We start from the raw sequence: 440,462 nt of genomic DNA on the forward strand, positions 1-440,462 counted from the left end.
AGACGGTTTGATTTGCCGAAGGTTTGTCGTCGTTGAACGGACACCATAGGGCAACCGCCGGATGAACAGGATCATGACGATGATCAGGCCCGTGCCGGTCAGATCGTACCAGCCGGAACGGAATGTCGTAACGAAACCGATTGCCATGACGACACCAGGTACGAGATAAGGAACCATCATCAGGACGTCGATTGCGCCGGAAACCGCATTTTCCCGCCGGACAATAAGATAAGAAATCAATCCGGAGAAAATGGCGATCACGGCAACGGCGGTCAGGGAGAACCTGAAGCTGTTATAGATCGCTTCGGGAGCATCCAGCAAAACCCTCTTGTAGCTGGAAAGGCCGTATTCGCCGGTGAAGACCGGTCCGTTGGTCTCCAGAAACGACGTGTAGATGACCACGAATGTCGGCAGCATCGCGATGATGACAACGCCATAGCAGAAGGTGTGAACCCCCAGATTGCGCAGGCCGGTCAGCTGATGAATGACGGGTCGGTTCGTCAGTGCAGACGCATAGCGCCGCTTTGCAAGGAAACGGCGTTGAACGAAAAGAGCCAGAATGGAGATTGCCATCATGACCAGCGAGACCGTGACGGCCATCGTGGGCTTGCCGCCTAGTTCGGACGTATAGGCGGAGTATGCGATTGTCGACAGAGTGCGGAAGCCCCGGCCGAGGATTGCGGGCGTGCCAAAATCGGCAATCGACAGAACGAAGCAGATGATCGCACCCGTGCTGACCGCAGGAAATACCAGGGGAAGTGTCACGTAGAAGAACCGTTGCAGAGCATTGCAGCCGAGGTTTTCAGCAGCATCCTCAAACGACTTGTTGACCGACCCGAGCGCGGTCTTTGTCATCAGGAACACAAAGGGGAAGAATTTGAGCGTAAAGACCAGGATGATCCCGTGTGCGCCATAGATGGTGGGCAGATTGAGACCAAATCCCTTGAAGAAGTTTGTCACGAAGCCGTTGGCACCGAGCATCATGATCCAGGCGTAAGCCCCGATAAATGGAGGCGCGACCAGCACGAGGATTGCGAGCGTCGATATCAGCGCCTTGCCGCGGATCCGGAACCTGGCAGTGAAGAAGGCGAGGGGAACGCCGATCAGACAGGCGCCGAGCGTGCCCAAAAGGCCCACGGTAAGCGTGTTTCTCAAACCCTTCACATAGTAGTTCCGGGTGAAAACCTCCACGTAGTTCGCAAGCGTAAAGGCGCCCGTGTCCTCATCGATGAAACTGACGAGAAACACGCTGGCAATCGGCAAAATCAGGAGAACAACCAGCACCGTAACGACGAGAAGCGTCATCACGGTCCAGAAATCGAAACGTATCGGACTGAAAACGGAAAGAGGTTTCAGGGGCGGATTTGAGGAGGTGATCGTCATGACAACCTCCTGCCCGTTTCTCCGTTTTCAAACAGGATGGCCTGATCGCGGCTGAATGCGAAGGTGACCGGATCACCTTCCGAAAGGCCAAGGAGATCGGATGTCGGCCGCAAGATGGCGCGCACATCGTCACCAAGCTCAGTCTTGCCGTGCACTTCAAGTTCACGTCCTATGAAGCTGATTTGACGAATGTTTCCGTCAAAGGTGAGCATGTCGTCGCCGACGGCATCGCCATTCAGGGAGACATTCACCGCTTCGGGACGAACAGAGACCGCAATATCGGTGTCGGACGCGCTGTCGGCGATTGACCGAACCTTGAGACCGGATGTGGTCAGGATCGCATCGCCCGCGGGATCGATGCTTCCGGCGAGGAAATTGTTCGCACCCACAAAGTTGGCGACAAAACGGTTTGCCGGATTGCGATAGATCTCAAAAGGCGAGGCTGCCTGTTGAATGATGCCGCCATACATGACGCAGACAACGTCAGACATGGCGAGAGCCTCTTCCTGATCATGGGTTACATAGATCGTCGTCATGCCCATGTCTTTTTGAATGCGGCGCAATTCTCCCCTGAGGTCCACGCGAAGTTTGGCGTCAAGATTTGAAAGGGGTTCATCCATCAGGAGAACGGTAGGGTCCACCGCAATGGCTCTGGCCAGACCGACACGTTGCTGCTGCCCGCCGCTCAACTCGTGAGGCATCCGGTGCGCGAACTCTTCCAGTTGCACGATCCTGAGGGCCTCGACCACCTTCGGCTTGATTTGCGAAGACGGAAACTTCTTCCGCTTGAGGCCGAACGCGACGTTGTCGCTGACGCTCAGATGGGGGAAGACCGCATAGTCCTGGAACACCATTCCCACGCCACGCTTGTGCGCTGGCGTATTCTGTATTTCCCGGCCGTTGATCAGGATTGTACCGGAGTCCTGAAAGTGAAATCCGGCAATTGTCCGCAACAGCGTGGTCTTTCCGCAGCCACTTGGGCCGAGCAACGTAAAAAACGCTCCCGATTCAATCTGAATATCGATGTCCGACAGAGCCAGGACCGGTCCGTAAGATTTTCTGATATTGACGATATCAACGGATGCCATTTCCGTTACCCCTCCCAAATTGGCTGTCGGTTGAACGGCCGGGAAACCCGGCCGTATCGCTTGCTTACTGATGGTCGAGAACTGCTTCACCCCAGGCTTCCACCAGGCGTTTGCGCTCTTTGGCCGCCCACTGGAAGTCGTAGTCGACAGCATTGATATCGCTTAGCGGAACAAGGCTCTCATTGGAGGCAACGTCAGTGCGAACCGGACGGCGGCCCTGATCGGCAACGACCTTCTGCGCTTCAGCCGACAGGATAAAATCTATGAATTCCTTGCCGGCGTCAGCATTCGGAGCGCCCGCAACCAGTGCAATAGCATCAGGTGAAATGGCTGTTCCTTCCGCCGGGTAGACGATCTCGACGGGGCCTCCGCCTTCCTTGTAGCGCAGGGCGGCGTCCTCCAGCGTAATTCCGATCGGCAGTTCGCCATCATTTACAAACCGCGGTACCGCGCCTGAGCTGTCGGACAGGACGAAGTTTGAAAGCATGCCGTTATAGACATCCCATCCCGCTTTCTCGTCACCGAAGGCCTGCAGAACCGTGGCGAACTGAATATAGGCCGAGCCGGATTTGTCCGCGCGTGCCGATGATACCAGGTCGTCATATTCCGGTTTGGCCAGATCCGCCCAGCTTGACGGCACGGGCGTATCGCCCAAAGCGTCCTTGTTCACGGCGAATGCCATGACAACGGCGGTGAAGGGTGACCAGAGCTCGCTCTTCACCAAAGACGGATTGACGGACGCCTGTTCCGGCGACTCATAGGCCGTAAATAGATCCGGGTTGAAGTCCACCACAGTGCCGTCGACGCTCCAAAGCACATCGGCGATAGGGGAGGCGGACTCTGCAGTCAGGCGGTTCAGGAGTTCTCCGGAGCCAGCCTTGATGATCTCTACCTTGGTGCCGGATGCCTCCTCAAACATTGGCACAAGTTCATCGACAAAATTCTGGGGTGCTGCCGTATAGACAGTAACCGTGCCCTCGGCGAAGGCCAACGTGGCCGACAGCGATGCGGTCAGGGCAACACTGAGTTTCAGCAAAGTTTTTTTCGGGTTCATCTGTTCCTCCCTCACAAGGTCGTGCCCGGCGGAGACGCTGGGCAATTATTAAATTGCGCTGCGCAAATTAAAAAATCAAGGTTTATTTGCGCGGCGCAATTTATTAGGGTGCGAGCAGATCAGGAGCTTGAATTGAACACACTGCAGAAGCCGAGTGCGCGGCGCCTTATCCAGCTGCTTCGTTCCCAAGGGCCGGTTTCCCGATTGAAGTTGGCGGATCTTCTGGATGTGCAGCCATCGACCGTGACCCGGATCGTCAATCAGCTTATGGATGATGGCCTTGTGGTCGAAGAGGTCGATCCCAACCGTGCCGGCCGTCGTGGCTATCCGTCCAAATTGCTTCAACTGCGCCCGATGGGGTTGTTGTCCGTTGGCGTGTTTATTGATCCGGAGAGGTACTACACCTGTATCGTCAACGCGTTGGGCGAGGTTGTGTCGGAAGAAACATCAGCGATTACGGACCGAGGGTTCTCGCAGCTGATGGAGTGGATCGGTGCATCAGTAGACCGCCAAATCAGAGAACTCGGACTGCAGTCCGACCGTTTCATCGGGTGCGGAATTAGCTATCCGGGACAGCATACCAGCAAGCCCGGTATCGTTCGGCAGACACAATACTTCTCCGAATGGCCTGAGATCGACGCCGGCAAGGATTTTGCGCCGTATTTTGATATGCCGGTTCACCAGTTGAATGACGCAAAGTGTGCCTGTCTTGCCGAGCTTCTGTTTGGAAGCTGCCGTACAATCCGCAATTTCAGCTACGTCTGGCTGTCGCACGGTATCGGCGGAGCAGCAGTGATTGATCAATCGCTTTACCTCGGAAAGAGTGCATCAGCTGCGGAGTTCGGGGGGCTGTTTCCCAAGTCCAAGCCACGCCCCTCTGGCTCGGACCTGCTTGCGACCATGAAAGCGGCGGGACTTGGCGCCGATCATCTTGAACAGATCTGTGAAGACGATCTTCAGCACAAGTGTGTCCTGAACTGGATAGATCGGGTTGAAGAACAGCTCAGGTGGTTGAGCCTCATCATTACCCGGACAATGTCACCAGATGCGATTGTGCTGGGTGGCCGGTTGCCGGATGCGGTTTTTGCAGAGTTGATCGAGAGGCTGTCCGCGACCAGGTCTCTCGGAGAGGATCATTTCGGCCCGCACCCGACATTCATTCGCGCCGAAGCGGACAAGAAACCTCATTTGGGTGCGGCGGCATTACCGCTTTACCTGACGACCAATCCGAACGTTGGCTAAAGGGGCGGGATTGAGGCCTTACGGGCAGCGGACTTTGTAAGGGGTGCCGTATTCGTCGTGGGCAATGCAATTACGGGGAGTGGTCACCACGCCAACGAGTCCGCCGCCGATTGCGCCAAGCGCAGCACCTGCAATTGACGCGTTCACGGTTGAGCCTGCGACCGCTCCGATCGTAGCACCCGTCGCAGCGCCAAGACCTGCTCCGATCAGCATTCTGTCACGCTGGCTTTCGGTATTGGCGCAGCCGGCGAGAAACAGGCCAAGAGCTGCTGCTGCAAGGATGGGTTTCATCCGGAATTCCTTGGCGAAAGTGAATCTTCCGCCAAGGTTGGGGATCTATGGTTAACAGAACCTTACCGGGGCAAGGTTATCCAAGATCAAGATGTTACGGGCAGGCGACCCGGTAAGGGTTGCCGTAACGGTCATAGGCAACGCAATTCTTCGGTGTGGTGGCCGCGCCGACCAACGCACCACCGGCTGCACCAATGGCCGCGCCGGCAAGGGCAGGGCCGGCACCGTTACCGGCCGCGGCACCGATAATCGCACCAGTTGCAGCACCAAGGCCACCGCCGACGAGTGCACGGTCAGTCTGGCTGTCAGATTGGCAGCCAGCCAGAAAAGCAGCTGCAGCGGCAAGCAAAAGAATTTTTTTCATCATTTCCTTCCAAGCGGTCTCAGTGCCGAGCCTACGCGGTCAGATTTGCGTTACGGGCAAGCGACCCGGTACGGGTTGCCGTATCTGTCATAGGCAACACAGTTTTTCGGAGTGGTCGCTCCGCCAACGATCGCACCACCGGCACCGCCGATCGCCGCGCCGACCAGTGCGCCGCCAACATCACCAGTCGCTGCAGCACCGATTGCCGCACCGGTGGCTGCACCCAGGCCGCCGCCGACAAGGGCGCGGTCACGCTGGCTGTCAGACTGGCAACCCGCCAGAGCAATGCCAACAGCTGCAAGCAATACAAACTTCTTCATCAAAGCTATCTCCCTTCCGGGCCGTTTGAGACGGCGCGTTAAAATAAAGCGACCCAGAATCCGTTAAAAGGATTCTTGGACATTGAAAATCTCACCGAAGGTAAGCCGGATTGCGTTTTGGGGCAATCTCTCATTGTCGCAACCATCCGGTGTCGACCAAGAAACCTGTCCAGAGTTCTTCAACGATGTGAAACAGATAGCGGCCTGTAGGGCAGAAATATGGCGGAGGCGTCGAGTTTGACAAGGTTCCTGCCAGTGTTGCTTCCAGAGCGGGTGTCAACCGGTCAGCGCAACCAGCAAACCCTTGGTCGAAGCGTCCTTGCCGTCCGCCGATGCCTCACCCTTGACCATCGGCAGCAGAGCTGTCGCCAGCTCCTTGCCAAGCTCAACGCCCCATTGGTCAAATGAGTTGATTCCCCAGACGACGCCTTCCACGAAAACGCGGTGTTCATAAAGCGCGATCAACCGACCGAGGGAGTACGGTGTCAGTTGGTCATAGGCGAGTGTCAGGGAAGGGCGATTGCCGGGGAAAACTTTATGAGGGGCCAAGCGTTCGACGTCGGCTTCGTCCAATCCGGAGGCTGCCAGAAGTGCTTTTGCTTCTTCAAGCGTCCTGCCAAGCATCAAGGCTTCGGATTGCGCAAGGCAGTTGGCGATCAGGAGATCATGGTGATTCTTGAGGTCTTCCTCATGGCCTTCAGCCGCGATCAGAAACTCACATGGGATCACTGTCGTGCCCTGGTGCAGCAGCTGGTAGAAGGCGTGCTGGCCATTGGTGCCCGGTTCGCCCCAGACGAGCGGGCCGGTCTCCTGATCAACCGGGCTGCCGTCGAGTGTGACGCACTTGCCGTTTGATTCCATGTCGAGCTGCTGCAGATAGGCGGGTAGCCGGGCGAGACGCTGGTCATAAGGAAGCACGGCGCGAGCCGAGAAGCCCAGAACATCACGATTCCAGACACCGATCAGCGCCATCAGCACCGGCAGGTTTTCCTGTAAGGGGGCAATCCTGAAATGGTTGTCGAGCGCGTGCGCTCCCTCCAGGAAATCGTTGAATGCATCGGGGCCGATTGCGATCATCAGGGGAAGGCCGATTGCCGACCAGATCGAATAGCGACCTCCAACCCAGTCCCAGAAACCGAAGACACGGCTCTCATCGATGCCAAAGGCCGCGACCTTGTCGAGCGCGGTGGAAACAGCAGCGAAATGGTCTCCAACAGCCTCTTCTCCCAATGCGTCGGCGATCCACTTACGGGCCGTCTGCGCGTTGGTCATCGTTTCAATGGTGGTGAAGGTTTTGGAGGCGACGATGAACAGGGTGCTCTCGGGATCGAGCTTTTCCAGCGTGTCGGCAATATGGGCGCCGTCGACATTGGAAACGTAATGGAGTTCGGGGCCGTCATGATAAGGAGCAAGCGCCAGCGTGGTCATTACCGGGCCAAGATCCGAACCGCCGATGCCGATGTTGACGACATCGGTAAAAGGCACTCCGGTCGATGAAGTCAATTCACCGGACCGGACCGCTTCGGAAAAATCGGCCATGGCATCGAGCACTGCCAGCACATCCGGCATGACATCCTCGCCGTCGACAAAGACCGGTTCCCCAGATCTGTTCCTCAGGGCTGTGTGCAAGACCGCACGCTTTTCGGTGGCGTTTATCTTTTCTCCGGTAAACATCGCTTCACGTCTGCCTTCAACATCCGCAGCCTTGGCCAGTGCGACCAGAAGATCGAGTGTCTCTGTATCGATCCTGGACTTCGAATAGTCGAGCAGAAGATCGTCTGTGCGTGCCGTAAATCTGTCGAACCGGTTCGGATCGGTTGCAAACAGGTCGCGGAGCGTGGTGGAATTCAACTGCTCGGCCTTCTGGCTGAGAGAAACAAAGGCTGCTTCGAGAGCCATGAAGTGTCCCCTTAAATCGATTTAAGTTACCAGTTTCCGCCCCTTTGGACGCGGGTCTCAGATAGCACAGCAAAATTGCAAGTGGGAGAAAAATCTGATTGCGGGATGTCTTTGAAGTCTTGGAGCCTTTCGGTCGGTTGGGATCATATCGAGGAATAGTTGCAGATCAGCAGATTAGTTGAGGAGAAATTAGGAGTTTCGTGAGAAAATGCATAAAAATACGGCATTTCGAATGGAATTCGCCAATTTATTGGGCAGGCAAAAAATTGCTTTAAGTGAGCTTGGTCATGGGCACGGAAGACACAACACACGAATTTTCGCATCTTCAGGATCAACCGGATGCCAAAGAAGATGTTCTGGTAATTGATTTCGACAATCTGTCCGCCATCAACGCCGTTCTTTCAAACGTCAGTGAATGGGGCTGCTGTTTGACCTCGGACGACATCAAGTCGCTCTACAAAACAGTCGGAATCAAGGGACGAGACGCCAACAAGCTCGTCAAGGGTCAGGTCACTTCGGTAAAGGGCAACGACGCTGCTGTCGTTTTTGCCAAGAATGAGAAGACCGTCGCCGACAAGCGCCGGGAAAAACGCAACAGCGTCAACATCCCGGTCAAGATTGCGGATTTGGAAGGCATTACCGAGATCAGCGGAACGATTGTCGATGCTGCCAATAACGGATGCAGGGTCAAGGCTCAGGGCCTGACCGCGCTTCCGGAGGAAGTGTTGCTGACGATGAAGAAGTTTTCCAGGCCGGTCGTCGCCGAATTTGCCTGGCGCAACGAAACTTCTGCCGGAATGCGACTTCTCTGGAACAGGACCCTGGAGGAAGGATCCGATGACGATGACGGCGATGCCGCCGATCAGGTTGATCTGGAAGTTGAAGGCATCTGACACCTGGTTCGCTTCCTCGCGCGATAAATGCCAGAAATTCTTGGCTTGCGACCAAGTAAAGACGCTCGGTCGCTTCAAGTCGCTGTCATCGAATTAAACCATAGAAGCAAAAGAGGCTTGATCTGCGAGCCGGTCGGACTCATGCTTTGTCTTTGGAAATGAAAGCGACAAAGCCTGCGATAGCCCTCGGTAGAGCCTGAGAAAACGACGACAGTGACGGAGCCCGGGACCGCAGGCCGGCATACCCTTGTTAACCAGGGAGCGGCTTCATGGATCTTGCGATCATCGGTGCAACAGGTAGTTGCGGCAGGCAGCTTGCCGTCCAGCTTCTCGACGAACGTGTGATGCTGCCATCTGCGCGTTTGCAGCTGGTCGGCCATCACGGAGGGCTCAGCGAGAGCGAACTCTGGGGGTTTCGGGCGGATCTCAGGGATGCGTTCGTTGACGATGCACCCGCCATTGAACTGATAACCGACCCTGATCAGGTTGATGCGGATATTGTGGTCATGCTTGCCGGAGCCACCGTTTCCACCGATCCGGATGAAACCTTCGACCGGGCAGCTCTCGCACGTGATAATTACCGGCTTTTTTCCGTATATGCAGAAAGCCTGGCTCGCCGCGCGGAGCCGTCACCCATCGTGATCGTGCAGTCCAATCCGATCGAAGTGGGGGTACACGCCTTCGCAAAACATCTTGGTCGCCACCGTGTTCTCGGCGCGGGGGCGTGGTCGGACACCTTGAGATTTCGCGGAGAAATCGCGTCGGAGCTCGGGATCGGCCGACGGCAGGTGCATGCCTATGTGCTTGGGCAACACGGTCTTCACTTGGTGCCGACCTGGAGCCATTTGCAGGTGAAGGGGGTCGACGACAAGTTTGTCGATGCTCTTGTTGAGCGGATCCGGTCTGAACGGTCCATGTCCGATTATCCTCGAGAGCTTCAATCCGAGATGGAAAGGCTCGTGGAATTCGTTCGCAAGGGAGACGTGAAAGAAGCCTACACTTTTGTTCGATCTCTGCCGGCGGATCTGAGAATGGCGGTGAAGCCCTTCTTCATTCACTATACGTCCGGCCGCACGACGGAAGTTGCAACAGCACACGCGGTTGCCGATATCGCCGCACACCTGATCAAGGGAGAGCACCGCATCTTTCCTGCCCAAGTGGCGCTGGAGGGAGAATGGCTGGGCATTCACGGGGTGATTGCCGCACCCGTTCTTCTTGGTCTGGACGGCTGGGAAACGGTACATCCGATCGCGCTCGCTGAAGACGAAGAAGCAGCAATTCTCGACGCCGCGGAGACTGTCGCCACAATTATTGAAGGCGTTGCATAGAATTCAAAAAACAAAAACCGGGCTCCAGGCCCGGTTTTCCAAGTTGCAAATCCATCATTCCAGAGGCGAGGTGAGCAGCCCCTGCAACACGATGTCTTGTTTAATCGTTCAGGCCAGCTGCAGCACGGGCGCGTTCTTCGATGCCGCTCCAGTCTTCAGATGCAATGGCCTTGGCGTCTGCGATCCAGGAGCCGCCAACGCACAGAACATTCGGCAGTTTCAGATAGTCGGCGGCATTGTTCAGGCTCACACCGCCGGTCGGGCAGAACCTGGCAGCAGCAAGCGGCGAGGACAGGGATTTCAGATATGCTGCTCCACCGGCCTGTTCGGCGGGGAAGAACTTCAGCCGTTCATAGCCGCGTTCCAGAAGAAACATGACTTCGGAGGCCGTGGCGGCACCCGGCAGGAGCGGGACGCCGTGTTCGTCGGCGGCATCCAGAAGGTTTCTGGTCGTTCCCGGGGACACAATGAAGCGCGCACCGGCGGAGACCGCCGCATCGTATTGCCTGCCGTTCAAGACCGTACCGGCGCCGACAATGGCACCTTCCACGTGCTCATTGACAGCATCAATCGCTTCCAGTGCATGAGCGGTCCGAAGAGTGATTTCAATTGCCGGCAGACCACCGCGCACCAGCGCTTCGGCCATTGGCACAGCTTTTTTGGGGTCTTCAACAACCAGAACCGGAATGACCGGTGCGGCGCACATTACCTTTTCAATTTTTTCAATGTCCTGCGCCATGAAACTCTCCTAATTCTTCACTTCTCAATTCAAGCACCAAAAACATGGGCACCCGTGTCCGGTGTACCGACATTTGCCCGGAAGGCTGCAAAAAGATCGCGGCCGACACCGAATTGATGGCCACTCAGGTCCGCCTCGGCCAGGGGACGCCCGTTGAACTCGGCCTCGTCCACCAATACCATCAACTCACCAGTTACCGCATCGACGCGGATCATATCACCGTCTCTGATTTTGGCGATGGGGCCGCCATTGGCTGCTTCCGGAGTAACGTGGATTGCCGCCGGGACCTTGCCTGAAGCACCGGACATGCGGCCATCGGTGATCAGGGCAACCTTGTAACCGCGATCCTGCAAAATTCCGAGACAGGGCGTCAATTTGTGCAATTCCGGCATGCCGATGGCCTTCGGTCCCTGGAAGCGGACCACGGCGGCAACATCACCGGTAAATTCCTTGTTGTTGAATGCGGCCAGGAAATCGTCCTGAGAATGGAAGACCCGCGCCGGGGCTTCGATGACATGGCGTTCCTTGGCGACCGCCGAGATCTTGATGACGGCCTTGCCCATATTACCTTCGAGCATCTTCAGTCCGCCTGTCGGCTGAAATGCCTTGGACACAGGTGCGAGGACGGTTTCGTCGCCTGATTTTTCCGGGGCGGCCTCACGCCGGATGTTGCCATCGGCATCCAGTTTGGCCTCGACGGTGTAACCGAAAAGGTCCGTTCCGTAGACCGTCTTTACATCCTGATGAAGGTATCCGTCGCCCAGAAGTTCGCGAATGAGGAAGGCGAGGCCGCCGGCGGCCTGGAAATGGTTCACATCCGCCTTGCCGTTCGGATAAACGCGTGCAAGCAACGGCACGACGTCGGACAGGTCGGAAATGTCGTCCCAGGTCAACTTGATCCCGGCGGTCGCCGCCATGGCGACCAGGTGCATCGTGTGATTGGTGGATCCACCGGTGGCGTGCAGGCCGACAACGCCGTTCACGATCGCCTTCTCGTCGATGATTTCGCCGGCGGGGGTGAATTCGTTTCCGAGCGCGGAAATCGCAAGCGCGCGCTTGGCAGCCTCTTTGGTGAGAGCATCGCGTAGCGGTGTGCCCGGATTGATGAAGGAGGCACCCGGCATGTGCAGGCCCATGATCTCCATCAGCATCTGATTGGAATTGGCAGTGCCGTAGAAAGTGCATGTGCCTGGAGAGTGATAGGCCTTGGATTCGCTTTCCAGGAGTGCGTCCCGGCCAACCTTGCCTTCCGCATAGAGTTGGCGGACCTTGGCCTTCTCGTCGTTGGAAATTCCGGTGGTCATCGGGCCGGCGGGTACGAAAACGGCAGGCAGATGGCCGAAGGAAAGGGCCGCAATGGCAAGGCCGGGAACGATCTTGTCGCAGATACCCAGGAAGACCGCTGCGTCAAACATCTGGTGAGAGAGGCCAACGGCGGCGGCCATGGCGATCACGTCGCGGGAAAAGAGCGACAGTTCCATGCCGTCCTGGCCCTGGGTGACGCCGTCACACATTGCCGGGACGCCGCCGGCCACCTGGGCAACCGCGCCAACCTCATGCGCCGCATCGCGGATAAGGGCAGGGTAGGTCTCGTAGGGCTGGTGAGCGGACAACATGTCGTTGTAGGCGGTTATGATGCCCAGATTGGGCACAACATCGCCCGAAAGGGCCTGCTTGTCGGAGAGGCCGCAGGCCGCAAAACCATGGGCGAGATTGCCGCATGAGAGACGCGAACGCTGCGGTCCCTGTTCCGCTGCCTTGCCGATCCGTTCCAGATAGGTTGAACGGCTGTCATGGCTTCGTTTGACAATCCGCTCGGTGACTTCGCCGACACGATCCTGGATGGTCATACCTTCAAGTCCTTTCCTGGCCAAAACTGGCTGGGTCGCTTTTGCTTGCAGATAGGGCGATCCCACTCTGCTTCACTATTTAATCGATTTAAATGACAAAGAGCTCACAGGAACAGGCCCTGTGAGTGTTCGTCAGCCGCTATCGTCTTCGGACCAGGTGCGGCCGTCCCTTTCGACAAGCGCGATGGATGCAGAGGGACCCCAAGTTCCGGCCGTGTAGCCTTTGGGCGTGTCCTTGGAGTTTGCCCAGGCGGCGAGGATCGGATCGATCCATGCCCATGCTGCGTCCACTTCGTCACGGCGCATGAAAAGGGTCTGGTTGCCGCGGATCACGTCCATGATCAGCCTCTCATAAGCGTCCGGATTGCGAACCTTGAAAGCGTCCGCGAAACTCATGTCGAGAGGAACCTGGCGCAAACGCATGCCGCCCGGACCCGGGTCCTTAATCATCACCTGCATCTTGACGCCTTCATCCGGCTGCAGGCGGATGACCAGGCGGTTTGCGGTAATGGTTCCAGCTTCCGCATCGAAGATCGAGTGTGGGATCGGGCGGAACTGCACCACGATTTCGGAAACACGCTGAGCGAGGCGCTTGCCGGTGCGCAGGTAGAAGGGCACCCCGGCCCATCGCCAATTGGCGATTTCCGCCTTGAGGGCGACAAAGGTTTCCGTCCGGCTTTCATTGTTGCCGAGTTCTTCCAGATAGCCTGGCACGGCGCCCCCTGACGATGCTCCGGCCCGGTATTGGCCGCGTACCGTCAATTTGTCCGCACTTTGGGCGTCAATCGGAGCAAGTGCCTTTAGCACCTTCAGTTTTTCGTCCCGCACGCTATCGGCGTTCATCGACTCCGGCGGCTCCATTGCCACCAGACAGAGCAGCTGCAGCATGTGGTTCTGAACCATGTCCCGCAGGGCACCTGCAGTGTCGTAGTAGCCGGCGCGACCACCGACGCCGAGCGATTCGGCCACGGTGATCTGGACATGGTCGATATGAGCAGCGTTCCAAAGCGGCTCGAACAAGGCGTTGGCAAAACGCAGAGCCATGAGGTTCTGCACCGTTTCCTTGCCGAGATAATGGTCGATACGGAAGATCTGGTCTTCGCTGAAAACCGCACCGACGGTGTCGTTCAATGCCTTCGCGGACTTTCCGTCCTTGCCGATCGGCTTTTCCATGACAACGCGCGAACGCTCGTTGACGACGCCGATCTTGCCGAGGTTCTCGCAGATCGTGCCGAACAGGTCCGGACCGACCGCCAGATAAAAGGCGCGGGTGATATCGGGCCGTTCGTCGAGAACAGACTTGAGACCGTCAAACCCTGCACCGGAGGCAATGTCGATCTTCACGTAGCAAATGCGTTTGAGGAACTGGTCGAGAGCTTCTTGTTCAAGATCCGTTACGTGTTCCTGAAGGGCCTTGCGGGCGTAGTCGCGATAGTCGTCGTCGGAATAGTCCCGGCGAGCGCTGCAGATGATGCGCGCACTTTCCGGCATCTGACCGTCAGCCGCCCGATGATAAAGGGCTGGCAGAAGCTTGCGATGGGCAAGGTCTCCGGACGCTCCGAAAACGACCAGATCGAACTCTTCAACTTCAATGACGCGTACCGCCATAAACAAATCCCTTCCAAACAGCGTGTCTGTCCAACGGATCGCCGATGCCTTGATCGGTTTCGACGGGGTTTTAAATCGATTTAATTCCTTTGTCAGCCCCTCATTTCAAGGCTGACCATTCTTTTTCCAATTCCTGCCTGAATGGCAGATCCGCACCGCGACGCGAACAGGTGATGGCCGCTGCCCCGATGGCAAATTCAAGAAGACGGCCCATTCGTTTTTCGTCAAGAGTATCAAGCTCTTTTCTGCCCGTCACTCCAAGCTGGCGCAGACCTGCCAGCAAGGCGGCCTGAAAAGTGTCGCCAGCACCAACCGTATCTTCAACATTGACCTTCACGCCTGCGCCATGAACTTCAATCTCCGGTGCATAGGCAGACGCACCATCAGCACCTTTGGTGACAATAACCAGACCGGTACCCAGTTTCAGCCAGGATCGCGCGATGTCCCGACAGGCTTCACCCGGTGCGATAAGGGCAAGGTCTTCATCGCTCACCTTGATGACATCCGTATGGGGAACGAGGGCCTCGGTGTTGGTCCGCCACAAGGACATATCGGCAACGACCGTCGGACGGATGTTGGGATCGAAGGAGATCAGCGTGCGCTTCTTCTCCCTCTCGATCAGTGCCTTCAAAGCGGTGGCGATCGGATCGACAAGCGCCGTGTAGGAACCGACATGGATGAAGAAAGGCGGTTCGGCGAATTCCGGCAGGTCTTCGACCGTTACCATTCTGTCCGCTGCCTCCGTCCCGTAGAATGTATAGGCCGGGTGGCCATGGTCGTTCTTTTGCACCAGGCTGAGAGTTGTCAGATAGTCGGTTCTCAGAATGAAATGTTCGGACACACCTTCCTTGCGAAACTTCTGAACAAGCTTTTCGCCCAGCATGTCTTTTGAGATTCCGCCGAAAAAGCCGGCTTCTTCACCCAGGCGGGCAAGGCCCATGGCAACGTTGAAAGGGGAGCCGCCAATGCGGGCATCAAAGGAAAGACTGTCGCCCTTGCTTGCCTCGCCGAAGAGGTCAAACAGTGCTTCTCCGCAGATCAGGAACATCTGGTCTCCGATATGTCAATTTGGACGCAAGAAGGTCCGGTCTGGCCGAACCTTGAGTTAATACCGGTCAGGCAGCGAGATTTTCAGGCGGTTCCATTGCCCCCGTCATGATCGCGACGGCGTCAGACATGGAAAAGTCCGACGGCTTGATCACGCAGGCTCGGCGTCCCAGCCGGTGAATGTGGATGCGGTCGGCGACCTCAAACACATGCGGCATGTTGTGGCTGATCAGCACGATGGGCAGGCCGCGCGCCTTCACGTCCTTGATAAGGTCCAGAACCCTGCGGCTTTCCTTGACGCCGAGCGCGGCAGTCGGTTCGTCCATGATCACCACCTTGGAGCCAAAGGCCGCTGCACGCGCAACAGCAACGCCCTGACGCTGACCGCCGGACAGCGTTTCCACTGCCTGGTTGATGTTCTGGATGGTCAGAAGACCTAGTTCGCTCAGCTTGCTGCGGGCGATCTCTTCCATCTTTTTGCGATCGAGCTGTCGAAGCCACTTGCCGCGAAAGCCGGGCTTGCGCAGTTCCCGGCCCATGAACATGTTGTCTGTGATGGACAGGGCGGGGGACATGGCCAGGGTCTGGTAAACCGTTTCAATACCTGCTTCGCGGGCATCGATGGGCGAATAGAAATGCACCGGTTTGCCATCCAGCAGTATTTCTCCCTCGTCCGGCTGAACAGCTCCGCTGAGCGCCTTGATGAGAGTCGACTTTCCGGCACCGTTATCGCCGATCACCGCCAGGATCTCACCTGGATAGAGCTCGAAGTGGGCGTGGTCCATGGCGACAACGCGGCCATAGCGTTTGACCAGGTTGCTTGCTTGCAGAACAGGTTCCATCACACTGATACCTTTCTGATCCATTGATCGACTGCGACAGCCGCGATGATGAGGAGGCCGATGAGCAGGTAGGTCCACTGGGCGTCAGCTCCCAGCAGGCGCAGCCCGAGAGTGAAGACACCGACGATCAATGCCCCGAACAGGCTGCCGAGAATGGAGCCACGGCCGCCGAACAGCGAAATGCCGCCAATCACCACGGCGGTGATGGATTCAATGTTGGCAAGTTGGCCTGAAGTCGGAGACACAGAGCCGATCCGGCCGATCATGGCCCACCCGGCGAAGGCGCAGATAAGACCTGAGAGCATGTAGACAGAGATCAGCGTTTTCCTGACCTGGACACCGGAAAGCTGGGCCGCCTCCGGATCATCTCCAACCGCGTAGACATGCCGGCCCCAGGCGGTTTGCCTCAGGGCATAGGCCAGCACCAGGACCAGAAGCACCATGAAAATGACGCCATAGGTGAAGATCGCCCCGCCAATATTGACCTTGTTGCCGAAGAGTTGCAGGAGCGGCGCCGCCTTGGCGATTTCCTGCGAGCGGATGGTCTCATTGGCTGAATAGAGAAAATTGGTTGCAAGCACGATCTGCCACATGCCGAGCGTGACGATGAAGGGGGGCAGTTTCACCACTGCGACGAGGAAGCCGTTCACATATCCGCAAAGCGTTCCGCAGATCAGGCCGCACAGGATCGATATCTCGACCGGCAATCCGTAGCGGAACGTGAATTGTCCCATGACGACCGAGGACAGCACCATGATGGCCCCTACCGACAGGTCAATTCCGGCAGTCAGGATGACGACGCTCTGGGCGGCGGCAACGATCCCGACAATCTGCACCTGTTGCAGAATGAGGGTCAGGGCAAAGGGAGAGAAGAACTTCGAGCCGAGCAGAATGCCGAAGACAATGATGGAGATCACCAGAACGATCAAGGGAACCAGTGAAGGCGTCTGGTGAAGTGTGTGCTGGATTTTGTGCCCAAGTCCGTGATGATGTTCATCGAACGAGGCTACGGCCTGCGGGCTTGATGCCGCAGCGGTTTCGTACTCCGCCGGTCCGCCTGCCGTCTTGGTGTCTGAGCTCATGCCCGTATCCCTCTATGCGCCTTTCAAAAAGGGGCAAGGTTGCCCATGCCCCTTTTACATCGTTTTGGCTTGAGCCTTAGCCCCAGCAGAGATCCTTGCCCTTGGCGGTGTCGATGGATTCAACACCGTCCACCGGCTTGTCGGTAACAAGAGCCACACCGGTGTCGAAGAAATCCTTGCCAGGGGTCGGCTCCGGCTTTGCGCCGCTGTCCGCCCAGGTTTTGATCGCTTCGATGCCGAGAGAAGCCATCAGCAGCGGATATTGCTGTGAGGTTGCACCGATCACGCCGTCCTTGACGTTCTGAACACCCGGGCAACCGCCGTCGACGGAAACGATGAGCACGTCGTTTTCGCGGCCGATGGACTTCAGCGCCTCATAGGCACCAGCGGCTGACGGTTCGTTGATCGTGTAGACGACATTGACCATCGGGTCCTTGGCAAGAAGGTTTTCCATGGCGCGACGGCCGCCTTCCTCATTGCCCTGGGTCACGTCGTGACCAACGATGCGCGGATCGGTTTCGTCGCCCCATTTGTTCGGGTCGCCGAGCTCGATGCCGAAGCCCTGCAGGAAGCCCTGATCGCGCAAGACGCCAACTGTCGGCTGGCTGATTGCCAGGTCAAGCAAGGCGATCTTGGCATCTCCGGCTGCGTCACCAAGGCTGGCTGCTGCCCATTGGCCGATCAGCTCGCCAGCCTTGAAGTTATCGGTCGCAAACGTCGCATCAGCTGCATCGATCGGGTTCAACGGCGTATCAAGTGCGATGACAAGAATACCGGCATCACGCGCCTGCTGGACTGCAGGAACAATGGAAGAGGTATCGGAAGCCGTCAGCAGGATACCCTTGGCACCATCGGCGATGCAGGTTTCAATCGCTGCGACCTGGGTTTCGTGGTCTCCGTCGATCTTGCCGGCAAAGGATTTCAGCTCTATGCCGAGCTCATTTGCCTTTGCGGTCGCGCCTTCCTTCATTTTCACGAAAAACGGATTGGTGTCTGTCTTGGTGATCAGGCAAGCTGAAATATCAGCTGCGGTCGCAGGTGCGGCAGCCATGGCTGCCAGTACGGATGCCGTCGCGAGTAATTTGCGGATCATAATCGTATTTCCTCCCTGGCCTATATCAATCGGGACGGTTGGGTGTGGCCAGATGTGACCCCAACCGTGCTGCACGTGCTGGAAAACCGGCATTGTCTTCATTCCTGCCGGCGCCAGCGGTTCCCGTGTCTTTTCCTCCCGTGAGGATCGCCGCTCTCGGAGAGAAGTTGAAAAACTGAGGCAGACTGGCCGCGCCGATCGCGCCGGCGTCCTGACCGAAACTGCCAATGTCGATGTCCGGTGATTGCCGCTTTTCCGGAGCCGCCGCTTCAACGGCTGCTTGCAGAGTCTTGCGGAATTCTTCCGGAAATGGGCTGCCGAGGTCTCCATCGATGATCACAAGGGGCATGTCGAGCATCGCATAGGCGGACCGGAGGGCCAGCGCGAGAGCTTCAGCACAGTCAGTCATCCATTCCTGAAACTGCTTGTCGCTGCGCCCGACCGCATCCTGAAGGTCCTTACGCTTCAGCGTCTCGAAATTGTCAGGTGCCATATGGCGGGCAAGAGCAACCAGCGACGCGCGCGTCAACAAAAGATCCCAGGTGTGCCGGGCCTCCGGTGCCGTCGACAGACCGCTGGGCGGAACGGGCATCATGGCGACATCGGCTGCATTGCCCGATACACCGCGCACCACATCACCTTTCAGGACAAGGCCGCCACCGATCGCCGGACCAAGGAACAGATAAAGGAAGTTGTCGTTCTGACGCCCGAGTCCGTAAAAGAGCTCGGCCACAGCTGCCGCCGTACCATCGTTTTCGCTGAAGACGGGCAGTTCTGTTGCGTCCTGCAGCGCACTTGCGAGGTCATAGTCTTCCCATTTCCCGAAATCGGCTTCGGGCAGGCCGAGTTCATGCAACCAGGCTCCCAGGTTGAACGGCTGGGCCAGGCCGATACCGGTGATGCGGTCCTGCTCGTCCTGCGTCAGCTCTGCGCGCAGGTCCGCGAGGTCGTTGATCAGAATTTCAAGCGCGCGTTCGGGTGCTGGAAGGATCAGGTCGTGAAGGCGGCGGTCGATGATCTGTCCGGAGAAATCCATCAAGACCGTTTCCATGTTGGTCCGGTCCAGCCGGACGCCGAATGAAAAGGCTCCGCGTGGAGCAAGCCTCAGGATGGTGGCCGGTTGCCCTCTGCTGCCGTCGTGACGCTTGCCAGCTTCGTAGATGAATCCTTCTTCGATCAGGTCCTGGATGATGGCGCCGATGGCGGCATTGGTCAGTTGCACAGCCCGAGCGAGTTCAGCTTTGGAGGCTTCGCCCGCCCGCCGCAGGATCTGCAGAACAATGCGCTCGTTGTAACGCCGCAGCTGCGCGGAATTCGAACCGCGCCCGCTTTTGCGAGTCTCCTCCACCTTCCTCGCTCCTCCGGTATTCGTCCGTCTTTGTTTTTGACAGCTTCATAATAATTAATCTTGATGAAATTATTCTCCTCCAATCTCTCGCTGTCAATCGGATTTTGCTATTGCAGCGCGAATGCTCGGCGTTGTGCTGCGGTAAGTTGCTGGCCGGAATGAGAAATCCTGTTCGTTTTTTTGAAGGCGACATACCCGGCGGAAAGGTGCATTGCCGAGCAGAAACTACTGGCTTCCCGATCATCGGCAGCGTGAAATAAATCAGGCTTTGCCCCTCATTTGACCCCATTGGCGGGGAAAAGTTTGATGACGACGACAAGTTCCGTATTGTCGTTGTCAAAACAAGAATCGGAGAGAAGACGAATGCCGATAAAACATGATGAGGCCTTTCTGGCGCGTGCGATTGCTGCCGGAGCCGGAGAAGTCCCAGCGGATCTCGTGGTAAAAAACGTTCGTCTTTTCAGTGTCATCGACGGATCGACCGTGGAAACGGATATTGCGATCGTGGGTGACCGGATCGTTGGAACTCTTGATAGTTACACCGGCGACAGGGAGATTGACGGTACGGGCCTCACGGCGGTTCCCGGTTTCATCGACACTCATCTGCATGTTGAAAGCTCGCTGGTGACGCCATTCGAGTTTGACCGTTGCGTTCTGCCGCACGGGGTCACGACGGCCATTTGCGACCCGCATGAAATTGCCAACGTTCTGGGGGCTGAAGGGATACGGTATTTCCTCGACAGTTCTCTGGAAACGGTAATGGATCTCAGGGTCAACCTGTCGTCCTGCGTACCGGCAACGGCCTTTGAAACCGCTGGTGCCTGTCTGGAAATCGAAGACCTGTTGCCTTTTTGCGATCATCCAAAGGTCATTGGGCTGGCGGAGTTCATGAACTTCCCGGGTGTTCTGGCGCGGGATCCGAAGGCGCTTGCGAAACTGGCCGTCTTCCAGGACGGACATATCGACGGACATGCTCCGCTGCTGTCCGGACTTGGCCTCAATGGTTATCTTGCTGCAGGAATTCGCACGGATCATGAGGCAACGACCGCCGAAGAAGCGCTGGAAAAGCTTTCAAAGGGCATGACGATCCTGATGCGGGAAGGGTCTGTTTCGAAGGACCTTGAAGCACTGGCTCCGATCCTGACACCCGATGTTTCCGCGTTTGTCGCGCTTTGTACGGATGACAGAAACCCGCTGGACATTGCCGAAGAGGGGCATCTGGACAGTATGATCCGGCGTCTGATTGCCAAGGGCATCCGTCCGCTTGACGCCTATCGAGCAGCAAGCTGGTCGGCGGCCAATGCATTCGGGTTGAAGGACCGAGGTGTCATCGCCCCGGGCAAGCGGGCCGATATTGCCTTGCTGAGCGATTTTGACGACTGCCGTGTCAATCGGGTCATCTCCGGAGGTCTGGTCGCCGACGATACGGCTTATTCGAAACGCGAGATCGTCGAACCTGTAGGATTGGACAGTGTGAAAGTGGCCCCGGTTTCAGCGGACAAGTTCGCTATCCCGGCGCGCAACAGCGAAGCGGATGTCATCGGCGTTGTTCCAGGGAAAATCATTACGGAGCACCTGAAGAAAACCCTGCCGGTTGCAGGAGGAAAAACGCTGGTCGATCTGGATCAGGACGTACTCAAGGTGGCCGTTGTCGAGCGCCACAAGGGTACCGGCAACATTGGCCTTGGTTTCGTCAACGGTTTCGGCATGAAACGAGGCGCCATCGCTTCGTCGGTCGGTCACGATAGCCACAACATTTGTGTGGTCGGGGCTGACGAAGATGCCATGGCGCACGCGGTCAACAGGGTGATCGCCATGAAGGGGGGATTTGCCGTTGCGGATGCGAGCGGTGTCAAAGCCGAGCTCGCCCTGCCGCTTGCCGGCCTGATGAGCCTGGAACCGTTCGAGACAGTGAGGGAAGAACTGGAGGACTTGCGCGCATCCGCCAAGGATCTTGGCTGCACACTGGACGAACCGTTCCTTCAGGTCGCCTTTTTACCGCTACCTGTCATTCCTCACCTGAAAATCACCGACTTAGGTGTCTTCGATGTCAACAAGTTCGAGTTGGTGGATCAGGGGAGCTGAGGTCGAGAGCGGCGGCGGAAACAAAGCCAAGCCTATCCCACCACGAGTGCGAAGAAAAGAACTGTGAATTCTAAGGCATAGCAATCTTCGACAGCCACGATGGGATCGCACGTTTCGATTGAGGCTTCGCCCGAAATTTTCAGAACTTTGGAATGTACTCCGAACCTGATGAGGGGGGGTATTAGTATCTTCTCATTCGCCTGCGAAATCCAATCCACTTCTGGATCGACACCAGTCCAAGCCAAATGATGATCAGGCCTGCAACGAGTGACCAGAACATGATTTTGCTATCGAGAGCAAAATTGATCAGGTGGTCAGCGGGGTACGCTATGCGGGGGTTAACGGGGAGATACGTAATATCAAGCGTATTTGTGTCCTGTCTTCCGGTGAAGCCGACGGGCATTTTGAAGGAAAGGATCTGAAGCTGCGATTTCTCGGGTTTGAACTCAACAAGAACTGTACTTCCAGAGATGAGCGCATCAAGGTTTTTGAGTGAGTTCCTGCGGTTTTGGCGCGTGATCTTCTGTATGTCGGAGAAGCTTTCGCGACTGCTCTCCACACTCAGAATGGTTCCGGGAACTGTCTTTCCAAATCCATTCAGCAGCCAATATTTCAAGGCAGTATCGTGGTGAAAATAGATAGAAATGAGCACGGCAACGGATGCAATGAAGAGGATTGCGAGATTTAATGCATGACTGTCTTCTGCCGCTTCCCTCGGATTCAGCATGAGCCTAATTCTCTCGTTCCGACGAAGACAGTCATTATGCGCGAAAAACGCGAAAAGCTCCAATTTCAGGATGGTCTGACTTCATGATCCTCACCCTGGCCGTTTCCGGCTACCGATCCCTTCGCGACATCGTGTTGCCACTCGACCGGATTACCCTGGTGACCGGTGCCAATGGCAGCGGCAAGTCGAGTCTCTACCGGTCCATTCGACTGCTTGCGGAAGTTGCTCAGGGGCAGGCAATTGCCTCACTGGCGGCAGAAGGCGGGTTGCAGTCGACCTTGTGGGCCGGGCCTGAAGCTTTTTCGCGATCCATGAAACGTGGCGAAGTGCCTGTTCAGGGAACGCTGCGCAAGAACGTAATCAGCCTGAAGCTCGGCTTTGCCGATGAAGACTATGGCTATGCGATCGATCTGGGCCTTCCTGCTGATGCCGGAAGATCGTTTTTTTCCATGGACCCCGAGATCAAGGTTGAAGCTCTTTGGGCGGGCGAGGCCTTGTCGCGCTCGAATGAAATAGCGGGACGAAACGGTCCGACGGTCAGGGTCCTGAATGGTCAGGGGCAACGCATGCCCGTGGTTCAGAATCTCGCCCGTTTCGACAGCATGATGACACATGCGGCAGATCCGAAGGACGGGCTTGAGCTGCTTGTCATGCGTGAACGCATGAGGGCCTGGCGGTTCTACGATCATCTCAGAACCGATCGGGACGCGCCCGCGCGCTATCCGAAAATCGGAACTAGAACTCCGGTTCTGAGCGCGGATGGCGGCGATCTGGCCGCAGCACTACAGACGATCCTCGAAATTGGCGACGAAGTGGCACTTGCCGAATCCATCGATGATGCTTTTCCGGGCGCCAGCATCGAGATTACCGTCAATGATGGTTATTTCGAACTGCTGATGCAGCAAAAGGGTTTGCTGCGACCGCTGAGGGCGAGTGAACTGTCCGACGGCACGTTGCGATACCTTCTGCTGACGGCTGCTCTGCTGTCGCCGCGCCCGGCACCCTTGATCGTCCTGAACGAACCCGAGACGAGTCTGCACCCGGCCTTGCTGGAACCTCTCGCAAGGTTGATCTGCAAGGCGGCGGAAAAGACACAGGTGATTGTTGTGTCCCACGCCGACGATCTTGTTGCGTTTCTGGCGGAGCAACCTGGCTGTCTGCGCTTCGAATTGCGCAAGGAATTGGGAGAAACCGTTGTGGACGGGTCCGAACCGCCCCGTTGGGCCTGGCCAAAACGATGACAGGACACGAGCAATCAGCGGTGAGGATAAGTTTTTGATTTACTGTGGGTATTGTTAAACCTTCCGGCAAACTTATCTATTTCTTATGTTTCGCATCTGCAAAAAAATGAAGAGGTGTCGTTACGTCGCGAGTTGACGTGAACGGAAGGTTGCGTCATGTCAGAAGAGACCCAAAGAGGTGACGCTTTGATCGCGGTCCAGGCCAGGAGGGGGAGAATGTCAGGAGATTGCGTTGGGTCTTCCGGACAATTCGGGAATTTGGCGGACCGGGCATTCGAAGCGATAAATATGCGTTGGAGAACGTTATGACGACTGCGGAGGAGTGGAGCGCGGCCTTTGAGCCCCGCCCAGTACACGAGTATCTCGAAACCACTGTTGCACAATTCGGTGACCGTCCGGCTGCCGACTTCATGGGCAAGGTCTGGACCTATTCGGAATTGGGCGAGCTGGTCGACAAGGCCGCTGCCGGACTTCAGGCAATGGGTGTCGGTCCGGGTGTTCATGTCGGGTTGTGCCTGCCCAACACCCCGTTTTACACGATCTTTTACTTCGCGATCTTGAAGATCGGCGGCACGGTCGCCAACTTCAACCCGCTCTATGTCGAACGGGAAATCGCCTTCCAGGCGCGTGATGCGGATGTGCGCATCATGGTCACGATGGATCTGAAGGTCATTTACGACAAGGTCGAGGATGTTCGGAAGGAGAAGATCCTCGACAAGATCATCGTCTGTCCGATGACCTTCTGCCTGCCGACAATCAAGAAGGTCCTGTTCAGCCTCTTCAAGCGCAAGGAAATCGCCGACGTTCCGCATGATGATGCGCATGTTCGCTTCGATAGCCTTCTTGCCAGCGGCGACAGGCCGAAGCCTGTAGAAATCGACCCTGACAATGCGATCGCCGTACTGCAATATACCGGTGGCACGACAGGGGTTCCGAAAGGAGCCATGCTGACGCACAAGAACCTTTCCGCCAATATTGAGCAGATGCGCTGCGTCTTTGAGAAGGCACGGGCAGGCGAAGAGAAAATGCTGTGCGTGCTGCCGTTCTTCCACGTCTTTGCGATGACGGTGGCACAGAACCTGTCCATCATCCTGGGCGCCGAAATGGTTTTGCAGCCACGCTTTGAGCTCAAGGCCCTGTTGGATGCGATCACCCGCAAGAAGGTGACGCTGTTCCCCGGCGTGCCGACCATTTACACCGCGATCAACAACTCGCCGATGACGGCGAAGTATGACCTGTCCAGCATCAACCTGTGTCTTTCGGGCGGTGCACCGCTGCCGGTGGAGGTCAAGGAGAGCTTTGAGAAGCTGACCGGCTGTATTCTGGTGGAAGGGTACGGGTTGACCGAGTCCTCGCCCGTGGCGGCCGTCAATCCCCTTGATGAAAACCGAAGGGCCGGATCCATTGGCCGCCTCGTTCCGGGAACAAAATCCCGCTTCGTCAGCATTGAGGACAGAAAGACAGATGTCGCACCGGGCGAAAAGGGGGAGTTGCTGCTTCATGGCCCACAGGTGATGAAGGGCTATTGGAAACGTGACGATGCCACTGCAGACTCGATCACGCCTGAAGGCTATTTGCACACCGGCGACGTTGGATATCAGGATGAAGACGGGTTCATTTACCTGGTCGACCGGATCAAGGATCTGATCCTGTGTTCCGGATACAACGTCTATCCGCGGGTGATTGAAGAAGCGATCTATCAGAACGAAGCGGTCGACGAGACGATCGTCATTGCAATTCCGGACGAGTATCGCGGCCAGTCGCCGAAAGCCTTCATCAAGTTGAAGGAAGGCTATTCCAGCACCGCGGAAGACATGCAGACCTTCTTGAAGGATCACCTGTCGACCATTGAAATGCCGAGGGAGTTCGAGTTCCGTGATGAGCTGCCGAAGACCATGGTCGGCAAGCTGTCCAAGAAGGAACTGGTTGAGGAAGAGGCTCAGAAACGGGCAGCTGCCCAGGCCAAGAGCGCCTAAGACGCTGTTTCTCAGGCAACGGCAGTTGTCACACTTTTGCGAAAGCCGGGATCGTTCAATTGGAGTACCCGCGCCCATCTGCGGCGCGGGCCAGTTCCCGCCCGCGTTTAGCCTCGCGGTGGACGGTATAGAGCGAGGCGGCAATCACTACGATCGCACCTGCCAGCGTTTCCAACCGGGGCCAATGGCCGAAGATCACGGCTCCGAAAATCGTGGCATAGAGCAGTCTTGTATAATCAAGCGAAGCAATCGCGGTTGCCTCGCCTGACTTGAAGGCCTTGATATTCGAAAGCTGTCCGGCCCAGGAAATGATCCCTATCAGGATCAGCAATCCCCATTGCTCCAATGTGGGTGCCTGCCAGGTCAGGATGGCCGGAATGAGCATGATCAATCCGACACCGAAAGCCTGGTAGGTCAGGATCGTGACCGGTGGGTCGGTGCGGGTCAGGATGCGCACGACAATCATCACCATGCCGGCGCAGGCCGCACTGGCAATGGCGAGTAATGCGTAAGGGTCGATAAGCGTTTCGCCGTCAGGACGAAGCATGAGCAGAACGCCCAGGAAGCCGACGATTGTTGCACCCCAACGGTGCACGCCAACGGTTTCGCCCAGCAGCCAGATGGCGAATATCGTTATGAAAAAGGTTTTCGAGAAACTGATTGCTGTCGCATCGGCAAGTGGAAGCTCGATTACGGCTGTAAAGCCGCAGAGCATTGCGGTTGTGGCGAACAGAATACGGGTAAGTTGGAGACCCGGCCGCTTGGTCACAAGCGAATGAGGAAGGCTGCTCAGTATTTTCGGGGCGACGATCGCCAGCATGACTACCTGACGCACCACAAGGATCTGAAACACGCTGAGATCCTGTCCCAGAAACTTGATCAAGGTCACCATGATCGAAAACAGGAAAGCTGCGAGCAGGATCCAAAGTGCCCCGATTGTGTTGGCCGGCAAGTGTGCGGTTCTTGCTGCCAACTTCTGGCGGAAGCCGAGACCGGAAGCGGGATCGGTCGCAGCAGACGCCTTGTCGGGCGCTGGCTCTTTGGGTGACATATCCATGTTGTTTCCTGGACCAGACGGGAATGAGAAGCAGGGGCACGGAAGGCCGCAGCGAGAAAACGCGTGTGGTCTGAATGTCGGTGGTAACTGGAGCAAGCTTAGCGTTTTTTCACCGGAAGGGAAGTGGCAACCGCGAGGTTTGCCTTGATGCGCGAAAACGGTATATTTCAGTCCATATCGCTCTCGTCTCGAAAAAGAAGCCGGGTACCGCGTACTGGAAACGGCCGTATTCGAACGCTATGTATGAGCTAAACCGTTGCCTTCGGTCTTCTGATTCCCGGGAAGTTCTTCCCAAAAAAATACAGGTCCAAATTCATGAACCAGATGGTCACTCCGAAATTCGGTGTCGGCGCGCCTTTGCGCCGCAAGGAAGATGAACCTCTCATTACGGGGCAGGGCATATACACCGCCGACTACACGCCGGAAGGCTGTCTGCACGGCTATGTCGTTCGCTCGGCAATGGCACACGCGAAGATCAGCGTCGAAAATGCCAACGAGATCCGGGAGATGGAAGGCGTTCGCCTCGTTCTGACCGGAGCCGAGCTTGCCGGCAAGACCTTGCCGATGATGGCCAAGCTCAAGCAGATTGACGGAACACATTTCGATGTCCCACCTCATCCGGTGCTGTGTTCGGATGAAGTGCGTTTTGTAGGTGATGCAATTGCCTTCGTCGTCGCGGAGGATCTCAACACCGCCAGAAACGCTGCCGAAATGCTCGAGGTCGACTATGAGCCGCTGGACGTGGTGATCGGTATCGAAAATGCGTTGGCACCGGATGCGGTCAAGGTGTGGCCGGAGTTCGACAGCAACGTTGCCTTTACGTTCGGACAAGGGCTTCACGCCAGGACCGAAGAAGCCTTCGCATCGGCGGACAAGGTGGTTTCCATCGATGTCGTCAACAATCGCGTGGTCGCCAACTACATGGAACTGCGCGGGTGCGTGGCGGAGTTCAATGCCGGCGACGGACGCTTCAAGCTCACGCTCGGAACGCAGGGCGGCCACGGCATGCGGGACGTTCTGTGCAAGATCCTGGAGCTGGAGGAAGACAAGATCCAGGTCATCACTCCGGAAGTCGGTGGCGGGTTCGGCACGAAAATATTCTGCTATCGCGAATATCCGCTGGCCATGATTGCAGCCAGAAGCCTTGGCAAGCCGGTGCGCTGGGCGGGGGAGCGGATGGACCATTTCGTCACCGATGCTCATGGACGGGACAATCTCACACACGCGGAGCTGGCACTGGATGCAGACAGCAAGATCCTTGGTCTGAAGGTCCATGTGAAGGCGGCCATGGGCGCCTATCTGCACCAGTTCGGACCGTTCATACCCTGGGTCGGGGTTTCCATGTCCTCAGGTCTCTATGACATTCCGGCCGTGTTCGCGAAGGTCGAAGGGGTCTACATGCACACCGTTCCGACCGATGCCTTCCGTGGAGCCGGACGACCGGAGGCGGCTTATTTGATCGAGCGACTGATCGACAAGGCGGGCGAGGAGACAGGACTCGGACCCGTTGAAATTCGCAAGCGCAACTTCATTGCCAAGGAACAACTGCCTTATACGACGCAGACCGGCCGTCTCTATGATACCGGTGATTTTTCCGGACATTTGGACAAGGCCATGGAAGTCGCCGACTGGGTCGGGTTCAAGGCAAGACAGGATGAAAGTGCCAGGTCAGGCAAGTATCGCGGCATCGGCATAAGTTCCTACATCGAGTGCTGCGCGTTTCCCGGCAGCGAGGAAGCAACGCTGGAGCTGAGCGCGGAAGGCAACCTGACGCTGCTGATCGGTACGCAAACCAACGGCCAGGGACACGCGACTGCCTATAGCCAGGTTGTTGCGGAGAAATTTGGCGTTTCCATTGAGGATGTCGAGGTGATCCAGGGCGACACGGACTTGGTCCGCAAGGGCGGAGGAACCGGCGGTTCCCGTTCCATACCGCTTGGGCTGCCGTCGGTTCGCGATGCCAGCAACACGCTGGTGAAGAAGGTCAAGGAGCTGGCTGCAGACCGTCTGGAGGCCGGGGTCGAAGATCTGGAACTGGAAAGCGGAGTGGTCCGCGTGGTGGGAACAGACCAGCAGATCACCCTGGCGGAGATTGCGGCGGAAGCAGGTGAGACGCTGATGGCGCGAGAGGAGGTCAACCAGACGGAGGCGACCTATCCGAACGGAACTCATATCTGCGAAGTCGAGATCGATCCGGATACCGGTGATGTCGCGATCGAAAACTATGTCATCGTCGACGACTTCGGTGTCACTGTGAATCCGCTTCTGCTGGCAGGACAGGTTCACGGCGGAACGGCATCGGCGCTCAGTCAGGCTTTGTGCGAGCACACGGTCTACGATGAAGACGGCCAGTTGCTCACCGCTTCTCTGCTCGATTACCGGATGCTCCGGGCGGCCGATCTGCCGGATATTCATTTTGAGACGCGGAACGTGCCGTCCACCACCAACGCCATGGGCATCAAGGGGGCCGGGGAGGCTGGCACGATCGGTGGCTGCGCATCTGTGATGAACGCCATCCAGCACGCGCTGAAGGATGGGGCAGGTGTGCGAGAAATTGTCGACATGCCGGCAACACCCTTGCGGGTCTGGGAGGCGATCCAGTCCGCGAAATAGAATTGTCGGCAACGATGTTCCAAGCACGAAAAGGCGCCTGTAACAGGCGCCTTTTTTGTTCTCAGCTTATGAGAACCCAATCTGGCCTCTCGCCGCTCGCAACAGTCTGGAAATGGAAGTTCCTATTCTGCGGGCATGGGGCGTGGTTCACCGCCATTGCGCTCATATTCCCAGATATGTTCCTCGAAGGCGCGAAGCCGCTTGTAGACCGACATCAGCTCGATGATCGTTCCCCATGAGTTCACCAGGAACTGGAAGGAGTTTTCGACCTGGCTGAAAGCAGAGCTGATGCGGGTCAGAATGCCGTAGGTGATCGCGCCGCTAAGGATAGTTGGTGCAAGTACGATAAATGGAATTAGCACCGCCCCCTGCAGATAGACCCATCTCGCCACGTCGAAATAGAGATAGTGGAAGAAGAGCCGGAAATAGTTCTTTCTAACGTTGGCAAAAAGCGAATTTGCAGTATGTGGATCAGCACGCTCAGGATGGTCTTCACCATAGACGAGCTCTTTGCGGTAAGCCGCCTCGACCTTCTGGTTCTGAAACTCGAGACCTGGAAGTTTTATGCCAACCAAAGCCAGAAGAACTGTCCCGAAAGCCGCCGAAATGAGCGCTGCGAAAACAAGTGCACCGTCAACCTTCCCCAATAGTGGCAATTCGGTAATGTGTTCAGACAGTTGCCAAAGGATAGGGAGAAACGCGACGAGCGTCATGATAGAGCGCATGAAAGAAACGCCCAGGCTTTCCATAATTCTCGCAAATCGCATTGTGTCTTCTTGAACACGTTGCGCTGCACCCTCGATGTGGCGGACGGCGTGCCAGTGCGACATGTAATAGTTGTTCATGGCAGTGCGCCAGCGGAAGATGAAATGCTTGATAAAGAACTCCAGCAACACGGCAACGGTTATCAGAACCGTGGCGATTTCAGCGAAATCTAGAATGCCCTGCCAATAGTCTTTTGATTCAACGCTGCCTGGTGTTTGGAGCGCCTTTTGTATCAGGTCGAAAAAAGTGCCGTACCATTCGTTGATCCTTACCGACTGTTGAACCTTGAACCAGGTCACACTCAGGATCAACGCAGAACCCACCCAGGCCCAAAGGAACCAGCGGCGGCTTAAAAAATATGAACGGAACATTGCAAGTCGTCTCTCGAATCGGAGTTTTCCAAGATTATAAGTAGCTAGTGCACCTGAGGGAGAATACCGAGAGGTATTGAGGCAGTTGTGAAGAGATTTTAGGACCCAATCTTCCTCACGCATGTCTTCCCACATGGGTGCCATGCAAGCAAAAAACGGCAAAACTGCGCCGCGATCAATTGCAATATTCTGCACATGGCGTGATACTGGCGGCTCCAACCAATCAAACTCCCGCCCAACTCCACTCCTATTTCGGCTTGGACTTTGTATTTTTCGGCTGCTCTTTTCAGCCGCGGGTGGTCTTTCAGTGGCTCCTCTCGATCCTTCGGACCGGCGCGTCAGGGGAGTGGAACTTTGCGCCGGCCCCGGATGACATTCATGGCGTTCACCAGCCTCAAATCCCGTTTTGCCGGTCCAGCCGCACCCGCAGGTATGACACGTCAGGCTCCACTGCTCGGCATCTCTTTGAAGCTGGCCTCGACGCTCACGTTTTTCGTCATGGCAACCGCGCTGAAGATCGCTGCGGAGACCGTGCCGATCGGACAACTGGTGTTCGCGCGAAACTTCTTCGGACTGTTTCCGGTTCTCTTGATGGTCGCCTTGCGCGGCGAGCTTGGCCTGGCGTTCAAGACCCGCAACCCAAAGGGGCATCTGACACGGGCGACCGTCGGCCTTTCGGCCATGGTCTGCTCGTTCACCGCGCTTTATCTGCTGCCGCTTCCGGATGCGACCGCCATCGGCTTTGCGACGCCGCTGATCGTGGTCGTGCTTGCGTTCTTTCTTCTTGGCGAACAGGTCAGGATCTATCGCTGGAGCGCCGTTGGGGTAGGGTTCCTGGGAATTCTGGTGGTGCTGTCACCCCATCTCGGCGAAGGGCAGCTGGACAGTACCGCAACGCTCGGTGCGCTTGCTGGGGCGCTGGGAGCAGGGTTCGCGGCTCTTGCGATGATCACCGTCCGCAAATTGTGTGAAACCGAGCGTACCTCCACCATCGTGACCTGGTTTGCAGGTGCGTCCACGGTGCTTTCGCTACTCACGCTGCCGCTCGGATATGTTCTACCGGGACACACTTGGGTAGTCCCGGATCTTTCAACGGCAGGCCTGCTGGTTCTGATCGGACTTGCCGGAGGCGTCGGCCAGATTCTCTTGACACAGAGCTATCGGTTTGCCGATGCCTCTACCATCGCCCCGTTTGACTATGTCAACATGCTGTGGGCGATCCTGGTCGGCTGGCTGGTGTTTTCCGAAATCCCCGTGCCGGAAGTGGTGATCGGTGCCCTGATCGTCATCGCCGCCGGGGTGTTCGTCATCTACCGCGAACATCGGCTCGGCCTCGACCGCACCAAGGCGCGCCGTGCGTCTTCGCCGTCGAAATCATGACAATGAGAAGCTTTCGGGTCAGGAAAGGCGAAAGTGGCTTTCTAGGGCTTATAGTGGAAGGTCTCGACAGCGCTCTTGGAGCCGTCGGGAAAGACCAGCTGCACGCTGATTGAGTTTGTCGAGCCTGCGGGCAATTCAATATACGGTTTTTCCTTCAGAACCGCATTGGGGTTGTCCGGATCGCATGCGTCCAGTTCCCACATCTGGTCCAGAGGGCCATCATTCAGACCGTAAAAGACATAGTCGATCCCGCACTTCCAGGCTTCCAGATGGGTGAAGTAGATCAGCTGCTGTCCTTCCCAGTCGCGAAAGGAAACCCAGCTTGCCTTGGTCACGTCCAGTATCTGCTTGATCTGTTCAGGCGGCATGCCTTGCGCATTTGCCGTTGGAGGCGGAGCAAGTGAAAAGACACCCAGGCCGATGACAAAGGCGGAAACTTTCAAAAAATGCATGCTGACCTCCAATGGCTCCGGATGCGGGGAGAGCGTCAGGCGAAAAACTAGAAAGCCTTGAACGTAATGATCGTCTTGGTGTCCTGAATACCGTCGATCGGGTGGACCTTTTCATTGACGAAATGTCCGATATCGGCATCGTCATCGACATAAAACTTCACCAGAAGATCATAATCGCCACTGGTGGAATAGACTTCCGAGGCAATTTCCGCGTCGGCGATCGCGTTGGCAACCTGATAGGTCTTGCCCAACTGGCATTTGATCATAACGAAAAACGGGGTCATGCGATGCTCCGGAAAAGAAAACGTTGCGGAATGATGCCCATGGACATCGCCTATCTGTTGTCCGCAGTCAATCACTGATGCAGCCTGCGACCATTGTACAGTCTTGCAATGACGGGTTCGCCTTGTTAGCAGTGCAGATATCTCATGGGGGTGCCCGGCGATTCTGGATCGGGCTGAGAGGCGGAAGGCCAACTCCTTGAACCTGATCCGGGTGATGCCGGCGGAGGGATTTGAGATGCAGATTGCCAGGGCATTCACAGCTCTCCCTCTTGAACAGTATTCCGGTTTGCAGCCGGAGCCTTTCGGAGGAGATGCATGAACCTGTCCATCGCTGCTTCCACACAGAACCTGTCGGCGGAAACCGTCTTTGACCTGTTGATGAGGGTTCGGCAGAAGTCGCCCCGTATTCACGCGATCACGAATGCTGTTGCGCAAACCTTCACGGCCAACACCTTGCTGGCGCTTGGCGCCGTTCCGTCGATGACGATCGCCAAAGAGGAAGTCGCCGGTTTCGCTGAAAGCGCGGATGCTCTTCTCGTCAATCTAGGGACACTGGACGAAAGCCGCCGGGAAGCCATTCCGGTTGCCATCAAGGCTGCGAAGGCGGCGGGGCGTCCTGTCAGTATCGACCCGGTCTTCGTGAACCGGTCTCCGGTGCGTTGCGCGTTCGCAAAGGAGTTGATGGACTTCCAGCCGGACCTGTTGCGCCTGAACGAGGCGGAAATGACTGCACTTTTTCCGCAAAGGTCCGACGCCGATGCGGTGATATCGGCCGGTACCGTGCTGGCTGTGACGGGCGTTGAAGACAAGATTGAAAGCCAGGGTGAGGATTTTCGCCTGCGCAACGGTCATCCTCTCATGGCCCGCGTAACCGCCACCGGATGTGCCGGTGGCGCCGTGCTGGCAGCCTTTGCCTGTGTGGAGACGGACACCGCTCTGGCTGCGGCCTGTGGACTGTCGGTCTTCAATATAGCCGGAGAACTGGCCGCGAGCCGCGCGGGAGGTCCGGGAAGCCTGGTGCCGGAACTTCTCGACGCCCTTTACTCAATCACGGCGAACGATATCGAAATGCGGCTGAAAACGGCCTGATTTCCTTTTCTCATTCAAGAATGGAGAGACACATGACCGCCATCGCGGTGACCATAGCAGGATCCGATTCCGGTGGCGGGGCCGGGGTCCAGGCCGATCTCAAGTCGTTTTCGGCAAATGGCGTCTACGGTGCCAGTGTGCTGACCGCCCTGACGGCGCAAAACACTCTCGGGGTGAGTGCCATTCATGACGTCCCGCCCGCTTTCGTACGTGCCCAGATGGATGCGGTCTATTCGGATCTGAAAGTCAACGCTACCAAGATCGGCATGCTTTCAAGCGTCGAGATCATTGAGGCCGTTGCCGGTGGATTGGAGGCGCTCGACACCGGACCCGTGGTGCTTGACCCCGTGATGGTGGCGGCGTCCGGCGACCCGTTGCTGGTCGACAGCGCCGTATCGAGCCTGATCTCCGTCCTCGTGCCGCTCGCTGATGTCATCACACCAAACCTTCACGAAGCTGCCCGGATGCTGGAGACCGAAATTGCGGCCAATGAGACCGAGATGCTCTCGCAGGCAGAGAATCTCCTGAGGCTCGGGTGCAAGTCCGTCCTGCTCAAGGGAGGGCACGGAACAGGTGAAGAAAGCGCTGACCTGTTCTTCGATGCGGTCGGCAATGCCATCTGGTTGCATGCGGAGCGCATCCAGACGAACAACACACATGGAACCGGGTGCACGCTTTCATCGGCAATCGCAGCGGAGCTCGCCAAGGGCAGCGATCTGGAAGGCGCAACGAGAGCTGCCAAGAAATACATCCATGCTGCCATTTCGGCGGCTGACCAGCTCGAGATTGGAGCCGGTCACGGCCCCGTCCATCATTTCTATCGCTTCTGGAGCATGTGACATGTCAGAAAAATCTCACCTGTCAAAAAATATGATCAATCGGCGGTCGTTACTCGGGAGTTCTGTTGCCGTCGGTTCCGCAGCACTCGCAGCTCCGGCGATCGCCGAAGAAAAGGCCACGATAGAGTGGAAAATGGTGACATCCTGGCCAAAGAACCTGCCCGGGCCTGGAGTAACCGCTCAGCGGATTGTCGATCAGGTCGCCAGAATGTCCGGTGGCCGTTTCCAGATACGGCTTTATTCAGCCGGGGAATTGGTTCCCGCGCTTGAGGTTTTCGATACGGTTGCAGCCGGCACGGCTCAGATGGCGCACACTGCGTCCTTCTTCTGGCAAGGCAAGATACCCGCCTCGGTCTATTTCACCGCAATTCCCTTCGGTCTGCTGCCGCATGAACATATCAGCTGGATTGAGCAGGGTGGCGGGCAGGCTCTCTGGGACGAGCTTTACGCGCCCTTCGGCCTGAAGCCCGTTATGGCTGGAAACACCGGTGTTCAAATGGGTGGCTGGTACAAGAAGCACATCAATGGTCTTGATGACCTGAAAGGTCTGAAGATCCGCATGCCGGGACTTGGAGGCGAGGTCATGCGCCGGCTAGGGGCAACGCCCGTCAGCCTGCCTCCCGGCGAACTGTTCCAGGCGCTTCAAAGCGGTGTTCTGGATGCCACAGAGTTTCTGGGGCCCTGGTCGGACCGGGCCATGGGTTTTCAAAAGGTCGCCAAAAACTACTATTCTCCTGGTTTCCATGAACCCAATGGCACCGGTGAAGCGATATTCAATCAGGTTGCACTTGATGGATTGCCGGAAGAGTTGCGGGCCATTGTCCTGGAAGCCTGCAGAGCAGAAAACGGACGAGCCCTGGCGGAGAGCGATTGGGAAAATGCAGGCAGCCTGCAGCTTCTTCAGGAAGAAGATGGTGTGACCGTCAAACCTTATCCGGACGAGGTGCTGAACGCATTGCGCGAGACTACAGCTATCGTACTTGCCGAAACGGGTGAGCGGGATCCACTCAGCAAACGGATTTATGAAAGCCACATGGCTGCCAGGCAGCGCCTTGCTCCTTGGAGCGACGTTGCCATGCGCCGTTTCATGGCTGCCCGTGACGGCAGCAGCTGACAGTGTCCGCCGCGGTGCCTGTCACCGCGGCAATCGCTCAGTGCGGAAGGGCTCTTTTCCCTGATTTTTGGAAGAGCGTTGCCCACTCTGTTCGTGGAACGCCGATGAAAGGCAGTTCAGTGAGTGCCGTGAAACGACTTTACGGACCCGGAAAGTCAGCATTCGGAATGAGGTTAGTGTTTTTAAGTGTAATCTAGAGTGTAGTTTTTCATCTCTTTTCCAATGATTGCCCTTTATTCGCGATTGTCTGAAATACGGAGGAAGCGCCAGGATTTGTCCCACAATATGTCCACATTCCCTTAGGAAACGTGTGGCAAAGCCGCAACGTTGCAGGAATTAATTACGTAAACGGAAACTCGTGAGGTTTCTGCCTATTTTTTAGGCAAGTGAGCCGGAGTGTGTCAGACTGGTGACGAACAACGCTGGAACGCGAGGTTTTATTGGGTTTTGTGGAGTTGATTTCTCTGGAAATCCTAGTTTTACAAGTTATTTTGCAGTGCGGCATAGGAATTGGTCAAGCAGTTTTAGTTTTTTAGAGAGTTGAAACAAGAGGCGTTCTTCGGAAATCCTGTCAGCAGAGTTCATGATTCCTCCGGTGGGAGGGGGACGGGAGAAAACGCATGGTCTGGGCCAAGAATAAAGCACTTCTAATAACAACTTCAGCAATCGCTCTATCCATGGTTGCGGGTGCCGCGCATGCAGGCGGGTTCGCCCTGCGTGAGCAAAGTGCCTATTATCAGGGAACCTCTTTTGCGGGAAATGGTACGACCGGAGACTCGATCTCCTCGATGTTCTGGAATCCGGCTACGCTGACGGGGGCAGGGCACGGGCTGACCGTTGAATCCCACAGCGCCTTCATTGTTCCTCAATCCGATATTGACGGAACTTTCACGCCGCAGGGGCTTGTGAACACTTTGACAGGTGGTTTCGGAGGCAGCAGTGCGCCGAGTGGCGATATTGCGTCAGACGCCTGGATCCCATCGACTTACATGAGTTACGGGCTCAATGATGACTGGTATTTCGGCTTTGCAATCAACACTCCATTCGGTTTGTCGACAAAGCCTGAGCAAAGCTGGGCCGGTCAGTACTATTCGCGTTCCTCGGAAGTCTTTTCCGTGAATGCGAACCCGACTGTGGCCTATAAGTTCAACGATATGTTTTCGGCAGCGCTCGGTCTTCAGGTCGAGTATCTTCAGGTGCGCCTGAAGTCAGCCTATCCTTTTGCGGCGTCCGTGACTTCCACGGTTCCGACCTCTGAGGTGAAGGGCGGCAGCGTGGGCTTTGGTGCGACGGCCGGTGTTACCATCAAGCCAATCGAAGGGACAGAAATCGGTGTCGGCTTCCGCTCGGCTGTCTTCCATGAGCTGGAAGGTCATTTCATCAATCCGAACGCACCGGCTGTTGGTGTTACGTCCAGCCGCGCCGGGATCAAGGCGAACATCATCACGCCGGAAATGGTCACGCTTTCGGCCAAGCAGCGTATCACCGACAAGATCCGGTTGCTGGGTACGGTCGAGTGGACCAATTGGAGCCGTCTGGGAACCGTTAAGCTCAAGGGCACCGACGGGACGACAACAAATCCGACCGGATTGCCGGACCTGCATTTCAACTATGAAGATGGCTGGTTCTTCTCGGTTGGTGGTGAATACGATTGGAACGAACAGGTTACCCTGCGCGCCGGTGTCGGCTACGAGCTGTCCCCGATCGATGAAGACATTCGCTCCACCCGCCTGCCGGACAATGATCGCCTGTGGCTGTCTGCGGGCATGTCCTGGAAGCCGTCCGAAAAGCTTGCATTCGACCTTGGTTACTCGCACCTGATCCCGGCAGATACCAAGATCAACATTGGTCCGGGGCATCAGGATTACAACGCCAATATCGGAACCTACACCGCGTCGGTCGACAGCCAGGTGAACATCTTCTCTGCGTCACTTCGCTATAAGTTCTGATCACATTTCGACGTGTTGAAGAAAGGCTGGGGCGTTGTCCCGGCCTTTTGTCTTTCCAGAGTGTGGAAGCACTCAGAATGCTGCGGGATAGAGGCCGCCATCCATCAGGAGGTTCTGGCCTGTGATGTATCCGGCATGCCGGGAGCAAAGGAAGGCACAGGTCTGACCGAATTCCTCTGCGTTGCCGAAGCGCCGGGCCGGAATCTCGGCAGCTTGCGCCGCGCGGATGGCCTCAACGCTCTTTCCGGATTGCTGTGCGGAGCGCTCAAATCCACCCTTCAGTCGATCAGTGTCCATCTTGCCTGGAAGAAGATTGTTGATGGTGATGCCGTGTGGAGCAAGCTGACGGCAGACGCCGGCAAGAAACGCCGTGAGACCAGCGCGCGCACCACTGGAAAGATCCAGCCCTTCTATGGGCATCTTCACGGAAAGCGAAGTTATGTTGACAATCCTGCCGAAGCCGCGCGCCTTCATGCCCGGAACGACTGCCTGAATGAACTCAATCGGTGTGACAAAGTTCTGTATGGCTCCTTCCAACAGGGCTTCGCGATCAAGTTCGGAATAGTCGCGCCGCGGAGGGCCACCATTGTTGTTGACGAGAATGTCCGGGTCAGGGCATGCAGCGAGCAAGGCCGCCTGACCTTCCTTCGTGGAAACGTCTGCGGCAATGCTGGTGACATTGATCCCATGGGCCTCTCGCAGGGCTGCACTGGTTGTTGCAAGAACAGCTTCGTTCCGGCCGTTCAGAACAATGTCGCAACCGGCTTCCGCCAAGGCTTCGGCGCAACCCTTTCCCAGTCCACGGCTTGAGGCGCAGATGATCGCCTTCTTTCCCTGGAGTCCCAAGTCCATGTTCTTTCTCCCTAAAAGGCTGGGGCCGACATGCTGGCGCCAGAATGCTTGATATTTGGAATGACGTGATTGGAAGTATGTATCACGTAGCAAAAGGACAAGAGTAAAGTGATTTGAAAACAAGCACTTTTCAGATCCTTCCGTCAGACTTGCTGATGTCAACCAAGTGGCGGGTAAATAGATCCGGTACAGGATTGAGCGTGATCTGTCATAATAATGATACCTGAATCGCGTCTATAGCGCTCCAACGGGAATTTGGAGAAATGCTATGTCTACCGCAGAGGCATCGCGACATTACCGAGCCTTGTTTATTTCAGATGTTCATCTTGGGACGCGGGGTTGCCAGGCCGAGATGCTGCTTGATTTTCTGAAGGACAACGACGCCGAGACCATTTACCTGGTAGGCGATATTGCTGACGGCTGGCGGTTGAAACGGTCCTGGTACTGGCCGCAACTGCACAATGACGTCGTGCAGAAGATCCTGCGCAAAGGGCGCAAGGGAGCGCGTATCATCTACATCCCGGGAAATCATGATGAGTTTCTGCGCAACTTCCTGGGGACGCATTTCGGCGGTGTCGAGGTGACGGACAGCATCATTCATGAGGCAGCGAACGGCAAACGTTACCTTGTTATTCATGGCGACCAGTTCGATGTGGTTATTCGCCATGCCAAATGGCTGGCCTTCTTCGGTGACAAGGCCTACGTGACGGCACTTGCGGTCAACACCTGGCTGAACGTGTTTCGCCGGCGCTTGGGGCTCACCTACTGGTCCTTGTCCGCCTGGGCCAAGCTTAAAGTGAAAAACGCGGTGAGCTTCATCGGCCGGTTTGAAGACGCCCTGTCCGACGAAGCGCGTCGCCGGGGTGTCGACGGTGTCATCTGCGGCCATATTCACCACGCTGCAAATCGTGACATGAATGGCATACATTACATCAACACCGGTGATTGGGTGGAGAGTTGCACCGCTGTTGCGGAGCATCATGATGGTACGTTCGAGGTGATCAAATGGGTGGACCAGACCCAAGAGGGGACCGTACCGGCCAAGCCCAAGGAAACGCCGGTCGCAGCATGAGTTCAATACTGATTGTCACGGATGCCTGGCATCCACAGATCAACGGCGTCGTGCGTTCCCTGGAACGGACGGCCGAAGAACTCGAGGCCATGGGAATACGGATCGAGTTCCTGACGCCGCAGATCTTCAAGACACTTCCATGCCCGACCTATCCGGAGATCCGCCTGTCACTGACGCATCGTGGCATTGTGCGCCGGAAAATCGAAGAGTTCGGTTGCGAGCATCTTCATATTGCCACGGAAGGGCCGCTCGGGTTGCTGGCGGCAAGTGCGGCACGCAAGGCCGGGCAGCCGTTTACGACCAGCTACCACACACGGTTTCCGGAATATGTGTCGGCGCGTTTGCCCATTCCACTTTCCTGGTCCTATAGCTGGCTGCGCAGGTTCCACAATTCGGGTAACGGCTGCATGGTGGCAACGCGCTCACTGGAGCAGGATTTGCGCGAACGAGGTTTCAACAACCTGATGCGCTGGTCGCGCGGCGTTGATGAAGAGCTGTTCAAACCTTATGAAGGCAGCGTGCTGCCCGAGGATTTGCCCAGGCCCATTTTCATGTATGTCGGCAGGGTCGCGGTGGAAAAAAACATCAAGGCCTTTCTCGATCTGCAACTCCCGGGCACCAAAGTTGTTGTTGGCGGGGGGCCTCAGTTGGAGACCTTGCGGCGGGAGTATGCCGATACTCACTTCACCGGCGCGAAAGTTGGCGAAGACCTTGCGCCCCACTATTCGGACGCAGACGTCTTCGTGTTTCCATCGCTGACGGATACGTTCGGAAATGTGCTTCTGGAAGCGTTGGCTTGCGGCGTTCCGGTCGCAGCATACCCGGTCATGGGGCCTGTCGATGTCATCGGAGACACCGGGGCGGGTGTCTTGTCAGAGGATCTTAGGGAAGCCGCCGAGGCCGCTCTCGATATCCCGCGCGATCATTGCCGGAAGATCGCGATGAATTACACTTGGGCTGCGAGCGCACAGCAGTTCCTGGACAATTGCATCGCGGCAAGAGACCTTCACAATGCTCGGAATTTCGGTGCGAAAGCCGCCGAGTAGCGATTGCCACCGTCACAAGTTTGCGCGCCCGAAACATTGAGTTGGAAGCTGTTTCTCTTTAGTCATCAGTGCACAGATCAATTCTCAAGGTGTGTGTCGATGACAGGTGTAGAGATCCAGCCGGACCAGAGCGAAGCGAAAGCCTATTCGGGGAAAGTGGTTTCCATCGAAGATATCGAGGCCGCCGCAAGCCGCATTCAAGGTGAAGCCGTCGTAACACCGCTCCTTCGTCATCCTGCACTGGATGAGCGCGCCGGCACGCAGGTCTTCATCAAGCCGGAATGTCTCCAACGGAGTGGTTCTTTCAAGTTCCGTGGAGCTTTCAACTGTCTGAGCCAGATTGCCGACCCCGTGCGTCCAAACGGAGTGGTGGCCTGCTCCTCCGGCAATCATGCCCAGGGCGTGGCGGCAAGTGCGCAGCTGCTCGGCATACCGGCAACCATCGTGATGCCTGCGGACGCACCGGTCATCAAGCTGGAGCGCACACGAGCATTCGGCGCCAAGGTCGTGACCTACGATCGGGAAAACGAAGACAGGGAAGCGATTGCAGCGCGACTCTGCGCGGAAACCGGCGCCACTTTCGTGCACCCATTCAATGACCCGGCAGTCATTGCAGGGCAGGGGACCGTTGGTCTGGAAATGGCACGTCAGGCTGAAGAGCTTGGGGTGCAGTTTGACGATGTCCTGGCCTGCACCGGCGGTGGCGGCCTTTCAAGCGGGATCGCGCTGGCTCTCGCGTTCAAGTCACCCTCCACACGCTTTCACACCGTCGAGCCGGAATTGTTTGACGATTACAAGCGTTCCTTGGAAGCCGGTGCACTGCTGTCCAATGCTGCCAAGTCCGGATCGATCTGCGACGCGTTGTTGTCAGAAACTCCGGGCGAGATCGGATTTTCCATCCTGCGTCAACTCGCCGCTGAAGGTGTGACCGTTTCGGATGAGGAGGTGTTGAACGCAGTTGCGTTTGCGTTCACCGAGTTGAAGCTTGTCGTGGAGCCCGGCGGCGCTGCCGCGCTTGCGGCTGTGCTTTCGGGAAAGTTGCCTGTGAAGAACAAAACCATCGGCCTGGTGCTGACTGGGGGCAATATCGATCCACAGATGCTGCAAAAGGCGCTCGGCCGTTAACTCACCATTAGCACCACTGCGATTACTGCGGTGATCAAGACATGAAACTTCCTTTTGGAAGTCACTTTCATCTGAAAATGGTGAAATTTCTTGTCTTTGTACTTGAAGAGTAAGTTGAAGCTGTCCAAGTTCGAAATACTTGAAGACGTGTCTTTGTCGACAGTCGTATTTTTAACCGGACGTTGCGTCAAATTTGCTCCTGGGCGGCAAGTATAGTGCGGATGGCAGGTATATACGCATGCGTCTAGAAACAATAATATGTTGATGCAGGTTGTGTGCTTGTTGTTCTTCAATTGATGTGCATTTCATTGGAGTTATGGGCTGAAATGCAAAAGAACAATTTGAACGAGCGCCTGAAATTCTTACGGCTCTCAAATGACGACCGTGCCCTGGCCCGGTCATTGTGGCCGGTGATCGAGAACGAGCTGCCGGAAATCCTCAAAGCCTTTTATGCTCATGTGAACACGGTCCCGCATCTGGCGGCACTTGTCGGTGAGCAGCAGACTCGCCTGGTTGCGGCCCAGTTGGCGCACTGGAAAACACTTTTTTTCGATGGGCCCAATGAAAACTACCTTGAGCGATCGGAACGCATCGGGCTTGCTCACGTGCGGATCGGTCTGGACCCGAGTTGGTACATCGGTGGATATTCCTTTGCGCTGACGCATCTCACGCATGTGCTTATGAAGCGACGCTTCATGAGCGCGGGCAAACGTACAAATGCTGTCAACGTCGTGACCAAGCTGGTAATGCTGGACATGGATCTCGCGATCTCCACCTACCACGAGAAAATGGTTGCCGATGCCGTCGAGCGGGAAGAGCAACTGAAAGAGGCGATTGCCAACTTCGAGGGCGCACTCGGAAGTGCGGTCGGTGCTCTGGGCACGGCTTCTGAAAACCTTGAAACGTCATCGACAAGCCTGAAGCAGGAAACTGTGGCCATCGGTGAGCGTATGTACAAGATGGACGCCTCTTCTGCCGAAACGGCCAGCGGTGTTCAGTCAAGTGCAACTGCTACAGAAGAAATGTCGGCCTCCATCACTGAAATCGGGCGCCAGGCTGGGCAGTCTCGTGAAATGGCTCAAAAGGCCGTGGAGGGCGCTCAAAGCACCAACGAATCTGTGACCAAGCTGGCCGGGTTTGCCGATCAGGTCGGTTCGGTGATCGGGTTGATTTCGGACATTGCAGAACAGACCAACCTGCTGGCTCTCAACGCTACTATTGAGGCTGCGCGTGCAGGCGAGATGGGCAAGGGCTTTGCCGTTGTTGCGGCAGAGGTCAAGGAACTGGCGAGCCAGACAACCAAGGCGACCGAAGAAATCACGGACCAGATCGCCAGCATTCAGCAGGCGACCCGGGAATCGGTGCAGGATATCGAGGGCATAACCTCGACGATCAACGCGCTGTCGGAAATCGCGACAAGCATCGCCTCCGCAGTCGAACAGCAGTCTTCGGCAACGGCGGAGATTTCCTCGAACGTTCAGATAGCAGCGCAGGGAACGCAGGCCTTCACGGATGAGATCTCTGCCGTTCGTGGATCGGTGGATAGCGTTGAAGGCACGGTCGGTTCTATCCAGGACATGTCCAGTTCGCTCAAAGACCAGGCGGATCGGCTGGGTGAGGAAGCGAACCGGTTTTTCCGCAAGGTCAACGCCGCTTAAAGAGCGGCAATTTCGATTGGCATTGGAAAACATGATGAAGCGCGCCCTTTGAGGCGCGCTTTTTCATTGAGGGAGTTCTGCAGGTATCTGTTGGCGCTGGTAGAATGTTCTGAGACACAAAAAAGGCGTTACCGTCTGGCAACGCCCTTTGTCGTTTCTGGATTTGATGCAGAAGGATCAGTTGAAGAGCGCCTGCCGCTCTGCTTCGGACAGCTGCTGAAGCGGGTCCGCGCCTTCATCGACCGCCGTTTCCTCGGTCATTTCCCATGCAGCATCGGCATCTGCCTCTTCAGCAACCGCTTCAACTTCGTTGTCGAACAGTTTTTCGATCGCTGCCTCATCCAGTGTGGCTTCGGGATCCGCTGCTGCAAAGTCGTCTTCCTCGACTGGCGCAGCTTCTTCGGTGTCAAACGATGGAGAAGAGGCGAACATGTCGTCAATGGCAGCTGCGTCCATCGGTTCGTCGCCGCCGGCCATGATTGCATCCACATCAGCGTCGCTGGCCATGATGGCGTCCACATCCGATCCGCCTGCCATGATGGCATCGACGTCAACTTCGCTTGCCTGTGTGGCGGTGTCCGAAGCAGCGATCGACTCGAAGGACGTGTCGCCGCCGGTTTCTTCCATGGCAGCGTCGAACACGTCGTTGCTGACGGACATCAGTTCGTCGACACTGTTCTGGCAAACACCGCTTCCTTCAAGCTGCGGTCCGTTGAGGAGGTGAGCATCCGGGCGGCTGTCCACTGGACCCGACGTCTCGTCACCCTCCAGCTCTTCAATTCCCCAGATATTGATCATCAGATTGATGCGGCTTTCCAGATAGCGCAGTACCTGAACAACCTTGTTGGTGCGTTGACCGGTCAGATCCTGGAAGGAGCAGGCCATGAAAATTTCAGTGGCCTTGGCGTCGATGTCATCGCACGCCGCGTCATCCGCTCCGTTTTCACGAAGTACCCAGGCTTTTTCCTGGATCTGCTCTGCAGCCTCCAGGATCGACTGGGTGGCACCTTCAGTCTGAGTAACGATGGCATCGAGCTCGTGCGAGGCATCCATGAAGCGGTTGCTTTCCTCGCCTTCGGCCTTGATATTCGCAATCTCGGCCTTGGTGCGCTCAATCGCCTCGTGCATCTCGGCAATATCCAGGCGGATCTTGTCAAGATCCGGCACCTTGCGCTGCCGTGTAACGACTTTTTCCAACCGGTGAATCGCAGTCAGAATTTCCGTTGTTTCCGGAGTCTTGTGGCGATTCAGGAATTCCTTCAGAAACCGACGCCCGCGATCGGATTCCATCAGGGTCTGTTCGAGCGTCTGATATTCGACTTCGCCGATCAGTCCTGGCTCTTCCTGTACTGCTTCCGCTTTCATATGGACGCAATTCTCAACTTGCCTAAGGGTCGTTAGTTGCCGTAACACGAACAACTTCTCCTCAAGGGTAAGATCAAAATCGTTAACATTCCTTGAGGCTCATGCCTTGCCAAAGATCCAATGACAAAATTGTCTTCCAATCTCAGTTTCCGGGTCGCAGCGCTCTTTGCCTGCCACTTTTTCGGCTTTGGTCTCTTCCTGCCGTTTTTTCCCGTGGTTCTGGAAACCCGTGGATTGAGTGCCGCCGAGATCGGCTTCATTCTGGGGGCAGGGACAATTGCCCGGATCGCAGCCAGCCCGGTCTTTTCGAACATTGCCGATAGAACGGGCCAACGCAGGTTATGCATCCTGGTCTACTCGCTGATCGGAGCTGCCTTCATTGCGTTGTTTTCATTGCCGGGCGGCCTTGTCGTCGTCACGATATCGGTGATTGGTTACATGGTCATCAAGGCGCCCGTGCTGCCACTCAGCGATGCTTACGCGCTGGATGTGAACCGGAATACCGGTGCCGATTATGCCCGAATGCGGCTTTGGGGATCGGCAGGTTTCGTGGCCGCCAACCTCATCGGCGGAACTCTTGCCGCCGCAACCTCGTCCTGGATCATCCTTGTGCTGATCGCAGCAGCGGCCCTGGCAACCGGGGCGGTGGCCATGTCTTTGCCGCGTCAGAAGAGAGATGACGCGCATGCACAGTCAGCCGCCGGGGAAGCGGACGTGCCGTTCAAGAGCGTCTGGTTCTGGCCGGTTTTGGCCGTTCTCGGCCTTTTTCAGGCCACGCATGCCGCGTTTTATGGCTTCGGCACGATCTACTGGCAGGCGATGGACGTCCCGGATTTTTCCATTGGAGTGTTGTGGGCGACAGGCGTGGTCGCGGAAATCGCCCTTTTCACGATTGCCGGAAAGTTGGCGCTGCGCTTCGATCCGCCGATATTTCTGATTGTTGCAGGTCTCGCTGCCATCGTCCGATGGGGATTGTTCCCGTTCGCCGACACGTTTGTTTCCATGGCTGCGCTTCAGTTGCTGCACGGACTGACGTTCGGTGCGTCTCACCTAGGGGCCGTCGCCATATTGGCGAAAGTTGTCCCAAGTCGCTGGGCGGGAACCGGGCAGGGACTGCTTGCCACATCTATCGGCATACAGATGGCGATTGGTCTGAGCATTTCCGGCGCACTTTTCGATACCGATCCGAATGCACCGTTCTACCTGATGGCAGCGGCATCCGTTGTCGGTGTCGTTGCCATGATCGCGCTGACGCCGCTTGTGCGCCAGCGCATGGATGCCGTTGCCTGATCGACCCCTCTTCAAGGGAGCTTTCGCCTAGCCCCAGAGCGATGGTTCCGGCGGATACAAAATGCTGCCTTCGAACTTAAGCCCAGGCGTACGGTCCTCAGCCAGCAGCAAAGGGCCGTCGAGATCAACATAGTCGGCCTGCTGCGCAATCAGGACTGCCGGTGCCATCGCCAGCGAAGTTCCCAGCATGCAGCCGACCATGACCTTGAAGTCGGCAGCGCGAGCCTCGTTGAAGAGTTTCAACGCTTCCGTTAGACCGCCGGCCTTGTCCAACTTGATGTTGACGGCGTCGTATTTCTCACCGAGCCCGTCGAGGCTTTTGCCCGGATGAAGGCTTTCATCCGCGCAGATCGTTACCGGGCGCTTGATTTCCGCAAGCAGACCGTCCGCGCTGGACGGCAAGGGCTGTTCGATGAGTTCAACACCAGCTGCCTTGCAAGCTGCCATGTTCTTTTCAAAGCAGCTTTCGTCCCAGGCTTCGTTGGCGTCGATGATCAGCGTGCTGTTGGGCGCGGATTGTCTTACAGCGGTTATCCGTTCGTCATCGCCCGGGCCTGCCAGTTTGATCTTCAGGAGTGGCCGGTGAGCTGCCGCGCGTGTTTTCTCCGCCATCACCTCCGGCGTGCCGACGCTGATGGTGAAAGCTGACGTGACGGGCTTGAGCGTGCCAAGTTCGGCAATTTCCGCGGCCCGTTTTCCCGATTGCTTTGCTTCCAGGTCCCAAAGCGCGCAATCAACCGCATTGCGGGCAGCGCCCGCCGGCATGGCTTTCAGAAGCGCCTGCCGGGACAGTCCCTCTTTCAGCAGGGGGGTGATTTCCTCGATCTGGGTCTGTACGCTTTCCAGCGTTTCACCATAGCGCGGGTAGGGGACGCATTCGCCTCTGCCCCTGTGAGTGCCGTCGGAAATGGAGACGACGACGACCTGTGCGTGGGTTCGAGAGCCTCGGGAAATTGTAAATCCACCGGCGATTTCGAATCGCTCGGAGGCAATGTCGACGGTGATAGTCATGGTGCACCGAACTCCGCAGAGACTTTATCAACAATTACGTCCATCCCGTAACGGACAGGATCGGTTGCCGGCAGACCGTGCTTTTCACCGACCTTCGCCAGGTAGGCAAGCGCCTCATCATCGTCGAGCGCAGCCGTGTTTACGGCAATGCCGACACAGCGGATTTCGGGATTGGAGAGCTTGCCGCATTCGATGGTCATGTCGATGACCTGCTGGATTGTCGGCAGCGGAGTGTCTACGCCGCGCATGGCTGTGCGGGTCGGCTCATGGCAAACGATGAAGCCGTCCGGCTGAGAGCCATGCAGCAGTCCCAGAGTGACCCCGGCGAAGGACGGGTGAAACAGCGACCCCTGACCTTCGATGATCTGCCAGTGGTCTTCCTCCGTTGCCGGCGACAGCCACTCTGCGGCGCCGGAAATGAAGTCCGCAATCACCGCGTCGAGAGCGACGCCACGACCGGAGATGAAGACGCCGGTCTGGCCGGTGGCGCAGAAGGAACTCTTGTATCCGCGCTCATTCATGGACTTATCCATGGCAAGAGCGGTGTATTTCTTGCCCACGGAGCAATCTGTGCCGACAGCCAGAATGCGTTTGCCGCTGCGCTTCGTGCCCTTGCCGGTGGCAAAGGTCATGGTGTTGTGACGAACGTCGTGGAGTTGCCGGCCGTGCCTTTCGGCAGCTTCCCGGATCTCCGGAAAATCGGAAAGGCGAACATGCAGTCCGGAGGCGACATCGAGGCCCGCTTCAAGCGCCTCGACGATGGAGGCAATCCAGTGGTCCGGCAATCGGCCACCTGCATTCACCGCACCGATGATCAGCGTCTTTGCGCCGGCCGTCGCGCCTTCTGAAATTGTCATGTCGGTCGAGCCTGTGTCGGCCACGCAACCTGGAAGACGGACCTGGCCAATACACCAGTCCTTGCGCCAATCGACAATGCCAATGGCGGTTTTGGCAGCAAGGGCATCGGGAACGTCACCGAGGAACAAAAGATAAGGACGGGCTATTTCCATGGACAAAGCTTTCAAGTGGCTGCTGGACGTTAATCTTCTCCTTCAGGTATACGAGGGTTGTAGAACAAGCGGCAAGAGGGCAGCCATCCGGAATGGCATTCTTGGAAAAAAACATTGCACCGGAGATGCATCTGGAGACCGATGGTTCCAATCATCAGTTCCTCGCCCTCTCGGGAGACTGGACGGTCAGCACAATCGGCGATGCCGAAAACGAGATCGCCAATCTGAATCTCTCCAAGGAGGGACTGACCTGCATTGACGTGTCCAGGATCGAACATCTGGACACCAGCGGTGCCTGGTTGATTCACCGTACCCGCGGGCGGTTGGAATTCGAAGGGCGCAAGGTGGGACTTTCGGGCGTGTCGCCGGTTCGCCAGACACTGTTCGACGAAATCGAAAGACACCACCCTCCAAGCTGGAAACCTGAGCGAGGCGGTTTTTCCATCGTCGGGTTTCTGGAAGATACAGGCCGTCAGATGGTCGACGTCTACAAGGACGGTCTGGCGATGCTGCATATTCTCGGCTCGCTCGGGCTTGTTCTCGCGACGGTGCTGTTTAAGCCTGCGCGGCTTCGCAGCATCTCGATAGCCGTCCAGTTCGACCGCAGCTGTATAGGTGCGGTGCCGATCGTCGCCTTGATGAGTTTTCTGATCGGCGCGATCATTTCCCAGCAGGGGGGATTTTATCTCAAACAGTTCGGTGTTGATATTTATGTGGTCGATCTGGCCGGGATCCTTATCCTGCGTGAGATTGGTGTCATTCTGACAGCGATCATGGTGGCCGGCCGGTCGGGATCGGCGTTCACTGCCGAATTGGGCGCTATGCGCATGCAGGAAGAGGTGGATGCGCTCCACGTTATCGGCCTGAGTGTAACGGAAGTTTTAGTCCTGCCGCGGATCCTCGCGCTGATGATTGCCTTGCCAATTCTGACATTCATAGCGGATATGTCTGCCCTATTTGGTTCAGGCCTTGTCACCTGGATTTATCTCGATATTCCACCGACCGCCTTTCTCACTCAGCTCCAGTTGGCCATCACCAACGGAACGCTTGCCGTCGGCATCGTAAAGGCGCCTTTCATGGCCTTGATTGTCGGCCTGATTGCATGCGTGGAAGGTTTGAAAGTTGGTGGTTCTTCTGAGTCACTTGGCCGACACACCACAATGTCTGTCGTAAAAGCTATTTTCCTTGTTATTGTCGTTGACGGATTCTTTGCCGTTTTCTTTGCGGCCATCGGGATTTAATCGAGTTCATGATGCTGACAGATGCCGCAGAACAACCGACAAAGCTGGTGTCGACCGCAGAAGGAGCAGAGAATGTTCTTTCCGTTCGAGGTGTCACAGTCGGCTTCGGCAACAAGATTGTTCTGCAGGATCTCGATCTTGATGTTCGCCGGGGCGAGGTGCTCGGGTTCGTCGGCGGTTCGGGCATGGGAAAATCGGTTCTGATGAGGACCATATTGGGTCTGACACCGAAGCGGGCAGGTACCATATCGGTGTTCGGGCATGACCTGTCGACGGCAACACCCATGGAGCGAACAGCCATCGAACGTCGCTGGGGTGTTCTCTTCCAGCAGGGCGCCTTGTTTTCATCGCTTTCGGTGAAGCAAAACATCCAGGTTCCGATGCGCGAGCATTTGAAGTTGTCCCCGCAGCTGATGGACGAGCTGGCGACGCTGAAGCTCGAGCTTGTAGGCCTTCCCCAGGACGCGGCGGACAAGTTGCCGTCAGAATTGTCGGGAGGCATGGTCAAACGCGCCAGTCTGGCGCGTGCTCTTGCGCTGGACCCGGATTTAGTGTTTCTGGACGAGCCTACCTCGGGATTGGATCCGATCGGGGCGGCCGCCTTCGATTCGCTGATCGAAAATTTGAGCTCAACGCTCGGATTGACCGTCTATATGGTCACGCATGATCTCGATAGTCTGCATTCCATCTGCGATCGCATTGCAGTTCTTGGGCATAAACGTGTTCAAGCCATCGGGACACTGGACGATATGATGAAAAATGATGATCCCTGGATTAAAGAGTATTTCAGGGGTAAACGAGCGTTGCGCCGAGTATAGGTTGGACTGAATGGAAACCCGCGCGAATTACATTCTGATCGGTTCCTTTATGGTTGCCGTTTTGGCTGCTGCGTTCGGGTTCGTCTATTGGAAAGCAGCAACAGCTGAATCCCGGCAGAATGTTCCGCTCAGGATCATTTACCCAGGCCCGGTTACGGGACTGCCGGTGGGCGGCCAGGTTCTCTTCAATGGTATCAAGGTCGGAGATGTGAAATCCCTCGATTTCGCCAAGGATGACCCGACCAAGGTGGTTGCGACGGTTGGCATCAAACCGACGACGCCTATTCGCAAAGACACCAAGGCCACGCTGAATTTCACCGGCCTGACAGGTATTGCATATGTTGACCTGTCCGGCGGTACATCGTCTTCGCCGCTGCTGCTGACGCAAGACGCTGATGGCAAGGTTCCGGTTATCTACGCGGAACGGTCATTCTTTGATGACATTGTTGACGGAGCGCGCGATGTTCTGAAACGCGCGGATTCGACGATGAAGACGATTGATGACCTTTTGAAGGACAACGGTCCGGTCATCACCAAAACCATCAGCAACGTAGAGACCTTTTCCGCAGCGCTGGCTGCCAATTCCGATGGCGTGAAAGACTTCATGGCAAGCATCGGCAAGGCCTCCGAGGCGTTCTCCAGCCTGTCCGGACGTCTTGAGAAACTGGTTGACCAGGGAGAACGGTTGCTGGCTGCGGTGCCGTCGGACAAAGTCACTGCGATTGTGGATGATCTGCAGAAGTTTTCCGCCAGCCTCGGTGATGCCAGCAAGGATATCGACCTCCTGATGGCAGATGCCCAGAATGCCGCCAAGGAGCTTGAAACATTCACCAAGAAGCTGAATGAGGGGCTTGGCCACGTTCAGACCATCGTCCAGGCGGTCAAGCCGGAAGAGGTTCAGGAAGTGATGAAGGGCGCTGCTGCTCTGGGAGAAGTGCTGCAGAAGCGTACCGATGACATCAACAAGCTGATTACCGCAACCAGCGAAACGATGCAGAATGTCAACGATATCGTAGAGACCGTTCAAGAGCGGGAAGGCGCGATTTCCGATATTCTGGAAGGCGGGCGTGAAGTCGTGCTCAAGGTGGACGCCATCATGAGCCGCGGCGTTGAAATTGCCGCTGCGATCGATCCCATCCAGATCGAGCAAGTTGTTGCTTCGGTCAATGCGTTTACGCAAGGCCTGAATGTCTCGCTGCTGCGTGTGGACGAGTTCCTGGCGAGTGTCGACCCACAAACCGTCGGCGGTGCGGTCGACAATGTTGCAATCATCATCGACAACCTGAGAAATCAGCAAAGCCAGATCAACGAAATCATCGCGTCGACCAAGTCCACGGTTCAGAATTTCGAGGCCGTTTCGGCAACCGTGCGCGGACAGGATGACCGCATTGCAGCGCTGATCACGGATGTTCAGGCGGCAGCCGAACGGTTCGCGACGACGCTGGAAACAGCTGACAATCTCCTCAAGGCGGTTGATCCGGAAAAGGTCGCCAACATCGTCGGTTCTGTCGAATCGGCAGCTTCCGGTCTGGCCAATCAGCAGGACGGTATTCCGGCCATCCTGCAAAGCGCACGAAAGGCGGCCGACAACGTTCAGCAGATGACGGAAAACCTTTCCAAGCGCACGCCGGATGTCGACCAGATCATTACCGATGCCAAGCAGATGACGGCAACGCTCAATGCGACGTCTGTCAGGGTCGAAAGTCTGATCGAAAAAGTCTCGACCATGGTGGATGGCGATGGCGAAGGTCTGATCAAGGAGGCAACGCTTGCGGCACAGGCAATCCGCAAGGTGGCGGTTGCCTTCGAAAGCCGGGCAGATTCCATCGCCGGCGGTCTTTCCAAGTTCGCGACACAAGGCTCAGCTGACTTCGCCGCCGCACTTTCACAGTTCAACCGCACACTTGTATCTGTTCAACGGGCAGTGGAAAGTTTTGAACGCAGCCCGAATCGGGTGATCTTCGGTGGTGAGGACGTACCGACCTATTCCGGCGGACGGCGGCGGTGACATAGATGAGTTTCAGGGGCAGGGGCGTATGAAGAAGGCAACCACAAGCATGACCCGCAGGAGCGTCCTGAGCGCTCTCGGGCTCGGTGCGCTTGTCGCAGGTTGTGCCAGCAATACGCCCTCAGCCTATTACAGCCTGACGGCCGCGGATCTGTCCGGCGCGGCCGGGCGCTCCAGCCGGGTGCAGGTTCTGGTGGCACCACCGCGGGCGCTGAAGGCCCTCGACACGAGCTATATCGCCGTGGTCGATCAGGGACCCGTCTACAGCTATTTCCCCAAATCTGCGTGGGCAGACACGTTGCCCAACGTGGTTCAGGCCAAGCTTCAGGAGACCCTGCAGAATACCGGCCGGCTACGCGGTGTCGGCTTGCCCGGAGACGGGCTGCTGATCGACTATCAGCTGCAGACGGAAATCCGCGCATTTGAGCTGCAGGTGGGCGGGGCCAACCGCGGTGTGGTCGAGATCTCCGCGCGGATCGTCAATGACCGCAACGGGCGGACAGTGGCAACGAAAGTGTTCCGCGCCTCGACGCCCGCCGGAAGTGCTTCCGTGGACAAGGCGGTCGAGGCGATGAACGCCTCAGCCGACAGAGTGTTTGCCGAAATGGCCGCCTGGACGATCCAGAACGTCTGACGTTTCTTTTCTAGATCAGTATCAGAGACAGCGCCGGAACCGCGATCAGCAGGGCCAGACGGAAGATGTCGGCGATCCAGAAGGGCACGATGCCTGAGAACATGGTTCTGAGGGGCACGTCGGTCAGAACCGAGCGCAGAACGAAAACGTTCAGGCCGATGGGCGGGGAGATCAGGCTGATTTCCGTGACCACCACCACGACGATCCCAAACCAGATCAGAACCATGTCAGGATCGCTCAGGATACCTGTGCCGAAATCCAGAGAGGTCACCAGCGGGAAGAAGACCGGCACGGTCAGCAGGATCATCGAAAGGCTTTCCAGAACGGCGCCCAGTACGACATAGATCAGGACCAGTACCAGCATTACCACATAGGCATTGACGTCCAGGGACTGAACGAAGGTCAACAGGGCATCGGGCACACCGGCATAGCTGATGAAGTTGGAAAAGACCTCCGCGCCGATGATGATTGCGAAGATCATCGCGGTTGTCCGGGCGCAGTTGAGACCGGCTGTAAAGAGCTTTTCCCAGGACAGGCCACCGGATGCAAACGCGATCACGAGCGCCGTCGCAGCTCCGATTGCTGCAGCTTCGGTCGGGGTGAAGAAACCACCATAGATACCGATCATGATGATGGCAAACAGACCGACAACCGCCAGGACACCCCAGAGATCTTTCTTCTCCAGCGGGATATCTTCATGTTCCGACGGTGCCAGGCCGGGCTTGAGCAACACTGTTACATAGACGGCGGCAAGGTAGAACAGCACCCCGAGGAGGCCTGGAATGATACCGGCGATGAACAGCTTGCCGATGTCGGCCTCGGTCAGCAGTCCATAGATAATCAGAATGACACTTGGCGGGATCAGAATGCCAAGCGTGCCGCCGGCGGCAATCGAACCGGTCGCCAGGCTGTCGGCGTAGCCTGCCTTGCGCATGGACGGCATTGCGACCTTGGACATGGTTGCAGCGGTCGCAAGAGACGAGCCGCAGACGGCGGAAAATCCGCCACAGGCGACGATCGAGGCCATGGCAAGTCCGCCACGCATTCGGTGCAACATCCGGTGGGCAGTGGAAAACAGAGATTGGCTGACACCGGAAATAGTCAGCAGGTTGCCCATGAGGATGAAGAGCGGAATGACCGACAGCGTATAGGACAGGCCGGTGTCAAAGGCGGCGTTGCCGAGCAGGTTCAGAGCGGCGTTCCAGTTGCGCAGAGCCGCAAAGCCAACGGTGCCGATTATGATCATTGCTATTGCGATCGGAACACGCAGCAGCACAAGCGCAAAGAGCGCGACAAAACCAATCAGAGCTTCCAGCACGCGTCAGGCCTTCTTTTGGAAACGTTTGAGGGACCAGAAAATGGCCGCTACGGCCGAAATCGCGAATGAAGCAGCTCCCAGCCAGCCGATCAGATAGAGCGGGATCGACAGGGAGTCGGTTACCTGCTCGCGGCGTTGCAGCTTTTCGGCGTGTTCCATCAGCTCCAGGGAGACAATGGCGAACACGGCGACCGTGGTAACACCGGCTGCAATGGTGCCAAGTCTCTTCAGCAGGACGCTTTTCAATCCGTCGAGCAACTCAACTTCAATATGTTCGCCGGCCGCGGTTGTCAGTGGCAGAGCCAGAAAGATCAGAGATGCCAGCAGAAGCTGCGTCAGTTCGTAGGCGCCACTCACCGGGCTGTTGAAGAGGTAGCGGGCAACGACATCCACACAGGTGAGCCCGATCATTGCGGCCAGCACCAGCAGACAGGCGAGACCGAGCAGAAAGGTCGCTCCACGCCGGATCTTGGCGATCCGGCCCGGAGCTGGTGTTTGAGCGCCAGGCGTCATGATCAGTGCTTGACGCCGGTTTGTGCACGCATGTCGGAAAGGGCCGCAGCGCCGTCGAAGCCGGTCTCCTTGACCGCGTCTGCCCAGGTGCCTTCATGCTTGGCCGCAAGTTCCTTGATCTTGTCAAGAACCGGAGCAGGGGCGTCGTAGACCTCGACTTCCTTGTCGGCGATGTATTCCGCACCGCGGGCATCGGAGGCGTCCCAGACGCTGCCTGCCAGTTCGGCCAGAGCCGCGCCGGAAACTTTTTCGATTGCAGCCTGGTCTTCAGCCGAAAGGCCGTCCCAGATGTCTTCGTTCATCACCATGAACCAGGAGGTGTTGTAGATGCCGCCCGGAACTTCCATGGAGTATTTGATATAGTCTGTGAGTTTGAAGGCCTGGAGCGCTTCCATCGGGAATGTCACGCCGTCAATCACTCCGCGGGAGAGCTTTTCATACACTTCGCCCGGCCCCATGAACTGGGTGGTAATGCCGAGGTCCTGGGACAAGTCGGCAATGTAGCCGCCAGGCGTGCGGATCTTCAGGCCGGAGAAGTCTTCCGGATTTTCGATCTTGCGCTGGTTGTTGTGGAACATGCCCGGACCGTGGATCCAAAGGCCGAGGAGCTTGGTGCCCTGATGCTCGCCTTGTGCGTCCAGCTTCCCGCCATACACTTCCCAGTAAGCCTTGGAGCCATCCGTCGCATTGTCGGCAATGAAGGAGAACTGGCCAATGCGAGAGCGCAGGAAGCGGTCATCCTTGGTAAAGGAGTGAAGACCGTAAGTGATGTCGGCGACACCGTCGGCTGCAAGGTCATAGTGCGCAGGAGGTGGTCCGAGCGGCTTCGGCAGGATGCGTACGGTGACGCGGCCCTCTGTCGCCTCGGCAACCTGCTCGGCCCAAGGCTGCATGACATCGGTCACGATCGGATGCTTCGGTGGCAGCCAGGATGACAACACCAGCTCATCAGCGGTCGCGCTTGCAATCATGGTGGTCAGGGCGGTTGCCGTCAGCCCCGCGAAGATGGAAAGACGCTTCAAGGATTTCACAGTTTATTCCTCCCGTTCACCGTCTGAACGCAGATCGACGCCTGTTTCATCCGGTTCTTTGAATATTTTTACGAAAATAGTTGCATATGAAACTAAGTCAATCTTAAAATCACCATGTAACCCAAAAGAAGCAAGCTGAGATTTCATGAGTAAGCTGAACACACCGGATAACCATGTCGCTGCCAATGGGGATCGGCCGCCGGAGAATGGGGATCGCCAGAGGACAGATTTTGTGCTTGAGAAGTTTTTTCCGTATCGGGTGCGCGTGTTTTACACGGACGTCACCAACGCCTTGTCTGAAGTCTATCAACGCGATTATGGCATGATGCCTGCGGAGTGGCGGACCATGGCCATCCTCGGTGCGGCATCCGGTGGATTGCAGGCAACCGAAATCGTCGCCCGGTCCAGTATGGACAAAGTCGTGGTAAGCCGGGCAGTGAAGCGGATGGAAGAACGCGGTTTCCTCATGCGCGAGGCAAACAGCGCTGATGGGCGGAGTTTCTTGTTGCAGCTGTCGGATGAGGGCAGGGCAGTCTATGAGGACCTGGCGCCGAAATTGCTCGCTGTCGAGCGCAAGATGCTTCAAGGCCTTGGCGAGGAAGAGATTTCGGACTTCCTGGCGGTGGCTCAGAGAATTCGGAACAATCTGGCTAATTCTTCAGAAGAAAACGGTAGCTAGCACCGAAAGTGGTCTCAGCTGGCAGATTTGAATGCTTTTGGTGGGCGCTGGTCGTCGCCGAAAGTCACTGGCCTATCTCCTTCCCGGAAACAAAAAAGGCGGCCCTGAGGCCGCCTTTTGTATTCTGTTTCATACCTTAGTCCAGGCGTCCGCTGGCATGGGCAAGCATCGTGTAGACCTTGCCGGTGTCAGAGGTGAGATAGGTCTGACCCAGCATGTTGTCGCGGTCGTTACGAGAGACCTGAGCCAGAAGCTGCTCGAAGTCTGCGACATAGCGCTCGACGGCCGTGCGGAATTCAGGGTCACGGGCATATTTCTGACGGATCTCGTCAAAGGTCTGCTGGCCCTGAAGGGTGTAGAGACGGCGGGTGAACACGTGGCGTTCGCCATTCCGGTACCGGTTCCACAGGTCGATGAAGGTCTCGTGGTCGATAGCACGGGCGATGTCGACAGACAGGGAATTCAGACTTTCGACTGTCTGAAGCGGTGTCCGTGCCGGCTCCGTATCGCTGCTGGCGTCGTCATCGCTGGAGGCGCGGCGCAGCAGGTCTGCAACCCAGCCCTTGCCCCTGGAGCTGCCATTGTCAGCCTGCTGCGGCTGGGCACGGCGGGTCTCCATCGGACGGTTGACGGCCGGGCGAGGTTCTGCCGCCGGCGCCTGCTGACGGGCAGGGGCGGCGGGGGCAAAACTTGCTGCCGGAGTCGGCTGAGGCTGAGGAGCCGGAGCGACGTTGGCGGTTGCTGTTTGTGCCTGCGGGCGGGAGATGTCCAGAGAATTGGACTGCTTGGCAACAATGTCCGACAGTTCCGAAAGGGCCCGGATCTGCTCGTTCACCACCTTGCGCAGTGCCGCGGAAGATTCTTCCGCTTCGTCCGGCAGGTTGAGAACGCCTTGCTTCAGTTCGTTGCGGGTTGCCTCCAGTTCACGGTGAACATCGCGGGCAACGTCGCGCATGCGGGTTGCAGCATCATTGAAGCGGTCAGAGGCGTCGGTAACCGTGCGGCTCATTTCCGCAATGATGTCGTCCTGAGCCGACCGAATGGCGTCACGCGCCTTCTGGCCTTCCATACCCGCTGTCAGGCGCATGGATTCAAACTGCTCGGAAACCTGCTTGGACGCAGCTTCCGCCGCAGCGCTCAGCATGGTTGCCGCATCGCGGGCCTTGTCGTCGGCTGTTTCCAGCGTCTCCGACAGGGTCTGCGTGAAGGAGCGCATGAGCGTGTCGACGGCTTCCGTTTTCGCCAGAAGCGTATCGGCGACTTCCTCGATCGCCGAACGGCGTTCGGTGACCCGGCTTTCGACGGTACGGTTGGTGTCTTCCAGGTGCCGTGCCGCTCTGGTCAGTTCTTCGGATTGATCGTTGAAGCGACCGGTCAGGTTCTGAACGTCCGCTAGGGTTGTCGAAGTGACGTCCCGCAGGTTTCCGACCTGCTCGGTGATCAGCGTCGTGGTTGCGTTGGTTTCGGTAACTGCGCGGTCGACCGCCGAGCGGAACTCGCCGGCACGACGTGCCAGATTACCTTCAACCTCGGTGAGGTTTTCACCGGCCGCAGAGACGATGCCCTGAAGGTTGGCGTTGGAGTCCTCGATCTTGTTGAGGATCTCGGTAACGTCAGCCTCAAGACGGCGCTTGGTGTCGCTGAGCAGGGTGGTTGCCTGGTCGCTGCGTTCATTGATGCTTGCAACGATCCGGTCGCCTGCCTCAACAAGCGAGCGTGTCGCATCGAGGCCTGTATGAGCGAATGTCTCGGTGACATCGCGGCCCTTGACCGTGATTGCTTCCAGGATCGCCCCGTGGACCTCGGAAAGGCGTCCGGTCAGATCGTTGGCGCGTGTTTCGATGGCGCTGATTAGCTCGTTGCCATCTGTTCCAACAAGCTTTGCCAGTTCGCCGGAGCGGGCACCAAATGCTTCGTTCAGCGAGTTCGCTTTCGACAGGAGTTCGTTGGCAACCTCGTTGCCACGGCCAACCAGAAGGTCGGCTGCCTCCGTCACGGCGCTGTTGACCCGCGCACGGACCATTCCCGCTTCGCTTGACATCTGACCGCGGATTTCTTCCAGGGTCTTGGCCAGCGTCATGCGGGCCTGCTCACTTTCCGCGGACAGGTTGCCGGAAATCTCGGCGATCAGACCGGAGAGATCGTTGCGGACTTTTTCGCTTTCACCGGTCAGAGAGCCGGTGAATTCTGCAAGCGTGCCAGCGTATAGTGCGCGGGCATTTTCACTTTCGGCGGCCATGGCGCGCGCTGCATCGCCAACTGCGGACAGGACGAGATCGCGGATCTTGCCGCTTTCGTCGTTGAGCGTGCCCGTGGCCTGCTGCATTGCAGAGCTGACTGCTTCTGCCGCCTTTTGGCTTTCACCGACCAGGACGCCACGCGCCTCGCCAACAGAGCCGAGAACGATCTGGCGCATACGGTCGCCTTCACCGGAGAGTTTCTCCGTAGCCTGGCTGAGAGCGACATCGACGATTTCAACGGTTCTGGTCCGCTCGTCAGACAAGGTCTGAACGGCTGCGGTCACCGCTTCCTGAACAACGTCACGCAGACGTGTGCTTTCGCCGGAGAGCGTAGCCCCAGCCTCGGAAATGACGGCTGTCAGGATATCGCGTGCGCGTTCGCTCTCACCGGTCAGAGTGCCGGAAATGCTTTCCAGACGCTCATTGAGCAGGGTTTCGAGCTGAGTTGCGCGGCTGTCGAGTGTTTCGGCAACCTCGAACACCTTCGCGCCGAGTGAAACGTTGATTTCGGCAATGCGTTCGGACAGGGAGTCCGTCAGCTGTTCGCTTTGCTTGCCAAGAACGTTGCCGGCTTCCGCAAGGCGGTTGTCGAGGGCGGCGGTCATTTCGTCCTGACCTTCCACAAACGCCTTGGCGATTTCCTTGGTTCTGGTGATCAGTGTTTCGGAAATCTGACGGGCACGGGCATCGAGGGTTTCGTCGATGCGGTCGGTGCCGCTGGTCATGGAAGCAGACAGAAGTTCCGCTTTTTCCGCCATGGAGGTGGCCGCACCGTCGACACGGGTCGAAAGTGTCTGACCGATCTCTTCCGCACGATCCGCAAGCGTGTTGCCGGCCGCTTCGATCCGCTGGCCGAGCTGGAGGGTGATCGAGTCGGACCGGTCGGCGAGAACGTCCGTGATATTGCGGGTCTTTTCTTCCAGCGCTTCGCTGATGCCGGTGGTGCGGTTCTCGATGGCATCGGCAAGGATTTGCGTGCGTGCTTCGAGCGTTGCCTCGAAGGAGGCAGTGCGCTGATCCAGCGTTAGATCGAGAGTGTTGATGTGGCTTCCGAGCGAGGCATCCATGGTGGAAATGCGCTCGCCCATGGATGCATCCATCGAGGCAACCCTGCCTTCGAGCGTTGCATCCATGGCCGCAAAGCGGCTTTCCAGCGTGGTGTCCAGCGTGGAAACGCGCTCGCTCAACGTGGTGTCGGCGGAGGCGAGGCGGCTCTCCAGAGTGGTGTCCATGGTCGCGATGCGATCGGTCAGGGTCGCGTCGACCGTTGAGAACCGGTTCTCCAGGGACGTGTCCATCGTGGCAATGCGTTCGCTCAACGTGGCATCCATGGAGGAGAGCCTGGTTTCGAGCGAGGAATCCATGGAAGCCAGGCGGCTTTCCAGCGACGTATCCATATTGGCGATACGGTCGCTCATTGTGGCGTCGATTGCTGAGAAACGCTGCTCCAGCGAGGTATCCATCGTGCTGATGCGATCGTTCAAGGTCGCATCGATGGCCGCATATTTCTGGTCCAGGGACGTGTCCATGGTGGTAATGCGGTCGCCAAGCGAGGCGTCCATTGCATCGATCCGTGCCGCGAAGGTGGTGTCGAGCGTGGACAGGCGAGAATCGAGCGCTTCGGACAGGAGAAGCGTCTTTGTGTCGAATGCGTCGATCAGCTGGCCGCCGCGATCGGTGACGATCGTCTCCAGTTCGGTGAGGCGGGTCGACAGACCGTCCTGCAGAGCCTGACCGCGAACTTCCAGGGTCTCGGCGATCTTGCCGCTGATCTCGTTGATGTCGCCGGTGACCCGGTCGCCACGGCTGCCGATGAGCTCGGCGAGCTGTGTTCCGGTTTCGGCCAGTTTGAGCGTAAGAGCGCCCGTCTGCTCGCCAAGGCCGGCGGCAAACTGGCTGGAAACACCCTCAAGCGTGTCGCGGAAGTCGACGGTCTGCTGCTCGAGAATGGTTGCCATCTCGTTGCTGCGTGCCGCCAGACGCTCGTCAAGTTCCGCACCATTGATGGAAATGGCGTTGTAGATGCGCTCGGAGATGGAGTCGAACTTCTCAGCCAGTTCTCCACCGCGAACGGAAATGGTTTCCGTAAGAGTGCCCGCGGTTTCGTCCAGCTTGGCGGCGATTTCGCCACCGCGAAGAGACAGGTCAACCACGATGCTTTCCCCGGTGCCGCGAAGAATTTCAGCGACCTCGGTGGAGCGGTTGGAGAGGGTTTCGACGATTTCCGCGCCACGGATGGAGATGGTATCGGTAACCGTCTGACCGCGTTCGGAGATACTTTCGACGACGCGTGCACCGGTTTCCGCCAGAGACTCGTCGAGATTGTTCACGCGGCTATCAACCGTGGTAACAAGCTCTTCGGTGCGGGAGGTAATGGTATCGATCAGGCGTCCGGAGGTCAGCGACAGATTGGCGTTGATTTCTTCGCCGCGCTGGGTGATGACCTCGCCAACGCTTGCACCGGTGGTTTCCAGCGTGGAGCGGAATTCGTCAGCTTTGGTGCTGAGCGTTTCGACAACCGAAGTGCTGGAGGTTGTGAGCGTTTCGTTGATCTCGGTGCTGCGGCTAGAAAGCGTTTCAACAAAGTTGTTGGCCGTTTCGGCAAAGCGCTCGTTTACCTCGTTGCCGCGAGCCGAGAGTGTTTCCCACATGGAAGAGCCGGTTTCGGCAAGATTTTCAACAAGATCACTGCCTGTCGTGGACAGGCGGGAAACGTAGTCTTCGGCACGAACCGTGAGAGAGTCTACCAATTCATTGCCGGACGCGTTCAACGTGGCACCGAGGGACTCAATTCTGGAATCTACCGTTGATGTCAGTTCCTCAACGCGGTTGTTCACCGCGTCGATCATGCGCTGGGTCGCCTGATCGACCGTGGTGCCGAGTTCTCCGGATGTATCGGAAAGCTTCGAAGAAAACTTCTCGTGGGCGCCGGCAATCGTTTCACGCACGCGCTCGGCATTCATGACGATGGACTCACGCTGGCTGACCAGCTCATCGATCAAGGCGCGGATCTTGAGTTCATTGTCGTTGTAGGAGCGTTCGAGTGACGACACTTCGTTGTGAACCAGAACTTCCAGCTCGCTGGCGCGGGCGATCGCGCGCTCGATGCCGTCGCCCATCGCGGCAACTTCCCGGCGGATGGCTTGGCCGACACTGAGAATGGACTCCTTCGCCATGTCTTCCGGCTCAGCCAGGCGAAGGGCGACTTCGGTCATGCCGCGCGCAACGATGCGCATTTCCTGCGCGCGCCAGATCATCATCGCCATAATGAAGAAGAAGATGATCGGAACGACAATCCCGACAGCCGCCAGGATCATCTCTGGCGAACCAATCAGAGCCTGCGTATCTAGCGTGGCTACCTTGTCGGAAAATGCCGACATGAAGAGGCTAATTCCGAGTGCAGCCCAAACCGCGCTGAGGGCGAGGGCCCCCCAGAACGGAGCCGACGAGGGACGACGCTGCAAAGCGTAGATCAGATTTCCGATGTTTCGGCGATCGTCGTTTGCCGCGGGCGGGCGTCCGCCACGGCCGCGACGGCGCGATTGGCGCTGCTCCTCGCGGCTTGCCCCATTGTCCTTGTCTGCCAGCTGTTTGCGGGCCGGGCCCGCTTCTGCCGCAGCACTTGCCTCGGGAGCAGACTTGGTTTCCGCAGTCTCGGGGCCACCGAAATCGAGTTTCAGAGCCTCTTCAACCGCGGACAGAGCCGCTTCTGCCGGATCTTTCGCCTTTGTCGGGTTTGCCATTTAGGGTCGCCTCACATCCGTACTCATTACACACCGGTATCCCAGCCAGTTGCATGCGCAACTTTATACAGTATCTACCGGATGCGTCATTCTTGTCGGTGCCGGTCACGGGACAGCACCGCAAAACTTGTTTTGAGGGAGGGCCGCCGCTGACCCACCGTCGTCATTCCGATCGACGGAATACTCCCCATCTTGCCGCATCAGTAACTGTAATGGCACAATCTCTCCTAACGAACAAGAAACAGCAATGGCCTGAATCACTTAGGGGGCGGTTTAGATGCCGGAAACGAAGAAAAATGACGCAGCGGGAAGTGTGGGCGACGGTGGACAACCCGCTGCGCTCAAAGCGGGAAGTTTAACCGCGCCGCAAAAGCGTTGGTTGAAAAGAGGACTCGATCAACCGGGTGGAAAACTGCCCTTGTTTGATGATCAGGGGCGGGAGATTCCGGCTCGCACCATTCGGGCCTGCATTGAGGGAGGTTGGGCAGAGCCTTGGTTTTCCAACCCAATCAAGCCCGACTGGCTGGTCTGCAAGCTGACCCCTGCAGCCATCAAAGCCCTGTCTGCAAGTCAAAAACGCAAAAAAAGTTAACGGCGAATCATTTCATTAAAATTTTAGGCATTTAAAAAAATGGCAGAAATGCAAGGTCTTTTTGAAAGTTGTTGGTAAGTACTGCTTAATGTGCGTTAACCAAAGAATCAATTTTTTGGGGACATCGCCGGGACGGCGGTGATTTGCGCGGTCGCTTAACCGGGTGTTTGAGGCTTTTTGACCACAATTGCGGAAAGACAAGCTTGCGGCGGGGTGCCGTCAGGCATGTAAAGAGTAGTTGGAGCACCCTTATGGCCCCGTCATCCATGGCCCGCGTTTCCGGTCGTGCTGGTCCGGAGGCACCGATTGATCTGGTGCAGCTGGCTACCAACACGTTGGGAAACCGGGAACTGGAAGTTCAGGTTCTCAACCTCTTCCAGTCGCAATCGTCTTCCACTTTGGAGCGTCTTGCCATGGAAACGGACGTGTTGGTCAAGCTCGACCTGGTGCATACCTTGAAAGGGTCTGCGAGGGCGGTTGGCGCGGAACGGGTGGCCGTCGTTTGCGAGACCCTGGAGGGAAAGATGAAAACCTCCAATGATGCCGCAACCGAGGGTCTGGTTGCTGCCGTCAATGAAGCCAATAGTTACATTTCCGAATTGCTTGAAGGTTAAATCCTCAGTTCAAAACCGGCAGAATGCGATTGTGAAACGGCACAGTCCTTGACCTTTTTGTTGGAAGCTTTATGTCGGTTCAGCTGAAACCCGCAATTCAAGGCTTGGACGCGACTTATGCCGAAAATCACTTTTGTCACCGCTGATGGAAACCAAACCGAAGTTGAGGCCGCTGAAGGCTCCACGGTGATGGAAAACGCCATCAAGAACATGGTCCAGGGTATTGAAGCGGAATGCGGCGGTGCCTGCGCCTGCGCCACTTGCCATGTTTATGTCGATGATGCGTGGTCCGACAAGATCGGTTCGGCTGAGCCGATGGAAGAAGACATGCTCGACTTCGCGTACGACGTGAAGCCTACCTCACGCCTTTCATGCCAGATCAAGGTCAGCAGTGAGCTGGATGGGCTGGTTGTTCACATCCCGGAGCGGCAGGCCTGATTGCCGACTGTTCATTTCAATTGACAAAAGAACCCGCCGTCATGTGACGGCGGGTTCTTTCGTTTCTGCTTCGGTGACATGACTTTCGCTCGGCAGAGCATGATGCAGGGTTACTCGGCCGGTTGCGTGACCTGCTTGCGGAACCAGAAATCGACTTCCCGGCCATCGTCCGGGTTGCCTGGGATCAACGTGGCGAGGAACAGGCTTACCAAAGCCATGCCCGCGCCTGCCAGAAACACCGCCGCAGGCGAAATCAACCAGATGAAGCCGAACAGAACCGGAATGAAAACGGCTGCAATGTGATTGATCGTGAAGGCGACGCCTGCTGTCGGAGCGATATCGGCCGGATCCGCGATTTTCTGGAAATAGGTCTTGATCGCAATGGCAATGGCGAAAAACGCATGGTCGATCACGTAAAGGCTTGCGGCCAGCGTGGCGTTTGTAACAAAGGCATAGCAGACGAACACGCCAAACAAACCGATATACTCCAGGATAAGCGCCTTGCGTTCGCCAAAGCGGACTATCAGTTTGCCTATCTTCGGAGCCAGCACCATGTTGAACGCGCCGTTGAGGAGGAACAGCCCGGCGACTTCATGGACGTCGTAGCCAAACCGCTCGACCATGAGGAAACCTGCGAATACCGTAAAGATCTGCCGGCGTGCGCCTGCCATGAAGGTGAGGGCATAGTAGAGCCAGTACCTCTTGCGCAGGATCAGCTTCTTGTGCTGCGGCACGCCTTCCTTGAAATGCGGATAGGCAAGGACGAGGAAAACAAGAACGACCAGTGTCAGGCCGCCGGCTATGGCGAATACCACGGTGAAAGACAGGTCGAACATTTTCCAGGCGATGAAAATCACGCCATAGGCGATCAATTGCGCAAAGGCACCCACCGATATGATCTTGCCCATGCTGGCGGCTGCCGTGGCTTTTGGCAGCCATTGCAGCGACAGCGATTGAGCCATCGTTTCGTAATAGTGAAAGCCGATCGACATGACCAAGGTGGTTATGTAGAAGCCCATCGCCGTCGGGAAGTAACCGGTGACGGCTACGCCCAGGCCGAGCAGCAACAGGGAAACATAGGCGAGGGTCTGCTCTCGCATGACCAGCAGCAGATAAACTGCCAGAAAGCTCAGGAAACCGGGAATTTCGCGGATCGACTGCTGAATGCCGATTTCGCGGCCGGTAAAGTCGAGCTCCTGAACCGCGAAGTTGTTCATCAGGTTCCACCAGGCAGCGAAGGAGAGCTGCATGGCACCGGCCATAATCATGAGAAGAACCGCGGGCGAACGCCATCCGCTTCGTTCGTTCGGGTATGCGTTTTGAGTGAAGTATGTCATTCCAAAACCGGAAAAGGTCACATCCATGTAATCTGAATGAAGCTTCTAATCCCAAATTCCTGTTGCGTGTTAGCGCTGTTTTGTCATGGAATGTTTCCGAGTTGCCAAAACCAGCTTTCCGAGTAAAAGAAACTAGGGTCTCACGATCGGCAGTGCCTGCGACTTGCAGAAATTGGATGTAAAGCACGCTTTACAAAAGACAGGAGATCTGAAAATGTAAAGCAGGCTTTACATGTGGTGAGTGAGGAGAGACGACGGTGAATAGATTTGATCGACTATCCTATCGATATGTTGCCGAGACCCTGGCCGCGACGGCCTTGTTCGTGGCGACGAGTTTTCTTGCGCATCGATACCTGGAAGACAAGTCCGGTCTGGCAGTTAACGTCCTGGTGTCCTTCATCGCGACCATACCAATGCTCTTGGTTCTTTGGGCGCTGGTCCGCTATTTCCGCAAAGTCGATGAACGAGAGCGGTACATCATGGCGATTGCAGGGGCAATCACATTGCTGGTAGGCGTATTTGTTGCTTTATTTCTGGCAAAACTGGCAACAGTCCTGACCGTCGACCTCAACCTGTATGCTGCCTTTTTGCTGACCCTCTGGTCTCTTGCGACGGTTGTCGTGCGCTGGAAAACCTGATGAGGAACCACTTGAAGGAGCTTCGAAAGGACCGGGGGTGGTCTCAGGCAGAACTTGCGGAAAGGCTCGATGTCACCCGGCAAACCGTGATTGCACTGGAAAAGGGAAAATACGACCCGAGCTTGCCCTTGGCATTCCGGATTTCAAAGGTATTCGGATTGCCGATTGAAAGGCTGTTCATCCCCGACGAACAATAGGTTCGGGTCAACCGCTGGATTTGCCAGAGCGGACCAGAGAGTTACATTCGCTCTGTTCCTGAACAAACCGGATATACTGCGAAAATGAGCATACACCCCGAACTGGCCGAGTTTCCCAGCGAGGAACTGAACAGCCCGTTGATCGGCTATGCCAGAAGCGTGCCTTCCGGAATAGGTGCCAATGGCTGGCACGCTCACGACGCCGCTCAGTTGTTTCACGTCGTAAAGGGGTCAATCGCCATCGATACGGAGTTGGGAACCTTTTTCGCGCCGCCCGAGCGTGCGTTCTGGCTTCCTCCTCGGGTAAGCCACCAGACGCGTTATCTGACGGACACCGAACTTCGCTACATCTACGTTCCAAATGATTATGCGCGGGATCTGCCGCATACACCGCAGGTCATACAGGTGACCACGCTGCTGCGTGCGCTGATCCTTGAATTCATGTCCTATCCGCGATCGGAAACAGAAGACGGGCCTGCAGCACGTATAGCCGCCGTCATACTGGATCAGTTGAAAATGTTGCCGGCGGCCCCGTTGCAGTTGCCGATGCCGCAAGACGCCAGACTGAGGGACCTTTGCGAGGGGGTGGTGCGCTGCCCCGCACATATACCCTCCTTGAGCGAAGCGGCCGATCGCTGTGCCACTTCCGTTCGCTCATTTGAGCGGCGGATTAAATCCGAGACCGGTCTGAGTTACAGAACCTGGTGCAGACAGGTGAAGCTGTTTCGGGCGCTGGAACTGCTTGCATCGGGCCGCAGCGTGTCCGATGTTTCGCACAAGCTAGGTTACGAAGGTCCGAGCGCATTCGTGGCAACGTTCCGGAAGGCCTTTGGCGTGACACCCGGGCGCTATTTTGCTGGAGAAGAGCTGGATTGATCTGCCTCATGGCAGACACCTCTGTTTGAGCGCCATGTGTGGGCAACACCATCTCCTGGAGGTATGAGCCATGTTCAAGAAAATACTTGTCCCTGTAGACCCGGCGGAACCGGGATTTGCCAAAGATGCGCTCGACAAGGCGTCTCAGCTGGCACGGGACTATGGCGCCAAGATCCATCTCATGGCGGTTTGCCCTGAAGTCCAGAGTTTTGTCGCCAGCCAGTTGCCGGATGGCTGGCAGAGGCGTGAGATCGACGAAACCACGGTCATTCTCGACAAGATCGGCGCCGAGCTTGATGTTCCCGAAGGAACCGTGGACTGCCACGTCAGAATGGGCGCGGTCTACCACGAGGTGATCGAGGAAGCCGAAAAGTCGGGCTGCGACCTCGTGTTGATGACCTCGCACAAGCCCGGACTCTCCACCTATTTTATCGGTTCCAACGCGGCTCATATTGTGCGCCACGCACCTTGTTCCGTGATGGTCCTGCGGGGTAACTGAGACAGGTTGCAGGCCCGGGCGAAGCTGAGGTATCGCCCGGTGGGCGCGCACTTTTGAGTGACCTTTATCGGGAGGTCGACAAACACCAGGGTAGCCTGGAAACCTCGGTTTCCGGGCTCGTTCTGCGCTCGCTTATGTTTTGTGTTTTGCTGCATTGAGTTATCCGATCAAGGCCGGAATGAAAGTAAACATAAGGCAAATCACGCGAGGGATGATTTTGAAAAAAATAATTATTTCAATTTCTTGCCTCTTGTTCTTTAGAAATTGATTCTTTGAAATAATGCAATTTTAACGCATTGGCCCGACTCTCTACGGCACGTTGTATGGAGTATTCAATGCGTAAGCGTTCTGCGGTTCGATACACAATCACCGGAAAACTTCTGACCATCGTGGCGATTTGCGTCGCGTTCGTGGTGGCCGCATCGGGTGTCGGGATCTACCAGATCCGGAAGATCGGTCAGGAGATCGAGTTTATCGCAGAGGCGGAGGTTCCGCTGACTGAAGCGATCGGCCATGTGACGACACACAGACTGGAACAAAACGTGCTGATCGAACGCCTGATGCGTTTGAACCTGTCGCGCGGCTTAGGGCACTCGTTCGCGAGCAGCGAAATGCAGGCAGAAACAGAAGGTCGTTTTCAGTATCTGGCGGGCAAGATTTTAGATGAATTTGTCGAGGCCTCCGAGATTGCCGAGCAAGGAATTGCCATGGCTCAATCCGAGACTCAGGTTGTGGAGTTCAAGGACGTCCTGGAGATCATCACCAGAATCAGTCAGGAACACAGCGAGTATTCGACTGCTATCAACAAAGTGCTGTCTCAATCCAAATTCGGCAACGCTCTTGAGGCGGAAGAACAGCTCCAGAGGCTCAGCGACGAGCACCTGGCATTCAATATGGAACTGGAACAGTTGTTGTTCCGGGTTCAGTCGCTCGCGGAAACCGCCGCGAGAGCTGCGGCTGTTCATGAACGCAACGCCATTCGGTTCACCGTCCTCATTTCACTGGGAGCTGCTGCTTTCTCGGTTCTGCTGGCCATGTGGCTTGGCCGGCGAGCCATCGCGCTTCCCTTGCTGGATGTCGTGAACGCCTTGCGCCGTCTGTCCAGAAACGATTTCGACGCGGAATTGCCTGTCAGCAGGAATGACGAGATCGGCGACATCGGCCGCGCTTTCCGGGCCTTCAAGCGACACCTCATCAATGTTCAGGAGCAGGAACGGGTGGAGCAGCAGCGTCAATCGGCCCTGACGCGCGAGATCCGCCTGTTATCGGAGCTGAATGAATGGCTGCAATCGAGCAGTTCCCTTGATGAACTGTTCGGAATGGTCAGCCGCTTCATGACCAAGCTGCTTCCAAGCAGCGCAGGGGCGCTCTACGTTTATTCAAACTCACGCGATGTCCTGGACGGTGCCTGTGCCTGGAACGGCGGCAAGCTGGAAGCTCATATCAGGCCTACATCCTGCTGGGGACTGCGCCGGGGAAGGCCTTATGTCTTCGGCGATGGTGAGGTCAGCTTTGCCTGCGAACACGTCACGCCGGGCGAAGATGATGAGGTTTATCTCTGTCTGCCGATCCTGGCTCACGGGGAAACTGTCGGTCTGATGCATCTGACGCCGTCTGCGCAGGCCAGCAAGGAAGAATTTCTGGAGCAACGCAAGCTTGCGCAGATGGCGGCTGAGCAGGTCAGTCTTGCGATCGCCAATACGCGGATGCGTGACGAATTGCACAATCAATCCATTCGCGATCCGCTGACCGGTCTCTTTAACCGCCGTCATTTCATCGATCTGCTCAGAACAAGTCTTGAGCGGTCCCGGCACAACGGACAGCCAGTCTCATTGGTGTCAATTGACGTCGACCATTTCAAGAAGTTCAACGACAATCACGGTCACGATGCCGGTGACATGGTTCTGCGTGCCGTTGGCTCGGTTCTTGAAGAAACCTGTGAGGGCGACCAGGTTCCCTGTCGCATGGGTGGTGAGGAGTTCATGGTTCTTTTGCCTGACAGGTCAACGGTCGCCGCTACCGGGGTTGCTGAAAAACTGCGCGAGGCAGTCGAGAAGATTGTCGTTCGCTATGGCGAGAAGAACCTTCCGAAAATCACCATTTCCTGTGGCGTGGCCGGATATCCTAGCCATGGCCGTTTGCCTCAGGACCTGATGAAGTCCGCTGACGATGCGCTCTACATGTCAAAGGATGCAGGCCGAAACAGGGTAACGGTGGCCTCCAGCTCTGTTCAGGACAATCCGGCAGATCTGCAGGCGATGCTTGATGACGTGGAGGACGAGAGATCCGGTGATGCCTTCGAGATGGCCGAAAAGTCCGAAACCGACAGGAAGGAAAACGCGGCTTAACCAAGCCGCGTCAAAAGCATGGCCACCGCGACGTAGCGGAACGGATAGTCGTCCGGATTAGCTCTCAGTATTTCTTCGGCACGCCGGTAAATCCGGTCAACCAACTGGTTCCTTTCCGGCGTTTCCGGCAGGGCATTACGTAAAACCGCTTCTGTGAATGCGCGGAAAAAGTTCACGTAGTCCTTCACGTAGCGTTCGAGATTGCCGTCCTTCCGGTAGTCCTCAACGAACGGCACCGGCACTTCGTAGGACATCGACTGATCCAACGAAAACAGACCGGCGGACTTATAGGTCTTGTCCGTGACCGGAGCCGTCAATTCCTCCAGATCGCGGAGATAGACGGGTTGGTAGTATTGCTCGTATGTGTCCCTGGCGATATCGCCCGTTTCAACATGGGCCAGAACGGCATCGTTCAGCAGGTCGTATATTCCGTCGCAAGTGCGAATATCATCTTTGAACCCAAATACTTCGACGAGCAGTTTGCCTCCCGGAACCAGCTCTTTCGCGCGGACGTGAAGGTATTGTGCAACATCCTGTTTTGCCTGCTCGCTGAACGCCTGGCGATCCTGTTCCGATACATATCCATTGTTCCTGATCGCACTTGGACCGTTGGGGAAAATGTAACCGGGCATCCTGTCGACGGGCTTGCGAGACAAAAAGCCGATAGCGTTGAAGGTGGTTGCAAGGTGAACACTGCGCGATGGAAGCAGTTGGTCATACATCGAACCGCCAATGGCAGTTGAGAAAACGCGGTCACTGCCGAAAACGGAGTGACCTTCAGGGCGGAGATTGACAAACAGCTCGGAAAAGTCGTTGGTCGGCAGGTCGGAGTGAACCGTCAAGATCTGTGCGGATGTCAGCGGCAGAAGGTCTGCGAGGATATGGATCATGACATTGATCGAGTTTCGCCCTTCCGAACAGCCGAAGTCAGCCAGCGTAATCAGCTCGTCGTCGTTGAGCGGCAGGTTTGCGACTGCCTTGTCCAACATCGGGAAGTCGACCTTGATGGCGTTCCACTGGGTGGCGGAATTGGCGTCGTAAAATCCGCCACCGACCATTCCGGTGGTCGAACTATGCGCGCTGGGATCTGTCGGTTGCTGCTTTGAAGTCGGACCATCACTCATTGACGAACAGAGCCCCCTTGTGCCGGTTAAAGTTGCTTGAAATAGCGGGCGACCGGCAAGGTGCTATAGCCTGCCGCTTCGTAGGTCTTCCGCGCCGGCAGGTGACCGCTGTCTCCGGAGGTTTCTACCATGGAAATCTTCATTCCCTGCTGGCGCATCCTCTCTTCGACATGACGTATCAAGGCATCGGCGACGCCGTGTCGCTGGTGATCCGGATCGGTTGCCAGAATGTAGACTTCACCCATCTGGTCTTCCGGATGCAGGCGAAGGCCGACGAAACCTGAAATCTCTCCTGATCTCAGCGCAACGAAAGTTCGCTCGCCCTCCGCTTCCAGAAAGGCGCCAACATCCTTTGATTGACGTTCCTCCCAGCCATCCGGATAAAAGGACTCATAGATGAAGGCGGGAATTTCACGCTTCATCTTGTCAAAAACGGGAGCCCAGGCCTTGAGCGACAGAGTGATCAGCGCCTTTTTCTGAGCAGGCGAATAGGGAACGATATCAACGGTCGAATGATCAGGCATGCCGGATCACCGTGCCAGTTCCTTCATGGCGTCGGTTAGACCTTCGACGGTCATGGGGAACATCCGGTTCTCCATCAATTCATTGAGCATCTTGATGGAGTGAGTGTAGTGCCAGTGTTCTTGCCGGACCGGATTTAACCAGACCGCACTTTTGTAAAGCCCGGTGATCCGTTTCATCCAGGTTTCACCGGCCTCTTCGTTCCAGTGTTCTACTGAACCGCCTCGATAGGCAATCTCGTAGGGGCTCATGGATGCGTCACCAACGAAGATGATCTTGTAGTCGGCGGGGTATTTGTGCAGCACATCCATAGTCGGGATGCGTTCGGTATGCCGACGCCTGTTTTCCTTCCACACGAACTCATAAAGACAGTTGTGGAAGTAGAAATGCTCCATCACCTTGAATTCGGAGCGGGCGGCGGAAAAGAGCTCTTCGCACACCCGGATGTGGTCATCCATCGAGCCGCCGATATCAAAGAACAGCAGAACCTTGACCGCGTTGTGCCGTTCGGCGCGCATCTTGATATCAAGCAGACCCTTGTGTGCCGTCGAGCGTATGGTGTTGTCGAGATCCAGCTCTTCGGCGGCTCCAGTCCGGGCGAAGTTTCGCAGTCGTTTCAACGCGACCTGGATATTGCGGGTTCCGAGCAGCTGGGTGTCGTCCAGATCCTTGAATTCGCGCTTATCCCAGACCTTGACGGCGCGGCGGTGACGGCTTTCGTGCTGTCCTATACGCACACCCTCGGGGTTATAGCCATAAGCTCCGAAGGGAGAGGTTCCGGCCGTGCCGATCCACTTGTTGCCGCCCTGGTGGCGTTTCTGTTGTTCCTTCAAACGCTCGCGGAGGGTCTCCATCAGCTTTTCGAACCCGCCGAGAGCTTCGATCTGAGCCTTTTCCTCTTTGCTCAGATGTTTTTCCGCAAGCTTGCGCAGCCAGTCTTCGGGAATGTCGGTTGCCGGCACCTCGCTCATGAGGTCCAGTCCCTTGAAGACGTGAGAGAACACCCGGTCGAACTTGTCCAGGTTTCCCTCGTCCTTCACCAGGGAAAGACGAGCAAGATAGTAGAAATCCTCGACACTGCGCTCCGCAAGATCCTTGTCGAGCGCTTCCATCAGCGTCAGGTATTCACGCAGAGAGACGGGAACTCCGGCGGATTTCAGTTCAGTGAAGAAAGTGATGAACATGAGCCGAAATTAGCCTGCTGTCACGGCGCTGTCGAGATTGAACGTGGACATTCAACTTCGACGCATCCGGTTCCGGTGAGCTTGCGTGACACCAAAGCCTTCAGGAGGATATGGTGTCTCCTCTTTCCGCCTTTTCGGAAGAGGCCACCAGTTCGCCCATGAAATCCGAGATGGTTGGGCCATTGCCGCTGACAAAAGGAGCGGGCCGGCAGACGGAGATTGCGGCGATGCCGATGCGTGCGGTCAGGAGGCCGTTGACGACACCTTCGCCGAGCCGCGCCGACAAGCGGGCAGCAAGGCCGTGACCGAGGACCTGGGAAGCCAGGCTGTCGCCGGCGGCCATGCCGCCGGTTACTGCCAAATGCGTGACAACGTGTCTTGCGAGGCGCATGAAGCCGAGTGTGCCGGGACGGCCTCCATAAAGAGCGGACAGGCGGCGAATTGTGCGCAGGTTCTCGAACAGGACCGCGAGCAGATCCACGAGAGCTCGCGGGCTGACAGCCGTGACGATCGAGACCCTCTTGGCGCTGTTCATGACAATTCGGCGGGCCTCCAGATCAAGGGGGGCCAGCAGATCCCGCTCGGCCAGTTTCACGAGGTCGCGACCGTCGATGACTTCCTGCATGTGCCCGGCAAGCACTTTGCGGCCCTGGGCGGTTTCCGGGCGATCCCGATAAAGTGTCAGCAGTTCCTTCAACCCGGTTGTCGCAATCTTGGAATCGTCTTCATCGGCCGCTGTTTGAAGCTGCTCCCTGAGGTGATCGATCCGGTTGAGGCGCAGGAGGCCGGCAATTTCCCTCGCGGCAAGACCCAGCAAGCCCAGAGCCGCGATGGCAGCCAGGGCAACGCCCAGCCAGCCAAGCCAGTCGGTGCGGGTGAAAAGGTCCCGGATCAGACTGTCGACTGCAAGGCCAACCGCAAGTGAAACCAGGCCGGAAAGGCCTATCATCAGCCACTTGCCAAAACTGAACCCTGTCTTCGGGGTGCTGGCGGCACGTGGAAGGCGAGGTTCGTCTTCTTCATAAAAGGTTTGCGTAACCAGGGCTTCGCCTGCGACGGGAACCTTGTTCTCGTCATCCGTCATCCGCACCTTGTTGTCGTCCAGACGAAAGGCGGTCGGTTTGCGGCCTGAGGGGGAATTTGTTCCGGTCATGCCAGACGATCTCCAATCAGAAACTCAAGGGCACGGTCCAACCGGATATGGGGAAGGGACAACGTGAGCCCTTCCGCGGTCCTGTCGAGCTCCGGTGGGCGGAAACGCAGGAATTTCAGGTCGGATTGGGCGGATTGAAAACTCGGCCTGGCTTCCTCACAATCTGATTCATCTTTGTCGAAAAGCGATTCAGGATTTTGCGGTAAGTCTCCGGGAAACATGGCTATTTCCGTGTTGCCGTCATAAGTGTCGCCGTTCAGGCGTTCTCCCGGAAGCGGAGTTCCGAGGATAGCGGGCAGTTCCTCCGAGCGGTGCTTGACGGTCGCTTCCCGTGTGGCGCGAACCGCGGCCATGGCCAGCGCATCCACCTCAGCTCCCTTGAAACGGGCGCGTTCCTCGGCTCTGGTGACCAGACGTTTCAGGATCGCTTCCAACCGGTCATGATCGGTTCTGTGCAAATGATCCGCTTTCGTCGCCGCGAACAGGATCCTGTCGATACGTCTTGTCAGAATTGAGGACAGCCAGCTGCGTTTGCCGGGCCGGAAAGCTCCCAGAACTTCACCCAAGGCAACCTCAAGATCTGCCATCGCGTGCGGACCGGCATTCAACGCATGCAGAACGTCAACAAGCACGATTTGCCGGTCGAGCCGGGCAAAGTGATTGCGGAAGAAGGGACGGACCACATGGGTCTTATAAGCCTCGTAACGCCGCTCCATCATGGCGCGGAACGTTCCGGTACGCGCCGGACCTGCGTCTGCGGGTATATCCAGGGGCGCAAATGTCAGAGCCGGGGAGCCGTCCAGGTCTCCCGGCATCAGGAACCGACCGGGAGGCAGCATTGAAAGCGCTAACGTATCGTTCCGGCAGGCCGCCAGATAAGACTTGAAGCTGGCCGAGAGTTCTTGAGCTGAAAGTTCGTTTTCTTCCGCATCCGGAGATACTTTGGTCAGCGTCTGCAGGAACGGCTTTGCGATTTGCGCCCGGTTCTTCGCGCGTGCGCGTGACAGAGCTTCAGCTGAAAAGGTGGCATAGTCCTTGTTGAGCAGCGGCAAGTCCAGAAGCCACTCACCCGGATAGTCGATCAGATCGACATGCAGGCGACCAGGGCCAAGCTTGCGATAGAAATACGAAGCGCTTTCGTAGTCGATCGTCAGACGCAATTCCGAGACCTGACGGGTCGATTCCGGCCATATGCGCTCATTCACCAATGCCCTGACATGTGCCTCGTAATCGAAGCGAGGCACGGCGTCGTCCGGCTGAGGCTGCAGTTTCGCGCCTGTCATGCGGTGTCCTGCAGCTGCGCTGAAAACCGGAAGCCGTCCGCCATGAACCAGGTTGTGAACCATGGCCGTCAAAAAAACGGTTTTGCCCGCCCTGGCGAGGCCGGTCACACCCAACCTCAGACTGGGTACGGTCAAATCGCTTGCTGCGTCGGCAAGGTTGGCCAGGGTCAGTCGGGTTTCTTCTCTCAATGTCGTCAATGGGTTCACGAGCGCCTCCAGGGCGTTCATGTAAGGGCGGTTGGCGGGATGTGCAATCGGTTGCGCGCCGGTGACTTCTTACGCCGCAGGGATACCTACAAGTCTCTCGGTTTGACAAACCTTTCCAGATGCCCCGTTTTGGGTTTCAGGTCGGACCAGTCACTTATGTCGAAATCGATTACGGAAAGCGCGGCAGTCGGATATTTGACCTGGAGGTCATTCATTGCATCTGCATTTCCGGTCCCCGCGAGCGCAAAGGCAGTTTCTTCTGTTGCGGGATTGTGACCGATAATCATGAGATTCTGGGCCCTGCTGCCATGTTTGCGGATCAGGTCGGTGTAGTCATCTTCACTTTGCCGGTAAAGATCGGAGAGAAGCAGGATTTGGGTTTCCTGCTGCAGATAGGGCAACAGCTTCGCGAGGGTTTCGCGGGTACGCTGGGAAGTGGAACACAAAATGCGGTTGGGCAACAGCCGCTCGGTTTTCATGTATCTCGACATCTCGACAGCCGCAGACTTTCCCCGCCGATTCAAGGGCCTGTCGATATCCGCAAGGCTCGGGTCACCCCAATCGGATTTCGCGTGTCGCAATAGCAGGAGCCGCATATCTTGTTCCCGTCAGTCTTCCGCTGTCATCTTTCGGAGAAGGTGGTAAGCCTTCGAGGCCGGTTAGTTCTGCTTTGCCAGAATATCGGTAAAAGAATCCAGGGCAGGACCCACTTCGATATCCTGTGTCGGCAAAGTATAAGCCAGCCAAAGCGTATAATCCGCGTCTGTTCCGGAAAAGTACCAAAGCGTTTCACAAAGGCTGGTGGGGGTCCAGTTGCGGGTACGGAAGGAAATTCCGGAAGCCGCTGCGCCGGTCAGCGTGATCGGCTCGAAGCCGGCTGCCTTGTAGTTTCGGGAAAACTTCAGGGCCTGCCGTCGACCGCCTGACTGAAGATGCTTCCGCAGGACAGCGGTTATTCCGTTTCGACCAGTGTAGATGCAACCGGCGAGACTGTCCGCATCGCCTTCCATTGCCTTGATGCGGAAAAAGGTGCCAACGACATCGGGACAGCGCAGACCCGTGAAGTGGCGAAGGCCGCCGACGTCACTTTGCCAGCCGGCATCTTTTTCCGGAGGAACCTGGGCGGTCGCTTCAGGGAGCATCACGCCGGACAGCAGCAAGCCAATTCCAGCCAGCAAAACCAGGATCGCGGCAGCTCTCGGCAACTCAGTCTCCCGTCGTTCAGGTCCGTTCCCGGCGTGCCATGAATGCCAGCCGTTCGAACAGATGCACATCCTGCTCGTTTTTCAAAAGCGCGCCATGCAGCGGCGGGATCAGTTTGGAGCCATCTTGTTGACGAAGCGTTTCCGAGTCGACGTCTTCGTTTAGCAGCAGCTTGATCCAGTCGATCAGTTCGGAGGTGGACGGTTTCTTTTTCAAGCCGGGTACGTCGCGCACGTCGAAGAACAGGCGCAGTGCTTCGGACAGAAGGCGCTTTTTGATCCCGGGGAAATGAACTTCCACGATTTCGGTCATTGTTTCCGCGTCGGGGAACTTGATGAAATGGAAAAAGCACCGGCGCAGGAATGCGTCCGGCAGATCTTTTTCGTTGTTCGACGTGATGATCACGACTGGGCGCTGCCTGGCCTTTACGGTCTCGCCCGTTTCATAGACGTGAAATTCCATACGATCGAGCTCAAGCAGAAGATCGTTCGGAAACTCAATGTCGGCCTTGTCGATCTCGTCAATCAGCAGAACCGGTTTCACGGGAGCATCGAACGCTTCCCAGAGTTTGCCCTTGCGGATGTAGTTGTTGATGTCCTTGACCCGCTCATCGCCAAGCTGACTGTCACGCAGGCGGGAAACCGCATCATACTCATAAAGGCCCTGTTGCGCCTTGGTCGTGGATTTTACATGCCACTCGATAAGGGGCGCCCCCAACGCCTCGGCTACCTGCTCCGCCAGGACCGTCTTGCCCGTGCCCGGTTCACCTTTGACCAGCAATGGGCGCTCAAGCGCAACGGCCGCATTCACGGCAACCCGCAGGTCTTCCGTGGCGATATAGTTCTCGGTTCCTTCAAAGCGCATCGTTTTGTCCGTCTGTCTACAGTCGGGCGAAAGTGGCAGGACGCGCGCCGGTTCGCAAGCCTCAAAAGGAACAGAGGTGTTCTGGGTTGCCTATGTGGACAGTCTTGCCCATTCCGCAGGGAATATTTTGCCCGTTCCGGCGTGGCTTGCCGGGTCTGAAGTGTGACGTGAAAAGGTGGTTTTTGTTGTAAGGTGCTGAAAATAAAAAGATAATTGTCTGTCTTGAGAAGTTGGCACGCCACTTGCGGATAGGGCTGTGATAATGGGCGCAAGCCCACACAGGCAGTGCCCGATCTATCAAGAGGATGAAACATGGGTATTTATGGGGCTATTAACTCGGCGGTTTCCGGACTGACTGCGCAGGCTACGGCGCTGGAGAACATTTCCGGTAACGTCGCCAACTCGCAGACGACCGGTTACAAGCGGCTGGATACGACATTTGCCGATCTTGTGTCGGGTGGTGGCGCGACCCAGGCTACGCAGGTTTCAGGGACGACATTTGCGACATCGCGGGCAACCAACACGGTTCAGGGCGATATTTCCTCCGTTGAGGTGGACACCTACATGGCCATCAACGGCGAAGGCTATTTCGTTGTGACGCAGGCGGCTGATGTCGTTGACGGATCGACGACATTCGCGGACGAAACTTTTTACACAAGGGCAGGGGATTTTGAGCGGAACCAGGAAGGTTACCTGATCAACAGCTCAGGCTATTATCTGCAAGGTTTCCCGCTTGATCCGGATACAGGTAACGCGATTGGCGACAATCCGACCGTTATTCAGATCGACAATCAGCCGTTGGCTGCTTCGGCGACGACGACCGTCGATTATCAGGCCAACCTGCCGCGGGTCCCCAACACAACCGACTATGACGGGTCTGACGAAGCGACGGCGCTTTTGGCCGGTTCAGTCGGTGCCGGCAACGTGGCCGTTGCCAACAATCAGGATTTTCTTGATACATCGATATCCGGCGGGTCCATTACCATTTACAACCAGAATGGTACTGCGATGAACGTCGAGGTTCGTTATGCGAAAACGCAAAACGCTGATGCCGGTGTGCCTCAGAACGATATCTGGACCATGTATGTCGGTACCGGTGGCGATGCAACGAACTCCTGGTACGATGTTGCTTCAATGGAATTTGACGACACCGGAGCCCTGATCGACGTCGATGATGGTGTGATCGGCACTGCAAATGCCGCAAACACGGGGCTGACGATTGGATCGCTCGATATTGGCGGCGTCACAGCTTCCAACATTGAAATCTCGTTCGCAAACGGTTCGCTGACTCAGTATTCGGATCCGGATGGAGTGGCAAGTTCCGTGTCGCTCGATCAGGATGGTTTCCCGGCAGGCGAATTGACTGGTGTTGCGGTTGATGAATCCGGCCGCGTCATTGCAAGCTATTCCAACAACCAGCAACGCGCAGTCTACGAAATTCCTTTGGCAACGTTCGAGGCGGAGCAGAACCTGCGCCGCGTCGATGGTGCCGGATTTGCAGCAACCACTTCTTCCGGTGAGGCAGACCTTACAGGTGGGGGGCAGATCCTTGCCAAGAAGCTTGAGCTGTCCAACGCGGATATTGCCGACGAGTTTTCCAAACTCATCATCACGCAACAGGCCTATTCGGCAAACTCCCGGATCGTGACCTCTGCGGATGAGATGCTGGACAGCGCCCTGAACATGATCCGGTAACAATGACCGGCAATCCGGCGGGTATTGACCCGCCGGCTTTTCTGGTGGTCTGGCGTCGAGCGAAGGAGAATCCGCAATGGGTCTGACAAGTGCCCTCAATACCGCGGTCTTCGGAATTACCTATAACCAGCGGCAGCTGGATGTAACTGCGGCCAACATCGCGAATGCCGATACGGCGGGTTACTCGAAAAAGACCGTGTCGGCGAATGCCTATTTCGACGGTCAGGGAAATGTTGCGGGCATTTCTGCAACGGAAGTCCGTCGTGTGGTGAACGAGCAGATCCAGGCCGACTACTTCAACTCTCTCGCTGATACCAACTACGCCAAGCAGATCGCCGACTACACTGACCGGCTCGATGACATTTTCGGAACGATTGACGACAAGAGCAGCCTGTCATCGCTTGCAGGCCAGTTGTCATCCTCATTGCAGACACTTGTGAACGATCCGGGCAATTATGCGGCCCAACAGGAAGTCGTTGCCGCCGCAGATGCGTTCGCGCGTGAGCTGAATTCTTCTTATGAGCAAATCGCAGATCTGCGGCAGGAAGCGGACGACTCGCTTTCGCGTCAGACAGATGCGGTCAACGATTTGCTGTCCGGTATCGAAGACATTGATTCCGCAATTCGCGATGCCAGCCAGGCGGGTGTGTCGACGGCAGAAATGGAAGACGAGCGCGACAGGCTCGTTGAGCAGCTTTCCGGGTATCTGGATGTAACTGTCACCAAGGGAACAAACGAGACTCTGTTCATCCAGACGGCCGATGGTCAGCAACTTTATGCAGACAACCAGGCTTCGACACTGAGTTTTTCTCCATCGCACCTGCTTCAACCCGGGCAGTTGGGCAATTCGGTCATGGTCACGACGCCGGGCGGAACGACCTATGATCTGATTGCCGGCTCAAAGTCCGGCGCGATGGTCGCGACCGCCGAATTGCGGGACGATATTCTGGTTGAAGCTCAGAAACAGCTCGATACCATTGCCGCGGAAATGTCGCTGGCGTTCTCGAACGTGACCGTGGAAAGCTCTGCGGCAACTGTTGGGCCGGACACCGGTTTCGACCTGGATGTTTCAGCTCTTCAACCCGGTAATACGATCACGCTGGAATACACCGATACTCTCGGGCAAAGTCAAACCGTTACGCTTGTTGCCGTTGATGACCCGTCCCTGTTGCCGTTGGATGATGCGGCAACAGCAAACCCGAACGATACGGTGTTCGGTATCGACATTTCCAGTGGAACACCTGCCACCTACATCACCAATATTGTCGCGGCACTCGGGGCCACGGGCCTTCAAGTCAGCAACGACGGTTCGGACAATCTGCGGGTATTGGGCGACGTAGGAGCGCCGACCAGCGTTCAAAGCCTTTCTGCAAATGTCACGGTGACGGCAAACTCCGATCAGGGACTAGGCCTTGCCATATTCGTCGACAACCGCGATACGCCGGAGCTTTTCACCGACTCTTTGGAAGATGGTGGGCAGCGTCTCGGATATGCAAGTGGCATCAGTGTCAACCCTGACCTTCTTGCCGACAGTGCCCTGCTGGTGAACTACCAGACGACTCCGACGGCGAATACGACGAATGACCCGGCTCGGGCGCAATATCTCGCAAATGCGCTGAACAATGGGGCAAACTACTACGATCCGACTTCAGGAATTGGCAGTTCCTCGACGCCCTTCAAGGGATCGGTGGTCGACTTTGTCAATCAGACTGTCGCTTTCCAGGGCAACCAGGCGGAAGACGCCGCAACCTATTCGAAATCCAAGGAAGCGCTGACCTCCAATCTCGCCATCCGGTACGAGGAAAGCTACGCCGTGGATCTCGATGCCGAATTGGCCTTCATGGTTCAGCTGGAAAACGCCTATGCGGCCAATGCCCGTGTCATGCAGACGATCAACGAACTCTTCGATGAGCTTCTGAGAATAGTTTAAGGTGCGTAATGGCAATTTCTTCGATCACAACCTCCCGGACCTATCTCACGCAGCAGCTCAGTGAGCTTAACAGCCAGCTTGCGGAAAAAACGACCCAACTTGCCCGAGGCAAGGTTGGATCGACCTATGGAGATGTCGGGGACAGGCGGCTACTGGACATTCAGCTGACGCAAAAGGTCAGCATGATCGAGACGTACCAGCAGACCATTACGGTTTCCAACCTGCATCTTGAAACGTTGAACATGTCACTGGAACGGTTGGAAGACATTCGCCGGGACGCAAAATCGGCGCTCGATACCAATGACTTCGTTCTGCAGGACGATGGGCAGACCCAAACGCAGTCACGTGCGGAATTGCTGTTAAACGAAACGCTCAACATTCTGAATACGGAAGTTGCCGGTTTTTATGCATTCGGTGGTACCGATGCCGTGAATGATCCGGTTGCAACACTTGATGCGATCTTGGACGGTTCCGGCGGACTCGATGGTTTGAAAACCGTGATGTCGGAGTATGCGGAAGCCAACCTTGGAAGTTCCAACACGGGGCGTCTGAGCACCTCTGCCCTGACAACCAATTATGCAGGAGCGGTGCCGACCGATTCAACCTTCACCCTTGCTGAAGATGGCGCGCATGACTTCGGTTTCGATATTGCAAACGTCACCTCCACGCTTAGCAATGTTGCGATCACGGGCCCGGCTGCTGCCGATCCCGACAGTGTGGATGTCCAGTTCACCGGGCAGCCGACATTGGGAGAAAAAATTACGGTGGAGCTGAGCCTTCCGCCGGATCACACCGACACGATTTCGATTGAGCTGACCGCCGCTGCAACAAATGAAGCGGATGGGACCTTTGCCATAGGCACGGACCTGGAAGAGACCGCGCAAAATCTTCGCGATGCGTTGGCTGCAGAGATCGAAAATCAGGCGCAGACGACTTTACGTGCGGTGTCGGACGAATGGGCGTCCGACGAGTTCTTCAGCACCTTCAACGGTGAAGAGCCTCAACGTGTCGACGGTCCTCCCTTTGACACTGCAACGGCACTAACCGGAGGTGGCTCGACGACGGTTGCCTGGTACACGGGAAGGAACACGACAACCGATGATCCTCGTGACGACAAGAACGCCGTTGTGGATTCAAATCTGACTGTCAATTACGGGGTCAGGGCCAACGAGACACCGCTGGCTGAACTCGTGCAGTCTCTGGCAACTTTTGTTGCCGCGGACTTTTCCGGAGGTACTCAGACCGATGAAGAATACTACAACGCCCTTTCTGCGAACCTGAGGACAATCCTGCAGCCTCCGGGCGTGGACCAGTCCGGTATTGTCGATATCGCGACAGATATTGCGATCACCCACCGGACAGTTTCTCTGACGAGTGATCGCCATGTGCAGATGAAAAGCACATATGAGGGAACGATTGCCGAGATCGAAGGCGTCGACAAAGACCAGCTCGCAGCCGAAATTCTTCAGCTCCAGAACAACATCGAAGTCTCCTACCGGGCGTCATCCATCGTCTTCAATCTGAGCCTGTCCGATTATCTCTAAAGCACTTCGTGAAAAGACCTAGTCACCCTTGTCGCTGCTTGAAACCAAAGATCTCAACGCGGTAGGTAACGCGTTTTGTCTCAAGATTTTCACGAAGCGCTGAAGGTCGGACGGTGTGACTGCTGCAGGGGAGGGGAGATACTCCAGGTGCAGCACCAGGAAGCCTTCAAAACAACAAAGCCGGCTGCAATCGCGCCGGCTTTCTTATTGAATGTATTAGATAGTCATTCCTGTCGGGCTCTCAGGCCTTCCGCAATCGCACGGTTGATGCCGATGATCGAGTTCAGCTTATTCGCATCATCTGTGGTGATGACCGTCATGGTTTGCTTGAAAATAAAGACGCCCAGAGAGGCGATGTTGTTCTTGATGTCCTGGGGCAGCTCGCTTTCTTCGCTGGTCGCCGATGTTACCAGAATGCTCCATAGCTTCCGGTTGTAAACCAGAGCATCGTCTTTTTCCGCGAGCGAAGACTCTTCCCACTCATCCTTGATCAATTGAAGCCGTGCTGCGGCTTTCATCAGCAGATTCGCTTCCAGTTCCCTCGGGGATACCGCCACCTGGCTTGTTTTCTGGTAAGCCTGCGCTGCCTGTTTGTACATGACCGATCAGCGTCCCTTCATACTCGATGAGCTTTCGTGCTTCTTTAAGTGCTTTATAGAAGGCGCCGGTTATGATGGCGTTACTAATCCTGGTAACATACGGGATCGTACTCGGCGCGGCCTTCACAATGTCATTTACGAGAGTGAAGTAATTCTCCTGAATTCTCTCCAAATCCGTTGATAGATACATCAGCTGAACGGCCAAATAGACCCGTTTTGCTGGCGTATCCGCGGTGGCCGGCGTGAGAATGTCCTTTTCTCGAAGAATGGGCGCCTGGCCTTCGATAAAAAGGCGAGTCCGCTGATTATCATTGGTTATGACGCTGTCACCGATGATAATCCGTTCGCCCGGTTTCAGCTCAACCTTGAGCGCCATTCCGTGACCTCCACGCTTGAGTATCGTCATCAAACATTAACGAAATGGTTAACGCTTGCCCCCGATACTTTAATGTTTTTCGCCTACGGTGTTAACCAAACAGGCTCAAGACGCTCTGATCGGCCTGGTTTGCCAGCGACAGGGCTGTTGATGACAGCTGTTGCCGGGTTTGCAGGGCGAGCATGTTCGCGCCTTCTTCGTTCATGTCGGCAATGGTGAGTTCGCCGGCACCGATTTCAAGCGTGTTGATCAGTTCCTGGGTGAAATCCGTTCGAACTTCAACGGTTGACAGAGAAGTACCCATAGATCGCGCTGCGGAGCGCAATTCATCCAAGGCTGCGTTGATTGCCTGGAGCGTTCTGTCGATATCCGTGTCGGTCTTGAACTCCGAGGCCGAAGCCGTAAGGCCTACAGTTCCTGTCGAGCTGCCGAGCGTCATGCGGTTAAAATCGGTATTGCTGCTGGTGATGTCGAACGAAACCTCGCCGATCATGCTGATGCTGCCGCCGGAGAATGTCGCGTCCAGGCCCTTGACGTTATCAATGAAGGAAACCAGATCGCTGACCGTTGTTTCGGAATCGATCTCCAGCGATGCCGGCTCAAATCCATTGCCGTCGGTAATCGTGATTGTATCGCCTGCCTGGAAACCACCTGATGTTACGAGCGTCGAAGTTGCGCTCAGGGCGGAAACAGTCAGGGTCGATGTCGTGCCCCCGGTTGCACTACCATCTGTGGCCGTGCCACCGCCAGCGTTGTCTTTCGAAATAGCAATCGGGTTGTCGCCACCAGACGTGATGGAAATTGAGTCGGTTGCCTCATCGAATGTTGCATGTACGCCGTTGAGATTGTCCAGAGCATCGACGTAGTCCTGGACGGTGGTAATGTCCGTGCCGACAGTCAATGTGGTCGTGCCTGAACTGTCCGTGATTGTTACCTGGTCACCATTTGCCCAGTCACCCAGATCCGTCAGATTTGAGGAGGCCTGCAGTCCTGTCATTGCCAGAGTGGTGCTTCCACCGTACAGATTGAATGACGAGGTACCGGTTCCGCCCGTGTTCAAATCATCCAGATTGAGGCCGTCATCCAGGGTCGTATCGGTGAAGTCCACAGGTTCAACGGTCAGATTGGATGTGCTGTCTTCGTTGAAAATAACTTCAAGTTCATTGCCGGCGCCCGCCAGAAGGTTCTTGCCCTTATAGCTGGAATCCCGAGCCATATCCTCGATCTGTTCAAGGATATCATTGTATTGGCTTGTGAACTGCTTGCGTTCATATTCGCTCGACGTCTGCAGGGCCTGATTGGCAATTGCTTTCGCCGATTCAACCAGCTTGGTGATTGATGTGATGCCTTTGTCCGCTGCGCGAATTGTCTGGACGGCCTGTCCCATATTGTCCAGGAGATTGGACAGGTCGCTCGCCCTGTCATTCAGCGATTGTGCCGTGAAGAATGAATTCGGATTGTCGAGGGCGGTGTTCACCTTCAGGCCGGTTGCCAGACGGGTTTGTGTAACCGACTGGAGATCAGCTGTTTGCTTGAGCGACAGGAGATTGTCCCGGACCGCGCTGGAAAGAACAATATCAGGCATCAGACTTCACCGCTTTTCCTATTCATCACTCGACGCGGGTGCCTCTCAAGCGCTGCAAGAAGAGCACACACCTTTGCCGTAAATCTAAATGGAAAGTTAATCGGTGATGCACTAGTTAACGTGCTGTAAATAAAAGTTACCAAAAGCTTTCTTTTAAGCCTTTGAATCCTAACGAGAAAAAATCAAGCATTTTCAATGTCCGGTCCATCAAAACCAAAAACGGCGGACCAAAGGCCCGCCGTATCTGATTGTCAGCTTGTGAGTCGTGCGTCTGACTGATTCTAGCTGAATTAGAAGAGGGATAGCACTGTCTGGTCCGCCTGCGACGCGAAGGACAGTGAGGTGGAAGCCAGCTGCTGACGGGTCTGAAGTGCCAACAGGTTTGCACCTTCTTCGTTGGTATCGGCCAAGGTCAAAAGACCGGCACCTTCCTGTAGAGTGTTAATCATCGTCTTTGTGTAATCTTGACGGATCTCAACAGTCGAAAGGTTAGTACCGAATTCAGAAGCCTGGGATCTCAAGTTTGAAAGAGCGGTGTTCAATCGATCAACAACGCGATTGATGTCATTGTCGGTGGCGAAACCGCTGTCCGACAGAGCTGAGATCGTAACACCATTCGAATTGGCGGTGAATGCGTTGCTGGCGAAGTCACCGTTGTCGCTTGTCAAGGCGAGGTCGGTTTCGGACGTGATGTTAAACTGGCCGGAGCCAGAGTCGAAGGATGCGGACACCCCGTTGAAGTCGTTGACGAAGCTTTCCAGGTCATCCACAGTCGTGTCAGCTTCAATTTCCAGAGAGCCGAGCTCGTAACCGTTGCCGTCGGTCAGGGTGAGGGTGTCACCAATTGCGAATGAGCCGGTATCTGCAAGCACCGCAGTGGTGGTCGTCAAAGCCGTAGCGGTTACTTCGAAGGTCGACAGAGCAGCGGAGTGCGTGCTCACAGCGTCGGAGATGTGGAAGTCTTCGTCACTATAGATTGTCAGCTCACCTGACGTATCGTCGAACTCCGCGCGAACCCCTGAAAGCGAATTCAGCTCATCTACCAAATCCTGAACGGTTGCGCCGGATGAAACTGAGTTTCCGATGACGGCGTTCGGAGACCCGATCGCGTTGACGAATTCCAGTGTGGTCGTCGTCGATGCGATTACGTTGGATTCCAGCAGAGTGGAGCTGGAGTTCAGCGTGGAGCTGCCGTCGGTAAGTACAATCGTTTTCTTGCCGCCCTTCAGGTCAAAGGACGTTGCACTGCCTTGGCCTTCTGCCAGGTCCGAAAGATTCAGGCCGGTCGAAAGGGCTGTTTCGGTGTAGTCGACCGCTTCGATAGTCAACTTGGAGGTTGCATCTTCGTTGAAGATCGTCGTCAGATCGTTGCCATCGCCGGCAAGCAGGTTCTTGCCCTTATATGAGCTGTCCTTTGCAACATCTTCAATCTGCTCCAGAAGATCGTTGTACTGCTCAGCGAATGTCTTGCGTTCGTACTGGCTCTGTGTCTGAAGGGCCTGGTTGGCCTTTGCCTTTGCTGTTTCGACTAGATCGGTGATCGTTTCGATACCTTTGTCGGCTGCTTTGATCGTTTGCAGCGACTGACCCATGTCATCAAGCAAGTTGCCCAAGTCGCTGGCACGCGAGTTCAACCCGGAGGCAGTGAAGAAGGAATTCGGGTTATCCAGCGCTGAATTCACTTTGAGGCCGGTCGCCAGTTTGTTCTGGACGCCGGACATCATGTCTGCGGTGGACTGGAGAGTGAGAAGATTCTGCCGTACGGCAGCTGACAGGGTGATGTCCTGCATCTGAATATCCCTTTCCTGGGTCACATATACTTCTGCTCTTCCTGAGCAGGTTGATTAGGATCATCTTCTGTTAACCCTAACCATTGGTTAATGCATCGCATTTTAGGGTTAACGAGGTGTTAACGCGTGGGGGCCTGGCGCGAATTCACAAGGAAAGGATTAGCTTTTGATGAGGGGAGGGTAGAGTGCCGTCAAATGTAAAAAAAGGCGGGCCGAGGCCCGCCTTTTGAGATCTTGCTGAAACTTTCGTCTGGTTTAGAACAACCGCAGTACGTTCTGGTCGGCCTGAGCTGCCAGGGACAACGATGTGGAGGCGAGGGATTGCTGGGTCTGCAGGGCCAGCAAATTTGCACCTTCCTCATTGGTGTCGGCCAGGGTCAACTTGCCGGCGCCCTCTTCCAGAGTATTGATCAGGGCATTGGTGAAGTCCTGACGATTTTCCACAATGGAGAGGTTGGTACCGAAGGTGGATGCCTGCGCTCGAAGCGTATCTTGGGCCTTGGTCAGGGAATCAAGCGTTGATTCGATCTTGGCATCCGTCGAAAAGCCGTTGGTTTCAGAGTGTGACGTTGACAGCGCGGTGAAGCCGGAAGCATCGGAGTCAACCGAAACCTCGTAGTCGGCATTTACCGTGATCACGCCACTGGAAATGGACGTGCTGGTGTCAGAACTTGCACCACCGATGAAATCGGAAAGGTCCTGGATCGTGGTGGTGTCATCGATGGTCAGGGAGCCGAGTTCAGTGCCGGTGCTGTCCGTCAATGTAATGGTATCACCGGCGGTGAAATCATTGTCAGTCGTCAGCGTTGCAGTTGCAGTGGCCAGTGCAGTTGCCGTTGCAGAACCGTTCTGCAGCGTAATCGTCACTGAACCGGTGCTGCCGCTTGCCAGATCGGACAAGGCAAGTCCGGTCGAGCTGCTGCTGTCCGTGTAGTCTACTGAAGAGATCGACAGCGAGGAAGTGCCGTCTTCATTGAACGTAACGGACAGATCATTTCCAGATCCGCCAAGCAGGTTTTTGCCTTTGTAGCCAGCATCTTTTGCCAGATCCTCAATCTGAGTCAGAAGCTCATTATATTCAGCTGAGAATTGCTGACGTTCAGACTGGCTAGAGGTCTGCAGGGCCTGATTGGCTTTAGCCTTTGCGGCATCAACCAGATCTGAGATTGCGCTGATGCCTTCGTCAGCAGCCTTCAGCGTCTGGACCGACTGGCCCATGTCGTCCAGCAGTGTGGAAAGATCGCTTGCGCGGTTTTCCAGACCTTTCGCTGTAAAGAAGGAATTCGGATTGTCGAGTGCCGAATTCACTTTCTTGCCCGTTGCAAGCTTTTCCTGCACGGAGCTCATCAGTTGCGAAGTGGACTGGAGTGCATTGAGGTTCGAGCGCACGGCGCTCGAAATGGTAATATCAGCCATTTTGTTTCCCTTCTAGGAATACGAGTTACGAGAACCCTTCCTGGGTTCGAGGCTCATCAAGCGGCTCAAGGAGGAAACAAGTTGTAAAAATATATGGTTAGCGTGATTTAACCTTAATGCTTCGTAACCAAAAGAAGGAGACGGACATGTCCGTCTCCCTTGTCTGTGTTCACGTGTGAGGTGATGCGAATGTTAGAACAACCGAAGCACGTTCTGATCAGCCTGAGCTGCCAGAGACAGCGAAGTTGAGGCGAGGGTCTGCTGCGTCTGCAGAGCCAGAAGATTTGCACCTTCTTCGTTTGTATCTGCAAGTGTCAGCTTGCCGGCGCCTTCTTCCAGCGTGTTGATCAGGGCCTTGGTGAAATCCTGACGGTTTTCCACGATGGAAAGGTTGGTACCAAAGGTGGATGCCTGCGAGCGAAGCGTATCTTGGGCCTTGGTCAGGGAATCAAGCGTTGATTCGATCTTGGCATCCGTCGAAAAGCCATTGGTTTCAGAGTGTGACGTTGACAACGCGGTGAAGCCGGAGGCATCGGAGTCAACCGAAACCTCGTAGTCGGCATTTACCGTGATCACGCCACTGGAAATGGACGTGCTGGTGTCAGAACTCGCACCACCGATGAAATCGGAAAGGTCCTGGATCGTGGTGGTGTCATCAATGGTCAGGGAACCGAGTTCGGTGCCGGTGCTGTCCGACAGCGTGATGGTGTCACCCGCGGTGAAATCATTGTCAGTCGTCAGCGTTGCAGTTGCGGTAGCCAGCGCAGTTGCTGTCGCTGAGCCGTTCTGCAGTGTAATTGTCACTGAGCCGGTGCTGCCACTTGCCAGATCGGACAGGGCAAGTCCGGTCGAGCTGCTTGTGTCCGTGTAGTCAACGGAAGAGATGGACAGGGAAGAGGATCCGTCTTCGTTGAAGGTCACCGAAAGATCGTTGCCCGTACCACCAAGCAGGTTTTTGCCACCGTAACCGGCATCTCCCGCCAGATCCTCGATTTGGGTCAGCAGTTCGTTATATTCAGAGGCGTATTGCTGGCGCTCGGACTGGCTGGAGGTCTGAAGAGCCTGATTGGCTTTCGCCTTTGCGGCATCAACCAGATCAGAGATAGCCTCGATGCCCTTGTCAGCAGCCTTCAGCGTCTGGACGGACTGGCCCATGTCATCAAGTAGAGTCGAGAGATCGCCGGCGCGGTTTTCCAAACCTTGAGCGGTAAAAAAGGAGTTCGGATTATCGAGTGCCGAATTCACTTTCTTGCCCGTAGAAAGCCGTTCTTGGACGGAACTCATCAAGCTGGAAGTTGCCTGAAGAGAGTTGAGGTTAGTACGTACAGCGCTCGAAATTGTGATGTCTGCCATTACAGAGTTCCTTCTGTGTTCAATGCCATTCTTCCTGAATGACAAAGCAACTCTGTCGCTTATTCTTGTATTGTTTCCTAAGTTATTTGGTTAGCGCTATTTAACCTAAAATGTGTGTAAATTTTTATTATTAATGTATTTGGTTAACTGGTTAATTGTTGAGGTGAATGCGGATTAACTATAGAAGTTTCCCTAAAGTGGTGTGGCTGTTTTGCTTGGGGGTTTCACCGTCAAGGTGGAGGAGGGGATGCTTAACAGGCGGGAGTGGCCGGGCTGTAAGTTGTGTCCGGAGAAGAAATGAGAAGGGCGCCAAATTTGGTGAATTAGGCGGTCTTCTGGATGCTTTGTGCCGTTGCCGACGTGCTCTGCGTTTCGATTGTCTGCGTATACGCCCGCAAGCGTCGCAAAGTTTCGCTCGGAACCTGGCGGACAACTTCTCCGGTGTCAGTGTTCGTTGCGGTGTAGATAACGCTATTGCTTTCAGGGTCGACAGTGTTGCGGCGCTCTAGTTTTGGTGAGACCGTCTCAAACAGCGATTGCTCGTTGCGCTGATTGTCAGCCGCACGCTGTCCGTCGTTCGTTTCAGCTGAAGGCCTCACGGTTTCTTCAGCAGGTAAGTCCGTATTCGTTGCGGGCTGGTTTTTTTCCGGAGCCCGCGCTGCCGGCGTGATCGCCGTGTACGTCGGCGATGACGGCCGGGCTAATCCCGTATCCAACATCTTTTCCTCCGGGTTACTGAAAACTGATACCCATACAATGTTGAATATAATGCTGTGGAATGAATCTTTTGTTAACGGATTGATTAGAATTGGCGTGAGTGCGGCATTTCAATTTGAGTCGAAATTGATTCGAATTCTAACTAAATGATTAATCTCGGCATTTTGAAATGGGCTCCCGCATCCGAGAGCCCTTTGTACGATTGCAGTTTGTGCCCGGCAGCCGGTCACAGAGATTGATTGACCGCAATCCCACGCGCCGATTGCGGTCCGGTCGGCGCCGAGCCGGTGCGCCCGTATGTTGTCGGTGCTGCGGCATTCTTCGCACCGGCCACCTTGGCGACGGTCGACACGATGTTGTTTGCAACGTCCCGGGCTGTGGCAAGCACCGCCAGGTTGATCCTCAGGACCGGCTGGAACTCGCTATGCTGCCGTCGCAGGTTCTGCGTTGAGGCGGGCGAAAGATTGCCAAGGGCAACGGCGTGCTCCTTCGCGGTCATCATGCCGCGGGTATATTCATGGATCAGCCGTGCCTTGTCCGCTTGCAGTTCGCCGGCTTCCCGAAGTTTGCCGGCGCGAACAAGGTCTGTTTCCATCTCGATCACAGACAGAAGAGCTTCCATGGTTCCCGACAGAGCCGAGCAAAAGCTTTCAGCTTCCTGTTGGCTTGTGGGCCGCTCAAGGGAGAAAGGAAAGGTGTTGGTGTTGGGTTGTGCAGTCATCGGGCCCCCTCCTGCAGTGCAAGCAATTCACGTTCCACGCTGTCGGCAAGGCCGATGCCTCCGGCTTCCGAGATGGAACGTGCAAATTCATCGATCAGGAGGCTTTGCCAGGCATCCGCTCCGTGACCACTTCCCCAGGTGCCGCCGTTCTCAAGACCGGTGAACATGTTCTGGAGCATGGTGTTCAAAAACACCGCTTCAAATTCCTTGGCAGCTTCCTTCGCTGCCGTCTTGTTGCTTCCGTCGACGCCGCGGATCGTATCTAGCGGATTGGGCTGGTTCGAAGCTGGTGTGACTGGCTGTAGCATTATAGGACCTCGATATCAGCTTGCAGGGCGCCTGCTGCCTTGATCGCCTGAAGAATGGAGATCATGTCGCGCGGACCGATCCCCAAGGCGTTCAGCCCGTCGACCAATTGCTTCAACGTTACGGTTTCGGGGACGATCGCCAGCTTGGTGCCATCTTCGTCAACGGCAACTTCCGAGCGCGGGACAACGGCAGTCTGTCCGTTGGCGAAGGGGAGGGGTTGGGACACTTGCGGGGATTCTGCGATGGTCACCGTCAGATTGCCCTGCGCGACCGCCACCATGGAAACTTTCACGTCCTGCCCCATGACGATAATGCCGGAATTCTCATCAATCACGATGCGTGCTGCAAGGTCCGGCTCAACGATCAGCTGTTCGATATCGGTCAGCAAGTCGACGATATTGCCATCATATTGACGCGGCAGGTCCAGCCGAACGGTTGCCGGGTCGAGCGGCTCTGCAGTCGGCATGCCGATCAGTTCGTTGATGGACAGAGCAACGCGTCTTGCTGTCGTCAGATCCGGATTGCGCAGAGCAAGGCGAAGGGTGGTCAGCGATGCCAGCTGGAACTCAAGCTCACGCTCGACAAGACCGCCATTGGCAATCCGTCCCGCTGTCGGCACCCCACGGACGACGGAGGCCGCGTCCGCCTGGGCTGAGAATCCGCCGATGGCCACGGAGCCCTGAGCAATCGCGTAAACTTCACCATCGGCGCCGACCAGCGGTGTGACAAGCAATGTGCCGCCCTGAAGGGAATCTGCATCACCAAGGGCGCTGACGTTGACATCGATGCGTGTTCCCTGAGTGGAGAAAGGTGGCAGGTTGGCGGTGACCATAACGGCGGCAACAGTGTTGGTGTTCAGAGCGATGTTTCGCGTGTTGACGCCTAGCCGCTCCAGCATTGCCTGCAGGCTTTGCTGGGTGAAGGGTGAGTTGTTGAGCGAGTCACCCGTGCCGTTCAGGCCGACGACCAGCCCGTACCCGATCAGCTGGTTTTCGCGGATACCTTCGAAGTCGGCGATATCCTTGATGCGCGATGCCGCTTCTGCCGAAGTCAGTGCATTTCCCGCAATCAAGACAAAAACGGCTGCTGCCAGTATCAGCTTTGCAATCCGTTCCGAAACTTTGCCATCCAAATTTCGCATCGCCGCTATTCGTCCGTTGTTTCCGATCCGGCGGATGTTGCCGGTTCATATTCAGTCGAATTGCGTAATGCGAGAGCCGTGCCAGTTTGATCGAGGAGGAGAGGAATTTTCAGAAAATGGCAGAATTCTGTCGGTCTCAGCCATGTTGAAGCTGATTTTTCGGGAGTGCCTGTGGAATAGAGTTAATGAATTGCGTTTGTGGCTGGGCAAATATTGCCTCCCGTACACGGATTCAATTACCCTTCCCGGCAGATTCTGACGCTCGGCGCGGTTCCGCTCTTTGGGAACGCTTCAGGGGCGGGCATCAGGCGAACCGGAAAACAATCATGCGTATCACTGGCAACAAACCTATCAATGGAGTTCAGGGCAGGGGCGGCAAGAAGAACACGCCGTCCGGCACGGAGCAATTTGCACCTGACCTTGGAGGTGAGGTTGTCCAGTCGTCCCAGACAGCAGGCGGAGCCGCGATTCAGGGCATGGATGCGCTGCTTGCCCTTCAGGAGGTCGATGAACGAGCAGAGCGTCGTTCCAAGGCCGCGCGTTACGGCCATACGTTGCTCGACTCTCTGGAGTCCATTCGCGCAGACCTTCTCACCGGGCAGGTTTCGGAAGATCGGCTTGAGATGCTGGCTCGCCAGGTCGCCAATCGTCCTCCCAGTGGTGATTCGAAAATCGACTCGGTGCTTGAGGAAATCGAATTGCGAGTAAAAGTTGAGCTCGCAAAGCTTGGCCGATTCTCTGATCAGTAACTCGTTCACGTGATGGTTAATTGCGGCAGAAGTACTGGAAATTCCCGCAACAGTTTGAAAGTTATTAACTTTCTTTAATGGTATTTTTCGTAAATGAACCGTTGTCGGCTGGAGAAACCGGCTATATATTGCGCCCGGCCTAACGGTAATCCGGAGCTATCGATGACGGTTGAAATTGAGTCTGAATATCGACCCTCGGAAGACGAGCCGTTCATGAATGACAGGCAGCGTGAATACTTTCGAAACAAGCTGCTTGCATGGAAAGAAGAGATCCTGAAAGAGAGTGCTGAAACACTCACGAACCTTCAGGAAGAAAGCCAAAACCACCCCGACTTTGCCGACCGTGCGTCGTCTGAAACAGACCGCTCAATCGAGCTGCGCGCCCGGGACCGTCAACGGAAGCTGATTTCAAAGATCGATGACGCTTTGGAACGCATCGCCGATGGCAGTTACGGTTATTGCGAGGAGACTGGTGAACCGATCGCCTTGCGGCGTCTCGAAGCCCGTCCGATCGCAACCTTGTCGATCGAAGCCCAAGAGGCCCACGAGCGTCGGGAAAAGGTTTACCGCGACGACTGATTTCCAGAAAAACGGCCGGTTCCCCGCGTAGACGGCGATTCCGAAATCACTTTCAAACCTTCCCCGACTTCGGGGAAGGTTTTTTATTGCACGATAAAGCGACGCGATTCATCAAAGCGTGATGCGATAGCGCGCAAATCCGTCCGCGCCGTCTCCTGCCGGTTCGATTGTCACGCCTTCAACAGAGGCCGCATGGTCAGTTCCACCCGGTCCGGTTTCAAACAGGACGGTTGTTTCCGGCATGGGCACAAACGTCCAGTTTGCGTCGGCCGACGGGTTGATGGTGCCTTGCTCAACGATGTAGCGCACCAGAACATCCCTGTTGGTATCGGGGCCGACAAAAACAACGGCGTCGTCGCTGATACCGGGGAAGTTCCCGCCGCCACCGGCGCGGTAGTTGTTTGTGGCCACAACGAAGTGTGCTTCCGGATCAATCGGTTCACCGTTGAACTTCAGGTTCACGATGCGATTGGCGTCCGGGTTGAGCGGCTCACCCTTGGGGCCGAACCTTGATGGCTGACTGAGGTCAATCTCGTAGGTGACGCCGTCAATCACATCGAAATTGTAGCTTGGGAATTCCGGGTTGATCAGCGGCTGATCGGCCTTGCCAGCTTCGACCTGCTGGAAAATTCCGGCGGAGCGTTCCAGCCAGTCCTTGACGGTGCTGCCCTTGATCGCGACGGCGCGCACTGTGTTCGGATAAAGATACAAGTCCGCAACGTTCTTGATCGCAACATCACCGACAGGGACATCCGTGTAGTAGTCCGGACCTCCGCGGCCGCCCGCCTTGAAAGGTGCGGCAGCCGACAGAACCGGCAGTCCTTCCCACTCCGTTCCTTTCAGCATCTGCTTAATGTACCAGGTCTGAGCCTTGGAAACGATCTGGACGCTGGGGTCGTCGGCCACCAATGCGAAATAGGAATGCAAAGGAGCTGAGGTCTTGCCGACGGGACGGCGAACATATGCCAGAGTTGCCTCGTGGTCCTCTTTGACGGCATCGAGGACATCCTGCTGACTTTCCACCAGTGGTGTGACCTTGCGTCCTTCCTTTTCATAGATCGGTCGGGCTTCCGTCATGAAGTTCGCAACACGCCAGCCGTTGCCATCACGCTCGATCATCAGGTCGATGACACCAAGATGCGATCCCCAGAAACCTCCCATGGCTGCAGGCTTTCCGAACAGGGTTCCTTTCTGGCTGTCAACGCCGGGAAGGCCTTCATAGGCCGGACCCGGGAAAACAAGATGGTGGTGACCGGTAAAGACCGCGTCAATGCCGTCAATTGCCGACAGGTGCAGCGAGGCATTTTCCATTCCTTCGGAATAGTCGTTTGCATCGATGCCCGAGTGGGAAAGCGCGATCACCAGGTCGCAGCCCTGTTCCCGCATTTCAGGGACAAAGGCCTTGGCGGCGTCCACTATGTCACGGGCATTGGCGCTGCCTTCCAGGTGCCGCCTGTCCCAGTTCATGATCTGAGGCGGTACGAAACCGATAAAACCGATCTTGATCGGGTAGGAGTTTCCGGCTCCGTCCTGAATCTGCTTTTCAACGATCACATAAGGCTTGAGGAACAACTCGTCCTGACGGGCGTTTGCTGCGAGATTGGTGCCCTTGACCAGATTTGCGCAGACAACCGGGAAATTGGCACCAGAAAGGACTTTCATCATGAAGTCCAGGCCGTAGTTGAATTCGTGGTTTCCGAGGGTTGCCGCGTCGAAATCAAGGACATTCATGCCTTTGATGACCGGGTGGACATCACCCTCCCGCATGCCGCGTTCATAGGCGACGAAATCACCCATCGGATTGCCCTGCAGGAAATCACCATTGTCGACCAGAACCGAATTGGTTGCTTCGTTGCGGATCTGCCGGATCAGGGATGCGGTGCGTGCAAGACCTGCCGTGTCGATCGGCTTGTCGCTGTAATAATCGTAAGGAAAGACATGGACGTGCAGGTCCGTGGTTTCCATCAGGCGAATGTGTGCGGATCCTTCTTTTGCCAGGGCCGAATAGGGATGCAGCGCTGCCGTGAAGCCTGATGCCGCGACACCTGCCAGAAGAGTGCGGCGCGAGATTGAAAGGTCTTTGAAGCTGGACATGCTGAGCTCCTGATAACGGAAACGATGGAGGGACCGGCGCGCCCCTGGAACCGTTGGGAGAAGAGCACTGCCGCTTCAGATGAAGAGGGTATCGTAGTCCAATCGGAGGAACGGTGCAGTAGCAAAATTCGCTTACACAGCTTGTCCTGCGCGCGGAGTGTCAGTTGCCCGGTTCTGGAAGACCAAGTCTGCAAATCGATCCGGTTATCCCTGTCCGCTTATCTTCGAAGCCATGATGGAGATGGTCTGAACATAGACGCTGGCCTTGTTCCACTCCCTCAGAACCCGGTAGTTGGCAGTACCCGGTCCCCAGGCCTGGCCACGGCGCCAACCTTTTTTCGCCAGGTAGTTTGCGGTTGATGCCAGGACATCGGGAACCGAACGGATCAGGTCGCGCCGGCCGTCCCGGTCATAGTCAACGGCGTATCGGACATAGGAAGAAGCAAGGAACTGGGTCTGGCCAATCTCACCGGCCCAGGCGCCGCGCATTTCCGCAGGCGACATGTCTCGACGCTGCACGATGATCAAGGCGCTGACCAGTTCATTGGTGAAGAAGGCTGAGCGGCGGCAATCATAGGCAAGAGTGGCAAGTGACTGAAGCACCGGCATGTTTCCAAGATAACCGCCATAGTTTGTTTCGAGGCCCCAGATCGCAAGGATGACGGGTGCTGGAACGCCGTACTTCCGTTCGATACTGTTGAAGAGCTGCGCGTAGTTCCGGCCAAGTTTCTGACCCCTGCGGATCATCGCGTTGTTCACACGCTTGGCATAGAACTGCTTGAAACTGAGTTTGAAGGATTTCTGATTGCGGTCGAGCCTGACCACCTTCTTGCTGTATTTCACATTCTGAAGCGCTGATTGGACGATCCTGGGGTTCAAACCATACCGACCGGCATTGGCGATAAAGGCATCTCGCCAGGTGGTGAAACCTGCTGGGCCATTGCCGCAATTTGCTGCGGAAGAGGCTGTTGCTATCAGAAACTGGCTTAGGAAAACGAAAATCAAAATGCGCATGGCGACCTGCCGGATTGAGAAACCAATGCTTCATTGTATCCGAAATTGACGCAGCGTCATCAGTGATTTGAAAAGAGAACGGGTACGGCGCTCGGGGAGCGAGACACCGTACCCGTCGTCAGCCGCAGCAAACAGAGCTTCTAGAACACTCTTTCTGCTGCTGGCCGGGGGACTGTAAACCGGGTCTGGATCAGAAGGGGAGGAGGATATCCAGAACCTGGTTGCCAACGCGCGGTTGCTGAACATCAGTGATCTGGCCGCGGCCGCCATAGCCGATACGGGCCTCGGCAATCTGCTCGCTTGCGATCCTGTTGTTGGCAGTGATGTCTTCAGGCCTGACGATACCGGCGACGATCAGCTCGCGGACTTCATAATTTACGCGAACTTCCTGTCGACCTTCTATGACCATGTTGCCGTTGGGCAGTACCTGGGTCACGACAGCTGCAATATTGGTCTGAAGCGTTTCTTCCCGATCAACCTTGCCGGCACCCGCAAAGCTCGAGTTACTGTTGACGTTTGCAAGGTCGCTTGCCGCCATGCCGGCCGGAAGGAAGATCGTGTCGATGGCCGTGCCGAGGGCTCCGCCGACGCCCGATCCATTGGTTTCCGTTCTGCTGCGATCAGTGTTGTTTTCGATCTCGGCCTTGTCATCGATCGTCACGACCACGGTCAGGATGTCGCCTACGCGGCTTGCGCGCTGATCCTTGAAGAATGCGCGGCTTCCTGACTGCCAGAGAGAGTTGGGGTTGTAATGTGCCTGTTGCGGCTCCGGCATCGGCATCTGAACCGGCCTGTATCCAGGTGTCGTCGTTGGGTCCTGGATGGCATTCAGCGCGGGTTGCTGTCCGACATTGGCCAATCGTTCAGGAGTGCCGCAGCCTGCTGCGAGGGCAGCCAGAGCAATGCTTGCCAAAAGGTGCTTGGGAAAGGAGATCGGCATTAGTTGGTCTCGCTGTTCAGGCTTGCGACAAGCGGATTGGAGGTGTGAACGCGCACTTGGCCGCGGGAGAGGACGGTGGCCGGTACAATCCGCCGGGACTGAAGGTTCATGACGTCAATGACGTCCCCCTTTGCGCCTTCGTCCAGAGCCTGGGCCCGGGAGGTGAGCTTCATCCCCGGCATCAGGAACGTGACGGTAATCTTTTCACCGCGCTGGATCAGGACAGGGTGCTGGAAATCCTTGCGGGCGAGGGGGGCGTTGGCGCGCATGTTGGTCCGGGCCTGCTTGCCGACAATATTCTGCGCATCAGTTACGGCACCGGAAGGTACGTTTTTCCGTGTCAGGCGCACGGAGATCAGGTCGTCTTCCTTGAGAATGTCACCGCGGCGAAGCGGTTGAGCCAGGGCCACGACATTGACCATTTCTGTTGCAACACCCGAGAATGTCAGCGGTTTGATGCCATGTTCAGCGGCAACCGAAGCGTAGACAGTGAAACGCCCTGTCGACTGGGACCAGTCAAGGCTGTCTATCCGAATTGGGTCCTGGACTTTCGGGTCGGCAAGAATACGATCGGGAGCCTGCAGGAGCTTGACGTCAAGAAGCTTCGGGTCGATGCCGGCGTTCCTTTGCGCAATTGCAGTGCGCACAATTCCTTCCAGCTGGTCGCGTTCAATCTTTGTTGCGCCACGGTGGACAACCACGGTCCTGAGCCCGTCGGTGCTTGCCTGTTCCAGTCCGGCAGCACGGGCACGTTCCGCAACGAGGTTTGCCGGAACATTGCCCGAAGTTCCCATGTCGGGAGACCGGAACAAAGGCTTGGAGGCCAGCAGACCCGTGTTCGAATAAAAATCACCAACGGTAACGACATCGGAAAGCGTCATCACCTGAGAACGAAGTACCGGGCGCTCATCAGCTGTTGCTACGGTTCCCGCAATACCCACCAGCATCAGACTGATGATTGTCTTGAGCAGAAATCTCATCGTGTCAGCCTCCCTGTGTTAGCGAAGGTTGGTGGTGGTGGAGTACATTTCGTCGGCGGCCTGGATGATCTGGGAGTTCATCTCATAGGCGCGCTGGGCCGAGATCAGGTCGGCGATTTCCGTCACCGCATCGACATTGGCCATTTCCAGGAAGTACTGTTGAAGGCTGCCAAATCCATTGTCATTTGGATTACCGGTCTCGGCAGCGCCGCTTGCATCGGTCTCAAGGAACAGATTGTCACCAATCGCTTCCAGACCAGCCTTGTTCACGAAACGCGCCAGTTGAACCTGACCGAGTTGAACCGTATTGCCCGCCTGATCGACACCCTGGACTTCACCTGTATTGGAAATGGTGATGTCCTGCGTCGTTTCGGGAATGGTGATGCCCGGATTGACCGCGTAGCCGTCAACTGTCACCAGCTGGCCGTTTGCGTCACGCTCGAACGACCCGTCCCGGGTGTAGCCGGTGGTTCCGTCCGGCAGATCGATCTGGAAGAAACCTTCACCGCGGATTGCAACGTCCAGTTCCTTACCGGTCTGTTCAAGTGAGCCCTGGGACATGATGCGGGCGGTCGAGGCGATCTTGACGCCTGAACCGATCTGAATCCCGGTCGGCACAATCGTGCCCGTATCAGAGGTCTCGGTGCCCATGCGACGAAGGTTCTGGTAGAGGAGGTCCTGGAAGTCCGCTCGTTGTTTCTTGAAACCGGTCGTGCGCATGTTGGCGACGTTGTTCGAGATGACCTCGACATTCAGTTCCTGGGCCTTCATGCCGGTCGCGGCGATATGGAGTGCTTTCATCGTCTTAAGTCCTTAACCGGTTAGGCTTGAATTCGGCCGAGAGTCGAAATCGCCTGCTGGCGAAGTTCGTCAAGGTCTTTCACCAATTTCGAGGTGGCGTCGTAGGCACGGGTTACTTCGATGAGCCGGGTGACCTCGGAAACGCCTGAGACGTTCGAGCCTTCAACTGCGCCCTGGATAATGCGGGCATCTGCGACTTGCACAGGGTTTTCACCCTTGAACATGGTGTCGCCGACTTTCTCCAGCGTGCGGACATCGTCGAAGTTCACGACACGGATCTTTCCGCGAATGCCAAGTTCGGTCGCGATTGTTCCGTCTGCGGCGATTTCGATCAGTCCGTCTTCGCGGGCAAAAGTGATGGCGCCGGCATCGGTCAGGACAGGGCGTCCGTTTGCGGTGATAAGCTGACCGGTGGCGTCAAGCTGGAAAGCGCCGCTCCTGGTATAGGCTTCAGTGCCGTCTTCCATCTGCACAACGAAGAATCCTTCGCTGTTCAATGCCAGATCGAATTCGTTTTCCGTAAGATTTACCGTACCGGGTTCGAAATTGGTCCGCGTCGTAAACATGTCCACGTACGAAATTTCGCGATCCGCCGGCTCAAACGCGGTGCCATCGGCAACCGGCATGATGTACTCGACGAAGGACATTTCCTGAGACTTGAAACCACTCGTGTTGATGTTCGCCATGTTGTTGGCGATCACGTCGAGGTGATTCCGCAAGATCGATTGCCTGGATAAGGCGACTAACTGAGCGTTCTCCATATGAACGGTTCCTTTTGCTCCCCGAAGAGCCGGCCAGTCTCCCCAGACCTGCGAGCTCGTTAACGTTAATGCACATGGCGTGCCAGTTTTTAAATCCTTGGGAAATCTGGGTAAAAATCAAAACGGGAGGGTGCGTGCGGCAAGAGATTCCGGCAGAAGTTAACCACTTGGCAATTTTTGCCGGGTGACTCGCGTTAACGGGTTGGTAACCATTCGTTAACCATTAACTCTTTAGTAATAATTAGCGCGCGTGCGCTAACTGGAGCGGGGTGCGGAATGGCTGATGAAAACGCCGCAGCTGGTGATGAGGCCGAAGATGGAGCCGAAGAGTCTGCCGGCGGTGGCAAAAAGAAGCTGTTTCTGTTTGGTGGTATCGGTCTGGTGGTTCTGCTCGGTGCGGGCGGGGCGGCCTATTACTTTCTGATGGGGTCGGATGCGCCGATACCGTCTCCAGACGGCACCGACGCACCTGTCGAAGTTCAGAAACCGGTTGTCTTCTACGACCTGCCGGAAATGACGGTGAACTTGGCAACGGATGGGCGCACGACCTATCTCAAGGTCAGGATAGCGCTGGAAGTTGAAAACCGCTCGATGATCGAGCAGATACAACCGTTTCTGCCGCGTATTCTGGATGCGTTTCAGATCTATTTGCGTGAACTACGCCCCGCGGACCTGGAAGGGTCTGCTGGTCTGTTCCGTCTGAAGGAAGAATTGCTCAGACGGATCAATTTGTCGGTCTATCCGGCGAAGGTTGAGGGGGTCCTGTTCAAGGAAATCCTTGTACAGTGATGGAATGAATGGCTGACGTCGACGACGAAGATGACCTGTCTGAAGAGGACATGGCCGACGCCTGGGGCGCTGCTCTTGCCGAGCAGGGAGCTGGTGGCGACGACGATGAAGACCTAGCTGCTGCCTGGGGCGCAGCCCTCGAAGAGCAGGGAGCGGGAAGTTCCGACGACATGGCAGCGCAATGGGCGGCCATGATCGATGACAGTGAACCCGATCTGGAAAATGCCACCCGCGGCGCTGACCGTGTCCTGAACCAGGAAGAAATCGATAATCTCCTCGGGTTCAACATCGAGGACACGATTGCAGGTGACCAAAGCGGTATCCGGGCACTCATCAACTCGGCGATGGTTTCCTACGAGCGTCTGCCGATGCTCGAGATCGTGTTTGACCGCCTGGTTCGCCTGACAACGACTTCGCTTCGCAACTTTACGTCCGACAACGTTGAAGTGTCGTTGGATTCCATCAGCTCGGTTCGTTTCGGTGACTATCTAAATTCCATTCCGCTGCCTGCCATTCTCGGTGTTTTCAAGGCTGAGGAATGGGATGGATTCGGCCTGATCACGGTTGAATCAAGCCTGATTTACTCGATCATCGACGTGTTGCTTGGCGGTGGGCGTGGTACCTCGGCCGTGCGTGTAGAGGGCCGTCCTTATACGACGATTGAAACCGGCCTCGTGCAGCAGATGGTGTCTTTGATTCTGCAGGACGCGGAACAGGCATTTGCACCTTTGTCGCCCGTTCATTTCAATCTTGAGCGTCTTGAGACGAACCCCCGCTTTGCGGCGATTTCCCGTCCGGCGAACGCAGCCATCCTGGTCGAACTGCGCATCGATATGGAAGACCGGGGCGGCTCGGTTGAGATCATGATGCCGTATGCAACGCTGGAGCCGATCCGTGATCTGCTGCTTCAGATGTTCATGGGCGAGAAGTTCGGCCGCGACCCAATCTGGGAAGGCCATCTGGCGACCGAGATTCACGCCGCGGAGATCGAAGTCGACGCGGTTCTGCACGAAACCTATCTGCCGCTTGGCCGGGTACTCAGCCTGGATATCGGGCAAACGCTAGTGTTCGATGTCGATCCGGCCGATCCGGTGACCATCAAATGCGGCAACGTCCCTCTGACCGAAGGAACGCTCGGCAAGGTCGAGGATTCCATCGCTATCCGTGTCGCAAAGAATTTGCGTAAGCCGAAAATGACACTGGCTGCTTTCGAGCGCGCCATGCAAAACGAAATGGAGCAACCATGAGCACTTTGCCACTCGGAATGATCATTGAAGGGCTGGTTGCGGTTCTGTTGCTGATTACAATCGGTTACTGCTGGATGCTGAACAAGCGGTTGCAGCGCCTTCGTGCGGACGAGGAGGTTTTGCGGGCCACAATCTCAGAGCTGATGACCGCAACGGAAATTGCCGAGCGCGCCATCCTGGGACTGAAGACAACTGCCTCAGAAGCCGACAAGACACTCGGCTCTCGTCTCAAACAGGCAGAGGGCATGTCCCAGACGCTGGCGGAGCAAGTCGGTGAGGGAGAGAAAATCTTCACCCGGATCACGCAAATTGCCGAGGCGGCCCGCTCCGCTGCAACCCATCGCGAGGCGGCAAGCCAGAACGAAGCCAATCGAGTGCATTCACAAAGCGAAACACCCTCATACGCGCCACAGACTGCCGGCTATGCTCCTTCGGGCGAATACCCGACACAACAAGCGCAGGTCGAGCCTGAGCGGAAGCGCACAAGTCGCGCATCGGATATTCGCAGCGCGGCGGCTGAAGCAACCGCTCGGCTTGAGCAGTTCCGCAGACGCAACGGTGCCGCCGCATGAATTTGAGATTGTTGCCATTGTTGGGAGTTTCGGCGAGTGCTTTGCTCGCCTTGAAGCTGCTTGGCCTTACGCTGGGGCCGGACAGCGGCAAGCTTCCCATCAACGGTGCAGTCGCACAGGAAACACCTGCAGATGGTGAAGCGCCAGTCGAGATGGCTGCTGACGGAGGACCTCCTCCTCCAGCGGGCGGCGATCTGCCGGAGCAACCGGTCCTGCCGGACAATCTTGAGATCGGCGGTTCTGCAGCAGAGCGCGCGGTATTGGAAAGTCTTGGCAAGCGAAGAGAGTCGCTACAGGCGCAGGAAGGGCAGCTGGACCTGCGCGAGAAACTGTTACAAGCGACCGAAGAGCGCATCCAGAAACGCGTCGATGAGCTGAAGAAGCTTGAAGAGCGGATCGAGGCCGCGGTTGAAGAGAAGAAAAAGCAGGAAGACAACGAAATTGCAGGGCTGGTGACCATGTACGAAAGCATGAAACCCAAGGACGCAGCCCGCATTTTTAACCGACTGAGCCTGCCCATTCTTTTGAAGGTGGTCCGACAAATGAAACCGCGGAAAATGGCGGATGTCCTGGCCAAGATGTCTCCGGATGCAGCGGAACAATTGACAGTGGCAATCGCCAGCAACTCCTCGGCTCCTGCCGACCCGGCTCAACCCATGCAGGCGTCTGCTCCGGACATGCTGCCGAAGATCCCGTCAAACTGAGAGAAAAGGGCGGATTTTTGAGGAACGCGTAAGGGCACGTTAACGACACCCAACTAACAATAACGTGTTGTTGCCATCCGAGGACTGAACGACTTGCCGGGACCATTCCTGACCAATTGTAAAAGTTGCGGATCTGCCCTGAAAGGCAGCGGAAGCGCTTTGCTGCGCCTGATTGCAGCTTTCTGGATGAGTGTGGCCTGTCTGGTTGTGACGGACGTGCCTACCGTTCAGGCGCAAACGCTTGAGCCCGTGGATCTGGAAGTTTTGCCTGAAGAAGGCTACGGGCGTATCGTCCTGACGTTCAAGGATCGCACGCTGCTTCCAATCTATGATGCGGTCATTACGGGGGGTGTTCTGCGGATCTCCTTCGAGGAACCGGTAGATATCAACGTCGATGATGTCCCGCTTGATCTGGGTGATTATGTCACGATTGCTCGCCGCGACCCGGATGGCAGCGCAATACGTTTTGCACTTAAAAACCAGTTTCAGATCAACACGCTCGAGGCCGGAGAGAAGCTCTTCGTGGATATTCTGCCGATGAGCTGGCAGGGCCTGCCCCCGGGATTGCCCGACGATGTCGTTCGCGAATTGGCCAAGCGGGCAGAGGCTGCCATGCGCAAGGTCCGCGCGCTCGAACAGGCCCGACTCAAGGCTCAGGAGGGGCCGGAGGTTACCCTTCATGTCGGTGAGCACCCGACTTTCACCAGGCTGGTATTCGACTGGTCGATCAAATTCGATACGGCATTTGTGCGTGAAAACGATATCGTCAAGCTGACCTTCAATCATCCGGCGCAGCTGGACATTTCCCATCTCAGGGCACACCTGCCTCAGGGCGTGATCGACGCGACATCGTTCCTGGACAAGGGCAAGCTGAAGTTTCTGATGCGTGTGGAGCCTTCAGTCGATATCCGTGCCTTCCGTGAAGAACAGACCTATGTGATCGATGTAACCCCGGAAAACATGCAACCAAATGATCCGGCGAATGCGTTGATCAACAAAGAGCTGTCTGTTGCGGATAACGAAAACCGCAAGGACATGATCACGGCTCCCGGATTGCGCGATACGCGGGAGGTCAAGGACCCTCGAGGATTGCCGGCCGACAGCAGACCGGCTTCTTCAGGTGGCGGCGTTCTGAAGGAAAGCCGCGCGGATGAATCTCCCGCTTATACAGTGATGCCCCTGGGTGGGACGAAAAGCGATGAGGAAGCCAGGTCATCTTTGGTCGTTGATCCTGCAGGCGAGGAAACACGGGTTGCTGTGGTCGGAAGCGAAACGCTTTCCGACGAAACCAGTCGCGAGGCCTTGTCGATTGAGCGTGAAGTCGCAATGGTTCCGCGAACGAAGCCGGAAGTTCTGGCGCAGGCCCCTCCAGAAGCAGTGTTTGTCGCTGTAGAAGAGAACGCCATCACGACCGCTCCGGCGGTCGAAACGCTTCCTGCACCGGAGTTGCTTGTCGCTGTAGCAGGTCAGAGCGCCAATGACAGTGTTGACGACCTCATAACATCCGCGATTGCAACGGCGGGTTCTGCCGATGACGGGGCCAGCGTGAGCCTGCAGGAAAGTATTGTCGTTGCTCAGGCGAGCCCGGGTGCATTGCCGTTGACAGATGTTGATCCGGACGAAGGAGAGATTGTCCGTCGCGCACCAATGCTCGATCTTTCCAAGCAGCAAGTCGGGTCTTCACAGAAACGGACACCAAACAGGGCAGGGGATAGCAACGGTATCCCGACGCTGCAGCCTGCGCAGGGCCCGGTTACGGGCAACAGTGAAAATGTGCCGCTACAGGCAGCTCCGGTTCGGATCGAGAACAATCCATCGTTCGGCAACAGTGAAGTTCCGGCAGGTATTCAACTGCCAAGCAGACCAAATGCCGAGCCGGAAGTCTGGCGTGCAACCGGTGGACAGGATCTGGATCAACTGCCACCATCGCCCGAGCAGCCGCCGGAAAACTTCGCAGCGGAAGTTCGAAACTTCGTTTCGGCTGAAGCACGCAGAATCGGAAATACCGTTCGGGTGGTCTTCCCGTTTTCAGAACCGGTCTCCACGGCGGTATTCCGGCGCAACGACAGCATCTGGCTTGTGTTTGATACGGATGCGACGATCGATACCCGTGGTATGATCTCCGCATTGGCGGAGACTGCGGATACGATCGATGTTCAGCAATTCGACGACTATCAGATTCTTCGACTTGACCTGAATGATCCGGTTCTGGCGACCGTTGGTGTCGACGGAAATGCGTGGTCGCTGGTTATCGGCGACCTGATTTTGGAGCCGTCCATTCCGTTACAGCTTGAGCGCACCGTTCGCGGAGATGGTGAATCCGTGTTGCGGGTTCTTTATCAGGATCCGCAGAACATTCGCGAGATTACGGATCCGTTTGTCGGAGACAGGATCTCCCTGATTACCGGTTTCGGACCACCGCGCGGATTGTTGAAGCCTCAGAAGTTTGTCGACCTGGATGCGCTGAGCTCTGCCCAGGGGATCGCGGTTGCTGCGAAGTCTGATGGTGTCCAGATGAAAATTCTGGGGGATGACGTCCTGATCGAAAGGGCTGGTGGACTTTCCCTTTCGAACCGTCATTTACGCGGGGGCACCGGTGCGTTCAACACGATCGTCGATTCCGAGGAATCCAATTTCATTGAATTCGTGTCGCTGAGCACGGAAGGTCCCGGTGGATACAGGTCCCGCCTCATGGAATTGCAGGACCGTCTGTCGAATGCTCCGGAGGGAAAGCGGCGCAAGCCTTTGATTGCCTTGTCGAGGTTTTATCTGGCGCACCAGTTTGCTCAGGAAGCCCTGGGCCTGATGACCCTGGCATTGGAAGAAGAACCAGCTCTTGCTGAAGACAGTTCCTTCAATCTGATGATGGGTGCTGCACAGACAATGGCAGGGCGCCCGGAAGAAGCCTACGACCACCTGAACCGTCCGGATCTCAAGAACAGCCCGGATGCCGCTATCTGGCAGACAATCGTTGATGTGAAGCTGGGCAACTGGACACAGGCGCGCATCGTCATGCCACGGGGGCGGGCCGTGGTTGGCAATTATCCGACAGCCATTCAGACCGAGTTCAAGCTGGCGGCAGCGCAGGCAATGGTGGAGGTGAATGACTTCGGTATCGCGAATGGCATGCTTGCCGAGATCGAGCCGAGTGAAGTCACGCGAGCCCAGGCCGCACGCTACGATATTCTTCGCGGACGGGTTGCTGATGCCTCAGGACGGTCGCAGGAAGCGCTCACCGTGTTCGACCTCGTGACGCGCTCCGACGATCGTCCTCGTTCTGCGGAAGCCGAATACCGGGCGCTGCGCATTCGGTATCGGGATGGCGAATTGAGCGTCGACGAAACCATCGACCGGCTGGCGAGCCTGGCAACGTCCTGGCGCGGAGACGAAATCGAACTCAAGACCCTGCGGTTCCTGTCACAGCTTTACGCTGAGCGGGGTCAATACAGAGAAGCCTTCGAGGCGATGAAATCCGCAGTACAGGCGGATGCCGATTCAGATACGACACGCCTGCTGCAGGAAGAGATGAACGGTCTCTTCAACGCCCTGTTCCTCGATGGAAAGGCGGACGAGATGCAACCCGTCAAAGCTCTCGCGCTTTACTACGATTTTCGGGAGCTGACACCGATTGGCCGCCAGGGCGATGAAATGGTTCGTCTGCTTGCAAAGCGTCTTGTTGAGGTCGACCTGCTCGACCAGGCAACCGAATTGCTGCGTCATCAGGTGGACAACCGCCTGAAGGGAGCAGCACGGGCCCAGATCGCATCCGACCTTGCCGCAATTTATCTGATGGATCGCAAGCCTGATGAGGCTCTCCGGGTTCTGAACCGGACACGCCAGGCCAGCCTGCCATCTACGCTCGAGCGTCAACGCAACATTGTCGAAGCACGGGCACTTACCGAAAACGGCCGGCCGGACCTTGCCTTGGAACTGGTGCGCAACATGCGCGGAACCGATGTAGACCGTCTGAGGGCCGATACGTTCTGGGCTGCCGAGAGCTGGCGTGATGCAGGCGAGCAGCTGGAAGCCATGCATGGATCTCGCTGGTCCGACAACATCCCGCTGGATGACCTCGAGCGCCGGGACATCTTGCGTGCCGGAATCGCCTATTCGCTCGCAGGCGACCAGTTGAGCCTTGAACGTTTGCAGACCAAGTACACGACCAAGATGGCGGACAGTCCGGAAGCATTTGCCTTTGAGGTCGTCACCCGTCCTGTCGACGCGCAGGGCGTGGAGTTTCTTCAAGTCGCCAATCGCCTGGCTGATGTCGACTCCCTTGAAACCTTCCTGAAAGAATACCGCCGTCAATACATGTCACCGCGACGCTCTCCCGACCAGGCGGCGGTGGGGAACGGTGCCGAGGACACGGCCGGTTAAAGCGGTCAGTTAACCCGCAGCGGATTTCAGGGCAGGTTGGGGAGCTCTGGACTGTTTGGGCTTTTTCAGTTCAGCCTTGTAGCGCATCACCAGCTCCGGAATGGTTCTGGTGCTGCGGTCAAGCCATTCGCAGCGTGCCTTCAGGAAGTCCCGGTAGGTTTTCTCATGGATGCCCGTCTGCAACATGAGGCGCATGATGGCGCCATCCGCATCAGATTTCAGCGTATCTGCGACCACGTCGTCGGCAAGATTGATCTTGCGGCTGATCAGCCAGATCGCGGCGTCCAGGCGCTCTTCTTCAAAGAGGGTCCTGAGAATGGCATCAAAAGACAGTTCACCGTTTGCGATCTGAATGCTTGCTTCGTGGCGGGAATAGAAAACGCCATCCAGTTCGATGTCACCATCGCGTTCAAGATCGTCGATGGCCCGGGCCAGCCGGCTCAGGTCTCCGGATCGCAAGGCTTTCTCAAGCGGAGGAGGAATGAGCGGACAGTTGGTCTCCAACACATACATCTGAGTTTCGAGGAAGTCCTCGTCCTTCATGGCCCGCTTTGCAATTCCGGAAAGAACTTCGACTTCGGTGTTTGCGAAGATAAGAAGAGCAAGGGTGCCCTTGACGGAAAACGGTGCATCGAGATTGTCCAGAAGAGCATGAACAACATTCCGGCTGCTTCTGGCAATCAATGTATCGGTGATTTCTTCACCCAGATCGGACCGCCGGGCGACCGAAAGGCGTTTGTTGTTGCCTCCGGATTTCGCGATGCGCATTAGCGCCGCCTGACTCATCATCGGAGAACACTCGATGACGGGTTCGGACAGGTCGTAGTCTTCTTCTGCCAAGCGGTCGGCGAGTTCGGAAATGATGCGGTCAGTCTTGGCCAGACGGACGACGAGCTCATATCGAGCTGCCCGATCCAGCTGATCAAAGACAGAGAGCACAATCTTTGAAAAGAGCTCCCGCTCCAGCTCCGTCGGGTCATGGTCTTCCGACCGCGCATACTCTCCGACGAGCGTACGGATAAGCTTTGATCTCGCCTCCGGTTCCTTGAGCCTGGCGAGTTTTTCAAGTTGGTCTCTTATCACACTTTACCACTATAGGTTTTGAGGCGTGTCAGCCTCCTAAATGAAAGGGCAATTGTGCCATCGCTATCTTAATATTCTTCTACTTTTGCCGACCGCGAACGCAGGGGATTCCAACGGATTTGTAAAAATCTAGGCAAGTTCAAGCGAACGCTTCACCCTGTGGTGAGGATGAACTCTAAAGGCCCTCTGTTTGCTGCCGAAAATGTCGAGGTGAAGCGCTAAAGTGGGTGAGATTCGCATGAAAAATGAGGCTATCCGCCGCCGAAACTCTTGACCAGGGAGCCAGCCACAAGATTCCAACCGTCCACGAGGACGAAGAAGATCAGCTTGAAAGGCAGGGAAATGACAACCGGCGGCAACATCATCATGCCCATGGACATCAGAACGGAGGCAATGACCAGATCGATGATGAGAAACGGCAAATAGAGCAGGAAGCCGATTTCAAATGCCCGCCTCAACTCTGAAATCATGAATGCGGGGATGAGCGTCGCCATGGAAAGGTCATCTGGTCCTTCCGGGGCATCCTGACCGGAAAGTTCCTGAAAGAGCGCGAGGTCCTTTTCGCGAACCTGAGACAGCATGAAACCCCGGAACGGCTCGGACGCGCGCTCATAGGCCTGATTGAACTCGATGTCGCCGTCGATAAGGGGCTGAACTCCGGCATCATAAGCCGATTGCAGCGTCGGCATCATGATGAACGCCGACAGAAACAAGGCCAGACTGACCATGACCATGTTGGGTGGGGCGGTCTGCAATCCAATCGCAGACCTGAGCAGGGAAAGAACCACCACGATCCGGGTAAAGCTCGTCACCATCACGAGAATCGACGGAGCCAGCGACAGGATCGTCAAAAGAACGACGAGCTGGACTGCGCGTTCGGTCAGGCTGGCATCGTCACCGAAACCGACCGAAATTTCCTGAGCGACCGCAGGGCCGGCCGCAAAGGCCAGGAGCGCCGAGAGCGCGAACAATAAATAGGCCGGCCGAAACCAATGCGGCGAGCGAACCTCACGTGTCATCAGTTTGGCTGCCCACCCAATTCATCCAGCAGTTTTGCCATTTCATCTTCAATCGGATTTTTTTCGCTCAGGCTTTTTGCCTCAGGGGCTGCCGCCTTGGTCTGCTGTTGCTGCTGCTTTTGGGATTGAGATGCTTCCGTTTCTTTGTCCTCGGCCTTGTTGGCTTCTTCCTTGTCAGAAGCCGTTGCCGGCGTGTTTTCGCTCGTTTCCTCGATCAGGTCTTCAAGACCAAGATCCAGTTTGACCTCTGGCGCAGATTTCTCGGTAGATACGGAGATGCCTTCAGGCCGCGTGTCGTCAGATTTAGTCTCCTGCGGAGATTGGGCGGAACTGTCAGAAACAGATGCCACCTGATCTGTTGCATTGGTGCTGTCAGCTGTCTTGGTGTCTCCGGCAGCCTTTTCCGCTTCCGAGGTCTTCAGCTCCGGGGCCGTAACACTCGGAGCGGGAGACTTGATGTCAGGCGCTTTTACGGAAAACTTGGAAGATACTGACGTTGAGACTTTCTCTTCCGTTAGGTCTTGGGATGTTACTCCAGACGGTTTGCCGACGACCGGTTCAATTTTCGCATCGGAGGCGGTCGAAGAGGCCGCCTTGAACAGGGCAGTCTTTGCGCGGGCCGCCGGGCCTGACGCGGGCGGTGAAATGGAATGTCCACCGTATGATGGTCGATCCTTCGGAGAAAAGGGGCGGCCGATCGGTTTGACCGGTGCTGAAGGATTGATCTCGGGATTTACGGTCAATTCCGCTGAAGAAGGGGCGGAAGCCGGCGCGAGTTTCACAGCTGGTGCGGCGAGCGGTGCCGCAACTTTTTTCTCGGCAGGTTCTTCCTTATCGATCTTCTTGTCTGTTTCGGGCGCACTGTCCGGAGCCTTGGTTGTCGCGCGGTTGAAGCCGTTCTGCATTGCTGCGCGCAGAAGTTCCGCCGCGCGGCCGTTCCCGCCGGAACCTTCTGCCTTCTTCTCGATCTTTTCATCGCCGAAGCTCAACGAGGGTTCCCTTTTCTCAGAAGAACTTCCGTTTTCGGGGAGAGGCGTCACGCTTGGCACCGGAGCTTCCTTTTCCGCAGCAACAGGCGTGTCGTCAACGTTGGGCACGGGAGTGGAGGACAGTTGTGGCGTGAAAGGTTCGATCGGAGCAGGCGGTGTCAATGGATCTGTTTCTGCAATGCTGTCGTCCGGTCGGAGCGGAATGTTGGGACCAGGAGCCAACGGTGCCTTGATCGATGTACCGACGGGCTGCGTGGTGACGGGGATAGAGCGGTGCGTTGGGAGTGGGGCGTTGCGTACGATGTTTTGCTCCACGACCACGTCACTGGGTCCGCCGATCAGGATCAGGTGTTCAACATTGTCCCGCCGAACAAGAACGAGGCGGCGCCGGGTGTCGACGGTCGCGCTGTCCATCACCGCAATACGGGGTTGCCTGCTTCTGCTGTGTGTGACGTTGGCGCCCGTCAGCCGTTTGAGGATGAAAATAAACAGACTGAACAGAAGTAAAACGGCCCCAAGAGCCAAAATCACAGCGATTGCCTGGGTCACGCCCCCGCTCACGTTGAAGGTTGTTTCAATCCAATCGTACATTTTTTCCTCGTGCCGCCTCTGCCTGCGGTGTGAATGCGATTGCCGGTTACTTGGGTATTGGGCCTCAATTGAGGACTTTCGTGCTTATCCCCAGTAAATCGGGAAAAGTCTTTTCGCCGAATGTTTGCCCCGAAACCCTAAGTTCTTCCGCATTTCACCGTCGTTCGAATTCGAATGGCGTTTGTTGGGCTGGCTACCGCTGCTTGCTGTTTCGCTTCGAATCTCACTAGGCCTTTAAGTTAACAGAGGGCGGAAAAATTTGCCTGTCGCGGAAGGTGTTCATTTTGCGAAATGCAAAAGATTGTTGCGCTCTTCCACTGGTTTTTGAAGGGTTTGCAACGTGGCGCTGCGTAAGCGTTAACCATTCATTAACCATTTGGTCGGCAATCATTGCCTAGTGGGTTAACAAATGGTGAACTGAATGGCTTTTACGGATTTGCCGCTGTTTCAGGCGCTTAGATCCAAGATGCAGTGGCATCAGACGCGTCAGGGCGTGTTGGCGGAAAACATCGCCAATTCCGATACGCCGGGCTACCAGTCGCGCGATGTGAAAACCTATTCGTTCGAAGACCATATCGCGCGTGAAGGCTTTGGAGTGTCGACAAACGTCACCAAGGCCGGTCACATTTCAGGAAGCATTTCCAGTTCCGGCAGCGTTAAGACGGAAAGACGGGATTCCTTTGAGGTCACCCCAAGCGGCAACAGTGTCAATCTGGAAGAGCAGATGATGAAGATCACGCAGAACCAGATGGATTTCCAGGCTGCAACGAGTCTCTACACCAAGGGGCTTGGATTGATCCGAACCGCCTTGTCGAAAAATGCATAAGACGCCCAAACAGATTTGGAGGGCAGGTAGATGGACCTGATAAAATCGCTGTTCGTTTCCGCAAGCGGGTTGAAGGCGCAAAATGGACGAATGCGCGTCATCGCGGAGAATATTGCGAATGCAAATTCCACTGGCCGGACACCGGACGAAGAGCCTTACAGGCGGAAAATTCCGACCTTCGAAAATCATTTCGACAAGGAAATCGGTGCCGACCTGGTGGAGCTCGGCAAAATCGCTGAAGACAAATCGCCATTTGAAACGACCTACATGCCCGGGCATCCGGCGGCTGACGCCAACGGCTACGTGCAGTTGCCCAATGTGAACACGCTGATCGAGACAACGGACATGCGCGAGGCGCAGCGGTCTTACGAGGCAAATCTGAACGTCATTGAATCCACGCGGCGCATGCTGCAGCGGACAATCGACATCCTGCGAGCTTGAGCCGCAGCAACTGATTAAGGGAAGGGGGCAATCGCTATGTCCACAGCATCGATTGCAAACAATGCCTACCAGATGGCGGCGAAACTGCAGCAACAGGCCCGTGCCGCGGAAGATGTTGGTGCTCAGCGCGACAGTGTCGACTTCGGCCAGATGGTCCAGGAAGCGGTGGAAACCGTGGTCGACAAGGGGCGTGCGGCCGACGACAAGGCGATCGGAATGATCGAAGGCAAGACCGGTGTCGTGGATGTTGTAACCGCTGTTGCGGAAACCGAGGTCGCTCTGGAGACGATGGTAACGGTCCGTGACCGGGTCATTTCCGCCTATGAAGAAATCATGCGGATGCCGATCTAACCGGCTTTTGGGGGCGATGAATGACCGGCGGCGAAGTACTCGATCTTGCACGCGAAGCGGTGTGGACCATGATCTTGGTCGCGGGGCCGACGATGATTGTCGGGTTGCTCGTAGGTGTCGTCATCGCACTGTTCCAGGCGCTCACCCAGATCCAGGAAATGACGCTGGTTTTCGTTCCCAAGATCCTGGCCATCTTCGTCACGATCCTGATTTCCCTGCCCTTCATGAGCCAGTTGCTTGAAGCGTTCATGGGACGGGTGACGGAGATGATCCTGACAACAGGATAGGTCACGGCCCCTCATGACCATTCAGCTAGATTTTCTGCCAGATGTAGCCGCTGCATTCATGCTGATGTTCGCGCGCCTCGGCACGATGATCATGCTCCTGCCTGCCTTGGGTGAAAGCTCCATCCCAATGCGGTTTCGTCTGACGATCGCGCTGGCGGTCACATTAGTGCTTTATCCCGTCGGCGCGCCACAGTACCCGGCAAACCTGACCGATAATTTGGCCCAACTCCTGATCCTGCTTGCCGGCGAGCTGGTGATTGGTTTCGGTATCGGTCTTTGCGCTCGAATGATCACCTCTGCTCTGCAGATTGCGGGCGTCATAATGGCGAACCAGTCGGGTCTTGCCTTTGCTCTCGGAACGGATATTGCCAACGAAGGGCAGCAAGGTGCGCTTTACGGCAACTTTCTGTCGATTCTCGGTATAACGCTGGTGTTCGTCACCGACACCCACTACCTCATAATCGCGGCTCTTTACGACAGCTTTTCGATCTTTCCGCCAGGCTTTGCGCCGCCGGTGGGAGATTTTACCCAGAATGCGACGGAGACCGTCGCGCATGTGTTTTCAATCGCGGTGCGCATGAGTGCACCGTTTCTGGTCGTCGGTCTGGTCTTCTATTTTGGCCTCGGGCTTTTGAACAAGCTGATGCCGCAGATGCAGATCTTCTTCATCGCCATGCCCGTGAACATCGCGGTCGGGCTGTTTTTGCTCATGGCACTGATCGTGACCCTGATGATGTTCTATCTTGAGCATTTCCAGGAATCACTCGGCAAGTTCATCGTGGGGTAGCGCTGCAGAATGGCTGACGATACCGACGACTCGGAAAAGACAGAGGACCCCACGCAAAAGCGCTTGAAAGAAGCGCATGACAAGGGGGACGTTCCCAAATCGCAGGAAGTCAGCACCTGGTTCACATTGGCTGGTGCGACCCTGATGATTGCGATTTTTGCTCCAGGAACGGCTGCTTCACTGGGCGATCTGATGAAGGGGTATATCGAACACGCGCATCAGATCCCTGTCGACGGCTATGCGCTGAAAGCCCTTTGGCGGGATACAGGGCAATCCGTGGCGCTGATCGTCGGGCTGCCGTTGATCGTACTCGTGATCATGGCGGTAGCGGGCAATCTGGTGCAGCATCAGCCATTGCTGACTGCAGAGACCATCAAGCCGAAACTGTCGAAAGTGTCTCCCGCCTCAGGCTTCAAACGCTTGTTTTCGTCCGAGAGCCTGGTGAACTTTGCCAAGGGCATGGCGAAGATTTCAATTGTCGGCGCAATCATGGTCGCGGTGATGTGGCCTCACCGGGATGAAGCCGACATCATGATCTTTGCGGAAGTCGGCGTCATTCTGCCTGAAGCCAGGGTGCTGATCCTGCAGCTTCTGGCTGCCATACTGGCAGTGATGACCGTGGTCGCAGGGGCGGATTTTGTCTACCAGCGTCACAAATGGTTCAACAAGCAGAAGATGTCGCTGCGAGAAGTGAAGGAAGAATACAAGCAGACGGAAGGTGATCCTCAGGTCAAGGGCAAGATCCGGCAATTGCGCATGGAGCGATCGCGCAAGCGCATGATGTCGGCAGTACCGCAGGCAACCGTTGTTGTTACCAACCCGACTCACTACGCGGTTGCTCTCAAATATGAGCAAGGTATGGGGGCGCCGCTCTGTCTGGCAAAGGGAACGGATGCGGTTGCGCTGAAAATCCGTGAGATTGCCAAGGAAAACGAGGTGCCGGTTGTTGAAAATCCGCCACTCGCCCGCGCGCTGTTCGCAACGGTCGACATAGATCAGGAAGTGCCGGAAGAGCATTACAAGGCTGTCGCGGAAGTTATCGGTTTCGTCTTCCGAATGCGCAAACGGGCTTCCTGGCGTGCGAAATAAGTCGTTGGAAGGTTCTTGTTCGTCCGAACCTTGGGTAAAGGGGTGAATTTCAACAGGACATGGCCTCATATCAGTTGAAATTAGGTAATAAGCACAGAATGCTTGAGTACGGCCTTGGGTAAAGCGAATCGGGCCGGGGAGACAGGACGGATGAGTGACATGGACGGAGCGCCGAGCGGGCCGATGATCAGCCGGCCGGAGCGGTCCGGGAATATTGGCCTGCTAATAGGTCTGGCGCTACTGCTCGTCGGTGCGGCTGCTGCCTTTGCGGTTATGGACCGTGAAGTCGCGCAGCCGTTCATCCTTGCGCTGCTCGGAATCCTGGCCGTTATCGGTGTGTTCTGCCTGTTTGCCGGAGCGATTGGATTTCTACGCCTTTCAGCGCGTCCGGGTGAGGCCAATCCGCTTGCTTCCGCCTTTGTTGATACGCTGGAGGATGGCGCGCTTATCACCGACAAAGAAGGGCGGCTTGTCTATGCCAACAAGGCCTATGCCGATCTGACAGGTGCTGAGGGAGCTGCCGACATTCGCGTTGTTGAACGTGTGTTTTCTTCGGATCCAGACGCTGCTGATGCCATTTTCCGCCTTTCCCAGGCGATGCGCGACGGTCGGCGTGCCCAGGAAGAAATCCGCATGCCGGTCCCGCTTGGCCGGGCGGAAGGCACGGCCCGCTGGTACAGGGTCTCCGTTCGTCCGCTGCAGGTTTCCAAGGAGCGCGGCGGCGGCAAGCCGATGGCGGTCTGGCAACTGGCTGATATTACCCGCGACCGGGCCGAACAGGAAAACTCGTTCCAGGAACTGCAACGTGTCATCAACTTCCTTGACCACGCACCCGCCGGGTTCTTTTCCTGCGATGCCGAAGGCCGCATCGTCTATCTGAATGCAACCCTGGCCGACTGGCTTGGTTATGATCTTGCCCAGTTCGATGCAGGTGATCTGGACCTTTCCGGGATCGTTCGCGGAGACGGAACGGAACTGATCCGTTCGGTAAAAGGGCAGGCTGGTGAGGTCAAGAGCGAGACCTTCGACCTTGATTTCGTTACCAGGAATGGTCGCGGTCTCCCGGTCCGGCTGTTGCACCGCGTGCCGTTCGGCGAAAACGGCCAGCCTGGAGACAGCCGTACTCTGGTTCTGAACCGCTCTCGTGGGGAAGAGGCGTCAGAAGCACTGCGCGCGGCGGAAGTGCGCTTTGCCAGGTTCTTCAACAACACCCCGATTTCCATCGCGTCGCTGGACAAGGAAGGCCGGGTTCTGCGAACCAACGCGCCGTTCCTGAAGCTCTTCGGTGCAATCGATACCGATGATGAATCGCCGAAACTGGAAGCCTATGTGGCCGATAGCGGGCGGGAAGAACTGTCAAAGGCGCTATCCGCCGCGGCAAAGGGGATCGGCGAGATTGCGCCAATCGATATTCCGCTTGTGGAGGGCAATGACCCCCGCTCGGCGACTTTTTACGTGTCTGCGGTGCAGGACGGAGAGGGCGACGGCGAAACGGCAATCGTTTATGCGTTGGAGACGACCCAGCAACGCGCGCTGGAGGCACAGTTTGCCCAAAGTCAGAAGATGCAGGCAATCGGACAGCTTGCCGGTGGGGTTGCCCACGATTTCAACAACGTCCTGACCGCGATCATCGGTTTCTCGGATCTTCTGCTTGCCAGCCACCGTCCGACCGATCCGTCCTTCCAGGACATCATGAACATCAAGCAGAATGCGAACCGCGCTGCCGGTCTCGTGCGGCAGTTGTTGGCGTTTTCGCGCCGGCAGACATTGCGGCCTCAGCAGCTTGAACTGAACGATGTGCTGGCTGATCTTTCGATCCTTCTGGACCGTCTGCTCGGTGAGAAAGTGGAGCTGAAGGTGATACACGGGCGGGATCTATGGCCGGTGATGGCCGATCTCAACCAGCTCGAACAAGTGATCGTCAACCTTGCGGTGAATGCAGGCGATGCCATGGCTGACGGCGGCCGCCTGACGATCCGCACAAAGAACGTCCAGGAAGCTGAGTCCACCCAGTTCGAAAACACCAGGGGCATGCCGCCGGGGGAATATACTCTGGTTGAGGTGGAAGATACCGGTCACGGCATGCCGCCGGACGTGATGGAAAAAATCTTCGATCCGTTCTTCTCCACCAAGGAAGTCGGCAAGGGGACCGGGCTCGGTCTGTCGACGGTTTACGGCATCGTCAAGCAAACCGGCGGTTTCATCTTCTGCACTTCGGAAGTGGATGAAGGCACGACATTCCGATTGTTCCTACCACGTCATATCCCTGCATTCGTTGAAGAGGTGAAGCCGGAAACCAAGGAAGCCGAACCGGAGAAGGTTGCCGATCTCACCGGTTCCGCCTCGATCCTGCTGGTAGAGGACGAGGAAGCAGTCCGCGCATTTGGGGCGCGTGCGCTCGCATCGCGGGGTTACACGGTCTACGAAGCCGGTTCCGGTAACGAGGCGCTGGAAGTGATGGAAGAGACCGATGGTCAGGTCGACCTGGTGGTGTCCGACGTGGTCATGCCGGAAATGGATGGCCCGACGCTGCTGGTCGAATTGCGCAAAACCCGTCCTGACCTGAAAATCATCTTCGTCTCGGGATATGCGGAAGATGCATTTGAGGAAAATCTTCCGGAAGGTGAGCAGTTCTACTTCCTGCCGAAACCGTTCACGCTGAAACAGCTTGCGACCACCGTGAAAGAAGTTCTGGGCAGTTAAGACCGGCTGGTGCGGCATTGGGGATGCTGCAGTAAGGGGCGTTCTTTTAAAACAGAGGCACTGCTGCGGCCACTGACAGCCTTTCAAGCAATTCGACGATGGTGTGTTTTCATTTTATCTATAAAATATGGCGATCATGAAGGATGACACTGTTGCAGGGCGGATCAGTGAAGCGCTTGCTGGCCGCATAATCTCAGGTGCACTCGAGCCCGGAGCCAAGTTGCGCCAGGACCATATCGCTGAAGAATTCGGTGCCAGTCATGTGCCTGTGCGCGAGGCTTTCAGGCGGTTGGAAGCGCAGGGGCTGGCGGTCAGCGAGCCGAGGCGGGGTGTGCGAGTTGCGGGGTTCAGCGTTGAAGAAGTGCGTGAAGTTGCTGAAATGCGAGCGGCGCTTGAAGTTCTTGCTTTGCGCAATGCTGCCCCCAATCTGACAAAAGCCATTTTGGATCAAGCAGAAGTGGCTTCCAGGGCGGGTGATCATGCCGGTGATGTGCAGACCTGGGAAAACGCCAACAGAGCCTTTCACCGGACGATACTCGCACCCTGCAGGATGCCGCGCCTTCTGAAATCCATAGACGATCTTCATGCTGCAAGTGCACGCTTTCTGTTCTCCGGGTGGCGAGCGGAATGGGAAGCTCCGTCTGACCGGGATCACCAGGCCATTCTTGTGGCATTGCGCAAAGGGGATGTCGATGGGGCTGCAATCCTGCTTGGGCGGCATGTGAAGCTGGGTGGCAAGTCGCCAGCAGGCTCTACTCGAATAGCTAAATCTCAGTTTTATAGATAATTTGCAGATATTTCTTGTCTTGAATCGCTGATTGTGGATTTATCTATCTCTAGACGGTGAAAATTATCTATAAAAAGCGAGAAGCATGATCTCAACATCGAAAAGCCTGACCGATAATCTCGGGCAGGCAGCCAAAACCGTTCCACTTGTTGTTGCAGGCGCAGCGCTGATGACGCTCGCGGCGAAAGTCCAAATTCCGTTCTGGCCGGTTCCCATGACCTTGCACACACTGGCAGTCATGGGATTTGCCGCTTGCCTCGGGCCGCGAGTTGCGACCTCCATCTTCCTGACCTATCTGGCGCTGGGAGCCGCCGGCTATCCGGTCTTTTCCGGCACTCCGGAGCGAGGGATCGGGCTCGCCTATATGGTCGGCCCGACCGGCGGGTATCTGGCCGGATTTCTGATCGCTTCCTGGCTTGTCGGAACCCTGTCGGCCGGCAGAGGGTTCTTCGGAACGCTTGCATCCATGCTGGTCGGTCTCGGACTGACCTACGCAATGGGAGTAGCCTGGCTGGCGATATTCGTTCCGTTCGACAAGCTGCTGGCCTACGGCTTCACACCCTTCATTCTTGGCGATTTCGTCAAGATAGGCATTGCTGCGGCGGCCTGCACGCTGATTGCCAACTGGCGCAAGTCCCGTCGGACAGTGGCGCAATGACGGCTACCGACGGTGCTATCAGGCGCGATTGGGACCTGTCAGAAATCGTTGCCCTTCACGAACTTCCATTGCTTGAACTTGTGGGGCGGGCCAATGAGGTTCACCGGCAACACCACGATCCCAATCAGGTTCAAAAGGCGAGCCTGCTGTCCATCAAGACCGGAGGCTGTCCCGAGAACTGTGCCTATTGTCCGCAATCGGCGCATCATCGGGAAGTCGACCTCACGCGGGACCGGTTGATGGACCCGGCCAGAGTGCTGGCGTTGGCGAGCAATGCCAAGTCCGCAGGAGCGGAGCGTTTCTGCATGGGGGCAGCCTGGCGCGAAGTGCGAGACGGCAAGGAATTCGATGCCGTTCTGGAGATGGTCGCAGGTGTGCGGGCGCTTGGCATGGAGGCCTGTGTCACACTCGGCATGCTCAAACCTCATCAGGCGGAGCGTCTCGCTGCGGCGGGACTCACCGCATATAACCATAATCTCGACACCAGCCCGGAATTCTACGACAAGATCATTTCGACCAGAACCTATGGGGATCGGCTCGAAACGATCGATACTGTTCGTGAAGCCGGGATCGAGGTTTGCTGCGGCGGCATTATCGGTATGGGCGAAACCGTAGAGGACCGAGCCTCAATGCTGCAGGTGCTGGCAAGGTTCGAGCCGCACCCGGAAAGTGTTCCGATCAATGCGCTTGTTCCCGTCGCTGGCACTCCTCTGGCCGACCGCGCGGTCATCGATCCGCTGGAGCTGGTGCGCATGGTTGCAACTGCCAGGCTGGTCATGCCAGCCTCCACCGTGAGGCTTTCCGCCGGGCGGGCGGACCTTAACCGGGAGGCACAGATCCTCTGTCTTGTTGCCGGGGCAAACTCGATATTCTATGGCGACACCTTGCTGACAACACCCAACGCCGATCGTGGGCAGGATGAAGAACTGCTTGCGGCAATTGATCGACCCGATTGCCGGGGAAAGGTTTCAACGGCGGCCTGATCCTGAAATTGAACAGGCAAAAGGCGGGCAATGCTTGCCTTTTGCTGACCGGAAAGACTTAAGCACCAACCAGGAAAAGGTATCGGGAGAGGAGGCCTGACACCCATTATGCATACGCGGCGTTTCTTTGCGTGCAGCGTGCGCCGTTGCAATTTTCTGGATACTTATTGCAAAGACGTGTTCAAATGGGCGCCAGATGCAGGCTCTGTTGATGATTGCCGCCTGCCTCCTTTCAAAGGACAAATCATGCAATTGCCTGAGTTTATTCGAAAATTTCCAGCTCTCGATATCCCGTTTCCCGAAGATGTCGTGAAATGTTATGCCATTCGTTCCGATGCCGGGCTTGTCGTCTTCTTCGATTTTCAGAAAGACATGGTGCTGCCGCCGCATTCTCATCTGGCGCAATGGGGTACAGTCCTGGATGGTGAAATCGAGTTCACCATCGGCGGCGAAACCCGGACCCTTGGTCCGGGCGCGATCTACGATATCCCGAGCGGCGTCGAGCACGGTGCGGTCATCAAAGCCGGAACCAAGGCGATTGATGTCTTTGAGGAAGCTGACCGGTATCCGATCAAGGCATGAGTGGCTCTGCCCTTTGCTTGTCGCCGGGGCGCCTCTGTCATTGTTTCCGCATGTGAAAACGGTGTTCGTGCGCAAACCAGTTCCGACTGTTAGCTCACTTTTTGGTTGAAAGACTGGAAGGGTTTGCGCGCACTGGTCGTCAAAACTGCCTTCCCTTTGCCAATCATTTTTCCTAACCTCTTTTCATTGAAAAAGTGGGCGCTCCAATCGAAAACGTTTGGACTGCCGCATTGGATCCTTAATAGGATCAGGGATTTAAGGAGAATGGCATGGCACAGGGATATTGCGATGTGTGCGGCAAACGTGCGGAATACCGGGCGCAGGTGCGCCGGGGCGGACGCCGGAGTGTTGTTGAACTGTGCCAGGAGCATTACGAGCAACTCGCGATGCGCCGTCAGTCGACCTCGCCGATGGATCTTCTTTTCGGAGACGAGATGTTCGGGTCGGATCCCGGCGGTCTTTCAGACCTCGCACGTGCCATGGCAGCGCGGGAGGCTGGAGGAAGCGACGGGGTTGGTTTCGGTGATCGCGAAGCGGTTGATCTGGAGAGCTACCTGACCGACGAGGCTCGCGAGGCGCTTCAGGCCGCTGCCCAGATCGTTGATGAGCAGGGCGGTTCCGTCATTGACACGGAACACCTTCTCTACGTTCTGGCAAACACGCCATCGGTCAAGGACATTCTGCGACGTTTCAAGCTGAATGCATCGGACTTGAAACAGCATATCGAGCACAACTTCTTCAATGATGTCGAGAAGAAGCCGGAAGACGAAGACGGCGAGAAGTCGATGACTGTCTCACCGCGCGTCAAGGCGGCCTTGCAGTCGGCGTTTCGCATTTCCCGCGAATTCGGAAATACATATATCGGTCCGGTGCACATGTTCCTCGGGCTCATGGATATCGGCGAAGGGCGCGCAAACCAGGTTCTGAAGACCTATGGCCTGACACCAGAAGCCCTGCGCCAGAAAGCGGCAAAGGTGGTCGGGACCGGACCGGAAGGTGGTGCGAAACCCCAGTCCGAAACGCCGAAACTGGACGAGTTCTCCCGGGATCTCACCGAGGCAGCTGGGCGGGGAGATCTGGATCCGGTGATCGGCAGATCGAAGGAGATCGGGTCGGCCATCGAAGTGTTGGCACGGCGTACCAAGAACAATCCGGTTCTGATCGGCGAGCCTGGCGTGGGCAAGACCGCGATTATTGAAGGGCTTGCACAACGTATCGTCAATGATGACGTTCCGGAGCAATTGCGCGGAAAACGTCTTGTTGAACTCAACATCAATTCCATGGTGGCGGGTTCAAAATACCGTGGTGAGTTCGAGGAACGCCTCAAGGAAGTCATCGACGAAGTCACCGCCAACAAGGACAGTGTCATCGTCTTCATCGACGAATTGCACACCATCATGGGTGCCGGGCAGGGCGGCGGCGAAGGTGGTCTGGATGTTGCCAATGTGATCAAGCCACCGATGGCGCGCGGTGACCTCAACCTGATCGGTGCGACCACGCTCAACGAGTATCAGAAGCATATCGAAAAGGACGCCGCGCTTGAACGCCGCTTCCAGCCGGTGCTTGTGCCGGAACCGACTACCGAGCAAACGGTGATGATCCTGCAGGGTCTGCGGGACAAATATGAAGCACACCATCAGGTGACCATCACGGACGAGGCGATCTCGGCGGCTGTCGACCTGTCGAGCCGCTACATCACCAGCCGCTTCCTGCCTGACAAGGCCATTGATCTCATGGATACGGCTGCCGCGCGCGTTCGTATCGGTGCGACTGCGCGGCCTCAGGATCTTCTGGAAAAGGACGAAGAACTCCTGAAACTCGAGCGCGAACACGAGTCAGCCAAGGCCAACAAGGATTATGACCGTGCGCAGGAGCTGGACGAACAGATCGATGCCCTGCGGGATGAGATCTCCGACCAGGAGGACACCTGGAAAACCTCCATTGGGGGCGAAACGCCTGTTGTGCAACTGGCCCATGTTGCTGAAGTTGTCGCCTCGCTGACCGGTATTCCAGTGTCTGAACTGACAGAGGAAGAGCGGGACAAACTGCTAAAGCTGGAAGACCTTCTGCATGAGCGGGTGATCGGACAGGACGAGGCGGTGAAGGCCGTCAGCCTCGCGGTGCGGTTGGCACGCTCCGGCCTTCAGGCCAGCGGCAGACCGGTCGCGACGATGCTGTTCCTCGGGCCGACCGGCGTCGGCAAGACAGAGCTGGCCAAGGCTCTCGCGGCGATCGTCTATGGCGACGAAAACGCGATGATCCGGCTCGATATGTCGGAATACATGGAGCGGCACACAGTGGCACGTCTCATCGGCGCTCCTCCCGGATATGTCGGTTACGACGAAGGTGGTCAACTGACGGAAAGAGTACGCCGCCGTCCGTATTCCGTTGTGTTGCTGGACGAGATCGAGAAGGCCCATCCGGAAGTCCACAATGTCATGCTGCAGGTCTTCGATGACGGCCGACTGACGGATGGCAAGGGACGGATGATCGATTTTTCCAATACGATCATCATTGCGACCTCGAATGTCGGGGCGGAAGTCATCCAGGAAAAATTGGCAGCAAACCCGGCGACCAAGTATGACGACCTGAAACATGGCGTCATGGACAAGCTCCGCCACTATTTCCGTCCGGAACTCCTGAACCGGCTGGACGAGATCATCGTTTTCCATTCCCTGTCGAAGGACAACATTCGGGAGATCGTCAGGCTGCGACTGGAAGGGGTCGCGCAAGCCGCTCGCGGGCAGGGCATCACGCTCGGCTTTTCCGAAAGTCTGGTCGACCATGTGGCCGCGGAAGGCTATCTGCCCGAATTCGGCGCACGCGAATTGCGCAGGCAAATTCGAACCCTTATCGAGGCGCGGTTGTCGGAAGAGATCCTCAAGGGAGACATCGGAACCGGGGACACGGTGACGGCTGACTGGCCGGAAGGATCGTTCGGAGTAAAGTTCGACGTTCAAAAGCCGGCAGCGGAACAGGCTGCAGAAGAGGCCAAGGACACCGAGGCCGGGCCGGAAGCAGAAGAATCCGCAGCCGAATAGGCACGAAGCGTTGAAGTGATGCGTGGATGGCGGATTGGTTCTTTGCTGTCCATGCAGTCCGGCAAGGCAATGTCCTTGCCGTACACGAAACCGTCACCACCCGACGGCAGAGAAATAGAACGTGTAGAACACTGCCCAGAGGGCAAGGCTGATTGCCAACTTGGCAGCAGAAGGCAGTCTGTTCCCGATGAATACGGACAGTCCGCCCACAAAAAGGGCCAGCAATAGAAATCTCGGCAGCCGGGCCAGTGGTGTCAGCAGGAAAAGCACAAACGGATTGACGCCTGATTGTCCTGCTGTAAAGGCGAAGGTCTTGTAAGGAACTCCGGAAAATGCACCCTGCAGCATGCCGGTGTAGAACCCACCCTGCAGCAGCTGCTCAACTCGGGCGAAAGTTTCATCCGAGATTCCTGGGACATGTAACAGCAACTGATGCGTCTGGTCCGGAAACCAGACGGCGCCGAGCCACACCAGGGAGCCGCCGAGTGCCGCGGTGACGGATGCAATGAGGCATGCCCAGAGGGCCTTTCTCAAGGAGCGAAGCGCAAGGCTCGTCAGCAGAACATCGGGAACGATGAAGAACAAGGTTGCTTCGGCAAAGCCCCAGAGTGCAGCCAGGGTTCTACTCCCAGGGCGCAAAGTTCTTTTCCGTTGAAAGCTGGGTGAAACGATCCCTCAGGCTGTTCATGAATTGAATCCGGTTTCCCTTCCAAGTGATTGGTTCTCCGATGAAAATATCGCAGAAGAATGGGACGAGCAGAAACGAGCCTTTCGGCAGAGCCTTGCCAAGCCCGTGTGTGAAGACCGGTACGACAGGGGCACTCGGGAACCGTTCCGCGAGGTAGGAAATGCCCTTTTTTAGATCAGTCATCTGTTCCGGTTCGCCACGGGAACCTTCCGGAAACAGGATCAGGACCTTGCCGTCCTCCAATGCCTTGTAACATCCTTCCAGTGGATCTTCAGTCTTGTCGGCGCCACCGCGTTCCACCGGGATGATGCCCAGCACATGCTCCGACAGCCAGGCTTTTTTGGGTGAAGAGAAGAAGTAATCAGCCGCCGCAACCGGCTTGATGTCCTTTAGCCTGGAAAGCGGCATGAGTGCCATCAGCACCATCGTGTCCAGGTGGCTGTTGTGATTGGCAACGATGATTGCCGGTCCATCCGAAGGCAATAGTTCTTTTCGCCGAACGTTCAGCCCCAGAAGGAAAAGCACCGCGATCTTGACGAAGATATAGAACGCTTTTTGCAGCATCGATCAGCTCGCTTCGACCATCTTGGCGATCAAGGCGACAGAAGAGAGTGAAGGTTGTGCTCCGCTCAACAGTTCCGGGCTGACAGAGCTGAGCGCATATCCGTCGCGCGAGAAGGAGCCAAAGCAAGTCGGAATAACGTGGCCTCGCATTTCAGTTCACCTCAGTAGTAGAAGTAGCGCGTGAAGTGAAAGAACAGTGGCGCGGTGAAAGTCAGGCTGTCGATCCGGTCCAGGATGCCGCCATGCCCGGGAATGAGACTGCCAGTGTCCTTGACGCCGAGGTCACGCTTCAGTGCCGATACGGTCACGTCCCCGACAAACCCGGCGACGGCGATGATCAGACCGGCGGCTGCTGCACGCGGCAGATCGAGCGGTGTTACCAGGGGCGCGGTCAGGACGGCGAGAACGAATGTGGTGGCAACCCCGCCCAGAAAACCCTCCCAGGTCTTGTTTGGACTGACGCCTGGAATGATCTTGCGGCGCCCGAAAAGCTTGCCCCAGGTATACTGGGCAACATCGTTGAACTGTGTCAGGAAAATCAGGAACAACAGCAGTCCCGCGCCGCCAGCTTCATTGCCCGGTGTTGGCGGCAGAATGAGCAGGAATGCGGCATGGCTGATGGAAAAGACGCACAGCATCAAGCCCCAGTTCAGCGTGCCGACGGAGCGAAGAAATCCGTCTGTCTGTTGTGACAGCAAGCTGGCGAAGGGCAGGAAGAGGAACATGTAAACCGGGATGAAGACCGCAAACATGCCGTAATAACTGTCATAGACCCAGAAATACTGGACGGGGATCGACAGGTACGCCCAGAAGAGAACGCGACGATCCGCGCGGCGCGTCGGGATCATCGAGAAATATTCCTTGAGCGCAAGAAAACTTATCAGCGCGAAAACAATGATCGAGATCGTGTGGCTGACCAGAAAGGCAATGGTGAAGATCGCTACCATCACCCACCAGCTCTGGGTGCGTTGCACCAGTTCGGTCATCGGCTTTTTCGAACGCTTGGAAAGCGCATAGACGATGACAGAGGCAGCCGCCAGAAGCGTCCAGATGCCGATGAGTGCCCAGTGGATGGCATGCAACGTCATTGTGTATCAAGCTCCTTCAGGGCGTTGCGGGCACGATTGAAAATCGTCACTCCTGAAAGCACCAGCCCAACCGCAAACAGGATCTTGTAAAGCAGCACGCTGGTGAGACCGAGACCCATGAGAAAGCCGCAGAGGCCGAAGAGAGCCGCGCGGTCGCTTTTGCCAAAGGGGCCATCATAGCGGCGGCTGGCTCCGATCTGTACGCCGATCACCCCGGTCATTTCGCCGATGATCGCCAGAACCACAAGGCCGACAACCAGCTCACCTGACACAAAGGGCAGGGCGGCGAAGGGCAGATATAGAGCCGCGTCGGACAGCACGTCACCGAGTTCGTTCAAAACGGCTCCAAGATTGGATTTCTGGTCGTGTTCGCGTGCCAGCATGCCATCAATCGCATTCAGGCCCATGCGAATGAACAGGATCAGCGGCAGGAGCAGCAGGGGGAGCGCTGCGCCGGGAGCAAGCCACAAGGCAAAGCCTTCTATCAGGGACAGAACCAATGCAGCCAGCGTGACCTGGTTGGCCGTGACGCCATTTGCAGCAAGCTTCTTGCAGATGGGACGTAGCAGATCCTGAAATCTGGATTTGAGCTGATAGATGGTTGGCATTGACTGAAAGGTTCCGAAAATCCCGTGGAAACATACATTCAACGAAAAGAAATTGCCTCTTCGATGTAAGGATTAATCCGGAGAAAGTCGAGTGAAAGGAAATACTTGCTTAAAGCAGCCGTCTAACTGCCTGTTTCAGGGAAGCCAATTCCTGCTTGCCCGGTTTGCGTCCTGCAAAAACCGCACGCATGGCCAGTCCCTCGATCAGATCGAGTATGAATTCGGCGCAATCGCGTTCCGATATCGCTGTATCGGCAGTCGTGCCGCCTCGTGAAGCCACTATCTGTCCAGCAAGGGTGGCGACGAGACTTTCCCTGTTTTCCAGAAATCCGCCGACGATATTCGGATTGCGCACCGCTTCTGCGATGATCTCGATCGTCAGGGCCGCATATTCGGGTTGACTGCAGAGCGCCAGATAGCTCGTTACGAAATCTTCCAATGCGGCAAGTGGATCCGTCGTCTGTGTCAGTTGTTCCTGGAGCTCTGCCAACTCCTCGGCTTCAAGCGTGGCAATAGCCGCGATCAGCTCCGTCTTGCCGCTGAAGTGATTGTAGATATTGCCAAGTGAAACACCCGCACGTTTGGCGATGTCACGAATTCCGGTCTGATGAAATCCTTGCTCGATAAAGCAGATGGCAGCAGTTTCCACGATGTGTTTCCGGCGGGCGTCTGCGGTTTCCGCGCGCGACAGTTTTTCACTCATTCAGATTTCTCACCTTGCCCATTGGCAATTTTGTATTTTTCACCTATATCCGGTGAACGATCGTTCGCTCAAATTAAATTCCGGTCATTCGACTTTGATGTTGCAACGACAAATGACACGCGGTTTCGACGCTGTCAGATCCAGGTTCAGCGATACCAGAAACCACTTTTTGAGACGTGTAGAAGATGCAGTTCAAAATCGATCTTCCCTATATTCTGCGAACATTCCGGCAGCGGATTGCGCTGACCTGGGGTATCGTTCTGGTCGAAAACACTCTGATCGCCTTCATTCCTTTGCTGATTGGCATGACCATCGATGGCCTTCTGGCGGGCAGGGTGTCCGAACTCCTCTGGATGGTTGGCATTCTTGCGAGTCTCGGGCTCGTTGCAGTTGGTCGCAGGGTATACGACACGCGGGCCTATGGCACCATTCGGCTCCATCTTGGTTCCGAGCTCCAAAGAAGAACGTCAGATCTTCCAGTTTCAAAGCGAAGTGCCCGGATCGATATGTCCAGGGAACTGGTGGATTTTCTGGAGCACGATACGCCGGAGCTGATCACCGCGATCATTCAGATCGTCGTCAGTTTCGGGGTGCTGATCTACTTCGATATCCGGCTCGGAATTTCTTCCGCGATTGTCGTTCTTGGAATGATCCTGGTTTATGCGTGTTTTCACAGCCGGTTTTATACCTTCAATGCACGGCTCAACGAACAGCGCGAACAGCAGGTCGACTTGCTGTCCGCCGGAAAGCGCCTGGGTGTGTTCCGCCATCTGCGCGCTCTTCGGCGTCATGAGGTTGCAATCTCGGACACCGAAGCTGTGCTCTATGGAGGGATCTTTCTTCTGCAGATCGGCTTTATCGCTTTCAACCTGTTTCAAGGGGCAGGCATTGAAGGCGTGACAGCGGGCCAAATCTTCTCGATCGCAAGCTATTCGTGGGAATATGTGGAAGCTGCATTGTTGCTGCCAATCGCGCTTCAGAGCTGGTCGAGGTTGAGCGAAATCACAACAAGGATCAATTCTCGGCACAATGGAGTTCTGGATGCTTAACGTCACTGACAAGGGTCTTGGCGCTGCAGCTGCCGCATTCGCTGCAATCAACCTGCTCTCATCGCTACCGGCAATCGCGAAGTCGCCACCTGAGGGGTTTTGGCTGACTGAGGACAAGACCATCGCGGTTGCTCTTGGAGCGTGCGAAGAAGAAAGTTCGAAGCTGTGCGGCATCGTCTCAGGGCTTCCGGGTGCTGCGAGCGATGCGGAGCTTGCGCGCTACAAATCGCAACTGTGCGGATTACCGGTCCTCTGGAACCTGCAATGGGCGAGTGAAGGAGAGCGCTGGGAGCGAGGCAAGATCCTCGATCCGGAAACGGAAATGGTCTACGACCTGCAAGCCTCGATAAAGGGCTCTCTCCTGGTGTTGCAGATAATCGGCGAAAACGGAAAGCCGGGCGAGACCATGACCTGGCAGAAGATCACGACCTTCAAGGAAGCCTGCTGGTAAGGCGCTTCCCGTCTGGCGCCCCCCAATAAATCCGGAAGCAAAGCAGCCACCGGTCACCTGGAGAATTGAACATGAGAAAAGCGCTGTGGATTGCGCTGGCGCTGGTGATGCTTGCCGGTGTCGCCATTTATGTGAGCACGCTGGAAGACCCGGTCGAGGCCAATCAAGATGCCTCGGCAACAACCTTGCGCCCTGTGGGTTACGTGTCTGCCGAAGTTGGAGATCATGCAGGCGTTGTTTCCGTCTTCGCCGAAGTCACGCCTCGCTGGCAGGTGGAGCTTCGCTCACGGGTTTCCGGTGTTGCAGATCAGGTTGCGCCGACTGCGCTCGGAGGCTTCCGGGTTGCAAGGGACACTGTTCTTCTGACCCTTGAAGACGCGCCTTATCTTGCAAACCTCGAAGAGGCCCGCTCAACGCTGAAAACGGCAGAATTCGAGCTCCTCCAGAAGGAAAAGAAACGCGATATCGCGCTAAAGGATTGGCGTGCGGTCAACCCGAATGTCGAGCCGCCGGAAATGGCCATCCATTTGCCGGAAGTCCACGTCGCCGAGCAAAGGGTTGCAGCCGCAAAGGCCCGTGTCGGGGCAGCGGAATTCGATCTGCGTTCAACAACCATCAGGGCACCGTTTGACGCAATCATCACCAAGAGATCGGTCAGTCCGGGTCAATCCGTTAATGAGGGAGACGTTCTGTTCTCCCTGCTTGACGACAGCCAACTGGATATCAGAGTTTCACTTTCCGCCAAGCAATGGCGGCTTCTTGCGGACAATTGGGACGAAGCTCAGGCGCTCCTTTTCAGCGAAGCCGGCGAATTCGTTGGAGAGGCCAATGTAAAGCGCGGTGGTGGCTTTCTGGAACCCAAGTCGCGCCGGTATCAGCTCTTTCTGGAAGTGGAGAATTCGGACAGCACGGCGGTTTTGCCGGGACAATTCGTGCGCGTCGCCCTCCCTGGGAGAACGATCAGCTCAACCTTGCAGATTCCCGAAAGTGCTCTGACGCAAAACGGGTTCGTCTGGTATGTCGATGACAATGATCGCCTGCAACGTTTCGAAGCAACGGCGCTCTTCAGAAACAACGGTGAAGTCATCGTCGAAGCTCCGGAAAACAGTCAGCCGGAAGGCGCGTATCGGATCGTTCCCCTTCCGATGAGCGCGTATCTGCCAGGGCAGCAAATCTCACCGGTTGAAGCGGGGGCAGGCAAATGACCTGGCTCACCAACTGGTTCATCCGCAATCCCGTCGCAGCCAACCTGCTGATGATCTTCATTCTGGTGGTCGGTGTGACGTCTCTCATGACCATCCGGATCGAAGGGTTTCCGAAGATCCCGGCCGACACCGTTACGGTGACGACGTCCCTTCCGAATGCCTACACAGCGCAGGTTGATGAGCAGGTTACGCGCAAGGTCGAAAAGGCTGTCGAAGCGTTGGAAGGAGTCAAAGCGGTCCGCTCCAGCTCTGAACCAGGAATTTCCGTGGTATCCATTCAGAAGACCAATGGCTACGCGCTGCAAAAGCTCCTCGACAATGTCCGACTCAAAATCGACGGCATCTGGGATCTGCCAAAAGATGCGCGCCGACCGGTGATTGAAGCGAATAATTTCGATGTTCCGGCGCTTTACGTCCAGGTGTTCGGAGAAACGGACCTGAAAACGCTGCAACGCATTGCGCGCAATCTGCGCGCAGACCTGCTTGCAAGCCCGGAGATCTCCAGGGTCAACAACTGGGGGCTTCAGGACCAGGAAATTGCGATTGAGTTTCTGCCGGGAACACTGGAACGGCTCGATCTGACCATTGCCGATGTCATGACCCGGATCCAGGAAGCATCCCTCTATTTTCAAGGCGGGACCCTGCGTACGGAGGGCGGATACATCACGCTGAGGGCAGACAGTCAGGCCTATTCGCTCAGGGATTACCAGGAAATCCCGATTGTTCAGTGGCCTGACGGTACCACCACGCTTCTTGGAGGTATTGCGCGCATTACCGATGGATTTGAGGAAGTCGATATCGAGACCCGGTTCAACCGGATGCCTTCGGTCGGTATGGAGGTACTAATTGGGCGGAAAGACAATCTTCTTCGCGTTTCGGATGCAGCCGAAGCGATCGTTGAAGAGGCACGAAGCGGGCTTCCCGATGGCGTGGAAATCGCGATCTGGGGCAACTCCCGGGATTACATCTCCGACCGCCTGCAGCTTTTGAGCAGTTCAGCCCTGCAGGGCTTGCTGCTGGTTGCCCTGATGCTGGCGGTGTTCTTGAACGTGAAACTGGCGTTTTGGGTCGCGATGGGTATTCCGATTTCCATTGCAGGTGCTCTTGCCGTCTCAACGACCGGCTGGATTGATTATTCCCTTAACGACATCACCACCTTCGGCTTCATCATTGTGCTTGGCATTCTGGTGGACGACGCCGTTGTTGTCGGGGAGAGCGTTCATGAGCAACGCAAGAAATTCGCCGACCCGCTGAAGGGAACCGAAGTCGGGGTTGAGCGTGTTTCCATGGCGACTGTGTTCGGCGTGCTGACCACCGTGGCGGCCTTCTTTCCCATGCTGCTGATCGACAATCCGCTCGGCAAGGTTCTGGCGAGCTTTGCCGGTGTCGTGATCCTGGCGCTGCTGTTTTCGCTTCTTGAGAGCAAGTTGATCCTGCCGGCTCATCTGGCGCATATCTCGATGGGCGATACATCAAGCCGAGGCATGCTGGCGCGCGGTTGGGGCAAGGTTCAGTCAGTGGCGCAAGGCGGGTTGCTGAGTTTCAGGGACCGGATCTATGCGCCGGTTCTGGGTTGGTCACTGCGCAACCGGTACGCAGTTCTCATTCTGTTTGTTGCCGTTGCCACGCTGGTCTTCGGCCTGATGGCAACCGGGCAGATCAAGTCGACCTTCTTTCCGAATGTGCCCGGGCAAGTGATATCCGTTTCCCTGAAGATGGATCAAAGGGCTCCTGCGCATCTCACAAGGGAAAATGTCGAAATCGTCGAGAAGGCCGGACTTGAACTGAAAGACGATCCAGCCCTCAAGAACGCAATGGGTGAGGGCCCTGTCGAGCACCTGTTTGCATTCGTGAGCGGCACGACAACCGCTGAGCTTTACATGGAGCTCACACCATCGGCTGAGCGGCCCGGACTGACCACAAATGCCATTCTCGAGGCCTGGAAACAGAGGGTCGGACCGCTTGAGGGTGTTTCCGATCTGACATTCTCTGCGTTCGAGGAGTTTGGAGGTGGATTTCAGATCCGCCTGATTGGATCAAACCGGGAGCTGCTTGAGCAGGCCAGCGTTGAAGTTCGTGAAAAGCTTGCGACGTTCGAAGGTGTTTCCAACGTGCGCGATACGTTCCTGACCGGTCAGCCCGAGCTGCGCCTCAAACTGAAGCCGGAAGCGCGCTCCCTCGGTTTCACATCCGAACGCCTTGCAAGCCAGATCGGTTTTGCATTCGGTGGCGGCGAAGCGCAGCGTATCCAGCGTGGCTCGTCTGAAGTCCGTGTCGTGGTGCGCAACGTGCTTGAAGCCCGGAACCGGATTGAAGACCTGATGGCACTGCGCCTCAAGAGCCAGAATGGAGACTGGATCGCGCTTTCATCGGTTGCCGAGATCGTCCCGCGTTACGTGTCGGAGCAGATACAGCGCCGGAACGGTGACCTGATCGTCACGGTACGTGCGGACGTAAACCGCGAGATCGTAGCCCCGGAGGAAATTGCGCAGGCTTTGTTCAATGGTTTCGCGCAGGAAATTGAAGCCAGATATCCCGGTCTGACTGTCGATCAGGGTGGTGAACTGGAACAGATCGGCGAAACAAGAGGCGGGCTCCTGCGGGCCTTTATCATCGCCTGCCTGCTCATCTATATCCTGATGGCGGTGCCGCTCAAATCCTACTGGAAACCGGTGATCATCATGTCGGTCGTGCCGTTTGGTTTCGTCGGGGCAGTGATCGGTCACGGCATCATGGATCTGCCGTTTTCTCTTCTGTCCTTCTTTGGAGTTCTGGCCCTCATTGGGGTGGTCGTAAATGACTCGCTCGTGATGATGACGTTCTACGTTCAGTCGCGAGAAGAGGGCATGGCTCACGAGGAAGCAACGCTCCGATGCGGCATTGACCGGTTCCAGGCGATCTTTCTGACCACGGCAACCACGGTTGTCGGGCTTATGCCACTCATGAGCGAGACATCGGAGCAGGCCCGTTATCTCATACCGGCGGCCGTTTCCCTGGCCTATGGCGAGATATTCGCAACGCTGATCACCTTGATCCTGATACCGGTGCTGCTGGCGATTTCGGAAGATGTTCGAAAGCTGGTGTTCGGAAAACACACTTCGAAATCACTGAAGACTGCGTAACGGCTGTAGGCGCTATGTGGCAAAATGAGAGGTGGTCGAATTTGAACTGCCGGGGACCTTCTCCGGCAGTTTGCTTTTTTGGGTCAGTTGACGGGTGTCAGGTCGAGAACGTCCTGTGACTTTTCCATTTCCAATGGAATGCGGATGATCTCTTCGCCCGAGAAGTCCAGCGCCTTCAGGGATACTTTCCGCAGCCGGCGATTGTGCTGGGTATGGAAATAGAGATCCCGGTTTTCCTGGTCCCATGCCGTGATCCAGATCGTGGAGCTGCGCATACCTTTGAGATTTTCGGCGGCTTGATCCGAGCCTTCCGCAGCACCCAGCGGAACGTTGAAATTGTCGAGAATTCGCAAGAGCTCGTATGTTGCTTCGCCAGCATTTTCCGTCGGCCGCGCTGTCTGCGACCACGCAACGGCCCTGACAAAGCGCGATGGCGGCGTGAAGTCTCCCGGCAGGCCGATCATGCCGCTGCCACCGCCGAGCGGCGAGAAATTCATGTCCTCCAGGTTCTTGTCCGGAAGTGCGACGGCAGACAGGTTCAGATAGTTGCGGAGATTGGTGATGTGCCAATCAAACCCCGGAGCGTTGGTGACCACACCAAGCGGGTTGTCGAACAGGCGCAGTTCCCCGTTCTCATATTCAATCACCAGAGACTTGCCTGACGGCTCAACGACCATCCAGTGGGCCTGAACCGGGATGCCGATTGCCTCTTCAACAACGGCAACCACCCGAACGTCCTCGAGGCCTTTCCTGACCTCTTCGATGGTTGAAAACCGAGTGAGAATGTAGGCCAGCAGATCAACTGCCGTAATGGTTTCTTCGTCCTTTGCGGCGTCATACTCCGGGTAGGCCGCGAAGCCCGGGTGGTAGAACATACCACCGGCGAGGCCTGCCTCGTTCATGCCGTCGGCAAGAAAATCCTTCTCAAGCATATCGAGACCGACAACGCCGTATTTGGACGCCCAGCGCTTCCCGTTCACACCGTCGGGGGTGGTCCCGGTAAAGGTAAATCCACGCGGTATGATTGCGACGCGGGAATTGAGGTCGAACGCTCCCCATTCCATGCTTCGGCCATAAACCACCCCGCCGTCTTCGGCGATCAAACGAATGCCGGTACAAGCCTGGGCCGTGTTCAATGAGGTACTTGCCAAGAAAGTCGCAAGCCCAAGGGTCATCAGTCGTCTCAAGCGGGTAAATGCAGAATTTTTCATTACAATCTCGATGAATCTGAAAAAGGAATGCGGAAAAAATGTTCCAAACTCGAAGGGTTTTCAAGGTGTGGAGACTACGAACAAAGGCGCAGTATCTGCCGACAAGACGAAACCTGAATGCTCCAGCGCGCAAATGCAGAAAGAGCACGCCATGAACAGTCCAAATCAGGATTCGCCCAAGGCATTCGACGGACCCAATTCCGTCGCAGACGCAAGAATTGACCGGGCCCGGATACGAACCGGTTCGTCCACCATCTGACCGTCGACCGAGACTGCACCGTCGCCTGAATCCAGGACGCGCTGGGCCCATGACAGCTCTTCTTTCGTTGGAGCAAAGGCCTGCCTGACTTCGGAAACCTGGATTGGGTGAATGCAGAGCTTACCGGTCATGCCAAGGCTGCGTGCGTGCTTCGTGTCTTCCCGGAGTGTTTCAGCATCATGTAACTGTGCGGTAACTCCGTCGAGCGACGCAGCGATACCTGCCAGCCTGGAGGCAAGCACCAGCTCGGATCGGACGGGAAGCAGAACCTCTCTTTGGTGGGCACAGCCAAGATCAGCGCAGTAGTCGATCGAACCGAAGGCCAGGCGGACAACACCGTCAAGTCCCGCAATGACGCGAACATTGGCGAGGCCCTTTGCCGTTTCGATCAAGGCGATCACGGGGACGCGACGTCCGAGTGAAGTGTAAAGCGCAGAAATCTCGTGTGCGTCCTCGGATTTCGGAAGCATGACGGCGGAGATCGGAAGGTTCCCGATAGCTTCAAGATCCTGCGAATGCCAGGCTGTGCCGATGCCGTTGATCCGGACAATGACGGGCTGGTCCGTGAAACCACAGGTCAGCGCTGCTCGTGCGGCATTTTTGTCTCGCGCGGAAACTGCATCTTCGAGGTCAAGAATGACCGCGTCGGCTTGTGAGGCTGCGGCCTTTGAAAATCTATCCGGTCGATTTGCGGGAACAAACAGCGGAGCCTGAATCAGGTCTACCATCGGGCGTGGGCCTCCATGGCAATCGGGCCATCAGGACGCGCAGTCCAGAGCGTCAGGCCGTCTGGAGTGCTGGCAGCATTGATCGTGAAATCGTCGGTGTCGAAAAGTGCGGACGTGCTGCGAAAACGAAAATCTGCTGGCGCTTTGCCCTTGATATCTGCCGCAAGCTGACAGAGCAGTGTTGCCTGCAACGGCCCATGTACAATCAGACCCGGATAGTTTTCCACGTCACGCACATAGTCCTGGTCATAATGAATGCGATGCGCATTGAAGGTGATTGCAGAATACCGGAAAAGATACGCAGCCGATGGCGTTATGCGGCGCGAATGTTCTGCGACCAATGCCGGGGCAGCCGCGGTTTCTCTGACCGGGGGAGAAGCGGCTTGGGCTTCCCGATAGACAATGTCCTGCCGCTCGGTCATCGCCAGTTGCCCGGCAGATGAGATTTCATGCTCAACGGTCACGAAGCAAAGTCGGCCCGTGCGGCCCTGCTTCACCACGACATCCCTGATCGTGGATATGCGAGTGACCAGGTCTCCCACTCGAATGTCACCGTGAAACGAAAACTGTCCTCCCGCCCACATGCGCCGAGGAAGTGGAACCGGAGGAAGAAAGCTGCCGCGCGCAGCGTGTCCATCCGGCCCAAGCTCTTCGGTGAGTACGGTCGGCTGCGCAAGGCAAAAATGAATGAGAAGCGGTGCAACAGCGCCCGGCTCGACCTTGAAATCCCTGTCGAATGTTGCGTTGAACTGGCAAACAAGCGTTTCGCTCAGAACCTGCGAGGCACTGTCTTCGCGTCCGATCCAACCGCGCAGATGGTCGATATCCGGTTCCACTGTCACTTCTCCTCCGGCTTGAGGGCGGGGACAGGGCCGTATTCGCGCGGTTCGCCTTCAAAAATCGGTGCAGGTGCGGGATAGGATAGAGGACCATTCGGACTGCCAACGGTAATTCTGCGCAAATGCGGGTGGGTCGACAGGCCTTCCATGTCGTGTACGGAAGCCAGAGCAATGTTGGCCTTGGTCAGCAACGCGACGGCTTCCTCCGCCGTCTTTTCGGCAAAGGCGGCGGCGACGATGCCGTCTGTTTCCGTCCGGTTTTCAACCCGCTCGACATTGGTGGCAAATCTCGGATCGGTACCGAGTTCGGCTTTCCCGATAAAGTCGGAGCATAGTTTGATCCATTCGCGGTCACTCTGGATCGAAATCAGGATCGGAGGCCCCTCCTTGGGGTGGAAGACGCCATAAGGGGCGATGGAAGGATGGGCGAGACCTATGCGCTTTGGAGTGTGGCCGCCCTCGTGGTTCAGAAGCGGAACCGTTAACCAGTCCGCCATGACATCGAACATCGAGATAGAAATCTGTGCGCCTTTGCCCGTGATGCCTCGACGGATCAGGGCTTCAAGAATAGCGGAATAGGCGGTCGCACCGGTTGCGATATCGACGACCGAAATGCCGACCCGTGAAGGTTCGGACGGACTGCCGGTGATCGAGCAAAGCCCGGATTCCGCCTGGATCAGGAGATCATAGGCCTTGCGGTTGGCCATCGGGCCTTTTTCACCGTAACCGCTGATCGAACAAGTGATGAGACGCGGATGTTCCTGACGAAGTTGCCCGATATCGAAGCCGAGACGCGCCAGGGCTCCGGGTTTGAGATTTTGGATCAGGACATCAGCCTTCGCGATAAGCGCGCCAAGCTTTCTCTTGTCGGTGTCCGATCTCAGATCGAGCGTTACCGTGTCCTTGCCCCGGTTTAGCCAGACAAAATAGCTCGACTGTCCCTTGGCCACATCATCGTAGCCACGCGCGAAATCGCCTTCCGGTCTTTCGACCTTGATCACATGCGCGCCGGCATCAGCAAGCCTTGAAGATGCGAATGGAGCGGCAACAGCCTGTTCGATCGCGATGACTTCCAGTCCTGCAAGCGGGAGTTCCATCAAAATGACCTCGGCATGCCAAGTACATGCTCTGCTACGTAAGAAAGAATGAGATTTGTGGAGATCGGCGCCACCTGGTAGAGCCGCGTTTCCCTGAATTTGCGTTCAATATCGTATTCACAGGCAAAACCGAAACCACCGTGGCACTGGATACAGGCATTGGCAGCTTCCCAACTTGCCTTTGCAGCGAGATACTTGGCCATGTTGGCCTCCGTTCCGCAAGAGGCACCGGCGTCGTAAAGGGCGCAGGCCTTGTAACGCATCAGGTTGGCGGCCTCGATTTCGATAAAGGCCTCGGCAATTGGAAACTGGACGCCCTGGTTCTGGCCAATCGGCCGGCCGAAGACCTCGCGTTCCCTAGTGTAGGCAACTGCCTTGTCGGTGAACCAGTAACCGTCGCCGATGCATTCGGCGGCGATCAGCGTCCTTTCCGCATTGAGGCCTGTCAGAATGTACTTAAATCCCTTGCCTTCTTCACCAATCAGGTTCTCTTCGGGGATCTCGAGGTTGTCGAAGAACAGCTCATTGGTCTCGTGATTGACCATGTTCGGGATCGGTCGCATTTCCATGCCTTTTTTCAAGGCTTCCTTGATGTCGACCAGGAAAATGGACATGCCTTCGGACTTCTTTGCAACGTCCGAAAGTGGTGCCGTGCGGGCGAGGAGGATCATCAGGTCCGAATGCCGGACCCGGCTGATCCAGACCTTCTGGCCGTTGATGACATACCGGTCGCCTTTTTTGACCGCCGTCGTCTTGATCTTAGTCGTATCAGTGCCTGTCGTCGGTTCAGTCACGCCCATGGATTGAAGACGCAATTCTCCGGCGGCGATCTTTGGCAGGTATTTCCGGCGCTGTTCTTCCGAGCCGTGACGCACCAGCGTCGTCATGTTGTACATCTGCCCATGGCAGGCACCGGAGTTTCCACCCGCCCGGTTGATCTCTTCCATGATGACAGATGCTTCAGTCAACCCGAGACCCGAGCCGCCATAGACATCCGGTATCAGGGCCGCCAACCAGCCTTCACGGGTGAGGGCGGCGACGAACTCTTCGGGATAGCCGCGTTCCTCATCGACTTTGCGATGGTATTCGGCAGGAAATTGCGCACACAACGCGCGAACGCCGTCGCGTATGTCCCGGTAACTGTCTTCAAGAACGTTCATCGGCAAACCAGATCTTCTAAAATCATGTGTTTGCCGAGTTAAGCTCAAGTCCAGGCATTAAACAAATATATGTTTTGGATGAATTTCATATTAAATATGTATGGATTAAATCTGCGAGCCGAACCCTCATGGACATCAGACAGCTTCGCTATTTCCTGGAAATTGTTGAACACGGGTCTTTGACCCGGGCGTCGGCACACTTGAACGTCGCGCAACCGGCCTTGTCGCTGCACCTGAAAAATATGGAAGAGCAGCTTGGCACGCGGCTCCTCAATCGAAGCCGCGCGGGAGTGACACCGACTGAGGCAGGCAAGTTACTCGTGCTGCGTGCACGGACAATCCTGAACGATCTTGCACGCACGGAGGATGACATCCGCAACCTGGAAAGCGACCCTATGGGAACCGTTCGCATTGGCATTCCAGGCACACTCAGCGGCATGATCGCACTTCCGCTGATCATGGCGGCCCGCGAGCGTTATCCGCGGATTACCATCAATATTGCAGAAGCCATGAGTGGCTTTATTGCCGATTGGTTGTCCGAAGGCAGGGTCGATATCGCACTCCTTTACAGCCGTTCACATGAAGAAGGAGTTGTTTCGGAGCTGCTTCTTGAGGAAGAGCTGGTTGTTCTTTGGCAAGGTGAAGCCGACGCACCTGATGACTTGGATCTGTCGGAACTTGAAAACATCCCACTCGTCTTGCCGAGCCCGCCGCACGGCCTGCGCCATCTGGTTGATCGAAAGCTGGCCGCGATCGGGCTTGAACCAACAATCGCGATTGAGATCGACTCATACTCAAACATCAAACGTCTGGTTTCGGCAGGCATCGGAGCCTCAATTCTGCCGCGGTATGCCGTGCAGGACGAGCTGGAAGCGGGCCAGCTGCGCGTCAGCCGAATATCGGCCCCCGGTTTGTGGCGGGACGCTTTTCTGCTTTATCCGTCAGACAGGCCCGTAACCCGTGCGCAGGAAGCAATTCGCGATCTGTTGCGGGACGTGATTGCAGATCTATTGGCAACTGGCGCATGGGCAGCGGCACGTGCCGCTGACAACACCACCGCCGGCTGAGTTTCCCTGGTTCCGATGTTCAGCTTGCTGGTGAACCGGACCTTCAGAATTTCTCCCGAAAAGGTCCCAGCAAAGGTCTCGTCTGAAGGCGGGATGTCTCAGTAGGCAGCTCAAATGGACGGCAGCAATTGCTGTCTTCTCATTTATCGAGCGGTGCGGGATTTCCGGGTCGAGATCGCCGAGACTTCAATCAGCCTGCGAACTGATCGATGATCAAATGCTCGAAAGCGCTCTTTCAACCACTTTGGCGCAAGCCAGCAGCGCCTGATCACGACCACCGCCGGCAATCAGCATGGCGCTCAGTGTATTGCCACCATGCTGATAGGGAAGGGCGATGCCGCAAGCGTCGGTCACATTGCCAAGTGACGGATTGCGCAAGGCAAGCAGGTTCAGCCGGTTGAAGGCTTCGTCGTCCGCAAGATCCTCGATCTTCGGCGGCAGTTTGGGTGTTGTCGGCAATAGCAGCATGTCCTGCCCGAGTTCTTCCTTGAAAGCTGAAATTAGCTCGGCGCGCCGGTTGAGGGTCTGACGATACTCGACCGCAGAGATTTCCTCAGCCCTTGCCATGCGCGCATGAACGCGCGAGTCGAATTGATCAGGCGAGGCCTGGAAATGGTCTTCGTAATGCGCGCGCGATTCCACCGAAGTCATGTGCCAGGGCGGAACCTGGTCGTATTGCGCAATGCAACCAAGATCCTTCTCAATCACGTCGAATCCGGCATCACGCAGGGATTGCACCACTGTCTTGAAACCTTCGCCAACCTCCGGATCCATTTCCGTGAAGCCGAAGTTCGTGGGAACGACCAGCCGGGCTGCGGTGGGAGCGGAAGACGCTATCGGATTGCCGGACATGACCTGCCAGGCAAGCTCACATTCGGCAACAGTCTTTGCCATAGGGCCGAAACTGTCGAGGCTGTCGGAAAGTGGCTTGCCACCCTCCATGGTGACAGAAGCCTGTGTCGGCTTGAAACCCGTGATGCCGGTGAATGCCGCCGGAATTCGCAAGGAGCCGCCGGTGTCACTGCCGATTGCGATGTCGCAGATCCCGAGCGCAACGGACACCGCGCCGCCACTGGTAGACCCACCGGGGGCGCAGCCCGGATAAACCGGGTTCTGCGGTGTGCCGTAGTGTGGATTGAGACCGAGACCGGAATAGGCGAACTCCGACATGTTGGTGAGCCCGACAAAAACTCCGCCGGCAGCATCGAGCCGGGAAATTGCAGGTGCATCCTGTTCTGCGGGAGGGTCGTTTACCAGAACCTTCGTCGCCGACGTCGTCACTTCTCCGGCGACATCGAACAAGGCCTTGACGCTGATGAGGGCACCGGCGAGCGGCGTGTCGATGCCAGCTGCGGTAGAGGCCTGCTGGCGTGCCCGGTCACTCAGCAGTCTGGTGAAGACAGAAGAGGCTGCTGCTTCCCCGGAAGCTCTTTCAAGAGCTATCTCAAGTCTGCTCTCGGTGTTTTCATTGCTCCAGGGAAACGGGGTGCTCATTGCGTTCTGGTCCTTGTTCGACTGAGACAACGGATGGATATCACGAAACAACGACGAGGAAAGAGGTCTTGTAGGTCCATTCGATCGATTGGCCACTTTGCGGGTCCGTGAGTGCCATCCTGAATTCAGTTGCAGGGCGCACCCCGCCGATTGCCGGCAGAGTGCCGCAAAGCATGGCGGTGCCGTCTGTCAAACCAGCTCCGGAAATCAGGTCCTGCAACGGCAGGATCGAAGCCAGCGACCCGGACTGATAGGGCAACCATTCCCCGGCCTCACGGATCCAGGATTGAAGCTTGAGATCGTCGAGATGACCTTCAACGTCGTCGAACCGCCAAAGCGTGTCCGCAACCGGTTTGGCACAGACCTGCTTGGAGGCGGCCACGGAGTGGGCTTCGAGGGCACGGTCCGTGTGATCGGAGGCCAGCCCGATCCAGATTGTTCCTTCATGTTGCAGGAGAAAAGGTTCCGCTTCGCCGGAAGTTTCGGAACCAAGCACCTGAAAGCGGTGCTCCTGTGTGAGCAGTGAAGGCGAGCACTGGTAGTAAAGCGGGACCTTGGAGGGCGCAGGAACGCCGATGGCGGCCAGTTCCTCGATGTGGTGATCTACCGCAGAGCGGTCCCGTCCGGTCCAGCCGGCCACAATAAGCCGGGTCGGAGTGCAGGTCAGCACTCCGGTTGCCGTTTGAAACTTCATGTGAAAAGCCTCTTACAAGGTTGATGGAAGGAACAGGGCCAGCTGCGGCAGAAGGATCAGCAGGCCGACCATGGCAAGCATCGCCAGCGCATAGGGAATACAGCCGAGCATGACATCGCTGAAGCTTCCGGATTTGCGCGCGGCCTGAACGACATAAAGGTTGAGGCCCACTGGTGGTGTGATCAGCGCCATCTCGACCAGGATGATCATCAATATGCCGAACCAGATCTTGTCATAGCCGAGCTGGACGATGATCGGCACCACGATCGGGATGGTTGCCACCATCAGCGACAAGGTCTCGATGAAAAAGCCGAGAATGATGTAGATCAGGATGATGACCAACAGGGTTTCCAGCGGACCAAGACCGAGGCCGTTCAGGACATTCTGCAAAGCGCGGCTCACGCCCGCCGCGGTCAGGGCAAAATTCAGGACATAGGCGCCGATAACGACCAGCATGATCATGGCGGAGGTCTTGACCGACCCCCGCAGCGCCTTTGAGAGCATCTCCCAGTTAAGCGCCTTCTGATGCGCGGCGATCAGCAGGGCAATGGCAACTCCGACCGTTGCTGCTTCGGTCGGAGTTGCCCAGCCCGCGTAAATGGAGCCCACGATCGCGCCAAAAAGACCTAGAATTGGCAACAGATCCGTCAAACCTTCAAGCTTTTCACCAAGGGAGCTTGACTGGCGTGGGCCTCCAAGCGAGGGCTTGAACACACAGATGATCACGGTGATCACCATGAAGAGAGCCGCGAGGAACAGCCCTGGAACCAAACCGGCCAGGAACAGCTGCGGGATCGAGCTTTCGGTGAGGAAACCGTAGACGATCAGGTTGATCGATGGCGGGATCATGATCCCGAGCGTCCCGCCTGCGGCAATCGCACCGGAGAAGAGCTTCTGGTTGTAGCCGAGCGCCTTGGCCTGGGGCATGGCGACGGTTGCGACGGTCGCGGCCGTCGCGACGGAGGAGCCGCTTGTTGCCGAAAACATCGTTGATGTTGCGATATTGGCATGGATCAGCCCACCGGGCATCCAGGCTACCCACTTTTCCAGCGCCGCATAAGTGCGTCTTGCCACACCGCTGCGCACGAGGATTTCACCAAGGAGTACAAAGAGCGGGATAGCGATCAGCGTGGCACTGTTGGACGATGACCAGACAACCTGCCCAAGACCGCGCATCAGCGGAAACGGGCTGAAGAATGTGTCGATGCCGAAGGCCAGCAGAAACAGGACGATGCCGACCGGAATGGAGAGTGTCAGAAGCCCCAGAAGGCCGACGGAAGTGAAGGCGATCATGCTTCCCCCCTTGCACCGGCGATGTCATCGACGGACTGATAATCGGAAGACAGGAATTTCACCAGCACCGAGACCAGAAGAATGCTGGCCGAGACGGCGAACCAGACCCAGCCGGCCCACCACAAGGATTGCGGGATCCACAAAGGGGTCTCCAGCGGGGTGTTGGCACGTGCACCTGTTGAGAGCGTCTTTTCAAGAACGCCCCAGCCCCGCCAAGCAACCACAATGGCCGTTCCGGACAGGCAGAGCAGGGAAATGATGTCGAAGACCGCCCTTCCGAAGGGAACCAGGCGTTGGCGGAGCAGGTCAATGCGGACATGTGCCTGCTCCGTCAATGCGTAACTGATCCCCCAGCTGGTGGTAACGGCCATGACATATCCGGAAATCTCATCGACTCCCCCCAGTGAACCGCCCAAACGGCGTGTCACGATCTCCAGGAGCGTGAAGGCGACGCAGGCGAGCAGGATCAGCCCAACGCCAATTGCCAGGCGGTCGTTGATCCGCCGAATGAGGGACACCAAGGAAGTCATGAGATCGTGGCCTTAGTTCGTTTCCAGTTTCACACCGGTAACCTGACCGACGCTGTCACTCCAGCGTTTCGCCCAGTCGCCACCAGCCCGCTCGGCCCAATCCGGCAGTACTTCGGTGATCAGCACTTCCTTTGCCTTGGCGTGATCGGCTTCGCTTGCTTCCACAAGAACCAGGTTTCTGGCATCGCCGTAAGGACATTCGCCGCTGCCGGTCAGGCAGGCAATGTCATTTTCAAGCGCGTTCTGTGCGGTCTTCCAGGCCGGCGCTTCCAGATGTTCCTTCACGCCGTTTTCGAGTGTCGCCTTCTGCTCATCGGAGAGTGCGTTCCATTTGTCGAGATTGATGGCGGTGACAACCGGGTCCCATCCGCCGAGCGGGATCGGCATCAGGTGTGTGGAAACTTCCCACCACCCGGCATTGTAGCCGGAGCCAGCCCCTGTGATCGCGCAATCGACAACACCGCGCTGCAGAGCACCTGGAACTTCACCGAAGCTCACATTGACGCCTTCTGCGCCTAAGGCTTCAAGAAACTTGGCGGTCATACGGCCGGAGGCGCGGATCTTCTTGCCCTTCAGATCGTCGAGCGAGCCGATCCCTCCGTTACAGAAGACGACCTGTGGCGGGTAGGGGGCTATGCCGAGTACCTTTGCGTTGAAAACGTCGCGATAGATGTCGTTGACCATCGGTCTTGCCGCTTCCACCGCCTTTTGCGCCGTGGCTGCGTCCGTTGCGATCAGCGGAACGTCCAGGCTTTCGAGCGCAACACTGTCGGACACCGCGTAATCTGCAACGGTCATGCCGACATCGAACACACCTTGCGACAGGAGACGAAAGACATCGCCACCCGAAATGCCCATCTGGTCGTGTGTGGTCAGTGCTGCGGTGAGATCGCCGCCGGAGATTTCAGGGAGCTTTTCACTCCAGAAGGGAGCTTCGTACTGCTTGTGCAGCGGCAGGCCGCTCCAGCTGCCGACAACTGCAAGTTCTTCAGCTTGTGCTGCAGAACCGGCGGAGAGAGCGATCATTGAAATCGCTGACAGCGTCATGATCTTATTCATCGTTTGTCTATCCTCTGTTTTTTCCGAATTTTCAGTTAGTTATCGTTATAAAGATAAAGTGGTGGTGTAAGTTCATCGACGTCAGCTATCAACATGGCTCCCGGCGCATGGGTGATCGATAGCGGCAGCTTTGCCCGCATGATTGCGGCCTGGGGAGTGACGCCACAAGCCCAGAAGACGGGAACTTCATCTTCACGCACGCAAACCGCTTCACCCCAGTCGGGGCGGTTGAGGTCGGTGATCCCGATTGCCTTCGGGGCGCCGACATGGACGGGCGCGCCGTGCGCAAGCGGATACTTACGGCAAATGGCCTGAACTTCATTGACGCGTTCTATCGGGATCGGCCGCATGGAGACGACCATGCCGCCGCCGAAGGGACCGCTTGCCGTCGTTTCGATCGACGTTCGAAACATTGGGACAGTGACGTTGCAGTCTATGTGGCGCATGCCAATTCCGGCGCGGCGCAGCGCGTTTTCAAAGGTGAAAGAACACCCGATCGCAAACGCTACGAGATCTTCCCGCCACAGGTCGTTCAAATCCTGCACCTGGCTTTCCAGCGTGCCATTCCGGTAAACATTGTAAAGCGCTGCATCCGTCCTGATGTCGACATTTTCGCCCAGCCGGGCAACGAAGGGGGTTCCTGCTTCCGACACGCCTGCCAATGGACAGGCCTTCGGGTTCAATCGGCAAAAGGCGAGAAAATCATCTGCGAATTCGCCGGGCAGGATCGCCAGATTGCACTGAAGTCGGCCTTTGGCCAGACCGGCCGTATGTCCGCAATAGTGCCCGGAGCGGATAGCTTCTCGCTGCGAAAAGGTATCCATGCCGGACAGATCGGAAATATCGCCAAGTTCGCTCGTCATTTCCACCTCGAAAGTTACTGGCAAAATGCTGCGGTGGATCTATGATCAAGTCAAATCGTCATTTTTTGTTCAAAGTGATCAGCTTTTGTGATCACCTTACGAGGAAGCAGACATGACTTTCGAGCAACTGAGAACCTTTCTGGCTGTTGCCAGAATGGGAGGTGTCCGCAAGGCGGCAGAGCAACTGAATATCTCACAGCCGGCTGTTTCAGCGCGTGTTGCCAGCCTTGAATCCTATCTTGGAACCGAACTCTTCAGCCGGGTCTCCACTGGTGTCGTACTGACCAGAAAAGGAGTACTGCTGCGTGACCATGCGGATCAGATCATGGCGATTACCGAACGCATCAAGGGAGATGTGATGGCCGAGGACAGCATCAGCAGCTTGCTGAGGCTTGGTGTGGCGGAGACCGTCGCCCAGACGTGGTTGCCGGACTTTCTGACGGAACTTCATCGCAATTTTCCGAAGCTGAACATTGAAGTGTCGGTCGATATTTCGCTGAACCTGCGCGAGATGCTGCTCGACAGGTCGTTGGACCTGACCATTCTGATGGGACCGATATCCGACTACAGCACGGACAATCTCGAGTTGCCGCCGTTTCAGTTGGACTGGTATCGGCCGGTTGGTCTGGAGGACCCGGATCTCAGCGTCACCCCGGTGATAACCTATAACCGCAATTCGCGCCCGCACCGGGAACTGACCCAAGAACTCCGGGACCGGTACGGTAGTACCGCACAGATCTTTCCGACAAATTCGCTGTCAACGGGATTTGAAATGGTGGCGGCCGGAATCGGTGTCGGCATTCTGCCGCATGTGCTGGGCGGCAAATTCATCGAGGAAAACCGGATTGCCAATTTTGACCCTGGTTGGCAGCCGACACCGCTCCGGTTTACCGCGACTTACATCGGCGAACCGCGCAACGAACTGATTGCCCGAGCGGCAAGGGTGGCCCAGCAGGTTGCCAACTCACATCACGAGGCCGTCTATGGCTGACCTGGAACAGTGAAATGCAAGGTGATTTATCGTCTTGCAATCAAGCGGTTTTGGGCCTGAGGCGATATCTTCCGGTGATCTTGAAATCGAACAGCCGATCCTCCAGCCGGGTGCCGGCGCCGATATTGTGTACCAGCATCGGCCTTTTCCCGTCCGGCGACTTATGGTTGGTCACGATGGCAATGTGAGGGAGGTTGCCAGGAAGCATTTGCGAAATGATGTCACCGGGAACGTAATCTCCCGGTCGGTCGCTGATCGGGAGTGCCGCTCCCTGACGCTTGAAGTAAGTTTGCAGGTTCGGGACCCTGCGATGATCGATGTTTCTGTCAGGACGCTTGAGACCCCAGATCCTGGGATAATCCCTGAAGTGAGCTTTCATGTCCTTGTTCACTTCCAACTGCAGGTCGAAGCCGAAGGCATCCCTGTAGGCGCGGATGACGACGTCGGTACAGACACCGCGCTCCCGAGGAATGTCACCATTGGGGAAACTCAGGCCTACATAAGCAGGGTCGTAAATGATTGTTTCACCAATCTGTCGCTCGGCAGCGGCAATCAGTTTTTCCGCCCATGGCTCCGGGGCGGGGCTGGTCTGCCCTTGAAGTGCAGAGGTCAACAGTGCGGTCGGCAGCGCAAATAGGCTTGCTCCAATCAGAAAATCACGCCGGTTCATTCGCCCTCGCAAATCCATTTCGTCCACAATGGGTTAGAGCACCTGTGCGTCTGTATTGTGTCCAAGGCGATCATTCAGTCCGACAAAACGTGATTTTGACGGTTTGCTCGCTGAAATGGCGTTTCTCCAGTCTTGGTTGTAATATTTCAGCGAGGTGCCTGAAAGGAGGCGCAGGCTATCGAGGAGGTTTCAACATGACGAGCGATGGAAATTTGACAGCACTCAAACATTGCTACGAGCGTTGGCACGAAACAAAGGGCGAGAGTACGGAAGACTGGCTCGCGCTTATGGATGACCGCGTCGATTTCCGCTCGCTGGCAATGGCGCAGACCCCGGAGATTGGCTTTACCGCTCCCCGGACCGGCAAGGAGGAAGTCCGTTACTACCTGGACGGGTTGCTCGAGGACTGGTCCATGGAACATTACACCATCGACGACTATGTCGTTGACGGTGACCGGATATGCGCGGTCGGGACGACTGCCTGGGTCAACAAGTCTACGGGAGCGAGAGCATCGTCTCCCAAGCTGGACTATGTCAGGTTCAAGGACGGCAAGATCATCGCGTTCCATGAGTTCTATGACACTGCGGCTTTGATAGCAGCTGCCTGCGGGAAGTGAACTCCGCACGCTTTCGGTAGAGACATCAGCGGCGTACCATGTTTCTGAAGCTGAACGGGGTGCGACCCGTCCGGCGGGAGAACTCGCGTGCGAGATCAGCATTGTCTTCGTGGTCCGAGGCCTCCACGGTTTCAGCGATGCCGGCCTCGATGAACCTGAAGCGGGAGAAATCAGTAGGATGGCCGCAGCCGCAACCAGCAGGTGCGGTTTGTCACGGCGATCTGGCAAGAGGTGTTGGTGTTGTGCCGCAGGGGTAGATGTCTCAAACCCTCTCGACTCTTAATATTATAAATAAACTAGATAAAATTATTGTTAAGCGAGAGCTCTCAATATTCCGTAGCGTTAATTTCGGGAGGGCTTTTGACGTGTTGGGTATGACTTTACAGAAAATGGAATTTGTTGGGTTTGATCGAGAACTCTCTGACGCTTTATTGGGAAGCAAAAGCTTTATTTTGAATGCTCTGCCAGAAGTTTTGGACGGGTTTTATGAGCAAGTGCGTGGAGAACCCGATGTTGAGCGGTTTTTCAAGACCTCGAAGCATATCGAGCATGCCAAGTCGATGCAGATACGCCACTGGGACATCATAACCAACGCGACATTCGATGAAGAGTATGTCGAATCCGTAACGCGCATCGGAGAAGTTCATAACCGGCTTGGTATCGAGCCCAGATGGTATATCGGCGGTTACAATTTCATTCTTTCGGGGCTTGTCGGCAAACTGCTTGAACCGCAGTCTCGTTTGCGCATTTCTCCGAAATGGCTGAAAAGACGTGCCACGGTGATTGAAGCCATCACCAAGGCTGCGCTGATCGATATGGATTATGCGATATCCGTCTATATCGAAGCGGGGCAGCGCGACCGGCGAAACACACTGGCTGAACTGGCGGATGTCTTCGAGCAGTCGGTCGGAAGCGTGTCGGTAAAGCTGGATACGGTGGCGGGCCGGTTGAAGAACACCGCCGGTGAACTGATGACGGCCTTTACCGAGACCGACACCAATGCCACCTCGGCCGACCAGAATGCATCGCGGGTCGCATCCAACGTAAACACGGTGGCGGCGGCATCTGAAGAACTGGCCAGTTCCGTGTCGGAGATCGGCAGGCAGGTTTCGCAGTCATACGAGATCTCCGAAGAGGCGGCTTCAAACAGTTCCGTCGCCATCGAAACCATGAATTCGCTGACGATTGCCGCAAGCCGTGTCGGCGAAATCATCGGGCTTATCAACGACATCGCGGCAAAGACAAACCTCCTTGCTCTGAATGCGACCATAGAGGCAGCACGGGCCGGTTCAGCGGGAAAGGGGTTCGCGGTCGTTGCTTCCGAAGTCAAGACGCTTGCCGAACAGACTGCACTGGCAACGGCTGAGATATCTTCGCAAGTGGAGGAAATTCAGTCGGTCACAGCATCTTCTGCCTCGGCGATTGAAAATGTTCACGGGACGATCGAGCGCCTGAACGAAATTGCAGCCGTGATCGCGACGGCAGTGGAGCAGCAGGAGACTGCGACACAGGAAATCAGCAGCAACATCCAACTGGCCGCCGGCGGAGCAGGGGATGCATCAACGGCGATTTCCGGGATCAGCACAAGCGCGAAACGAACGCTGGAAGACGCAAGGCGTGTGGACCGTGGGACGGAGGACCTGTCCACGCAAGCCAGGCATCTGAAGGAAGTTTCCGCTGAATTCCTGGTCAAGATAGCGGGGATGTAACGCCATGCCGGACAATCTGGACAAGCCGCTGCAAAGTGAACTGGGTGAACTTGGCGTCATGGAGGAAGAGTTTCGTTACATCTCTCTCGCCGACGAAGAGTTCGAGCGCGAAATCAGGCGTCTGCAGCTCAAAGCCAGGGCTCTGGCCAAGAGGGACGAACAAAGCGATGACATCGACATGGTCCTGATCTGCCTGGAACGGATCGAGATCTGTCTGACAACCACGCGCCCTGAGAGTTTCGAGGGGGTTCGAGTGAGGATCAGGCTCATGCCGATCCTGCTTTACCTGCGCTCGAAACTGACCCAGATCCGTCGCGACGCCTGAGCTTCTTAGAATCTGGTCAGGCCTGGTTCAGTCGATGAAAACGACATAATAGGCGTCTGCCGCCAGCGCCATGTCGATAAAGACGAGCCGTCTGACCGACGACATCAGATCAAGCGTCCGTTCAGCGCATCGGGTGTATTTTCGGACCAATTCCTCAAAGCGATTGAGAAGCCAGCCATAGGCCAGAATGTACTGACCCATCGAAATATTGTACTTGCGGTGCGTCATGCCGATTTTTCGGACCTGATCGCGATAGGCAGAATCAATTGCGCCGGAGAACAGATTGTTCCAGTAGGCGAACTGTTTCTCGATCAATCGTTCGACATTGAAATTCCTGAACTGGCTGTGTGCCTGAACCAGATATTGTGTTTTGTAGAAATCGCCCAGAATGCTTCGCATGTTCGGCGACAGGATGCGCCAGACCTCACGAACATTCACAAGGTCCTGTTCCCGGACCTCCATGTGCTCCACATAGTCGCCCAGAACCTCCGTTCCAAACATATCCATACCTGCGCCCCTCCTCGCAAGAATCTTCTATCCTCGCGGCAAGCGCTAGCAAATTATTTCAATGATAAATATCATAAAATAAAAATATTATATCTGAGATAAAGGATGCGGTTGAGATTTTGCGGTGCTACGTAAACCGCATTCGATCCATTAGAAGTTTTAACAAGAGCTCGATTTAATATGCGTTTGACCGAACGCACAGACGCTGCACTGCGTATACTGATGTATCTCGCTGTTCATGCCGATCAGAGATGTTCCATTGATGTTGTCGTTGAACAGTGTAATTCACACCGTTCACAAGTTGTGGCTGCGGTACAAATACTGCGTAAGGCTGGGTACATTGCTTCATCCGCAGGGCGGAATGGCGGTATCTGGCTGGATGCGGAACCGGAAGACATTACGGTTTCCGAGGTCGTCCAGCTGATGGAAAACGACTTTCAACTTGCTCAGTGTTTTGCAAGCGCCGGCAATTGCGATTGCGTCATCAAGGACGTGTGTTTGCTCAGGCCAGCGTTGAAATCTGCACTGGGAGCTTTCTTCCAGGAACTTCAAAACGTCACGCTTCTGGACCTGATTTCGAACGCAGACCGGTTGAAGGAAGTGTGTGGGCCACCCGTCGATGCACTGGAGGGGACATATTCCGAGAGCAGGCCGGTTTGACGCTGTGAGCAAGCGATTGGCTGCGCTTATCGCTTCGCTTGCAGTTCAGAAGGGCGTATCCTGAACTCCTTTCTGAAAGCATGGGTAAATGCAGCTGCGCTGGCATAGCCGCATAAGGAAGCTGCCACCTTTATCGGTGTTCCCTTCGCCAGCAGTTCCATGGCCGATGCAAACCGCACTCTCCGGCGCCATTCGCCAAGACTCATGCCCAGTTGTCTGGAGCATAGACGCGCCAGCGTTTTTGAAGACGCGCCGGTATTTTCAGCCAATTGCTCGAAGGATGCGTTGAGAGACGGGTTTTCCATGATCTTTATGCAGAATTTCTGCAAGCGCGGGTCGGTCGGCAGGGGAATGCTCAGCGGCAGTGTTTCGCAACGTTCCAACTCGATCGCTATCAGTTCGGCAATGCGCTCCGCCCGATCATTGTTCGTATAATCCATCGGCTCCTGTGAGAGCGCCACGATCAGTTCCCGCAACAGGGAAGGGACGCTGAGCACCTTCATTTCGGCCTGTCTGACAGGCGAAATGTAGAGCGTTCGCATCTGCACTTCACCGTGCATCTCGACGCTGTGTTCCTGCCCGGAAGGCATCAGGAGCGCCCGGTCCGGTGGAACGATCCAGCTCGTCTCGGCCGCAGATATGCGCATGACCCCGGAAATGGCGTAAAGCAACTGATCTCGTTTGTGACTATGCGGCGGAATGACGTGCCCGTCTTCGAAAACCTTCGGCAGGACCGCCATTGGCTGAGGAAGATCCTGGTAGTCTTCGGCATTCGTGCTGCGCGGCACGTGATGATCTTTTGGTGTGTCCATTTCTCGATAGTTATTGTCCAGACATCGCCGGGTGGTCAAGGTCACAATGGTCGGGACAAGCAAGAGGCCGAGATGAACTCACGCGATACACACTATTTCCTGCTGCTGAATGCCGGGCATTTTCTGGACCACTACGTCATGCTGATCTTCGCTTCGGTGGTCGCGCTGGCACTCAGCACCGGCTGGCAGATGAGTTATTCCGATCTTCTGCTTCTGGGGACGCCGGGATTTGCCGCCTTCGCCGTCTTCTCCCTGCCGGCGGGCTGGCTGGCTGACCGCTGGAGCCGGGACGGCATGATGTGTGTGTTCTTCCTCGGTCTCGGTGTGACCTCCATCCTGACCGGATTTGCGCAATCGCCCGCGCAGATTGCCGTCGGTCTTTTTCTGATCGGCATCTTCGCCGCGATCTATCACCCTGTCGGTCTTGCCATAGTCACGGCCCGCTGGAAGAAAACAGGCATGCGGTTGGCCGTGAACGGTGTCTGGGGAAACCTGGGCGTCGGCGCAGCCGCACTGTTCACCGGAATTCTGATCGACACCGCGGGCTGGCGCGCCGCCTTCTTCGTGCCCGGACTGATTTCAATCTGTCTGGCATGGCCGTATTACCGTGTGTCACGTGATATCAGGGTATTGGAAATCAACCCCAAGGGGGGTGTCGCGAAGGAGCCGGATCGGGACCACGGATCTGCCTGGAAGATCCTGATCTGCGTCTTTCTGACAGCGGCGCTCGGGAGCGCGATTTTTCAATCGACCACGGTAGCCTTGCCCGAGATTTTCGAGGAACGTCTGACGGGTCTGGCCGACAGGATCGTGAGCGGTGCTATCGGCACTCTACAACTGCACACGGCGTCTGTTCTTGGAGCGCTGGCCTTTTCGGTTTTTGCCGCCGCCTCCATGGCGCAGCTCCTGACCGGGTATCTGCTGGATCGGGCGGGCGGGCGACCAACACTAGCGCTGGTCGCGGCAATTCAGACGGTGTTCTTTCTGCTGATGCCGGGACTGACCGGGATTGCGGGCTACGTGGTCGCGCTCGGGTTCATGCTGGGGGTGTTCGGTCAGATTCCGGTCAACGATTTTCTGATCGGAACCACTACCCGCGGCCGCAATCGCTCAAGGGCATTCGGTCTTCGTTATCTCGTGTCCTTCCTGGCAATGTCAGCTGCCTTGCCCCTGATCGCCCTTGTTCACGAAGCCTGGGGTTTCGATGGTCTGTTTCTCCTGTTGGCCTCACTGTCTGCGACGATCCTGGTTTCCAGCCAGGTCTTGCTGGCGGGGCTGACAAGCAACAAGAGCGCGCCTGAAACTGAACAGGCAAGCGATTTGCGCAAAATCGAAATGCCGGGATCTTAGGGACCGGGCGGCTGCGAAGTGCTGGAGGGCCTGCCTTGCGGATGAACGGGTTCTTGCTAACGAGCCACCGGAAGAAATGAAGCGGGCGTGAAGTGGCTGATGTTGAGCAGTTCTAAAGCTCAATTGAGAGAGAGAGGGAAACTGAAAACCAGTCAGTCCATATAGAGGAACTCGATGCCTGCTTCATCGAGGCGGGTCCAGCGAACTTCGCCATGAAACCGGAGTTTGCGGCTTTCGATTTCGATGGTGACCTTTTCCCGGTGTTTCAGATCTTTCGTGTTCACGGCAACACGGCAACCACCCACGGATATGTCTTCCACAACGCAAGGGCGGTGTGTGTTCTGGAACTTGAGAATACCCTTCCACTTGCATCGCTTGCGAGGGAAAGTTCGCATATCCTCAAGTGATATCCGCGCCGACGGCAACATCGTGGCAAAGTCCCTAAAAAACAAACAATCGGGATTTCTACTTAGAGTAGATTGGTTGTTTTAATAAGATGTTAAGAATAGATAAGTCCAGGAAAGCGTTGAGCAAATGAGAGTGCAGCGGCTGCTGGTGAATTCGTTCAGGCTTGTTTCCTGAGCCACCAGGCCTGCTCCGCAGGATAGACCCTGGCCCATTCGGCGGAAATTCCGAATTCGACACCTTCAGCAGTGTCAGGGGCGTAAAGTTCCCGGTAATTCAAGACATCAAACCCGACTTTGCGAAAAAGGTTGAACCAATCCTCGGTCCCTCGGTTGAATTCGATGCCCCCGGGATCGGATTCGGTCTGAGACCAGTCGACGTTGCGGAGGTGTCTGTAAGGCCGGTGCAAGCTGTTGCCGACCTGGTCGCCATCTTCCGACGCACAGATGATTGTCAAAGGATGGTGGCCGAGGAAAACCAGTTCACCTCCCGGACGGAGAACCCGCCACGCTTCCGGCAACCATAGCTCGGGGTCGCACCAGATGGCTGCGCCATATTCCGAAATGGCGAAGTCATAGGAAGCGTCGTCGTCTTCAAGCGTTTCGGCATTTTCATGCCGGAACCGGATCTCGGCTCCATGGAGGTGAGCAAGGCGTTTTGCCGTGGCAAGTTGTTCTTCGGAGATGTCGACACCCGTTACGCGTGCTCCCCGGCGTGACATCCAGCCGGAAACATAACCCGTCCCGCATCCCAGTTCGATTGCGTCCAGACCTTCCATTGAGTGGGGGAGTAGGCAAAGGTCAGAGTCCGGTAACCCCCATAGCCCCCAGACCGGTTCGCTTCGCGCCCATTCCCGCTCGCCTCGCATGACCCATTCGGGAGCCTGATGGTTCCAATGCGCCCGGTTGATTTGAACGTGTGGGGCAATCATCCTGTTTCTCAATCAGTTGCAAGAATTTGTCGTTTTTTGAACCTGCCTTAGAACCGTGGTGCCCCGCAAGAAGGAACTTCGCGCAAATCAATCGCAGTTCAGAAGTGCCAGAATTCCTTGTTTTTGTACCTGAAGCAGCTGACGGAGCTGAATTTCGTTTTCAGCATGGTCACGCAAGCCAAGCGATGACAGCACGATGTATTGCGCGAGCTGTTCGCTGGAGACAGGCCGTTGCTCGTCTGCCGGCAAATATTGTTCGAGAAGTTCCGCCCAGGCGGACATTTTGTCGAGCTGCGCTTTCTTCGTGGCAGCTTTCCCTACGGCGTTGTGCCCACCGATCATGTCCCGGGCATCAGGGGAGGCGGTGATGATCTGGAAAGATGCGATGATTGCTCGCTCATAAAACACGTCCAGCTTGTCGCTCAGCTTTTCAAGGTGATCCCATTCGTGCCGAATCCCGGCGAGCGACAAATCAGAATAGTGCAAAATGGACGCACTCAGGATTTCGTCCTTGTTCTTGAAAGACGCGTAAAGCGTCGGTCGTGCGATCCCTGTTTCCTGAGCAATGTCGTTCATCCGGGTCTTGCCGACACCGTAGCGCATGAACACCCGCACAGCGGCTTCCAGGATTTTCTGTCTAAGCTCCGTCATAATTACAGATTGACAAAAAATGATATTTTGTCAATAAAATCAAAATTACAAAAAATGTTATTTTGTAATTTTGGGGCTGTGAGGCGCGATCTCCTGTCTGCAGCGGGGCTGCGGAAGGAGCGGAACGAGGAAAATCGATGAAAAGACGCACGCTGGTTCAAGCCTTTGGTCTGGGACTTCTGACCAGGTTTGCACCGATTGAAGTCGCACTGGCCAGTTCAGAAACGAGCAAGGAAGGAAATCGAATGATCATCGTAACTGTCGAAGTTGAATTTGAAGACGATCAGATTCACGAAAAGCGTAGTGCCATTCAGGCCATGGACGAGGCAACTGCAAGGGAACCAGGATGTCTTGCTTACAAGTCGTCCTTCGACGCAACAAATCCGAACATTCTGAGAATTTATGAAATGTGGGAGTCGATGGATGCGTTGATGCCACATTTCGCAACGCCACATATGGCAGATTTTCAGGCAGCGCTGAGTTCGCTCAAGGCGAAAGGCATGGATGCAAGGGTCTATGAGGTAAGCCAGGAACTGCCGTTTCCCAACCAGGGATAAGGCTTCTACCGGACAGGGTTGGCCTCCTGAACATGTTACCCATCATGCTTTGAGGCTGGCATTCTGCGGAAGGGTCGGCATTTTCGCGTTCTTGCCGATACATTCGCTGTGACCCTTGTGGACGAGGGCATATTCGAAGATCGGGTTGGCACTTCCTGGGGATCGCCAAAGCCGAATGGCTTCGGCGATCGCTTCAATGCTGCAGAACAATTGACCTTGAAACCGTCAGCCAAGGCTTAAGCCTCTACGGTTACGCGTCCTGAAATCCTGCGAATGTCGCTGGACCTGCCAATGATAAACACCGCTGCCAAAAGCAGGAGCCCGTATCCGATCGACAGAAGGAAAGGATTGCGGATGCCGAATGTGAGCAATTCACCGCCGATGAAGGAGTTCAGGCCCGCGGCCAATGTCCAGATGGCGACCGAAACCCCCATGACCCAACCCTGAAGCGTGTCATCAACACTTGCGGAATACATCGCGAACAAGGCCGGAGCGCCGATGCCATGTGCAATGCCGAACGGCACGAAGGCGAGATAGGCGATCAGTGAAGTTGGAGCGGAGATCAACAGCGCGATCGATGCGATCATCGTCACGGCTGAAAAGACGATCATCGCCTTGCGGGACATTCTCTCCTGAAACGGGCCGACCAGAAAGGAGCTGGTGATGCCGAAGCTCGCCCCGAAGATCAGAACGCCGACGCTGGTACCGGCAGTGTCCATACCAAAGCGGCTTGAAAGAAAATTCGTCAGGAAGATGTAGGCGGTAATCAGCATCGCCATATAGAAAAACCAGAGGATGGTGACGCGACAGACCGTAGGATGCTTGCCGATGTCGAGGATCAGGCGCACGACATCGAGCGGGTTGATGCGAAGCGGCAAGCGGTTCGGATTGACGTCCCGAAAAAACATCAGGATCATTGCAGCCGCGATCAGATTGAGCGCCCCGCCAATATAAAACGGCAACGACAGGGACGCCGCATTGCCGAGCAGGCTCGGGTCTGAAAAAACGCCACCGATGACTGGACCTGCAACCAGGCCAATACCAGCTCCGGCTACAATGAGCCCCATGTTTCGCCCCTTGTCGGCATCATCGGTGCTGAGATCCGCCATAGCGGCTTGGGCTATGGATTGCGTGCCGGCGGTAAAGCCGGTAATTGCCCGGCTGACGAGAAGTAACCAGAAACTGCTGATGGCAATTGCTGCAACGGTCAAAAGATATCCGGTGAATGAGCCGGCGAGGCAGAGAAAAATGCCCTTTTTGCGGCCGATGCTGTCGGAAATCCGGCTGACATAGACCGCTCCCAGGAACCACGTGGTGAAGAAAACACCGATGACCAGGCCATAATCGAAACTGCGTTCGGCCCGTGTGGTTGCGGCTGGCAGGAAGCCAAGATCTGCCTGCATCATAAGGGTGTTGAAAATCGGAAACGCCAGTCCTTGACCCATGACGTCAACAAGCACGACGAGCATCAAGCTGAATTTCGCCAGGTTCATGATCGTCCCCCCAACAGTCTTCCGAAGCTTACGGTTCACACCTATGGCAAAGTGTTCAGGCAGCAATTCTGGATTATGGTTCAAACTGTAACACGCTTTTGCGTTGTGTGAAGGGCGGGAGGACTTTCGGCTCCAGCCGGACACAGCCCTTCAGTTCACGTGACCGATTTGCCGGTGAGCAGTTTTGACTTTTCTGCAATCGCCCGGGTCAGAAACTCTCTCAGGATCCTGACGCGCTTCATTCCCCTTAACGCGCCATGATGAACCACCCAGACATCGCGAGCGGGGTATGGCGTAGTCCCGGGAACACGTATTAGCTCGAGGGCGGTGTCACCGAGACCGCAAGCAAGAATAGCCAGGCCCATTCCGGCTTTGGCGGCAGAAAGCTGAAGCTGGGGACTGTTCAACGAACCGTATGTTGTCAGATGCGGGAAGGGGGACTGAAGCACCCAGTCGGGCTGCGCCTGGTCTCCGCCCCATCCGAGCCAGCGCGCCGGTGGTAACTCTGTCTTCTGATGGTCGTGAAGCGCGTGCCGCTCAAGATAGCCGGGGGTTGCGTAGATACAGAAGTGAATTTCCGCGGCCATCCTGCCAATCAGGTCCGGATCCGGCAGATCTCCGTGGGGAATGATGCGGACGGCCAGATCGGCGCTTTGGCTGTTCAGGTCAATTTTTCTCGCTGTCGTCGAAATTTCCAGATCGATATCGGGATAGCTGTCGCGAAACCGGACGAGATCCGGTGCAAGCATTTCAAAGATTTGTTCATTGGGCAGTGTCACGCGGATGCGGCCGGATAGCTGCTGATCGCGGCCGCTGGCGTTGCGCCTCATATCGGCAATCTGCGTTTCCAGCCGCGTCGCCGTTTCGAATACGGCTTGTCCCTCTTCGGTTAAGCAGAGCCGACGGCCGCGACGATCCAGCAATTTCGTGCCGAGTTCGGCTTCAAGGAGCGACATGCGCCGCGAGATAGTGGAGTGGCTGATCCCGAGTGCATCGGCGGCAGTGCGCATCGTTCCCGACCGGACAATTTTCAAAAGCACATTCAGATCGTTCCAGTCTCGCAGGCCTGGTGTCGCTCGGGAAATGTTTGTCTGGTTCATGAGTGCACCAAGTTGGTCGAAAGAGTGTAATTGTGGATTGTTCTGCACCACCCTATCTGCTGTCGCAACATTGATCGATACAAGCGGACAAATCAGATGCTGAGCCTGAGGGTAAAATCCTTTTCCAAAGACTATAACGGCGTTGAATTGCAAAAAGTGCCCGATCCAGAGCCAAAGCCAGGGGAAGTTCTGATCGAGGTGGAAGCCGGCGGGGCCTTTCCGGCTGACGATCTGCTGCTGTCGAACAGCTATATCATCGAGCCCACCTTGCCGTTTTCTGCCGGCAGGTTGGGCGTCGGCCGGGTTGTTGCCAGTGGCGGCGGGTTGATGGGGCGGCTGGTGACCGGCAAGCGTGTCTTCTTTGGAACGCAGCCGGACCGCGGTGGTTCCTGGTCCGAGAAGTCCGTTGCTTCGGCAGAATTTTGTATTCCTGTTGGCGACATGCCGCTGGCAAAGGCGCTTCAGGTCGGTAACGCCTTGACGGCCGTATCTCTTCTCAGACACGTGCGACAACACAATGCAAAGGCGATTGTGATGAATGCCGCGGCAAGCTCACTGGGGCGACTTGTAAATACCGCGGCGAAGATGCGAAATCTGCCGGTGATAAATATCGTTCGTTCCGATGAGCAAATTGATGCTCTGGTCGCGATGAAAGCCGCTCACATTCTGGATCAGCGTGACGCTGGCTACGAAGACCAGCTGAGAGATTTGTGCCTCCGATTAAGTGCCACATTGGCAATCGACAGTGTCGGCGGAAAGATGCCCGGTATCCTGCTTGACGCAATGCCTGAACATTCGACGGTGACCAATGTCGGCAATCTCTCCGGTGAACCGGTGGAGCTTGACGTCCTGCGGCAGATCACGGGACGGCGTCAGGCGCTGGAAGGGTTCGAGATTGCCGGGTGGCTTTCGGCGCAGCCCCCGACAAGAAAACTATCGATCGTTTCCGAAGCCAGAAAACTTGCTGCCAACGCGCAGACCGATGGCGAAATTCGACACAAGGTACCTCTGAAAGAGGCCGCGGAAAACCTTGATAGCCTGTTTTCCGGCACGACAAGCGGTGTCGCCGCGATCACGGTTGACCCGTTGACCTCCAAGTGAATGGAAGGGAGAGGGGCGTAGCTGGCGTCTGGCTGATTTTTCGCCGAACTGAAGGTTTGTTGACAGTCAGTTCAACGGCGTAAATCGTGCCGCCAATTGCCGGATTGTCTGAACCTCAACTGCCCCTAGACCAGTATCCCGGCCAGCAACTTTCTGGTTGCTGTCTCGTAGCCATCGCGATCCTCGCCGCTGGCAATTGCGAGTGCCGCCCGGTCGAACGCGGCAGACAAGAGGGCTGCCAAAGGCTCCAGGGGAATGTCTTTCAGAGCACCGTGACCGGCCGCATGCTGAAGCCCTTCCAGCAACGTGGCGCCACCTGTTTCCCGATCTATTTCCGCCATTTCGTCCAAACCGAGAACTGTCGGTCCTTCCAGAAGCAGGATCTTTGCCCGGCCGGGAGTGGACATGGCAGAAAAATAGGCCTTTGCCCCTGCCATGAAGGCATCGAGCGGTGTCTGGTCTGTGCTGGTTTGCGCATCGATTTCGGCGGCGATTGCGGTCGCTTCCTGTCGTACAAGTGCACGCATCAGGTCAGCCTTATCGCTGAAATGATGATACAGCGCACCGCGTGTCACGTCCGCCGCCTTGACGATCTCGGGCGTTCCGGTTTCCGCATAACCCTTTTCAATGATGAGGGTTCGAGCAGCTTCCAGAAGAGCGCGCTTCGTCTCTGCGCGTCTTTCAGCCTGCGTTCTCCGTGATCTTGCTTCTTGCATACATGCAGCCTGTATGTTAACTAGTAGATACATACAGAATGTATGTTGTTTTTATGAACTTGAAAAGCCCGGGCAACACGGAGTTCCGCTTCTATCCAAAACAGGTCATCAGGAGAAATCCCATGAAATGCACGCAATACTATCCCGTTCTCATGACGGACAAGGTGTCTGAGACAGCACGTTTCTACACGGAAAATTTCAGGTTCAAGGCAGTGTTTGAGGCAGACTGGTATGTTCACCTTCAGTCCGAAGAGGACGAGAAAGTGAACCTGGCGATCCTTGACCAGTCCCACGAGACGATCCCTGCAGAAGGGCGCGGCAACGGGGCGGGCGGAGTGCTTATCAATTTCGAGGTTGAGGATGTCGACGCGTTCTACGAGCAAGTACAGGAAAAAGGTCTGCCGATCCTGTTGCCTTTGAGAGACGAACCTTTCGGGCAACGGCACTTCATAACGAAGGACCCGAATGGGGTCCTGATCGACATCATCAAGCCTATCCCGCCGAGCCCGGAGTTTCTGGAACAGTTTTCACCCGAGGCGTTGCCGGCATAAAAAGACCAGGCCAGGGGCTCGATATCTCTCAGCCATCGGCGCATGGCCACGAGCTTCACGAAGGCTGGGAGGTTGGCGGCAGTTTCTCATAGCGTGCCGCGATGCTTCGACAGTACTTGACGCGGTTGAAGAACGTCTCGACCAGGCTTCGACTACAGTAGAGGCAGGGGCAAAAGCAGACCGGATCACGCCGGTTCCGTATGGCAGGATATTTGCCCAACCGCCGCGTGAACTCACGAGCGCCACTGTCTCTACTACGTCGTAAGCCTTGTCGGCGAGAAACATTCCACCGCTTGGCAATCCAGAAAGGAGTGCGCGCGCAGCCAATCTGTCATGCTGCTGACCACCTGTGGTGGCAGCGTGCAAAACTTCGATATCCAACGCGCCTCAAAACGCCTGAAGGCGGATGATGATGCCGGGCCCAAACGACCGGATGCTGCATGGGCAAGAAGGTCCGAGAAGCGTCTTTTTCGGCTATAGCCGCGAACAGGTTTCGGTAAGCCACGAGCGGAGAACACTAATGGGAGGAGATTGTTGATCGCCATCTCGGCAAACAAAATGCAGCGATCTATCTTGCTCAACGCAAACATCACTCAGGCAAACCAGACGCCCCGCTTTAATATCATCCGCAACGAGTATATTGCGTACCAGGATTGCCCCCTGTCCATCGATGGCAGCTGCAATCAGTACGGCGGAGTCGGGGAAGGCTGAACTTCTTGATTGAACATCCGGCTCGAGCAACCCGGCGGTTTTCGCCCATGTGTCCCAGTACGGATGGAATTGGTCGTGCAGCAGAGGGAGCTTTGTTATGGACGCGGGCGCAATAGGCCCTTCTGGCACGAGGGAGGGGGCTGCAACAAGAATTAAACGTTCGCTCACCAGGCGTTCGCAATATAACTCACTCCCTTGATTGCCGCCGTACCGCAACGCTACATCGACATCGCTGTCCGCGAAGTCGACGAGCCGGTCGTCAGTGTCCAGATAGACAGAGATGCCCGGATGCCTTTCGCGGAAGTTCTGGAGCTTCGGTACCAGCCACTTGATCGCCAACGAGGACGACAGCGATATTTTGATGGAACGTCGCTTGCGGGTTCGCCTGGTCGCCACAATCCCTTGCTCCAATATTGCAAATGCTTGCTGTGTTGCCAGGTGCAGGCGAGCACCCGCATCCGTGAGCTCGACACCGCCAGGCAGCCGTCGCAGCAATGCGACATCCAGATATTGTTCCAGTTGCTTGATCTGTCGGCTGACTGCGCCGTGTGTCACGCCGAGATCCTCAGCGGCCTTGCTCAGGTTCGACCGCGTTGCTGCCGCGTTGAACGCTTGCAAAGCTCGAAGATGTCTAACATTTGTCATAGCTGTGAGATAACCTCACATCGAAGTGCCGTAAAGTCGTTACAAACCAAACGCACGTTTCCCTATCTTCGCTGAAAGAGAGCAAGTTTTTCACAGCGAGGCAATCAAATGTCTGACCTAAAAGTCGCCCTGATGACTGGAACCGGACAGGGCATCGGCAAGGGCTGCGCGATCGAGATGGCAAAGGCGGGTTACAAAGTGTCGCTGATGTCGCCTTCGGCGCGCTCCAAGGAATTGGCCGAGGAGTTGGGCGGGATTGGCTGCCAGGGCTCGGTTCTCGATAATGATGACTTGCAGGCAATGGTCGACGCGACGATGGAGAAATACGGACGTATTGATGCCGTTGTCAGCAATATGGGCCATGGTGGCGGGGTGCCGGAGGCCATCAAGTCGGTCGGATTTGATCCCGACTTCGATGGACCGTTGCTGGAATTGCCTGATGCGCTTTGGCACGAAAGTCTCGACATGTATGTGCTCAATGTTGTCAAACTGGCGCGGATTGTTACTCCGATCATGATCGAGCAAGGCACAGGTTCGTTTGTGAACATCTCGTCCATGAATACGGTCGAGCCGCGTGCCCCTTATCCAATGAGCATGTTGAGGGGCGCTTTGCACAGTTTCTCAAAGCTGTTTGGAGACCGATACGCACGCCACAACATCAATATGAACAATCTGATGCCTGGCTTCTGCGAGAACGTGAACCTTTCCGAGTTCGCCAGGCGGTCCATTCCGGCTCAGCGTCCGGCATCTTTCGCCGAGATCGGCAAGGCATGCGTATTCCTTGCCTCAGAAGAGGCGCGCTATATCAACGGTCAGAGCATCCTGTCGGATGGAGGTATGAACCGCGCCGTGCGTTAATCGTCGGTGGCCGAGCTCCGTATTTAACGACGTCCGGGCTCGGCTGAATTCGGTAAACACGCAGGTCTGAACCTTCGGTCACAAATCATGAGCGGCAGCTCTGCTTGCGTTGCAGACGTACACTGCGGATGGATCAACCTCGACGGTCATATCGAAAACAGGCATCTGCCAGCCTTCGTTCATGCGTCAACGGCCTGATGTTCGGTTTCGTTGTCCCGTCTGATAAACGGTCAAAAGGGCCGTGCAATTGAAGCGGGGATGGGTCTTTGCAGGCTTATCCCCTTCAATGTTCTAGGCAGGCGCCTTGCCCGGTTCCCTTTGGATTTCAGGATCAAGCGCCTGAACTTCCGGGCTGCGCCAAAGCGTGAAGATGAACAACATTGAGACACAGAAGCTGGCGACCCCAATGCTGAAGGGCATATAGATGCTGACGGACATCAGTGGTCCACCGATGAGCGAAATCGATCCCGACCCCACTGTGAACCAGGCGATGGTCACACCCATGACCCAACCCTGGCGGCTTTCATCGACACTTGCGGAAAACAGGGCCAGGAGTGTCGGGTAGCCGAGGCCGAACGCCAGCAGGATTGGAACGATCAGCACATAGCTGAGATCCGGTATTGGATTGACCATGAAAAGGATGATGAAGACCGACATGACAATCGCACTTGCGACGATTGTCGGGATCTTGCGATAGCGCTTGCTGACATAGGGCACCAGAACGGTGCCGCCCAGCATCAACGCCAGGCCGAGGATGACCAGCATCATGCTGTTTTCAAACGTTGTGAATTTGAAACGCTCGATCAGGTAGTCGGCAAGATAGATGTAATAGGCGTTGAGACCCATCAGGAAAAAGAAATAGCCGAAGGAAAGCTTCTGAACGACCGGAAAGTCCTTGATGCGGTAGAGTGTCAGAAAGACTTCGGACAGGCCGAAGTCGATAGGCTTGCGCTCCGTTCGGACGTCGTAAAAGGACGTCATGATGAGAATGAGTGTCAGACCGACCAGTACGATCGCCGTGTAGAACGGGAGTTCGACAGACGCGTAGGATCCCAGGAAGGTGGGGTCGCTCAAAACGCCCGCGAGCAGCGGACCGATCATCATGCCGATTGCCGATGCGCCCACGATATAGCCGAGATTTGCGCTCTTTTCCTGCTCGCTCCCGCTGGCATCGATCAGGGCGGCCTGTGCAATGGGTTGGTTACCTGCGGTAAAGCCGGAGACAGCACGTCCGAGCACAAGCATCCAGAGACTGGAAAACTCGATGGCTAGAATGGTCAAACCATAGCCGACAATCGCACCGCCGAGACAGATTACAATCCCGACCTTGCGGCCGATATGGTCGGAAAGCTTGGATATGTAGGCGGCACCGAAGAACCAGAAGAGATAAAAGACCGCACTGACCAATCCGTAATAGAACTCACGGGTTGAGGAATGCGTTTCCTTCGGCAGGAATGTCGAGGCGGGATCGATGAGCAAGGTATTGATGATCGGAAAGATCAGCCCTTGCCCCATGAGATCGACAATAACGACCAGCAACAATGCAATTCGGGCCAGCATGAACTCCCCCTTTGCTCGCGCAATCAATTGGCGAAACGGAGGATTGTCGCAGATAGGCCGTCTGGCGTCTAGGTTGTGCGCGGGAAGGTCTTACGAGGCGACCGGCGGGCAGGAACTGTTCTGCTCCGCCCGGGATTTCAGACCCTGCAGGCTTTGCATCGTGTTCGGGTTTCCAGGAAGCACGAAGCTCTGCTCCAGTGCCGTACGCACATTGTTGATGACCGCAAGGTCCTGAACAGCCAGCGTCTGGCACGGCGTTCCGGTGAAACGGACGCGAATGCGAATGACCCTCTGACCGTTGTCCGAGGGGCCGAACTCCGCATCGAGCGCGGGATTTTCACCGGCCATAGGGCGTTCCAGAATCACCATATTGGGTTGATCCTGCAAGATCACCGTTCCACGTTCCTGTGCACTGGAAACCAATGCGGCACGTACGGTCATCGGGTCCGCGGCGATGTTGACGCTCTGTGCGCCAGCTGGAACGTCCAGTTGCGGCTGGTTCGGCAATGAAGATGTCTGCGAGCCGGACTGACAGGCAGCAAGTGTAAGAGCGCATAAGCTGGTCAAAACGATACGTCGCATCGGATATCCCGAGTTTGAAATGGTCATATTATGAATCGGTCTAAAACAGGTTCCTGTGTAGTACAACAAAACTGCTCGTGACCGCCATGCCCTCAAGGCGCACAAGTGCCAGGATACTGACACATCATGTCCTAACGAAGCCTTGTGGCGTCACATTGGCAGGCAGAACTGGGACAAGCCGACGTTAAAACTGATCGCCCGTCTTGAAACCGCCACCGCCGAAACTGCCACCGCCTTTGAACCCGCCGCCACCGAAGCCGTCCTGGCCGCGGCCGGAACCTCCGAAACCACCGAAGCCGCCCATCGACTTGGGCAGACCCGTTCCATTGGGGAAGGCAACTTTCCGGCCACGTGGCTTGCGTCTCTTGTGTGCTCTTTCCGCGCGCGCCCAGTAATCGGCGCCGGTGATCGCACCCTTGATCAACTCTCCGAGGAGCACCGTGGTGAGTTTGTCGTCTGAAAACGTCGAGTCCCAACTGCCATAGCCTTTGGAGCGGAACCGCTTGATGACGTCGGCAAGCTCGGCGCGGCGGCGGCTGATGTCGCGCTGTAGTTCGCGATCCTGCCGGATCTCCCTGGCGACCTGTTCAACCCGGTCCCTGAAGTCTTCGATCCGCTGAATGATCTTTTCGTCTTCCGGAGAAGGCGTATCCAGCGCAGCCCTCCAAAGATCGTTCAGATCGTCTGCCTGCAACGACACAGATAGATGTTCTTCGGCTTTTTGAAAATCCGCATCCTCGCCACTTGAGAACTCGGTCAGGGCTCCGGACAGTGTCTCTATTCGCCTATCCAAACCGTCCAGTTCGGCATCAATCTGGTCGATTTCCTCACTCAGGTTCTCGATCGTACCGACGAGGTCCGTGCCGGCAGCATCCGTCATGGCATTTCGGCTGAACTCAGCGAGCTTTTCCTGCTCCTGCCGGGCCAGGTCTTCGCAACGCTGTGCGTGTCTTGCCATACGCTCCGGTATCCCTGTGAGCATGGCATAGTTCGCCCGTGCGTCCTGATATCTGATCAGGCGGGCAACCCAGGTGTCCAGTGAGCGGACGAGACCGCGAAAACCGTAATCCGGTGTGCCGAATCCGCGTTGCCACAGGTAAAGAAAAAGGGGGTCAGCCTCGTAGGCCTTTCCCTTGTTCTGTCTGTCTTCTTCTGAAGTCCTGGCCTTTTGCGCTGCAGCTTCCGCCGTCGCCAGAGCCGTTGCAGCCGCTTCGCGCTGGGCAAGATAGGAGTTGTCGTTCTCCAGTCGGCCGTCCACGGCTTCCATCAGTTCATCCATCTGATTTTCAGCGGTGTCGCGGGCCGTATCCAGATCTAGGCGTTTTTTCTGCAGCTGATTTCGCTCGCTTTCGCATTCGCGCAGCTGGTCCGACAGAACCTTGTAGTCGTCGCTTCGCTTGTCCAGGAGGCGTCTTGCTTCTCTGGCGGCGCTGTCCAGCCTCGTATTCAAGGTTCCGGCTGCGTCGGTATCAAGCCGGAACCGTGCCAGATCGCGATAGGCTTCGCTCTGCCGTTCCTGCAGGTCGGTCAGGGCCCGGGTCGCACGTTCGATGCGTTTGCCGAGATCCGCTTCCTCACGGCGCAGGTCCGCAAGCGATTGCTCAATGGTTCCAAGGGTCTGGCGGCCTGTCAGCATGCGCTAGCCTCCGATGTCGCGGACGGGTGCATCATTCCTACCATTTCGTGATCGCTCCATCCTGAACACCGCTACGCCACTTGATGTCCAATTCTCCGCGGCGCTTTTGACCCAGGGTACCCTTCTGCACAATGCCGTCTTCCATCTTGTCCCGGCGAACCGCGTTATAGATGGTTTCGCTGACCCGCTGGCCCCATTTGTCGACGACTTCGGCGGTGCTGTTTTCCTCGGAGACGATACTGCGCCTCAAAATGTTTCCATCCGGATCGATTGCCTCGACGACAATATAGTAGTTTTCAGTATCGGGATTGGCTTCAGGTATCCTGGTGATTCCTGTTGGAACACCTTCGCGGGAAATGATTTTCACCTCGAAGACTTCCTGAAGTCCCGCTGCCAGTTCGCGAAGGTCTGTCTCGGCCTTGAAGGCGGCGGCGTTGTTGCTGTCCTTGAGCGCAAGGCTGCCGTCATCGGCAATGCTTTGCGCCGTTGCCATGATGTCCGTGTTTTCGGTCAGGTTGCCGATACGGTCCACCAGCTCGGTGTAGGTCGCGGGCAAGGACTGCAGGCGGGCCAGCAGCTCTTCCTCCGCACGCTGTTTTGGCAGCGAAACCAGAAAATACCACGCAGCGACGGCGATCACGAGAACCGCGAGAGCTCCGGCGAGCCATTTCGACCAGATGCTGCGGGAAATGTAGACCATCGCAAGCGTGCGCTGGAAACCGGCCGACGGCGGAGAATAGACAAACCGGTCGCGCTTGAGATCCTCAACGCCGGCCTTGAGAATGTGGTCGGGCATCTCAATACCCTGGGCGGCATAAACTTCGCGCAGTCGCTTGACCATGGCGGCGTCGCGCTCGTCTGCCTTCAGTTCCCGTGCGACCTGGCCTTCTTCGTGACGCAGCGTGTCGACCACGTCCATCGCCATCATGAGGTCGTTCAAAGGGGCGTCGGATTTGCTTGCCATCTATGCCGTCTTCTTGAATTGGACCGGCCGGGTCATCCGACCGGCCCGTTTGTTCCCAGCCGATTAAAGTCCCTGGCCCTGCGCCGTCAACTTTGCAAGCCGCCGTTTTCCGTCTTCCACCGCGTTGCGGATTTCTTCCGAGTTCCTGGTCGACATGTCACGCATTTCGGTAATGATTTCGCGGGACTGAACCTGGAAATTCACAACGGAGTCGACGAGCTTCTTGACCGATGCTGCCGCGACCGTCGGGCCGTAACCTGCCTTGAGAGCCTCTTTCTGCACCGCGTCTCCGATTTCAGCCAACGTTTCGAGGCTTTTGTTGATGCCTTCTTTCATGGCGTTCAGCGTTTCGGTGGATTCGTGCAAGCCTTGCAGACCTGTGAATGACGCGTTCAAGGCCGTCAGGACGGATTCGTTGGTCGAGAAGAAGCTGACGGATTGGGCATAAACCCTTTCCTTGGCGTTTGTGGTCTGAACCAGGCGCGCCATGATGACTTCCGAGGTGTTGTAACCGACGGTCAGGTTGTCGGAGAGGTCCTTTGCAATCTGGTAGCGCTTTTCCTCGTCCTGCATTGCGCGCAGCTTTTCGTCGCGCGCAAGCTCCAGGCGAGCCTTCTGGGCCGGGTCGTCGCCGGCATAGGTTTCCACTTCGCTTGAGGCGCTTTCCAAAGATTTCTTGGCCCCGGCCAGCCTTTCCGTTGCAATATTCAGGATCTCAAGAGCCGTCACTTCGGCTTGTTTCAAGGCTCCGCGGAAGTCCCGGTAAGCTTCCAGAATGGTCTGTTCGCGCTCAATCTGATCCTTGGTTGCGCGTGCAACATCCTTGTAAGTGTCGCGAATGTCCTTGAAACGGTCAGAGATCGTGCCGCGGCGCATGTCCCGCCATTTGTTGGAGAGGTTCTCGGTGAATGAGATCTTGCCGTCAGCCAACTGGTCAACCAGCGTCTTGGCATCGTCGCGGATGGAGTTGAAGGCGTCTGTGATTTCCTCGTAGCGCTGACCAATGTCCATCTGCTGGACCTGAGAACGGACAACTTCATTGAAGTTCGACGCCTGACCAAGTGTGCGCGTGATGATCAGGACCTTGTCGGGGGACAGGTCGGAAATCTGCTCCAGCAAGGCGTTGATCGGGGCGTCGGTTTCCGTTTCCGGGGCGATGCCAATGTCGCGGAGCGTTGTCAAAGCACGGTCCAGGTATTGCAGCGGTGAGAAGCCGCCTGCCGAGCTAGAGGAATTTTCGGAAGTTTCAGGTGTTGCCGCGTCTGTCATGTCTGACTTCCTCCTGAATGGCTGGCAGCAACTAAAGCAAAAGGCTGCCGGGAATAGGTTATTTCGTTTCGTCAGTTAGGGCAGGCGTATGCCGCGATGTCAATGGGTTACAGCGTCTTCGAAATGACATCCGACAAGAGGACTGAGGTGGATGTTACCCCCGGCACAAGCCTTAGGTGCTGAATGCGACAGAAGTGTATCGCCGGAAGGAATAGATTATGGTGATGCAGGAAAAATGGGGAGCCGGACGCTCGTCATATGAGAATTGGAAGCAGCCGTGGCGGAAAGAACAATTTCGGCAATAAGCCATCAATGAATTGCAAAGCACAAGCCGGAGCAAACGGGTCCGGCTTGTGGTTTCGCGAATGATCAGACAAGTTCGGCAGCGATCCGAGCCGCCAGCCGTGCATTGTTGCGCACGAGAGCGATATTCGTGTCGAGGCTTCTGCCTTTTGTCAGGTCGAGAATGGCTCCAAGTACGAATGGGGTAACGTCTTTGCCTTTGATACCTTCTGCATCCGCTTTCCGAATGGCTTCATCAATGTATCCGGTCATTTCGTTACGCGGAATCTGATCAGCTTCCGGTACGGGATTGGCAATCAGAACGCCGCCGTGATCGGGGAAATTTCGACGCATCTTCAGAAGAGATCCGATTTCTTCCGCCGAATTCATGGAGTAGGGAGCCGCCAGGCCACTTTCCCGGGACCAGAATGCAGGCAATTCCTGCGTTCCGAAGGCGATGACCGGCACGCCTTTGGTTTCCAGGACTTCCAGAGTTTTCGGAATATCGAGAAGCGCCTTTGCGCCTGCAGAGACAACGCAAACAGGCGTACGACCGAGTTCGTCAAGATCTGCAGAAACATCGAATGTTTCTTCAGCGCCCTTATGAACACCGCCAATGCCGCCGGTTGCGAATATCTGGATTCCGGCAAGATGCGCCGCCATCATGGTGGCCGCGACCGTTGTCGCGCCGTAGCGCCCGGTCGCGAGCGCGAATGTCAGGTCGGCGCGGGAGCATTTCATCACGTCTTCCGCCTGGGCAAGCCGGTCAAGATCAGCATCCGACAGGCCCACCATGATCTTGCCGTCCATCAGCGCAATGGTTGCAGGCACCGCACCTTCGGCGCGGATATCGGATTCGACCTGGCGCGCGGTTTCGACATTGCGGGGGAAGGGCATGCCATGAGTGATGATTGTGGATTCAAGCGCAACGACGGGTTTACCTTCAGCAAGCGCCTGGCGGACTTCGTCGTTGCAAACGATCAGATCCTTCATCGCGGAGGTGTTGGCGGGTGTGTTCACGTGTGAGCCTTTCTCTAGAGGCTGTCCTGTAGCTCAATGCCCGGACCGGATTTCGTGTTGTTATAAGTTCCCGGGAAGAGCACGCCAAGGTGCATATTTGTCCAACGGGTCAAAAATTTTCGATGGCATCCCAGGACAGGTCTTGTGCCAGAGCGCCGGTGTTCTGCAGCGTCATGGCTGCGGCGGACAATCCGTAAGGGACTGCTTCTTTCAGGGGAATTCCCTTTGCGAGAGCGGCAATCGTGCCGGCGGTCAGCGCATCTCCGGCACCGGTGACATCGACAACATCAACCGCCGGAGGAGAAAAGCGTGTGAGGGTACCGGTTTCGGAAAGAAGGACATCATCGCTTCCGCTCGTCAAAACCATGCTTTTCAAACCCATGTGGTGCAAGGCCTCGACGAGCTTTTCAGCAGCCGATTCCTCTGGCAGCCCCGTCAAGGCAATGGCTTCACCGCGGTTGAGCATGAGGCAGTCCAGCTTGTTCAGCACGGCTTTCAGACAGGGAGCCTTGGCGTTCGAAACGGCATTGGCAATGAGCCTGCCTTTGCCGATCGCATCGGTTACCCGATGAAGCATGGCTTCGGGCAGATTTGCATCCAGAAACCAGATCGTCCCGTGTGGCAGACTGGACTTCAATTCCTCGATACTCTTGTCGAACAAGCCTGGAGGCGCTTCGGAAAGAATTTTGTCATCGACGCAGGCCGCCGCCAGTTCCCCGTCCGGATTGTGCAAGGCCAGATACTGCCCGGTTGAAAACCCTTTTCTGACCACATGTGACAGCTTCACCCCTTCGGCTGCCAATTTCGTGATCAGGGTATGAGCCGGTCCATCCTCGCCAAGAACGCCGACAAGGCCGGTGTCCACACCCAGCTTGACGAGTGCTCTGGCAATGTTGGTTGCAACACCACCGGGTTTGGAGCTGTGACGGGCTGGAGTGGACGTCTCGGGCCGGATCGGCGAGCTCGCATGCGCGATCGTGTCGAAGTGAAGCGCTCCAATGGAAATGACGCGGCTCTCGGTTGAAGGAGACACTTTTCAGAACTTTCCCGTAGTCAGGCCGGGAAACCGGCTCTGAAGATTTATGAAGAGGCGGGCTAGCAGATCGTGAAGCTCGCGGCAACCGGTGTGGATGAAAGCTGAATGATTCTGTCTGTACGTAGAATCACGAGTTGTTCTCCTTTTTTGCTGACGTAGCGGTAACTTGTCGCGCCTCAGGCGGAACATATTGGAAACAAAAGCGCATTTTCATTTTAATACCAATCGGTTTTGCCGACTTGTCAAATGAGAACAAAATGTGTACAAACGCTTTCATTGAAACAACGCGTCCGTCGTGGAATAAGGAGCGTGAGCATGTCACAAAGTACACTTCGACTCGTAGAAAGCAGCCAGATGGATAAGACAAAAGCGCTGGACGCGGCGCTCAGCCAGATTGAACGTGCCTTCGGTAAAGGCTCCATCATGAAGATGGGACAAGGCCAGGCCGTTGAGGTGCAAGCCGTTTCCACAGGATCGCTCGGTCTTGATATTGCGCTTGGGATCGGCGGCCTGCCAAAGGGCCGGATCGTTGAGATTTACGGTCCTGAATCTTCGGGTAAGACCACGCTCGCGCTTCACACGGTTGCCGAAGCTCAGAAGACTGGCGGTATCTGTGCCTTTGTTGATGCCGAGCACGCCCTCGATCCGATTTATGCACGTAAGCTGGGTGTCGACATCGACAATTTGCTGATTTCCCAGCCAGATGCTGGTGAACAGGCACTCGAAATTGCAGACACGCTGGTCCGGTCCGGGGCGATCGACGTGCTGGTGATCGACTCGGTGGCCGCACTGACACCGAAAGCCGAACTTGAAGGCGAGATGGGCGACAGCCTGCCGGGAATGCAGGCTCGTTTGATGAGTCAGGCGCTGCGCAAACTGACGGCCTCCATTTCCAAGTCGAACTGCATGGTGATCTTCATCAACCAGATTCGCATGAAGATCGGTGTGATGTTCGGTTCTCCGGAAACCACGACCGGTGGTAACGCCCTGAAATTCTACGCGTCCGTGCGCCTCGATATTCGCCGTATCGGTGCGATCAAGGATAAGGATGAAGTGGTTGGCAACCAGACACGCGTCAAGGTGGTCAAGAACAAGCTCGCGCCTCCTTTCCGTCAGGTCGAGTTCGATATTGTCTATGGCGAAGGCGTCTCCAAGACCGGTGAACTGATCGACCTTGGCGTCAAGGGCAACATTGTTGAAAAATCCGGTGCCTGGTTCTCCTATAACAGCCAGCGTCTCGGTCAGGGGCGTGAGAATTCCAAGCAATTCCTGAAAGACAATCCGGAAATCGCCGATGAGATTGAATTGGCGATCCGTCAGAATGCCGGTCTGATTGCAGAAGCAATTATCGATCCGGAAGGCGGGGCGGAAGACGCGGATTAAGCGTCGGAAACCTTACCGCTTCCAACAGGCTCCGGACGCATGTCCGGCCTTCCAAGGCCTTCCCTTGATTTGCAGGGGAAGGCTTTTCTTATTGGTGCCAGAAAGAGGCAACGGCCGATCTTGCCGAATTTCTGCCGGTTTCCTTGATATTGCAGGTGTGCAACCGCTGGACAGGGTTTGAGCTCAAAGTTAAAAGGCTGTTCCGGCACGGATCCATTGAGCGATCCGAAGCCCTTAAAGAATTTCAACAGGCCCTGCTTTCCGGGCCCGGACCGATGCGAGACCCGAATGACCGGCGTAAATGAAATCCGTTCCGCGTTTCTGGACTACTTTGACAAGAACGACCACGAGGTTGTGGAGTCCGGACCGCTGGTGCCGCGCAACGATCCAACGCTGATGTTTGCAAACGCGGGCATGAACCAGTTCAAGAATGTCTTTACCGGCCTGGAAAAGCGCGACTACTCCCGTGCAGTGACATCGCAGAAATGCGTTCGCGCCGGTGGCAAGCACAACGACCTGGACAATGTCGGCTATACCGCCCGGCACCACACGTTCTTTGAAATGCTCGGGAATTTTTCCTTTGGCGACTATTTCAAGGACCGGGCGATCGAACTCGCCTGGAACCTGATCACCAAGGAATTTGGCCTCCCAAAGGACAAACTTCTGGTGACGGTTTACTCCGAAGACGATCAGGCTTTCGACCTTTGGAAGAAAATCGGCGGACTGAGCGAAGACAAGATCATTCGCATTCCGACCTCGGACAATTTCTGGTCAATGGGCGACACAGGCCCTTGCGGTCCGTGTTCTGAAATCTTCTACGATCATGGCGACCACATCTGGGGTGGCCCTCCAGGCTCTGCGGAAGAAGACGGCGACCGTTTCATCGAGATCTGGAATCTCGTCTTCATGCAGTATGAGCAGACTGCGGAGGAGCGCCTCAACCTGCCGCGGCCGTCCATCGACACCGGCATGGGGATCGAGCGTATTGCCGCCGTGATGCAGGGCGTTCACAACAACTACGAAATCGATCTCTTCAAGGCCCTGATTTCGACTTCCGAACATGCGACCGGCGTCGAGGCGCAGGGCGCTGCGCTTGGCAGTCACCGCGTGATTGCCGATCACCTGCGTTCCACCAGTTTCCTGATTGCCGATGGGGTTCTGCCGTCCAACGAGGGCAGGGGCTACGTCCTGCGCCGGATAATGAGGCGCGGCATGAGGCATGCGCATCTTCTTGGCGCCAGCGAGCCGCTGATGCACAAGCTCGTTCCTGCGCTTGTGCGTGAGATGGGCCGTGCCTATCCGGAATTGGTTCGGGCAGAAGACCTGATCACTGAAACCCTGAAGCTGGAAGAAACCCGCTTCCGCAAGACCCTTGAGCGTGGTCTCGGTCTGCTCGACAGCGCAACCGAAGACCTCACTGCCGGCGGACAGCTGGACGGTGAGACCGCCTTCAAGCTTTATGATACTTACGGCTTCCCGCTTGATCTGACGCAGGATGCGCTTCGTGCCCGGGACATCTCTGTCGACACCGATGGCTTCGACGCGGCAATGGAGCGGCAGAAGGCAGAAGCGCGTGCGGCATGGTCCGGTTCCGGTGGTGCTGCGACCGAAGCTGTCTGGTTTGCCTTGAAGGAAAAGCACGGTGCAACCGACTTCCTCGGCTATGAGACCGAGGTTGCCGAAGGTGAAGTTGTCGCCCTAGCGTCGGACGACAAGGAAATCGACAAGCTGTCAGCTGGTGAAAGTGGGTATGTCATCCTCAATCAGACCCCGTTTTACGGCGAAAGCGGCGGTCAGGTCGGTGATACCGGCCTCATGCTGGGTGCCGATCTGAAGATCAAAGTCACCAATACGCAGAAAAAAGCCGACGGTCTTTTCGTTCACAGTGTCACGGTCGAGGAAGGTGAACTGGTTCCGGGGCTGGCCCTTGAACTGCAGGTCGATCATGACCGGCGGAGTTCCGTCCGCTCCAACCACTCGGCGACCCACCTTGTCCACGAGGCCCTGCGTGAGGTGCTCGGAACGCATGTGGCACAGAAAGGGTCCCTGGTGACGCCGGAACGCCTGCGTTTCGACTTTTCCCATCCCAAGCCGATGAGTGACGAGGAGCTGGCAGTCGTTGAGACATACGCCAACGAAATCGTCCTGCAGAACGCCCCGGTCGAAACACGATTGATGGCTGTTGACGATGCGATCGAAGCCGGTGCCATGGCACTCTTCGGCGAGAAATACGGTGATGAAGTCCGCGTGGTTTCCATGGGCACCGCATTGCACGGCCCGAAGGAAGGCAAACCGTATTCGGCGGAACTTTGTGGTGGTACTCACGTTCGGCGCACTGGCGATATCGGCCTTGTGACTTTGGTGTCTGAAGGCGCTGTCGCGGCCGGGGTTCGCCGTATCGAGGCTCTGACCGGTGCCGAGGCTCGGTCTTACCTGGATGCGCAGGACAAGCGCATGCGTGAGATCGCCGGGCTTCTCAAGATCGGTGCCGATGATGTGCCGGCACGCGTCGCGCAGCTCGTTGAAGAACGCCGCAGGCTTGAAAAAGAACTGGCGGATGCCAAGAAAAAACTCGCCATGGGTGGCGGCGGCAATGGCGGGGCGCCCGTCAAGGACGCCGGAGCCTTCAAACTGATGGCACGCACTGTGGAGGGCATCAATCCGAAGGATCTGAAAGGCATGGCGGATGAGGCCAAGGCCCAGCTCGGCTCCGGCGTGATTGTGCTGATCAATGTTGCCGACGATGGCAAGGCCGCGATTGTTACCGCCGTCACGAAGGATCTGACCGAAAAGGTCAACGCAGTCGATCTGGTTCGTATCGGATCGGAAGCGCTCGGCGGGCGTGGCGGCGGCGGCCGCCCTGACATGGCTCAGGCCGGCGGACCGGACGGCTCCAAGGCGGACACCGCCATTGCGGCCATCGAGACCCACTTGACCGGCTTGTAGGTTCGGCGGCGATCCAGGTCGGATTTTCAAAAAGGGCGGGGCAACGAGACCTCGCCCTTTCAATTGAGGCCTACCGGTTGCCAAGAATGGGGCCGATTATTTCTATCTTGTTGGTCCAGACATAACCCGAGAAGTTGTCCGGAACCGATTGAAGCTGATCAAGGCTGTCAATGCCTCCGGATCCGCTGGGCGGACCTGCCAGAACAATTTCGGTGTCGTGGTCGTTCATTCTTTTCAGGAACCTGTTTGGCCATCCCCAAAGCCAGGGCGCATAGTTGGATGGCACCAGGATCTGGCGGCCGCGGCAGGTCTCTGGAACATAGCCGGACCAACCAATCGCGAGATATTCCCTGAGGCAGGTCTTGGTGTCCGCCTTCGTGAAATTGCGCATGCCCGGAACCAGACTTCCCATCTGCCGAGTCGGTGCTTCGCCGCCATAGACGCCCCAGATACGCGGCCTCCAGTCAGGATGTGCAAGAAGCAGCTTTTCCAGCTGATCAGCCTCCCGAACATCCTTGCTTTTGAAATTGATCAGAAACTGCCCATGAGGAAATGCCGCGAGAACTTCCTTCAGAGAGGGAATCCCGTTGTTCGATTTGCCTCGAAACGGAAAGGTCTTGCCGCCATCGGCGGTATATCCGTAACCAATGTCGACTGTCTTCAGGTCGTTCAGGCTGTGATTGCGGGTCACTCCGGTCTCATTGGTTCTGCAATCAAGGGTCCAGTCGTGAAAAACGGCAAATTGCCCGTCTGTCGTGGGATGGATATCAATCTCGACAATATCGGCGCCTGCTGAAAAGGCGGCTGCCATCGACGGAAGGGTGTTTTCCAGAAAGGCATGTTCAGGAGGATAGATGCGTGACGCCGTGCAGGTGTCGCGATCAAGCCCCGTGCGATCATAGGTCTGGTGAACACCGCGATGGGAGATGATCTTCAGATCACCGCCTTGCAGAGACGGGGCGAGCCAGGAGGCATTGACGAGGTAAAGAACCATCGCCATTGCCAGAAAGAACAGAAGCAGTCGTTTCATTGCTGAGCTAGACAGATTTTCCAGTGTGAAAACTTCGAGAGCCTGAGGGCGAACTGTGGCTGTGCCGTGGCCCATAGAAGGAATAGTTGCGATTTGTGCTTCTTGCACCCCTCTGGCCATGCTGAACTCTTCAGTCCAATCTCAGTTGCCGGGCGCAGGAAAATTCCGCTTGGTCAAATTCAGCTGTTGCCAAGGGTCACGTTTGCGTAAAAGGAGTGTTGTCTTGAAACGCGAGTCGGCTCATGGTCCTGCCGGTATTGGAAGGGTGGGTTGAAAGGAGCGGACACGTGGAGCTGATATTGTCAGTGCCTGCCGTGTTGCTGTGCCTTTCCACAGTCTATGTTTTCTTTCTCCTTGTTGTCAGCGCTGCGCTCCGGTCGAATTTTCAGTCGACCTATCTCAGATTTTGGGCGTTCACATTCTGGGCTCCGGCTGTCGGTGGCGTTTTGATTGTGCTGCGGCCTTACGGTCCCGACTGGATGAGCGAATATGCCGGCTGCATGCTGTTCCTGGTCGGGCTTTCGAGTGCATGGCTGGGTGTCCGCTCATTCTTCGGCCGCCGCCCCCCTTGGTTTTTCACCTTCGCGGTTGTTCTGGGTCTGCTTCCGGTCGGAGTTGCTTACGACCAGTCCGTAGAAACCATGGCTCTCAACCGACAGCTCTACATTTTTTCGGCCGCCGCCCTTTTTTACGCATTGGCTGCCGTTGAGATGTATCGGGGCAAGGCGGGAGAAGCGTTGCCCGGGCGCAGGGCCGGTGTACTCGTCTTCACCAGTTTTGCGATTTTGCATCTTGCCGTTCTGCCATTTCCCGTCTGGATGCCGATTGATTTTACGGACATGCTGCCGGTCTCCAGCTGGCTGTATGTTCTGATCGTTCTGTCTCTGCTTCATACTGTTGCAGCGGTTTTCGTTTGCCTGTTGCTGGCAAAGGAACGGGCGGAAGCCAAAGTTCAGGTAATGGCCGATACCGACGTTCTTACCGGACTGAACAATCGCAGGGCCTTTATCAGGCGTGTCGACGAGCAGCTCAAGGATCCCGAATGCGGGAAGGGCACACTGCTGCTTCTCGATCTGGACCACTTCAAACGGATCAATGATCGCCATGGTCACCAGGGTGGCGACAAGGTTCTGGTCGCTTTTGCCGATTTTCTGAAATCGTTTGCGGGCAGGAACGCCGTTCTGGGACGGATCGGTGGCGAGGAATTCGCTGTCTTTATCCGCGGGCGTGTTGGAGAGGAACTGGATCTACTGGCTCAAAAGGTCTGCCTGGGTGCTTCCATTCTCAGGATAGACCCCGGTGCGGCGGACATTGCCTTTACAACGAGTGCAGGACTTACGGACACGAAAGTGTCGGGCAAAGCGTTCGAACGACTGTACGATCACGCCGACAAGGCGCTCTACCGGGCCAAGCGAAGTGGGCGGAATCAGGCGTGCCGCTACAAGAAACCGACAAGGCATCGGGTAAGACCGACGGATCAGGAAAGTTCCGACGTTCGCCTGTCCGCCTGATGGCTGGCCGGTGTATGCGGGTAAAAATGAAAAAGCGTGCCCGGGAGGCACGCTTTTTTCACTAGGGGTCGCGGAAATTCTTAGTGAACCATTGCAGTGATTGCCAGCGCTGCTGCTGCGAGAAAGGTCGAGGTAATCAACATTTTCAGAACGATATGATGGGGTGTCGTTTCTGCAGCGCGAACCTTGTTTGTTTCAAAAGTCATTTTTCCCTCCTCAAAGAGCGGTGGTTACCCTTCTAGAGATGGGGGCTGCGACAATTTTGCCCAATCACGATCCGGCAACATGACCTCACGGCTTCGCGCGCAGGGCGTGAAACGTAGCGGCAGTTGGATTTGAATTTAACTATTGTAAGGTTATTCAAGAAGATACGGCCCGGCCAAGGGTCTTGTTTCGAAAAACGGAGTGCAGCGTGCACGGCCAGGACTTCAAGCGGGCGCTTTATGAAGTGCTCGAAGACACGGGAAAACGCAGAGTGGCCGCGCGCACCTTGCGCCATACTCTGGTGTTTCTCATTCTTGCCAATATCGTCCTGGCGGTCCTGGAAACGGTGCCCGCGATCCGGGCAACTTTCGGTCATCATCTGCGCTTTCTGCAGCTCGGCAGCGGCTTCATCTTCCTGTTTGAATATATCCTGCGTCTCTATGTGGCCGACATGCATCCGCCTTTGCGCCGCTATGGCCCTGTCTGGTCGCGTCTGCGCTACGCCATTCAACCGGATGCCATCGTCGATCTCATTGGTGCGTTGCCGCTGCTCTTCGTGCTGTTCCTGCCCAATCAGGCGGTGACGGTCGTCGTCATCCTGCGATTGCTGCGGTTCCTGAAACTCGCAAGGTATTCGCCGGCCTTGCGATCGCTCATTTCGGCAGTTGTGGCTGAGCGCAAGGCGCTGATCGGCTCCAGCATGATCATCCTTGGTGTGATCCTGCTGGCGGCGACGCTGATGTATCTGATCGAACATAGCGTGCAGCCCGAGAAATTTCGCAGCATCCTGCATGGCATTTACTGGGCGATCACGACAGTTACGACGGTCGGTTACGGGGATGTCGTGCCGGTCAGCAATCTGGGCAAGGTGGTCGGTAGCGTCGTCATGTTGATGGGGTACGGATTGATTGCGCTTCCTGTCGGTATCATCGCCTCTGCATTTGCCAGGGAGATTCACAGCAGGGATTTCGTCGTGACCTGGTCGATGGTGGCCCGTGTTCCGTTGTTTGAAGACCTCAAGGCAACCGAAATTGCGGAAGTGGCAAAGCTCCTGCAGGCGCAAAGTGTGAAAAAGGGCGGAACCATTGCCGAAAAGGGCGATGTTGCCGATCGCATGTATTTCATCTCCGACGGGGAAGTGGAGATCAAGCTTCAGCACGACACGATCTATCTTGGCGAAGGCAACTTTTTCGGAGAGCTTGCGCTCATCAACCAGACGCGCCGAACCGCAAATGTGGTTGCCTACCGGGATTGCCAGCTTCTGGTTCTGGAGGCCGATGCGCTTCAGCAGCTGATGGACCGTGACGAGGCACTGGCCAAGAAAATCATGGCTGAGGCACGCGAAAGGGTTGCTGCGGGCAAGAAAGTGCTGGGGGAGCTGGCCGAAGAAGAATTGCAACAGGCCGGGGTTTATGCCTCTGCGGAGGATGCCAGGGAAGAGCCGGAACTGTTGTTCCAGGAAGATTCGTCTCCGGAAAAAGGCCCGGCAAAGTAATCAACGAAGCCGACGCAGCGCTGGAGGGGTGGATTTTGCCGGACTCACTTCATCAGTTTTTTCTCAATCGACCTTGCAGGCTGCACCCACTCTGGGTGGATCTTTGATTTGAATGACCATCAGGACGCAAGGTTCGTTTCCAACGACACCTGATAGGTGCCCCTCACGACCATTCGCATCAGATTTTGCCAGCTGGTCTTCTCCAAAGGAAAGTTGACCGGGGCCCATTTCGACGCGGGTGCCATCCATGCTCTCAACAAACCAGGTTCCCGACAGCGGAACGATCCATTGGGGCTGCGGATTGCGGTGCCAATTGAGTGTTCCCGGTTGAAGCACAAGGATCGTGATGTCTTCCGGATCTGCTGCAAGCCGTTTTGTCCAGAGGTCCTTGGCCGGAGGAGCAAAGGTTTTGAGCTCAAGGTGCTGGAACCGGCAATGGGTTTGGTGAGTGATGCCGTCGGCGTCGCTCCAAAGATGCCAGTATCCGGCATCGGGGGAGTGGGTCTCTGTAGTGTGACTCATCGAGATCCTCCAGTACGGGCAGGGCCCTGCTGATACTGAACTTCCGCAAGGCCTTTGAAAGGGGCGCAGTTCAGTAGGGCGTCAGTCCCGGTGGCAGCTGTGCATAGAGCGGATCTCCCACCCAGAAGACATCCGTTGGGCCGACGACGAAATCGACCAGATTCCAGCGGTTGTAGCGGTATACAAGCAGGGCATATGTCGTCAGGCCATCCATGTATTCCGCCTGACTGGCATAAGAGGTGAAACGCAAGTCTATTGCACCGCCTCCGGGGCGTTGCGGGTCAACCTGAATGAACGCCCAGCCATTGCCAGAACGCATCCAGCCGACGACGAACTCAACGGGCGGGCCAACGCGGACTTCGACCATTGGACGAATAGTATCCAGTATGGCTTTGCGTTCCGCTGATCCTCGGGCCGGTTCATAAACAGATTGGGCGCCGGCGACTGAAACGAGGCAAACAAATAATGCTGCGCTCAAGGAAAACATAATAAGCCTCTGAATTCTTGCTATAATTTTTACAGCTTCAGAAAATGATTCAAGCACGGCAACCTCCATCACGGGTTGTCTTCAAACAATGATTGGAACGCTAACACGAAAATCGCAGGATTACCCGGCCTGTGGTACTTGCTGCTGCTGTAAGAGAGACGAGGACGCCAACGCTGTCGTCTTTCAACGGTTGCAAGCAACGCAACACTCGGGTTAGCGCTTGTCAGCTAGTTTTTTTGGTTGGGCTCTGTTGTCTGGAAGCTTTTCCGCACTTTGAAGGCCTGCAACCAATTCAGCAGTTTCGGTGAGCTTTCCATCAGCTCTGCCCCTTCAGGCGTTTTCTGAAACAGATTGAGCATTGGTGCTGCATGGCAGTCAGCAAGCGTCAGTTGCTCGCCCAAGAGAAACGCGCCTTGCTCAGTCAGGTCCTCCAATACGCAGATGATTGTCCGCGCCGGACCCAGGGCTGAAGCGATCTTGACTTCATCCGCCTCGGCCCCCTCGCGTGTTTTGGCAACGCGTTCAACAAAAATGTCCCAGACAAGTGTCCGATAGGCGTAGGTGTCGAGGATCGACAGGATCTGCGTCATCCGCGCGCGGGACTTCGGATCTTTCGGCTGCAGGAGCGGACCGTCAAAGGCCTCATCCACATAGCGCAGGATTGCAGCTGTCTCATAAAGTGAAAACCCATCGTGCTTCAGCGCCGGTATCTTGCCGAAAGGCTGTCGTTTGAAGTGCTCTTCCGGTGGACCTCCGGTGGCAAACACATCGACAGGTATAAGAATGTATGGAACGCCCTTTTCCTCCATCGCCAATCTGGCGGAGCGCACGTAAACCGAATAGTCGGCACCAAACAGTTCGATCATGAACGTCCTCTGCTTAACCGATCCAGGCGTAACCTGTGTCTTGTGTCTGTTAGCCGCCAGAGACTGCAAAATGTTGCCCCGAGTACGCCCAGACCGGTTGAGCCGCCCAGCAGAAACATGACCAGCAGCTGATACTTCACCGCCTCCTGAGGGTCGACGCCGGACAGGATCTGACCTGTCATCATTCCCGGCAGGGAAACGACACCGGTCGCCGCCATGGAGTTGATTATCGGGGTGAAGCCCGAGCGCAGGGACTGACGCGCGGCAGGCCGCGTTGCCTCCCATCGGGTACGCCCGAGCAGAAGTTGAGCCTCAACGTCCCGCCGGCCTTTGGCAAGGGCAGTGTGCAGAGTGTCGAGGCCGAGACTGACGCCGGTCATGGTATTGCCGAGAACCATGCCGAAAAGCGGCAAGGCGTATTGCGGCGACCAGACCGGGTCCGGACGGATTGGCCCTGCCAGACCATAAATGGTGATCAGGCCGCCAGCGACCAACATTGCACCCGTGCCAAGACCGGGACCCCACAGACCTTTCAATGGTCTGTCCTGCCGCGCCCAGATTTCACGACCTGCAAAAGTAAGCATTACGGCTGCTGCGAGCAGCGTCCACAAAAGGGACCCTGCAAAGAAAATCGCCTTCAGGATCATGCCGACAAGGAGCAGCTGCACGGACATGCGCAGTGCCGAAACAATCAAAGTTCGGGTCAGTCCCAGATTGAGGGCGATGGAGAAAAGTGCATTCAGGAGCAGAAAGACGGACGCAGCAACCAGGTCCCAATAGGTGAGCACCTGATATCCGGTCACAGTGAAGCCGCCTTGTCTTCAGAAAGCCTTCCTGCGGCCATCCGGTATCGCCGGGCGCCGAGGCGTTCGGGTTGCGCAGGATCATGGGTCACAAGCAACATGGCGCACCTTTCCGTTAGCCGGGATTTTAGAAGTGCCTCCACCAGGCTGATTGATGTGGGGTCGAGTGCCGAGGTCGGTTCGTCCAGCAACAAGACATCCGGGTCGAGCTGCAAAGCGCGGACGAGGGCGAGGCGCTGGCGTTCGCCCGTTGACAGTCTGGAAACCTCCCAGGAAAGCGCATCTTGCAGGCCAACAGCTTTCAACAGCGATTGCAGGTCGGGTGTATCGGCAAAGTGATCCTTGACCCGCTCCGACCACCAGCCGCTTTCCGCCGGAACGTAAGACACCTTTCGGCGCCATTCCGGAGCCTGAAAAGCCTCCCTGTTCTTGCCGTGCAGCGAAACGTTGCCTTCGCTTTCGTCAAGATCGGTAATCGCGCGCAGAAACAGAGATTTTCCGGCACCTGAAGGACCAGAGATCGTCTTGCAGGACCCTCGTTCAAGGGTGAAATCGATCGGGCCGATCAGCGGTGTCTTCAGCTGTTCGATCGTCAACACCGGCAATCTCCTTGTCCCAGACGATTCGAACAGTAGAGCAGTTGTTCAAACCCGGGCAAGCGGCTGGAAAATTCTTCAAGCCGGGCGGTCAATCCAGAAGAAAACGCCCCGAGGCAGGGCTTCGGAGCGCGTTGTCAACTTCGCCTTGATCTCGTGATCAGAGATCCGCCATTGCCTTTTGCAGGTTTTCATCGATCTTGTCGAGGAAGCCGGTTGTTGTCATCCAGCCCTGATCCGGTCCGACGAGCAAGGCCAGATCCTTGGTCATGTAGCCGGATTCAACGGTTTTGATGCAGACGCTTTCCAGCGTTTTGGCGAAACGGGCGAGCTTGTCATTGCCATCAAGCTTTGCCCGGTGCGCAAGGCCACGGGTCCAGGCAAAAATGGAGGCGATGGAATTGGTGGACGTGCTTTCGCCTTTCTCGTGCTGGCGGTAGTGGCGCGTGACCGTTCCGTGCGCGGCTTCCGCTTCAACGGTCTTGCCGTCCGGGGTCATCAGAACGGAGGTCATAAGGCCAAGGGATCCAAATCCTTGCGCCACGGTGTCGGACTGGACGTCGCCATCGTAGTTCTTGCAGGCCCAGACATAGCCGCCGGACCATTTCAGGGCAGAAGCAACCATATCATCGATCAGGCGGTGCTCGTACCAGATACCCGCGTCCGCGAATTTCTCCTTGAACTCGGCCTCATAGATTTCCTGGAACAGATCCTTGAAGCGGCCGTCATAGGCTTTCAGGATCGTGTTCTTGGTCGACAGGTAGCAGGGCACCTTGCGCTGCAGGGCGTAGTTCAAGGAAGCGCGGGCAAAGTCGCGAATGGAGTCATCAAGATTGTACATTGCCATTGCAACGCCGGCAGAAGGCGCATCGTAGACATCGCGTTCGATGACGGTGCCATCGTCACCCACGAACTTGATGGTCAGCTTGCCTTTGCCGGGGAAGGTGAAGTCGGTGGCGCGGTACTGATCACCGAACGCATGGCGACCCACAATGATCGGCTGTGTCCAGCCCGGTACCAGGCGAGGCACGTTCTGCATGATGATCGGTTCGCGGAAGATGACGCCACCAAGGATGTTGCGGATGGTGCCGTTGGGTGAGCGATACATGCGCTTCAGGCCGAATTCCTCGACGCGGGCTTCATCCGGTGTGATGGTCGCGCACTTGATGCCAACCCCATGTTCCTTGATTGCATTGGCAGCGTCGACAGTGATCTGGTCGTCGGTTTCGTCACGCTTCTGGATCGAGAGATCGTAGTACAGGAGGTCGATATCGAGATAGGGGTGGATCAGCTTGTCCTTGATGAACTGCCAGATGATGCGAGTCATTTCATCGCCATCGAGTTCAACTACAGGATTGTCGACTTTGATCTTTGCCATGGTGCGATCTGCCTTGCGAATTTATGGAGCTGGGAGCAGCGAGAGAATTTCACTGGTTTCAGTTGTACCGGAAATCAATTGTGTGCGCTTGTATACAATTCGTCGCAGTGAGGCAAGAACTGCTTTTGAGGAGTATGTGATGGGGGCAGGACCGCGTTGCGGCGGCGGCCGGAAAGAGACATTACCTGTCAGCCAGCGCGGCGAGAAACCGAGATTTCCTGATTTCCAGGTTTGGCAAGGCCTTGCTTAGCTTCTCCCAGGCAAGACGTTTTTTGCTCTTCTTGGAAAGGGCCAGATAGATGTTCGAAACACCCATCGGGGTTGCGAAAGGGTGAACGTCTTCGATACCCATCTTGTCGATCGTCCAGAGTGTCATGAGACGTGGGGCCACGAAGGCATCAATGCGGCCATGATGGACCGCAGTTATGAGTTGGTCGACATTGTCTCGTGGTTCAACCAATGCCTTGCCGCTTTCTTCCAGCGCGCGGAACTTCGGATGCATGCGCCCCTTTGCGATCTTGCCGATACGCAGACCGTGCAGTTCATCGGCGTTGCCGGTGAAAGAAAACTCGGGGTTCCCATTTGAGAAAATCATCATCTCGAACCGTGTGATAGGCGCGAGGGGATATTCCAGCCAGGATTCTCGTTCTGGTGTGCGGACGACCGGGAATATCAGGTCCGCACCGCCATTCCGGGTTTCAAGTTGGGCGCGAGGCCAATTCGTGACTGCAAATTTGACAGATACGCCGGATTTTCTGGAAGCCTCCTGAACCAGCTCGACCAGCAGTCCGGTCGGGTTTCCCGTTTGATCGGTGTAAAAATAGGGCGGGGCTTCAAATCCGGTGATGATGATTTGGTCAGGGGTGGCAAACGCCGCCTGACTTTGAACGAGCAGAAGCGAAAGGCAAAACAAGGCAGCCTGCACGCTGCGAAGGGCAAAGTTGAAACCTGTTGCAGTCAATTTATCGCTCGAGATTCGGAAACAAAATTTGTGACAAGCAAGAGTGAAGCCTCTGTTGCTTCAGGAAAATGTCGATTTCGTATCTTCAAGGTATCAGAAAACGACGACGTGAAACTTGCGTCTGGTCAAGCTTGTCTTCTCCGCACATTGATGCAGAGCGAATGGGTGCAACCCATTCGAAGATAGGGCAAACGAGTGATGTTAAGGACTGTTCCGCTTTTTTGTTACAGCCGGATGAGAGACGGACACTGCTTGAATTTCACCAAATCGGGCGATCCGACCCAATTCCTTCACAGAGAACCTTTGACGGCAGATTCAACGGAGGCCGCGGAATGAACGGCTCTCATACCGGATCAATGGCGCCCAGGAACAGCACTTGCGCATCTGGGCGCCCGTTCAAAGTTTACTTGGCGACCGACTGGCTGATTTCGGTAATGACCCCGAAAGCAACAGCAGCCAGTATCTTCAGGATGCCGCTATCGATTGCTTCGGCGCTTGTTGACGTTCCAAGAAACAAGCCTGGGCGCGGTTCAGAGACAAGGCCCACGGAAACACCGAAACCAATTGCGAATTGAATGCAACCGAGAACAAATACTATTCCAGCGATTAACGTTCCCAATTTCGTATAAGGCATTGCGAAGTCTCTCGAACTGTTTCAAAGTTATTTAAGATTACTATATAAGGCAAGTTGTGCAAGTGTATATCTTAAATAGCCTAAATGATGAAAATTTTAATAAAACTCGTGAATACTACAATCTCCGTTGAGTTATTGATATTGCGTTAGAATTACCTTTGGAGTCCGTTAAGATTTTCCGATTTCAATCGCCTTGAGCAAGGTTTTTTGTTCGTCATTCGGCTTCGTTTTGCTCTTGAAAGTGCTCGCTATGCGTGTCGAATGTTCAGAAAGAAATGGTCTGTTTTCTTTCGACGGAACGGTTTGTGATGAATGACACCGGTCCCCTGCAATCAGCGTGTTTTGCAAAATGCCGCCACGATCAAGTGTGCTGGTGCGTAGAAAAAGAACCCCGGTGTCGCATTCAGACGGTTTAAGGCGAAATTGTGCTTGCAGTGCTTATGCAAAAACGGCAATTTCATTCGATGCGATGGTTTCGCCAAATCAACTGAAGAGGCGGATGAAATGGGAACACGGTGAGGCGTACCCAACAGGGACCAAAACCGTGGCTGCCCCCGCAACTGTGAACGGTGAGCAAAGCCCGAAAGCCACTGATCTTGCGAGAGATCGGGAAGGCGGGCGGAGCCGGGACCCGTAAGCCAGGAAACCTGCCATCCGAAACGGCCTTATCAGCCAGTTTGTAACCTGCACGCGCACGGAGGGTGCGCAAAGGAGAAAAAATGCATATTGAACCCGGCATCGTGGACGGTGCAAAAATCGTACTCAGCTACGGCACAGCCGCGGCTTCCTTCGGTCTTCTCGGAAAAATGGCACTTGATACGGTACGCAAGAGCGGCATTGCCAGCCTTGCTGTGCGTTCCGTCATCACCTCGCTTCTGGTGTTTGCCTTCTTTGAAGTGCTGCCGCATTACCCGGTTGGCGTTTCCGAAGTACACTTCATTCTTGGCGCGACCCTGTTCCTGATGTTCGGAGCTGGTCCTGCTGCCATTGGCCTTGCTGTTGGCCTGGGTCTTCAGGGCTTTCTGTTTGCGCCGTTCGATCTGCCGCAATACGGCATCAACGTCACCACGTTGATCGTTCCGCTCTGGGCCGTCAGCTTGCTGGCCAAGAAGATCATCCCTGAAAAAACCGCTTATGTGGACGTGTCCTACAAACAGGCGCTGGCTCTGTCCACGACCTATCAGGGGGGCATCGTTGCCTGGGTGGCCTTTTGGGCCTTCTACGGCCAGGGCTTTGGCGCTGAGAACATGGCTTCCATCGGTTCCTTCGGGGCTGCCTACATGCTGGTCGTCGTGGCTGAGCCGCTTTTGGACCTTGCCGTTCTGGCTGCAGCCAAGACGATGGCTCCGTTCACCAAGACAATCGCCTTCGAAAGCCGCCTGCATGAGGCTGCTGCCTGAGTTTTTCGGGAAACGAAGTAAGGAAAGGGCGGCCATTTGGCCGCCCTTTTTGCTGGAGCAATGCATTGCGAAAGCAAATGATTTTCCGGGCGCAAACAGGCCGATCCGGAGATGGTATCCATTTCCGCCACCGGTTGGGTCGGCCCGGTTGCAACGAAGTCCATTGAACAAACCCTCCAGGCAATGGCAGCAGTTGGTCAAAGCTTGCTGGCTCGGGAAGCTTATCGGTTGCACGCTGCCAGCGTCACCCGGGAAGTTTGTTGGATTGGTGTTCGAGGTGATCTGACGTAAGTTAAGGTTTGTCGGGGGCTGGGATCGAAAATTGTTCCGGCAATTTTCACTGCAGGTCCAGAGGCCCCTTCAGTAGAAACTGATGTGCCGCAGACTGGTACAAAGGTATGGCGGCAATGGCGTCATCTGGCAGCACGCGTTTGGAAATCTCTGATTGGTTCGTCGAATGTGCATTGCTTGAACGTCCGATCGGCGAGACCGTGATCGCATTCGCAGACAGACTGCAAGATCTTGGATTTTCCGTACAAAGGATCAATTGCTCCACGTTTCAATCCCATCAGATCATGGGCGCCGTCGATTCCACGTGGGAACAGGACACCGGCCACTGCGAAACGATCTTCGTTCCCAAGTCCGTCCTGGTCAGACCGGACAACATCGAAAGACCCGTCGGCACCATGGCCCGGGGAACCTCGGTGTACGAACGCTACTGTCTTGAGGACCCCCGGGAGCGATCCAGATTTCCCGTTCTGGAAGAACTCTTTGCAAAGGGATACACCGATTACATTCTTTTGAAGCAGACCTACGGACGCCACCTGACCTGGTTGGACTTCACGCCCGATGCCGAAGGCGTCTACGGGTCATTTGCCACAAAGCGAAGCGGTGGTTTTTCCGAAACAGAGATCGAAGGTCTCAGGTCGTTCTGGCGTCCTTTTGCCCTGTTTCTCAAAACGACCACGGAAGAGATGCTTTCCGCCAAATTGCTGGAAGCCTATGTCGGAAACCTGCCCGCACAGAATATCCTGGCCGGAATGACCGAACGCGGCGACGGCAACAGGATAAAGTGCGCGCTATGGTACAGTGACCTGAGAGGGTCGACGAGACTTTCCGCCAGTTTGCCGTCCGACAAGTATCTTGAGTTGTTGAACAACTACTTCGACTGCACTGCAGGCTCCGTGATCGAGCATGGCGGAGAAGTCCTGAAACTGATCGGTGACGGCGTTATGTCCATTTTCCCGGTTGATGGCGACAACGAAACGCAAGCGTGCTCATTGGCCTTGTCGGCGGCGGTGACTTCCCTGTCCAAAGCTGCAGACCTCCACCGTGATCAGTTCGATGTCACGGCGGAATTCTACTTCGGAATTGGCTTGCACCTTGGTGAGGTGATCCTCGGAAATGTCGGGACGGAAAACCGCCTGGATATGACCGTGACCGGCCATTCGGCCAACCAGGTTACACGTATCGAGTCCCTTACCAAGCTGCTGGGTCTTTCCGTGCTCGCCTCGCCACAGTTCCACGGTGCACATCCAAAGGAACTCACTTCCGTCGGCAAGTATCCGGTGCCCGATTTTGGCGGGATGACCGAGATATTCTCACTGCTCGAGAAATGAGGCAATTCTGCTGCCGTCGGGCTCGAGCGCCGTTCATGCGATTTCCGAAAAACGCTCTCCTTTGAACACCCGGGCAGGATTGCCGCGTTCCAGCCGCTTGTGCATCCGGTTTTGCGCGGTCCGCTCCCGGGTCCGATTTTCCTGCTGCTGTAACAGAAACCTGGCGGTCAGACGTTCCAGCGCCACTTGGCGATTGCGGTGTTGGGACCGCAAGACAAAGGCGGAAGCTTTGGCTCTGGCTCTTTCAAACAAAGACGGGCGCGCAACTCGTGCGCGCCCGGTGCAGCAAGTCCGGATCAGCTCGGTTTCATTGGGGGGCGGATTGAAAAGCGAGACTGATCTTTGACTGGAAGCGTTAGAGATCCTTGGCGGCTGTGGTGCGGATCTGCTTCCAGTTCTCTGCTGCCTTTGCGATGGTACCGGCTTCATCTTTCTGGAATTCACGGAAGATCTCTTCGTTCAGGAAGAGATACAACTTGTCATCAACAATCGCCGCGTATTGCGGGTCGCCGTCAAATTTCTTGCCGACGGAAACGCCGAAGGTGCAGAAACCGCCGTTTTGGGGCAGGTACGCCGCCGGATTGGCAGTGAACTTGTCCATCGTTTCCTTGGAGGCAAAGTAGTAGGCGACACCATCGTGAACTGCCGTGTGACGAGCCGTACCGTCGATGCGGTTGCCCAGATTGACGAAGGCGACAGGATCAACCCCATGCAGGCCGAGCGGGGCACCGGCTGCAGTGAGGCCGCTTGAGGTGTTGTACTCGTCTGCAGCGAAAGCCGGACTGGACATGCTCGCCATGCTCAAGAGAGCGGCAGCTACGAGGGTTTTCGTCAGGGTCATTGAAATTCTCCATGTTCGGGTCTTGGTGAAAGCTGCTGGCTTGGTGACCAGCTGCGGATACTTTGCGTCCGAAAATCCGTTTTCTCCATGCGCGAAACTCCTCCAGAATTTGCAGATCGTCCGGATAGGTACTCAAAGAAAAACACCGGCCAGTGACCGGTGTTTTTTGAGTGCTCGCAGATGATCTACGGCGCAATAAGACTGGCTTGGCGTTGAATCAGGCTGCCTGTGCTTCTGCCATTTCCGGCTTGTGAAGCGAAACAACGGTCAGAACCGCGAGGGCGTTCACGATGTAGTAGGCAAAATCAATTCCCGAGAAACCGAGAACAAAGGGGGCAGCCAGGAAAACGACGCCGACGGCGAAGTCGACAACCAGATGAAACGAATAGGGCACCACGCGAATGAGACCTGTTTCATGATCGGTCAGCACGGTCAGGATCAAGGCAGCGATCCCGGTAGTGACCGACAGCCAGAAGGCCAGAGGGTTCGACTGACCAAGATTGAGCAGCATGGGAAGTGCGATCAGGCCCAGGGCGACGGGATAGTCCAGATAGGCATGTATGGTTTTTGTGACGAAGCGGATGTTCATTTCTTAACTCCTCAGGTTTGAGTAACAGGAGGCCGTTGCCTCTCGAGGAGAAAGATGTTCCGATCACTCCGTTTGATCTATGCACGAAAGTCCCTGAAAATTGACTGATCGTCCGGGAGGCTTGCATGTCGGGGAATTCACTTACAAAACTCTGCTATCCGCCCCGTTGATGTTGGAAGAGCATGAAACACGACGCACTAAGTCAGATCCTGGATGCGCTGAAACTGCGCGGATCGATCTATTTTCACACCAATTTCTCTCCGCCCTGGGCGGTGCAGGTGCCAGCCTTCGGCAATGTGGCCCGATTTCACATGGCCATGCGCGGTTCCTGCTGGTTGGCGGTCGAGGGACATTCCAAACCCATATTTCTCGCCACGGGTGATTTGGTTGTCATTCCACATGGCGCTGCACATGTTCTGTGTGACGAGCTTGGACGGGAGGCAACTTCCGTGGATCAGGTTCTGCAGCAGACCGGTTACAACGGCGAAGGTGCGCTCTTTTTCGGAGGCCCGGAAGAAGAACAGAGTTGCAAGCTGTTCTGTGGCCATTTCGAGTTTGAGGACGGATCCGTGCACCCGATCCTGAAGGCGCTTCCAAACGTCATTCATGTTCCGAACACCCAGACCATGAACGCGTTCTGGCTGGAGGCGGTGATGCGCTTTGTGGCCAGCGAGGTACGCGCGACCATGCCGGGATCCGATGCGATCATTCATCGGTTGACAGAGATCATCTTCATTCAGGTGGTGCGCACGTTTGTCGACCAGGAAGGCGACAAGGCCGGATGTCTGGCAGCGGTTCTCAATCCGAAGTTGGGACGCAGCATGTCTCAGATCCATTTGGCGCCGGAAAAACCCTGGACGGTGGAAACGCTCGCTCGTGAGGCAGGCATGTCCCGTACGGTCTTTGCCGAACGATTCACGGATCTCGTCGGCATGACCCCGCTTGCCTATGTCACTCATTGGCGGATGGAACAGGCGCGGAGGGAAATCAGGGATACGGATCTGCCGCTGATCGATATCGCCGAGAACATCGGCTACAACTCGGAAGCCGCCTTCAACCGGGCATTCAAGCGTCAGTTCAATCTGACACCCGGGCAGTTGAGACGTACCGGAGCGAGTTTGCCGGCTGAGCAGTGACGCATTTCGTCCTGTCAGATTTGGTGTCTGCTGAGGCTCGCTGAACGTGTGCCGACGCTCAATGCTCTTTCATTACGTTCATTGTCGCAAAAAAGGGCGGCAAATGCCGCCCTTTTCGGATCGCATGTTCGTCGGTCTTATCCGATAATACCATTCAGTGTTGCGCTTGGGCGCATGACGGCATCGACCTTGGCCTGTGGGGCATGATAGTAGCCGCCGGTATCAGCCGGAGATCCCTGAACACCGTTGAGTTCACCCACGATCTTGTCTTCGTTGGAGGACAGGGCTTCGGCGATCGGTGCGAACTGGGCTTTCAGATCCGCGTCATCATCTTGTGCCGCCAGAGCCTGTGCCCAGTAAAGGGCGATGTAGAAGTGGCTGCCGCGGTTGTCGAGACCGCCGACCTTGCGGGCCGGGGACTTGTCATTGTCGAGCAGACCTTCGATGGCCTTGTCGAGTGCGTCGGCAATAACCTGGGCCTTCTTGTTGCCCTTGACGTTGGCAAGGTGCTCCAGCGATGCGCCGAGGGCGCAGAACTCGCCGAGGGAATCCCAACGCAGGTAGTTTTCTTCCTGCAGCTGCTGCACGTGCTTCGGCGCAGAGCCACCGGCACCTGTTTCAAACAGACCACCGCCGTTCATCAGCGGCACGATGGAAAGCATTTTTGCAGAGGTACCGACTTCCAGGATCGGATAAAGATCGGTTAGGTAGTCACGCAGAACGTTGCCGGTGATGGAGATGGTGTCTTCACCACGGGCGATACGCTCGGTGGAGTATTTGGCAGCATCTGTCGGAGCCATGATCTGCAGATCGAGACCGGAGGTGTCGTGCTCCGGCAGGTAAGTCTTGACCTTTTTGATCAGTTCCGCGTCATGCGCACGGTCTTCGTTGAGCCAGAAGACGCCCGGCATGCCGGACAGGCGCGAACGGGTGACGCCGAGCTTCACCCAGTCGCGGATCGGCGCGTCCTTGGTGCGGCATGCACGCCAGATGTCGCCTTCTTCCACTTCGTGCTCAAGCAGCGTGTTGCCGGCTTCATCAACGATACGGATGGTACCGTCGGCAGGTGCCTTGAAGGTCTGCGGATGCGAGCCGTATTCCTCGGCCTTTTGAGCCATCAGGCCGACATTCGGCACGGTGCCCATCTTGGCCGGATCGAGAGCACCATATTCACGGCAGAAGTCGATAACGGCGGAGTAGACACCTGCATAGGAACTGTCCGGAATAACGCACTTTGCGTCGGCTTCATTGCCGTCCGGGCCCCAGCCCTTGCCGCCGGCACGGATCAGCGCCGGCATGGAGGCGTCGATGATGACGTCGGAAGAGACATGCAGGTTGGTGATGCCCTTGTCGGAATTCACCATGTACATGGCCGGGCCATTGTCCAGCGCTGCCCTGATGTCGGCTTCGACTTCTTCTTTCTTGCCGGCAGGCAGGGTTGCGACTTTCGCTTCAAGGTCACCGATGCCGAGATCCGGGTTGACACCCAGCTGCGCAAAAGTGGCTGCATGCTTTTCGAAGACATCCTTCAGGAAAACTCTGACGCAGTGACCGAAGATGATCGGGTCGGAGACCTTCATCATGGTCGCCTTCATATGCAGCGAAAACAGGATACCCTGATCCTTCGCGTCCTGGATTTCCTTTTCCAGGAACGCGGAAAGGGCTTTCACGCTCATGTAGGTGGCGTCGATGACGTCGCCTTCTTCCAGCGGCCAGTCAGCCTTGAGAACGGTGAGGTCACCGCCTTTGGCGTCGAATTCAATCTTGGCGGTTCCAGTGGATTCAGCCGGGACGGTCAGCGACTTCTCGTTGGAGCGGAAGTCGTTCTCGCCCATGGTGGCAACGTGGGTCTTGGAAGAAGACACCCATTCACCCATGCGGTGCGGATTCTTCTTGGCGTATTCCTTGACGGCTTTCGGCGCGCGGCGGTCTGAGTTGCCTTCGCGCAGAACCGGGTTCACCGCGGACCCCTTGATGGCGTCGTACTTTACCTTGACGGTCTTTTCTTCGTCCGTCTTCGGCTCTGCCGGATAGTCCGGAAGCTTGTAGCCCTGGGACTGCAGTTCCTTGATGGCCGCATTCAGCTGCGGTTGGGAAGCGGAAATGTTCGGCAGTTTGATGACGTTGGCATCAGGCTGCTTCACCATCTGGCCTAGTTCAGCCAGGTCGTCAGACTGCTTCTGCTCGTCAGTCAGGTATTCCGGGAAATTCGCCAGAATGCGGCCCGCGAGAGAAATGTCCCTTGTTCCGATGGTCAGCCCGGCTGCCTTGGTGAAGGAGCGGATGATCGGCAGGAACGAGGCGCTTGCCAGTTCCGGTGCTTCGTCGACCTTGGTGTAGATGATATCGGCCATAACTCTCACATTTCCTAGCGTTCGAAGTGTGGTCGGTGAGGGCAGGGAGGCGCCCCCGGACGGGATTTCGTGATGCGTATACAATTGTACGCAATCAATTGCCAGCCCTTCAAAGGACGTATCGGCAGGAAGTTGACGGCGTTTTAGCAAACGCGGGGGAAAAGGCAATTGGGGAGGGGGAGGCTCAAGTGTTGGAAACGCGCCTGGAAGGTCAGCCTGATCGAAAAGCGCAATCCCGATTGGGACGATCTCTATTCAAAGCTTTCATAACCCGGTTGTCATCCCGGACGCAGCGAAGCGGAGGTCCGGGATCCAGTATGCGGTTGAGTTCCGAACCAAGCCTATGTGCGCTGTGAGTACTGGATCCCTGCCTGCGCAGGGATGACAAGGCAGGAGTGTGGGGCATCATTCAGTTAGCTTCGCTGCTAACCTGCTCGAAAAGCTCTCCGGGGTTTGGTCTTCAGACAAGTTGTGATCATGGACGCCGCGGAGTGGAGACCCGAGTTTCAGTATGCTGCTGCGTTTCGAAATAGGTCTCCGCATTTTGTGACTATTGGATACTACCTTTGTAAGAGTGACAATCTGGAGTAGTGTTTGTCTTCTTCAGTTTCGTGTTGAAAGGCTAATGTGCATCTCGATCAGCAGTATTTCGTCTACATTCTAGCCAGCGGCCTCGGAGGGACACTCTATGTGGGTGTTACCAATAACCTGCTTAAACGTGTTTTCGAGCACCGCGATGGAAGAGGCAGTGAGTTCACCGCAAAATATGGTGTTCATCGACTGGTGTATTACGAGGTTCACGAGGAAATCGAACAGGCAATTCAACGGGAGAAACGGATCAAGCGTTGGAAACGTGCCTGGAAGGTCAGCCTGATCGAAAAGCGCAATCCCGATTGGGACGATCTCTATTCAAAGCTTTCATAACCCGGTTGTCATCCCGGACGCAGCGAAGCGGAGGTCCGGGATCCAGTATGCGGTTGAGTTTCGAACCGGGCTTCTGCGTTCTTTGAATACTGGATCCCTGCCTGAGCAGGGATGACAAGGCAGAAGTATCGGGCATCATATCGGTTGATATTGAGAGACAGATACTCTGCTCGAATAGTTCACGAAGTGCCGGTTTTCACATAGATTGTCATCCTGGACGCAGCAGAGCGGAGGTCTCTGATCCAGTTTCCAGTATGCAGTGAGTTTCGAGCCAGGCTTCTGTGTTCTGTGAGTACTGGATCCCTGCCTGCGCAGGGATGACAAGGCAGAAGTATTGGGCATCATTTCGTTGATATCGCGAGACCGAGATTTTGATTGAAATGTTCAAGAGGTGTTGGTGTTCACGTAGATTGTCATCCCGAACGCAGCGAAGCGGAGATCCGGGATCCAGTATCCCGCACCCCATCCGTTCACGTCTCTGAATTCTGTGGTTGCTCCAAGCTCACTTTCACTCGGGCAGCAAGCTTGGCTAGAATGGGTGTGAAACCCTCTGCTTGCCGGGCACGGAGATCTGACTTGATCGACACCCCAAAACTGGACGATCTGTTCTGGTGGATGCTCGACGGGGCACGGCCGAGTGCGGATGCGCGGGAGATTGTGACGGGGATCTGCGGCCGCCTGGTGGCTGCCGGTGTGCCGGTCGAGAGGTTTGCGCTTTTCATCTATACGCTTCATCCCAACCTGCAGGGCCGGCGGATACGCTGGTTGGCAGGCGAGGGCGTCGACATGTCGGACGCGGATATGGCTGCATTTGACGGTGCCGAATACCACGACAATCCGCTGCCGACGGTTCTGAAAACCGGCAAGATGCTGCGGCGCAGATTGTGCGACCCGGACTGTCCGGACGATTTCCTCATTCTCAAGCAATTCCGGGATGAGGGTGTCACGGACTATGTGGTCCAGCCGCTCTTCTTCACCACCGGAGAAACCCATCTCGTCAGTTGGGCGACCAGGGCGGATGGAGGTTTTGATGATGAGATGATGTCTGCGCTGGAGCGCATCCGGTTGCCGCTCGCCAGACTGACCGAAACCTATATGTTGCGGTTGAACGCAGCCAATTTGCTGTCGGCCTATGTCGGTCGCGACAGCGGTCATCGTATTCTATCAGGCCGGGTTCACCGCGGCGATATCGAAGAAATTTCCGCCTGTGTGGTCTTCGCGGATCTGGTTGCTTTTACACGCTTTTCCAATTCGGCAACCGCCGAACAGGTTCTTGCGCGTCTCAACAGGTTCTATGACAGCCTTGTGCCTCCCATCGTTGAAGAAGGCGGCGAGATATTGAAGTTCATGGGGGACGGTCTTCTTGCCATCTTCCCGATCACCGAAGAGATCGGCGAGAAAGCTGCCTGTAAACGCGCACTGAGGGCCTTGGCGAAGGCATCTGGCGGACAGGATGAACCGGTTTTTACCGAAAGCTCGCCGCCGTTCCGGGCGGCTGTTCATATTGGTCCTCTGCAATACGGAAACATAGGGGCATCCGATCGTCTGGACTTTACCGCGATTGGTCCGACGGTCAATCTGGCGGCCCGTTTGCTGTCCTCGGCAGTTCTGGTCAATGGTCAAACCGTCGTGTCCGGAAAGGTCGCTGATCTTGTAGGAGTATCCAGAGACAAGGGAACGCTGTTCGAACTCAAGGGGTTTGACAGAACCCAGGCCATCATTCCCGTGCGGGAAATGCCGAAGGCCTGATCGGAAGGTCTGGTGAACAAGGAAATCCACCCCAAGCAACTTTTCAATCCCGTGAGAAACAGCTACACCCCGGCTTCATGAGCAAGAATGCAAAAATCAGAGAAGAAGCCCGCGCGATCACGGCAAAGCCGCCCGCGGTGATCCTGTGCGAGCCTCAGCTTGGCGAGAATATCGGCACCGCGGCCCGGGCCATGGCCAATTTCGGTCTGGTGGACCTCAGGATCGTCAATCCGCGCGATGGCTGGCCAAGCGAAAAGGCGCGTGCGGCTGCCAGCCGGGCGGATCACGTCATCGACAAGGTGCAGGTATTCGAGAGCGTTGAAGACGCCATTGCGGACCTGCAATTCGTCTACGCGACGACCGCGCGCTCCCGAGAAGTGCCGAAGCCGGTACGCGGGCCGGACGAGGCCGCCAGAAAAGCTGTCGAACTTGGCGAGAAGGGAAGCGCGACCGGCTATCTCTTCGGACGCGAGCGCTGGGGGCTGAACAATGAAGAAGTCGCTCTTGCCGACGAGATCGTGACTTTGCCTGTCGATCCCGATTTTGCCTCACTCAACATCGCGCAGGCAGTGCTTGTCTGCTCCTACGAATGGCGCAAGACTGCCTCTTCGGGAGCCTTGCCGTTCATCTTGTCAGAGGAAGAGCATCCGCCCGCGCAGAAAGATGATCTCTTGCGTTTTTTCGAGCATCTTGAAGGTGCCCTGGACAAGGCAACATTTTTCCGGCCGCCGGAGCGGCGGCCGCATATGGTCCGGACGCTGCGCAACATTTTCCAGAAGGCGGAGCTTACCGAGCAGGAAGTGCGTGCATTGCGAGGTGTCGTGGCATCTCTGGAAAAACGTGAAACCCGGCCGCGCAAGGAGCGTGGCACACCTGACAATCAGGAGTGAGGTGACATGATGAGCCCATCACGACCGGTTCTGATATTCGATTCTGGTCTGGGTGGGCTTACGGTTCTGCGCGAGGCTCGTTATCTGCTGCCGTATGAGCCGTTGCTCTATGTTGCCGACGATGCCGCATTTCCAATCGGCCGTTGGCAGGAGAGCGAACTTAGAAACCGTCTTCTGAGGCTCTTTGAGGAACTCATCGGAACCTATCGCCCGAAGGCGGTCGTGATTGCCTGCAACACGGCTTTCACCCTGGCTGGTGAAGCTTTGCGCGCGGCTCACCCCGAGGTTCCTTTCGTCGGAACTGTTCCAGCCATTAAACCGGCCGCGGAGCAGACGTCTTCCGGATTGATTTCGGTGTTGGCGACACCTGGAACCGTTCGGCGCACCTACACACGCAGTCTCATCGACAGCTTTGCCAGCCAATGCCATGTGCGACTGGTCGGATCCGACGCGCTGGCGGAGCTTGCCGAAAAACATCTTCGTGGCGAGGCGGTCTCCGACGAGGAACTGGGGCAGGAAATTGCCGGGTGTTTTCTGGAGCAGGAGGGCAGGCGCACGGATATCGTGGTGCTAGCCTGCACCCACTATCCGTTTCTCGCCAACCGTTTTCGCAAGATTGCTCCCTGGCCGGTCGACTGGCTGGATCCGGCAGAGGCGATCGCACGACAATTGGTGCGGGTCCTGGAAAACAAAGAGGCAAGAGGTCCGGCAGAGGCTCCGGATGAAGCGTTGTTTACGTCAAATCCGCAAGATCGCGGTCTGGAAAGGCTTCTCGCAGGGTTTGGCCTGCAATTGATCAAGCGCTAGGCGGCGAGACTTTTCACCACCAGACCGTCATCTGACTTCTTCGCAGCCAACTTCAACTGCATGATCTCGTCATTGAGTTTGTCCGGATGGATGGTCATGCCCTTGGGCAGGCTCAGAATTGAAATGGAGCACTGCAAAAGCGGAAACTGCCGTGTCGTGCCGAAACGGTCCTGCGCTTCAATATAGCCACGTTCCCTGTGCTCCGGTTCGTAAAAGCTTTCCACATCCAGCCGGAAAGCCCGCTTCAGTGCCAGCATGCGGGCGGCGGCATCGGTCTGGTCCGTGTTGTGAAATCCGGCAAAAAAGTCATCGCCGCCGATATGGCCGAAAAACGTGCCGGTGCCGGAGATGTGCCGCTGCAGCAATTCGCTGAACAGAATGATCGCCCGGTCCCCCTGGCGGAAACCGTAAGTGTCGTTGAAGGGCTTGAAGTTGTCGAAGTCCAGGTAACACAAGTGGCGGTCCTGTGAGCTCCGTTTCGCCATATCCGAGATAAAGCGTGTGATCGCACCGTTGCCTGGCAGCCGCGTGAGCGGGTTCTGGTCCTGTGCTTCCTGCAACCGTTTCTCGTGAATGATCTTCAGAAGAGAAGTTGCTGACAAAAAGCCGGCGTAGCGGAAATTCTCGGTGATGATGATACCGTCCGAGTTGATCGAGGAGGCAAAGGTCACCAGCAACATGTCGGCGTTGGAGTCGATGTCTGCGATCGGGCAGGCGCGAACGAAGGACCGTAGCGGGAAATCGAGGGCTGCTTTTGCATCGGCGTCATCAGGACCGCCGGCGTAAAGATAAGCCTTCAGGTCGCGTTCATGGATCAGGCCGCGCGGTTCGCGATTGGCGTCCAGAACCGGGATGACATTGCCGTCCTGATTGTGCACGACCATGTCCAGCAGCTCGTTCATGGACGCGTCGAAACGGATGGTCGGCAGATCCATGAGTTCGTTGCGAATGCGATCCTGCTCTTCGCGTCGCTTACGGCCGGTTCCGGGTGCGCGGACATGATCGTAAAAGAGCTTGGCGCTGGTCGCTTTCTGAAATGGTTGAGCGATGAAGAAACCCTGGATCAGGTCACAGCCTGCTTCGCGGCACGCCTTGAACTCTCTCTCTGTTTCGACACCTTCTGCAACAACGCGTGCGCCAAGAACATGTGCCAGATTGGCAACCGTTGTGACGAACAGCTTGCGCCTGGGATCGCAATCGACACCGTTCAGGAAGAACCGGTCGATCTTGACGTAGTCGGGCGAAACATCATGCAAAAGCTTCAGTTCTGAAGAGCCGCGGCCAAAATCATCCAGAGCGACGAGAAAGCCGAACTGCCTGAGATCGTTGATCGCATGATGGGTGACATCCGTGAAGGTTTGCCGATGCCGTTCGGAAAATTCGAGGCAAATCTGGTTGACCTGCAATCCGGTTTCGAGAACCAGGGCGTTCAAACCCATGCGCGGGTCGTTTTCCTGGCCAAGATCCCTGCCGTCAAGCTTGAAGTAAAGCTTTGTCCCCTGGGCAATCCGCAAGTCTTTGAACCTTTGGAGCGCCTTGCGCAAAAGGCTGCATTCAAGTTCCGGCAGAAAACCGTTTTGATGAGCCGTTTCAATCAGGGTTTCAGGAGCGTGATCACCTGCTGTTTCCGTGGGGCGAATTTTCGCTTCGTACCCGTAAACAACGCCGGTCCCGATGTCGACGATCGGCTGCAGAGCGTAGTCGAGCATCTGGAGAACATGATCAGGCGAGTGCCATCGTATGTCGGTGGCGTCCGAGTCGCTCCCCAAAGCTGCAGTACAATTTGCTGACATGCCTGATCCTATTCACCGCGTGCGGCTTCCAAACGTCCGGTTTGTGATGGGGTCTCGTGATCACTGCCGTCACTGCTATTATTCGCTATGGTTGTAACGGCGATTGCATAGTGAAAACCTGCAATTAAAAATTTCTAAATGTATGCATTATTTTCTGCGCTTTGTGAACGTAAGGTCATCTAGTGCGGCGATTTGTGCAAGGAGAACGCAAGAATAGGCAAGTCCTACTCCAGGATATAGGTATTTTCCCGTATTCGAATTCGCTGTTGTTGTGATGCAGAAATCGACTAATTTGTTCGTAGATAGTCTGCAAAATCCTTCTTCAATATTTTCAATTTCCTTGAAATCCCTTGGAATTTTGGTGTGTACTTTATCGTTTTGTGCAGTTTGTACGAAAGTTAAACAATAAGCTGCTTGATCTGTGGGCTTCTCCTTGAAGTTGCTGTGGCAGTTTTTTTGGCATTCTTCTGAGCAAAAACGAATCGACATTGGGCCAAAACTGCTGCTTCACAACGCTTAGGGAGTACAGGGAACACGAATGCAGTTCCTACTGAGACAGGACGGACGTGTCCCGTCCGGTGGTCTCAGCTGACTGCATGTGAGCGGTGCGATGGGGGAACCTTCGGCGAAAGCAGGATTTTCGACGTCTCAACCACGCTCAAAGTTGACTTTTTGAGAGGCAGACGGTATGTCCGCGCGGTCCGGCGGGCATTTGTCTTCCGGATCTACGCACCCGTGGGCATTCAGCCGGCGCCGTCTAGCTGGGTCCCTGTCGATCCGATCCGTTCGTTTGCGCGAGCGGTGACGATAAAGGAGGGCGCGTTTCCTTTTTAGAAAAACAACGCGAATTCAAAGGAAACCGCGATATGTCAAAGCGCCATAGCGTTAAGTACAAAATCGACCGCCGGATGGGCGAAAACATCTGGGGTCGTCCGAAGAGCCCGGCCAACAAGCGTGAATACGGTCCTGGCCAGCACGGTCAGCGCCGTAAAGGCAAACTGTCCGACTTCGGTATTCAGCTCCGCGCAAAGCAGAAGCTGAAAGGCTACTACGGCAACATTTCCGAAAAGCAGTTCCGCAAGGTCTATGCAGAAGCTTCCCGTCTGAAAGGCGATACTTCTGAAAACCTGATCGGCCTGCTGGAGCGCCGCCTCGACGCGATCATCTACCGCGCCAAGTTTGTCCCGACCGTGTTTGCTGCTCGTCAGTTCATCAACCACGGCCACATCAAGGTCAACGGCAAGCGCGTGAACATCCCGAGCTATCAGCTGCGTCCGGGCGATGTCATCGAAGTTCGTGAAAAGTCCAAGCAGCTCGCTCTGGTTCTGGAAGCTGTCCAGTCCGCTGAGCGTGACGTTCCGGATTACGTCGACGTCGACCACGGAAAAATGACCGCAACTTACTCCCGCGTTCCGGGCTTCTCTGACGTACCGTACCCGGTACAGATGGAACCGAACCTGGTGGTCGAGTTCTATTCGCGGTAATTTGCCGTCGAATACAGTTCTCGGAAGGGCCCGCCTCTTGGCGGGCCTTTTCTTTTGGGTCAACTGCCAAGGCTTCCGAGACCAGAGAGCGATCTCACCAGTCCCGCGCCTGATTTGCTCTACCACTCGGCAACCGAGCCGTCCTCGTGCCGCCAGACCGGGTTGCGCCAGCGGTGACCTGTCTTTGCCCGCTCCTTCACATATTCCTCGTCTATCTCTACCCCCAGACCCGGGCCGTCCGGAATGCTGACAAAGCCGTCTTCATAGCCAAAGACACCCTTGTTGGAGATGTAGTCGAGGATGTCGTTGGAGGAATTGTAGTGAATGCCGAGAGACTGTTCCTGAATGAAGGCATTATGCGACACCGCGTCGACCTGAAGGCAGGCGGCAAGGGCGATCGGTCCGAGAGGGCAGTGGGGGGCAAGGGCAACGTCATAAGCCTCGGCCATGGTTGCAATCTTGCGGCACTCGGTAATGCCACCGGCATGGGACAGGTCAGGCTGGATGATGTCGACGTAACCGTCCTGCAGCACCGACTTGAAATCCCAGCGGGAATATAGGCGTTCACCGAGTGCAATCGGCGTTGCGGTGTGATTGACAATGTCCCTGAGGGCTTCCTTGTTTTCCGACAGGACCGGCTCTTCGATGAACATCAGCCGGTATTGCTCGAGTTCCTTGGCCAGAACCTTTGCCATCGGCTTTTGAACGCGGCCGTGAAAGTCAACACCGATGCCGAGCTCGTAACCGACGGCCTCGCGAATGGTTGCAATCGTGGCGACGGCCGCATCAATCTTTGTATTGCTGTCAACAATCTGCATTTCCTCGCAGCCATTCAGCTTGATGGCCTTGAAGCCGCGCTTCATGACGTCCCTGGCATTTTCGGCAACGTCGGAAGGGCGGTCGCCGCCGATCCAGGAATAGACCTTGATCTTGTCGCGGCATTTACCGCCAAGCAGCGCATGAACAGGCAAACCTGCCGCCTTGCCCTTGATGTCCCACAGAGCCTGGTCGATGCCGGAAATCGCCGACATATGGACACCGCCACCACGATAGAAACCGCCCCGGTACATGACGTTCCAGTGATCTTCGATCAGGCGCGGGTCCTTGCCGATCAGGTAATCGCTCAATTCATGTACCATTGCCTCGACAGCCAGGGCCTTGCCTTCCAGCACAGGTTCGCCCCAGCCGACAAGACCTTCGTCGGTCTCGATTTTCAGGAAACACCAGCGCGGCGGAACGATGTAGGTGGTCAGTTTGGTGATTTTCATCGCGGTTATTCCAATTTCGAATACAGGTGTCGAAGCACTAAACGGCGTCGAACATGACCGGGAACAGTCTTTCAGACCGATGTTCTAAAGCCAGAGTTCAATACGCTCGTCCGGAAACGAAACCTGTTTGTTCGAAAATGCGCTTTCAGCTGATCAGCAGGCGCAAAAGGGTTCTATCCCAGATTGGCGACGAGGGACCGATTGCTTAAATCGGACGGTTCTGGAAGGTGGACCAAGCTTGGTGACGAAGGCCCGAATTCATCGCGGACTGGCAGTTTCCTGAAAGAGCGTAGGGCGTCAATGAGTAGACCTGACAGGCTCCGCATGCAAGATCTGAAAAAGTCTTGGCAGTATCGCCGCCCATAGCACGATGGCTATCCGTTTGAGGAGGAGCGTTTCCGGCACAAAGGAGCCGCGTTGTGAACGGTCCGGTTCCTTATCGGATTCCTATCTCGTTGCCGTCTGCCAATTGCATTCGGACGGTGGCATCACCGATCGAGCCTTCTTCCGGAAGAGAAATTGTTCCGCTCAGCCTGTGCTGGAATTCAAGAACCGTATAGGGCCGCTGCCAAAGCCATTCGCGGTTCTCCACCGCATTAACGTCCGGATTCGGAGGAGTTTCTTCGGTGACGCCAAAAAAATAGAGATCAAACCCGAGATCGGAAACTGCCTGCCGGGACAGGAAACGCATTCCCAACTCGTCCCGGCAACGTGCCATATCGGTTTCGATATCGTCTGTCCGAAGCGTGATCAGGCCGATCCGGGCTCCTCCACCAAGGGGGTAATTCGCATCTCCCATAGCCGTGTGTGGCTTGCCCTCGAAACTGTGCTGTATCAGCTCGATAACGTGTCCTTCAGGGTCGGACATATGGCTCATGTAGGCAATGTCGCGAAACTGGTGCGGCGCCGTAATCGTCAGACCGAGATCCGTGAGCTGAGTATAGGCTAGGTCCAGATCCGGAACGGTGAGCGCAATCTTCCAGTAGCGGTCGTTTTGCCGGTGATTGTAGATGCCCGCCTTGTCGGAAGGCTCCAGAATAAGGTCGGCACCTGGGGCGCCGTACCCGACCGCTGTTGCACCGTCAGTCTCGGTCCGGTGCATTCCCAGAATATTGCAGTAGAAATCAGCAAGCTTGTCCGGGTCGCGGACCTTCAGGGATAGCGCAGTCAGGCGTGTGGTGGGCATGCCGATTATCCTTGAGCTTCAAACCGGTCTTCGCGCAGAAGAGCCGAGCCGTCATTCTGGAGTACCCAATGTTCCTTGGTGATAATGCCATGGGCCTTGTTCATGCTCCAGGCCGCCGAAACCACCACCTCATTTTCATTCAACTTTTCGACTTTGGCGTCCCGATAGGCCACGTCGGAAAATCCTTGCGCAATCAGGTTCGCCCAGAAGGACTGAATGGCGTCACGGCCACGGAACTCGCCGAATGGTGTCGCGACCATAAGCGCATCTTCCTCATAGCAAGCTGCGCAACCGGCGGCATCGCCTGCATTGAAGGCTGCTTTCCACTGCGACAGTTTTTCAAGGGCTGCGGTTTCGATCTTCGATGTCATGTTCAACTCGCTCTCTGAGTTTCGATGATGTCATCATTCGGGGAAACAGCATTCGGAACAAGGTAGATTGTTTAGAAATACTGTTTAGTGTTGCTGTACAATGATGCCGAACACGAACGACCTTCTGATCTTTTTGAGTGTTGCCGAAACGCGCAGCATCACGGCAGCGGCCCGGCAAAGCGGATTGACCAAATCCGCAGTCAGCCAGGCGCTGAAGCGTATCGAGGATGCCGTCGGGGCAAAGGTTCTTTTCAGGACGACCCGTTCCATGTCCCTGACCGACACGGGAGCGCGTTTGCTGCCGCACTGTAATTCCTTGCGTCAGGTACAACAGGATCTGCAGGAAACGCTGGCTCAATCGGGGAGGGACCTGCAGCGCACGCTCACCGTGACAGCTCCTCATGCGCTTTGCCAATCCTTGCTGGTACCGGTTCTTTCAAGCTTTCTCAGGGAAGGCAGAGGGAATGTAAGACTGGTCGCCGAAGATGTGCCGATCAATCTTGTAGAACATCAGATCGACCTGGCAATTCGCGTTGGAGGCTCAGCACCGCAATCAGCCCGTATTTCCCGAATTGGTTCGTTACATGAGAGCATATTTGGCAGCCGAACTTTGATCGAAAAGCGAGGGGGCGTTCCTGAAAAGTTTGAGGAACTTGAGGATTGGCCTCATGTCGCCAATGACTGGCAGGGCGACCCCGTCACCTACCGGATGGATGCCGGCTTACAGCTGCGTGTGTCACCCCGAGTGCGCAGCAACACTGTTTTGGGCGTTCGCGATTTTCTGGAGGCGGGGGCTGGGGTCGGGTTGCTTCCTGACATGCTGGCGGAGAAGAGCGATGAGCTGGTGCGGATTGCACCTGTATCCATATCACCGATCTATGCCGTACATCAGCACGGGACGAAGCCTCCCAGGCAGGTGAAGGAAGTTGTCGCGGCGCTCCGGCAGGTGCTGAAGCGGTAAGCTCGACCACCGGCCTGAGCCAAGGTAGTGACTTGCGAGCACGCACCCGGGGTAGCTTTTCGAGAGAGTGAGTATCAGCCGCCAGGCCTTGTGTCTTCCTTGAGGAGTGTTTGCAGGGAACCAAAGCCAACTTTCGGTATGTTTTGTCGCTCATTTTCGGGAAGGGTCTCCGCTGTCTGCCGCAAAGCCTTTTGCAGAACCGACATGAGTGCAGCCGCCGCCTCGCGAACTTCGGCCTGCGCCTCATCCAGGGCGGAAACGTCAAGCTCCGGAGCTGTCAGAACTTCGTGCTGATGCTCGCGTGCCTGACGCAATTGGCGGGCAGACTGCAAGATGGCGCGCCGGTCTTCTCTCAACGTCTGTCTGAAGGCCGCTTTCAACGCAGGAGATGGTTCCGTATCGCTCAACTGGGTGATCCGGTCGAAAACGCGATCGCGGACATAACTTGTGAAGACAAAAGCGCCGAGAGCGAAATTAAGGACCAATGAAACGCTCAACAGCAAAATGGCTAGGCGCAGGGGTTTCGACGTCATTGCAGACCTCCTCCCAAGGCCAGGGTCAGCAAAGCGCCGGTATTTGCACCGGCAGGCACCAGAAATGCGGCGGCCACTCCGCCGGCACCGGCAAGCGTTCCAAAACCAATCAGTTGCCCGATCGGCAGTAGCCGCAAGAGAGCGGATCCTTCGCGGCGTGTCTGCAGGTTGATCTGAGTTTTCGCCACCACGGCACTCTGGCTCATCTCGACCGCACTGGCGGTTCCAAGGATCGCATCGAAATGGGTAGCCTCCTGCCACAGCGTGCGGGCTTCCGCGTCGGTTTCGAGTAGTTGTCTTGCGGCGCTACGGGTGTCTTCTGGCCATCGATCGAGGTTTGCCCCCCATGTCAGAAGCCCTTCATCGAATTCCTGAAGCGTCATGTGAGGCTCCTATAATTTTCGCGCAGGGTTCTGCGGGCTCGTACCATGAGCTGCTCGACCGCGCCTTCCGATATGCCGAGGATCTCAGCAATCTCGAGGTTGGATTTCTCCTGCTGGGTGGAGAGGATGATTGCCATGCGCTGCCTGTCCGGTAGACGGGAGATGGCCGAGCGCATGACTTGAAGCTGTTGCCGATCGTCGAGGATCTGTTCCACCGTCGCGGCGTTGTCCTGAAAGTCCTGACCTTCTTCGATCGGTTCTTCCGGACGGCGTCCGGTGGCCCGCCGATTGTCGATGGTACGATTGACCGCCAGGCGATAAAGCCATGTGGACGCTTTTGCCGCGCCCGGTTGCCACTTGGAAGAGTGTTTCCAGGCGCGCCAGAATACGTCCTGAACGATTTCGTCGGCATCGGCGCTGGTGCAGCCATACCGCTGAGCCACGGCATGAAGACGCGGCGCATGGCGCTGCACCAGGCGATTGAAGGCAGACTGACTGCCTTCTCCCGCCGCCTTGAGCAAGGCATCGTCATCATCGGGGTCGATCCGGGCCATTGCGAGAAGCTTACCGTGGCTCTCGCATCACTGAAACTGCGCGCGCAGCTGTTTCCGGCGTTCATCGGTAATCTTTCGGTATTCCGCCATCTGGGCAGGATCCAGAATGGTGCTCAGCTGTGCTTCGGTTCTTGCTCGAGACTCGGTGATCGGACCGCGAACCTTCATCAGTTGCGAAAACGTCGGTTTCTTGCCCCGCTCAAATCCGGCGTTCTGCAGGATCTGCAGGCGCTCGCGAACACCTGCTTCAATGACAGGGCGTGCTGCCTGTTTCTGCGCTTCGGTCAGGTTGAGGCGCGCGATCGTTTCCTGCAGCTGCGCCTGGTCGAACTGCTGGGCGGAGACGGAAGGAGCAGCTGTGAAAACGAGCGTAAGGGCCAGAGCTGCGATGCCGAAGGTCTGTTTCATCTGGAAATGCCTTGGAATGGTTGCGAGGGAAATGTGCTGATGCGATTTCGGGTTTGTAGCGGATGGAGCCTTTGGACGGGCATTCCGATTATGATTACCAGGTACGTCCGCGGAAGCCGGTTCCACTGCGGCTGACACCCTGTCCTCGTTGTGCCGTAACGGTGCCGGAAGCGGTTGCGCCATTGCGCAGCGTGCGGCTCCAGTCCCGGGAACAGCCTGCGCCCTGGGTGCAGCTGCCGTTCAGCGTCGCGCTGCCGCCATATGCCCCCTGTGCACTAAACGAACGCGAGGCGTGGCCGGGTGATGTGTGGGTGCTTCCTTGCGCGTAACCGCCGTAAGGGCCATAGCGGTAATAGGAGCTGTCGGCGAACGCCGAAGCGGGAAGTGCCAGTGCCAGTGACAGGACAGTGGCGGCCAGAAGTGGGAGACGGAGCATCGTGACGGGTCTTTCTATGGTTGTTTCATTCGTCCCGGGTTGACCGGGACACACCTTTCACGATGCCGATGGCAGGACCCTACGCGGAAAGTCGAAAAAAATCTCTTCATCTGAAAACGCGCGGAATATCTGGATTTAAGGCCTTTCTTCTTGGCCTCAACCTGACAATCCGCTATGTCAGCGCGAAGATCGCACCCCCAGGAAAAATCCGAGGCCTGCTGCATGAATGATATTGCCGACAGTACCGACATCGACGTTCCGGCGCTCTTGCGCAATGCACCGTCGAGCGTCGAATTCAAGAAGCTGCGCAAGCGGCTGCTGAGGCAAGCGCGCGAGGCAATCAGCGACTTCGGCATGTTGCCGGAGGGGGCATCTCAGGAAAACAGGCCGAAATGGCTCGTCTGTCTTTCCGGCGGGAAAGACAGCTACACTTTGCTGGCTGTGCTCATCGAGCTGAAATGGCGGGGGCTTTTGCCCGTCGATCTGGTCGCCTGCAACCTGGATCAGGCGCAGCCGGGGTTTCCTGCGGATGTGCTGCCAAGGTTCTTTGAAGAAAACGGCATCGAACACCTCATTATCCGTGAGGACACCTATTCGATCGTTACTGACAAGATTCCTGAAAATCGCACCTATTGCTCGCTGTGCTCACGCCTGCGCCGGGGTATTTTGTATCGGGTTGCGCGGGAGCAGGGCTGCGAGGCGATTGTGCTGGGGCATCACCGGGACGATATCCTGGAAACCTTTTTCATGAATCTCTTCCATGGCGGGCGCCTTGCTTCCATGCCGCCAAAGCTGATCAACGATGAGGGCGACCTTTTGGTGCTGCGGCCGCTGGCCTATTCGTCTGAAATCGATATAGAGAAATTCTCCACCGGCATGCAGTTCCCGATCATTCCGTGCAACTTGTGTGGTTCGCAGGACGGTTTGCAGCGTGAAGAGGTCAAACGCATGCTGCAGGGCTGGGAAAAGGAAGCGCCCGGCCGCCTTGGCGTCATGGCCCGTGCTCTGGGCCATGCCCGGCCGTCGCATCTGCTCGACCGCTCGCTTTATGACTTTGTCAATCTGAGACCTGCGGATGGGGCAGGGAAATCCGAAGGTGGCGAAGCCGAGGAACCCTGTGGTGCCAGTCTTGCAATGACGGCGAAGCTTTTTGCCGCGGAGTAAACGGTCCGGCAATGGGCAAAGGGCAGACTGGTGAGGGCACAAATTCGTTGTCGAACTTGCAGGTTCTTCAATTCAAACGAGACTCGGCGCGCATGGTTGAGAACAGCCGTTGCCTTTCACTCGCCGCTGAACAATCCTCTTAGCCAATTCTCGACCGTTTGGGCTGCGGGGTTCTGCGAGGGCGCCTTGTCGCGATGGATGAGATAGTGGTTCTGGCCTGACGGTATTCTTGTACCGAACGGGATCGCCAGCCGTCCTGACGAAGCAAGCCGCAATGCGATGCGTTCCAGGATGAGGGCGACGCCTCCTTTTGCAGCCGCCCATTCAACGGCAGCCAGGGATGTGTCGACAGTAACACCCTTGGTGTTGTCCGGTCCTTCCTGTTTCAGGGCCTCAAAGAAATGTGGCCAGTGGTCGTCAAATCCAAGAATGTGAACGAGAGAAAGTCCGGACAGGTCGTTCGGTGATTTCAGGGTTTTCGCAATATCGGGATGACAGATCGGCACGACAAACTCGCTCCCGAACGGTTCGGCTCGGCACCCGGGCCAGTTGCCAGCGCCCAAACGAATTTCAATGTCGACACCGGTTTCCAGAACTGTGTCCGCCCAGATCGCCGACAAGAGACGGATGTCGAGATCGGGCTGAACTTTCTGAAATTCCACCAGAGCCGGTGCGATGATCAGCACAGCTTCTGAAATCGGAGCTCGAATGGTGACGGTTCCCGAGCTCTTGCTACCAAACAGGCCCTCCGTCGACACCGCCAGATCCTGAAGCGCCTTGCGAACCGGTTGCAGATAGGCCCGGCCGCTTTCTGTCAGTTCCACCTTGCGAGTGGTGCGTTCAAACAGAACATGACCGAGCCGGGTCTCCAGCGCACTGATGTGGTTGCTGACGGCTGCCTGGGTCAGCCCGAGCTCGGCTCCGGCGGCGGTGAAGCTGCCAAGGCGGCTCGCGGCTTCAAAGCTTCTGAGCCAAAGAAGGTTTGGGAGCGATTTCATGGCATCTAATTCATAAAAAAATACAGGTAATGTCCATAGATTATATCGTTTCTCTTTCGTTTATCTCGGGCGCACAGTGAAGGGACATAGCAATCCGCTTCAGGGAGGCGCTCACCATGCGTGTCGGATTTATCGGACTTGGAAATGTCGGTGGCAAACTGGCCGGCAGCATTTTACGAAACGGCTATAAGCTGACGGTCCATGACCTGGACCAGGGTCTCGTCGACAGCTTCGTTGCCAAGGGCGCGGCGCGTGGTGAAAGCCCGAAGCAGCTCGCTGAAACCTGCGATGCCGTGATCACGTGCCTGCCGAGCCCGGCCGCGTGCGCCGCAGTCGTTGAAGGACCCGACGGTATTCTGGAAGGCATCGGGCCGGGCAGGATCTGGGCGGAAATGTCGACGACCGATGCCGGTGAGACCAGACGTCTTGCGGATCTGGTCCTTGCCAAAGGGGCAGAGGCCATAGAATGCCCGGTCTCCGGCGGATGCCATCGGGCCGCGACCGGCAACATCTCGATTTTCGCCGGCTGTACCCGGGAAACATTTGACAGAGCGCTCCCTTTCCTGACTGTGCTGGGTCGAAGGGTTCTGCACACCGGAGACATCGGCTCTGCCGCGGTGCTGAAGGTGGTGACCAATTATCTGGCGACCGCAAATCTGGTGTCTCTGGCGGAAGCTCTGGTGACGTGCAAGGCCGCCGGAATGGACCTGAATACGTCCTACGAGGCAATCCGCATCTCCTCCGGCAACTCCTTTGTTCACGAGACGGAAAGCCAGGTGATCCTGAACGGATCGCGGGACATCTCCTTCACCATGGATCTAGTTGCAAAGGATATCGGGCTGTTCCAGAGTATCGCGGAAGCACACGAGGTGCCGCTCGAACTCTCGCCTTTGCTCAACCGGATCTTTGAAGATGCCGTCGAGCGCTATGGTCCGCGTGAACTCTCGCCCAACATCATCAGGCGGCTTGAGGAGGCAACCGGACTGGACGTGCGCGCTCCCGGGTTCCCGCCGGAGATGCTCGACGATGAGCCGGAAGAGCCGGGATATGAAGTTGTGCCGAAGCAGCGTTTCGAAGCGGCTGCAGAATGAAAGTGACGGGCAGATGATTGAAAAGCGCGCGTTCTACATCGGTGGTGAATGGGTCGAACCGGCAGAGGCCAGGGATCTTCCCGTCATAAATCCCGCAACCGAAAAAGCTGTTGCGGTGATATCACTTGGCAGAGCCGCCGACGTGGATCGCGCAGTTCAATCCGCGATAAAGGCGTTTGCGATATGGTCGCAGGCGTCTGTTGGTGAGCGCGCTGCGCTGCTTGAGCGGATCATCAGCATTTATGAACGCCGGTCCGGCGAAATGGACGAAGCCATCAGCATGGAAATGGGGGCGCCGATAAAATTTGCGCGGGAAGAGCAGACGCCATCGGGAACCGGTCACTTGCAGGCGACACTTGAAGCTCTGAGGGCACATGCGTTCGAACGGCCGAGCCCTCGTGGCGGCAGTCTGCTTCGGGATGAGCCGATCGGTGTCTGCGGCCTCATCACACCGTGGAACTGGCCAATCAACCAGATCGCGGCCAAGGTAGCTCCCGCGTTGGCGGCCGGTTGCACCATGGTGCTGAAGCCGAGTGAAATCGCACCACTCTCTGCTCTTCTTTTTGCTGAAATTCTTGATGAGGCCGGCTGTCCTGCGGGGGTCTTCAATCTTGTGAACGGCGACGGTCCGGGCGTCGGCGAGGCGATGTCGCAGCATCCGGGTATCGACATGATGTCGTTTACCGGGTCGACCCGTGCCGGGGTTTCGGTCAGCCGGAACGCAGCTGAAACCGTCAAGCGCGTTGCGCTGGAACTTGGCGGCAAGTCTCCGAACCTGCTTTTTGCCGATGCCGATCTGGAAACGGCAGTTCGTTTTTCCGTCGAAAGCTGCTTTTCCAATTCAGGTCAGTCCTGTGACGCGCCGACCCGTCTGCTGGTTGAGCGAGGCGTCTATGATGAAAGTGTCGACCTGGCGCGTAGAATTGCAACGGAAATCAGGGCAGGTGATCCCACGGAAGAAGGCGATCATATCGGGCCTGTGATCAGCGAACTGCAATATGAACGTATCCAGGAACATATCGAGCGCGGCATCGCTGATGGCGCCCGGCTCGTCATAGGCGGCGCCGGAAAACCGGAAGGTCTGGAAACGGGTTACTTCGTCAAGCCGACAATTTTTTCCGACGTCACCAACGACATGCATGTCGCCCGCAACGAGATCTTTGGACCGGTTCTGGCGATCATTCCGTTCGATACAGAGGAAGAGGCGGTCGCGATCGCAAACGACACGCCCTACGGTCTTGCCGCCTATATTCAGACAGGTGATCCGGACCGCGCCAGCCGCATTTCCAGAAAACTGCGCGCTGGCAGCGTCTATATCAACGGGGCAAGCCCGGACTGGGACGTTCCCTTCGGCGGCTACAAGCAATCAGGCAACGGCCGCGAATACGGACAATTCGGCCTGGAGGATTTCCTGGAGCTGAAGTCGATCACCGGGTAAGGGCGATCCCTGGTTTTGGTGGCAGCTCACTCACCGAACCATGCTGACCAGGCGTCCCATGAATCAACGAGGTCGGCGATCATCGCGTAGCCATTGCCGTCACAATGCATCCGGTCGCCGCGCGTCAGGCTGGTCATGTAGTCCTGGTCGGAAAGAAGAGGCGACTGGATGTCGAGATAGGGGACGCCGAGCGAAATGGCCGCTTCGGTGTAGCGCCGGTTGAGGGAAACGGTGGTCTCTTGAGAGAAGGCGATTTCCAGACCTTCACTGGGGCGTATCGGCGAACAGGCAACGTTCGCTGGCGGAACGCCTACCCATAGAACGGGGTAGGACTGCGCTGCTTCGCTTACCATCTGAACCGCGTTGCGGACCGAAGCCTCTTCCTCCACCCGGCGGCCTGCTTCCTTGATCTCTGCAACGTCATTGATGCCGAACTGAAAAACGATGCGATTGTCCGCGCCGGCCGGAAAGCGCGCGTGACATTCCTGTTTCCATCTTCCCCTGATCTCGTCCGTCGTCGCACCGCGAATACCAAGGTCGTAAAAGGTTAGTCTGAAATCTCTGGAGAATCGCTTTTCGCACAAGCGCCCGATCCAGCCGAGACAATGTTCGTCTCCTGACCCGTTGATGTAGCTGTCGCCAACGAAGCTGATGCGAAGGTCCCGCATAGAGTTCTCCCGTTTCAGGCACGTAACTGAGTCGTTCCGATCTGCTTCAACAAATAAAGCAGACTTGAAACCCATGCTTCCAGCCTCTTTTAGGTGGATTTGTTCAGGATATCCGGTCGCCCGGAATCTGCATTCGGCTTTGAAACTCGTCGTTGAGTGGGAAAAGGGATGGAATCGGTTTTGCTGAAATAGAAAAAATATTCTAAAACATATTTAAGTGGAAAATTGATTCCAAATTGCATGCTCGATTAACTGTGTCCCGGTGTCCGGTTGGCGTGATCTGGCCGAGGGCGCGTTGGACTTTCCCATTCGGACGAAACAGGAACTCACGAAAGGATTGCAATGTCGTCACTTGGAACGCTTCAAGAAAACGAACGCTTGGTTCAACTGTCGCCCGTCGTGTTTCTTCTCCTTTGGGCAAGCGGTTTTGTCTTCCTGAAGATTGGATTGGAATATGCAGACCCATTCACGTTCCTTGCGTTGCGTTACCTCTGTGTTGTCGGACTGTTGCTTCTGTTGATGTTGTGGCTAAGACCCAAATTTCCTTCCACAAAACGAGGCTGGTCTGGTGTGATCTGCGTTGGTCTGTTTCTGCAGACCGGATACTTCACTTTTACCTATCTGAGTTTGCGGCATGGGTTGTCGGCAGGCGTCGTTGCACTCATTACGTGTCAACAACCTATTCTCGTCGGGATGCTTGCACCTGCGGTCGCAGGGGAACGGGTGACGCCTGTCAGATGGGTTGGACTCATTCTCGGCGTAACCGGTGCATCAATCGTCATCGTAGCCAATTTCAGCACCGAAATATCATCGATAGCCGGTGTTGCGTTCGGGATTGCGGCTCTCATGTCGATCACCTGCAGCACCCTTACGGAGAAACGTTTGGCTACCAAGGCACATCCGGTGGCAACGAATATCGTGCAGTATTCGATCGGTCTGATTTTCACAGCGCCGCTGGCTTATTTTCTGGAGCCAATGCACATCACCTGGTCCTGGCAATTCACTCTTTCGCTTGCTTATCTCGTCCTTGGGGCTTCCTTGCTCGCGATTACGCTGCTGCTGGCAATGATCCGCCGGGATGAAGCCACCCGCGTCTCGGCGTTGTTCTTTCTCGTTCCTCCGACAACAGCCCTACTAGCCTATGTTTTCGTGGATGAAACATTGGCTTGGATTTCCCTACCGGGGATGGTGCTTGCCGCAGCCGGAATTTTCATTGTCTCCAGGAGCGCCTGAACTTCTTGCCGATCGGGTAACTGGCTGTTCCGATCCCGTTTCGCTCTGTAGACTTGCTCCTTTTTCAGCGAAAGACTACGCAAAGACTGCCAATTGCCGAAAAAGTCGGCACAATACCGGCATTGAAAGCCGGGCAATAAATCGTTGCCTTGCCCTGTGTTGTTTGATTGGTGAACGTTCCCCTCTGCAGAATGGGAGGTCGGCAGTGCCAGCATTTCAGACGTCGGTCCGACCTGCACAGAGCTACGCACGGGGTGTGGTTCTGGTGGCGCTCGGGATGGCTGTGTCGTCGACGATCGGTCTTGGGGTCAGGGCAATCGACCAGGCTACTCCCTGGCAAATCCTGATGTACCGGTCACTTGGTACAATCGGGTTTATTTCGATTGTTTTGGTTATCAGAAATGCTGCGGAATTCTCTGCTTCTATCAGGCAGCTCGGCCCTCCTGCCATCGTCGGCGGATTGGGATTGATGCTCGCCTCCTGTGGGGTGATTGTTGCCTTCCATCACACCACCGTCGCCAACGCCTTTTTCCTAGTTGCGACCGCACCCTTCCTTGCCGCTCTGATGGGGGCTGCGTTTCTTTTGGAGAAGGTTCGGCCGGAAGCCTGGCTTGCCATACTGTTTGGTCTCATCGGCGTGGCCATCATGGTGGGTGACGGGCTGTCTCGCGGTAACATTTGGGGAAACATTGCCGGATTGATCGCAGCATTCGGGTTGGCCTTGTTCGCCGTTGCTCTACGATGGGGACGTTTCACAAATCTGTTGGTTTTGGCGCTCGTGGGAGGGTGTCTGACTTTTGCGGTGGCAACAACAGCGACGGCTGTGAGCGGTGCGGGGTTTTCGATCTCAGTGCCCGACCTTGTCGTCAGCCTGGCCATGGGGGCGTTTCAGCTCGGTTGTGCGCTGTTGTTGATCACAGCGGGATCGCCCTCAGTGCCTGCGGCGGAAATTGCGCTGCTCGGTTTGGTCGAGATCATATTGGCACCGATCTGGGTCTGGTTGGTATTCGGAGAAAGTGTCGGGGTGCTGACGCTCATGGGAGGCGCGACGGTGTTGGGCGCAATCCTGTTCGATACGGTTTCAGGTATGAGAACGGCCCGTAAGAGGTAGAATTGGAAAGACCCATCGAACCCTCAGCTGCAGCGGAAGGTGTGGTTTCCTGAAATCGATACTCCGGAGGGCAGAACATTATCAGGAAAGCAAACATATCTGACGAACCTGCGGTCAGGCATTGCGCCGAAAATGCTTATGAGCGCTATGTGGCGGCTATTGGCCGCAAACCTGCACCCATGGTTGCCGACTTTGAAGCTCAGATCCAAGCTGGGCTGATCCATGCGGCATTTGATGCGAAGGGCGCGCTGCTCGGGTTCATCGTTTTCTTTCCGAAAGACGATCATATGTTTCTGGAAAATGTTGCCGTTGACCCGTCGGCTGCAGGCCGTGGGATCGGAAAATTGCTGATCGGGTATTGCGAAGAAGCTGCGCGTCGTGAGGGGCTTGGCAGCATCAGGCTCTACACGAACGAAAAGATGACCGAGAATCTCGCCATCTATCCGCATCTTGGCTTTGCGGAAACGGAGCGCCGGTCGGAAGATGGGTTTAACCGGGTCTATTTCGAGAAGCGCCTGGATTGAACGTCGATACGATTATCCGAACTACGGCGGATTTCGCTCCTCTTCGTTTGGTGTCCCAAGACCTTCGTTACGGGGTTGAAGTCAAACGGACCTGCGAAAGGTCCGTCGACTTCATGACGGGTAATACAGGTCGTGGAACTTTTCTCATTGTTCCCGTATATTACGTAAGGTAAATTTGTTGTTTGGTTGGCCTTTGTCCAGCGATTTCAGTTTCACCGTACAGTTTGTTTTTACGAATACCTGTCGGAAAACAGGACGGTTGGCGTCATACTTCGATGAATTATTATTTTGGCGAGTTCAGGCTGGATACGTCGCGCGAAGAGCTTTTTCGCGATACGGAGCCGGTTGATGTCGAGCCGCTTGCCCTCAGACTTCTGAAATTGCTGATTGAAAATCGAGCCAGACTTGTCACCAAGGACGAGATTTTCGAAGAGGTCTGGAACGACCGGATCGTATCCGAGAGCGCACTTTCCACCTGCATCAAGTCGGCGCGCCGTGCCGTTGAAGATACCGGCAGCAAACAGGGTGTCATCAAGACCGTTCACGGCAAGGGTTTTCGCTGGCTCGCTCCGGTACGCACTGACGCCGCTCGGACAGAGACCACGCACACCATACCCGATGATCTTGACGAGAAGGACGGAAGATGGATCGAAGCCTCCCGCCGTCCAACGGTTGCCATTCTGCCGTTTGACGTTCTTGGGAGTGACCCGGCGGCGGCCACGCTGGCGCAGGCTATTCCACACGAGTTGATTGCGGAAATATCGCGCTTGCGCTGGATTGCGGTCATTGCACGCGGCTCGACGTTCCGGTTCAACTCAGCGCAGGCCAACTTTGCCGAAATACGTGACAAACTCGGGACGCGTTATTGCCTGACGGGATGTGTCGAGATGGCAGGCCGGCGGGCCAATATCAGTGTAGAGCTGTCGGAAACCGTCGACGGTGACGTGATCTGGGCGGACTTCTACAAGGCCCCGATTGAGCGTGTGCATGAAGTGCGTGAGACCATCGTTGCGCAGGTGGTCTTTGCAATCGAGGTTCAGATACCACTCAGTGAAGCCGCAAAGGCACGCCTTCGATCCCCGGACAGCATCGATGTTTGGGCCGCCTATCATCTGGGACTGCAGTCCTTGTATCATTTCGACAAGAATGAGAATGACAGGGCGATTGCTATGTTCGACAGGGCCATCGCCCTTGAACCCGGATTTGCCCGGGCGCATGCGGCGCGTTCCTTCGCTCACTTCAAGACCGCTTTCATGAACTATTCCGCTGATAGGGAAACTGCTGTTACGGCGGCACGACGGGCGGCGGAGAGGGCGATCGAACTTGATCCAATGGATCCCTTCGCCAATTTCAGCATGGGCCGATCGCTTTGGCTGGTTGGCGACCTGAACGGAGCTCAAGGCTGGTTGAAACGTTCAACGTCCCTCAGTCCGAGTTTTGCGCAAGGGTTCTACGCCCGTGCCTGGACCGAGATGGTTTCCTGTTGCAGCGAAACAGGACGGAAGCTTTCCGATCAGGCCAGGAACCTGAGCCCTCTTGATCCTCTGCTTTACGGGATGCTCGGAACCCGCGCCCTGTGTCTGATGATGGAGGACCGGAACGAGGAAGCTGCGATGTGGGCGGACCGCGCCGCAAATGCCCCGGGTGCTCATTTCCTCATATGGCTGATTGCGGCAATCGCCAATGACCTTGCGGGAAATCGGGAGGCTGCTGCCAATTGGGCACAGCGGGTCTGGCAGCATCGCAGAGACATCTCCCAGGAACACTTCTTCCGTTCGTTTCCTTTTGCGGATGAGGGGGTCCGTGCACGATTTTCCGGCGCGTTGACCCGGCATGGGTTCTCCTGACCGGTCCTTGTCTGGGCATCGGACCACAAATCCTCAGAGTTTCCCCAGATCCTGCTCAAGACTCCGGGAACATTGGCAAGGCATTGTGGTTGGGCGAGAACGGCTGCCTGTAGTCGAGAGCCGGCGAAACCAGGTGAACCGTTCGTCAATGGCGATGGAGCAATGACATGAGCGGTGCACCTCTACGGACAACCGAAGGCAACGGACGCCTTTATGACAGCGTTCTGGACACGATCGGCAATACGCCGGTGATCCGGGTGAACAATCTGGGCCCCGATGGCGTCGATATGTTTGTGAAGTTCGAAGCTGCCAATCCGGCGGGATCGGTAAAGGATCGGCTTGCGGTCAATATCATTGAAGCGGCCGAACGAAGCGGAGCTCTCAAGCCCGGACAAACGGTCGTCGAAGCGACAAGCGGCAATACAGGGATCGGACTTGCGATGGTCTGCGCCCAGAAAGGGTATCCGCTTGTTGTGACCATGGCCGACAGTTTTTCGGTCGAAAGACGCAAGCTGATGCGGATGCTTGGCGCAAAGGTCGTTCTGACGCCACGCGTGGAAAAAGGGTTCGGCATGTACCGCAAGGCCGTTGAACTTGCTGAAACTCATGGCTGGTTGCTGGCAAGGCAGTTTGAAACAGAAGCCAATGCGGAAATCCATGAGGCGACGACCGCGCGTGAAATCATCAATGACTTTGCAGGCAGGCGGCTGGACTATTTTGTCACCGGCTATGGCACGGGTGGAACCCTCACCGGTGTGGGACGAGTGCTGCGAAAGGAAAGACCGGAGACCAGGATCGTTCTGTCGGAACCCGCAAACGCACAACTGTTGGGCAGCGGTCATGTCCAGGAGCGTATGGCTGACGGTGCGCCTGCAGCCAGTCATCCGGCTTTTGAACCACATCCCATTCAGGGCTGGACGCCGGACTTCATTCCGGCGGTGCTGCAGGAGGCTGTCGACAACAGCTACTACGACGAACTTATTCCTGTCCCAGGTCCTGTCGGGGTCGCCTGGGCGCAGAAACTGGCAAGCCAGGAAGGGATTCTGACTGGCATCTCCGGTGGCGCGAGCTTTGCGATTGCGATGCAGGTTGCTGAAAAGGCGGCTCCGGGGTCAACGATCCTGTGCATGCTGCCGGACACCGGCGAACGTTACCTGTCGACACCAATGTTCGAGGACATTCCCGAGGAGATGACCGATGAGGAAATCACCATCTCAATGTCGACGCCCGGATACCACATGGACTGACATGTCTGACCGGTTGCGAGAACTGGAGCGAGCGTATTCCGAAGCCGTTTCCTACAGGCTCGATCAGTCCGGGCGCGACTGCGCCCCGGATCGCACCTACCGGGAGATGCGTGAGATCTTTCGTGAACCCTTGCCTGAAACCGGTTGTGACGGGACTGAGGTGATCGGGAATCTCGCACAAAAGGGCGCAGGCGGACTGACCGGCATGACACATCCGCGGTTCTTTGGTTGGGTGCTCGGCGGATCCGCACCGGTCGGCGTGGCGGCCGACTGGCTGGTCAGCGCCTGGGGGCAAAATGCTGCCTTTCATGCCTCGTCGCCAACGGCTGCCGCAGTTGAGGAAGTCGCGGGCGAATGGCTTCTGGATATTCTTGATCTGCCGCGCGATGCGGCGGTCGGGTTTGTGACGGGAGGAACGGTCGGCAACTTCACCGCACTGGCCGCTGCCAGGGGCGCTGTGCTGAAAAAGCACGGGTGGAACGCTGATCGGGATGGATTGTTCGGTGCACCGCCGGTCCGGATTTTCGTTGGCGATGACGCACACACGTCGGTCTTTTCGGTTCTCGGCTATCTGGGCTTCGGTCGTGAACGGGTCTGCAGGATTGCTACGGATCGGGAAGGGCGAATGGATGCTGAAGATCTTCAATCAAAGATTTCGACGTCAGGCGGTCCCGGGATCGTCATTGCGCAAGCAGGCCAAATCAATACCGGCGCCTTCGATCCGTTCGATCAGTTGATCAAGGTGGCTCGCAATGCAGGCGCCTGGGTTCATGTCGATGGGGCGTTCGGAATGTGGTCTCGAGCTCATCCGGCCTATCGCTATCTGACCGAGGGCGCGGAAAACGCCGATTCCTGGTCTGTAGATGGTCACAAGTGGCTGCAGACACCATTCGACAGCGGTTATGCGATTGTCCGCGATAAAATCGCTCTCGAAACGGCTATGGGAATAGATGCCAGTTACCTGCCAGCTCGTCAGGAAGGAGACCGGGTACCGGCATTCCTCGTACCGGAGCTTTCGCGCCGTGCACGTGGAATTCCGACTTGGGCCATGCTCAAACATCTTGGACGGGACGGTGTGCGCGAGCTGGTTGGCCTTCATTGCAGCGTTGCGCGGCAGATCGCAAATCGTCTTGAGCGGGTGAAAGGCATCCGCGTTCTCAACGATGTGGTTCTCAATCAGGTCGTCATTGCCTTCGGCGACCCGGGGCTGCAGGCAGATTTGCGGAAGAAGGTGACGGAAGATGTCATTGCAAGACTTCGGGAAAGCGGAACGATGTTCGTTTCCGGCGGACGCTGGCGAGGCGAATGGATCATGCGGTTGTCCGTTATTTGCAATGCGACCAAACAGGCGGATGCCGATCCCGTCGCTGACGTGATAGAATCCGTTTGGGCAGACCTAGCTGAAGCCAGGGGCTTGTGACCTGAGGAGGTCACCATGACTGATGGAAAAGCTGACAGGCAACTCGTCGCCATCATGGTGGTTGATGTTGTCGGGTACTCCCGCCTCATGGGCGACAATGAAGAGCATACGCTGGACGTTCTCAAGCGGCTGCGCCGCAATATCGTCGGACCGCAACTGGCCGCCTACCGCGGGCGGATTGTCAAATTGATGGGTGATGGAGCCATTATCCTGTTTTCCAGCGTTGTCGATGCGGTCAATGCGGCAGTTTGCATCCAGGAAGCCATGGAACGCTTTGAAAGCGGAGATGCTGACCTGCCCATGCGTCTTCGGATCGGGCTGAACCTTTGTGATGTCATCCGGGAAGGCACGGACATTTACGGCGACGGCGTCAACATCACGGCACGTCTACAGGAAATCTGCCGGCCGGGAGGCATCGTGCTGAGCGCCAGTGCCTATGAGCAGGTGAGGGGCAAGATCGGCAAGGCCTTTTCGGACGAGGGACTGCGCGAGTTGAAGAACATCACTCAGCCGGTTCATGTCTACCAGTGGCCTGCGGAAGCGCAGACCGGAATGGACGCGAACGCAGTTTCTTCCGGCTTTCCGAGCTTGCCCGACAAACCGTCGATTGCCGTTCTTCCCTTTGACAACATGTCCAAAGATCCTGAGCAGGCCTATTTTGCAGATGGTGTTGTCGAGGCTCTGACCGCAGCATTGTCGCGTATTCGTTCCTTCTTCGTGATCGCCCGCAACTCAGCCTTTGAATACAAGGGCACCCCCAAGAATGTCGGTCAGATCGGTCGTGAACTCGGCGTGGCCTATCTGATTGAGGGCTCGGTTCAACGGGCGCCGGGCAAGTTGCGCATCACTGTTCAGCTGATCGAAACCCACACGGGCGCTCACTTGTGGGCGGAACGCTACGACGGCAGCGATGATGACATATTTGACCTTCAGGACAGGATCACCGAACAGGTGGCCGGTGCGATTCATCCTTCAATCCAGAAAGCGGAAATTGAGCGCATAAGCCGTAAACGTCCCGAGGATCTTGGTGCCTACGACTACACCATGCGCGCAATGCGCCATGTGTGGAAACTGGACAAGGAAGAAACCGGACGGGCGATCGAGCTGCTGAACAAGGCGATTGAAATTGACGGCGACTATCCGCTGGCATTGGCGCTGGTCGCCTGGTGCTGGGCACAGCGCTCGGTTTACAACTGGGTGGACGATATCGGTGAGGCGAAAGTACGCTCGCTTGGCTATGCGGAACGCGCTGCCAGCCTGTCCTCGGACGACCCGCTTATCCTTGCCGTCCTGGGGGCTGCCCATACTTTTTCCCGCAATTTCGGTGCTGCGCGTGTCCTTCTGGAGCGGGCGATCTCGTTGGATGAGAATGCTGCCTGGGCGCATAGCAGACTGGGGTGGCTCGAAGTCTATTCGGACCGGCCGGAACAGGCGATCCCTTATTTCGAGCGTGCCATCAGGCTCAGCCCGATGGATCCGATGAACTTCAACAATTATGTCGGCATGGGAAGTGCCAACCAGGTACTGGAAAGATATGATCGTGCTGCCGACCTTTACAGCAAGGCCGTCACCGAACGTCCAACGGCCTACTGGATCCATCGAAATCTGGCACCGGTCCTGCTGGCTGCCGGGCGTAAAACAGAGGCCGAAGCATCTGCCAAAATCCTTTTTGCCGAATATCCGGATTTCACGATTTCACAGTTCAAGCAGGCAATGGTTTTTTCCGACGAGGCCATGGAGCGGTTGGCGGTTTTCCTGCGTCAGCTGGGTATCAGGGACGAATGAAGTTTCCGCATTGATGTTCGCTTGACCACCGTGGCGGCTGGACACATTTCATGACCGAACCTATGTCTTTGCCATGACCGTGCGTGTACAGCAGACTTCAAACGACTACGGGATCGTGGTCGAACCGCTTGCCGGACTGGTGACAGCCTGGCGCGGCGAGCACCTTCTGGCGAAATCGACCAATGCCCGGGTTATGTATGAGACTCGACTTCCGCCGGTCGTCTACTTTCCGAAATCGGACATTCTGGCTGAGTTGGAGCCGGCTCCCGGTTACAATACCTTCTGTCCTTTCAAGGGGACCGCGACGTACCATCATGTGAAGACTGGTGGAGAAGAAATTCAAAACGGCGCCTGGTGCTATCTCAATGCCTTGCCCGAGGGGCAGGCGGTTGACGGCTATGTGGCCTTCATGCCCGAAGCGGTCACCCGTATCGAGCATGAGGGCGCTGCAATCGAAAGGCCGCCCATCGGCAACATAACCGGTCCGACGGTAAACTGGCTTTTGCGTGAGGCATGGCTCTCAAAGACGCCCGAAGAGCTGACAGCCTCGATGGGCCGAAAGCTGGTGGAAGATGGCATTGCGGTCAGCCGCATCAGCATCCTGATCTGGTCGCTGCATCCGATGATTGCCGGACGCAACTACATCTGGACGCGTGACGACGACGAGGTGAAAAGCTACGCACCGTCCTATGAAAATCTTGAAAGTCCGCAGTTCAGGCAAAGCCCGTTGCAGCATGTTGCCGACGGTTTGGGTGGCGTGCGGCAGAAACTAGACACCAATCCGGATGAGTTCAACTTTCCGATCATGGAGGATTTGAAGCAGCAGGGCGTGACCGATTACGTCGCGATGCCATTGCCGTTCTCGGACGGGAGGATCAACGTCATGACATTGGCGTCGGACCATCCCAAGGGCTTCACGACGGCCAATCTCGGTCTGATTTTTGAGTGCTCGGCGTTGATCAGCCGATTGTTCGAGGTCTTTGCGCTTACCTCCAACGCGACGTCTCTGCTTGAAACCTATCTCGGCAAGCGAACTGGCGCGCGTGTGCTTGGTGGCGAAATCCGGCGTGGCGACGGAGACGTGATCGATGCAGCCATCCTTTTCTGCGACCTCAGGCATTCCACGCGGTTGGAAACAGAGTTGGGCCGGGAGGCCTATGTCGGGCTGCTGAACCGGTTTTTCGAGACGACGACGGATATCGTCAATGCCCGGGACGGTGAAGTGCTGAAGTTTATCGGCGACGCCATTCTGGCCATTTTTCCCGCCAGCGCAGGTCATGACCATGCTTGCCGTCAGGCGGTGGCGGGCGCCGCGGAAATCGTTCGTGCCCTGGCGGAGCCGGACGACAAGGACGGTGGAATGGCGATGGATTGTGCCATCGGCATCGCTTATGGCGATGTGACTTACGGCAATGTCGGATCAAAGGAACGTCTGGACTTCACCGTGATTGGCAGTGCCGCAAACATCGCGGCCAGACTTGGAGACCATGGCAAGGTCACAGGTCACGCCATCGTTGCTTCCGAGGATGTCACGCAGGCGGCTGGCTATGCCTCTCTTCGGCTGGGAAGGGTCGAACTCCACAATGTTGCCGAACCCGTTGAGGCAAACGCAATTTCGTCCGGAGATGCCTGAGCGGTCATCGGACCGCATTTTCTCCGGCAAAACCACCTACGGGCTGATTTCTAACGAGGATAACGAGCCCGTTCTTGCTGGGTTCGGAATCCTTGTGGGCAACACCACCATAATTCGCGCATAGTTCTTCCGCGCTCTTGCTGTGTGCCGGGGTGAACATGGTGATGGCTTCGCAATCGACCCGGCGAAGTTCGCGATCGGTGGTCGGGCCGCTGGACAAAGAAATGCCGAGCCCGGCAATAGCCAGTGCGAAAACAGAGGTGGTAACGACTGCATACTTGTTCATAGTCCCCGGTCCCATTTCCAGGCCCATTGCTTGTCGAGGCCTTGCGATATGGTCGGAGAATGGCGGAACGCACCTGTACTCACTCTGAAATCCGCATTCACCTTGCGTTCAGTTTAGGCGATTCGGCGCATTAAATCGAATTGAGGCTCAATTGGGGCAAGGGTGTGCTGTCAGGCAAAATCATCTGTCGGTAGTGGTGTTGTCAGGTTGCCTCATTGATGCGAGACCTGAAGAATAGCGGGTTGACTGGCACCTTACCCCCTTGTAGTCCAATCTTCGGTCAGCAGATACCAGCTCTCCGCATGTGGCATCGCCAGGTGAACTCTGCACATCTTTTTTCGTCTCTGGCATTGCCGGAAGGCGGCAACGCGGAACCCGTCATCGATCCGGCATGACAACGGACGTTTCATGTCAAATCTGGACATCTTTGCATCCGAACGATTGGATGCGGAACACCTTCGCCATTCGTATGAAGAACAGGAGAGGCGGCTTACGCAATTCCTACTCAAGGTCTGGAACTCAGGCGAGCTCGACTTCATCGATCGGCTGGTAGATTCCGCCTATACCCTGCATCACGATCCAGGCGATCCGTGGGAAGGGCAGACCCTGACACGAGAAGGCTTGAAAGATCGGGTCCGCAAATCGCGAGCGCCATTTCCCGACCAGACATTCGACATTCAGGAAATGATCAGCTCCCGCGACCGAACAGCGATCGCGTGGACCTGGTGTGGCACGCACGGGAAGGATTTCGGTCACTTCAAGGCGAGCGGGCAAAGGCTCACGATGAGCGGTATGACCTTGTACTATTTTCGGGAAGGGCTTCTGTGTGGGCACTGGCAGATGGTCGACCGGTTGTCGATTTACCAGCAGCTGATGGCCAACGCTGGACACGGTACACAGTGAAAAATCAAAAAGGGGCGGAATTTCCGCCCCTTGGTGCTGAATCTTCAGAAATTGAGTCGTGATCAAGCGGACTGCTGAGCGGTCTCGATACCCTTGTTGGCCAGGAGACCCTGCAGTTCCTGATTCTGGAACATTTCGCGGATAATGTCGCAACCGCCGACGAATTCGCCCTTCACGTAGAGCTGCGGAATTGTCGGCCAGTTGGTGAACTCCTTGATGCCCTGACGCAGGTCATCGTCTTCCAGGACATTGATCCCTTTGTACGGGGCGCCGACATAGTCGAGGATCTGCACGACCTGTCCGGAAAAGCCGCATTGCGGAAAGTTCGGAGTGCCTTTCATGAACAGCACCACGTCGTTGCTGTCGACTTCGTTCTTAATCCAGTCCTGGATGCTCATGTTGTTGTGTCCTTTGTCTCGTGCCGCCTATCTGGCGAAGACGGGCGGAGGAATCAAGTGCTCGCGCGTCCTGCGCGGCAATCTGTCAAACCGGTGCGGTCCTCAGTCCGGAGCCTTGGTCTGAAGAGCGAGGGCATGAAGTTCGCCCCCCATGTTTCCCTTCAGAGCCTCGTAAACCATCTGATGCTGCTGCACGCGGCTTTTTCCCCGAAAGGATTCGGAAACAACATTTGCCGCGTAGTGGTCGCCGTCGCCAGCCAAATCCCGGATCTCGACCTGAGCATCGGGCAGAGCCTCTTTGATCAGGGTTTCGATCTCGTTTGCGTTCATCGGCATGGTACGTCTGTCCTTCGTTCTTAAGTTCCTGAGAGCAAACCGTCTTATGCGGTTGCCATGTAGTTCGGGAACCAATCTTCGTGTGCTTTTTTCAAGTTTGCAACGGATATGGTGAGGATGCCTTCAACAGTCAAATCTTCGCCGCCAGTGGTGCCGATTTGTTGAACGTCGATTCCGGCGTCCAGGATGTCTTCCAGAACAGCTTCCACACGATCCGCAGCTACCGTGAGAACGTAGCGACCCTGGTCTTCTCCGAAGAGCGCGGCATGCGCTGGGCCGGATACCTGCACGTTCGCTCCAATACCGCCTGAAATTGCCATTTCTGCAAGTGCGACACCGAGACCGCCGGATGAAACATCGTGAACGCCGGTCACCCGTTCGGAGCCGATCATCTGGCGAACGATGTTGCCACGTCGTTTTTCGGCAGCCAGGTCAACCGGTGGGGGAGCGCCTTCCTCACGACCGAGAACGTCTGCAAGGTATTGTGATGCGCCCAGATGAGTGCCGTATCCACCAATGAGGAGAATCGCGTCGCCTTCCTGCGCGAAGGCAGCTCCGGCCCGGACCGTGACGTCCGGAAGAAGACCGACGCCACCGATGGCCGGGGTCGGCAAGATGGCTTCTCCGTGGGTTTCGTTATAGAGGGAGACGTTGCCTGAAACGATCGGGAAATCCAGTTCGCGGCAGGCTTCGCCGATTCCCTTAATGCAGCCGACGAACTGACCCATGATCTCCGGTTTTTCAGGATTGCCGAAGTTGAGGTTATCGGTTGCCGCCAGCGGCTCGGAGCCGACGGCGGTCAGATTGCGCCAGACCTCCGCGACGGCCTGCTTGCCGCCCTCAAACGGATCGGCTTCGCAGTAGCGCGGCGTTACATCGACCGAGAAGGCAAGGCCCTTGCGCGTGCCTTCCACCCGGATGACACCGGCATCGCCGCCTGGGGTAGCTGCCGAATTGCCTTGAATCAGGGTGTCGTATTGCTCATAGACCCAGCGGCGGGAAGAGCCATTGGCGTTACCGACGAGCGTCTTGAGGGCGTCGGCATAGTCCGAAGGTTCCTCGATGTCGCCAGCCATAAGAAGGTCAAGTTTCTTTGGCTCGACCCAGGGGCGGTCATATTCCGGCGCTTCATCGCCGAGTTTCTTGATCGGAAGATCGGCGACCACATCGCCCTGATGCTTGACGACGAATCGCAGCGTGTCGGTGGTTACGCCGACAATCGCGAAGTCGAGGCCCCATTTTTTGAAGATGGCTTCTGCTTCGTGTTCCTTTTCAGGGCGCAGCACCATCAGCATGCGTTCCTGGCTCTCCGAAAGCATCATCTCGTACGCGCTCATCATCTCTTCGCGTACCGGCACCTTGTCGAGATCCAGTTCGATGCCGAGATCGCCCTTGGCACCCATTTCGACTGCCGAGCAGGTGAGACCCGCAGCGCCCATGTCCTGAATGGCGATAACCGCTCCGGTTTCCATCAATTCCAGGCATGCCTCCAGAAGGCATTTTTCGGTGAAGGGATCACCGACTTGGACAGTGGGCCGCTTTTCCTCGATCGTATCGTCGAATTCTGCGGAGGCCATGGTCGCGCCGCCGACACCGTCGCGTCCGGTCTTGGCTCCCAGGTAGACGACCGGAAGACCGACACCTTTCGCTTCGGACAGAAAAATCGCATCGGATTTTGCAAGACCGGCAGCAAAAGCGTTGACCAGGCAATTGCCGTTGTAACGCGCGTGGAATTCGACTTCACCGCCAACGGTTGGAACACCGAAGGAGTTGCCGTATCCGCCGACACCGGAGACCACACCGGAGACCAGATGCTTTGTGCGAGGATGATCCGGCGCACCAAAGCGCAGAGCATTCATGGCTGCGACCGGGCGAGCACCCATTGTGAAGACATCGCGCAAGATACCGCCGACACCCGTCGCCGCACCTTGATAAGGCTCGATGTAGGACGGGTGGTTGTGGCTCTCCATTTTGAAGACCACAGCCTGTCCGTCGCCAATGTCCACGACGCCGGCGTTTTCGCCCGGGCCCTGCAGAACGCGCGGTCCCTTGGTCGGCAAGGTTTTCAGCCATTTTTTGGAAGATTTGTACGAGCAGTGTTCGTTCCACATGGCGGAAAAGATGCCGAGCTCGGTGAAGGTCGGCTCCCGGCCGATCAGTTCCAGAATGCGCTCATATTCATCCGGCTTCAGGCCGTGAGAAGCAATCAGGTCGGGCGTGATCTTGATGTCGTTCGGGATCATGACGTTCCAGTATTTTAGGGCCGCTGCGGCTGGGCCGCGCGGGCGCGGGCAGGCAATGATGCCGCCGTTTAACAGATTGTCTTCGAAATGGGGAGAGTTCTGAGAAAACTTTGTGGATTGACTGATATCTTGACAGTTTGACTGTCAATTGAAATATGGCAGCCAAGCGGTCAAATGGAGCATAGATGACATCCGGGGAAGGAATGGACCACAAGGAACTGAAGGAGTTGATCGGCGAGGTACGCAAGACCTTCCGGCTGCTCGCCGGAATGTCCAATGCAATGCTGGAGGAACGGGGGCTAACGGCATCCTTGCTAGCAATCTTGGAATACATCTCCGACAACGGCTCTAGCACGGTGCCACAGATGGCTTCTGCCAAATCCATGAAGAGACAATCCATCCAGGCGATCGTGGACAAATTGCTTGCAATGGGGCTGGTCGAAACCGTTCTCAATCCTACCCACAAGAGGTCCATGCTGATCGCTTTGACCGAAAAGGGAACGGCGAGCATTCGCATGATTTTCGCCGAGGAGATGCAGGTGTTGGGGCGGGTCACTACCGGCTGGACAGGCGGGAATATCGAACAGGCCAGTCAAACGCTCAGGGAGTTCCGTCTTCAACTAACCGGTTTGGGCACAGGTGGAACAGACCTGGAAGCACGGCCCTGATCACCTGCGAACATCGCATCACTTGGAGCCGAATGCGACCTTGCAGGGCTTTGTATGGCAGTCCCGTCTAAGAAGAGAGTGTTGGGTCAGTCCTTGATGTCAGTTCATTGATTGACGTTTAGATTTTCGTTTACCCGACTTTCCGTTGCATGTCTGAGCGTTTCATTTCGTTGCAGTGGTTGAGGTTGCCGGGACCCAATTAAATTATTCAACTCAGGCAACGGCAGCGGCGATGGTCATGATTGCCAAAGTCACCGCGGGAAGGGCTGCGATTGAATAAATTGTTCCCAACATAGGTCTATCCTTTCGGGTTACGACGCAAATAATATGGTTAACGGATTGTAAATTGCGCGTGATGGATATCACAAAAGTGTGGGAGTATTTATTTTACTGTTAAAAGTAAATTCCTCTGGTTTTAAGTATTTTTCACAAATAAATGCTGTTGTGTTCCGGTCTTGCGATCCGAAGTCAATCAAATCTAAGAATAATTAACTAGACTTACGGTCTTGGAAAGAGAGGTGCCCCCCGACACCTCAGTCCCTTGTTCCGGTCATGGCGTTTCCGGTTGTATGCTCCAAAGGAAGAGCTGTGCGTCAAATGTTCCGGTGCCTGATCCAAGTCTTTTAAAGATGCGGACCCAATCACTTGGGAGATTTTTTCTGTCGATTGCTTCGGAAAATAGAGAGTTTAAGCTCCTGAAATTCTTTGCTTTCAATCAGAAAACGAGAGCCACAAGTATGACAATAATCACCAATAGGATGATCGGCAGGGCCGCGATGGAATAATAAGTTCCAAACATAGGACTTTCCTCCGGCTTTCCGCCCAACTTATATGGGTTGTAACCCGCCTAAATTGTGTGACGAAGATCACTGTTGTGTCGGAAGAATTATTTTTAGAGCTGAAGTAATGTTGGGCAATTGTTTGTTTTAACTAGAGATGATCTTGCCCATCTGTAATTTTCTGGAGGGCAGGTTTGCCCAACGGCACGACATGTGATGCGCAGCAAGGCGATCGTTGCAGACCATCGGCAATTTGGCGCTTCGACGCCCACGCAATTCCCCGCCTCCTGCCTGCGAGGCCAGGCCTGCGCCTGTTTCATTCAAAGCTGTCATAGCCGGCACCACTGTCATCGAGCAGATTGCGCAGGATCAGCAAACCTTTAGCGGTCTCTTCGCGCGTGTGAGGATTGGTGATGCCTATGCGCACACGATGGTAGACCTTGCCGGAGCGGCCGGACTTGAACTCGTCCTCGTCATCGATCAGCACATTGGAGGTTGCCGCAGCGGCCTTGAAGGTGCCCGAAAGCCAGGGTTCAGGAACTTTGAGCCAAAGGAAAGGCGCGTCTGGTGCTGAAACCAGATCAAAGTTCCGGAGATACTGCTGCACAAGTTCGTGGCGAGCGGCGATTTCCGCCAGCACATTTTCGCGGAAGGTGTCTGCGGCACCGGACAGAACAAGACGGGCTGAAAGTTCTGAAAGCAGAAAGGAAATGCCGCCGGTCAGCATCTTGTGAGCGGTATAGATGCGCTGGGCATGTGACACCGGGCTGGAAACCCAACCACCGCGAACACCGGCAGTGACGGCCTTGGAAAGAGAGCCGACATGAAATGTTCGTTCAGGCGCGAGGGCTGCAAAGGGCAATACATCCGCGTTGCGAAGGGAGCCGTAGACTTCGTCCTCGATAATCCAGAGATTGTACTGGCGGGCGATGGTGACAATCTGCTCGCGCCGGTCTGCACCCATGGTCCCGGTGGTCGGATTGTGCATGGTCGGCATCAGGAACAGAACCTTCGGGTGTTTCTGTGCGCAAATGCGGGCGAGGTCCTCGGGAAGAGGCCCCTGATCGTCGCTTGCGACCTGAACGGGTCTGCGGCCTGACAGAGAGGCGCCGCGCGCAATGGAGCTGTAAGTCAAATCCTCGAAGGCTATCTGGTCTCCGGGAGCAGTCGTCGCAGCAATTGCGGCCATGATGGCTGCCTGCGCACCGGTTGTCGGTACAATGCTGCCGGCCGAGGGCTCCCAGTTCTTTCTGGACAGCCAGGTTTTGCCGGCCTCGCGCCAGCTTTCCGGGACGGATCGTGTGTAGCTGGCAATCTCGTAAGGTGCGTCTCGAGTGATTTGCGCCGTCAGGTCACGGATTGCCTCTGCTTGACCGATTTCCGGGGCTGAGGTGCTGTCAAAACGAATGGATTCAGGCGCAGGTACAGTAATTCTGGTTCCGGAGAATGCAATGTCCTTCGGAGTTGCCATGGCTCCCTGAACCCAGGACGTCATCTGTGCCGCTGTTTGTCTTGCACCAATTCCGTCACCCGATGCCTGATCGAGATTGGGCTTCGTGTCCTCCAGGAGGGCGGGAGCAACCGGGCTGCCGAGCACATATGTGCCACGTCCGACTTCTCCACTCACCAGACCGCGCTGCCGCACAACTGCGTAGGCCCGGCCGATGGTGCCGACCGTCACACCAAGGTCATAGGCAAGATCGCGTTGCGGCGGAAGTTTTGCGCCGGCTGCCAGAGCTCCGGTGGCGATGTCTTCTGCGATTTTGTCTGCCAGACGAATGTAGAGAGGACCTTGTCCCTCGGGAATATTGGGGTGCCAATTTGTCATGGTGACAATTTTCTATATTGCATCCGTGAATGAGTCAATTCATATGATTGTAGCGCAACAATGCGTCCAATCTTGAAATTGTAACCCTTAGGAGGTGCGATGATGAGCACAATGGAGACAATTCTCCAGCATTCCGTGCCGCAATTGCGGGGCCCACGCCATGTCTTGAAGCTGCTTTGGCGGCACTTGCAGTCCTGGCTGCAGGTATCGCACACGCGCAGGCAGTTGCGTGATTTGACGAATGCGGAGTTGGAAGATCTGAATTTGACACGGGAAGCTGCGCAAGAAGAAGCACGCAGACCGTTTTGGGATACCAAGCTGACGCATCGCAGCTGGATCTGAGGTTTTTGCGGTTCGCCCGTGCACCGGGAGCGGTGAACACGGTGGCAATGCAAACCTCATAACGAGACGGGTACGGCCTGATGGCCGGAGACCTCGCCCAATATCAAAGTTCCGGGCTTCAGGTTCCGTACCCGTTTCGAGATGCCGGACACAATGCAGCCCGTGTCCGGCATCTCCTTTTGACCTCAGGACGCCGAAGGGGTGGTGTCCGGGTCAAAACATGTTTCGAGTGCAGGTCGTCAAACAGCGCCGGTATATTCGCCGCGCGCCGGGTAATCGTTCTTCTGGACGAAATCGAGAGCACCGATCATTTCCTGGAAATGCGGACGCACGAACGGCATGGTCTGGACGGAAGCGAAGTAGAGTGTGCCGTCCGGACGGACCAGGAAGACACCAGGCTCGGAGAAGAGAGCCGGTTCTTCGATGCCGATGGATGTTGTTCCGCGACTGGTCGAAATGTAGAGGCCCCATTCCTTGGCGACCGTGAGCGGCAGGCCGTAACCGAAGCGCAAACTCTCATGACCCACCTTGTCAGCCATTTGCTGAGCGCGGTCCTGGTCGTCTGAGGATATGGCAATTGTCTTGACGCCTTTTTCAGCGAAATCGGCGGTCAAGCGGCCAAGCTCTTTCAGGTAAGTGGCGCAGATCGGGCAGTGAAGGCCACGATAAAAGACGACAAGCGTCGCGAATTCCGCACCATCCTTGGCAAGGTCGAACGTACCGGAAGACAGGGTTTCTACAGTCAAACCGGGGACTGATTGACGTGGGACAAGCATCGTTTTCCTCATTCACTGGGCGCAAGGGTACATATTTCCTTGCATGTGACCTTAAGATAGTGAACGGTCAAAGAGGAAATGTACCAAAAAGATGATCAGGAGTACGGAAGTGTCTGTGCCTTATCGCGTGTCCTTCAACGGCAAACTGGACCGACTGTCCTCGCTGATCGACCGGTTGCGCGTTCAGGTGGAAAATGCCCGCTCAAAGGACACCGATCCGGACATGGCGAACCTGCATGTGCTGACCGATACATCCGGGGCAATGCGCCTGGTTTTCTGTCCGCTCGATGCCAGCCTGATCAACAAGCATGCCGATCTACATCCACGGTCCGACGAGACGGCGCTTGTCGCCGCACGCATCACGATATCAGGAGTCGGCAAGCAGCTGATCAACGCTCTGCCGGAATGCATCTCGGTTCAATTGGCCGAAGAACCCTACCTGACAGCTGTTGTCATGCCTTTGATTGAAGAAGTAACGCTGCCACGTTGCGGTGGGCAAGCGGCTTTCCAGCGGCTTTGCGAAGTGGTGGTCATCCGGCTGCTGCGCCATGCGATGGAACAGGGCAAGGCGGACACAGGTCTGCTGAACGGCCTGGCGCATCCGCGCATTGCCGCCGCACTGGTGGCAATACACGAAGCGCCTGGTGAAATCTGGACCCTGGAAAAACTTGCGGACACGGCCGGGATGTCCCGTACCCAATTCGCAGTGACATTCAAGGAACTCGTCGGCGCGACCCCCATGGGGTACTTGTCAAATTGGCGGTTGGATATCGCCCGTGCCGAGTTGGAAGCGGGCAGACAGGTCAAGTCGGTTGCCACCTTGTGCGGGTTCTCCAGCCCTGCTGCCTTTTCCAGGGCCTTTTCCAAACGGTTCGGCGCTTCACCGAGAGAGGCGCGGGCAGAACCCGTCCGCTCCGAACTCTAGAGCCTCGAAACTCTTCAGCCGGATGTTGCGGTCAAAGGGTTGACCGCAACATCCGGGCTACATGCGTTTGACTGACAACTCCGAGTTCAGCACTGCCTGGGTGCTTCAGACGTAGTCGGGAGCATCAAGCGTTTTGCCGGACATTTCGCCTTCAACCGCTGCAACATAGGCTTTGGCGGTATCTGCGGCGGACAAACCGGATGCCGGATCCATTCCCATCATCTCCATTGTCTCCTTGACGAAGACCGGGCTGACGGCATTCACGCGCTGACCACGATCGAGTTCAAGCGCAGCAGATCTGGCGAAGGACTCCAAAGCACCGTTAGCCGTGCTGATGACGACTGAACCAGGCATCGGGTCTCGGGACAGGATGCCGGCAGTCAATGTGAATGAGCCGCCGTCTGTCACATAGTCCCGACCCAGGCGAACAAGGTTGATCTGTCCCATTAATTTGTTCGTCAGCGCGAGATCATAGGCCGCGTCATCCAGTTCGTTGAAGGGGGCGAAACCTGCAAGACCGGCCGTGCTGATCACAGCGTCGACCTGGCCGATCGACTTGAACATCGCCTCAATTGACGATTTTGAGCCCAGGTCGACCTGAACGTCGCCGTCGTCGAAGCCGGCAGCTATGATCTGATGCTTCGATGAAAGAGCGTTGACGACGGCTTTGCCAATGGTGCCGGTCGCACCGACGATGAGAATTTTCATGAGGATCTCCAACTTTGTGTGCCTCGATATTTTCGAAAGACACCGTCCCGGGCCGCTTGCCTACGCTTTTTCTGTTCCATCGAACGAACTCACGAGATTGCCGGCGGCCGATCCGATTGTCGGTTCACAGATAGGGTGATAGTTTGCGCAAGTTAATTCGCGACGATTGCAAAGGAAGCTTGCATGAATGCACAGGTGTTGGAGTGGGCAGACATTCCCTTTGTCCTGGCGGTTTGTGAGCAGGGAAGCCTTTCAGGTGCCGCGCGCAAGCTCGGGGTCAATCACTCAACGGTGTTCCGGCGGATTGAGGGGGTTGAGGCAAGAGTTGGTGTGAAGCTGTTCGAGCGGCTCAGCCATGGCTACGTCATGACAGCCGCGGGAGAGCACTTTTACCGCAATGCTCTTCAGCTCAGAGACGGTATGAACACCATTCAACGCGAGCTGGGTGGTCGGGATCTGCGCCTGGAAGGTCCGCTGAGGATCACGACAACGGATTCCCTGATCTATCGATTGTCGGATGTAGTTGTCGAGTTTCAGCAGAAATACCCCGACATCGAACTGGATCTGAACTGTGACACCCGTCCGTTCGATCTCATGCAAAGAGATGCCGACGTTGCTCTCAGGCCGACAAGTCAACCGCCCGAACACTGGTTGGGACGGAATCTGCTGCCAATCGCCTTTGCTACATACGCTCACAAGGATTACTGGCACACCTTTCACGAGAAACCTGCCGAAGAACAGCGCTGGGTGATCTTGAGCGACAAACTCAATCGAACTTCCATGGGGCAGATCGTGGATAGTCAACGAGCCAAGGAGGCTCCCGTCACGACTGCGAACACGATGATGAGCGTCTTCAACCTTGTCAGCTCCGGACTCGGCCTTGCGGTCATGCCTTGCTACGTCTGCGCTTCCGGCAAGGACCTTGTTCGCGTCAGGAATGCTCCATCTGAATTCAATTCCGAACTCTGGCTGTTGGCGCATCCCGACATGCGCCGGAACGCCAAGGTTCATGCGTTTCTGGAGTTTGCAACATCGAGAATCCGGGAAAGCGAGGCGGACTTCCGCTGACCCAGGTTTGGTTGCTCGGGTGGAGGGGGGGGAGTGCGGCTGACGCAGAGGACAATTCGCCCGTGTCCCGGACATAACATAGACTTCAATTGAAGCGACGAAGTGTGCAAGCCGGCTGCCGGCCGATCTTTGCCTACAAGGGGAAGCAGGGAAATGCGACAAATCTCATGACTGCTCGCGGTTTGAAGCGCAAACAGATCCTTGCCGGAGCCATCGGCAACACGCTCGAATGGTACGACTTTGCGATCTACGGCTTTCTGGCGCCCATAATCGGAAAGGTCTTTTTTCCATCTGAAGACCACCTGGCGTCCTTGCTGGCGGCCTACGGAGCACTGGCCGTCGGGTATGCCTCCCGGCCGATCGGGAGTGTCATCTTTGGACATATCGGAGACCGGTTTGGCCGCAAACCGGCTTTGATGCTCTCTGTCGGCATTATGGGCAGCGCCACATTGGCAATCGGTGTTCTGCCGGGGCATGCGGAATTCGGAGTTGCTGCCAGTGTGCTCTTGATTGTTCTGCGCTCAGTGCAGGGACTGTCGGTTGCCGGTGAATATGCAAGTTCTGCAACTCTTCTGGTCGAGCAGGCGCCAACTGAGAGGAGAGGGGTAGTGGCAAGTTGGGTAGTCGTGGGCTGTAATCTCGGCTTTCTGATGGGCTCTGCTGTTGCCGCTCTTGTCAGCAATGTGATCGGAGACGAGGCCATGTTGGCCTGGGGGTGGCGCCTTCCTTTCCTGATTGGTGCGGCCATCGCGGTTTATGCGCTGTTGCTGCGTAGAAACATGTCCGAGTCACCGGTCATGGAAAGTACCGCAACAAAGCCGAGAATGCCCATCCTTGAAGTGTTGAAGGACCATTGGCGAACGATTGCCCACATTATCTGCCTGATCCTGCCGACCGGCGTGACCTATTTCCTGGTCTTTGTTTATGCTGTCTCTTATCTCACGGATCAGATGCACTATTCGACCGCCAAGGCCTTGAACATTACAACCCTTGCCCTTGTGGTTCTGGTTGCCGTGACACCTGTTGTCGGTCTTGTGGCAGATAGATACGGACGCCGTCCCGTGATGTTCTTTGTTTCCATCGCGAGTCTGTGTCTGACATGGCCGCTTTGGTTTGCCCTGCATCAGCCATCTTTGGCCTGGATTCTCTTTGCCCAGTTGAGTTTTGCAGTCATCAACGGTGTCGGATGGGCGATGACTGTGCCAAACATGGTGGAGCTTCTGCCCTCACGGGTGCGATGCAGCGGTGCAGGCATCAGCTACAACATCTGTCTGGGATTCTTCGGAGGAACGACGCCATGGTTCGCGACCTACCTGATCGCGCGAACCTCCGATGACTATGCTCCTGTGTACTATGTCATGGCGATTGCCGTGATAGCCTTGCTCGCGACTCTGAAGATGCCGGAAATGAAAGGCAAACCTCTAGGGTTGTAACCAGGGTTACTTCAGATGTTCCAGAACAGACCTGGCTTCAGCGTGACACGATTTGCTGACCTTGTTGGACCAGGCATAAAGGCATGCCAGAAGGCGGCCCTTGCCAGGTGGAACCCCTTTGCATCGAGACTTGATGTCGGCTGCGCAGACCTGCCTAAGTTTGGCTTCGCCGGGCGTGTTTCTCATTTTCAGGACGTCCGGGGGGATCATTTTCTCGAACATCCGGCTGGTTGTTACTTTTGTCAGCTCCGGTCGGCACGATGTCGAGATCTTGTTGTCATGGGCAAACAGGCATGCGGAAATGCGGCCGCGTCCCTCGCGAACGCCATTGCACAGCGAAGCTATATCGGCTGAGCAGGCGGTCATGAGGCCGCTGGCATAAGCCGGGCGAAGCGGAGCAGATGTGATCGGAAGCGCAAGAGTAATGGCAACCGCTGTGGCTGAAAGAAAATTGACCATTTGTTCTCACCTCATCAATGCAGCAAGCCCCCGACATCCTGTGTGTGAACCGGAGAATTTTACCGCAAAGTGGGACTTGTCGTAACCTGATGGAACGATCAGGGCAGTGTGTTGTCCTTAACCGCTTGCGATCTTCGCTGAACGTAGGCCACGTTCGCCCATCGGCGGGCCGCCTTGAACTTTGCGAGGCCGGACAAGCGTCGATATCGACAATCACGACTGCTTTCGAACGTGACCTTTCAGCTGCCGGCTGGCTGCTCGTCGCATCCCACCATCCAGTGAATGCCGAAGCGATCCGTGAGTGTCCCGAATCCGGTACTCCAGAATGTCGGGGCAAAGGCCATCGTGATCTCGCCGCCTTCGGCGAGCATTTCAAAGACGTTACGGGCTTCTGCCAGCGCAGGAAGACTGAGCGTGACCGCGCATCCGGACATCGCGACTGCGTCGCCCATGATGTTGTCCGAGGCCATCAGCAATCCGTCACCGATTTTCAGTGAGCTGTGCATTATCCAGGTCTTGCGCTCTTCGGGCACCGGAAACTCCGGTGGCATTTGCGAGGCGGGCATCAGCTCGGGCGTGCCGCCGAATATCTCGGCATATCTGGCCATGGCCTGTGCACAATTGCCGTTGAAGAAGATGTAAGGAATAGGTTGCATCGGTTTGCCTCTCTCGTTGGAGCAGCTCGGCAAATCCTAGCACACTATGGGTTGATTGGCTGTTTGGCACTGTCCGGGCAATGCGCAGCGCTCACGGATGAGCGAATGCCGGGTGAACTTCATGCGCACCCGGCAGCTACTCTGTTGGCACATTACGCTGCGGAGACTTCCTGAAGGAAATCATCGATACGCTGGTTCATCCGGGCATTGATTTCGTTTACTTCATCCGACGCTTCGTGAATGTCCTCAGCTGAGCGGCGGGCTTCGGAGGCCGTGGACAAAAGCTCGGAAACGTTGTCAGCCATCTGCTGAGTGCGGTTGGCAGCTTCGTTGATGTTGTGGCTGATTTCGTTGGTCGCCACGGTCTGTTCCTCGACGGCGCCGGCAATCATGGACGTACTGGTCTGAACATCGGTAATGATGCGCGAGATGTTGGCCATGGCGTCGACGGTTGCGCGGCTGGAAGACTGTATGGCCTTGATCTGCGTGGAAATTTCCTCAGTGGCCGTTGCTGTCTGATTGGCGAGCGATTTCACTTCACTAGCGACGACCGAGAAACCGCGGCCGTGTTCACCCGCACGCGCCGCTTCGATTGTTGCATTGAGGGCGAGCAGGTTAGTCTGTTCGGCAATTGCCTGAATGAGAGCGATGATTTCGTCGATCTTCGCGCTTGCCTTGGCCAGCTGATCGACGTCTTCATTTGTCGTGCGTGCGCTTTCACTGACCTGACTTATCTGGTCCGAGGTCATGTTCACTTGTTCGGAAATCTCGTTGATCGAGCTGCTCAGCTGTTGAGTTGCCGATGCGACGGTCTGAACGTTTTCCGATGACAGTCTGGAGGCGTCATCCGCAGAAACGGCCTGTTCCGTATTGCGATTGTTGACGTCCTGCAGCTGTTCAGCGGTACCTCTGGCTCGAGTGATTGTTCCGTCCGCGGTTTCCAGAAGACTGACTATGTCCTGACGGAAAGCTGCGATCGTTCTTTCAATGTGCTCCTGGCGCTCAACCTTGACCGTGTTTTCCGTTTCGATTTCAGATTCAAGCTTGCGTCGGGCGCGCGCATTGTCCTGAAAGATCAACAGGGCACGCGCCAGTTCACCGACTTCGGTCTTTACCTCGGTGAGCGGGATCTGATGATCGATTTCGCCACGGGCGAGATCGTTGGTTGCGCTGGTAATGGCTCCCAGATTGCGGGAAATGCTGCGAGTAATAACATAGCTGGCAATTGCGAGGACGAGGAACGTGATCAGGATGGCCGCGAGAATGAGCCCGGAAATCAGTGATTTGGTCGCAGCCAACTCGGTTCTGACCATATCCGCTTGCTCTGTTGTAGCCCGAAGTTGCGCTGTCAGGGCGGTGTCCAGCTGACCATAGCTGACATTCACGGCATCTTCGAAACCGGTCAGCGTTGTTTCTGATTGCGCCAGCGTGCCGATCCCGCCGTTCAGATCCCGCAACAGGCCGGTCAACGCTTCGGCAAAATCCGGATCGAGGTCCGGATCCTGAAGAAGCGTGGTTAGCTGGGTGAGGCCGCTGTTGATTGCAGGCAAGTAGGACGTGTCGGAAAGCGAAAGAAGTTTCTGAATATCGCGCCGCGCCGTCTCAAAGGCGAGCGCCGCCTGGAAAACTGCAGGTTGATCGTCAAATTCCAGTTCCTCGGATATACGTGAAGACGCTTTTGTAATCGCGTTGCTCACGTCAACGAGGTGACCGGAAGGACTGTCAATGCCTGCCTGACCTTCTTCACCGACTTCGACAGACAGGCGATCCCGATAACCGATTTCCTTCAAAGCTTTGCGATATCCGTCGATGGCGGTGAGATACTGATCGTAAGCAGTGGCCACCGAAGAAGCCACATCCGCCTCAGAGAGGCTGGTTTCTGTTATCGACAGCCTTTTGTCCAGTGCGGGGAGGGTGTCTGCTTCGCGATCGGCGCGCATGGTCTGCTCGGCGACACGCAGCGCAAGCATCTGTCTCTGAAAACCGGCGAGGTCGGCGTAAGTTTCGTTGATTTCCTGATATTTGGCGGTCGCCGCTTCGATCATTCTGTCGGAAACAAGATTTGCGATGCCGACGAAGGAAAGACCGGCAACAGCTCCTAGTGCCAGGACAACAACCCTAAGCTTTAGCGGTGTGCGATCGAGTACCTTCACCTTGTCCATAACTACCCCCATCGTTTGGAACAGGTCGGGTCAATTATGGTGATTTTTGACAGGAGGTATGAAGAACAGATTAAAACATATGAATTATTGTATGAATTTATTACGGTCTGTTTTAGGGCTGAAACTGAAGACTTTTTCTGTTCTTGCTGCGGTGTGTCGTTCTTGCGGGTGGGGAAGACGACTTGGCTCACTCACCCGAAACGAGCTTTTCCATGGCGGAAAGTTCGCTGTTGATGTCCTCGGCTTTGCGCTCAACCAGAATTTGCGCGTCCTGAAGGCCGAGATTGTAGCAATGATTGCCGGCAGTCTTGACGAGGAATTCCACCAGTTGTTCGGCATCCATGTTGCCGATCTCGAGATCCAGCTCGTCTTGTACGAATCTCTGGACCTGGCGTCCAAGCGCTGCACGGTCCTGATGGGAAAGTTCAATATCCGCCATTTCAACCTCTTGATCCAAAGCAGCAGCGGCGAGAAGCCGACTGCCGCAATGCTGAAAATGGCGAGAGCCTAGTCTCAGGCAGCCTGTTCGACAACGCTTTCGAAAAGGAGGCGGCCATCCAGACCTCCGTGCAGCGGTTCCACCAGGTTCTCCGGATGCGGCATCATGCCAAGGACGTTGCCCTTGTCGTTCATGATACCGGCAATGTCATTGATCGAACCGTTCGGGTTGGTTCCGTCCGCGTAACGGAAGACAACCTGGCCGTTGTCTTCGATCTGCTTCAGCGTCTCGGTATCGGCGAAGTAGTTGCCGTCGTGATGGGCAACCGGGCAACGCCAGACCTGACCTTTTTCGAATTTCGAGGAGAAGCGGGTCGCATTGTTGACCGTTTCCATCTTCACTTCCTTGCAGACAAAGTGAAGATCCGCATTTCGCATCAAGGCGCCGGGCAGAAGACCGGCCTCTGTCAGGATCTGAAATCCGTTACAGACACCCAGAACCGAGACACCGCTCTCAGCCTTGGCAACCAGGTCCTTGAGGATCGGAGAGCGAGCGGCAATCGCACCGGCACGCAGATAATCGCCATAGGAGAAACCGCCCGGGACAACAACAAGGTCTACGTCCGGCAGAGTGCTTTCCGTGTGCCAGACGCTTTGTGGACGGGCGCCGGTTATCTGTTCCAGCGCGTGGAACATGTCACGATCGCGGTTGGAGCCTGGGAAAACGATGACGGCGGTTTTCATGGGGCTGGTTCCGTTGGTTCAAAGCAGAGTAAAGACGGCAATTGCTGCCGCGAGCGCCGGCACCAGAATGAAAACCGCCGCCTTGATCGCCATGAAGGTTATGGCTTTGCGGGTATCTTCATCCATTGCCGGTGATCCGAATTAGACGATTTCGATCGCGTAGTTTTCGATAACCGTATTGGCGAGCAGCTTTTCGCACATCTGCTCCAGCTCGGCTTTCGCAGCGGCCTGATTTGAGCCATTGAGCTCGACGTCAAACACCTTGCCCTGACGGACCGAGTCGACATCGCCGAAGCCAAGGCCGCCCAGTGCACCTTCAATGGCCTTTCCCTGAGGATCGAGAACGCCGTTTTTCAGGGTGACGATCACGCGTGCTTTCATGAGTCTTGTGTCTCCATCAACGTCTGGCAGGACAATTTGGGAGCGTCCTTACACCAGCTTGTCCCGTTCTGGAAGGGAAGAAGGGGCTTGAAACGAAAAACCCCCGCTAATCTTTCAATTGCGGGGGCATTTGCTTCGAACTTACTGCACCAGCGTCGGGCCGGTTCCGGCCGGGCGCTCATTGGCGGCTATGATGCCGAGGCGCTTGGCGACTTCCTGGTAGGCTTCCAGCATGCCGCCCATATCTCGGCGGAAGCGGTCCTTGTCCATCTTGTCGTTGGTCTCGATGTCCCAAAGACGGCAGCTGTCAGGCGAGATCTCGTCCGCAACCACAATGCGCATCAGGTCGCCCTCAAACAGGCGGCCGCACTCGATCTTGAAATCGACGAGACGGATACCGACGCCGAGGAACAGGCCGGAAAGGAAGTCATTGACGCGGATGGCCAGCGCCATCATGTCATCCAGCTCCTGCGGGGTGGCCCAGCCGAAAGCGGTGACATGTTCTTCGGCGACCATCGGATCATCGAGTTCGTCATTCTTGTAGTAGAACTCGATGATGGAGCGCGGCAGCTGAGTGCCTTCTTCAAGCCCCAGACGCTTGGCAATAGAGCCGGCAGCGACGTTCCGGACCACGATTTCCAGCGGAATGATCTCAACTTCGCGGATCAGCTGTTCGCGCATGTTCATGCGGCGAATGAAGTGGGTCGGAATACCGATCGCATTCAGATTGTTGAAGATGAATTCCGAAATACGGTTGTTGAGCACACCCTTGCCGTCAACAATCTCGTGTTTCTTGTTGTTGAAGGCGGTTGCATCGTCCTTGAAGTGCTGAACCAGGGTACCCGGTTCCGGACCTTCGTAAAGAATCTTTGCTTTACCTTCATAAATGCGCCGGCGGCGGTTCATGGGCTATACCGTGTCGTTTTTTAGAGAATCCATCGAAAGGGTTCTTGCTCACCTTGTATGATTTCCACCGGGATTGTTCCATCGACCGGCGGGCGCCTTCAGGCTGCAAACCCTGTTTTGCGGCGCGGAACTTACCCGAAGACAGAGAAAAGTACAATCTTATGTTTTCGCTGTTATTTGCAGACCTGTTATGCTTTTGGAGCAAGGGAGCATGTACTGCGTTGATTTGCCGGGCCGGCGGGGATATGCAAGAGACCAAATAAGCCCCATATGGGGAGAAGTGCATTAGCGCAGTTCAGGAGACGATAAGTATGAGCACATTCGACAAGCGCGAACAGGGATTTGAAAACAAATTCGCGCATGACGAGGAGCTGCGGTTCAAGGCAACCGCACGGCGCAACAAATTGCTGGGACTTTGGGCTGCCGAACACCTGGGCTTCGAAGGGGACAAGGCTGAAGAATACGCCAAGGAAGTTGTCCGTGCCGATTTCGAAGAACCGGGTGACGAAGATGTCTTCCGCAAGATCCGCGAAGACTTCGACGCCAACAACGTTGACCAGTCCGACCATCAGATTCGCCGCACCATGGACGAACTGATGCATACAGCAATCGAGCAGCTGCAGAACGAAGGCTGATCCCACTCGTTGCAGAAAAGATCAAGCGCCCGCCGGTTCCGGCGGGCGCTTTTGTTGTTGCGTGCAGGAATCTCAGGATCCCGTCAGGCGTCACTCAAACGTATAGGAACCGAGATCGCAGAGGTCCAAGCCATAATCTTCCAGCGTTTCACCATCGGTAAATGAGGCGCGGATGTCGTAGGCGCAGGTGGACAGTCCGTCCTCAATCAGAACCTCCGTCTCATATCCGGCATCCAGATAACCACCGTCCATCAGATTGTCTTCCCAGGAATCTGAGCTGGCGGGGGAAACGAAGAAGCCGGCGATCGGGGTGTCGGTGTCATTGATCAGCGTGAATTGAAGATCTTCGGCGCTGGCCGGTGCAATCAGGAGGGTCGTGGCCAAAAGGGCTGCGGACGATAGTGTCTTAATTCTCATTTGTTTTCCTTATTTGCAGCCGCCACTGTCCCGGCTGCGTCAACTCAATATTGGATTTACCCTTGCCCAATCCGTGACGAATGTCGCCAACCTCTCTATTGGCATAATTTACGGCGTAACTTTGTCGAAGAAGCATGGCAAAGCACCTTTCAGGCGGCGCAAGCACGCTGCTGCCGGGGAGTGTCTGCAATCATCCATCAAGATCCGGACTCCGGGCTTTTGACATGAATTCGAACTAAAGAACAATGCTGTCGTCGGTGGTGCGTTCATCAACTGTCTGGCCCGGCTTGTGTGGAAACAGAATTCCGGCATCCGCATTCCCTGCAATATGTACTTGCGATTGGTTGTTGGCGCGGATTTCATAGCGGCTGAAACAAGGAGATCGCCTGTGTCAGAAAAGTCCTTCCTCGCCGAAAAACTGTGTTCCGGAAAACCGGTGGTCACAGCGTGGTCGCTGCTGTCTGCGCCCCTGGTGCCTGAGTTGCTTGCCCGCGCAGGCTACGAGGCGGTGACGCTTGATCTTCAGCATGGCATGCTGGATTTCGAAGCGGCCGTTGAAACGATGGCGCTGATCGCGCTTGGCGGGGCCCACCGAATCGCTCGCATTCCCGTTGGCGACAACGCGCTCGCCGGGAGATTGGTCGATATGGGAGCTGAGTGCATCATCGCGCCGATGATCAATTCAAAGAGGGAAGCGGAAGAATTTGCGCGTTCCATCAAGTACCCGCCGGTCGGGGAGCGCAGCTGGTCTCCCTTCAGGGCCGCTATGCTGAACGGGCAGACCAGCGACCAGTATCTGAAGAATGCCAATTCCCAGACGCTGTCCCTGGCCATGATCGAGACGCAAGACGCCATCGACGCACTGGACGATATCCTGTCGGTTTCAGAGCTCGATGGCATATTTGTCGGACCGAGCGACCTTTCTTTGTCGCTGTCGCAGGGCAGTGCCCTCGATCCGAACGGTGCCGGTACGGCTGAGGTCTGCGCTCGAATTGCCGAAAAAGCCCGGGCAGCCGGAAAACTTGCGGGTATTTTCTGTCTCAGCGGCGAGAAAGTGGAAGAGGCTGTTCAACAGGGATACCAGCTGATGTCGCACGGCATCGACACAATCTTCCTGGATCACGCGGCGCGCGCGGCCCTGAAAGAGGTGGAACAGCTGGCACAGGCAGGCGGGGGTCCCAAGGCCGGTTACTGAAGTTTCTCGGCAGACCGGGTCATTGACCGGGGTGTCCGTGGGTTTCCCAGGAAGGGCATCCCGGCCCATAGAGGGCAGCGAAATGGTCGATAAAAATCCTGACCTTCCTCGGAACCAGTTTTCTCGCGCTGTGCACTGCGTAGAGTGTCTTGGAGGCCATCTCGTGCTGCGGAAGAAGCAGCAGCAGCTTACCCGAAGCCAGGTAGGAGCCGGCGATGAAAGTCGGCAGGCGAACCACGCCGAGACCGCTCAGGGCGGCTTCGCAAAGCGCTTCGCTGTTGTTGACCTGAAAGTTGCCGGTAACTGCGACAGTCTCCTGACCAAGTTCTGATTTGAACACCCAATCGTCCTTATTGTCCGAATAGGAAAATAGGATGCAGTTGTGGTGGATCAAGTCTGCAGGAACAGCAATTGATGGTGCCTGTTCCAAGTAGGAAGGGGCTGCGCAAACGACACTGTCGAGCTGTGCCAGCTTCCGGCAGATGAGACTGGATTCCGGTAGATCCCCAACTTGAAGCGCAAGGTCGCAGCCTAGCTCGTGCGGGTTCAGCTTTCGGTCGTCCAGATGAAGGTCGACCGAAAGTCCGGGATAAGCTGACAGAAACCCCGGAACATGTGGCGCGACATGCAGTTTTCCGAAAGACATCGGCGCCAGAACCTTCAGTGTTCCAATGACTTGGTCACTGTGCAGGCGTGCGGATGCTTCCGCTTCCTTCAGTAGATCCAGTGCCTGCAAGGCATGGACCAGGTAGCGTTCACCAGCCTCGGTCACCCGCAGATGCCGGGTTGTGCGTTCCAGAAGGCGCACCGACAGATGCCGCTCAAGCGCACTGACGCGCCTGCTGACGGCAGATTTGGAAAGTCCAAGTCGGTCGGCAGCCTTGGAAAAACTGCCGGTCTCTGCAACGGCCGCAAACACTTCGGCGGCTGTGGGCGTATCCATGTTGTTGTGTTTCCTGCAACAAAGATTTGCATTTTGTCATGATTGTTGCATGTAGTGAATAGGGATACCTGATGGGATGAGGAGTTTTTCCGACAGCCAGCAGGAGCCCAATATGCAGAACCCAATACAAGAGCTTGGCCAGAGCGAACGCGGTTTTCACGCTGCCAGGGCCAGTGCGCTCACGGTCGCCATTGGAGCATTGGTTGGAGGCAATTTTGCCTTGGCGAAGTTTGTGGTTTTGAAGGGAATCCCGCCCTTTGCCGTATTCTACTGGCAGATTGCCGGTGCCGCAGTCCTCTTGACTGGGCTCGCGGTGTTTCAGTCCGGCCACCGGATCTCCGGGCAATTCTCCGCCGCTCATTGGCGTTATTACGTGATCGGCGGATTTTTGGGTATCAGCGTTCCGCAAACCCTCGGATACTTCGCTTTGCGGGAAATGCCCGCTGGCCTGTTCACAATGGCGGTGACGCTGTCTCCCTTGATGACATTTCTTGCCGCCTCCGTTTATGGGCGCCAATTGTTGCCACGCCGGCGTGTCTTAGGTCTCATCGCAGGGCTCTCGGGAGTGCTTCTTGCTACTTTGCAGGGGATCGGCAGTGCTTCGTTCTCCTTGTCGGCATGGGGACTTGCTATGAGTGTTCCGGTGTTTCTTGCGATTACGAACGTGTTCCGGGACAAGGCCTATCCGGCCGGAGGACAACCTTTGGTGCTTGCTGCCGGCACGCTGGCGTCTCAGGCCGTCATGCTGGTCCCGGTTGCCTATGGCGTAGGTGCATTTGACCTGCCATTTGATGCGATACTCTCGCTGGGTTCTTATCTCGGTGCGTTGATGGCGATTACCGCACTCAGCTACATCCTCACCTTCGAACTGTATCGCCATACCGATGGTGTCGGCTTCAGCCAGGTCGGCTATTTTGCAACTTTGTCGGGAGTAGGTGCGGGCGCGCTGTTCTTCGGTGAAAAGATCAGCGGATTGTTTGTCCTTTCCGTTGTCCTGCTATTTGCCGGAATGGCGCTTGCCAACAAGAAAGACGCGCAAGGCGACGGCACAAAATAGGATCGCAACAGTTGGCGGGGGACTGACACCATGTCCGATCAAAACTCCATCACACAGATACCCGCCGATGACGCAGAATGTTGACTTTGGTCAATGCGCCAAGTTTCAAAAAGTTGCAACTAACAAGTCATTGCAATTGCGACGGTTTTGGAGTCGGAGCGACAATTCGGCATCCGGACGGAAAGCCGCCGCGTCCTGATGGGGAACCTTATGTGGAAATTGGCGACTATCATGTTCATTATCGTCGGACCGACGCTTGCCGGAATAGGCGCTCTGGTGCCGCTCACCATGTTTGGGGTCGGTGACATCGATGCGCTTTTGCTGGTTGGCTGTGCCGCAGCCGGTGCCCTGGCTGCACTACCTGTCAGCTACTACATCGCCACCAAGGTTGGAGCCTTGATGGGGCCAAAGACGTCGGCCCAACACTGACGTCAGGTGACAGCAGGTTTACCTCAGCCGTTTCATGAAATGGGCGAAGGACATCATGCCTTCCGGCCAGGGGCCGTGCCCGCTTTCCAGGTTGATATGACCGGCTTCACCGGCATCCTGGAACGTGGCTCCCCAGGCCTTGGCAAGATGTTCCGAACGCTCATATGTGCAGTAGGGATCATTCCGGCTTGCAACAACATGGGTGGGGAAGGGCAGCGGATCCGTAGGGACCGGCTTGAAGTCACCACCGTCGAATTCCTCGACAAGGCCTTCTCTGTCCCAGTCCGATGGGGCAACGAGGTAGGCGCCCTTGACCTTGTCCTTTAGGACGTGGGCGCCATGGGCAACCAGAATGCAGCCGAGCGAGTGCGCCACCAGGACAACGGGCCGCTTTGCCGCGTCCACTTCACCGACGAGCGTCTCCAGCCATTCCTTTTTGGAAGGAGCATGCAACTCGGTCTGCTTGACCACGCGCGCGGTCGCCATCTTGTCCCGCCAGCGCAACAGCCAGTGTCCGGGCAGGATCTGACCGTAACCCGGAATGAGCAGAATGTCGGTCTCGGAAATTTTCATGCTGGAACCTTAACTTCTCTAATTCGCACGTTCAGGAGAGGGGGCCGAAAAATCCGTGTTTCAGCCCCGCCGCCCACATCGGGCGGCCATGTTTTGCAGCTTCACGGCTGGCGGCATCCCAGTCATATTCGATGATCTTGTCTTCAAATGTCCAGTTGCCGGTTGACTTGGTCATGACCGCGTAGCGGGCATGCGGACTGCCTGCTGCCATCTTCTGACGAAGGGGGTGGTTTTCATCATAGGAAGGAAAACCGACACTTCCCGGATTGAGGATTATCTGGCCCGTCGAGGGAAGCCTCACGACACGCGGGATATGAGTGTGTCCGCAGCAGATTATGGCTGCCTTTTCTCCCTTCAGTTCCGCAACCAGGGTTTCTTCGTCCGGCAGATGGCCCTTGGGGCCTTCGTTCTTTTCGGTCAGATAGCGGTCATCATTGTCCGGTGTTCCGTGACAGAGGTAGATCTCGTCACTCAAGCGGATCTCTGTCTGGCTGGTTTTGAGCCATTCATGGCTTTCCGGCGAGAGCGACCGAGCGGCAAAAGCGTCCGTCCACTTCATGTTCTCAATCGGGTCTTCGATCAGAAACCGGTCGTGGTTGCCACGAACGGTCGGCCATGCGGTTTCACGCAAGATGGCTGCCGTTTCTTCCGGCCAGAGGGGAGCAGAAACACAATCGCCCAGATTGACGACCATGTCGGGCGCTTCCCGTCGAAGGTCCTCAAGCACGGCCTCGAGCGCAAGAACATTGCCGTGAATGTCAGAAACGACAGCAACTTTCATCCGATATCTCCGGAACTTATTTGTTACCCGGGTTGATGTGCGATCTCACGAAAAGACCCAGAACGCCGAAGTATCCGGAAAACAAACTTTGAGAATAATAAACAAAGGGCCCCTGCCGAAGCAGGGGCGGCAATTTTCTTCGCGTCCGGGAGGTCTTGCGAAGGCAAAACCCCGTGATCCCGTTCAAGATCAGCTTTCGCCGAACACCCGCTGGAAAATCACATCGACATTCTTGGTGTGGTAGCCCAGATCGAAGCGGTCGCGGATCTCTTCTTCGGAGAGATACTTGCGAACGTCTTCGTCGCCCAGCAACTCGCTCAGGAAGTCGACGGATGCAGCACCCGCAACCTGATAGCTGTCCCAGACCTTCATGGCATTGCGCTGAACGAGGCGGTAGGCATCTTCTCGAGAGGAGCCTGCCTGTGTCAGAGCCAGCAGGATGCGCTGGGAATGCACCAGACCGCCGAGGCGATCCATGTTGCCGATCATCCGCTCCGGGTAAACCATCAGCTTGTCGACAACGTTTGTGAGGCGCGCAAGCGCAAAGTCGAGCGTCACTGTCGCGTCCGGCCCGATCATGCGTTCCACGGACGAGTGGGAGATATCACGCTCATGCCACAGGGCGACGTTTTCCATTGCCGGGATGGAGTAACCGCGAACGATACGGGCAAGACCGGTCAGATTTTCTGTCAGCACCGGGTTGCGCTTGTGCGGCATCGCGGAAGAACCCTTCTGGCCCTTGGAGAAGAACTCCTCGGCTTCCAGAACTTCCGTGCGCTGCAAGTGACGGACCTCGGTGGCGACCCGCTCGATTGATGACGCAATTACGCCGAGCGTTGCGAAATACATGGCATGGCGGTCACGCGGGATCACCTGGGTCGAGACGGGCTCGGCCTGAAGACCCATGGCCTTGGCGACATGTTCTTCGACACGCGGGTCGATATTGGCAAACGTGCCGACAGCGCCGGAGATGGCACAGGTTGCGATTTCCTCACGGGCTGCCAGAAGGCGCGTCTTGCAGCGATCGAACTCGGCATAGGCTTCAGCCATCTTGAGACCGAAGGTCACCGGCTCGGCGTGGATGCCGTGCGAGCGGCCGATGCAGACCGTATCCTTGTGTTCCATTGCACGGCGCTTCAGTGCGGCCAGCAGGGCGTCCATATCGGCAAGCAGGAGGTCGGTTGCCTTGACCAGCTGAACGTTGAAGCAGGTGTCAAGGACGTCCGAAGACGTCATGCCCTGGTGAACGAAGCGGGCATCGGGGCCGACGATCTCTGCCAGATGGGTCAGGAATGCGATGACATCGTGCTTGGTCTCGCGCTCGATCTCGTCGATTCGGTCGATGTCGAACGTGGCGCTGCCGCCTTTTTCCCAGATCGTCTTGGCTGCTTCTTTCGGGATGACGCCGAGTTCAGCCAGCGCGTCGCAGGCATGGGCCTCGATCTCGAACCAGATGCGGAATTTGGACTCCGGAGACCAGATGGAAACCATGTCAGGGCGGGAATAGCGCGGAATCATCGCGGACAAGACCTCGTCTTTTTAGGAAATTCTGGCTGCGGAATAGCAAAAGGGGGCGGCACCTTCAATGGAAGGACGCCGATTTTGCTTGCGAGAGAGCGCACAATGTGAATTTTACAGCTCGTTGTTCGACTATCAGCGCCTTCTGGAGACGGTAATGACAATCTGGCGACCGGCAAACACGATCACGGTGAAAGCCCTTGCTCTGATCTGGCAGGACGACGCTTTGCTGCTCTCGGAAGTTCAGGACGATGCCGGCAGGGTGACAGGAATGCGTCCACTTGGTGGTACGGTTGAATTCGGTGAGCCGTGGCGGGATGCCCTTCAGAGGGAATTCCTGGAAGAACTGGGCGCCCGGATCACGCTTCTCGACAACTTCTTTGTCATGGAAAACCTTTATGAGCACCACGGCGTTTTAGGGCATGAGGTTGTGTTCCTTTGTCACGCGCATTTTGCCGACAGCCGTTTTTACCAGAAGGACAGTTTCTCATACGACCTGAATAACGAGACAACCGGTCTGGCAACCTGGATGTCACTCGATGAGCTGGCCGCCAAGCAATTGGAACTCTATCCGGTGGGCTTGAACGAGAAACTGGCAAAAACCGTTACGATCAAATCCGGGCGCAGATACAGCTGATCCAGGGGGACGCTCCTTTGAAGGTCCTCGAATGATTTAGCCTTTGTTGAGAATTGTCGTGCTGTCCTTCGGTCAGTTTCAGACCGATTTTCAGCTGATCATTGGAGACAAGAATGTTTTTCCGGCCGATACGTGTTTCGCTTGCGCTTGCCCTGATCGGCGCATCCTCTCCTGCATTTGCAACCGATCCGGACTTCAAGGCCATTCTGTCTTCACCTTCCGGAGCATCCGGACTCGCAGCAGCCATCTCCAGTCTCGGACAATGCAATACGAAACCGGAATGGACAATCAGCTACGATCCGGACACCGATAAGGAAAATCCGAACCATGTATATGTCGGGTGTCAATACGATCCGGATTGGGAAGAAGGCAACGACCTTTACGACAAGGGGGTGCTTGCCAAGTTCATAGAGGCCGAAGGGGTGTACTATCTGGAGAGCCTGACTTCTCTTCCCTGAATGTTGCTACGGCGGGTTTCCAGACCGGTAAGCGAGATTGCTGGCAATCTTGAGAGGGTGACCTCTCGCGGTTGACCAGATGGATACTCACTTTTCTAATCTATTGCTTTAGAAAACATAAGTAACTATCTTACTTCTTTCATTAAAACTACTATATCTTGAAGTCGGTGCTTTCGACAGGAGCGTCTTCGGCTGAATCATACTCGCCAATTTCTTCCAGCTCTTCTTCGGCGAGGTAGAGGGCGAATTTGTCCTTATGCAGGCTGAGGCGAATTGCGAGTACATAAACGCAGGTTGAAAGCAGGCCGACCGCCAGAATGTCCGGGCCGACCGGAATGAGACCGGCGCCTCCGCCAAACGATCCGAGATATGACAAGGAGACCAGTCCAACCAGATAAGGCGCCAGCCAGGAGGCTTCGCGCCAGTCGAGACTGTCGAAGCCGCCTTGCGTGCTGCGAATCAACAACAGGGCGAATCCGATGGCAAGGCAGATACCGAGGTGGATCATCGTGTCCCAGCCGCTCCAGTAAATGATCAGACTGGCGACCACAAAAGCCAGGCATCCGGTAACAGGCGCGGCCGGCAGGACGAAGGCCCTCGGGGTGTTGGGCAGGAGGCGCCGGAAGGCCATCACCGCAATCGGTCCGACAACAAAAGACAGGACGATCGAGGAAGTATTGAGAGACAGGACCTGTCTGAATGGCAAGGCAATGAAGAAGATGGCCGCGACGACGAAGTTCACCAAAAGCGCAAACAGCGGCACACCACGCTCTGACAGGGTTTCCATGAATTTCGGGAAGAGACCGTTTTGAGCCATAGCAAGGCCGAGACGTGCATTCGACCCAACCGAAACAAGACCGGACGCGAAGCTGGAAATACGGGCGCTGGTATCCAGGATGCTGACGATCCAGAGCGCTCCCACTGCAGTCGCCAGTGAGGCCATGGGACCGAGTTCTCCCGCAAAATGCAGCGAATGCCAGCCTTTCTCAAGCTGGGCATGATCGAGAGCGCCCAGGAAAGCCAGCTGCAGGCCGCCATAAATCAAGAGGCAGACCACCAGGCTCAGCACCAGCGCAAGAGGAATGTTGACCTTGGGATTGCGCGCTTCTCCTGCCATATCGATCACATGCCGGAAACCGATCAGCGCGAAGATGACGCCACCCGTCGAAATGGCCGAGAGGATGCCCTTCACCCCTTCAGGTGCAAATCCTCCATAGTCGCTGAAATTGGCGTATCGAAATTCGGATGTCAGGATAACGGCCGCAAGCAGCGCGGGCACCAGGATCTTTACCCATGTGAGCGCGGTGTTGATCCGGGCGAAGAACTTGACGCCAAAGGCATTGAGGACCGTGAACACCAGAAGGAGAAGGCAGGCGACCCCAAGACCGGAGGCGGACAGTTGATTGTCGGGCGTATAGAGCCAGGGCGCGAGGCTCTTGGAGTAGCGCAGGACGGCTTCAACCTCGATCGTGGCTGTCGTGTTGTAGCCGATCCAGGCGGTCCAGCCCATGGTCATGGAGACGACCGAGCCGTGCGAAAAGTGGGGAACACGGCCGATCCCCCCGGCAACGGGAAGGATCGTCGCGATCTCGGCGAAGGTTGCCGCCAGAAGCAACATGGCAAAGCCACCGATTACCCATGCGATCATCGCTGAGGGGCCTGCGGCCTGAGCGGCCAGAAGCGGCGCAAACAGCCAGCCGGAACCCAAGATCCCGCTGATCGCCACGAAGGTCAGGCTGAGCAGCCCTATGCTGCGTTTCATATGCGCCAAGACGATTCCCTCAAATCACTTCTGATGACTGTAGCCGAGAGTGCGTCTTTGCGGGAAGCAGGTTGTGGGGGAAGTTGACGCAGCTTTTACATCGACGGACCGCCGGCGGTTAGACGAGAAGCAGGTCGCCTGTTTCGATCAGAACAGCTGCAGGCGAGAGGATCAGTTCTCCCGGGCAGAACTTTGTTTTTCGGCAGTGTTGCCGGCAAGGCTTTCAAGCTTTGCGAACTCACACGCATAACGGTCTGCACCCGGTACGTTGATCGCGGCTTCAGCGGTCCAGACCAACGCCGCGAAAGCGTTTTTTGACAGTGAAATAGGCTCCAATGTCCACCAGAGGGCGCGGTGGGATCCAGGTTGCCGGTGCGGAGGCCAGGCAATCGCGCACCAGGTCGGTGTCGGCGCCGCAGGCATAATCGGCCAGCGCATGGCCAAAAGCGGTGCCGCGGCTGACACCCGAGCCATTGTAGCCACCGGCGAAATAGATGTTCTTCGCAGTCTTGCTGAAAAAATTGGTGCTGTTGCGGCTGATGCCCTCCACACCGGACCAGGCGAATTCGAAAGGTACATGGGCGAGCTGAGGGAAGCGACGCTCAAAACTTTCACGGTGGACCGCTTGCCGTTGCTGCAGTTGGGCATCGCTCAACAGCTGGCCGCCGTTGTATTCGGCGGTGTTGCGAAGGCTGATGCGTCCATCGACCGTCAATCGAACGGTAGCACCTCCGCCGTGCAAAGAAAGAACACCCCAGTCGGAAAGTGATCCCAGGCTTGCTCGCTCATCTTCAGACAGAATGCGTGTGAAGCTGCCAGTCAACGTGGAAGCGCTAAGACGCCGAGCAAGGAAACCGAGCTTCGGCGCTTCGAAGTTTGTCGCCAGCAGCACATTATCGGCTAGCAGCGCGCCGTCGGACGTTACCAGTCGAAGAGGAGCGCCGCGTTCGATGTTTATGACGGGACTGTTTTCAGAGAGGTGTACGTTGGAGGGTAGCGTGTCGGCCAAACCGCGGACGAGGGCAGCTGGTTGAACGAGTGCACCTGCGTGGACATGAATGCCGCTGTGATAGGTTTTTGTTCCGAGGCGGTCAGCAAGTTCGGCTGTGTCGAGTGGCGTGTGCGCGATTTCCAGAGCCGACAGATATTCGAGAAAATAATGGTATTCGGCCTGGGAGCGGCTGTCTGCGGCAGTATGATAGAACCCCTGTTCACGCCACTGACAACCGATGCTATTTGCCTCGATACGTTCCCGCAGCAGCGTCAATCCGGCCTGGTTGATCCGATTGACCCGCCGGTATTCGTCTATCTTCTTTTGGGAAAAACCTCCACCGAAGTGGCTGACTGCAACGGCATAACCAGAGTTTCTTCCGGAAGCGCCCTGACCGACTGCACGCGCGTCGAGAAGAACAATTTTCTGGTCCGGTCTGTTCTCGGCGAGCCGGCGCGCCGCTGCCAAACCCGTCACACCCGCTCCGACTACTGCCCAATCAGCCCGATGCTCCCCTTTAAGAGGGGGAGTTGCCTGTCGCGGAGGCAGAAGTTCAGCCCATCCGTGACGGTCGGTTTCGAATTTGCCGTTGTTCACCGAAGTTCGTTCCTGGTTTGTCGTGTGCTGTAGATTATCCACTTAGACCGTTGGTGCCGGGAGCCACACAGTGCAATGAGCGGGATGTGCGTGAAAGGGCTGTCGAATTTCACTGGTGGGCCGAAGGCGCAACAACTGCGCCGTCGGCTTATCGGTTTCAGGCTTCCTGCGCCGACTGCCGGATTGCGGAAATGTTGGAAGCATAGCTTTCAACAGAACCGCCTTTGAACACAGCGGAACCGGCAACCAGAACGTTGGCGCCTGCAGCTGCCACCAGAGGAGCCGTCTCCGGCGTGACGCCGCCATCGATTTCCAGATCAATCGGGCGATCACCGATCATTTCTCTGATGCGCCGGGTCTTTTCGACCTGGGAATGGAGGAATTTCTGTCCGCCGTAACCGGGGTTCACGGTCATTACCAGGATGAGGTCCAGCCGGTCGAGCACGTATTCCAGCACGTTTTCCGGCGTTGCAGGGTTCAGCGAAACGCCGGCTTTCTTGCCGAGGTTGCGGATGGCCTGCAAGGAACGGTCAAGGTGGGTCGTGGCTTCGGCGTGAACGGTGATGATGTCGGAGCCGGCTTTTGCGAATGCTTCCAGATAAGGGTCGGCCGGCTCAATCATCAGATGGGTGTCGAAGACCTTGTCCGTATGCGGGCGAAGCTTGGCGATCACATCCGGACCGAAGGTTATGTTGGGAACGAAGTGACCGTCCATGACATCCAGATGGATCCAGTCCGCACCGGCTTCCACCACATCGCGGACCTCCTGGCCCAGTTTGGAAAAGTCAGAAGCAAGGATGGACGGAGCGATTTTGATGTCGCGCGGCATTTTGGGTCTCCCGGACTGGTCAATGCGGCCGGTTTCGAACCGCTCAGACTTGATGATGCCGCGCTAGCACTTCTGCACTTGCAGGGCAAGGTGCAGACAGGTTTCTCAATCGGTTTAGACGTTCAAAGCCGACCCGTTATTGCCAGATATCTGCGATCCGGTCCTTCGAAGCCGAAGCTGTCCATCTGGATCAGTACGGCGAATACAGGTGGAGCCTGTTCGGGATAGTGAGTGACTATTCGCTCAATACGATAGGCGTGCGGGCAAAGACGGCTGCCCGGGACGGATTTGTCTTCGTTCAGCGTTCGAGCGACGTCGTTGAAGGTCATCGTCAGTCGGAAACCCTTGGTCTGTGTGCCGTATCCCTCGCATTTCGCGGAAGGTATCGGGTACTCTTCCATGGTCAGTTCCAGGGGTGTTTCTTTGCGGTGGTCGGTATTCCAAAGGGAAACAATCATCTTGTGGGGATCGGACGACAGCTCCGTGCGCGGGTTGATGCCAACTGTTTTACCTTTTCCTGCAATGGCCTTGCTTTGCAGGAGGGGCTGCGCGGACGCCCTGTTTTCGGCGCGGGTTTCACTCAAAAAAGCGTCTTCGTCGTAGACATCGTGGTCATTGATGTCGTCTCGACGGCGAAATGGAGACGGCGCCACCCAGCTGTCCCCAATCACGTCGAGAACGAAAATCTCCGAATAGGGAAAACCGGAACCATCCTGGACACCGTATTGTTCGAAGGCGAAATAGCTGCCATTCTTGGAAAATCCAAGGACGTGGACTTCCGCGTCATCGCCTGCGACCGCGACCGGACCGAAAACCGAAACACCAATCGCTGTCGTCAGGGCCGGCAAGAATTTTCGCAAGCTTGCGCTCCGCAACAAATCAAAGAAAGGCACAAAAAAGCTCCTCACGTTTCATCCGTGTTTGCTGGAGCTAAGCACATAGCTTGTTGCGTTCAGGTCTGCTGCGTCACAGTTTTTGCGTTTTGGCGGCAGAAAATCCGCACGAACGGCTTCAGCATGAGTGGCAACATGTAAATGGGAAACTGCCCCACCGCGAACCAGAGCCAGGTGAACTCGGGAAGAGTTCCGCCAAAAGCTGCCACCATCAGACCCATGTTTCGGGTTCCGCAAGTGTGGGCGATCGAATAGGCATCCTCGCGAGAAGCGGGCGCAAAAATAATCAGGGACAGGCTGATCTGGATCAGCGCCAGACCAAAGGTGAGGGCGGTCAGACCAAGTGTGTAAAGCGGTTTGCTGGCAAAGCTCGCTGCGACACCGTCCATGGCGGCAATTGCAAAGAACAGGAGAAGCAGCACGTTCAGGCCGCTGATATGAAGAGAGCTGCGGGCGAGGCGCTCAGGGCCGGCAAGTTTTCTGAAAACCGCCGAAAGAACGAATGCCCCGGCGAGCAGCATTGACAGTTGAACGGCCAGTCCACCGACGCTCAAGGGCAATGACGGGCCGAGCATGAGTTCGCCGACAAACGGGGCGGTCAACGGAGTAACAATCAGGGCGGCGACAGAAAGCGCAAGGCTGAGCGTGCCGTCGAGGCCAAGCAGATAGATAAAGGCAGGGGCTGCCATGACCGGAGGGGCGGCTGTTGAAATGTAAAGCGCCAGGACCACGTCCGGACCGAGAGCGGCGAGCCCCGAAAACTCGATCGCCAGATAGGTAAGAAGCGGTGCGCCGAGCATCATCCAGATGAGTGCACCGACAAGAAGGGCGGGCCGCCGCAATCTTTGCCTGATCGCATTTTGATCAACCCGCAGGAAAGCAAGGGTCAGAAGACTGAAAACGGCAACGGGAAGGTAAGGCCGCAAATAGGCGGACAGCGCCGGAACCGCCATTCCGATGAAGATGCTCACAGCCAGAGCCGCGGTTCCGTGGCGTCCGATCCAAGCCAAACCTGCCGGGAGCATTCGAATCATCTAAACTTGTCTCCTGAAATCGCGCAGTGTGGCAGGCACCTTGCGCCTCATAAAGGATCCGGAACCTGGGCGCCAGATTAATCGAGATTTGGATTCCGCCGGAATGGGCATGACAAAACAGGCACGGCAAACCACACCCTTTGATGTCATGGTCCTTGGTGCGGGAATGGTCGGGGTATCCACGGCCATTCACCTGCACAGGCTAGGTCTCGATGTTGCCCTTGTCGACTGGAAACATCCTGGCGGCGAAGCTTCCTTCGGAAATGCCGGTATCGTTCAGCGGAACGGATTCACGCCGCACGCTGTTCCCACCAACCCCCAACAACTCCTTGGTATCTTCCTGAAGCAGTCCAGTGCGGTGTCCTATGATCTGGCGACACTGGTGCGTCTCTTTCCATGGTTGCGCCGCTACCACCTGGCCAGCAGCGGCAGCAGTGTTGAACACTACGCCAAGACGGTGGCGCCCTTGAGGGCATTGGTCGTGCAGGAGCATCTTGATCTCGCCAGATCCACAATCGCAGACAGGTTCTACCGCATGGGGGGCTGGCTTCACGTTTACCGCAGCACGGGTTCCTTCAAGGAAAGCGAGATCGAGCGGTATTACGCCAGAGTTTTTGGGGTCGACTACAAAGAACTGGCTTCAGGTGATGTGAACAAGCTCGAGCCGGGCCTCAAACTTCCTGATCTCAATGCGGTTCACTGGACCGAAAGCTGTTCCGTCTCGAACCCGGGGGCGGTGGTGGACGCATTCTGGCGCGGCTACGTTCAGGAAGGTGGGGCTTACTTTCGAGGGGATGCTCGAAAGCTGCAAAATCAGCGAGGAAGCTGGTCCCTAGAGTGCGAGCGCGGGTCCATAACAGCAAGAAACGCTGTCATCGCGCTCGGGTCGTGGTCAATGGACGTTCTGAGCAAACTCGGCGAAACCTATCCGCTGGCTGTGAAGCGCGGGTATCACATGCATTTTCAGCCACAGGCAGGTGTATCGCTGTCGCGGCCGGTGGTGGATGTGGAGAACGGTTTCGCGATGACACCCACGGACAAGGGGATCCGTCTGACAACCGGTGTGGAGCTTGCCGAAAGGGACGCTCCACCCAATCCGAATGTCATCAAGCTGGCCAGGCGCCGGGCAGAAGAACTGTTTCCGCTGGGGCGGGCTCTTCAGGACGAACCCTGGCTCGGGTCGCGGCCCTGCTTGCCGGATTCGTTGCCGATTGTGGGGGCATCTCCAAAAAACAAGGGGCTGTGGTTCAATTTCGGTCATGCCCATGACGGTTTTACATTCGGTCCGGTCACGGGCCGCATATTGGCCGAACTTATCAGCAACAGGACACCTGTCGTTGACCCTTCGGGCTTCTCTCCGACCAGATTTGCGGTCTGACTGAGCCTCGTCACATTCCTAAACCCTGCCTAAACTCCGGAGGCACGGCCATAAACCTTGGTTTATGAGCCGGTTTATAAGCTTTTCTGTTATGGCGAAATGAGATTTCCGCAGGCAATTGAAGTCAAGCCAGCGGAACATTCGTTGGCGGTCTGAACTCCAAATCAGTCAAGGATGAAATCTCATGAAAACCCCGTTCAACTCAACCGCAATTACCCTTTTGTCCGCTACGGGCCTGATCGCGAGCATGGGGACAGCTCTTGCCGCTGTTTCCATTGGTGACTCTCTGGGGACCACGGAAGCGGACATTCGCTCCGCGCTGACGGCACAGGGCTATACCGTTGAAGAATTCGAGACCGAAGATGGCAAGTTGGAAGCCGAGGTCATGAAGGATGGCCAGGAGATGGAAGTCGTTATCGATGCCAAGTCCGGTCTGGTTCTCGAACTGGAACCGGAAGATGATGATGAAGGCGACAAAGACGACGACTAACATCTGACTGAGCCTGCCCCGGCCGGACCCACACCCAGGGATGCCCCATCCTGGCGGCCGGGGCTTTCAGGCAAACCTGCCGACGAGCTTTGACGCGCATAAATCCGCAGCTTCGAAGCCGACGTGAAAACGGGTGATGCAGCGGAATTGATGGCATTGCCGAAATCGAGGAATGGAAATGTCTCCCTTCAACCACTGGAAAACCGCATGGCCCTGGCTTTTGATCGGACTGCAATCGATCTGCGTTCTGGTTCTGGTGTTCGAGGAGTTTTCCGACCTTTTGTGGGGTGAGCAGACAACCAGCCTGATCGGCAATGAAGTGCTTGAGAATCTCGTCATTGTGGTGCTTGTCGTCAGCCTGATTGCCTCTGCGTTCGAGGTTCGCCGCGTGATGACCCGGCAGAAGCGATTGGAACAGCAGGTCAAGGCGGCTTCAGGGGCTTTTGCGAACCTGCTTGAAGAACATTTCGACAGCTGGGGCCTGACGCCATCTGAAGGAGATGTGGCACTGCTTGCGTTGAAAGGGTTTTCGATAGCGGAAATGGCCTCCGTACGGAAAACGGCGGAAGGGACGGTGAAAGCGCAATGCAATGCGATCTATCGCAAAGCCGGCGTTTCGGGCCGCACGCAGCTGTTGTCGCTGTTTATCGATGAACTGCTTTATGGAGCGCTTGTTGAGCAAACCGGTGGTGAGCGCTCACGCCTTGCTGCTCCCTCGTGAAGTCCAGGGCTCCGGATCAGGCAGTGTGTACGATTGTTAATTTGTAATTGCCCGGACCAATCCCACTTCGTTTCTCAAGTTCGGCGACATGCCGATGCAACACTGGAGAAACAAAATGACCTCTGCCAGCCAATTAGCCAAAGCAGGTGTTCTCGCCTCGACCGTCTTCCTCAGTCTCAATGCAATTGCGCTGGCGGAGATCCGGCCAGGCGACAAGATCGGCCTTTCGGTATCCGAAATTGCAAAGAGCCTGGAAAACAGCGGCTACCTGATACGGGAAATCGAAGTCAAAGTGGACCGCATCGAAGCTGAGGTGACGCTGGAAGGCGAAAAGCTGGAAATCAAGATCGACCCGCATTCCGGTCAGGTGACCCGGATAGAAGACGACTGAGCTTCCGCATAAGAAGCGGATTGGTAGTCTGACGGCGGCCTTGAGACAATCCGGCCATCTGATGGCCCGGAATAATGCGGCGTCAGACTTCCTGTTTCCTGCCTGTTAGTTCTCGCGCAGCGGCAGGGCGACCGTGTCCTTGACCGTGTTGACGACAATGCGGGACTGGACGTCCGAGACAAGTGTATTGTCCAGAAGTTTCAAACGAAGAAAATTGTCATAAGTTTTGATATCATCGGTGACGACCTTGATCAGGTAGTCGACTGCGCCGGTGATGCGTTCGCATGTGACAACCTCCGGCCAGTGATGCACCAGCTTGTCAAAGGTCTCCATGTTGTCCCGGCTTGGAACGGCAAGCTTGACGAAGGAATAGGCAACAAACCCAAGACCGACCGATTCCCGGTCGATAATGGCCGTTATCTGACGAATTATTCCTTGTTCCTTCAGGCGCTTAATTCTGCGCCAACATGGTGTCTGGCTCATTCCAGCTTCCTTTGCGACCTCCGCAATGGATAGCGAAGCGTCCCTTTGCAGGACGCGGAGAACACGAATGTCAGACGGGTCGAGAAGATATTTGTCGGTCATCGTCAGATTTAGGAATTTTTATGCGGCCTCTGGGTGATTGCCCGTGACGATAGCACAGAAATTGCCCGTGAAAAGGATGATATTTATCTGAAGTGAGGTTGCCGGGGGACGCAGCCGCCCAAATCGACGGTTGAGGAGAAAGTCGGATGAATGTGCATATGCCAACCGTGACCCTGGAAGACAAATACGTCGCGACGGAAGGACGGGTCTATCTGACCGGCATACAAGCGCTTGTCCGCCTGGTTCTGGACCGGGCACGGCTGGACCATCAGGCAGGTCTGAAAACCGGCGGGTTCGTGTCCGGGTACCGTGGTTCTCCGCTTGCCGGATATGACACGGAACTGATGCGGGCAGAACGCCATCTGAAAGGCTATGACGTCATCTTCAAGCCGGGCGTGAACGAGGAGCTGGGCGCGACTGCAGTCTGGGGAAGTCAGAAACTTCGAGGCGAGGGCGGCACCGGACGGCCGACGGACTATGACGGTGTCTTCGGTGTCTGGTACGGCAAGGCCCCCGGTGTGGACCGGGCCGGAGATGTTCTGCGCCAGGCAAATGCGTCGGGAACCGACCGGAACGGTGGAGTTCTGGCCCTTGCAGGTGACGATCACCTGGCAAAATCGTCCATCCTGCCGGCGCAGAGCGAATTCTTCTTCGAGCATGCGGAGATCCCGGTGCTCAATCCTGCCGACATTCAGGACGTTCTGGACTATGGACTCCACGGTCTGGAGATGTCCCGGTTCACCAGTCTCTGGACGGCACTCATATGTATCGCCGATACAATGGACGCCTCTGCAACGATCAATGTCTCGCCGGACCGGTTGCGTTTCGTGCGGCCGCTCGATGGAGATCCTCGCAAGGATTATCGCCAGAACCGCGATCTTCTGCTCGGCAACCGGCTGGAGACCGAACGTCTGGTGCGGGATCTTCGGATACCGGCCGCACAGAACTATGTGCGCACAAACGGTCTTGACCGGGTGACCTTCGGGACACGGCGCCGGGTGAAGCTTGGCATCGTTGCGTCGGGCAAGGCATACAGGGATCTGCTCCAGGCTCTGGACCTGATGGGTATCACCGAGGAAAAAGCCAAGGCGCTGGGCCTTGCGGTTTACAAGGTTGCCATGACCTGGCCGCTGGAACCGCTCGGTCTTCGGGACTTTGCCCGCGGTGCAGAGCGTCTGCTGGTGGTAGAACACAAGCGGGCCTTCATGGAGCCGCAGATCAAGAACATATCCTATCACTGGCCGGAAATGAGCCGACCGGAGATCTGGGGCAAGCACCGTCCGAACGGAACGCCGTTCCTGTCGGATGTGCTTGAAATATCCGTCGCCGAACTCATCGAAGGCCTGATGACATGGCTGCCGGAAGAGGCGGTTTCTGAAGAAATGCGATCGGTCGCGACCCGGATGACCAAACAGGCCATGTGGGCCCAGGGGCATGCGGAGCGTGCTGCCCGTATTCCGTATTTCTGCTCCGGCTGTCCGCATTCCACATCCACCAAAACGCCGGAAGGTTCCCGGTCCATGCCGGGAATCGGTTGTCATGCCATGACCGAAATGGCTGGACGAACGACCGAAGGCCAGATCGCCATGGGTGGTGAGGGTGTCCTCTGGATTGGTCAACAGCCGTTCTCGGGCGACAGCCATGTGTTTGCCAACGTCGGAGACGGCACTTACTTCCACTCCGGAATTCTTGCGATCCGGCAGTCGCTCGCTTCGAACGTGCCGATTACCTACAAGATCCTCTTCAATGATGCGGTTGCGATGACCGGCGGGCAGAAGGTGGATGGTCAGTTGACCGTCCCGCAGATCACACGCCAGCTGGAGGCCGAGGGGGTCGAACGCATTGCGATTGTTTCCGAAAATCCGGAAAACTACGGCTCCTGGACACCGATTGCCCCGGGCACAAAGGTTCACCACCGGGACGAGCTGATGGATGTCCAAGAAGAGCTGCAGACCTTCCCCGGCGTGTCGGTAATCGTCTACGATCAGACATGTGCTGCGGAAAAACGCCGCCGCCGCAAGCGCGGTCAGTTTCCGGACCCGGACAAGCGCCTCTTTATCAACGACAGGGTCTGCGAAGGCTGCGGTGACTGCTCCGTCCAGTCGAACTGCCTGTCGGTTGAACCTTTGCAAACAGCGTTTGGCGAGAAGCGGGTTATCAATCAGTCCAGCTGTAACAAGGACTTTTCCTGTATCAAGGGGTTCTGCCCGTCCTTCGTTGAGATCGACGGGGCAGCCCTGAAGAAGCCGAAAAGAGCGGAAGTCGACATCGATGGTCTCGTGGAAGAGCTGCCGCAACCGGTGCTGCCGTCTCTCGAGCGCACACGGAATGCGCTGATCGCCGGTATTGGCGGCATGGGTGTAACCACCATCAGCGCTGTTCTGGCGATGGCCGCCCATGTGGACGGAAAGCAGGCGTCGACCCTCGACATGACCGGTCTTGCGCAAAAAGGCGGTCCGGTTACGTCTCACGTCCGGTTCGCGGCCAGCGACAAGTCCATTGAAGGTCCTCGGGTTCCGGCTGCGAGCCTTGACCTGTTGATCGCAAGCGACATGGTGGTTGCCACCAACGCTGATCAGTTGTCGTTGGCGCATCGGGGCCACACGCTGACCGTTGCAAATACCAAAGTTGCCCCGACGGCCGAATTCGTTCTGAAGCAGACCCTGTCCTTTGACGAGAAGCGCATGGACACTGCGTTGCGCGAAGCGTCCGGCACCTATCTCGCGATGAATGCCGCAGGTATTGCCGAAAAGCTTCTGGGTGATGCCATCTACGCCAATATGCTTCTGGTGGGCATGGCCTACCAGGGTGGTGCACTCCCGATTTCCGATGATGCGATCGAAACGGCTCTGGAGTTGAACGGTGCTGCCGTCGCAAACAATATCAAGGCCTTCCGTGCCGGGCGGGTTCTGGCAGCTCACCCGGAAAAGCTCCTGCAAGCGCTTCCGACGGAAGCAAAGCCGAAGTCCTTCACTTTGGATGAGAAAATCGCGTTCAATGCGAAGGAACTAACGGCATATCAGGATGCTGCCTACGCTGCCCGCTACCGGGAACTTGTGGCGAAAGTGAAATTGGCGGACCAGGCTCACGGAACAGGAACACTGCGGCTGACGCAGACCGTTGCCGATCTGCTTTACAAGGTGATGGCCTACAAGGACGAGTACGAGGTCGCACGGCTCTACTCAGATCCGGCCTTCAGGGAAAAAATCGCGCAACGTTTTGAAAATCCGAAAAAGCTCAAGGTACATCTTGCGCCGCCGTTCCTTGCGCATCGCAAGGATCCCAAGACTGGCCGTCCCGAGAAGATTGCCTTCGGCCCCTGGGTGTTCAAGGCCTTTGACCTGCTCGCGAAATTCAAGGGTGCGCGCGGCAAATGGTATGATCCGTTCGGACGGACGGCTGAACGTAAGGCAGAACGCACCTTGATCAGCCAATACGAAAGTGATGTTGCCGAAATCCTGAAAAGATTGCCAAATGGCAACTACGGGCTGTTGGTGGAACTGGCTCGGGTCCCGGATCTGATCCGTGGCTTTGGCCCGGTCAAGGAAGCCAATCTGGAAAAAGCCGCCGAAAAGCGTCAGCTTTTGCTTGAGCAACTGAACAAGACCGATGATGGCGGAAGCGACGATGCGGAGCACTCAAAAGTGTTTCTGGAAGCTGCTGAGTAAAGGCAGTATCCCTGCAGAAAAAAGAAACCGGCGCTATCGGCGCCGGTTTTTCTTTTGGGCAGTCAGTCGGAAGTATCCTTGCAATCGCTTCACTAGAATCCGGTACCGCTTATGTAGGGGGCAACGTTGCTCCGGTCGCAGGGTCTGAGATCATTGTCGGAAAGAACATCGGAAAGCAGGTGATGTGGCACGGTGCTGCGGGGGAGACGTTTTCGGACCGGACTTTGCCAACTCGCAATGGCGGTGATCGTCGTTTGAATGAGTGTGAGGGCAGGGCTTACAGATCGACGGAAAGGCACGATCGAGGGTGGGTGTATCGACATTGGCTCTCTCTAATTTAATAAGTAATCACTTATTTTATCTAGGTGTATGGTCAGGTATGTCAATAAAGAAAGAAAATATTTTTTTATTAGGGTTGAATATGTCGGTGTCCATGGGAGGGAATTGTCAGTCCCGAGCCTGCCGGATTGTGTTTTCCGGCGATTGTTCCGTTTGCCGTCAAAGGGCGTGCAACGGCTACGGACCGGCGGGTGAGAGGCGCGAAACCGGGATGAGGAAACGGAATTGCAGCCTTTAACAAAGTTTGAAAGATGAGATCAGGCCCAAGCCTGGAATGTCTAAGATCAGAGATTTTTTTCGGATTTTTTCGATGTTTTTTCGGTAGCTGAAAATCACCGCGCGTGAAGTGCTTGCTGTGAAAATATCATGTTTTTCAGTTAGTTGCCGTGTGTCTTTAAAATACGAATAGAATTCTCGGAAAGATTTAAAAAAAGACAATTACATTCGCCAAAGTTGCGTTTCTGTCTTCTTTAATTCTCGGCTTCATCTTCAGATACCACCGCCGAAAAGGCATAATTTGAGAACTGGTATCGAAGAATGACTGAAGCGTTGAAAACAGAGCTGGTGAACTTCTCGGAGCTGACCGGCGAAGCTGGAAGCGCGCGGAGGGCGGAACTGGCCCGACATGTCGCAACCCTGTTCGCACTCACTTCCGACCGTTGTTCGGACGAGCAGGTTGATATCTACGACTCGGTGCTCTTGCGTCTTGTAGACATGGTCGAGTCAGAAGTCCGGCGTTATGTGGCGGAACAAATGTCCAGCCTTCGTCGCGGGCCGGAGGAAACGATCCGCCGTCTTGCAGATGATGATATTGAAGTCGCGGAACCGATCCTCGTCAGGTCGACTGTTCTGCGGGACACGGACTTGATCGAGATTGCCGAGAAGCGCGGGAACACGCATTGCTTTGCGATCGCGCAACGGGAAATCCTGTCCGAGAACGTGACCGACATTCTGGTGCGGCAGGGTGACCTCAAGGTGAAGCGCAAGGTTGCCAGCAATGATGGCGCTTCGCTGTCCGATGCCTCTATCACGGCTTTGATCAGCGACGCGGCTTCCGACGCAACCCTTCAGCTTTCCTTGAGCGAGCGGGGTGATCTGGCAGAAACGCATATTGCAAGCCTGGTTGCCGTCGCAAGCGAGGAAGTCCGCAAGCGCCTGCACGCCAGCGGCCGCAGTGAGGAAGCTGAACAGCTGGATGAAGCAGCTGACATCGCGGCTCAGCGCATGTCCAACCAGTACTGGCTTGGGCGCTACGATTTCGAGACGGCTCGCAGCAGGGTTCTGCTGCTTGCAAAACGTGGCATGGTGAACGAAGCCGCCTTGCGCCGTTTTGCTTCTGAGGACCGTTTTGCCGAGGCCGTCGCAACCTTTGCCTGGCTGGTGCGTTGCGGTGTCGAGGAAGTCAGCCACTGGATGGTTCGTCCGAACCCGGAACCGTTTGTCATTTTGGCAAAGGCATCGGGCTTTTCCTCCATCACCATCGGATCGCTTTTGACGATCGGTCCGTGGCGACATCGATTGACCCCTGAAGTTCGCAGCAGTGCAATGGCCAGGTTCGAACGAATGACGATTGCGGAGGCCAAACGCAAGATTGCGCATTGGAACGCGAACGTTCTCAACTGACCGGTACATCTTGAGGCAATTGAGGAGCGGCTCGACAACAGGATCGGGCCGTTCCTTTTGATTCCAGCCCCACTTTCTTTCAAAAACCGCTGAACCGTGCTTAACAAAGAAGCAGTTTAACATTGCGATTCATCGTGGGGCCGATATGCGCACTCTCAATACTCTGTTGCGCCGGATTGAAGCCGGCAGGTTATCGTCATGGTTCAAGGCGAGTGTTCTGGTTGCTTTCCTGGCGCTGACCTTCTCGATGTCGGGGGCAGACGGATCGGCGCAGGCTCAAGGGATCACAGGTGTCATTTCCGGCATGACGTCCTCCGGCAACACTGAGAAGCCGGAGGGCGAAAACCAGGTCTCGGAAGACATAAAGGACGCTGACGACAATCCTGAGAGAGAAGATGGAGAGGGAGCGGGAATTCTGCAGAATGTCGATGAATTCGTCGACAAGGCCGTTGCGGCACGCGATGTTTTCAAGTCTATCCTGAAAGAAATCCCGACCATTCACGACACGATGCTGACCACGCTGCAGGCGGAGGGCGAGGAACGTGGCCTGCGCTGGATCCCGGCAGCACTGATCGATATTGTCATCGCCGTCCTGTTCGGGTTGGCTGCCTCGTCACTTCTTGCCCGCTGGGGCCGCCGACAGTTCGCCGGCATGTACCGGGCCGATGTCTTCAGCCGGTCCGACAAGATCATTTATCTTTACCTTCGTGCGCTGCTGATGATCGTCGGCGTGGTTTTGTTCTTCGCGATTGCCGTCGTCGTCTATCTTCTGATCGGAACGGGGCTGGAAGCAGCCAACGAGACTGCTCTGGTCGTTCTCGGTGTCGTCTCGGTCTTCATGGGCGTGCGCATCATTTTCCTGAACCTGCTTGCTCCGGACGCGGAAAGTCACCGTCTGTTGAAGCTTTCCAACCATGAAGCCAGAGGTCTTTACAGTGCATTGATCGTCGGGACGGGCGTGTCGCTTGTTGCCATTGCCTTCTGCCTCTGGATGGAGCGGCTCGGACTTTCGGAAGATGCCCACAAGATCGCATTGATTGCCGCTTCGGCTTTGTCGATGCTTATTCTGATCGGTATCTCGATCATCTATCGCAAAATCATCGCTCGCCTGATCAGGGGTGAAGACGGAAATGACGCACCCGTCTGGCGCAAGGTGTTGGCGAATATCTGGCACTTTATCGCGATCTTCTATTTCGTCGTCGCCTGGGGAATTTCCGCAGTCCGCATCTTGCTCGACCTGCCTGATGCGACGGGGCTTGTCGGTGCGCCGCTGCAGGTCATCCTGATGGCGGCAATCGCCTACGGTCTCTTGATCCTGATCATAGACCGGGTGCTGCTGCCACGGTTGGACACTGTCGATGCACAGGCGAAAATTGCAGAAGATATTCAGCGTGCGGAAGAAACCGAAGGTGGAGGCGAAGAAGACCCGGAAAGCGCGATGGCCCAGGCCCGTGCCGAGGCGGCTGACCTGGAAGCTCAGCGATCTCCTTTCAGAGACCTGTTTGACCGCGGTGCCGCCATTCTTGTCCTGTTCGGATCGCTCGATTTTCTCGCTGCCTGGTGGGGCCTCCCGCTTGCCGGGAGCGGATCGCTGATCGGGTCGTTTGTCGAAGTCCTGCTGGTGATGTTCCTCGGATACATGGCTTATGAGGCGGTCAAGATCGTTATCGATCGCCAGATCGCCAAGGAAACACCTGCTGAACAGGATGAGGAAATGGAAATCGGTGGCGCCGGGGAGAGCCGGATTGCGACGCTGCTGCCGATCTTCCGGAACTTTCTGCTGATTACCATCGTTGTGATCGCGACGATGGTTGTACTCTCGGAGCTGGGTGTGAACATCGCCCCGCTCTTTGCCGGTGCCGGTGTCGTCGGTCTTGCTATCGGTTTCGGTGCGCAGACCCTCATACGGGACATCTTTTCAGGAGCCTTTTACCTGATCGACGATGCCTTCCGGAAAGGGGAGTATATCGATATCGGCAGCGCAAAGGGTGTGGTTGAGAAAATTTCGATCCGGTCGATGCAGCTACGTCATCACAGGGGCGCGCTCACAACGGTTCCTTTCGGAGAGATCCAGCAGGTCGAGAACTTTTCACGAGACTGGGCTGTCATGAAGCTTGGCTTCCGTGTGACCTACGACACCGACGTGGAAAAGATGCGCAAGATCATCAAGAATTTCGGCAAGGAACTTCTCAACGACGAATATTACGGCCCGATGTTCCTGGCACCGCTGAAGTCTCAGGGCATCATGTCGATGGAAGATTCGGCAATGATCGCGCGGGTTAAGTTTACGACCAAGCCTGGCAAGCAGTTCGAGTTGCGCAAGGTGGTTTACGCCGGCTTGCGCGATCTGTTTGAGAAAAACGGTATCAAGTTCGCGCATCGTCAGGTGACTGTCCGGGTTGCCGGAGCCGATGAGGAAAACGGACAGGTGTCTCCCTCAACCGCACAGGCCGCCGCTCAGGCTGCAGTCCAGGCTGCGGCGGCCGGAGCTGCGGCGGCAGGTGTCATCAGTGAAGAGGATCTCGATCAGAACGGTGGCGGGTCTGCCGACCAGATCTAATCACATGACAAGGCAGGAGGCGCGGACCAACGCCTCCGTCTGATTTGAGTATTTCCATGGACCGCAGTGCTGAAATCCGTTATCGGTCCCGGCGAACCAAACTAGCGGTAATTGAATGCGGATCGGTTTTCAGGCTGGGGCCATCAACGAACGTGGCATGAGCGTTGCGCTCTATGACTATGCGCTCGGTACTCAGAACATACTTGGTCACGAGGCCTTCGTTTTTTTCAGCGAGAACGGCAGCAATCCTGCTGTCGTTGAAAAATTCAGGAAAACCTTGAATCTGATCCCGGTCCCCACTCCGCGCGATGCGCGGGCCGTCAGCGAGCCATATCAACTGGATTTTTGCTACTACATCCGCGACGGCAGGAAACGGCCTCTTGATATCGTTGCCAATCGTTCGGGCGTTCATGCAGTCTTCCGGCATTTTGAACCGCATGGCGATGTCTATGCTTATGTGTCCGATTGGCTGGCGAACTGGATGACCGGTGGAAAGGCGCCTGCGGTTCCGCATATCGTCGAACTTCCGGAGGCAGACGGCGATTTGCGTGACGAACTGGGTATTCCCAAGGATGCTTTCGTTGTCGGCCGCTACGGAGGTTTTGACCAGTTCAATGTTCCATTCGCGCACCAGGCCGTCAGCGAAGCGCTTGAGCGCCGTTCAGATCTGTACTTTCTGTTTGTGAATACCGAGCAGTTCATCGAGCATCCGCGCGCGCTGTTCTTGCCCCCGGTCGTCAGGCCGCAGGAAAAGGTACGCTTCATTGCCAGTTGCGATGCCGGTATCAACGCCAAAAAGATCGGCGAGAGTTTCGGCCTCGCCATTGCCGAGTTTCTGATGTTCGGAAAACCTGTTTTCAGCTGGGCAGGCGGAATGGATCAGAACCATGTCTGTATGAGTCCGAAGCCGGAGTGGGTTTATCGGACGCGGCGGGACCTGCTGCGCCTTTTAACAGACTACGTGCCGTCCGCTTCAGATGGTGAGCTGGCGCGTGCATCTGTGGAATGTTATCGCCCCGAGGCAGTGATGAAACGATTTGATGACGTCTTCCTGTCAGGTGCCTGTTCCACGCGCGAACTTGAGCTCAGTCCGGCATTCAAGCTAAAGCGCTTTGTTCAGGAAAAGGCGATGCGCGCAAAATTCCGGCTCTGGAAGAGCCTCTGAGGCAACGGTTACATGAAGCTTTTCGATTGTTTTGTCTTTCACAACGAGTTTGATCTGCTGGAAATCCGCCTGCGCGAAATGGGTGATCATGTTGACCGCTTCGTTCTGGTGGAAGCAAACCAGACCCAACGAGGCGGCACGAAACCATATTACTTCGACGAAAACCGTGAGCGATTTGCCAGGTGGTCGGACAAGATTATCGACCTGCAGATCGAGTTTCCCGACGAATTGCCACCGGCGCTGGGGGTGTACAAGAACCGGCGGAAAAAGGATTGGGAGCGGGAGAACTTTCAGCGCAACTGCATTGCGCGCGCATTGGAACATTGCGACCCGAGTGATCTGATCCTGTTATCCGATGTTGACGAAATCGTTCGCAGCTCCGTTCTTGACGAGGTGTTGACCCGCCGGCTTTACAAGGGACGATTGCTGGTTTTCGAGCAAAGCCTTCACAAACACCATCTCAACCGGGTCGTGCCGGACAAGACCTGGCTGTTGGGATCGCGGATGATCGAGAAGAAGTATCTCACCACACCGCAGCAGTTGCGCCGGACCAAGGCGCGCATGACGAAAAAATCCCATGTACCCGGTTTTGTTGCGCAACCTTTGCTGCGTATCCGGAACAACAACCTGTCTGGTATCAGCCGACCGGTCACGATCGTCCCGAACGCCGGCTGGCACTTCTCCTCCATGGGAGGGCAGGAGGCCTTCAGGACAAAGCTTCAGTCCGTGGTACATGGTCAGACGGTAGATACCAGCGATATCCTGAGGCTTTACGAGCGTGAGCTGGTTGGAACAGAGCTAGTATCGTTGAGCGGTTTGCCCGAATGCGTGAAGGCGGGCGACTTCGATCATATGCTGCAGCTGGAAACGTCATAAACCGGCGGCCGGCACCCGGTCCTGATCGGGAAAGTTCCGGTAACTCCTCCGAAAAATTTGTCTGACCTCTATCGAGGCGTCGGTCGAACCAGTGGCGGCAGGTTCATGCCGCTGCCGCAAAGATTCATGCGAAACTTTCAGCCTGCTTCAGTTCGAAGACAGATGTTTGCTTGAATTTCAGATGTCGTTCTTTGAGGTCATCGTTCTCCAAAAGACATGCGTGCGCGGAATTAAATACCACCAAATCTACCGATATCGGCGGATTTGAACCATTTCGTGTCGTAAATGAATTGAGTGCTTGCAATGATCTGGTGATCCATATAAAGATATCTTTATATCGACATCGGTGATGAAGCGCATGACTGAAGAAAAGACCCTGTCCGTTGATGATACTCTTGCCGCCCTCCGGGCGGTTGGTGAGGCAACGCGTTTGCGTTTGATTGCCCTGCTTGCAGAGAGCGAACTGACGGTGAAGGACGCCACTGCGATCCTCGGACAGAGCCAGCCGCGCATTTCCCGTCACCTGAAGCTTCTGGCCGAAGCGGATCTCATTCAACGCTTTCCGGAAGGCAGCTGGGTTTATTACCGCCTGGCGGATGGACCGGAAGGCGAGCTGGCAAAAGGGCTCGTGGCGCAGATCTCGAGGGATGATCCTGTGCTTGCGGCCGACCAGGAGCGTTTTCAGGCCATTCGCAAAGCCAAGGCCGAGGAAGCCGCAGCCTTCTTTGCAGCCCGTGCGCTGACCTGGGACCGGGAACGTTCGCTCCATGTCTCCGAGGAAGACGTCGAAGCCGCGATGCGGGCGGCATTGGGCAACAATCCGTTCCAGTCGTTTCTGGATCTTGGAACCGGGACGGGGCGGCTGTTGGAAGTCTTTGCCGAACAATATGTAACTGCGCTCGGCATCGATGCGTCGCATGACATGCTTGCCGTTGCCAGGGCCAACCTTGCGAAAGCGGGCCTGACCAATGCCCAGGTGCGGCACGGTGACGTTTATGCCCTGAATGTTCCGCCGCGCTCATTCGATGTGGTGTCGATCCATCAGGTCTTGCACTTCCTGGATGACCCGGCCCGGGCACTTGCCGAGGCCGCCCGTGCCCTACGGCCCGGCGGGCGGCTGATGATTATTGATTTCGCCCCGCATGAGCTGGAATTCCTGCGCGACAAGCATGCGCACCGCCGGCTCGGCTTCGCTCATGACCAGATGGAGCGTTGGCTGGAGGCACTCGATCTTGATCTGGAGCAGGTTACAGACCTCGTTCCGGGTGATGAAACCAATTCCAATCTAACCGTTACGCTTTGGCTTGCTCGTGACCGACGTGTCGTTACCGACTGGCCTACCCGAGACACGTCCCGAGAGGTCGCTTGACATGACAGACATTTCCTCACGCCGGTCGCACCAGGCCGCTCTCTCGCCGATCACGGCCTCCTTCGAGTTTTTTCCGCCGAAGTCCGACAAAATGGCTGAAACTCTCTGGAATACCGTGCAGCGTCTCGCTCCATTGAACCCATCCTTCGTTTCCGTGACTTATGGCGCCGGCGGCTCAACCCGCGAGCGGACCCACAAAACGGTTGAGCGGATTTTGAAAGAGACCGATCTGGCGCCCGCCGCACATCTGACCTGTGTCGGGGCTTCGCGCGAAGAGATCGATGCGATCGTCAAGGACTACTGGGACCTTGGCGTGCGCAATCTGGTCGCGCTGCGCGGCGACCCTCTGGATGGCATCGGCTCGCGCTACGTCCCGCATGAAGGTGGCTATGCCTACGCCTCCGATCTTGTTGCAGGCATCAAGAAAATCGCGAATTTCGATATCTCCGTGTCCGGCTATCCGGAGAAACACCCGGAGAGCGGCAACTGGCAGAGTGAGATCGACAACCTGAAGCGCAAGGTGGATGCCGGTGCCGACCGGATCATCACCCAGTACTTTTTCGACAACGATCTGTTTGACGCCTATCTGGATCGGATTGCGGCCGCCGGCATCAATATCCCGGTAATTCCGGGCATTCTGCCGATCCAGAATTTCGAACAGACCATGGTCTTCTCCGCCAAGTGCGGCACATCGATTCCGCAGTGGCTGGCACGGCGTTTCTCAGGTCTCACGAATGATCCTGAAACCCGCAAGCTGGTCGGCGTGTCGATTGCCTGCGAACAGGTCATGGATCTTGTCGACCGTGGTCTCAACGACTTCCACTTTTACACCATGAACCGCGCCGATCTGACCTACGCAATCTGCCACATGCTCGGTATGGGCCAGGAGGCACCGGAAAAGGCGGCGGCCTGAAAGGGAAAGCTGGATCCAGCTTCGATCGTTCTACCTTCATTCCCTCAGGCGAAAAGGTAGTGAAAATGCGCCACCAGGCAGACACGCGAGGTCTGGTGGTTCGGGCTCCAGTTTCAGAACGCGCATTGCAAAGGCGGTTCGTGCAAACGGATTGCCAGAAAAAGATAACCCGTAAAGATCATCCGGAAGGAAACACCCGTGATCAAGTCCGACGCTTTTGAGCGCCTTCGTGACCTCGCCAAGACCCGTATTCTCGTGCTTGACGGTGCGATGGGGACCGAGATCCAACTGTTGAAACTGGATGAAGCCGATTACCGGGGGGATCGGTTCGCGAACTGGCCGAGCGATGTCAAAGGCAACAATGACCTCTTGAGCCTGACACAGCCCGACGCGATCCGGAAGATCCATGTCGATTATCTGGAAGCTGGTGCCGACATAATCGAGACCAACACCTTCTCTTCCACGACCATTGCCCAGGCCGACTACGGCATGGAAGAACTGGCATATGAGCTGAACCTGGAAAGCGCCAAGCTGGCTCGAGAGGCTTGTGATCTGGTTGCGGCCAAGGATCCGTCCCGGCCGCGTTTTGTTGCCGGGGCGCTCGGACCGACCAACCGGACCGCGTCGATCTCGCCGGATGTCAACAATCCGGGATATCGTGCAGTTTCCTTCGATGATCTGCGCATTGCCTATGGCGAAGCCGTACGTGGGCTGATTGCAGGCGGTGCCGATATTCTGCTGGTCGAGACGATTTTCGACACGTTGAATGCCAAGGCGGCACTCTTTGCAATCGAGGAAGTGTTCGAAGAAACCGGCAAGATTCTGCCAATCATGATTTCCGGCACGATTACCGATCTTTCCGGCCGGACGTTGTCTGGCCAGACACCGGAAGCCTTCTGGAACTCCGTTCGCCATACCGATCCGCTCACCATCGGCTTGAACTGTGCGCTCGGTGCCAAGGAAATGCGTGCCCACGTGGATGAGTTGGGCCGCGTTGCCGATACACTCGTCTGTGCCTATCCCAATGCCGGCCTGCCGAACGAATTCGGCGAATATGACGAGAGCCCGGAGCATATGGCCGGGCTGATCGAGGAATTCGCCTCTGCGGGTCTTGTGAACGTGGTTGGCGGCTGTTGCGGCACAACGCCCGCGCATATCAAGGCGATTGCCGAAGCTGTCGCGGACAAGAAACCGCGTGAAATTCCGGAGATCGAGCGCCATATGCGTCTGTCCGGGCTCGAACCTTTCGTGGTCACTGACGAAACCAATTTCGTCAACGTTGGCGAACGCACCAACGTCACCGGGTCGGCGCGCTTCCGCAAGCTCATCAAGGAAGGCGACTACTCGACGGCGCTGGACGTTGCCCGTCAGCAGGTTGAAAACGGTGCCCAGATTATCGACGTCAACATGGACGAAGGCCTTCTGGACTCTGAAGAGGCGATGGTCACATTCCTCAATCTGGTGGCCGCGGAGCCGGATATTGCCAAGGTTCCCGTGATGATCGACAGCTCCAAATGGAGTGTCATCGAAGCGGGTCTGAAATGTATCCAGGGCAAGGGTGTCGTCAACTCGATTTCCTTGAAGGAAGGCGAGGAAGCCTTCATTGAACACGCGAAACTCGTTCGTCGCTATGGTGCGGCTGTCGTGATCATGGCTTTTGACGAAAAGGGTCAAGCGGACACTTTCGAGCGTAAAACCGAGATCTGCGCCCGCTCCTACAAAGTGTTGACGGAAAAAGTCGGTTTTCCGCCGGAAGATATCATTTTCGATCCGAACATCTTCGCGGTCGCCACCGGTATCGAGGAGCATAACAACTACGGCGTCGACTTCATCGAAGCGACGGGCTGGATCCGCGAAAACCTGCCGCATGCCCATGTTTCTGGCGGCGTTTCGAACCTGTCCTTCTCCTTCCGCGGCAATGAAGCCGTGCGAGAAGCAATGCATTCGGTGTTCCTCTATCACGCCATTCAGCGCGGGATGGACATGGGGATCGTCAATGCAGGGCAGCTGGCGGTCTACTACGATCTGAACGAAGAGCTGCGCGAGCTTTGCGAAGACGTCGTTCTGAACCGGCGGGAAGACGCGACCGACCGGATGCTGGAAGCAGCTGAACGTTGGAAGGGCGAGGGCGGCAAGAAACGCGAAGCCGATCTGACCTGGCGGACGTGGGGCGTCGCCAAGCGTCTTGAGCATGCCCTGGTTCACGGTATCTCCGATTTCGTGGAAGAAGATACGGAAGAAGCCCGCCAGGCCTACGACCGGCCGTTGCACGTGATCGAAGGTCCGTTGATGGACGGCATGAACGTGGTCGGTGACCTGTTCGGCTCCGGCCAGATGTTCCTGCCGCAGGTGGTGAAGTCCGCCCGCGTCATGAAAAAGGCCGTCGCCTATCTGATGCCGTTCATGGAGAAGGAAAAGGAAGAGCTTGGCCTGACCGGTCACTCTTCAGCAGGCAAGATCCTGATGGCAACGGTGAAGGGCGATGTCCACGATATCGGCAAGAACATTGTCGGCGTTGTGCTTCAGTGCAACAACTTCGAAGTCATCGATCTCGGAGTGATGGTGCCAGCCGCCAAGATCCTGGAAACCGCCCAGGAAGAGAAGGTGGACATGATCGGCCTGAGCGGTCTGATCACGCCTTCACTCGACGAAATGTGCCATGTCGCTGCCGAGCTTGAACGCGAAGGAATGGATGTGCCGTTGCTGATCGGCGGGGCAACGACTTCCAAGATCCATACCGCGGTGAAGATCCATCCGAACTACGAGCGCGGACAGGCGATTTACGTAACCGATGCCGGCCGGGCCGTAGGTGTTGCATCAAAGCTGATGAGCGAAGGGGGACGTGAGCCCTACTATGCGGATGTGCGCGCCGAATATGCCGATGTTGCCGAAAAGCACGCCGCTAGCCGGGGCACGCAGAAGCGGACGTCGATTGCCGCTGCCAGAGAAAACGCCTTCAAGGCAGACTTTGCCGGCAAGCCCCCGGTCGTGCCCAGAAAGCTCGGGACGACCGTGTTTGAGGATTTTCCGCTCGAAGATCTCGTGCCGGTGATCGACTGGACGCCGTTCTTTGCGACCTGGGAGATCAAGGGGCGTTATCCGGCCGTTTTGACGGACAACCGGTATGGCCCGGCGGCGAAAGCTCTTTATGACGACGCCCGCCGGATGCTGGATGAGATTGTTGAAAGAAAGCTTCTGACTGCAAAGGGTGTCGCCTGTCTCTGGCCTGCCAATGCGGTGGGGGATGACGTGCGTCTGTTTACCGACGAAAGCCGGACCGAGACCCTCGGCACCTTCCACACCTTGCGTCAGCAGATGTCACGGACGGCCGGAGGCCGCGCCAATATCGCGCTGAGCGATTTCGTTGCGCCGCTGGACAGCGGTATCAAGGACTGGGTGGGTGGCTTTGCAGTCACTGCCGGTCATGGAGAAGACGATCTCGCGGCCCGCTATGCGCGGGAAGGGGACGACTACAACAAGATCCTTTCGCAGGCTCTTGCCGACCGATTGGCTGAAGCCTTTGCAGAAAAGCTTCACGAGATCGTACGCAAGGACCTGTGGGGATACGGTGCGCACGAAAACCTCTCTCTCGATGACATCATCGGTGAGAAGTATCAGGGCATTCGTCCGGCAGCAGGATATCCGGCGCAGCCGGACCACACCGAGAAGGATACTCTTTTCAGGCTGCTCGACGCTGAAAGGCTGACGGGCATCCAGTTGACGGAAAGCAGAGCAATGATGCCGGGATCTTCGGTTTCGGGGCTCTACTTCGGTCATGCGGACAGCCACTACTTCGGCGTCGGCAAGATCGAAAAGGATCAGGTGGAAGACTATGCTGCCAGAAAGGGGTGGGACATTGCCTATGCCGAGCGCTGGCTTGCTCCAATTTTGAACTACGATGCGGCGCGCATGGAAGCTGCCGAGTAAGCTGAGCACGCGTTCAATTTGTGTAGCAATCTGACCTCCGCAGTTAACATCTGCGGAGGTCTTTTATTTTTCTGGTCAAATTAATTGACGTAGGGAAACTAAACAAAATTTAATAAAAAATGCACCAAGTGCGCTCTTGTAAAGTGCACACTGTGCGCTAATATGAGTCTCAACAGGTCGAAGCGTCAAAACTGAAACGCCCGACTGAAGGAGAACAATATGAATGTGCATACGGCCAAACTAATGCTGGTGAAGCACCGCCAGGACTACAACCGGGACCGCCTGCCGTGGTTACCGGCGCGGTTGTACAGGTCCTGGCGAGAAGCCTCCCCAACTGTTCAGGAGTCTTCAAAGACTTCCTGATGCAGGGCCAATTGTGATACGGCCCCAAAAACATAATGTAACGATGACCCCGCAAAACGTTTGAGATACCCAAACGTTTACCCACCTCCTGAAAAAACCGGCTTCGGCCGGTTTTTTTTCGTTTTGGGAGCATTACCCTCCCATCGACTGCAAGCGGTTTCTTGGATGAATGGTGCGTGCCAAGCCTTCACAGTCACACCGGCACAGGTCCGAACAGTTCTGCGATCTTCTTACGCGCTACCTCCAGACCGGCCTCCGCCTTGTCAGGCCCCATCGCCAGACCCATTGCATATACGAACTCAATTTCTGTTATTCCCATAAGACCCAGTGCCATCCTGAGGTATCCGGTCTGAAGGTCCGCCGGAGTTCCGAGGAATTCACCACCTTGGGCGATAACCAGGATGGCTCTTTTTCCCGACAGCAACCCGACAGGCCCGGTTTCCGAGAAGCGGAATGTCTCTCCAGCGCGTGCGACATTGTCGATCCAGGCTTTCAGGGTGGAGGGGATCATGAAGTTGTACATCGGTGCGCCGATCAGCAGCACGTCCGCCTGCTTGAGCTCGGAAATGAGTTTGTCGGACAATGCAAGTTCATCGGGAAAAGCGGAAACGTTTGCGGAAACGGGATTTGAAAAACTCTCAAATGTTGCCTGATCCAAGTGCGGAATGGGGTCTTCACCGAGATCCCTCTTGATGTGATTTGTTCCGGAAAACCGGTTGGAGAACGCTTCGGCAATCTCATCGGCGAGTATTGAACTCATGGACGCCGGCCCATGGATACCCGTGTTGATTTGTAGAAGAGTGAGCATTTTATTTCCTGTTTCTCGTGCGTTTCGACAAGTGTCCGGCGCAATCGCCGCCTGGTTTCTGATCTTGAGAATTCGAGAAATAATTCGATTTATCGATAGATCTAAGTTAGTTATTATTGAATCTTTCAATGAAAGAGAGGTCGTCCTGACCAGCCTGGAACAACTGAGAATGTTTGTTGCCGCGGCAGATAGTGGCAGTTTTTCTGCTGCGGGAAGAACGTTGGGCAAGGGACAGTCCGCCGTCAGCCTGGGGATATCAAACCTTGAGGTGGATTTGGGTTTTGACCTGTTCGACCGGGCGACCCGCAAGCCCAGGCTCACAAAAGAAGGTGAGCGACTGCTGGCCTTCGCAAAGGCGGCCCTGGTGCAGGTCGAGGATTTCGATGCTGCTGCCAGAAGCCTGTTCGCCGGAGAAGAAACACGTATCCGGATCGCATTGGATGACGCGATCATGTTGCCTTCGCTTGGGCGGAACCTGATCGAATTCGGGAACAAGTTTTCAGCGACCGAAATCGAGTTCCTGTCAGCGGCTAGTCCGGAAATTCCGGAAATCATCACTGGTGGCACTGCTGATATCGGTCTGATGTTTTCCGGCACAAAGGTTCAAAAAGGCCTGGAACAGGCGTTTATCGGAAACCTTCCATTTGTCTCCGTCAGCAGCCCCGACTATCCGCTGGCAAAAGTCAGCTCCATTGGAGCGAGTGAACTGCTGCCTTTTCGCCAGCTCCTGTTGCGCAGTCCGCAAGGAAGCGCTCTGGACCAGTTTCCCGCGCTGTCGGTGAACACCTGGTATGCGACCAGTTTCCACGCCATTCGTGAGTTGGTACTGCAAGGAACAGGCTGGTCCTACCTGCCTGAGCATCTGGTCAGCGATTCGATCGCGTCGGGAAGGCTAACCAGATTGAACTTGCGTTTTGAACACAGTCTCTGGAGCCCGCCTGTTGAGTGCGTGACCCTCAAGAACACTCGCCTAGGACCGGTCCGGATGTGGCTTCTGGGAAGGGTCAGAAACATTCTCCGGGCTTCCGATTGACCGCTCGACAAGTTCTGCCGATGGGTCGGGCAGATAGTCTGTTCTGGCCTTTCGGTATTAACAATGACACCCGACTTCCTTTTCACTCTTGCAAAAACATGTCTGTCGCGACGATCGATAATTCATTGCGGTCGACACCCGTGAATAAGCTGGAGCAATAGGGCGGAGCATTGGTGCCCTGCCGTCGCGTTGTGCTGTTTGCGCAAGCTGATTGTAGCCTTGCCAATTCGAGCAGTGGCCCGAATCTGTAAGCGTCAAAAATTTTTGGTCCGGAAGTCCGTCAAGCTCCCGTTTGGGAACTGTATGGGACAGCGAACTCACTTAGCTTTCGTGGAAATTGAATATCAACTTTGCGTGCCCGAAACCGCTGTTTGCTGTGCTCCATCGACCATGTTTTACCCAATGCTATCCGTTCCGGTGCAAGGCCGCCGCGACGTGGAATACCCCGGTAGTTGTCGCCCTCTGCTTGTCCGACGAAAGCTGATGTGCGTGAGCGAAGTGGCCTTGGGTATGCCCTTGGAAGCAACACTCCGTCTCGTTCACCAGCTTCAAAGGTAAGAGAATGTTGCTGGTCGACTGGATCACCTTCGTCGTGACATACCTGCTTGTTGCCGTTGTCCCGGGTCCGAGCGCCTTCTTCATAGTCGGTCAGGCGGCAACGCACGGTCGGCGCGAGGCGCTGAAATGCGTTGTTTCCGCCAAAGCCGGCGATGCCTGTCTGTTGGTTGCGGCCTGCTGTAGTATCTTCTTCGCGGTTACGCTGTCTGGCGAAGTTCTTACCTATTTGAACTGGATCGGCATAGTCCTGCTCGGCCTGTTCGGCTTCGTGCTTCTGTTCGGGCCAAAGCCGAGGGGGCGGATCTCCGCTCGCGGAGGCTCAAGAGCGGGGAAGGTGGCTTTCGTGATTGGATTGACCAACCCCAAGACGTTTACACTCTACGGTTCGCTGCTTCCTGTGTTCCTTCATCCTGAAAGAGGTCTGTTTCTGCAACTGGTCGTCATCTGCGGGACCGTGATGACAGTTGGATTGGGGTGTCTCGGTGCCTATGCCTGCCTGTCTTCAACAATGCTTGTTCAGAAGTACACGGCACGCGCCGGCAGGCTTGCCTATCCGGTCTCAGGCTTCCTAATCCTGATGGTCGCATTGTTTCTCGGCACCGGAACCTGAGGTGAGCGGCCCGTGCATGAGGGATTGTTGGTTCGTGTCGCGGTCAGTTCAGTCGAGCGGGAACAGTTTTTTCAATTCGTTGCTCCCTTGCGCTGAAATGTTCACGATGCGGCTGTTCTTTTCACGCCTCAGCCAGCCTTCCTCCTGAAACCGGTCGAGGAGGGCGGCACCAAGGCTTCCGGCAAGATGATTGCGACGCTCACTCCAGTCCAGACACGCACGGCATAGCGGACGACGACCTGCAGTCAGCCGGTCAAGGTCAACGTCAAAATCGGTGACGAAGCTTTCGCCAGCGGTGGTGAGGCCGATCCCGCCCTTGTCCGAGGAGACTTGAAGGAAACCGCGCGCTTGCAGGCTGTCGAAGATCCTCACGGCCATGTCACCGGCCAGATGATCGTAACAGACGCGGGCCGCTCGCATGGCCGGGTCTTTCGGGCCGGTTCTGGTGCGCAAATGGCCCTTGCGCGCGGCAAGCCCCATGATTGCTTCAAGCGTTGCACCGACTTCCGGTCCCGACAGAGCAAAATAGCGGTGACGTCCCTGTTTCGCCTGCGTCAGCAGGCCACCTTCCATGAGTTTCTTGAGGTGTGAACTTGCAGTTTGCCCGGTAATCCCGGCTTCCGCAGCAAGTTCGGTCGCCGTCAGGGCCTTGCCGCTCATCAGTGCAACCAGAATGTTTGCGCGCGCCGGGTCACCAATGAGCGCGCCGATCCGCGCAATGTCCGGTCCATCTTTCATGGTTCGATCCTTATCGAAGCATTGTCGTCGCGGAGCATGTCACACAGAAGGCAGCAAAGCCATACGAAAAGGAATCGGCCATGATCACATGTTTCATTCGCTACCACATCGACCCGACAAAAAGGTCGGCTTTTGAGGAGTATGCGCGAAACTGGGGGCAGGCGATCCCGCGTTGCGGAGCCGATCTCATCGGTTATTTTGCCCCCCATGAAGGATCTACGACGCTGGCATATGGTGTCTACTCGATAGAGAACCTTGCAGCCTATGAAGCTTATCGCGCGCGCCTTGCCACCGATCCTCTCGGGCAATTGAACTATGAATTTGCCCAAAAGGAAAAATTCATCTTGCGGGAAGACCGCACCTTCCTAAAACTGACGTCCGCGCCGCATGCCGAGGGAGGAAAACAAGCATGATCGCCGTCATATTCGAAGTCATCCCGCATGCGGACAAAAAGCAGGACTATCTGGGAGTCGCGGCCGAGTTGCGGCCACTCATTGATGAGATTGACGGGTTCCTGTCCGTAGAACGGTTCCAGAGCCTGACCAATCCGGAAAAGCTGCTTTCGGTTTCCTTTTTTCGCGACGAAGAAGCACTGAACGAATGGCGGCGGTTGACCCAGCATCGCAAAGCTCAAAAAGCTGGACGATCCGGTTATTTCAAGGACTATCGCCTGCGGGTTGCCCATGTGCTTCGTGACTACGGCATGGAGGATCGGGATGAGGCTCCTGAAGACAGTCGCGCCGTCAACGGTTAGCGGCCCGCAGACATGCAATCCCGTTCCGTTGAATATGCTCTTCTGGGCTGTCTCGCGCTGCTCTGGGGCTCTTCCTACATGTGGATTGGCATCGCACTGGATACCATTCCGCCCGCAACCCTGATTGCGATCAGGGTCAGCCTGGCTTCGATTATCCTGGTGTTGATCATGTCATGGCAAGGTATCCGGATGCCTCGTGATGCGCGGACGTGGCGTTTGTTTTTTGTGCAGTCGCTGATCAACAGCACAGGGCCGTGGATGCTTTTGGCCTGGGGACAGCAATACGCCGGGACGGCGGTTTCCAGTGTCCTGAACTCAACGTCCCCTTTATGGGTGTTCGCTCTGTCCTACGTGCTCTTGAACAGCGGGCAAAGGCCCGGCGCTCGGCAGCTGACCGGTGCCATGGCCGGATTTGCCGGAATCGTTCTGATCGTTGGTGTCGGTGCACTGGAAGACCTTGGCCACAATCTCTTGCCGCAGCTTGCTGTATTGTTCAGCGCAGTTCTTTACGGACTTGCGGCATTGCGCGGGCGGCTGTTTGTGGGAATGCCGCCTATTGTGCCGGCAACCGGAACTCTCATTTGCGCTTCGATCGTGCTTGTTCCGGCAAGTCTTGCGGTTGATCGGCCCTGGAACCTTTCGCCTGATGCTTCAAGTCTGGCCGCGGCGTTGATCCTCGGTGCTGCATGCACGGCGCTTGCCTTTCTGATCTATTTCCGTTTGTTGGTGTCGCTGGGAGCCATGGGAACGGCCAGCCAGGCCTATTTGCGCTCGGGTGTCGGTGTCGTACTTGGTGTCGTCTTTCTTTCGGAAACATTGGACATTGAAACCTTTGCCGGAATTTGCCTTGCCATCCTCGGCGTTGTTCTGATCAACTGGCCTGATAACCGGAAATCGCAGACCGCTGTATCTGCCGGCAAGGAGGCGTCATGAGCATTCTGACCGTTTACGAGGCTGGGTCACGGCCGACAAAACGGGCCAATCCGGACTACTTTACCGGCACCGTCTGGCAGGATCCGGTCATTGAAGCACCGGCACCGGCAAGGGTTCGGGTCATTCGGGTGACATTTGAACCAAGGTCGCGAACCAACTGGCATACACATCCACTCGGGCAGACCCTGCAAATTCTGGAAGGCGCCGGGTTCGTTCACCTTTGGGGGCAGGAGAAACTGTCGATCCTTCCAGGTGACGTCATATGGATCCCGCCGGGAGTGAAACATTGGCATGGTGCCGGACCCCACACTTCGCTTGTTCACTTGGCCATCCAGGAGGAGCTGGACGGTCAGGTTGCCGAATGGATGGAGCCGGTCGACGACGCAACGTATGCTGGCGAGATTGAAGCCCGGCGGTAATTGACTTCGTCTGATGAGCCGGATGTGTCCGACAGGTTTTCCCTTGGCGCAGTCAGTTCTGATGTATGGCGCGTGAAATGCTTCAAGAGCGAAGCGTTGTTTCAAAAATCAATAGGCTTGTATCCAGCCGATTGAGCATCCCTGGGGCTGACCTTGAAATGCTTCTTGAATTCTCGGCTGAAATGAGCGGCGTTTTCGTACCCAACCAGACGGGCGGCTTCCGCAACCGGCAGGTTTTCGGCAAGGATCAGTCCCTTGGCCCGGTGCAACCGCGTTGTCTTGAGATAACGGTGCGGCGAAGCACCGGTAATGGCCTTGAATGCCCGATGAAACACCGGTTCGCTCATGCCCGCTTCTCGGGCAAGGTCCTCCACCCGTAGGGGAGTGGAGTAGTTCTGACGAATGTCTGCAATCGTCTTGGCAATGCGCTCGAAATGCGAGTCGACCTGGGTGAGTGCTCTTAAGGCTGCACCGTGTGGTCCTTGCAGGCAGTGAAAGGCGATCTCGCGCAGAATGCCGGGTCCGAGCGCCTTGCTGGTGGCATCGGAGCACAGGGCGTCAAGCAGACGCCGGACCGCGTCTTTCATATCTGCGTCGAGAGGAGCAGGGCTGAGGCCGAGCGAAGTTGTCGTCTTGGACGGAGGCTCGATTTCCAGCAACGGCACCAGTTCGTGAAGGTCGATGCGGTTGATGTCGATGAACAGGCCGAGCATCGGATCTTCCGGCGAAGCGAAGGTCGCGCAGTCGAATGGCAAAGGGACGCTTAGGACCAGATAGTGGTCTGTATCGTAATGAAAGATGCGGTCACCGAGATAACCGGTTTTCTGCCCCTGCAAAATGAGAACCAGACCGGCATTGTAGATGAGGGGAGCTCGCTCAACTGGCTCGGTCGACCAGAAAAAACGTACCGCATCGAGATTGGTCTTCACATATCCCGCACCCGGCTGAAAGCCGTATTTTTCTTTAAGTCGCGTTAGTGCCATTTATCTCGCCTTCAACTCACCCGGCAGGAAACTGCATGAAATGCGGTCTGAAGGAAACACAACAAAGAACAAATGATAGAAACGCGCAATTCTTTGACAGAAGCTGTCATTCCCTGTTTCCACGTCTTTCACCATCTTTCCGGACAGTTTCAATCCGAATTGAAGGACGGATCAAATGACCGCGAATTCCAAACCTCTCATCGTTATCACAGGGGCCAGTTCCGGCATTGGAGCGGCGATGGCCAAGCGGTTTTCAGCCGAAGGACATCCACTGCTGCTGCTCGCACGCCGCGTTGAAAAGCTGGAAGCTCTGGACCTTCCTGATACGCTGTGCCGCAAGGTGGATGTGACCGACACGACTGAGTTGAAGGCGGCAATCGCCGAGGCCGAGACCAGGTATGGTCCGGTCGACTGCCTGATCAACAATGCCGGTGTGATGTTGCTTGGACAGATCGATAGCCAGGACCCGAGTGAGTGGCAGAAGATGTTTGATGTCAATGTCATGGCGTTGTTGAACGGCATGCAGGCAGTGCTGGAAGGTATGAAGGTTCGCAATCACGGTACGATATTGAATGTCAGCTCGATCGCAGGCAAGAAATCCTTCCCCAATCACGCAGCCTATGTCGGGACAAAGTTTGCCGTTTCCGCGATCAGCGAAAACGTCCGTGAGGAGGTCGCCGATACGGGTGTCCGCGTCATGGCTATCTGTCCGGGTGCGGTCGAGACAGAACTGCTGGGCCATACGACGCGTCAGGACATTATCGACGGTTACCAGGACTGGAAAGAGGCCATGGGAGGTGCGTTGCATGCAGACGATATCGCTCGAACGGCTGTCTTCATGTATGCCCAGCCCCAGGGGGTTAACATCCGGGACGTGGTGATCACTGCAACGCGCCAGCAGCCTTGAACCGGATTTTGGCTCGGAAGCTTGGTTCCATGTTTCCGATTTGAACCGAGCCCGCACCGGATCTGGTGCGGGCTGATTTGTGCGCACGTCTTGGCTTGTGAAAATCGCCCTTCGGATCACTTGCCAAGCGGTAATCTGATCTCGGCTTCCAGTCCGGTTTCAGCGCGGTTGCTGAGCTTGATCGTACCGCCATGGGCATGAATGATCGACCGCGTGATCGCCAGGCCGAGGCCGATGCCGCCAGTTTCCTCGTTCCGGGATTCATCGAGACGCACAAAGGGCTCGAAGACATCCTTGAGCCGGTCTTCCGGTATACCCGGGCCTTGGTCGAGAATTCGAATGACGACTTCTCCAGCGCTTCGGGCTGCCTCGATGTCGACGCTGTCGCCATAGCGGACACCGTTTTCAATGAGGTTTCGAAGCGCGCGCTTCAAGGCCACCGGGCGGCAGGACAGCGTGATTTCCTCCTGCATCCGGACGGAACATTTGTGACCCAGATCCTGCTGGTCACCGGCAAGGCTTTCCAGCATTGCGCTCAAGTCTGCTTTTTCAGCGCTTTCCGAGTGAGCTTCGTCGCGCGCGAACCGCAGGGTGGCTTCGGTCATCGCCGCCATTTCTTCCAGCGTTTCGATCATCTTTTCGCGGTTTTCATCATCCTCGATGAATTCCGCGCGAATGCGCAAGGAGGTGATCGGCGTTCTCAGGTCATGGCTGATCGCTGCCAGCATGCGGGTTCGGTCACGCACGAAGCGGGTGAGGCGATCCTGCATGTCATTGAACGACGAAGTGAGAGCCTGAACCTCGCTTGGCCCACTGGGAGTGAGTGGTTCAAGTTCTTCGCCGCGGCCGAATTTTTCCGCGGAAACCGCCAGGTCCTTCAGTGGCCGTGTCACACGGCGGACAGCAATTCCGATGATCAGGACCGTTGCCAGCGCTGTCAGCACAAGTTGCACCAAAAGGGGGATCATGTCTCCAGGTGGTGGTTTGTAACTGGTCGCGACGTTTAGCCACCTGCCGTCCGTCATCTTGATGGACAAGGCGAGATCTTCCGGCTTGTTCATGATCTTGCGCAGGTTGTGGGGACGTTCGTGCTTGGGAACAGCGCGCCAGCTCGGGCCATCGTTGTCATCGTCGTGGTCGAATTTCCGGTCACGCGGGCCACGTTTTTCGTCGGCGTGAATGTTGATGTGTGCCGTCTGACCCTTATCCAGCTGTTTGCTGAGATATCCCTGCAGACGTTGTTCGAATCTCGATGTGCCGGGTTCAGGCGCAAGCGGTGTGGTCCCGACCCAGAATACCGCGAACCGGCTGCTGCTTGCTTCCAGAATGCGGTCCTGGAGATCCTGTGGTGTATCCTCGATCAGGTCGGCGATGGAAACAGACCTTGAAAGAAGATTGTCTCTGGCGACTGCCACCATCGCAATGCGCCGCTCGTCCTGGAATATCCAGATGCTCAGGGCCTGCGCAACGACAATGGCCGCCAACAGCAGAATGATCAGCTGTGACGCCAGGGTCTTCGGCCAAAGCAGTTCATATGCCTTTCGAGAGAGAGTGGACAGTTTCATTCAACCCGGTCTTTCACATCGGCCGTGAACATATAGCCACCACCCCACACGGTCTTGATCAGTTTTGGATCCTTTGGATCCGTTTCAATTTTCCGGCGCAGCCGCGAGACCTGATTGTCGATGGACCGGTCAAACACAGTCGGCGCACGTCCTGATGTCAGATCCAGAAGCTGGTCCCGGTTCAACACCATTTTGGGCCGCTTCAGGAAAGCGCACAGCAGCTGGAATTCACCGCTCGACAGGGCAACCGCACCACCGGCCGGGTCGATCAGCTCCCGGCGGGATACATTGAGCGACCAGCCGTCGAAATGCAGTTTCTCCTGTTCAATCGGATCTCGTTCCTTTGGCGCCAAAGAGGTTCTTCTCAACACGGCTCGAATGCGTGCCAGGAGTTCCCTTGGATTGAACGGCTTCGTGACGTAGTCATCAGCACCGATTTCCAGACCGATGACCCGGTCTGTGTCGTCCGCCATTGCCGTCAGCAGGATAACCGGCATGGATCCGGTCTCCACCAGGTGACGGCATAGTGACAGGCCGTCCTCGCCCGGCATCATGATATCCAGAACCACTAGATCGATCGATGCTGCCTTGAGCGACTTGCGTGCGTGGGCGGCATTTTCGGCAGTGGTTGCGCGCAGGCCGTTCTTTACAAGATAGCGCGCGAGGGTCTCGCGAATATCGCGATGATCATCAACCACCAGAATATGAGGGCTCGGGTCGCTCACGCTCTTCTCCATTCCTTCCGGCCTTGTCAGAGTAAGGATGACGGCAGCCGCTGAACTTCTTGTTTCCAAGGTCAAAATAATCACTGATGCGCAAGAGCGCGAGCCGACTTTGTAACAAAGTGTATCGCTCCGGCCCAGCGGGACAGATGGCGACACTTAAGCCCCCTTGAGAGGGTATTCCTGCGACAATTGCCACCTACCTTCAGCTCATCAACGAACCAAGGAGTTGTTGGAATGAAACCGTTCAAGAAGATTGCAATTGCCGCTTTGGCTGCGAGCGTTGCCGGTACCGCGCTGACTGCGGGCATGAGTGCCTCTGCCCAGACTGCGGCTGCAACCGGGGACGGGGGCAAACAGATTCAACAGACGGAAGGCAAACGTCTTGCGCATATGGGTGAGCGCGGCGGACGCGGTGGCAAGTGGCATGGCCGCGGTGGCCACGAAAAACGTGCCGAACGCCTGTTCGAGCGTTTCGATGTCGATAAGGACGGCGTGATTACGCAGGCCGAAATCGATGAGGTCCGGGCACAGGACTTCGCAACTGCCGATGCAGATGGTAACGGCGAAATCAGCCTTGAAGAATTCAAGGCCGAGTTCCTGACCCGCTCCAAAGACCGGATGGTCCGGGCATTCCAGTTCCTGGATGCAGACGGTGACGGTGTAGTGACCCAGGAAGAGGTCGATGTTGCGGCGAACCGCCTGTTCAACAGGCTCGACCGTGATGGCAACGGCACCATTGAGCGTGTTCGCGGTCAACGGGGTGCGAACGCGGAAAATGATGGCAACCGCGGAGAGCGTGCCGATGCCCGCGAACATCGCGGACGCGGTGGGCCCAAGCATGGGCGTGGTGGTCCGGCCCGGATGTTCATGCAGGTGTTCGACACCAATGGTGATGGCACTGTGACCCGCGAAGACTTTGATGCCCGCAAGGCTGAACTTTTTGCGCTGGCAGATACGAATGGCAGCGGTTCGTTCACGCTTGAGGAGTTCGGTCCGCTGTGGCTGGCTGTAAACGAAAACCGCATCGTGAATATGTTTCAGCGTGCGGACGCTGACGGCAGCCTCGGCATTACCGCTGAAGAGCACGACAAGCGTCTGGATCGCCTGATGGAACGCGCCGACCGCAACAAGGATGGTGTCATTACAAAGGCCGACTTCAAGGGCGGCAAGAAAGGCAAGGGTAAAGGCAAAGGTCACGACAAGAAACATCGCGGCTGATGTTCGACACCGAGTTCCGGGACCCAATCCTCCGGAACTGTTTCCCTGGCACTTGTTCCCGCCAGAGCCGGGGAGACGCGAAGGGAGCCGTTTTCGGCTCCCTTTTGTTTTTGCGATCGCTGTTACAGGAATCTCAAGGATTTTCGCCGATGGTAGCCCCCAGGATTTTCTAGGGGGACCTAATGGCCAAACCGGGATTTGAAGACTTCGTGGCCGCCAGGATCACAGGCGGTCAGGTCAGTGACGATGATGTCATCACCCTGCGTCGATACATTTACGGTGATATGACAGTGTCACTGGAAGAAGGGGCCGCACTGTTCAGCTTGAACAATGCGGATTTGTCCTTTGCAGGGACCTGGTACGAACTCTTTCCTGAAGCCATCGGTGACATTCTGGTGCACCAGGCCCAGCCGACAGGTTATGTATCGGCGGAAAATGCTGACTGGCTTATCCGTCAGATTACGGCTGATGGCCAAATTTGCACTCGAACAGAGTTGGACGCCGTCCTGCATGTTCTTGAAAAGGCACGGGAAGCCCCTGTGCATCTTGAGCAGTTTGCTCTCAGGACCGTTGCCGACTCTGTCATAAACGGTAACGGTGCGACCCGTTCCGGATCGGAACTGAAACCGGGCGTCATCTCTGAGGGCGAAGTAGAGCTGCTGCGGCGAGTGCTTTATGCCGGCGGCGGTTGCGGCGGTATCGCCATTTCAAAGACCGAGGCTGAGGTTCTCTTTGACCTGAACGATGCGACCGCTGAAGCGGAAAACCATCCGGCCTGGTCGGAGCTGTTCTCAAAGGCGGTTGCCAATCACCTGATGGCCATGTCCGGTTTTACACCGCCTCCTCGTGAGGTTGCCCTTGCTCGAGAAAACTGGCTGGAGCAACCCGGTGGATTTGAAGGCGGGCTCGGCGGTTTCTTCAAAAGGATGATTTCCGGTGGAACAAGTGCCGTAAGGGAAGCCTATTCGGAAGGCGACAACCCGTATGCGGCTCGCCACGGCGCCATGCAGGCGGAGATTGCCGTAAATGAGGTGGTTACCGAGGATGAAGCGGGCTGGTTGGTGAACCGCATCGGCCGTGATGGCGTTCTGCATGAAAACGAAAAGGTTTTGCTGCGCTTCATCCGTGAGGAAAGCCCGAACATTCATCCAGCTCTACAGCCCTTGATGGATAGAGTGGCCTGAGCGGCGGAAACTTATTCCATTCGCATGGCTTCCGTTTCCAGGATCAGCTGAACCTCATCACCCACGAAACCGTTCTCCACGGCATAGGTCATCCCGTAGGCACTGCGTTTCACGGTGCCTCGGGCACTGATGCCGAGGGTGAAACGGCCATGCCCGAACGGGTACTTGGAAGCCTTGTTCAAGGTGACAGACAGCTTCAGCGGATGGGTTTGACCGAGCAGGTTCAATTCGCCTTCAACTGTCCCCGTCGTTTCGCCGGCAGGAGTGCCGCTCGTGGCGGTGAAGGTCATCACAGGAAATGCCTCAACGTTGAGAAAATCCTTGCTGCGTACATGTCCGTCACGCGCCTTGTTGAAACTTTCAACGCTGGCAGTCTGAACGGTGATGATCACGTCCGACAGGTTCTGTGTTTCCAAATCGTAGGTGAAACCGCCTTCGAAGGTCAGGAAAAGGCCCAGAGTGTCCGCATAACCGAGATGATCAACCATGAAGGCTATGGTGGTGTGTTCCGGATCCAGCTCGTAGCGATGGGGGTCGGCGAGAGCCGGGAACGCGACGAGTATCGTCGCTGCTGCACCTGTTAATAGTCGGATCATGATCTGCCTCACGAAGGTGGGTTGTGTCCAGTCTGAAGTGCACCCGGTTTTCACCGCTTTTGCAAGCTGAATCAGGCGCTTACGGTGAAGCTAGCGCACCACGAACACGAGACAATGGCGATTTTCATCACTCGGGAAAAACAAAGCGTGAGGATTTCGGTGTCCTCGCTCGAGACCGGCTTGCCGACAGCTTCGATCATTCATCCAGGAAAAAGTCGATATGGATGTGGTTACCGTCCGGATCCCAGACATTGATAGCGACGGTATTCGTCGCCTCGATAACGCTTTTCCGGTACTTTTCCCCCCGTTCAACCAGCTTTTCTTCAAAGGCTTTTGCACCCGTTGCCCGGAATGCGAAATGCTCCAGCTTCAGTTCAACTTCTGAACCGACGGCATCGGTGCCGTTTCTGCCGACGAGATGCACATAAGCCGTGTCACCAACGTAAAGCCATGCGCCGGGAAAGGGGAAGGGAGGCCTGAATCCCTCTTTCAGGCCAAGGACCTGCGTGTACCAGCCGATCAGCTCGTCGAGCTTGGTGGTGTGGATGTTGACGTGATCAAACTTCTGGATCTGCATGTCGTTCTGTGTCTTCAAGCTTTCCATTTGATCGAGCAACCGATTGAGGGAACCTGCTCCTGCGGTCCCCGACCGGTTTCCGCGATCAGTTTCATCGCCTCGAACAGGTCGCGGCGCAGGTCTGCCGGGCTTTCATTCATGCGCGTTGCGTCGAGACGGCCACGATACTGAAGGCCAAGATCCTTGTTGAAGCCGAAGAAATCCGGGGTGCACACGGCGTCATAGCTTCGGGCAACTTCCTGTTCCGCGTCATGCAGGTAAGGGAAGGGAAAGTCATGCTTTTCGGCCATCAGCTGCATGTTTTCAAAACTGTCCTGCGGATAGGCAACGTGATCGTTGGAGCAGATTGCCACGACTCCGATCCCAAGCGCTTTCATGTCATGGGAATCGCGGACGATCTTGTCCATGACCGCCAGAACGAACGGGCAGTGATTGCAGATAAACATCACAAGTGTGCTGTTGTCGCCGGCAACGTCCGACAGGCTGTAATGCCTGCCGTCGGTACCCGGCAGAGTGAAATGCGGGGCTTGCCGATCGAAATCGCATACGGGCGGGTTCAGGGCGACCATGAGAGAGACTTTCCTTAGAAGACGGCAAGGAACGGGCAGCCGGAAATCCGGCTGCCTGATTCAGGATCAATATCCTTCCAGGACAACTTTACCCTTTGCCGTTCCGGTTTCAATAAGTGCATGCGCCTTGCGCATGTTTTCCGCATTGATGGGGGCGAGCACGGTGTCGAGCGTCGTTCGGATGCGGCCGGCATCTATTTCTTTCGAGACATAGTTCAGCAGTTTGTGCTGCTCGATCATATCCGGCGTCTGATGCATGGCGCGAGCGAACATGAACTCCCAGTGGAGGCTGGCTGCCTTCATTTTCATCACGTCCATCGGCATCGGCTGGTCGGTGTTGTCGATGGTCACGATGCCGCCTTCCGGACGGATCAGTTCAACCGCTGTGGTCCAGTGGCGCATGTCGTTGAAGATCGCGATGTGATCGACGAACTTGTATCCGAGCGCCCGTACCTGGGCGATCATGTCTTCACGGTGGTTGACGACGTCATCGGCCCCAAGTTCGCGAACCCATGCAATGGTTTCCGGACGGGACGCCGTTGCGATGACCTTCAGTCCCGCGGCCTTGGCAAGCTGAATGCCGATGGAACCGACGCCTCCACCGGCTCCGATGATCAGGATGCTCTCGCCTGTGCTGGCGCCGTCGCGGTCGATCCCCAATCTGTCGAAAAAGGACTCATACGCAGTCAGCGTGGTCAGGGGCAGGGCGGCGGCTTCGGCGAAGCTCAAGGTCTTGGGTTTTTTTCCGACGATGCGCTCGTCGACAAGCTGGAACTCGGAATTGGAACCGGAGCGGGTGATATCGCCCGCGTAATACACCTCGTCTCCCGGCCGGAACAAGGTCACGTCCGGACCGACCGCCTCAACGATACCGGCAGCGTCCCAGCCAAGAACACGGGGGACTTCTTCAACCTGGTCCTTGGGAGCGCGAACTTTTGTGTCGACCGGATTGACCGACACCGCCTTCACGGCAACCAGAATGTCGCGACCTTGCGGTGTTGGCTTGGGCAGGTCCACATCCAGAAAGGAGTTGGGGTCGTCAATCGGTAGATAGTGGGTCAGTGCAACAGCTTTCATGGCCTTTTTGCTTCCTCTGTCGGTCTGATGCGCGGGGTGTCGGTCGTTCAGCCGATGACGGTCATTTCGTTCAGCGTGAACTCGGCAACAGCGCCTTCTGTCGCTTCCATGTAGGCTGCCAGGTGCGGTGCGTTCATGTGGGCTTGCCACAGTTCGCGGCTTTCCCAGTTTTCATGGAACATGAAATGTGCGGGATTTTCGTTGTCCTGATGCAGATCGTAGTTGATGCAACCTTCTTCGGCACGGGTAATGTCGATCAGTTTCAGCAGCTCGGACTTTACGAGCTCGATCTTGTCCGGATTGGCCTTGATGTTGGCGACGATGGTGAGTTTTGCCATTTGCTTGTTTCCTCGAATTGCGATGACACGAACCTAGTCACTTGAAAATCCCGGATAAACAGGCAAGGTACAAATGAACAATCCGGAAATTCCGTATAATGCTGCTCGATAATATTTCCCTGTTTTTACTGATCGTCGAAAAAGGCAGTCTGGTGGCCGCCGGGCGGGAGGCCGGCCTTTCGCCGACAACCGTGTCTGAGCGTTTGGCTGCGCTTGAAGCCCATTATGGCGTGGTTTTGCTCAACCGGACCACGCGGTCAATCAGCTTGACTGAAGAAGGTCGCACGCTGGTCGAAGGTGCTAAACCGGTGCTGGGAGAGGTGGAGGATCTCGATACCCGGATCCGCTTCGGGGCTGAAAAACTCTCCGGGCCGATCCGGATCAGCACTCCGAAGGATCTTGGCCGCAATATCGTTTCCCACGCAATTGCAAGCTTTCTGGAGGACCATCCCGCCATATCCATCGACCTTCATCTGTCGGACGGCTATGTCGACATCGTTGGAATGGGCATTGATCTGGCCGTCCGTTTCGGTCTGATCAACGACAGCACATTGCGGGTGCGGCAATTGCCGTCAAAGCGCCGGATCCTTTGTGCGGCACCGAGCTATCTGGAACGGTTTGGCACTCCGAAGAATCCGGCGGACCTGAAGGACCACAACTGCCTCGTGATGCGCTTTGGCCAGAACATCGACAATGTCTGGCGCTTCGGTACAACCGCCGCCAAGCAGATCGTGACAGTGCGTGGCAACCTCATTGCCAATGATGGCGCGCTTGTCCGTCAATGGTGTCTGGAGGGACGGGGGATCATTCTGAAATCGGAATTCGATGTCGGTGAAGACATCCGCACCGGACGTCTCGTCGAGATTCTGGCCGACCATGCATCGCCGCCAGTGCCGCTACAACTGCTTTTCCCGCCAAGCCGCGCCCAGCCAAGACGGGTGCGCACCTTTGCCGAACATCTGTTCAAGGTGTTCGGGGAGTTTGGATGACAAGCTGCAAAACGTGCTAGATTCTGATCGGAGTGAAGGATCAAGATGTCTAAGCAGAACGGTATCCGCAGGAACACTTTGATCGTGATTGCGGGGGCAAGCGGGGCAGGCAAATCCACTCTCGCCCGGAGAATAGAAAACGAACTCAAGGTGCCGCACTACGAACTCGACAGGGTGTTCAATCTCCTGAAACGGCCTTTTGATGGAATGGCTATAGAAAGCGATGCTCTTCGCAAGCAATATCGCCAGGACGTAACGGCGGCGCTTGTGCCTGAAATCCTGAACAGTTTTGTCGATTTGAATGTCAGTGCCGTTGTTGAGGGAGGCTGGCTGAGCCCGAAGGAGGTCAGGACCTTACAGCTCCAGTCCAAGTCAATCGTGCCTCTTTTCCTCGGATATGGAGGAACGGGCCGGAACCGCTTGGAACAGTTTCAAAGGGGCACGACGCACTGGAGTTCGGAGAAAGTTCTGTCTTCCGCAGAGCGGGAGCGGGTGGAAGAGTTCTTCGACAAGCAGGTTCGAAAATCTGTTTCTCTGAAAAGAGAATGTGAGGACAGCGGCTTGAAATATTTGGACACGACGGAAGAAAGCGGCTTCGAAGCTGCGTTTCAGTATCTCAAGACCGAAATTGAAAAGAATTGCTTGCCTGTTCGCTCGAAGCCCTGATCAACGTTGGCACCGGGTTGGGAGAGCGACAGTTCAGAAAGTATTTTGGGTCTCGTTAGAACCTAACCGCTTGCTTCGAAAAGTGCTTTGCCGGGCTTTCCAGGGTCACGAGATCGAAAGTGAACTTATCAGGCAAAACCGGATCCGGTTCATTTCGGTGTAGTGAAAATCGTGTCGATTGCCTCGAACATGGTGTTGTAGACGCCAATCTCGTCCTTTGCGAAGTCACCATGAGGCACAGCCTTTTTGGCCTCGTTGATCAGGTCCACCTTGATGGCCTCGAGATCGACGTCCGTATTGCCGGCTCGAACCGAAAGCTCCCGATGCAACCGTGCGGCAATTCCGGCGTAGGCAACGATGGCCGTTACCATATGTGTCGGTTCCTCAGGAATCTTGATCTTCATGCTTGCTGTTTCCAGTTTTGATAATGAGTGCCGCTTGAAGCTGTGTTTTCTCAGGTCGCCTACAGCATATCAAATCAAATGAGTACCAGGTGTTCTCGGGTGTGACGTGCATCTGCGATTTATGGTTGCAAATTTTGATGTGCTTTGGTGCACTTGGCTGCAATCGACATTTTTCGGCGACTGGTGGTCACCATGAGACTTGGACTTGCATGCGTAACTTTGACTTTGCTGTTGCTTGCAGCCTGCAACACCACTTCCACCAGTCCGGGTGTGGCGCCTTCACCGGGAGATCAGGATCGCCCTGTTGAGTTTGGCATCGTCGGGGAATGGAACCTCAAGGCAACCGACAGTGTCCTGTCCTGCCGAATAAAGGTCTCCGGAAACAACGATGACAAGGAGGGCAATGCCACGGACTTCGGATGCATCGGATTGGACAATTTCTTCATGATCAGACGCTGGAAGCGTGACCGCGGAACCATTGAATTTTTCCGCCTGGCGGATGACACGCCCGTGGCCAGCGTCTACCGGGTCAACCGTGATGAATTCAGAGGAGAGCTCTTGCCATCAGGACGGGAAATTGTCCTGACGAGACGATAAACGGTGGAGACCGGAGACCGGCCAAGCGAAACCTCTGATCCATTACTGCTCGCCACCTCATGAGAATTCTGAGAGCGGCCTGTTGTCCGGTAAAGAAGAGGCAATAAGCCACCACTGTTCTGACAGAAACAATCTGCTTGATTTGATGTCGGATGCTTATGACCAGCTGGCAGGAAACCGGGTTGCGACTGGTGGTATGGGAAGCAAGTAAAAAGGAAGAGCACTCGCGGAGATTAAAAAATTGTCTTATTTGAGAGGAGTTTCTGGTTTGACCAAATCTTGCACTTCATCTAGTGAACTTGCACAGATACAATTTTAAGCTGAAGGATATAAGCGTGTTCAGGAATGTTATTGCTATTTCATTTTCCGTGTTTCTAATTTCTATTTCATATGTTGATACGACGCTTGCGTCAGAGCGATCAAGGAAAGTGTGCGCAAAAAGGCTGGAAGATCAGTCTATTCGTAAGGGCTATTACGCATTTGCAATGAGTGCAGACGAAGAGCATTGCGGTTGGAGTTGGGGAAAGGAAGCGAAAAAATACGCTGAAATTTCAGCGATAAGAAGTTGTAAAAAATTCAAGGGAGCGTCTTGCAAAGTTGTACATAGCGGCTGCAAACCGTTTAGAACCAATACCTGCAAAAAATGAAGTGAAAGAGGCTGCGCGTTAGCGTTGTCTGGAAAGTCTTATTTACAAGGATGCAAACTTGGCGAGCTTGCATGATACCAACACCTTACGACAAGCAACTTGAGTGGTTGAAAAATCTATCTCGTGCAAATGGTAAGACTTGAATGAAACAACCAGGGATGCATGGAAGCTCGCCAGAAACACCTAGTGAAAGACGGTTTACGTTCGGCGGCACCATTCCAATATGGTGGAGTATTGCATGGCGAACTTGCGCGGCCTGGATTCTGATATCTTTTGTCGTCAGCGGTGCGAACATCTATTCCGCATATTCCTCTGGTTTTTGGGAACCCGATAGGGTCCTGGATCTTGTGCAGACCGTCCCACAAGTCCATGACAATTGGCTGGCAGGTTTTCTGATTAGTACCGTCATTGAGATCGTACTTGGGGTGTTGGTGTCTCTGTGGGCGATTAGGGCGAGTCTGAACAAGCACAAATTGCGCAGGCCTCAAAGAACAGCGGAAAGCTGAGAACTAGAATCGATGACCTTAAGCATCGGGAATTAGGGAAATGGACCCAAAATTCGACAGGCTTGCTTCCTTCTTCTTCTATGCCGTCATCGGGATTTTTCTAGCGGCCTTGGCCTATCGCATTCTGCCCGAGCCTTTCGATTGGTGGGGGGCTGTTGGGGTGTTCTTGGGAAGTGTGTTGCTTGCGCAGATTAAGTTTAGATTTTTTCGTTGAGCAATTGATGAGCCGAAGCATGAGTGGAAATTCAATAGCAAATCCGAATTGGCAATAGCTTTGATGAACAAAGAAACATGGCGGCGGAACTGCTTGCTATCGATAGTGGTGGTTTGCTGACCGGTTTACTTTGTTGGTTGGTTAGTTGAATCGAATTCTCGTTACTTGGACAAACTGTTGTATTGGTTGCTGCTAGGTACAGGGTGTTTGATAATTCTATTTTTGAGAAGTCGTTCGCGAAGATAAATCGAAACAGTATTATGCTGAAGACAAGTGAGCGGCGCGCGCAATTTCGTGAATTTGGAAAACAGTTGCCAGGACTTGGTTGGGGCGTTTGTTTGCCAAGATAGGAGCAAAGTTCATGAGAGTTCCAAGCGTAGTCTCATCTGTAGTTTATTGCTTGGTTGTAAGCGTAACCATTTTTTGGTTTATCGCTTTGGATTTTGGATGGAAGTTAAATTTTAGTGATATGGGAGAAATAAGCGATGTTTGTTCTTTGGTACTTCTCATCTCAGTAATTGTCATACTGTTTGCGCTAATACCTTTCGTCTTTTTGGTGCATATATTAAACGCATGTTCCTGCAAAGGAGTGCTGAACTATGTACCATCTGGTGTTCTTGCAGCTATCTTCTCACCGGTGGTCTTGGGTGTATTGCAGAGCGCCTCAGCCAAAGAAACCAGAGTGTTGATTGTGGCTGGTTGCCTTGGTGGTCTGTCATCATGGCTAGTCGCTTTGCCATTCTTGAAGAAGAATATCTGACTTTAAACGGGCTCTGTAACCCTCTTCTCGGTATTGCTCCTTCAGTCACTCATTTGCACAAAATCTGCAAAGGTCGTGACCAGATCCTGCAACTGGATGGATCAGAAAAGCTGTCATGACTTATTCGGCGCTTTTCAAAATCAGATCCGTTGCTCGGCTGTTTGCTGCCATCCTACCGACCACCGTCCTTGTCACCATGACGGTTCCTACCGCTGCAGCGCCGATTGGGGCAGAAGCGGGTCAGGCATTAGCCGCTCCCGGTGAGGTTGCCTTTGCTTCCCTTTTTCTGAATTGCTGTTCAAACCTTGGTTCGGAGGCGGCGATCGGGTTGCTTCTGCTGCTTGCGGTCGGATTGTGGGTCAGGATCCTGCCCCGGAATCTCTTCCGGAAACCGGACACCAGGCTGACAAATTCGAGATGCAAGACTGAGGTGCTTTTGGATACTTCCCTGCCGCGCAGTTTGCGGCGGGATGGCTGGTGGCTGGAAAGCTAGGCGCGGCTCGGGTATTTCTTTTGCTTCGGCAAGCGTTTGCCGGAACCATTCTTTCAGGACCGACGACATTGCAGACGAAAACCATTCTTGTTGTTGATGATGATCCCCACATTCGCGAAGTGATCTGTTTCGCGCTTCAAAAAGCGTCCTATGGCTGCGAGATCGCCACAAACGGCAAGGAGGCACTGGACAAGGTGACGCTCTGCGATCCGGCCCTGATCGTGCTGGATATCGGTCTGCCGGAAATGGACGGCCTCGAAGTATGCAAACACCTGCGAAGGACATCCGATGTGCCGGTGCTTTTCCTGTCTGCGCGCGACGACGAAATCGACCGCATCGTCGGCCTGGAAATCGGTGCCGACGATTATGTGACCAAGCCATTCAGTCCCCGCGAACTGATTGCAAGGGTGGGGGCGATCCTGAAACGCTATGGCGCACCGGTACAAGACACATCACTCAGCAACGGCGCAAGCCTGAAACATGGTGTTGTTGAATTGGTGAAAGAGCAACGGCTTGTGCAGGTTGACGAACGCCCGGTGACGCTCACCGCTATTGAGTTCGATATTCTGGCAGCGCTGCTCAGCCGGCCGAAGATCGTGTTCACACGTGAGCAGATCCTGGAAAAGGCCTACAAGGACAACATTCACGTTTCCGACCGCACGATAGACAGCCACATCCGCAACATCCGAGCCAAGCTGGGGGCGATGGGGTGTGCAAGTGCCATTGATACGGTCCATGGTGTCGGCTTCCGGTTGGGCGCCTGTCAGATCGATCCGGACGCATCGACCGGATGATGCGGCTTTCACCGTCTTTCCGGGACAGATGGCGCCCGCCGCTCAGTGTGGTCGTGGCAATGGTTCTTTGCATAATGCTGCTGGTACCACTCGGCGGCATCGTCTTTTTCAGGGTTTATGAAAACCAACTCATCCAGACCACGGAAGCCGAGCTGATTGCCCAATCTGCCGCCATAGCTGCCGCTGCGGCGGAACAGCTCAAAACGGTTGACCCGGAAACCCTTCCGCTTGGCCCGACGGCGCAGCCGCCGCAGACGCAGTATTCCTACCTGCTGACAACGATTGGCGAATGGTCGCCGCAAACCTCGATGCTGGACCTGAACAAGACGCCGATCCTGCCGGCGAGACCCGATGCGAGAGAAACGGACCAACAGGCTCATCCCGTCTTGGAGGAGGTCGGCAGGCAGCTGGCTCCCATCCTAGTAAACACCCAGAAACTGACACTGGCCGGGTTCCGTGTGCTGGATGCGAATGGCGTCGTTGTTTCCGGACGCAGTGAGATCGGTCTTTCCCTAGCGCATGTCGATGAGGTCAGGAAAGCGCTTGGCGGCAGATATGCCAGTGCGTTGCGTGAACGGATCGTCGACAATCCCCAACCGATCTACTCCATCAGCCGGGGAACGGCGGTCCGGGTGTTTACCGCCTTGCCCATTGTGGTTGACGGGCGGGTTGCCGGTGTTGTCTATGCCTCGCGTACTCCCAGCAACATTCTGAAAGAGATGTTCCTGCAGCGCGAGACAGTGCTCTGGATGCTCGCCTTCGTTCTGGGCGCGACTTTTGTCGTCGGCTTCATCTTTGTGCGTGCGATCTCGGGACCGATCAGAGCGCTGACTGCCCGTTCCCTGAAGATCGGCAGCGGTGACAGGGAGGCACTGAAGCCGCTTGCTATCCACGGCAACCGCGAAATCCACGCCCTTTCGACCAGCATGCTCGACATGTCGCGCAAGCTGTTTGACCGCAACGACTACATCAACACCTTCGCCAATCACGTCACACATGAGTTGAAGTCGCCGCTGACCTCCATTCAGGGAGCAGCTGAACTGCTTCTAGATGGCGGGGAGGAGTTGACCGAAGCCGAGCGGGCGAAGTTTCTGGAGAACATTTTAAGCGATACTGCGCGCGCATCGCTGCTGTTGAACCGGCTCAGAGCACTTGCCCGCGCCGAAAGCGTTGAAATTGGCGGGGCCTGTCACCTGGCTCCGGTGCTTGGTGAGATCAATGGCAGGATCGATGGTTTGAGTGTTTCCTGGAACAAGGACTGCGAGCTACCGCTGTCAGAGGAAAACGCGCGGATCGTGTTCCAGAACCTGATCGAAAACTCAAAGAACCACGGAGCAGGCAGGGTTGAGGTTATCGTTTCCGGCGTAGGGGAGAACCTGAAGGTTACCGTCAGCGATGACGGTGAAGGGGTTTCTCCAGGAAATGCCGAACATGTCTTCGATCTGTTTTTCACCACTCGCCGGGAAAACGGCGGCACAGGCATGGGGCTTGGCATCATTCAGGCTTTGCTTCATGCCCATGAGGCGGCCATCCGCCTGGTTCCAGGGCAGAGGAAAGGTGCCAGCTTCGAGATTGTCTTCAACAGGCAACTGGGGCGTTAACGCCAGCTTTGTCGCCGAACCTGAAAAAAATGAAGTCAGCCAAAGATTTTCTCTTGCGCCGGACCGCAAACGGGCGCATATAGCGCTCGCCCAAATTCGCACGTGCCCGAGGTCGTTCATGGGATGCATTCCAACGAACATCTCTTAAGGGGCTGCTGCCACAAACACCGCCAAGGGGCGGGCAGTAGATCCGTACGGCTTAAAGCAACGACGTAAGAGGGCTTTTTTGGTCTCTGCCGGGGTTTCCAACCTCCGGCGTCACTGAAGAGGCACTTGTTACATCCTTGCCCGACGTGCGGCTCGGTATCTCCGATCCAATCAACGGCATTCCCGACGCGGGAAAGCGTTGCGCTGTTCGTCAGCAGCAATCGCCCAACCGTCGCTGCAGTCAACCCGGCCTCCGGTTCCATCCCGGGGGAGGCCCGGTGCGTATTGCAGCACCCTGCGACGTGAACTGCAGCGCGCCAGCCAAAGGAAAGCGCGCCTGCAGCCAGATTTGAAAGGGGTGATCCCCATGAGCGAACGTATCCGCGACTTTCTGCGACGACGTGACGATGATGGTCCGTGTGTTGTTGTCGACCTCGACATCGTGCGTGACAATTTTCAGGCCTTTGCACGGTCCCTGCCGGACACATCCGTCTATTACGCCGTGAAGGCCAACCCTGCACCCGAAATACTCACCCTTCTGGAAAGCCTCGGATCGTCATTCGATTGTGCGTCCGTCGGCGAAATCGAAATGGTTCTGGCGACCGGTGCAACAGCCGACCGCATTTCCTACGGCAATACCATCAAGAAGGAGAGGGACATTGCGCGTGCCTTTGAACATGGCGTCCGGCTCTTCGCGGTCGACTGCGTCGAAGAAGTTGAAAAAATCGCCCGTGTCGCTCCCGGCTCAAAAGTCTTCTGTCGCGTCCTGTGTGACGGTGTCGGAGCAGAATGGCCGCTCTCCCGCAAGTTCGGCTGCGACCCCGCGATGGCGTCCGACGTCCTTGAGCACGCTCACCGGCTCGGCCTCGAAGCCTATGGTGTCTCTTTCCACGTCGGCTCCCAGCAAGCCAACCTGCAAGCCTGGGATCTCGCTCTCGCCATGGCGGCAGGCGTCTTCAAGGAAATGGCGCTGCGCGGCATCGACCTGAAAATGGTCAATATGGGTGGGGGCTTTCCGACTCGCTACCTGAAAGACGTGCCGGGCGTTCCCAGCTACGGCGAAGCGATCTTCCGCGCCCTGAGCAAACACTTCGGCAACCGTCTGCCATCCACGATCGTGGAGCCGGGCCGCGGCATGGTTGGCAATGCGGGTGTGATCGAGGCCGAAGTGGTTCTGATTTCCCGCAAATCGGACGAAGACGAAATCCGCTGGGTTTATCTCGACATCGGCAAGTTCCATGGCCTTGCCGAAACGATGGACGAAGCAATCCGCTACCCGATCCGCACGCCGAAAGACGGCGATACGACGACGCCCTGCGTCTTGGCCGGCCCGACCTGCGACAGTGTCGATGTGCTTTACGAAAAGACGCCTTATGAGCTGCCGGTCAGCCTGTCCATTGGTGACAAGGTCCTGATTGAGGCCTGCGGTGCCTATACGACCACTTATTCCTCTGTCGGCTTCAACGGTTTCGCGCCGCTGGCGTCCTTCGTTATCTGAGGCGAAGAGCCGTGATTACGATTGTCGATGAAGCGCCGGAGCATTTCGGCGCCCGGGAAAGGCTGCTCGACCTCTGCTTCGGGGACGAGCGGTTTGCAAAAACTTCCGAGCGGGTTCGCGAAGGCCGATTGCCGGTGTTCGCTTTCTCCGCCCTGGTCGAGACCGGCACATTGGCGGGTACGGTGCGGCTGTGGTCCGTGGCGGACCGCAACGGTTGTCACAGCCTGTTGCTCGGACCACTCGCCGTTGCCCCTTGTCATCAAGGCAGGCAGGTCGGTGACCGGCTGATACGTCATGCGTTGGGGCAGGCCGCTACCCGTGGACATGGATCGGTCATTCTGGTCGGCGACCCGGCCTATTACGAAAGATTCGGATTTGCCGGGGGCTTGCTGGGTGGGGCTTCGTTGCCGGGACCAGTTGACACAAACCGGTTTCTCGGACTGGAGCTGGTTGCGGGATCCCTTTCAGGCCTCAGCGGTGAATTGACCGGTACCGGCATCGCCGATCCGGCACATTCCCTTGCCGTTCCGGGGCGAGGTTTGTTCCTGCCAAACGCATCCAATGGCGCGCAATCTGGCAAGAAACCTCAAGTAAACACTTGAAATTCGGCGCAAAACCGGTCACAGCTAGTCGAAAGCGCAATTAGTGCGCTTCTGTGCAAAGGGCAATATCCGGCTTGCCAACCCTGACCAGGTTTGAAGTGTGGTGTCGGATTATTGCCTCCAGAACGACTGGAGTTTGGAACATGACCGACGAGAGCAACGGCGGCGAGCCAGGAAAGACGACCCGGAAGACCTCCCGCAAGCCCGCCAGCAAAACCGCTGCAAAGCCTGCTGCCGCGCGCAAACCTGCAACCAGAGCTTCGAGCGCAAAGTCGCGCGCCGCAAGTAAGCCGGCTGAGGCCAAGGCGACTGCAACAAGGTCCTCCGCTTCCAAGGCCGCGACCGCCAAGCCGTCAGCATCCAAGCCAACTTCCACGAAACAGGCCTCCAAACCGGCGGCAAGCAGAAAACCGGTGACACGGGCAAGTTCCGCCAAATCGGCTGCAGCAAAATCAACGACGCCGGCATCAGCAAAGGCAGCTTCCGGTAAGACTGTGACCAAACCAGCAGCCGCAAAACCTGCTGCAACCAAAGCCGCAGCAAAACAAGCTGCGACGAAACCAGCCGTTGCAACAAAATCAGCTGCTACGAGGTCCAGAAGCACCAAACCTGCTGCCGCAAGACCGGCGCCAGTGAAAAAAGCGTCAACCACGCCATCAAGGAGCTCAAAACCGGCTGCCGCAAAACCTGCAGCGGCAAAAGCAGCAGCTGCCAAGGCGGCGGCAAAGCCTGCTGCTACCAAGTCGAAGAGTGCTGCCAAGGCTCCGGCTGCCAAACCGGCATCGGCTAAGCCTGTTGCTGCCAAGTCGCCATCTGCAAGATCGGCAACGACAAGGTCGGGTGCGGGCAAACCGGCTGCAGCCAAACCAACCGCGGCAAAACCGGCAATGGCCAGGTCAACGGTGAGCAAACCCGCCGCAAGCAAGTCGGCCACCGCTTCACGAACCACTGCCAAAGCGGCAGCAAGAAAACCAGCAGCGCCAAAGCCCGCAGCATCGAAACCGGCAGCAACCAAACGAGCTGCTGCCAAGCCGACGGCGGCGAAAACACCGGCGCGCAAGGCTCCCGCAAGGAAACCTGCCCCGAAAGCGGCTGCACCTGCCAAATATCCGATCCATGGTACGATCTCCGGCCCTTTGGTCATGATCGGACTTGGATCGATCGGCAAGGGAACGCTGCCTCTGATCGAGCGGCATTTCAATTTCGACAAGAACCGTTTCACCGTGATCGACCCTGTCGACACGGATGCCAAGCTGGTCACGGATCGTGGCTACAAGTTTCAGAAAGTCGCGCTTACGCCGGAAAACTACAAGGACATTCTGACTTCGCTTCTCACGGAAGGTGAGGGGCAGGGGTTCGTTGTCAACCTGTCGGTCGATACGTCTTCACTCGACCTGATGAAGCATTGCCGAAAGCTCGGTGCGCTTTACATCGATACGGTCGTCGAACCATGGCCGGGGTTTTATTTTGACGACAATGCCAGCGCAGCCGACCGGACCAACTATGCGCTGCGCGAAACAGTACGCAAGGAAAAGAAGAAGAAGCCTGGCGGCACGACAGCCGTTTCCTGCTGCGGTGCCAACCCGGGCATGGTGTCCTGGTTCGTGAAAAAGGCCCTTGTCGATATCGCAACCGATACCGGCGTGGAGTTCAAGGAGCCCACAAGCCGCAAGGGCTGGGCGAAGTTGATGAAAAAGGCTGGTGTAAAAGGCATTCATATTGCCGAGCGTGATACGCAGCGCGCAAAGGAGCCGAAACCGCCCAACACTTTCTGGAACACATGGTCGGTGGAAGGGTTCCTTTCAGAAGGTTTCCAGCCTGCCGAGCTTGGGTGGGGAACGCACGAAACCTGGAAACCGAAAAACGCCAAGAGCCACAAGAAAGGCTGCAACGCCGCGATCTACCTTGAGCAGCCAGGTGCAAACACGCGGGTTCGCACCTGGTGCCCGACACCCGGACCGCAATTCGGCTTCCTGGTAACGCACAATGAATCGATCTCGATTGCGGATTACTTCACGCTCGAGAACGGCAAAAAGCTGTCCTATCGGCCAACCTGTCACTACGCCTACCATCCGGCCAATGATGCGGTCCTGTCGCTGCACGAACTGTTTGGTGCCGCCGGCAAGGTTCAGGATACGTTGCACGTACTTGAGGAAGGCGAGATCCAGGATGGTATCGATGAACTCGGCGTACTGCTCTACGGTCACTCCAAGAACGCCTACTGGTATGGTTCGCAGCTGTCAGTGGAAGAGACACGCAAATTGGCGCCTTACCAAAACGCCACTGGGTTGCAGGTAACCTCCGCCGTCATTGCCGGTATGGTCTGGGCGCTGGAGAACCCGGAAGAAGGCATCGTTGAGACTGACGAGATGGACTACAGGCGCTGTCTTGAAATCCAGATGCCGTATCTCGGTCCCGTCAAGGGGTACTACACCGACTGGACACCACTCGATGGCCGCCCGGGCTTTTACAAGGAAGACCTGGACAAGAAAGACCCGTGGCAGTTCCGGAATATTCTGGTGAAGTGATTTACCTTTGAGAAATACGATGAGGCCTCATTCAAAATGAGGCCTTTTCTTTTTGTGTTGGAGGTGGGCAAACATGTCTGATTTGATGGATGCTATGGGTCTTGGCAACTTTCTCCTCGGAGCCCATTTGCTCGTTTTTGCGATTGGCGCGCTTATCTGGCTCCTTTGGCCACCAAAGAAACCAAGGTGGCCGAACTCTCCGGTCACGGGAGGAGTTTCGATACTCGTTTCTGTCTATTTCGCGTTTCGAATGCTCAACGACATTCCGGAGCCGTCCTCAACGGGTACGGATGCGCAATGGTTTCTGATTTTTAGTGTTCTTACTCTTGGTGCTTTGCCCTTGGTTACACTGTTTTCGTTTTTCGTCTCTGGGATAATTGTCGGCAATTCGATATCTGACCGCCTGGTGAGGCGTTAGAGTGCCTCGTGCTGGAACAATCTGTGTTGGGGCTCAGATGCAAATATTGGTGTTGGTCTGGAATGTGACACAATTCATTCCTACCTAAGTCCGGCCGCTGAGCAAAACCTCTTCAAATCAGCGACGTCTGCCGTTGGCCCCGGATCATTTCCCCGGTTGCGGCGTAAATGATCTGTAACAATTAGAACGTTTCAGGATTTCTTGTGATGAGCATTCTGTTCGATGCAGGCTTGCTGCTGCTGGATGTGGCTGTGTTTTCGGGGGCCGTTTTCGGCTATTTCATCGTCTCGCGGATTTTTCAGTCGAAAAGGCGGAGCGGGCTTTTGAAAGGTGACGGTGCGGCTTTTCTTATCGCCGGAGTGCTCTTTGCCGTCTTCACAGTCAGCTATATCGAAATTTTCAGTTTGGCTTTCCGCCTGCCGTTTTCAGCCTATACCGACCTGGCAATCGGATTGACCGCGGTTGCCGCTGCGATCGCCGTGGCATTCGGGGCCTCAAAGCTGATGCTGAGGCGGAAGGCATCGCTGCCTCTGAAGGTTTCGTGACACGCTGAGCAACTGCACCGGGCACTCGATACGGGTTAAGGGTCGAGCGACCGCCGTTGAACAGGTTATCCCGGCTTGGAGCCGGGGTTGTTGCACAGGATTTCGCTAATCTCAGGGAGGCGTCATTGAGAAATGGCGCACTCCCGTCCAGAGAAGGTTTCTAGTTGCCGAGCTTGGCAACCCCAAGCGGCACATTGAACTTCCGGCACCAGATATAGATTTCGTTGTAGTCAGAAACGTTCACGCCGTTCTTGACACGATAGCTCTGCTTGCCCTTCAGGTTTTTCAGTGCCCCAAGGTCTGTTCTCGCATCATATTTGCCGTTTCGGCCCAGGCCGACCCGGGCGTCGGGGGCTCCGTCGAGGCTGAAGTCGTTGAAAAGAACCACGGAACTGGACGTCAGTTCAGCTTTTCCAGTCGTGACATGATTGCTGCGGCCGGAAAACTTGCCGGTTCGCCCCTTGCTTCCGGCCCAGGCTGAAGCGCTTCCAGCGAAGAGGGAGGCTGCTGCAAATCCAGCGGCGAGGTTCAAGATTTGTCTGCGGTTCTGCATAAATTGCTTCCTTCCTAAGAGGTGCCCGAAAATTCCTCCTGGATTTGACTCAATTGCCGGTCGGCGAGCGGGCGATAGGACTAACGTCTGCGCGCGAAGAATGGACCGGATTTTCAGAGCATGAGTAGTCACAAGTTGGCGAGAGAAAGTTGACCACCTCTTCCCTTGCCTTGGTTGACTTGCTTCCTAGCAAAAAATGTTTGCCGGAGTACTTCTCAGCTTTTCCGGTAGCAAACCTCAATTGATCCTGTGGCGGAAGACTGGTGATAGATTAGAAGTCATCGTGCAGAAACCGTTTTCCATCAGAATAGATTTGCATAATGACGAAGCGTTAAGCCGTTGGTGGTATTGAAAGTCTTGAATTCATGAGGAGCTAACTCTAGCTAGATAGTGAAACATCATTCGGCAGGGGGCAGAATGACGGTTGATCACAATAAGCTGAATGCCGCGATTGAGCAGTTCTATGAAGCGGCAGTGACACCTGAACTTTGGCAAGGCGCGATGCAGGCAGCAACGGATGCGCTGAATGCAAAAAGCTGTCACTTCTTTTCTCAGAGCTTTACGGATGAACGTGACGACCTGTTCGTGACGATCCGCATGGATCCTGATTTTCACCGTGATTACCTTGAGACCTATGCCGATCTCGACGTTCGGTTTCCAAGAATCTTGAACGGACCGGTCGGAAAGGTTCTTCATGGTGATCTGCTTTGGACTGAAGACGAGCGCCTGGCGAGCCCCGTCTACCACGAGAACTTGCTTCCATTTGGACTTTATGAAGTAGCCGGTGCCCAGCTGGCGATGCCTGGCAGGCTGAGTTGGCTCGGATTTTCTCTCTACGAAGAGGAGCCTTGGAAGCCAGCGCAGCTTGCTGCCCAGCAACATCTTTTGGGCCACGCGCGCCAGGCATTGAGAATTCACCTTGAGTTGTCCGAAGCCCGGTCCCGTGTGGATACGCTTGGCACGGTTCTTTCACGCAAAGGCATGGGGGTCATCTTGTTGACACCCAGGGGAAAAGTCCTCTTTGCCAATTCCGAGGCCGAGGAGTTGCAAAAACTCGGACTGTTCACGATGGCGAACCGGAATCTGATCTTTCGGGATTCAGGATTGAACTTCCGATTTGCAACTGCCATGACTTCGTTTGGTGCACAACCTCTTGGTCACCTCTCCATGGGGGCTCAGGAATGCGTGGCACTTGCAGACCTGACGGGACAGCAGATCGGTGTGAGATTTCTGCCTCTTCTCGGTGGGATCGATGGAAGCGGTAGCGTGCTGGCTGTTACATTCGTTCCGATGGATACCGGCCCCGGACCGGATGTTGAGGAGATCAAGAAGTTTTCCGGACTGTTCGGTTTGACCGTGAGCGAAGAGTTTGTCCTGACTGCAGTTGCATCGGGACAAGATCTTTCGGCACACAGCCGTAAACGCGGGATTGCCATCGATACCGCGCGCAAACACTTGAAAAACGTATTGGCAAAAACCAACTGTCGCTCGCAGAAAGATCTTTTGCGTCTGGTCGAACGATTTTGTTTCTTCAAGATGCGCTAGCGCGCAACCAAGCTTGGGCAAACAAAAAAGGCGCCGCCGCAAATGCGGCAGCGCCTAAGCACACTATGATTTGAATAGTTTCTTTCAGAGCTCGGGCAATCCAGCCGAAGCCGGTGTCCAAGCTCCAATAAGCATAAAGTATTCGGTCGACCGCAACGATGGGGCAATCGAATTGTCGCTCCGAGCGGATACGGGTTCTACAACCATGCACACAATCTCAAGGCGACTTTCCATGTAAAGCTAAGTTCAATCAGCCTGATGTTGCGCCCCCCATATGGGGGGTATCGCTAAGGAAGGGCGATTCTCCTGATGCGTTTAGAAGTTCTTGCAGGTGCTGAGTGAAACGGCCATCGGGAAAGAGATATTCCTTTGCTGCGGCAACTGAACGGAAAATTGTCGCGTTGAGCGCGGAGCCCGGCATGACCGGACCTGGCGCTGAGAACGGAGTGTTCAACCGGGGTGCGCATTTACCAGCCGAACTGGAAGGTTGTACCGGTCCGGCCATGTCCGTTTTGCACGACGTGCCCATTCGTGTTCCGACCAAACTGAAAGAGGCCGTATGCATTGTCGTTGCCGTTCTGCCGGATGGTTCCATTGTGGCCATTTCCATCCTGAATGACGATGCCCTGGTTGCCAAACCCGTTTTGCAGAATCCCGGCAGCATTGCCGAAACCGTTCTGCTTGATGCCACCTTGCTTGCTCATGTCATTGGCCATGGCGGCAGCGAAAAGCCCCGCGCGCATCAGTTGATGCTGTTCGGCACTCTGCGGGTTCAGGGTGAAGCTGAAGGAGCCGCCTGCCAGAGCGGGTGTCGCGGTTAGAGTGCCGATCGTGGCGGCGGCGATCATCATGCGTTTGATGGTCAGTTTCATTGCTTCTTCCTCCGGGAAATCAATTCAGGTTGGTATCGGGTTTCAGATCCGGTCGCCGATGAGCACGCTGCATTCATGGGTTTCCCCATCCAGCTCGAATTTGAGGCGGGCGTCGTAGACCCCGTCCCTGCCGAGTACGACGCGACCGGTTTCTGCCTTGCCGCTGTTGCCGATTTCAAAGACACCGCCCTGGCTTGTTGAGGTGGATCCAGCTGCGCCGCCTCCTTTCACAGTGAAGCGATACTCGCCTTTCTGCCCGGCAGCGCCGTTGGCAATTCCCGTGAGGGCGATTGATCCACGAGCGGTTTGCGACGTGATGATGCAGGCGTTTCCGGTTTCATGGGCCTGGGTGACATCGGTTGCGTAGTAGGTGACGCCGAAGGCTGCGATCAGTGCGGCGAGGCCGGCGGCTTTGATATTGGTCTTCATGGTATCCTCCTTGGGGCCCCTCGGTGGCCATTTGATCAGGCCACCGAAGTCCGGGGAGCGGGTATGAAATTAAGGACAGGTCTGGACGAAAGCGGCGACGTTGTCGGAACCTGTCTGGTTCACCGATGCATCGCAGCCGTGACCAACCTGGACGCCGGCTGCAATGTTGCCGTTGCCGTCCTGGGTCATGATTGCATTGTGGTTGGTGCCGAACTGGCCAACGCCGGCTGAATTGCCGAAGCCGTTCTGCCATGTGTCGGCAAAATGATGTGCTCCAGTCTGACCGACTGCTGTTGTGTTGTGGTTGCCGAACTGCTTGGCAATGGTTTCATTTGCATGACCATCCTGGAAAACACCGATCAGGTTGTTGAAACCTTCCTGGCTTCCGCCGGTGACGTGACCGAAACCGAACTGCTCGATGTTGATGCCGTTTGCATATGCGGGCAGGGCGGCTGCGGAAAGAAAAAGGGCTGCAGTCGTGCCAAGAACAACTTTGCGGAACATTTCTGACTTCCTCCTGTCGGTGCGGCGGCGCCGCGTTGCGATGACAGGAGCGAACTTAGTCAGCCCGTTTGGAACTCGTGCTGAATGTGGCGTTCAGCAACGGTTCATTGTGTTGTTCAAATTCGGGCAGTCGGCCTTTTCAGGAACATCTATCGGGTGTGAGCCTCTGCTGACAGACAGCTGTGAGCCCATCGGGCTGAGGGACAAGTCGAAGGATCTGCTGACAAGTCGCGTGCGAGGAGAGTGGGGAATGTTACTGCACAGTGTCTGACACGATCAGGCGAACCACTTGCAGCGCCTCTGCCTTGCCCTTCACCATTTGCGCACCGATTGTCTGCATATGGAAGTCTTCGTCGAGATTTTTGGCAACTTCCTCTGATACCAGAATGACGACTTCGGCATCGGGATCTATTTCCTTGCCGAGGCTTTCCAGTCTTGCCGCCGCATTCACGGTATCGCCGATGACCGTATAGTTGACCCGTTCCGGCGCGCCGATATCTCCAACCACCAGCGGACCGAGATGCAATCCGACCCGAATGCGAACAGGTGATTTCCCTTCAGACCTTCGCTTCTGATTGTCTGCATGGATCGCTCTGGCCATACCGACGGCCGCGCGCGCGGCATGTTCGGCCGGGTTGTCCAGATGATCGGGAGCACCCCAAAAGGCCATGACGCTGTCACCGATATACTTGTCGATCGTGCCGCCGTTCATGCGGATTTCAGCGCCGAGAAGAGACAGATGGTGGTTGACGAATGCAGCCGTTTCAGTGGCGGACATGCCCTCGGATGCGGAGGTGAAGCCGGCAATGTCGGTAAACAGCACCGCAACCTCGCGTTCCTCAGGAGGTGCGTCCGCGCGGCCTTCCTTCAACAGCTTGAGCACCAGCGCCTTTGGAACGTAGCGCCGGAAAGCATCGAGGCCGCTGACCATGGAATTGAACCCGCTGGCAAGATCATCCAACTCACGAACAGAGCTGCGCGGGAGCTCCTTGACTGCGTCCAGATCGAGTTTTGCGACCGCGCGTGCACCCGTTGCGGCTCTGCGAATTGGCTGCCCGATCCGGTGCGCCAGAAGACCGGCACCTACCAGGGAAAGGCCCAGAAGCGCGACGCCGATGACAATGGAATCGGTCAGCTGGTCCAGGGGCTGTTCCAGAATGGCTGCAGGAAAGTGAGCTCCGATGGCAACCGGCAGACCCGATAGGCCTTGCTGGTCATTGTCCAGGATCACAAAGCGCTTGTCGTTATGCTCGTCAAAGCCAAAACGCAGCTCATGACCTTCGCCAATTCCATAACCTGCAGGATCTACCTCTTCGGTCAGGTCAAAGTTTGCGAGAAAACTGTCTGGGACATTTTCAATGGCAATGAGCGGATTTACCGGAGACAGTTGGTCGAAAACCCTACCCAGCTCCGGATGTGCAATCACATCATTGCTGTCTGGATTGATCATGAAGACCGTGACCAGGTTTGTCGAAATTTCGTCAGTGATTTCCGAAAGACGCTGCACCGACATCGCCATGATCACCAGACCTTCATAGCGACCCTCGTCAAGAACAGGCTGGACATGGGCGACATAGGTATGTTGGCGGGCGCTGTAATATTGTGGTTCAGTCCAGAAGGCAGTCGTCTTTGTTGCTGAAGACTGGATCAGGTTCGCGAGCGCGTGTGTCTTGTCGGTGACGGGTACAAATTGTGGAATGAGGATACCGTCGCCCGCACCTCGATCTATCTGGATGAAGTTTCCGTTCCGGTCGGCGACGATAACGAAGGAAACGTGCTCCATCGAAGAAAGTGCTCCGAACAGGTAGTCGGCGACTTCCTGCGGATGGTCGATCAGGATACTGCCGGTATTGAGTGCGGCAACAGTAAACTTGCTGGCTTCCTCAACCGCCTCGATCTGATCTGAAAAAGCCTGATCGAGGGCGCCGAGCCCGACATTTATCAGTTCGCCCCCAAGATCGCGCACCACCTTTTCCGAGGTCGAGGCCTGAACAAGCAGCACCAGCGCGGCTGTTATCGATACAAAGGCCCCGATCACGGTGGTCAAAGTCGGGGTGATGTGGAAGCGCCGGTTGATGGATAAACTCCTGCCTGCAGATCGGAAAACTTCTCTCAATCCATATCGCGGGTGATTGATCAGGGCAAAGTAATCGCGTGCAAATTTGCTGTTCCGGTGAACTTTCTTCTTGAAAACGTGCAAATCAATCCGAACTCATGCCTCTTGCATTTCATTCCAAGCCACTCGATCTTGATCCGGTCAGAGGAAACTAGTTGGATAAAGTTTGGCAAACGTTGTTCCGTGGTGTTTCTCGACATCAAGTAATTTCAATGGAGAACTTCAATTCATGGATTTCGTGCAAGACGAACGCAGACAACGAGCTCGTTTCTTCATTCTTGCTTATCCGTTTGCATTGATCGCGATCAGCCTGGTGCTGAATGTTCTGCTTTTTGGAATTCATCCGATTGCAATCGCACTGCCAAGTAAACCGGTGATCATTGCGCTGGTGATCGCAGCCGTCTTGCTTCTGGCCAATCACACCTGGCTGATGACGACAACCGAGCTGACGCGAGTGAAATTTGGAATGTACGCAACACCTGAGGAATGGCAGGCAAGTGGCAGGAAACGCGAGGATACAGCTCCAAAAGGCCTGGAAGAGCTGGAAAGACGGCACAACGCGCATCGCAATAGTACGGAAAATACCGTCTATTTCGTGCTCCTGGTACTTGTGTTCAGCGTCACTTCACCGGCCGATACCGCTGCAGTCGTCTGGATTGCGGGTTTCGGTGCCGCGCGGCTTGGCTATTCGTTCAGCTACCTGACGGGCAGGGACGGTTTGCGCGGGCTCTTCATGAGCCTGAGCCTTTTATGTCTCTATGGCCTTGCAAGTTATGCGGCGCTGGCTGTGATTGCCTGATCGAAGCCCTTTCAAAGCTTCAAAACAGTAGTCTCACCACCTGGAGCGGTTCGACACGTCCCTTGACCATTTGCGGTCCGATACGTTCCTGGCGGATGTCGCCGCTCAGGTTGGAGGCAATTTCCTCAGACGCAAGGATCATGACTTCGGCCTCCGGGTCGATCTCCTTGCCAAGACTTTCAAGTCGAGAAGCTGCGTTCACCGTGTCGCCGATCACCGTGTAGTTGACGCGGCCCGGTGCGCCGATGTCGCCGACGACCAGCGGCCCGAGGTGAATCCCGATCCGAATGCGTACCGGTGGCTCGCCGCGAGATACGCGCTCCAGGTTGTCCGCATGGATCGCCGTTGCCATGCCCAGAGCCGCGCGGGCTGCGTGTTCTGCCGGGTTGTCCAGGCGTTCAGGTGCCCCCCAAAAAGCCATGACGCTGTCACCGATATATTTGTCGATAGTCCCGTCCTGCCTGCTGATCTCCTCACCAAGTATCGAAAGATGGTGGTTGACGAATGCAGCGGTTTCGGTTGCCGACATCCCCTCCGAAGCCGAAGTAAAGCCGGCGATATCGGTGAAGAGCACGGCGACCTCGCGTTCTTCGGGCGGTGCGTCGGCTCGGCCTTCCGACAGGAGTTTTTGCACCAGCGTCTTGGGGACATAGCGGTTGAAGGCGGTCAAGCCACCAACCATCGCATTGAAGCCCTTGGACAAATCATCCAACTCACGGATCACGCTGGAAGGAAGCGGGTCGACGGCGCTCAGGTTGAGATTCGCGACATCCTTTGCGGCGACAGCGGCTCTTTGAACCGGGCGGGCAATCCGGCGCGCCAGCACGATGGCGCCAAGCAGGGACAACAGAAGCAGACCCGTGCCGACAAAAATTGCGGTCGTCAGTTGTTGAAGAGGCTGATCCAGATATTCCGCTGGAAAATGGACGCCAATACGGGCCGGCATTCCCATGAGGTTTTCGTTGTTCTGCTCAATGATGACGAAGCGCTTGTAACCGTCGTTATCGTAGCCTGCATGGAGATCCAGACCTTCGGCAATGTCGAAGGTCGAGTTCTTGATTTTCGGCATTTCGCTGAAGTCGGACAGGAAGGTATCGGAGACCTGACTGACATGAAGGAGAGGGGTTTCCGGAGTAAGTTTGTCGAAATTTTCGAAAAGCACCGGATGGGCAATGACTTCATGCGTTCCTTCCTTCAACAGAAAGACCGTGATGTCCTCTGTCGAGATGTGCCAGGTGATGTCGGACATCCGCTCAAGAGACATGCCGGTCAACAGACTGCCGCGATATTTTCCATTCTCATAGAAGGGGTGCGTATAGACGAAATAGGTGTGTTCGCGGCTCGGCATGAATACCGCTTCGCTCCAGAACGGAGCTGTTTGCTTCGCCGCTTTTTCAGTGAGCGGTATCAGCGAAGGAATTTCCGATGCGAGCTCTACTGCTCCGGCCAGCAGATGGCCGTCCGCATCGCCACGGTCAACATCAATGCCTTCGCCGTGCTCATCTACCAGAACCAGGAAGGAGACCCGGTCCATCGGAGCCAGGGCGCCGTAGAGGTAAGCGATTATCAGCTCAGGGCTGTCGAAACTGAATTCGTTCCTGTCCCAACTGGCTTCCGTGTATTTTGCCGTCTCTACAACGGCGTGGAGCTGTTCGATGAAGGCTATTTCCGAGCTCTCCATGCCGAGATCGACCACAACGCCGCCCAACTGCCGGACGACCTTTTCAGATGTCAGTGCCTGAATGATCAGGATGGAAGCGGCGGTCAGCAGGACAAATGTTCCGATGACGGTCGCCAGGGTCGGGGTGATGAAGAGCTTGGTGCGAAACGACACAGTGTTATCCCGGTTGCATCTTTAAGCGCTGCCAGACCTTACCAGCACGAATTGTCAAAGGAATAGTGCAACTTCGAAAACGAGGCGTGAATTCGGCTCGGGGTCGACAGAACCTGACAGAGCGAAGTTGAACGTAAATCCAAAGAAAAACCCCGAAGGCAGAAGAGCCAACGGGGTTTGATGATCTTGTCCGGTTTGCTTAGACCGGCGGGCGCCCTCAGGACGCCTTTTGCGGTTCGTCGAACGTATGGCCGTAATCGACCGCGACTTCATAGTCCGGATCTTCAAGAACCGAGACTTCCACCAGGTTTCCGGCTTTGTGAAGCAGTTTCTGGCAGTCGGGCGACAGGTGGCGCAGATGCAGGCGCTTGCCGGCTGCCTCGTATTTGGAGGCAAGTGCATCGATGGCTTCCAGACCGGAATGGTCGACAACGCGGCTGTCGATAAAGTCGACGACAACGTCCTCCGGATCGTTTTTCAGGTCGAACAGATCGACGAAGCCGGTGGTGGAGCCGAAAAACAGCGGTCCGGAGAGACGATAGACCTTCCAGCCTTCCTTGCTCTTGCCGATGCGTGCGCTGATGCGGCTGGCTGCGTTCCAGGCATATGCGAGGGCGGAGATGATGACACCAACGACAACTGCCACCGCGAGGTCGGCGTAAACAGTAACGCAGGTTACAACGATCATCACCAATGCATCGGTCAACGGGATCTTGTGCATGATCTTGAGGCTGGCCCAGGCGAATGTACCGATCACGACCATGAACATCACACCGACCAGCGCGGCCACTGGGATCTGTTCAATCAGCGGAGAGGCAATCACGATGAAGGACAGCAGGAACAGGGCCGCAGCAATGCCGGAGATGCGGGTGCGGGCGCCCGACTTCACGTTGATCATCGACTGACCGATCATGGCACAGCCGCCCATGCCACCGAAGAAGCCGGTGACGATGTTCGCGGTGCCCTGAGCCAGGCATTCCTTGGAAGCGCCACCCTTGGTGTTGGTGAGATCGGCAACGAGATTGAGCGTCAGCAGCGACTCAATCAGACCGATTGCCGCCAGGATCAATGCATAGGGGAAGATGATCTGCAGGGTTTCAAGGTTCAGTGGAACCATCGGAATGTGGAACTCGGGCAGACCGCCCGCGATGGATGCCAGGTCACCGACCGAACGCGTGTCGAGGTTGAAGCCAAGCACCAGCGCTGAAACCACGAGGATACCGGCCAGAGGTGCCGGGAAAGCTGTGGTGATTTTCGGCAGGAACCAGATCACGGCCATGGTGAGAGCGATCAGGCCAAGCATCAGATAGAGCTGTGAACCGGTCATCCAGGCCAGTCCGCCGGCACCGTCCGGAACCTTGAACTGTCCGAGCTGGGCCAGGAAAATCACGATAGCGAGGCCGTTCACGAACCCGAGCATGACCGGGTGCGGCACCATGCGGATGAACTTGCCCCATTTGAGCGCGCCGACGATGATTTGCATGATGCCCATCAGCACCACCGTGGCGAAGAGGTATTCGACCCCGTGCTGGGCAACAAGCGAAACCATGACAACCGCAAGAGCGCCGGTCGCACCTGAAATCATGCCAGGGCGGCCGCCGATGCATGCGGTGATCAGACCGACGAAGAAAGCCGCATAAAGACCAACAAGCGGATTTACACCGGCAACAAAGGCAAAGGCGACGGCTTCAGGCACCAGAGCCAGTGCAACCGTCAGACCGGCGAGCAGCTCCGTTTTGATGCGGGAGGCATCAAGTTTGGTCGATTGTACAGGCGCAGGGGCCTCGGCACGTGCGGACAAGTCGAGCTCCAGTCGTTCACTTGTATGGTTGCGAAGGTCAGCCAAGTTGCCTGGGTCAGGCTTATTGACCTAAATCAATTTTGGCCCTTGTAGTTGATTTACTGCGCGGCAGCAAGGTTTCGATTGAATGGCTGCCATGCTGTTTCGATGGAACGAGTCCTTTTATCGTTTCGCGGGATTGCTCGGTCATAATGTACTGGAAGTAGTTAGTTGGAAACTTGAAGGAGAGTTTGCAACCTTCGTGTGTCCAGTAAGTTGCAAGATTTCGGCATTGATTTTGTAGAATGTTGTGAAATTTTATTCTGATCCGGTTGGTTAAAATTAACGAAGTTGATAAGTATAACTACATACTATTTGGTGATGCCACATAATGACTGTCGAAGGATGGTTGCTAGAGGTTGTAGTTTTGCTTGGTGCTCGTGTCCGGTTGATTGGGGCGTTTCTATCCGTTGCCTTGGCAATCGTCCCGGCGCGGGCATCCGACATGGTGATGGCAACAGATGATTGGCCTCCCTTTCGCATTTCCAGCGATGCCGGGCTGATCGGACTTGATCTGGAATTCATCGAAGAAGTCGCACGAAGGACAGATGCCGGTCTCAAGGTCATCAAGATGCCTTGGGGACGTGGATTGGCTTCAATGGAAAGCGGTGCCGTCGATGTCATGACCGGACTGGCCTACCGGGATGACAGAGCGAAATACATTGCTTACACCGACACGCCCTATTTCAAATGCACTACAGCGTTCTATACGGTTACCGGTCGCGGAGACCAGATCAGATCCTACGAAGACCTTTACCGGCATCAGATCGGCTATGTTCTGCATTCCGCCTATTTCGAGCGGTTCGACGCTGATCAGAACCTCGACAAGATCGGTGTGCCGCAGGAGCAGACGCTCGTCGATATGTTGGTCAAAGAGCGCTTCGCGGTCATGATCGGAACAGATTGTCAGGTCGACTATCATGTCGAACGGCTTGGTCTTTCAGGATCTATCGAGAAAACGCCCTACAATCCAGGTAACAAGGTCGATCTCTATCTGGGTGTTTCAAAACGTTCCGAATGGGCCCTCCGACTTGACGAGTTGAACCGTGTCGTCAAGGAATTGCTCGAGGAAGGTTTTGTCGACAGGATCGCTCAGGAATTTTACGGGGGACGGTCCTGATCTCGTTTAGGTCATGGGGCCATCTCGCAGCGGACCTGTCCGGGCATGCATCCGGATCATTCACGAAAACACTCGACGGAAATTTCGGGTCGGACTAGAACCGGCATAACCATTTGCCGGAGGGAACATGAAACCGACCAGCCCGGTCTTTGCCGGAATCGATACGACAGTCTTTGAAACCATGTCTCGCCTCGCCATGGCCCACGGTGCGGTGAATCTGGGGCAGGGTTTTCCGGATGTGGACGGGCCGCTCGATATTCGCGAAGTTGCGGCCAGGGCGCTTGTCGAAGGCCCGAACCAGTATCCACCCATGTTGGGCGTTGCGGAATTGCGTCAGGCAGTTGCCGAGGCGAACAGGCGATTTTACGGTCTGGAGGTCGATCCGCAAAGCGAAGTGCTGGTAACGTCCGGCGCGACGGAAGCGCTTGCCGACTGCATCTTTGCGCTGGTCTCGCCAGGTGACGAAGTGGTTCTGATCGAGCCGCTATACGACTGTTATCTTCCCCTGGTACAACAAGCTGGCGGAATCCCGGTTCGTGTTCGAGTGACACCTCCCCACTGGGACCTGGACAAAGCCGCGCTTCGGGCTGCCTTTTCTTCAAGAACCAAGGCGGTTCTGATCAACAATCCGATGAACCCGACGGCGAAGGTTTTTTCCGAGGATGAATTGCAGCTGATTGCCGATCTTTGCCTTGAACACGATGCCTACGCGATTTGCGATGAAGTCTACGAGCATCTGGTTTTCGACAATCAGAAGCACAAGCCTTTGATGGCCTTTGATGGCATGCGTCAACGAACGGTTCGTATCGGCTCAGCCGGAAAAACGTTTTCGCTGACCGGCTGGAAGGTCGGTTATGTGACCGGTCCGGCGACTTTGATGGATCCGATTTCCAAGGCCCATCAATGGGTTACCTTTACCACGCCGCCTGCTTTGCAAAAAGCGGTCGCCTTCGGCCTGCAAAAGGACGACAGCTACTATTCAGGACTGGCTACCGAGTTGAGCGGCAAACGCGACCGGATGGCAAAAGGATTGAGGGCACTCGGCTTTACAGTGTTGCCGTGTGCGGCAACCTACTTTTTGACCTGTGGAATTGACGGCCTGAACCTGGGAAGCTCCGATGTCGAGGCCTGCGAGAGACTGGTCAAGGAGGCAGGTGTTGCAGCCGTTCCGGTTTCCGCATTTTATGGGGATGACGCACCAACGGGTTTCATCCGGTTCTGTTTCTGTAAAAAGGATGAGGTGATCGATGAAGCTCTTTCGCGCCTCTCGGCATTTTTGACTGCGGCCAATCCCGAATCCGCTTAGCTTGGAACATGTAATCTGATCAGGATGAGAAACTTCATGGACAATCCGACTCTGGTAGACGTCACCCGCGGCAAGCTGACTGAAAGTCTGCATCGGGGGAGCGTCGCGATTGTTGATGCGGAAGGCAAGCTGGTTTGCGGGATAGGCGATGTCGATGCGCGCGTGTTCCCGCGTTCCGCCATCAAGGCGCTGCAGGCTTTGCCCTTGGTGGAATCCGGTGCGGCCGATGCGCTTGACCTGACCGATGCCGAATTGTCCCTTGCCTGTGCTTCCCACAATGGCGAAGAAGTTCATGCCAATTCTGCTCGTGTCATGCTCATGAAAGCAGGATTGAGCGACGATGCGCTGGAATGTGGGCCGCAATGGCCACAGCGCATGGAAGACGCCGCCAAGCTCATCCTGGCCGACGAGACGCCTTGCGGGCTTCACAACAATTGTTCCGGCAAGCATGCGGGGTTCCTTGGACTGGCCAAGGTCATGGGCGTCGAGACCAAAGGGTATGTGGAACCGGATCATCCGGTTCAGCGTGAAGTGCGCCTGGTGATGGAGCAGATGACCGGGGATACCCTGTCGGAGGATGTCTGCGGTACTGATGGCTGTTCAATACCGACCTACGCATCGCCGCTAAAGAGTTTTGCCCGGGCATTTGCCGCGTTCGGGACGGGCGAGGGGTTGGACCCCTTGCGCGCAGAGGCCGCTGAACGGATCTACGACGCCTGCATCAACGAGCCTTACATGGTCGCTGGTGCGGGTAGGTTCTGCACGCGGGTCATGGAAGGCTTTCGTGGACGCGTCTTTGTCAAAACCGGCGCAGAAGGCGTATTTTGCGCGTCAATTCCCGAATTGGGATTTGGCGTTGCCCTGAAATGCGAAGATGGTGCAACGCGGGCCTCGGAAGTCATGATGGCGACCATCCTGGAAGTCATGCTGGAGCTTAACGAAGATGAAGCCGCGCTTCTGGACAGTCTGGTCAATCCGTCGATCCTGACCCGGCGAGGTGCCGAAGCCGGTCATATCAGGCCCCGCGATGAATTCCTGTCTCTGCTGAAATCTGCCTTGCCAGGGTAAGGTTGAGATCCGTCATAACTTCTTTGCCATCAGAATCTTGTTGCCGGTTCTTGATGTTTCGTGCCAACCAAGGTGGGTGTAGAGGGAAACGTTCTCCGGCATGCCGACATGAGTGGCCAGCCTGAGTTCGGTTGCACCTTGTTGCTTTGCGAACCTCTGAACGGTTTCCATCAGTGCCTTGCCGATGCCCTTTCCCTTTTGACCCGGGTCCACGGCAATGTTTGCAAGATGGGCATTCCCGTTTTCAATGCCCAGAATTGCAACGCCTGCTATCAGACCCGAGGTTTCGGCAACAAATACGACCTTGTCGGCAATATCCTCACGAAGCCCTGCTGACACATCCGGTAAGTCAGGCAGCCGCGCTTTTGCTGATGAATAGGCACGATCGATACAATTCTTGAGAGCTTTAGCATCCCGCATGTGCGCGCGGCGGATTTCTGGCTGGTCGCTTGTCGAGTTCATTGGTGTTCCGCCATGCCGTGTCGCTCTGGTCCTTTTTCCGCTTAAGCCCGTACCCGCGCACCGAGCCCTTTGTGGGACACGTTTCATCTGGACTACGTTGGCAAACAGCGGACGATCCAAGTGGTAACAAACTTTCCTAGAACATGAGCTTTGCTTGAAAGCTCCGCAAGAGGCCCTCACGGAGATTGGAGTTTCCGTCTGATAGATAGTCACGCAGCAATCTGATTGCCGCTGACTGTCAGATTCGGGAACCTGGAGGCGTCATTGAGCTCACCCGTTGCCTTTTCCAACCAACGGTAGCCGTTGATGGCACCTGATTTCGAACCCTGAATGATGTTGTTTGTGATGATTGCGGAGCCGGCGCCGTCCACGACAGTCACGGCGATACCGGTTCCGCAATCACGGATCACGTTTTGAGAAGCTGCGATGTTGCGCAGGTAAGGCCCCCAGCCCAGCAACATGCCGAATTTGGGAGCCCCTTCAATGACGTTGCCGGTCAAGGTGGTGTCAGCTTCCGCCACGATGCCCATGCCAAAACCGTCAACTTCCGGCGGGTAGGGGCCGTCTTCGGAAATGTTGCGAACGAGGTTACCCGAACAGACCGCCATTCGGCCGCCATCCATGAAGTTGGCGATGGAAATTCCTGTCGTGCCGCCGTCAACGATGTTGTTGGAGATTACGGCTCCCTGGAAGCCGAACTCGGAATAGATGGCAACTTCTCCGGAGCGCAAACACGAATTGCCGATGATCTGCACGTTTGAACCCGTGTTGGAGCGTATGGCGGAAAAGGCGCAATCCGCGACACGATTGTTGGAAATCATCACACCGTGAGCGCGGAAAACGTTGATACCGTTGCCAAACTGACCGGTGCCGCCATAGCGTGCGCCGATACGCTCAACCCTGTTTCCTGATACGATGGTTCCGTCTTCACCTTCGCGCCAGCGATGCACCCAGATGCCACCGTTGGCGCAATCGGTTACCGTGTTGCCGGTTATGGCAAGTCCGGTCGCTTCGTTGGATCGAAGCCCGGCTTCGGCGGCGCCGGATATTCGGCAATTGTCGACACGGCCAGAGCAGCGATCGAGCACAAGGCCTGTCTTTGAAGATCCGGCGATTTCGCAATTGTCCAGCGTGACATTGCGCACACCGATGAAATGCAGGAGACCTTCGGTGAAATCACCGATGGACCGATTGGCACCATCGAAGGTAATTCCGGTCAGACCGATATTATTGACGCCCTCGGCTCTGATCAATTGGCCTCCGCCACCCTGGTAGACCAATTTTGTCCGGCCTGGAACACCGACGATGAGCGTTCCGGAAGGCAGGCGGAGATTGGCGACCGGATAAGTGCCTGCAGGCAGAAACAGCGCCCGTCCGCGTTCCACGGCCCTGTTCACCGCATTCTGGAACTGCGCGGTCTGGTCGTCGGCGGCATTCGGAATCAGGCCCAGATCCACCGAATCGATCGATCCTCTGAGATCCGCAATCTTCATCTGCGCGTTTGCTGCCGTCCCGGAAAGGAACAAGGTTGTCCCGGCAAGAAACGCGCGGCGGTTCAGTTTTGCATTTTCACGTGTCATCGGCCTTGCCAATCGCTGTCAGCGTCCCGAGTTGGGATTCGCGTTGGTTCTTGACCTGAAAACAGCAAGAGGCGTGCCGGAATGCGCAGAATTGCGCTGATCTTCGTCTGAAATAAAAAACCGGTCAGGCATGCGCCCAACCGGTTTTTGTGCTTCAGAAAGGTTCGCGAAGCTTAGAGTTCACTCGGATCGGTGTCCTTGATACCATCCCAGTTGCCGTCAGCCGTGTTGACGAAGCCCGGAATGTCCTTGTTCCAGCGTTCCTGGATGCTTTCAGACAGGTTCAGGTAAAGCTTGCCGTCAACGATCTTCCAGAGATCCGGATCGCCATCAACCTTCACGCCCATTGCGGTGCCGAATGCGCAGAAGCCGCCATATTGCGGAAGATACTTGTCCGGGTCCTGCTTGAACAGGTCGCGGTTTTCTTCAGAAACAAAACGATAGGTCGCTCCGTTGTGGACTTCGGTGATGGAAAAGTCGCCATCCTGCGGGGCGCCGTTGGTGAAGTAGGAGACGGGATCCACGCCGCGCAGGGCAAGGCCGGTGATAGTTGCGTTGACGTCGAAGCCAGCACCGAATGCGCTGGAGATGAGGCCACCGGCAACAACGAGCGCAGCGACGGAACCGCGAACCAGATTCTTGAACATAACGAAAAACTCCCAAAGGGTTGAACTTTTGCCAGCGCGGAGGAGATTGCCCTGATATTCGTTTTTAGGTACCATTTGGTTCCAAACTGAGCGGGCTACGCTCAATCCCGTGCCGGTGAACCCAAGATAGGGTTAGGAACCAATCGGTACAAAACACAACGGCGTGAGGACAAGGTGATCCGATTGTGAGGTCGGATTTCAGGTGAACGAATGGCAAGACCGCGTGAATTCGATCCTGAAGTGGCGCTGGACAAGGCGATGACGCTGTTTTGGGACCTGGGCTACGAAGAAGCCTCGTTGGCCGAGTTGCTGTCGGCTATGGAGATCACCAAGGGCTCGTTCTACAAGGCGTTTCAGGACAAGCATTCGATCTATCTGGCATCGCTTGATCACTACAACGACAAGGTTATCAGCGGCACGGTTGCCTTTCTTTCCGACCGGGAAAACGGCTCGGGAGCAGAACGTATTCTGGGGTTGTTCGGAAAAGTTGCCGAAGCCATCGATCACGATGGTGACCGGCTCGGATGTTTCCTGTGCAACGCGCTGGTCGACAAGGCGGCGGCCGGAGGTGAAGCGGAAGCCAAGCTACAGGCAATGGTCCACAGGCTGGAGAATGCCTTTTTCAAAGCTCTGATTGAAGACGCCAGCGTTGACAAGGCAACGGCTCGGGAGACCGCAAGAGGGATCCTGTCAGCTTATTTCGGATTGCGTGTGCTGGGACGGGCAGGACTTGCAAAACAGATGGCTGACGATTGCATCCGGCAGGTGGAATGGCTTTTGAAGAAGGCGAACTAGGGACTGTCAACGCATCCTTCTTGCTGTTTCCTGCAAAAGCCTGACGGCAGCTTCTTCAATTGCCGGATAGCCGGGTCTCGTGTCCCTCGGGCCTTTCGGCAGGGCAGGAACATGGACGAAGATGCTGGGAATGCCTGAGCCAACAGAGTCCCACAAGGTCGCATTGCAAAGATAGGTTCCCGCATCGGTCGACAATCTGGCGGGGGCACCGCCAGTCAGTGCCGCGTCCCGCAAGGCACGCGCAGGCAACGTAGCGCTTCTGGAGCGTTCCTGCACAGGGGCAAGCTCCGGACGGTCTGGTGATGCTCCGATTGCATCTGGGCGCACACGGATGGCTCTGTTCACGGCGCGTGTTTCGATGTTAATCGTGCGACGTGTTCCGTCCACACCGAAGTGAACAATGGCGTCCGGCCGGATTTCGTTTCGAAGCTTTTCCGAGATTTCCTGTCGACCAGCCCAGGTCGTCGGCAGGACATGGAAGATCATCTCGACATTGAACTGATGCGTTCCAAGCCGCTTCGGCAAGCGCCGCATCAGTCTTTCCGTCGGATTGATCGGTGCTCCTGGGAAGGGAGAAAAGCCTGTCACCAGGATGGTTTTTCTCGAATTGGCCATTTGAACTTTAATCCTGCAGTCCCATTAGATCGGCCAGCTCGTCAACGGCCAGGGAAACTGCAGTCGTTCCGTCCCTGACGCTGCTTTCCAGTGTTTTGAGCCGACCGGCTGTTTTCGAATTGGTTTTGAGAGCTTCCATCATGCGCTGCTGCAGCATATCCCACATCCAGGCAACCTGCTGCTGACTGCGTTTCTCCTGCCATTCACCGCTCGCCTGCATGCGCTCACGGAAAATGCCGGTCTGCTCCCATAGATGGTCCAGTCCTTCGTTTTCCAGGCCGGAAATGGTGATGACGGGTGGAGTCCAGGTCGGGCTTTTGGGAGCCAGAATGTGAAGTGCAGCGCGGTAGTCGGATGCGGCGGAGCGGGCACGCGTTGCACCTTCGCCTTCCGCTTTGTTGACCGCGATCATGTCTGCAATTTCCAGGACACCTTTCTTGATGCCCTGTAACTCATCGCCGGCGCCTGGCAGCATCAGCACCAGGAAGAAATCCACCATATCGGCAACGGTTGTTTCCGACTGGCCGATGCCGACCGTTTCCACCAGGATCACGTCGAACCCGGCTGCCTCGCACAACAGCATCGTCTCACGGGTCTTGGCAGCAACACCTCCAAGGGTTCCGGCAGACGGTGAAGGCCGGATAAAGGCGTTCGGGTCAACCGCGAGACGCGACATCCGTGTCTTGTCACCCAGAATGGAGCCGCCGGTACGGGTAGAGGAGGGGTCAACTGCGAGAACGGCCACCTTGTGTCCGGCGGCCGTAAGATTGGACCCCAATGTGTCGATCGTGGTCGACTTGCCGACACCCGGCACACCCGTGATGCCAAGCCGGAAAGCCCTGCCGGTCAGCGGCAGTACCTTCTGGATCAACTGGTGCGCCATGTGCCGGTGCTCGGACTTCTTGGATTCGACCAAGGTGATGGCGCGTGCAAGGGCGGCGCGCTTGCCTGCCGTCAGGTCCGCTGCAAGTTTCTCAGGATCGAGGGAAGGGGCCTTTTTCATCATGACAAAGCCATAAACCAGGAATCGCCAAAGGTCACCGTCCCCATTTGGCTGAGGTGCCGTGAGGCTGGCGAGAAACCGGAGACAAGTTGTACGGTGAGGCCACGTCGCTGTTACACCGGCGGGCTCAACGTGATAGAAAAACCTGTTTCAAAAATTCGTCTTTCTGGTGGTTCATGACACCCTTGTCCTATTTGAAAGCCCCAATCTGGGTTCTCGGCCTGGCCGGGACCGACAAGTCTCCTCGCAAGAATCCTCTTCTTGGCAGTGAACGACTGAACAGCTGGGGTCTTCATAGGAATAGAGTGCAGATTGCTGCGAACCAGGCAGCGATACGCAGGCGCCGCCTGGCGAAAACTCTGGATCCGGAGCAACGGGCCTTTTTTGACGAGAACGGCTATTTTCTGGTCCGGGATTTCCTGCCGGATGAAGTGTTCAGTCAACTGAAAGAAGAGGTATTCGGACAATCATTCGAGACCCGTGAAATGCGTCAGGGACAGGCCGTTACGCGCATGACGCTCCTGCCGCCCGAGATCCTGAAGAAGAACACAGCGCTTGCTAAAGCGGTGCGCGATCCACGTGCCCTGCAAATGATCCGCTATGCGGCTTCACAGGGTGGGTATCCTCTGAACTTCGTGCAGACCGTCCTTGTGGAACCGAAGAAGGTGAGCAAGAAAGATCCGCAGTCAGACGCTCATGCGGACACGTTTCATGCCACTTCGAAAGCGTGGTTGTTCCTTCAGGACGTCGGTGAAGAAGATGGACCGTTCTTTTTTGTGCCCGGCTCCCACAAACTGACCAAAGAGCGGCTTGAGTGGGAATACCAATGCTCGCTGACAGCTGCCAGGGATCCCAGGTCCCACCATGCCAGCGGTTCCTTCCGTATCAAGGCTGAAGAACTTGAGGCACTCGGCTTGCCGCAACCGGTCAAGATGTCGGTGCCTGAGAACACGCTTGTCGTTGCGGATACCTTTGCCTTTCACGGGCGTACCCCATCAGACAAACCAACCATACGTACCGAGATCCACTGGCACATGCGCCGGAACCCGTTTCTGCCGTGGACCGGACTGCATGTGAATGCGCTTCCGTTCCTTCAGGACCGGGGCATGCCTACACTGATGTCGCTCGCGGACTTTGCCGAACGAAACTTCAAGATGAGAAATGTCTGGCGGCCGGTCGGCAAGGTATTGGTGCGATCAGACGCGCATGTTTAGTGGTTATCAGGACTTGGGAGTCCACAGGATCCGCTGCAGTTCTGCATCAAACAGATCGTTGGATGCCGGCAGCTCGTTGAATGGCCCCTGGTAGCCAGGGATCGCGTAGACCAGTTCCACATTGGGGTGGCCGGTCGATTTGCAGATGGCCATGCCGCGCCACAGGTTCTTGCCCACCCGGCAATCGGCACGCGCTGTGCCGATATCGGCAAATGTCATGCCGATACGTTCTCCGTTCGGTCCTTGCAGATGGTGTGTGACGCCGTGCACGGAGCGGACTTTGCCATTCTGTCCCTTGAAGACCTGCAGCACCTGAAAACCATCGGTGTTGAACGCGGCCAGTGCCCATTCGGTATTGTTCTCAACTGCTGTTTGCACGCCTTCCGTGGTGAAGCCGGGCAATGCGGTTTCGATCGAATTCGACCCGTAACTGGTTTCTCTGGTAATTCCGCCGACGCTGTCTTCGGTGATCTGCACCAGGGTGAGATTTGAGGTCGAGACGAGCCTGTTCGAGGTGCCGTCAAAATCGGTAGTCGGAGAACAGGCGATAACGGAAACCGCAGCAAGCAGGGTCAGACCCAAATCACGAAGGCGCATAGACTAAACACACATATCAGTTGAACGTCCGCGATCTGGGCGCGGTTTCAATATGGCTTAGCAACTAACGCCTTGTTTGCAAAGTGATCCCGGAGCCCTTTACACAGTTCGCGTGCCTTACGTAGGGTTGTCCTGACCTGAAAGGCTCCTGATCTCAGGTTTCGTCCTTCTTGATCCACTTTGGGGTGTTCGGAGGAGTATAGGCCTTGAATAGATCGATCAGCGCTTCAGGTGTATCGGCGACCTGTGCCATGTCACGCATGGCCTTCTTGGTGAACCCTTCGCGTGCCTGATGGTCGAGGAAGCCGATCAGCTGATCGTAATAGCCTTCGATGTTGAGAAAGCCGCAGGGTTTTTCGTGGTAGCCGAGCTGCCCCCATGTCCAGACCTCGAATATCTCTTCCAGGGTGCCCACACCTCCCGGAAGGGCGATGAAACCGTCGGACAGTTCGGCCATCAGTGCCTTGCGTTCGTGCATGGATCCCACAAGGTACAACTCATTGAGGCCTTCGTGGCCGATTTCCTTGTCTTGCAGGGACTTCGGCAGAACACCGATTACTTCTCCGCCTGCGGCGAGAGCTGCATCCGCGACGGTTCCCATCAAACCGACTTTCGCACCACCATAAACAAGACGATAGCCATTTTCGGCGATAACCCGTCCTGTTTCCCGGGCAGCTTCACCGTAGGCTTCGAGCGCACCGTAGCTTGAGCCACAGAAGACGCATATGGATTTCATGCCATAACCCTTGAGATTGAAGGCGGGCCGAATGGTCAACCCGCCGAAGTTGTTTCCGGATCAGTCTTTCGACAATTCGTCCAGGACACGGGCCCAGGAACGAATGCCCTTGTGGAAGCTGGTGAGATTGTATTTCTCGTTTGGAGAATGGATCTGGTCGTCTTCAAGACCAAAGCCGATGAGCAGAGAATCCATACCCAGCATACGCTTGAAATCCCCCACAATCGGAATGGAGCCACCCATACCGATGAGAGCGGCTTCCTTGCCCCACTCGTCCTGGAGAGCAATCTTGCCCTTTTCCAAGGCAGGCATGTTGAAATCAAGCCTTAGCGCCGGGCTGCCTTCCTTGGCGATGAAGTCAACGGTGCAGTCGGCAGGGATCTTGGAGCGCACATAAGCGCGGAAGGCTTCCTGTACCTTTTCCGGATCTTGATCACCGACGAGGCGGAAGGTGAATTTTGCGTGAGCTTCGGCAGGGATGACCGTCTTGGAACCGGCTCCCTGGTATCCGCCCCACATGCCGTTCACTTCCACAGTCGGGCGGGACCAAAGGTGTTCCAGCGGTGTGCGGTCCTTTTCTCCGCGCGGGTATTTGAGGCCGATATCACCCAGGAAGTTCTCAACGGAAAATCCGAGTTTTTCCCACATTTTGGTGACGTTTTCCGGAATTTCGATAACGCCGTCGTAAAAGCCGGGGAGGGTGACCTTGCCGTTTTCATCGTGAAGCCCGGCAATGATGTCGGCAACAATGTGGTTCGGGTTCTGCGCCGAGCCACCATACATGCCGGAATGAAGATCGCGGCTTGCTGCCTTGACGACGATCTCGTCACCGACCATGCCGCGGAGCATGATGGAAATAGCGGGCGTTTCCGCGTCCCACATGCCGGTATCACAGACCAGCGCGAGGTCGCAGGAAAGTTCGTCCTTGTGGGCGTCCAGGAAAGGGCGCAGGGACGGGGAGCCGGATTCCTCTTCCCCCTCGAACAGTATTGTGACATCGATCGGCAAATCACCTGTCTCTTCGATGAACGCGCGGGCCGCTTCGACGAAGGTCATCAGCTGCCCCTTGTCGTCGGAAGAACCTCGGGCAACGATGATTTTGCTGCCGTCCTCACGTGTCTTGATACTGGGCTCAAACGGGTCCTGGTCCCACAGCTCCAGTGGGTCGACCGGCTGCACGTCATAGTGGCCATAGAAAAGAACATGGGGCCCCGATTTGCCGGACTTCCTGTGACCCACAACCATCGGGTGGCCCGCCGTGTCGCGCACGGACGCTTCGATACCGATCCCGGTCAGCTCCCCGGCAAGCCATTCAGCGGCTTCCCGGCACGGTGATGCGAAGGCCGGATCGGTCGAAATGCTCTTGATCTTGAGAAGGTCGAACAGGCGATCGAGACTGGAATCGAGATTGGCGTCAATACGCGCCAAGACCTTGTCGATGGAACTCATGACGGATCCTTGAATTTGAACAGATTGGATCGGGCCGCAAAGATTCTGGCCCGTTCAGAAGGCCCTAACAGGCCATATCATGGTGTGAATCGCAAACGGTAAATTGTGAAACAGCAACAAACGGCAGTCCAAAGGGAGCCTCTTTCTCCTACAGAGAAACCGGCTCCGTGCAGAGGCAACATAATCTCGTTTTAAGCTGCCCGATGTCCGGACCGATCTTGTTCCATCTTGCCTTCAAGAAGATTGGCTTCCGGCAAGCCACTGTCCTTGCCAAGATAGATCGTGGAAGAGGGGAAGGCGAAGTCGGAGCCGCAACGAATGACGATCTCGTGGACCTCAAACAGCAGGTCCTGCTGAGTTTCCAGGAACTCGTCCGTGTCGGATGCCGTGACATAGGCGAAGATATCGATGGTTTGGGCATAGTCATCGAAACTGACGAGCCGGACGCGAAGCGGTTCTGCTGCAACTTTCTCATGAAGCTCCAGATATGCTGTGATCTCCATGAGAACTGTCTTGATCGCTTCCGGCGAAGTTTCGTAGCGCAAGCCGATTTTGTGCCGGAAATGGAACTTGTCGCGATGGCTGTAGTTGACGATCTTGCGTTTTGCGAGGTCAGCATTGGAAATGGTGATCAATGTCCTGTCGAGGGCCCGAATGCGAGTAGATCTGATGCCGATCGCTTCGACAGTTCCCGACAAACCGTCGAACTCGCAATATTCACCCACGCGAACCATTCGATCGGCATATAGGATAATGCCGCCGATCAGGTTTTCTATCGTGGGCTGAGCGGCCAATGCGATGGCAAGACCACCAACACCAAGACCGGCAATCACGCCATAGATCGGGATGCCGATCTTGGTGGCGCCATACCCCAGCACCATGAGAGAGATGGCAAGAGAACCGACCCGAAATCCGGTTCGCATAAGGCTTGCATCCAGACTTGGACGGGACTGTGTGGGGGCCTGTAGGAACCAGACGAAAATGACTTCCAGGCTGCGATAGACGAGCCATGACGTGGCGGTCCAAACGATTGCGGTCGTTGCGGTGCTGACCACCTGCAGAGGTGTTCCGGTGATGTTGATCTGATCTTCACACAGGTAGCGGAATGACATGGCGCCTGCAATCAGGACAACTGGTTGAAGGATTGCCTGCAGCACTCTTGCCCGTTCGGAGACCGACACGGCCCGCCATCTCCGCCAGCGAACATAGAGACTCGCGCCAGCCAGATACATACCGATCAAAAGGATAAACGCGGCCCATTGCCAGTAGGCCTGGTCGGCAAACTGGCTGTGTAGCCAGGTCGGGCCGCCCGACAAGAGTTCGTACCAACGCGGTGCAATCAGGTTTCCCGGCGTATAGATGTAGTAAGCGAAGAGGTCTTCTCCACGGTCGGCTCGCAGTGGCAGCTCGCTGACGACCGCATAGTCATCCGGAATTCGCTTTACGGAATCATCGGAAAACAGATAGTGACCCCGGCGCTCGCCCTCTGTCTGCCGTGCCAGTTTCAGGCTGGTTCCAGGAATCGTCCAAAATTCAGGCAGGTTGTCAGCCTTGTGAGGCGTTCGAAAGGTGCCGGCCGTTTCTCCAGGTACTGCTTCAAGGTCAATCGGAGGAATTCGGTCCAGAATTTCCTGAAGTTGAAGGGCCAGCTCGATGCCGGCGCGGTTTCTGGAGGTCTCCGGAATTTCCGAAAGATCGAGAGTGCGCTCGGCTTTTTCCATGAGCGCCTCCAGCATTACGAGCTGGTCTTTCTGGTCTTCCGTCAGAAAGACGTTCGTCCCGTCTTCGTAGGATTTGCGAACGTTCAGCCAAAGAGTGGAAACTTCGCCCATGATAAAGCGAAAACTCTCCAGCGTTGCACGCGGGCTGGCGGTATCGGGAGGAGAGATCGGATTGTCTCGCAGAAAGGCGCGGGCCTGCTCCAGCCGGGTTTCGCTGAAGACCATCGTGGCCCTGTCTTTTGAAAGAGGTTCAGATCCTGTTTCTGCCACAGCAACGGGCAGGGCAGCGAAGATTGCAAGCAGGAGGCCGCACGCGCGCACCCTGGCGTGTTGAGTTCGTGTCCGGGAATTGTGCAGCCGTTTGAATAAACGAAGTACCTGTAGCATTTTCCCACCCGTGGACGGCAATCGATAGTCCGGACTTACCTAGATGAAATTCATAATTTAAAAGTTACGGTTGTATCGCTGAGTGGGATTATTTGGTGAACAGAGTAACCGCAAAATTAATTTCTGTGACCCAGATGGCTTGGGCACATTGGTGTCAATCAGTCGATCTTGGAAGAGGGGGCACGGGCGGTGATAATCACTTCAACACGGGTCGGGCCGAGCTTGTCCTCCAGTCTTGCGGAAATCGCGGCCTGAAACGCATCGATCTCCGACGCAAGGATCGGTCTTCCGGGATCGACATAGATGGCGGCGTAATGCATCCGCCCAGCCTGCAGAACCGCCACCCGGTTAACGTGAAAGTTGTTTTCGCGAGCGAGGGCGCGCGCCGTGCGCGCTACCTTGGCATATGTACTTCCCGGTGCACTGACGCCCGCAAGGTCGGCGATCGTTGTGCGGAAGGCTGCGACCGGCTGCCAGAAGAACGCCAGTACAAGCACAATTACGATGACGGCATCGCCAATCGGAACGTACGGACCCAAAACAGTGTCTTCCAGAAACGGGAGGGATAACAGAGCAGCACCGGAGCCGACGCTGAGTGCGCCGTCTATCATGGCGGCTCTTGCCTCCGTCTTGAGCAGCTCGCTTCGTCTGCCCACCTTTCGATATGCCCGGTGAAAATTGAAGGCGAGCGCCAGGCAAATCGCGACGATGACGATCGAATAGACAACAATCGGGCCGAAGATAAGCTCAGGAACCGAGCCTCCGCTGAAGAATGTCCAGATTTTCGTGCCTGAAACGACGGCGGCAAAGACCAAGATGCCGATCAGGATGAGATTGCGAAAGGTGACATACAGCACCTCGTCGAAATCATGTCCCCACGGGCGGCTGCGGGTTGGTGGCAGACCGACGCGCGCACCGATGCGGGCCGCCGCGATTGCCGAGACGAAATTGACGGCAGAATAGAGCCCGTCGACCATCATGGCATCAGATCTGGAGAGCCAGGCCGTCAGAACTCCGGCAAAGGCCATGAACAGGTTCGCCCATTTGCCGACGGCAAGAGCGTTGCGTTCGATTTTCAGGTGTTCTTCGTTGCGCCCGGCCATGTGTCGTCAGTTTCCACGCTTCAATGAACCCAGCAGTCCTCTGACAAGCGCGCGACCAAGCGACGAGCCAAGGCTTCTTGCTGCGGATTTCAGGCCTGCTTCCAGAACGGAGTCCCGTTGGCTGCGCCGGCGGGTTCGACGCTCCACACTGTCCCGGCGCGGGCGATCATCGCGTCCGAAATCCGGCAGCTGAAATCCTGACCGGGAACGTCTTGTCTCGCCATCCTTGCGGGCATAGCGCTCTTCCTTGTCCTGACGGCGTTGTTCCTGACGTTGCTCTTCTTCGGCACGTGCCATCAGCACTTCATAGGCCGAAGTCCGGTCCTTGGCCCGGTCATAAAGTCCGAAGACCGGGCTCGATTGAATGAGCGTGCGCCGTTCGGCCTGTGTGACCGGTCCCAATCGCGAGGAGGGGGGGCGGATCAATGTCCTTTGTACGATCGATGGAATGCCCTTGCCTTCAAGCGTCGATACCAGCGCTTCCCCTACACCGAGTTCGGTGATCACGCGCTCGGTATTGAGGTCCGGATTCGGCCGGAAAGTCTCTGCCGCGGCGCGAACGGCCTTCTGATCTCGCGGAGTGAAAGCCCGCAAGGCATGCTGAATGCGGTTTCCGAGCTGTGCCAGAACTGTTTCGGGAATGTCCAGCGGATTTTGCGTGACGAAGTAGACACCGACACCTTTGGACCGGATCAGGCGGACGACCTGCTCTACCTTGTCAATCAGGGCTTTCGGGGCATCGCTGAACAGAAGATGCGCTTCATCGAAAAAGAAAACCAGTTTCGGCTTTTCAGGATCGCCGACTTCGGGAAGCTCCTCGAAGAGTTCGGACAACAGCCATAGCAGAAATACACCGTAGAGACCGGGAGAAGTCATCAGCTTGTCGGCCGCAAGAATGTTGACGACACCGCGGCCATCGGGAGCGGTCCGAATGAAGTCTCTGATATCCAGGGCCGGTTCACCGAAAAAATTCTCGCCGCCTTGCCTTTCGAGCACGAGCAGGCGTCTCTGAATTGCGCCGATCGATGCCTTGGAAACATTGCCGTAGAGCGTGGACAACTCGGAAGCACGTTCGGCAACATGCGCGAGCATGGCCCGAAGATCCTTGAGGTCCAGCAGCAGCATGCCTTCGTCGTCGGCAAGCTCGAACAGAACATTGAGCACGCCTTCCTGTGTGTCATTGAGTTCCAGAAGCCGTGCCAGCAGGAGCGGTCCGATTTCCGAAACGGTTGTTCGGATGGGATGACCCTGTTCGCCCAGGAGATCCCAAAAGACCGCAGGAAATGCCTGGTATTCATAGCTCTCGCCGAGCCCGACCTCCTGAGCTCGTTTTTCCAGGAAGTCTTTCGAAACACCTTCCATTGCCAAACCCGACAAGTCGCCCTTGATGTCGGCGCAAAAGACCGGGACGCCAGCTTTCGAAAATCCTTCGGCCAGAATTTGCAGAGACACCGTTTTTCCGGTGCCTGTAGCTCCGGCGATCAGCCCGTGCCGGTTGGCTAGTTTCAGTGCAAGGGTTTCCTCCTTTGTGCTGGCACCGATGAAAATGCTGCCTTTTTTTGTCACGCTAACCCCCGAATCCCGAACCGATTAATGAACCCTAACAAAGCCATTTCAAAAAAGCGCGCCCATGGTGCGTCATAAACAGCCTGGAAAGCTATTGCCCATCGACGGATCAAATTTATGACCTTAATAGATTGAGCTGAGAATACAGCCAGGTGCTGGTACATCTGCTTTGGCAATTAGGAGAATGGTATGGAAGAGCTCATCAGCCGGATCATGACGGCAGCGGGGATCGATGAAGAGGTTGCGAAGAAAGCAGTCGCTATCATTCTCGGCTTCCTCAACAAGGAAGGCCCGGAAGACAAGATGCAGCTGATCTTCGACGCGCTGCCGGGAGCCGCAGATCTGGTTGCCGAGCGCGAGCAGGAAAAGTCCGGCGGCGGTCTGCTCGGCGGGCTCGGCAGCATGATGGGCGGCAGCATGGGGGCCATGGCCGCACTGAACGAACTTACCAGCGCCGGCCTCGACATGAACGGCGTGCAAAGTGTTGTGAAAGAACTGGTTTCCTATGCTAAGGAAAAAGCGGGGGACGACGTTGTTGATGAAGTGATTTCACAAATTCCGGGATTGAGCCAGATCGTCTAATTGCCCCAGGGTTCGGTCGCCGGTCTTATAGGAGTTCAGTGCGCATGTCTTATTCCATCGATGAAATCGAGGGCATTGGTCCAACTTACGCTGCGAAACTCGGCGAAATTGGCATCAAGACAACGGAAGCTTATCTGGAGCGCGCGAAAGATCCGAAAGGCCGCAAGGCTCTTGAGGAGGAGACAGGTATCGACGGCAAACGCATCCTGAAATGGGCCAATATGGCGGACCTGATGCGTATCAGCGGTGTCGGAGAAGAATATTCGGAGCTTCTGGAAGCTGCCGGTGTTGATACCGTGAAGGAACTGAAGCATCGCAACGCTGCAAATCTTGCGGAAAAGATGAGCGAAGTGAACGACGAAAAGAAACTGGTTCGCCAGACGCCGAGCGAGAGTCAGGTCACCAAATGGGTCGAGCAAGCAAAGGAACTGCCGCCGATGATGACCTATTGATCAGGTTGCGAACGACGGGTATCAGCTTGGAAGAGGCGCGCCGTTGGCGCGCCTTTTTTGTGTCTACGATGCCTGGAGCACGTGGTCAGCGTCAAACGCTGATCTGGCCGTAACGCAATGCTTCGACCACGGTATGCGTCTTGTTGGAAGCATTCAGTTTCACGCTGGCATTTTGCAGGTGTGCGTGAACCGTCCGTTGGGAAATGTCGAGAACATCGGCAATTTCACCGGCGGTTTTTCCATAGGCCGTCAATTCCAGGACCTTGCGCTCACGTGTCGACAGGGCGCCGGGCCGTTGGCCGGAGACGACACCAAGTTCGCGCAGCCGTGAGAAGGCCGCGGCTGAAAGAACTTCCAGATTGGCAAGATCGTACTTGTTGACCTGAAGCGAAGGACCACTGGCAAAAACGAATGCCTGGAACGGGTACAGTTCGGTTACCGGTACGACGACGATCTGACTGCCTTCACCGGCCGAAGCCAGGAGGTCGGAATGTTCCATATCGCCAGCGGTAATTGTCCAGATCCGGGCGCGGTTGGAGCCAAGCCCCAGCATCAAGGCGCTGTCGTTTGCCGAAAGAGACGTGCTTTCAATTCCGTCGTTGCGCTGATCGGGCCAGCGAAAACGCTGAACGAGATTGTCGATCGGCCGGTTCGGCATCGGCAGTCCGGTGATGAGAATATGGGTCGCGCCCATGCGCCGGAGGTTTGATTCCAAAATGTCCAGAACATGGTGAGCAGCATTCGCTTCCGAGATTGCTCTCAGCTTACTTTTCAGTTCTGCTTGATCAAGCATTGTGCACATCCTTTGCGGTTCGCGAAAAACCGCTATTTGCGGGGGCTGGCATGTGCCTCACGCCTCCGCCGATGGGTTGGTCACGCGTTCTGTTTCAACCCGCAAGATGAAGGCAGAACCCGAATGCCGCGCATTTTTTATACGGGTAGAATTTCCCATGCGTCAGCACATATACGCTACAATACAATTGTAGATCGTACCAATAGGGAAAACTGGCAAAATTGACAAATTGCGCCAGAAAATTGACATATTGCAGCCTGATTTCAACATTTGAGCCGATAGAATTTGCATATGCATTTTCTGTGAAACACCTGTTCTGATTCTCCGATACCGTTTGCAGACAGGCGATCTGGATGAAGAGCAGTCGGCCAATACTTACCCTTTGTGCTGAGTTGCCAACCTTTGCGGCCAGGGACTAAAACGAGGCTCAAGGGAGACGATTGCAATGCCGCTCAGTTTTACTGGATCCGAAAGCTTCTACTCTGCCGACGAAGAGGCATGGTGGGCGTCCGTTGACAAAGCCCTGAAGGGTGCTTCGAGACAGAGACTCTTTGGAGCAACCGACGACGGCCTGGAAATTGCGCCGCTTTACGGGCGGCGGACCGACACGCCTGCTCAGATGCTGCGCGCGGGGAAGCAGGATTGGTCCATTGTCCAGAGAATTGACATTGCCGATCCTTCCCGGGCCAACGAGCAATTGCTTGATGACCTGGAAGGTGGTGCAAGTGGTGCCGAGCTGGTGTTTTCAGGCGCAGCGCCGGCACACGGGTTCGGCGTCAGGGTGGATAACATCAACGCCCTGGAAAAACTGTTCAACGGCGTTCAGCTCAACCTGATTGATCTCAGGATCGAGGCGGGCCAGGGAACTCTCGAAGCATTGGGTCTGGTTGCGGCCTATCTGGAAAGGCAGGGGGGTGACCCGGCAACCGTCAGTCTCGTTGCGGGGGTCGATCCCTACAGCGCATCCGCGTTCTCGAAAAAGTCTTCCATTGGTGAGGTGATGAGGCTGAATGAGATCCGGGATACCGTGACGGCTTTGGAAAGTCTTGGCAGCTCCGCCAGACTTCTGCAAGCCGACGGCCGGGTATGGCACAATGCGGGAGCTACTCCGGCACAGGAGCTTGCGCTGGTTCTGGCGTCTGCCGCAGCTCATCTGCGCACACTGGAAGAAGCCGGTCTTCAGCCGGAGGACTGGGCCAGCAGAATCTCGATGTGCCTTATCGCTGACGCAGACCAGTTCGGAACAATCGCGAAGGCCAGGGCGATCAGAGCGCTATGGTCATGTGTTCTCGACGGTGCAGGGCTGGCGCAGACTCCTGCCCAATTGCACATGTCGACGTCCTACCGGATGCTGACCCGCAGGGACCCCTGGGTTAACCTGCTTCGCAATACGGTCGCAACATTTGCTGCAGGTGTCGGGGGCGCCGACAGTATCTGCGTTCTGCCGCATACGCTCGCAGTTGGTCTTCCCGACGAGTCAGCCCGCAGGCTTGCGCGCAATACCCAGTCAATTCTGCTGGAGGAAAGCAGTCTCTCGAAGGTGATGGATCCTGCTGCCGGGTCCGGGGCCATTGAGGACAGAACCGGAAAACTGTGTGATGCTGCCTGGAATTTCTTCCAGGAAATTGAAGCTGCAGGTGGCATCGCGGCGGCTTTGCGCAAGGGGCTGGTGCAAGAACGTATCAGCGATGCCAGTGCTCAGCTCGACCGGCACGTTGCGCACAGAAAACGGCCGATAACCGGCGTTAGCGAGTTTCCGGATCTGTCGGAAACAGGGGTGAAGGTCTTGAGCGGTGAGGCAAACGAAATGGTGTGCCTGCCGTCTTCTGAAAATGATCTTCCCGAGCCGGGCGACGGGCAATGGTTCAATGCCTTGCGGAGTTCGGCGTTGGATGGAAAAACACTGCTGGAGTTTTCGGGTATCGAAGGCGTGGCATCTGAAGATGGGGTCCTGCGTGGATCTACCGTCCAGCGTATTGCCGAGCCGTTCGAAAACCTGCGGTCTGCTGCGGAAAAGTTCGAGCAGGATACCGACAGCACCCCGACAGTGTTCCTCGCAACACTTGGAACTCTCGCGCAATTCACGGCCCGGGCAACCTGGACGGCGAATGCGTTCGCAGCAGGAGGGTTCAAGACCGTCGGGGCAGCGGTTTATGAAACGCATGAAGACCTGATTTCAGCGTTCAAGCAAAGCGGTGCGGTGCTTGCCTGCCTCGTTTCGACCGACGACGTTTACGAAGCGGAAGCCGAAGCCGTTGCCAGGTTGTTGAAACAAGCCGGGGCAACACATCTTTATCTCGCCGGAAAGCCCGGTGAGCGGGATGTGGCGAATGCAGAGGCGGGAGTCGACACTTTCGTGTTTGCGGGCTGTAATCTGCTTGATCTGCTGGAAGATGCCCATGTCCGTCTGAACGAGGCGCAAGCCGCCGAACAATCTGGTCAGGAGGTCCTAAAATGAGCAGGATCCCGAATTTCTCCAACAAACCTTTCCGTAATTTCCTGAGAGAGGCGGAAGCGGGCTCAGCGGCGAGCTGGCAGACACCGGAAGATATTGAGGTTCCACCGGTCTACAGGTCCGAAGATCTGGAGGGGTTGACGCACCTGGAGACGTGGCCGGGCCTGCCGCCTTTCATGCGCGGCCCGTACCCGACCATGTATGTTCAGCAGCCCTGGACTGTTCGCCAGTATGCGGGTTTTTCGACGGCCGAAGATTCCAATGCATTCTACCGCCGCAATCTTGCAGCGGGGCAAAAGGGTCTGTCCGTCGCCTTCGATCTGGCGACCCACAGAGGTTATGACGGCGATCATCCGCGTGTTGCCGGCGATGTCGGCATGGCCGGGGTCGCGATCGACTCGATCTATGACATGCGTACGCTCTTTTCCGGCATTCCGCTGGACAAGATGAGTGTCTCCATGACCATGAATGGAGCGGTGCTGCCGATCCTGGCCCTCTATATTGTGGCTGCGGAAGAGCAGGGCGTTGCCCAGAAAGACCTGTCGGGCACCATTCAGAACGACATTCTGAAGGAGTTCATGGTCCGCAACACCTATATCTACCCGCCTGAGCACTCCATGCGGATCATCTCGGATATCTTCAAATACACATCCGAGAATATGCCGCGCTTCAATTCGATCTCGATTTCCGGCTACCACATGCAGGAAGCCGGGGCGACGGCGGATCTGGAACTTGCCTACACCATCGCCGACGGCATCGAATATGCCCGCGCAGGTGTGGCTGCAGGTCTGGATATCGACCAGTTCGCGCCGCGCCTGTCGTTCTTCTGGGCGATTGGCATGAACTTCTTCATGGAAGTTGCCAAGCTGCGGGCCGCGCGCCTGATCTGGGCGACCCTGATGCAGGAGAACTTCCAACCGAAAAATCCGAAATCGCTGTCCTTGAGGACGCATTCGCAAACATCGGGCTGGTCGCTGACCGCGCAGGACGTTTTCAACAACGTCATTCGCACATGTGTCGAAGCCATGGCCGCAACGCAGGGGCATACCCAGTCGCTGCACACAAATGCGCTCGATGAAGCTCTGGCATTGCCGACCGACTTCTCAGCGCGCATTGCCCGAAACACGCAATTGTTCCTGCAACAGGAAAGCGGTACCACCAAAGTCATCGATCCTTGGGGCGGTTCCTATTATGTCGAGAAACTGACCTCGGACCTTGCCGAGAAGGCAATGGCCCATATCCGCGAAGTGGAAGAGCTTGGTGGAATGGCGAAGGCCATTGAAAAAGGCATACCGAAGCTGCGTATCGAAGAGGCTGCTGCCAAGACGCAAGCGCGGATCGATAGCGGTGCTCAGACAGTTGTCGGCGTCAACAAGTTCAAGCCGGACAGCGAAGAGGCAATCGACGTCCTGAAAGTGGACAATGCGCAGGTTCGGGCCGCGCAGATCGACAAGCTGAAGCGCCTGCGCGAAGAGCGTGATGAGAGCGAGACGCAGGCCGCGCTCGACGCCCTGACCAAGTGCGCCGAGACAGGAGATGGCAACCTGCTGGATCTTTCCGTCAAGGCGGCGCGTGCAAAAGCGACCGTCGGTGAGATATCATTGGCGATGGAAAAGGTGTTTGATCGCCACAAGGCGGAAATCAAATCGATCTCCGGGGTCTACAAACGGGAAGCAGGTGGCATGTCCGGAGCCATGGAAAAGGTTCAGAAACTGGTTGAGGCCTTTGAAGACAACGATGGCCGACGGCCGCGTATCCTCGTTGCCAAGATGGGGCAGGACGGACACGACCGCGGCCAGAAGGTGATTGCATCGGCCTTTGCCGATCTCGGTTTCGACGTCGATATCGGTCCGCTTTTTCAGACACCGGAAGAAGCTGCGCGGCAGGCGGTTGAAAACGACGTCCATGTGGTCGGTGTCTCGTCGCTGGCCGCCGGTCACCTGACGCTGGTTCCGGCCCTCAAGAAGGCGCTGGCAGATGAGGGGCGTGAGGACATTATGATCGTCGTCGGCGGAGTTGTTCCGCCGCAGGATTATGACGAGCTCTACCAATCCGGTGCAGCGGCGATCTTCCCGCCGGGAACAGTCATTGCAGAAGCCGCCATCGGCTTGATCGGCAAGTTGAACGAGCAGCTGGGCTACGGTTCTGCGGAGGCTGCTGAGTAAAGTCTTCCGATAGCATAACTACGGAGCGGAATATTGACGAATAGACTGACAGGTGGCTGCCTCTGCGAAGCCGTTCGATATGTCTGCTCCGCGCCGCCTGTCAGAACAGTCCATTGTTACTGCAAGGATTGCCGCAAGATCGGTGGAACCGGGCACGCGACGCACACGGTTTTTCCGGAAGAGGCATTTGAAGTCAGTGGAAGAGTGACGGAATTTGTGAAGAATGCCGATAGCGGCAATTCGATCGAGCGCCGTTTCTGTCCTCAATGCGGCAGTGCGATTTTTCATACGAGAGAAGGTTTGGAAGGGTTCGTCGTCGTCAGAGCATCGTCCTTGGATGATCCGGAGAGCGTCAGGCCTGAACTTGCCGTTTTTGTCTCGCGCGCTGTTTCCTGGGATCATGTCGACAGGGGACTGGTCTGTCACGAGGAAATGTTACCGCCTTCCAAGTGAGGCTTGATGCTTCCTGGTCTCTGTATGGGCGTTGGTATTGTCAGTCCCGCGACGCCTGGCTCAAGGGCACGGGCAGCTCCAGATATTCGCTGAAAAGGTAAGGCCCCATGCGCCAGCGGATCTGTGCGAGCGTATAGGTGAGGTCCTTGTCGTCCTGGATGAAAACCGTTTCCGGAACCGTCTGATCCTCGTCCTGCAGAACGATGCCGGTGTTACCGTTTTCAAGGTCGTAGAGCGTGCACTCGCAGACCGGCTTCTCCTGCAGATCCAGCAGTTTGCCGGTTCGAAAGCGGGCTCTTGAAGCGGGCGAGGGCCGTTCGTCGAAATAGGGTTTCTTGAGTGCCATGGCCGCCAGGTCGCCTGTTCTTGCTGTATCGTCCGGATTATCGGTGCAGCAGTAGATTGGCTGGCTTGCGCCGGGCTGGAGTGCCTAAGCAGAAGTCAGGGACAAAGAGCGCGTGAGTTAGCTGTCGGCATCCTTGTCCGGTTCGTAGATCAGAATGTCGCCTGGCTGGCAGTCCAGCACTTCGCAGATCTTTTCCAGCGTTTCAAAACGGACACCTTTCACCTTTCCGGATTTTAGCAGGGAGACATTTTGCTCCGTGATGCCAATTCGCTCGGCGAGTTCCTTCGACCGCATTTTGCGGCGTGCGAGCATGACGTCCAGTTCGATGATGATGGGCATGGCGGGTCGCTATATTATCTGTCGGTTTTCTTCTGCGAGCGAAGCAGCCTCGCGCATGACCCAGCCGAGCAACACCATCAGTGTCCCGAGAATCATGCAAAATATTTCCCCACCATCAGCGCTAACGTCAACAACCCTTTGGCCTTCCGGGTAGTCCATTGTGGCGATGAGTGTAGAGACGGGAACGCTGGCAAAGTCGAAAATTGCGTATGAGATGAGCCAAATTCCCAAAGACGCCATGGTGTCCAGAGTTCTTCCGGCAAAAAACTCTGCGTTCTGGATACGCTCGAATAGACACCGCAAGGCCCGCAAAGCTCCCGTCAATAGGGATAGCGAAACGATGAGCAGGACCGTCAGTGATCCACGTTGAGCCAACGAAAGCTCTGAAAGAGTTCTCTCCTGGTTGTCAATTGAAACAGGGTTGTCGCCGATAAGGGGCACAAAGGCGGGAAAAATCACGGCAAGCACCAGAAGAACCGAAAGCGGAACCAGGGCAACAAGGCAGACAGATGCCATCCATTTCATTGCCTTTGCGCTGCGCTGTATATGCTGAAGACGCTTGCCAGGGCGCAATGAGAAGTCAGCTGTCACGTATCTATCTCCGTAACCGGGGTTCATACGAATTGGCGGTTTTCGTCAGCGATCAATGCAGCTTCCCGAAGGATCCAGCCGAGCAGCAGCATCAGGGCTCCCAGAACCAGGCAGAATATCTCGGCGCCGTCCAAAGTGACCTCGACCAGTCGCTCACCGGGAGGAAAGTCGTAAGTCAGGATGACTGATCCGATAGGGTCGCTGATCAGGTCGAATATCGCGAAAACAATCAGCCAGACACCGATCGAGATGACATTGGCCAGCGTTTTGGGAGAAAAGAACTCCATGGCCTGAAACCGCTTGAACACCTGACGGATGTTCCAGACGGCCAGCGAAAGAAGGGCGACCGCAATGCCGAAAAGGGCTGCAATGCCGAGCCTCTGGAGATAAGGAACCTCGTCCAGACGACGTTCAACTTCCGCAAAATCAATCGTTTCGCCCGGTGAAAACAGAAGGTCTGTTGGCAAGGCCAGTTCGACAAGAACCAGGCCGCCAAGCAGAAGAATGATCACAAGGACCAGCGACACAACCCACTTCATGAATGCAGACAGATTGCGAATTCGGGTGAGCCGTTTTTCTCGGTTGGTCCATTCAAGTTCGCTCATGGGTTACTCCACTCATCCGTCTTCAATGGCAGCGTGTCTACTGCATCTGCATGAAGAGTGCAAACTCGAAATACTGCTATTGACAAAAAAATTATCGTGTTCATTTTTAAAATTATCGTTTAACAATAATAAATGACTGTTGTGATGCGGTAATCAAACTCAGGATGAGGTGAGAGTGTTTATGGTAAGTCCTTTTGCCAATTATGATTTTTTTGCTTCGGCAACACGCACAGGCGCCGCGAAGGCCGTCGGACGGAAGACGGTCATGCGGGGACTTCGCCGGCACTGGTTTCTAGAGCCACTGATCCTGTGCGGTGTTCTCGCCGTGCTGCTTTCGGGAGCGCATGCTGCTGACCAGAGATCATATGGAGAACCTGATTTCGTTCCCGTTGCGGCTCCTGCTTCACTTTGGGCCGGACCGTATTTAGGTTTTGAAGCAGGCCCCTCTCAGACGGTGACCGATGTGAAGGCAAACGGCAGATCGAAAGATCTGTCCCGCGTCGATGCCGCGTTTGGATTGTTTGGCGGTTACAACTGGGATGTCTCGCGTATCGTGCTTGGTGTTGAAGGAGCGGCGACCTATCTCGGTGGGCGCGAAAGGAGCAAACACCCAACGCTTGGCACCGTGGAGACCGGCGCGAAATGGACCGTCAATGCCAAGGCGCGAGCCGGACTGCCGTTGGGCAGTTTCATGCCTTATCTGAGTGTTGGAGTGGCTGCGACGGAACACAGTCTGAAGGCCAACGGCAAAGAGAAATCGTCTGTTTCTCTCGGCCCGGTTGTCGGTGGCGGTCTGGAAGTTGCCGTTCAGGAGAACTGGCGGGTTCGAGCGGACTATTCGCTGTCGGGCATCGTCGACGATAGATCGAAATTCAGCGGAACCACCATTAGCCGGAATTCGGGAAACCATCGTATCATGCTGGGTATTTCCAGAGCGTTTTAGCCGATCCGGCAGTTGCCCTTGAACGCTCTGCCAACGGATTGCCGCTGGCAGAGCATATTCATTTCTGAACCGGATTTAGCCCAATTTCGTGAGACCGGTGAGATCCGCCAACACGGCTTTGGGGGCGAGATCCGGATATTCGTCCGGCATGCCGGTTCTGTTCATCCACACGGTGCGGAAGCCGAAAGCGGCGGCTCCGGCAATGTCCCATCGGTTTGAAGACTGGAAGGAGACTTCTTCCGGGTAGATCCGGAAGTGTGTGGTCACCATCTCGTAAACCTGAGGGTCGGTCTTGAAGGTGCGCAGCTCGTCGACCGAGAAAATCTCATCGAAGAGCTCCGTCAACCCGGCTGCCTTTGCGGCTGCCTCCAGCATTTTGGGAGAGCCGTTGGAAAGGATCGCAATCTTGGCGCCCGTGGCCTTGAGCGTTGTCAGGACCTGCGGCACTTCCGGGTAACAATCCAGTGTCCAATAGGCATTCAAGAGATCATCGCGCAGGGATTTGTCCGCCGACGGGACCAGGGCAAAAGCCGTGTCGAGGCCCTGTTCCGTCAGTTCCCAGAAATCCTTGTAGCGCCCCATCAGGGCGCGGACCCAAGAATATTCCAGCTGCTTTTCGCGCCAGAGCGAGGAAAGCCTCTGGGCGTCCGGACCAAGCTTGGCTGCGTGCTTGCGTACGGCCGCGTGTACATCGAACAAGGTTCCATACGCATCAAACACAAAGGCAGCATATGCCATTTCCGGCCTCCTTAGCCTGCTCAGTGGGCAAGAGTTAAACAGTCAGGACATGTCGTTTCTGTCCATGAAACTGGGTTTGCCCGTGTATCTCTCGTGATAGAGCAACTGCACTCGATCCGATTTATCGCAAACGATACCGTCCCGATCGGAAGTCACTCTGGGGTTGCGGAAGAGAACCCCGCGGCAGACCGTGCGTCAAGCGCTGTTGACTGCGACAAAGGTCGCATCCAGCCATCTTTTTACACTATTGAGCCGGTGGCAACGTGATTGAGCCGTCTTCTTCTAAGGTCCAGAAGGGATTATGGGCAATTTCCAGGAGATGGCCGCCGGGGACCTCCACATAGGAAGAATATCCGCCCCAGAACGCTTTTTCCGGTTCTTTGACGGCAGCGGCGCCTGCCGACACCGCCTTGGCAAACATTTCGTCGACTTCCGCTTTCGATCGGGCGTTCCAGGCAAGTGTGATTGCGCCGGTCGTTTCATGCGTCACATCGCGGCCGATCTCCTTGGCAAGTGCGTCGCGGTTGTAAAGCGCGAAAACACTTCCGACGATCTGAAAGAACACCACTTCAGGTGAGGGGGAGGCATTTACGGTCCATCCAAGCCCCTCTTCAAAAAAACGTCTGGCTTCTGCAACGTCAGGCACTGCAAGCGTTGTCATTGAGATGCGCTGTTCCATATCGATTTTCCTGTATTTGAAAAGAACATATAGTGAACAAAAATGGTTGATTGTCAATCACCGCCTTGCTGGAAGGAACGTCGTTTTATTCAATCTTGTCCGCATGGCAAAGCGAATGAGAAACGGTTCGTTTTGTTTGAGGCCAAACATTACTGCAGTGTGGCCTTGAAGAAGGATTTTCCGTGCAATTGCCGTGCAAGTCCCAACTTACAAAACATCTTTGAAAGAATATTCCTGATTCTGTCGCTATTCGAACGGAACGATCTCGGAATCGGTCGTAATGGAGAAGAAAGACGGCAACTTTCCTCAAAGTTCTGGTAAGCTATTGACCCAAGGAAACAGCCGGTGTTGTGTCGGCGGAACGAACTGCCGGACAGCAGCGACGAAGAGGGACAACTTATGAGCGGATTGAGTGATACCTGGACCTGGATCGATGGAGCCTGGCACGAGGGTAATCCGCCTATCATGGGCCCGCGAACGCATGCTTCCTGGCTCGGATCGAGCGTGTTCGATGGTGGCCGTTTCTTCGAAGGCGTCATGCCCGACATCGATTTGCACTGCAAACGTGTGAACGATTCCGCCGTGGCCCTTGGCATGAAGCCGACAATGCAGGTTGGCGAGATGATCGAGCTGACCAAGGAAGGTTGTGAAAAGTTTGGCAGCCACCAGCAGATCTACATCAAGCCGATGTACTGGATCGAAGGGGATGGCCACGGCATCATAACCGGTGATCCGGAAACGACCCGCTTCTGCCTGTGCCTCTTCGATGCGCCGATGGCGCCAAAAGATACCGCGTCGAGCATCACGCTTTCTCCCTACAGGCGTCCGACCATGGAGTGCATGCCTGTCAATGCGAAGGCAGGATGCCTATACCCGAACAATGCCCGTGCCATGCTGGAAGCCAAGTCTCGAGGCTTTGACAATGCGGTCGTCAGAGACATGGTTGGAAACGTTGCCGAACTGACATCGGCCAACATCTTCATGGCCAAGGACGGTAAGGTGCATACTCCGGCTCCAAACGGCACTTTCCTGAACGGCATCACCCGTCAACGCGTCATCCAGCTGCTCGACTCAGCCGGCTACGAAGTGTTCGAACGGACAATGCACTATGACGAGTTCCTGGAGGCTGACGAGATTTTCTCAACCGGCAACTACAACAAGGTGACCCCGGTCAAGCGCATTGAAGAACGCGATCTGCAACCAGGTCCGATCGCGGCACGGGCACGCGATCTTTACTGGGACTTCTCCCACTCCTGATTTTCGAAGCGAATTTATCGCACAACCAGAGCCGCAGCGACGAGTAGTGCTGCGGCTGCGGCCAGTGACGGGGCTTCGAAGGACCCTGTCACTGCATGCAGGTTACCCGCAAACCAGGGCCCGATGACCTGTCCAAGGCCGAAGCTGGCGGTCATGACCGCCAACATCTGGCGTACTGACGCTGGCCCACCCGCATCCGCAAGACGGCGCGCCTCGATCAAACCAAGGGCGGTAATGCCCATGAATGTCAGGCCGAGCAACGCGGATCCCAGCAAAAACACCATGGGTTCGGTGCTGAGCACCGTCAGGGCGACACCGCCGGCTTCCAGGACACAGGCAATGGCAAAGGCCTTGCGCGCCCCGGCAGCGCTCGCAACCTTGTTCCAGATGTAGATAGAGGGCGCGGCGCACAGTCCGACCGCCAGCCAGACATATTGTTCCGTCGGCTGAAGGGCCGGGATGGATCTCGCGATTGCCGATACGAATGTTGCGGTGATGACGTAGCCGAAGCCGAACAGGCCATATGCAAGGATCAGGCGTATCAGGCTGCCGTTGATCAGCTTCGGCGGCTCGCTGTCGTGCCGCGAGTCGTTCTCAGCAGCGGCGGCCGCCTTGGTCAGCGGCGGAACGAGCCAGGCGGCAAATGCCATGAAGATGAATGTTGCGATGGCGCTGACGATCCAGAGAGTTTGCCAGCTTGTTGAATAAAACGCCGTGCCGCTGATCAGAAGCGCCGAAAAGGCTATGCCGCAACCAACACCGCCGAAATGGACTGCTGACAGGTTTCCGCGCCCTGCAGCATTCAGTCGCTCCAGCACCAAAGTTGTTGAAAACACGAGTACAAAGGCGCTGGCGATCCCGCTGACAAAACGAATGAGCAGAAACAAAGAAAGCGTGGAGGTGGCTGCCATCGCTGCGCTTGTGACGGCGCTGACCAGCAGACCTGCCAGGAACCAGTGACGGGGATTGCCCGGAAGAGATCTTGCAGCCCCGGCAAGCGCGCCGACGAGGTAGCCGAGAAAGTTGGCGGATGCGATCAGGCCTGCATCATCGGCGGGCAGCTTCAGCCCCTCGGTCATAAAGGGGAGGATCGGAGTGTAGACGAACCGCCCGATGCCCATGGCGGCCGCCAGCGAAAAAAGTCCGCCTAGGGCAAGTGCGATCGGGGCACGGTCCTGTGTTGGCATGCGAACCTCTTTCGGAGCGAGAATGCTGGCTGGAAAAACACCAGAACGGGGAGGGTGGCCGGTTGTTTCAACCCTGCCACGCATTGGCAGGATTGTCACCGGTAAAGCCGACGAGATGTTGAGCCAATCGAGACGGGCATTTTGCACGGCTCCTCTCGTCCTGGCAAAGGCCAAATGAACAAACCCGCCGGGAGACTGTCCCGGCGGGCAATCTCATGGGACGGGATTTCTAGAGGATGCCTTGTGCCGCGATCATCAGAATGCCCGCGCCGATTATGTAACCGGCATCGATTGTCAGAGCGGCCCTGGACTTGCCGCAGAAGGCGCCATTGGAAATCGTCAGACTGGCAGCGGCCAAAATGGCAAGAATAGCCGCGAACAGGGCATTGATGGTTGCCGTCACGCCGATCACCGTTGCCAGAAAGAACAGGCCGGCGATCTGCAGTAGCATTGCGCCCATGGGTGGACGGCTGTCGGCGGTAAGTTCGACGCCTGATCCTTCAGCCCATGCCTTGGCAAAGAGCATCGGGGAATAGACGAGCCACCCGAATAGAAAAGCCACAACTGTTCCAGCTACAACTGCAATCCAGTTCACGTTTGCAAATTCCATGTCTTGCCTCCCTTCAATCCACCAGGGCTCCGGTGCGCTTGCTATCCGACACGAAGCCTGAATGGAATTGTCATTCAACCAATTGGATGAATTATCAGTACGGTGATAAATAGTCAACTGTTTGGTTGAGTTTAATGCTCGGAGCACGACATAACGGTCGTGCATTTGCATGGTGCCGAGGGGGAGGAGAGGTTTTAGAATCAGTGGTTTATGGAGGTATGTTCGCTGATTGATTCAGTCACGTGCCGAATGTACCGACTAGCGTTCATCACAGGGCTCTCTCAAAGACAGAACCGTGCTTGGTTCGGACCACCGATATGTTGAACGACCGCGGGTTGGGAAATGCTTATGCAGGGTGAACTCGCCGAGGAGGGGGGTGGGTGAAATATTATTCATTTTCAAAGTTGTCTTCTTGTGAGTGTTGTTCAGGGTAACTATGTTGCGGTAGGTAAAGTCGAGCATCTTTTCTGATGTTTTGCTTGAAGTCATGTGTCATTTAGCCAATCCAAGATGCGTGGTTCTGCGATTTTTCCGAATTCTACAATTCCGGCTGCATCTCGTTTGCTTCTCTAGCTCTCTGTCCTTGAGGTCAGGGCTCGGGATGCCATGCTCAGGAGGCTGATTGTGTTTGAGAAGATCGAAAGGGCTTTCACTTACGCCGCCGCTAGCTGGAAGGTGTTGATGCTCGACAAGGAAATGCTGCTGTTTCCAATCATGAGCGGAGCCGCTTTAGCCGGAATTTTTGCCAGTGGCGCATGGGTGGTCTACTCGTCGCCCACGTTGCAGGGCTTGTTTCAGGCCATGCTGGAACAGACACAATCCGATCAGTCTCCGGTTCTTTGGGCGCTGGTCTTCGTGCTCTTTTTCGTCAGTTATTTCATCATGATCTTCTTCAATGCCGGTCTGCTGAGCTGCGCATTGATCCGGTTCGGCGGAGGCAATCCAACAATCAAGGATGGTCTTCGCTCCGCATTGCGCAGATTACCTCAAATTCTGGTCTGGGCGTTCGTGACGGCCACAGTCGGCTGGCTTCTGCAGATCCTGGAAAGTCGGATGCGGGGTGTTGGGAAGGTGTTTGTCGATCTGCTCGGCGCAGGTTGGGCGGTTGCCACTTACTTTGTCGTGCCGATCCTGGTGGTTGACGGGACAGGGCCGGTCGCAGCGGTCAAACGTTCGGTCGTGGCAATCCGGAAGACCTGGGGCGAGGCGTTGGTTGGCTATGTCGGACTGGGTATCCTGAATCTGGGTGCCTCCTTGCTGGCGCTTCCTTTGCTGTTTTGGGGAGTGTCCGAGTTTGATGACAACCCGGCGCTGGGCGGTGGTCTTCTGGCCTCCGGGGCTGCAATCATGTTGGTCAGCGCTCTGTTTGTAACCACGCTCAGTGCCATTCTGAGAGCCGCGCTTTTCATCTATGCGAGGGATGGTCAGGTGCCAGATTGCTTCGAAGGAAAGTTGATCCGGAGCGCTTTCAGGCCGGAGGAGATTTAAAAAAATAAGAAAAAATTTCTTTATTTTGGGTTTCGGTGCTTGCCGTCCGGGCCCGGCAATCCTATTTTGCCGCTCGACACGGCCCTTCGGGCCTTTGGTCCAGACCGCCGGTCAATGACCTTTTTGAGGAGTTTGTCATGTCTTTCGAATTGCCTGACCTGCCGTATGCATATGATGCGCTGGCCCCTTACATGTCTGCTGAAACACTTGAGTTTCACCATGACAAGCACCACCAGGCCTATGTCACCAAGGGCAACGAACTGCTTGCAGGCAGTGGCCTTGAAGGCAAGTCCCTGGAAGAGATCGTAAAGGAGAGCTACGGCAAGAACGCACCGCTCTTCAACAATGCCGGTCAGCACTACAACCACATCCATTTCTGGAAGTGGATGAAGAAGGATGGCGGCGGCACCTCCCTGCCGGGCGCAATCGCTTCTGCCATCGACAGTGACCTCGGTGGTTTCGACAAGTTCCGTGCGGACTTCATTGCTGCAGGTATCGGCCAGTTCGGCTCCGGCTGGGCATGGCTTGCCGTCAAGGACGGCAAACTGGAAATCATGAAGACACCGAACGGCGAGAATCCGCTCGTTCATGGTGCAACACCGGTCCTCGGGTGTGATGTCTGGGAACACTCCTACTACATCGACTACCGCAATGCGCGTCCGAAGTATCTGGAAGCTTTTGTCGACAACATGGTCAATTGGGACTATGTGCTTGAGCTTTACGAAGCTGCAGTAAAATAAGACATTTCATAGTCTTATGATGAAAACCCCGGTCCGGAAGGGCCGGGGTTTTTTATGTCCGGGATCTCGCCGCAACAATTGATTCCGGCGGCGTCGATCGTCGATCACGGGAGCGTGATTTTATTATCCTGCCAATTCTGGGCTGTACTCTTTCTGGTGCCTAGCGCGCCGTCTGATGCGTGAATCGAGAGGGAGAGGGTCATGCGAATTCTCGGGAGAGTTGTGTCTACTGCTCTGATTACAGGGTTGGGTCTGGCTGGAGTTGCGGCGCAGGCCGCTGAAGACCCGGTCGCAACGCGGCAGGCCATCATGTCCTCCGTTGGTGCGGCGGCAGGTCTTGGCGGCGGAATGATGAAGGGGGAAATCGACTACAACCCGGTTGCGGGCAAGTCGGTGATCGCAACGATGCGTGCAGCCTCGATTGCCTATGGTGATTACTTCCCGGCCGGATCGGATCAGGGCGAAACGGATGCGACGGCCAAGATCTGGGAGGACCCGGACGGCTTTGCCGCTGAACTTGCGAAGTTCTCGGCTGCGACCGAAAAGGCAACCGCTGCCTCCGGAAAAGATGGCCCGGCGGATGTCGATGCCTTCAAGGCAGCCATGGGGCCTGTTTTTGGCACTTGCAAATCGTGCCACGAGACTTACCGTAAGAAGAACTGACCGGTATTACACCGAACATCTGTGACGCTACATTCTGGAGAGGCCCCCATGAAAAAGGCATTGATTGTCCTTTTTGTGCTTGCTGTTGTGGCAGCCGGCACGGCATGGGGGCTATCCGCTCCAACACAAATCAGTGCCCAGGAAGCTGCCACCCTGAAAGAGGGCGATGCCGAAAAGGGCGAGCTTGTGTTCTGGGCCGGTGGCTGTGCCTCCTGTCATGCGGCGAAGGGCGCAAAAAGGGAGGATCTGCTTAAGCTCGGTGGCGGTCTCAGGCTTGAAACACCTTTCGGTGTGTTTGTAGCGCCGAATATCTCGTCAAGCGAGACAGATGGCATCGGCAGCTGGTCGCTTGTCGATTTCGCAAATGCCATGACCCACGGCACATCTCCAAGCGGTGAAAACTACTATCCGGCATTTCCGTACACCTCTTATGCCCGGATGACAGAAGGTGATTTGGGCGACCTCTATGCATTCATGAAGAGCTTGCCGAAGGTTGAGGGCAAAGCCGCCGATCATGAACTCGGATTTCCATTCAACATGCGCCGGGGCCTCGGTCTCTGGAAACGTCTGTTCCTCGATCCGGCTCCGGTAATTGCGTCTCCTGTTTCCGACGGCGAAGTCGATCAGGCGATTTGGGATCGTGGTCGTTACCTTGTAGAGGGTCCGGGACATTGCGGCGAGTGCCATACGGAACGCGATATTGCAGGTGGGCTCGTTCTGTCCAGATGGCTGGGAGGTGCCCCTGCGCCAACCGGCGACGGAAGGATCCCCGATATCACGCCGGTTGAGGGCGGGTTCGGCAGCTGGAGTGCTGCGGATATCGCCTATTACCTGGAAAGCGGTTTTACGCCGGACTACGATTCCGTTGGCGGAGAAATGGTTCATGTTCAGGAGAACATGGCACGGCTTCCGGCAAGCGACCGCGACGCGATTGCAGCCTATCTGAAGGCAATTCCCGCGATCGCACCCAGCAACTAACCGTATTCAACATCAGGCTTTTTGGTTTTCATGTCCTCTCAAACCGGATTTGTGATCGCTCCTGTTGAAACCAGCGATGAGCTTGAGATCGTCAAAACGCTGTTCCGCGCTTATGTCGACTGGCTGGACATCGACCTTTCTTATCAGGGGTTTGAAGAAGAACTGCGCGCGATGCCGGGCAAGTACTCACCTCCGGAGGGAGCTCTGTTCCTTGCGAAGGATGGCAATGGAAATGTTCTCGGCTGTGTCGGATTGCGCCGGTTTGATGAGCGCGGCACATGCGAAATGAAACGGCTCTACGTGTTGCCCGAAGGGCGGGGGCTGGGTGTTGGAGGTGCGCTGGTTGACCATATTGTCGATACGGCCATTCTTGCCGGGTATTCGTCGATGGTGCTGGACACTCTTCCGACGATGACCGGGGCCATCAAACTCTATACGGCAGCGGGGTTCGAAGAGATTGACGCTTACTACGAGACACCGGTTGAAGAGACGTTGTTCTTTCGCAAGATGCTCACCGAAGACTGAGGCCTCAACCAGACCTGAGCGAGACAAAACAAAACCACCTGTACGTCAGGTGGTTGAGTTCTGTTTATTACAGGACGTATTGTCCGAGCACAATTGTAAGCTTGTTATTTAGTGCTTGAAGTAAAATTGTACCCTATTTTTCTTACCGGGTATTTTGAGAGAATTACCTAGTTTCTAGTAGCTCGTGTCAATTCTTCTTTACCCTCTGGTGATCAGAGCGCAAATATCCCTTCGATCTCGACACGGAGCTCCGGTGAGAACAGACCGGAGATCAATACCAGGGAACTGGCGGGAATCGCATCGCCGTAGCGTGATTGGGCGGCTTCGCGGATCCCTGGAATGTCGGCAGGATCACTGACGAACACAGTCACTTTCAGAAGGTCGGTCAGGCCTTTTCCATATTGCCGGGCAATGAACTCCAGCTGATCCAATACGGCATGCGTTTGCTCGTATGCCGTGCCGTTCTGAGCGTCTGTCCCGAAGGCCGTAAAGCCCGAAGTGTATAGCGTGTTGTCATGTCTGACGGCATGGGTGTAGGGGCCGACTGGCAGGCCGAGTTGCTCAAAGTTCTGACGAGTTAAGGTCATGTCTGCTCCGGTGAAGTTTAAGGCAAGCGCCGTGAAATCAATGTGGCTGTTCTTTGCACGGCCGGACCCAGGAAGAAGGCAATGACTGCCGCAGCCGGCCAGGCGAGACGAAAGGCGGCCATCCATTGCTGCAGGAAGGTTTCGCTCCATCCAAGGTTGATGAATGTCACCCAGCAGGACATGAAGAAAGATAAGCCGAGCGACATCAGGAAAGTGGCGATCAACCGGTGTTTCATCCGGCGCTCACGCTGCCTGCTCATCGGCAGACATGCCGATCTCTCCGAGTTCCTCTATGTAATTCACGCGGGTCAGGTTTTGCGCGAGATAGGTCTTTGTGTGCTCCATCTCGAAGTGATCGCTCAAGGCCTGCCGGTCCGTCCAGCATTCCCACAGGGTGAATTTGCTCGGTTCCTTCAAATTCTGCCGGATCTCAAAAAGCAGGCAGCCGGGTTCGCCCTGTGTTTGCTCTGCAAGCAGCCGCAATCCCTTTTCTGCTTTTTGAAGATCCGCGCCGTCCTGAAGTTCGATGCAGGCACTGATGTAATGATTGGGCATTGGAAGATCCGTCCGTGGTTGATGTTGCACGGAAGGTCTATTTATTCCAGAAAATAGAATCTATATCTAATGTCGGATACTTAAATTTCGAAAATGGAATCATGTTTGACGATCTGGCCCTGTTTATCTGTATTGCTCAAAACCGGTCTCTTTCGGCGGCAGCACGCAAGTTGCAACTTCCCGCAGCGACGGTCACGCGGCGATTGCGCAAGCTGGAAGAAGAGATTGGTGCTCAGCTGATCCACCGATCTGCGCGCAAGTTTTCCCTGACTTCGGAAGGGGAGGCCTATTACGAAGCATTTGCTGATCTCATGGAGCAGGCCGAGATGGCAAGGCGCGGATTGAGCGCCGACCTGCATGAAATGCGAGGACGCCTGCGGGTTGCTGCACCAACCAACATATCGGTCGGGCTGCTGCAGCCGATGTGGTCGGCTTTTCTCAAGGACTATCCAGAAATCCAGTTGTCACTGCAGCTGAGCAATCAAAACAAGGATCTGTTGGAGAACAGAATTGATCTTGCCCTGCGGATCGGCCAGCAGACGGATCTGCATCTGTTTCAAAAACGCATTGGCTCTGTCGCAACAATGTTGGTTGCCTCACCGGACTATCTTGAGAGTGCCGGCAGTCCGTTGAAACCGGAAGATTTGAGGGACCATAGGCTGATTGGCGTATCGGTGCTGCCTAACTGGCTGCTGGAAAACTCGGAAACGGGTGCCACCGAAACGCTGCACCTTAGCGCAGATATTGCGGTGGACGATATCGGCCTTGCCCGGCAACTGACTGCAGACGGACTGGGAATATCCCTTTTACCGGTCAGTGAAACGTCTGAAGACCTGGAAAACGGAAATCTGCAGCTGGTCATGCCGCAATGGCAGGGGCCAAGCCGGGAAGCCTATATGGTTTGGCCGACGGGCCGTTTATTGAGCGCGCGGGCGAAGTGCCTGCGCGACTATGTCGAGGCTTATGTTGCGGGCTATCCGATCCTGCAGGGATCGCTGCCGGTCTGAGCTTTCCTTAGGCCACGTAGGTTTGGCAGCCGATAAAGCGTGGTACGTCAATGTAGCTGCGCATGACCGACAGCCACGCTTGGCATTCCTGTTGCGACTGGAAGCATCCAGCCTGGGAGATCACGTATCTCTTGTCGAAATCATAAACGACGCCGCCTGCAATCCCTTTGTAGCCAGATCCGGTGAAGGTCCGGCAGTCATAAGGGGTATTGTAGGTATAGGGAATGTTCTGGCGCGTTTTGCTGAAGGTGGGAGCAAAAAGAAGGTCAGAAGGTTGCTGGAACTGAGACTGACAAGCCGCTAGAGCGAAAGTTGCCGCTATTGCTGGAACGATCCGTAGTCCAGGCTTGAGCCTGCGAGCAGCTTGAACAGCGCTACGGATGGAAAGTGGCATGGCGAACTCCAGTGATTGTTTTGCGGTTGCCACTTGATCGGCAACTCAAAAGTCTGATTTGCAACATCTTTCAATTGAACTGAATGCCCCCTCAAAATCAAGACACGATAAGCTGAACCCCCCGCTCGTGTGAGCGGAGGGGCAATGCCTGGTTTCAGTGATCTTGGTTACTTGCGGCAAGCTGGTTGCCGCGATCAGGAGAACGGGTCGATACTGGGCAGGTCAAAGTCGAACGGATTGTCCAAACCCTGTCCTGCATCATCCCAAGCCTGATAGTGGCCGTCCTCGTGAAGCTGCAACAGAATAGCTTCAAGATGGTCATTGAGGTCTCCGAACGCATCCCAGGCTTCGCCCATGCCGTTGGCAAAACGGGCAATTTCGTCAAACAGGCCCTGCGGAAACTGGTCAACATTTACCTCGCTGAGGTCTGAGAACCAGGCAGTGATCTCGTCTTCGAAGAGATAGTCCCGTCCAGCTCCATTCAAGTAGACGATTTCACCTTCAAAGACGACGGATAGCGTCATCTGGTAAATTCCGCTGTCAAGCCTCTCGAGATTGACCATCATCTCGAAGCCCATGACGAATTCTTCAATTCCGTAGTCGAAAGCCTGTCCCTCAACGTTGAGCATCTGCTCGTATCCGTAGGCGGTCAGGACCGGATTGCCATTCGAGTCGAACAATTCGGTTTGGATCGTCGTGGCGACCTCGGCATCCATCGCGACATAGAGCTGTCTGAACTGCGTATCATAGAGACTGCCTTCGAAGTGATAGGCAAGACCGCTCTGATACTCCACCGGGGTCAGTTGCCCGTTGTAATTCATGGTCTTGATTTCAGTCATGCGCTGTTCACTGAGCGCAAGAACATCAAGGGTCCCGTCGTCCGTGCGGAACGTGTAGTTCTCCATATCCAGGCCAAAGCCCAGTTGCTGCTCACCCGCTCCGTTCGAAGATTGGATCTCCGAGACAATATTGCCCTGCGGTCCTTCCTGAAGTTCGCCACTTGGAAGGTTGTCCTTGCCGTCGAGCACATAGGGGTCCAGCTTCATGAATGGCAGTTCGACGGGATTTGCGTCTCCAGCCATGATGCCAGTTGCAACATCGGTCGCGGGCACAATATCCAGCTCACCCGGCGGTCCAGGAGGTTTCGGCTGATCTGCTTTTGCTGCCAAAGTATCGAGTTGAAGCTCCAGCAGATCATCCAAGCTGGTAAAGCTCGTATTAGTGAACCTTGTGTGAGTATTCATAATGTTTCCTCTCCAGAAGTCTATTGGTTGATCCTTGATATATTTTTCTAGATCAACGATTACAGATTTGGTGAAGAGTAATTCTTGTTCAATTAAAATATTTTTCATTACATTTCTGAAATAATTCGGTTTTCGCATTAATTGATTGATCCGGGAAATTTGGAATATTCGAAATGATTTAGATGAATTCCTGCCTTTACTTATTCTCTAAAGAATAAGCTGAAGATGACGGTCAGGATAAGGACTGGCGCTGGTTTGGGTGTCGAATGCTGCTTTTCGCCCCGGACAAGCGTCCGCAGAGGTACAGTGTTTTGTTACGTGACAGCTGATCAAAACCATTCAGAGAGCGTAGCTATGGCCCGGTTCTCCTGATCCAGCGCTCTCAGGCCTGGTCGATCTGAGATCACGTTTCGCAGCTAGATCGGGGAGGGCAGGGGGCAAAAGGCCGGCGTCAGGAACGCCAGCCTCTGAATGAGCTCTTGCCTGAAACGTCAGTTGACTTTGATCCAGCGTAGCATCAGGAAATTGTCCACCCTTTGGGTAAGATCGATGTCGGACCTGGGGCTCCACAGCAACGGCTGGATGTGCAGGGGGACATAGACGACATCGTTACGGCTGATGCCGGCAACCCCATCCAGCATCTCCTGGCATTTGGCGGGGTCGATTTCCTTCCGATTAGCTGCAAGAGCTTCTCAACCTGCGTGTTTGAGTAACCTTTGAAATGCCTGCCGCCGAGTTTCCTATCGTCATACTTGAATGTGACCGGAAAGCGGACAGCAAGTTCGGTATCGAAAGTATCGGGGGAGCAGTCGGGCAGGTACATGTTGAAATTGCCGCCCGCAGCTCCGGCATTTGGTTACGAAGCGATACATCGTTACAGCCACGCATGACGGGCAGTTGATCCCCCTCCGTTCCAATGAACGAAGGAGGAGTTGCTGGTTTTAGAAATTTTGATCAACCGTAGCAGGTTGGTTGCTTTGATCAGGAGAACGGGTCGATACTGGGCAAATCGAAGTCGAACGGATTGTCCAGACCCTGGCCTGCATCATCCCAAGCCTGATAGTGGCCGTCTTCCTGGAGTTGCAGCAGAATAGCTTCAAGATGGTCATTGAGGTCTCCGAACGCATCCCAGGCTTCGCCCATGCCGTTGGCAAAACGGGCAATCTCGTCAAACAGACCTTGCGGAAACTTGTCGACACTTACCTCGCTGAGGTCGGAGAACCAGGCAGTGATCTCGTCTTCGAAGAGATACTCCCGTTCCGCTCCGTTCAAGTAGACGATTTCACCTTCAAAGACGACGGATAGCGTCATCTCGTAAATTCCGCTTTCGAGCCTCTCGAGTTCGACCATCAGCTCGAATTCCATGACGAATTCTTCAATTCCGTAGTCGAATGCCTGTCCTTCAACGTTGAGCATCTGCTCGTATCCGTAGGCGGTCAGGATCGGATTGCCATTCGTGTCAAACAATTCGGTTTGAATCGTCGTGGCGACCTCGGTATCCATCTCGACATAGAGCTGTCTCAGCTGATTGTCGTAGAAATTGCCTTCGAAGTGATATGCAAGACCGCTCTGATACTCCACGGGGGTCGGTTGCCCGTTGTAGTTCATGGTCTTGATTTCAGTCATGCGCTCTTCGGTGAACCCCATGACATCAAGGGTCCCATCGTCTGTACGGAACGTGTAGTTCTCCATTTCCAGGCCAAAGCCCAGTTGCTGCTCACCCGCTCCGTTCGAAGATTGGATTTCCGAGACAATATTGCCCTGCGGTCCTTCCTGAAGTTCGCCACTTGGAAGGTTGTCCTTACCGTCGAGCACATACGGGTCAAGGTTCATGAATGGCAGGTCGACGGGATTCGAACTGTCGGCCATGGTGCCTGTCGTGGCATCGGTTACTGGCTCTATTTCCAGCACTCCTGGCGGGCGGGCTGGATTCTGCTGACTAACTTCGGATGTCAAAGCATCGAGTTGCTGCTGCAGCAGTTCATCAAGACTGGTGAAGTTGGTATTAGTGAACCTTGTGTGAGTATTCATGCTGTTTCCTCTCCAGAAGTCTGTAGCTTGATCCGATATCTATTTTAATGGATCGACGATTACAGATTTGGTGAGGAGTAATTCTTGTTCAATTAAAATATATTTCATTAAAAATTGGAAATAATTCGGTTTTCTTATTAAATGAGAATGAAGTTGGATTTGGAATTTTTGAAAAGAATTCTCGAAATTCGTCTCTTTACTTGTGTTGTAGAGAATAAATGAAAACTATACTCATAAAACAAGGGCCAGCGCTGGCCGCGCCGACCCTCATCGGTTTCAGCTTGCGTGTCAGGATCAGTTCACGTTGATCCAGCGCAGCATCAGGAAATTGTCCGCCCGTTGAGTCAGGTCGATATTCGACTTGGAGCCCCAAAGCAGTGGCTGGATGTGGAGCGGGACGTAAACCACGTCGTCTCGAATGATGGTTGCGACTTCGTCAATCATCTCCTGGCGTCTGGTTGGATCGATTTCCTTCTGGATGAGCGGCAGAAGCTCATCGACGCGCGCGTTTGAGTAGCCGCCGAAGTTCCAGCTGCCGAGCTTCTTTTCGTCGTTCTTGGTTGTGACCAGGAAACGGACCGGGTGTTCCGCGTCGAAGGTGCCCGGTGACCAGCCCAGCAGATACATGTCGAAGTTGCCGGCCCGCAGTTCCGGCCAGTAGTTGCGGACAGGCATGGCGGTAAGATCCGCTTTCATGCCAGCCTGGGTCAGCATTGCAGCCATGGCTTTGCAGAGCGCTTCGTCGTTGATGTAGCGATCGTTCGGGCACATCAGACCGAAGGAAAAGCCGTCCGCGTAGCCGGCTTCAGCCAGAAGAGCCTTTGCTCCTTCCAGATCATAACCGGTCCGGTCGCTTGCGGCTTCGCTGTAGCCCTTCATTTGCGGGCTGACCAGCTGGCTTGCCACCTCGGCGTTGCCACGCATGATCTTGTCGACCAGGGCTTCCGCGTTGATTGCCTTTTGAACGGCCTGGCGGACCTTCAAGTCCTGGAACGGGTTCTTGTCGGTCGTCTCCGAAGAGTATTTCAACGCATCCTGATTATGGCCGAAGCCGAGCATGATTACCCGGGCTTCGATGCCCTGGTGCAGGGTCAGGCCGTCCTGTCCTTCGATGCGGTTCACGTCCTGGACCGGGACCGGATTGATCAGATCAACCTGGCCACTCAGCAAGCCGGAGACTGCCGTTGCCGGATTGGCGATCGGCAGGAACGTGGCTTTGGTCAGATTGTGTTCTTTCTCATCCCACCAGCCGTCGAAAGGCTCCAAGACCGTCTGGACGCCGGGCTCGCGAGAGGCAAGCTTGAACGGACCCGTGCCGTTGGCGTTCAGTGTTGCGTGAGTTTCCGTTTCCTTGGCCGGACGGACAGCACTGTTCGCTTCGGCCCAGCCCTTGTCCATGATCATGAAATTGGCGATGGAGTCGGGAAAAATGGGATTGGGAGCGTGGGTCAGGAAATCGACAGTGTAGTCGTCGACGATCTTGACTTCCTTGACAGGGGCAAACCAGGAGCTGGTATCTGCCTCTTCAGAGGACGCGCGCTCATAGGAGAACAGGACGTCTTCGGCGGTAAAATCCGATCCGTCATGGAATTTGACGCCCTCGCGCAGCTTGAAGCGCCAGCCGTCGCCACCCAGCGGTTCCCAGCTTTCTGCAAGAGAGCCTTCGATCTGCATGTCCTTGTCGCGGCGCACGAGGCCTTCATAGACATTGTTCAAAAATCCCAGGACCGGGGCGGAATTGACCGCATGCGGGTCCATGGTCTGGGGATCGGTCGGTGAGGACCAGCGCAGTTCTGCGGCGCCTGCAAGAGAAACGGACGAGAGCAGGGCGGCAGCAAGAGTAAAACCGGCAGCGGACAGGTGGCCCCGGTGTGATGACTTCGTCATGACATCCCCTTCAACTGTTGTTGTAAATTTGGTTGAAAACAACCTAAGCCATTTGGAGGCAAAAGAAATACCGGACCCGCATGCGGGCCCGGTCTTCGTGTCAAATAAATGTGAACAATTGTGGCGTGTCAGGCCTTGCCGGTCACCATCAACGCAAAAGCCTGATTGAGAGCGACTTCCTTGAGCCGGTCGAAGCGACCCGAAGCACCGCCGTGACCGGCTTCCATATTGGTCTTGAGCATCAACTGGCTGTTGCCGGTCTTTGTCGCACGCAATTTGGCGACCCACTTGGCAGGTTCCCAATAAGTCACGCGCGGGTCGGTCAGACCAGCAACAGCAAGGATCGCCGGATAGTCCTTTGCCTCGACATTGTCGTAAGGCGAATAGGAGGCGATGTACTGGTAAGCTTCCTTGTCCGTGATCGGATTGCCCCATTCCGGCCATTCCGGAGGGGTCAACGGCAAGGTGTCGTCAAGCATGGTTGACAGGACGTCGACGAATGGAACTTCGGCAATAATGCCACCGAACTTTTCAGGTGCCAGATTTGCGACCGCTCCCATCAGCATGCCGCCGGCAGAGCCGCCCTGGGCAACAATACGGTCGTGAGAGGTAAATTTCTCGGCAACCAGGTGATCGGCAGCGGCAACAAAGTCGGTGAAGGTGTTCTTTTTCTTCTCCCGGCGTCCGTCCTTGTACCAGCGGAAACCCTTGTCCTTGCCACCCCGGATGTGAGCAATGGCATAGACGAAGCCGCGGTCCACCAAAGACAGGCAGTTGGTGTTGAAGCTCGCCGGAATGGTAATGCCGTAGGATCCGTAACCATAGAGCAGGAGCGGCGCAGAACCGTCCAGCTTGGTGTCCTTATGGTAGAGGAGAGACACCGGCACCGTTTCACCGTCTACTGCTGGAGCCATCAGTCTCCGGGTGACGTAGTCGGCCGCATCGTGCCCGGAAGGAACTTCCTGCTCTTTGCGCAACACTCTTTCGCGGGTTTCCACGTTGTAATCGAAGGTCTGCGACGGCGTCGTCATCGAGGAATAGGAGAACCGGATCGTGGTCGTGTCGAACTCGTAACCGCCACCCAGTCCGAGTGAATAGGCTTCTTCGTCAAAAGCAACGGAATGTTCGATATTGTCCGCGAGCCGGCGGATGACAATCCGGGGAAGGCCGTCTTCACGTTCCAGACGGGTCATGAAGGTCTTGTAGACGCAGTGCGAAAGGATCAGGCAACCGGGTTTGTGCGGTACCAGATCGGTCCAGAACTCCCGGCCCGGAGTGGCTTTGGGAGCTGTGACGATCTTGAAGTCTTCAGCATCACCAAGGTTGGTCAGGATGTAGAGCGTGTCGCCGTGATCCTCGATTGAATATTCAACGCCGGTATCGCGTGGGGCGATCAGAACCGGCGGAGTTTCCGGCTGGTCCGCCGGGATCATCCAGACTTCCGAGGTTTCGTGGTCGTGGATATCGATCACGATGGTCTCGCCGGACTGGGTCTTGCCAACCCCCATGAAGAAGCCGGCATCCTCTTCCTCGAATACCAGGACATCATTCGCAGGATCCGTCCCGATTTCGTGACGGAAGAGTTTGGACGGCCGGTGATTGTCATCGAGACGGACATAGAAAACGAATTTGCTATCGGCGGAAAAGACCCCGCCGCCGCCCGTATCTTCGACGCTGTAATCCAGATCATTGCCGCTAGAAACCTCACGCAGTCTCAGGGAGTAATATTCGGAACCCTTGTCGTCATACGCCCAGGCAAGCAGTTTGTGATCCGGGGATTGGCTGGCACCGCCGAGCTTGAAGTAGGCCTTGCCCTCAGCTTCGCTGTCACCGTGCAGGAGAATGGTCTCTTCACCGCCCTCACGTGGCGTGCGGAAGAAAATCGGTTGCTGGCCACCGGTTTCGTATTTCAGGCCGTAGGCATAGGGACCATCGGGAGAGGGAACGGAACTGTCATCTTCCTTGATCCGGCCACGCATCTCGGCAAAGAGCTTCTCCTGCAGCTCCCGGGTCGGTTCCATCTGTGCGTCCTGGTAGGCATTTTCCGCTTCCAGATAGGCACGAATATCGGCGTCGAGAACGGAAGGGTCCCGCATGACGTCCTGCCAATTGTCTGCGCGCAGCCAACCATAGTCGTCCTGTCGTGAAATGCCGTGGGTTTCAAGGGTCTCGGGGCGCGCTTCGGCGCGCGGGGGAAAAGCATCCTGTTTCATGATTTCCGAGGTAAGAATTTTGGCTGCTGAAGGCAAGGGTAGATCGCACGGAATTCAGCTGAAAGAACAATAAAACTACGTGAGGGCATTTTTGGTTTTACGCAGTCGGAATCGGTCGATTGCGAACCGCATTTTTGAAAATGCTGTCACGTAGAGAAATTGCTAAGTCACAAGGTTTTTCGGAATGTCGAACTGTCAGCTTACATCAGTCAGTACAAGCTGAGAAATCACCAGCAGCAAGAAGTTGAGCATCGGGACGGCTCAGACCCAACGTCCCGGCAGGACAACAAGCAGCGCGATTATTGGAAAAAAGTACAAACATGGGGGTATGGAGATGGAGGCGTGAAAGAGCACATCCAGTGCATCAGCGGATTGTAGAGTGTATCAATTTCTGTTTGAAATATTCACGAGATCCGCGGCGAAAGACAACGAACAAATTAGTCTCAAATGCCTCGGCAAGAGGACCCGGGATTGCCGGGCATCAGCTGCGGGATGCGAAGTCCGCGTCGCTCGGATCTCCCGGGGTCACGCTGTTCAAGTAGCCTTTCTTGATCCGCTTGCCGTCAAAGCGGAAGAAGGCAATCGCGCGGGTCTCGAAACGTTGACCTGACACCAGCGACTTGCCCCGTGTGTTGTGCATGCTGAAGAGCCTGTTACCATCCTCAGCCATCTCGACAAAATCCTGCTCCTCGACCTCCGCATCCTGGCGCATGCGGCCTATGCGACGTTGGAAAATGTCATGGGAGAGATGCCTGCCGTCGATCTCAGCTGAAAAATCAGGTGTGAAGTAGGTCTCCATGATCTGTTGGGCCGTGTGGTCATCTGAAAAAACCCAATCGGCCATGAAATCCTGAAAGACAGTCTGGAGCGGCCCGTTGAAGCTATATCTGTTCTGCTGACCTGGCATGTGACCCATGCTCCCCGATTGATGAGTGAGATCCCGGTTTGATTTGCTTCTCAGATGGTGCTTCCGGCGGACATGACGATCAAGTTAAAACGCGTTTAGTCAGGCGCAATCCTAAATTTCAGCATTGTCCCGGCGAATGTCGTGGCCCGGTAGATGGGTGTCGGTTTGCCGATTGACACATTCAGCAATTTGCGCCAATCAAAAAGGCATGGTTTTCGAATCCAAGTTCTGGATCGAAATTAAAAGGGAACACGGTGCGGCGTAGCCAACAGGCACCAAATCCGTGACTGCCCCCGCAACTGTGAACGGTGAGCGGACCTGAAAGCGCCACTGGGGAGACCCCGGGAAGGATCAGGCGAGCTGTGACCCGTAAGTCAGGAGACCTGCCATTTCATCTTCAACTTCAACCCGGGCGGGGTGTTCCGGAGGAGCGAGTGATATGGCTGACCAGCATCTGCTGACAAAGTTCGACATTCGGTTCTTCAGCATTCCGCGCAATCGCGGAGGGCGATATGAACCGGAAAATACAAAAAAGATCACTTCATACTCCTGTCTTTCTTGACAAGGCCAGCAGCGTCAGCGAGCGGGCTGCTCGTGCAATGTGCCCAAACGGGCGCGATACGATGGTTGCAAATCAGAGAATAGGTAATGTAATAACATTACAAGAATCGAATTTGCACGGAGATACCCCTTTGTCTGGCAAAAGCAGGGAGAGTGGAAATTTTCCAGGTCAGCGCTCACAGGTGCACAACCTCTTCTCGAAAAAAGGGGGCGCCGATGAGCATTGATCCTCACAGGATATTCGTGTGCACCTCCTGCCGTTACAGCGGGAGCGACTGCCGGCCGGGTTTTGAGTTGATCAGCAAATTGCAGGACGCCCTGAAACTGGCGGTACCGGTCGTGGGGGATGAGTTTGAAATTTCCGGCATTGCATGCATGGCCGGATGCTCACGTCCCTGTACGGTTGCGTTCCGGGCCAGCGACAAGGCGACGTATCTGTTCGGGGATATCGATCCGGATGAAGACATCGATGATCTTGTTGCCTTTGCCCGGCAATATCGTGACCTGGAAGACGGCTGGTGTTCGTCCGGTCAACGTCCGGGCAAACTGAAGCGCTCGGCATTGGCGCGCATACCGGCAGCGATGATCGTCACTGAAGCAAACAAGGCTGCTGTTTCATGAATGGTGTGTCGCTCTCGGTCCGAAAGGCGGGCTGGCAGGTGAGGCAGGGCGAAACGATCCTGCATCCGGTCAGTTTTGACCTTGAAGCCGGGAAGGTCCTCGGAATTGCCGGTGCCAATGGAGCCGGCAAATCCACGCTTTTGCGATTGCTCTACCGGTTCCACAAACCGAGTGAAGGCGCAATTTTTCTGGACGGCCACGACATCTGGAGGATGTCTTCGCGTGAAGCGGCAAGAAAGGTTGCCGCGGTCCTTCAGGAACAGCCTACGGATTTCGCCCTGTCTGTATACGAGATCGTCGCCCTCGGGCGTCGTCCGCATGGATCAGGCCTTGCAAGAAGCGGCAAAAGGGACGCGGAAATCGTAGAAACCGCAATCGAACGAATGGGGCTTTCCCCATATTCGCACCGCTCCTTTGGCACCCTGTCCGGTGGTGAACGGCAACGTGTAATGGTGGCCCGTGCGCTGGCACAGGAGCCACAGGTGCTGATCCTGGATGAACCAACCAATCATCTCGACATCCGGCATCAGCTGGAGATCGTTTCCCTGATCGGCAGTCTCAACATCACGATTGTCGCCAGCCTGCATGATCTCAATCTTGCAAGCGAGGTCTGTGACCGGGTTCTGCTTCTTCACAAGGGTCACACGGTTGGCTTCGGAACTCCCGAAACGGTTCTGACACCCGAAAACATTGCCGAAGCCTATTCGGTTCAAGCACGGCTGGTGCAATTCGCTCACAGCGAGCGTGCGCATCTGACATTCCATCTTTAGACACTGGAGAATTTCATGAAGAGTGTGGCTCTCAGCCTGACGGCGATCCTGTTTGCTGGTACGGCTCTTGCGGAAACAAAGGTTCAAAGCTGCGATCGAGAAGTTGTCTTCGAGGCACCACCCAAAGCGGCCGTTTCCAATGATGTCAACCTGACCGAGATGATGCTCGTGCTCGGACTGCGCGATCATATGGTTGGCTATACCGGTATTTCGGGCTGGAAAACGCTTGATGAGGAAATGCGCGACGGCGTTGCTGAACTGCCGGAACTTTCCGAAAAGTACCCGTCCAAGGAAGTTCTGATCGGCGCGGATGCGGACTTCTATTTTGCCGGCTGGAACTACGGCATGAAGGTGGGCGGAGAAGTGACGCCGGAAACGCTCGCCCCATTCGGCATCAATGTCTACGAGCTGACCGAGTCCTGCATCCATATCGGCGACAAGCCGAAAGTGTCGATGGACGACATGTACAACGACCTGATCAATCTCGGGAAGATTTTCGAGGTAGAGGATACGGCCTATGACCTTGTCGCGAGTTACAAGCTGGAGCTCGACAAGTTCACTTCTTCGCTGAAGACGGCTGAAGCACCGCTGCGGGTCTTCGTATACGACAGTGGTGAAGACAAGCCGTTCACTGCCGGACGCTATGCCATGCCGACCGCGCTCATCGAAGCTGCCGGCGGTGTGAATGTCCTGGATGATTTCGACAAGAGCTGGGCCAAGATTGACTGGGAAACCGTCGTCGACAAAAACCCGGAGATGATTGTCATCGTCAACTACGGCAACGTCACGGCCGAACAGAAGCGTGACTTCATGAAGAACAATCCGGCGCTTGCAGAGATTGACGCGGTCAAGAACGACAGGTTCGTGACCCTTGAATATGTCGAGGCAACGCCGGGGCCGCGCAACATCAAGGCCGTAAAGAAACTGGCCGAAGCCTTCTGGGGAGAGTGATCCTTGCTACAGCGTGTGCCGACGGACCAAACCCAGGTAGATAAGCGTCCTCTAAAGCAGGAAACGTCAAGCAGTCGTTTCGCCTTGTTATTGGCGTTCGGCGTTCTTGGGCTGATTGCGTCCGTCGTCACGGCCTTGTCTGTTGGAGCCGTTGCGGTTCCGGCCGGCACGGTGTTCGGCATCGTTGCCGATAAACTGTTTCCCGGAGTTGTGGACATAGACTGGTCCAGGGGCAGGGAGGCGATTGTCTGGGACATTCGTTTCCCACGAACTCTGTTGGCCGGTTTTGTAGGAGCTGGGCTTGCCATCGTCGGAGCCGCTCTGCAGTCGGTGACCCGCAACCCGCTCGCCGACCCGCATCTTTTGGGCATTTCTTCGGGCGGTGCGGCCGGTGCAGTCCTGGCGCTGCTTCACACGGGACTGTTTCTGGGCTTGCTGACGGTTCCCCTTATGGCTTTTGCCGGGGCGCTGGCCGCTACGCTCGTGGTTCTGGGCGTAACCCATTTTGCCGGAGCCACCAGCGCAGACCGGCTGGTGCTCGCAGGTGTTGCGGTCTCCTTTATCATCATGTCGCTCGCCAATATCCTGATCTTCCTGGGGGATCCGCGTGCGACGCATACTGTTGTCTTCTGGATGCTCGGGGGACTTGGATTGGCGCAGTGGTCCCATCTGCTGTTCCCCCTTGGTATACTTGTGCTGACCGTTCCTTATCTGCTCGCCAAGGCCGGTGATCTGAACGCCATGACGATCGGCGACGAGACCGCCTCGACGCTTGGCATTCCCGTTGCCAGGTTCCGGCTGACCGTATTTGTCGTCGGCGCCCTGATCACGGGTGTCATGGTTGCCTTTTCGGGCATCATCGGTTTTGTCGGCCTGATGATCCCGCATATTGCCCGGTTTCTGGTCGGGGGAGGCTACACGCGTGTTCTGCCGGTCAGCCTTCTGCTTGGTGCGATCTTCCTGATCTGGGCCGACATACTGGCACGTACTTTAATGGCGCCGGAAGACATGCCGATCGGTATCGTCACAGGATTGATCGGCGGCGTTTTCTTTATCTTCCTGCTCAGGTCGAAAGCCGGACGCAGCTAGAGCCGGCTTTCATTAAGCAAATTTCCACTCTCACGGGTAATCATGTCGACCGCTTGTCTCCATAAGACGTTTTGATCGCCCATGAGCAACGGTGTTTTTCTTCCAGCCCAGTTCACACATATCCGCATCATCGTCGGCATGGTCATCGGATTGGGAGTTGCGCGCCTCTTGAACGGACTTGCGAGATTCGTTCAACATCCGGGACGTGAACGCATTTACTATGTTCACATTGGATGGTCACTGTTCATGTTGCTGTCAGTGGTCCATTTCTGGTGGTTCGAGTTTTCCCTGGGAAAAATAGAAGTCTGGACCTTCCAGAACTATCTCTTCGTTATCGCTTTTGCCGCCTTGTACTTTTTTATCGCGGCAGTCTTGTACCCTGATCAGATGGACGAGTATTCCAGTTACCAAGCCTATTTTCAGGACAGAAAAAGCTGGATCTACGGTCTACTGGCCATGATGTTTGTGTTCGATCTGGTGGATTCCCAATTGAAGGGACATGAACACATGGTCGAGCTCGGCATGCTGTATCTGGTTCGTCAGGTCACCTTGATTGTACTGACCCTTGCCGCTGCAAGGGTCGAGAAACCTGTCTATCATTCCGTACTTGTGACGTTTGCGCTTGCAACACAGATTTGGTTGATTGCAAGCAACTTCGGGGTCTTGGCGTAGCGACACGACCTTGCTCGGAAATCTCTGCCGATCGGAAACACTCAGGCCGCTACTCTCGATCCTGCCCACCGGCCACGCATCAGAATAAACACCATGATTGCCATGTTGAGGACGTTCCAGGCGATCCCGTTCAGGAAGGCTGCCTCGTAGGAGCCGGTGAGATCGTAGATCAGGCCGGAGAGCCAGCCGCCTAGAGCCATGCCAAGGATGGTCGACATGATGACGAGACCCACCCGTTGACCGGCCTCTTTGGCCGGCAGGTACTCGCGCACGATGACAGCGTAGTTGGGAACGATCCCGCCTTGGGAGAGGCCGAAGATCAGAGACACCAGGTAAAGCGATGCCAGACCGTTGAACGGTATGAAAAGGAAGAGGGCAGCGCATTGCAAGACCGAGCTAATGAGCAGGGTTCTGACACCACCGATCTTGTCGGCGACAAACCCGGAGACGAGGCGGCTGATGACCCCGGCTCCTGTCATCAGGGCGATCATGTCGGCTCCGGGCGCGACACCGAAACCAAGGTCGACGCAGTAAGCCACGATGTGAACCTGGGGCATCGACATGGCGACACAACAGGCAAGGCCTGCAATGACCAGCAGGATCTGCAGCGTGGCAGGGGACAGACCGGTGGACTGGCTGCCGAAGGTGTTTTGAGACGGCGAGGCCGACAACGCCGCTTCGGGTGGCGGGCGGCGAAGCATCAACGCGAGTGGAACCATGGTCACGAGACATATGACCGCGATCAGCAAATAGGTTTCCCGCCAGTCTGAAGTAGCGAGGCTCCGCTGAATGATCGACGGCCAAAGCACACCGGCAAGATAGTTTCCGCAGGCGGCACATCCAACCGCAAGGCCACGCCGTTTCAGGAACCAGTGGGAGATATCGGCAATCAGCGGACCGAAAGTTGCAGCGGTTCCAAGCCCAACCAGCACGCCTTGTGCAAGCGTGAACATCCAGATGTCGGGGGCAATTGCGGCAAGTGCGAAACCGGCACTGAGCGAAAGGGCCGATGCGATGACTGGAGGAACAATGCCGTAACGGTCAACATAACGCCCAAGCACGTAGTTGCCGGCTGCAAAGCCGATCATTGTTGCCGTGTAAGGCAGCGATGCGCCGGCGCGGTCAATGCCGAAATCAGCTTGCACGGCTGGAAGAACGATCACCACAGCCCACATGCCTGCGCCACCCAGAGTGCTGAGTAGAATGGATATGGCAAGTCGAAACCAGGCGTAGGTTCCGTCCTGTACATAAGGATCTGTGGTGGTCAACTCGGACATTGCTGGCTTTCGGATCGTGTCGTGTTTCCTGCCTATCAGAGAGGACGTGAACCGACCAACAAATATCCTTGAAGTGATTGAACAGTTTTGGAAATGAGACGGCGTCAATGCACGGAACGTCGGTCCGCGGCTGATAACGAACCGGGGTTGTTGTCCGGGCCCTTTTTTGTTCGATCACGGAGCAGGCGGAACGGGTGGTTTCCTGTCCTTGATCGCCTGCAGCATTGTTTCAAGTGCATCCCGGGTTTTGGCTGCATCGCCCACACCCAGGCGGTTTACGTCCAGGAACAGGTGGACACCGTCACCCGAGATATTGAACGTCTGTTCCCGAGATGCCTCGGTATCTGCGTGAAAATCGTCGACGCGATAGGGAATGATGTCGCGGCTGATACCTTTCAGGCGGATCGGATCCATCGCGGTCGCGCGTACATGGTCCGAAACGAGTGCATAGGTCTCGTAGCTGACAACAATGCCGCCGGGTTCCGCAATGCTTTCAAGCCGGGCCGCAAGGTTCGCCTCGGCTCCGATGATTGTATAGTCCATCCGGTCTTCACTGCCGAAATTGCCGACATTGCAGTATCCGGTATTGATACCGATACGCGATTCAAACGGCTTTTCGATCCCGCGCCGGCGCCATTCGGCATTGAGCGTTTTCATTCGCCGCTGCATCGCGATTGCCATCTTCAGGCAGGCCAGGGCATCTTCTTTCGGGCCCTTTGTTTCCGGATCACCGAAAAATGCCAGGATGGCGTCGCCTATGAACTTGTCGACAGTTGCACCGTGTTCGGTCGCGATTTTCGACATTTCGGTGAAATACTCATTGAGCAAACGCGTCAATTCCTCAGGTTGCAAGTGCTCGGAGGACAGAGTGAAATCCTTGATGTCGGAGAAGAAGATCGTCAGCTTCTTTCGTTCCGTGGAGATGACCACGTCCCGTTCACCGGAAAAGATGCTCCTGTAGACCTGAGGTGAAAGGTATTTCGAGATCTTCAAGGAAATTGAGGCGAGGAAGGAGTTGGTTTCTTCCAGTTCCTTGTTCATGCGTCTGAAGCCGATAGCCTGCCGCAATTGCAAGAGCATAAAGGCGACACCGAAGAACCCTGCACTGGCGAAGTAGATCAGCAGATATTTGAAGGACCAGATGTTCTCTGCAATCGGCTGGGATATGCTGATTTCCTGCAGACCGCGGATGTCGCCAACCTTCCAGTCTTTTTTCGGGCTTTCTTCGTGAGAATTGTGGCAGGCAACACAGGCAGCGCCCATTACGACCGGAGCCGCAATGCGGATTTTCCTGTCAAAGAGCGAACCGGAAATTTCCGACATCACCAGGTTCGGGTTGCGGTTGGCACGAAAGGCCTCGAGTGCACCGCGTTCGAATTTGTCGAGAACGTGCGGTGCACGGTTCTGAAACACGTGGTCTGAGACAAATCGATAGCCGATGTCTTCCTCGCCATCGCCTATGACCTCCGCCATTTCGATCGAGAGGGTGGCGGGAATGGGAATGGCGCCGGGGATCGCCTGGTAGTTATGTGCCGTTCGTGTTTCGCCATCCGTTGACAAGACGCGGGAAACCACGTTGTTGGCGTAGTATGTACGAAACCCCGTTATGATCGAATTGAGACTTGCGGCCTGGGCCCGCAGTGAATTGTCGGAGAGGTTCTTCAGGTCCAGCCACACCGCCAGCGGCAAAAACACCAGCGCCGCAACCACGAGCACGGCGATCCACTGCGGCCGATTGATGAAGAACAACGCTGTCTTGTTCATAAAGCGATCGTTCATGGCGCTGTCCTGAAAAATCCATTTTCGATTGAGACCTGGCCTTTAGACGACTTTATAGCGATTCTCCAGTCAGGTGATGTTGGCTTGAGAAAGGCGTTGTTCCGCGCAGCTCGAGACAGGTTGTCGGCACGGATCTAATGCCGACAGGTGTTGATACACACGTGCCGGGGCAAACGGTGTCTGTCCCGGCACGCGCTTCGTGTGAGGTGTTGTGGAGAGGATCAGGCGACTTTTGCTGAAGAAAGCACTTCGGAAATTACCGCGCTCAGTGTTTTGGTCGGGTGACCGATCAGCTTTTCCAGGGCGGTTGAAGAACTGAAAAGTTCGCCTTCAGACGCTCCCCGGTCAGCATCTGCAATTGCCTTGGCGAAACCTCCAGGCAATCCGGCTCCTGCGAGAATACCCGCATATTCGGCTTCAGGCAGATTGTTGAACGGGATGTCCCAACCGGTCTGTCTGGATAACTCTGTGGCGAGTTCGGACAGGCTGAGAGATGGCTGTCCCGCGAGTTCAATTGCTCTGCTGGAGAGGTCCTGTCCCGCGATCGTTCTGGCGGCGGCTTGGGCGTAGTCTTCCCGGGCGGCAGCAGAATACCTGCCGTCGCCGCTTGCCCCGATCACGGCACCATGCTCCAGAGCGGCGGCAATCGTTCCGGCAAAGTTTTCCAGGTACCAGCCGTTTCGCAGAATGACGTGAGCGATGCCGCTTTGCTGTAGAATCTGTTCCGTTTCAATGTGCTCTGCCGCGAGCACGAGACTGGATTTCGGAGCATTCAGGAGACTGGTATAGGCGATGAAGGTTACGCCGGCCTCTTTGGCCGCATTGATTACAGCTGCGTGTTGCGCGGTTCGGTTTCCAATCTCAGAGCCGGAGATGAGAAGAAGTCTCTCTACCCCTTCAAGCGATCCCGGTAGGGTCGTTGGATCATTGTAATCCGCCCGCACAACGCTGATCTGGCCGGAGGCGAGATCCTGAGCTTTTTCAGGCGCGCGAACAAGCGCGCGGAGCGGTTGGTCCGTGAGTTCAACAAGGTACTTCAGGACAAGACGGCCCAGCTGACCGTTGGCACCGGTGACTGCGATCATGACATTTCTCCAGGTTTAGATCGGTGAGTTCCCATCGGGTGCAGTCCATGTAGACGCATAACTTACTTTTTGTTAGTACATACAAAAAGGTTAGTTTTGGAATTATCCTTTCAAGGCACAGGAATTTCGATTGATGAAGGAAACCGGATTGATGGCAGAGCCAGTACCAGGCGAACCGAAGGCGCTGTCGGAATGGGTGCGTCAGGGAGCACTCTTCGACAAGAAATGTCCGTCGCGGGAAATCCTGAAGCATCTGACGAGTAGATGGGGAGTTCTGGTGCTGATTGCGTTGCTGGAGCAGGATCACAGGTTTTCCGACCTGAGACGCAAAGTGGGGGGCGTCAGCGAGAAGATGCTTTCCCAAACGCTGCAAACCCTTGAGACCGACGGTTTCGTGAACCGATACTCACACCCGGTCGTTCCACCGCATGTCGACTACAGCCTGACGCCGATTGGTCGGGAAGTCGCCCTGAAGGTGCGTGATTTTGCTGACTGGATCGAGGTGAACATCAACCGAATTCTGGTAGCCAAAAACGAGAAAGCGTCGGCGCGGACGTCCTAGCGGCAAGAGTGGCAATGGTCGAACGCAGGCTCGAATCGGTTTTTGACTAAGGACGGCAGAATTCGAACATTGAACGGTTCTTGAGTTCAAAGTGAACGCAGCCGGCCTTTTGGGGCTGGTCCATGTTTGCTCGCCTTGCGACAGGAGAGGGAAGAGACACCATTTCCAATTCAGCAAGTTGCCTTCCGGAAAAGCCAAAAACACGAAGGGCTCGGCGGTCAATTGAAGGAACCACAAGATCCATGTGACCGTCGTTGTCGTAATCCATGTCGGCCGACAGGTCCTGCTCCCTCGATCCGATTTCATGATTTGACGTGCCGTAGATCGAAGCAATCGGTTGAAGTCTGTTTCCGTTCCACTCAACAAAATACAGCGTTCCACCGATGTGAGGCGTTTCAACATAGGCGATCTGCAGGGAGCCGCGCTCTGCATAATCCCGAATGCCGGCGATGTTCAGCCACCTGTTGGACCGACCGATCGCCTCTGTGCTGGCCAGTTCTACAAGTTGGTCGTTTCTGACACCGAAAATCGCAACGCTCGCCCCGGCACTTTGATAGGTTCGGATCGTGACGATCTCTGGCCTTCCGTCTCCATCGAGATCAACAATCCGCGGCGTTCTGTCTTCGAAAACCTGGCTGTTCGGGAGCCGAAACTGAAAGTGTCGCCCGCCTCGATATTCGACGTGGAGAGAACCCGCTTCGACCGCGTCGCCCAGTATGCCGTGGCGATAGCGCGTCGTAGGGGACCCGTACCAGGCAGCAACTTCCTGGCCATTGGCGGACTTCGAAACTGCGATTTTGCCGTCGGGAAGTCCGTTTTGCGGGACGGTTTCTTGTCCGTTCCAGACCTTTTCTGAAAGGGGAAGTTCGTTCGCTGAAACCGGCATGGAGTTCAAAGCGGCTACAAATGCCAGAGCGGAAAAGAAAGTTCTCAAAAACTTCATCCTGTGGTCTGCGTTGTCCGGAGTGAGGCTATTCAGCGGCGTTTGCTGCAGCTGCCGCCTTACCGGCTGCGAGCAGGCAGCTTTCGCTGGCGGCATCCATGGGCACCATCATTTCAATGGTCATGCCTTCAATAACAGCATCCTGCACGGAGGCCAGTTGACCGATCAGGGAGGTGATCCGCAGACGACTGCCGCCGGGGCCTGCAATTTCAACCGGTACGAAGACAGGCACATTTTCCCGGTCTATTTCATCCAGTCCGTCCAGGAGCCCGCTTTCGTTTGCTTTCACCAAAAGCTCCGCAAGGCCTGGATCTTCAGCCGCTTCCCTATAGAGGCGCGCTGCAAAGATGGGCGCTGCTTCCTCCCAGTTCAGAATGCCCGCACGGAAGGCGGGGGATAGAAAGACCTCGAACAGGTTCGGCGGTTCGTTCTGCTCGTCGATAAAGCCCGAGAGAAAGAGTTTTCCGGGCGAATTGCTTCTCAGGATCGTCCAGCGTTTGTCGAGTACAAAGGCGGGAAAGGGCCAATTCGCAAGAAGCCGCATCTCGATCAGGTCAAGTGCTTCCTGAACATCCGGGGAATCTTCAGCGCGGCATTTGTAAGGACTTGCAAAACCTGCCGTATCGTAAAGCACGAAACTTGACGCGACCGGCAGGGCAAGCTCACGTTCGATCCTCTGGATCATGTAACGGCTCGGTCGGGCCCGCCCTGTTTCCAGGAAGGACACATGGCGCTGTGTCGACCCTAGCCGGCCAGCGAGATCGGCCTGACTGAGACCACGCTCGCGCCGAAGCGACTTCAGGGTTTTGCCAAAGGCGGAGCTGCGCTCGTTCATTCGTCGATCACCTTATTCCTTCCGAAGGAATTGCCGAGGTTCGGTAAAGAATTAGGCTCCCGGTTCAACCCCTGCAACACACGAATTCCGGAGTAACACATGACAACCTGGATCCTGGCCGTGTTGGTTCTTTACTTCTGCCAAATCTACTTCAATGCCTTGCTTTATCTCCCGACGGAAGGATTGCTGCGTCACGCGGGCGGACGCGATGCCCAGCCGGAAAAGGGGAAATACACTGCCCGCGCGGACCGGGCGCTTGTCAATATGAAGGAGAATTTGCCGTTTTTTCTGGTGCCCGCGGTGCTTGTCTACGTCGTGCCGAACATCAACCTGGCACTGGCAATTTCGGGAGCGCAGCTGTTCTTCTGGGGGCGTCTGGCTTACGTGCCCTTGTATATGAGTGGAATTCCCGGGCCGCGTTCCATCGCCTACATGGTGGCACTGGCGGGAAACATCATGATGATCTGGGCCCTGTTTTAAATCGGACAATCTCTGCAACTGCCCATCGCGAGCCGATGAAGCCTGCGAACAGGTGCTCCTTCAGTTGGCATAGCGGTCCACAATCTCCCAATATTTTGGATCGCGCCAGACTTTTGAAACCGCAGCGGAAAGCCTGGCACGAATGTCCGGGTCCAGGTCCTTGTTTGCTGCCAGCCATTGAATGCCATGGGTCAACGGGGCTCCGACCACGAGATTGTCCGGGTCGTAGTTCATTTGCCTGAACATGTACTTTGCGCGCATGGACATCGTGTACCAGGCATCGATCCGACCGGTCTGAAGCATGGTTGTCATCTGCTCCGCAGACGAAACCTCAATGAAGTTGGTTGCGCCCATCCGTTTCAGAATGCGGCTGCGTTGACTGCCAAGATGAACACCAATGATCTTGTCCGCCTCAATTGCTTTTTCAAATGTGTCGAGCGGCTCGTCGAGGGTCACGAACGCGCTTTCCGTGTAGATCAGAGGGGCAATGTACTGGAACTTTTCACTCCTGGTTTGCGTGTAGGCAACGGTGAACAACAACGAACCGGTCGTGTTTTCGGCAAGAACCTGTGCCCGTTTCCAGGGAGCAAAGCGGATGTCGAAGTCAAGTCCTGCCTTTTCGGCAACAAGCTCCATCAACTCGACCGAAATACCTTTTTGCTCCGGGTCGATGGAAAGCGGCGGAAGAAATCCGGTAAATGCAACAATGCGATCGTCAGAATGGGCTGGCATCAGCGGAAAGAGCATCAGCCCGAGACCCAGAACGACCGACCTCAGGTGAGACCTTCGCCAAGAGAAGGAAACAGACAAGACCCACCCCCAATTTTCCTGCAATGAATATTGGCAAAAATATCAGGTGGGGGTAACCGAAACCTGAACGGTCTTCTTACGGCGTTGAAATCTTGGATGAAATTCCGCACACTCTGGTTGAGGGTTGGTCAGTTACTGCGAGATCATAACTGTTTCGTTCAGGTGGTTTCCTCGTCGTCGCCGCCGACTGCTGACGGCAGTTGGCCGCCATGAACGAAATTCATCGCGTGTCCATTCATGCAATAGCGGAGTCCTGTCGGTGGTGGTCCATCCGGAAACACATGGCCAAGATGGGCGTCACATTGCCGGCAGCGGATTTCGGTGCGGATCATGCCGTGTGAATTATCTTGAAGCTCTCGGATTGCGTCAGGATGAACGGCTTTGAAGAAACTTGGCCATCCACACCCGGCATCAAATTTCGTGTCGGACATGAAAAGCGGCGCATTACAGCACACACAATCATATCGTCCGATGAGATTGTTGTCCCAATAGGGGCCCGTGAAGGGGCGTTCGGTTCCGGATTGCCGGGTCACGTAGAACTGTTCTGCGGTCAACTGCTGCATCCATTCCGCAGTTGTTTTCCTGACCTTGGGCGTATCGTCTTTCCTGTTGTCTGTGTCGTCGCTCATTGCGAACCTTCCGCATGTGTCTGTTCGGGCAAGAAATAGGGAGAGGGGATAAACACGGCAAGACAGATGTTTGTTACCGTGTTCAGTCGGGCAGTATGTTCATTACTGTCTTGACCCGGTTGCCACCTTCCTGGCGGGCTTGAAAGACGCAGTTCTCTGCGGCGGCCAGAATAAATTCGGCGCTTTCGGATATACCGGTTTGACGCGCGACCGTGCACGCTGCTCCGACGGAAGCTGTGACGACGCCGCTTCCCGCAGTATTGTCCGGATTGGGAATGCCAAGATCCTGGATTGCCACTTGAATATAGGCGCTGATCGTTTCCGCCCCGATTTCATGAGTGCGCGGCAAAAGAAGCGAAAATTCCGAAGAGGCTGTTCTCGCCGCGATATCAGCGGGACGGCGTGCGGTTTCCTTCAAGGTCGTGGCAATCTTGGTCAGGCAGTCGTCCGCAACCTCCTGACCAAAATGTTCGCTGAAGGCGTCAAAGCGATCGATGGAAACCTTGATCAGGCTGGTATGCGATTTTTCGCGCAAGGCGATTGCCCATTCGCGCTTCAGGTTATCTTCAAACGCACGTCTGTTATAAAGGCCGGTCACAGGATCGGTCTGTGTGGCCGATTCAAGCAGACCCTCAAGTTCCTTCCGTTTGGCAATACTGCGAAAATAGACGGCGAAGGCGTAGGACTCGCCCGTCGTATCCTTCAGAAGATGAGCGTTCACTTCGGCCCAGACCAGGCGGCCGGAAGCGGATCGCAATTGCAAATCCGCGTGGGGCAGGGGAGAGAGCGGAGTTGCGCTACCTGAAAGGACCCGGTGCAATAACTCTGCATCACCATCGGGCGCGGCGACATAAACCAGGTCGCTCAAATGCCCTGCGAGCTTGTCCGCACTCCAGCCGAACATTTGCTCCGCAGCCGGTGAAATGAAGGCAGGAGTGCCGTCGAGCGCCAGCAGCACCAGGGCGTCATCGCTCAACTTCACCAGAGTTTCAAAGTCGATGCCCGACGGGTGGAGCAGGCTTGTTCCGGATGAATTTGTGTCCTTTTTGCTATCCGACGCCATTTTCGCCTCGCTCAGAATTCCGGGACCAAACATATGATCGTGCTTGGCCCTCCATGAAACTGAACGTTATCCAGACTTTGAAATCAAGTGGCTTGCCGTGCACCGGTAACCGCAACGCAGGTCTCGGGTGATTTCGGAGCAAGAGGAATTTTCAAGTGATCCGTAATGTGCCCCCCTTTCAAAAGGGCATCAGTCCGGCTGTTTCCAGCCTTTACGCAGAGGCTTGCGAATACGACCGATCTGGGGCGGGAAGCCTTAAAAAGGTCGAAAATCGACCGAGAATGCTTGAAGACGAGAATACACACACCTAAGACATGTCATAAATCTTGCGGACCGCTATTATTCGGGAATCAAATGTTGATTCGAGCGGATTGACGCCTGCCGTTTCTTGCCAAACGTGACGAAAGATCAGAATGACGCCAGCAGTGATCGACGACACCACTCTATACGCCGTTCTGGCACCCTTCGCGGCTGCTGTGGTTGCTCCTATCTTGACCCGCTGGTTCAAGCACAATGCTGCTTGGCCGCTTGCGCTGGTACCTGGTCTGATTTTCCTGCATTTCGTTGGTTTCATCGGGCCGGTCTCCGAAGGGCAAAGCTTTGTTGCGGCCAAAGCGTGGGCTCCAAGCTACGGGATCAACTTTTCGGTTTACGTGGACGGTCTTTCGACGCTTTTCGCGTTGCTCATTTCCGGCATCGGAACCTTCATCATTCTATATGCAGGCGGTTACCTTAAAGGGCATCCGCAACAAGGGCGGTTCTTTTCGTTCCTGTTCATGTTCATGGGGGCGATGCTGGGCCTCGTGCTTGGCAACAACCTGATCTCGCTGTTCATTTTCTGGGAGCTGACATCGATCACGTCGTTCCTGTTGATCGGGTTCGATCATTTGCGAGCAGCCTCAAGACGCGCTGCGATCCAGGCACTGGTTGTCACTGGTGGCGGCGGACTCGCGCTTCTGGCCGGATTTATCCTGATCATCATCACAACAGGTGAGATCGAGATGTCGGTGCTGCTCGGTTCGCCCGACATCATCAAGAACACCGGGTTTTATCTACCGATCTTTATCCTTGTGCTCGGCGGAGCCTTTACCAAGTCGGCCCAGTTTCCGTTTCACTTCTGGTTGCCAAACGCCATGGAGGCGCCGACACCCGTTTCGGCCTATCTGCACTCAGCGACCATGGTCAAGGCAGGCGTCTACATGCTGATGCGCATGCATCCGTTGCTGGGAGGCACCGAGCTTTGGACAACGGTCCTGCCGCTGTTTGGCGGATTGACCCTGCTGGTTGGAACTTTGCTGGCGATCCGCCAGACCGACCTGAAGCTGATGCTGGCGTATACGACCGTCGCCTCGCTCGGGTTGCTGGTCATGCTGACGGGAACCAGTCACGAAAAGGCTCTGGAAGGGGCCGTTCTATATCTGTTGGCGCATTCGCTCTTCAAGGGTTCGCTCTTCATGGTCGCCGGCACGATTGATCACGAAGCCGGAACCAGAGACATCACCAAGCTGGGTGGTCTTCGTTCAGTAATGCCGGTCACGTTCGTCGCAGCCTGTCTCGCGTCATTGTCGATGGCAGGATTGCCACCGTTTATCGGCTTCATTGCCAAGGAAGTTCTTTATTATGGCACGTGGGGCTGGCTTGAAATTTACGGTCTACCCATGACCATCACAGCGGTCGTCGGCAACGCCTTGATGCTGGTGATCGCAGCGGCGGTTACCATCAAACCGTTCTTCGGCCCGAAAGTTGAAACACCCAAACACGCCCATGAAGGACCTGTGCTGCTGTTCGCCGGGCCGGTGTTCCTTTCCTTTGCTGGTCTGATCCTTGCGGTTGTCGCTCATACGACCGGTGTTCTCTTTGTCGGGCCAACGCTGTCTTCGCTGACCGGGGTCTTCACTGAAGTCGATGTTCATCTATGGCCGACCAAGATCAATGCTCCGCTGATCCTGTCCCTGATCACGATCGGGTTCGGAATTGCGCTGTTCACGCAGATCGACAAGTTGCGGAGCGCGATGGCTACGACCTTGACGGCGATCGGCTGGGGACCGGACAAGGGCTTCGACCAGTTCGTTGCAGGGATCGTGAGATTTTCGAGCTGGTTCACGCGGATCGTTCAGACCGGCAAGATGCAGACCTACATGCTGCTGACCTTCGTATTCACAGCCATTGCCATCCTTTTGCCCGGTTTTCTGGTCGACAGTTTCCCGGCGATGCCGCGGCTGCCCGACTATCGTTTTTATGAATGGGGCATCTTCCTGATAGCTGTCCTGGGGCTAATCGCAGTTCTGATCGCCAAGACGCGCCTGACCGCTATCGTCTCGCTGGGTATCCAGGGGTTTGCGGTTGCGCTGATCTTCATGATGTTCGGTGCACCGGATCTTTCCTTCACTCAGTTCATGGTCGAAACGTTGTCAGTGGTGATTCTGGCGCTTGTCATGACGCGGCTTAACCTTTCGCCGCGCGATCATCGCTCAGCGCCGGACATCGTGCTGACAGGTGTTGTCGCGGTCGCGGTCGGCCTTGGGCTGACGCTGACCCTGCTGGCGGTGACGCAGCAGCCGTTTGACAGCCGTCTGTCCGACTTCTTCACCCAGTTCAGCCGCTCGATTGCCCACGGACGCAACATCGTCAACGTCATTCTCGTTGACTTCCGTGGCTTTGATACGCTTGGCGAGATAGCAGTGGTGGTTCTGGCAGGCTTGTGTGTTCTGGCCCTGATCCGGGTCAGGACCAAGCCGGACGATACCGAAGTCGCGCCGCCAAGCGAGATCGTTCAAACCAAAAGCGCGGAGGTTCGCTGATGCGTACAGTCATTTTCCGCACAATCGCGCCATATCTGGCTGCGCTGATGGTGCTGTTTTCCATCTTCGTGCTGTTGCGCGGGCACAATGAACCCGGCGGAGGCTTCATCGGCGGGCTGATCGCAGCCTCTGCCCTGGCGATATTCGGTATTGCCTGTGGTGTTGCTTCTGTCCGGCGAGCCATCGTGTTTCACCCGATGAGCATTTCCGGGTTCGGCCTCTTCATCGGAGCGCTGGCGGGGACACTGTCGTTCTTTCAGAACCAGCCGTTCATGACCAGCCAATGGCTGATTTTCGATCTCTTCGATGTGGAGATACCCCTGTCCACTCCGCTGGTATTCGACATAGGCGTTTATCTTGTTGTGGTCGGTGCCATCAGTTCGATCGCGCTTTCTCTTGAAGAAAGGGAGACAGACTGATGGAAACCGGTGTTGCCATTCTCATCGGCCTGTTTTTCTCGGTCGCCGTATACCTGATGTTGTCCAGACATCTCGTGCGTATTCTGCTCGGCATTGCGATCCTTGGTAATGCGGTCAATATGCTGATCTTCACCAACGGCCGCCTGACCCGGGAAGTGCCTCCGCTCATTCCTGCGCATCTCTATGTTCCGGAGACCGCGACGGCCAATCCGCTGCCTCAGGCTCTGGTTCTGACGGCAATCGTAATTTCATTTTCCTTCTTTGCCTTCCTTCTGGTCCTGGCTTTCAGGGCTTATCAGGAGCTCGGTACAGACGAAGTGAACAGAATGCGTGTTGCAGAACCTGAACACGACCAAACTCCGCCGCAAGGGTATTAAGCTTTATGGCCGGTTCTTCCGTTTCCGTTGATCTTGCCGAAGCCATGGCAACCGCGCCGGTCGCGGCTGGCGACTGGCTCGTTGTGGCTCCGTCGCTGATAACAATGCTTGGCGGCTCTCTGACCTTGATGCTGCGCAAGAACACCGATCTGCAGCCAAAGATCGGAATGGTATTTCTTGGTGCGCTCGTGCTGGCGAGCCTGGCATTGCTGATCCGCGTGCTGGATCACGGGGTGATCACCATGGTCATGGGAGGGTGGTTGCCGCCCTTCGGTATTGCCATTACTGCAGACGCGCTGGGCGCAACGCTTACCCTTATCGGGTCCATCGTTGCATTCTGTGCCGGCCTGTTCGCGATGGCGACCGTGGACAGCTCGGGCCGCCGGTACGGATTTTATCCGTTCCTGCTGTTGTTGATGACAGGTGTCTGCGGCGCATTTCTCACCGGCGATGTCTTCAACCTCTATGTCTGGTTCGAAGTACTGCTGATATCTTCCTATGGCCTTCTGGTACTCGGCAACGACCGGATCCAGTTGGACGGGGCAGTCAAGTATGGTGTGCTCAATCTCGTCGGCACCAATTTGTTCCTGATTGCGACCGGCTTGCTTTACGGCATATTCGGCACACTCAACATGGCAGACATTGCCATGAAGGTTGCCGCGCTCGAAAATCCGGCGTCCGGCACGCTGGCTACCGTTGCCGCACTCTACTTCCTGGCATTTGCCATGAAGGCAGCCGCGTTTCCGGTTAATTTCTGGCTTCCGGCCTCCTATCACACGCCGAATGTCGTGGTGTCTGCGGTCTTCGCAGGGTTGCTGACCAAGGTCGGTGTTTATGCGCTTATCCGCATCTTCGTCCTGATACTGCCAAAGTCGCTGGAGTATATGGCCGATGTGATCAGCCTCGTAGCGATCGTTACCCTCCTGACCGGTGCACTTGGCGCACTCGCGCAAACCGAGATACGGCGCATGCTCGGATATCTCGTGATTGCAGGGATTGGGGCAATGCTGGCTGGTGTGTCGGTTGGAACGACGCTTGCGATTTCCGGAGCGATTTTTTACGCCGTCCACTCCATTATCGTTATGACTGCACTCTATATGGCCGCAGGCATCATGAACATGATGGGCGGGTCGTACGATCTGAGGAAGCAGGGTGGCCTCTATCAGCAGAACGTTGCGTTCGCTGGGGTTTTCCTGGTGCTTGGGTTTGCCGTTTCGGGTCTGCCGCCATTTTCCGGTTTCTGGCCAAAGATCATTCTGGTCGATGCGGCGTTTCAAGCAGATCGAGCGTGGCTTGCCGCTGCTATTCTGGTCAGCGGTTTCCTGACGACACTCGCCATGGGGCGTGTCTGGATTTATGCATTCTGGCGCGGCGGTCCGGAAGGCACGCCCGACGGACAGTCAGTTGCAATCGTAGCACCAGCATCTGCCGCGCAGCTGACAGGTGGTGCCGTGTGGCTACCGCTCGGAATTCTCACGGCACTTGTCATCTACTTCGGCCTGCAGCCGGAATGGATGATTGAACTTTCAACGCAAGGAGCAGGCGGGGTTGTCGAACCGCTGGGCTATCTGCGATCGGTCTTTGGAGAGCAGGGATGACTAGTCTCTTCCTCATCAACATTCTCATGGCGCTCGCCTGGGGCGCGGTCACCGGCAGCTTTTCCGAGATCAACCTGGCTTTCGGGTTCGTCCTCGGTTTCGGTGCACTCTATCTGATCAGAGAACAGGTAGGCACTGCGGCATATTTTGACCGGATCAGAAAGGCCATCGGTCTTGCTCTGCTCTTTGTTTACGAGCTGGTGTTGTCCGCCTGGCGCGTTGCGATGATTGTTCTGAGGCCGAAAATCGAGCTGCAACCGGGAATTATTGCCTTTCCTCTCACGGTCGACCGGGACTTTGAAATCGCGATGCTCGCCAATCTGATCACCCTGACCCCGGGAACGCTTTCCGTCGACGTGTCGGAAGACCGGAAAACGCTGTATGTGCATTGCATCGACGTCCCGGATCCACAGGCGACGATCGACGACATCAAGAATGGATTTGAGCGCAAGATCCTGGAGGTGTTCAGATGAACTCGTTTGAAACCTTCGCTTCGCAGTTTCTCGATGTATCGGTCAATATTGCGCTCGGTATTCTGACGGTTTCCTTCCTTCTCATCGTATTCAGAACGGTGAGGGGACCGAGCCTTCCCGATCGAGTCGTTGCGCTGGATATGCTTGTTGCAGTCGGTATCGGATTTATCGCCGCAATCGGTGTCAAGACCGAGTTCTATCTTTACATTGATATCGCGATCACACTCGGATTGATCGGGTTTCTGGCAACTGTGGCATTCGCACGCTTTGTCCTGAACCGGGGCGTTGCGGGGGACGAGACGATCATGGAAGAGGTCGAAGAAAGCATCGAACGCAGGGAGGCAGGAAAATGATTGCCATCGTCGAGATTGTCATCGGCCTTATGCTTGTGGTTGGTGCCCTGTTTGCACTGGCTGCGTCGATAGGGCTACTGCGGCTGAAGGATGTCTATATGCGTATGCATGCAGCTTCCAAAGCCGGCACGCTCGGCTCAGGTGTGATGCTTCTGGCACTGGCCGTGCATGCGGGAGATCTGTCCATTGTGACACGCGCGCTTGCAGGAGTTGTGTTCTTCTTGCTGACAGCCCCAATTTCGGCTCATTTGTTGGCAAAAGCTGCTTACGCTGCAGGATACCGTCCGTGCGCCGACACGAAAGTGGACGCTTTGGCGGAGACAGTTCGTCCGAAAAGCTAGGAATTGCTGACATTCAGCTACGCAACAAGAGTAGTTTGAAGCTGTGTTTATACTATCGGACCATTGTCAATTGCAGTTCGTGCGAAATAGTCAATATTTATAGAATTTGATTTTTATTGCTGTTTAGTGATTTTTATTTGAATTCTGGGGTTGTCTGATCACGGAACCGCCTATATAAGGCGGTGAAGACCACCTGCAAAGTAGAATCAATTTTGATTTCTAATTCCGCAAGTAACGAATTTCCATTAAGCGCTTTCGGAACTCGCCTATTGCAGGTTAAAACCGCAGTTAATTTTGAATTCAGTAGAGAACGGGTGAAATATGACTGACAATCCGGTGGATGCAAATCTGATTGATCTTACGGCTGACATCGTCTCAGCTTATGTGAGCAACAACACTGTTGCATCAACAGATCTGCCGAGCCTGATCAACGAAGTACACAGTGCATTGCAGCGTACTGCAACGGCTTCAAACGAGCCAGAGCCGGAGCCGCTGAAGCCTGCTGTTCCGGTCAAGAAGTCGGTCATGCCGGACTACATCATCTGCTTGGAAGACGGCAAGAAGTTCAAGTCGCTCAAGCGTCACTTGCGTACCCATTACAACATGACACCGGAAGAGTACCGGGAGAAGTGGGACCTTGGTGCGGATTACCCGATGGTCGCGCCGAACTACGCTGCTGCACGTTCCGAGCTTGCCAAGAAGATGGGTCTTGGTCAGCAGCGCAAGCGCTCCAAGTAAGATCCGGACGGATCCAGTTTTGAAATTAAGAGAGCTGCCGATGGCAGCTCTTTTTTGTTTGAAAACACCGCCGATGAGCTTCCTTTCTGAATGCGCAGGCCGTCAGGTCTTTTCACAAGATAACTCCACGCAGGTTCACGTCTTCTCCTTCAGGAGTGCCTCCAAGCCAGCAAGCTGGTAGCGCCAGAAGAGGGCAAACGCGTTTTGCGTTGAATGGGCATCTTCATACTCGGTGAGAATATCAGCGATTGTTTCGACAGTCCTTGCAAAGAGCTTACCGAGAATGAACTGCATGTGCGGGTTGGAGTGGGGTGTGGTGTCCTGCCGGTGGAGAAAAGCCGTCGCCAATCGTTCCATTTCATTGATAACGAGGCTTCGAATATGGGCATATCGCGTGCCCTTGGCGCCTTGCAGGAGAATGAGAACGACCAGCCTGTTTTCGACACAGAAATCCAGGAACGCACGGGCATGTTCAGACCCTTGCGCATCTGCGTCCGGCCAATGTTCAATCCGGCCAAGTTCTCTGATGCGGGCACGCAGCAGTCTCAGGAATTGAGCTGCCAGTGCCGGGCTGACAACAGCGTTGAACAGTTCTTCCTTGTTTTCATAATACTTGTATATGTTGCTGGTTGCCGTGGCGGCTCGTTGGGCCACTTCAATCAGCTTTGCTTCCCTGTAGCCATGTTCTGCAAAAACGTCTGCAGCGGCTGCAAGGATACGTTCCCTTACTTCAGATTTCAGGCGTTGCGGCATGAAGCTTTTCCGTGAGCGCGTTCAGGCGTGGCATCCACGGTTGGGCCTGTTCGAGCCGGAATGCAAGTGAGAAAAGCAATGAGTCCTGGTTATGCGCAGCGGTGAAGTGACACCCGATCGGTAAACCGTCTTCAGTCCAGTGAAGGGGCACCGACATGGCTGGCCAACCTGCGAGTGAAGAGACGAAAGTGTAGCCCGCAAGCCTCGCAGTAAATGCGGACAGGATGTTTGCGTCCGCGGTCGGGCCATATAGACCGAGCGGGAAGGCTTGGAAGGGAACTGTCGGGCTGAGAATGATGTCGCATTGCGCTAGCGATTTTTCGACGCTTGCAGCGGCTTTCTCAAGCGCGGATTGAGACCTGGCGATATCCTCCGCGGTCAGACCAATCGCGCGTCCGGCTGTCGTCAGTGTATAGGGCTCCAGAAGATCTTCACTGAAAGCATCGCCCATCATTGTCCGCATTTGAGCGAAAAGACCCGACAATGTAAGTCCGGTTAAGTCGAAAAATGCGTTGACAGTCGGTTCCGTATCGAAACTCGGAGCTTCGATTTCAATTACATCGCAACCGAAGGATTCGCAAAGTTTCGCTGCTTCAAGCAACGCCGCCTCCGCCTCTGGAGTTGGGGATTGGCCCAAACTGTCTTTTCGATAAAATCCTATACGCGGGTATTTCGGCAGGGCGCCTTGCAATACTTTCACACCCGGTAATCTGTCCTGCACCGTCGGGCCTTCGGTTGCACTCAGCCAAAGCGCGCTGTCGCGTACAGAGCGGCTGACGCAATGATCCGCGAGAAGCGCGCTTGTCGGCATTTCGGGCGGTATCCCGTTTGACTGTGTTCTGCCGCGACTAGGTTTGAATCCGAACAAGCCGCAAAAGGAAGCAGGGCCGCGGATCGATCCGCCGCCGTCTGTGGCATGGGCTATCGGTACCATGCCGGAGGCAACGGCAGCCACGGCACCGCCGGAAGAGCCTCCCGGCGAGCGGGAAAGGTCCCAGGGGTTCGAAGTCGCACCCTTGGCGAGCGTTTCGGTCGTTCCCAGAAGACCAAATTCCGAAACCGTGCTTTTGCCCAGGACAACAAGCCCACTTCCGTCGATCGCTTCGGCATAGTCCGAGCTGGAGAGCGCCGGAGCCCCGTCAAGCAATCGAGATCCGAATCCTGCCGCATGACCGGGGTAGGGGAGCAGATCCTTGACCAGCGTGGGCACTCCCGAGAACGGTTCAACCCCTTTGATCGACTGAGCGCGCTGTCGGGCAAAGTCATAGTTGACGGAAGCTATTGCGTTGATCCTGGGATTGAGCATTTCGATCCGTTCGATCGCGGCATCCATCAATTCAAGACTGCTTGCTTCACCGCTTCTGACCAACTCTGCCTGTGCCGTTGCATCCATGAGTGCGAAATCGTCCGGGCTCGATGTGGTGCCGGTTGTCTGCGGATGGTCCATGGAAAATCTCCAATAGATGAAAAGAGAATTATTGATTCTCTTTTAGCACATGAAAGCTGCGGCGGAAAGAGGCGGTGGCTTGTCACGGAATTTGCGAGCTTCAGGACGTTGTTTCTAGTGAAACTGGAACCGGAGAATTCCGGGAAGGAATTCGGATTTTTGTCGGGCCGGAGTTTGCATGCCGCGGTCAAGTGCCTGTTTCGCCGTCAGAACGTCGTCAAAGATTGAGTGGAGAAGAGGAAGGCAAAACCTGTCTTCCTCATCTGGTTGAAGAAATATGAACCTTGATCTTGAATTCTGACTTACGCATAAGTAAGTATGACGTTATGAAAGACGAGATCATGAAGATCGCGGAAGACCAGCTTCTGCGCGGCGGGTATGCGCGCTTGAATTTTGGCACCATCGCCAAGGTGCTGGAGACGACGCGTGCCAACCTGCACTATCATTTCGGCAACAAGGAAACATTGGCGATCGAGGTCATCCGGGAGTTCAGCCTGCGGCAGATTGCTGGGCTGAAAGCCCTGCACCAGGCGTACAGGCACGACTTCCACGGGTTCATTGCGGCCCTTGATGCATCTTTCTGGCCTGAGAATCCGTCGGACGATCAGGCGCTGAACACCTGCACCATGCTTGCTCTCGACACGGACCTGCCCGAAGAGGTGCGGGACATGTCATACAACTTCTATCAGCAAGCCGAAGAGATCATTCTTGCTGCGATCTCGGAAGCCGTTGCGGACGGAGAAGTGAGGCAGGACATCGATCCGAAACGTGAAACGGTTCGCGCGCACGTGATGATGATGGGACTCATGACGAGTATCCAGCACGTGTCGGACAAGGATGTTGCCAGATCTCAAATGTCCGGACTGCTGGTGGAATGGGCGGAGGGACTTCGTTGACGCGTCTCGATTTCGAATTTGCCTTACTTTCATGTAAGGAAGCCACTTGCTTCTAACCTTTCGCGCGGGGTCTGCCAAAGTGGGGAGCGACTGTTCCCGATTTGAAGAAGGGATACATCGACGCGGCAGGAAGTCGACTGCATTGATGCTGATGACCAACGCATAACCCAGACAATTCAACGACATCATTAAAGGGCGGAGCAATCTGCGATTTCTTCGCCCGCCACGGTCATCCGAAATCAAGTCATAAACTTATACTTACTTTCATGTAAGTAAGAAAAAGAGAGAAAGATGAAGATACTCGTAGTGGGTGCCTCGGGCACCATTGGTTCAGCGGTCCGCACCGCCTTGGAAGGACAGCATGAAGTCATCACAGCAAATCGACGTTCTGGAGACACAATTGTTGATCTCGCCGAACCTGGGTCAATTCACGCGTTGTTTGAAAAGGCAGGGTCGTTGAACGCGATCATCTCAACCGCTGGCAATAGCGTCGCTGCTCCGCTGGACCGACTGACCGATGCGGAATTTTTCAATGCCGCCAATGTGCAGATGCTCGGACAAGCCAATCTTGTGCGGATCGGCTGCAGGTTTCTCTCAGACGGCGGTTCCGTCACCCTTACGACCGGACCGGCGGCACACACCGACTTTCCAGGAGCAAGTGCAATTGCAATGGCGTGTGCCGGCGTCGAACGCTTTGTGCGGGCTGCAACGACCGAATTGCCGGATACGATCCGGGTTAACGCTGTCTCGCCAATCTATGTCAAGGAAACCATGGAGAGAATGGGCATGCCGTCGGAGGGTGGCCTTTCTGCTGCCGACACCGCCAGGGCCTATCTGGCTCTTCTTAATAACAACATGCGTGGCCAGGTCGTGTCTGCGGTCGACTTCGCATAACGCACGGGAGAGTGTCATGACTGCAACGAGAACGGTGGATTTCCTGCGCACTCCCGATGAGGCGTTCAAGAACCTCAAGGATTATCCTTTCAAGGCCAACTACATCGATGTCGGTGGGCTGCGTATGCACTATGTCGATGAGGGCCAGGACAATAGTGGAGTGATTTTTCTTCTGCACGGTCAACCCTCATGGAGCTACCTTTATCGGCACATGATCCCTGTACTTGTGCGGGCTGGATATCGGGTCATCGCACCCGACCTGATCGGCTTTGGCAAGTCGGACAAGCCGGTGGCCGACAGTGAAATTTCCTATCGTGCCCAAGTGGCCTGGATGTGCAGTTTCGTTCGTGAACTCGGCATATCAAGCGCCGCCGCTTTCATGCAGGACTGGGGCGGCATGATCGGGCTGCGGGTGCTGGCAGAAAGACCGGGCTGGCTTTCGAAGGTGGTCCTCGCGAACACCGCACTGGCCGACGTCAAGGGACTGGGGCAAGTGATCATGCCGAGGATGCTCAAGGCCATGCGTTTCCTCGCGGGCAGGGCAAGCCTGGATGCCTTGGCTGCAAAACAGAGCTACGGTAACTGGGCTTCCTATTTTCATCATGATCCGTCGCCGGATATCGGCGGGATCATGCAGATCCTGACGGTGCATCGCCTCGAAGAAGAGGTGCTTGAAGCCTATCGTGCTCCGTTTCCGGGTGTCCGGTACATGGCGGCACCACGTGTCATGCCGCAAATTGTCGGCACGGATCTGAGGGAGGGCGTCGCTGCCTGGGAAGCGTTAAGGAAGGCTGATTTGCGGGTTTTGACACTCTTCAGTGACAAGGATCCATTTCTGGCAGACCGAGGAATAGACAAGCAATTTCAGGCGCTGCCGGGCGCTCAGAACCAGCCTCATCAAACCATCTCGAACGCATCTCACTTTCTGCAAGAAGATGCGAAGGCAAGTCTTGCGTACAAGATGATCGACTGGTTGGACGGATAGTCCATTGCTGAGAACCGACATGAAAAAGGTAAGCTGAAAAGCTCACCTTCTCGACCATCAATTCGAGGCTTCCGCCGTGCCGCGAGACGTTACATCCGAGATAACAGGTAGCCGATCTCAGGCCTCGGCAAGAGCTTCCTGCGCATCGCTGCGAATTCGGCCGACCATCGACCTGAGACCGTTGGAACGTTGAGGTGTCAGATGTTCCTGAAGCCCTAGCTTTGCAAACACGCCTTCAACGTCGGTATCCAGGATTTCCTGGGCGGTTTTGCCATTGAACAGCGATGTAACAATTGCCACCAGCCCCTGAACGATCAATGCGTCGCTGTCGCCCTTGAATGTCAGGACCGGTGCGCCATTTGCTCCGGCGCTGATGGACGTGATGAGCCAGACCTGTGACACACATCCGCGTACCTTGTTCGCATCGGTTCGTTCGCTGTCGGAAAGTTCCGGCAATTCCTTGCCGAGATCGATCAGATATTTGTAACGGTCTTCCCAGTCGTCCAGAAAGTCGAACGTTTCGATGATTTCGTTGAAAGTTGTCGTCATGTCACCGGTCTTTGAAGGTCTTTCCGCCTTCATATAGCCTGCGGGCAACAAAGTGCAAATGATGAGCGACCGGATATTACTGGTAAAGACACAAGTGGCTGGAAAAATACGAAAAAGAAAAAACGCCGCAGATGAAACGGGCAGCTGTCCATCTGCGGCGCAACGGAAAACTCCGCTGTAGTAAAGCTGTCTTCGCGATGTTGATCTCGAACACCGCGCCAGCGGGGCGCAATTACCGTTTTCACACTCAGGAGGTCGGTAGGTGCTGAACGGCTTTTTTACTCAGGTTTCTTAGCCTGAGCGTGGCTTGGGCCGAGGCACGGGCCCAAAAACTGTTTCGACAAGAGAAGCCGGTTTGAACACCGGGTTGTAGGAATGCGTGTCAGATGTTGCGACCAAGGTTGCACCCGGCAGGGGCGAAGGCGTGGAGCCTGTAACAAGGACGTCAGGGTCTGACTTTCCAGCAACTTGCGAGTCGAGAAATTCATAAACGATCCGAGCACCGTCGCGCGCCCTGCTGCCAATGACGGACAAGGCATCGCCGCCGGTCTCGCAGGCTTGCGGGTTGCGTTCACAAAAGCTGCCGATGTCGGTAACAGCTGCCTGTGCAGCCAGAAAAGCGGATACGGGATCCACTGCTTCATTTGGTGGGCTTTCCTGTTCCGATCCGAGCGGAATCAGCACCAGCACCAAGGTAAGCCAGAAGGCCGTCCTCAGAAGAAAGAACATGTCGCTACCCATAGTCTGTTCGATTTGCGCGCCATTTGCGTTGCCGGCTCGCTTGTTGTGGGATCAAGCTAGCAGGGACATGAGAATTCCGGGTTGAGTCGGGTGGCGTAATTTTCGTAAAATAAATCAGATATTTAAGTCGAATATTCTCATAAATTGATTCAAATTTTACGCGTCTTCCGCAAGTGGCTGAAATGAAACGGCTTTTAGATTTTTTTCGTAAAATGGATTCATCCTTTATCGTTCCTTAAGTGCTGCGGCGGACAATATCTATCCAAGAGTTGCGAACGGTTTTTTCCGTGATTGTTGTGTGGTAGAGTAGAGTGCGTAACCTTTTGAATTTATTCAATAAAAATTGGCGTAATGGACTGGATCGTGTTGATGCCATGATTCATCCGCACGCTGCTGCCGATCCTTTTTCGGCACCTCTGCACCGTTCTTTCCTGATCAGCTGCTTTGCCAGTGGCACGATAGCCTTGTTTGTGTTGCCGTTGCATCTGGCACTGGGGGGCGCTCCGCATATGGCAACGCTCCTGGTGCTGGCCTGGATGTTGAGCCAATGGCCGCTGGCACTTTACCTGTCGCAGTCGGGGGCGTTGGACCGCGCGATTGGTATGTCCTCGGGGCTCTTTGCCTGCTTTGTTGCTGCGGTCTGCTTTTTGACCGGCGGCAGCAGTTCTTTCGCGCTCCTGTGGCTTCTGATGCCACCCATTGAGGCTGCCTTTGCGACTGATCGACGAATTCCTGCAGGTGTCACTGCACTCTGCGCTGCGCTTCTTGCTGCTGTAACGTTTTTATCGCCAGTGGCCGGTCAGCTGGCTCCGATGTCCGCAGCAACCCAGTTTTGCTCTTCGATTGCAGCGATATTTTACGCAGGAATGATCGCCTACCGCATTTCCAGGGACAGAAATCTCGCGAAAACAGCCGTTTCGGCGTCTGAAGCAAAACGACGCCTGATAAGCCAGAATGTTTCCGAAGTCCTGTGCGAGTTGGATCAGGACGGACAAGTTCACGTCATGGGCGGGGCGGTCAGCAATCTTCTCGGGACGACGCCGACGGGCAGTGAAGACTGGCTGTTTCCACGCTTGCACGTTGCAGACCGGCCTCTCTACCTGACCAAGCTCTCTGAGGCACGGCACAGCGGCGTGTCGTCGGTGTTTTCGGTGCGACTGCGGGTAGGTGCCACAAAGCCGGGAGAAGTTGGCAGTTCCGAACACAGGGAGCTCGAATTCAGTCTTCGGCCTATCAGAGACGCCTCTGGTTCACTGGCAGAAGCTGGCAAATTGCTGCTTGTCATCAAAGCTCAGGATAAAACTAATTCCGGTTCCGGTGCTGCGATACCTGAAAGTCAGGATCCGAGAGTCGCGCAAGTTTCCTGGACGCTCGTTGAGAAGGCGGGAGATGAGGCAAAGAAGAGCCTCAACGAGATTCGCTCAAGCGTTTCGAGGCTTGAGTTTTCCGCTGAATCCCGGGGGAACGCCGTCCGTGACGAGATCCAACATCTGAGATCATCGTGCGATGAGGGATTGTCCGCGATGACCTCTGTCCTGGAAACCGTACCCGGCAGGGCGAAAAACCGGGACACGGATCACAGTACCGTGGAGGTGGGAACCTGCCTTGAGAATTGCAAAAAGCTGTTAGCGCCGGTGGCCATGCAGTCGGGTGTATCGATTGAGATCGATATCGATCGGGACGTGGCAAATCAGAGAGCGGATCGAAAGGTTCTGCGACAATCCTTGTGCTTCATTTTGTCTGACATGATCGAAACAGCCGGAAGCGGAGCGGCAATCCAGTTGTCGGGCGATATCTCTCAAGCCGGGTTGCAGCTGGTAATTTCAGTGAAGAACAGACACTCGAGCCTCAACTGGAACTCAGCGAATTCAGGCCCTGTACTTGAATTCGCCGGTGGAATGCTGGGTCGCATCGGAGGGAGCCTTGCTGTTCACAATTCGCTCGGTCAGGGCGAAAGCGTGATGATGTCCTTGCCGACGAGACCGACTGAACCTGCAGGCGAGTTGCTGACACTCGCGAAAACGGCATAGGTGGCAGAATGGCCAGGACCACCAAAAAGACGAGCCAGGTGAAGACACCCGAAACTTTCATGGCAAAGGCAAGCCACGTTGCGCTGGATAATCCGGTTGCGGCGGGCGGATCCGTGGTCATGGGGCTGACGGCGTGCCTGATTATCGCAAATGCGGTCGGCTTACAGCCAGGGCGGCATCCCGCGCCAATATTCGCGACCCGTGACCGTCCGGACTCGCTGCAACTTCCCGAACCCGATGGGCGTCGTGGCGGACTGCAGATCCAGGAAATCTCTAGCCTGGTTCTGGATCTGCAAATTGCGTTGAGAAGGGCCGGTCTCTATGCCGGACCTCTGGATGGTCTGAATGGACCGGCAACGGAAAGAGCCATTCGTGCTTTCGAACGCCGGGCAGGACAGGTTGAAACAGGCAAGGCTAACGAGGCCCTGCTTGCGCTGGTTCTCCTGCATGGGGACGCACCGCTGGAGGCTCAAATTCCGGTGCCAAGGGCCAAGCCGGGTCTGGCCGGAACTGTGCCTCAGGGCAATGATGTCGCGCAGGGGGGGAATGTTGTAGATGCGGACCCGCAACTCTTGCGCGTTCAAAAAGCTCTTTCGGAACTGGGATACGGCCCGCTTAAGCCGGATGGTGTCATGGGAGGCAATACAACTGCCGCAATCAAGCGATTTGAGCTGGATCGTGGCTTGCCTTTGACCGGTGAACTCGGAACGAAAATGATTGAGCGACTGGAAATGATTAGCGGACGCAAGCTGTCTGGATAATTGCGCGCCAGTTGCCCGTATCGCTGTTCTGACGTAAGTCACGCCGACTAACAGACCGATCACATAGGTTTTCATCTCGGCCCAGGAATACTCATGCGGGTTACATCAGAGTTTTTTGTCAGTGCCATGGTGCGCAAGGTATTTGGAGAAGGCGGTTTTGCTGCCGTCTCCAAAAAGGGCGCTGCAGAAGCAGGTGCTGTCTTTGTCTGCGTGGATCGACTGAATGGTGCCCTGGATCTATATGGTCCCGCACCACAGGCGATGTTCAGCGATCTTCCTCAAGGACGGCTGTTTGAGAAAATCCTGTCAGAGGTTGATCGCGAAGCGCTGAAGCAACGCATGACCAGTGAAGCTCGCATGGACCCCGATTACTGGCTGGTTGAGATTGAAGCCCGCAACGGGGAGGTTGACCTGCCTCTGGCGGATGAGGTCCCCGCGGATCCGGGCAAAGGCATCTTCCGATTCTAGAGCTGAGATCCTTCGGCGCTTTTGTCCGTCCTGTCTGCTGAACCGCTCCCGGTATCTTCCCTGTGTTGTCGCCCCTCCTGATACTGGGGCTGGAAGTGGGAAGATGAATGGTGGGTGTTCTGTTCCTGTAAGATCCACTGACCGACAAGAACTTCAGCGGCTCCCGTGCTGAGTGTCCGGTGGATACGTAGGAGATCACGCAGCTCCGTCAGCGGCAATTGCGATCCGAACAGGCGTATGAGAATTGTGGTCACGTGATGGGCCGACAGACCAAGCGCTTTCAGCGCGATGGTAAGGCCTTCGATCTGATCCCGTTGCAGCAGCAGATCACAGGTTACTTGTGAAAGACCCAGCCCCTGACCAAGAAGGTCGGCAAAACGAGGTCGGTCTTGCAGCAATGCCTGCTCGATGATTGCGTCCTGCAGTCGCAACTGCACTCCGTCCAATCGCCTTCCATCCAATTCACCCGGTGTTTGAGCCTGTTTCACCAGGTTGGTCATTTCTGCCGCCGCAATCGCTTTTGCTTTGAGCTGCTGCGGCAGATGTATGAACTGGCCCATGAGACCGTCCGGATTGAGAGCGTCCTGCCCTGCAAGTTCGAGCCCCAGCGTTGCGACGATGTCGCTTCTGCGGCTGAGTTTGGCTTGCTGGGTTCTTGTCAGCAGAATGTCGTTTCTGTCCAGAAGAATGCGAATGACGGTTGCGCCTGCGTGATCACACAAGGCGCTGATCACCGATTCGCGTAAAGACGGTCTGTTGGCGACTGCTTTTCTTAATGTGTCCGGCCCTGTTTGAGCTATCCGAAGCAGGAGATCCACAGAAAGCCTTGGACTGTATCGAAGCGCCGGATACGCGGTCAGGGCATCTTCGTCTTCTGCCAGGGTTTCCAATAGTTCGTCCGGCATTTCCGGATGAGATACCAAAAGGCTGGCGATCCGGCGCCGGTCGACTGCAGGTGTCGAGGAAAGCAGATTCCGGGCAAGTTCCAGAAAAATCTTTTTATCTTCAACGTCATGCCTGTCTCTACCCGCAAACAGCTCAGTCGCTGCGAGCAATACATTTGCCTCGGTTGGTGTTCCCTTGGAAGAATTTGAAGAAGCCGCTGAAGATGGCCGAGACTGATTGAAGCGTTGGCTTTGGCGCATGACACCCGTCTACAAAATACAAAAGACCGATCGACCGGCAAAACTAGATTGCTTCAAATTGGACCAAAAGCGTTAGCATCCTATTAACCCTGACAGCTTCTTAATGAACCTGCAGGAAGTAATGCGTCGCCCGTTTGACGGTTCCTTGCCGGTAATACGCCGGACCGGGAACTGGAACCGAAGGAGGAGACGATGGGCACCTTGTTGGATTTTGCAACAGCACAGCGGCCCACTGCTCGTGTGGGCCATCGTTCTAACCATCGACGATCAACCAGCCGGGAGACCTCGGGGGAAGTTATCCTCTTCCCAGGTGTCCGCTATGAGCGGCACGACCTTGATCTTGCCGCACGAATCACGACCATCGGAAAAGCAGCTGGACCTGCTGGTTCCGACAAGGACTGACGGTCCAAGCCTTTCCAGCCGCGTCAGCTTTTACCGCAAGCGGTTGGGGAAAAGCCCGATGGGCATTGGCAGAGCAGTTAATCCAGGTCCGGCACCTGAAAAAAGGGAGGGGTGCTGGCGCAGCACGGGAGCAGCCTATGCGGCCTGCTTTCTCCTGGCTGTCACGCTGTCTGCCTGCACCCGTCCGACCGGGGACTTCGATCGTGCAAAACCTTCAGTGATCCATGATCGTTTGATGCCGGCTGCCGGTGACGAAGCTGCGCGGCTGCGCGGAGATCCGGTCTCCAAGTTCAACTACACCGACGACGAAAAGTTGATGCGCAACCGCGGTTGGACACTGATCCGCCCACCTTGGACGAAGGACTGGATCGGGGGAACAATGGTGGAGCTGTCGCGGACACGGGTGCTGCCGGAAACCGAAGGCCGTGTGCCGCCAGATCTCTACCTGATCTTTCTGCGCTCGGACAAATTCCGATCTTCCAATGCCCGTTATGACAAGATTGCGGCAGATGCCAGCGGTGATGCGGAGCTGGTTATGCCGTTTTGTGAGGTGGCGTTGCGGGTAAGAACCGCGGATGATGAGCGGTTGCGCGTCCTGCAGAACACGCCGGTCACCACCGAAGAAACCTACGAAGGCGCCAAAGCGCGTGTTTGGGAAAACCGGGTCATGATCAAGTGGGTTGGTCAGGCACTCCGATACAGGATCATCGCTTATAAGAAGGCGTTGAAAGGACTGGAGATCGAAACGCCCAGTCAGGATCGGGTTTGGAAGGTCAACAATGCCATTCGGGAGCTGGAAGGCCAGGTCAGGCTGGCAGAGGCAAGTTGTGAAACCGGAAGCCGCTACGGACCGGAAAAGCCGGTTCTCAAGTCGAGAATCTATACAGGCTGGAGCACTGAACGCGCTCCTGTGAAGAAGTAATTCACTTCGAGCGCAGCCTCACATGGGTGTGAAATCGCCAATCACACTTTACCGTGTGTTACAAATTGCGACAATTTAGAGTGGTTTCGGCACAGTTACACGACACTTGGTAGCTATGGTGAAGGTTCGTCGAAAGACAACCAGGCAAATCCATCGTTCAAAGGCTTCAAGTTGCGCGAATGCCACTCTTTCCAAAATTGACTGACTGTCCACCCTTACAAAGTGGTTGCAATAACGTCTTCTGCGTCCTGTGCGAAGTTTCGATCGAATTCGATCGGACCGGAAATTCTCCTGGTTCACCGCCTAAAGAATCTGCAATTATGAATTGCCGATATGATTATTCGCAACTATATCGGTAAAGTGATTTGTAGTGATCGGTCATAACCGTCAAATTCACAGCATCTCGTCGCTAACGCATGGTTTAGTGGAGCTACTATGAGCTTGGAAGTTGAGAGACTCGTCCAGACAGCTCTTTCGCATCAACACGCCGGTCGGATCTCCTTGGCGTTCGAGCTTTTTGAAGAAGTGCTTCGGCTGGAGCCGCATAACCCACAGGCGAATTTTTCCCTCGGCATTGCCGCTTATCAGACTGGTGATGTCGGACTGGCCATTGCCCGACTTCAGACAGCGGCACGAAAGGCGTCAAAACATCCCCAGGTGCATCAGCTACTCGGTTTGGCCCTCATGAACGTGGGCGACCTTGACGCTGCTCATAAGTCTTTGAAAAAAGCCGTTTCCCTTGGACCGAAAGTCGCCGATTTCCATGCGCAGATCGGAGATCTTTACCGTTTGAAAAGACAGCCGGTTCTTGCCCGCCAGAGCTTTGAAAGAGCATTGAAACTCGATGCGGAGAATGGCTATGCGCTGGTTGGGATGGGGCAACTTGAAATCACGATTGGCAAAATCGAAGAAGCTGTCGAATGGTTCGAAAGAGCCGTCGCTGTCGGGAAAGAACTACCTTCAGCGCTCCAGTGCCTGACCATGACACGTACCTATCAGGATAGACCGGATGAACTCAATCTGATTGAAGATCTGCTGAAGAACGCCAGGGAGCTCGCCGCGCCTGAACAGGCCAATCTGCATTGGGCCGCCGGAAAGGTACATTATGATCTCGGTGATTCATTGCGAGCCGTTCAGCATTATCGGAGCGCAAGACGGCTTCGATATGCAGAGTTCGACAATACGGCACATGAAGAGCGCATAGCTTTCATGAAGGAGGTGTTTTCCGAGGACTTCTTTTCCAGTCGTCTGGAAGTCGGCAACGAAAGCGAGCGGCCAATTTTTATTTTTGGCATGCCGAGATCGGGAACCACTCTGGTGGAACAGATTTTCAGCCGTCATTCTAGCGTAGCGAGCGGAGCGGAAATTCCATTTTTCCGGCATCTGCAGCAGGACATCGGACTAACCCGGGCTCCTTCTTCGGCTCTGGAATTCCGATTGAAGAGCATGGACCCACGGGACTTCAAACGCATTGCCCGGAACTATCTTACAGTCCTGGACAGCAATGACAGGCGTTCTGATCGTGTGACGGACAAGATGCCTCACAATTTTGAGATGCTTTGGCTCATGGGGCTGCTCTTTCCCAAGGCGGCATTCATTCACTGTGTCAGGTGTCCTGCAGATACAAGTATCTCGCTGCTTTCGCATGCGCTTTCACCCGCGCACAATTATTGCATCTCACAAAAGTCGGTGGGACGTTATTTCAGGACCTATACCGATCTGATGGAACACTGGACCAAGGTTCTGCCGGTAGAACTCCACCGTCTCTCTTATGAGGATCTCGTTCACAGTCAGGAGACGGAAAGCCGGGACCTTTTGGCCCAGGCCGGGCTTCCGTGGGAAGAAGAGTGCCTGGAGTTCTACAAAGGAGACAGTCCGGTTACCACTTTCTCCAATCTGCAGGTTCGTAGACCAATTTTTCGTTCATCCATCGGACGTTGGCGACGGTACCGGGATTTGCTGACAGATCTTTTCGATGCCCTGGGGCCGCTGGCACCTGCGGAACTGAGAAATGAAGACGATCAGCGTCTGACTTCAGTAGCAGGGGAAATGTCGGGAAGCCCAGACAACGACGTCTTGCGGCGCAAGGAAAACGCTGCAGGCTGATCTCGTCAGTTGAGAAAGTCGTCGGCGGACAACTGGCTATCCCATCGTTCCGCAATTCGCTGCCATCAATGCCTTATCAACAGTATCGGCCTTCGACGGGTGCGGGACGAACGCCCTCAAAAGGGCGAAACCACTGATCTCATTGGTTTCGATGACAATCAGGTCTTCTAGGTTCTCAGGAGGATTTTCGCGCAGTATCGACAATTGCTCGGTCGTGATCACCAGCATGGAGAGCCTCTCTGCGCCTGCTGTACGGTTGTTGAGGCTGTAGACTGCTTCTCCGGCGGAGTTGAACAAACCGATCGACCAGAAGGAAACCGGAATGCTCGCGTCAAACAGTACCGGTCCGTCCGCAAGTTCAAAGCGGCAGGCGGCATGCTTCATCGCTGGGTCCAGGTCAGGAAGAACTTCTTGACCGGGTTTCAAGTCCGGCAACAGATTGAACTGCCTATCCGGCCCATGTTTTGCGACATTGTCAAACGCGCTGTGTTGCACGTTGTGGGGAATGCTCAACACAACGAGGATGTGAATGATTGCCGCCAGGCAGAGCGTTGCAAGAACGCCAACAGTCAGATTGAAGCGGGGGGAGAGCGTCATGGGCAGCCCTGCCTTTCAATTGCAGGCATGCTGACGCCATCCAGGGCTGCGCCGGTTGTGACCGGGGCATCGTAAAGCCGCAGGACGAAGCGCAATCCGTCGCTGGCGCTCGCGCTAGCGGCAAGGGGCAGCCAGTTTCCGGACTGAGGTTTGGTGGCCGCCGTTATGTCAAAGCTTCCATCCGGATTTCGCAGCAGGTTCTGGCTCGCCAGATGAACTCGACCCGGAAGGGTTTCGACCAAACGGCCATGACCATCAACTGCAGTCATGGTCCAAAGTCTCGCGGACGGCGTCTGTCCATAGATTCTGTAGATGCAGGTCGGGTCCAGAAGATGTCCGGTGCTGTCTTCCCGCGCGACCAGAGCGAGGCCTTCACCAGACGCAAGCGGAATGACGGCGCCGCGAGTATAGATAGCCACAGAGTAAGGATCAGCTTCTGCCGTTCCTGCGCGTGGATAGGCCTGCCAGGGACCAATAGAAACCGCATCGAGCGGCTGTTCTCGTTCTATGACAAGGTATGCTGAACTGATCCCAAGCAGCGACGCGAGGGCGACAACAAGCGTGACGGCCGTGAGAGTGCGCAGCGGATGGCTGCGGTGTGGGCGTATCGCCCGTGGAAGTCTTTCCTGATACCAGTCCGCTTCGCTGTGGGCGGGCGCCGGTGGTCGCGTGGAGGCATCTGTCATTGGGCCGCCGCATAGTCTGTCGGAGAAGAAGTGTTATCCGGGGCAGCCTTTGCACTGGAGCGTTCAATCAATTGTCGCAGATCCTTGCCGATCCTGAGCAACAGGTCCTGTGTGCGCCGTTTCAGGACTCGAGGCTGAGACTTGATCGCCTGGGCTTCAGAGAGTTTTGTCGGTTCCGTGCTGGCAAGACGGGGAAGGCTTTCGGCCTCGACACCTGGCATCCTGGCAAGTTCGATCCCCCTATGGGCATAATCCATGTACAGCTGCCAGGTCATGGCCGGCAGACTGCCACCGGTGACGCGGCGCGTGGAGGTGAAATCGTCATTTCCAAACCAGACAGCGGTTGAAAAATTACCCGTGTAGCCGACAAACCATGCATCTCTGTACGCGTTGGTCGTACCGGTCTTGCCACCAGCGACGACACCGTCGATCCGGGCTCTTCGGGCGGTGCCTGCCTCGACCACGTTGACCAGGATGTCATTGATCTGGTGCACCTTGTCTTCAGGTAGAACCCGTTGGCGCTCCGGCTGCTCCTGCTCACGGCGATAGAGAACCTTCCCATCGCTGTTCTTGACTTCCAGAATGGCGTAGGCAGGCGCTCTGTAACCACCGTTTGCAAAGGATGCGTAAGAGGACGCCATGTCGATCACGGAGACTTCCGAAGAGCCGATGGGCAGGGAAATCGAGTTTTCGAGCTCGTGTGTCAGGCCCATCGCATAGGCCGTTTCTATGATCTTTTCCCGGCCGAAATCGAGAGAAAGCCGGACGGGAATGGTGTTGATCGATTTCGTCAGGGCTGTTTTCAGTGTGACAGGGCCGCGATAGCGCCGGGAGTAGTTTTTCGGTGACCAGTTGCCGATCCAAACAGGCCTGTCGGGAACGATACTATCGGGTGCGTAGCCGTTCATGAAGGCGGTCATGTAAACGAACGGCTTAAAAGAGGAACCAGGCTGGCGCAATGCGTCGACCGCGCGATTGAACTGGCTTTCGCCGTAAGAGCTGCCACCGACCATGGCAACGACAGCGCCATCGGGGATCATGGAGACCAGTGCGGCCTCGCTTGCTTCGCGCAGTTTGCCGTTTTCACGCAGTATGGTTTCTACCGCTAGGTCAGCCTGTCGCTGAAGGGCTGGGTCCAGGGTTGTGCGAACGGTCACGATGCGATCCCGGGCAAGCGCGGGATTGCGTCTTGCGAGTTTCTTGACCTCGTCGAGCGCCCAGTCGAGGAAGTATTCCGGAAGTTGTTCCTGGGAACGGTCGACCGCAAGCGCGGGGTTGCGCCTTGCGCCGATCACCTGGCCCTCTGTCAGCAGATCCGCCTGGACCATGTTTGTCAGGACTTCGTTGGCGCGGGCCCTGGCTGCAGGCAGGTTGATGTGTGGGGCATATTTTGTCGGCGCCTTGTATAGGCCTGCGAGCATGGCACTTTCAGCAAGTGTCAGTTCCCTGACATTCTTGTTGAAGTAGAATTCGGCGGCGGCGGTCACACCGAAGACACCGCCACCCATGTAGGCGCGGTCGAGATAGAGTTTCAGGATCTCCTGTTTCGACAGGTTCGCCTCCAGCCAAAGCGCCAGATAAGCCTCCTTGATCTTGCGGCTCAGACTGCGCTCATTGGTCAGGAACAGGTTCTTGGCGAGCTGTTGTGTGAGGGTGGAGCCACCCTGGACAACGCCTCCGGCACGGGCATTTTCCACCATGGCACGGAAGGTTCCCATGAAGTCGATGCCGAAATGATAAAAGAAGCGACGGTCTTCAGTAGAAAGAGTTGCCTTGACCAGGGAATCGGGAATTTCCTCCAGGGGGACGCTGTCATTCAACACAATTCCCCGGCGGCCGATTTCCTTGCCGAACCTGTCGAGAAACGTAACTGCGAAATCGTCAGTTGTTTTCCAATCCGCGTATCGAGTTGCCTCAAAGGCCGGCTGCGCGAATGCCAGAACCACAACGAAACCGATCAGCCCGAAGGTGAGTCCGTCGGAGGAAAGTTCTGCCAGACCACGCCAGATACCTTTTGCACGAAACCGGCGCAAATAGGCGTCATATCCCTCAAGAACACGGCGGATCGCGGCGCCGCTGCGCCAGAGAGCCGTGTCGACTATTGCATCAATCGCAAGGAAGAACCGGCGAATGCGGTCGCGCTTGCGAGGCTTCGGAGCGCCTTTCATGTCACTTGATTGTCGCTGGTCTTCCACGCGAACTTGATCTCCGGATCAGTACAGATTTCTTCAAATTACCGGTTTTTTCCGTATGTGAAAACCGGGCCGGGCGGGTGACGCAATTTGCTCCCAGTTTATTGATCTTTCTTGCGAAAATACCATGGGCGATTTCGGAGCGTTTCTCCTGACTTGCCGTGCGGAATATAGCATGATAGGCGCAGGCGCTTCGGACCGTTCCGGAACACTTGGAATGTTCCGCCATATCCGCCTTCGGCATGGGCAAAGCATAAGAATGATATCTGATAAGGAAAGCGGTGTTTTGCCGTTCTGGAAGACCAAGACTCTTGACGAGATGACGTCGGAGGAATGGGAGTCGCTTTGTGACGGATGCGCCCGGTGTTGTCTGAACAAACTGGAAGACTGGGACACGGGGGAGATCGTCTGGACGGATGTTGCCTGCACGCTTCTCGACAGTGGCTCCTGCCGGTGCAAGGACTATGAAAATCGGGCTGCAACCGTTCCCGATTGCATCCAACTGACGCCGGATGAAGTGCGCACTCTTTCATGGCTTCCACCTACCTGCGCCTACAGGCTGGTGCGCGAGCAGAAGGATCTTTACTGGTGGCATCCACTTGTTTCCGGTGACCGGGAAACTGTTCATGCTGCCGGGATTTCTGTTCGCAACCGGACGGTGTCTGAAGACGGAATGCAGTTGGAAGACTATGAAAACCATGTGGTTTCCTGGCCCGGTGAGCTTCCGGTGGAAGCGTGAAGCCGGATTTTGTTGATTTCAATTTTCCGCGCAATCGCAAATCCCAAACGTGCAGATCTGCGGCTCCCGTGTTTGACGACAGGGACAGCTATTGAGCAAGAACGAACGCTTCGACATGCCGCCGAAGACGATGTTCCAATTCCGTAGTGTCCGTCATTTGATGGCTTTTGAGCAGAATTGCTCCATGGATCATGAAGGCGATCAATCCGTCCGTCATTTCTTCCGGCGAACGGTCCTTGCGGAGCAGGGGGGTGAATGCATCTGAGCCTTGCCAGCGCCCCAGAAAAGCAGTCAATTCAGTATCAAGGGCGTCGAGTGCTTCGACGAATTCTGCAGCGCAAGTCGGTTTTGTGACGCCTATATTGTCCAAAAACAATCTCAGGACTGTCGGACTGTCGGTGATAACTCCAATCAGCGCCATCATCCTGTGCATCAGCAGTCCGACAGGATCCGTCAGGGCTTCCGGTGGATTGTCGGATCCGTCCGAATTTGAACGCAGAGAGTTCAATCGGTCGAGCAGAACATGGGTCAACAGCCCGTTCATGTCGCCGAAATGGGAAAAAACCGTTCCCTTGGCGACACCGGCTTCCTGTGCAATTGCTTCGGCAGTGACCTGTTCCAGTCCATTTAAACGACTCAAGTCTTTGGCTGCCTGAAGCACCCGGGCCCGGGTGGCGATGCTGCGTTGTTGCGGCTTGCGTGTCATGAAACCTCTTAAAATTGACCGCGGTCAAATAATTCTTGACATCAGAGCATATCGATGTCAAAAAATGACCGTGGTCAATTTTATGGTTTGACCTTCATTCGAAAAAATGGATGTGAACATGACTCGGATCTTGATCCTCGACGGACATCCGGCGAAGGGCTCCTTTTGCGGTGCGTTGGCCGGTGAATATGCTGAAAACGCATTGAAGAAGGGCCATGAGGTGCGCGTTCTGCATTTGTCTGAGATGAAATTCGACCCGGATTTCGGCACTTCCGATTTCAAGAACGCTCCCGAACTTGAACCGGATCTTCAGGCGCTATGGAACGACATCACCTGGTGTGACCATGTCGTGATTGCCTATCCACTGTGGTGGGGCGGTCATCCGGCAAAACTGAAAGGCCTCTTTGATCGCGTCCTGCTGCCGGGCAAAGCTTTCAAATATGTTTCAGGCAAGGCTCTTCCGGAGAAGCTGCTGGAGGGGAGGACCGCCGAGGTGCTGGTGACTGCCGATACTCCAGGCTGGATTTTCCGCTGGCTTTACGGCGCAGGCTCGCGCAAGCAAACGGAAAAGCAGATCCTGTCGTTCTGCGGTCTCAAGCCGAAAGGGTATCATATCTTCTCGCCCATTAGCGGTTCGAACGACAGCGCAAGGGCCAAGATGCTGAGCCGGGCAGGTCATCTCGGCAGGAAGGCCGCCTGAGGGAGTTCCCAAGCCAACCGTCCGGTTTTATTCCTGTGCCGCTGCCTGCTTGGCGGCGGCATCGGCTTCGGTTCGTTTGATCTGATTGTGAAAGACCACGTAATACTGGTAGATATTGCCGACATAATCGATTGGTTGCCTGCCGATTTCAGAGGCAACAATCCATTCGACATTCCCAAACCATTCGTCCGGATCGTATCCCTGCTTCTTTGCCTTTTCGCGCATTCTGGCAAAACGACTGGGGCCGGCGTTGTAGGCCGCAAGCGCAAAGAAGGTCTGGTTCGCTTCCCGTGAAGACAGTTCTGGAAAGTACTGGTCGGCCAGGAAACGCAGATACTTTACGCCCGCGTGGACATTTTTCTCCGTGTCCTTGGTAACGCCACGGATATTGATAGGCGAACCCTCTGCCGTTGAAGGTTTGATCTGCATGAGCCCAACGGCACCCGCACGGCTTCGGGCTTTCGGATCAAATCGCGACTCCTGGAAACTCTGGGCCGCAATCAGAAGCCAGTCGAACTTGTATTCTTCCGCATATTTCTTGAACAGGTTCTTATACTCTTCGAGTTCTATTCCATAGCTGTCGTCCCGAAGATTGCGAAGGTAGTTGGCTTCCCTGAGGTACTTCTTGAAAATGATGTTGCCGAGGAGGGTGCCTTTTTTAACGGTTGCGGCAAATCCGTTGATTTCCTCCAGCAATTTTGGAGCTGTCTTTCGTACGGCGATCGCAATTTCGCCGTCGGTTCGAACCGCTGCCTTGGGGTGTATCTTGAGGCCGTCCAGCACTTCCAGCCACAAGTCCGCCTTGTGCTGGTCTACGATAACGGTCGATATGCCTCCGGCGGCAACCATTTCCATGAGATCCTCGTCTTCGAGACGTTCATCCGCCAGTACGAGGTCCATGGGTGTCTTGCCTTCCAGCTCAAACTGTTTGTTTAGAGCGTCCAGGCTTTCGTAGTAGGACGCGGAATTTCGCACGTAAATTGTCAGACCGGAGAGGTCTGACGGCGAAGAGTACTCGCCAACGTCGGTGCCCGTGACCGGGACTTCGTGTACGTCCTTGAGCAGCGGAAGTGAAAAGTCCGCCAACTTCTGGCGCTCCTCCGTGATCGTCAGATTGCCGAGGGAGACATCGCCGCGTCCTTCGTCAAGATCGGAGAACAGCTTGTTTCTGGGGGTGGGGATCAGGACGATTTTGAGGTCTTTCGTTTTCTTGCCGTAGTTCTTGTCCAGGAATTTTCCGAACTCGCGCATGATATCGACAGTGCTGCCCCGCTGTTCGCCCTTGTCGATAAAGTAACCCGTTTTGGAAAAGGGAATGAGTACACGGACAAAGCCGCGTTCGATGATTTCTTCGAAATCACCTGTGAAAGGAGACCGTAAATTCTCTTCCAGGTTATCTGCCAGCTTCGGCTCGGCTGCTTGCGCAGAAAACGCCAAAGCTGTCGCAATAATAAGCGGAAGACAGCGCAATCCAATCGTTGAGAAAGTGCGTAGTGGCATCATAACGGCCTCATGGAATAATAAAAGTATACTCCTTAAAGTTAGGCCGCTCCTGCTGATGCAATCAAGCTTTTACAAAATATCTTGTTCTGTGATCGCTACTTCGTGAAGGTCAGGTCCACGGTGCCAATGGTTATGCCTGCCTTCATGACGTTGGCTGTATTGCGAACTGTGCTTTGATCAATTTGCGTCAGAGTGTCGTCAAAGCGAAGTAGCAGTGGACCGTTCTGGGTCTGCAGTTCCGCTACATAGGAAAACCGAAGCGCTCCATTTTGGTCCGTGCTGACATTTGTCGGGCTTATGACGTCGGCCCTCTGGCCGATATACCGACCATCGGCGACTTTCTGGAAGAACCAGGTTTTGGTGTCCCGCTCTCCGTCTTGGTATACGAAGTCCTCACGCAGTCGCAGCGTGAATGTCCGCGGGTTCCAGGTTCCTCGCAAATAGACAGTAAACGGTCGGTTCACCCCGGCAATCTTGCTTTCAAAGACACCTTTGCCGATGGTCTTGCCACGAAAAAAGTCTTCCAGCACCAGGGGCTTTGATTGAGCGGAAGCTGCAGTTGCCGAAGCCAGCAGGGACAGGATGAAGGTAAGGGTTTTCCACGGATGGTCCATTGCTGCGATGTCTCTCTAATTGTGAGCCTACATCGCATACGGTTCGTCACCGCTGACAGATTTCCTGCTAAGCGCCGAATTTTTCCTGCCAGGTCGGGACAGGGTCATCCAGTGCCGGGGTGGCGTGATAGATGCCCTTGGCGATTGCGCGGGCAAGGCAGGAAGCCGCAGCTGCGCCGAGCTGCACCATGTCTTCCAGGCCGTTTTCAAGCCTGCGCTGACCGGTCGACAGGGCAAAAACCAGATCTCCGTCAAGCGGGGTGTGAGCTGGCCAGAGCGCGCGGGCAAGACCATCATGAGCCATAACGGCAAGGCGCTTGGCTTCGCCCTTGGTCAGAACCGCGTCGGTTGCAACCGCTGCGATCGTTGTGTTCGCCCCCGCCTTGAGGGCGTCCAGCTTGGTGCGCACGGAAATCCCGTCTTCGGGGAAGGGGTGTGCCATACCGCGGCCGCCGAATTCTTCTCCGATCTCGAACGGAGCTGCCCAGAAATGCTGGGTATCACCGACAGTCGCGCGGCCGAGCGCGTTCACGGCGACAATTGCGCCGACTGTGACGCCATTGTCGAGAACCTGTGAAGCGGACCCAAGACCACCCTTTAGATTGGCGGTTGTCGCTCCGGTGCCCGCTCCGACCGAGCCCAGAGCAAAATCGTGAGAAATCGCATCCAGAGCAGAGCGACCGAGATCGCGGTAGGGAGCGGCCTGACCCCAACTCTTGTCACCCCCATTGAGGAGGTCAAACAAGATTGCGGTCGGCACAATCGGAACCCGAACCGGGCCGACCTGAAAACCGTATCCGAGTTCGGCAAGCCGCCCCTGGACGCCGGCGCCCGCATCCAGACCGAAAGCCGAGCCACCGGCCAGGACGATCGCATCGATCTTTTCGACCGTTTGCTCCGGTTCCAGAAGAGCAATCTCGCGTGTGCCCGGAGCGCCACCGTGAATGGCCACCGATGTTACCGCCGGCTCGTCCGGGACGAGGACCGTAGCTCCGGATTTCAGATCCTGGTCGGAAGCATTGCCGACCTTCAGGCCGGGGACATCTGTGATCAGGTTACGCAATCCGGACATCGAGCGTCGTTCCACAAATCAAGAAATCAAGGAGCATTAGTTTGGTCGCGAGAGGCTCAGGTGTCGAGACTTTTATATCCCCTTCGAACGTAAAGAAGGGACTTGCCCGGGTCTTTCATGCGCAGATCGGCGACAGTGCCGACAATAATGGAATGCGTTCCCATTTCCGTCACCGAAAAGATCTCGCAATCCACGCTTAGACGTGCACTGTCGAGGGCAGGACAGCCAGTAGCGAGATTTGTCCATTCGCCCTTTGCAAATCGGTCCGGCATTTCGAGATTGTGCCGACCGGCGAACGTGTCCGAAATCTCTTCGTGGTCGTCGCTCAAGGTATTCAGGCAGAACGTCCGATTTCTCAGCACCGCACTATGCATGCGTGTCTGCCGGTTAAGGCAAATGAGAATGCTCGGCGGGTCGTCGCTCACGGAGCAGGCGGCGGAAACGGTCGCTCCCATGCGTCCGCCGGGGCCATCGGTCGTTACCACATGAACAGCGGCAGCGATCCGGCTCATGGCCTCTCTGAAGCTTTGCGTGTCCAGCGGCAGCTTGTTCTGGTCGTTGGGATCAGCGACGGATGACGACATAAATTCAGCTCCATAGGCCCAATGGCCGGGAATCGCTTGGGTTTCAGACGAACAGCGGAGTTTATTCATCCGGTAATGCCGTGCCTAGGGCGCTGTTGCAAACAAATTACCGTCATTGTCTGTTCAGTTCCCTCGGCCGCAACCAAGATATGTCGCAGCGGATCGCGTTTCGCCAGCATTTTTGTCGGTGGTCAGATTGAGCTCCGTGCCTAGTCGCGATAGGGGTAGGGAAAGGCAGTCGGATTTTCAGGGAAACGGATGACCTATCAGCATCTTGCCGCAAGCGTGACATTCCTGGCGTGCAGCCTCCTTTCCGGAGTGGCCATCGCCGAGATCCCGATCGCGATTGCTGGACCGATGAAAGGGCAATTCGGTCAGTTCGGGGCGCAAATGAGGGCAGGCGCCGAACAGGCGGTCAAGGACATCAATGCCGCCGGCGGTGTCAATGGTCAACCGCTCGTTCTGGAAATAGCAGACGATGCCTGCAATGCGGATCAGGCAGTGGCCGTTGCCAATCAGCTTGTCGGCAAAGGCGTCGTTTTTGTTGCCGGGCATTTTTGTTTCAGCGCCTCGCTTCCGGCGAGCGAAGTCTATGCGAATGCCGGTATCGTCCAAATCACTCCGGCGACCACGCTGCCGAAGTTTACCGATGAGCGCCCGGGAGAAGGTGTGTTTCGTCTGGCGCCAAGAGACGATGCACAAGGCCGGATTGCCGGGCAATTTCTGGCGGAACACTTCAAGATCGGCAACGTGGCGATCCTTCACGACAAGACGGCATACGGCAAAGGTCTTGCCGACGCGGTCAAGGATGCGATGAACGACCTGGGCAAAACCGAAAGCATCGCGCTTGGATTTGACGCTGGAGAGAGCGACTACAGGAACCTGGTGTCCCAATTGTCGCTGGAGGGGATCGATGCGGTTTATCTCGGCGGCTATCACCCGGAAGCCGGTCTCATCAAGCTTGAGATGGAGAAGCAGGGGCTCGGCGCGGTGCTTGTCTCCGGTGATGCGCTGATGACGGAAGACTTCTGGTCGGTTTCCGGTCCGGCCGGGAACGGTACCTTGTTGACCTATCCTCAGGTGCCGCGTGAGCTTCCCAGCGCGCAGGACCTCGTATCCGTGCTTGAAGCAAGCGGAAACCAGGGTGAACGCTACGCGCTGACTACATATGCGGCCATTCAGGCCTGGGCAGATGCGGCAACGACCGCAGGCGACACACAGCTTGAAGGTGTTTCCGTGGCATTGCAGGAGGGGACGTTCGACACCGTGTTGGGTCCGGTTACTTTTGACGAAAATGGCGACAGCAATGTCCCAACCTACATTTGGTACGAATGGCGCGATGGCGCGCCGAACCCGATGTAGCGCAGTTGCCGGATCAGGAAGTCGAAGTCCGACCGCAGGGCGCAGTTCTCAGCCGCGCCGACCCGTTCCTCTGATTTTCAAGTTCACCTTGTCCGCATAGATGGGCAATCCGGCATCCATTCCATAAAGACTTCTGAAAAAACCGCCTGAAACTTCGAAGGCAACTCGTCCCCTGGAATTGGTGTTCGTTATTTTCACCGAGAGTTTGGTCCTTTTGCGTTGCCCCCGAAGCGACAGAACACCTTCGACTTCGGCCGAATATTTCCCGGTGATGACAATTCTCGTGCTCTGGAATTTCGCGATCGGATGATTTGCAACGTCAAACATGGCCGAGCTTTTCAGAAATCCCGTGACGCGGTCGTTGTTGGTTTTGACGCTCCTGAGATCCACGGTGACATTTACACGGCTCTTTTCCGGCCGGTTCTGGTTCAGGATCATCTTGCCTGTCACGTTCTTGAATTCGCCGAGCACCGGACCTCGACCGAGAACCCGCACGGAAAAGCCGGTATCAATGTTTGAAGGCGTCAGAACATAAGTTCCAGAAATCGGTCCTGCACTGACACGGAGGGAACTGGTGAACAAGGCACCGAAACCCAGGATAAAGACCAAGCCCAATAGGAGCAGATAACGAGAAGCAAAGTTGATCGGCCAATGACGCGTCATGTGAATTGTCCTTGCTTTGTATGATCTTCCGCGACCTTTCCGGGTGAATGCCTTTCCTCAAGCATTCAAAGGTCTGCAGGCCGCGAGTTGATAGCGGCTCCCACAATACGAATTTTCCTACCGAACGGTATGCAATTCCGATCACAAGTCCTGAAGCTTGCCACACATTCCGGCGAGTGCTTCAGGTGGATGGAGGCTTCCTTGTTAACCTTCTGGTAAGAAAGTAGGGCGGGGCTGGTTCTTTCAAGGGCGGCCCCGCGATAATCTTTCCCGAAGGATCAAGGGAAAGTCATGCGTTCAAAACCCTTCATTTGTCTTTTGTTGCCATTGCTCGGGCTCACGTTCCTCTTCGCTGCGCCGTTGCCTGGAATTGCCGCGGAACTTGTCGGGTTTTCCGACCACCGTTTTCGCCCGGGGACAATTGTGATCCGAAACTCCGAGAGACGGCTTTACCTCGTGCTGCGCGGAAATCGCGCTATCCGGTACAAGGTTGCGGTGGGAAAACGCCGAAAGGCGTGGACTGGTCAGGCGCAGATTACAGCGAAATATCTGAAACCAGACTGGTCACCTTCGGCGGAAGTCCGCAGAGACTTTCCCAATCTACCCAACGTGATCAGAGGTGGGGCGCCCAACAATCCGATGGGAGTTGCTGCCATGACCCTGTCCAACGGCAATTATGCCATTCACGGCACCAACAGACCGGGATCCATTGGGCGTGCTGTCTCTTACGGGTGTATCCGTATGGCCAATCATGACATTGAGGATCTTTTTCAAAGGGTAGGGATCAGAACTCCGGTTGTTGCCTTGCCATAGAGGGCTGCAAAGCGGTCGCAGGGACAGCTTGCCGCATTTAGTTTCATGTTTTTGAATATAATGTCGAGGCGGGCCTGATAAGGCCCTTAAAAGGCCTCGGCCGGTTCCAAGTGCCCCAACGCGGAACCGTCGGGGTTTTCTCGTTGTTGTTCCCTATCGATACATTTTGCGACAAATGGGTGCTGGAGCTGGGACAGTTCTACGACACTTGTCCGTTATCTTCGGATCAAACTTGGGGTTCCAAGGAGATCCGCAAGGTCATGGGCAGAGACTTAATGAAGAAGATAGTGGATAGCAGAGCCTTCATTTGGGTTCTTTTGGTGTTGCCGTCCGTTCCAATGATGTTTGCCCTTGCAAGCGGCGCAAATTCGGAAGATGGGCGCCAGGCAACGGAGTTCCTGCTGCATCCCACGGGTGAGTTTGCCGCTCGCTTCATGATCGTTTCCATGATCATTTCTCCCTTTCGCCTGATGTTTCCAAAAAACCGATTCTGGTTCTGGATGCTTCGACGTCGCAGGTACTTCGGCGTTGCCGCCTTCGGTTACGCGGCTTTTCATACTGTTCTTTATCTCATTGACATGGGATCGCTGAAAGCTGTCTTGGGCGAATTCTGGGCACTTGGCATCTGGACCGGGTGGTTTGCCTTTTTTGTGTTCCTGCCTCTGGCAGTCACTTCCAACGACTTTTCTGTCCGTAAGCTCGGTTCAGGTTGGAAGCAGTTGCAACGTCTTGTTTACGTCGCCGCATTGGCAACGTTGCTCCACTGGATATTCGTCCACAACGAGTTTGGACCAGCTCTCGTTCACTTCATTCCGCTTGGTCTTCTTGAAAACTATCGAATTCGCCGGACGCTCAAGGCCCGATTGGCCAAAGCTCCAGCCTGAAACTTTCGTTCACACACGGGAAAGGAAACGTGATGAACTACACACTCCACATAGCCTACTCACTTATTGTTTGGTTTTTCACCATTCCGGCATCCGCAACCGGCCTTTTCGAATGTGAGGCGACCGAAAAGTCCGCCTGGCTTTCTGAAACTGAAGTAACGGCCAAACTGACCGCGGAGGGCTGGGACGTTAGGCGGATGAAGGAAGATGGGGGATGCTGGGAAGTATACGGCACCACCCCTGAAGGACAGCGCGTTGAAGTTTATGTCCATCCTGTCTCGGGCGAAGTGCTGTTGATCAACCAACGCGGCACGATCCTCTACCGGAAGGAAAGCTGACACACCAGCCGGTGGGATTGGAGCTTAGGATTGAGAAACCGGAAGATGCTTCAGCCACTTGCGTTCCAGCGCTTGCTCCAGGTCGATGTTCCGGTTTCTGCAGAACAACAGGATGTGCGCGAACAGGTCCGCCGCTTCGTCTGCCAGGTCTTCTTCAAGATCCTGTCTGGATTTTCCCGAGGATCTGGCATTCCCGGCACACTTCAGGTCCGCAGCGGTTAGTTCACCAAGCTCTTCCGTCAATTTGGCAAGGTACCAGGCACTGCCGCGCTCAATCTCGAACCTTTCGGCGTAGATGTCTGATACGGCGAGGACATCACGCTCGATTTGGGAAAGACTTTTCTTCGACACTTGCAAACCCTTGCGAAATCTAGAGCCAGTTTCTCGGGCTTGCTTTGCTCGATTTTCCGCCGGTTCCGGAAAGAGCTTCGGCAAGATCGGCGACAGCATCGAGGGAGTGAGCGGCGCGGAACTCGTCCACATGCGGCAGCATGGCCCGAATGCCTCTCGCCTTGGCTTCAAACCCGTCGAACCGGAGAAGTGGATTGAGCCAGATGAGACGGCGACAGGACCGGTGCAGGCGGTCCATTTCCCTTTCCAGGTCTTCGTCCGTGTCACGTTCAAGGCCGTCAGTGATCAGAAGAACGGTCGGATTGCCGCTCAGCACGCGGCGCGACCAATGACGATTGAAATCATGCAAGGCCGATGCAATCCGGGTACCGCCGGACCAGTCTTCGACACCTTGAGAACAGGCGTCGAGTGCTTCGTCGGGATCTTTCATCCGGAGCTGTCGCGTGACATTTGTCAGCCGCGTGCCAAACAGGAAAGTGTGTACATCGCGCCGTTCTGCCATAACGCCGTGCAGAAAGTGCAGCAGCAACCGGGAATATTGGCTCATTGAACCTGAGATATCGCACAGGACCACGAGAGGAGGGCGCTTTTCAGCTGGCTTCCTGTATTTCATGTCAATTATCTCGCCGCCCGCGCGCATAGATGCGCGCATCGTCTGGCGTGGATCTATCCGACCTCTGGCTGCGGACTTGAGCCTACGGAGCCTGATCCTGTCCATCGGCATGGCCATGGACTTGAGCGCCCGTTTGGCCTCCTCCACCTCTTCCGCGGTCATCTGGGCAAAGTCTTTTTTCTGCAGGAGTTCACTTCCAGAGACGGTGAATTTCGCATCCACCTCGATTTCCGGAACGGTTTCTTCCGCGACGCGTTCCTGAGCTGCCTGAAATGCCTGTGAAACCCGGGTCTGTCCTGCCTTTGGTTTCTCCAGTGCTCCACGCGGCGGTGCGACAGGAGAAAGTATGGCAAGCATTTTCTCGATCAGGCCGCGGCTTTGCCAGTAAATGCGGAAGGCCTCATCAAACAGCACCTTGTGTTCGTGCTTGCGCACGAAGACCGCGTGTAGCGTCCAGTAAAGATCGTCCCGGCTCTCAATGCCCGAGACTTCAACGGCGTTCACGGCATCGACGACCGAGGCGGGACCGACCGGCACGCCTGCCTTACGCAGTGTGCGGGCGAAGAATACGATGTTGTCCGTAATCCGGGAGCGTGCAGCGGTCGAAGCCATGGTCGGAAAACGGTACCTAGACTGCCGGCATTGTTTGCGGATGAGGAGCCTCCTTGCGGAGCTCGTCAATCATGTGACGGACTTTCGAGCCGCGGACCCGTTCGATGTCGTCCTGGTACTTCAGGAGAACACCAAGCGTGTCAGAGGCCATGTCCGGATCAAGGGCGATTTCGTTGAGTTCGGAAAGAGCCGTCGCCCAGTCCAGGGTCTCGGCAACACCGGGTTGCTTGAACAAATCTTCTTCCGAACGCAGCTTCTGCACGAACGCAACGACTTCCTGTGCGAGCCGCTCGGCAGCTCCCGGAACCTTGCGGCGAACAATTTCCAGTTCACGTTCGGCATCCGGATAATCGACCCAATGGTACAGGCAACGCCGTTTCAGGGCGTCGTGAATTTCACGGGTTCTGTTGGTCGTGATGATCACGATCGGCGGTTCCGAGGCCTTGACGGTGCCGAGCTCGGGAATGGAAACCTGATAGTCTGCCAGAACTTCCAGCAGGAATGCTTCAAACGCTTCGTCAGCACGGTCAAGCTCGTCGATGAGAAAGACCGGTGAGCCGCCGAGCGTGGGCTCGAGCGCCTGCAATACGGGGCGCTTGATCAGGAAACGTTCATCGAAGATCGACTTGGAAAGCTCGGAATGATCTGTGTCACCTGCGGCCTCCGCGACACGGATTTCGACCATCTGTGCCTGGTAGTTCCACTCGTAAACGGCCGACGCGATGTCGAGGCCTTCGTAGCACTGGAGGCGAATGAGATCGCGGCCGAGCGTGGAGGAAAGGACTTTGGCAATTTCGGTCTTGCCGACGCCGGCTTCACCTTCCAGAAACAAGGGGCGGTTCATCCTGAGTGCCAGATGCAGAACCGTCGCCAGGGATCTGTCTGCGACATACCCGGCCTGATCCATCAGAGCGAGGGTTTCGTCGATTGAGGCGGGAAGGGGCGTTCGTGTCATAAATCCTCCAGCAGACGGGTAGGTCACACGGGTTATATAGGCAAAGTTGCCGTGAGAACATGCCCACGTGGTCTCCCTAATGTGCGAATCTTCGAAACCTTTATAGAACTGTGGAGAGATTCAAGGGAGGGAGAAGGACGTGACCTTTGTGAAACCGGTTTGCCTTGGCGCAATGCTAGCTGCCTTCAGCGTTGTGGCAAACGCCGCTGAAGATCCCTATCCGACCGATCCGGTCAGTGTTGCATCAGGCCAGGAACTGGCGGAAATCTACTGTGCGACCTGTCATGCCGTCGGAACAGACGACGAAAGTGCACAAGCCGGCGCACCGGCATTTCGAGACCTTTCCAAGCTTTATCCATTGGAAAGCCTGGAGGAGCCGCTGGCTGAAGGTATCGTGACCGCACACGACAACATGCCGGAATTTGCCTTCGAACCAGATGACATTGATGCGTTTTTGGGGTATTTGACGACCATTCAGTCGAACTGAAGTTTTCCTGAAGTGACGAATAGTATTTTGTTAGCAGTGTTGTTCGAGTGCTGCTAATTTTTCGCTTATAAACAATCTTTGTCCAAATTTGTTTTTGGCGAAGCAGGTTTCCATGACACTCTTTCTTTGTGGGAAAGGAAAGAAAAGGCATGAAAACCAGCTTAGACTTTGAGAAGCGGCTTCTCGGCTATGGTTTAATGACCGCCGAGATCCTGTACAGGCTCCCGGATCATCCGAAACTATTGCAAAGTTTTCTTTGGCAGACCGAGGATCTTGCTCCTCAGTTTCCTGAATTGAACAGGTTTCTGGATTTCTGGGAAAGGGAGATTGACGGTCGCATACATTCAGTGCGCGTGGCTCATCAGAACCTGATCGAGCCGGTGGATTTCAGATATACGAACGGAGAAATCGTGATCCACTGACCGGTCAGCGCCGGAGTGGCAAGCCAAGACCCTTGCCGTCGCGCATGACGCTTTTTGATTGCGCGGTGAACTCGGAGCCGTCACCCTCATGAAGCACAAAGCCCGGCATCAGCCGGAGCGGCGCCTTGCTGGCGCGAATGGCCCGGATCAGGACGCGGGTCGCGGCCGCATCGGGCCGAGGGCGCAACGGGATAACATCGATGGCGCCGAATCTCCCCTGCAGAACATTCAGGAGTTCCTGTAAACCGTCGGCGCGGAAAACCACCGTAAGACTGCCACCTTCCTTGACGATGTCTGTCGCCGTTTTCGCCCAGGGCTCCAGCCCGCGTTCATCCAGCATATGGGCGCCGGCTCGGGCTGATTTTGGCGACGCACGGAACCTGTCCGCCTCGTAATAGGGCGGGTTCATGATTGCGTGGTCGGCCATGGAGGACTTGAGGCCGGCAGCGTGGCGAAGGTTGCCCTTTGTCGTAATGTCGGCTTCCAGAAGGGCGACCCTCATCGCAAAGGAAGCGTTGTGAGGGTCCTGAAGCCCGTCCTGTGCAAGCTTTAGTACGGCCGGGTCGATTTCAACAAGCGTTACAGTGATATCCGGCAAGCGCGCTGCGGCACAAAACCCTGCCGTGCCGACACCTGCGCCGAGATCGACCACATGCCCTTTTGTGCCGTCCGGCAGAGCTGCTGCGAGATAAACCGCATCAAGTCCTGCGCGGTGTCTGCCGCGTTTGGGTTGATGTACATAGACCTGTCCGCCGAGAAATGCGTCGTGTGTTACGTCGCATTCTTCCGATATCCGCGGTTCCGTCATCTCAGGATTGCCCGCGTTCCGGACGAAGTTCATGTTCCAGACCAGCGTCGCGGACAAGCTTGCGAGCCATTTGTATCTGGTCAGCGTCGACGAGGATCCGACGGGGGATCATGGCAAGCGACCCCTCCAGAATGCTCATATTTCCGTCTGCGACAAAATGCTTGATGCCGGCCTCCTCGAGAATCGATTCCAGAAAGGAGATGAGGACAGGGTCATTGGTTCTGACTAGTTCTTCCATATGTTTCCCGGCGTTAGCATCATAGCGACTGGGCGCACGAGTGTGCACCTCTTGGAACTCATTTACAGCAAAACCAGCTGTTTGTGGCATTTCAACAGTTTGTCAACGGATTGCCGTCTTGCCCCGGAGGCGTTCGCGCCATATTGTCCGCACAAATATTCAGGGGAGTGCCATTAGTGGCCGTTGTCGCAACATATTCTGACAATCAACAGCGCCGTCCAAGTATACAGTCTCTTGTGGACCTTGTGTCCGGAGGCATGGCGGATGTCAATGAACTGATCCTCTCCAAGGCAGGCTCCAACGTGGAGCTGATTCCAGAGATCGCCAAACATCTGATTTCATCCGGTGGCAAGCGTCTGCGCCCAATGCTGACATTGGCCTGCGCGGATATGTTCGGTTACCAGGGAAGTGGGCACGTCACATTGGCTGCCAGCGTGGAATTCATGCATACCGCTACCTTGCTTCACGACGACGTCGTCGATGAAAGCGATATGCGTCGAGGCAAACTGGCCGCGCGCAAGCTCTGGGGAAACCAGGCAAGCGTTCTTGTTGGTGACTACCTGCTCGGGCAGGCCTTCAAGATGATGGTGGATGTCGGATCGCTCGAAGCGCTTGGCATTCTGTCGACCGCTTCTGCCGTTATTGCCGAAGGCGAAGTCCTGCAGCTTGGTGCAGCCAAGAACATCGAGACCAGCGAAGCCGATTATCTGCGGGTGATCGAGGCGAAAACCGCAGCATTGTTCGCAGCCGCTGCGGAAGTGGGCCCGGTAATCGCCGGTCAGGGCGATGACATGAAGCTGGCCGCACGCACATACGGTATGGAACTCGGTTACGCTTTCCAGCTCGTCGACGATGCCCTCGACTACGGCGGATCGTCCGCGGATCTTGGCAAGGATGTCGGCGACGATTTCCGGGAAGGCAAGATCACGCTACCGGTCGTGCTGGCGATTGCGCGGGGAACGGATGCCGATCGCGCCTTCTGGAAACGGTGCCTTGAAGGCGACGACATTGAGGACGGCGACCTGGAGCAGGCGATTGAGTTGCTCAAAAAATACGATGCCCTTGCCGACACCGTGACCAGGGCGCAGGACTATGGAGCAAAAGCATTGAAGGCGCTGGAGACACTTCCATCCGGTGCGCATAACGATGCGCTGGCAGATGCTGTCTCGTTCTGTATTTCCCGTGTGAGCTGACGGGGCAGGCGACCCGAAATCGGGTTTCTCAATGAAAGCCGCTTCCATCGGGGAGCGGCTTTTTTGTTTGGAGTCAGGACAGGGAGCCGGAGGCGATCCACCATCCCGGATGCGCCGTTCTGAGCTGGCGCTCGATGTCCATGGCATCACGCAATTCGCACACGCCATAGCATGTGGCACCGGAGCCGGACATGCGTGAAAACGCAATGCGGGAATCGACATCAAATGCGGAAAGGACATTGCCTATTTCGGGGCACAACGAAACGGCTGCATCCTGCATGTCGTTCCGGCATTCGGATAGATACTCCGTCAATTGAACTACCGAGTTGAAACGTCCGGGCAGCTCCGGCATTGCAGGATTGTCACGCTGGGACATGTTCTTGAACACATCCGGCGTGGAAACGCCAACCTTGGGATTTATCAGAACGATACCGCAGACCGGAAGCTGCGGACCGGGGGCAAGTTCATCCCCGATTCCGCGCATGCGCTGCGGTTCCGGATAAAGGCAGACGGGAACGTCGGCACCGAGAGAAAGTGCCAGATCGTGCAGAGTTTCCTCTGGAAGGTAATTGCCGGAATAGTCTTCCAGCAGACGCAGCGTGGTGGCTGCGTCACTTGAACCACCGCCGATCCCGGAAGCAACCGGCAGGCGCTTCGTGAGCGTCAGCCGCACTTTGGGCACCGGTGTTCCAGCGCATTCGGCAAATGCTCGAACAGCCTTCAATATGAGGTTGCTGTCGGAGGGACCGTCAATGTCGCGTGCAAATGGGCCTTCGACCCTCAGCTCCAGACCCGCAGCTGGTTCAAGCGCCACGCGATCTCCAATCTGAGGAAATGCCACCAGAGAGTCGAGGAGGTGATAGCCGTCCGGCCGTTGCCCGGTAACGTGCAACGCCAAATTGACCTTGGCCCGGGCAAGTTCCACCCGAAGCGCGGACTGCGTGTCATGCGCCATGTCAGGTTCCGGTTAACCGCCGTTCTTTTCCGTGTCGGCCTTGGCCGCATCGGTGACCGAGGGATCCTTCATTCCGTTTGCGATCTTGTCGAGGATCTTGGGAAGTTCCTTCTCCTCGGGCCCGAGATCCCTGGCATGATTCCACTGGAAGCGAGCCTCGTTGCGGCGTCCGACCATCCAGTAGGCATCGCCAAGATGATCGTTGATGACAGGATCGGCCGGGCGCAATTCAATTGCCCGTTCCAGTTCCTTGACAGCATCTTCATAGCGTCCGAGGCGATAGTAGACCCAACCAAGGCTGTCGACGATATAACCGTCCGTCGGGCGAAGCTCCACTGCCGTCTTGATCATCTCAAGCGCTTCATCAAGCTTGAGACCCTGATCGACCAGAGAGTAGCCGAGATAGTTAAGCACCAGAGGCTGGTTTTCGTTGAGTTCCAACGCCTTGCGGAAGTCTTCTTCTGCCAGATCCCACTTGCCCTGGCGCTCGCGGCTGATGCCACGGAAGTAAAGCAACAGCCAGTGCTCCCTTGCCAGCTCAGATATGGTGTCGAGACCCTTGGTGTAGACCTCTTCCGCATCCTCGTAGATTTCATGAGAACGAAGAATGTTACCTAGCGCAATTGCAGCTTCCAGGTCGGAAGGGTCCTGCTTGATCAGTGCTTCGAGATGCGAGCGGGAATTTTCGAGTTGCTCGAGCGTGTTGTAGTTCAGCCCGACCTGAATTTCCGCTTCCCGTTTCAGCACACTGTCATCGGGAACTTTCATCAGTGCCTCGATGGCACGTTCCGGCTGTTCCATGCGTTCAAAAACGCTGCCAAGAGCAATTGCAGCAAACTCTGCGTTGGGATCGAGGTAAAGGGCAAGCTGTAGGTACGATGTTGAGAGCTCCTCACCACCGTCGCGCCCTATGACTGCGCCAAGGCCGTAGAGAATCTCGGACATGCCTTCGGCCGGATCGGTAACCATCGGAGGAATGACGGAACCGCTTTCAAGGATCTCGCGTGTTTGATCCAGTTTGGGATGTCCCCGGAACTGTTCGTCATATTGATCCAGTGTCGCCATGGCATCCTTCTGGCGGCCATTGGCAGCAAGAATGCGGGCATAGGCGTCCACCACCCGGATGGCGCCCTGATCGATTGCGTAAGCGGCTTCCGCTGCTTCCAGAGCGTCCTTGTTTCGGCCTGCTGCAAACAGAAGATGAGCCTTGTGAGTCGCCTTGAAGACTTCGAACCATTCCGGTCCGCTTAGCTCATCGATGACCTTGACGGCTTCGTCAACCTTGCCGCTTCCATAAAGGGCCCAGGCGCGAGAAATACCAATGGAGAGCTGTGCAAGCGGGCCATTCCGGCCCTTGGACAGAGCGGTGTCGGCGTTCTGATAGTTGCCGTCCACCATCTGCTGGCCGCCAAGAGCCAATTGGGCGAGGAAATTTTCAAGCCCGGCCTTTTCAAGTTCACCGGCATAAAGAACCGACTGTTCCACGTCCCCATTTGCCAGTTTCAGCAGGAAAGTGCGTTCCAGAAGCATGGTATTGGTCGGGTCTGCAGCGAGCGTTTCCTCATAAAAGGCAGCTGCATGGCCGTAGTCTTTCTGAAAACCTGCAAGACGCCCGGACAAGTAACTGCCCGACAGTGTGAAGGGCAGATCCGCCGGAGTGCCGAAAGTTTGCGAAGTCGCTGCCGTTTCGGCGTGTGCGGCAGCCGGAAAGAGGGCGATTGCACTGACCAGCGAAAGCAGCTTCAGCTTGAAGGGCCTGCGATCCACTCGGGAAACGGCGCTGGTCACTCGTATCATCATTCCTCGCACTTCTCGTCCATGGCAGTTTGATTTGTTGCTTATTGCTTTTGACAATGGCGTCTTTAAGGCTGTGCGGCAAGGAGGACGGGATAACTTTCTGCCGGTTTAAATCCATTTGAATTTGCTGAGCGTCGGAATTCTTGCGACTTACGGCGAAGAGATACGGGTTTCTACCAAAAAGGGCTTGAAGCTGATCCTTTGCCGTAGCAGGAATGTGCAGTGCAAAATAAACGGAGACGAGGCGTCTCCTGCACGAGGCGAGGAGAGTGACTAATGGCCAAGTGGGTCTACAGCTTCGGAAACGGTGCTGCGGAAGGTAAAGCAGGAATGCGCAACTTGCTCGGTGGTAAGGGTGCGAACCTTGCCGAGATGAGCAGCCTGGGCTTGCCGGTACCTCCTGGTTTCACCATTACGACCGAAGTCTGTACTTGGTATTACGAGCATGGGAAATCCTATCCCGAAGCTCTGACGAATGAAGTCTCCGAGGCACTGGCAAAAATCGGCGCGATCACCGGTCGGAAATTCGGCGATTCTGAACGCCCGCTTCTGGTGTCGGTTCGCTCTGGCGCACGGGTTTCGATGCCGGGAATGATGGACACGGTCCTGAATCTCGGTCTGAATGATCAAACGGTGGAGGCCATTGCAAGGGAGGCAGGGGACCGCCGCTTCGCCTATGACAGCTATCGCCGCTTTATCCAGATGTATTCCGACGTGGTACTCGGGCTTGATCACCATGAGTTCGAGGAAATTCTGGAAGACTACAAGGAGCGAAACGAACTGACGCTCGATACCGAGATCGATGCGGATGCGTGGCTCGGGATAATCGAGAAGTTCAAGGAACTGGTTCAGGAAGAGCTGGAGCGGCCGTTCCCTCAAGACCCGCAGGAACAGCTGTGGGGCGCGATCGGCGCCGTGTTCAGTTCCTGGATGGTTCCGCGCGCAGTTACCTATCGCCGACTGCATGACATTCCCGGTTCCTGGGGAACCGCCGTCAATGTGCAGGCGATGGTGTTCGGAAACATGGGAGAAAGCTCGGCGACAGGTGTTGCCTTCACCCGCAATCCTTCAACCGGCGAAAACGCGCTCTATGGCGAGTTTCTCGTAAATGCACAGGGCGAGGATGTCGTTGCGGGCATCAGAACGCCGCAGGACATCACCGAAAAGGCGCGGACCGAGGCAGGTTCCACAAGTCCGTCTCTCGAAGCGCTCATGCCTGAGGCCTTTGCCGAGTTCCAGTCCTACTGCGCCAAGCTTGAAGCACATTACAAGGACATGCAGGACCTGGAATTCACCATTGAACAGGGCAAGCTGTGGATGCTGCAGACCCGTGCTGGAAAGCGGACGGCGAAAGCAGCGCTCAAGATTGCTGTCGATATGGTTGAAGAGGGCCTTTTGAGCGAAGAAGAAGCAATCGGCCGTGTCGAACCTGCAGCGCTCGATCAGCTGCTTCATCCCACAATCGATCCGAAGGCCGAGCGCGATGTTGTCACAACGGGCCTTCCGGCTTCTCCGGGGGCTGCGTCGGGTGCCATCGTGTTTACCTCCGAAGATGCAGAGAAAGCCAAGGCGGAAGGTCGCAAGGTCATTCTGGTGAGGGTTGAAACAAGCCCGGAGGACATTCATGGCATGCATGCTGCTGAAGGCATTCTGACCAGTCGCGGCGGTATGACCAGCCACGCAGCAGTGGTTGCCAGGGGAATGGGAAAACCGTGTGTGGCGGGCGCCGGCATGCTGCGCATCGACTATCGAAACGGGGTGATCAACGCCGCTGGCCGCCAGCTCAAAGAGGGCGACATAATCACGATCGACGGCGCAACCGGTCAGGTGCTAGCCGGCGAAGTGGAGATGCTGCAACCGACGCTTTCCGGAGACTTCGGTACTCTGATGGGCTGGGCTGACAAGGTGCGGCGGATGCGGGTGCGCACCAACGCCGAAACACCGCAGGATGCAAAGGTCGCCCGTGAATTCGGCGGCGAAGGCATCGGCCTGTGCCGTACGGAGCACATGTTCTTTGAGGGTGAGCGGATTATCGCAGTGCGCGAGATGATCCTTGCGGACAGTTCGCAAGGACGGCGTGCAGCGCTGGCCAAATTGCTGCCGATGCAACGCAAGGACTTCACCGATCTGTTTGAAATCATGCATGGACTGCCGGTGACGATCCGCCTCCTGGATCCACCATTGCATGAATTTCTGCCGAAATCAGATGAAGAGCTTGCGGAAGTTGCCAAGGCGATGGGGGCCGATCCTGACTTGCTGCGCGACCGTGCGCTGGCGCTCGAGGAGTTCAATCCGATGCTTGGCCATCGTGGTTGCCGGCTGCTGGTTTCCTACCCGGAAATCGCGGAAATGCAGGCGAGGGCCATCTTCGAGGCGGCGGTTGGAGCTGCGAAGTCTACCGGAGCGCCGGTCGTTCCGGAAATCATGGTGCCGCTCGTGGGTCTGAAAGGTGAGCTTGATCTGGTGCGCCAAAACATCGAGACAATGGCCAAGGCCGTCGCCGAGGAAACAGGCACCGAGATCTCGTATCAGGTTGGCACGATGGTGGAGCTGCCGCGTGCTGCACTGAAGGCTGCTGAAATCGCACAATCTGCAGAGTTCTTCTCCTTTGGCACCAACGATCTGACACAGACCACTTTCGGCATCTCCCGCGATGATGCGGCTTCCTTCCTGGGGACGTATCAAAGCCGGGGCATCATGGAGCAGGATCCGTTTGTTTCTCTCGATCAGGACGGCGTTGGCGAGCTGATCAAGATCGGTGTGGAGCGGGGACGGTCGACACGCGCTGATATCAAACTCGGTATTTGCGGAGAGCATGGTGGTGATCCGTCGTCCATTTCCTTCTGTGAAAGTGTCGGTCTCGACTATGTCTCGTGCTCGCCTTTCCGCGTGCCGATTGCCCGGTTGGCTTCTGCACAAGCTGCATTGAAGCACAAGAAGACTGGGTGAATGTCATCAGTGAAGGCCGTGGCACGTTCGGGGAGTGAGGATTGAACGTTGCTTTTCCCAAATTGGAAGAACTGCGTGCGGGTGGCAAAAGGCTGCTCGGACGTGTTCTGACACGGCTTGAGACACGGGCCGGCGAAGCGGAAACCGCTACGTTTCTGGACAGTATCTGCGCGTTTCAAAGGGGACACGTTCTGGGTTTGACGGGACCTCCCGGGGTCGGCAAGTCCAGCCTGACGGACGCGTTGATCAAGGCTTACCGGGAAGATGGAAAACGGGTTGCAGTCCTGGCTGTGGACCCGTCATCCGCAATAACCGGAGGAGCTCTTCTTGGTGACCGGACACGTTTGAAGACCGATCCGGAGGATGACCAGGTTTTCGTTCGTTCCATGGCGGCCAGAGACCGCTTGGGCGGCTTGTCCGACCATGCCGTTGCCGCGATCGTGCTGCTTCGGGCTGTCTGCGATCTGGTTATTGTCGAAACCGTCGGTATTGGTCAGTCGGAAGGCGATCTGAAGCAGGCCGTGGACACTGTTGTTCTGTGCGTACAGCCCGGGTCCGGCGACAGTCTGCAATTCATGAAGGCCGGTATCATGGAACTGCCCGATATCGTGGCGGTGACAAAGGCCGATATGGGGGCACTGGCCCGAAGAGCAGCATCTGATGTTGTCGGCGCACTCTCCCTGAGTGTCGATGAACGCTCTTGGAGCATTCCCGTGACGGAGGTTTCCGCCCAGACCGGTGCCGGTATCACAGAACTCGTTGCGAATGCCGTCAGGCATCAGTCTCATTTGGTTGAGGCAGGATTGGTGGGGCACCGGCGCCGTCAGCAGCACGTGACCTGGTTTGAAGACATGGTGAGAAAGTCCTATGGTCAGAGCGGCCTGGAACTCGCCGAAACTGATCGTGACACGCCATGGCTTGAGCGCGCGCAGGAAAGGCCCTTCAGCAGTTTTTCCGACTTTTCCGAGAAGATCAGATCGAGGCTGGGTCTTTGAGATTAAGCCCGCAATTTCGGGTCAGCCTTTGGCCGTCAGCGGCTGATAGCTGAGATCCGTGCCGAAACCGGTGCTGTTGGCTCCGTGAAAATCATCAAGGAACTTGCCCAGTGCCTTGTCTGTCAGTGGTCTGGAAATAAAGAACCCCTGCATTCTGTGGCAGCGATGAGCTTGCAGGAAACGGATTTGCTCAGCCGTTTCAATTCCTTCCGCGACAATCGTCATGCCGAGGGCTTTGCCCAGCTGGATGATCGACACAAGAATGGCTTCCGCTTCCGGATTGCCGTTCATGTCGGAGACGAAATCCCGGTCGATCTTGAGCGTGTCGAAAGGGAACCGGCGCAGATAGCTCAAGCTGGAATAGCCTGACCCGAAGTCATCGAGGGCAACTTTCACACCAAGGTTCTTCAATCTGCTCAGCGCCTGAAGGACGGAGTCATTGCGACCGGCAAACACGCTTTCGGTGACTTCAAGCTCGAGCCGTTGTGGTGGAAGATTGTTGGCCGCCAGGATTGCCATTACCTTCTCGACGAAACGGGGATGCTTGAACTGATTGGGAGAAACGTTGACGGATACCGTCACGCCCGGCCAATCATGCGCCTTGGCACAGGCTTTGTTCAGGACCCAAAGACCAAGATCGTTGATGAGGCCGGTTTCTTCCGCTACCGGAATGAATTGCGCGGGGGAAACTATCGTTCCGTCAGACTTGGTCCAACGGGCGAGGGCCTCGACGGAGACGATGCGTTTGGCATCGGTATCCGTTTGCGGCTGATAGGCCAGGTCCAGTTCGTCATTTTTCAATGCCAGACGGAGTTCGCGGGACATTTTGTCCTTCGATTGGACATGGTGTTCCATGGTCGGTTCGAAGAAGGAACGCCTGTTGCGACCATTCGCCTTGGCATCGTAAAGCGCGATATCGGCCTTGCGAAGAAGTTCGTCCGGGTCGTCGCCATCGCGCGGCGCCACGGCCACACCCAGGGACAGGCTGGCGAACAATTCACGGCTGCCGATCCTGATCGGTCGGCTGATCTCATCCTGAACCTGATCCAGAATGTACTCCAGCCATTCGTCGTCCTTGCTGTCACGGATGACCATGGCGAATTCGTCGCCGCTGATGCGTGCAACGATCCCGGTATCGGGAATGACACGTCGCAAGCGTTCACCGACGGCGACGATCACCTTGTCGCCTGCCGAATGCCCGAGCGTGTCGTTGATGTCCTTGAAGTGATCGAGATCGATATAGACGACAGCGGTTTTCGTGTCCTTCTGGATGCCGTCACGCAATGTGTCGTTCAAAAGGGTGTGGAACCGGGTCCTGTTGGGCAGACCTGAAAGGGCGTCGTGGCGTGATGCGTGAACGGCCTTTGCTTCACTCCGGGCAAGGCGTTTGGTCATCTGTCGGGTGAAAATGGTCACCGCGATCACAACGGCAGCCATCATGAATGCGGCAAGGGCCAGGAACGGATTGACACGCTGGAGCATTTGACTGCCGGGCTGATTGGTTTGCCAGGCGACAACACCTGCGCTCCGTTTTTGTGGCGACAGCAACTCAAACCGCCCGACGCCATCCCGAGTATTTTGAAGATTGGCCAGAACCAGACCCTGAAGGCGCGACATTTCCGCTATTTCCTTCAGTTTTTCTCCTCGTAACGGAACCAGACTGATTAGAACGGCAGGTGGTTTTCTGATCGGAGAAATAGACTGGATCTGCGGCATGACGGCAGCAGCGCTGAAGAGATAAGGGTCCCCGGCAAGCGCAACGATGCCCGTTTCGGCGATGGCCTGGCGGGAATTGCTGCTTTGCGGAACGAAACTGTACAGTCCCGACGGTGTCTTCTTGAACGAGATGATGTAACGCGCCCGAACACGCTTCACGACAGGTGTCAGTTCTTCCAGGAGATCCTCTGATAGCCACTTGATCGTGTAGTCCTGGGCATAGGCCTGCTGCACTTCCAGGTCACGGTTAACAAGGATGGATTTCGAGAAGCCGTGGTTTTGAAACAGCCAGTGCATCATGTTGTTGAAAATCCATCCCTCATCCGGGTCTGGATCATTCACTTCAACAAAGGCCTCATCCCAGATCACGACGCCGGTCTGCTGCTTCACCATGTAGTTTTGCATCAGCTGGAGAGCGCCGTCGATGAGACGATACTGAGAATGCGCCGCGCTTTCGTCCGAAATACGGGCACTCCAGTGCATGACACCAAAAATTCCGACCACGGAGACAAGCACCACAGCGATCATCGGCACGACGATCGTGTTGGCAATATATCCGCCGGAGTTTTTAGTCGAATTGTACATACACGGGCTCAGTTGATTTGAGCCGAGTATCGCATGTGCTGGTTAAAGAAACCCGCAAGATCTTAGTAAAATAAGGGTAAATTGAAATGCGGTCTCGCAGCGGCAGGGGTTTTGATACTTCGGTGATCTGCGCTGTTAGACGGCTGCAACTTGATCTTTGCGAAGGTCAGATCAATTGCATTCCGCGGAAACTGACATTTGTCCTCAGTCCAACGATGATGTGATCGTGAACTTCGATCCCCAGGGGTTCGGCAACTTCAATGATCTTTTGCGTCATCTGAATATCGGCACGGGAGGGAGTTGGATCACCAGAAGGGTGGTTGTGAACCAGAATGAGGGCCGTGGCAGAGTGTTCCAGAGCGCGGCGAATGACTTCGCGCGGGTAAACGGGCGTGTGATCGACGGTGCCTGTTTGCTGGACCTCGTCGGCAATCAGTCCGTTTTTCTTGTCCAGGAACAGTATTCGGAATTGCTCGACGGTAGACAATTCCATCGAAGCCTGGAGATAACTGATCACCTTGGACCAGGAATCCAGCAGCCTGCGCTCATTGAGTTCCGAACGGTGGTATCGGATGATTGCCGCGTGAACAGCCTTCAGAGTGTCGACGCTGATATCCGATAATCCCGTGACTTCCTTCAAACGCTCCCTTGGCGCTGCCAAAGCGGCGGAAAACGAACCGAAGCGCTGCAGGAGTGCCTTTGCAATCGGCTTCGTGTCTTGCCGGGGAAGGGCGGAAAATAACAAAAACTCCAGAAGCTCGTAGTCGGCGAGGCCTTGCTCACCGGTTTTACGGAACCGTTCCCGCAATCTTTGCCGGTGCCCCTTGTGACCTGAGGCATCAGACTTGTCCGAGGAGCCTGGCTCTGGATCCTTCATGAAATTCCTAGTCGGTTGAGCGTCCCGGCTTGTGAATGCCATTGGGGGAGGTGGTAAAGATCTGGCATCCGTCCGGTGTTATGCCGATGGAGTGTTCAAACTGTGCCGATAGCGATCTGTCACGGGTCACGGCTGTCCAACCGTCGCTCAGCACCTTCACGTGCGGCCGGCCCAGATTGACCATCGGCTCGATGGTGAAAATCATGCCTGGCTTCAGTTCAACGCCTTCGCCCGGTCGACCGTAATGAAGAATGTTGGGCGTGTCGTGGAACAATAACCCCAGCCCGTGGCCGCAGAAGTCGCGCACCACGGAGCAACGCTGCGCCTCGACATAGGTCTGGATCGCAGCGCCGATATCACCCGTCGTGTTGCCGGGTTTTGCGGCTTCGATCCCGCGCATGAGAGATTCGTACGTGACGTCGATCAGCCGTTCCGCAGCCCTTTTCAGCTTGCCGACCGGATACATGCGGCTGCTGTCGCCGTGCCAGCCGTCAAGAATGAAGGTAACGTCGATATTGACGATGTCGCCTTCCTTCAGGGCCTTGTTATTGGGAATGCCGTGGCAAACGACATGGTTGATCGAGGTGCAGCTCGATTTGGTGTAACCGCGATAGTTCAGCGTTGCCGGGATTGCATTGTGATCCATGCCATACTGATAGACGAAGTCGTCGATTTCCTGCGTGGTCGTTCCTGGCTTGACGATGTCGGCCAGTTCATCGAGGCAGGCGGCTGTCAACTGTCCTGCGCGCATCATGCCCTCGAAATCGTCAGGGCCGTAGAGGCGAACCTGTCCTGTATTCTTCAACGGGGCTTCAGCGGCATCGATATAGCTGACCATGGGGTACCGTGTCTCACGCTTGGGTGCCGCAACCTCCGCAAAGTCGCAGGGAGGCGGGCGCAGTGAATTTCTATTTGCTTATCTGATGACATACCGTCCGGCGGCGCCAATTTCCAGTTCCAGTTGGCGCAAAATGACGATGAAGTGGAAACTTCCCCGAACTGTCCTGATTTCTGGTCAGCCGTGCTTGCGAATTTTTTCCAAGGCAGCTAGGTGAAAGGAACAAGCGGGCGTGGTGGAACTGGTAGACACAAGGGACTTAAAATCCCTCGGCCCTAGGCTGTACGGGTTCGAGTCCCGTCGCCCGCACCAAATCGCTACAAGCATTAGCAGCCTTCATTGAACATCAGCATTCCGGCCCTCGGATCCTATTGGTGTCGGCGGTTGATGATTTCCCGCAGCTCCTTGTCGGATTTATCTCCCAGGTCGAGCATCGCTTCATATGGATCGCCTTTCAGGTCAAGAAGGCGTGCGAAGGCCGGCTCTGTCTTCAATCCCTGTTGCCTGAGTTTGAGGACCTCGTCGCGCAGGCCCGGCTCGATTGCCAGAACTCTCTGCTCAACACGAAAGTGCCGCACGCCCCATTGATCGTCCGTTTTTAATGCCTGGCAGAACAATTCAATCTGCCAGTCCATGGCAAAAAACGAAGCCACGACTGCCGGGTGGGAGAGATGGTCGACCGAGCGAACGTGGAACTCTTCAAATCCACCAAACTGAAGCCTCACGACATCACTGAAATGGCTCAAGTCGGATGACGAGCACGCAATATCGATATCGCTTGTGTCGATGGCAATTTCGAGCGGAGGTGTGCCGATTATGACCGGAGCAAACTCAATCAGACGATCCAGCAAAGCCAGCTTATTGACTACGTCCTGATAACGCGGTTTCCCGGTCATGCGTGCCTTTGTGTTGTTCCTGAAAAGAAGGTTTCGATGTCTGCCGCTCTGACGGGGCAATGTCAATTGTCCTGCGAGAGCCTCTTCAGGTCGAAGGCGTGTATGTCTCTGAGCAATTCGATGAAGCCGAATGCGGCATGATCGAGAGATCTCTTACCCTTCTCTGCCGTCGCAATCGACGCATTGCCAACCGTTCCCGCCGCGTTGAGGTCCTGTGCCTTCCAGCCGAACTGATGTGGACCGTGTGCCCGCAAGTGTTGAAAGTTCTCAACGAACGTCTCTTGCGTGGATTTGAAATCTTTCGCTTTGTCCATGCGCACAAGATCGGGGAACAGGTGTAGCATGATCGACGTTTCGACATCGCCGCCATGGATGCCGAAGGTCAATTCGTGATCCGAGAAAACGTCATCAGGCTGACCGAACCGGGCCCAGGCCGATCCGACCGCCAGCATGTTGTGCCGGACGCGCAGTTCGCGGGTGACGATATCGACCATCGGTACGTTGCCGCCATGCGAGTTCATCAGGACGATCTTGCGAATACCTGCACGCGCAACGCTTTCACCGATTTCCAGCCATGCCTTGATTGCCGTTTCCCAGGTGAGGGTGAGCGTGCCGGGTGAACAGATGTGTTCATTGGATTTGCCGACCGCCTGAACCGGCAGGAAGGTTGCAGGCAAGTCTTCCGGCAAGAGCTCCACGACACGCCGGATCTGTCCTTCGGCGATTGCGGTGTCGGTAAAAACAGGCAGGTGGGGCCCGTGCTGTTCGATTGCAGCTACCGGCAGAACCGCGATCCAGTCCTTTGTCGATGGCTCGGTGAAGTCGGTCGTCGTCATTTCGTGCCAAAAGGTTTTTGGCAACTTAATCTTCTTCATGAGAAAACCTCTTCAATGAATTGAGAATAATATATTTTAATCGGCTGAAGCCAGAACTTCGATTTCAACCAGAAACTCTTCCCTGGCGAAGCCGGAGACGATCATGAGTGTCGAAGCGGGTGGCGGCGAAGCGATAAACTCATCGCGCGTTTTCATGTAGCCCTGAAGGTAGCGACGGTCCGTAACAAAGGCGTTGATCCGCACAATGTCGCTCAGTTTCATGCCTGCGTCGTGCAGAATGGCTTTTACATTTTCAAAGCACTGCCTTGTCTGGCCTACGATGTCGGCCGGAACCTTGTCCTGGGGCGATATGCCAAGCTGTCCCGAAACCACAAGGAGCCGGTGCCCCGGGGGGACCTCTACAGCATGACTGTATCTGGCAAAGGGTGCGCGAATGTCGTTTGGAGTGTGTGTTCTCGTCAAAATTCACAATCCTGTCTTGAAAGGTGCGTATGTCTGATCGGTGCTGAGGCCTTGGGTGATTTGCGTCGTTGCGCAAAATTCTCGCTGTTGCTGAAAATGTAGTCATGACTACTTTTTATGCTGACATGGCAGGGCCGATGTGTAAATCTTCAATTGTTGCGTGCGGCATCAATCGCAGGCAACATGTCTAAGCGAGCCGGCGGTCGGGAACCTTGGCTCACTTTGCTGTTCCGCTCTTAGGGCCTCTTGAAGGCACAGCGGCAGAGCATTCGGCCCGTTGTGGGCAGATTGACCTGCGCGGTGCTCGATGAAAAAGGGGAAGGCGGAATGATGGAACTTTCTAGGAAAATCGGAATTGCATCACTTCTACTGATGGCGTCGACGAGTGCGCATGCGCTGGAAAAGGTCACCTTCGGCACCAACTGGGTCGCCCAGGCCGAGCATGGCGGCTACTACCAGGCCGTTGCCGACGGAACCTACGAAGATTGTGGGATCGAAGTCGAAATCAAGCCGGGTGGACCTCAGGCGAACAACCGCATCCTTCTGCCTGTCGGAAAGATCGACTTCCTCATGGGTGGAAACATGCTGCAGGCCTTTTCCGCCATAGAGCAGGGCATTCCGACAACCGTCGTCGCGGCTCATTTTCAAAAAGAGCCCCAGATTCTCATGACCCATCCTGATCAGGGGCTGGATACCTGGGACAGCCTGAAAAGCATCAATCTGCTGATCGGCAAGGGCGGTCTGAACTCCTTTTATCAATGGATGAAATCAGAATACGGATTCACTGATGAGCAGGTGCGGCCCTACACCTACAACTCCGCGCCGTTTCTGGCCGACAAGCGGATCGGCCAGCAGGGCTACGTGACCTCAGAGCCATACGCCATTGAAACGGAGGGTGGCTTCGAACCGAACATTTTCCTGATTGCCGACTACGGCTACGACACCTATTCCACGACGGTTGAGACAACCCTCGAGCTTGTCGAGAAGAAGCCGGAAATCGTTCAATGCTTCGTCGACGGGTCCGCGATCGGATGGGTCAATTTCCTTTACGGTGACAATTCCAAAGCGTTGGAAATGATCAAGAAAGACAACCCGGGCATGTCCGACGGTCAATTGGAGTTTTCCATCAACAAGCTAAGGGAATTCGGCATTGTCGACAGCGGTGAAGCACTGACACTCGGCATCGGTGCCATGAGCGATGAGCGCAACAAGTCCTTCTTCGAAAAGATGGTCGCGGCCGGAGTGGTAAACAGCGACGTCGACTACACGAAATCCTACACGCTTCAGTTCGTGAACAAGGGTGTCGGTCTCGACCTGAAGAAGAAGCTGGAAGGCAAATAGGTCGGGACAGCTTCGTGATGTGCAGAAAAAATGCAACCATGGCCGGACGGTGATTCAATGACGGCCATGGTACAAAACAACATGCTAAACACTCCGGCGGAGCGCTCCGCCATTGTCTCCCTGAACGGCATCTGCAAGACGTTTTCGAACGGGACAGTGGCGCTCAACGACCTGTCGCTCGATATCCGCGAGGGGGAGTTCGTCTCTCTTCTGGGGCCGTCTGGCTGCGGCAAGTCAACTGCGCTGCGCATCATCACAAATCTTGTCAGTCCGACTTCAGGCAGGGTCGAGTGGCCGCAGGAGACCGGCAGACACATGGACCACGAATTGAGTTTCGTGTTTCAGGAACCGACCTTGATGCCGTGGACCACGGTTTTCGGCAATGTCTGGCTGCCATTGCGTTTGAAAGGCGTGTCTAAAAAGGCGGCGCATGACCGGGTCATGGAAGCATTGCAGATGGTCGGCCTGGAGCAGTTCGCGCAAAGCTATCCGCGGGAATTGTCGGGCGGAATGAAGATGCGTGTTTCCATTGCGCGTGCCCTGATCACCCGGCCGAAAATCCTGCTGATGGACGAACCGTTTGCGGCGCTCGACGAAATAACGCGGTTCAAGCTGAATAACGACCTTCTGAAACTTTGGGAGACCTTCGGCTGGACGGTCGTATTCGTGACCCATTCGGTTTTTGAATCCGTCTATCTTTCCAACAGGATTGTCGTAATGGCCGCCCGGCCGGGGCGAGTCGTGAACGACATGGCGATCGATGCGCCATATCCGCGCGACGAGAATTTTCGAACATCTTCTGTTTATTCCGGATTTTGCCGGGATGTTTCCAAAGCATTGCATTCGGCGATGGGGGCCGGTGATCATCTATGATCCAGCGCCCTGTCGCGGACAGGGAGACTGACATGACAGTGGCAATTGCCGACAAGCAGGCGCTTGACCGAAGCGGGCAGGCGGTTCCTCTCGACAGGGAGGAAATTCGGCGCGCCAGGGCGGTTCGGATAGAGAAAGTAGGCAGGTGGATCTTGCCGGTCGTCATCCTGACGCTCTCGGTCTATCTTTGGGATCGTCTTTGCGTCTGGAACGAGATTGCACATTACATTCTTCCGCGACCCGGGCTGGTTTTTCACACACTTATGGAAGACTGGAGCATCCTTGCCTCCGCGCTGGGCAACACCTTGAAAATCACATTCGGCGCGCTGGCCTTGGCGACATTCGGAGGGTTGGGTCTGGCGGTTCTGTTCACGCAGTCCAAATGGATCGAAATTTCTTTCTTTCCCTACGCGGTCATACTTCAGGTGACACCTGTAATCGCGATCGCACCGCTGATCCTGATCTATGTGGATTCCGTCGCAGCCGGTCTGTTGATCTGTGCCTGGATCGTCGCGTTTTTTCCGATCCTCTCAAATACGACGCTGGGGCTGAATTCTGCTGATCACAATCTTCAGAGCCTGTTTCGGCTCTACGGTGCGAGCCGCTGGCAGACATTGCGGTATCTTCGTCTGCCGGCCGCCATGCCGTACTTTCTCGGGGGGCTGAAGATTGCCGGTGGGCTCTCGCTGATTGGTGCGATTGTCGCTGAATTCGTGGCCGGAACGGCTGGTTCGGGATCCGGTCTGGCGAACCAGATCCTGGAATCTAGCTATCGGCTCAACATGCCGCGCATGTTTGCCGCACTGGCGTTGATCTCTGCCACAGGTATTCTGATCTTCCTGACCACCAACCTTCTGTCACACCTGATCCTGCGCAAGTGGCACGAAAGTGCCCTGAAGCGGGAGGCGTAAATGGCAGAGGTTCTCACAGATCCTTTGAAGGGTTCGGGGCTTCTCGGCAATGCTACCGTGCCTTCCTGCTTGCTTACCGGTCATTCGGAGGGAGCTTCGGGTGAGTTGCTCCGGGTTGATATGGAGATCGAGGCCGGCAAGCTTGCCCGGATAGCTCCGGCAGGAACCCTGTCGAACGCCCGCAACATCGTTGATCTTGATGGCGGCATGGTACTGCCAACACTCGTCGACCTGCACACTCATCTGGACAAGGGGCAAATCTGGCCGCGAAAACCGAATCCGGACGGATCTTTCATGGGAGCTCTGGAGGCTGTCGGGGACGACAGGGAAGCTAACTGGTCGGCAGACGATGTGCGGGCCCGCATGGAGTTTTCCCTCAAGTCCGCTTTTGCTCATGGCACGTCAGCCATTCGCACCCATCTCGACAGCGTGCCGCCCCAGGAAACAATCAGCTGGCCTCTTTTTGAGGAAATCCGGCAGGAGTGGAAAGGGCGGATAGATCTGCAGGCTGTCTGTCTTTTCGGAATCGACAGACTGCTGACCGATGAGGCTTATCTGGAGCCCGTGGCCGACCGCGTTGCAGCGGCCGGTGGTGTGATGGGAGCCGTGACTTACATGGTCGACGATCTCGACCGGCACCTGGAAAGTGTCTTCAGGGTGGCGATGGATCGTGGACTGGATCTGGACTTTCATGTCGATGAGACGCTGGATCCCTCGGCCGTCACGCTGCGCCACATCGCCGAGACCGCACTCAGGCTGGGATACGAAGGAAAGATCGTCTGCGGTCATTGTTGTTCCCTGTCGATGCATGAAGATGCCGAGGTCGACCGAACCCTGGATCTGCTTGCCCAGGCGGAGATTGCTGTCGTCACCCTTCCGATGTGCAACATGTACCTTCAGGATCGCCAGGCAGGGCGCACGCCGCGCCGCAGGGGAGTCACGCTTCTTCACGAAATGCGTGCGCGAGGCATCAAGGTTGCTGTTGCCTCGGACAACACCAGGGATCCGTTTTATGCCTATGGCGATCTCGATCTGATCGAGGTCTACACGCAGGCAACGCGGATCTTGCAGTTGGATCATCCCATAGCCGACTGGATTAGATGCATCACCACGACCCCTGCATCGCTAATGAATGTCGAGCATGGAAGTCTGACACCCGGTTGCGCTGCCAATCTGATCCTGTTCCGTGCCAGGGCCTGGAACGAGCTTCTGTCTCGCCCCGCAGGACCGCGTGACGTCATCAGAAACGGATACAGCATCGATCGGGCGTTGCCGGACTACCGGGAACTAGATCACCTCATGCAGAAAGGGCAGGTCCGACCATGAGCGCCATTGCCACGTTGAAGGCCGAACTCGAGGGCCTGCAGATTGAGGACAATCCGCAGATCGTGAAGCAGAAAAGCCGCGACTTTTACTGGTATTCGCCGGTTCTGAAGGAAAAGCTCGAGAATGTGACCGCAGACCTGGTTGTTACGCCCAGGTCGGAAGATGAAATCGTCCGCGTTCTGAAAGCATGCTATGCGGCCGGCATTCCGGTGACAACGCGCGGGGCAGGGACTGGCAACTATGGTCAGGCGATGCCTCTATCAGGCGGCGTTGTGCTCAATCTGGCCGAGATGAACGCCATCAAGCAAATTACAAACGGGTCTGTTGTTGCCGAAGCCGGGGCAATCTTGTCGGATATCGATACGGCTACGAAGTTTCATTCCGGCCAGGAACTGAGGATGCATCCTTCCACGCATCGAACGGCAACGATTGGCGGGTTCATCGCCGGCGGTTCGGGGGGCGTTGGATCGATCAACTGGGGCGGCCTGAGGGACCTCGGTAATGTGATCAGGTTGCGCATCCTGACAATGGAGGCCGAACCACAGGTTCTGGAACTGTCAGGATATGACCTGCAGAAGGTGATGCATGCCTATGGAACCAACGGCATTATCACGGAAGTGGAAATGCCTTTGACGGCCAGCTACGACTGGGTGGATGTGCTGGTCGGCTTTGACGATTTCATGGACGCCGTGGCCTATTCCAACGAGCTGGCAAATCTGGATGGTTTGCTTCTGAAAAATGTGGCGCCAATTGCCGCCCCCGTTCCACACGACTACTTCCTCAGACACCAGAAATTCATCCGCAAGGACCAGTCGGTTGCCGTTCTTATGGTAGCCCCCTTTGCGATGGATGCGTTTGTCGCGTTCACGCAACGACGAGGGAAGGGCGAGGTGCTCTACCGTTCGGACAAAGCGTCGGAAGAGGATAGAAAGAGGCTTCCGCCAGCTTACGAACTGTCCTGGAACCATACGACGCTGAGGGGGCTGAGAGTCGATCCGACGATCACCTATCTGCAGGTGCTTTATCCGTTTCCTGACCAGGTGGAACTTGTGCGCAAGTTGCATGAGATGTTCGGAGATGAGCTGCCCGGGCACCTGGAGTTTGTTCGCTTCGACGGCAACATCACCTGCTTTGGATTGCCGATTGTTCGTTATTCAACGGAAGAACGACTGAACGAAATCATCCGTCTTCATGAAGACAATGGCTGCCCGATCTTCAATCCGCACAGATACACGCTTGAAGAAGGTGGAATGAAGCAAACAGATGAAGTTCAACTCGCGTTCAAGAAGCGCGCCGATCCAAAGGGGCTCCTCAATCCCGGCAAAATGATCGCCTGGGAGCATCCGGAATACGATTTTTCGAGCGGACACCTGTTTCTGTTTCCCGGTCTGCAGCAGGCATGAGCTCTAAGCTTGTGCCGGCGCGAGATCGCCATTTTCTTTGAATGCTCAGTATAACCAAAGGCTTGCCGTATGCGGGTACTCGTTGTTTTTAGTCATCCCTGTCAGGAAAGTTACAATGCGGCGATCTGCAAGGCCGTGGTGGAGACCCTTGAAGCAAGCGGTCACGAAGTTCGGTTGACCGATTTGTATGCGCGAGAATTTAATCCCGTCATGAGCGCGGAAGAGCGGCGGGGATATCATACGCCACAACTGAACACCGTTCCGATTTCTGACGACCTGGAGGACATCAAATGGTGCGAGGCTCTGGTTTTTGTCTATCCAACCTGGTGGTTCAGTCAGCCGGCAATGCTTAAAGGGTGGTTGGAGCGCGTTTGGGTTCCGCATGAAACCTTTGAAATGCCAACGGAAACAACACCCATGCAGCCGAAGATGCACAACATCTCGCACATCGCCATCGTGACGACCTGCGGTGCCAGTTGGTGGATATCGAAACTGATCGGAGAGCCCGGGCGGAAAATCATTCTGAGAGGGATCAGGTATCTTGCAAAGCCAGGATGCAAGACGCTGTTTCTGGCCCATTACAAGATGGATACTTCGACCCAGTCCAGCAGAGAGCTGTACCTCAACAAGGTCAGGAAAAAGATTTCAGCCTTCACGAAAGGCTAATGCAACAGGTCTTTGTCGTTTTGTTTCTGAAAATCGACGTAGAAGGATGCCGGTATTTTGTTTCTGGCACGATGAAAAAATCGTGATTCGCAGTGTTTTTCTCTTGAGTGTGTTAACTTCTTTCTCAAGGGAAGTGAAAATTTTTGCACCAATTTGGCGAAGTTTCTAGGGTTTCGAGCGATTTTTATGATATTTCGCTGTTCGGTTTGCTAAGTTTATGTATTACTTTGTTGGTGGCTCGTTCACACGGAGTCTTTTGTCTGTGAATACAGAAAACGTTTTCTGATTTGTTCTTTGTTAAGTTTTTAAATTGTCTTGTTAGTTGTGTAGTGTTTGACAAATATTCATATTTTTACATATTCGAAGTATAGTAAGTAAGTTTATCAATTAATTATTTCTCACTGTTAAAATTACTATCATTCATACGTAAAGTTGCCAATGATTTTGCCCTCAATCTCGCGCGAAATCGAGATTTCACGTAGTGTCGCTGCTGGTTTACTTTTGTCTTCGCGAATTGCTGGTCGGGTCTCTAAAGATTTCCTGTTCACTTCCCTATTTGTCTCATTTTGATACAATTCACGGGTTGTATTACTCCTGCTTGTCTGAAATCGGCGGTATTGTTGGGGTTCTGAATACCTCAATTCGGTCAGGCGTTTACCTTTAATAAAGTTAATGAAACTTTGGGTTTTATGGATGGTGAAAAATCTGTAAACGTACGAGTGAGATTTTATGTAAATGTGACCGAAAAAGTACCGAGTGTTTTGACATGAATGATTTTGTTCGGATTGCGCAAGCTACCACCCCGGCCAATTCTGGAAGCAACGGAGGCAATGGAAATACGCCTCTGCCGCTTGTGCTTTCTCAACCTGAGGCGGATGTTTCTCTTGCCGAAACCAGGTTCCCCGGACAGCTGGTGGATTTCCGGAATATTCTGAACGAGAACATTTCGTTTTTTCAGATAGACGGCAGCTTGCAGATGATCTTTGCCAATGGCGGCTCGATCATCGTGAATGGGTTTTTCTCCGGCGACGGTGCCGGCCAGGTCGCTATTGTTTTTGACGGCGAGACGATTTCCATCGACCAGTTCATTTCGGTCGCAAATCTTCAGGTTGCCGATGAAGTCCAGACGGCTGCCGGGGAAACCAGCAACCTGGCCACCGCGTTGGGTGGTCCTCAGGGCTCCGGACAGGACTTTCAGGATGCCGAAATCGGGGAGCTCGGTCCTGGTCTTGACGTCTTCGATCTGCTGAATGGGGAAGGCCCTGGCAATCAGGGTGGAGCGAGCAACGAATTTGCCGATGGTGAAGTTGATACCGTTCCGACAGTGGTATCTGCGGCGGAGAACGGTGCTCTCGATGAAGGCCATCTCACTGACGGCAATGAAGCCGGGCAGGGGCCCCTCGTGGCAACTGGCAGTCTCGGAATCAATTTCGGCGAAAATGCCGGCCCGTCTCCAACCCTGACCTTCGATACGAATGGTGCAGGTGTTCCTCTTGATTCTGCAGGCTCGCCGCTGGATCTGTCCTCGGACGGTGTAGCACTCACCTACTCGATTGTGTCGAATTCGGATGGTGGGCAGACGCTTACGGCCGCGAAGGAAGGAACCGGAGAAGTCGTCTTTACGGTGACGCTCGACATCGTCCCCAACGTGTTCGCCGGAGGCGCCTCCGGTGCGGAATACACATTCTCCCTCGAAGGTAATCTGGACAACCTTGGAGCGGAATTCGACGATGAAATTCCTATTTCGTTCAGCATTACCGCCACTGACACGGATGGCGATTCCGTCGGCACGGTTTTCCAGGTCACGATTGCAGATGATGACGTGGAAATTGGCGCCACAGATCCGACTTCCGTAGACGAAGAAGGGCTGGTCGGCGAAAACGTCGACACTGGATACGACGGCGATCTTGCCGGTGCCGCTGTGACCTCGAGTGGTGAACTGGGGATCAGCTGGGGTGCAGACAATGCCAATCCGACATCGGGTGGTGGCATCGGCGACAGATCGGTGGAGTTCTCCGACAATCAGCCGGGGCTGACCGGGCTGTCATCGAACGGCAACGATGTGTCGATTGCCGTTCTGGGAGATGGAACGCTGGTCGGTTACACCGGAAACACCGAACCGTCTGCGAGCTCTGACAGCAGCGTTGTGTTTTTTGCGACCTTGTCCGATGAGAACAACGGCAGCTATGACTTCACCCTGGTGGATAATCTCGATCATCCGGAACAGAACACCGAAGATGATATCGAGCTGACATTCGCGTATACCGCAACCGACGGAGACGGCGACACGGCGTCCTCGACCTTTGTGGTAACAGTCGACGACGACGCGCCGGTTATCAATCCGACCGAAACGGTCAGCCTGACGGAAGATGCGACGGGTTCGGCCGGTTCCGAGACGTTTGTGTCTTCGAGCGAGACCGGATCGTTGAACGTTCTCTGGGGCGCCGACGATGCCGAC

The 440,462-nt window shown here is 56.0% G+C and carries 422 protein-coding genes, 1 tRNA gene, 1 pseudogene and 3 riboswitches (1 of these 427 cut by a window edge); of the genes and pseudogenes, 200 read left to right on the plus strand and 224 right to left on the minus strand.

Annotated features, from left to right (window positions below; translation table 11 throughout):
• From ABLQ08_RS18050 to ABLQ08_RS18060, 3 genes are all read right to left on the minus strand, one after another.
• Positions 1-1,383 carry the 5' portion of an ABC transporter permease gene (locus tag ABLQ08_RS18050; protein WP_352944809.1) on the minus strand. The gene continues 312 nt to the left of window position 1, outside the view, so only the first 1,383 of its 1,695 coding nucleotides appear in the window; the start codon lies at positions 1,381-1,383; its stop codon lies off the left edge, out of view.
• Positions 1,380-2,471, minus strand: coding sequence for an ABC transporter ATP-binding protein (locus ABLQ08_RS18055; RefSeq protein ID WP_352944811.1), 1,092 nt, complete (start codon positions 2,469-2,471; stop codon positions 1,380-1,382). Before ABLQ08_RS18055 ends, ABLQ08_RS18050 begins: the two co-directional genes overlap by 4 nt.
• 64 nt (positions 2,472-2,535) lie before the next feature.
• Positions 2,536-3,525 carry an extracellular solute-binding protein gene (locus ABLQ08_RS18060; RefSeq protein WP_352944813.1) on the minus strand — a complete coding sequence of 330 codons (990 nt, stop codon included), beginning with the start codon at positions 3,523-3,525 and terminating at the stop codon, positions 2,536-2,538.
• Between the two features lie 132 nt (positions 3,526-3,657).
• Between ABLQ08_RS18060 and ABLQ08_RS18065 the strand changes: the two genes are divergently transcribed.
• Positions 3,658-4,767, plus strand: coding sequence for an ROK family transcriptional regulator (locus tag ABLQ08_RS18065; protein ID WP_352944815.1), 1,110 nt, complete (start codon positions 3,658-3,660; stop codon positions 4,765-4,767).
• An 18-nt stretch (positions 4,768-4,785) separates the two neighbouring features.
• Here the strand turns inward: ABLQ08_RS18065 and ABLQ08_RS18070 are convergent, their stop codons facing one another.
• The 4 genes from ABLQ08_RS18070 to pgi all read right to left on the minus strand — a co-directional run bounded on the left by ABLQ08_RS18070 (position 4,786) and on the right by pgi (position 7,641).
• Positions 4,786-5,058, minus strand: coding sequence for a hypothetical protein (locus ABLQ08_RS18070; protein WP_352944817.1), 273 nt, complete (start codon positions 5,056-5,058; stop codon positions 4,786-4,788).
• A gap of 94 nt (positions 5,059-5,152) precedes the next feature.
• Complete coding sequence (locus ABLQ08_RS18075) at positions 5,153-5,422, minus strand: lipoprotein (RefSeq protein WP_352944819.1); 270 nt, start codon at positions 5,420-5,422, stop codon at positions 5,153-5,155.
• A gap of 50 nt (positions 5,423-5,472) precedes the next feature.
• Positions 5,473-5,742, minus strand: coding sequence for a glycine zipper domain-containing protein (locus ABLQ08_RS18080; RefSeq protein ID WP_297581569.1), 270 nt, complete (start codon positions 5,740-5,742; stop codon positions 5,473-5,475).
• Between the two features lie 276 nt (positions 5,743-6,018).
• Complete coding sequence (pgi, locus tag ABLQ08_RS18085; RefSeq protein WP_352944821.1) at positions 6,019-7,641, minus strand: glucose-6-phosphate isomerase; 1,623 nt, start codon at positions 7,639-7,641, stop codon at positions 6,019-6,021.
• Between the two features lie 287 nt (positions 7,642-7,928).
• On the opposite strand from pgi, the gene ABLQ08_RS18090 reads away from it, so the two are divergent.
• Positions 7,929-8,534 carry a PilZ domain-containing protein gene (locus ABLQ08_RS18090; RefSeq protein WP_352944823.1) on the plus strand — a complete coding sequence of 202 codons (606 nt, stop codon included), beginning with the start codon at positions 7,929-7,931 and terminating at the stop codon, positions 8,532-8,534.
• A 269-nt stretch (positions 8,535-8,803) separates the two neighbouring features.
• Positions 8,804-9,862, plus strand: a complete 1,059-nt coding sequence (locus ABLQ08_RS18095) for a malate dehydrogenase (RefSeq protein WP_352944825.1) — start codon at positions 8,804-8,806, stop codon at positions 9,860-9,862.
• A 100-nt stretch (positions 9,863-9,962) separates the two neighbouring features.
• Here the strand turns inward: ABLQ08_RS18095 and ABLQ08_RS18100 are convergent, their stop codons facing one another.
• The 8 genes from ABLQ08_RS18100 to ABLQ08_RS18135 all read right to left on the minus strand — a co-directional run bounded on the left by ABLQ08_RS18100 (position 9,963) and on the right by ABLQ08_RS18135 (position 19,471).
• Positions 9,963-10,601: a 2-dehydro-3-deoxy-phosphogluconate aldolase gene (locus ABLQ08_RS18100; RefSeq protein WP_352944827.1), complete on the minus strand. Its 639-nt coding sequence runs from the start codon at positions 10,599-10,601 to the stop codon at positions 9,963-9,965.
• A gap of 29 nt (positions 10,602-10,630) precedes the next feature.
• Positions 10,631-12,451: a phosphogluconate dehydratase gene (edd, locus tag ABLQ08_RS18105; RefSeq protein ID WP_352944829.1), complete on the minus strand. Its 1,821-nt coding sequence runs from the start codon at positions 12,449-12,451 to the stop codon at positions 10,631-10,633.
• Positions 12,452-12,583: 132 nt separating this feature from the next.
• Complete coding sequence (zwf, locus tag ABLQ08_RS18110) at positions 12,584-14,059, minus strand: glucose-6-phosphate dehydrogenase (protein ID WP_352944831.1); 1,476 nt, start codon at positions 14,057-14,059, stop codon at positions 12,584-12,586.
• 100 nt (positions 14,060-14,159) lie between these two features.
• Positions 14,160-15,107 carry a carbohydrate kinase family protein gene (locus ABLQ08_RS18115; RefSeq protein ID WP_352944833.1) on the minus strand — a complete coding sequence of 316 codons (948 nt, stop codon included), beginning with the start codon at positions 15,105-15,107 and terminating at the stop codon, positions 14,160-14,162.
• Positions 15,108-15,174: 67 nt separating this feature from the next.
• A complete protein-coding gene (locus ABLQ08_RS18120; RefSeq protein ID WP_352944835.1) occupies positions 15,175-15,972 on the minus strand; it encodes an ATP-binding cassette domain-containing protein in 798 nt (265 codons plus the stop codon).
• Entirely contained in the window at positions 15,948-17,030 is a 1,083-nt protein-coding gene (locus ABLQ08_RS18125) for an ABC transporter permease (RefSeq protein WP_352944837.1), read from the minus strand. The genes ABLQ08_RS18120 and ABLQ08_RS18125 overlap by 25 nt, the downstream gene beginning before the upstream one ends.
• A 76-nt stretch (positions 17,031-17,106) precedes the next feature.
• Positions 17,107-18,123 carry a sugar ABC transporter substrate-binding protein gene (locus ABLQ08_RS18130; protein WP_352944839.1) on the minus strand — a complete coding sequence of 339 codons (1,017 nt, stop codon included), beginning with the start codon at positions 18,121-18,123 and terminating at the stop codon, positions 17,107-17,109.
• Between the two features lie 25 nt (positions 18,124-18,148).
• Entirely contained in the window at positions 18,149-19,471 is a 1,323-nt protein-coding gene (locus ABLQ08_RS18135; protein ID WP_352944841.1) for an ROK family transcriptional regulator, read from the minus strand.
• A gap of 363 nt (positions 19,472-19,834) precedes the next feature.
• On the opposite strand from ABLQ08_RS18135, the gene ade reads away from it, so the two are divergent.
• Positions 19,835-21,556 carry an adenine deaminase gene (gene ade, locus ABLQ08_RS18140; protein ID WP_352944843.1) on the plus strand — a complete coding sequence of 574 codons (1,722 nt, stop codon included), beginning with the start codon at positions 19,835-19,837 and terminating at the stop codon, positions 21,554-21,556.
• A gap of 181 nt (positions 21,557-21,737) precedes the next feature.
• Here ade and ABLQ08_RS18145 read toward each other — a convergent pair whose 3' ends face one another.
• On the minus strand, positions 21,738-22,283 hold the full coding sequence (locus ABLQ08_RS18145; protein ID WP_352944845.1) for a hypothetical protein: 546 nt from the start codon (positions 22,281-22,283) through the stop codon (positions 21,738-21,740).
• A gap of 83 nt (positions 22,284-22,366) precedes the next feature.
• Here ABLQ08_RS18145 and ABLQ08_RS18150 point away from each other — a divergent pair, with 83 nt between their 5' ends.
• Both ABLQ08_RS18150 and ABLQ08_RS18155 read left to right on the plus strand, forming a co-directional pair.
• Positions 22,367-23,524 (plus strand): AAA family ATPase, encoded by a 1,158-nt coding sequence (locus tag ABLQ08_RS18150; RefSeq protein ID WP_352944847.1) that lies wholly within the window; start codon positions 22,367-22,369, stop codon positions 23,522-23,524.
• 305 nt (positions 23,525-23,829) lie between these two features.
• A complete protein-coding gene (locus ABLQ08_RS18155; RefSeq protein WP_352944849.1) occupies positions 23,830-25,500 on the plus strand; it encodes a long-chain-fatty-acid--CoA ligase in 1,671 nt (556 codons plus the stop codon).
• 55 nt (positions 25,501-25,555) lie between these two features.
• Here the strand turns inward: ABLQ08_RS18155 and ABLQ08_RS18160 are convergent, their stop codons facing one another.
• The gene (locus ABLQ08_RS18160; RefSeq protein WP_352944851.1) at positions 25,556-26,557 is read right to left on the minus strand and encodes a DMT family transporter; all 1,002 of its coding nucleotides are present in this window, start codon (positions 26,555-26,557) and stop codon (positions 25,556-25,558) included.
• 315 nt (positions 26,558-26,872) lie between these two features.
• Between ABLQ08_RS18160 and ABLQ08_RS18165 the strand changes: the two genes are divergently transcribed.
• Positions 26,873-29,170: a xanthine dehydrogenase family protein molybdopterin-binding subunit gene (locus ABLQ08_RS18165; RefSeq protein WP_352944853.1), complete on the plus strand. Its 2,298-nt coding sequence runs from the start codon at positions 26,873-26,875 to the stop codon at positions 29,168-29,170.
• A 122-nt stretch (positions 29,171-29,292) separates the two neighbouring features.
• Here the strand turns inward: ABLQ08_RS18165 and sbmA are convergent, their stop codons facing one another.
• Positions 29,293-30,306, minus strand: coding sequence for a peptide antibiotic transporter SbmA (sbmA, locus tag ABLQ08_RS18170; RefSeq protein ID WP_352944855.1), 1,014 nt, complete (start codon positions 30,304-30,306; stop codon positions 29,293-29,295).
• Positions 30,307-30,684: 378 nt separating this feature from the next.
• On the opposite strand from sbmA, the gene ABLQ08_RS18175 reads away from it, so the two are divergent.
• A complete protein-coding gene (locus ABLQ08_RS18175) occupies positions 30,685-31,686 on the plus strand; it encodes a DMT family transporter (RefSeq protein WP_352944857.1) in 1,002 nt (333 codons plus the stop codon).
• 41 nt (positions 31,687-31,727) lie between these two features.
• Here ABLQ08_RS18175 and ABLQ08_RS18180 read toward each other — a convergent pair whose 3' ends face one another.
• A complete protein-coding gene (locus tag ABLQ08_RS18180) occupies positions 31,728-32,138 on the minus strand; it encodes a hypothetical protein (protein ID WP_352944859.1) in 411 nt (136 codons plus the stop codon).
• A 47-nt stretch (positions 32,139-32,185) separates the two neighbouring features.
• Positions 32,186-32,422, minus strand: a complete 237-nt coding sequence (locus ABLQ08_RS18185; RefSeq protein ID WP_352944861.1) for an Lrp/AsnC ligand binding domain-containing protein — start codon at positions 32,420-32,422, stop codon at positions 32,186-32,188.
• Between the two features lie 136 nt (positions 32,423-32,558).
• A riboswitch (TPP riboswitch) is annotated at positions 32,559-32,669 on the plus strand.
• Positions 32,670-32,737: 68 nt separating this feature from the next.
• On the opposite strand from ABLQ08_RS18185, the gene ABLQ08_RS18190 reads away from it, so the two are divergent.
• The 4 genes from ABLQ08_RS18190 (at position 32,738) to ABLQ08_RS18205 (ending at position 37,413) form a co-directional block, all read left to right on the plus strand.
• Positions 32,738-33,511, plus strand: a complete 774-nt coding sequence (locus ABLQ08_RS18190) for a hydroxyethylthiazole kinase (RefSeq protein ID WP_352944863.1) — start codon at positions 32,738-32,740, stop codon at positions 33,509-33,511.
• Positions 33,512-33,543: 32 nt separating this feature from the next.
• Positions 33,544-34,350, plus strand: coding sequence for a bifunctional hydroxymethylpyrimidine kinase/phosphomethylpyrimidine kinase (gene thiD, locus ABLQ08_RS18195; protein WP_352944865.1), 807 nt, complete (start codon positions 33,544-33,546; stop codon positions 34,348-34,350).
• A 1-nt stretch (position 34,351) separates the two neighbouring features.
• Positions 34,352-35,464: a TRAP transporter substrate-binding protein gene (locus ABLQ08_RS18200; RefSeq protein ID WP_352944867.1), complete on the plus strand. Its 1,113-nt coding sequence runs from the start codon at positions 34,352-34,354 to the stop codon at positions 35,462-35,464.
• Positions 35,465-36,084: 620 nt separating this feature from the next.
• Positions 36,085-37,413, plus strand: coding sequence for an OmpP1/FadL family transporter (locus ABLQ08_RS18205; RefSeq protein ID WP_352944869.1), 1,329 nt, complete (start codon positions 36,085-36,087; stop codon positions 37,411-37,413).
• Positions 37,414-37,485: 72 nt separating this feature from the next.
• Here the strand turns inward: ABLQ08_RS18205 and ABLQ08_RS18210 are convergent, their stop codons facing one another.
• Positions 37,486-38,265 (minus strand): SDR family oxidoreductase, encoded by a 780-nt coding sequence (locus ABLQ08_RS18210; RefSeq protein ID WP_352944871.1) that lies wholly within the window; start codon positions 38,263-38,265, stop codon positions 37,486-37,488.
• A 268-nt stretch (positions 38,266-38,533) separates the two neighbouring features.
• On the opposite strand from ABLQ08_RS18210, the gene ABLQ08_RS18215 reads away from it, so the two are divergent.
• From ABLQ08_RS18215 to ABLQ08_RS18230, 4 genes are all read left to right on the plus strand, one after another.
• Positions 38,534-39,337, plus strand: a complete 804-nt coding sequence (locus tag ABLQ08_RS18215; RefSeq protein WP_352944873.1) for a UDP-2,3-diacylglucosamine diphosphatase — start codon at positions 38,534-38,536, stop codon at positions 39,335-39,337.
• Positions 39,334-40,383, plus strand: coding sequence for a glycosyltransferase family 4 protein (locus tag ABLQ08_RS18220; protein ID WP_352944875.1), 1,050 nt, complete (start codon positions 39,334-39,336; stop codon positions 40,381-40,383). The genes ABLQ08_RS18215 and ABLQ08_RS18220 overlap by 4 nt, the downstream gene beginning before the upstream one ends.
• A gap of 99 nt (positions 40,384-40,482) precedes the next feature.
• A complete protein-coding gene (locus ABLQ08_RS18225; protein WP_352944877.1) occupies positions 40,483-41,508 on the plus strand; it encodes a threonine ammonia-lyase in 1,026 nt (341 codons plus the stop codon).
• A gap of 326 nt (positions 41,509-41,834) precedes the next feature.
• Positions 41,835-43,166: a globin-coupled sensor protein gene (locus ABLQ08_RS18230; protein ID WP_352944879.1), complete on the plus strand. Its 1,332-nt coding sequence runs from the start codon at positions 41,835-41,837 to the stop codon at positions 43,164-43,166.
• 177 nt (positions 43,167-43,343) lie between these two features.
• Here ABLQ08_RS18230 and ABLQ08_RS18235 read toward each other — a convergent pair whose 3' ends face one another.
• Positions 43,344-44,531: a protein phosphatase CheZ gene (locus ABLQ08_RS18235; protein WP_352944881.1), complete on the minus strand. Its 1,188-nt coding sequence runs from the start codon at positions 44,529-44,531 to the stop codon at positions 43,344-43,346.
• 120 nt (positions 44,532-44,651) lie between these two features.
• On the opposite strand from ABLQ08_RS18235, the gene ABLQ08_RS18240 reads away from it, so the two are divergent.
• Positions 44,652-45,821, plus strand: coding sequence for an MFS transporter (locus ABLQ08_RS18240; RefSeq protein ID WP_352944883.1), 1,170 nt, complete (start codon positions 44,652-44,654; stop codon positions 45,819-45,821).
• Between the two features lie 27 nt (positions 45,822-45,848).
• On the opposite strand, the gene dgcA is transcribed toward ABLQ08_RS18240, so the two are convergent.
• Both dgcA and dgcN read right to left on the minus strand, forming a co-directional pair.
• The gene (dgcA, locus tag ABLQ08_RS18245) at positions 45,849-46,832 is read right to left on the minus strand and encodes an N-acetyl-D-Glu racemase DgcA (protein ID WP_352944885.1); all 984 of its coding nucleotides are present in this window, start codon (positions 46,830-46,832) and stop codon (positions 45,849-45,851) included.
• Positions 46,829-47,842 carry an N-acetyltransferase DgcN gene (gene dgcN / locus ABLQ08_RS18250; RefSeq protein WP_352944887.1) on the minus strand — a complete coding sequence of 338 codons (1,014 nt, stop codon included), beginning with the start codon at positions 47,840-47,842 and terminating at the stop codon, positions 46,829-46,831. The genes dgcA and dgcN overlap by 4 nt, the downstream gene beginning before the upstream one ends.
• A 92-nt stretch (positions 47,843-47,934) precedes the next feature.
• On the opposite strand from dgcN, the gene ABLQ08_RS18255 reads away from it, so the two are divergent.
• From ABLQ08_RS18255 to ABLQ08_RS18270, 4 genes are read left to right on the plus strand one after another with little or no spacing between them, the layout of a single operon-like run.
• Positions 47,935-49,083, plus strand: coding sequence for an ABC transporter permease (locus ABLQ08_RS18255; protein ID WP_352944889.1), 1,149 nt, complete (start codon positions 47,935-47,937; stop codon positions 49,081-49,083).
• A gap of 8 nt (positions 49,084-49,091) precedes the next feature.
• Positions 49,092-49,901 carry an ABC transporter ATP-binding protein gene (locus ABLQ08_RS18260; RefSeq protein WP_352944891.1) on the plus strand — a complete coding sequence of 270 codons (810 nt, stop codon included), beginning with the start codon at positions 49,092-49,094 and terminating at the stop codon, positions 49,899-49,901.
• 10 nt (positions 49,902-49,911) lie between these two features.
• Entirely contained in the window at positions 49,912-51,909 is a 1,998-nt protein-coding gene (locus tag ABLQ08_RS18265) for an MlaD family protein (RefSeq protein WP_352944893.1), read from the plus strand.
• A 28-nt stretch (positions 51,910-51,937) separates the two neighbouring features.
• Complete coding sequence (locus tag ABLQ08_RS18270; RefSeq protein WP_352944895.1) at positions 51,938-52,543, plus strand: ABC-type transport auxiliary lipoprotein family protein; 606 nt, start codon at positions 51,938-51,940, stop codon at positions 52,541-52,543.
• Positions 52,544-52,553: 10 nt separating this feature from the next.
• Here the strand turns inward: ABLQ08_RS18270 and ABLQ08_RS18275 are convergent, their stop codons facing one another.
• The 3 genes from ABLQ08_RS18275 to ABLQ08_RS18285 are packed head-to-tail and all read right to left on the minus strand — an operon-like array spanning position 52,554 to position 55,405.
• Positions 52,554-53,861, minus strand: a complete 1,308-nt coding sequence (locus ABLQ08_RS18275; RefSeq protein ID WP_352944896.1) for a TRAP transporter large permease — start codon at positions 53,859-53,861, stop codon at positions 52,554-52,556.
• Positions 53,862-53,864: 3 nt separating this feature from the next.
• A complete protein-coding gene (locus ABLQ08_RS18280; protein WP_352944898.1) occupies positions 53,865-54,374 on the minus strand; it encodes a TRAP transporter small permease in 510 nt (169 codons plus the stop codon).
• A gap of 2 nt (positions 54,375-54,376) precedes the next feature.
• On the minus strand, positions 54,377-55,405 hold the full coding sequence (locus tag ABLQ08_RS18285; protein WP_352944899.1) for a TRAP transporter substrate-binding protein: 1,029 nt from the start codon (positions 55,403-55,405) through the stop codon (positions 54,377-54,379).
• Positions 55,406-55,550: 145 nt separating this feature from the next.
• On the opposite strand from ABLQ08_RS18285, the gene ABLQ08_RS18290 reads away from it, so the two are divergent.
• Complete coding sequence (locus ABLQ08_RS18290) at positions 55,551-56,084, plus strand: MarR family winged helix-turn-helix transcriptional regulator (RefSeq protein WP_352944901.1); 534 nt, start codon at positions 55,551-55,553, stop codon at positions 56,082-56,084.
• A gap of 136 nt (positions 56,085-56,220) precedes the next feature.
• Here the strand turns inward: ABLQ08_RS18290 and ABLQ08_RS18295 are convergent, their stop codons facing one another.
• A complete protein-coding gene (locus tag ABLQ08_RS18295) occupies positions 56,221-62,067 on the minus strand; it encodes an antitoxin (protein ID WP_352944903.1) in 5,847 nt (1,948 codons plus the stop codon).
• 277 nt (positions 62,068-62,344) lie between these two features.
• Here ABLQ08_RS18295 and ABLQ08_RS18300 point away from each other — a divergent pair, with 277 nt between their 5' ends.
• The 3 genes from ABLQ08_RS18300 to ABLQ08_RS18310 all read left to right on the plus strand — a co-directional run bounded on the left by ABLQ08_RS18300 (position 62,345) and on the right by ABLQ08_RS18310 (position 63,711).
• The gene (locus ABLQ08_RS18300; RefSeq protein ID WP_352944905.1) at positions 62,345-62,659 is read left to right on the plus strand and encodes a hypothetical protein; all 315 of its coding nucleotides are present in this window, start codon (positions 62,345-62,347) and stop codon (positions 62,657-62,659) included.
• 251 nt (positions 62,660-62,910) lie between these two features.
• On the plus strand, positions 62,911-63,273 hold the full coding sequence (locus ABLQ08_RS18305) for an Hpt domain-containing protein (RefSeq protein WP_352944907.1): 363 nt from the start codon (positions 62,911-62,913) through the stop codon (positions 63,271-63,273).
• Positions 63,274-63,390: 117 nt separating this feature from the next.
• Entirely contained in the window at positions 63,391-63,711 is a 321-nt protein-coding gene (locus ABLQ08_RS18310) for a 2Fe-2S iron-sulfur cluster-binding protein (RefSeq protein ID WP_352944909.1), read from the plus strand.
• A 110-nt stretch (positions 63,712-63,821) separates the two neighbouring features.
• Here the strand turns inward: ABLQ08_RS18310 and ABLQ08_RS18315 are convergent, their stop codons facing one another.
• Positions 63,822-64,979 (minus strand): MFS transporter, encoded by a 1,158-nt coding sequence (locus tag ABLQ08_RS18315; RefSeq protein WP_352944911.1) that lies wholly within the window; start codon positions 64,977-64,979, stop codon positions 63,822-63,824.
• 326 nt (positions 64,980-65,305) lie between these two features.
• On the opposite strand from ABLQ08_RS18315, the gene ABLQ08_RS18320 reads away from it, so the two are divergent.
• From ABLQ08_RS18320 to ABLQ08_RS18340, 5 genes are all read left to right on the plus strand, one after another.
• Entirely contained in the window at positions 65,306-65,686 is a 381-nt protein-coding gene (locus ABLQ08_RS18320) for a hypothetical protein (protein WP_352944913.1), read from the plus strand.
• A complete protein-coding gene (locus ABLQ08_RS18325) occupies positions 65,686-65,883 on the plus strand; it encodes a helix-turn-helix transcriptional regulator (protein ID WP_352944915.1) in 198 nt (65 codons plus the stop codon). The genes ABLQ08_RS18320 and ABLQ08_RS18325 overlap by 1 nt, the downstream gene beginning before the upstream one ends.
• An 84-nt stretch (positions 65,884-65,967) precedes the next feature.
• Positions 65,968-66,759 carry an AraC family transcriptional regulator gene (locus tag ABLQ08_RS18330; protein ID WP_352944917.1) on the plus strand — a complete coding sequence of 264 codons (792 nt, stop codon included), beginning with the start codon at positions 65,968-65,970 and terminating at the stop codon, positions 66,757-66,759.
• Between the two features lie 70 nt (positions 66,760-66,829).
• Positions 66,830-67,258: a universal stress protein gene (locus tag ABLQ08_RS18335; RefSeq protein ID WP_352944919.1), complete on the plus strand. Its 429-nt coding sequence runs from the start codon at positions 66,830-66,832 to the stop codon at positions 67,256-67,258.
• A 335-nt stretch (positions 67,259-67,593) separates the two neighbouring features.
• Positions 67,594-69,606 carry a sensor domain-containing diguanylate cyclase gene (locus ABLQ08_RS18340; RefSeq protein WP_352944921.1) on the plus strand — a complete coding sequence of 671 codons (2,013 nt, stop codon included), beginning with the start codon at positions 67,594-67,596 and terminating at the stop codon, positions 69,604-69,606.
• Here the strand turns inward: ABLQ08_RS18340 and ABLQ08_RS18345 are convergent.
• From ABLQ08_RS18345 to ABLQ08_RS18380, 8 genes are all read right to left on the minus strand, one after another.
• A complete protein-coding gene (locus tag ABLQ08_RS18345; RefSeq protein ID WP_352944923.1) occupies positions 69,603-70,730 on the minus strand; it encodes a hypothetical protein in 1,128 nt (375 codons plus the stop codon). The genes ABLQ08_RS18340 and ABLQ08_RS18345 overlap by 4 nt on opposite strands.
• Before the next feature lie 26 nt (positions 70,731-70,756).
• The gene (locus tag ABLQ08_RS18350; RefSeq protein WP_352944924.1) at positions 70,757-71,254 is read right to left on the minus strand and encodes a GNAT family N-acetyltransferase; all 498 of its coding nucleotides are present in this window, start codon (positions 71,252-71,254) and stop codon (positions 70,757-70,759) included.
• Between the two features lie 6 nt (positions 71,255-71,260).
• Positions 71,261-72,436: a vWA domain-containing protein gene (locus ABLQ08_RS18355; RefSeq protein ID WP_352944926.1), complete on the minus strand. Its 1,176-nt coding sequence runs from the start codon at positions 72,434-72,436 to the stop codon at positions 71,261-71,263.
• Positions 72,437-72,536: 100 nt separating this feature from the next.
• A complete protein-coding gene (locus ABLQ08_RS18360) occupies positions 72,537-73,589 on the minus strand; it encodes a YcjF family protein (RefSeq protein ID WP_352944928.1) in 1,053 nt (350 codons plus the stop codon).
• Positions 73,586-75,079 (minus strand): YcjX family protein, encoded by a 1,494-nt coding sequence (locus tag ABLQ08_RS18365; RefSeq protein WP_352944930.1) that lies wholly within the window; start codon positions 75,077-75,079, stop codon positions 73,586-73,588. The genes ABLQ08_RS18360 and ABLQ08_RS18365 overlap by 4 nt, the downstream gene beginning before the upstream one ends.
• Before the next feature lie 86 nt (positions 75,080-75,165).
• On the minus strand, positions 75,166-75,675 hold the full coding sequence (locus ABLQ08_RS18370) for a SixA phosphatase family protein (RefSeq protein WP_352944932.1): 510 nt from the start codon (positions 75,673-75,675) through the stop codon (positions 75,166-75,168).
• 63 nt (positions 75,676-75,738) lie between these two features.
• Positions 75,739-76,284 carry a hypothetical protein gene (locus ABLQ08_RS18375; protein ID WP_352944934.1) on the minus strand — a complete coding sequence of 182 codons (546 nt, stop codon included), beginning with the start codon at positions 76,282-76,284 and terminating at the stop codon, positions 75,739-75,741.
• A 16-nt stretch (positions 76,285-76,300) separates the two neighbouring features.
• Positions 76,301-77,146 (minus strand): AAA family ATPase, encoded by an 846-nt coding sequence (locus ABLQ08_RS18380; RefSeq protein ID WP_352944936.1) that lies wholly within the window; start codon positions 77,144-77,146, stop codon positions 76,301-76,303.
• A 312-nt stretch (positions 77,147-77,458) separates the two neighbouring features.
• On the opposite strand from ABLQ08_RS18380, the gene ABLQ08_RS18385 reads away from it, so the two are divergent.
• The 3 genes from ABLQ08_RS18385 (at position 77,459) to ABLQ08_RS18395 (ending at position 82,315) form a co-directional block, all read left to right on the plus strand.
• Positions 77,459-78,841, plus strand: a complete 1,383-nt coding sequence (locus ABLQ08_RS18385; protein ID WP_352944938.1) for a flagellar hook protein FlgE — start codon at positions 77,459-77,461, stop codon at positions 78,839-78,841.
• A 76-nt stretch (positions 78,842-78,917) separates the two neighbouring features.
• On the plus strand, positions 78,918-80,771 hold the full coding sequence (gene flgK, locus ABLQ08_RS18390) for a flagellar hook-associated protein FlgK (protein ID WP_352944939.1): 1,854 nt from the start codon (positions 78,918-78,920) through the stop codon (positions 80,769-80,771).
• 8 nt (positions 80,772-80,779) lie between these two features.
• Positions 80,780-82,315, plus strand: a complete 1,536-nt coding sequence (locus tag ABLQ08_RS18395) for a flagellar protein (protein WP_352944941.1) — start codon at positions 80,780-80,782, stop codon at positions 82,313-82,315.
• Between the two features lie 224 nt (positions 82,316-82,539).
• Here the strand turns inward: ABLQ08_RS18395 and flaF are convergent, their stop codons facing one another.
• The 10 genes from flaF to ABLQ08_RS18445 all read right to left on the minus strand — a co-directional run bounded on the left by flaF (position 82,540) and on the right by ABLQ08_RS18445 (position 92,322).
• On the minus strand, positions 82,540-82,914 hold the full coding sequence (gene flaF / locus ABLQ08_RS18400; protein ID WP_352944943.1) for a flagellar biosynthesis regulator FlaF: 375 nt from the start codon (positions 82,912-82,914) through the stop codon (positions 82,540-82,542).
• Positions 82,796-83,290 (minus strand): flagellar biosynthesis repressor FlbT, encoded by a 495-nt coding sequence (gene flbT, locus ABLQ08_RS18405; protein WP_352944945.1) that lies wholly within the window; start codon positions 83,288-83,290, stop codon positions 82,796-82,798. The genes flaF and flbT overlap by 119 nt, the downstream gene beginning before the upstream one ends.
• Before the next feature lie 91 nt (positions 83,291-83,381).
• The gene (locus ABLQ08_RS18410; protein ID WP_352944947.1) at positions 83,382-84,875 is read right to left on the minus strand and encodes a flagellin; all 1,494 of its coding nucleotides are present in this window, start codon (positions 84,873-84,875) and stop codon (positions 83,382-83,384) included.
• A gap of 290 nt (positions 84,876-85,165) precedes the next feature.
• A complete protein-coding gene (locus tag ABLQ08_RS18415) occupies positions 85,166-86,665 on the minus strand; it encodes a flagellin (protein ID WP_352944949.1) in 1,500 nt (499 codons plus the stop codon).
• A 255-nt stretch (positions 86,666-86,920) separates the two neighbouring features.
• Positions 86,921-88,081 carry a flagellin gene (locus ABLQ08_RS18420; protein ID WP_352944951.1) on the minus strand — a complete coding sequence of 387 codons (1,161 nt, stop codon included), beginning with the start codon at positions 88,079-88,081 and terminating at the stop codon, positions 86,921-86,923.
• A 192-nt stretch (positions 88,082-88,273) separates the two neighbouring features.
• Positions 88,274-89,434, minus strand: a complete 1,161-nt coding sequence (locus ABLQ08_RS18425; protein WP_352944953.1) for a flagellin — start codon at positions 89,432-89,434, stop codon at positions 88,274-88,276.
• Positions 89,435-89,757: 323 nt separating this feature from the next.
• Positions 89,758-90,153, minus strand: coding sequence for a flagellar protein FlaG (locus ABLQ08_RS18430; protein WP_352944955.1), 396 nt, complete (start codon positions 90,151-90,153; stop codon positions 89,758-89,760).
• 224 nt (positions 90,154-90,377) lie between these two features.
• Positions 90,378-90,872 (minus strand): flagellar protein FlgN, encoded by a 495-nt coding sequence (locus tag ABLQ08_RS18435; RefSeq protein ID WP_352944956.1) that lies wholly within the window; start codon positions 90,870-90,872, stop codon positions 90,378-90,380.
• Positions 90,869-91,180, minus strand: coding sequence for a rod-binding protein (locus tag ABLQ08_RS18440; RefSeq protein WP_352944958.1), 312 nt, complete (start codon positions 91,178-91,180; stop codon positions 90,869-90,871). Before ABLQ08_RS18440 ends, ABLQ08_RS18435 begins: the two co-directional genes overlap by 4 nt.
• Entirely contained in the window at positions 91,180-92,322 is a 1,143-nt protein-coding gene (locus ABLQ08_RS18445; protein ID WP_352944960.1) for a flagellar basal body P-ring protein FlgI, read from the minus strand. Before ABLQ08_RS18445 ends, ABLQ08_RS18440 begins: the two co-directional genes overlap by 1 nt.
• Before the next feature lie 326 nt (positions 92,323-92,648).
• Here ABLQ08_RS18445 and ABLQ08_RS18450 point away from each other — a divergent pair, with 326 nt between their 5' ends.
• Positions 92,649-93,071 carry a flagellar assembly protein FliX gene (locus ABLQ08_RS18450; RefSeq protein WP_352944961.1) on the plus strand — a complete coding sequence of 141 codons (423 nt, stop codon included), beginning with the start codon at positions 92,649-92,651 and terminating at the stop codon, positions 93,069-93,071.
• A gap of 162 nt (positions 93,072-93,233) precedes the next feature.
• Positions 93,234-93,650, plus strand: coding sequence for an RNA polymerase-binding protein DksA (gene dksA / locus ABLQ08_RS18455; RefSeq protein ID WP_352944962.1), 417 nt, complete (start codon positions 93,234-93,236; stop codon positions 93,648-93,650).
• 111 nt (positions 93,651-93,761) lie between these two features.
• Here the strand turns inward: dksA and ABLQ08_RS18460 are convergent, their stop codons facing one another.
• The 6 genes from ABLQ08_RS18460 to ABLQ08_RS18485 form a co-directional block, all read right to left on the minus strand.
• The gene (locus ABLQ08_RS18460; RefSeq protein ID WP_352944964.1) at positions 93,762-95,744 is read right to left on the minus strand and encodes a bifunctional 2',3'-cyclic-nucleotide 2'-phosphodiesterase/3'-nucleotidase; all 1,983 of its coding nucleotides are present in this window, start codon (positions 95,742-95,744) and stop codon (positions 93,762-93,764) included.
• 204 nt (positions 95,745-95,948) lie between these two features.
• Positions 95,949-96,758 carry a lytic murein transglycosylase gene (locus ABLQ08_RS18465; protein ID WP_352944966.1) on the minus strand — a complete coding sequence of 270 codons (810 nt, stop codon included), beginning with the start codon at positions 96,756-96,758 and terminating at the stop codon, positions 95,949-95,951.
• A gap of 190 nt (positions 96,759-96,948) precedes the next feature.
• The gene (flgH, locus tag ABLQ08_RS18470; RefSeq protein ID WP_352944968.1) at positions 96,949-97,698 is read right to left on the minus strand and encodes a flagellar basal body L-ring protein FlgH; all 750 of its coding nucleotides are present in this window, start codon (positions 97,696-97,698) and stop codon (positions 96,949-96,951) included.
• Positions 97,698-98,678 (minus strand): flagellar basal body P-ring formation chaperone FlgA, encoded by a 981-nt coding sequence (flgA, locus tag ABLQ08_RS18475; protein ID WP_352944970.1) that lies wholly within the window; start codon positions 98,676-98,678, stop codon positions 97,698-97,700. Before flgA ends, flgH begins: the two co-directional genes overlap by 1 nt.
• 18 nt (positions 98,679-98,696) lie before the next feature.
• Positions 98,697-99,479, minus strand: a complete 783-nt coding sequence (gene flgG, locus ABLQ08_RS18480; RefSeq protein ID WP_352944972.1) for a flagellar basal-body rod protein FlgG — start codon at positions 99,477-99,479, stop codon at positions 98,697-98,699.
• A 20-nt stretch (positions 99,480-99,499) separates the two neighbouring features.
• Positions 99,500-100,240, minus strand: a complete 741-nt coding sequence (locus ABLQ08_RS18485; protein WP_352944974.1) for a flagellar hook-basal body complex protein — start codon at positions 100,238-100,240, stop codon at positions 99,500-99,502.
• Between the two features lie 276 nt (positions 100,241-100,516).
• Between ABLQ08_RS18485 and ABLQ08_RS18490 the strand changes: the two genes are divergently transcribed.
• The 5 genes from ABLQ08_RS18490 (at position 100,517) to ABLQ08_RS18510 (ending at position 107,929) form a co-directional block, all read left to right on the plus strand.
• Complete coding sequence (locus tag ABLQ08_RS18490; RefSeq protein ID WP_352944976.1) at positions 100,517-101,029, plus strand: flagellar basal body-associated FliL family protein; 513 nt, start codon at positions 100,517-100,519, stop codon at positions 101,027-101,029.
• 50 nt (positions 101,030-101,079) lie between these two features.
• Entirely contained in the window at positions 101,080-102,276 is a 1,197-nt protein-coding gene (gene fliM, locus ABLQ08_RS18495; RefSeq protein WP_352945585.1) for a flagellar motor switch protein FliM, read from the plus strand.
• A complete protein-coding gene (locus ABLQ08_RS18500) occupies positions 102,273-102,848 on the plus strand; it encodes a DUF6468 domain-containing protein (RefSeq protein ID WP_352944978.1) in 576 nt (191 codons plus the stop codon). The genes fliM and ABLQ08_RS18500 overlap by 4 nt, the downstream gene beginning before the upstream one ends.
• Positions 102,845-103,552: a MotE family protein gene (locus tag ABLQ08_RS18505; protein ID WP_352944980.1), complete on the plus strand. Its 708-nt coding sequence runs from the start codon at positions 102,845-102,847 to the stop codon at positions 103,550-103,552. The genes ABLQ08_RS18500 and ABLQ08_RS18505 overlap by 4 nt, the downstream gene beginning before the upstream one ends.
• A gap of 186 nt (positions 103,553-103,738) precedes the next feature.
• A complete protein-coding gene (locus ABLQ08_RS18510) occupies positions 103,739-107,929 on the plus strand; it encodes a tetratricopeptide repeat protein (RefSeq protein WP_417714934.1) in 4,191 nt (1,396 codons plus the stop codon).
• A gap of 9 nt (positions 107,930-107,938) precedes the next feature.
• Here the strand turns inward: ABLQ08_RS18510 and ABLQ08_RS18515 are convergent, their stop codons facing one another.
• The 3 genes from ABLQ08_RS18515 to ABLQ08_RS18525 all read right to left on the minus strand — a co-directional run bounded on the left by ABLQ08_RS18515 (position 107,939) and on the right by ABLQ08_RS18525 (position 111,611).
• A complete protein-coding gene (locus ABLQ08_RS18515; protein WP_352944984.1) occupies positions 107,939-109,012 on the minus strand; it encodes a DUF2336 domain-containing protein in 1,074 nt (357 codons plus the stop codon).
• A 251-nt stretch (positions 109,013-109,263) separates the two neighbouring features.
• Positions 109,264-110,031, minus strand: coding sequence for a flagellar type III secretion system pore protein FliP (gene fliP / locus ABLQ08_RS18520; protein ID WP_352944986.1), 768 nt, complete (start codon positions 110,029-110,031; stop codon positions 109,264-109,266).
• On the minus strand, positions 110,031-111,611 hold the full coding sequence (locus ABLQ08_RS18525) for a flagellar biosynthetic protein FliO (RefSeq protein WP_352944987.1): 1,581 nt from the start codon (positions 111,609-111,611) through the stop codon (positions 110,031-110,033). The genes fliP and ABLQ08_RS18525 overlap by 1 nt, the downstream gene beginning before the upstream one ends.
• A 421-nt stretch (positions 111,612-112,032) precedes the next feature.
• On the opposite strand from ABLQ08_RS18525, the gene flgB reads away from it, so the two are divergent.
• From flgB to ABLQ08_RS18585, 12 genes are all read left to right on the plus strand, one after another.
• Positions 112,033-112,437: a flagellar basal body rod protein FlgB gene (flgB, locus tag ABLQ08_RS18530; protein WP_352944989.1), complete on the plus strand. Its 405-nt coding sequence runs from the start codon at positions 112,033-112,035 to the stop codon at positions 112,435-112,437.
• Between the two features lie 30 nt (positions 112,438-112,467).
• Complete coding sequence (gene flgC, locus ABLQ08_RS18535; RefSeq protein ID WP_352944991.1) at positions 112,468-112,878, plus strand: flagellar basal body rod protein FlgC; 411 nt, start codon at positions 112,468-112,470, stop codon at positions 112,876-112,878.
• 36 nt (positions 112,879-112,914) lie between these two features.
• Positions 112,915-113,229: a flagellar hook-basal body complex protein FliE gene (locus tag ABLQ08_RS18540; RefSeq protein ID WP_352944993.1), complete on the plus strand. Its 315-nt coding sequence runs from the start codon at positions 112,915-112,917 to the stop codon at positions 113,227-113,229.
• A 20-nt stretch (positions 113,230-113,249) separates the two neighbouring features.
• Complete coding sequence (gene fliQ, locus ABLQ08_RS18545) at positions 113,250-113,516, plus strand: flagellar biosynthesis protein FliQ (RefSeq protein ID WP_297580833.1); 267 nt, start codon at positions 113,250-113,252, stop codon at positions 113,514-113,516.
• 13 nt (positions 113,517-113,529) lie between these two features.
• The gene (gene fliR / locus ABLQ08_RS18550) at positions 113,530-114,303 is read left to right on the plus strand and encodes a flagellar biosynthetic protein FliR (protein WP_352944995.1); all 774 of its coding nucleotides are present in this window, start codon (positions 113,530-113,532) and stop codon (positions 114,301-114,303) included.
• A 9-nt stretch (positions 114,304-114,312) separates the two neighbouring features.
• A complete protein-coding gene (gene flhB, locus ABLQ08_RS18555; RefSeq protein ID WP_352944997.1) occupies positions 114,313-115,392 on the plus strand; it encodes a flagellar biosynthesis protein FlhB in 1,080 nt (359 codons plus the stop codon).
• A gap of 150 nt (positions 115,393-115,542) precedes the next feature.
• The gene (gene cckA / locus ABLQ08_RS18560; RefSeq protein ID WP_352944999.1) at positions 115,543-118,095 is read left to right on the plus strand and encodes a cell cycle histidine kinase CckA; all 2,553 of its coding nucleotides are present in this window, start codon (positions 115,543-115,545) and stop codon (positions 118,093-118,095) included.
• 127 nt (positions 118,096-118,222) lie between these two features.
• Complete coding sequence (locus tag ABLQ08_RS18565) at positions 118,223-118,882, plus strand: GntR family transcriptional regulator (RefSeq protein WP_352945001.1); 660 nt, start codon at positions 118,223-118,225, stop codon at positions 118,880-118,882.
• An 85-nt stretch (positions 118,883-118,967) separates the two neighbouring features.
• Positions 118,968-119,540: a biotin transporter BioY gene (locus tag ABLQ08_RS18570; RefSeq protein ID WP_352945003.1), complete on the plus strand. Its 573-nt coding sequence runs from the start codon at positions 118,968-118,970 to the stop codon at positions 119,538-119,540.
• Positions 119,537-120,523 (plus strand): biotin synthase BioB, encoded by a 987-nt coding sequence (gene bioB / locus ABLQ08_RS18575; protein WP_352945005.1) that lies wholly within the window; start codon positions 119,537-119,539, stop codon positions 120,521-120,523. Before ABLQ08_RS18570 ends, bioB begins: the two co-directional genes overlap by 4 nt.
• Positions 120,524-120,769: 246 nt before the next feature.
• Positions 120,770-121,105 (plus strand): cupin domain-containing protein, encoded by a 336-nt coding sequence (locus tag ABLQ08_RS18580; RefSeq protein WP_352945007.1) that lies wholly within the window; start codon positions 120,770-120,772, stop codon positions 121,103-121,105.
• A 269-nt stretch (positions 121,106-121,374) separates the two neighbouring features.
• Complete coding sequence (locus ABLQ08_RS18585; RefSeq protein WP_352945009.1) at positions 121,375-124,146, plus strand: ATP-dependent Clp protease ATP-binding subunit; 2,772 nt, start codon at positions 121,375-121,377, stop codon at positions 124,144-124,146.
• Positions 124,147-124,239: 93 nt separating this feature from the next.
• Here ABLQ08_RS18585 and ABLQ08_RS18590 read toward each other — a convergent pair whose 3' ends face one another.
• The 6 genes from ABLQ08_RS18590 to ABLQ08_RS18615 all read right to left on the minus strand — a co-directional run bounded on the left by ABLQ08_RS18590 (position 124,240) and on the right by ABLQ08_RS18615 (position 127,797).
• On the minus strand, positions 124,240-124,785 hold the full coding sequence (locus tag ABLQ08_RS18590; protein WP_352945011.1) for a YqaA family protein: 546 nt from the start codon (positions 124,783-124,785) through the stop codon (positions 124,240-124,242).
• Positions 124,769-125,398 (minus strand): lysophospholipid acyltransferase family protein, encoded by a 630-nt coding sequence (locus ABLQ08_RS18595; protein ID WP_352945013.1) that lies wholly within the window; start codon positions 125,396-125,398, stop codon positions 124,769-124,771. Before ABLQ08_RS18595 ends, ABLQ08_RS18590 begins: the two co-directional genes overlap by 17 nt.
• 3 nt (positions 125,399-125,401) lie before the next feature.
• Positions 125,402-125,548: a hypothetical protein gene (locus tag ABLQ08_RS18600; RefSeq protein ID WP_352945015.1), complete on the minus strand. Its 147-nt coding sequence runs from the start codon at positions 125,546-125,548 to the stop codon at positions 125,402-125,404.
• An 11-nt stretch (positions 125,549-125,559) separates the two neighbouring features.
• Positions 125,560-126,486: a phosphatidate cytidylyltransferase gene (locus ABLQ08_RS18605; RefSeq protein ID WP_352945016.1), complete on the minus strand. Its 927-nt coding sequence runs from the start codon at positions 126,484-126,486 to the stop codon at positions 125,560-125,562.
• Positions 126,483-127,094, minus strand: coding sequence for a CDP-alcohol phosphatidyltransferase family protein (locus ABLQ08_RS18610; protein ID WP_352945018.1), 612 nt, complete (start codon positions 127,092-127,094; stop codon positions 126,483-126,485). Before ABLQ08_RS18610 ends, ABLQ08_RS18605 begins: the two co-directional genes overlap by 4 nt.
• 109 nt (positions 127,095-127,203) lie before the next feature.
• On the minus strand, positions 127,204-127,797 hold the full coding sequence (locus tag ABLQ08_RS18615; protein WP_352945020.1) for a TetR/AcrR family transcriptional regulator: 594 nt from the start codon (positions 127,795-127,797) through the stop codon (positions 127,204-127,206).
• Positions 127,798-127,982: 185 nt separating this feature from the next.
• Between ABLQ08_RS18615 and ABLQ08_RS18620 the strand changes: the two genes are divergently transcribed.
• The 4 genes from ABLQ08_RS18620 to ABLQ08_RS18635 all read left to right on the plus strand — a co-directional run bounded on the left by ABLQ08_RS18620 (position 127,983) and on the right by ABLQ08_RS18635 (position 133,624).
• Entirely contained in the window at positions 127,983-128,846 is an 864-nt protein-coding gene (locus ABLQ08_RS18620) for an ABC transporter six-transmembrane domain-containing protein (protein WP_352945021.1), read from the plus strand.
• Complete coding sequence (locus tag ABLQ08_RS18625) at positions 128,839-129,297, plus strand: DUF2147 domain-containing protein (protein WP_352945023.1); 459 nt, start codon at positions 128,839-128,841, stop codon at positions 129,295-129,297. Before ABLQ08_RS18620 ends, ABLQ08_RS18625 begins: the two co-directional genes overlap by 8 nt.
• Before the next feature lie 71 nt (positions 129,298-129,368).
• Positions 129,369-130,502: an efflux RND transporter periplasmic adaptor subunit gene (locus ABLQ08_RS18630; RefSeq protein WP_352945024.1), complete on the plus strand. Its 1,134-nt coding sequence runs from the start codon at positions 129,369-129,371 to the stop codon at positions 130,500-130,502.
• The gene (locus ABLQ08_RS18635) at positions 130,499-133,624 is read left to right on the plus strand and encodes an efflux RND transporter permease subunit (RefSeq protein ID WP_352945026.1); all 3,126 of its coding nucleotides are present in this window, start codon (positions 130,499-130,501) and stop codon (positions 133,622-133,624) included. The genes ABLQ08_RS18630 and ABLQ08_RS18635 overlap by 4 nt, the downstream gene beginning before the upstream one ends.
• Positions 133,625-133,707: 83 nt before the next feature.
• Here ABLQ08_RS18635 and ABLQ08_RS18640 read toward each other — a convergent pair whose 3' ends face one another.
• From ABLQ08_RS18640 to ABLQ08_RS18660, 5 genes are all read right to left on the minus strand, one after another.
• Positions 133,708-134,835 carry a choloylglycine hydrolase family protein gene (locus tag ABLQ08_RS18640; RefSeq protein ID WP_352945028.1) on the minus strand — a complete coding sequence of 376 codons (1,128 nt, stop codon included), beginning with the start codon at positions 134,833-134,835 and terminating at the stop codon, positions 133,708-133,710.
• Positions 134,836-135,000: 165 nt separating this feature from the next.
• Positions 135,001-135,822: an HpcH/HpaI aldolase/citrate lyase family protein gene (locus tag ABLQ08_RS18645; protein ID WP_352945029.1), complete on the minus strand. Its 822-nt coding sequence runs from the start codon at positions 135,820-135,822 to the stop codon at positions 135,001-135,003.
• Entirely contained in the window at positions 135,816-136,658 is an 843-nt protein-coding gene (locus tag ABLQ08_RS18650) for an FAS1-like dehydratase domain-containing protein (protein WP_352945587.1), read from the minus strand. Before ABLQ08_RS18650 ends, ABLQ08_RS18645 begins: the two co-directional genes overlap by 7 nt.
• A gap of 2 nt (positions 136,659-136,660) precedes the next feature.
• Entirely contained in the window at positions 136,661-137,758 is a 1,098-nt protein-coding gene (locus ABLQ08_RS18655) for a CaiB/BaiF CoA transferase family protein (protein ID WP_352945031.1), read from the minus strand.
• Positions 137,758-138,918 (minus strand): acyl-CoA dehydrogenase family protein, encoded by a 1,161-nt coding sequence (locus ABLQ08_RS18660; RefSeq protein ID WP_352945033.1) that lies wholly within the window; start codon positions 138,916-138,918, stop codon positions 137,758-137,760. Before ABLQ08_RS18660 ends, ABLQ08_RS18655 begins: the two co-directional genes overlap by 1 nt.
• Positions 138,919-139,046: 128 nt before the next feature.
• Here ABLQ08_RS18660 and ABLQ08_RS18665 point away from each other — a divergent pair, with 128 nt between their 5' ends.
• Positions 139,047-139,985 carry a LysR family transcriptional regulator gene (locus ABLQ08_RS18665; protein WP_352945035.1) on the plus strand — a complete coding sequence of 313 codons (939 nt, stop codon included), beginning with the start codon at positions 139,047-139,049 and terminating at the stop codon, positions 139,983-139,985.
• 213 nt (positions 139,986-140,198) lie between these two features.
• Here ABLQ08_RS18665 and ABLQ08_RS18670 read toward each other — a convergent pair whose 3' ends face one another.
• The 6 genes from ABLQ08_RS18670 to ABLQ08_RS18695 are packed head-to-tail and all read right to left on the minus strand — an operon-like array spanning position 140,199 to position 145,918.
• Positions 140,199-141,479, minus strand: coding sequence for an amidase family protein (locus tag ABLQ08_RS18670; protein ID WP_352945037.1), 1,281 nt, complete (start codon positions 141,477-141,479; stop codon positions 140,199-140,201).
• Between the two features lie 40 nt (positions 141,480-141,519).
• The gene (locus ABLQ08_RS18675) at positions 141,520-142,173 is read right to left on the minus strand and encodes a DUF2848 domain-containing protein (protein ID WP_352945039.1); all 654 of its coding nucleotides are present in this window, start codon (positions 142,171-142,173) and stop codon (positions 141,520-141,522) included.
• A 12-nt stretch (positions 142,174-142,185) separates the two neighbouring features.
• The gene (locus ABLQ08_RS18680) at positions 142,186-143,466 is read right to left on the minus strand and encodes a TRAP transporter large permease (RefSeq protein WP_352945041.1); all 1,281 of its coding nucleotides are present in this window, start codon (positions 143,464-143,466) and stop codon (positions 142,186-142,188) included.
• Positions 143,463-143,996 carry a TRAP transporter small permease subunit gene (locus ABLQ08_RS18685; protein WP_352945043.1) on the minus strand — a complete coding sequence of 178 codons (534 nt, stop codon included), beginning with the start codon at positions 143,994-143,996 and terminating at the stop codon, positions 143,463-143,465. Before ABLQ08_RS18685 ends, ABLQ08_RS18680 begins: the two co-directional genes overlap by 4 nt.
• Before the next feature lie 12 nt (positions 143,997-144,008).
• Positions 144,009-145,055, minus strand: a complete 1,047-nt coding sequence (locus ABLQ08_RS18690) for a TRAP transporter substrate-binding protein (protein WP_352945044.1) — start codon at positions 145,053-145,055, stop codon at positions 144,009-144,011.
• 35 nt (positions 145,056-145,090) lie between these two features.
• A complete protein-coding gene (locus ABLQ08_RS18695; protein ID WP_352945046.1) occupies positions 145,091-145,918 on the minus strand; it encodes a putative hydro-lyase in 828 nt (275 codons plus the stop codon).
• 112 nt (positions 145,919-146,030) lie between these two features.
• On the opposite strand from ABLQ08_RS18695, the gene ABLQ08_RS18700 reads away from it, so the two are divergent.
• Positions 146,031-146,909: a LysR family transcriptional regulator gene (locus ABLQ08_RS18700; RefSeq protein ID WP_352945048.1), complete on the plus strand. Its 879-nt coding sequence runs from the start codon at positions 146,031-146,033 to the stop codon at positions 146,907-146,909.
• A 40-nt stretch (positions 146,910-146,949) separates the two neighbouring features.
• On the opposite strand, the gene ABLQ08_RS18705 is transcribed toward ABLQ08_RS18700, so the two are convergent.
• Complete coding sequence (locus ABLQ08_RS18705) at positions 146,950-147,579, minus strand: DUF1287 domain-containing protein (protein ID WP_352945050.1); 630 nt, start codon at positions 147,577-147,579, stop codon at positions 146,950-146,952.
• Between the two features lie 194 nt (positions 147,580-147,773).
• On the opposite strand from ABLQ08_RS18705, the gene ABLQ08_RS18710 reads away from it, so the two are divergent.
• From ABLQ08_RS18710 to ABLQ08_RS18720, 3 genes are all read left to right on the plus strand, one after another.
• Positions 147,774-148,196 carry a nuclear transport factor 2 family protein gene (locus ABLQ08_RS18710; RefSeq protein WP_352945052.1) on the plus strand — a complete coding sequence of 141 codons (423 nt, stop codon included), beginning with the start codon at positions 147,774-147,776 and terminating at the stop codon, positions 148,194-148,196.
• Between the two features lie 389 nt (positions 148,197-148,585).
• Positions 148,586-149,905 carry a globin-coupled sensor protein gene (locus tag ABLQ08_RS18715; protein ID WP_352945589.1) on the plus strand — a complete coding sequence of 440 codons (1,320 nt, stop codon included), beginning with the start codon at positions 148,586-148,588 and terminating at the stop codon, positions 149,903-149,905.
• Positions 149,906-149,909: 4 nt separating this feature from the next.
• On the plus strand, positions 149,910-150,230 hold the full coding sequence (locus ABLQ08_RS18720; protein WP_352945053.1) for a hypothetical protein: 321 nt from the start codon (positions 149,910-149,912) through the stop codon (positions 150,228-150,230).
• 27 nt (positions 150,231-150,257) lie between these two features.
• On the opposite strand, the gene ABLQ08_RS18725 is transcribed toward ABLQ08_RS18720, so the two are convergent.
• On the minus strand, positions 150,258-150,737 hold the full coding sequence (locus tag ABLQ08_RS18725; protein WP_352945055.1) for a protoglobin domain-containing protein: 480 nt from the start codon (positions 150,735-150,737) through the stop codon (positions 150,258-150,260).
• 180 nt (positions 150,738-150,917) lie between these two features.
• Between ABLQ08_RS18725 and ABLQ08_RS18730 the strand changes: the two genes are divergently transcribed.
• Positions 150,918-151,397, plus strand: coding sequence for an RrF2 family transcriptional regulator (locus tag ABLQ08_RS18730; protein ID WP_352945057.1), 480 nt, complete (start codon positions 150,918-150,920; stop codon positions 151,395-151,397).
• 26 nt (positions 151,398-151,423) lie between these two features.
• Here the strand turns inward: ABLQ08_RS18730 and ABLQ08_RS18735 are convergent, their stop codons facing one another.
• Positions 151,424-152,209, minus strand: a complete 786-nt coding sequence (locus tag ABLQ08_RS18735) for an AraC family transcriptional regulator (protein ID WP_352945059.1) — start codon at positions 152,207-152,209, stop codon at positions 151,424-151,426.
• A gap of 72 nt (positions 152,210-152,281) precedes the next feature.
• On the opposite strand from ABLQ08_RS18735, the gene ABLQ08_RS18740 reads away from it, so the two are divergent.
• Entirely contained in the window at positions 152,282-153,559 is a 1,278-nt protein-coding gene (locus tag ABLQ08_RS18740; RefSeq protein ID WP_352945060.1) for an MFS transporter, read from the plus strand.
• Between the two features lie 152 nt (positions 153,560-153,711).
• Here the strand turns inward: ABLQ08_RS18740 and ABLQ08_RS18745 are convergent, their stop codons facing one another.
• From ABLQ08_RS18745 to ABLQ08_RS18755, 3 genes are all read right to left on the minus strand, one after another.
• The gene (locus ABLQ08_RS18745) at positions 153,712-153,987 is read right to left on the minus strand and encodes a PilZ domain-containing protein (protein WP_352945062.1); all 276 of its coding nucleotides are present in this window, start codon (positions 153,985-153,987) and stop codon (positions 153,712-153,714) included.
• A gap of 137 nt (positions 153,988-154,124) precedes the next feature.
• Complete coding sequence (locus ABLQ08_RS18750; RefSeq protein ID WP_352945064.1) at positions 154,125-154,895, minus strand: class I SAM-dependent methyltransferase; 771 nt, start codon at positions 154,893-154,895, stop codon at positions 154,125-154,127.
• 87 nt (positions 154,896-154,982) lie between these two features.
• On the minus strand, positions 154,983-155,546 hold the full coding sequence (locus ABLQ08_RS18755; protein ID WP_352945066.1) for a TetR/AcrR family transcriptional regulator: 564 nt from the start codon (positions 155,544-155,546) through the stop codon (positions 154,983-154,985).
• 137 nt (positions 155,547-155,683) lie between these two features.
• Between ABLQ08_RS18755 and ABLQ08_RS18760 the strand changes: the two genes are divergently transcribed.
• A complete protein-coding gene (locus ABLQ08_RS18760) occupies positions 155,684-156,103 on the plus strand; it encodes a putative quinol monooxygenase (RefSeq protein ID WP_352945068.1) in 420 nt (139 codons plus the stop codon).
• 236 nt (positions 156,104-156,339) lie between these two features.
• Here ABLQ08_RS18760 and ABLQ08_RS18765 read toward each other — a convergent pair whose 3' ends face one another.
• Both ABLQ08_RS18765 and ABLQ08_RS18770 read right to left on the minus strand, forming a co-directional pair.
• Positions 156,340-157,596 (minus strand): MFS transporter, encoded by a 1,257-nt coding sequence (locus ABLQ08_RS18765; RefSeq protein WP_352945069.1) that lies wholly within the window; start codon positions 157,594-157,596, stop codon positions 156,340-156,342.
• 155 nt (positions 157,597-157,751) lie between these two features.
• Positions 157,752-158,696, minus strand: coding sequence for a LysR family transcriptional regulator (locus ABLQ08_RS18770; RefSeq protein WP_352945071.1), 945 nt, complete (start codon positions 158,694-158,696; stop codon positions 157,752-157,754).
• A 96-nt stretch (positions 158,697-158,792) separates the two neighbouring features.
• On the opposite strand from ABLQ08_RS18770, the gene ABLQ08_RS18775 reads away from it, so the two are divergent.
• Positions 158,793-159,797 (plus strand): alcohol dehydrogenase catalytic domain-containing protein, encoded by a 1,005-nt coding sequence (locus tag ABLQ08_RS18775; protein ID WP_352945073.1) that lies wholly within the window; start codon positions 158,793-158,795, stop codon positions 159,795-159,797.
• A 125-nt stretch (positions 159,798-159,922) separates the two neighbouring features.
• On the opposite strand, the gene ABLQ08_RS18780 is transcribed toward ABLQ08_RS18775, so the two are convergent.
• The gene (locus ABLQ08_RS18780; RefSeq protein ID WP_352945075.1) at positions 159,923-160,513 is read right to left on the minus strand and encodes a TetR/AcrR family transcriptional regulator; all 591 of its coding nucleotides are present in this window, start codon (positions 160,511-160,513) and stop codon (positions 159,923-159,925) included.
• 122 nt (positions 160,514-160,635) lie between these two features.
• On the opposite strand from ABLQ08_RS18780, the gene ABLQ08_RS18785 reads away from it, so the two are divergent.
• A complete protein-coding gene (locus ABLQ08_RS18785; RefSeq protein ID WP_352945077.1) occupies positions 160,636-161,064 on the plus strand; it encodes a VOC family protein in 429 nt (142 codons plus the stop codon).
• 474 nt (positions 161,065-161,538) lie between these two features.
• Here ABLQ08_RS18785 and ABLQ08_RS18790 read toward each other — a convergent pair whose 3' ends face one another.
• Complete coding sequence (locus ABLQ08_RS18790; RefSeq protein WP_352945079.1) at positions 161,539-162,393, minus strand: LysR substrate-binding domain-containing protein; 855 nt, start codon at positions 162,391-162,393, stop codon at positions 161,539-161,541.
• Positions 162,394-162,528: 135 nt separating this feature from the next.
• Here ABLQ08_RS18790 and ABLQ08_RS18795 point away from each other — a divergent pair, with 135 nt between their 5' ends.
• Complete coding sequence (locus ABLQ08_RS18795) at positions 162,529-163,278, plus strand: SDR family oxidoreductase (protein ID WP_352945081.1); 750 nt, start codon at positions 162,529-162,531, stop codon at positions 163,276-163,278.
• 291 nt (positions 163,279-163,569) lie between these two features.
• Here the strand turns inward: ABLQ08_RS18795 and ABLQ08_RS18800 are convergent, their stop codons facing one another.
• From ABLQ08_RS18800 to ABLQ08_RS18830, 7 genes are all read right to left on the minus strand, one after another.
• The gene (locus ABLQ08_RS18800; protein WP_352945082.1) at positions 163,570-164,838 is read right to left on the minus strand and encodes an MFS transporter; all 1,269 of its coding nucleotides are present in this window, start codon (positions 164,836-164,838) and stop codon (positions 163,570-163,572) included.
• A gap of 90 nt (positions 164,839-164,928) precedes the next feature.
• A complete protein-coding gene (locus ABLQ08_RS18805) occupies positions 164,929-165,420 on the minus strand; it encodes a hypothetical protein (protein ID WP_352945084.1) in 492 nt (163 codons plus the stop codon).
• Between the two features lie 184 nt (positions 165,421-165,604).
• Positions 165,605-167,056, minus strand: a complete 1,452-nt coding sequence (locus ABLQ08_RS18810) for a hypothetical protein (protein ID WP_352945086.1) — start codon at positions 167,054-167,056, stop codon at positions 165,605-165,607.
• A gap of 37 nt (positions 167,057-167,093) precedes the next feature.
• Positions 167,094-168,020, minus strand: a complete 927-nt coding sequence (locus ABLQ08_RS18815; protein ID WP_352945087.1) for a DUF6384 family protein — start codon at positions 168,018-168,020, stop codon at positions 167,094-167,096.
• A gap of 63 nt (positions 168,021-168,083) precedes the next feature.
• Positions 168,084-169,289, minus strand: a complete 1,206-nt coding sequence (locus tag ABLQ08_RS18820) for a cell surface protein (protein WP_352945088.1) — start codon at positions 169,287-169,289, stop codon at positions 168,084-168,086.
• Between the two features lie 369 nt (positions 169,290-169,658).
• Positions 169,659-170,564 (minus strand): pseudouridine-5'-phosphate glycosidase, encoded by a 906-nt coding sequence (locus tag ABLQ08_RS18825; protein ID WP_352945591.1) that lies wholly within the window; start codon positions 170,562-170,564, stop codon positions 169,659-169,661.
• 136 nt (positions 170,565-170,700) lie between these two features.
• On the minus strand, positions 170,701-171,624 hold the full coding sequence (locus ABLQ08_RS18830; protein WP_352945089.1) for a PfkB family carbohydrate kinase: 924 nt from the start codon (positions 171,622-171,624) through the stop codon (positions 170,701-170,703).
• A gap of 318 nt (positions 171,625-171,942) precedes the next feature.
• Here ABLQ08_RS18830 and recA point away from each other — a divergent pair, with 318 nt between their 5' ends.
• Positions 171,943-173,010, plus strand: coding sequence for a recombinase RecA (gene recA / locus ABLQ08_RS18835; protein WP_352945090.1), 1,068 nt, complete (start codon positions 171,943-171,945; stop codon positions 173,008-173,010).
• Between the two features lie 288 nt (positions 173,011-173,298).
• Entirely contained in the window at positions 173,299-175,956 is a 2,658-nt protein-coding gene (gene alaS / locus ABLQ08_RS18840) for an alanine--tRNA ligase (protein WP_352945092.1), read from the plus strand.
• A gap of 70 nt (positions 175,957-176,026) precedes the next feature.
• Here alaS and ABLQ08_RS18845 read toward each other — a convergent pair whose 3' ends face one another.
• Positions 176,027-176,986: a glycerophosphodiester phosphodiesterase family protein gene (locus ABLQ08_RS18845; RefSeq protein ID WP_352945094.1), complete on the minus strand. Its 960-nt coding sequence runs from the start codon at positions 176,984-176,986 to the stop codon at positions 176,027-176,029.
• A gap of 287 nt (positions 176,987-177,273) precedes the next feature.
• Here ABLQ08_RS18845 and ABLQ08_RS18850 point away from each other — a divergent pair, with 287 nt between their 5' ends.
• The gene (locus ABLQ08_RS18850) at positions 177,274-178,497 is read left to right on the plus strand and encodes a GGDEF domain-containing protein (RefSeq protein ID WP_352945096.1); all 1,224 of its coding nucleotides are present in this window, start codon (positions 177,274-177,276) and stop codon (positions 178,495-178,497) included.
• An 80-nt stretch (positions 178,498-178,577) separates the two neighbouring features.
• Here ABLQ08_RS18850 and ABLQ08_RS18855 read toward each other — a convergent pair whose 3' ends face one another.
• A complete protein-coding gene (locus tag ABLQ08_RS18855; protein ID WP_352945098.1) occupies positions 178,578-178,703 on the minus strand; it encodes a hypothetical protein in 126 nt (41 codons plus the stop codon).
• A 206-nt stretch (positions 178,704-178,909) separates the two neighbouring features.
• Here ABLQ08_RS18855 and ABLQ08_RS18860 point away from each other — a divergent pair, with 206 nt between their 5' ends.
• A complete protein-coding gene (locus tag ABLQ08_RS18860) occupies positions 178,910-180,196 on the plus strand; it encodes a cyclic nucleotide-gated ion channel (RefSeq protein WP_352945099.1) in 1,287 nt (428 codons plus the stop codon).
• A gap of 63 nt (positions 180,197-180,259) precedes the next feature.
• Here ABLQ08_RS18860 and ABLQ08_RS18865 read toward each other — a convergent pair whose 3' ends face one another.
• From ABLQ08_RS18865 to ABLQ08_RS18900, 8 genes are all read right to left on the minus strand, one after another.
• Complete coding sequence (locus tag ABLQ08_RS18865; RefSeq protein WP_352945100.1) at positions 180,260-180,718, minus strand: cupin domain-containing protein; 459 nt, start codon at positions 180,716-180,718, stop codon at positions 180,260-180,262.
• A 70-nt stretch (positions 180,719-180,788) separates the two neighbouring features.
• A complete protein-coding gene (locus ABLQ08_RS18870; protein WP_352945102.1) occupies positions 180,789-181,085 on the minus strand; it encodes a hypothetical protein in 297 nt (98 codons plus the stop codon).
• A gap of 347 nt (positions 181,086-181,432) precedes the next feature.
• Positions 181,433-182,071 (minus strand): glutathione S-transferase family protein, encoded by a 639-nt coding sequence (locus ABLQ08_RS18875; protein WP_352945104.1) that lies wholly within the window; start codon positions 182,069-182,071, stop codon positions 181,433-181,435.
• Positions 182,068-182,874 (minus strand): ABC transporter permease, encoded by an 807-nt coding sequence (locus ABLQ08_RS18880; protein ID WP_352945106.1) that lies wholly within the window; start codon positions 182,872-182,874, stop codon positions 182,068-182,070. Before ABLQ08_RS18880 ends, ABLQ08_RS18875 begins: the two co-directional genes overlap by 4 nt.
• Positions 182,871-183,473: an ABC transporter ATP-binding protein gene (locus ABLQ08_RS18885; RefSeq protein ID WP_352945108.1), complete on the minus strand. Its 603-nt coding sequence runs from the start codon at positions 183,471-183,473 to the stop codon at positions 182,871-182,873. The genes ABLQ08_RS18880 and ABLQ08_RS18885 overlap by 4 nt, the downstream gene beginning before the upstream one ends.
• Before the next feature lie 157 nt (positions 183,474-183,630).
• Positions 183,631-184,848 carry an NADP-dependent isocitrate dehydrogenase gene (locus ABLQ08_RS18890; protein ID WP_352945110.1) on the minus strand — a complete coding sequence of 406 codons (1,218 nt, stop codon included), beginning with the start codon at positions 184,846-184,848 and terminating at the stop codon, positions 183,631-183,633.
• Between the two features lie 181 nt (positions 184,849-185,029).
• Positions 185,030-185,809: a substrate-binding periplasmic protein gene (locus ABLQ08_RS18895; protein ID WP_352945112.1), complete on the minus strand. Its 780-nt coding sequence runs from the start codon at positions 185,807-185,809 to the stop codon at positions 185,030-185,032.
• A gap of 403 nt (positions 185,810-186,212) precedes the next feature.
• Entirely contained in the window at positions 186,213-186,443 is a 231-nt protein-coding gene (locus ABLQ08_RS18900; protein ID WP_352945114.1) for a hypothetical protein, read from the minus strand.
• Between the two features lie 454 nt (positions 186,444-186,897).
• Positions 186,898-187,112: riboswitch (cobalamin riboswitch) on the plus strand.
• Positions 187,113-187,162: 50 nt separating this feature from the next.
• Here ABLQ08_RS18900 and ABLQ08_RS18905 point away from each other — a divergent pair.
• Together ABLQ08_RS18905 and ABLQ08_RS18910 are read left to right on the plus strand one after the other, a co-directional pair.
• Complete coding sequence (locus tag ABLQ08_RS18905) at positions 187,163-187,843, plus strand: energy-coupling factor ABC transporter permease (RefSeq protein ID WP_352945116.1); 681 nt, start codon at positions 187,163-187,165, stop codon at positions 187,841-187,843.
• A gap of 407 nt (positions 187,844-188,250) precedes the next feature.
• Positions 188,251-189,462 (plus strand): adenylate/guanylate cyclase domain-containing protein, encoded by a 1,212-nt coding sequence (locus ABLQ08_RS18910; RefSeq protein ID WP_352945118.1) that lies wholly within the window; start codon positions 188,251-188,253, stop codon positions 189,460-189,462.
• Positions 189,463-189,817: 355 nt separating this feature from the next.
• Here the strand turns inward: ABLQ08_RS18910 and ABLQ08_RS18915 are convergent, their stop codons facing one another.
• Both ABLQ08_RS18915 and ABLQ08_RS18920 read right to left on the minus strand, forming a co-directional pair.
• Complete coding sequence (locus ABLQ08_RS18915) at positions 189,818-190,303, minus strand: YHS domain-containing (seleno)protein (protein ID WP_352945119.1); 486 nt, start codon at positions 190,301-190,303, stop codon at positions 189,818-189,820.
• 217 nt (positions 190,304-190,520) lie between these two features.
• Positions 190,521-190,892, minus strand: a complete 372-nt coding sequence (locus ABLQ08_RS18920; protein WP_352945121.1) for an SPW repeat domain-containing protein — start codon at positions 190,890-190,892, stop codon at positions 190,521-190,523.
• Between the two features lie 182 nt (positions 190,893-191,074).
• On the opposite strand from ABLQ08_RS18920, the gene ABLQ08_RS18925 reads away from it, so the two are divergent.
• On the plus strand, positions 191,075-192,028 hold the full coding sequence (locus tag ABLQ08_RS18925; RefSeq protein ID WP_352945123.1) for an AraC family transcriptional regulator: 954 nt from the start codon (positions 191,075-191,077) through the stop codon (positions 192,026-192,028).
• A gap of 137 nt (positions 192,029-192,165) precedes the next feature.
• Here the strand turns inward: ABLQ08_RS18925 and ABLQ08_RS18930 are convergent, their stop codons facing one another.
• On the minus strand, positions 192,166-194,382 hold the full coding sequence (locus ABLQ08_RS18930) for an NADP-dependent isocitrate dehydrogenase (RefSeq protein WP_425328983.1): 2,217 nt from the start codon (positions 194,380-194,382) through the stop codon (positions 192,166-192,168).
• Positions 194,383-195,009: 627 nt separating this feature from the next.
• Between ABLQ08_RS18930 and ABLQ08_RS18935 the strand changes: the two genes are divergently transcribed.
• The 4 genes from ABLQ08_RS18935 (at position 195,010) to murI (ending at position 198,752) form a co-directional block, all read left to right on the plus strand.
• Positions 195,010-195,306 (plus strand): GIY-YIG nuclease family protein, encoded by a 297-nt coding sequence (locus ABLQ08_RS18935; RefSeq protein ID WP_352945127.1) that lies wholly within the window; start codon positions 195,010-195,012, stop codon positions 195,304-195,306.
• A 576-nt stretch (positions 195,307-195,882) separates the two neighbouring features.
• Positions 195,883-197,055 carry an adenylate/guanylate cyclase domain-containing protein gene (locus ABLQ08_RS18940; protein WP_352945129.1) on the plus strand — a complete coding sequence of 391 codons (1,173 nt, stop codon included), beginning with the start codon at positions 195,883-195,885 and terminating at the stop codon, positions 197,053-197,055.
• A gap of 77 nt (positions 197,056-197,132) precedes the next feature.
• On the plus strand, positions 197,133-197,945 hold the full coding sequence (locus tag ABLQ08_RS18945) for an RNA methyltransferase (protein ID WP_352945131.1): 813 nt from the start codon (positions 197,133-197,135) through the stop codon (positions 197,943-197,945).
• A 9-nt stretch (positions 197,946-197,954) separates the two neighbouring features.
• Positions 197,955-198,752 (plus strand): glutamate racemase, encoded by a 798-nt coding sequence (gene murI / locus ABLQ08_RS18950; protein ID WP_352945592.1) that lies wholly within the window; start codon positions 197,955-197,957, stop codon positions 198,750-198,752.
• Here murI and ABLQ08_RS18955 read toward each other — a convergent pair.
• Positions 198,749-200,545, minus strand: a complete 1,797-nt coding sequence (locus tag ABLQ08_RS18955; RefSeq protein WP_352945133.1) for an EAL domain-containing protein — start codon at positions 200,543-200,545, stop codon at positions 198,749-198,751. The genes murI and ABLQ08_RS18955 overlap by 4 nt on opposite strands.
• Before the next feature lie 866 nt (positions 200,546-201,411).
• Between ABLQ08_RS18955 and rpsD the strand changes: the two genes are divergently transcribed.
• On the plus strand, positions 201,412-202,029 hold the full coding sequence (gene rpsD, locus ABLQ08_RS18960) for a 30S ribosomal protein S4 (protein ID WP_352945135.1): 618 nt from the start codon (positions 201,412-201,414) through the stop codon (positions 202,027-202,029).
• Positions 202,030-202,148: 119 nt separating this feature from the next.
• Here the strand turns inward: rpsD and dgoD are convergent, their stop codons facing one another.
• The 3 genes from dgoD to ABLQ08_RS18975 all read right to left on the minus strand — a co-directional run bounded on the left by dgoD (position 202,149) and on the right by ABLQ08_RS18975 (position 204,854).
• On the minus strand, positions 202,149-203,297 hold the full coding sequence (dgoD, locus tag ABLQ08_RS18965; protein ID WP_352945137.1) for a galactonate dehydratase: 1,149 nt from the start codon (positions 203,295-203,297) through the stop codon (positions 202,149-202,151).
• 436 nt (positions 203,298-203,733) lie between these two features.
• A complete protein-coding gene (locus ABLQ08_RS18970) occupies positions 203,734-204,483 on the minus strand; it encodes a VOC family protein (RefSeq protein WP_352945139.1) in 750 nt (249 codons plus the stop codon).
• 5 nt (positions 204,484-204,488) lie between these two features.
• Positions 204,489-204,854 (minus strand): SgcJ/EcaC family oxidoreductase, encoded by a 366-nt coding sequence (locus tag ABLQ08_RS18975; protein ID WP_352945141.1) that lies wholly within the window; start codon positions 204,852-204,854, stop codon positions 204,489-204,491.
• Between the two features lie 100 nt (positions 204,855-204,954).
• On the opposite strand from ABLQ08_RS18975, the gene ABLQ08_RS18980 reads away from it, so the two are divergent.
• Positions 204,955-205,815, plus strand: a complete 861-nt coding sequence (locus ABLQ08_RS18980) for a LysR family transcriptional regulator (RefSeq protein ID WP_352945143.1) — start codon at positions 204,955-204,957, stop codon at positions 205,813-205,815.
• Positions 205,816-205,889: 74 nt separating this feature from the next.
• Here the strand turns inward: ABLQ08_RS18980 and ABLQ08_RS18985 are convergent, their stop codons facing one another.
• From ABLQ08_RS18985 to ABLQ08_RS19005, 5 genes are all read right to left on the minus strand, one after another.
• On the minus strand, positions 205,890-206,348 hold the full coding sequence (locus tag ABLQ08_RS18985; RefSeq protein ID WP_352945145.1) for a periplasmic heavy metal sensor: 459 nt from the start codon (positions 206,346-206,348) through the stop codon (positions 205,890-205,892).
• Complete coding sequence (locus tag ABLQ08_RS18990; protein ID WP_352945146.1) at positions 206,345-206,731, minus strand: hypothetical protein; 387 nt, start codon at positions 206,729-206,731, stop codon at positions 206,345-206,347. Before ABLQ08_RS18990 ends, ABLQ08_RS18985 begins: the two co-directional genes overlap by 4 nt.
• On the minus strand, positions 206,728-207,285 hold the full coding sequence (locus ABLQ08_RS18995; protein WP_352945148.1) for an RNA polymerase sigma factor: 558 nt from the start codon (positions 207,283-207,285) through the stop codon (positions 206,728-206,730). The genes ABLQ08_RS18990 and ABLQ08_RS18995 overlap by 4 nt, the downstream gene beginning before the upstream one ends.
• Positions 207,286-207,312: 27 nt before the next feature.
• Positions 207,313-207,693: a hypothetical protein gene (locus ABLQ08_RS19000; protein ID WP_352945150.1), complete on the minus strand. Its 381-nt coding sequence runs from the start codon at positions 207,691-207,693 to the stop codon at positions 207,313-207,315.
• Between the two features lie 94 nt (positions 207,694-207,787).
• The gene (locus ABLQ08_RS19005; RefSeq protein ID WP_352945152.1) at positions 207,788-208,129 is read right to left on the minus strand and encodes a hypothetical protein; all 342 of its coding nucleotides are present in this window, start codon (positions 208,127-208,129) and stop codon (positions 207,788-207,790) included.
• Positions 208,130-208,351: 222 nt separating this feature from the next.
• Here ABLQ08_RS19005 and ttcA point away from each other — a divergent pair, with 222 nt between their 5' ends.
• Positions 208,352-209,293, plus strand: coding sequence for a tRNA 2-thiocytidine(32) synthetase TtcA (ttcA, locus tag ABLQ08_RS19010; RefSeq protein WP_352945154.1), 942 nt, complete (start codon positions 208,352-208,354; stop codon positions 209,291-209,293).
• Between the two features lie 116 nt (positions 209,294-209,409).
• Here the strand turns inward: ttcA and ABLQ08_RS19015 are convergent, their stop codons facing one another.
• Positions 209,410-210,291: a LysR substrate-binding domain-containing protein gene (locus ABLQ08_RS19015; RefSeq protein ID WP_352945156.1), complete on the minus strand. Its 882-nt coding sequence runs from the start codon at positions 210,289-210,291 to the stop codon at positions 209,410-209,412.
• A 116-nt stretch (positions 210,292-210,407) separates the two neighbouring features.
• Between ABLQ08_RS19015 and ABLQ08_RS19020 the strand changes: the two genes are divergently transcribed.
• Entirely contained in the window at positions 210,408-211,382 is a 975-nt protein-coding gene (locus tag ABLQ08_RS19020) for an NAD(P)-dependent oxidoreductase (protein WP_352945158.1), read from the plus strand.
• 13 nt (positions 211,383-211,395) lie between these two features.
• On the plus strand, positions 211,396-212,820 hold the full coding sequence (locus tag ABLQ08_RS19025; RefSeq protein WP_352945594.1) for an aldehyde dehydrogenase family protein: 1,425 nt from the start codon (positions 211,396-211,398) through the stop codon (positions 212,818-212,820).
• Positions 212,821-212,846: 26 nt separating this feature from the next.
• Here ABLQ08_RS19025 and ABLQ08_RS19030 read toward each other — a convergent pair whose 3' ends face one another.
• Entirely contained in the window at positions 212,847-213,488 is a 642-nt protein-coding gene (locus ABLQ08_RS19030; RefSeq protein ID WP_352945160.1) for a GDSL-type esterase/lipase family protein, read from the minus strand.
• 342 nt (positions 213,489-213,830) lie between these two features.
• On the opposite strand from ABLQ08_RS19030, the gene ABLQ08_RS19035 reads away from it, so the two are divergent.
• From ABLQ08_RS19035 to ABLQ08_RS19070, 8 genes are all read left to right on the plus strand, one after another.
• Positions 213,831-214,721, plus strand: a complete 891-nt coding sequence (locus ABLQ08_RS19035; protein WP_352945162.1) for a DMT family transporter — start codon at positions 213,831-213,833, stop codon at positions 214,719-214,721.
• 205 nt (positions 214,722-214,926) lie between these two features.
• Positions 214,927-215,832: a DMT family transporter gene (locus tag ABLQ08_RS19040; RefSeq protein ID WP_352945164.1), complete on the plus strand. Its 906-nt coding sequence runs from the start codon at positions 214,927-214,929 to the stop codon at positions 215,830-215,832.
• Positions 215,833-215,981: 149 nt separating this feature from the next.
• Positions 215,982-216,356 (plus strand): GNAT family N-acetyltransferase, encoded by a 375-nt coding sequence (locus tag ABLQ08_RS19045; protein WP_352945166.1) that lies wholly within the window; start codon positions 215,982-215,984, stop codon positions 216,354-216,356.
• 275 nt (positions 216,357-216,631) lie between these two features.
• Positions 216,632-218,203 (plus strand): winged helix-turn-helix domain-containing tetratricopeptide repeat protein, encoded by a 1,572-nt coding sequence (locus tag ABLQ08_RS19050; protein ID WP_352945168.1) that lies wholly within the window; start codon positions 216,632-216,634, stop codon positions 218,201-218,203.
• 167 nt (positions 218,204-218,370) lie between these two features.
• Positions 218,371-219,450: a PLP-dependent cysteine synthase family protein gene (locus tag ABLQ08_RS19055; protein WP_352945170.1), complete on the plus strand. Its 1,080-nt coding sequence runs from the start codon at positions 218,371-218,373 to the stop codon at positions 219,448-219,450.
• 1 nt (position 219,451) lies between these two features.
• On the plus strand, positions 219,452-220,870 hold the full coding sequence (locus tag ABLQ08_RS19060) for a pyridoxal phosphate-dependent decarboxylase family protein (RefSeq protein WP_352945172.1): 1,419 nt from the start codon (positions 219,452-219,454) through the stop codon (positions 220,868-220,870).
• 15 nt (positions 220,871-220,885) lie between these two features.
• The gene (locus tag ABLQ08_RS19065; RefSeq protein WP_352945174.1) at positions 220,886-222,655 is read left to right on the plus strand and encodes an adenylate/guanylate cyclase domain-containing protein; all 1,770 of its coding nucleotides are present in this window, start codon (positions 220,886-220,888) and stop codon (positions 222,653-222,655) included.
• Between the two features lie 73 nt (positions 222,656-222,728).
• Entirely contained in the window at positions 222,729-224,288 is a 1,560-nt protein-coding gene (locus ABLQ08_RS19070; protein WP_352945176.1) for a DUF427 domain-containing protein, read from the plus strand.
• 4 nt (positions 224,289-224,292) lie between these two features.
• On the opposite strand, the gene ABLQ08_RS19075 is transcribed toward ABLQ08_RS19070, so the two are convergent.
• Complete coding sequence (locus ABLQ08_RS19075) at positions 224,293-224,574, minus strand: antitermination protein (RefSeq protein ID WP_352945178.1); 282 nt, start codon at positions 224,572-224,574, stop codon at positions 224,293-224,295.
• A 408-nt stretch (positions 224,575-224,982) separates the two neighbouring features.
• Between ABLQ08_RS19075 and ABLQ08_RS19080 the strand changes: the two genes are divergently transcribed.
• Entirely contained in the window at positions 224,983-225,477 is a 495-nt protein-coding gene (locus tag ABLQ08_RS19080) for an ester cyclase (protein ID WP_352945180.1), read from the plus strand.
• Positions 225,478-225,539: 62 nt separating this feature from the next.
• Here ABLQ08_RS19080 and grxD read toward each other — a convergent pair whose 3' ends face one another.
• The 3 genes from grxD to purL form a co-directional block, all read right to left on the minus strand.
• Entirely contained in the window at positions 225,540-225,875 is a 336-nt protein-coding gene (grxD, locus tag ABLQ08_RS19085) for a Grx4 family monothiol glutaredoxin (protein ID WP_352945182.1), read from the minus strand.
• Between the two features lie 102 nt (positions 225,876-225,977).
• Positions 225,978-226,211, minus strand: coding sequence for a BolA family protein (locus ABLQ08_RS19090; RefSeq protein WP_352945184.1), 234 nt, complete (start codon positions 226,209-226,211; stop codon positions 225,978-225,980).
• A 44-nt stretch (positions 226,212-226,255) separates the two neighbouring features.
• A complete protein-coding gene (purL, locus tag ABLQ08_RS19095) occupies positions 226,256-228,454 on the minus strand; it encodes a phosphoribosylformylglycinamidine synthase subunit PurL (RefSeq protein WP_352945186.1) in 2,199 nt (732 codons plus the stop codon).
• A 185-nt stretch (positions 228,455-228,639) separates the two neighbouring features.
• On the opposite strand from purL, the gene ABLQ08_RS19100 reads away from it, so the two are divergent.
• Positions 228,640-229,122, plus strand: a complete 483-nt coding sequence (locus ABLQ08_RS19100) for a MarR family winged helix-turn-helix transcriptional regulator (RefSeq protein ID WP_352945188.1) — start codon at positions 228,640-228,642, stop codon at positions 229,120-229,122.
• Positions 229,123-230,217: 1,095 nt separating this feature from the next.
• Here ABLQ08_RS19100 and ABLQ08_RS19105 read toward each other — a convergent pair.
• Complete coding sequence (locus tag ABLQ08_RS19105) at positions 230,218-231,729, minus strand: PLP-dependent aminotransferase family protein (protein WP_352945190.1); 1,512 nt, start codon at positions 231,727-231,729, stop codon at positions 230,218-230,220.
• A gap of 99 nt (positions 231,730-231,828) precedes the next feature.
• Between ABLQ08_RS19105 and ABLQ08_RS19110 the strand changes: the two genes are divergently transcribed.
• Positions 231,829-232,071, plus strand: a complete 243-nt coding sequence (locus ABLQ08_RS19110; RefSeq protein ID WP_352945192.1) for a DUF1127 domain-containing protein — start codon at positions 231,829-231,831, stop codon at positions 232,069-232,071.
• A 239-nt stretch (positions 232,072-232,310) separates the two neighbouring features.
• Here the strand turns inward: ABLQ08_RS19110 and ABLQ08_RS19115 are convergent, their stop codons facing one another.
• Positions 232,311-232,847 carry a peroxiredoxin-like family protein gene (locus tag ABLQ08_RS19115; protein ID WP_352945194.1) on the minus strand — a complete coding sequence of 179 codons (537 nt, stop codon included), beginning with the start codon at positions 232,845-232,847 and terminating at the stop codon, positions 232,311-232,313.
• A 109-nt stretch (positions 232,848-232,956) separates the two neighbouring features.
• Between ABLQ08_RS19115 and ABLQ08_RS19120 the strand changes: the two genes are divergently transcribed.
• Complete coding sequence (locus tag ABLQ08_RS19120; protein WP_352945196.1) at positions 232,957-233,772, plus strand: AraC family transcriptional regulator; 816 nt, start codon at positions 232,957-232,959, stop codon at positions 233,770-233,772.
• Between the two features lie 105 nt (positions 233,773-233,877).
• On the opposite strand, the gene ABLQ08_RS19125 is transcribed toward ABLQ08_RS19120, so the two are convergent.
• A complete protein-coding gene (locus ABLQ08_RS19125) occupies positions 233,878-234,480 on the minus strand; it encodes a short chain dehydrogenase (protein WP_352945197.1) in 603 nt (200 codons plus the stop codon).
• 183 nt (positions 234,481-234,663) lie between these two features.
• On the opposite strand from ABLQ08_RS19125, the gene ABLQ08_RS19130 reads away from it, so the two are divergent.
• Entirely contained in the window at positions 234,664-235,548 is an 885-nt protein-coding gene (locus tag ABLQ08_RS19130) for a LysR family transcriptional regulator (protein WP_352945198.1), read from the plus strand.
• A 167-nt stretch (positions 235,549-235,715) separates the two neighbouring features.
• Positions 235,716-236,981 (plus strand): MFS transporter, encoded by a 1,266-nt coding sequence (locus ABLQ08_RS19135; RefSeq protein ID WP_352945200.1) that lies wholly within the window; start codon positions 235,716-235,718, stop codon positions 236,979-236,981.
• A gap of 6 nt (positions 236,982-236,987) precedes the next feature.
• On the opposite strand, the gene ABLQ08_RS19140 is transcribed toward ABLQ08_RS19135, so the two are convergent.
• From ABLQ08_RS19140 to purC, 8 genes are all read right to left on the minus strand, one after another.
• Positions 236,988-237,440: a cysteine rich repeat-containing protein gene (locus ABLQ08_RS19140; RefSeq protein WP_352945202.1), complete on the minus strand. Its 453-nt coding sequence runs from the start codon at positions 237,438-237,440 to the stop codon at positions 236,988-236,990.
• Positions 237,441-237,679: 239 nt separating this feature from the next.
• Positions 237,680-238,096, minus strand: coding sequence for a VOC family protein (locus tag ABLQ08_RS19145; protein WP_352945204.1), 417 nt, complete (start codon positions 238,094-238,096; stop codon positions 237,680-237,682).
• Positions 238,097-238,248: 152 nt separating this feature from the next.
• On the minus strand, positions 238,249-240,258 hold the full coding sequence (locus ABLQ08_RS19150) for a methyl-accepting chemotaxis protein (protein ID WP_352945205.1): 2,010 nt from the start codon (positions 240,256-240,258) through the stop codon (positions 238,249-238,251).
• 187 nt (positions 240,259-240,445) lie between these two features.
• Positions 240,446-240,697 (minus strand): DUF2164 domain-containing protein, encoded by a 252-nt coding sequence (locus ABLQ08_RS19155; RefSeq protein WP_352945207.1) that lies wholly within the window; start codon positions 240,695-240,697, stop codon positions 240,446-240,448.
• A gap of 74 nt (positions 240,698-240,771) precedes the next feature.
• Positions 240,772-241,440 (minus strand): phosphoribosylformylglycinamidine synthase subunit PurQ, encoded by a 669-nt coding sequence (gene purQ, locus ABLQ08_RS19160; protein WP_352945209.1) that lies wholly within the window; start codon positions 241,438-241,440, stop codon positions 240,772-240,774.
• Between the two features lie 18 nt (positions 241,441-241,458).
• Positions 241,459-241,566, minus strand: a complete 108-nt coding sequence (locus tag ABLQ08_RS19165; RefSeq protein ID WP_352945211.1) for a phosphoribosylformylglycinamidine synthase-associated small membrane protein — start codon at positions 241,564-241,566, stop codon at positions 241,459-241,461.
• Between the two features lie 15 nt (positions 241,567-241,581).
• On the minus strand, positions 241,582-241,821 hold the full coding sequence (gene purS / locus ABLQ08_RS19170; RefSeq protein ID WP_352945213.1) for a phosphoribosylformylglycinamidine synthase subunit PurS: 240 nt from the start codon (positions 241,819-241,821) through the stop codon (positions 241,582-241,584).
• Between the two features lie 141 nt (positions 241,822-241,962).
• Positions 241,963-242,727 (minus strand): phosphoribosylaminoimidazolesuccinocarboxamide synthase, encoded by a 765-nt coding sequence (gene purC / locus ABLQ08_RS19175; RefSeq protein WP_352945214.1) that lies wholly within the window; start codon positions 242,725-242,727, stop codon positions 241,963-241,965.
• Between the two features lie 311 nt (positions 242,728-243,038).
• On the opposite strand from purC, the gene ABLQ08_RS19180 reads away from it, so the two are divergent.
• On the plus strand, positions 243,039-243,362 hold the full coding sequence (locus tag ABLQ08_RS19180) for a DUF1476 domain-containing protein (RefSeq protein WP_352945216.1): 324 nt from the start codon (positions 243,039-243,041) through the stop codon (positions 243,360-243,362).
• Positions 243,363-243,452: 90 nt separating this feature from the next.
• Here ABLQ08_RS19180 and ABLQ08_RS19185 read toward each other — a convergent pair whose 3' ends face one another.
• Positions 243,453-243,779, minus strand: coding sequence for a hypothetical protein (locus tag ABLQ08_RS19185; protein ID WP_352945218.1), 327 nt, complete (start codon positions 243,777-243,779; stop codon positions 243,453-243,455).
• A 388-nt stretch (positions 243,780-244,167) separates the two neighbouring features.
• On the opposite strand from ABLQ08_RS19185, the gene ABLQ08_RS19190 reads away from it, so the two are divergent.
• On the plus strand, positions 244,168-244,974 hold the full coding sequence (locus ABLQ08_RS19190; protein ID WP_352945219.1) for an HpcH/HpaI aldolase family protein: 807 nt from the start codon (positions 244,168-244,170) through the stop codon (positions 244,972-244,974).
• A gap of 19 nt (positions 244,975-244,993) precedes the next feature.
• Here ABLQ08_RS19190 and ABLQ08_RS19195 read toward each other — a convergent pair whose 3' ends face one another.
• The gene (locus tag ABLQ08_RS19195) at positions 244,994-245,917 is read right to left on the minus strand and encodes a LysR family transcriptional regulator (protein WP_352945221.1); all 924 of its coding nucleotides are present in this window, start codon (positions 245,915-245,917) and stop codon (positions 244,994-244,996) included.
• A gap of 112 nt (positions 245,918-246,029) precedes the next feature.
• Here ABLQ08_RS19195 and ABLQ08_RS19200 point away from each other — a divergent pair, with 112 nt between their 5' ends.
• Positions 246,030-246,974 carry a DMT family transporter gene (locus ABLQ08_RS19200; protein ID WP_352945223.1) on the plus strand — a complete coding sequence of 315 codons (945 nt, stop codon included), beginning with the start codon at positions 246,030-246,032 and terminating at the stop codon, positions 246,972-246,974.
• Between the two features lie 231 nt (positions 246,975-247,205).
• Positions 247,206-247,403, plus strand: a complete 198-nt coding sequence (locus tag ABLQ08_RS19205) for a hypothetical protein (protein ID WP_352945225.1) — start codon at positions 247,206-247,208, stop codon at positions 247,401-247,403.
• A gap of 18 nt (positions 247,404-247,421) precedes the next feature.
• Here ABLQ08_RS19205 and ABLQ08_RS19210 read toward each other — a convergent pair whose 3' ends face one another.
• From ABLQ08_RS19210 to purB, 3 genes are all read right to left on the minus strand, one after another.
• Complete coding sequence (locus ABLQ08_RS19210) at positions 247,422-247,976, minus strand: RBBP9/YdeN family alpha/beta hydrolase (RefSeq protein ID WP_352945227.1); 555 nt, start codon at positions 247,974-247,976, stop codon at positions 247,422-247,424.
• A 31-nt stretch (positions 247,977-248,007) separates the two neighbouring features.
• Positions 248,008-248,757 (minus strand): metallophosphoesterase family protein, encoded by a 750-nt coding sequence (locus ABLQ08_RS19215; protein ID WP_352945228.1) that lies wholly within the window; start codon positions 248,755-248,757, stop codon positions 248,008-248,010.
• A gap of 189 nt (positions 248,758-248,946) precedes the next feature.
• Entirely contained in the window at positions 248,947-250,275 is a 1,329-nt protein-coding gene (purB, locus tag ABLQ08_RS19220; protein ID WP_352945596.1) for an adenylosuccinate lyase, read from the minus strand.
• Between the two features lie 157 nt (positions 250,276-250,432).
• Here purB and ABLQ08_RS19225 point away from each other — a divergent pair, with 157 nt between their 5' ends.
• Both ABLQ08_RS19225 and ABLQ08_RS19230 read left to right on the plus strand, forming a co-directional pair.
• Entirely contained in the window at positions 250,433-250,912 is a 480-nt protein-coding gene (locus ABLQ08_RS19225; protein ID WP_352945230.1) for an NUDIX hydrolase, read from the plus strand.
• A gap of 113 nt (positions 250,913-251,025) precedes the next feature.
• Complete coding sequence (locus tag ABLQ08_RS19230; protein WP_352945232.1) at positions 251,026-251,370, plus strand: hypothetical protein; 345 nt, start codon at positions 251,026-251,028, stop codon at positions 251,368-251,370.
• Between the two features lie 151 nt (positions 251,371-251,521).
• Here the strand turns inward: ABLQ08_RS19230 and ABLQ08_RS19235 are convergent, their stop codons facing one another.
• From ABLQ08_RS19235 to ABLQ08_RS19255, 5 genes are all read right to left on the minus strand, one after another.
• Entirely contained in the window at positions 251,522-253,132 is a 1,611-nt protein-coding gene (locus ABLQ08_RS19235) for an APC family permease (RefSeq protein ID WP_352945234.1), read from the minus strand.
• 280 nt (positions 253,133-253,412) lie between these two features.
• A complete protein-coding gene (locus ABLQ08_RS19240) occupies positions 253,413-254,720 on the minus strand; it encodes an NAD(P)/FAD-dependent oxidoreductase (protein WP_352945236.1) in 1,308 nt (435 codons plus the stop codon).
• 157 nt (positions 254,721-254,877) lie between these two features.
• The gene (rpe, locus tag ABLQ08_RS19245; protein WP_352945238.1) at positions 254,878-255,549 is read right to left on the minus strand and encodes a ribulose-phosphate 3-epimerase; all 672 of its coding nucleotides are present in this window, start codon (positions 255,547-255,549) and stop codon (positions 254,878-254,880) included.
• A gap of 122 nt (positions 255,550-255,671) precedes the next feature.
• Positions 255,672-256,409, minus strand: coding sequence for a DUF2259 domain-containing protein (locus ABLQ08_RS19250; protein ID WP_352945240.1), 738 nt, complete (start codon positions 256,407-256,409; stop codon positions 255,672-255,674).
• Positions 256,410-256,501: 92 nt separating this feature from the next.
• Positions 256,502-257,476, minus strand: coding sequence for a sodium:proton symporter (locus ABLQ08_RS19255; RefSeq protein WP_352945242.1), 975 nt, complete (start codon positions 257,474-257,476; stop codon positions 256,502-256,504).
• Positions 257,477-257,585: 109 nt separating this feature from the next.
• On the opposite strand from ABLQ08_RS19255, the gene ABLQ08_RS19260 reads away from it, so the two are divergent.
• The 4 genes from ABLQ08_RS19260 (at position 257,586) to ABLQ08_RS19275 (ending at position 260,456) form a co-directional block, all read left to right on the plus strand.
• Positions 257,586-258,854: an NAD(P)/FAD-dependent oxidoreductase gene (locus ABLQ08_RS19260; RefSeq protein WP_352945244.1), complete on the plus strand. Its 1,269-nt coding sequence runs from the start codon at positions 257,586-257,588 to the stop codon at positions 258,852-258,854.
• A 184-nt stretch (positions 258,855-259,038) separates the two neighbouring features.
• A complete protein-coding gene (locus ABLQ08_RS19265; protein WP_352945246.1) occupies positions 259,039-259,344 on the plus strand; it encodes a PepSY domain-containing protein in 306 nt (101 codons plus the stop codon).
• Between the two features lie 178 nt (positions 259,345-259,522).
• A complete protein-coding gene (locus ABLQ08_RS19270; RefSeq protein ID WP_352945248.1) occupies positions 259,523-260,065 on the plus strand; it encodes a helix-turn-helix transcriptional regulator in 543 nt (180 codons plus the stop codon).
• Positions 260,066-260,180: 115 nt separating this feature from the next.
• A complete protein-coding gene (locus ABLQ08_RS19275; RefSeq protein ID WP_352945250.1) occupies positions 260,181-260,456 on the plus strand; it encodes a PepSY domain-containing protein in 276 nt (91 codons plus the stop codon).
• Positions 260,457-260,561: 105 nt separating this feature from the next.
• Here the strand turns inward: ABLQ08_RS19275 and ABLQ08_RS19280 are convergent, their stop codons facing one another.
• Positions 260,562-261,041, minus strand: coding sequence for an Lrp/AsnC family transcriptional regulator (locus tag ABLQ08_RS19280; protein ID WP_029064513.1), 480 nt, complete (start codon positions 261,039-261,041; stop codon positions 260,562-260,564).
• 146 nt (positions 261,042-261,187) lie between these two features.
• Here ABLQ08_RS19280 and ABLQ08_RS19285 point away from each other — a divergent pair, with 146 nt between their 5' ends.
• The 8 genes from ABLQ08_RS19285 to metH all read left to right on the plus strand — a co-directional run bounded on the left by ABLQ08_RS19285 (position 261,188) and on the right by metH (position 277,481).
• Positions 261,188-264,709, plus strand: coding sequence for an indolepyruvate ferredoxin oxidoreductase family protein (locus ABLQ08_RS19285; RefSeq protein WP_352945253.1), 3,522 nt, complete (start codon positions 261,188-261,190; stop codon positions 264,707-264,709).
• An 876-nt stretch (positions 264,710-265,585) separates the two neighbouring features.
• Entirely contained in the window at positions 265,586-266,671 is a 1,086-nt protein-coding gene (locus tag ABLQ08_RS19290) for a DUF2336 domain-containing protein (RefSeq protein WP_352945255.1), read from the plus strand.
• Between the two features lie 145 nt (positions 266,672-266,816).
• Positions 266,817-269,231 carry a mechanosensitive ion channel domain-containing protein gene (locus tag ABLQ08_RS19295; RefSeq protein WP_352945257.1) on the plus strand — a complete coding sequence of 805 codons (2,415 nt, stop codon included), beginning with the start codon at positions 266,817-266,819 and terminating at the stop codon, positions 269,229-269,231.
• Between the two features lie 115 nt (positions 269,232-269,346).
• The gene (locus ABLQ08_RS19300) at positions 269,347-270,396 is read left to right on the plus strand and encodes a hypothetical protein (protein WP_352945259.1); all 1,050 of its coding nucleotides are present in this window, start codon (positions 269,347-269,349) and stop codon (positions 270,394-270,396) included.
• Between the two features lie 12 nt (positions 270,397-270,408).
• A complete protein-coding gene (locus tag ABLQ08_RS19305; protein WP_352945260.1) occupies positions 270,409-271,272 on the plus strand; it encodes a hypothetical protein in 864 nt (287 codons plus the stop codon).
• Between the two features lie 358 nt (positions 271,273-271,630).
• Positions 271,631-272,641, plus strand: coding sequence for an ArsR/SmtB family transcription factor (locus ABLQ08_RS19310; RefSeq protein WP_352945262.1), 1,011 nt, complete (start codon positions 271,631-271,633; stop codon positions 272,639-272,641).
• Between the two features lies 1 nt (position 272,642).
• The gene (metF, locus tag ABLQ08_RS19315) at positions 272,643-273,554 is read left to right on the plus strand and encodes a methylenetetrahydrofolate reductase [NAD(P)H] (RefSeq protein WP_352945264.1); all 912 of its coding nucleotides are present in this window, start codon (positions 272,643-272,645) and stop codon (positions 273,552-273,554) included.
• A gap of 198 nt (positions 273,555-273,752) precedes the next feature.
• Positions 273,753-277,481: a methionine synthase gene (gene metH / locus ABLQ08_RS19320; protein ID WP_352945267.1), complete on the plus strand. Its 3,729-nt coding sequence runs from the start codon at positions 273,753-273,755 to the stop codon at positions 277,479-277,481.
• 556 nt (positions 277,482-278,037) lie between these two features.
• Here the strand turns inward: metH and ABLQ08_RS19325 are convergent.
• Positions 278,038-278,652 (minus strand): FMN-dependent NADH-azoreductase, encoded by a 615-nt coding sequence (locus tag ABLQ08_RS19325; protein WP_352945269.1) that lies wholly within the window; start codon positions 278,650-278,652, stop codon positions 278,038-278,040.
• Between the two features lie 154 nt (positions 278,653-278,806).
• On the opposite strand from ABLQ08_RS19325, the gene ABLQ08_RS19330 reads away from it, so the two are divergent.
• The gene (locus ABLQ08_RS19330) at positions 278,807-279,685 is read left to right on the plus strand and encodes a LysR family transcriptional regulator (protein ID WP_352945598.1); all 879 of its coding nucleotides are present in this window, start codon (positions 278,807-278,809) and stop codon (positions 279,683-279,685) included.
• A 562-nt stretch (positions 279,686-280,247) separates the two neighbouring features.
• Complete coding sequence (locus ABLQ08_RS19335) at positions 280,248-280,853, plus strand: LysE family translocator (protein WP_352945271.1); 606 nt, start codon at positions 280,248-280,250, stop codon at positions 280,851-280,853.
• Between the two features lie 48 nt (positions 280,854-280,901).
• On the opposite strand, the gene ABLQ08_RS19340 is transcribed toward ABLQ08_RS19335, so the two are convergent.
• Positions 280,902-281,591 (minus strand): ArsR/SmtB family transcription factor, encoded by a 690-nt coding sequence (locus ABLQ08_RS19340; protein ID WP_352945273.1) that lies wholly within the window; start codon positions 281,589-281,591, stop codon positions 280,902-280,904.
• An 80-nt stretch (positions 281,592-281,671) separates the two neighbouring features.
• Here ABLQ08_RS19340 and ABLQ08_RS19345 point away from each other — a divergent pair, with 80 nt between their 5' ends.
• The 4 genes from ABLQ08_RS19345 to ABLQ08_RS19360 are packed head-to-tail and all read left to right on the plus strand — an operon-like array spanning position 281,672 to position 283,697.
• Positions 281,672-282,004 (plus strand): NIPSNAP family protein, encoded by a 333-nt coding sequence (locus ABLQ08_RS19345; protein ID WP_352945274.1) that lies wholly within the window; start codon positions 281,672-281,674, stop codon positions 282,002-282,004.
• On the plus strand, positions 282,001-282,345 hold the full coding sequence (locus ABLQ08_RS19350) for an antibiotic biosynthesis monooxygenase family protein (RefSeq protein ID WP_352945276.1): 345 nt from the start codon (positions 282,001-282,003) through the stop codon (positions 282,343-282,345). Before ABLQ08_RS19345 ends, ABLQ08_RS19350 begins: the two co-directional genes overlap by 4 nt.
• 12 nt (positions 282,346-282,357) lie before the next feature.
• Positions 282,358-283,278: a DMT family transporter gene (locus ABLQ08_RS19355; protein ID WP_352945278.1), complete on the plus strand. Its 921-nt coding sequence runs from the start codon at positions 282,358-282,360 to the stop codon at positions 283,276-283,278.
• Positions 283,275-283,697 carry a (R)-mandelonitrile lyase gene (locus ABLQ08_RS19360; RefSeq protein ID WP_352945280.1) on the plus strand — a complete coding sequence of 141 codons (423 nt, stop codon included), beginning with the start codon at positions 283,275-283,277 and terminating at the stop codon, positions 283,695-283,697. The genes ABLQ08_RS19355 and ABLQ08_RS19360 overlap by 4 nt, the downstream gene beginning before the upstream one ends.
• 101 nt (positions 283,698-283,798) lie before the next feature.
• On the opposite strand, the gene ABLQ08_RS19365 is transcribed toward ABLQ08_RS19360, so the two are convergent.
• Complete coding sequence (locus tag ABLQ08_RS19365; protein WP_352945281.1) at positions 283,799-284,680, minus strand: AraC family transcriptional regulator; 882 nt, start codon at positions 284,678-284,680, stop codon at positions 283,799-283,801.
• 175 nt (positions 284,681-284,855) lie between these two features.
• Between ABLQ08_RS19365 and ABLQ08_RS19370 the strand changes: the two genes are divergently transcribed.
• Positions 284,856-285,587 carry an SDR family oxidoreductase gene (locus ABLQ08_RS19370; RefSeq protein WP_352945283.1) on the plus strand — a complete coding sequence of 244 codons (732 nt, stop codon included), beginning with the start codon at positions 284,856-284,858 and terminating at the stop codon, positions 285,585-285,587.
• Between the two features lie 116 nt (positions 285,588-285,703).
• On the opposite strand, the gene ABLQ08_RS19375 is transcribed toward ABLQ08_RS19370, so the two are convergent.
• Together ABLQ08_RS19375 and ABLQ08_RS19380 are read right to left on the minus strand one after the other, a co-directional pair.
• The gene (locus tag ABLQ08_RS19375; RefSeq protein ID WP_352945284.1) at positions 285,704-287,152 is read right to left on the minus strand and encodes an ATP-binding protein; all 1,449 of its coding nucleotides are present in this window, start codon (positions 287,150-287,152) and stop codon (positions 285,704-285,706) included.
• Positions 287,149-287,889 (minus strand): response regulator, encoded by a 741-nt coding sequence (locus ABLQ08_RS19380; protein ID WP_417714930.1) that lies wholly within the window; start codon positions 287,887-287,889, stop codon positions 287,149-287,151. Before ABLQ08_RS19380 ends, ABLQ08_RS19375 begins: the two co-directional genes overlap by 4 nt.
• Positions 287,890-288,111: 222 nt before the next feature.
• On the opposite strand from ABLQ08_RS19380, the gene ABLQ08_RS19385 reads away from it, so the two are divergent.
• Both ABLQ08_RS19385 and ABLQ08_RS19390 read left to right on the plus strand, forming a co-directional pair.
• Positions 288,112-289,095 (plus strand): EF-hand domain-containing protein, encoded by a 984-nt coding sequence (locus ABLQ08_RS19385; RefSeq protein WP_352945288.1) that lies wholly within the window; start codon positions 288,112-288,114, stop codon positions 289,093-289,095.
• A gap of 182 nt (positions 289,096-289,277) precedes the next feature.
• Positions 289,278-290,279 carry a hypothetical protein gene (locus ABLQ08_RS19390; protein WP_352945290.1) on the plus strand — a complete coding sequence of 334 codons (1,002 nt, stop codon included), beginning with the start codon at positions 289,278-289,280 and terminating at the stop codon, positions 290,277-290,279.
• An 11-nt stretch (positions 290,280-290,290) separates the two neighbouring features.
• Here ABLQ08_RS19390 and ABLQ08_RS19395 read toward each other — a convergent pair whose 3' ends face one another.
• From ABLQ08_RS19395 to ABLQ08_RS19415, 5 genes are all read right to left on the minus strand, one after another.
• Positions 290,291-290,875, minus strand: coding sequence for a YceI family protein (locus ABLQ08_RS19395; RefSeq protein ID WP_352945292.1), 585 nt, complete (start codon positions 290,873-290,875; stop codon positions 290,291-290,293).
• Between the two features lie 196 nt (positions 290,876-291,071).
• A complete protein-coding gene (locus ABLQ08_RS19400; protein WP_352945294.1) occupies positions 291,072-291,479 on the minus strand; it encodes a VOC family protein in 408 nt (135 codons plus the stop codon).
• Entirely contained in the window at positions 291,467-292,021 is a 555-nt protein-coding gene (locus ABLQ08_RS19405; protein ID WP_352945296.1) for a thioredoxin family protein, read from the minus strand. Before ABLQ08_RS19405 ends, ABLQ08_RS19400 begins: the two co-directional genes overlap by 13 nt.
• Before the next feature lie 66 nt (positions 292,022-292,087).
• A complete protein-coding gene (locus ABLQ08_RS19410; RefSeq protein WP_352945298.1) occupies positions 292,088-293,098 on the minus strand; it encodes a zinc-binding alcohol dehydrogenase family protein in 1,011 nt (336 codons plus the stop codon).
• A 47-nt stretch (positions 293,099-293,145) separates the two neighbouring features.
• Positions 293,146-293,436 carry a putative quinol monooxygenase gene (locus ABLQ08_RS19415; protein ID WP_352945301.1) on the minus strand — a complete coding sequence of 97 codons (291 nt, stop codon included), beginning with the start codon at positions 293,434-293,436 and terminating at the stop codon, positions 293,146-293,148.
• Positions 293,437-293,534: 98 nt separating this feature from the next.
• Here ABLQ08_RS19415 and ABLQ08_RS19420 point away from each other — a divergent pair, with 98 nt between their 5' ends.
• Entirely contained in the window at positions 293,535-294,425 is an 891-nt protein-coding gene (locus ABLQ08_RS19420) for a LysR family transcriptional regulator (protein WP_352945303.1), read from the plus strand.
• Positions 294,426-294,470: 45 nt separating this feature from the next.
• Positions 294,471-295,091 carry a hypothetical protein gene (locus tag ABLQ08_RS19425; protein ID WP_352945305.1) on the plus strand — a complete coding sequence of 207 codons (621 nt, stop codon included), beginning with the start codon at positions 294,471-294,473 and terminating at the stop codon, positions 295,089-295,091.
• Positions 295,092-295,240: 149 nt separating this feature from the next.
• Here the strand turns inward: ABLQ08_RS19425 and ABLQ08_RS19430 are convergent, their stop codons facing one another.
• A complete protein-coding gene (locus ABLQ08_RS19430; protein ID WP_352945307.1) occupies positions 295,241-295,495 on the minus strand; it encodes a hypothetical protein in 255 nt (84 codons plus the stop codon).
• Positions 295,496-295,687: 192 nt separating this feature from the next.
• Between ABLQ08_RS19430 and ABLQ08_RS19435 the strand changes: the two genes are divergently transcribed.
• From ABLQ08_RS19435 to ABLQ08_RS19470, 8 genes are all read left to right on the plus strand, one after another.
• Positions 295,688-296,092, plus strand: coding sequence for an AprI/Inh family metalloprotease inhibitor (locus ABLQ08_RS19435; RefSeq protein ID WP_352945309.1), 405 nt, complete (start codon positions 295,688-295,690; stop codon positions 296,090-296,092).
• Positions 296,093-296,460: 368 nt separating this feature from the next.
• Positions 296,461-296,739: a DUF4189 domain-containing protein gene (locus ABLQ08_RS19440; RefSeq protein ID WP_352945599.1), complete on the plus strand. Its 279-nt coding sequence runs from the start codon at positions 296,461-296,463 to the stop codon at positions 296,737-296,739.
• Between the two features lie 546 nt (positions 296,740-297,285).
• Entirely contained in the window at positions 297,286-297,459 is a 174-nt protein-coding gene (locus ABLQ08_RS19445) for a hypothetical protein (protein WP_352945311.1), read from the plus strand.
• Positions 297,460-297,820: 361 nt separating this feature from the next.
• A complete protein-coding gene (locus ABLQ08_RS19450) occupies positions 297,821-298,219 on the plus strand; it encodes a hypothetical protein (RefSeq protein ID WP_352945313.1) in 399 nt (132 codons plus the stop codon).
• Between the two features lie 561 nt (positions 298,220-298,780).
• A complete protein-coding gene (locus ABLQ08_RS19455; protein ID WP_352945601.1) occupies positions 298,781-299,506 on the plus strand; it encodes a response regulator transcription factor in 726 nt (241 codons plus the stop codon).
• Positions 299,503-301,107 carry a sensor histidine kinase gene (locus tag ABLQ08_RS19460; RefSeq protein ID WP_352945314.1) on the plus strand — a complete coding sequence of 535 codons (1,605 nt, stop codon included), beginning with the start codon at positions 299,503-299,505 and terminating at the stop codon, positions 301,105-301,107. The genes ABLQ08_RS19455 and ABLQ08_RS19460 overlap by 4 nt, the downstream gene beginning before the upstream one ends.
• Before the next feature lie 514 nt (positions 301,108-301,621).
• Positions 301,622-302,752: a type III PLP-dependent enzyme gene (locus tag ABLQ08_RS19465; RefSeq protein ID WP_352945316.1), complete on the plus strand. Its 1,131-nt coding sequence runs from the start codon at positions 301,622-301,624 to the stop codon at positions 302,750-302,752.
• Positions 302,753-302,763: 11 nt separating this feature from the next.
• Positions 302,764-303,354, plus strand: coding sequence for a GNAT family N-acetyltransferase (locus ABLQ08_RS19470; protein WP_352945318.1), 591 nt, complete (start codon positions 302,764-302,766; stop codon positions 303,352-303,354).
• A gap of 40 nt (positions 303,355-303,394) precedes the next feature.
• Here the strand turns inward: ABLQ08_RS19470 and ABLQ08_RS19475 are convergent, their stop codons facing one another.
• On the minus strand, positions 303,395-304,498 hold the full coding sequence (locus ABLQ08_RS19475; RefSeq protein WP_352945320.1) for a hypothetical protein: 1,104 nt from the start codon (positions 304,496-304,498) through the stop codon (positions 303,395-303,397).
• Between ABLQ08_RS19475 and ABLQ08_RS19480 the strand changes: the two genes are divergently transcribed.
• The 3 genes from ABLQ08_RS19480 (at position 304,497) to ABLQ08_RS19490 (ending at position 306,845) form a co-directional block, all read left to right on the plus strand.
• Positions 304,497-305,882, plus strand: a complete 1,386-nt coding sequence (locus tag ABLQ08_RS19480; protein WP_352945322.1) for a homospermidine synthase — start codon at positions 304,497-304,499, stop codon at positions 305,880-305,882. The two genes, ABLQ08_RS19475 and ABLQ08_RS19480, sit on opposite strands and share 2 nt — an antisense overlap.
• A 73-nt stretch (positions 305,883-305,955) precedes the next feature.
• Complete coding sequence (locus ABLQ08_RS19485; RefSeq protein ID WP_352945324.1) at positions 305,956-306,300, plus strand: hypothetical protein; 345 nt, start codon at positions 305,956-305,958, stop codon at positions 306,298-306,300.
• Positions 306,301-306,506: 206 nt separating this feature from the next.
• Positions 306,507-306,845: a hypothetical protein gene (locus ABLQ08_RS19490; RefSeq protein WP_352945326.1), complete on the plus strand. Its 339-nt coding sequence runs from the start codon at positions 306,507-306,509 to the stop codon at positions 306,843-306,845.
• A 160-nt stretch (positions 306,846-307,005) separates the two neighbouring features.
• On the opposite strand, the gene ABLQ08_RS19495 is transcribed toward ABLQ08_RS19490, so the two are convergent.
• On the minus strand, positions 307,006-307,398 hold the full coding sequence (locus ABLQ08_RS19495; protein ID WP_352945328.1) for a DM13 domain-containing protein: 393 nt from the start codon (positions 307,396-307,398) through the stop codon (positions 307,006-307,008).
• 417 nt (positions 307,399-307,815) lie between these two features.
• On the opposite strand from ABLQ08_RS19495, the gene ABLQ08_RS19500 reads away from it, so the two are divergent.
• On the plus strand, positions 307,816-308,943 hold the full coding sequence (locus ABLQ08_RS19500) for a helix-turn-helix transcriptional regulator (RefSeq protein WP_352945330.1): 1,128 nt from the start codon (positions 307,816-307,818) through the stop codon (positions 308,941-308,943).
• A 467-nt stretch (positions 308,944-309,410) separates the two neighbouring features.
• Here ABLQ08_RS19500 and ABLQ08_RS19505 read toward each other — a convergent pair whose 3' ends face one another.
• From ABLQ08_RS19505 to ABLQ08_RS19520, 4 genes are all read right to left on the minus strand, one after another.
• A complete protein-coding gene (locus ABLQ08_RS19505) occupies positions 309,411-309,815 on the minus strand; it encodes a curlin (protein ID WP_352945332.1) in 405 nt (134 codons plus the stop codon).
• Between the two features lie 42 nt (positions 309,816-309,857).
• Positions 309,858-310,244, minus strand: coding sequence for a curli-like amyloid fiber formation chaperone CsgH (gene csgH / locus ABLQ08_RS19510; protein WP_352945334.1), 387 nt, complete (start codon positions 310,242-310,244; stop codon positions 309,858-309,860).
• Between the two features lie 69 nt (positions 310,245-310,313).
• Positions 310,314-310,748 carry a curlin gene (locus tag ABLQ08_RS19515; protein WP_352945336.1) on the minus strand — a complete coding sequence of 145 codons (435 nt, stop codon included), beginning with the start codon at positions 310,746-310,748 and terminating at the stop codon, positions 310,314-310,316.
• A 253-nt stretch (positions 310,749-311,001) separates the two neighbouring features.
• Positions 311,002-312,864: an adenylate/guanylate cyclase domain-containing protein gene (locus ABLQ08_RS19520; RefSeq protein ID WP_352945338.1), complete on the minus strand. Its 1,863-nt coding sequence runs from the start codon at positions 312,862-312,864 to the stop codon at positions 311,002-311,004.
• A 229-nt stretch (positions 312,865-313,093) separates the two neighbouring features.
• On the opposite strand from ABLQ08_RS19520, the gene ABLQ08_RS19525 reads away from it, so the two are divergent.
• Positions 313,094-313,663: an MAPEG family protein gene (locus ABLQ08_RS19525; RefSeq protein ID WP_352945340.1), complete on the plus strand. Its 570-nt coding sequence runs from the start codon at positions 313,094-313,096 to the stop codon at positions 313,661-313,663.
• A 19-nt stretch (positions 313,664-313,682) separates the two neighbouring features.
• Here ABLQ08_RS19525 and ABLQ08_RS19530 read toward each other — a convergent pair whose 3' ends face one another.
• Together ABLQ08_RS19530 and ABLQ08_RS19535 are read right to left on the minus strand one after the other, a co-directional pair.
• Entirely contained in the window at positions 313,683-315,497 is a 1,815-nt protein-coding gene (locus tag ABLQ08_RS19530; protein ID WP_352945342.1) for an adenylate/guanylate cyclase domain-containing protein, read from the minus strand.
• A gap of 217 nt (positions 315,498-315,714) precedes the next feature.
• Complete coding sequence (locus ABLQ08_RS19535; RefSeq protein WP_352945344.1) at positions 315,715-317,298, minus strand: SulP family inorganic anion transporter; 1,584 nt, start codon at positions 317,296-317,298, stop codon at positions 315,715-315,717.
• Positions 317,299-317,668: 370 nt separating this feature from the next.
• Between ABLQ08_RS19535 and ABLQ08_RS19540 the strand changes: the two genes are divergently transcribed.
• The 3 genes from ABLQ08_RS19540 to ABLQ08_RS19550 all read left to right on the plus strand — a co-directional run bounded on the left by ABLQ08_RS19540 (position 317,669) and on the right by ABLQ08_RS19550 (position 320,831).
• Positions 317,669-318,457 (plus strand): substrate-binding periplasmic protein, encoded by a 789-nt coding sequence (locus tag ABLQ08_RS19540; protein WP_352945345.1) that lies wholly within the window; start codon positions 317,669-317,671, stop codon positions 318,455-318,457.
• 127 nt (positions 318,458-318,584) lie between these two features.
• Positions 318,585-319,763, plus strand: coding sequence for an aminotransferase (locus tag ABLQ08_RS19545; protein WP_352945347.1), 1,179 nt, complete (start codon positions 318,585-318,587; stop codon positions 319,761-319,763).
• Between the two features lie 36 nt (positions 319,764-319,799).
• Positions 319,800-320,831, plus strand: a complete 1,032-nt coding sequence (locus tag ABLQ08_RS19550) for an asparaginase (protein WP_352945349.1) — start codon at positions 319,800-319,802, stop codon at positions 320,829-320,831.
• A gap of 12 nt (positions 320,832-320,843) precedes the next feature.
• Here ABLQ08_RS19550 and ABLQ08_RS19555 read toward each other — a convergent pair whose 3' ends face one another.
• From ABLQ08_RS19555 to ABLQ08_RS19565, 3 genes are all read right to left on the minus strand, one after another.
• Entirely contained in the window at positions 320,844-321,293 is a 450-nt protein-coding gene (locus ABLQ08_RS19555; RefSeq protein ID WP_352945351.1) for a GNAT family N-acetyltransferase, read from the minus strand.
• 209 nt (positions 321,294-321,502) lie between these two features.
• A complete protein-coding gene (locus ABLQ08_RS19560; RefSeq protein WP_352945352.1) occupies positions 321,503-322,873 on the minus strand; it encodes a TIGR03808 family TAT-translocated repetitive protein in 1,371 nt (456 codons plus the stop codon).
• Between the two features lie 173 nt (positions 322,874-323,046).
• Entirely contained in the window at positions 323,047-323,520 is a 474-nt protein-coding gene (locus tag ABLQ08_RS19565) for a YHS domain-containing (seleno)protein (RefSeq protein WP_352945354.1), read from the minus strand.
• Between the two features lie 210 nt (positions 323,521-323,730).
• Between ABLQ08_RS19565 and ABLQ08_RS19570 the strand changes: the two genes are divergently transcribed.
• Positions 323,731-324,315: a TetR/AcrR family transcriptional regulator gene (locus tag ABLQ08_RS19570; protein ID WP_352945356.1), complete on the plus strand. Its 585-nt coding sequence runs from the start codon at positions 323,731-323,733 to the stop codon at positions 324,313-324,315.
• 6 nt (positions 324,316-324,321) lie between these two features.
• Here ABLQ08_RS19570 and ABLQ08_RS19575 read toward each other — a convergent pair whose 3' ends face one another.
• Together ABLQ08_RS19575 and meaB (ABLQ08_RS19580) are read right to left on the minus strand one after the other, a co-directional pair.
• Complete coding sequence (locus tag ABLQ08_RS19575; RefSeq protein WP_352945358.1) at positions 324,322-324,930, minus strand: peptidase C15; 609 nt, start codon at positions 324,928-324,930, stop codon at positions 324,322-324,324.
• 7 nt (positions 324,931-324,937) lie between these two features.
• Positions 324,938-325,936, minus strand: a complete 999-nt coding sequence (meaB, locus tag ABLQ08_RS19580) for a methylmalonyl Co-A mutase-associated GTPase MeaB (protein ID WP_352945359.1) — start codon at positions 325,934-325,936, stop codon at positions 324,938-324,940.
• Between the two features lie 173 nt (positions 325,937-326,109).
• Here meaB (ABLQ08_RS19580) and ABLQ08_RS19585 point away from each other — a divergent pair, with 173 nt between their 5' ends.
• Complete coding sequence (locus tag ABLQ08_RS19585; protein WP_352945361.1) at positions 326,110-327,147, plus strand: phytanoyl-CoA dioxygenase family protein; 1,038 nt, start codon at positions 326,110-326,112, stop codon at positions 327,145-327,147.
• A 6-nt stretch (positions 327,148-327,153) separates the two neighbouring features.
• Here ABLQ08_RS19585 and ABLQ08_RS19590 read toward each other — a convergent pair whose 3' ends face one another.
• The 6 genes from ABLQ08_RS19590 to ABLQ08_RS19615 all read right to left on the minus strand — a co-directional run bounded on the left by ABLQ08_RS19590 (position 327,154) and on the right by ABLQ08_RS19615 (position 334,706).
• Positions 327,154-327,744, minus strand: coding sequence for a DUF1131 family protein (locus ABLQ08_RS19590; protein ID WP_352945363.1), 591 nt, complete (start codon positions 327,742-327,744; stop codon positions 327,154-327,156).
• A gap of 154 nt (positions 327,745-327,898) precedes the next feature.
• Complete coding sequence (locus tag ABLQ08_RS19595) at positions 327,899-328,480, minus strand: TIGR00730 family Rossman fold protein (RefSeq protein WP_352945365.1); 582 nt, start codon at positions 328,478-328,480, stop codon at positions 327,899-327,901.
• Positions 328,481-328,540: 60 nt separating this feature from the next.
• Positions 328,541-329,929, minus strand: coding sequence for a dipeptidase (locus ABLQ08_RS19600; protein WP_352945367.1), 1,389 nt, complete (start codon positions 329,927-329,929; stop codon positions 328,541-328,543).
• Between the two features lie 191 nt (positions 329,930-330,120).
• Positions 330,121-331,875: a mechanosensitive ion channel family protein gene (locus ABLQ08_RS19605; RefSeq protein WP_352945368.1), complete on the minus strand. Its 1,755-nt coding sequence runs from the start codon at positions 331,873-331,875 to the stop codon at positions 330,121-330,123.
• 320 nt (positions 331,876-332,195) lie between these two features.
• Positions 332,196-333,140, minus strand: a complete 945-nt coding sequence (locus tag ABLQ08_RS19610; protein WP_352945370.1) for a cation transporter — start codon at positions 333,138-333,140, stop codon at positions 332,196-332,198.
• 6 nt (positions 333,141-333,146) lie between these two features.
• Positions 333,147-334,706 (minus strand): helicase HerA-like domain-containing protein, encoded by a 1,560-nt coding sequence (locus ABLQ08_RS19615; RefSeq protein ID WP_352945372.1) that lies wholly within the window; start codon positions 334,704-334,706, stop codon positions 333,147-333,149.
• Positions 334,707-334,895: 189 nt separating this feature from the next.
• Here ABLQ08_RS19615 and ABLQ08_RS19620 point away from each other — a divergent pair, with 189 nt between their 5' ends.
• Together ABLQ08_RS19620 and ABLQ08_RS19625 are read left to right on the plus strand one after the other, a co-directional pair.
• Positions 334,896-335,288 (plus strand): DUF2780 domain-containing protein, encoded by a 393-nt coding sequence (locus ABLQ08_RS19620; RefSeq protein ID WP_352945374.1) that lies wholly within the window; start codon positions 334,896-334,898, stop codon positions 335,286-335,288.
• Positions 335,289-335,332: 44 nt separating this feature from the next.
• Positions 335,333-335,740: a DUF4332 domain-containing protein gene (locus ABLQ08_RS19625; RefSeq protein WP_352945376.1), complete on the plus strand. Its 408-nt coding sequence runs from the start codon at positions 335,333-335,335 to the stop codon at positions 335,738-335,740.
• Positions 335,741-335,831: 91 nt separating this feature from the next.
• On the opposite strand, the gene ABLQ08_RS19630 is transcribed toward ABLQ08_RS19625, so the two are convergent.
• Complete coding sequence (locus ABLQ08_RS19630; protein ID WP_352945378.1) at positions 335,832-336,533, minus strand: helix-turn-helix domain-containing protein; 702 nt, start codon at positions 336,531-336,533, stop codon at positions 335,832-335,834.
• Positions 336,534-336,978: 445 nt separating this feature from the next.
• Between ABLQ08_RS19630 and ABLQ08_RS19635 the strand changes: the two genes are divergently transcribed.
• Genes ABLQ08_RS19635 through ABLQ08_RS19645 form a run of 3 tightly spaced genes read left to right on the plus strand, consistent with a single transcriptional unit; the run spans position 336,979 to position 341,606 of the window.
• Positions 336,979-338,991, plus strand: a complete 2,013-nt coding sequence (locus tag ABLQ08_RS19635; protein ID WP_352945380.1) for a methylmalonyl-CoA mutase family protein — start codon at positions 336,979-336,981, stop codon at positions 338,989-338,991.
• Positions 338,988-341,153 carry a methylmalonyl-CoA mutase gene (gene scpA, locus ABLQ08_RS19640; protein ID WP_352945382.1) on the plus strand — a complete coding sequence of 722 codons (2,166 nt, stop codon included), beginning with the start codon at positions 338,988-338,990 and terminating at the stop codon, positions 341,151-341,153. The genes ABLQ08_RS19635 and scpA overlap by 4 nt, the downstream gene beginning before the upstream one ends.
• Positions 341,154-341,186: 33 nt before the next feature.
• Complete coding sequence (locus tag ABLQ08_RS19645; protein ID WP_352945384.1) at positions 341,187-341,606, plus strand: GFA family protein; 420 nt, start codon at positions 341,187-341,189, stop codon at positions 341,604-341,606.
• A gap of 40 nt (positions 341,607-341,646) precedes the next feature.
• On the opposite strand, the gene ABLQ08_RS19650 is transcribed toward ABLQ08_RS19645, so the two are convergent.
• From ABLQ08_RS19650 to ABLQ08_RS19665, 4 genes are all read right to left on the minus strand, one after another.
• Positions 341,647-341,952, minus strand: coding sequence for a hypothetical protein (locus ABLQ08_RS19650; protein WP_352945385.1), 306 nt, complete (start codon positions 341,950-341,952; stop codon positions 341,647-341,649).
• 117 nt (positions 341,953-342,069) lie between these two features.
• Positions 342,070-342,291, minus strand: coding sequence for a helix-turn-helix domain-containing protein (locus tag ABLQ08_RS19655; protein WP_352945387.1), 222 nt, complete (start codon positions 342,289-342,291; stop codon positions 342,070-342,072).
• A 9-nt stretch (positions 342,292-342,300) separates the two neighbouring features.
• Positions 342,301-342,882 (minus strand): DUF2975 domain-containing protein, encoded by a 582-nt coding sequence (locus tag ABLQ08_RS19660; protein ID WP_352945389.1) that lies wholly within the window; start codon positions 342,880-342,882, stop codon positions 342,301-342,303.
• 23 nt (positions 342,883-342,905) lie between these two features.
• Complete coding sequence (locus ABLQ08_RS19665) at positions 342,906-343,487, minus strand: DUF2975 domain-containing protein (protein ID WP_352945391.1); 582 nt, start codon at positions 343,485-343,487, stop codon at positions 342,906-342,908.
• Between the two features lie 265 nt (positions 343,488-343,752).
• Between ABLQ08_RS19665 and ABLQ08_RS19670 the strand changes: the two genes are divergently transcribed.
• Positions 343,753-344,430 (plus strand): outer membrane protein, encoded by a 678-nt coding sequence (locus ABLQ08_RS19670; protein WP_352945393.1) that lies wholly within the window; start codon positions 343,753-343,755, stop codon positions 344,428-344,430.
• Between the two features lie 75 nt (positions 344,431-344,505).
• Here ABLQ08_RS19670 and ABLQ08_RS19675 read toward each other — a convergent pair whose 3' ends face one another.
• Positions 344,506-345,168, minus strand: a complete 663-nt coding sequence (locus tag ABLQ08_RS19675; protein ID WP_352945395.1) for a haloacid dehalogenase type II — start codon at positions 345,166-345,168, stop codon at positions 344,506-344,508.
• Positions 345,169-345,412: 244 nt separating this feature from the next.
• Positions 345,413-345,847, minus strand: coding sequence for a VOC family protein (locus ABLQ08_RS19680; protein ID WP_352945397.1), 435 nt, complete (start codon positions 345,845-345,847; stop codon positions 345,413-345,415).
• 399 nt (positions 345,848-346,246) lie between these two features.
• Here ABLQ08_RS19680 and ABLQ08_RS19685 point away from each other — a divergent pair, with 399 nt between their 5' ends.
• Entirely contained in the window at positions 346,247-347,104 is an 858-nt protein-coding gene (locus ABLQ08_RS19685) for a branched-chain amino acid aminotransferase (protein ID WP_352945399.1), read from the plus strand.
• Between the two features lie 14 nt (positions 347,105-347,118).
• Here the strand turns inward: ABLQ08_RS19685 and ABLQ08_RS19690 are convergent, their stop codons facing one another.
• Positions 347,119-348,291 carry a YbfB/YjiJ family MFS transporter gene (locus ABLQ08_RS19690; RefSeq protein WP_352945401.1) on the minus strand — a complete coding sequence of 391 codons (1,173 nt, stop codon included), beginning with the start codon at positions 348,289-348,291 and terminating at the stop codon, positions 347,119-347,121.
• Between the two features lie 229 nt (positions 348,292-348,520).
• On the minus strand, positions 348,521-348,901 hold the full coding sequence (locus tag ABLQ08_RS19695) for a DUF1761 domain-containing protein (protein ID WP_352945403.1): 381 nt from the start codon (positions 348,899-348,901) through the stop codon (positions 348,521-348,523).
• Between the two features lie 624 nt (positions 348,902-349,525).
• Here ABLQ08_RS19695 and ABLQ08_RS19700 point away from each other — a divergent pair.
• The 5 genes from ABLQ08_RS19700 (at position 349,526) to ABLQ08_RS19720 (ending at position 353,295) form a co-directional block, all read left to right on the plus strand.
• A complete protein-coding gene (locus ABLQ08_RS19700; RefSeq protein WP_352945405.1) occupies positions 349,526-350,389 on the plus strand; it encodes a DUF6159 family protein in 864 nt (287 codons plus the stop codon).
• Between the two features lie 137 nt (positions 350,390-350,526).
• The gene (locus ABLQ08_RS19705; protein WP_352945407.1) at positions 350,527-351,129 is read left to right on the plus strand and encodes a superoxide dismutase; all 603 of its coding nucleotides are present in this window, start codon (positions 350,527-350,529) and stop codon (positions 351,127-351,129) included.
• Positions 351,130-351,330: 201 nt separating this feature from the next.
• The gene (locus tag ABLQ08_RS19710) at positions 351,331-351,792 is read left to right on the plus strand and encodes a c-type cytochrome (RefSeq protein WP_352945409.1); all 462 of its coding nucleotides are present in this window, start codon (positions 351,331-351,333) and stop codon (positions 351,790-351,792) included.
• A 48-nt stretch (positions 351,793-351,840) separates the two neighbouring features.
• Entirely contained in the window at positions 351,841-352,770 is a 930-nt protein-coding gene (locus tag ABLQ08_RS19715; protein ID WP_352945411.1) for a cytochrome c, read from the plus strand.
• Positions 352,771-352,800: 30 nt separating this feature from the next.
• Positions 352,801-353,295, plus strand: a complete 495-nt coding sequence (locus ABLQ08_RS19720) for a GNAT family N-acetyltransferase (protein WP_352945412.1) — start codon at positions 352,801-352,803, stop codon at positions 353,293-353,295.
• A 212-nt stretch (positions 353,296-353,507) separates the two neighbouring features.
• On the opposite strand, the gene ABLQ08_RS19725 is transcribed toward ABLQ08_RS19720, so the two are convergent.
• The 3 genes from ABLQ08_RS19725 to ABLQ08_RS19735 are packed head-to-tail and all read right to left on the minus strand — an operon-like array spanning position 353,508 to position 354,437.
• Entirely contained in the window at positions 353,508-353,882 is a 375-nt protein-coding gene (locus tag ABLQ08_RS19725) for a RidA family protein (protein ID WP_352945414.1), read from the minus strand.
• 17 nt (positions 353,883-353,899) lie between these two features.
• A complete protein-coding gene (locus ABLQ08_RS19730; RefSeq protein ID WP_352945416.1) occupies positions 353,900-354,142 on the minus strand; it encodes a DUF2798 domain-containing protein in 243 nt (80 codons plus the stop codon).
• Positions 354,126-354,437 carry a putative quinol monooxygenase gene (locus ABLQ08_RS19735; protein WP_352945418.1) on the minus strand — a complete coding sequence of 104 codons (312 nt, stop codon included), beginning with the start codon at positions 354,435-354,437 and terminating at the stop codon, positions 354,126-354,128. The genes ABLQ08_RS19730 and ABLQ08_RS19735 overlap by 17 nt, the downstream gene beginning before the upstream one ends.
• A 101-nt stretch (positions 354,438-354,538) precedes the next feature.
• Between ABLQ08_RS19735 and ABLQ08_RS19740 the strand changes: the two genes are divergently transcribed.
• Positions 354,539-355,444, plus strand: a complete 906-nt coding sequence (locus tag ABLQ08_RS19740) for a LysR family transcriptional regulator (protein WP_352945420.1) — start codon at positions 354,539-354,541, stop codon at positions 355,442-355,444.
• Between the two features lie 7 nt (positions 355,445-355,451).
• Here ABLQ08_RS19740 and ABLQ08_RS19745 read toward each other — a convergent pair whose 3' ends face one another.
• The 7 genes from ABLQ08_RS19745 to ABLQ08_RS19775 all read right to left on the minus strand — a co-directional run bounded on the left by ABLQ08_RS19745 (position 355,452) and on the right by ABLQ08_RS19775 (position 364,120).
• Positions 355,452-355,838 (minus strand): hypothetical protein, encoded by a 387-nt coding sequence (locus ABLQ08_RS19745; protein ID WP_352945422.1) that lies wholly within the window; start codon positions 355,836-355,838, stop codon positions 355,452-355,454.
• 194 nt (positions 355,839-356,032) lie between these two features.
• Positions 356,033-357,082 (minus strand): hypothetical protein, encoded by a 1,050-nt coding sequence (locus tag ABLQ08_RS19750; protein ID WP_352945424.1) that lies wholly within the window; start codon positions 357,080-357,082, stop codon positions 356,033-356,035.
• A 491-nt stretch (positions 357,083-357,573) separates the two neighbouring features.
• On the minus strand, positions 357,574-357,723 hold the full coding sequence (locus ABLQ08_RS19755) for a hypothetical protein (RefSeq protein WP_352945426.1): 150 nt from the start codon (positions 357,721-357,723) through the stop codon (positions 357,574-357,576).
• A gap of 340 nt (positions 357,724-358,063) precedes the next feature.
• Entirely contained in the window at positions 358,064-359,113 is a 1,050-nt protein-coding gene (locus ABLQ08_RS19760) for a hypothetical protein (protein WP_352945428.1), read from the minus strand.
• A gap of 294 nt (positions 359,114-359,407) precedes the next feature.
• Positions 359,408-361,000: an ABC transporter substrate-binding protein gene (locus ABLQ08_RS19765; RefSeq protein ID WP_352945431.1), complete on the minus strand. Its 1,593-nt coding sequence runs from the start codon at positions 360,998-361,000 to the stop codon at positions 359,408-359,410.
• Between the two features lie 128 nt (positions 361,001-361,128).
• Positions 361,129-363,213, minus strand: a complete 2,085-nt coding sequence (locus ABLQ08_RS19770; RefSeq protein ID WP_352945433.1) for a S9 family peptidase — start codon at positions 363,211-363,213, stop codon at positions 361,129-361,131.
• Positions 363,214-363,694: 481 nt separating this feature from the next.
• Positions 363,695-364,120, minus strand: a complete 426-nt coding sequence (locus ABLQ08_RS19775) for a nuclear transport factor 2 family protein (protein WP_352945435.1) — start codon at positions 364,118-364,120, stop codon at positions 363,695-363,697.
• Positions 364,121-364,312: 192 nt separating this feature from the next.
• A riboswitch (cobalamin riboswitch) is annotated at positions 364,313-364,525 on the plus strand.
• Positions 364,526-364,632: 107 nt separating this feature from the next.
• On the opposite strand from ABLQ08_RS19775, the gene ABLQ08_RS19780 reads away from it, so the two are divergent.
• The 6 genes from ABLQ08_RS19780 (at position 364,633) to ABLQ08_RS19805 (ending at position 368,784) form a co-directional block, all read left to right on the plus strand.
• Positions 364,633-364,908, plus strand: coding sequence for a hypothetical protein (locus ABLQ08_RS19780; RefSeq protein ID WP_352945437.1), 276 nt, complete (start codon positions 364,633-364,635; stop codon positions 364,906-364,908).
• Positions 364,898-365,302 (plus strand): DUF1636 domain-containing protein, encoded by a 405-nt coding sequence (locus ABLQ08_RS19785; protein WP_352945439.1) that lies wholly within the window; start codon positions 364,898-364,900, stop codon positions 365,300-365,302. Before ABLQ08_RS19780 ends, ABLQ08_RS19785 begins: the two co-directional genes overlap by 11 nt.
• Positions 365,299-366,072: an ABC transporter ATP-binding protein gene (locus ABLQ08_RS19790; protein ID WP_352945441.1), complete on the plus strand. Its 774-nt coding sequence runs from the start codon at positions 365,299-365,301 to the stop codon at positions 366,070-366,072. Before ABLQ08_RS19785 ends, ABLQ08_RS19790 begins: the two co-directional genes overlap by 4 nt.
• A 15-nt stretch (positions 366,073-366,087) precedes the next feature.
• Positions 366,088-367,023: an ABC transporter substrate-binding protein gene (locus tag ABLQ08_RS19795; RefSeq protein ID WP_352945443.1), complete on the plus strand. Its 936-nt coding sequence runs from the start codon at positions 366,088-366,090 to the stop codon at positions 367,021-367,023.
• A gap of 84 nt (positions 367,024-367,107) precedes the next feature.
• Positions 367,108-368,112 (plus strand): FecCD family ABC transporter permease, encoded by a 1,005-nt coding sequence (locus tag ABLQ08_RS19800; protein WP_352945603.1) that lies wholly within the window; start codon positions 367,108-367,110, stop codon positions 368,110-368,112.
• 81 nt (positions 368,113-368,193) lie between these two features.
• Complete coding sequence (locus tag ABLQ08_RS19805; RefSeq protein WP_352945445.1) at positions 368,194-368,784, plus strand: hypothetical protein; 591 nt, start codon at positions 368,194-368,196, stop codon at positions 368,782-368,784.
• 41 nt (positions 368,785-368,825) lie between these two features.
• Here ABLQ08_RS19805 and ABLQ08_RS19810 read toward each other — a convergent pair whose 3' ends face one another.
• The 3 genes from ABLQ08_RS19810 to ABLQ08_RS19820 all read right to left on the minus strand — a co-directional run bounded on the left by ABLQ08_RS19810 (position 368,826) and on the right by ABLQ08_RS19820 (position 372,925).
• Positions 368,826-370,061, minus strand: a complete 1,236-nt coding sequence (locus ABLQ08_RS19810; RefSeq protein ID WP_352945447.1) for an MFS transporter — start codon at positions 370,059-370,061, stop codon at positions 368,826-368,828.
• 174 nt (positions 370,062-370,235) lie between these two features.
• Positions 370,236-371,840: an adenylate/guanylate cyclase domain-containing protein gene (locus tag ABLQ08_RS19815; protein WP_352945449.1), complete on the minus strand. Its 1,605-nt coding sequence runs from the start codon at positions 371,838-371,840 to the stop codon at positions 370,236-370,238.
• Positions 371,841-372,061: 221 nt separating this feature from the next.
• A complete protein-coding gene (locus ABLQ08_RS19820) occupies positions 372,062-372,925 on the minus strand; it encodes an SDR family oxidoreductase (protein ID WP_352945451.1) in 864 nt (287 codons plus the stop codon).
• Between the two features lie 151 nt (positions 372,926-373,076).
• Here ABLQ08_RS19820 and ABLQ08_RS19825 point away from each other — a divergent pair, with 151 nt between their 5' ends.
• Complete coding sequence (locus tag ABLQ08_RS19825; protein WP_352945453.1) at positions 373,077-373,487, plus strand: winged helix-turn-helix transcriptional regulator; 411 nt, start codon at positions 373,077-373,079, stop codon at positions 373,485-373,487.
• Between the two features lie 46 nt (positions 373,488-373,533).
• Here ABLQ08_RS19825 and ABLQ08_RS19830 read toward each other — a convergent pair whose 3' ends face one another.
• Together ABLQ08_RS19830 and ABLQ08_RS19835 are read right to left on the minus strand one after the other, a co-directional pair.
• A complete protein-coding gene (locus ABLQ08_RS19830) occupies positions 373,534-374,430 on the minus strand; it encodes a hypothetical protein (RefSeq protein ID WP_352945455.1) in 897 nt (298 codons plus the stop codon).
• Between the two features lie 28 nt (positions 374,431-374,458).
• A complete protein-coding gene (locus tag ABLQ08_RS19835; protein WP_352945457.1) occupies positions 374,459-375,265 on the minus strand; it encodes a helix-turn-helix domain-containing protein in 807 nt (268 codons plus the stop codon).
• A gap of 99 nt (positions 375,266-375,364) precedes the next feature.
• Here ABLQ08_RS19835 and ABLQ08_RS19840 point away from each other — a divergent pair, with 99 nt between their 5' ends.
• Entirely contained in the window at positions 375,365-375,745 is a 381-nt protein-coding gene (locus ABLQ08_RS19840) for an MAPEG family protein (protein WP_352945459.1), read from the plus strand.
• A gap of 60 nt (positions 375,746-375,805) precedes the next feature.
• Here ABLQ08_RS19840 and ABLQ08_RS19845 read toward each other — a convergent pair whose 3' ends face one another.
• The 3 genes from ABLQ08_RS19845 to ABLQ08_RS19855 all read right to left on the minus strand — a co-directional run bounded on the left by ABLQ08_RS19845 (position 375,806) and on the right by ABLQ08_RS19855 (position 378,247).
• Entirely contained in the window at positions 375,806-376,555 is a 750-nt protein-coding gene (locus tag ABLQ08_RS19845) for a substrate-binding periplasmic protein (protein WP_352945461.1), read from the minus strand.
• Positions 376,556-376,713: 158 nt separating this feature from the next.
• Entirely contained in the window at positions 376,714-377,184 is a 471-nt protein-coding gene (gene msrB, locus ABLQ08_RS19850) for a peptide-methionine (R)-S-oxide reductase MsrB (RefSeq protein WP_352945463.1), read from the minus strand.
• Positions 377,185-377,266: 82 nt separating this feature from the next.
• Positions 377,267-378,247 (minus strand): GGDEF domain-containing protein, encoded by a 981-nt coding sequence (locus ABLQ08_RS19855; protein ID WP_352945465.1) that lies wholly within the window; start codon positions 378,245-378,247, stop codon positions 377,267-377,269.
• 413 nt (positions 378,248-378,660) lie between these two features.
• Between ABLQ08_RS19855 and ABLQ08_RS19860 the strand changes: the two genes are divergently transcribed.
• The 8 genes from ABLQ08_RS19860 to ABLQ08_RS19895 all read left to right on the plus strand — a co-directional run bounded on the left by ABLQ08_RS19860 (position 378,661) and on the right by ABLQ08_RS19895 (position 385,347).
• Positions 378,661-381,048, plus strand: a complete 2,388-nt coding sequence (locus ABLQ08_RS19860) for a putative monovalent cation/H+ antiporter subunit A (protein ID WP_352945467.1) — start codon at positions 378,661-378,663, stop codon at positions 381,046-381,048.
• Positions 381,048-381,467 (plus strand): Na(+)/H(+) antiporter subunit B, encoded by a 420-nt coding sequence (locus ABLQ08_RS19865; RefSeq protein WP_352945469.1) that lies wholly within the window; start codon positions 381,048-381,050, stop codon positions 381,465-381,467. The genes ABLQ08_RS19860 and ABLQ08_RS19865 overlap by 1 nt, the downstream gene beginning before the upstream one ends.
• On the plus strand, positions 381,467-381,844 hold the full coding sequence (locus ABLQ08_RS19870; protein WP_352945471.1) for a Na+/H+ antiporter subunit C: 378 nt from the start codon (positions 381,467-381,469) through the stop codon (positions 381,842-381,844). The genes ABLQ08_RS19865 and ABLQ08_RS19870 overlap by 1 nt, the downstream gene beginning before the upstream one ends.
• 5 nt (positions 381,845-381,849) lie before the next feature.
• Entirely contained in the window at positions 381,850-383,442 is a 1,593-nt protein-coding gene (locus tag ABLQ08_RS19875) for a Na+/H+ antiporter subunit D (RefSeq protein WP_352945473.1), read from the plus strand.
• Complete coding sequence (locus ABLQ08_RS19880) at positions 383,439-383,915, plus strand: Na+/H+ antiporter subunit E (RefSeq protein ID WP_352945475.1); 477 nt, start codon at positions 383,439-383,441, stop codon at positions 383,913-383,915. The genes ABLQ08_RS19875 and ABLQ08_RS19880 overlap by 4 nt, the downstream gene beginning before the upstream one ends.
• Positions 383,912-384,268 (plus strand): cation:proton antiporter, encoded by a 357-nt coding sequence (locus ABLQ08_RS19885; protein WP_352945477.1) that lies wholly within the window; start codon positions 383,912-383,914, stop codon positions 384,266-384,268. Before ABLQ08_RS19880 ends, ABLQ08_RS19885 begins: the two co-directional genes overlap by 4 nt.
• Positions 384,265-384,609 carry a monovalent cation/H(+) antiporter subunit G gene (gene mnhG / locus ABLQ08_RS19890; RefSeq protein ID WP_352945478.1) on the plus strand — a complete coding sequence of 115 codons (345 nt, stop codon included), beginning with the start codon at positions 384,265-384,267 and terminating at the stop codon, positions 384,607-384,609. The genes ABLQ08_RS19885 and mnhG overlap by 4 nt, the downstream gene beginning before the upstream one ends.
• Before the next feature lie 321 nt (positions 384,610-384,930).
• Positions 384,931-385,347 (plus strand): MucR family transcriptional regulator, encoded by a 417-nt coding sequence (locus ABLQ08_RS19895; protein WP_352945480.1) that lies wholly within the window; start codon positions 384,931-384,933, stop codon positions 385,345-385,347.
• A 135-nt stretch (positions 385,348-385,482) separates the two neighbouring features.
• Here the strand turns inward: ABLQ08_RS19895 and ABLQ08_RS19900 are convergent, their stop codons facing one another.
• Together ABLQ08_RS19900 and ABLQ08_RS19905 are read right to left on the minus strand one after the other, a co-directional pair.
• Positions 385,483-386,100, minus strand: a complete 618-nt coding sequence (locus ABLQ08_RS19900; RefSeq protein WP_352945482.1) for a TetR/AcrR family transcriptional regulator — start codon at positions 386,098-386,100, stop codon at positions 385,483-385,485.
• Positions 386,078-387,547 (minus strand): amidase, encoded by a 1,470-nt coding sequence (locus ABLQ08_RS19905; RefSeq protein ID WP_352945484.1) that lies wholly within the window; start codon positions 387,545-387,547, stop codon positions 386,078-386,080. Before ABLQ08_RS19905 ends, ABLQ08_RS19900 begins: the two co-directional genes overlap by 23 nt.
• Before the next feature lie 341 nt (positions 387,548-387,888).
• Here ABLQ08_RS19905 and ABLQ08_RS19910 point away from each other — a divergent pair, with 341 nt between their 5' ends.
• The 3 genes from ABLQ08_RS19910 (at position 387,889) to ABLQ08_RS19920 (ending at position 390,322) form a co-directional block, all read left to right on the plus strand.
• On the plus strand, positions 387,889-388,443 hold the full coding sequence (locus tag ABLQ08_RS19910; protein ID WP_352945486.1) for a TetR/AcrR family transcriptional regulator: 555 nt from the start codon (positions 387,889-387,891) through the stop codon (positions 388,441-388,443).
• 291 nt (positions 388,444-388,734) lie between these two features.
• Positions 388,735-389,337 carry a short chain dehydrogenase gene (locus ABLQ08_RS19915; protein ID WP_352945488.1) on the plus strand — a complete coding sequence of 201 codons (603 nt, stop codon included), beginning with the start codon at positions 388,735-388,737 and terminating at the stop codon, positions 389,335-389,337.
• Between the two features lie 16 nt (positions 389,338-389,353).
• Positions 389,354-390,322 carry a haloalkane dehalogenase gene (locus ABLQ08_RS19920; RefSeq protein ID WP_352945490.1) on the plus strand — a complete coding sequence of 323 codons (969 nt, stop codon included), beginning with the start codon at positions 389,354-389,356 and terminating at the stop codon, positions 390,320-390,322.
• Between the two features lie 117 nt (positions 390,323-390,439).
• Here ABLQ08_RS19920 and ABLQ08_RS19925 read toward each other — a convergent pair whose 3' ends face one another.
• On the minus strand, positions 390,440-390,871 hold the full coding sequence (locus ABLQ08_RS19925; protein ID WP_352945492.1) for a SufE family protein: 432 nt from the start codon (positions 390,869-390,871) through the stop codon (positions 390,440-390,442).
• A gap of 291 nt (positions 390,872-391,162) precedes the next feature.
• Complete coding sequence (locus tag ABLQ08_RS19930) at positions 391,163-391,600, minus strand: DUF5330 domain-containing protein (RefSeq protein WP_352945494.1); 438 nt, start codon at positions 391,598-391,600, stop codon at positions 391,163-391,165.
• A gap of 386 nt (positions 391,601-391,986) precedes the next feature.
• On the opposite strand from ABLQ08_RS19930, the gene ABLQ08_RS19935 reads away from it, so the two are divergent.
• The 3 genes from ABLQ08_RS19935 to ABLQ08_RS19945 all read left to right on the plus strand — a co-directional run bounded on the left by ABLQ08_RS19935 (position 391,987) and on the right by ABLQ08_RS19945 (position 394,871).
• The gene (locus tag ABLQ08_RS19935) at positions 391,987-393,642 is read left to right on the plus strand and encodes a hypothetical protein (RefSeq protein WP_352945495.1); all 1,656 of its coding nucleotides are present in this window, start codon (positions 391,987-391,989) and stop codon (positions 393,640-393,642) included.
• A gap of 8 nt (positions 393,643-393,650) precedes the next feature.
• Positions 393,651-394,403: a peptidoglycan-binding domain-containing protein gene (locus ABLQ08_RS19940; RefSeq protein WP_352945497.1), complete on the plus strand. Its 753-nt coding sequence runs from the start codon at positions 393,651-393,653 to the stop codon at positions 394,401-394,403.
• Positions 394,404-394,496: 93 nt separating this feature from the next.
• Positions 394,497-394,871, plus strand: a complete 375-nt coding sequence (locus ABLQ08_RS19945; RefSeq protein ID WP_352945499.1) for a DUF1491 family protein — start codon at positions 394,497-394,499, stop codon at positions 394,869-394,871.
• On the opposite strand, the gene ABLQ08_RS19950 is transcribed toward ABLQ08_RS19945, so the two are convergent.
• Positions 394,868-395,926, minus strand: a complete 1,059-nt coding sequence (locus tag ABLQ08_RS19950; RefSeq protein ID WP_352945501.1) for a DUF2336 domain-containing protein — start codon at positions 395,924-395,926, stop codon at positions 394,868-394,870. The two genes, ABLQ08_RS19945 and ABLQ08_RS19950, sit on opposite strands and share 4 nt — an antisense overlap.
• A 409-nt stretch (positions 395,927-396,335) precedes the next feature.
• Here ABLQ08_RS19950 and ABLQ08_RS19955 point away from each other — a divergent pair, with 409 nt between their 5' ends.
• A complete protein-coding gene (locus tag ABLQ08_RS19955) occupies positions 396,336-397,340 on the plus strand; it encodes a hypothetical protein (protein ID WP_352945503.1) in 1,005 nt (334 codons plus the stop codon).
• 435 nt (positions 397,341-397,775) lie between these two features.
• The gene (locus tag ABLQ08_RS19960) at positions 397,776-399,446 is read left to right on the plus strand and encodes a tetratricopeptide repeat-containing sulfotransferase family protein (RefSeq protein ID WP_352945505.1); all 1,671 of its coding nucleotides are present in this window, start codon (positions 397,776-397,778) and stop codon (positions 399,444-399,446) included.
• 36 nt (positions 399,447-399,482) lie between these two features.
• Here the strand turns inward: ABLQ08_RS19960 and ABLQ08_RS19965 are convergent, their stop codons facing one another.
• Genes ABLQ08_RS19965 through ABLQ08_RS19975 form a run of 3 tightly spaced genes read right to left on the minus strand, consistent with a single transcriptional unit; the run spans position 399,483 to position 402,897 of the window.
• Positions 399,483-400,043, minus strand: coding sequence for a DUF1254 domain-containing protein (locus tag ABLQ08_RS19965; RefSeq protein ID WP_352945507.1), 561 nt, complete (start codon positions 400,041-400,043; stop codon positions 399,483-399,485).
• Positions 400,040-400,729 (minus strand): DUF1214 domain-containing protein, encoded by a 690-nt coding sequence (locus tag ABLQ08_RS19970; RefSeq protein ID WP_352945509.1) that lies wholly within the window; start codon positions 400,727-400,729, stop codon positions 400,040-400,042. The genes ABLQ08_RS19965 and ABLQ08_RS19970 overlap by 4 nt, the downstream gene beginning before the upstream one ends.
• On the minus strand, positions 400,726-402,897 hold the full coding sequence (locus ABLQ08_RS19975; RefSeq protein ID WP_352945604.1) for a transglycosylase domain-containing protein: 2,172 nt from the start codon (positions 402,895-402,897) through the stop codon (positions 400,726-400,728). The genes ABLQ08_RS19970 and ABLQ08_RS19975 overlap by 4 nt, the downstream gene beginning before the upstream one ends.
• 283 nt (positions 402,898-403,180) lie before the next feature.
• On the opposite strand from ABLQ08_RS19975, the gene ABLQ08_RS19980 reads away from it, so the two are divergent.
• Positions 403,181-403,660, plus strand: a complete 480-nt coding sequence (locus tag ABLQ08_RS19980; RefSeq protein ID WP_352945510.1) for a YcgN family cysteine cluster protein — start codon at positions 403,181-403,183, stop codon at positions 403,658-403,660.
• A gap of 88 nt (positions 403,661-403,748) precedes the next feature.
• Here ABLQ08_RS19980 and ABLQ08_RS19985 read toward each other — a convergent pair whose 3' ends face one another.
• Positions 403,749-404,366, minus strand: coding sequence for a TetR/AcrR family transcriptional regulator (locus ABLQ08_RS19985; protein ID WP_352945512.1), 618 nt, complete (start codon positions 404,364-404,366; stop codon positions 403,749-403,751).
• A 118-nt stretch (positions 404,367-404,484) separates the two neighbouring features.
• Between ABLQ08_RS19985 and ABLQ08_RS19990 the strand changes: the two genes are divergently transcribed.
• Positions 404,485-405,066, plus strand: a complete 582-nt coding sequence (locus ABLQ08_RS19990) for an NAD(P)H-dependent oxidoreductase (protein ID WP_352945514.1) — start codon at positions 404,485-404,487, stop codon at positions 405,064-405,066.
• A gap of 27 nt (positions 405,067-405,093) precedes the next feature.
• Here ABLQ08_RS19990 and ABLQ08_RS19995 read toward each other — a convergent pair whose 3' ends face one another.
• From ABLQ08_RS19995 to ABLQ08_RS20010, 4 genes are all read right to left on the minus strand, one after another.
• Positions 405,094-406,569, minus strand: coding sequence for a transglycosylase SLT domain-containing protein (locus ABLQ08_RS19995; protein ID WP_352945516.1), 1,476 nt, complete (start codon positions 406,567-406,569; stop codon positions 405,094-405,096).
• Between the two features lie 95 nt (positions 406,570-406,664).
• Positions 406,665-407,183, minus strand: coding sequence for a DUF3833 family protein (locus ABLQ08_RS20000; protein WP_352945518.1), 519 nt, complete (start codon positions 407,181-407,183; stop codon positions 406,665-406,667).
• A 67-nt stretch (positions 407,184-407,250) separates the two neighbouring features.
• Positions 407,251-408,255, minus strand: coding sequence for a P1 family peptidase (locus ABLQ08_RS20005; RefSeq protein WP_352945520.1), 1,005 nt, complete (start codon positions 408,253-408,255; stop codon positions 407,251-407,253).
• 56 nt (positions 408,256-408,311) lie between these two features.
• Positions 408,312-408,839: a flavin reductase gene (locus ABLQ08_RS20010; RefSeq protein ID WP_352945522.1), complete on the minus strand. Its 528-nt coding sequence runs from the start codon at positions 408,837-408,839 to the stop codon at positions 408,312-408,314.
• 258 nt (positions 408,840-409,097) lie between these two features.
• Here ABLQ08_RS20010 and ABLQ08_RS20015 point away from each other — a divergent pair, with 258 nt between their 5' ends.
• The gene (locus ABLQ08_RS20015; protein ID WP_352945524.1) at positions 409,098-410,201 is read left to right on the plus strand and encodes a branched-chain amino acid ABC transporter substrate-binding protein; all 1,104 of its coding nucleotides are present in this window, start codon (positions 409,098-409,100) and stop codon (positions 410,199-410,201) included.
• A gap of 48 nt (positions 410,202-410,249) precedes the next feature.
• On the opposite strand, the gene ABLQ08_RS20020 is transcribed toward ABLQ08_RS20015, so the two are convergent.
• Positions 410,250-410,864, minus strand: a complete 615-nt coding sequence (locus ABLQ08_RS20020) for a YceI family protein (protein ID WP_352945526.1) — start codon at positions 410,862-410,864, stop codon at positions 410,250-410,252.
• Between the two features lie 291 nt (positions 410,865-411,155).
• On the opposite strand from ABLQ08_RS20020, the gene ABLQ08_RS20025 reads away from it, so the two are divergent.
• From ABLQ08_RS20025 to ABLQ08_RS20035, 3 genes are all read left to right on the plus strand, one after another.
• Entirely contained in the window at positions 411,156-411,677 is a 522-nt protein-coding gene (locus ABLQ08_RS20025; protein ID WP_352945528.1) for a L,D-transpeptidase, read from the plus strand.
• Between the two features lie 275 nt (positions 411,678-411,952).
• Positions 411,953-412,561: a sulfite oxidase heme-binding subunit YedZ gene (locus tag ABLQ08_RS20030; protein WP_352945530.1), complete on the plus strand. Its 609-nt coding sequence runs from the start codon at positions 411,953-411,955 to the stop codon at positions 412,559-412,561.
• Positions 412,562-412,593: 32 nt separating this feature from the next.
• Positions 412,594-412,899 (plus strand): PepSY domain-containing protein, encoded by a 306-nt coding sequence (locus ABLQ08_RS20035; protein WP_352945532.1) that lies wholly within the window; start codon positions 412,594-412,596, stop codon positions 412,897-412,899.
• Positions 412,900-412,923: 24 nt separating this feature from the next.
• Here ABLQ08_RS20035 and ABLQ08_RS20040 read toward each other — a convergent pair whose 3' ends face one another.
• The 3 genes from ABLQ08_RS20040 to ABLQ08_RS20050 are packed head-to-tail and all read right to left on the minus strand — an operon-like array spanning position 412,924 to position 415,430.
• Entirely contained in the window at positions 412,924-413,250 is a 327-nt protein-coding gene (locus tag ABLQ08_RS20040; protein ID WP_352945534.1) for a pyrophosphatase, read from the minus strand.
• 19 nt (positions 413,251-413,269) lie between these two features.
• On the minus strand, positions 413,270-414,475 hold the full coding sequence (locus tag ABLQ08_RS20045; RefSeq protein WP_352945536.1) for a vWA domain-containing protein: 1,206 nt from the start codon (positions 414,473-414,475) through the stop codon (positions 413,270-413,272).
• A 16-nt stretch (positions 414,476-414,491) separates the two neighbouring features.
• Positions 414,492-415,430, minus strand: coding sequence for an AAA family ATPase (locus tag ABLQ08_RS20050; RefSeq protein ID WP_352945538.1), 939 nt, complete (start codon positions 415,428-415,430; stop codon positions 414,492-414,494).
• Between the two features lie 139 nt (positions 415,431-415,569).
• On the opposite strand from ABLQ08_RS20050, the gene ABLQ08_RS20055 reads away from it, so the two are divergent.
• Both ABLQ08_RS20055 and ABLQ08_RS20060 read left to right on the plus strand, forming a co-directional pair.
• A complete protein-coding gene (locus tag ABLQ08_RS20055) occupies positions 415,570-415,917 on the plus strand; it encodes a c-type cytochrome (RefSeq protein WP_352945539.1) in 348 nt (115 codons plus the stop codon).
• Between the two features lie 149 nt (positions 415,918-416,066).
• On the plus strand, positions 416,067-416,339 hold the full coding sequence (locus ABLQ08_RS20060; protein ID WP_352945541.1) for an usg protein: 273 nt from the start codon (positions 416,067-416,069) through the stop codon (positions 416,337-416,339).
• A gap of 4 nt (positions 416,340-416,343) precedes the next feature.
• On the opposite strand, the gene ABLQ08_RS20065 is transcribed toward ABLQ08_RS20060, so the two are convergent.
• Together ABLQ08_RS20065 and ABLQ08_RS20070 are read right to left on the minus strand one after the other, a co-directional pair.
• The gene (locus ABLQ08_RS20065) at positions 416,344-417,147 is read right to left on the minus strand and encodes a tRNA1(Val) (adenine(37)-N6)-methyltransferase (protein ID WP_352945543.1); all 804 of its coding nucleotides are present in this window, start codon (positions 417,145-417,147) and stop codon (positions 416,344-416,346) included.
• A 1-nt stretch (position 417,148) separates the two neighbouring features.
• Positions 417,149-417,385: a DUF2007 domain-containing protein gene (locus ABLQ08_RS20070; protein ID WP_352945545.1), complete on the minus strand. Its 237-nt coding sequence runs from the start codon at positions 417,383-417,385 to the stop codon at positions 417,149-417,151.
• Between the two features lie 176 nt (positions 417,386-417,561).
• Here ABLQ08_RS20070 and ABLQ08_RS20075 point away from each other — a divergent pair, with 176 nt between their 5' ends.
• The gene (locus tag ABLQ08_RS20075) at positions 417,562-418,578 is read left to right on the plus strand and encodes a polyprenyl synthetase family protein (RefSeq protein WP_417714931.1); all 1,017 of its coding nucleotides are present in this window, start codon (positions 417,562-417,564) and stop codon (positions 418,576-418,578) included.
• Between the two features lie 73 nt (positions 418,579-418,651).
• On the opposite strand, the gene ABLQ08_RS20080 is transcribed toward ABLQ08_RS20075, so the two are convergent.
• Both ABLQ08_RS20080 and ABLQ08_RS20085 read right to left on the minus strand, forming a co-directional pair.
• Positions 418,652-419,533: a 4-(cytidine 5'-diphospho)-2-C-methyl-D-erythritol kinase gene (locus ABLQ08_RS20080; RefSeq protein WP_352945549.1), complete on the minus strand. Its 882-nt coding sequence runs from the start codon at positions 419,531-419,533 to the stop codon at positions 418,652-418,654.
• A gap of 12 nt (positions 419,534-419,545) precedes the next feature.
• Entirely contained in the window at positions 419,546-421,333 is a 1,788-nt protein-coding gene (locus ABLQ08_RS20085; protein WP_352945551.1) for a tetratricopeptide repeat protein, read from the minus strand.
• Between the two features lie 273 nt (positions 421,334-421,606).
• Between ABLQ08_RS20085 and ppdK the strand changes: the two genes are divergently transcribed.
• A complete protein-coding gene (gene ppdK / locus ABLQ08_RS20090; protein WP_352945553.1) occupies positions 421,607-424,279 on the plus strand; it encodes a pyruvate, phosphate dikinase in 2,673 nt (890 codons plus the stop codon).
• 41 nt (positions 424,280-424,320) lie between these two features.
• Positions 424,321-425,274, plus strand: a complete 954-nt coding sequence (gene meaB, locus ABLQ08_RS20095; RefSeq protein WP_352945554.1) for a methylmalonyl Co-A mutase-associated GTPase MeaB — start codon at positions 424,321-424,323, stop codon at positions 425,272-425,274.
• 21 nt (positions 425,275-425,295) lie between these two features.
• On the opposite strand, the gene ABLQ08_RS20100 is transcribed toward meaB (ABLQ08_RS20095), so the two are convergent.
• The 3 genes from ABLQ08_RS20100 to map all read right to left on the minus strand — a co-directional run bounded on the left by ABLQ08_RS20100 (position 425,296) and on the right by map (position 429,290).
• On the minus strand, positions 425,296-427,575 hold the full coding sequence (locus ABLQ08_RS20100) for a bifunctional diguanylate cyclase/phosphodiesterase (RefSeq protein WP_352945556.1): 2,280 nt from the start codon (positions 427,573-427,575) through the stop codon (positions 425,296-425,298).
• Positions 427,576-427,741: 166 nt separating this feature from the next.
• Complete coding sequence (radC, locus tag ABLQ08_RS20105) at positions 427,742-428,452, minus strand: RadC family protein (RefSeq protein WP_352945558.1); 711 nt, start codon at positions 428,450-428,452, stop codon at positions 427,742-427,744.
• A 7-nt stretch (positions 428,453-428,459) separates the two neighbouring features.
• Positions 428,460-429,290 carry a type I methionyl aminopeptidase gene (gene map / locus ABLQ08_RS20110; protein ID WP_352945560.1) on the minus strand — a complete coding sequence of 277 codons (831 nt, stop codon included), beginning with the start codon at positions 429,288-429,290 and terminating at the stop codon, positions 428,460-428,462.
• A 226-nt stretch (positions 429,291-429,516) separates the two neighbouring features.
• On the opposite strand from map, the gene ABLQ08_RS20115 reads away from it, so the two are divergent.
• Positions 429,517-429,602 (plus strand) — tRNA-Leu (locus ABLQ08_RS20115).
• A gap of 56 nt (positions 429,603-429,658) precedes the next feature.
• Here ABLQ08_RS20115 and ABLQ08_RS20120 read toward each other — a convergent pair.
• The 3 genes from ABLQ08_RS20120 to ABLQ08_RS20130 form a co-directional block, all read right to left on the minus strand.
• Positions 429,659-430,186, minus strand: a complete 528-nt coding sequence (locus tag ABLQ08_RS20120; RefSeq protein ID WP_352945562.1) for a DUF4269 domain-containing protein — start codon at positions 430,184-430,186, stop codon at positions 429,659-429,661.
• A gap of 62 nt (positions 430,187-430,248) precedes the next feature.
• Entirely contained in the window at positions 430,249-431,061 is an 813-nt protein-coding gene (locus tag ABLQ08_RS20125; RefSeq protein WP_352945563.1) for a creatininase family protein, read from the minus strand.
• Positions 431,062-431,097: 36 nt separating this feature from the next.
• A complete protein-coding gene (locus ABLQ08_RS20130) occupies positions 431,098-431,484 on the minus strand; it encodes a RidA family protein (RefSeq protein ID WP_352945565.1) in 387 nt (128 codons plus the stop codon).
• A gap of 330 nt (positions 431,485-431,814) precedes the next feature.
• On the opposite strand from ABLQ08_RS20130, the gene ABLQ08_RS20135 reads away from it, so the two are divergent.
• The 7 genes and pseudogenes from ABLQ08_RS20135 to ABLQ08_RS20165 all read left to right on the plus strand — a co-directional run.
• Complete coding sequence (locus ABLQ08_RS20135; RefSeq protein WP_352945606.1) at positions 431,815-432,825, plus strand: ABC transporter substrate-binding protein; 1,011 nt, start codon at positions 431,815-431,817, stop codon at positions 432,823-432,825.
• A 66-nt stretch (positions 432,826-432,891) separates the two neighbouring features.
• The gene (locus ABLQ08_RS20140) at positions 432,892-433,698 is read left to right on the plus strand and encodes an ABC transporter ATP-binding protein (protein ID WP_352945608.1); all 807 of its coding nucleotides are present in this window, start codon (positions 432,892-432,894) and stop codon (positions 433,696-433,698) included.
• A 32-nt stretch (positions 433,699-433,730) separates the two neighbouring features.
• A complete protein-coding gene (locus tag ABLQ08_RS20145) occupies positions 433,731-434,609 on the plus strand; it encodes an ABC transporter permease (protein ID WP_352945567.1) in 879 nt (292 codons plus the stop codon).
• Complete coding sequence (locus ABLQ08_RS20150) at positions 434,610-435,935, plus strand: cytosine deaminase (protein ID WP_352945569.1); 1,326 nt, start codon at positions 434,610-434,612, stop codon at positions 435,933-435,935.
• Positions 435,932-437,338: an FAD-binding oxidoreductase gene (locus ABLQ08_RS20155; RefSeq protein WP_352945571.1), complete on the plus strand. Its 1,407-nt coding sequence runs from the start codon at positions 435,932-435,934 to the stop codon at positions 437,336-437,338. The genes ABLQ08_RS20150 and ABLQ08_RS20155 overlap by 4 nt, the downstream gene beginning before the upstream one ends.
• A gap of 69 nt (positions 437,339-437,407) precedes the next feature.
• Entirely contained in the window at positions 437,408-438,004 is a 597-nt protein-coding gene (locus ABLQ08_RS20160; RefSeq protein ID WP_352945573.1) for an NAD(P)H-dependent oxidoreductase, read from the plus strand.
• 766 nt (positions 438,005-438,770) lie between these two features.
• A pseudogene (locus ABLQ08_RS20165) lies at positions 438,771-440,462 on the plus strand (hypothetical protein); the annotation flags it as partial.

This window comes from Roseibium sp. SCP14 (assembly GCF_040329475.1).
Lineage (GTDB): Bacteria > Pseudomonadota > Alphaproteobacteria > Rhizobiales > Stappiaceae > Roseibium.

Excerpts from the sequence above, each read along its gene's own strand:
- ABLQ08_RS19465 (WP_352945316.1), top strand. The coding sequence starts at position 301,622 with ATGAGCGAACGTATCCGCGACTTTCTGCGACGACGTGACGATGATGGT.
- ABLQ08_RS19075 (WP_352945178.1), bottom strand. The coding sequence starts at position 224,574 with ATGAACAAGTATGCAGTCGTTACCACCTCTGTTTTCGCACTGGCTATT.
- ABLQ08_RS18260 (WP_352944891.1), top strand. The coding sequence starts at position 49,092 with ATGATGCTGACAGATGCCGCAGAACAACCGACAAAGCTGGTGTCGACC.
- ABLQ08_RS19205 (WP_352945225.1), top strand. The coding sequence starts at position 247,206 with ATGTTCATTATCGTCGGACCGACGCTTGCCGGAATAGGCGCTCTGGTG.
- ABLQ08_RS18355 (WP_352944926.1), bottom strand. The coding sequence starts at position 72,436 with ATGTTCATCACTTTCTTCACTGAACTGAAATCCGCCGGAGTTCCCGTC.
- ABLQ08_RS20135 (WP_352945606.1), top strand. The coding sequence starts at position 431,815 with ATGGAACTTTCTAGGAAAATCGGAATTGCATCACTTCTACTGATGGCG.
- dksA (WP_352944962.1), top strand. The coding sequence starts at position 93,234 with ATGACGGTTGAAATTGAGTCTGAATATCGACCCTCGGAAGACGAGCCG.
- ABLQ08_RS18130 (WP_352944839.1), bottom strand. The coding sequence starts at position 18,123 with ATGATCCGCAAATTACTCGCGACGGCATCCGTACTGGCAGCCATGGCT.
- ABLQ08_RS19475 (WP_352945320.1), bottom strand. The coding sequence starts at position 304,498 with ATGACCAAAGGGCCGGAGATCGTACCATGGATCGGATATTTGGCAGGT.
- ABLQ08_RS19445 (WP_352945311.1), top strand. The coding sequence starts at position 297,286 with ATGGACCCAAAATTCGACAGGCTTGCTTCCTTCTTCTTCTATGCCGTC.
- ABLQ08_RS19975 (WP_352945604.1), bottom strand. The coding sequence starts at position 402,897 with ATGAAAGGCGCTCCGAAGCCTCGCAAGCGCGACCGCATTCGCCGGTTC.
- ttcA (WP_352945154.1), top strand. The coding sequence starts at position 208,352 with ATGAATGATATTGCCGACAGTACCGACATCGACGTTCCGGCGCTCTTG.
- ABLQ08_RS19600 (WP_352945367.1), bottom strand. The coding sequence starts at position 329,929 with ATGAGTTCCATCGACAAGGTCTTGGCGCGTATTGACGCCAATCTCGAT.
- ABLQ08_RS18190 (WP_352944863.1), top strand. The coding sequence starts at position 32,738 with ATGAACCTGTCCATCGCTGCTTCCACACAGAACCTGTCGGCGGAAACC.
- thiD (WP_352944865.1), top strand. The coding sequence starts at position 33,544 with ATGACCGCCATCGCGGTGACCATAGCAGGATCCGATTCCGGTGGCGGG.
- ABLQ08_RS18415 (WP_352944949.1), bottom strand. The coding sequence starts at position 86,665 with ATGCAGGACATCACCCTGTCAGCTGCCGTACGGCAGAATCTTCTCACT.
- purQ (WP_352945209.1), bottom strand. The coding sequence starts at position 241,440 with ATGAAAACCGCCGTCATCGTTTTCCCAGGCTCCAACCGCGATCGTGAC.
- ABLQ08_RS18185 (WP_352944861.1), bottom strand. The coding sequence starts at position 32,422 with ATGACCCCGTTTTTCGTTATGATCAAATGCCAGTTGGGCAAGACCTAT.
- ABLQ08_RS19275 (WP_352945250.1), top strand. The coding sequence starts at position 260,181 with ATGACCTCTGCCAGCCAATTAGCCAAAGCAGGTGTTCTCGCCTCGACC.
- ABLQ08_RS19345 (WP_352945274.1), top strand. The coding sequence starts at position 281,672 with ATGATCACATGTTTCATTCGCTACCACATCGACCCGACAAAAAGGTCG.
- ppdK (WP_352945553.1), top strand. The coding sequence starts at position 421,607 with ATGGCCAAGTGGGTCTACAGCTTCGGAAACGGTGCTGCGGAAGGTAAA.
- ABLQ08_RS18230 (WP_352944879.1), top strand. The coding sequence starts at position 41,835 with ATGCAAAAGAACAATTTGAACGAGCGCCTGAAATTCTTACGGCTCTCA.
- ABLQ08_RS19050 (WP_352945168.1), top strand. The coding sequence starts at position 216,632 with ATGAATTATTATTTTGGCGAGTTCAGGCTGGATACGTCGCGCGAAGAG.
- ABLQ08_RS19500 (WP_352945330.1), top strand. The coding sequence starts at position 307,816 with ATGACGGTTGATCACAATAAGCTGAATGCCGCGATTGAGCAGTTCTAT.
- ABLQ08_RS19920 (WP_352945490.1), top strand. The coding sequence starts at position 389,354 with ATGACTGCAACGAGAACGGTGGATTTCCTGCGCACTCCCGATGAGGCG.
- ABLQ08_RS18715 (WP_352945589.1), top strand. The coding sequence starts at position 148,586 with ATGGAATTTGTTGGGTTTGATCGAGAACTCTCTGACGCTTTATTGGGA.
- ABLQ08_RS19820 (WP_352945451.1), bottom strand. The coding sequence starts at position 372,925 with ATGATCGCAGTCACCGGTGCCAACGGTCAGCTGGGCCGTCTTGTCCTG.
- ABLQ08_RS18865 (WP_352945100.1), bottom strand. The coding sequence starts at position 180,718 with ATGAGTCACACTACAGAGACCCACTCCCCCGATGCCGGATACTGGCAT.
- ABLQ08_RS18990 (WP_352945146.1), bottom strand. The coding sequence starts at position 206,731 with ATGACGCTTCAGGAATTCGATGAAGGGCTTCTGACATGGGGGGCAAAC.
- ABLQ08_RS18485 (WP_352944974.1), bottom strand. The coding sequence starts at position 100,240 with ATGGAGAACGCTCAGTTAGTCGCCTTATCCAGGCAATCGATCTTGCGG.
- ABLQ08_RS18970 (WP_352945139.1), bottom strand. The coding sequence starts at position 204,483 with ATGCCCACCACACGCCTGACTGCGCTATCCCTGAAGGTCCGCGACCCG.
- ABLQ08_RS18875 (WP_352945104.1), bottom strand. The coding sequence starts at position 182,071 with ATGATCGAACTGTTTGGTGCCGACTATTCGGTTTACGTGCGCTCCGCC.
- ABLQ08_RS18745 (WP_352945062.1), bottom strand. The coding sequence starts at position 153,987 with ATGTTGCCGTCGGCGCGGATATCACTTGAGGATATGCGAACTTTCCCT.
- ABLQ08_RS19215 (WP_352945228.1), bottom strand. The coding sequence starts at position 248,757 with ATGAAAGTTGCTGTCGTTTCTGACATTCACGGCAATGTTCTTGCGCTC.
- ABLQ08_RS19210 (WP_352945227.1), bottom strand. The coding sequence starts at position 247,976 with ATGAAAATTTCCGAGACCGACATTCTGCTCATTCCGGGTTACGGTCAG.
- ABLQ08_RS18280 (WP_352944898.1), bottom strand. The coding sequence starts at position 54,374 with ATGACGCCTGGCGCTCAAACACCAGCTCCGGGCCGGATCGCCAAGATC.
- ABLQ08_RS19865 (WP_352945469.1), top strand. The coding sequence starts at position 381,048 with ATGCGTACAGTCATTTTCCGCACAATCGCGCCATATCTGGCTGCGCTG.
- ABLQ08_RS18930 (WP_425328983.1), bottom strand. The coding sequence starts at position 194,382 with ATGGCCGATATCATCTACACCAAGGTCGACGAAGCACCGGAACTGGCA.
- ABLQ08_RS19960 (WP_352945505.1), top strand. The coding sequence starts at position 397,776 with ATGAGCTTGGAAGTTGAGAGACTCGTCCAGACAGCTCTTTCGCATCAA.
- ABLQ08_RS19805 (WP_352945445.1), top strand. The coding sequence starts at position 368,194 with ATGAGCAACGGTGTTTTTCTTCCAGCCCAGTTCACACATATCCGCATC.
- ABLQ08_RS19665 (WP_352945391.1), bottom strand. The coding sequence starts at position 343,487 with ATGAGCGAACTTGAATGGACCAACCGAGAAAAACGGCTCACCCGAATT.
- ABLQ08_RS18175 (WP_352944857.1), top strand. The coding sequence starts at position 30,685 with ATGGCGTTCACCAGCCTCAAATCCCGTTTTGCCGGTCCAGCCGCACCC.
- ABLQ08_RS18700 (WP_352945048.1), top strand. The coding sequence starts at position 146,031 with ATGACTTTCGAGCAACTGAGAACCTTTCTGGCTGTTGCCAGAATGGGA.
- ABLQ08_RS19230 (WP_352945232.1), top strand. The coding sequence starts at position 251,026 with ATGTTTTTCCGGCCGATACGTGTTTCGCTTGCGCTTGCCCTGATCGGC.
- ABLQ08_RS19415 (WP_352945301.1), bottom strand. The coding sequence starts at position 293,436 with ATGGCAAAACTCACCATCGTCGCCAACATCAAGGCCAATCCGGACAAG.
- bioB (WP_352945005.1), top strand. The coding sequence starts at position 119,537 with ATGACGGCTACCGACGGTGCTATCAGGCGCGATTGGGACCTGTCAGAA.
- ABLQ08_RS18100 (WP_352944827.1), bottom strand. The coding sequence starts at position 10,601 with ATGGCGCAGGACATTGAAAAAATTGAAAAGGTAATGTGCGCCGCACCG.
- ABLQ08_RS19940 (WP_352945497.1), top strand. The coding sequence starts at position 393,651 with ATGGCCAGGACCACCAAAAAGACGAGCCAGGTGAAGACACCCGAAACT.
- metF (WP_352945264.1), top strand. The coding sequence starts at position 272,643 with ATGACAGACATTTCCTCACGCCGGTCGCACCAGGCCGCTCTCTCGCCG.
- ABLQ08_RS19550 (WP_352945349.1), top strand. The coding sequence starts at position 319,800 with ATGGACAATCCGACTCTGGTAGACGTCACCCGCGGCAAGCTGACTGAA.
- ABLQ08_RS18975 (WP_352945141.1), bottom strand. The coding sequence starts at position 204,854 with ATGACATCGAAGATCGAAACCGCAGCCCTTGAAAAACTGTCGCAGTGG.
- ABLQ08_RS18340 (WP_352944921.1), top strand. The coding sequence starts at position 67,594 with ATGCGTAAGCGTTCTGCGGTTCGATACACAATCACCGGAAAACTTCTG.
- ABLQ08_RS19885 (WP_352945477.1), top strand. The coding sequence starts at position 383,912 with ATGAACTCGTTTGAAACCTTCGCTTCGCAGTTTCTCGATGTATCGGTC.
- ABLQ08_RS18270 (WP_352944895.1), top strand. The coding sequence starts at position 51,938 with ATGAAGAAGGCAACCACAAGCATGACCCGCAGGAGCGTCCTGAGCGCT.
- ABLQ08_RS19365 (WP_352945281.1), bottom strand. The coding sequence starts at position 284,680 with ATGGCACTAACGCGACTTAAAGAAAAATACGGCTTTCAGCCGGGTGCG.
- ABLQ08_RS20140 (WP_352945608.1), top strand. The coding sequence starts at position 432,892 with ATGGTACAAAACAACATGCTAAACACTCCGGCGGAGCGCTCCGCCATT.
- ABLQ08_RS18345 (WP_352944923.1), bottom strand. The coding sequence starts at position 70,730 with ATGAGTGATGGTCCGACTTCAAAGCAGCAACCGACAGATCCCAGCGCG.
- ABLQ08_RS18540 (WP_352944993.1), top strand. The coding sequence starts at position 112,915 with ATGTCCACAGCATCGATTGCAAACAATGCCTACCAGATGGCGGCGAAA.
- ABLQ08_RS19340 (WP_352945273.1), bottom strand. The coding sequence starts at position 281,591 with ATGAAAGATGGACCGGACATTGCGCGGATCGGCGCGCTCATTGGTGAC.
- ABLQ08_RS19635 (WP_352945380.1), top strand. The coding sequence starts at position 336,979 with ATGCCGCTCAGTTTTACTGGATCCGAAAGCTTCTACTCTGCCGACGAA.
- ABLQ08_RS20155 (WP_352945571.1), top strand. The coding sequence starts at position 435,932 with ATGAGCGCCATTGCCACGTTGAAGGCCGAACTCGAGGGCCTGCAGATT.
- ABLQ08_RS18900 (WP_352945114.1), bottom strand. The coding sequence starts at position 186,443 with ATGCCTTATACGAAATTGGGAACGTTAATCGCTGGAATAGTATTTGTT.
- ABLQ08_RS19775 (WP_352945435.1), bottom strand. The coding sequence starts at position 364,120 with ATGCCAGGTCAGCAGAACAGATATAGCTTCAACGGGCCGCTCCAGACT.
- ABLQ08_RS19450 (WP_352945313.1), top strand. The coding sequence starts at position 297,821 with ATGAGAGTTCCAAGCGTAGTCTCATCTGTAGTTTATTGCTTGGTTGTA.
- ABLQ08_RS19325 (WP_352945269.1), bottom strand. The coding sequence starts at position 278,652 with ATGCTCACTCTTCTACAAATCAACACGGGTATCCATGGGCCGGCGTCC.
- ABLQ08_RS19460 (WP_352945314.1), top strand. The coding sequence starts at position 299,503 with ATGATGCGGCTTTCACCGTCTTTCCGGGACAGATGGCGCCCGCCGCTC.
- ABLQ08_RS19420 (WP_352945303.1), top strand. The coding sequence starts at position 293,535 with ATGCTGCTCGATAATATTTCCCTGTTTTTACTGATCGTCGAAAAAGGC.
- ABLQ08_RS19300 (WP_352945259.1), top strand. The coding sequence starts at position 269,347 with ATGCGGATCGGTTTTCAGGCTGGGGCCATCAACGAACGTGGCATGAGC.
- ABLQ08_RS19930 (WP_352945494.1), bottom strand. The coding sequence starts at position 391,600 with ATGTTCTTTCTTCTGAGGACGGCCTTCTGGCTTACCTTGGTGCTGGTG.
- ABLQ08_RS19055 (WP_352945170.1), top strand. The coding sequence starts at position 218,371 with ATGAGCGGTGCACCTCTACGGACAACCGAAGGCAACGGACGCCTTTAT.
- ABLQ08_RS20035 (WP_352945532.1), top strand. The coding sequence starts at position 412,594 with ATGAACTACACACTCCACATAGCCTACTCACTTATTGTTTGGTTTTTC.
- ABLQ08_RS19840 (WP_352945459.1), top strand. The coding sequence starts at position 375,365 with ATGACAACCTGGATCCTGGCCGTGTTGGTTCTTTACTTCTGCCAAATC.
- ABLQ08_RS18465 (WP_352944966.1), bottom strand. The coding sequence starts at position 96,758 with ATGCGCATTTTGATTTTCGTTTTCCTAAGCCAGTTTCTGATAGCAACA.
- ABLQ08_RS18870 (WP_352945102.1), bottom strand. The coding sequence starts at position 181,085 with ATGGTCGAAGTCCGCGTTGGCCCGCCCGTTGAGTTCGTCGTCGGCTGG.
- ABLQ08_RS18120 (WP_352944835.1), bottom strand. The coding sequence starts at position 15,972 with ATGGATCAGAAAGGTATCAGTGTGATGGAACCTGTTCTGCAAGCAAGC.
- ABLQ08_RS18160 (WP_352944851.1), bottom strand. The coding sequence starts at position 26,557 with ATGGATATGTCACCCAAAGAGCCAGCGCCCGACAAGGCGTCTGCTGCG.
- ABLQ08_RS19350 (WP_352945276.1), top strand. The coding sequence starts at position 282,001 with ATGATCGCCGTCATATTCGAAGTCATCCCGCATGCGGACAAAAAGCAG.
- ABLQ08_RS19985 (WP_352945512.1), bottom strand. The coding sequence starts at position 404,366 with ATGACACGCAAGCCGCAACAACGCAGCATCGCCACCCGGGCCCGGGTG.
- ABLQ08_RS18630 (WP_352945024.1), top strand. The coding sequence starts at position 129,369 with ATGAGAAAAGCGCTGTGGATTGCGCTGGCGCTGGTGATGCTTGCCGGT.
- ABLQ08_RS18595 (WP_352945013.1), bottom strand. The coding sequence starts at position 125,398 with ATGCTGCAAAAAGCGTTCTATATCTTCGTCAAGATCGCGGTGCTTTTC.
- ABLQ08_RS18765 (WP_352945069.1), bottom strand. The coding sequence starts at position 157,596 with ATGAACCTGGCGAAATTCAGCTTGATGCTCGTCGTGCTTGTTGACGTC.
- recA (WP_352945090.1), top strand. The coding sequence starts at position 171,943 with ATGTCACAAAGTACACTTCGACTCGTAGAAAGCAGCCAGATGGATAAG.
- ABLQ08_RS18855 (WP_352945098.1), bottom strand. The coding sequence starts at position 178,703 with ATGACTTTTGAAACAAACAAGGTTCGCGCTGCAGAAACGACACCCCAT.
- ABLQ08_RS19280 (WP_029064513.1), bottom strand. The coding sequence starts at position 261,041 with ATGACCGACAAATATCTTCTCGACCCGTCTGACATTCGTGTTCTCCGC.
- ABLQ08_RS18780 (WP_352945075.1), bottom strand. The coding sequence starts at position 160,513 with ATGCAAGAAGCAAGATCACGGAGAACGCAGGCTGAAAGACGCGCAGAG.
- ABLQ08_RS18820 (WP_352945088.1), bottom strand. The coding sequence starts at position 169,289 with ATGACAGACGCGGCAACACCTGAAACTTCCGAAAATTCCTCTAGCTCG.
- ABLQ08_RS18680 (WP_352945041.1), bottom strand. The coding sequence starts at position 143,466 with ATGATCGCCTTCACTTCCGTCGGCCTTCTGGGGCTTCTGACACTCTCC.
- ABLQ08_RS19905 (WP_352945484.1), bottom strand. The coding sequence starts at position 387,547 with ATGGACCATCCGCAGACAACCGGCACCACATCGAGCCCGGACGATTTC.
- ABLQ08_RS19545 (WP_352945347.1), top strand. The coding sequence starts at position 318,585 with ATGAAACCGACCAGCCCGGTCTTTGCCGGAATCGATACGACAGTCTTT.
- ABLQ08_RS19005 (WP_352945152.1), bottom strand. The coding sequence starts at position 208,129 with ATGCTCCGTCTCCCACTTCTGGCCGCCACTGTCCTGTCACTGGCACTG.
- ABLQ08_RS20050 (WP_352945538.1), bottom strand. The coding sequence starts at position 415,430 with ATGACACGAACGCCCCTTCCCGCCTCAATCGACGAAACCCTCGCTCTG.
- dgcA (WP_352944885.1), bottom strand. The coding sequence starts at position 46,832 with ATGACTATCACCGTCGACATTGCCTCCGAGCGATTCGAAATCGCCGGT.
- rpe (WP_352945238.1), bottom strand. The coding sequence starts at position 255,549 with ATGCCGCGCGACATCAAAATCGCTCCGTCCATCCTTGCTTCTGACTTT.
- ABLQ08_RS18740 (WP_352945060.1), top strand. The coding sequence starts at position 152,282 with ATGAACTCACGCGATACACACTATTTCCTGCTGCTGAATGCCGGGCAT.
- ABLQ08_RS20100 (WP_352945556.1), bottom strand. The coding sequence starts at position 427,575 with ATGTACAATTCGACTAAAAACTCCGGCGGATATATTGCCAACACGATC.
- ABLQ08_RS18995 (WP_352945148.1), bottom strand. The coding sequence starts at position 207,285 with ATGGCCCGGATCGACCCCGATGATGACGATGCCTTGCTCAAGGCGGCG.
- ABLQ08_RS19780 (WP_352945437.1), top strand. The coding sequence starts at position 364,633 with ATGAACCGGAAAATACAAAAAAGATCACTTCATACTCCTGTCTTTCTT.
- ABLQ08_RS20000 (WP_352945518.1), bottom strand. The coding sequence starts at position 407,183 with ATGGACCATCCGTGGAAAACCCTTACCTTCATCCTGTCCCTGCTGGCT.
- ABLQ08_RS19860 (WP_352945467.1), top strand. The coding sequence starts at position 378,661 with ATGACGCCAGCAGTGATCGACGACACCACTCTATACGCCGTTCTGGCA.
- ABLQ08_RS18215 (WP_352944873.1), top strand. The coding sequence starts at position 38,534 with ATGTCTACCGCAGAGGCATCGCGACATTACCGAGCCTTGTTTATTTCA.
- ABLQ08_RS19110 (WP_352945192.1), top strand. The coding sequence starts at position 231,829 with ATGATGAGCACAATGGAGACAATTCTCCAGCATTCCGTGCCGCAATTG.
- ABLQ08_RS20085 (WP_352945551.1), bottom strand. The coding sequence starts at position 421,333 with ATGATGATACGAGTGACCAGCGCCGTTTCCCGAGTGGATCGCAGGCCC.
- ABLQ08_RS19405 (WP_352945296.1), bottom strand. The coding sequence starts at position 292,021 with ATGGTCGCCCTGAACCCGCCCGTATGCGATTTCGATCGGCAAGCCCCG.
- ABLQ08_RS19115 (WP_352945194.1), bottom strand. The coding sequence starts at position 232,847 with ATGCTTGTCCCACGTCAATCAGTCCCCGGTTTGACTGTAGAAACCCTG.
- ABLQ08_RS20010 (WP_352945522.1), bottom strand. The coding sequence starts at position 408,839 with ATGTCGTCATCCGTCGCTGATCCCAACGACCAGAACAAGCTGCCGCTG.
- ABLQ08_RS19585 (WP_352945361.1), top strand. The coding sequence starts at position 326,110 with ATGACACCCTTGTCCTATTTGAAAGCCCCAATCTGGGTTCTCGGCCTG.
- ABLQ08_RS18570 (WP_352945003.1), top strand. The coding sequence starts at position 118,968 with ATGATCTCAACATCGAAAAGCCTGACCGATAATCTCGGGCAGGCAGCC.
- ABLQ08_RS19880 (WP_352945475.1), top strand. The coding sequence starts at position 383,439 with ATGACTAGTCTCTTCCTCATCAACATTCTCATGGCGCTCGCCTGGGGC.
- flbT (WP_352944945.1), bottom strand. The coding sequence starts at position 83,290 with ATGGCGCTCAAGGTTGAGCTGAAACCGGGCGAACGGATTATCATCGGT.
- ABLQ08_RS18335 (WP_352944919.1), top strand. The coding sequence starts at position 66,830 with ATGTTCAAGAAAATACTTGTCCCTGTAGACCCGGCGGAACCGGGATTT.
- ABLQ08_RS18205 (WP_352944869.1), top strand. The coding sequence starts at position 36,085 with ATGGTCTGGGCCAAGAATAAAGCACTTCTAATAACAACTTCAGCAATC.
- alaS (WP_352945092.1), top strand. The coding sequence starts at position 173,299 with ATGACCGGCGTAAATGAAATCCGTTCCGCGTTTCTGGACTACTTTGAC.
- ABLQ08_RS19375 (WP_352945284.1), bottom strand. The coding sequence starts at position 287,152 with ATGAAACTGTCCACTCTCTCTCGAAAGGCATATGAACTGCTTTGGCCG.
- ABLQ08_RS18330 (WP_352944917.1), top strand. The coding sequence starts at position 65,968 with ATGAGCATACACCCCGAACTGGCCGAGTTTCCCAGCGAGGAACTGAAC.
- ABLQ08_RS18755 (WP_352945066.1), bottom strand. The coding sequence starts at position 155,546 with ATGACGGAGCTTAGACAGAAAATCCTGGAAGCCGCTGTGCGGGTGTTC.
- edd (WP_352944829.1), bottom strand. The coding sequence starts at position 12,451 with ATGACCATCCAGGATCGTGTCGGCGAAGTCACCGAGCGGATTGTCAAA.
- ABLQ08_RS19540 (WP_352945345.1), top strand. The coding sequence starts at position 317,669 with ATGACTGTCGAAGGATGGTTGCTAGAGGTTGTAGTTTTGCTTGGTGCT.
- ABLQ08_RS20125 (WP_352945563.1), bottom strand. The coding sequence starts at position 431,061 with ATGAAGAAGATTAAGTTGCCAAAAACCTTTTGGCACGAAATGACGACG.
- ABLQ08_RS20045 (WP_352945536.1), bottom strand. The coding sequence starts at position 414,475 with ATGGCTTCGACCGCTGCACGCTCCCGGATTACGGACAACATCGTATTC.
- ABLQ08_RS19815 (WP_352945449.1), bottom strand. The coding sequence starts at position 371,840 with ATGAACGATCGCTTTATGAACAAGACAGCGTTGTTCTTCATCAATCGG.
- ABLQ08_RS18410 (WP_352944947.1), bottom strand. The coding sequence starts at position 84,875 with ATGCCTGATATTGTTCTTTCCAGCGCGGTCCGGGACAATCTCCTGTCG.
- ABLQ08_RS18660 (WP_352945033.1), bottom strand. The coding sequence starts at position 138,918 with ATGAACGTTCTTGAAGACAGTTACCGGGACATACGCGACGGCGTTCGC.
- flgK (WP_352944939.1), top strand. The coding sequence starts at position 78,918 with ATGGGTCTGACAAGTGCCCTCAATACCGCGGTCTTCGGAATTACCTAT.
- ABLQ08_RS18775 (WP_352945073.1), top strand. The coding sequence starts at position 158,793 with ATGCTGAGCCTGAGGGTAAAATCCTTTTCCAAAGACTATAACGGCGTT.
- ABLQ08_RS18300 (WP_352944905.1), top strand. The coding sequence starts at position 62,345 with ATGCCGGAAACGAAGAAAAATGACGCAGCGGGAAGTGTGGGCGACGGT.
- ABLQ08_RS20030 (WP_352945530.1), top strand. The coding sequence starts at position 411,953 with ATGAAGAAGATAGTGGATAGCAGAGCCTTCATTTGGGTTCTTTTGGTG.
- ABLQ08_RS19140 (WP_352945202.1), bottom strand. The coding sequence starts at position 237,440 with ATGGTCAATTTTCTTTCAGCCACAGCGGTTGCCATTACTCTTGCGCTT.
- ABLQ08_RS18610 (WP_352945018.1), bottom strand. The coding sequence starts at position 127,094 with ATGCCAACCATCTATCAGCTCAAATCCAGATTTCAGGATCTGCTACGT.
- purC (WP_352945214.1), bottom strand. The coding sequence starts at position 242,727 with ATGAACCGCCGCCGGCGCATTTATGAAGGTAAAGCAAAGATTCTTTAC.
- ABLQ08_RS19965 (WP_352945507.1), bottom strand. The coding sequence starts at position 400,043 with ATGACGCTCTCCCCCCGCTTCAATCTGACTGTTGGCGTTCTTGCAACG.
- ABLQ08_RS18985 (WP_352945145.1), bottom strand. The coding sequence starts at position 206,348 with ATGACGTCGAAACCCCTGCGCCTAGCCATTTTGCTGTTGAGCGTTTCA.
- ABLQ08_RS18915 (WP_352945119.1), bottom strand. The coding sequence starts at position 190,303 with ATGACCCTGACGAAAACCCTCGTAGCTGCCGCTCTCTTGAGCATGGCG.
- ABLQ08_RS18735 (WP_352945059.1), bottom strand. The coding sequence starts at position 152,209 with ATGGACACACCAAAAGATCATCACGTGCCGCGCAGCACGAATGCCGAA.
- ABLQ08_RS18795 (WP_352945081.1), top strand. The coding sequence starts at position 162,529 with ATGTCTGACCTAAAAGTCGCCCTGATGACTGGAACCGGACAGGGCATC.
- ABLQ08_RS19995 (WP_352945516.1), bottom strand. The coding sequence starts at position 406,569 with ATGATGCCACTACGCACTTTCTCAACGATTGGATTGCGCTGTCTTCCG.
- ABLQ08_RS18505 (WP_352944980.1), top strand. The coding sequence starts at position 102,845 with ATGAATTTGAGATTGTTGCCATTGTTGGGAGTTTCGGCGAGTGCTTTG.
- ABLQ08_RS19730 (WP_352945416.1), bottom strand. The coding sequence starts at position 354,142 with ATGAGCAGGCAGCGTGAGCGCCGGATGAAACACCGGTTGATCGCCACT.
- ABLQ08_RS18920 (WP_352945121.1), bottom strand. The coding sequence starts at position 190,892 with ATGAACATCCGCTTCGTCACAAAAACCATACATGCCTATCTGGACTAT.
- ABLQ08_RS18460 (WP_352944964.1), bottom strand. The coding sequence starts at position 95,744 with ATGTCCAGCTTCAAAGACCTTTCAATCTCGCGCCGCACTCTTCTGGCA.
- ABLQ08_RS18925 (WP_352945123.1), top strand. The coding sequence starts at position 191,075 with ATGAAACACGACGCACTAAGTCAGATCCTGGATGCGCTGAAACTGCGC.
- ABLQ08_RS18845 (WP_352945094.1), bottom strand. The coding sequence starts at position 176,986 with ATGAAACGACTGCTTCTGTTCTTTCTGGCAATGGCGATGGTTCTTTAC.
- ABLQ08_RS19100 (WP_352945188.1), top strand. The coding sequence starts at position 228,640 with ATGACATCCGGGGAAGGAATGGACCACAAGGAACTGAAGGAGTTGATC.
- ABLQ08_RS18240 (WP_352944883.1), top strand. The coding sequence starts at position 44,652 with ATGACAAAATTGTCTTCCAATCTCAGTTTCCGGGTCGCAGCGCTCTTT.
- ABLQ08_RS18075 (WP_352944819.1), bottom strand. The coding sequence starts at position 5,422 with ATGAAAAAAATTCTTTTGCTTGCCGCTGCAGCTGCTTTTCTGGCTGGC.
- ABLQ08_RS18060 (WP_352944813.1), bottom strand. The coding sequence starts at position 3,525 with ATGAACCCGAAAAAAACTTTGCTGAAACTCAGTGTTGCCCTGACCGCA.
- ABLQ08_RS19590 (WP_352945363.1), bottom strand. The coding sequence starts at position 327,744 with ATGCGCCTTCGTGATTTGGGTCTGACCCTGCTTGCTGCGGTTTCCGTT.
- ABLQ08_RS19080 (WP_352945180.1), top strand. The coding sequence starts at position 224,983 with ATGTCAAATCTGGACATCTTTGCATCCGAACGATTGGATGCGGAACAC.
- flhB (WP_352944997.1), top strand. The coding sequence starts at position 114,313 with ATGGCTGACGATACCGACGACTCGGAAAAGACAGAGGACCCCACGCAA.
- ABLQ08_RS19955 (WP_352945503.1), top strand. The coding sequence starts at position 396,336 with ATGAGCGGCACGACCTTGATCTTGCCGCACGAATCACGACCATCGGAA.
- ABLQ08_RS19705 (WP_352945407.1), top strand. The coding sequence starts at position 350,527 with ATGTCTTTCGAATTGCCTGACCTGCCGTATGCATATGATGCGCTGGCC.
- ABLQ08_RS19770 (WP_352945433.1), bottom strand. The coding sequence starts at position 363,213 with ATGAAACAGGATGCTTTTCCCCCGCGCGCCGAAGCGCGCCCCGAGACC.
- ABLQ08_RS19480 (WP_352945322.1), top strand. The coding sequence starts at position 304,497 with ATGATCGGACTTGGATCGATCGGCAAGGGAACGCTGCCTCTGATCGAG.
- fliQ (WP_297580833.1), top strand. The coding sequence starts at position 113,250 with ATGACCGGCGGCGAAGTACTCGATCTTGCACGCGAAGCGGTGTGGACC.
- ABLQ08_RS19720 (WP_352945412.1), top strand. The coding sequence starts at position 352,801 with ATGTCCTCTCAAACCGGATTTGTGATCGCTCCTGTTGAAACCAGCGAT.
- ABLQ08_RS19265 (WP_352945246.1), top strand. The coding sequence starts at position 259,039 with ATGAAAACCCCGTTCAACTCAACCGCAATTACCCTTTTGTCCGCTACG.
- ABLQ08_RS19105 (WP_352945190.1), bottom strand. The coding sequence starts at position 231,729 with ATGACAAATTGGCACCCCAATATTCCCGAGGGACAAGGTCCTCTCTAC.
- ABLQ08_RS19945 (WP_352945499.1), top strand. The coding sequence starts at position 394,497 with ATGCGGGTTACATCAGAGTTTTTTGTCAGTGCCATGGTGCGCAAGGTA.
- fliP (WP_352944986.1), bottom strand. The coding sequence starts at position 110,031 with ATGACACGTGAGGTTCGCTCGCCGCATTGGTTTCGGCCGGCCTATTTA.
- ABLQ08_RS19020 (WP_352945158.1), top strand. The coding sequence starts at position 210,408 with ATGCGTGTCGGATTTATCGGACTTGGAAATGTCGGTGGCAAACTGGCC.
- ABLQ08_RS18420 (WP_352944951.1), bottom strand. The coding sequence starts at position 88,081 with ATGGCTGATATTACCATTTCGAGCGCCGTGCGCTCGAACCTCAATGCA.
- csgH (WP_352945334.1), bottom strand. The coding sequence starts at position 310,244 with ATGAAGACCAATATCAAAGCCGCCGGCCTCGCCGCACTGATCGCAGCC.
- ABLQ08_RS18655 (WP_352945031.1), bottom strand. The coding sequence starts at position 137,758 with ATGGAACTCCCGCTTGCAGGACTGGAAGTCATCGCGATCGAACAGGCT.
- ABLQ08_RS18430 (WP_352944955.1), bottom strand. The coding sequence starts at position 90,153 with ATGTTGGATACGGGATTAGCCCGGCCGTCATCGCCGACGTACACGGCG.
- ABLQ08_RS19970 (WP_352945509.1), bottom strand. The coding sequence starts at position 400,729 with ATGACAGATGCCTCCACGCGACCACCGGCGCCCGCCCACAGCGAAGCG.
- ABLQ08_RS18070 (WP_352944817.1), bottom strand. The coding sequence starts at position 5,058 with ATGAAACCCATCCTTGCAGCAGCAGCTCTTGGCCTGTTTCTCGCCGGC.
- ABLQ08_RS18255 (WP_352944889.1), top strand. The coding sequence starts at position 47,935 with ATGGCATTCTTGGAAAAAAACATTGCACCGGAGATGCATCTGGAGACC.
- ABLQ08_RS19185 (WP_352945218.1), bottom strand. The coding sequence starts at position 243,779 with ATGAGAATTAAGACACTATCGTCCGCAGCCCTTTTGGCCACGACCCTC.
- ABLQ08_RS19555 (WP_352945351.1), bottom strand. The coding sequence starts at position 321,293 with ATGAACTCGACAAGCGACCAGCCAGAAATCCGCCGCGCGCACATGCGG.
- ABLQ08_RS18675 (WP_352945039.1), bottom strand. The coding sequence starts at position 142,173 with ATGAAGTTTCAAACGGCAACCGGAGTGCTGACCTGCACTCCGACCCGG.
- ABLQ08_RS19335 (WP_352945271.1), top strand. The coding sequence starts at position 280,248 with ATGTTGCTGGTCGACTGGATCACCTTCGTCGTGACATACCTGCTTGTT.
- ABLQ08_RS18705 (WP_352945050.1), bottom strand. The coding sequence starts at position 147,579 with ATGAACCGGCGTGATTTTCTGATTGGAGCAAGCCTATTTGCGCTGCCG.
- ABLQ08_RS18720 (WP_352945053.1), top strand. The coding sequence starts at position 149,910 with ATGCCGGACAATCTGGACAAGCCGCTGCAAAGTGAACTGGGTGAACTT.
- ABLQ08_RS18750 (WP_352945064.1), bottom strand. The coding sequence starts at position 154,895 with ATGATTGCCCCACACGTTCAAATCAACCGGGCGCATTGGAACCATCAG.
- ABLQ08_RS19355 (WP_352945278.1), top strand. The coding sequence starts at position 282,358 with ATGCAATCCCGTTCCGTTGAATATGCTCTTCTGGGCTGTCTCGCGCTG.
- ABLQ08_RS19505 (WP_352945332.1), bottom strand. The coding sequence starts at position 309,815 with ATGAAACTGACCATCAAACGCATGATGATCGCCGCCGCCACGATCGGC.
- ABLQ08_RS18605 (WP_352945016.1), bottom strand. The coding sequence starts at position 126,486 with ATGACGTTGCATGCCATCCACTGGGCACTCATCGGCATCTGGACGCTT.
- ABLQ08_RS19025 (WP_352945594.1), top strand. The coding sequence starts at position 211,396 with ATGATTGAAAAGCGCGCGTTCTACATCGGTGGTGAATGGGTCGAACCG.
- ABLQ08_RS19200 (WP_352945223.1), top strand. The coding sequence starts at position 246,030 with ATGCAGAACCCAATACAAGAGCTTGGCCAGAGCGAACGCGGTTTTCAC.
- ABLQ08_RS19765 (WP_352945431.1), bottom strand. The coding sequence starts at position 361,000 with ATGACGAAGTCATCACACCGGGGCCACCTGTCCGCTGCCGGTTTTACT.
- ABLQ08_RS18350 (WP_352944924.1), bottom strand. The coding sequence starts at position 71,254 with ATGCCTGATCATTCGACCGTTGATATCGTTCCCTATTCGCCTGCTCAG.
- ABLQ08_RS19980 (WP_352945510.1), top strand. The coding sequence starts at position 403,181 with ATGATATCTGATAAGGAAAGCGGTGTTTTGCCGTTCTGGAAGACCAAG.
- ABLQ08_RS18770 (WP_352945071.1), bottom strand. The coding sequence starts at position 158,696 with ATGAACCAGACAAACATTTCCCGAGCGACACCAGGCCTGCGAGACTGG.
- msrB (WP_352945463.1), bottom strand. The coding sequence starts at position 377,184 with ATGAGCGACGACACAGACAACAGGAAAGACGATACGCCCAAGGTCAGG.
- ABLQ08_RS19290 (WP_352945255.1), top strand. The coding sequence starts at position 265,586 with ATGACTGAAGCGTTGAAAACAGAGCTGGTGAACTTCTCGGAGCTGACC.
- ABLQ08_RS19795 (WP_352945443.1), top strand. The coding sequence starts at position 366,088 with ATGAAGAGTGTGGCTCTCAGCCTGACGGCGATCCTGTTTGCTGGTACG.
- ABLQ08_RS19755 (WP_352945426.1), bottom strand. The coding sequence starts at position 357,723 with ATGCTGGATGGGGTTGCCGGCATCAGCCGTAACGATGTCGTCTATGTC.
- ABLQ08_RS18310 (WP_352944909.1), top strand. The coding sequence starts at position 63,391 with ATGCCGAAAATCACTTTTGTCACCGCTGATGGAAACCAAACCGAAGTT.
- ABLQ08_RS19855 (WP_352945465.1), bottom strand. The coding sequence starts at position 378,247 with ATGGCGTCGGATAGCAAAAAGGACACAAATTCATCCGGAACAAGCCTG.
- ABLQ08_RS19595 (WP_352945365.1), bottom strand. The coding sequence starts at position 328,480 with ATGAAATCCATATGCGTCTTCTGTGGCTCAAGCTACGGTGCGCTCGAA.
- dgcN (WP_352944887.1), bottom strand. The coding sequence starts at position 47,842 with ATGGAAATAGCCCGTCCTTATCTTTTGTTCCTCGGTGACGTTCCCGAT.
- ABLQ08_RS18145 (WP_352944845.1), bottom strand. The coding sequence starts at position 22,283 with ATGCTGAATCCGAGGGAAGCGGCAGAAGACAGTCATGCATTAAATCTC.
- ABLQ08_RS19750 (WP_352945424.1), bottom strand. The coding sequence starts at position 357,082 with ATGAATACTCACACAAGGTTCACTAATACGAGCTTTACCAGCTTGGAT.
- ABLQ08_RS18625 (WP_352945023.1), top strand. The coding sequence starts at position 128,839 with ATGCTTAACGTCACTGACAAGGGTCTTGGCGCTGCAGCTGCCGCATTC.
- ABLQ08_RS18220 (WP_352944875.1), top strand. The coding sequence starts at position 39,334 with ATGAGTTCAATACTGATTGTCACGGATGCCTGGCATCCACAGATCAAC.
- ABLQ08_RS19625 (WP_352945376.1), top strand. The coding sequence starts at position 335,333 with ATGTCTTATTCCATCGATGAAATCGAGGGCATTGGTCCAACTTACGCT.
- ABLQ08_RS19630 (WP_352945378.1), bottom strand. The coding sequence starts at position 336,533 with ATGCTTGATCAAGCAGAACTGAAAAGTAAGCTGAGAGCAATCTCGGAA.
- ABLQ08_RS18200 (WP_352944867.1), top strand. The coding sequence starts at position 34,352 with ATGTCAGAAAAATCTCACCTGTCAAAAAATATGATCAATCGGCGGTCG.
- ABLQ08_RS18380 (WP_352944936.1), bottom strand. The coding sequence starts at position 77,146 with ATGCGCTTTGAAGGAACCGAGAACTATATCGCCACGGAAGACCTGCGG.
- ABLQ08_RS19155 (WP_352945207.1), bottom strand. The coding sequence starts at position 240,697 with ATGGCGGATATTGAACTTTCCCATCAGGACCGTGCAGCGCTTGGACGC.
- ABLQ08_RS18815 (WP_352945087.1), bottom strand. The coding sequence starts at position 168,020 with ATGGCAAGCAAATCCGACGCCCCTTTGAACGACCTCATGATGGCGATG.
- ABLQ08_RS18615 (WP_352945020.1), bottom strand. The coding sequence starts at position 127,797 with ATGAGTGAAAAACTGTCGCGCGCGGAAACCGCAGACGCCCGCCGGAAA.
- ABLQ08_RS19370 (WP_352945283.1), top strand. The coding sequence starts at position 284,856 with ATGACCGCGAATTCCAAACCTCTCATCGTTATCACAGGGGCCAGTTCC.
- ABLQ08_RS19650 (WP_352945385.1), bottom strand. The coding sequence starts at position 341,952 with ATGGCACTCAAGAAACCCTATTTCGACGAACGGCCCTCGCCCGCTTCA.
- ABLQ08_RS20160 (WP_352945573.1), top strand. The coding sequence starts at position 437,408 with ATGCGGGTACTCGTTGTTTTTAGTCATCCCTGTCAGGAAAGTTACAAT.
- ABLQ08_RS18440 (WP_352944958.1), bottom strand. The coding sequence starts at position 91,180 with ATGCTACAGCCAGTCACACCAGCTTCGAACCAGCCCAATCCGCTAGAT.
- ABLQ08_RS18645 (WP_352945029.1), bottom strand. The coding sequence starts at position 135,822 with ATGGTAGACCTGATTCAGGCTCCGCTGTTTGTTCCCGCAAATCGACCG.
- mnhG (WP_352945478.1), top strand. The coding sequence starts at position 384,265 with ATGATTGCCATCGTCGAGATTGTCATCGGCCTTATGCTTGTGGTTGGT.
- ABLQ08_RS19895 (WP_352945480.1), top strand. The coding sequence starts at position 384,931 with ATGACTGACAATCCGGTGGATGCAAATCTGATTGATCTTACGGCTGAC.
- ABLQ08_RS19760 (WP_352945428.1), bottom strand. The coding sequence starts at position 359,113 with ATGAATACTCACACAAGGTTCACTAATACCAACTTCACCAGTCTTGAT.
- ABLQ08_RS18760 (WP_352945068.1), top strand. The coding sequence starts at position 155,684 with ATGAAAAGACGCACGCTGGTTCAAGCCTTTGGTCTGGGACTTCTGACC.
- ABLQ08_RS18635 (WP_352945026.1), top strand. The coding sequence starts at position 130,499 with ATGACCTGGCTCACCAACTGGTTCATCCGCAATCCCGTCGCAGCCAAC.
- ABLQ08_RS18510 (WP_417714934.1), top strand. The coding sequence starts at position 103,739 with ATGAGTGTGGCCTGTCTGGTTGTGACGGACGTGCCTACCGTTCAGGCG.
- ABLQ08_RS18125 (WP_352944837.1), bottom strand. The coding sequence starts at position 17,030 with ATGAGCTCAGACACCAAGACGGCAGGCGGACCGGCGGAGTACGAAACC.
- ABLQ08_RS19870 (WP_352945471.1), top strand. The coding sequence starts at position 381,467 with ATGGAAACCGGTGTTGCCATTCTCATCGGCCTGTTTTTCTCGGTCGCC.
- ABLQ08_RS18500 (WP_352944978.1), top strand. The coding sequence starts at position 102,273 with ATGAGCACTTTGCCACTCGGAATGATCATTGAAGGGCTGGTTGCGGTT.
- ABLQ08_RS18810 (WP_352945086.1), bottom strand. The coding sequence starts at position 167,056 with ATGCTGACAGGCCGCCAGACCCTTGGAACCATTGAGCAATCGCTTGCG.
- ABLQ08_RS18360 (WP_352944928.1), bottom strand. The coding sequence starts at position 73,589 with ATGACCGGAACAAATTCCCCCTCAGGCCGCAAACCGACCGCCTTTCGT.
- ABLQ08_RS19255 (WP_352945242.1), bottom strand. The coding sequence starts at position 257,476 with ATGATTCGAATGCTCCCGGCAGGTTTGGCTTGGATCGGACGCCACGGA.
- flgG (WP_352944972.1), bottom strand. The coding sequence starts at position 99,479 with ATGAAAGCACTCCATATCGCCGCGACCGGCATGAAGGCCCAGGAACTG.
- ABLQ08_RS18565 (WP_352945001.1), top strand. The coding sequence starts at position 118,223 with ATGGCGATCATGAAGGATGACACTGTTGCAGGGCGGATCAGTGAAGCG.
- ABLQ08_RS18685 (WP_352945043.1), bottom strand. The coding sequence starts at position 143,996 with ATGACTTCCTTGGTGTCCCTCATTCGGCGGATCAACGACCGCCTGGCA.
- ABLQ08_RS18580 (WP_352945007.1), top strand. The coding sequence starts at position 120,770 with ATGCAATTGCCTGAGTTTATTCGAAAATTTCCAGCTCTCGATATCCCG.
- ABLQ08_RS18585 (WP_352945009.1), top strand. The coding sequence starts at position 121,375 with ATGGCACAGGGATATTGCGATGTGTGCGGCAAACGTGCGGAATACCGG.
- ABLQ08_RS18265 (WP_352944893.1), top strand. The coding sequence starts at position 49,912 with ATGGAAACCCGCGCGAATTACATTCTGATCGGTTCCTTTATGGTTGCC.
- map (WP_352945560.1), bottom strand. The coding sequence starts at position 429,290 with ATGGTCAGCTATATCGATGCCGCTGAAGCCCCGTTGAAGAATACAGGA.
- ABLQ08_RS18055 (WP_352944811.1), bottom strand. The coding sequence starts at position 2,471 with ATGGCATCCGTTGATATCGTCAATATCAGAAAATCTTACGGACCGGTC.
- ABLQ08_RS18980 (WP_352945143.1), top strand. The coding sequence starts at position 204,955 with ATGATGCCGAACACGAACGACCTTCTGATCTTTTTGAGTGTTGCCGAA.
- ABLQ08_RS18210 (WP_352944871.1), bottom strand. The coding sequence starts at position 38,265 with ATGGACTTGGGACTCCAGGGAAAGAAGGCGATCATCTGCGCCTCAAGC.
- cckA (WP_352944999.1), top strand. The coding sequence starts at position 115,543 with ATGAGTGACATGGACGGAGCGCCGAGCGGGCCGATGATCAGCCGGCCG.
- ABLQ08_RS19725 (WP_352945414.1), bottom strand. The coding sequence starts at position 353,882 with ATGACCTTAACTCGTCAGAACTTTGAGCAACTCGGCCTGCCAGTCGGC.
- ABLQ08_RS19710 (WP_352945409.1), top strand. The coding sequence starts at position 351,331 with ATGCGAATTCTCGGGAGAGTTGTGTCTACTGCTCTGATTACAGGGTTG.
- ABLQ08_RS18490 (WP_352944976.1), top strand. The coding sequence starts at position 100,517 with ATGGCTGATGAAAACGCCGCAGCTGGTGATGAGGCCGAAGATGGAGCC.
- ABLQ08_RS18945 (WP_352945131.1), top strand. The coding sequence starts at position 197,133 with ATGAGCAAGAATGCAAAAATCAGAGAAGAAGCCCGCGCGATCACGGCA.
- ABLQ08_RS19490 (WP_352945326.1), top strand. The coding sequence starts at position 306,507 with ATGAGCATTCTGTTCGATGCAGGCTTGCTGCTGCTGGATGTGGCTGTG.
- pgi (WP_352944821.1), bottom strand. The coding sequence starts at position 7,641 with ATGGCTCTCGAAGCAGCCTTTGTTTCTCTCAGCCAGAAGGCCGAGCAG.
- ABLQ08_RS19835 (WP_352945457.1), bottom strand. The coding sequence starts at position 375,265 with ATGAACGAGCGCAGCTCCGCCTTTGGCAAAACCCTGAAGTCGCTTCGG.
- purL (WP_352945186.1), bottom strand. The coding sequence starts at position 228,454 with ATGATCCCGAACGACATCAAGATCACGCCCGACCTGATTGCTTCTCAC.
- ABLQ08_RS19295 (WP_352945257.1), top strand. The coding sequence starts at position 266,817 with ATGCGCACTCTCAATACTCTGTTGCGCCGGATTGAAGCCGGCAGGTTA.
- ABLQ08_RS18910 (WP_352945118.1), top strand. The coding sequence starts at position 188,251 with ATGGCGTCATCTGGCAGCACGCGTTTGGAAATCTCTGATTGGTTCGTC.
- ABLQ08_RS19735 (WP_352945418.1), bottom strand. The coding sequence starts at position 354,437 with ATGCCCAATCATTACATCAGTGCCTGCATCGAACTTCAGGACGGCGCG.
- ABLQ08_RS18640 (WP_352945028.1), bottom strand. The coding sequence starts at position 134,835 with ATGAAAAATTCTGCATTTACCCGCTTGAGACGACTGATGACCCTTGGG.
- ABLQ08_RS19675 (WP_352945395.1), bottom strand. The coding sequence starts at position 345,168 with ATGGCATATGCTGCCTTTGTGTTTGATGCGTATGGAACCTTGTTCGAT.
- ABLQ08_RS18695 (WP_352945046.1), bottom strand. The coding sequence starts at position 145,918 with ATGACGAGCGAACTTGGCGATATTTCCGATCTGTCCGGCATGGATACC.
- ABLQ08_RS19495 (WP_352945328.1), bottom strand. The coding sequence starts at position 307,398 with ATGCAGAACCGCAGACAAATCTTGAACCTCGCCGCTGGATTTGCAGCA.
- ABLQ08_RS18305 (WP_352944907.1), top strand. The coding sequence starts at position 62,911 with ATGGCCCCGTCATCCATGGCCCGCGTTTCCGGTCGTGCTGGTCCGGAG.
- ABLQ08_RS18080 (WP_297581569.1), bottom strand. The coding sequence starts at position 5,742 with ATGAAGAAGTTTGTATTGCTTGCAGCTGTTGGCATTGCTCTGGCGGGT.
- ABLQ08_RS19380 (WP_417714930.1), bottom strand. The coding sequence starts at position 287,889 with ATGGAGAAGAGCGTGAGCGACCCGAGCCCTCATATTCTGGTGGTTGAT.
- ABLQ08_RS18600 (WP_352945015.1), bottom strand. The coding sequence starts at position 125,548 with ATGCGAGGCCACGTTATTCCGACTTGCTTTGGCTCCTTCTCGCGCGAC.
- radC (WP_352945558.1), bottom strand. The coding sequence starts at position 428,452 with ATGAAGGATCCAGAGCCAGGCTCCTCGGACAAGTCTGATGCCTCAGGT.
- ABLQ08_RS19195 (WP_352945221.1), bottom strand. The coding sequence starts at position 245,917 with ATGGATACGCCCACAGCCGCCGAAGTGTTTGCGGCCGTTGCAGAGACC.
- ABLQ08_RS20080 (WP_352945549.1), bottom strand. The coding sequence starts at position 419,533 with ATGGCGCATGACACGCAGTCCGCGCTTCGGGTGGAACTTGCCCGGGCC.
- ABLQ08_RS18805 (WP_352945084.1), bottom strand. The coding sequence starts at position 165,420 with ATGCGACGTATCGTTTTGACCAGCTTATGCGCTCTTACACTTGCTGCC.
- ABLQ08_RS19395 (WP_352945292.1), bottom strand. The coding sequence starts at position 290,875 with ATGATCCGACTATTAACAGGTGCAGCAGCGACGATACTCGTCGCGTTC.
- ABLQ08_RS18150 (WP_352944847.1), top strand. The coding sequence starts at position 22,367 with ATGATCCTCACCCTGGCCGTTTCCGGCTACCGATCCCTTCGCGACATC.
- ABLQ08_RS19685 (WP_352945399.1), top strand. The coding sequence starts at position 346,247 with ATGAGCGGATTGAGTGATACCTGGACCTGGATCGATGGAGCCTGGCAC.
- ABLQ08_RS19400 (WP_352945294.1), bottom strand. The coding sequence starts at position 291,479 with ATGGAAAGCTTGAAGACACAGAACGACATGCAGATCCAGAAGTTTGAT.
- ABLQ08_RS18290 (WP_352944901.1), top strand. The coding sequence starts at position 55,551 with ATGAGTAAGCTGAACACACCGGATAACCATGTCGCTGCCAATGGGGAT.
- ABLQ08_RS19570 (WP_352945356.1), top strand. The coding sequence starts at position 323,731 with ATGGCAAGACCGCGTGAATTCGATCCTGAAGTGGCGCTGGACAAGGCG.
- ABLQ08_RS19425 (WP_352945305.1), top strand. The coding sequence starts at position 294,471 with ATGTCTAAGCAGAACGGTATCCGCAGGAACACTTTGATCGTGATTGCG.
- flgH (WP_352944968.1), bottom strand. The coding sequence starts at position 97,698 with ATGCCGATCTCCTTTCCCAAGCACCTTTTGGCAAGCATTGCTCTGGCT.
- ABLQ08_RS18445 (WP_352944960.1), bottom strand. The coding sequence starts at position 92,322 with ATGCGAAATTTGGATGGCAAAGTTTCGGAACGGATTGCAAAGCTGATA.
- ABLQ08_RS18425 (WP_352944953.1), bottom strand. The coding sequence starts at position 89,434 with ATGGCAGACATCACAATTTCGAGCGCTGTACGTACTAACCTCAACTCT.
- ABLQ08_RS18385 (WP_352944938.1), top strand. The coding sequence starts at position 77,459 with ATGGGTATTTATGGGGCTATTAACTCGGCGGTTTCCGGACTGACTGCG.
- ABLQ08_RS18670 (WP_352945037.1), bottom strand. The coding sequence starts at position 141,479 with ATGAGCACCCCGTTTCCCTGGAGCAATGAAAACACCGAGAGCAGACTT.
- ABLQ08_RS19410 (WP_352945298.1), bottom strand. The coding sequence starts at position 293,098 with ATGAAAGCTGTTGCACTGACCCACTATCTACCGATTGACGACCCCAAC.
- ABLQ08_RS18800 (WP_352945082.1), bottom strand. The coding sequence starts at position 164,838 with ATGCTGGCCCGAATTGCATTGTTGCTGGTCGTTATTGTCGATCTCATG.
- ABLQ08_RS19515 (WP_352945336.1), bottom strand. The coding sequence starts at position 310,748 with ATGTTCCGCAAAGTTGTTCTTGGCACGACTGCAGCCCTTTTTCTTTCC.
- ABLQ08_RS19305 (WP_352945260.1), top strand. The coding sequence starts at position 270,409 with ATGAAGCTTTTCGATTGTTTTGTCTTTCACAACGAGTTTGATCTGCTG.
- ABLQ08_RS18395 (WP_352944941.1), top strand. The coding sequence starts at position 80,780 with ATGGCAATTTCTTCGATCACAACCTCCCGGACCTATCTCACGCAGCAG.
- ABLQ08_RS18090 (WP_352944823.1), top strand. The coding sequence starts at position 7,929 with ATGGGCACGGAAGACACAACACACGAATTTTCGCATCTTCAGGATCAA.
- ABLQ08_RS18690 (WP_352945044.1), bottom strand. The coding sequence starts at position 145,055 with ATGAATAAGATCATGACGCTGTCAGCGATTTCAATGATCGCTCTCTCC.
- ABLQ08_RS19525 (WP_352945340.1), top strand. The coding sequence starts at position 313,094 with ATGGATTTCGTGCAAGACGAACGCAGACAACGAGCTCGTTTCTTCATT.
- ABLQ08_RS19390 (WP_352945290.1), top strand. The coding sequence starts at position 289,278 with ATGGCCAAACCGGGATTTGAAGACTTCGTGGCCGCCAGGATCACAGGC.
- ABLQ08_RS19150 (WP_352945205.1), bottom strand. The coding sequence starts at position 240,258 with ATGGACAAGGTGAAGGTACTCGATCGCACACCGCTAAAGCTTAGGGTT.
- ABLQ08_RS19015 (WP_352945156.1), bottom strand. The coding sequence starts at position 210,291 with ATGAAATCGCTCCCAAACCTTCTTTGGCTCAGAAGCTTTGAAGCCGCG.
- ABLQ08_RS19575 (WP_352945358.1), bottom strand. The coding sequence starts at position 324,930 with ATGGCCAATTCGAGAAAAACCATCCTGGTGACAGGCTTTTCTCCCTTC.
- ABLQ08_RS19810 (WP_352945447.1), bottom strand. The coding sequence starts at position 370,061 with ATGTCCGAGTTGACCACCACAGATCCTTATGTACAGGACGGAACCTAC.
- ABLQ08_RS18435 (WP_352944956.1), bottom strand. The coding sequence starts at position 90,872 with ATGACTGCACAACCCAACACCAACACCTTTCCTTTCTCCCTTGAGCGG.
- ABLQ08_RS19910 (WP_352945486.1), top strand. The coding sequence starts at position 387,889 with ATGAAGATCGCGGAAGACCAGCTTCTGCGCGGCGGGTATGCGCGCTTG.
- ABLQ08_RS19285 (WP_352945253.1), top strand. The coding sequence starts at position 261,188 with ATGAATGTGCATATGCCAACCGTGACCCTGGAAGACAAATACGTCGCG.
- ABLQ08_RS19690 (WP_352945401.1), bottom strand. The coding sequence starts at position 348,291 with ATGCCAACACAGGACCGTGCCCCGATCGCACTTGCCCTAGGCGGACTT.
- ABLQ08_RS18955 (WP_352945133.1), bottom strand. The coding sequence starts at position 200,545 with ATGTCAGCAAATTGTACTGCAGCTTTGGGGAGCGACTCGGACGCCACC.
- ABLQ08_RS19310 (WP_352945262.1), top strand. The coding sequence starts at position 271,631 with ATGACTGAAGAAAAGACCCTGTCCGTTGATGATACTCTTGCCGCCCTC.
- ABLQ08_RS19385 (WP_352945288.1), top strand. The coding sequence starts at position 288,112 with ATGAAACCGTTCAAGAAGATTGCAATTGCCGCTTTGGCTGCGAGCGTT.
- scpA (WP_352945382.1), top strand. The coding sequence starts at position 338,988 with ATGAGCAGGATCCCGAATTTCTCCAACAAACCTTTCCGTAATTTCCTG.
- ABLQ08_RS19915 (WP_352945488.1), top strand. The coding sequence starts at position 388,735 with ATGAAGATACTCGTAGTGGGTGCCTCGGGCACCATTGGTTCAGCGGTC.
- ABLQ08_RS19235 (WP_352945234.1), bottom strand. The coding sequence starts at position 253,132 with ATGAAACGCAGCATAGGGCTGCTCAGCCTGACCTTCGTGGCGATCAGC.
- ABLQ08_RS19065 (WP_352945174.1), top strand. The coding sequence starts at position 220,886 with ATGACTGATGGAAAAGCTGACAGGCAACTCGTCGCCATCATGGTGGTT.
- ABLQ08_RS18295 (WP_352944903.1), bottom strand. The coding sequence starts at position 62,067 with ATGGCAAACCCGACAAAGGCGAAAGATCCGGCAGAAGCGGCTCTGTCC.
- ABLQ08_RS18525 (WP_352944987.1), bottom strand. The coding sequence starts at position 111,611 with ATGTACGATTGGATTGAAACAACCTTCAACGTGAGCGGGGGCGTGACC.
- ABLQ08_RS18620 (WP_352945021.1), top strand. The coding sequence starts at position 127,983 with ATGCAGTTCAAAATCGATCTTCCCTATATTCTGCGAACATTCCGGCAG.
- ABLQ08_RS19430 (WP_352945307.1), bottom strand. The coding sequence starts at position 295,495 with ATGAAGATCAAGATTCCTGAGGAACCGACACATATGGTAACGGCCATC.
- ABLQ08_RS19935 (WP_352945495.1), top strand. The coding sequence starts at position 391,987 with ATGATTCATCCGCACGCTGCTGCCGATCCTTTTTCGGCACCTCTGCAC.
- ABLQ08_RS19565 (WP_352945354.1), bottom strand. The coding sequence starts at position 323,520 with ATGTTCAAGAATCTGGTTCGCGGTTCCGTCGCTGCGCTCGTTGTTGCC.
- ABLQ08_RS19030 (WP_352945160.1), bottom strand. The coding sequence starts at position 213,488 with ATGCGGGACCTTCGCATCAGCTTCGTTGGCGACAGCTACATCAACGGG.
- flgC (WP_352944991.1), top strand. The coding sequence starts at position 112,468 with ATGGACCTGATAAAATCGCTGTTCGTTTCCGCAAGCGGGTTGAAGGCG.
- ABLQ08_RS19225 (WP_352945230.1), top strand. The coding sequence starts at position 250,433 with ATGACAATCTGGCGACCGGCAAACACGATCACGGTGAAAGCCCTTGCT.
- ABLQ08_RS18825 (WP_352945591.1), bottom strand. The coding sequence starts at position 170,564 with ATGAAGGATCTGATCGTTTGCAACGACGAAGTCCGCCAGGCGCTTGCT.
- ABLQ08_RS19655 (WP_352945387.1), bottom strand. The coding sequence starts at position 342,291 with ATGCCCATCATCATCGAACTGGACGTCATGCTCGCACGCCGCAAAATG.
- ABLQ08_RS19145 (WP_352945204.1), bottom strand. The coding sequence starts at position 238,096 with ATGCAACCTATTCCTTACATCTTCTTCAACGGCAATTGTGCACAGGCC.
- ABLQ08_RS18315 (WP_352944911.1), bottom strand. The coding sequence starts at position 64,979 with ATGATTATGGCCGGTGCCATGCAGCTCTCCTTCGCTGCCTGGTGGAAC.
- ABLQ08_RS19825 (WP_352945453.1), top strand. The coding sequence starts at position 373,077 with ATGGCAGAGCCAGTACCAGGCGAACCGAAGGCGCTGTCGGAATGGGTG.
- ABLQ08_RS19135 (WP_352945200.1), top strand. The coding sequence starts at position 235,716 with ATGACTGCTCGCGGTTTGAAGCGCAAACAGATCCTTGCCGGAGCCATC.
- ABLQ08_RS19000 (WP_352945150.1), bottom strand. The coding sequence starts at position 207,693 with ATGAAACAGACCTTCGGCATCGCAGCTCTGGCCCTTACGCTCGTTTTC.
- ABLQ08_RS20150 (WP_352945569.1), top strand. The coding sequence starts at position 434,610 with ATGGCAGAGGTTCTCACAGATCCTTTGAAGGGTTCGGGGCTTCTCGGC.
- purS (WP_352945213.1), bottom strand. The coding sequence starts at position 241,821 with ATGAAAGCACGCGTGATCGTCACCCTGAAAAACGGCGTTCTCGATCCT.
- ade (WP_352944843.1), top strand. The coding sequence starts at position 19,835 with ATGCCGATAAAACATGATGAGGCCTTTCTGGCGCGTGCGATTGCTGCC.
- ABLQ08_RS19745 (WP_352945422.1), bottom strand. The coding sequence starts at position 355,838 with ATGCCACTTTCCATCCGTAGCGCTGTTCAAGCTGCTCGCAGGCTCAAG.
- ABLQ08_RS19090 (WP_352945184.1), bottom strand. The coding sequence starts at position 226,211 with ATGCCGATGAACGCAAACGAGATCGAAACCCTGATCAAAGAGGCTCTG.
- ABLQ08_RS19070 (WP_352945176.1), top strand. The coding sequence starts at position 222,729 with ATGACCGTGCGTGTACAGCAGACTTCAAACGACTACGGGATCGTGGTC.
- flgA (WP_352944970.1), bottom strand. The coding sequence starts at position 98,678 with ATGAGATTTCTGCTCAAGACAATCATCAGTCTGATGCTGGTGGGTATT.
- ABLQ08_RS18450 (WP_352944961.1), top strand. The coding sequence starts at position 92,649 with ATGCGTATCACTGGCAACAAACCTATCAATGGAGTTCAGGGCAGGGGC.
- ABLQ08_RS18115 (WP_352944833.1), bottom strand. The coding sequence starts at position 15,107 with ATGTTCCTGATCTGCGGAGAAGCACTGTTTGACCTCTTCGGCGAGGCA.
- ABLQ08_RS18095 (WP_352944825.1), top strand. The coding sequence starts at position 8,804 with ATGGATCTTGCGATCATCGGTGCAACAGGTAGTTGCGGCAGGCAGCTT.
- ABLQ08_RS19670 (WP_352945393.1), top strand. The coding sequence starts at position 343,753 with ATGCGGGGACTTCGCCGGCACTGGTTTCTAGAGCCACTGATCCTGTGC.
- ABLQ08_RS20120 (WP_352945562.1), bottom strand. The coding sequence starts at position 430,186 with ATGACCGGGAAACCGCGTTATCAGGACGTAGTCAATAAGCTGGCTTTG.
- fliR (WP_352944995.1), top strand. The coding sequence starts at position 113,530 with ATGACCATTCAGCTAGATTTTCTGCCAGATGTAGCCGCTGCATTCATG.
- dgoD (WP_352945137.1), bottom strand. The coding sequence starts at position 203,297 with ATGAAAATCACCAAACTGACCACCTACATCGTTCCGCCGCGCTGGTGT.
- ABLQ08_RS18730 (WP_352945057.1), top strand. The coding sequence starts at position 150,918 with ATGCGTTTGACCGAACGCACAGACGCTGCACTGCGTATACTGATGTAT.
- ABLQ08_RS19790 (WP_352945441.1), top strand. The coding sequence starts at position 365,299 with ATGAATGGTGTGTCGCTCTCGGTCCGAAAGGCGGGCTGGCAGGTGAGG.
- ABLQ08_RS20025 (WP_352945528.1), top strand. The coding sequence starts at position 411,156 with ATGCGTTCAAAACCCTTCATTTGTCTTTTGTTGCCATTGCTCGGGCTC.
- ABLQ08_RS18370 (WP_352944932.1), bottom strand. The coding sequence starts at position 75,675 with ATGCGGCTCCTGCTATTGCGACACGCGAAATCCGATTGGGGTGACCCG.
- ABLQ08_RS18325 (WP_352944915.1), top strand. The coding sequence starts at position 65,686 with ATGAGGAACCACTTGAAGGAGCTTCGAAAGGACCGGGGGTGGTCTCAG.
- ABLQ08_RS19715 (WP_352945411.1), top strand. The coding sequence starts at position 351,841 with ATGAAAAAGGCATTGATTGTCCTTTTTGTGCTTGCTGTTGTGGCAGCC.
- flgB (WP_352944989.1), top strand. The coding sequence starts at position 112,033 with ATGGCTTTTACGGATTTGCCGCTGTTTCAGGCGCTTAGATCCAAGATG.
- ABLQ08_RS19125 (WP_352945197.1), bottom strand. The coding sequence starts at position 234,480 with ATGAAAATTCTCATCGTCGGTGCGACCGGCACCATTGGCAAAGCCGTC.
- ABLQ08_RS18165 (WP_352944853.1), top strand. The coding sequence starts at position 26,873 with ATGAACCAGATGGTCACTCCGAAATTCGGTGTCGGCGCGCCTTTGCGC.
- ABLQ08_RS19560 (WP_352945352.1), bottom strand. The coding sequence starts at position 322,873 with ATGACACGTGAAAATGCAAAACTGAACCGCCGCGCGTTTCTTGCCGGG.
- ABLQ08_RS20060 (WP_352945541.1), top strand. The coding sequence starts at position 416,067 with ATGAAAACCAGCTTAGACTTTGAGAAGCGGCTTCTCGGCTATGGTTTA.
- ABLQ08_RS18225 (WP_352944877.1), top strand. The coding sequence starts at position 40,483 with ATGACAGGTGTAGAGATCCAGCCGGACCAGAGCGAAGCGAAAGCCTAT.
- ABLQ08_RS19360 (WP_352945280.1), top strand. The coding sequence starts at position 283,275 with ATGAGCATTCTGACCGTTTACGAGGCTGGGTCACGGCCGACAAAACGG.
- zwf (WP_352944831.1), bottom strand. The coding sequence starts at position 14,059 with ATGGCGGTACGCGTCATTGAAGTTGAAGAGTTCGATCTGGTCGTTTTC.
- ABLQ08_RS19435 (WP_352945309.1), top strand. The coding sequence starts at position 295,688 with ATGAGACTTGGACTTGCATGCGTAACTTTGACTTTGCTGTTGCTTGCA.
- ABLQ08_RS18180 (WP_352944859.1), bottom strand. The coding sequence starts at position 32,138 with ATGCATTTTTTGAAAGTTTCCGCCTTTGTCATCGGCCTGGGTGTCTTT.
- ABLQ08_RS19680 (WP_352945397.1), bottom strand. The coding sequence starts at position 345,847 with ATGGAACAGCGCATCTCAATGACAACGCTTGCAGTGCCTGACGTTGCA.
- ABLQ08_RS19060 (WP_352945172.1), top strand. The coding sequence starts at position 219,452 with ATGTCTGACCGGTTGCGAGAACTGGAGCGAGCGTATTCCGAAGCCGTT.
- ABLQ08_RS18155 (WP_352944849.1), top strand. The coding sequence starts at position 23,830 with ATGACGACTGCGGAGGAGTGGAGCGCGGCCTTTGAGCCCCGCCCAGTA.
- ABLQ08_RS19695 (WP_352945403.1), bottom strand. The coding sequence starts at position 348,901 with ATGGAATTTGCAAACGTGAACTGGATTGCAGTTGTAGCTGGAACAGTT.
- ABLQ08_RS19165 (WP_352945211.1), bottom strand. The coding sequence starts at position 241,566 with ATGGATGAAGATACCCGCAAAGCCATAACCTTCATGGCGATCAAGGCG.
- ABLQ08_RS19485 (WP_352945324.1), top strand. The coding sequence starts at position 305,956 with ATGTCTGATTTGATGGATGCTATGGGTCTTGGCAACTTTCTCCTCGGA.
- ABLQ08_RS20020 (WP_352945526.1), bottom strand. The coding sequence starts at position 410,864 with ATGACGCGTCATTGGCCGATCAACTTTGCTTCTCGTTATCTGCTCCTA.
- ABLQ08_RS19605 (WP_352945368.1), bottom strand. The coding sequence starts at position 331,875 with ATGGTCTTCAGCGAAACCCGGCTGGAGCAGGCCCGCGCCTTTCTGCGA.
- ABLQ08_RS20015 (WP_352945524.1), top strand. The coding sequence starts at position 409,098 with ATGACCTATCAGCATCTTGCCGCAAGCGTGACATTCCTGGCGTGCAGC.
- ABLQ08_RS18725 (WP_352945055.1), bottom strand. The coding sequence starts at position 150,737 with ATGGATATGTTTGGAACGGAGGTTCTGGGCGACTATGTGGAGCACATG.
- rpsD (WP_352945135.1), top strand. The coding sequence starts at position 201,412 with ATGTCAAAGCGCCATAGCGTTAAGTACAAAATCGACCGCCGGATGGGC.
- ABLQ08_RS18665 (WP_352945035.1), top strand. The coding sequence starts at position 139,047 with ATGGACATCAGACAGCTTCGCTATTTCCTGGAAATTGTTGAACACGGG.
- fliM (WP_352945585.1), top strand. The coding sequence starts at position 101,080 with ATGGCCGACGCCTGGGGCGCTGCTCTTGCCGAGCAGGGAGCTGGTGGC.
- ABLQ08_RS18235 (WP_352944881.1), bottom strand. The coding sequence starts at position 44,531 with ATGAAAGCGGAAGCAGTACAGGAAGAGCCAGGACTGATCGGCGAAGTC.
- ABLQ08_RS19830 (WP_352945455.1), bottom strand. The coding sequence starts at position 374,430 with ATGAAGTTTTTGAGAACTTTCTTTTCCGCTCTGGCATTTGTAGCCGCT.
- ABLQ08_RS20005 (WP_352945520.1), bottom strand. The coding sequence starts at position 408,255 with ATGTCCGGATTGCGTAACCTGATCACAGATGTCCCCGGCCTGAAGGTC.
- ABLQ08_RS19130 (WP_352945198.1), top strand. The coding sequence starts at position 234,664 with ATGAATGCACAGGTGTTGGAGTGGGCAGACATTCCCTTTGTCCTGGCG.
- murI (WP_352945592.1), top strand. The coding sequence starts at position 197,955 with ATGAGCCCATCACGACCGGTTCTGATATTCGATTCTGGTCTGGGTGGG.
- ABLQ08_RS20145 (WP_352945567.1), top strand. The coding sequence starts at position 433,731 with ATGACAGTGGCAATTGCCGACAAGCAGGCGCTTGACCGAAGCGGGCAG.
- ABLQ08_RS19740 (WP_352945420.1), top strand. The coding sequence starts at position 354,539 with ATGTTTGACGATCTGGCCCTGTTTATCTGTATTGCTCAAAACCGGTCT.
- ABLQ08_RS19875 (WP_352945473.1), top strand. The coding sequence starts at position 381,850 with ATGGCCGGTTCTTCCGTTTCCGTTGATCTTGCCGAAGCCATGGCAACC.
- ABLQ08_RS19260 (WP_352945244.1), top strand. The coding sequence starts at position 257,586 with ATGACAAAACAGGCACGGCAAACCACACCCTTTGATGTCATGGTCCTT.
- ABLQ08_RS19900 (WP_352945482.1), bottom strand. The coding sequence starts at position 386,100 with ATGCCGCAACGCCTGAAATCTGAAGTAAGGGAACGTATCCTTGCAGCC.
- sbmA (WP_352944855.1), bottom strand. The coding sequence starts at position 30,306 with ATGTTCCGTTCATATTTTTTAAGCCGCCGCTGGTTCCTTTGGGCCTGG.
- ABLQ08_RS19785 (WP_352945439.1), top strand. The coding sequence starts at position 364,898 with ATGAGCATTGATCCTCACAGGATATTCGTGTGCACCTCCTGCCGTTAC.
- ABLQ08_RS19270 (WP_352945248.1), top strand. The coding sequence starts at position 259,523 with ATGTCTCCCTTCAACCACTGGAAAACCGCATGGCCCTGGCTTTTGATC.
- ABLQ08_RS18710 (WP_352945052.1), top strand. The coding sequence starts at position 147,774 with ATGACGAGCGATGGAAATTTGACAGCACTCAAACATTGCTACGAGCGT.
- grxD (WP_352945182.1), bottom strand. The coding sequence starts at position 225,875 with ATGAGCATCCAGGACTGGATTAAGAACGAAGTCGACAGCAACGACGTG.
- ABLQ08_RS18785 (WP_352945077.1), top strand. The coding sequence starts at position 160,636 with ATGAAATGCACGCAATACTATCCCGTTCTCATGACGGACAAGGTGTCT.
- ABLQ08_RS19180 (WP_352945216.1), top strand. The coding sequence starts at position 243,039 with ATGAGCACATTCGACAAGCGCGAACAGGGATTTGAAAACAAATTCGCG.
- ABLQ08_RS19035 (WP_352945162.1), top strand. The coding sequence starts at position 213,831 with ATGTCGTCACTTGGAACGCTTCAAGAAAACGAACGCTTGGTTCAACTG.
- flaF (WP_352944943.1), bottom strand. The coding sequence starts at position 82,914 with ATGTACAAACAGGCAGCGCAGGCTTACCAGAAAACAAGCCAGGTGGCG.
- ABLQ08_RS18890 (WP_352945110.1), bottom strand. The coding sequence starts at position 184,848 with ATGGCAAAGATCAAAGTCGACAATCCTGTAGTTGAACTCGATGGCGAT.
- ABLQ08_RS19925 (WP_352945492.1), bottom strand. The coding sequence starts at position 390,871 with ATGACGACAACTTTCAACGAAATCATCGAAACGTTCGACTTTCTGGAC.
- meaB (WP_352945359.1), bottom strand. The coding sequence starts at position 325,936 with ATGATGAAAAAGGCCCCTTCCCTCGATCCTGAGAAACTTGCAGCGGAC.
- ABLQ08_RS19610 (WP_352945370.1), bottom strand. The coding sequence starts at position 333,140 with ATGGCCGGGCGCAACGAAGAACACCTGAAAATCGAACGCAACGCTCTT.
- ABLQ08_RS20065 (WP_352945543.1), bottom strand. The coding sequence starts at position 417,147 with ATGACGGAACCGCGGATATCGGAAGAATGCGACGTAACACACGACGCA.
- ABLQ08_RS20070 (WP_352945545.1), bottom strand. The coding sequence starts at position 417,385 with ATGGAAGAACTAGTCAGAACCAATGACCCTGTCCTCATCTCCTTTCTG.
- ABLQ08_RS19990 (WP_352945514.1), top strand. The coding sequence starts at position 404,485 with ATGACTCGGATCTTGATCCTCGACGGACATCCGGCGAAGGGCTCCTTT.
- ABLQ08_RS18905 (WP_352945116.1), top strand. The coding sequence starts at position 187,163 with ATGCATATTGAACCCGGCATCGTGGACGGTGCAAAAATCGTACTCAGC.
- purB (WP_352945596.1), bottom strand. The coding sequence starts at position 250,275 with ATGATTCCGCGCTATTCCCGCCCTGACATGGTTTCCATCTGGTCTCCG.
- ABLQ08_RS19620 (WP_352945374.1), top strand. The coding sequence starts at position 334,896 with ATGGAAGAGCTCATCAGCCGGATCATGACGGCAGCGGGGATCGATGAA.